Origin of the sequence: Xanthobacter flavus (assembly GCF_017875275.1) — a bacterium.
Lineage (GTDB): Bacteria > Pseudomonadota > Alphaproteobacteria > Rhizobiales > Xanthobacteraceae > Xanthobacter > Xanthobacter flavus_A.
This window is the reverse complement of sequence record NZ_JAGGML010000001.1, coordinates 3729908-4184725: the sequence shown is the minus strand read 5'-3', so window position 1 is coordinate 4184725 and position 454818 is coordinate 3729908. Positions and strand designations below refer to the sequence as shown.

At 67.0% G+C, this 454818-nt stretch carries 414 protein-coding genes, 1 tRNA gene and 17 pseudogenes (2 of these 432 only partly in view); 183 read left to right on the top strand and 249 right to left on the bottom strand.

Annotated features, from left to right (window positions below; all coding sequences use genetic code 11):
- The 7 genes from J2126_RS19795 to J2126_RS19765 form a co-directional block, all read left to right on the top strand.
- On the top strand, positions 1-246 hold the end of the coding sequence (locus J2126_RS19795) for a 5-(carboxyamino)imidazole ribonucleotide synthase (protein WP_209488562.1). Its footprint begins 867 nt before the window's first position; only the last 246 of its 1113 coding nucleotides appear in the window; the start codon falls outside the window, past its left edge; it ends in the stop codon at positions 244-246.
- A gap of 135 nt (positions 247-381) precedes the next feature.
- Positions 382-657, top strand: a complete 276-nt coding sequence (locus tag J2126_RS19790; protein ID WP_209488561.1) for a hypothetical protein — start codon at positions 382-384, stop codon at positions 655-657.
- Between the two features lie 232 nt (positions 658-889).
- A complete protein-coding gene (rpsU, locus tag J2126_RS19785) occupies positions 890-1123 on the top strand; it encodes a 30S ribosomal protein S21 (protein WP_029557675.1) in 234 nt (77 codons plus the stop codon).
- 342 nt (positions 1124-1465) lie between these two features.
- On the top strand, positions 1466-2941 hold the full coding sequence (gene zwf, locus J2126_RS19780) for a glucose-6-phosphate dehydrogenase (protein ID WP_209488560.1): 1476 nt from the start codon (positions 1466-1468) through the stop codon (positions 2939-2941).
- Between the two features lie 13 nt (positions 2942-2954).
- Positions 2955-3659, top strand: a complete 705-nt coding sequence (gene pgl / locus J2126_RS19775) for a 6-phosphogluconolactonase (RefSeq protein ID WP_245328030.1) — start codon at positions 2955-2957, stop codon at positions 3657-3659.
- 15 nt (positions 3660-3674) lie between these two features.
- Positions 3675-5321: a glucose-6-phosphate isomerase gene (gene pgi, locus J2126_RS19770; protein WP_209488558.1), complete on the top strand. Its 1647-nt coding sequence runs from the start codon at positions 3675-3677 to the stop codon at positions 5319-5321.
- 228 nt (positions 5322-5549) lie between these two features.
- Positions 5550-5810: a hypothetical protein gene (locus J2126_RS19765; RefSeq protein WP_209488557.1), complete on the top strand. Its 261-nt coding sequence runs from the start codon at positions 5550-5552 to the stop codon at positions 5808-5810.
- A gap of 70 nt (positions 5811-5880) precedes the next feature.
- On the opposite strand, the gene oxlT (J2126_RS19760) is transcribed toward J2126_RS19765, so the two are convergent.
- The 4 genes from oxlT (J2126_RS19760) to J2126_RS19745 form a co-directional block, all read right to left on the bottom strand.
- Positions 5881-7188 (bottom strand): oxalate/formate MFS antiporter, encoded by a 1308-nt coding sequence (oxlT, locus tag J2126_RS19760; RefSeq protein WP_209488556.1) that lies wholly within the window; start codon positions 7186-7188, stop codon positions 5881-5883.
- Between the two features lie 653 nt (positions 7189-7841).
- Positions 7842-9128 (bottom strand): oxalate/formate MFS antiporter, encoded by a 1287-nt coding sequence (gene oxlT, locus J2126_RS19755; protein WP_209490399.1) that lies wholly within the window; start codon positions 9126-9128, stop codon positions 7842-7844.
- A 121-nt stretch (positions 9129-9249) separates the two neighbouring features.
- On the bottom strand, positions 9250-10479 hold the full coding sequence (gene frc / locus J2126_RS19750) for a formyl-CoA transferase (RefSeq protein ID WP_209488555.1): 1230 nt from the start codon (positions 10477-10479) through the stop codon (positions 9250-9252).
- Positions 10480-10724: 245 nt separating this feature from the next.
- Positions 10725-11195, bottom strand: a complete 471-nt coding sequence (locus J2126_RS19745; RefSeq protein ID WP_245327495.1) for a CBS domain-containing protein — start codon at positions 11193-11195, stop codon at positions 10725-10727.
- A 300-nt stretch (positions 11196-11495) separates the two neighbouring features.
- Here J2126_RS19745 and J2126_RS19740 point away from each other — a divergent pair, with 300 nt between their 5' ends.
- Positions 11496-12185, top strand: a complete 690-nt coding sequence (locus J2126_RS19740; RefSeq protein ID WP_209488554.1) for a GntR family transcriptional regulator — start codon at positions 11496-11498, stop codon at positions 12183-12185.
- 79 nt (positions 12186-12264) lie between these two features.
- On the opposite strand, the gene carA is transcribed toward J2126_RS19740, so the two are convergent.
- Positions 12265-13470 carry a glutamine-hydrolyzing carbamoyl-phosphate synthase small subunit gene (carA, locus tag J2126_RS19735; RefSeq protein WP_209488553.1) on the bottom strand — a complete coding sequence of 402 codons (1206 nt, stop codon included), beginning with the start codon at positions 13468-13470 and terminating at the stop codon, positions 12265-12267.
- A gap of 136 nt (positions 13471-13606) precedes the next feature.
- On the opposite strand from carA, the gene J2126_RS19730 reads away from it, so the two are divergent.
- The gene (locus J2126_RS19730; protein ID WP_348634351.1) at positions 13607-14065 is read left to right on the top strand and encodes a GatB/YqeY domain-containing protein; all 459 of its coding nucleotides are present in this window, start codon (positions 13607-13609) and stop codon (positions 14063-14065) included.
- An 89-nt stretch (positions 14066-14154) separates the two neighbouring features.
- On the opposite strand, the gene J2126_RS19725 is transcribed toward J2126_RS19730, so the two are convergent.
- Complete coding sequence (locus J2126_RS19725; protein ID WP_209488551.1) at positions 14155-15570, bottom strand: alanine/glycine:cation symporter family protein; 1416 nt, start codon at positions 15568-15570, stop codon at positions 14155-14157.
- Positions 15571-16352: 782 nt separating this feature from the next.
- Between J2126_RS19725 and dnaG the strand changes: the two genes are divergently transcribed.
- From dnaG to J2126_RS19710, 3 genes are all read left to right on the top strand, one after another.
- Entirely contained in the window at positions 16353-18296 is a 1944-nt protein-coding gene (dnaG, locus tag J2126_RS19720) for a DNA primase (RefSeq protein WP_209488550.1), read from the top strand.
- 259 nt (positions 18297-18555) lie between these two features.
- Complete coding sequence (rpoD, locus tag J2126_RS19715) at positions 18556-20556, top strand: RNA polymerase sigma factor RpoD (RefSeq protein WP_209488549.1); 2001 nt, start codon at positions 18556-18558, stop codon at positions 20554-20556.
- A 173-nt stretch (positions 20557-20729) separates the two neighbouring features.
- On the top strand, positions 20730-22532 hold the full coding sequence (locus J2126_RS19710; RefSeq protein WP_209488548.1) for a peroxidase family protein: 1803 nt from the start codon (positions 20730-20732) through the stop codon (positions 22530-22532).
- Positions 22533-22605: 73 nt separating this feature from the next.
- Here the strand turns inward: J2126_RS19710 and J2126_RS19705 are convergent, their stop codons facing one another.
- Complete coding sequence (locus J2126_RS19705) at positions 22606-22863, bottom strand: DUF2798 domain-containing protein (RefSeq protein WP_209488547.1); 258 nt, start codon at positions 22861-22863, stop codon at positions 22606-22608.
- A gap of 303 nt (positions 22864-23166) precedes the next feature.
- On the opposite strand from J2126_RS19705, the gene J2126_RS19700 reads away from it, so the two are divergent.
- Entirely contained in the window at positions 23167-23730 is a 564-nt protein-coding gene (locus J2126_RS19700; protein WP_209488546.1) for a type 1 glutamine amidotransferase domain-containing protein, read from the top strand.
- 250 nt (positions 23731-23980) lie between these two features.
- Here J2126_RS19700 and J2126_RS19695 read toward each other — a convergent pair whose 3' ends face one another.
- The 9 genes from J2126_RS19695 to J2126_RS19655 all read right to left on the bottom strand — a co-directional run bounded on the left by J2126_RS19695 (position 23981) and on the right by J2126_RS19655 (position 35007).
- A complete protein-coding gene (locus J2126_RS19695; protein ID WP_209488545.1) occupies positions 23981-24694 on the bottom strand; it encodes an ABC transporter ATP-binding protein in 714 nt (237 codons plus the stop codon).
- On the bottom strand, positions 24691-25440 hold the full coding sequence (locus tag J2126_RS19690) for an ABC transporter ATP-binding protein (protein ID WP_209488544.1): 750 nt from the start codon (positions 25438-25440) through the stop codon (positions 24691-24693). The genes J2126_RS19695 and J2126_RS19690 overlap by 4 nt, the downstream gene beginning before the upstream one ends.
- A complete protein-coding gene (locus tag J2126_RS19685) occupies positions 25433-26350 on the bottom strand; it encodes a branched-chain amino acid ABC transporter permease (RefSeq protein ID WP_209488543.1) in 918 nt (305 codons plus the stop codon). Before J2126_RS19685 ends, J2126_RS19690 begins: the two co-directional genes overlap by 8 nt.
- Positions 26347-27267, bottom strand: a complete 921-nt coding sequence (locus tag J2126_RS19680; RefSeq protein WP_209488542.1) for a branched-chain amino acid ABC transporter permease — start codon at positions 27265-27267, stop codon at positions 26347-26349. Before J2126_RS19680 ends, J2126_RS19685 begins: the two co-directional genes overlap by 4 nt.
- Before the next feature lie 364 nt (positions 27268-27631).
- Positions 27632-28804 carry an ABC transporter substrate-binding protein gene (locus J2126_RS19675; RefSeq protein WP_209488541.1) on the bottom strand — a complete coding sequence of 391 codons (1173 nt, stop codon included), beginning with the start codon at positions 28802-28804 and terminating at the stop codon, positions 27632-27634.
- Between the two features lie 177 nt (positions 28805-28981).
- Complete coding sequence (gene glyS, locus J2126_RS19670) at positions 28982-31204, bottom strand: glycine--tRNA ligase subunit beta (RefSeq protein ID WP_209488540.1); 2223 nt, start codon at positions 31202-31204, stop codon at positions 28982-28984.
- A 107-nt stretch (positions 31205-31311) separates the two neighbouring features.
- The gene (locus J2126_RS19665) at positions 31312-32637 is read right to left on the bottom strand and encodes an MFS transporter (protein WP_245327494.1); all 1326 of its coding nucleotides are present in this window, start codon (positions 32635-32637) and stop codon (positions 31312-31314) included.
- Positions 32638-32665: 28 nt separating this feature from the next.
- Complete coding sequence (locus tag J2126_RS19660; RefSeq protein WP_209488539.1) at positions 32666-33994, bottom strand: MFS transporter; 1329 nt, start codon at positions 33992-33994, stop codon at positions 32666-32668.
- An 83-nt stretch (positions 33995-34077) separates the two neighbouring features.
- On the bottom strand, positions 34078-35007 hold the full coding sequence (locus J2126_RS19655) for a glycine--tRNA ligase subunit alpha (RefSeq protein ID WP_209490377.1): 930 nt from the start codon (positions 35005-35007) through the stop codon (positions 34078-34080).
- A 213-nt stretch (positions 35008-35220) separates the two neighbouring features.
- Here J2126_RS19655 and J2126_RS19650 point away from each other — a divergent pair, with 213 nt between their 5' ends.
- Positions 35221-35643 carry a hypothetical protein gene (locus J2126_RS19650; RefSeq protein ID WP_209488538.1) on the top strand — a complete coding sequence of 141 codons (423 nt, stop codon included), beginning with the start codon at positions 35221-35223 and terminating at the stop codon, positions 35641-35643.
- A gap of 75 nt (positions 35644-35718) precedes the next feature.
- Here the strand turns inward: J2126_RS19650 and J2126_RS19645 are convergent, their stop codons facing one another.
- Complete coding sequence (locus tag J2126_RS19645) at positions 35719-36810, bottom strand: TRAP transporter substrate-binding protein (RefSeq protein ID WP_209488537.1); 1092 nt, start codon at positions 36808-36810, stop codon at positions 35719-35721.
- A 180-nt stretch (positions 36811-36990) separates the two neighbouring features.
- Positions 36991-38139, bottom strand: coding sequence for an Mrp/NBP35 family ATP-binding protein (locus tag J2126_RS19640; RefSeq protein ID WP_245327492.1), 1149 nt, complete (start codon positions 38137-38139; stop codon positions 36991-36993).
- Positions 38140-38360: 221 nt separating this feature from the next.
- Here J2126_RS19640 and J2126_RS19635 point away from each other — a divergent pair, with 221 nt between their 5' ends.
- Genes J2126_RS19635 through J2126_RS19625 form a run of 3 tightly spaced genes read left to right on the top strand, consistent with a single transcriptional unit; the run spans position 38361 to position 39580 of the window.
- Positions 38361-38534, top strand: coding sequence for a hypothetical protein (locus tag J2126_RS19635; RefSeq protein ID WP_209488536.1), 174 nt, complete (start codon positions 38361-38363; stop codon positions 38532-38534).
- A gap of 20 nt (positions 38535-38554) precedes the next feature.
- Positions 38555-38968, top strand: a complete 414-nt coding sequence (gene arsC, locus J2126_RS19630; protein WP_209488535.1) for an arsenate reductase (glutaredoxin) — start codon at positions 38555-38557, stop codon at positions 38966-38968.
- A gap of 60 nt (positions 38969-39028) precedes the next feature.
- Positions 39029-39580: a hypothetical protein gene (locus tag J2126_RS19625; RefSeq protein ID WP_209488534.1), complete on the top strand. Its 552-nt coding sequence runs from the start codon at positions 39029-39031 to the stop codon at positions 39578-39580.
- On the opposite strand, the gene J2126_RS25480 is transcribed toward J2126_RS19625, so the two are convergent.
- Positions 39546-39737, bottom strand: a complete 192-nt coding sequence (locus J2126_RS25480) for a hypothetical protein (RefSeq protein ID WP_348634350.1) — start codon at positions 39735-39737, stop codon at positions 39546-39548. The two genes, J2126_RS19625 and J2126_RS25480, sit on opposite strands and share 35 nt — an antisense overlap.
- Positions 39738-39792: 55 nt before the next feature.
- Here J2126_RS25480 and J2126_RS25475 point away from each other — a divergent pair.
- A pseudogene (locus J2126_RS25475) lies at positions 39793-40236 on the top strand (ATP-binding cassette domain-containing protein); the annotation flags it as partial.
- A gap of 214 nt (positions 40237-40450) precedes the next feature.
- Positions 40451-42313 (top strand): TRAP transporter large permease subunit, encoded by a 1863-nt coding sequence (locus J2126_RS19615; RefSeq protein ID WP_209488532.1) that lies wholly within the window; start codon positions 40451-40453, stop codon positions 42311-42313.
- Positions 42314-42325: 12 nt separating this feature from the next.
- On the opposite strand, the gene J2126_RS19610 is transcribed toward J2126_RS19615, so the two are convergent.
- The 5 genes from J2126_RS19610 to J2126_RS19590 form a co-directional block, all read right to left on the bottom strand.
- Entirely contained in the window at positions 42326-43465 is a 1140-nt protein-coding gene (locus J2126_RS19610; protein WP_209488531.1) for a mandelate racemase/muconate lactonizing enzyme family protein, read from the bottom strand.
- Between the two features lie 136 nt (positions 43466-43601).
- Positions 43602-44570, bottom strand: a complete 969-nt coding sequence (locus J2126_RS19605) for a hydroxyacid dehydrogenase (protein ID WP_209488530.1) — start codon at positions 44568-44570, stop codon at positions 43602-43604.
- Positions 44560-45462 (bottom strand): fumarylacetoacetate hydrolase family protein, encoded by a 903-nt coding sequence (locus J2126_RS19600; protein ID WP_209488529.1) that lies wholly within the window; start codon positions 45460-45462, stop codon positions 44560-44562. Before J2126_RS19600 ends, J2126_RS19605 begins: the two co-directional genes overlap by 11 nt.
- Before the next feature lie 3 nt (positions 45463-45465).
- Positions 45466-46608 (bottom strand): mandelate racemase/muconate lactonizing enzyme family protein, encoded by a 1143-nt coding sequence (locus J2126_RS19595; protein ID WP_209488528.1) that lies wholly within the window; start codon positions 46606-46608, stop codon positions 45466-45468.
- Positions 46609-46792: 184 nt separating this feature from the next.
- A complete protein-coding gene (locus tag J2126_RS19590) occupies positions 46793-47806 on the bottom strand; it encodes a Bug family tripartite tricarboxylate transporter substrate binding protein (protein ID WP_209488527.1) in 1014 nt (337 codons plus the stop codon).
- An 85-nt stretch (positions 47807-47891) separates the two neighbouring features.
- Between J2126_RS19590 and J2126_RS19585 the strand changes: the two genes are divergently transcribed.
- On the top strand, positions 47892-48605 hold the full coding sequence (locus J2126_RS19585) for a GntR family transcriptional regulator (RefSeq protein WP_209488526.1): 714 nt from the start codon (positions 47892-47894) through the stop codon (positions 48603-48605).
- A gap of 69 nt (positions 48606-48674) precedes the next feature.
- Here the strand turns inward: J2126_RS19585 and J2126_RS19580 are convergent, their stop codons facing one another.
- Both J2126_RS19580 and J2126_RS19575 read right to left on the bottom strand, forming a co-directional pair.
- Positions 48675-49907, bottom strand: a complete 1233-nt coding sequence (locus J2126_RS19580; RefSeq protein WP_209488525.1) for an ABC transporter substrate-binding protein — start codon at positions 49905-49907, stop codon at positions 48675-48677.
- A 47-nt stretch (positions 49908-49954) separates the two neighbouring features.
- A complete protein-coding gene (locus tag J2126_RS19575; RefSeq protein ID WP_209488524.1) occupies positions 49955-51238 on the bottom strand; it encodes a hydroxymethylglutaryl-CoA reductase, degradative in 1284 nt (427 codons plus the stop codon).
- Positions 51239-51464: 226 nt separating this feature from the next.
- Between J2126_RS19575 and J2126_RS19570 the strand changes: the two genes are divergently transcribed.
- The gene (locus J2126_RS19570; protein ID WP_209488523.1) at positions 51465-52874 is read left to right on the top strand and encodes a PLP-dependent aminotransferase family protein; all 1410 of its coding nucleotides are present in this window, start codon (positions 51465-51467) and stop codon (positions 52872-52874) included.
- Positions 52875-52876: 2 nt separating this feature from the next.
- On the opposite strand, the gene J2126_RS19565 is transcribed toward J2126_RS19570, so the two are convergent.
- Together J2126_RS19565 and J2126_RS19560 are read right to left on the bottom strand one after the other, a co-directional pair.
- A complete protein-coding gene (locus tag J2126_RS19565) occupies positions 52877-53755 on the bottom strand; it encodes an amidohydrolase family protein (RefSeq protein ID WP_209488522.1) in 879 nt (292 codons plus the stop codon).
- 11 nt (positions 53756-53766) lie between these two features.
- Complete coding sequence (locus tag J2126_RS19560) at positions 53767-55464, bottom strand: IlvD/Edd family dehydratase (protein WP_209488521.1); 1698 nt, start codon at positions 55462-55464, stop codon at positions 53767-53769.
- 203 nt (positions 55465-55667) lie between these two features.
- Here J2126_RS19560 and J2126_RS19555 point away from each other — a divergent pair, with 203 nt between their 5' ends.
- The 8 genes from J2126_RS19555 to J2126_RS19520 are packed head-to-tail and all read left to right on the top strand — an operon-like array spanning position 55668 to position 63448.
- Positions 55668-56972, top strand: a complete 1305-nt coding sequence (locus J2126_RS19555) for an ABC transporter substrate-binding protein (protein ID WP_245327491.1) — start codon at positions 55668-55670, stop codon at positions 56970-56972.
- A 3-nt stretch (positions 56973-56975) separates the two neighbouring features.
- Complete coding sequence (locus J2126_RS19550; protein ID WP_209488520.1) at positions 56976-57935, top strand: carbohydrate ABC transporter permease; 960 nt, start codon at positions 56976-56978, stop codon at positions 57933-57935.
- Position 57936: 1 nt separating this feature from the next.
- On the top strand, positions 57937-58797 hold the full coding sequence (locus J2126_RS19545; RefSeq protein ID WP_209488519.1) for a carbohydrate ABC transporter permease: 861 nt from the start codon (positions 57937-57939) through the stop codon (positions 58795-58797).
- Between the two features lie 7 nt (positions 58798-58804).
- Positions 58805-59962: an ABC transporter ATP-binding protein gene (locus J2126_RS19540; protein ID WP_209488518.1), complete on the top strand. Its 1158-nt coding sequence runs from the start codon at positions 58805-58807 to the stop codon at positions 59960-59962.
- Positions 59962-60981: a Gfo/Idh/MocA family protein gene (locus tag J2126_RS19535; protein ID WP_209488517.1), complete on the top strand. Its 1020-nt coding sequence runs from the start codon at positions 59962-59964 to the stop codon at positions 60979-60981. Before J2126_RS19540 ends, J2126_RS19535 begins: the two co-directional genes overlap by 1 nt.
- Positions 60978-61673, top strand: coding sequence for a GntR family transcriptional regulator (locus J2126_RS19530; protein WP_209488516.1), 696 nt, complete (start codon positions 60978-60980; stop codon positions 61671-61673). The genes J2126_RS19535 and J2126_RS19530 overlap by 4 nt, the downstream gene beginning before the upstream one ends.
- A gap of 48 nt (positions 61674-61721) precedes the next feature.
- Positions 61722-62507 carry an SDR family oxidoreductase gene (locus tag J2126_RS19525; protein ID WP_209488515.1) on the top strand — a complete coding sequence of 262 codons (786 nt, stop codon included), beginning with the start codon at positions 61722-61724 and terminating at the stop codon, positions 62505-62507.
- 11 nt (positions 62508-62518) lie between these two features.
- Positions 62519-63448 carry a dihydrodipicolinate synthase family protein gene (locus J2126_RS19520; protein ID WP_168458959.1) on the top strand — a complete coding sequence of 310 codons (930 nt, stop codon included), beginning with the start codon at positions 62519-62521 and terminating at the stop codon, positions 63446-63448.
- Between the two features lie 72 nt (positions 63449-63520).
- On the opposite strand, the gene J2126_RS25850 is transcribed toward J2126_RS19520, so the two are convergent.
- Positions 63521-64279, bottom strand: coding sequence for an IclR family transcriptional regulator (locus tag J2126_RS25850; protein ID WP_209488514.1), 759 nt, complete (start codon positions 64277-64279; stop codon positions 63521-63523).
- 155 nt (positions 64280-64434) lie between these two features.
- Between J2126_RS25850 and J2126_RS19510 the strand changes: the two genes are divergently transcribed.
- The 5 genes from J2126_RS19510 (at position 64435) to J2126_RS19490 (ending at position 69574) form a co-directional block, all read left to right on the top strand.
- Positions 64435-65436: an ABC transporter substrate-binding protein gene (locus J2126_RS19510; RefSeq protein ID WP_209488513.1), complete on the top strand. Its 1002-nt coding sequence runs from the start codon at positions 64435-64437 to the stop codon at positions 65434-65436.
- 20 nt (positions 65437-65456) lie between these two features.
- Positions 65457-66485, top strand: a complete 1029-nt coding sequence (locus J2126_RS19505; RefSeq protein WP_209488512.1) for a CobW family GTP-binding protein — start codon at positions 65457-65459, stop codon at positions 66483-66485.
- Between the two features lie 61 nt (positions 66486-66546).
- On the top strand, positions 66547-67953 hold the full coding sequence (locus J2126_RS19500; RefSeq protein ID WP_209488511.1) for a dihydroorotase: 1407 nt from the start codon (positions 66547-66549) through the stop codon (positions 67951-67953).
- On the top strand, positions 67950-68756 hold the full coding sequence (locus J2126_RS19495) for an ABC transporter permease (protein ID WP_209488510.1): 807 nt from the start codon (positions 67950-67952) through the stop codon (positions 68754-68756). The genes J2126_RS19500 and J2126_RS19495 overlap by 4 nt, the downstream gene beginning before the upstream one ends.
- Positions 68757-68782: 26 nt before the next feature.
- Positions 68783-69574 carry an ABC transporter ATP-binding protein gene (locus J2126_RS19490; protein WP_245328025.1) on the top strand — a complete coding sequence of 264 codons (792 nt, stop codon included), beginning with the start codon at positions 68783-68785 and terminating at the stop codon, positions 69572-69574.
- Positions 69575-69625: 51 nt separating this feature from the next.
- Here the strand turns inward: J2126_RS19490 and J2126_RS19485 are convergent, their stop codons facing one another.
- Genes J2126_RS19485 through J2126_RS19475 form a run of 3 tightly spaced genes read right to left on the bottom strand, consistent with a single transcriptional unit; the run spans position 69626 to position 71795 of the window.
- Positions 69626-70663 (bottom strand): CobW family GTP-binding protein, encoded by a 1038-nt coding sequence (locus tag J2126_RS19485; RefSeq protein WP_209488508.1) that lies wholly within the window; start codon positions 70661-70663, stop codon positions 69626-69628.
- Positions 70656-70991, bottom strand: coding sequence for a hypothetical protein (locus J2126_RS19480; protein WP_209488507.1), 336 nt, complete (start codon positions 70989-70991; stop codon positions 70656-70658). Before J2126_RS19480 ends, J2126_RS19485 begins: the two co-directional genes overlap by 8 nt.
- Before the next feature lie 21 nt (positions 70992-71012).
- The gene (locus tag J2126_RS19475; RefSeq protein WP_209488506.1) at positions 71013-71795 is read right to left on the bottom strand and encodes a GntR family transcriptional regulator; all 783 of its coding nucleotides are present in this window, start codon (positions 71793-71795) and stop codon (positions 71013-71015) included.
- Between the two features lie 99 nt (positions 71796-71894).
- On the opposite strand from J2126_RS19475, the gene J2126_RS19470 reads away from it, so the two are divergent.
- Genes J2126_RS19470 through J2126_RS19440 form a run of 7 tightly spaced genes read left to right on the top strand, consistent with a single transcriptional unit; the run spans position 71895 to position 78840 of the window.
- On the top strand, positions 71895-72767 hold the full coding sequence (locus tag J2126_RS19470) for a branched-chain amino acid ABC transporter permease (RefSeq protein WP_348634349.1): 873 nt from the start codon (positions 71895-71897) through the stop codon (positions 72765-72767).
- Positions 72764-73744, top strand: a complete 981-nt coding sequence (locus tag J2126_RS19465) for a branched-chain amino acid ABC transporter permease (protein ID WP_209488504.1) — start codon at positions 72764-72766, stop codon at positions 73742-73744. Before J2126_RS19470 ends, J2126_RS19465 begins: the two co-directional genes overlap by 4 nt.
- Positions 73731-74489 (top strand): ABC transporter ATP-binding protein, encoded by a 759-nt coding sequence (locus J2126_RS19460; protein ID WP_209488503.1) that lies wholly within the window; start codon positions 73731-73733, stop codon positions 74487-74489. Before J2126_RS19465 ends, J2126_RS19460 begins: the two co-directional genes overlap by 14 nt.
- A complete protein-coding gene (locus tag J2126_RS19455) occupies positions 74486-75202 on the top strand; it encodes an ABC transporter ATP-binding protein (RefSeq protein WP_209488502.1) in 717 nt (238 codons plus the stop codon). The genes J2126_RS19460 and J2126_RS19455 overlap by 4 nt, the downstream gene beginning before the upstream one ends.
- A gap of 19 nt (positions 75203-75221) precedes the next feature.
- The gene (locus J2126_RS19450) at positions 75222-76613 is read left to right on the top strand and encodes a dihydroorotase (RefSeq protein WP_209488501.1); all 1392 of its coding nucleotides are present in this window, start codon (positions 75222-75224) and stop codon (positions 76611-76613) included.
- Between the two features lie 44 nt (positions 76614-76657).
- Positions 76658-77869 carry an amino acid ABC transporter substrate-binding protein gene (locus J2126_RS19445; RefSeq protein WP_209488500.1) on the top strand — a complete coding sequence of 404 codons (1212 nt, stop codon included), beginning with the start codon at positions 76658-76660 and terminating at the stop codon, positions 77867-77869.
- The gene (locus tag J2126_RS19440; protein WP_209488499.1) at positions 77866-78840 is read left to right on the top strand and encodes an amidohydrolase family protein; all 975 of its coding nucleotides are present in this window, start codon (positions 77866-77868) and stop codon (positions 78838-78840) included. The genes J2126_RS19445 and J2126_RS19440 overlap by 4 nt, the downstream gene beginning before the upstream one ends.
- 12 nt (positions 78841-78852) lie before the next feature.
- On the opposite strand, the gene J2126_RS19435 is transcribed toward J2126_RS19440, so the two are convergent.
- The 4 genes from J2126_RS19435 to J2126_RS19420 are packed head-to-tail and all read right to left on the bottom strand — an operon-like array spanning position 78853 to position 82446.
- Complete coding sequence (locus J2126_RS19435) at positions 78853-79797, bottom strand: DMT family transporter (protein WP_209488498.1); 945 nt, start codon at positions 79795-79797, stop codon at positions 78853-78855.
- 2 nt (positions 79798-79799) lie between these two features.
- Entirely contained in the window at positions 79800-80633 is an 834-nt protein-coding gene (locus J2126_RS19430) for an ABC transporter permease (RefSeq protein ID WP_245327490.1), read from the bottom strand.
- On the bottom strand, positions 80630-81427 hold the full coding sequence (locus tag J2126_RS19425) for an ABC transporter ATP-binding protein (protein ID WP_394102166.1): 798 nt from the start codon (positions 81425-81427) through the stop codon (positions 80630-80632). Before J2126_RS19425 ends, J2126_RS19430 begins: the two co-directional genes overlap by 4 nt.
- A 17-nt stretch (positions 81428-81444) precedes the next feature.
- Positions 81445-82446, bottom strand: a complete 1002-nt coding sequence (locus J2126_RS19420; protein WP_209488497.1) for an ABC transporter substrate-binding protein — start codon at positions 82444-82446, stop codon at positions 81445-81447.
- A gap of 162 nt (positions 82447-82608) precedes the next feature.
- Here J2126_RS19420 and J2126_RS19415 point away from each other — a divergent pair, with 162 nt between their 5' ends.
- Genes J2126_RS19415 through J2126_RS19390 form a run of 6 tightly spaced genes read left to right on the top strand, consistent with a single transcriptional unit; the run spans position 82609 to position 90608 of the window.
- Positions 82609-84702: a hydantoinase/oxoprolinase family protein gene (locus J2126_RS19415; RefSeq protein WP_348634347.1), complete on the top strand. Its 2094-nt coding sequence runs from the start codon at positions 82609-82611 to the stop codon at positions 84700-84702.
- A gap of 12 nt (positions 84703-84714) precedes the next feature.
- Complete coding sequence (locus J2126_RS19410) at positions 84715-86457, top strand: hydantoinase B/oxoprolinase family protein (protein ID WP_209488496.1); 1743 nt, start codon at positions 84715-84717, stop codon at positions 86455-86457.
- A complete protein-coding gene (locus J2126_RS19405; RefSeq protein ID WP_209488495.1) occupies positions 86454-87317 on the top strand; it encodes a sugar phosphate isomerase/epimerase family protein in 864 nt (287 codons plus the stop codon). The genes J2126_RS19410 and J2126_RS19405 overlap by 4 nt, the downstream gene beginning before the upstream one ends.
- A gap of 55 nt (positions 87318-87372) precedes the next feature.
- Positions 87373-88119 carry a TetR/AcrR family transcriptional regulator gene (locus J2126_RS19400; protein ID WP_348634346.1) on the top strand — a complete coding sequence of 249 codons (747 nt, stop codon included), beginning with the start codon at positions 87373-87375 and terminating at the stop codon, positions 88117-88119.
- A 52-nt stretch (positions 88120-88171) separates the two neighbouring features.
- On the top strand, positions 88172-89245 hold the full coding sequence (locus tag J2126_RS19395) for a phosphotransferase (RefSeq protein ID WP_209488493.1): 1074 nt from the start codon (positions 88172-88174) through the stop codon (positions 89243-89245).
- Between the two features lie 16 nt (positions 89246-89261).
- A complete protein-coding gene (locus tag J2126_RS19390) occupies positions 89262-90608 on the top strand; it encodes an aspartate aminotransferase family protein (RefSeq protein ID WP_394102079.1) in 1347 nt (448 codons plus the stop codon).
- A gap of 54 nt (positions 90609-90662) precedes the next feature.
- Here the strand turns inward: J2126_RS19390 and J2126_RS19385 are convergent, their stop codons facing one another.
- Complete coding sequence (locus tag J2126_RS19385) at positions 90663-91997, bottom strand: aspartate aminotransferase family protein (protein WP_209488492.1); 1335 nt, start codon at positions 91995-91997, stop codon at positions 90663-90665.
- A gap of 142 nt (positions 91998-92139) precedes the next feature.
- Between J2126_RS19385 and J2126_RS19380 the strand changes: the two genes are divergently transcribed.
- Positions 92140-92682: a cupin domain-containing protein gene (locus J2126_RS19380; RefSeq protein ID WP_209488491.1), complete on the top strand. Its 543-nt coding sequence runs from the start codon at positions 92140-92142 to the stop codon at positions 92680-92682.
- A 9-nt stretch (positions 92683-92691) separates the two neighbouring features.
- Here J2126_RS19380 and J2126_RS19375 read toward each other — a convergent pair whose 3' ends face one another.
- From J2126_RS19375 to J2126_RS19365, 3 genes are all read right to left on the bottom strand, one after another.
- Entirely contained in the window at positions 92692-93351 is a 660-nt protein-coding gene (locus tag J2126_RS19375) for a MarC family protein (protein WP_209488490.1), read from the bottom strand.
- Between the two features lie 78 nt (positions 93352-93429).
- Positions 93430-94416: an MDR family oxidoreductase gene (locus J2126_RS19370; RefSeq protein ID WP_209488489.1), complete on the bottom strand. Its 987-nt coding sequence runs from the start codon at positions 94414-94416 to the stop codon at positions 93430-93432.
- Between the two features lie 44 nt (positions 94417-94460).
- On the bottom strand, positions 94461-95201 hold the full coding sequence (locus J2126_RS19365; RefSeq protein WP_209488488.1) for a FadR/GntR family transcriptional regulator: 741 nt from the start codon (positions 95199-95201) through the stop codon (positions 94461-94463).
- A gap of 171 nt (positions 95202-95372) precedes the next feature.
- Between J2126_RS19365 and J2126_RS19360 the strand changes: the two genes are divergently transcribed.
- The 6 genes from J2126_RS19360 to mdoH all read left to right on the top strand — a co-directional run bounded on the left by J2126_RS19360 (position 95373) and on the right by mdoH (position 103900).
- Positions 95373-96608: an ABC transporter substrate-binding protein gene (locus J2126_RS19360; RefSeq protein ID WP_209488487.1), complete on the top strand. Its 1236-nt coding sequence runs from the start codon at positions 95373-95375 to the stop codon at positions 96606-96608.
- 1 nt (position 96609) lies between these two features.
- The gene (locus J2126_RS19355) at positions 96610-97839 is read left to right on the top strand and encodes an MFS transporter (RefSeq protein ID WP_348634345.1); all 1230 of its coding nucleotides are present in this window, start codon (positions 96610-96612) and stop codon (positions 97837-97839) included.
- Between the two features lie 20 nt (positions 97840-97859).
- Positions 97860-98681: an enoyl-CoA hydratase/isomerase family protein gene (locus tag J2126_RS19350; RefSeq protein WP_209488486.1), complete on the top strand. Its 822-nt coding sequence runs from the start codon at positions 97860-97862 to the stop codon at positions 98679-98681.
- A 9-nt stretch (positions 98682-98690) separates the two neighbouring features.
- Positions 98691-100121 (top strand): class I adenylate-forming enzyme family protein, encoded by a 1431-nt coding sequence (locus J2126_RS19345; protein ID WP_209488485.1) that lies wholly within the window; start codon positions 98691-98693, stop codon positions 100119-100121.
- Positions 100122-100298: 177 nt separating this feature from the next.
- Positions 100299-101789: a glucan biosynthesis protein gene (locus J2126_RS19340; protein WP_209490360.1), complete on the top strand. Its 1491-nt coding sequence runs from the start codon at positions 100299-100301 to the stop codon at positions 101787-101789.
- On the top strand, positions 101777-103900 hold the full coding sequence (gene mdoH, locus J2126_RS19335) for a glucans biosynthesis glucosyltransferase MdoH (protein WP_209488484.1): 2124 nt from the start codon (positions 101777-101779) through the stop codon (positions 103898-103900). Before J2126_RS19340 ends, mdoH begins: the two co-directional genes overlap by 13 nt.
- Positions 103901-103933: 33 nt before the next feature.
- Here mdoH and J2126_RS19330 read toward each other — a convergent pair whose 3' ends face one another.
- The 6 genes from J2126_RS19330 to J2126_RS19305 form a co-directional block, all read right to left on the bottom strand.
- Positions 103934-104968: an acyl-CoA dehydrogenase family protein gene (locus J2126_RS19330; RefSeq protein WP_209488483.1), complete on the bottom strand. Its 1035-nt coding sequence runs from the start codon at positions 104966-104968 to the stop codon at positions 103934-103936.
- Positions 104965-106119, bottom strand: a complete 1155-nt coding sequence (locus J2126_RS19325) for an acyl-CoA dehydrogenase family protein (protein WP_209488482.1) — start codon at positions 106117-106119, stop codon at positions 104965-104967. The genes J2126_RS19330 and J2126_RS19325 overlap by 4 nt, the downstream gene beginning before the upstream one ends.
- Positions 106106-106546: a Zn-ribbon domain-containing OB-fold protein gene (locus tag J2126_RS19320; protein WP_209488481.1), complete on the bottom strand. Its 441-nt coding sequence runs from the start codon at positions 106544-106546 to the stop codon at positions 106106-106108. The genes J2126_RS19325 and J2126_RS19320 overlap by 14 nt, the downstream gene beginning before the upstream one ends.
- A gap of 1 nt (position 106547) precedes the next feature.
- Positions 106548-107714 (bottom strand): thiolase family protein, encoded by a 1167-nt coding sequence (locus tag J2126_RS19315; protein WP_209488480.1) that lies wholly within the window; start codon positions 107712-107714, stop codon positions 106548-106550.
- A gap of 105 nt (positions 107715-107819) precedes the next feature.
- Positions 107820-108614 carry an ABC transporter ATP-binding protein gene (locus J2126_RS19310; protein WP_209488479.1) on the bottom strand — a complete coding sequence of 265 codons (795 nt, stop codon included), beginning with the start codon at positions 108612-108614 and terminating at the stop codon, positions 107820-107822.
- Complete coding sequence (locus J2126_RS19305; protein ID WP_245327486.1) at positions 108614-109441, bottom strand: ABC transporter permease; 828 nt, start codon at positions 109439-109441, stop codon at positions 108614-108616. Before J2126_RS19305 ends, J2126_RS19310 begins: the two co-directional genes overlap by 1 nt.
- 219 nt (positions 109442-109660) lie before the next feature.
- On the opposite strand from J2126_RS19305, the gene J2126_RS19300 reads away from it, so the two are divergent.
- Positions 109661-110632, top strand: a complete 972-nt coding sequence (locus J2126_RS19300; protein WP_209488478.1) for a LysR family transcriptional regulator — start codon at positions 109661-109663, stop codon at positions 110630-110632.
- On the opposite strand, the gene J2126_RS19295 is transcribed toward J2126_RS19300, so the two are convergent.
- The 9 genes from J2126_RS19295 to J2126_RS19255 form a co-directional block, all read right to left on the bottom strand.
- The gene (locus tag J2126_RS19295) at positions 110619-111617 is read right to left on the bottom strand and encodes an ABC transporter substrate-binding protein (protein ID WP_245327484.1); all 999 of its coding nucleotides are present in this window, start codon (positions 111615-111617) and stop codon (positions 110619-110621) included. The two genes, J2126_RS19300 and J2126_RS19295, sit on opposite strands and share 14 nt — an antisense overlap.
- Before the next feature lie 45 nt (positions 111618-111662).
- Entirely contained in the window at positions 111663-112448 is a 786-nt protein-coding gene (locus tag J2126_RS19290; RefSeq protein WP_209488477.1) for a crotonase/enoyl-CoA hydratase family protein, read from the bottom strand.
- A 52-nt stretch (positions 112449-112500) separates the two neighbouring features.
- Complete coding sequence (locus J2126_RS19285) at positions 112501-114657, bottom strand: acetate--CoA ligase family protein (RefSeq protein WP_209488476.1); 2157 nt, start codon at positions 114655-114657, stop codon at positions 112501-112503.
- 233 nt (positions 114658-114890) lie between these two features.
- The gene (locus tag J2126_RS19280; RefSeq protein WP_209488475.1) at positions 114891-116297 is read right to left on the bottom strand and encodes an amidase family protein; all 1407 of its coding nucleotides are present in this window, start codon (positions 116295-116297) and stop codon (positions 114891-114893) included.
- A 124-nt stretch (positions 116298-116421) separates the two neighbouring features.
- Positions 116422-117117: a cyclase family protein gene (locus J2126_RS19275; protein ID WP_209488474.1), complete on the bottom strand. Its 696-nt coding sequence runs from the start codon at positions 117115-117117 to the stop codon at positions 116422-116424.
- A 41-nt stretch (positions 117118-117158) separates the two neighbouring features.
- A complete protein-coding gene (locus tag J2126_RS19270) occupies positions 117159-117866 on the bottom strand; it encodes an ABC transporter ATP-binding protein (protein WP_432445353.1) in 708 nt (235 codons plus the stop codon).
- A 65-nt stretch (positions 117867-117931) separates the two neighbouring features.
- Complete coding sequence (locus J2126_RS19265) at positions 117932-119740, bottom strand: branched-chain amino acid ABC transporter ATP-binding protein/permease (protein ID WP_209488472.1); 1809 nt, start codon at positions 119738-119740, stop codon at positions 117932-117934.
- On the bottom strand, positions 119737-120612 hold the full coding sequence (locus tag J2126_RS19260; protein WP_209488471.1) for a branched-chain amino acid ABC transporter permease: 876 nt from the start codon (positions 120610-120612) through the stop codon (positions 119737-119739). Before J2126_RS19260 ends, J2126_RS19265 begins: the two co-directional genes overlap by 4 nt.
- Before the next feature lie 114 nt (positions 120613-120726).
- Positions 120727-121929 (bottom strand): ABC transporter substrate-binding protein, encoded by a 1203-nt coding sequence (locus J2126_RS19255; RefSeq protein ID WP_209488470.1) that lies wholly within the window; start codon positions 121927-121929, stop codon positions 120727-120729.
- 297 nt (positions 121930-122226) lie between these two features.
- Here J2126_RS19255 and J2126_RS19250 point away from each other — a divergent pair, with 297 nt between their 5' ends.
- From J2126_RS19250 to J2126_RS19235, 4 genes are all read left to right on the top strand, one after another.
- On the top strand, positions 122227-123174 hold the full coding sequence (locus J2126_RS19250) for a LysR family transcriptional regulator (protein ID WP_209488469.1): 948 nt from the start codon (positions 122227-122229) through the stop codon (positions 123172-123174).
- 23 nt (positions 123175-123197) lie between these two features.
- On the top strand, positions 123198-124439 hold the full coding sequence (locus J2126_RS19245) for an amidohydrolase family protein (RefSeq protein ID WP_209488468.1): 1242 nt from the start codon (positions 123198-123200) through the stop codon (positions 124437-124439).
- The gene (locus J2126_RS19240) at positions 124436-125617 is read left to right on the top strand and encodes an amidase (protein WP_209488467.1); all 1182 of its coding nucleotides are present in this window, start codon (positions 124436-124438) and stop codon (positions 125615-125617) included. Before J2126_RS19245 ends, J2126_RS19240 begins: the two co-directional genes overlap by 4 nt.
- Positions 125618-125917: 300 nt before the next feature.
- On the top strand, positions 125918-127078 hold the full coding sequence (locus J2126_RS19235; protein WP_209488466.1) for an ABC transporter substrate-binding protein: 1161 nt from the start codon (positions 125918-125920) through the stop codon (positions 127076-127078).
- Positions 127079-127139: 61 nt separating this feature from the next.
- On the opposite strand, the gene J2126_RS19230 is transcribed toward J2126_RS19235, so the two are convergent.
- Positions 127140-127820, bottom strand: a complete 681-nt coding sequence (locus J2126_RS19230; RefSeq protein ID WP_209488465.1) for a TetR/AcrR family transcriptional regulator — start codon at positions 127818-127820, stop codon at positions 127140-127142.
- Between the two features lie 169 nt (positions 127821-127989).
- Between J2126_RS19230 and J2126_RS19225 the strand changes: the two genes are divergently transcribed.
- The 7 genes from J2126_RS19225 to J2126_RS19195 all read left to right on the top strand — a co-directional run bounded on the left by J2126_RS19225 (position 127990) and on the right by J2126_RS19195 (position 135413).
- Complete coding sequence (locus J2126_RS19225) at positions 127990-129549, top strand: AMP-binding protein (protein ID WP_209488464.1); 1560 nt, start codon at positions 127990-127992, stop codon at positions 129547-129549.
- Positions 129546-130709, top strand: coding sequence for a thiolase C-terminal domain-containing protein (locus J2126_RS19220; RefSeq protein ID WP_209488463.1), 1164 nt, complete (start codon positions 129546-129548; stop codon positions 130707-130709). Before J2126_RS19225 ends, J2126_RS19220 begins: the two co-directional genes overlap by 4 nt.
- A gap of 38 nt (positions 130710-130747) precedes the next feature.
- Positions 130748-131542, top strand: coding sequence for an enoyl-CoA hydratase/isomerase family protein (locus J2126_RS19215; RefSeq protein ID WP_209488462.1), 795 nt, complete (start codon positions 130748-130750; stop codon positions 131540-131542).
- A gap of 38 nt (positions 131543-131580) precedes the next feature.
- Positions 131581-131934: a Zn-ribbon domain-containing OB-fold protein gene (locus J2126_RS19210; protein WP_209490354.1), complete on the top strand. Its 354-nt coding sequence runs from the start codon at positions 131581-131583 to the stop codon at positions 131932-131934.
- A 114-nt stretch (positions 131935-132048) separates the two neighbouring features.
- On the top strand, positions 132049-132945 hold the full coding sequence (locus tag J2126_RS19205) for a branched-chain amino acid ABC transporter permease (RefSeq protein WP_168459042.1): 897 nt from the start codon (positions 132049-132051) through the stop codon (positions 132943-132945).
- A 12-nt stretch (positions 132946-132957) separates the two neighbouring features.
- Positions 132958-134712, top strand: a complete 1755-nt coding sequence (locus J2126_RS19200) for a branched-chain amino acid ABC transporter ATP-binding protein/permease (RefSeq protein WP_209488461.1) — start codon at positions 132958-132960, stop codon at positions 134710-134712.
- Positions 134709-135413: an ABC transporter ATP-binding protein gene (locus tag J2126_RS19195; protein ID WP_209488460.1), complete on the top strand. Its 705-nt coding sequence runs from the start codon at positions 134709-134711 to the stop codon at positions 135411-135413. Before J2126_RS19200 ends, J2126_RS19195 begins: the two co-directional genes overlap by 4 nt.
- Before the next feature lie 43 nt (positions 135414-135456).
- Here J2126_RS19195 and J2126_RS19190 read toward each other — a convergent pair whose 3' ends face one another.
- The 5 genes from J2126_RS19190 to J2126_RS19170 all read right to left on the bottom strand — a co-directional run bounded on the left by J2126_RS19190 (position 135457) and on the right by J2126_RS19170 (position 140389).
- Positions 135457-135843: a hypothetical protein gene (locus J2126_RS19190; protein ID WP_209488459.1), complete on the bottom strand. Its 387-nt coding sequence runs from the start codon at positions 135841-135843 to the stop codon at positions 135457-135459.
- Positions 135844-135961: 118 nt separating this feature from the next.
- Positions 135962-136762, bottom strand: a complete 801-nt coding sequence (locus J2126_RS19185; RefSeq protein ID WP_209488457.1) for an SDR family NAD(P)-dependent oxidoreductase — start codon at positions 136760-136762, stop codon at positions 135962-135964.
- A gap of 180 nt (positions 136763-136942) precedes the next feature.
- Positions 136943-137737 carry an SRPBCC family protein gene (locus tag J2126_RS19180; protein ID WP_209488455.1) on the bottom strand — a complete coding sequence of 265 codons (795 nt, stop codon included), beginning with the start codon at positions 137735-137737 and terminating at the stop codon, positions 136943-136945.
- A 21-nt stretch (positions 137738-137758) separates the two neighbouring features.
- The gene (locus J2126_RS19175; protein ID WP_209488453.1) at positions 137759-139249 is read right to left on the bottom strand and encodes an NAD-dependent succinate-semialdehyde dehydrogenase; all 1491 of its coding nucleotides are present in this window, start codon (positions 139247-139249) and stop codon (positions 137759-137761) included.
- 9 nt (positions 139250-139258) lie between these two features.
- Entirely contained in the window at positions 139259-140389 is a 1131-nt protein-coding gene (locus J2126_RS19170) for a zinc-dependent alcohol dehydrogenase family protein (RefSeq protein ID WP_209488451.1), read from the bottom strand.
- Between the two features lie 128 nt (positions 140390-140517).
- Between J2126_RS19170 and J2126_RS19165 the strand changes: the two genes are divergently transcribed.
- Genes J2126_RS19165 through J2126_RS19155 form a run of 3 tightly spaced genes read left to right on the top strand, consistent with a single transcriptional unit; the run spans position 140518 to position 144265 of the window.
- On the top strand, positions 140518-141402 hold the full coding sequence (locus J2126_RS19165; protein ID WP_209488449.1) for an FAD binding domain-containing protein: 885 nt from the start codon (positions 140518-140520) through the stop codon (positions 141400-141402).
- Positions 141402-141884 carry a (2Fe-2S)-binding protein gene (locus tag J2126_RS19160; protein WP_209488447.1) on the top strand — a complete coding sequence of 161 codons (483 nt, stop codon included), beginning with the start codon at positions 141402-141404 and terminating at the stop codon, positions 141882-141884. Before J2126_RS19165 ends, J2126_RS19160 begins: the two co-directional genes overlap by 1 nt.
- 23 nt (positions 141885-141907) lie before the next feature.
- Entirely contained in the window at positions 141908-144265 is a 2358-nt protein-coding gene (locus tag J2126_RS19155) for a xanthine dehydrogenase family protein molybdopterin-binding subunit (protein WP_209490352.1), read from the top strand.
- A 90-nt stretch (positions 144266-144355) separates the two neighbouring features.
- Here J2126_RS19155 and J2126_RS19150 read toward each other — a convergent pair whose 3' ends face one another.
- Genes J2126_RS19150 through J2126_RS19130 form a run of 5 tightly spaced genes read right to left on the bottom strand, consistent with a single transcriptional unit; the run spans position 144356 to position 148774 of the window.
- On the bottom strand, positions 144356-145900 hold the full coding sequence (locus J2126_RS19150; RefSeq protein WP_209488446.1) for a class I adenylate-forming enzyme family protein: 1545 nt from the start codon (positions 145898-145900) through the stop codon (positions 144356-144358).
- A 44-nt stretch (positions 145901-145944) separates the two neighbouring features.
- Positions 145945-146697 (bottom strand): SDR family NAD(P)-dependent oxidoreductase, encoded by a 753-nt coding sequence (locus tag J2126_RS19145; protein WP_209488445.1) that lies wholly within the window; start codon positions 146695-146697, stop codon positions 145945-145947.
- A 47-nt stretch (positions 146698-146744) separates the two neighbouring features.
- The gene (locus J2126_RS19140; protein ID WP_209488443.1) at positions 146745-147506 is read right to left on the bottom strand and encodes an N-acyl homoserine lactonase family protein; all 762 of its coding nucleotides are present in this window, start codon (positions 147504-147506) and stop codon (positions 146745-146747) included.
- Positions 147507-147532: 26 nt separating this feature from the next.
- Positions 147533-148306 carry an enoyl-CoA hydratase-related protein gene (locus J2126_RS19135; protein WP_209488441.1) on the bottom strand — a complete coding sequence of 258 codons (774 nt, stop codon included), beginning with the start codon at positions 148304-148306 and terminating at the stop codon, positions 147533-147535.
- Complete coding sequence (locus J2126_RS19130; RefSeq protein WP_209488439.1) at positions 148307-148774, bottom strand: acyl-CoA thioesterase; 468 nt, start codon at positions 148772-148774, stop codon at positions 148307-148309.
- A gap of 347 nt (positions 148775-149121) precedes the next feature.
- On the opposite strand from J2126_RS19130, the gene J2126_RS19125 reads away from it, so the two are divergent.
- Entirely contained in the window at positions 149122-150363 is a 1242-nt protein-coding gene (locus J2126_RS19125; RefSeq protein WP_209488438.1) for an ABC transporter substrate-binding protein, read from the top strand.
- Here J2126_RS19125 and J2126_RS19120 read toward each other — a convergent pair.
- Both J2126_RS19120 and J2126_RS19115 read right to left on the bottom strand, forming a co-directional pair.
- Positions 150353-151516 carry a winged helix-turn-helix transcriptional regulator gene (locus J2126_RS19120; RefSeq protein ID WP_209488437.1) on the bottom strand — a complete coding sequence of 388 codons (1164 nt, stop codon included), beginning with the start codon at positions 151514-151516 and terminating at the stop codon, positions 150353-150355. The two genes, J2126_RS19125 and J2126_RS19120, sit on opposite strands and share 11 nt — an antisense overlap.
- Before the next feature lie 334 nt (positions 151517-151850).
- Entirely contained in the window at positions 151851-152660 is an 810-nt protein-coding gene (locus J2126_RS19115; protein ID WP_209488435.1) for an IclR family transcriptional regulator, read from the bottom strand.
- A gap of 204 nt (positions 152661-152864) precedes the next feature.
- Here J2126_RS19115 and J2126_RS19110 point away from each other — a divergent pair, with 204 nt between their 5' ends.
- The 3 genes from J2126_RS19110 to J2126_RS19100 all read left to right on the top strand — a co-directional run bounded on the left by J2126_RS19110 (position 152865) and on the right by J2126_RS19100 (position 155168).
- Positions 152865-153155, top strand: coding sequence for a DUF1330 domain-containing protein (locus tag J2126_RS19110; RefSeq protein ID WP_209488433.1), 291 nt, complete (start codon positions 152865-152867; stop codon positions 153153-153155).
- Positions 153156-153348: 193 nt separating this feature from the next.
- Positions 153349-153894, top strand: coding sequence for a TRAP transporter small permease (locus J2126_RS19105; protein ID WP_209488432.1), 546 nt, complete (start codon positions 153349-153351; stop codon positions 153892-153894).
- Positions 153891-155168, top strand: a complete 1278-nt coding sequence (locus tag J2126_RS19100; protein WP_209488430.1) for a TRAP transporter large permease — start codon at positions 153891-153893, stop codon at positions 155166-155168. Before J2126_RS19105 ends, J2126_RS19100 begins: the two co-directional genes overlap by 4 nt.
- Positions 155169-155508: 340 nt before the next feature.
- On the opposite strand, the gene J2126_RS19095 is transcribed toward J2126_RS19100, so the two are convergent.
- Both J2126_RS19095 and J2126_RS19090 read right to left on the bottom strand, forming a co-directional pair.
- Positions 155509-156255 (bottom strand): SDR family oxidoreductase, encoded by a 747-nt coding sequence (locus tag J2126_RS19095; protein ID WP_209488428.1) that lies wholly within the window; start codon positions 156253-156255, stop codon positions 155509-155511.
- Positions 156256-156293: 38 nt separating this feature from the next.
- Complete coding sequence (locus tag J2126_RS19090) at positions 156294-157421, bottom strand: iron-containing alcohol dehydrogenase (protein WP_209488426.1); 1128 nt, start codon at positions 157419-157421, stop codon at positions 156294-156296.
- A 947-nt stretch (positions 157422-158368) separates the two neighbouring features.
- Here J2126_RS19090 and J2126_RS19085 point away from each other — a divergent pair.
- A complete protein-coding gene (locus J2126_RS19085; protein WP_209488425.1) occupies positions 158369-159364 on the top strand; it encodes a TRAP transporter substrate-binding protein in 996 nt (331 codons plus the stop codon).
- A 157-nt stretch (positions 159365-159521) separates the two neighbouring features.
- On the opposite strand, the gene J2126_RS19080 is transcribed toward J2126_RS19085, so the two are convergent.
- Positions 159522-160460, bottom strand: coding sequence for a GlxA family transcriptional regulator (locus tag J2126_RS19080; protein WP_209490350.1), 939 nt, complete (start codon positions 160458-160460; stop codon positions 159522-159524).
- Positions 160461-160554: 94 nt separating this feature from the next.
- Between J2126_RS19080 and J2126_RS19075 the strand changes: the two genes are divergently transcribed.
- Positions 160555-161241, top strand: a complete 687-nt coding sequence (locus J2126_RS19075) for a DJ-1/PfpI family protein (RefSeq protein WP_209488424.1) — start codon at positions 160555-160557, stop codon at positions 161239-161241.
- Positions 161242-161256: 15 nt separating this feature from the next.
- Here J2126_RS19075 and J2126_RS19070 read toward each other — a convergent pair whose 3' ends face one another.
- From J2126_RS19070 to J2126_RS19045, 6 genes are all read right to left on the bottom strand, one after another.
- Complete coding sequence (locus J2126_RS19070) at positions 161257-162471, bottom strand: NAD(P)/FAD-dependent oxidoreductase (protein ID WP_209488422.1); 1215 nt, start codon at positions 162469-162471, stop codon at positions 161257-161259.
- Positions 162472-162516: 45 nt separating this feature from the next.
- Positions 162517-163440 (bottom strand): CobW family GTP-binding protein, encoded by a 924-nt coding sequence (locus J2126_RS19065; protein ID WP_209488420.1) that lies wholly within the window; start codon positions 163438-163440, stop codon positions 162517-162519.
- Positions 163433-164953: an amidohydrolase family protein gene (locus tag J2126_RS19060; protein WP_209488418.1), complete on the bottom strand. Its 1521-nt coding sequence runs from the start codon at positions 164951-164953 to the stop codon at positions 163433-163435. Before J2126_RS19060 ends, J2126_RS19065 begins: the two co-directional genes overlap by 8 nt.
- A gap of 80 nt (positions 164954-165033) precedes the next feature.
- Entirely contained in the window at positions 165034-166392 is a 1359-nt protein-coding gene (locus J2126_RS19055; RefSeq protein WP_245327483.1) for an ABC transporter substrate-binding protein, read from the bottom strand.
- Positions 166393-166415: 23 nt separating this feature from the next.
- Positions 166416-167492, bottom strand: a complete 1077-nt coding sequence (locus J2126_RS19050; RefSeq protein WP_209488417.1) for a Glu/Leu/Phe/Val family dehydrogenase — start codon at positions 167490-167492, stop codon at positions 166416-166418.
- Positions 167492-168238 (bottom strand): DJ-1/PfpI family protein, encoded by a 747-nt coding sequence (locus J2126_RS19045; protein ID WP_209488415.1) that lies wholly within the window; start codon positions 168236-168238, stop codon positions 167492-167494. Before J2126_RS19045 ends, J2126_RS19050 begins: the two co-directional genes overlap by 1 nt.
- A gap of 97 nt (positions 168239-168335) precedes the next feature.
- Here J2126_RS19045 and J2126_RS19040 point away from each other — a divergent pair, with 97 nt between their 5' ends.
- Both J2126_RS19040 and J2126_RS19035 read left to right on the top strand, forming a co-directional pair.
- Complete coding sequence (locus J2126_RS19040) at positions 168336-169331, top strand: GlxA family transcriptional regulator (RefSeq protein ID WP_209488413.1); 996 nt, start codon at positions 168336-168338, stop codon at positions 169329-169331.
- A gap of 43 nt (positions 169332-169374) precedes the next feature.
- Complete coding sequence (locus tag J2126_RS19035; RefSeq protein ID WP_209488412.1) at positions 169375-169545, top strand: hypothetical protein; 171 nt, start codon at positions 169375-169377, stop codon at positions 169543-169545.
- Positions 169546-169725: 180 nt separating this feature from the next.
- Here J2126_RS19035 and J2126_RS19030 read toward each other — a convergent pair whose 3' ends face one another.
- From J2126_RS19030 to J2126_RS18990, 9 genes are all read right to left on the bottom strand, one after another.
- The gene (locus tag J2126_RS19030) at positions 169726-170196 is read right to left on the bottom strand and encodes a RidA family protein (RefSeq protein ID WP_209488410.1); all 471 of its coding nucleotides are present in this window, start codon (positions 170194-170196) and stop codon (positions 169726-169728) included.
- Positions 170197-170216: 20 nt separating this feature from the next.
- Positions 170217-171344 (bottom strand): alpha-hydroxy acid oxidase, encoded by a 1128-nt coding sequence (locus tag J2126_RS19025; protein ID WP_281066406.1) that lies wholly within the window; start codon positions 171342-171344, stop codon positions 170217-170219.
- A 76-nt stretch (positions 171345-171420) separates the two neighbouring features.
- The gene (locus J2126_RS19020) at positions 171421-172194 is read right to left on the bottom strand and encodes an SDR family NAD(P)-dependent oxidoreductase (RefSeq protein ID WP_209488406.1); all 774 of its coding nucleotides are present in this window, start codon (positions 172192-172194) and stop codon (positions 171421-171423) included.
- A gap of 3 nt (positions 172195-172197) precedes the next feature.
- Positions 172198-173301 (bottom strand): hypothetical protein, encoded by a 1104-nt coding sequence (locus J2126_RS19015; protein ID WP_209488404.1) that lies wholly within the window; start codon positions 173299-173301, stop codon positions 172198-172200.
- Positions 173298-174290 (bottom strand): ABC transporter substrate-binding protein, encoded by a 993-nt coding sequence (locus tag J2126_RS19010; RefSeq protein WP_209488402.1) that lies wholly within the window; start codon positions 174288-174290, stop codon positions 173298-173300. Before J2126_RS19010 ends, J2126_RS19015 begins: the two co-directional genes overlap by 4 nt.
- 60 nt (positions 174291-174350) lie before the next feature.
- On the bottom strand, positions 174351-175139 hold the full coding sequence (locus tag J2126_RS19005) for an ABC transporter permease (protein WP_209488400.1): 789 nt from the start codon (positions 175137-175139) through the stop codon (positions 174351-174353).
- Between the two features lie 3 nt (positions 175140-175142).
- On the bottom strand, positions 175143-175958 hold the full coding sequence (locus tag J2126_RS19000; RefSeq protein WP_209488398.1) for an ABC transporter ATP-binding protein: 816 nt from the start codon (positions 175956-175958) through the stop codon (positions 175143-175145).
- Positions 175959-175961: 3 nt separating this feature from the next.
- The gene (locus tag J2126_RS18995; protein ID WP_209488397.1) at positions 175962-177098 is read right to left on the bottom strand and encodes a M24 family metallopeptidase; all 1137 of its coding nucleotides are present in this window, start codon (positions 177096-177098) and stop codon (positions 175962-175964) included.
- A 25-nt stretch (positions 177099-177123) separates the two neighbouring features.
- Positions 177124-178284: a mandelate racemase/muconate lactonizing enzyme family protein gene (locus tag J2126_RS18990; protein ID WP_209488396.1), complete on the bottom strand. Its 1161-nt coding sequence runs from the start codon at positions 178282-178284 to the stop codon at positions 177124-177126.
- 400 nt (positions 178285-178684) lie between these two features.
- Here J2126_RS18990 and J2126_RS18985 point away from each other — a divergent pair, with 400 nt between their 5' ends.
- The gene (locus J2126_RS18985; protein WP_209488395.1) at positions 178685-179428 is read left to right on the top strand and encodes a GntR family transcriptional regulator; all 744 of its coding nucleotides are present in this window, start codon (positions 178685-178687) and stop codon (positions 179426-179428) included.
- A 12-nt stretch (positions 179429-179440) separates the two neighbouring features.
- Here J2126_RS18985 and J2126_RS18980 read toward each other — a convergent pair whose 3' ends face one another.
- The 5 genes from J2126_RS18980 to J2126_RS18965 all read right to left on the bottom strand — a co-directional run bounded on the left by J2126_RS18980 (position 179441) and on the right by J2126_RS18965 (position 182012).
- Positions 179441-179839, bottom strand: coding sequence for a VOC family protein (locus J2126_RS18980; protein ID WP_209488394.1), 399 nt, complete (start codon positions 179837-179839; stop codon positions 179441-179443).
- Positions 179836-180036, bottom strand: a complete 201-nt coding sequence (locus J2126_RS18975) for a 2-hydroxymuconate tautomerase (RefSeq protein WP_209488392.1) — start codon at positions 180034-180036, stop codon at positions 179836-179838. The genes J2126_RS18980 and J2126_RS18975 overlap by 4 nt, the downstream gene beginning before the upstream one ends.
- Positions 180037-180057: 21 nt before the next feature.
- Positions 180058-180507: an NAD(P)-dependent oxidoreductase gene (locus J2126_RS25470; RefSeq protein WP_348634344.1), complete on the bottom strand. Its 450-nt coding sequence runs from the start codon at positions 180505-180507 to the stop codon at positions 180058-180060.
- The gene (locus tag J2126_RS25465) at positions 180504-180845 is read right to left on the bottom strand and encodes a dipicolinate synthase subunit DpsA (RefSeq protein WP_348634343.1); all 342 of its coding nucleotides are present in this window, start codon (positions 180843-180845) and stop codon (positions 180504-180506) included. Before J2126_RS25465 ends, J2126_RS25470 begins: the two co-directional genes overlap by 4 nt.
- Before the next feature lie 81 nt (positions 180846-180926).
- Positions 180927-182012, bottom strand: a complete 1086-nt coding sequence (locus tag J2126_RS18965; RefSeq protein WP_209488391.1) for an NAD/NADP octopine/nopaline dehydrogenase family protein — start codon at positions 182010-182012, stop codon at positions 180927-180929.
- 670 nt (positions 182013-182682) lie between these two features.
- Between J2126_RS18965 and J2126_RS18960 the strand changes: the two genes are divergently transcribed.
- From J2126_RS18960 to J2126_RS18950, 3 genes are read left to right on the top strand one after another with little or no spacing between them, the layout of a single operon-like run.
- Positions 182683-183618 carry a hypothetical protein gene (locus J2126_RS18960; RefSeq protein ID WP_209488389.1) on the top strand — a complete coding sequence of 312 codons (936 nt, stop codon included), beginning with the start codon at positions 182683-182685 and terminating at the stop codon, positions 183616-183618.
- A 6-nt stretch (positions 183619-183624) separates the two neighbouring features.
- Positions 183625-185286: a hypothetical protein gene (locus J2126_RS18955; protein ID WP_209488388.1), complete on the top strand. Its 1662-nt coding sequence runs from the start codon at positions 183625-183627 to the stop codon at positions 185284-185286.
- Complete coding sequence (locus tag J2126_RS18950) at positions 185279-185473, top strand: ester cyclase (protein ID WP_348634342.1); 195 nt, start codon at positions 185279-185281, stop codon at positions 185471-185473. Before J2126_RS18955 ends, J2126_RS18950 begins: the two co-directional genes overlap by 8 nt.
- Before the next feature lie 31 nt (positions 185474-185504).
- Here J2126_RS18950 and J2126_RS18945 read toward each other — a convergent pair whose 3' ends face one another.
- From J2126_RS18945 to coxB, 3 genes are read right to left on the bottom strand one after another with little or no spacing between them, the layout of a single operon-like run.
- A complete protein-coding gene (locus J2126_RS18945; RefSeq protein ID WP_209488387.1) occupies positions 185505-185834 on the bottom strand; it encodes a hypothetical protein in 330 nt (109 codons plus the stop codon).
- Positions 185831-188374: a cytochrome c oxidase subunit I gene (ctaD, locus tag J2126_RS18940; RefSeq protein WP_209488385.1), complete on the bottom strand. Its 2544-nt coding sequence runs from the start codon at positions 188372-188374 to the stop codon at positions 185831-185833. Before ctaD ends, J2126_RS18945 begins: the two co-directional genes overlap by 4 nt.
- On the bottom strand, positions 188371-189150 hold the full coding sequence (gene coxB / locus J2126_RS18935) for a cytochrome c oxidase subunit II (RefSeq protein ID WP_348634341.1): 780 nt from the start codon (positions 189148-189150) through the stop codon (positions 188371-188373). Before coxB ends, ctaD begins: the two co-directional genes overlap by 4 nt.
- Here coxB and J2126_RS18930 point away from each other — a divergent pair.
- Positions 189055-189564 carry a DUF2231 domain-containing protein gene (locus J2126_RS18930; protein ID WP_209488382.1) on the top strand — a complete coding sequence of 170 codons (510 nt, stop codon included), beginning with the start codon at positions 189055-189057 and terminating at the stop codon, positions 189562-189564. The two genes, coxB and J2126_RS18930, sit on opposite strands and share 96 nt — an antisense overlap.
- Here J2126_RS18930 and J2126_RS18925 read toward each other — a convergent pair.
- The 18 genes and pseudogenes from J2126_RS18925 to J2126_RS18845 all read right to left on the bottom strand — a co-directional run bounded on the left by J2126_RS18925 (position 189525) and on the right by J2126_RS18845 (position 210298).
- Positions 189525-190031 (bottom strand): CopD family protein, encoded by a 507-nt coding sequence (locus J2126_RS18925; protein ID WP_209488381.1) that lies wholly within the window; start codon positions 190029-190031, stop codon positions 189525-189527. The two genes, J2126_RS18930 and J2126_RS18925, sit on opposite strands and share 40 nt — an antisense overlap.
- On the bottom strand, positions 190028-190741 hold the full coding sequence (locus tag J2126_RS18920) for a cytochrome c oxidase assembly protein (RefSeq protein WP_245327466.1): 714 nt from the start codon (positions 190739-190741) through the stop codon (positions 190028-190030). The genes J2126_RS18925 and J2126_RS18920 overlap by 4 nt, the downstream gene beginning before the upstream one ends.
- 241 nt (positions 190742-190982) lie before the next feature.
- Positions 190983-191240, bottom strand: a complete 258-nt coding sequence (locus tag J2126_RS25845; protein WP_348634408.1) for a hypothetical protein — start codon at positions 191238-191240, stop codon at positions 190983-190985.
- Between the two features lie 28 nt (positions 191241-191268).
- Positions 191269-193551: an FdhF/YdeP family oxidoreductase gene (locus J2126_RS18915; RefSeq protein WP_209488380.1), complete on the bottom strand. Its 2283-nt coding sequence runs from the start codon at positions 193549-193551 to the stop codon at positions 191269-191271.
- Between the two features lie 362 nt (positions 193552-193913).
- Positions 193914-194246 (bottom strand): annotated as a pseudogene (locus J2126_RS18910) (transposase); the annotation flags it as partial.
- A 232-nt stretch (positions 194247-194478) separates the two neighbouring features.
- Positions 194479-195501, bottom strand: coding sequence for an IS110 family transposase (locus J2126_RS18905; RefSeq protein WP_209483277.1), 1023 nt, complete (start codon positions 195499-195501; stop codon positions 194479-194481).
- 226 nt (positions 195502-195727) lie between these two features.
- Positions 195728-196452, bottom strand: a pseudogene (locus J2126_RS18900) (IS3 family transposase); the annotation flags it as partial.
- Positions 196453-196514: 62 nt separating this feature from the next.
- Entirely contained in the window at positions 196515-198224 is a 1710-nt protein-coding gene (locus J2126_RS18895) for an FAD-dependent oxidoreductase (RefSeq protein ID WP_209488379.1), read from the bottom strand.
- Positions 198221-198910 (bottom strand): SDR family oxidoreductase, encoded by a 690-nt coding sequence (locus tag J2126_RS18890; RefSeq protein WP_348634340.1) that lies wholly within the window; start codon positions 198908-198910, stop codon positions 198221-198223. Before J2126_RS18890 ends, J2126_RS18895 begins: the two co-directional genes overlap by 4 nt.
- Positions 198911-199102: 192 nt before the next feature.
- Entirely contained in the window at positions 199103-200071 is a 969-nt protein-coding gene (locus J2126_RS18885; protein ID WP_209488378.1) for an NAD-dependent epimerase/dehydratase family protein, read from the bottom strand.
- A 12-nt stretch (positions 200072-200083) separates the two neighbouring features.
- The gene (locus tag J2126_RS18880) at positions 200084-200506 is read right to left on the bottom strand and encodes a cupin domain-containing protein (RefSeq protein WP_209488377.1); all 423 of its coding nucleotides are present in this window, start codon (positions 200504-200506) and stop codon (positions 200084-200086) included.
- 10 nt (positions 200507-200516) lie between these two features.
- Positions 200517-201431: an NAD-dependent epimerase/dehydratase family protein gene (locus J2126_RS18875; RefSeq protein ID WP_209488376.1), complete on the bottom strand. Its 915-nt coding sequence runs from the start codon at positions 201429-201431 to the stop codon at positions 200517-200519.
- On the bottom strand, positions 201428-202264 hold the full coding sequence (locus J2126_RS18870; protein WP_209488375.1) for a sugar phosphate isomerase/epimerase family protein: 837 nt from the start codon (positions 202262-202264) through the stop codon (positions 201428-201430). Before J2126_RS18870 ends, J2126_RS18875 begins: the two co-directional genes overlap by 4 nt.
- Positions 202264-204831, bottom strand: coding sequence for a branched-chain amino acid ABC transporter ATP-binding protein/permease (locus J2126_RS18865; RefSeq protein WP_209488374.1), 2568 nt, complete (start codon positions 204829-204831; stop codon positions 202264-202266). Before J2126_RS18865 ends, J2126_RS18870 begins: the two co-directional genes overlap by 1 nt.
- Positions 204828-205697 (bottom strand): branched-chain amino acid ABC transporter permease, encoded by an 870-nt coding sequence (locus tag J2126_RS18860; protein WP_209488373.1) that lies wholly within the window; start codon positions 205695-205697, stop codon positions 204828-204830. The genes J2126_RS18865 and J2126_RS18860 overlap by 4 nt, the downstream gene beginning before the upstream one ends.
- A gap of 54 nt (positions 205698-205751) precedes the next feature.
- On the bottom strand, positions 205752-206987 hold the full coding sequence (locus tag J2126_RS18855) for an ABC transporter substrate-binding protein (protein WP_209488372.1): 1236 nt from the start codon (positions 206985-206987) through the stop codon (positions 205752-205754).
- Between the two features lie 34 nt (positions 206988-207021).
- Entirely contained in the window at positions 207022-208812 is a 1791-nt protein-coding gene (locus J2126_RS18850) for a thiamine pyrophosphate-binding protein (RefSeq protein WP_209488371.1), read from the bottom strand.
- 34 nt (positions 208813-208846) lie between these two features.
- Entirely contained in the window at positions 208847-210298 is a 1452-nt protein-coding gene (locus tag J2126_RS18845; protein ID WP_209488370.1) for an aldehyde dehydrogenase family protein, read from the bottom strand.
- 134 nt (positions 210299-210432) lie between these two features.
- Here J2126_RS18845 and J2126_RS18840 point away from each other — a divergent pair, with 134 nt between their 5' ends.
- On the top strand, positions 210433-211413 hold the full coding sequence (locus J2126_RS18840) for a LysR substrate-binding domain-containing protein (RefSeq protein ID WP_209488369.1): 981 nt from the start codon (positions 210433-210435) through the stop codon (positions 211411-211413).
- A gap of 684 nt (positions 211414-212097) precedes the next feature.
- Positions 212098-213456 (top strand): tyrosine-type recombinase/integrase, encoded by a 1359-nt coding sequence (locus J2126_RS18835; RefSeq protein WP_209488368.1) that lies wholly within the window; start codon positions 212098-212100, stop codon positions 213454-213456.
- A gap of 419 nt (positions 213457-213875) precedes the next feature.
- Here J2126_RS18835 and J2126_RS18830 read toward each other — a convergent pair whose 3' ends face one another.
- The 3 genes from J2126_RS18830 to J2126_RS18820 all read right to left on the bottom strand — a co-directional run bounded on the left by J2126_RS18830 (position 213876) and on the right by J2126_RS18820 (position 216350).
- The gene (locus tag J2126_RS18830) at positions 213876-214097 is read right to left on the bottom strand and encodes a DUF2783 domain-containing protein (RefSeq protein WP_209488367.1); all 222 of its coding nucleotides are present in this window, start codon (positions 214095-214097) and stop codon (positions 213876-213878) included.
- Positions 214098-214106: 9 nt separating this feature from the next.
- On the bottom strand, positions 214107-215711 hold the full coding sequence (locus J2126_RS18825; protein WP_209490340.1) for an FAD-dependent oxidoreductase: 1605 nt from the start codon (positions 215709-215711) through the stop codon (positions 214107-214109).
- Positions 215712-215810: 99 nt separating this feature from the next.
- Complete coding sequence (locus J2126_RS18820) at positions 215811-216350, bottom strand: VOC family protein (RefSeq protein ID WP_209488366.1); 540 nt, start codon at positions 216348-216350, stop codon at positions 215811-215813.
- 205 nt (positions 216351-216555) lie between these two features.
- Between J2126_RS18820 and J2126_RS18815 the strand changes: the two genes are divergently transcribed.
- Entirely contained in the window at positions 216556-217020 is a 465-nt protein-coding gene (locus J2126_RS18815) for a MarR family winged helix-turn-helix transcriptional regulator (protein WP_209488365.1), read from the top strand.
- A 38-nt stretch (positions 217021-217058) separates the two neighbouring features.
- Here J2126_RS18815 and J2126_RS18810 read toward each other — a convergent pair whose 3' ends face one another.
- Positions 217059-217526: a MarR family winged helix-turn-helix transcriptional regulator gene (locus tag J2126_RS18810; protein WP_209488364.1), complete on the bottom strand. Its 468-nt coding sequence runs from the start codon at positions 217524-217526 to the stop codon at positions 217059-217061.
- Between the two features lie 200 nt (positions 217527-217726).
- Here J2126_RS18810 and J2126_RS18805 point away from each other — a divergent pair, with 200 nt between their 5' ends.
- From J2126_RS18805 to maiA, 5 genes are all read left to right on the top strand, one after another.
- A complete protein-coding gene (locus J2126_RS18805) occupies positions 217727-218695 on the top strand; it encodes an MBL fold metallo-hydrolase (protein ID WP_209488363.1) in 969 nt (322 codons plus the stop codon).
- A 101-nt stretch (positions 218696-218796) separates the two neighbouring features.
- The gene (locus tag J2126_RS18800; RefSeq protein ID WP_245327464.1) at positions 218797-220038 is read left to right on the top strand and encodes an ABC transporter substrate-binding protein; all 1242 of its coding nucleotides are present in this window, start codon (positions 218797-218799) and stop codon (positions 220036-220038) included.
- Positions 220039-220066: 28 nt separating this feature from the next.
- The gene (gene hmgA, locus J2126_RS18795) at positions 220067-221434 is read left to right on the top strand and encodes a homogentisate 1,2-dioxygenase (protein WP_209488362.1); all 1368 of its coding nucleotides are present in this window, start codon (positions 220067-220069) and stop codon (positions 221432-221434) included.
- 67 nt (positions 221435-221501) lie between these two features.
- Positions 221502-222821, top strand: a complete 1320-nt coding sequence (gene fahA, locus J2126_RS18790; RefSeq protein ID WP_209488361.1) for a fumarylacetoacetase — start codon at positions 221502-221504, stop codon at positions 222819-222821.
- 7 nt (positions 222822-222828) lie between these two features.
- The gene (maiA, locus tag J2126_RS18785; RefSeq protein ID WP_209488360.1) at positions 222829-223464 is read left to right on the top strand and encodes a maleylacetoacetate isomerase; all 636 of its coding nucleotides are present in this window, start codon (positions 222829-222831) and stop codon (positions 223462-223464) included.
- A 587-nt stretch (positions 223465-224051) separates the two neighbouring features.
- On the opposite strand, the gene J2126_RS18780 is transcribed toward maiA, so the two are convergent.
- The 12 genes from J2126_RS18780 to J2126_RS18725 are packed head-to-tail and all read right to left on the bottom strand — an operon-like array spanning position 224052 to position 233922.
- Entirely contained in the window at positions 224052-225275 is a 1224-nt protein-coding gene (locus tag J2126_RS18780) for an acetyl-CoA C-acetyltransferase (protein WP_209488359.1), read from the bottom strand.
- 26 nt (positions 225276-225301) lie between these two features.
- Positions 225302-226186: an MBL fold metallo-hydrolase gene (locus tag J2126_RS18775; RefSeq protein ID WP_209488358.1), complete on the bottom strand. Its 885-nt coding sequence runs from the start codon at positions 226184-226186 to the stop codon at positions 225302-225304.
- 50 nt (positions 226187-226236) lie between these two features.
- On the bottom strand, positions 226237-226854 hold the full coding sequence (locus J2126_RS18770) for a glutathione S-transferase family protein (protein ID WP_209488357.1): 618 nt from the start codon (positions 226852-226854) through the stop codon (positions 226237-226239).
- Positions 226855-226886: 32 nt separating this feature from the next.
- Positions 226887-227669, bottom strand: coding sequence for an alpha/beta fold hydrolase (locus J2126_RS18765; RefSeq protein WP_209488356.1), 783 nt, complete (start codon positions 227667-227669; stop codon positions 226887-226889).
- Positions 227666-228142 carry a nuclear transport factor 2 family protein gene (locus tag J2126_RS18760; RefSeq protein WP_209488355.1) on the bottom strand — a complete coding sequence of 159 codons (477 nt, stop codon included), beginning with the start codon at positions 228140-228142 and terminating at the stop codon, positions 227666-227668. The genes J2126_RS18765 and J2126_RS18760 overlap by 4 nt, the downstream gene beginning before the upstream one ends.
- A 38-nt stretch (positions 228143-228180) precedes the next feature.
- Positions 228181-228930 carry an ABC transporter ATP-binding protein gene (locus J2126_RS18755; protein ID WP_245327462.1) on the bottom strand — a complete coding sequence of 250 codons (750 nt, stop codon included), beginning with the start codon at positions 228928-228930 and terminating at the stop codon, positions 228181-228183.
- The gene (locus tag J2126_RS18750) at positions 228927-229679 is read right to left on the bottom strand and encodes an ABC transporter ATP-binding protein (RefSeq protein ID WP_209488354.1); all 753 of its coding nucleotides are present in this window, start codon (positions 229677-229679) and stop codon (positions 228927-228929) included. Before J2126_RS18750 ends, J2126_RS18755 begins: the two co-directional genes overlap by 4 nt.
- Positions 229676-230554, bottom strand: coding sequence for a branched-chain amino acid ABC transporter permease (locus tag J2126_RS18745; protein WP_024280243.1), 879 nt, complete (start codon positions 230552-230554; stop codon positions 229676-229678). The genes J2126_RS18750 and J2126_RS18745 overlap by 4 nt, the downstream gene beginning before the upstream one ends.
- On the bottom strand, positions 230551-231420 hold the full coding sequence (locus J2126_RS18740; protein WP_209488353.1) for a branched-chain amino acid ABC transporter permease: 870 nt from the start codon (positions 231418-231420) through the stop codon (positions 230551-230553). The genes J2126_RS18745 and J2126_RS18740 overlap by 4 nt, the downstream gene beginning before the upstream one ends.
- 3 nt (positions 231421-231423) lie before the next feature.
- Positions 231424-232536: an ABC transporter substrate-binding protein gene (locus J2126_RS18735; protein WP_209488352.1), complete on the bottom strand. Its 1113-nt coding sequence runs from the start codon at positions 232534-232536 to the stop codon at positions 231424-231426.
- Positions 232537-232580: 44 nt separating this feature from the next.
- On the bottom strand, positions 232581-233252 hold the full coding sequence (locus tag J2126_RS18730) for a 3-oxoacid CoA-transferase subunit B (RefSeq protein ID WP_209488351.1): 672 nt from the start codon (positions 233250-233252) through the stop codon (positions 232581-232583).
- Positions 233245-233922 (bottom strand): 3-oxoacid CoA-transferase subunit A, encoded by a 678-nt coding sequence (locus J2126_RS18725; protein ID WP_432445352.1) that lies wholly within the window; start codon positions 233920-233922, stop codon positions 233245-233247. Before J2126_RS18725 ends, J2126_RS18730 begins: the two co-directional genes overlap by 8 nt.
- A 386-nt stretch (positions 233923-234308) precedes the next feature.
- On the opposite strand from J2126_RS18725, the gene J2126_RS18720 reads away from it, so the two are divergent.
- The 7 genes and pseudogenes from J2126_RS18720 to J2126_RS18690 all read left to right on the top strand — a co-directional run bounded on the left by J2126_RS18720 (position 234309) and on the right by J2126_RS18690 (position 242294).
- A complete protein-coding gene (locus J2126_RS18720; RefSeq protein WP_209488350.1) occupies positions 234309-235106 on the top strand; it encodes an IclR family transcriptional regulator domain-containing protein in 798 nt (265 codons plus the stop codon).
- A 278-nt stretch (positions 235107-235384) separates the two neighbouring features.
- Positions 235385-236581, top strand: a complete 1197-nt coding sequence (locus J2126_RS18715) for an acetyl-CoA C-acetyltransferase (protein WP_209488349.1) — start codon at positions 235385-235387, stop codon at positions 236579-236581.
- A gap of 20 nt (positions 236582-236601) precedes the next feature.
- Entirely contained in the window at positions 236602-237912 is a 1311-nt protein-coding gene (locus tag J2126_RS18710; RefSeq protein ID WP_209488348.1) for an acetyl-CoA hydrolase/transferase family protein, read from the top strand.
- A 4-nt stretch (positions 237913-237916) separates the two neighbouring features.
- Positions 237917-239080: an acyl-CoA dehydrogenase family protein gene (locus tag J2126_RS18705; RefSeq protein ID WP_209488347.1), complete on the top strand. Its 1164-nt coding sequence runs from the start codon at positions 237917-237919 to the stop codon at positions 239078-239080.
- A 29-nt stretch (positions 239081-239109) separates the two neighbouring features.
- Positions 239110-239934, top strand: coding sequence for an FAS1-like dehydratase domain-containing protein (locus J2126_RS18700; protein WP_209490333.1), 825 nt, complete (start codon positions 239110-239112; stop codon positions 239932-239934).
- Complete coding sequence (locus J2126_RS18695; RefSeq protein WP_394102171.1) at positions 239931-240737, top strand: HpcH/HpaI aldolase/citrate lyase family protein; 807 nt, start codon at positions 239931-239933, stop codon at positions 240735-240737. Before J2126_RS18700 ends, J2126_RS18695 begins: the two co-directional genes overlap by 4 nt.
- Before the next feature lie 352 nt (positions 240738-241089).
- A pseudogene (locus J2126_RS18690) lies at positions 241090-242294 on the top strand (transposase family protein).
- A gap of 136 nt (positions 242295-242430) precedes the next feature.
- On the opposite strand, the pseudogene J2126_RS25950 reads toward J2126_RS18690, so the two are convergent.
- Positions 242431-242523: pseudogene (locus J2126_RS25950) on the bottom strand (IS5/IS1182 family transposase); the annotation flags it as partial.
- 196 nt (positions 242524-242719) lie between these two features.
- Here J2126_RS25950 and J2126_RS18685 point away from each other — a divergent pair.
- The 7 genes and pseudogenes from J2126_RS18685 to J2126_RS18655 all read left to right on the top strand — a co-directional run bounded on the left by J2126_RS18685 (position 242720) and on the right by J2126_RS18655 (position 248304).
- Complete coding sequence (locus J2126_RS18685; RefSeq protein ID WP_209488345.1) at positions 242720-243919, top strand: CaiB/BaiF CoA transferase family protein; 1200 nt, start codon at positions 242720-242722, stop codon at positions 243917-243919.
- 89 nt (positions 243920-244008) lie between these two features.
- Positions 244009-245169 (top strand): acyl-CoA dehydrogenase family protein, encoded by a 1161-nt coding sequence (locus J2126_RS18680; RefSeq protein WP_209488344.1) that lies wholly within the window; start codon positions 244009-244011, stop codon positions 245167-245169.
- A gap of 26 nt (positions 245170-245195) precedes the next feature.
- The gene (locus tag J2126_RS18675) at positions 245196-245606 is read left to right on the top strand and encodes a MaoC/PaaZ C-terminal domain-containing protein (protein ID WP_209488343.1); all 411 of its coding nucleotides are present in this window, start codon (positions 245196-245198) and stop codon (positions 245604-245606) included.
- A pseudogene (locus J2126_RS18670) lies at positions 245599-245925 on the top strand (MaoC/PaaZ C-terminal domain-containing protein); the annotation flags it as partial. The gene J2126_RS18675 and the pseudogene J2126_RS18670, both read left to right, overlap by 8 nt.
- A gap of 130 nt (positions 245926-246055) precedes the next feature.
- The gene (locus J2126_RS18665) at positions 246056-247000 is read left to right on the top strand and encodes a dihydrodipicolinate synthase family protein (protein WP_209488342.1); all 945 of its coding nucleotides are present in this window, start codon (positions 246056-246058) and stop codon (positions 246998-247000) included.
- A gap of 26 nt (positions 247001-247026) precedes the next feature.
- Entirely contained in the window at positions 247027-247365 is a 339-nt protein-coding gene (locus J2126_RS18660; protein ID WP_209488341.1) for a DUF4286 family protein, read from the top strand.
- A 24-nt stretch (positions 247366-247389) separates the two neighbouring features.
- The gene (locus tag J2126_RS18655) at positions 247390-248304 is read left to right on the top strand and encodes a LysR family transcriptional regulator (RefSeq protein WP_348634339.1); all 915 of its coding nucleotides are present in this window, start codon (positions 247390-247392) and stop codon (positions 248302-248304) included.
- Positions 248305-248315: 11 nt separating this feature from the next.
- Here J2126_RS18655 and J2126_RS18650 read toward each other — a convergent pair whose 3' ends face one another.
- Positions 248316-248828 (bottom strand): ureidoglycolate lyase, encoded by a 513-nt coding sequence (locus J2126_RS18650; protein ID WP_209488339.1) that lies wholly within the window; start codon positions 248826-248828, stop codon positions 248316-248318.
- 172 nt (positions 248829-249000) lie between these two features.
- Here J2126_RS18650 and J2126_RS18645 point away from each other — a divergent pair, with 172 nt between their 5' ends.
- The gene (locus tag J2126_RS18645) at positions 249001-249696 is read left to right on the top strand and encodes a FadR/GntR family transcriptional regulator (protein ID WP_209488338.1); all 696 of its coding nucleotides are present in this window, start codon (positions 249001-249003) and stop codon (positions 249694-249696) included.
- Positions 249697-249740: 44 nt separating this feature from the next.
- Here the strand turns inward: J2126_RS18645 and J2126_RS18640 are convergent, their stop codons facing one another.
- A complete protein-coding gene (locus J2126_RS18640; protein WP_209488337.1) occupies positions 249741-250484 on the bottom strand; it encodes an HpcH/HpaI aldolase family protein in 744 nt (247 codons plus the stop codon).
- Positions 250485-251282: 798 nt separating this feature from the next.
- On the opposite strand from J2126_RS18640, the gene hydA reads away from it, so the two are divergent.
- Entirely contained in the window at positions 251283-252701 is a 1419-nt protein-coding gene (gene hydA, locus J2126_RS18635) for a dihydropyrimidinase (RefSeq protein ID WP_209488336.1), read from the top strand.
- A 122-nt stretch (positions 252702-252823) separates the two neighbouring features.
- Here hydA and J2126_RS18630 read toward each other — a convergent pair whose 3' ends face one another.
- Both J2126_RS18630 and dapA read right to left on the bottom strand, forming a co-directional pair.
- A complete protein-coding gene (locus J2126_RS18630; protein ID WP_209488335.1) occupies positions 252824-254323 on the bottom strand; it encodes an AMP-binding protein in 1500 nt (499 codons plus the stop codon).
- Between the two features lie 121 nt (positions 254324-254444).
- Positions 254445-255323 (bottom strand): 4-hydroxy-tetrahydrodipicolinate synthase, encoded by an 879-nt coding sequence (gene dapA / locus J2126_RS18625; RefSeq protein WP_348634338.1) that lies wholly within the window; start codon positions 255321-255323, stop codon positions 254445-254447.
- Positions 255324-255534: 211 nt separating this feature from the next.
- Between dapA and J2126_RS18620 the strand changes: the two genes are divergently transcribed.
- The 4 genes from J2126_RS18620 to J2126_RS18605 all read left to right on the top strand — a co-directional run bounded on the left by J2126_RS18620 (position 255535) and on the right by J2126_RS18605 (position 258931).
- Positions 255535-255930, top strand: coding sequence for a hypothetical protein (locus J2126_RS18620; RefSeq protein WP_209488333.1), 396 nt, complete (start codon positions 255535-255537; stop codon positions 255928-255930).
- A gap of 40 nt (positions 255931-255970) precedes the next feature.
- Positions 255971-257113 (top strand): acyl-CoA dehydrogenase family protein, encoded by a 1143-nt coding sequence (locus J2126_RS18615; protein WP_209488332.1) that lies wholly within the window; start codon positions 255971-255973, stop codon positions 257111-257113.
- 42 nt (positions 257114-257155) lie between these two features.
- Positions 257156-258100 carry a dihydrodipicolinate synthase family protein gene (locus J2126_RS18610; RefSeq protein WP_209488331.1) on the top strand — a complete coding sequence of 315 codons (945 nt, stop codon included), beginning with the start codon at positions 257156-257158 and terminating at the stop codon, positions 258098-258100.
- Positions 258101-258226: 126 nt separating this feature from the next.
- Positions 258227-258931 carry a GntR family transcriptional regulator gene (locus J2126_RS18605; protein ID WP_209488330.1) on the top strand — a complete coding sequence of 235 codons (705 nt, stop codon included), beginning with the start codon at positions 258227-258229 and terminating at the stop codon, positions 258929-258931.
- 148 nt (positions 258932-259079) lie between these two features.
- Here J2126_RS18605 and J2126_RS18600 read toward each other — a convergent pair whose 3' ends face one another.
- The 5 genes from J2126_RS18600 to J2126_RS18580 form a co-directional block, all read right to left on the bottom strand.
- Positions 259080-259904 (bottom strand): ABC transporter substrate-binding protein, encoded by an 825-nt coding sequence (locus J2126_RS18600; protein WP_245327458.1) that lies wholly within the window; start codon positions 259902-259904, stop codon positions 259080-259082.
- Between the two features lie 139 nt (positions 259905-260043).
- Positions 260044-260592, bottom strand: coding sequence for a MaoC family dehydratase (locus J2126_RS18595; protein WP_245327456.1), 549 nt, complete (start codon positions 260590-260592; stop codon positions 260044-260046).
- Positions 260593-260624: 32 nt separating this feature from the next.
- Positions 260625-261386 (bottom strand): amino acid ABC transporter ATP-binding protein, encoded by a 762-nt coding sequence (locus J2126_RS18590; protein WP_209488328.1) that lies wholly within the window; start codon positions 261384-261386, stop codon positions 260625-260627.
- 28 nt (positions 261387-261414) lie between these two features.
- A complete protein-coding gene (locus J2126_RS18585) occupies positions 261415-262095 on the bottom strand; it encodes an amino acid ABC transporter permease (RefSeq protein WP_209488327.1) in 681 nt (226 codons plus the stop codon).
- Positions 262096-262106: 11 nt separating this feature from the next.
- Entirely contained in the window at positions 262107-262934 is an 828-nt protein-coding gene (locus J2126_RS18580; RefSeq protein WP_245328005.1) for a transporter substrate-binding domain-containing protein, read from the bottom strand.
- Between the two features lie 408 nt (positions 262935-263342).
- Here J2126_RS18580 and J2126_RS18575 point away from each other — a divergent pair.
- The 3 genes and pseudogenes from J2126_RS18575 to J2126_RS18565 all read left to right on the top strand — a co-directional run.
- A pseudogene (locus tag J2126_RS18575) lies at positions 263343-263588 on the top strand (IS5/IS1182 family transposase); the annotation flags it as partial.
- Positions 263589-263780: 192 nt separating this feature from the next.
- Positions 263781-264275: a transposase family protein gene (locus J2126_RS18570; RefSeq protein WP_209488326.1), complete on the top strand. Its 495-nt coding sequence runs from the start codon at positions 263781-263783 to the stop codon at positions 264273-264275.
- Positions 264276-264490: 215 nt separating this feature from the next.
- On the top strand, positions 264491-265141 hold the full coding sequence (locus tag J2126_RS18565) for a LysE family translocator (RefSeq protein WP_209488325.1): 651 nt from the start codon (positions 264491-264493) through the stop codon (positions 265139-265141).
- Between the two features lie 408 nt (positions 265142-265549).
- On the opposite strand, the gene J2126_RS18560 is transcribed toward J2126_RS18565, so the two are convergent.
- Entirely contained in the window at positions 265550-266461 is a 912-nt protein-coding gene (locus tag J2126_RS18560; protein ID WP_209488324.1) for an aminotransferase class IV, read from the bottom strand.
- Positions 266462-266632: 171 nt separating this feature from the next.
- On the opposite strand from J2126_RS18560, the gene J2126_RS18555 reads away from it, so the two are divergent.
- Together J2126_RS18555 and J2126_RS18550 are read left to right on the top strand one after the other, a co-directional pair.
- Positions 266633-267544, top strand: a complete 912-nt coding sequence (locus J2126_RS18555; protein ID WP_209488323.1) for a LysR substrate-binding domain-containing protein — start codon at positions 266633-266635, stop codon at positions 267542-267544.
- Between the two features lie 143 nt (positions 267545-267687).
- The gene (locus J2126_RS18550; RefSeq protein WP_245327443.1) at positions 267688-268935 is read left to right on the top strand and encodes an MFS transporter; all 1248 of its coding nucleotides are present in this window, start codon (positions 267688-267690) and stop codon (positions 268933-268935) included.
- Between the two features lie 260 nt (positions 268936-269195).
- On the opposite strand, the gene J2126_RS18545 is transcribed toward J2126_RS18550, so the two are convergent.
- Complete coding sequence (locus J2126_RS18545; RefSeq protein WP_209488322.1) at positions 269196-269585, bottom strand: nuclear transport factor 2 family protein; 390 nt, start codon at positions 269583-269585, stop codon at positions 269196-269198.
- A complete protein-coding gene (locus J2126_RS18540; protein WP_245327441.1) occupies positions 269582-270160 on the bottom strand; it encodes a LysE family translocator in 579 nt (192 codons plus the stop codon). Before J2126_RS18540 ends, J2126_RS18545 begins: the two co-directional genes overlap by 4 nt.
- Positions 270161-270428: 268 nt before the next feature.
- Here J2126_RS18540 and J2126_RS18535 point away from each other — a divergent pair, with 268 nt between their 5' ends.
- Positions 270429-270923, top strand: a complete 495-nt coding sequence (locus J2126_RS18535) for a PaaI family thioesterase (RefSeq protein ID WP_245327439.1) — start codon at positions 270429-270431, stop codon at positions 270921-270923.
- Positions 270924-270926: 3 nt separating this feature from the next.
- On the opposite strand, the gene J2126_RS18530 is transcribed toward J2126_RS18535, so the two are convergent.
- Positions 270927-271850, bottom strand: coding sequence for a ketopantoate reductase family protein (locus J2126_RS18530; RefSeq protein WP_209488320.1), 924 nt, complete (start codon positions 271848-271850; stop codon positions 270927-270929).
- A 128-nt stretch (positions 271851-271978) separates the two neighbouring features.
- Here J2126_RS18530 and J2126_RS18525 point away from each other — a divergent pair, with 128 nt between their 5' ends.
- Positions 271979-272581, top strand: a complete 603-nt coding sequence (locus J2126_RS18525; RefSeq protein WP_245327438.1) for a helix-turn-helix domain-containing protein — start codon at positions 271979-271981, stop codon at positions 272579-272581.
- Positions 272582-272774: 193 nt separating this feature from the next.
- Positions 272775-273485 (top strand): MOSC domain-containing protein, encoded by a 711-nt coding sequence (locus J2126_RS18520; RefSeq protein WP_209490318.1) that lies wholly within the window; start codon positions 272775-272777, stop codon positions 273483-273485.
- Positions 273486-273524: 39 nt separating this feature from the next.
- Here J2126_RS18520 and J2126_RS18515 read toward each other — a convergent pair whose 3' ends face one another.
- Positions 273525-274133 (bottom strand): 2-hydroxychromene-2-carboxylate isomerase, encoded by a 609-nt coding sequence (locus J2126_RS18515; protein ID WP_209488319.1) that lies wholly within the window; start codon positions 274131-274133, stop codon positions 273525-273527.
- 69 nt (positions 274134-274202) lie between these two features.
- Entirely contained in the window at positions 274203-274697 is a 495-nt protein-coding gene (locus tag J2126_RS18510; RefSeq protein WP_209488318.1) for a cupin domain-containing protein, read from the bottom strand.
- Between the two features lie 182 nt (positions 274698-274879).
- Between J2126_RS18510 and J2126_RS25460 the strand changes: the two are divergent.
- Positions 274880-275572: pseudogene (locus tag J2126_RS25460) on the top strand (alpha/beta hydrolase family protein); the annotation flags it as partial.
- 77 nt (positions 275573-275649) lie between these two features.
- Here J2126_RS25460 and J2126_RS25455 read toward each other — a convergent pair.
- Both J2126_RS25455 and trbG read right to left on the bottom strand, forming a co-directional pair.
- Positions 275650-276075: pseudogene (locus tag J2126_RS25455) on the bottom strand (TrbI/VirB10 family protein); the annotation flags it as partial.
- Positions 276072-277048: pseudogene (gene trbG / locus J2126_RS18500) on the bottom strand (P-type conjugative transfer protein TrbG). The pseudogenes trbG and J2126_RS25455, both read right to left, overlap by 4 nt.
- 623 nt (positions 277049-277671) lie before the next feature.
- On the opposite strand from trbG, the gene J2126_RS18495 reads away from it, so the two are divergent.
- Both J2126_RS18495 and J2126_RS18490 read left to right on the top strand, forming a co-directional pair.
- A complete protein-coding gene (locus tag J2126_RS18495; RefSeq protein ID WP_209488316.1) occupies positions 277672-279030 on the top strand; it encodes a tyrosine-type recombinase/integrase in 1359 nt (452 codons plus the stop codon).
- A 258-nt stretch (positions 279031-279288) separates the two neighbouring features.
- The gene (locus tag J2126_RS18490; RefSeq protein WP_209488315.1) at positions 279289-279456 is read left to right on the top strand and encodes a hypothetical protein; all 168 of its coding nucleotides are present in this window, start codon (positions 279289-279291) and stop codon (positions 279454-279456) included.
- A 451-nt stretch (positions 279457-279907) separates the two neighbouring features.
- Here J2126_RS18490 and J2126_RS18485 read toward each other — a convergent pair whose 3' ends face one another.
- From J2126_RS18485 to tcuA, 9 genes are all read right to left on the bottom strand, one after another.
- Complete coding sequence (locus J2126_RS18485; protein ID WP_209488314.1) at positions 279908-281134, bottom strand: extracellular catalytic domain type 1 short-chain-length polyhydroxyalkanoate depolymerase; 1227 nt, start codon at positions 281132-281134, stop codon at positions 279908-279910.
- A 91-nt stretch (positions 281135-281225) separates the two neighbouring features.
- Positions 281226-281645: a CopG family transcriptional regulator gene (locus J2126_RS18480; RefSeq protein ID WP_209488313.1), complete on the bottom strand. Its 420-nt coding sequence runs from the start codon at positions 281643-281645 to the stop codon at positions 281226-281228.
- Between the two features lie 427 nt (positions 281646-282072).
- On the bottom strand, positions 282073-283614 hold the full coding sequence (locus J2126_RS18475; protein WP_209488312.1) for a tripartite tricarboxylate transporter permease: 1542 nt from the start codon (positions 283612-283614) through the stop codon (positions 282073-282075).
- A gap of 6 nt (positions 283615-283620) precedes the next feature.
- The gene (locus J2126_RS18470; RefSeq protein ID WP_209488311.1) at positions 283621-284295 is read right to left on the bottom strand and encodes a tripartite tricarboxylate transporter TctB family protein; all 675 of its coding nucleotides are present in this window, start codon (positions 284293-284295) and stop codon (positions 283621-283623) included.
- Positions 284296-284368: 73 nt separating this feature from the next.
- A complete protein-coding gene (locus J2126_RS18465; protein ID WP_209488310.1) occupies positions 284369-285334 on the bottom strand; it encodes a tripartite tricarboxylate transporter substrate binding protein in 966 nt (321 codons plus the stop codon).
- Between the two features lie 212 nt (positions 285335-285546).
- Complete coding sequence (locus J2126_RS18460) at positions 285547-287061, bottom strand: aldehyde dehydrogenase (protein WP_209488309.1); 1515 nt, start codon at positions 287059-287061, stop codon at positions 285547-285549.
- 3 nt (positions 287062-287064) lie between these two features.
- The gene (locus tag J2126_RS18455; RefSeq protein WP_209488308.1) at positions 287065-288504 is read right to left on the bottom strand and encodes an MmgE/PrpD family protein; all 1440 of its coding nucleotides are present in this window, start codon (positions 288502-288504) and stop codon (positions 287065-287067) included.
- A 61-nt stretch (positions 288505-288565) separates the two neighbouring features.
- Positions 288566-289963, bottom strand: a complete 1398-nt coding sequence (locus J2126_RS18450; protein WP_209488307.1) for an MmgE/PrpD family protein — start codon at positions 289961-289963, stop codon at positions 288566-288568.
- A gap of 54 nt (positions 289964-290017) precedes the next feature.
- Complete coding sequence (gene tcuA / locus J2126_RS18445) at positions 290018-291559, bottom strand: FAD-dependent tricarballylate dehydrogenase TcuA (RefSeq protein ID WP_209488306.1); 1542 nt, start codon at positions 291557-291559, stop codon at positions 290018-290020.
- 128 nt (positions 291560-291687) lie between these two features.
- Here tcuA and J2126_RS18440 point away from each other — a divergent pair, with 128 nt between their 5' ends.
- Entirely contained in the window at positions 291688-292635 is a 948-nt protein-coding gene (locus J2126_RS18440; protein ID WP_209488305.1) for a LysR substrate-binding domain-containing protein, read from the top strand.
- Between the two features lie 29 nt (positions 292636-292664).
- On the opposite strand, the gene J2126_RS18435 is transcribed toward J2126_RS18440, so the two are convergent.
- On the bottom strand, positions 292665-293837 hold the full coding sequence (locus J2126_RS18435; RefSeq protein ID WP_209488304.1) for a mandelate racemase/muconate lactonizing enzyme family protein: 1173 nt from the start codon (positions 293835-293837) through the stop codon (positions 292665-292667).
- Between the two features lie 7 nt (positions 293838-293844).
- The gene (locus J2126_RS18430; protein ID WP_209488303.1) at positions 293845-295476 is read right to left on the bottom strand and encodes a GMC family oxidoreductase; all 1632 of its coding nucleotides are present in this window, start codon (positions 295474-295476) and stop codon (positions 293845-293847) included.
- 351 nt (positions 295477-295827) lie between these two features.
- On the opposite strand from J2126_RS18430, the gene J2126_RS18425 reads away from it, so the two are divergent.
- On the top strand, positions 295828-297318 hold the full coding sequence (locus tag J2126_RS18425; RefSeq protein ID WP_209488302.1) for an aldehyde dehydrogenase: 1491 nt from the start codon (positions 295828-295830) through the stop codon (positions 297316-297318).
- Between the two features lie 21 nt (positions 297319-297339).
- On the opposite strand, the gene J2126_RS18420 is transcribed toward J2126_RS18425, so the two are convergent.
- From J2126_RS18420 to J2126_RS18400, 5 genes are read right to left on the bottom strand one after another with little or no spacing between them, the layout of a single operon-like run.
- The gene (locus J2126_RS18420; protein WP_209488301.1) at positions 297340-298077 is read right to left on the bottom strand and encodes a cyclase family protein; all 738 of its coding nucleotides are present in this window, start codon (positions 298075-298077) and stop codon (positions 297340-297342) included.
- A 27-nt stretch (positions 298078-298104) separates the two neighbouring features.
- A complete protein-coding gene (locus J2126_RS18415; RefSeq protein WP_209488300.1) occupies positions 298105-298812 on the bottom strand; it encodes an ABC transporter ATP-binding protein in 708 nt (235 codons plus the stop codon).
- Positions 298799-300568 (bottom strand): branched-chain amino acid ABC transporter ATP-binding protein/permease, encoded by a 1770-nt coding sequence (locus tag J2126_RS18410; protein WP_245327437.1) that lies wholly within the window; start codon positions 300566-300568, stop codon positions 298799-298801. The genes J2126_RS18415 and J2126_RS18410 overlap by 14 nt, the downstream gene beginning before the upstream one ends.
- Before the next feature lie 3 nt (positions 300569-300571).
- Positions 300572-301531 carry a branched-chain amino acid ABC transporter permease gene (locus J2126_RS18405; RefSeq protein WP_209488299.1) on the bottom strand — a complete coding sequence of 320 codons (960 nt, stop codon included), beginning with the start codon at positions 301529-301531 and terminating at the stop codon, positions 300572-300574.
- A gap of 58 nt (positions 301532-301589) precedes the next feature.
- On the bottom strand, positions 301590-302729 hold the full coding sequence (locus J2126_RS18400) for an ABC transporter substrate-binding protein (RefSeq protein WP_348634337.1): 1140 nt from the start codon (positions 302727-302729) through the stop codon (positions 301590-301592).
- A gap of 262 nt (positions 302730-302991) precedes the next feature.
- Here J2126_RS18400 and J2126_RS18395 point away from each other — a divergent pair.
- Positions 302992-303322: pseudogene (locus tag J2126_RS18395) on the top strand (SOS response-associated peptidase); the annotation flags it as partial.
- A 451-nt stretch (positions 303323-303773) separates the two neighbouring features.
- Here the strand turns inward: J2126_RS18395 and J2126_RS18390 are convergent.
- The 7 genes from J2126_RS18390 to J2126_RS18360 all read right to left on the bottom strand — a co-directional run bounded on the left by J2126_RS18390 (position 303774) and on the right by J2126_RS18360 (position 310249).
- Positions 303774-304535, bottom strand: coding sequence for a sulfite exporter TauE/SafE family protein (locus J2126_RS18390; protein WP_209488296.1), 762 nt, complete (start codon positions 304533-304535; stop codon positions 303774-303776).
- Positions 304536-304544: 9 nt separating this feature from the next.
- Complete coding sequence (locus J2126_RS18385) at positions 304545-305603, bottom strand: phenylacetaldoxime dehydratase family protein (RefSeq protein ID WP_209488295.1); 1059 nt, start codon at positions 305601-305603, stop codon at positions 304545-304547.
- Between the two features lie 8 nt (positions 305604-305611).
- Entirely contained in the window at positions 305612-306574 is a 963-nt protein-coding gene (locus tag J2126_RS18380) for an ABC transporter substrate-binding protein (protein WP_348634336.1), read from the bottom strand.
- Between the two features lie 152 nt (positions 306575-306726).
- Complete coding sequence (locus tag J2126_RS18375) at positions 306727-307554, bottom strand: ABC transporter ATP-binding protein (protein WP_209488293.1); 828 nt, start codon at positions 307552-307554, stop codon at positions 306727-306729.
- A complete protein-coding gene (locus J2126_RS18370) occupies positions 307551-308381 on the bottom strand; it encodes an ABC transporter permease (protein WP_209488292.1) in 831 nt (276 codons plus the stop codon). Before J2126_RS18370 ends, J2126_RS18375 begins: the two co-directional genes overlap by 4 nt.
- A gap of 8 nt (positions 308382-308389) precedes the next feature.
- Positions 308390-309181 carry an ABC transporter permease gene (locus J2126_RS18365; RefSeq protein ID WP_209488291.1) on the bottom strand — a complete coding sequence of 264 codons (792 nt, stop codon included), beginning with the start codon at positions 309179-309181 and terminating at the stop codon, positions 308390-308392.
- Between the two features lie 9 nt (positions 309182-309190).
- Complete coding sequence (locus J2126_RS18360) at positions 309191-310249, bottom strand: carbon-nitrogen hydrolase family protein (RefSeq protein WP_209488290.1); 1059 nt, start codon at positions 310247-310249, stop codon at positions 309191-309193.
- Between the two features lie 125 nt (positions 310250-310374).
- Between J2126_RS18360 and J2126_RS18355 the strand changes: the two genes are divergently transcribed.
- Entirely contained in the window at positions 310375-311295 is a 921-nt protein-coding gene (locus tag J2126_RS18355) for a LysR family transcriptional regulator (protein WP_209488289.1), read from the top strand.
- 449 nt (positions 311296-311744) lie between these two features.
- Here J2126_RS18355 and J2126_RS18350 read toward each other — a convergent pair whose 3' ends face one another.
- The 7 genes from J2126_RS18350 to J2126_RS18320 all read right to left on the bottom strand — a co-directional run bounded on the left by J2126_RS18350 (position 311745) and on the right by J2126_RS18320 (position 321763).
- Complete coding sequence (locus J2126_RS18350) at positions 311745-312794, bottom strand: DMT family transporter (RefSeq protein ID WP_209490314.1); 1050 nt, start codon at positions 312792-312794, stop codon at positions 311745-311747.
- 169 nt (positions 312795-312963) lie between these two features.
- Entirely contained in the window at positions 312964-314421 is a 1458-nt protein-coding gene (locus J2126_RS18345; RefSeq protein WP_209488288.1) for a multicopper oxidase family protein, read from the bottom strand.
- Positions 314422-314478: 57 nt separating this feature from the next.
- The gene (locus tag J2126_RS18340; RefSeq protein WP_209488287.1) at positions 314479-314853 is read right to left on the bottom strand and encodes a hypothetical protein; all 375 of its coding nucleotides are present in this window, start codon (positions 314851-314853) and stop codon (positions 314479-314481) included.
- Positions 314854-314864: 11 nt separating this feature from the next.
- The gene (locus J2126_RS18335) at positions 314865-317996 is read right to left on the bottom strand and encodes an efflux RND transporter permease subunit (RefSeq protein WP_209488286.1); all 3132 of its coding nucleotides are present in this window, start codon (positions 317994-317996) and stop codon (positions 314865-314867) included.
- Positions 317997-318005: 9 nt separating this feature from the next.
- Positions 318006-319652: an efflux RND transporter periplasmic adaptor subunit gene (locus tag J2126_RS18330; RefSeq protein ID WP_209488285.1), complete on the bottom strand. Its 1647-nt coding sequence runs from the start codon at positions 319650-319652 to the stop codon at positions 318006-318008.
- Positions 319653-319730: 78 nt separating this feature from the next.
- On the bottom strand, positions 319731-321053 hold the full coding sequence (locus J2126_RS25840; protein WP_209488284.1) for an ATP-binding protein: 1323 nt from the start codon (positions 321051-321053) through the stop codon (positions 319731-319733).
- Positions 321050-321763, bottom strand: coding sequence for a response regulator (locus J2126_RS18320; RefSeq protein WP_209488283.1), 714 nt, complete (start codon positions 321761-321763; stop codon positions 321050-321052). The genes J2126_RS25840 and J2126_RS18320 overlap by 4 nt, the downstream gene beginning before the upstream one ends.
- 930 nt (positions 321764-322693) lie before the next feature.
- Here J2126_RS18320 and J2126_RS18315 point away from each other — a divergent pair.
- The 11 genes and pseudogenes from J2126_RS18315 to J2126_RS25835 all read left to right on the top strand — a co-directional run.
- Positions 322694-323329, top strand: a complete 636-nt coding sequence (locus J2126_RS18315) for a response regulator (RefSeq protein ID WP_209488282.1) — start codon at positions 322694-322696, stop codon at positions 323327-323329.
- Complete coding sequence (locus J2126_RS18310) at positions 323329-324654, top strand: histidine kinase (protein WP_209488281.1); 1326 nt, start codon at positions 323329-323331, stop codon at positions 324652-324654. Before J2126_RS18315 ends, J2126_RS18310 begins: the two co-directional genes overlap by 1 nt.
- A 93-nt stretch (positions 324655-324747) precedes the next feature.
- Positions 324748-325698 (top strand): AAA family ATPase, encoded by a 951-nt coding sequence (locus tag J2126_RS18305; RefSeq protein ID WP_209488280.1) that lies wholly within the window; start codon positions 324748-324750, stop codon positions 325696-325698.
- Positions 325692-326540 carry a DUF58 domain-containing protein gene (locus tag J2126_RS18300; RefSeq protein ID WP_209488279.1) on the top strand — a complete coding sequence of 283 codons (849 nt, stop codon included), beginning with the start codon at positions 325692-325694 and terminating at the stop codon, positions 326538-326540. Before J2126_RS18305 ends, J2126_RS18300 begins: the two co-directional genes overlap by 7 nt.
- A complete protein-coding gene (locus J2126_RS18295; protein ID WP_209488278.1) occupies positions 326527-326868 on the top strand; it encodes a hypothetical protein in 342 nt (113 codons plus the stop codon). The genes J2126_RS18300 and J2126_RS18295 overlap by 14 nt, the downstream gene beginning before the upstream one ends.
- Complete coding sequence (locus tag J2126_RS18290; RefSeq protein WP_209488277.1) at positions 326865-327818, top strand: VWA domain-containing protein; 954 nt, start codon at positions 326865-326867, stop codon at positions 327816-327818. The genes J2126_RS18295 and J2126_RS18290 overlap by 4 nt, the downstream gene beginning before the upstream one ends.
- Positions 327815-328687, top strand: coding sequence for a VWA domain-containing protein (locus tag J2126_RS18285; protein WP_209488276.1), 873 nt, complete (start codon positions 327815-327817; stop codon positions 328685-328687). Before J2126_RS18290 ends, J2126_RS18285 begins: the two co-directional genes overlap by 4 nt.
- Complete coding sequence (locus tag J2126_RS18280) at positions 328684-329307, top strand: hypothetical protein (protein ID WP_209488275.1); 624 nt, start codon at positions 328684-328686, stop codon at positions 329305-329307. The genes J2126_RS18285 and J2126_RS18280 overlap by 4 nt, the downstream gene beginning before the upstream one ends.
- Positions 329304-330497 carry a BatD family protein gene (locus tag J2126_RS18275; RefSeq protein ID WP_209488274.1) on the top strand — a complete coding sequence of 398 codons (1194 nt, stop codon included), beginning with the start codon at positions 329304-329306 and terminating at the stop codon, positions 330495-330497. The genes J2126_RS18280 and J2126_RS18275 overlap by 4 nt, the downstream gene beginning before the upstream one ends.
- A gap of 406 nt (positions 330498-330903) precedes the next feature.
- Entirely contained in the window at positions 330904-331065 is a 162-nt protein-coding gene (locus tag J2126_RS18270) for a peptidoglycan-binding domain-containing protein (RefSeq protein ID WP_209490604.1), read from the top strand.
- Positions 331066-331480: 415 nt separating this feature from the next.
- Positions 331481-331738: pseudogene (locus J2126_RS25835) on the top strand (SOS response-associated peptidase); the annotation flags it as partial.
- Between the two features lie 149 nt (positions 331739-331887).
- On the opposite strand, the gene J2126_RS18260 reads toward J2126_RS25835, so the two are convergent.
- Positions 331888-332121 (bottom strand): hypothetical protein, encoded by a 234-nt coding sequence (locus J2126_RS18260; protein ID WP_209488273.1) that lies wholly within the window; start codon positions 332119-332121, stop codon positions 331888-331890.
- A gap of 288 nt (positions 332122-332409) precedes the next feature.
- Here J2126_RS18260 and J2126_RS18255 point away from each other — a divergent pair, with 288 nt between their 5' ends.
- On the top strand, positions 332410-333201 hold the full coding sequence (locus J2126_RS18255) for a phytanoyl-CoA dioxygenase family protein (protein ID WP_209488272.1): 792 nt from the start codon (positions 332410-332412) through the stop codon (positions 333199-333201).
- Between the two features lie 142 nt (positions 333202-333343).
- Here J2126_RS18255 and J2126_RS18250 read toward each other — a convergent pair whose 3' ends face one another.
- The 6 genes and pseudogenes from J2126_RS18250 to J2126_RS18225 form a co-directional block, all read right to left on the bottom strand.
- Entirely contained in the window at positions 333344-333496 is a 153-nt protein-coding gene (locus tag J2126_RS18250; protein ID WP_209488271.1) for a hypothetical protein, read from the bottom strand.
- Positions 333497-333668: 172 nt separating this feature from the next.
- A pseudogene (locus J2126_RS18245) lies at positions 333669-333959 on the bottom strand (integrase core domain-containing protein); the annotation flags it as partial.
- Positions 333960-334180: 221 nt separating this feature from the next.
- On the bottom strand, positions 334181-335305 hold the full coding sequence (locus J2126_RS18240; protein ID WP_209488270.1) for an AAA family ATPase: 1125 nt from the start codon (positions 335303-335305) through the stop codon (positions 334181-334183).
- A gap of 355 nt (positions 335306-335660) precedes the next feature.
- Positions 335661-336317, bottom strand: coding sequence for a transmembrane anchor protein (locus J2126_RS18235; protein ID WP_209488269.1), 657 nt, complete (start codon positions 336315-336317; stop codon positions 335661-335663).
- 20 nt (positions 336318-336337) lie between these two features.
- The gene (locus J2126_RS18230; protein WP_209488268.1) at positions 336338-337069 is read right to left on the bottom strand and encodes a HupE/UreJ family protein; all 732 of its coding nucleotides are present in this window, start codon (positions 337067-337069) and stop codon (positions 336338-336340) included.
- A 48-nt stretch (positions 337070-337117) separates the two neighbouring features.
- Positions 337118-337507 carry a hypothetical protein gene (locus tag J2126_RS18225; RefSeq protein ID WP_209488267.1) on the bottom strand — a complete coding sequence of 130 codons (390 nt, stop codon included), beginning with the start codon at positions 337505-337507 and terminating at the stop codon, positions 337118-337120.
- 101 nt (positions 337508-337608) lie between these two features.
- On the opposite strand from J2126_RS18225, the gene J2126_RS18220 reads away from it, so the two are divergent.
- The 4 genes from J2126_RS18220 to J2126_RS18205 all read left to right on the top strand — a co-directional run bounded on the left by J2126_RS18220 (position 337609) and on the right by J2126_RS18205 (position 340548).
- Positions 337609-337890, top strand: a complete 282-nt coding sequence (locus J2126_RS18220; protein ID WP_209488266.1) for a metal-sensing transcriptional repressor — start codon at positions 337609-337611, stop codon at positions 337888-337890.
- Between the two features lie 114 nt (positions 337891-338004).
- A complete protein-coding gene (locus J2126_RS18215) occupies positions 338005-339327 on the top strand; it encodes an MFS transporter (protein ID WP_209488265.1) in 1323 nt (440 codons plus the stop codon).
- Positions 339328-339362: 35 nt separating this feature from the next.
- Positions 339363-339797, top strand: a complete 435-nt coding sequence (locus J2126_RS18210) for a YqaA family protein (RefSeq protein WP_209488264.1) — start codon at positions 339363-339365, stop codon at positions 339795-339797.
- 46 nt (positions 339798-339843) lie between these two features.
- On the top strand, positions 339844-340548 hold the full coding sequence (locus J2126_RS18205) for a hypothetical protein (RefSeq protein WP_209488263.1): 705 nt from the start codon (positions 339844-339846) through the stop codon (positions 340546-340548).
- 23 nt (positions 340549-340571) lie between these two features.
- On the opposite strand, the gene J2126_RS18200 is transcribed toward J2126_RS18205, so the two are convergent.
- Both J2126_RS18200 and J2126_RS18195 read right to left on the bottom strand, forming a co-directional pair.
- Entirely contained in the window at positions 340572-341804 is a 1233-nt protein-coding gene (locus tag J2126_RS18200) for an MFS transporter (RefSeq protein WP_348634335.1), read from the bottom strand.
- Between the two features lie 16 nt (positions 341805-341820).
- On the bottom strand, positions 341821-342267 hold the full coding sequence (locus tag J2126_RS18195) for a chromate resistance protein ChrB domain-containing protein (RefSeq protein WP_209488261.1): 447 nt from the start codon (positions 342265-342267) through the stop codon (positions 341821-341823).
- Between the two features lie 120 nt (positions 342268-342387).
- Between J2126_RS18195 and J2126_RS18190 the strand changes: the two genes are divergently transcribed.
- Together J2126_RS18190 and chrA are read left to right on the top strand one after the other, a co-directional pair.
- Positions 342388-343377 (top strand): chromate resistance protein ChrB domain-containing protein, encoded by a 990-nt coding sequence (locus J2126_RS18190; RefSeq protein WP_209488260.1) that lies wholly within the window; start codon positions 342388-342390, stop codon positions 343375-343377.
- A 31-nt stretch (positions 343378-343408) separates the two neighbouring features.
- On the top strand, positions 343409-344854 hold the full coding sequence (gene chrA / locus J2126_RS18185) for a chromate efflux transporter (RefSeq protein WP_209488259.1): 1446 nt from the start codon (positions 343409-343411) through the stop codon (positions 344852-344854).
- A 254-nt stretch (positions 344855-345108) separates the two neighbouring features.
- On the opposite strand, the gene J2126_RS18180 is transcribed toward chrA, so the two are convergent.
- Entirely contained in the window at positions 345109-346221 is a 1113-nt protein-coding gene (locus tag J2126_RS18180; RefSeq protein WP_209488258.1) for a Fic family protein, read from the bottom strand.
- A 208-nt stretch (positions 346222-346429) separates the two neighbouring features.
- On the opposite strand from J2126_RS18180, the gene J2126_RS18175 reads away from it, so the two are divergent.
- Entirely contained in the window at positions 346430-347329 is a 900-nt protein-coding gene (locus J2126_RS18175; RefSeq protein WP_209490312.1) for an HNH endonuclease, read from the top strand.
- 285 nt (positions 347330-347614) lie between these two features.
- Positions 347615-349069, top strand: a complete 1455-nt coding sequence (locus tag J2126_RS18165) for a DUF6880 family protein (protein WP_348634334.1) — start codon at positions 347615-347617, stop codon at positions 349067-349069.
- A gap of 73 nt (positions 349070-349142) precedes the next feature.
- Here J2126_RS18165 and J2126_RS18160 read toward each other — a convergent pair whose 3' ends face one another.
- The 3 genes and pseudogenes from J2126_RS18160 to J2126_RS18150 form a co-directional block, all read right to left on the bottom strand.
- Positions 349143-349571 carry a CopG family transcriptional regulator gene (locus J2126_RS18160; RefSeq protein WP_209488255.1) on the bottom strand — a complete coding sequence of 143 codons (429 nt, stop codon included), beginning with the start codon at positions 349569-349571 and terminating at the stop codon, positions 349143-349145.
- A 5-nt stretch (positions 349572-349576) separates the two neighbouring features.
- Positions 349577-351556 carry a conjugal transfer protein TraG gene (locus J2126_RS18155; RefSeq protein WP_209488254.1) on the bottom strand — a complete coding sequence of 660 codons (1980 nt, stop codon included), beginning with the start codon at positions 351554-351556 and terminating at the stop codon, positions 349577-349579.
- Positions 351557-351581: 25 nt separating this feature from the next.
- Positions 351582-352796: pseudogene (locus J2126_RS18150) on the bottom strand (DUF3363 domain-containing protein); the annotation flags it as partial.
- 66 nt (positions 352797-352862) lie between these two features.
- Here J2126_RS18150 and J2126_RS18145 point away from each other — a divergent pair.
- Positions 352863-353927, top strand: coding sequence for a DMT family transporter (locus tag J2126_RS18145; protein WP_209488253.1), 1065 nt, complete (start codon positions 352863-352865; stop codon positions 353925-353927).
- Positions 353928-353993: 66 nt separating this feature from the next.
- Here J2126_RS18145 and J2126_RS18140 read toward each other — a convergent pair.
- The 3 genes and pseudogenes from J2126_RS18140 to J2126_RS18130 all read right to left on the bottom strand — a co-directional run bounded on the left by J2126_RS18140 (position 353994) and on the right by J2126_RS18130 (position 357063).
- Positions 353994-355237 (bottom strand): annotated as a pseudogene (locus tag J2126_RS18140) (MFS transporter).
- 189 nt (positions 355238-355426) lie between these two features.
- The gene (locus J2126_RS18135; protein ID WP_209488252.1) at positions 355427-356347 is read right to left on the bottom strand and encodes a sulfurtransferase; all 921 of its coding nucleotides are present in this window, start codon (positions 356345-356347) and stop codon (positions 355427-355429) included.
- Between the two features lie 50 nt (positions 356348-356397).
- Positions 356398-357063 carry an ArsR/SmtB family transcription factor gene (locus J2126_RS18130; protein ID WP_209488251.1) on the bottom strand — a complete coding sequence of 222 codons (666 nt, stop codon included), beginning with the start codon at positions 357061-357063 and terminating at the stop codon, positions 356398-356400.
- 93 nt (positions 357064-357156) lie between these two features.
- On the opposite strand from J2126_RS18130, the gene J2126_RS18125 reads away from it, so the two are divergent.
- Both J2126_RS18125 and J2126_RS18120 read left to right on the top strand, forming a co-directional pair.
- Positions 357157-357510 (top strand): DsrE/DsrF/TusD sulfur relay family protein, encoded by a 354-nt coding sequence (locus J2126_RS18125; protein ID WP_209488250.1) that lies wholly within the window; start codon positions 357157-357159, stop codon positions 357508-357510.
- A complete protein-coding gene (locus J2126_RS18120) occupies positions 357510-358709 on the top strand; it encodes an MFS transporter (RefSeq protein WP_245327435.1) in 1200 nt (399 codons plus the stop codon). Before J2126_RS18125 ends, J2126_RS18120 begins: the two co-directional genes overlap by 1 nt.
- A 495-nt stretch (positions 358710-359204) precedes the next feature.
- On the opposite strand, the gene J2126_RS18115 is transcribed toward J2126_RS18120, so the two are convergent.
- Both J2126_RS18115 and J2126_RS18110 read right to left on the bottom strand, forming a co-directional pair.
- Positions 359205-359396: an NnrU family protein gene (locus J2126_RS18115; RefSeq protein ID WP_209488249.1), complete on the bottom strand. Its 192-nt coding sequence runs from the start codon at positions 359394-359396 to the stop codon at positions 359205-359207.
- A 57-nt stretch (positions 359397-359453) separates the two neighbouring features.
- Positions 359454-359864 (bottom strand): putative zinc-binding protein, encoded by a 411-nt coding sequence (locus tag J2126_RS18110; protein WP_209488248.1) that lies wholly within the window; start codon positions 359862-359864, stop codon positions 359454-359456.
- 311 nt (positions 359865-360175) lie between these two features.
- Here J2126_RS18110 and J2126_RS18105 point away from each other — a divergent pair, with 311 nt between their 5' ends.
- Positions 360176-361381, top strand: a complete 1206-nt coding sequence (locus J2126_RS18105) for an NnrS family protein (RefSeq protein ID WP_209488247.1) — start codon at positions 360176-360178, stop codon at positions 361379-361381.
- A 27-nt stretch (positions 361382-361408) separates the two neighbouring features.
- Here the strand turns inward: J2126_RS18105 and J2126_RS18100 are convergent, their stop codons facing one another.
- The 6 genes from J2126_RS18100 to J2126_RS18075 all read right to left on the bottom strand — a co-directional run bounded on the left by J2126_RS18100 (position 361409) and on the right by J2126_RS18075 (position 365450).
- Complete coding sequence (locus J2126_RS18100; protein WP_209490308.1) at positions 361409-362056, bottom strand: Crp/Fnr family transcriptional regulator; 648 nt, start codon at positions 362054-362056, stop codon at positions 361409-361411.
- 249 nt (positions 362057-362305) lie between these two features.
- Entirely contained in the window at positions 362306-362590 is a 285-nt protein-coding gene (locus tag J2126_RS18095) for a metal-sulfur cluster assembly factor (protein WP_209488246.1), read from the bottom strand.
- Entirely contained in the window at positions 362587-363153 is a 567-nt protein-coding gene (locus tag J2126_RS18090) for a DUF2249 domain-containing protein (RefSeq protein WP_209490306.1), read from the bottom strand. The genes J2126_RS18095 and J2126_RS18090 overlap by 4 nt, the downstream gene beginning before the upstream one ends.
- The gene (locus tag J2126_RS18085) at positions 363110-364513 is read right to left on the bottom strand and encodes a hypothetical protein (protein ID WP_209488245.1); all 1404 of its coding nucleotides are present in this window, start codon (positions 364511-364513) and stop codon (positions 363110-363112) included. Before J2126_RS18085 ends, J2126_RS18090 begins: the two co-directional genes overlap by 44 nt.
- Positions 364514-364546: 33 nt before the next feature.
- Positions 364547-364861 (bottom strand): DUF2249 domain-containing protein, encoded by a 315-nt coding sequence (locus J2126_RS18080; RefSeq protein WP_209488244.1) that lies wholly within the window; start codon positions 364859-364861, stop codon positions 364547-364549.
- 139 nt (positions 364862-365000) lie between these two features.
- Positions 365001-365450, bottom strand: a complete 450-nt coding sequence (locus J2126_RS18075; protein WP_209488243.1) for an RrF2 family transcriptional regulator — start codon at positions 365448-365450, stop codon at positions 365001-365003.
- 72 nt (positions 365451-365522) lie between these two features.
- On the opposite strand from J2126_RS18075, the gene J2126_RS25830 reads away from it, so the two are divergent.
- Complete coding sequence (locus J2126_RS25830; RefSeq protein WP_209488242.1) at positions 365523-366818, top strand: PAS domain S-box protein; 1296 nt, start codon at positions 365523-365525, stop codon at positions 366816-366818.
- A gap of 44 nt (positions 366819-366862) precedes the next feature.
- On the opposite strand, the gene J2126_RS18065 is transcribed toward J2126_RS25830, so the two are convergent.
- The 11 genes and pseudogenes from J2126_RS18065 to J2126_RS18015 form a co-directional block, all read right to left on the bottom strand.
- The gene (locus J2126_RS18065) at positions 366863-367228 is read right to left on the bottom strand and encodes a hypothetical protein (RefSeq protein WP_209488241.1); all 366 of its coding nucleotides are present in this window, start codon (positions 367226-367228) and stop codon (positions 366863-366865) included.
- Positions 367209-367676: a hypothetical protein gene (locus J2126_RS18060; protein ID WP_209488240.1), complete on the bottom strand. Its 468-nt coding sequence runs from the start codon at positions 367674-367676 to the stop codon at positions 367209-367211. Before J2126_RS18060 ends, J2126_RS18065 begins: the two co-directional genes overlap by 20 nt.
- A 12-nt stretch (positions 367677-367688) precedes the next feature.
- Positions 367689-368702 carry a GTP 3',8-cyclase MoaA gene (gene moaA, locus J2126_RS18055; protein ID WP_209488239.1) on the bottom strand — a complete coding sequence of 338 codons (1014 nt, stop codon included), beginning with the start codon at positions 368700-368702 and terminating at the stop codon, positions 367689-367691.
- Between the two features lie 185 nt (positions 368703-368887).
- Positions 368888-369568 (bottom strand): annotated as a pseudogene (locus J2126_RS18050) (carbonic anhydrase); the annotation flags it as partial.
- Positions 369555-369938: a hypothetical protein gene (locus J2126_RS18045; RefSeq protein ID WP_209488237.1), complete on the bottom strand. Its 384-nt coding sequence runs from the start codon at positions 369936-369938 to the stop codon at positions 369555-369557. The gene J2126_RS18045 and the pseudogene J2126_RS18050, both read right to left, overlap by 14 nt.
- Before the next feature lie 9 nt (positions 369939-369947).
- Positions 369948-370784, bottom strand: coding sequence for a peptidylprolyl isomerase (locus J2126_RS18040; RefSeq protein ID WP_209488236.1), 837 nt, complete (start codon positions 370782-370784; stop codon positions 369948-369950).
- A gap of 5 nt (positions 370785-370789) precedes the next feature.
- A complete protein-coding gene (gene narI / locus J2126_RS18035) occupies positions 370790-371554 on the bottom strand; it encodes a respiratory nitrate reductase subunit gamma (RefSeq protein WP_209488235.1) in 765 nt (254 codons plus the stop codon).
- Between the two features lie 12 nt (positions 371555-371566).
- On the bottom strand, positions 371567-372277 hold the full coding sequence (narJ, locus tag J2126_RS18030; protein ID WP_209488234.1) for a nitrate reductase molybdenum cofactor assembly chaperone: 711 nt from the start codon (positions 372275-372277) through the stop codon (positions 371567-371569).
- On the bottom strand, positions 372277-373803 hold the full coding sequence (narH, locus tag J2126_RS18025) for a nitrate reductase subunit beta (protein ID WP_209488233.1): 1527 nt from the start codon (positions 373801-373803) through the stop codon (positions 372277-372279). The genes narJ and narH overlap by 1 nt, the downstream gene beginning before the upstream one ends.
- Positions 373800-377543, bottom strand: a complete 3744-nt coding sequence (locus tag J2126_RS18020; protein WP_209488232.1) for a nitrate reductase subunit alpha — start codon at positions 377541-377543, stop codon at positions 373800-373802. The genes narH and J2126_RS18020 overlap by 4 nt, the downstream gene beginning before the upstream one ends.
- A 17-nt stretch (positions 377544-377560) precedes the next feature.
- Entirely contained in the window at positions 377561-380320 is a 2760-nt protein-coding gene (locus J2126_RS18015; protein WP_209488231.1) for a nitrate/nitrite transporter, read from the bottom strand.
- Positions 380321-380565: 245 nt separating this feature from the next.
- Here J2126_RS18015 and J2126_RS18010 point away from each other — a divergent pair, with 245 nt between their 5' ends.
- Positions 380566-381261 (top strand): helix-turn-helix domain-containing protein, encoded by a 696-nt coding sequence (locus J2126_RS18010; RefSeq protein ID WP_209488230.1) that lies wholly within the window; start codon positions 380566-380568, stop codon positions 381259-381261.
- Between the two features lie 199 nt (positions 381262-381460).
- On the opposite strand, the gene J2126_RS18005 is transcribed toward J2126_RS18010, so the two are convergent.
- A complete protein-coding gene (locus tag J2126_RS18005; RefSeq protein ID WP_209488229.1) occupies positions 381461-382861 on the bottom strand; it encodes a sensor histidine kinase in 1401 nt (466 codons plus the stop codon).
- Positions 382858-383592 carry a response regulator gene (locus J2126_RS18000; RefSeq protein ID WP_209488228.1) on the bottom strand — a complete coding sequence of 245 codons (735 nt, stop codon included), beginning with the start codon at positions 383590-383592 and terminating at the stop codon, positions 382858-382860. The genes J2126_RS18005 and J2126_RS18000 overlap by 4 nt, the downstream gene beginning before the upstream one ends.
- A 172-nt stretch (positions 383593-383764) precedes the next feature.
- On the opposite strand from J2126_RS18000, the gene J2126_RS25660 reads away from it, so the two are divergent.
- Together J2126_RS25660 and J2126_RS17990 are read left to right on the top strand one after the other, a co-directional pair.
- Positions 383765-384310, top strand: coding sequence for an EF-hand domain-containing protein (locus J2126_RS25660; RefSeq protein ID WP_209488227.1), 546 nt, complete (start codon positions 383765-383767; stop codon positions 384308-384310).
- A gap of 62 nt (positions 384311-384372) precedes the next feature.
- On the top strand, positions 384373-384870 hold the full coding sequence (locus J2126_RS17990; RefSeq protein ID WP_209488226.1) for a cytochrome b: 498 nt from the start codon (positions 384373-384375) through the stop codon (positions 384868-384870).
- Positions 384871-384891: 21 nt separating this feature from the next.
- Here J2126_RS17990 and J2126_RS17985 read toward each other — a convergent pair whose 3' ends face one another.
- From J2126_RS17985 to J2126_RS17970, 4 genes are all read right to left on the bottom strand, one after another.
- On the bottom strand, positions 384892-385605 hold the full coding sequence (locus J2126_RS17985) for an ABC transporter ATP-binding protein (RefSeq protein WP_245327433.1): 714 nt from the start codon (positions 385603-385605) through the stop codon (positions 384892-384894).
- Between the two features lie 4 nt (positions 385606-385609).
- Positions 385610-386743 carry an ABC transporter permease gene (locus tag J2126_RS17980; RefSeq protein WP_209488225.1) on the bottom strand — a complete coding sequence of 378 codons (1134 nt, stop codon included), beginning with the start codon at positions 386741-386743 and terminating at the stop codon, positions 385610-385612.
- Positions 386740-387891, bottom strand: a complete 1152-nt coding sequence (locus J2126_RS17975; RefSeq protein WP_245327431.1) for an efflux RND transporter periplasmic adaptor subunit — start codon at positions 387889-387891, stop codon at positions 386740-386742. The genes J2126_RS17980 and J2126_RS17975 overlap by 4 nt, the downstream gene beginning before the upstream one ends.
- A 335-nt stretch (positions 387892-388226) precedes the next feature.
- Positions 388227-388793: a Spy/CpxP family protein refolding chaperone gene (locus J2126_RS17970; protein WP_209488224.1), complete on the bottom strand. Its 567-nt coding sequence runs from the start codon at positions 388791-388793 to the stop codon at positions 388227-388229.
- A gap of 285 nt (positions 388794-389078) precedes the next feature.
- Here J2126_RS17970 and J2126_RS17965 point away from each other — a divergent pair, with 285 nt between their 5' ends.
- The 4 genes from J2126_RS17965 to J2126_RS17950 are packed head-to-tail and all read left to right on the top strand — an operon-like array spanning position 389079 to position 391106.
- Positions 389079-389378 carry an ArsR/SmtB family transcription factor gene (locus tag J2126_RS17965; RefSeq protein WP_209490299.1) on the top strand — a complete coding sequence of 100 codons (300 nt, stop codon included), beginning with the start codon at positions 389079-389081 and terminating at the stop codon, positions 389376-389378.
- Positions 389375-390439 (top strand): permease, encoded by a 1065-nt coding sequence (locus tag J2126_RS17960; RefSeq protein ID WP_209488223.1) that lies wholly within the window; start codon positions 389375-389377, stop codon positions 390437-390439. Before J2126_RS17965 ends, J2126_RS17960 begins: the two co-directional genes overlap by 4 nt.
- A gap of 17 nt (positions 390440-390456) precedes the next feature.
- Positions 390457-390693, top strand: coding sequence for a thioredoxin family protein (locus tag J2126_RS17955; RefSeq protein ID WP_209488222.1), 237 nt, complete (start codon positions 390457-390459; stop codon positions 390691-390693).
- Positions 390690-391106, top strand: coding sequence for an OsmC family protein (locus tag J2126_RS17950; RefSeq protein ID WP_432445344.1), 417 nt, complete (start codon positions 390690-390692; stop codon positions 391104-391106). The genes J2126_RS17955 and J2126_RS17950 overlap by 4 nt, the downstream gene beginning before the upstream one ends.
- A 224-nt stretch (positions 391107-391330) precedes the next feature.
- On the opposite strand, the gene J2126_RS17945 is transcribed toward J2126_RS17950, so the two are convergent.
- Positions 391331-391615, bottom strand: a complete 285-nt coding sequence (locus J2126_RS17945; protein WP_209488221.1) for a type II toxin-antitoxin system RelE/ParE family toxin — start codon at positions 391613-391615, stop codon at positions 391331-391333.
- A complete protein-coding gene (locus J2126_RS17940; protein WP_209488220.1) occupies positions 391612-391893 on the bottom strand; it encodes a type II toxin-antitoxin system ParD family antitoxin in 282 nt (93 codons plus the stop codon). Before J2126_RS17940 ends, J2126_RS17945 begins: the two co-directional genes overlap by 4 nt.
- 447 nt (positions 391894-392340) lie before the next feature.
- Here J2126_RS17940 and J2126_RS17935 point away from each other — a divergent pair, with 447 nt between their 5' ends.
- The 11 genes and pseudogenes from J2126_RS17935 (at position 392341) to J2126_RS17885 (ending at position 401361) form a co-directional block, all read left to right on the top strand.
- Positions 392341-393537 carry a DUF932 domain-containing protein gene (locus J2126_RS17935; RefSeq protein ID WP_209488219.1) on the top strand — a complete coding sequence of 399 codons (1197 nt, stop codon included), beginning with the start codon at positions 392341-392343 and terminating at the stop codon, positions 393535-393537.
- Positions 393538-393580: 43 nt separating this feature from the next.
- A pseudogene (locus tag J2126_RS17930) lies at positions 393581-394071 on the top strand (ParB/Srx family N-terminal domain-containing protein); the annotation flags it as partial.
- Between the two features lie 219 nt (positions 394072-394290).
- Positions 394291-394734: a CopG family transcriptional regulator gene (locus tag J2126_RS17925; protein WP_209488218.1), complete on the top strand. Its 444-nt coding sequence runs from the start codon at positions 394291-394293 to the stop codon at positions 394732-394734.
- A gap of 272 nt (positions 394735-395006) precedes the next feature.
- Complete coding sequence (locus J2126_RS17920) at positions 395007-395276, top strand: ABC transporter permease subunit (protein ID WP_209488217.1); 270 nt, start codon at positions 395007-395009, stop codon at positions 395274-395276.
- Between the two features lie 2 nt (positions 395277-395278).
- Positions 395279-396430, top strand: coding sequence for a branched-chain amino acid ABC transporter permease (locus J2126_RS17915; RefSeq protein ID WP_209488216.1), 1152 nt, complete (start codon positions 395279-395281; stop codon positions 396428-396430).
- On the top strand, positions 396427-397200 hold the full coding sequence (locus J2126_RS17910; protein ID WP_209488215.1) for an ABC transporter ATP-binding protein: 774 nt from the start codon (positions 396427-396429) through the stop codon (positions 397198-397200). Before J2126_RS17915 ends, J2126_RS17910 begins: the two co-directional genes overlap by 4 nt.
- The gene (locus tag J2126_RS17905) at positions 397197-397901 is read left to right on the top strand and encodes an ABC transporter ATP-binding protein (RefSeq protein ID WP_209488214.1); all 705 of its coding nucleotides are present in this window, start codon (positions 397197-397199) and stop codon (positions 397899-397901) included. The genes J2126_RS17910 and J2126_RS17905 overlap by 4 nt, the downstream gene beginning before the upstream one ends.
- A gap of 57 nt (positions 397902-397958) precedes the next feature.
- Positions 397959-399137, top strand: a complete 1179-nt coding sequence (locus J2126_RS17900; RefSeq protein WP_209488213.1) for a M20 family metallopeptidase — start codon at positions 397959-397961, stop codon at positions 399135-399137.
- Positions 399134-399769: a cupin domain-containing protein gene (locus J2126_RS17895; protein ID WP_209488212.1), complete on the top strand. Its 636-nt coding sequence runs from the start codon at positions 399134-399136 to the stop codon at positions 399767-399769. The genes J2126_RS17900 and J2126_RS17895 overlap by 4 nt, the downstream gene beginning before the upstream one ends.
- Positions 399770-399891: 122 nt before the next feature.
- The gene (locus J2126_RS17890) at positions 399892-400560 is read left to right on the top strand and encodes a DUF1326 domain-containing protein (RefSeq protein WP_209488211.1); all 669 of its coding nucleotides are present in this window, start codon (positions 399892-399894) and stop codon (positions 400558-400560) included.
- Positions 400561-400575: 15 nt separating this feature from the next.
- A complete protein-coding gene (locus J2126_RS17885; protein ID WP_209488210.1) occupies positions 400576-401361 on the top strand; it encodes a DUF2182 domain-containing protein in 786 nt (261 codons plus the stop codon).
- Between the two features lie 525 nt (positions 401362-401886).
- Here J2126_RS17885 and J2126_RS17880 read toward each other — a convergent pair.
- From J2126_RS17880 to J2126_RS17845, 8 genes are read right to left on the bottom strand one after another with little or no spacing between them, the layout of a single operon-like run.
- Positions 401887-402588 (bottom strand): ABC transporter ATP-binding protein, encoded by a 702-nt coding sequence (locus tag J2126_RS17880; protein ID WP_209488209.1) that lies wholly within the window; start codon positions 402586-402588, stop codon positions 401887-401889.
- Positions 402581-403309: an ABC transporter ATP-binding protein gene (locus tag J2126_RS17875; RefSeq protein WP_209488208.1), complete on the bottom strand. Its 729-nt coding sequence runs from the start codon at positions 403307-403309 to the stop codon at positions 402581-402583. Before J2126_RS17875 ends, J2126_RS17880 begins: the two co-directional genes overlap by 8 nt.
- On the bottom strand, positions 403306-404295 hold the full coding sequence (locus J2126_RS17870) for a branched-chain amino acid ABC transporter permease (protein ID WP_209488207.1): 990 nt from the start codon (positions 404293-404295) through the stop codon (positions 403306-403308). Before J2126_RS17870 ends, J2126_RS17875 begins: the two co-directional genes overlap by 4 nt.
- Complete coding sequence (locus J2126_RS17865) at positions 404295-405173, bottom strand: branched-chain amino acid ABC transporter permease (protein WP_209488206.1); 879 nt, start codon at positions 405171-405173, stop codon at positions 404295-404297. Before J2126_RS17865 ends, J2126_RS17870 begins: the two co-directional genes overlap by 1 nt.
- A gap of 11 nt (positions 405174-405184) precedes the next feature.
- Positions 405185-406426: an ABC transporter substrate-binding protein gene (locus J2126_RS17860; RefSeq protein ID WP_209488205.1), complete on the bottom strand. Its 1242-nt coding sequence runs from the start codon at positions 406424-406426 to the stop codon at positions 405185-405187.
- A gap of 30 nt (positions 406427-406456) precedes the next feature.
- Complete coding sequence (locus J2126_RS17855; RefSeq protein WP_209488204.1) at positions 406457-407260, bottom strand: putative hydro-lyase; 804 nt, start codon at positions 407258-407260, stop codon at positions 406457-406459.
- Positions 407257-407976 carry a type 1 glutamine amidotransferase gene (locus J2126_RS17850; RefSeq protein ID WP_209488203.1) on the bottom strand — a complete coding sequence of 240 codons (720 nt, stop codon included), beginning with the start codon at positions 407974-407976 and terminating at the stop codon, positions 407257-407259. Before J2126_RS17850 ends, J2126_RS17855 begins: the two co-directional genes overlap by 4 nt.
- Positions 407977-407987: 11 nt before the next feature.
- The gene (locus J2126_RS17845) at positions 407988-411626 is read right to left on the bottom strand and encodes a hydantoinase B/oxoprolinase family protein (RefSeq protein ID WP_209488202.1); all 3639 of its coding nucleotides are present in this window, start codon (positions 411624-411626) and stop codon (positions 407988-407990) included.
- Between the two features lie 136 nt (positions 411627-411762).
- Between J2126_RS17845 and J2126_RS17840 the strand changes: the two genes are divergently transcribed.
- Together J2126_RS17840 and J2126_RS25655 are read left to right on the top strand one after the other, a co-directional pair.
- A complete protein-coding gene (locus J2126_RS17840; RefSeq protein WP_209488201.1) occupies positions 411763-412371 on the top strand; it encodes a helix-turn-helix domain-containing protein in 609 nt (202 codons plus the stop codon).
- 49 nt (positions 412372-412420) lie between these two features.
- On the top strand, positions 412421-412546 hold the full coding sequence (locus J2126_RS25655) for a hypothetical protein (RefSeq protein ID WP_281066346.1): 126 nt from the start codon (positions 412421-412423) through the stop codon (positions 412544-412546).
- Positions 412547-412664: 118 nt separating this feature from the next.
- Here J2126_RS25655 and J2126_RS17835 read toward each other — a convergent pair whose 3' ends face one another.
- The 4 genes from J2126_RS17835 to J2126_RS17820 form a co-directional block, all read right to left on the bottom strand.
- Positions 412665-413513 carry a fumarylacetoacetate hydrolase family protein gene (locus tag J2126_RS17835; protein WP_209488200.1) on the bottom strand — a complete coding sequence of 283 codons (849 nt, stop codon included), beginning with the start codon at positions 413511-413513 and terminating at the stop codon, positions 412665-412667.
- A gap of 233 nt (positions 413514-413746) precedes the next feature.
- Positions 413747-414541 (bottom strand): enoyl-CoA hydratase, encoded by a 795-nt coding sequence (locus tag J2126_RS17830; RefSeq protein WP_209490295.1) that lies wholly within the window; start codon positions 414539-414541, stop codon positions 413747-413749.
- Positions 414542-415057: 516 nt separating this feature from the next.
- Positions 415058-415134 (bottom strand) — tRNA-Arg (locus tag J2126_RS17825).
- Positions 415135-415476: 342 nt separating this feature from the next.
- Positions 415477-416151 (bottom strand): GntR family transcriptional regulator, encoded by a 675-nt coding sequence (locus J2126_RS17820; protein WP_209488199.1) that lies wholly within the window; start codon positions 416149-416151, stop codon positions 415477-415479.
- A gap of 298 nt (positions 416152-416449) precedes the next feature.
- Here J2126_RS17820 and J2126_RS17815 point away from each other — a divergent pair, with 298 nt between their 5' ends.
- From J2126_RS17815 to J2126_RS17795, 5 genes are all read left to right on the top strand, one after another.
- A complete protein-coding gene (locus J2126_RS17815; protein WP_209488198.1) occupies positions 416450-417820 on the top strand; it encodes a malonyl-CoA decarboxylase in 1371 nt (456 codons plus the stop codon).
- A gap of 61 nt (positions 417821-417881) precedes the next feature.
- The gene (locus J2126_RS17810; RefSeq protein WP_209488197.1) at positions 417882-419411 is read left to right on the top strand and encodes a malonate--CoA ligase; all 1530 of its coding nucleotides are present in this window, start codon (positions 417882-417884) and stop codon (positions 419409-419411) included.
- A gap of 165 nt (positions 419412-419576) precedes the next feature.
- Complete coding sequence (gene dctP, locus J2126_RS17805; RefSeq protein ID WP_209488196.1) at positions 419577-420581, top strand: TRAP transporter substrate-binding protein DctP; 1005 nt, start codon at positions 419577-419579, stop codon at positions 420579-420581.
- A 108-nt stretch (positions 420582-420689) separates the two neighbouring features.
- Entirely contained in the window at positions 420690-421196 is a 507-nt protein-coding gene (locus J2126_RS17800; protein ID WP_209488195.1) for a TRAP transporter small permease subunit, read from the top strand.
- The gene (locus J2126_RS17795; protein ID WP_209488194.1) at positions 421196-422518 is read left to right on the top strand and encodes a TRAP transporter large permease; all 1323 of its coding nucleotides are present in this window, start codon (positions 421196-421198) and stop codon (positions 422516-422518) included. Before J2126_RS17800 ends, J2126_RS17795 begins: the two co-directional genes overlap by 1 nt.
- 4 nt (positions 422519-422522) lie before the next feature.
- Here J2126_RS17795 and J2126_RS17790 read toward each other — a convergent pair whose 3' ends face one another.
- From J2126_RS17790 to J2126_RS17770, 5 genes are all read right to left on the bottom strand, one after another.
- Entirely contained in the window at positions 422523-423410 is an 888-nt protein-coding gene (locus J2126_RS17790; protein ID WP_209488193.1) for a transglutaminase family protein, read from the bottom strand.
- 160 nt (positions 423411-423570) lie between these two features.
- A complete protein-coding gene (locus J2126_RS17785) occupies positions 423571-426078 on the bottom strand; it encodes a circularly permuted type 2 ATP-grasp protein (RefSeq protein WP_348634332.1) in 2508 nt (835 codons plus the stop codon).
- A gap of 173 nt (positions 426079-426251) precedes the next feature.
- Entirely contained in the window at positions 426252-429677 is a 3426-nt protein-coding gene (locus J2126_RS17780; protein WP_209488192.1) for a DUF2126 domain-containing protein, read from the bottom strand.
- Between the two features lie 195 nt (positions 429678-429872).
- Positions 429873-433094, bottom strand: coding sequence for an efflux RND transporter permease subunit (locus J2126_RS17775; RefSeq protein WP_209488191.1), 3222 nt, complete (start codon positions 433092-433094; stop codon positions 429873-429875).
- Positions 433095-433121: 27 nt separating this feature from the next.
- Entirely contained in the window at positions 433122-434438 is a 1317-nt protein-coding gene (locus J2126_RS17770) for an efflux RND transporter periplasmic adaptor subunit (protein WP_209488190.1), read from the bottom strand.
- A gap of 386 nt (positions 434439-434824) precedes the next feature.
- On the opposite strand from J2126_RS17770, the gene secA reads away from it, so the two are divergent.
- Positions 434825-437605: a preprotein translocase subunit SecA gene (gene secA, locus J2126_RS17765; RefSeq protein WP_209488189.1), complete on the top strand. Its 2781-nt coding sequence runs from the start codon at positions 434825-434827 to the stop codon at positions 437603-437605.
- Between the two features lie 34 nt (positions 437606-437639).
- Here the strand turns inward: secA and J2126_RS17760 are convergent, their stop codons facing one another.
- The 4 genes from J2126_RS17760 to J2126_RS17745 all read right to left on the bottom strand — a co-directional run bounded on the left by J2126_RS17760 (position 437640) and on the right by J2126_RS17745 (position 441645).
- Positions 437640-438269, bottom strand: a complete 630-nt coding sequence (locus J2126_RS17760) for a Pr6Pr family membrane protein (protein WP_209488188.1) — start codon at positions 438267-438269, stop codon at positions 437640-437642.
- An 88-nt stretch (positions 438270-438357) separates the two neighbouring features.
- Positions 438358-439215, bottom strand: coding sequence for an FkbM family methyltransferase (locus J2126_RS17755; RefSeq protein ID WP_209488187.1), 858 nt, complete (start codon positions 439213-439215; stop codon positions 438358-438360).
- A 16-nt stretch (positions 439216-439231) separates the two neighbouring features.
- Positions 439232-440458 carry a L,D-transpeptidase family protein gene (locus J2126_RS17750; RefSeq protein WP_209488186.1) on the bottom strand — a complete coding sequence of 409 codons (1227 nt, stop codon included), beginning with the start codon at positions 440456-440458 and terminating at the stop codon, positions 439232-439234.
- A gap of 233 nt (positions 440459-440691) precedes the next feature.
- Positions 440692-441645 carry an acetyl-CoA carboxylase carboxyltransferase subunit alpha gene (locus J2126_RS17745; protein WP_209488185.1) on the bottom strand — a complete coding sequence of 318 codons (954 nt, stop codon included), beginning with the start codon at positions 441643-441645 and terminating at the stop codon, positions 440692-440694.
- A gap of 222 nt (positions 441646-441867) precedes the next feature.
- Between J2126_RS17745 and J2126_RS17740 the strand changes: the two genes are divergently transcribed.
- From J2126_RS17740 to J2126_RS17730, 3 genes are all read left to right on the top strand, one after another.
- Positions 441868-442083 (top strand): hypothetical protein, encoded by a 216-nt coding sequence (locus J2126_RS17740; RefSeq protein WP_245327429.1) that lies wholly within the window; start codon positions 441868-441870, stop codon positions 442081-442083.
- A gap of 98 nt (positions 442084-442181) precedes the next feature.
- Complete coding sequence (locus J2126_RS17735; protein ID WP_209488184.1) at positions 442182-442472, top strand: YggT family protein; 291 nt, start codon at positions 442182-442184, stop codon at positions 442470-442472.
- Between the two features lie 40 nt (positions 442473-442512).
- On the top strand, positions 442513-442806 hold the full coding sequence (locus tag J2126_RS17730) for a DUF167 family protein (RefSeq protein ID WP_209490289.1): 294 nt from the start codon (positions 442513-442515) through the stop codon (positions 442804-442806).
- Positions 442807-442809: 3 nt separating this feature from the next.
- Here J2126_RS17730 and J2126_RS17725 read toward each other — a convergent pair whose 3' ends face one another.
- The 6 genes from J2126_RS17725 to J2126_RS17700 form a co-directional block, all read right to left on the bottom strand.
- Positions 442810-443160 (bottom strand): cupin domain-containing protein, encoded by a 351-nt coding sequence (locus tag J2126_RS17725; RefSeq protein WP_209488183.1) that lies wholly within the window; start codon positions 443158-443160, stop codon positions 442810-442812.
- A gap of 48 nt (positions 443161-443208) precedes the next feature.
- On the bottom strand, positions 443209-443961 hold the full coding sequence (gene kduD, locus J2126_RS17720) for a 2-dehydro-3-deoxy-D-gluconate 5-dehydrogenase KduD (protein WP_348634407.1): 753 nt from the start codon (positions 443959-443961) through the stop codon (positions 443209-443211).
- 5 nt (positions 443962-443966) lie between these two features.
- On the bottom strand, positions 443967-444806 hold the full coding sequence (gene kduI, locus J2126_RS17715) for a 5-dehydro-4-deoxy-D-glucuronate isomerase (protein WP_209488181.1): 840 nt from the start codon (positions 444804-444806) through the stop codon (positions 443967-443969).
- A gap of 138 nt (positions 444807-444944) precedes the next feature.
- Positions 444945-446225, bottom strand: coding sequence for a TRAP transporter large permease (locus J2126_RS17710; protein ID WP_209488180.1), 1281 nt, complete (start codon positions 446223-446225; stop codon positions 444945-444947).
- Between the two features lie 15 nt (positions 446226-446240).
- Entirely contained in the window at positions 446241-446816 is a 576-nt protein-coding gene (locus J2126_RS17705; protein WP_209488179.1) for a TRAP transporter small permease, read from the bottom strand.
- A 55-nt stretch (positions 446817-446871) separates the two neighbouring features.
- The gene (locus J2126_RS17700) at positions 446872-447867 is read right to left on the bottom strand and encodes a TRAP transporter substrate-binding protein (protein ID WP_209488178.1); all 996 of its coding nucleotides are present in this window, start codon (positions 447865-447867) and stop codon (positions 446872-446874) included.
- A gap of 166 nt (positions 447868-448033) precedes the next feature.
- On the opposite strand from J2126_RS17700, the gene J2126_RS17695 reads away from it, so the two are divergent.
- Positions 448034-448711 (top strand): GntR family transcriptional regulator, encoded by a 678-nt coding sequence (locus tag J2126_RS17695; protein WP_209488177.1) that lies wholly within the window; start codon positions 448034-448036, stop codon positions 448709-448711.
- A 17-nt stretch (positions 448712-448728) separates the two neighbouring features.
- Here the strand turns inward: J2126_RS17695 and J2126_RS17690 are convergent, their stop codons facing one another.
- Entirely contained in the window at positions 448729-450255 is a 1527-nt protein-coding gene (locus J2126_RS17690) for a UxaA family hydrolase (protein ID WP_209490287.1), read from the bottom strand.
- Between the two features lie 197 nt (positions 450256-450452).
- Between J2126_RS17690 and J2126_RS17685 the strand changes: the two genes are divergently transcribed.
- The 3 genes from J2126_RS17685 to J2126_RS17675 are packed head-to-tail and all read left to right on the top strand — an operon-like array spanning position 450453 to position 454053.
- Entirely contained in the window at positions 450453-451160 is a 708-nt protein-coding gene (locus tag J2126_RS17685; protein ID WP_348634330.1) for a GntR family transcriptional regulator, read from the top strand.
- Between the two features lie 5 nt (positions 451161-451165).
- Positions 451166-452578: a glucuronate isomerase gene (gene uxaC / locus J2126_RS17680; RefSeq protein WP_209488176.1), complete on the top strand. Its 1413-nt coding sequence runs from the start codon at positions 451166-451168 to the stop codon at positions 452576-452578.
- Positions 452575-454053 (top strand): mannitol dehydrogenase family protein, encoded by a 1479-nt coding sequence (locus tag J2126_RS17675; protein WP_209488175.1) that lies wholly within the window; start codon positions 452575-452577, stop codon positions 454051-454053. The genes uxaC and J2126_RS17675 overlap by 4 nt, the downstream gene beginning before the upstream one ends.
- Positions 454054-454105: 52 nt before the next feature.
- Here the strand turns inward: J2126_RS17675 and J2126_RS17670 are convergent, their stop codons facing one another.
- Both J2126_RS17670 and J2126_RS17665 read right to left on the bottom strand, forming a co-directional pair.
- Complete coding sequence (locus J2126_RS17670) at positions 454106-454609, bottom strand: TIGR00645 family protein (protein WP_209488174.1); 504 nt, start codon at positions 454607-454609, stop codon at positions 454106-454108.
- A 133-nt stretch (positions 454610-454742) separates the two neighbouring features.
- Positions 454743-454818 carry the 3' end of a carbohydrate ABC transporter permease gene (locus J2126_RS17665; RefSeq protein WP_209488173.1) on the bottom strand. The gene runs 815 nt beyond the window's last position, so 76 of the gene's 891 nt are visible here — the last part of the coding sequence; its start codon lies off the right edge, out of view; it ends in the stop codon at positions 454743-454745.

Here is a 454818-nt window from a genome sequence, read left to right as displayed (position 1 = left end):
GAGCAGCATGTCCGCGCCATCGCCGGCTGGCCGCTCGGCGAGGTGTCCCGCCTCGGCCGGGCGCAGATGACCAATCTCATCGGTGCCGACGTGCATGACTGGCACGCGCTGCTCGCGGAGCCCGGCACGCACGTCCACCTCTATGGCAAGGAAGAGGCCCGCGCCGGCCGCAAGATGGGCCATGTGGTGCGGGTCGCGCGCGATCCACAGGCCTGCGCCAACCTTCCGGACAGCGAAGGCTGCTGATCTCTTAAGCCGGCTCTTCCGCTACGGACTGAGACGAATCGCCCTGATGACGCGCCGCAGCGTTTGACGCATGACTCGGTCGGTCTGGGTGGTTTTAAAGTACCGCCCGGGCGCACATCGAAACTGTGGTGGCAGATGTCTTTGTCCGACGATCGCATCAAGGACCGCTTCTCCGAGTGGCTGCGGGACCTCGCGCGGCACATGGCCCGGTCGGGGCGCTATTGCAGCTGGCGCGTGATCCAGATCGAGCTGCGCTTCATGCAGGGCATCCGCGAGGCGGCGACCTGCTTTTCCGACGCCGCCATCCGCAGTGAACTCGATGCTCTATGTCGCGAAGCGCAGAGGAGCGGGGGCGCCATATTCATGGCCCGCACGCAGGGCGAATCCGCGTTGCCCGCCTCCGGCTGCTGAGCCGGCGCCGCACCATGTTCCGGTGACGCCGGCGTCCGCGAAAGTGAGCCGGCGCAAGGCGCCGCCCCCGTTTTCCGCCCGCGCGAGGCGTGTGGACAAGCTGCACCTCTTCTGGTAAGAGAGCGCTTCTTTCGGACAGGTCGAGGTCAGGCGCACGCGCCGTCTTCTGCGGTCCGATGTTTCAAATCAGGTTAGGCACCGGCTCGGCGCAACAGCTCGAAGAGGTAAACACGTGCAAGTTCTCGTCCGCGATAACAACGTCGATCAGGCCCTCAAGGCGCTCAAGAAGAAGATGCAGCGCGAGGGGATCTTCCGCGAGATGAAGCTGCGTGGCCACTACGAGAAGCCGTCCGAGAAGCGCGCCCGCGAGGAGGCCGAAGCCATCCGCCGCGCCCGCAAGCTGGCCCGTAAGCGCGCCCAGCGCGAAGGCCTCATCCCGTCCAAGCCGCGCCCCACCACCCGCTGAAGCACCCAGGTCGCTGAGGTCCGCAACGCCGGGCATTCGAGCTGACCGTCGGACGCGTCTCCTCAGTTGGTTTGCAAGCTGTGCATCCGCGCGACCCTCGTCGCGCGGTTTTGCGTTTCGAGGCTCGTCGCCTGCGCTGTTCGCCCGCCCGTCACTCGGCTGTCTCCTCACCGTGGGAATAGAGGCGGACTCCGGCCGGATTGCGGTGCCATCCGCTCGATGCCTGCTCTAGACTGCCCTCGCGCCGCTGCGGCCGGACCTTGATCTTCAGACCTTGATCCGGTCGAGGATCGGATGATCGGCGCAACGGGCGAAAGGCCGCCCAGACAGGAGAAAGGCCGGATGGTCGCGCGCGTGGTCACTGTCGAGCTCTTCGATATCGTCGTCTTCGGCGCAACCGGCGATCTCGCTCGCCGCAAACTTCTCCCGGCCCTGTTCGAGCGGGATCTCGCCGGCCAGATCCCGGACGAAGCCCGCATCATCGGCACCTCGCGCCGCCCCCTCCCTGACGAGGATTTCCGTGCCTTCGCCCGCGATGCCCTCGGCGTTGCGGATGGCGTGGAGGACGTGGATCAGGCCGTGCTTGCCCGCTTCCTTGCGCGGCTGAGCTATGTCGCCGTCGACGCCCAGTCGGACGAAGGCTGGTCCGATCTCGCCGAGATCCTGAAGACCGGAGAGGACCGCGTCCGCGTGTTCTACCTGGCGGTGGGGCCGGACCTGTTCGATCCCATCTGCGCGCGCATCGGCGCATTCGGCCTTGTCACCGACCTCTCGCGGGTGGTGGTGGAGAAGCCTGTGGGCAAGGATCTCGCCTCCGCCCAGAAGGTGAATGCGGCGGTGGGGCGCGTCTTCCGCGAAGAGGCGGTGTTCCGCATCGACCATTATCTCGGCAAGGAGACGGTGCAGAACCTCATGGCGCTCAGGTTCGCCAACGCCTTGTTCGAGCCGGTTTGGAACAACGCCCACATCGACCACGTGCAGATCACCGTGGCGGAGAGCATCGGCACCGCCGGCCGCGCCGGCTATTACGATACGGCCGGGGCGCTGCGCGACATGGTGCAGAACCATATCCTCCAGCTCCTATGTCTCGTCGCCATGGAGCCGCCGGTGTCGCTCGACGCCGACGCAGTGCGCGACGAGAAGCTGAAGGTGCTCAAGGCACTGGAGCCCATCAACGAGAGCAATTTCGCGCAGGTGACGGTGCGCGGCCAGTATCGCGCCGGCGCCTCCGCCGGCGGGGCGGTGCCAGGCTATCTGGAGGAACTCGGCTCCGGCGAAAGCGACACCGAGACCTTTGTCGCCATCAAGGCGGAGATCGGCAACTGGCGCTGGTCCGGCGTGCCGTTCTATCTGCGCACGGGCAAGCGGCTCGCGTCGCGGGTCTCCGAGATCGTCGTCGCCTTCCGGCCGATCCCCCATTCGGTGTTCGACGGCCACGCCGGTCCGATCATGGCGAACCGCCTCGTCATCCGCCTGCAGCCGGACGAGGGCGTGAAACTCTGGCTCATGATCAAGGACCCCGGCCCCGGCGGCATGCGTTTGCAGCACGTCCCGCTCGACATGAGCTTCGCATCCGTCTTCGGCGTGCGGAACCCGGATGCCTATGAGCGGCTTATCATGGATGTCGTGCGGGGCAACCAGACCCTGTTCATGCGCCGCGACGAGGTGGAAGCCGCCTGGCGCTGGGTGGACCCCATTCTCGATGCGTGGCGTGGCTCGCGCGACCAGCCCAAGCCTTACACGGCCGGGACATGGGGGCCATCCGCCGCCATCGCCCTGATCGAACGGGATGGGCGCACCTGGACCGATGACGCCTGAGGCCTCCGTGACCCTGTCGACCACTCCGATCGCCCTCAACACCTACGACGATTCCGCGGGCCTCGCCCGGGCGCTGGCCGCCCACGTGGCCGAGGCCCTGCGCGGCCGCATCGCCCGCGACGGAAGCGCGAGCCTCGCCGTCTCGGGCGGGCGGACCCCGGTGGCCTTTTTCGAAATGCTGTCCGGCGCGCCCATCGATTGGAGCCGGGTCGCGGTGACGCTCGTGGACGAGCGTTGGGTTCCTGAGACGTCGGAACGCTCCAACGCCGCCCTGGTGCGACGCCATCTGCTGCAAGGGCCGGCCTCCGCCGCCCGCTTCGTGCCGCTCTATACCGGCGCCGCGACGCCGGAGGATGGCCTTGCAATGGCAACGGCCGCGATCGCCACCCTCCCCGCCCCTTTCGCGGCCGTGGTGCTGGGGATGGGCGACGATGGACACACCGCGTCCTTCTTCCCTGGCGCCGAAACCCTTGCGGCGGCCATCGACCCGTCCGCGCCCGAAGCCCTCATCGCCGTGCGGGCCGATGCGGCGGGCGAACCGCGCATCACCTTCACCCTGCCCCGGCTGGTTTCAGCCGACACCCTGGTGCTGCACATCGAGGGCATGACCAAGCGCGCCGTGTTGGAGCGCGCCTGCGCCAGCGGCCCGGTCGAGGACTTGCCCGTCCGCGCCGTCCTGAGGGCACGCGCGCCTGTCGACGTGATGTGGTGCCCCTGAAAGGAGGTCAGATCCATGACGCACCCCGATCCGAGCGCGACCGACGCCGCCTTTGCCGCCCTCGATGCCGCCTGGAAAGGCCGGACCGGGCGCATCGCCGATCTGTTCACCGCTGCCGACCGCTTCGAGCGCTTCTCGACCAGCTATGGCGACCTGCTGCTGGACTTCTCGAAGACCGCGATCACCGACGAGACGCTGGCCCTGCTAATGGATCTCGCCCGGGCGGCCGGCGTCGAGCAGATGAGGGACGCCATGTTTGCCGGCGACCACATCAATCTCACCGAGGACAGGGCGGTACTCCACACCGCGCTCCGCAACCGCTCGGATGACGGCATTACCGTCGACGGCATCGATGTGAAGACCGGCATCGACGAAACCCTGCGCAACCTCGCAAACTTCGCGTATGCGGTGCGCGAGGGGCGGATCGCGGGTGCGCGGGGCAACGCCTTCACCGATGTGGTCAACATCGGGATCGGCGGGTCGGACCTCGGGCCGGCCATGGTGGCCGGCGCTCTGGCGCCCTATCACGATGGGCCGCGCTGCCACTTCGTCTCCAATGTGGACGGCGCCCACATCGCCGACACGCTCAAGGGGCTGAACCCGGCGACGACGCTGTTCATCGTCGCCTCCAAGACCTTCACCACCGTCGAGACCATGTGCAACGCGGGAACGGCGCGGGCCTTCATCGCGGATGCCCTCGGCGAGGCGGCAGTGGGCGACCACTTCGCCGCCGTCTCGACGGCGCTCGATCGGGTGGAGGCTTTCGGCATTTCGCGAGAGCGGACCTTCGGCTTCTGGGACTGGGTGGGCGGCCGCTATTCGGTGTGGTCGGCCATCGGCCTTCCGGTGATGGTCGCCATCGGCCCGGACCGCTTCGGCGAATTCCTTGCCGGCGCGGCGGCGATGGACGAGCATTTCCGCTCCGCGCCGCTCGACCAGAACATGCCGGTGCTGCTCGGCCTCGTCGGCCTGTGGCACCGCAACGTCTGCCGCTTCCCGAGCCGCGCCATCATTCCCTACGACCAGCGCCTTGCGCGCCTGCCTGCGTATCTCCAGCAGCTTGACATGGAGAGCAATGGCAAGAGCGTGACGCGCGAAGGCCGCCCGGTCTCGCGCGGAACCGGCCCCATCGTATGGGGTGAGCCGGGCACGAATGCCCAGCATGCCTTCTTCCAGCTGCTCCACCAGGGCACCGACACCGTGCCCGTGGAATTCCTGATCGCGGCGCAAGGGCATGAGCCGAACCTGAAGCCCCACCAGAACCTTCTGGTGGCCAATTGCCTGGCGCAGGCGGAAGCGCTCATGCGTGGGCGCACGCTGGAGGAAGCCGCGGCGCAGCTGGTCGGGAAGGGCTTCGACGCAGATCAGGTCGCCGCTATCGCGCCCCATCGCGTCTTCCCCGGAGACCGACCCTCCATAACGCTGGCATATGCCGAGCTCGACCCGTTCTCCCTCGGCCGCATCATCGCGCTCTATGAGCATCGGGTGTTCGTCGAGGCGGCGGTCTGGGGGATCAACGCCTTCGACCAATGGGGCGTGGAGCTGGGGAAGGAGTTGGCGACCCAATTCCTTCCGGCCGTGGAAGGCGGATCGCTCCCGCCCGACGCATCGGGCTCGACGGCCGGTCTTATCGCCCACCTCGGCGCCCTCGCCCAGGCCTGAACGGTCGTCTTTGTCAGGCTAGCGCCTGCGCGCTTGTGCGCGCTTGTCGGCTGGGCCGGGCAATGCTGCTATGCAGCATTGCGGGTCCGCCCCTGCGTATTTTGTATACCACGGAGGCAGGCGAACGCGGTACAAGACGGTCGTACCGGGACGCGGAAGCGTCGGGCGACCGAAATCAGGCCCGGCGGAACGCGCCGCATCCCTTCGGCATCATGCCGGGAGAGAGTTATGAACGCGCTTGAGCTTACGGCTTTCGGCCTTTTCGGGATCGTCCTCACCTTCGCTGCCAACGGGCTCACGGCCCAGAAGCCGTACATGACGGTGGCCGGCGGCCCCGGCATCCCGATCGAGGATGTCCTGTTGCAGACGCCCGAGCCGGGGTTTGCCCGCATGCAGAGTGCACCGGCCTCCGACACGAGAGGCTCGATCTCGACCCTCGTGATGGTCCATGCGGGTCCGTTCGCCCATTCTGCTCCGCGCGGCAATTGAAGAAAGGGAGCGGCAAGCCGCTCCCTCAAGTTGGGCCCGGGGTAGGTGGGCCAAATGAAGAGGCAGAGCCTCAGCCGGTGACCTTCGCGCGCGCCGGCTCGGCAGTCGCCTCGGCGGCCGCACCGGCCACGAAGCGGCTGCGCATCGGCTTCAGCACGAAGATGGCCATGAGAGCGGCGATCGCGTTGACCGCAGCGGTGATCATGAACACCAGGTCCCAGTTGCCGAGGCTGGCCACGGCCACCGAGGCCATCGGCACCACCAGCGAGGCCGTGCCCTTGGCGGTATAGAGGAGGCCGGCGTTGGTGGTGGCGTACTTGCCGCCGAAGGTGTCGCCGCAGGTGGCCGGGAAGAGTGAGTAGATCTCGCCCCAGGCGAAGAACACGAGGCCGGTCAGCAGCACGAACAGCACCGGATTGGAGCCGAAGTGCGCCAGGGCCAGCACACCCACGGCCTCGAGGCCGAAAGCGATGAACATGGTGTTCTCACGGCCGATGTTGTCCGACACCCAGCCGAAGAACGGACGGGTGAGGCCGTTCAGCACGCGGTCGATGGACAGCGCGAAGGTCAGCGCCGGCATGGTCAGGCCGAGGATCGAGACCGGCACGTCGGCGATCTTGAAGTCCTTGGCGATGGAGCCGAGCTGCGCGGTCGCCATCAGGCCGCCCGCCGCCACCAGCACGAACATCAGGTACATGACCCAGAACACCGGGGCCTTCACCATCTCGCCCGGCCCGTAGTTGCGGCGGCTTTGGGTGGCGGACACCTTGACCGGGGGCAGCTGGCCCTCCTTCGGCGCCCGGAGCAGCAGCGAGAGCACCATCACCACGATGCCCTGCAGCAAGCCGAAGAACAGAAAGGTGTGCTCGTAGCCCTGCGACTTGATCATGGCCGCGATGGGCACGATCGTGAGCGCGGAGCCGGCGCCGAAACCGGCGGCGGTGATGCCGGCGGCAAGACCGCGGCGGTCGGGGAACCACTTCAGCGCCGAGCCGACGCAGGTACCATACACCGCACCCGCGCCAGTTCCGCCGAGGGCAGCCGAGACGTAAAGCATGGCGAGGCTATCCGCCCGCGAATTCAGATACCAGGACAACGCGCACAGGATACCGCCGATGAACACGACGATCCGCGGGCCGAACTTGTCCACGAACCAGCCCTCGACAGGGACCAGCCAAGTCTCGAACAGCACGAAGATGGTGAAGGCGACCTGAATGGAGGCGCGGCCCCACTGGTGCTTCTCGTTCATGGGTTCGACGAACAGCGTCCACCCATACTGAAGATTGGCGATCATCGACATGCAGATGACGCCGATGAGCAGTTGCAGCCAACGCCCTCCCATGGGGCCGCCGACAGGCGCTGCGGAATTCTGAGCCATTTCCTTCCCTTTCTCACTGGGGATCATCGTGTGCGATGAACGGCCCGTGACGGTCGCCATTCTTGTTCGGGACGTTGATCGCCCCGTTCGCGAACCGCGGGAGAAAATGCCCCAGGAATCTGGTATACAGAATGCCGTTACGGCTATGTAACCGTTACTTCCTGCTGTATTTTTGGCTAACGGAGCCGTATTGCATCGGACCCATCATATATCGGCGCCGATCAATCTTCGGCCATCCAAATAAGCACCAGTCTAGCTCACCAATTGCATCGGCCTAAAAACAGACCACGTCTTGCAAATTACTGATCTGAATAGAAATATATTAGCTCATATTCGTCTTCTACATTCTTGCCTTGGACCTGCCAAGCCACTCCGCTTCGTGAGCAAAGGCGGACCGGTGCGTCGACAGCGACCTGTCGCGCCCCCATTCTCGTCGACCGAAAGCCCCATAAGACGAAAAAAGCCCCGGCCGGAGCCGGGGCTTGAGGGACCGCCAAATGGCGGTGGAGGGACTCTGTCTCGCGCGGCCGAAGCCTCGCGTGTTCATGGGGGCTTTGAGGCTCGGTTAAAAACCCGATGCCACGCATTGGCCCTGATCACCTCGAACCGGGCGGCGGCAGCACCGCCCGGTTCGGTCGTTCAGATCGTCCCGTTCAGGCGGTTGCCTGGCGCGTGGCCGTCGCCGCAGCCGCAGCCTCGGCATTGAGCCGGTGATGGCGGGCGAGCATGGGCCGCAGGACGAAGAGGGCGGCGAAGGCGGCGGTGAGGTCCATGGCGGCGACCGTGTAGAGCACGGTCGTCCAGGTGCCGGTCGCCTCCATCAGCAGGTTGGCCAGCGGCACCAGAAGGGCGGCGAAGCCCTTCGCGGTGTAGAGCATGCCGTAGATCTTGCCGATGTGCTTCGATCCGAAGGTGTCCGCGGCGGTTGCCGAGAACAGGGAGTAGACCTCACCCCAGGCAAGGAAGACGACGCCCGAGAGGATGATGAACGCCCAGGGATTGGTACCGAACGTCCCGAGGGCGACGATGCCGATACCTTCCAGGGCGAAGGCGAAGAACATCGTCTTCTCGCGGCCGATGTGGTCCGAGATCCAGCCGAAGAAGGGACGCGAGAACCCATTCAGGATGCGGTCCAGCATCAGCGCGAAGGGCAGCGCGGCCATGGCGAAGAAGTACAGGTCGACGTTGATGTGCTTCACGCCGAGGTCCTCGGCGATCACGCCCAGCTGCGCCACCGCCATCAGGCCGCCGGAGACGGTGAGGACGAACATGGTCAGCATCACGTAGAACACGGGGGTGCGCAGCGCTTCTCCCAGCGTGTAGTCCCGGCGGGACTGGGCCACCGTCGAGGAGAAGGTCACCTCGGTCTTGGCCGGAGCCCGCAGGAAGCCGGCGGCCAGCATGATCACCGCGCCCTGCACGAGGCCGAAGGTGAAGAAGGTTTCCTGATAGCCGCTCGACTTGATCATGGCGGCGATGGGCAGGATGGTCAGCACCGTGCCCGAGCCATAGCCGGCAGCGGTGAGGCCGACCGCGAGGCCGCGCCGATCCGGGAACCACTTCAGCGCGGCATTCACGCAGGTGGCGTAGACGCAGCCCACGCCGATGCCGCCGACAGCCGCGGCCACATAAAGCGCGGTCAACGATCCGGCGTAGGAATTCAACACCCAGCTGAGGCCGGTGAAGAAGCCACCGACCAGCACCATCACGCGCGGGCCGTACTTGTCGATGAAGTAGCCCTCGATGGGCGTGAGCCAGGTCTGCACCACCACGAAGACGGTGAAGGCGACCTGAACGGACGCGCGGGTCCAGCCGTGCGCTGTGACGATCTCGGGAACAAACAGGGTCCACGAATACTGAATGTTTGCTGCTGCCACCATGCAGACGACGCCGGCGACCAACTGAAGCCAGCGATTCGTCGCTGGCGCCTTCACTGCCATTTCGCTCATTATTCCTACCCCTTAGACCATTCTTTTATTTTTGATCTGATTGACCGCCCCACCCTCTTATTGTCCCTCGTGGCGCGGCGTTTCGTTTTTCGGACGGGTCGTTTTCTCCCCGTCAGACGGCACCGGCGGCACGCATGCCGGCGATTTCTTCGGCCGAGAAGCCCACGCTCGCGAGGACTTCGTCGGTGTGCTCGCCGAGAAGCGGCGCGCGCTCCACCGGCACATGATTGGCGGACAGCGCGATGGGCGAGCCGACCGTCACATAGGTCCCGCGCTCCGGGTGCGGCACTTCCACGAGGAAGCCGCGGTCGTAGAGCGCGCGATCATCCAGGATGTCCTTGGTGGAGAGCACCGGCCCGCAGGGCACGTCGATGGCGTTGAGCGCCTCCATCACCTCGAACTTGGTGCGCCGGACGGTCCAGCGCTCGATGATCTCGAAGCACTGCTCCAGCCGCTGGGCGCGCGCCTCGTGGGAGGCGAACTTGGGATCGTCGATCAGGTCCTTGCGGCCGACCAGCCGCATCAGCGGCGCCCAGCCCTGGGGCTGGATGATGACGTAGCAATAATCGTTCTCGCCGCCGGGCGCGCAGCGCAGGGCGGCGCCGGGCTGGCCGCCGCCGGAGCAATTGCCCGCCCGTGGCACGCAATCGCCGGAGGGCGCGCCGGGATATTCCGCAAGCGCGCCCGCATCAAGCCGCTGCTGGTCGCGCAGCTTCACGCGAAGAAGGTTCACCACGCAGTCCTGCATGGCCACGTCCACCTTCTGTCCCCCGCCCGTCATGGTGCGCTGAAACAAGGCGGCGAGAATGCCGGCCACGCAATGGATGCCGGTGCCGGTATCCCCGATCTGCGCGCTGGAGGCCGTCGGCGGGCCGGAGCGCCAGCCCGTGGTGCTCATGGCGCCGCCCATGGCCTGGGCGATGGTCTCGTAAGCCTTGGCATCCACGCCGGAGGCTTCGGCGAAGCCCCGGATGGAGGCATAGATCAGGCGCGGATTGCGAGCGCGAAGGCTCTCGTAGCCGAAGCCCTGACGCTCAAGAACGCCGGGGCCGAAATTCTCGACCAGCACATCGCAGGTCTCTACGAGGCGGTTGAGCGCCTCCTGGCCGGCGGGGGTCTTGATGTTGAGGGTGACGCTCTTCTTATTGGCGTTGAGCATGGTGAAATAGAGACTGTCCACGTTGGACTTGTCCCTGAGCTGCGAGCGGGTGATGTCCCCGCGCCGCGGCATTTCCACCTTGATGACATCCGCGCCCAGCCACGCAAGAAGCTGCGTCGCCGAGGGGCCGGACTGAACGTGCGTCATATCCAGGACGCGCACGCCGTCAAGCGCCTTGCCCATGCACCCACTCCCGGAATTTCCTGCCCATTGCTTCATGCCGGTCTGCGCCGGCTTGGACGTGCCCCCAGAGATACAATCGGGAGGAACGCCCCTGGCATTTCAAGTTTTGAATTACGTATGCCAGATACAGAACTGTAACACTGCCCTCGTCCGTCCGCAAACGGGATTTGAACCATTCTTAGACGAAAGTTGGAAAAGCTTCGGAGCCGCAACGGGGTACGGGCGGCTCCGAATGGTTCCGCGCCTCAGCGCAGCGCGGCGAGGCCGGCCTCGATGCCCCCCGACACAGCTTCAGGCGACGGGTGGGATTCCGATTCCTTGAGGTAATGGCGCATGAGGTCGGTGGCGCTGATGACACCCACCAGCGCGTAGCTTTCCATCACCGGCAGATGGCGTACCTGGTGCTCCACCATCAGGCGCAGCACGGTCTCGATGGTGTCGCTCAGCGCGCAGGAGATCACCTCGCGCTTGAGCAGGGAGGCCAGCACCACCTTCGGCGTGTTGGCGCCATGCTCCAGCACCGCGCGCGTCACGTCGCGCTCGGAAAAGACGCCCACCACCGTGTTGCCCTCGGTGCGGCAGACGTCCTTGATAATGACGGAAGAGATGTTCTCCCGCTTCATGACGAGCACGGCGTCAGCCACCGTCTCGTGCATGCGCAGGGTGATGATGCGGGTGTCACGTTTTTCCCGCAGGATGTCGTCCACGGTCATCATTGGCGTGTCCTCCCCTGGCGAATGTTCGCCAATTGCCCGGCCAGTGTCCGCCGGACAGGGTGGGGCCTTGTTGTCGCCCGTCTCCCCTTCAAACATCGTGGTATTCAAAATACATCCTGTCAACGCAAGAAGCGTCCCGCATGTGCGCAGAACATGCTGCATCGCCGCAAGACTAGGCGATGCCTGCGGCATTGCTTGCAAGCACGCTCCTTCTCGCATCTGATATGATGTATTTGGTGCGCAACACGGGAATCACTTCAGACCCGACTGAATGCCGCGAGCCTAAGGCGAAGGGGTGCGATGACGTACCAGGATATCAACGTGAAGCCGATCGAAACGGAATCGAGCTTCCGGATGAAGGCCTACAAGGCGCTGAAGGCGGCCATCATGGAGATGGACATCTACAGCCATCCCGAGGAGATCCGTCTCGAAGAGCGCCAGCTTTCCGAGAAGCTCGGGGTATCACGCACGCCCATCCGCGAGGCCATGACGCTGCTTGAGCAGGAGGGCTTCGTGCGCTCCGTGCCCCGCCGGGGCATCTTCGTGGTGCGCAAGACCAAGCAGGAAGTGATCGAGATGATCACGGTGTGGGCGGCGCTGGAGAGCATGGCGGCGCGGCTCGCCTGCGAACGGGCCACCGAGGCGGAGATCCGCCAGTTGCGCGAGAACGTCCGCTCCTTCTCCAACCGCAACCCGGAAGAGTTCGTCTCCGAATATTCCGAGGCGAACCTCGCCTTCCACAAGCTCATCATCCGCATGTCCGGCTGCGCCCTCATCGCGGAGACGACGGAGAACCTGTTTCCCCACATGCGGGGCGTCCGGAAGGTCACGATCGGCCAGGCGCATCGCGCCCAGCGCTCCATCGTGGACCACACGCATATCGTGGAAGCCATCGAGAAGCGCGATCCGGACCTCGCCGAGCGCCTCGTGCGCGAACATACCCTCGGCCTCGCCAGGCATGTGGCGGAGCATGGCGAGTTCCTGAACTAGCCTGCGCGCCGCACGAACCGACAAAAGAAAAGGGCCGGCACTTGCGCGCCGGCCCTTTTTCTTGTCGAGCGAAGATGGCTCAGGCCGCCTTGTGCTTCTCGATCATCTCGACGAAGCGGTCGAACAGATAGTGGCTGTCCTGCGGGCCAGGGCTCGCCTCGGGGTGGTACTGCACCGAGAAGACCGGCTTGTCCGCCAGCGCGATGCCGGCGTTGGAGCCGTCGAACAGGGAGACGTGGGTCTCCACCGCGTTCTTCGGCAGGCTGTCGCGGTCCACGGCGAAACCGTGGTTCATGGAGGTGATCTCCACCTTGCCGGTCGTGAGGTCCTTCACCGGGTGGTTCGCGCCATGGTGCCCCTGGTGCATCTTCACCGTCCGGCCGCCAACGGCGAGGCCGATCATCTGGTGGCCGAGGCAGATGCCAAACGTGGGCACCCCCTTCTCGATCACCTTCTGGATGACCGGCACCGCATATTCCCCCGTCGCCGCCGGATCGCCGGGGCCGTTGGACAGGAACACGCCATCCGGCTGGAGCGCGAGGATGTCCTCGGCCGAGGTGGTGGCGGGCACCACCGTGACCTTGCAGCCCGCGCGGGCGAGCAGGCGCAGGATGTTGCGCTTCACGCCATAGTCGATGGCGACCACATGATGCTGCGGCGCCTCCTGCCGGCCGTAGCCGGTCTCGGGGTCCCAGGTGGTCTCGTCCCAGTCGAAGCGCTGGATGGAGGTGACGCCGGGAACGAGGTCCATACCCACAAGGCCGGGCCAGGCGCGGGCTTCTTTCTTCAGCGTCTCGATGTCGAACACGCCGTCCGGGGCGTGGGCGATGACCGCATTGGGCATGCCCGCCTCACGGATCAGGGCGGTCAGCGCGCGCGTGTCGATGCCGGTGATGCCGGGGATGCCGCGGGCCTTCAGCCAGTCGTCGAAATGGCGGGTCGCGCGGTAGTTGGACGGGTCCGTCACGGCCGTGCGCAGCACCACGCCGCGCACGCCGGAGGCCGAGGCCATGGACACCGTCTCGATGTCCTCTTCGTTGGTGCCCACATTGCCGATGTGCGGGAAGGTGAAGGTGATGATCTGCCCGGCGTAGGAAGGATCCGTGAGGATTTCCTCATAGCCGGTGATGGCGGTGTTGAAGCACACCTCGCCGGCAAGATGGCCGGTGGCGCCGATGCCGAAGCCTTCGAGCACCGTTCCGTCGGCGAGCACGAGCAGGGCGGTGGGCCGGGGCTCGGCCCAGCCCTCGGGGGCGTTGGGGGCGTGGTCTTGTTCGCTGGTCATGGATCGCCTAGATAGAGGCTCGCGCGCCGCGTTTCCAGCGCCTCTCGCAGGAATTTGTGCGCCCCGGCCCAGGCCGGCCGGAGGGCCGCCGGGCCCCGCCACCCTTATGGCGCGCTTCAACACAGGACGGACGATCGTGCTTCGCGACGACATCAACGCGGCTCTGAAAGAGGCGCTAAAGGCCCAGGATAAAAAGAGAACCGGGACGCTCCGCCTCATCAATGCGGCGCTCAAGGACCGGGATATCGAGCAGCGGGGACATGGCAAGGACCCGCTCACGGACGATGAGCTGCGCGCCCTGCTCGCCAAGATGGTGAAGCAGCGGGAGGAGAGCGCCAAGATCTATGACGAGGGTGGCCGCCCGGAGCTTGCCGCGCAGGAGCGCGAGGAAATTACCTACATCCAAGTCTTTATGCCCAAACAGCTTTCCGAGGCCGACACGCGCGCCGCCATCGCCGCGGTGATCGCCGAGATCGACGCCAAGGGCATCAAGGACATGGGCCGCACCATGGCGGTGCTGAAGGAGCGCCATGCCGGCGCGCTGGATTTCGGCAAGGCCTCGGGCTGGGTCAAGGAAGCGCTGACGGCGGCCTGACCGGGCCGTTCACACCACCTATCCGGGTGGGGTTCGGGGGCGGAATCGGTGACGTTCGGCAGATGCCGGGTCCGATTCCGCCCCTTTTCTCATTTGCGGCTCCAGATCTGCCGGTCGACGCCGGGCGGCAGATCGGCCATTTCGTCGGCGATGAACACCGGCTCCCGTCCGGACTTCCGCTGCGTAAGGTAGTCCTTCGTCAGCCGCGTCACGGTGCCCGAGAGCAGGACGATGGCGATGAGGTTGATGGAGGCCATGAGCCCCATGGAGGCGTCCGCCGCATTGAACACGGTGGCGACGCTCTGCAGCGATCCCCACACCACCATCGCCAGCAACGCGAGGCGCAGGATGGCGACCCCCGAGACATGGCCGTGGCCGAGGAAGACCAGCGCGTTCTCGGCATAAGAATAGTTGCCGATGATGGAGGTGAAGGCGAAGAAGAAGATGGCGATGGCCACGAAATAGCGCCCGAGCCATCCCACATGCACTTCCAGCGCCGCCTGGGTCAGCTGGGTGCCGGTGAGCTGCGCCGAGGGCACCACCTCCGACAGGAGGATCAGCAGCGCGGTGGCGGTGCAGATGACGATGGTGTCGATGAAGACGCCCAGCGACTGCACGAAGCCCTGGCTCACCGGATGGTGCGGGTCGGGCGTCGCCACGGCGGCGATGTTGGGGGCGCTGCCCATGCCGGCCTCGTTGGAAAAGAGGCCGCGCTTCACCCCGTTCATCATGGCCGCAGCCACTGAGCCGGCGACGCCCCCCGCCGCCGCGCCAAATCCGAACGCGCTGCCGACGATATGGCCGAGCACGCTCGGCACCAGGGAGATGTGGGTGGCCAGCGCGTAGAAGGCGAGGCCCACATAGGCGAGCGCCATGAACGGCACCACGAATTCCGCGGTGCGGGCGATGGTGGCGATGCCCCCGAAGATGATGACGCCCGACAGCGCCGCGACCACCAGCCCGGTTCCGAGCTTGGGCACGCCGAACGCGCCCTCCACCGCATCAGCGATGGAATTGGCCTGCACCGCGTTGAACACCAGGCCGAACGAGATGATGAGGCAGACGGAGAACAGGCCGCCGGCCCACGGCGCCTTGAGGCCGTGGGCGATGTAGAAGGCCGGTCCGCCGCGGTAGCGGCCCTCGTCGTCCTTCACCTTGTAGAGCTGGGCGAGCGTGCTCTCGGCGAAGGCGGTGGCCATGCCGAGCGCCGCCACCACCCACATCCAGAAGATCGCCCCCGGCCCGCCCAAGGTCAGCGCCACCGCGACGCCGGCGATGTTGCCGGTGCCGACGCGCGAGGCCAGCGAGGTGCACAGGGCCTGAAAGGGCGTGATGCCGGACTTGTCGGTCTCGTTGGAGCGCAGCACCGAGCGCAGCATCTCCGGGAAATGCACGATCTGCACGAAGCCGAGCCGGAGGGTGAAGAAAACGCCCACCGCCAGCAGGCCATAGATCAGGATGTAGCCCCAGAAGATGGTGTTGAGGAAATCGATCACCGCATCCATGTCAGCCCGCCCCCCGCTGAAACGATGAAGCTTATCAGCGTGACCGTCGCGGTCCATCCCCATACCGCGCCGAGCGCGCCACTTTGTGGACATAATTCGGCGGCGAGCGAGGGGTGTGGATAGAGGGGATTGCGGGGGCTCCTTTACAGGCGTCATGCCCGGGCTTGTCCCGGGCATCCACGTGGAACGGCTGGGAATACGCCTCGGGCACATTCGCTCCAGCGGCCTGACGTGGATGGCCGGAACCCGCATGTTTGCGGGTTCCGCTCCCAAGGGCGGACGTCGGCAACAGCCGACTTCCGGGACAAGCCCGGCCATGACGGGCGGTGCGAGGCGGGACACCAACCGTCATCCCCCGGCTTGTCCGGGGGATCCACCCATCGGCTGGAGCGCTGGCCGTAATCCCATCCCGGCCGGGCCGTGGATCGCCCGGACACGCCGGGCGATGACGCGAAGAGGCTGGAGCAGCGTCCCGGCGCGGCGCCCGGTCGTACCGTGAGCAGCTCGGCAGGGAACGAGAGAGGAAGCCTGCTCTCGCATCAGGCGCCGGCGGCCCTCCTTCTCTCCTTGCGGGAGAGGGCCGGGGTTGAGGGGTGTCCTGACGTTCGTCGCGACGGCGGCTCCTGCCCCTGCCAGCCCCCTCACCCCCGTCCCCTCTCCCGCAAGGGGAGAGGGGTGGCGACTGCCCCGTTTCCCCTCCCCCCAATTCCCGCTAGACTGGAGGGCTGATTTCCGGGCGTCCCCTCTCCCGCGCCCCAACAGACTGCCGGCTCCGCCTGCCCATGCGCTTTTCGCCCGCCTTTCTCGATGAGATCCGTGCCCGGCTTCCGGTGTCGGAGGTGGTCGGCCGTCGGGTGAAGCTGAAGAAGCAGGGGCGCGAGTTCGCCGGGCTCTCGCCCTTCAACGCGGAGAAGACGGCTTCCTTTTTCGTCAACGACCAGAAGGGCTTCTATCACTGCTTCTCCTCCGGCAAGCACGGCGACGTGTTCGACTTCCTGATGGAGACGGAGGGTGCCTCCTTCGGCGAGGCGGTGGAGCGGCTCGCCGCCATGGCCGGCCTGTCCCTGCCGCAGGAGACGCCGGAGGCCGCCGCCAAGGAGCAGAAGCGGCGCACCCTCCACGAGGTGATGGTGCTGGCGGCGAAGCATTTCGAGGCCAATCTGCAATCCCGCCTCGGTGCCAAGGCGCGCGGCTATCTGGCCGACCGGGAAATCGGCCCGGCGACCCAGAAGAAGTTCGGCCTCGGCTATGCGGCGGGCGAACGCTTCAACCTGAAGGAGGCACTGGGCAAGGAGGGCGTCTCCGTCGCCGACATGGTGGAGGCGGGCCTGCTGATTGCCGGCGAGGACATCCCCGTCCCCTACGACCGCTTCCGCGACCGGGTGATGTTTCCCATCACCGATCTGAGGGGCCGGGTGGTGGCCTTCGGCGGGCGGGCGCTGCAGAAGGACGTTCCGGCGAAATACCTCAATTCCCCGGAGACACCGCTCTTTCACAAGGGCTCCCTGCTTTATAACGGCTTTGCCGCCCGCACCGCCGCCCAGTCGGGCGCCCGCGTCATCGCGGTGGAAGGCTATGTGGACGTGATCGCCATGGTGGAGGCGGGATTCGGCGGTGCGGTGGCACCGCTCGGCACCGCTTTGACCGAGGAGCAGCTGCAATTGCTCTGGCGCATGTCGGAAGAGCCGCTGCTGCTGTTCGACGGCGACAAGGCCGGCCGACGCGCCGCCCACCGCGCCATCGACCTCGCGCTGCCGCATCTGAAGGCCGGGCGCAGCCTCTCCTTCGCGGCCCTTCCAGAAGGTCAGGACCCCGACGACCTGATTCGCCGATCCGGCCGCGAGGCCATGGAGCAGGTTCTGGCGCAGGCGAGGCCTCTCGCGGCGGAACTCTGGGCGCGCGAAAGCGAAAATGCCTCGCTGGAAACGCCCGAGCGCCGGGCGGGGCTGGAAGGCCGGCTGAACGAGGTGGTGAACGCCATCGGCGACGAGACGGTGCGCAAGCACTACCGGGCCGATCTGATGGGCCGCTTCAACGCCCTTGTTGCCCCGGCGGACCGCGCCCGCGGGGCCGGCCGAGGCGGTGGCAGCCGGGAAGGCTGGTCGCCCGGGTTTACCCCCGGGCGGGGGCGTGGCGGCAAATTTCCCGGCAAGCCCTCGGCGCCGCCCTTGGCCCCGCGCGGGCAGGAGATCGCAAGGAGCGCGCTGGTGCGCGGGCCCATGGCCGCCCTGCCGCGCAACGAGGCGCTGCTGCTGTTCTGCCTCATCAACCACCCCTTCCTGCTGGACGAGGCGGGAGAGGAGGTATCGAGCCTCCCCTTCGCCAATCCGGAGGCCGACCGCCTGCGCCGCGCGCTCATCGAGGCGCACCTGGAGGGGCTGGACGCCGAAGCCCTCGCCGAGCAGCTCGGCCGCTCCGATCTCGACGCCTTGACCCGCCGCGTGAAGGCCCTCGCCAACCCCCGGCACGACTGGCCGGCCTATTCTGATACCGCAGAAACCGACGTTCGGCTCTGGTGGCATCAGCGCACGGCCTTGCATCGCAAGGCTCACGCGCTATCTAGAGAGCTGAAGGAAGCCGAGCGCACGCTGGGGGAGGATCCGAGCGAAGCGAATTTTGCCTGGCTCAGGGATGTCCGCGAGCGTCTTTCGGCGATAGACGGAACCGAGGCGCTGGTGGAGGGGTTCGGTGCCTCCTCCGGCCGTTCGGCGGTTCGGTCGCTGTAGGGATTTGAAGCCGGAGCGGCACAATTTGGCCAAGAGCCTCTGGCATGGCCCGCATGGCGGGTGCATGCCGAAGCTTCGGCCCACGAAACGGAAGGCAGCCTGCCGCCGACGACCATAGGGGTTGGAAGCGCGTTCAGGCTGGTTTAACGGGATGGCGTCAAAAAGGCCGCTCCCGGGTTCAAGGGCAAAAGGTGGCGAGGCAGAGGAGCCGCGCCGCCGTTCTGCTGTTGGAAATCGGCGGGATCAGCAGGAGAAGTCGATGGCGAAGCAATCTTCCGAAGCCACAGAGGCCCCGGAGAAGGAGACCGACGCCCCCGACGGGCCGTTGCTCGACCTGTCCGACGCCGCTGTCCGGAAGATGATCAAGAACGCCAAGCGGCGCGGCTACGTGACCTACGAGCAGCTCAACGAGGTGATGCCTTCCGAGGAAGTCACCTCCGAGCAGATCGAGGACACGCTGGCGATGCTCAACGACATGGGCATCAACGTCATCGAGGCCGAGGAAGCCGAGGCCGAAGAGGGCGCCGAGGAGACCGAGACGGCGGAGGAGCCGGAGGAGGCGGAAGGCGGCGAGCTGGCCGAGCCCGCCCCGCGCGCCGTCGCCCGCGCCGAGACCAAGTCCGAGCCGGCCGAGCGCACCGACGACCCGGTGCGCATGTACCTGCGCGAGATGGGCTCGGTGGAACTGCTCTCCCGCGAGGGCGAAATCGCCATCGCCAAGCGCATCGAGGCGGGCCGCGAGGCCATGATCGCCGGCCTGTGCGAGAGCCCCCTCACCTTCCAGGCCATCATCATCTGGCGCGACGAGCTGACCGAAGGCCGCGTGCTGCTGCGCGACATCATCGATCTCGAAGCCACCTACGCCGGCCCCGAGGGCAAGAACCCGCCCGCCGCGCTCGGCGAGGAAGCAGCCCTCGCCCCCGAGGCGGGCGAGGACGGCCTGCTCGGCGACGGCGCCGGCCCCGACGGCGAGGAAGACGACATGGAGAATTCCATGTCCCTTGCCGCCATGGAGGCGGAAATCAAGCCGAAGGTGGTGGAGACCTTCGACCGCATCCATTCCAGCTACACCAAGCTGCGCCGCCTGCAGGACCAGAACGTCGAATCCAAGCTCAAGAACGAGACCCTCTCGCCCGCGCAGGAGCGCAAGGCGAAGAAGCTCAAGGAAGAGCTGGTGGGCGACGTGAAGAGCCTGTCCCTCAACCAGGCCCGCATCGACGCGCTGGTGGAGCAGCTCTACGAGATCAACAAGCGCCTCGTGGGCTACGAGGGCCGCCTGCTGCGTCTCGCCGACAGCTACGGCGTCTCCCGCGACGACTTCCTGAAGAACTACATGGGCGCGGAGCTGGACCCGAAATGGGTGCTGCGCATCTCCAAGCTCGGCACGCGCGGCTGGAAGGGCTTCGTCGCGCACGAGAAGGACACCATCCACGAGATCCGCGGCGACATCCACGCGCTGGCCACCGAGACCGGCCTGGAGATCGCCGAGTTCCGCAAGATCGTGCAGATGGTGCAGAAGGGCGAGAAGGAAGCCCGCCAGGCCAAGAAGGAAATGGTGGAGGCGAACCTGCGCCTCGTCATCTCCATCGCCAAGAAATACACCAACCGCGGCCTGCAGTTCCTGGACCTCATCCAGGAGGGCAACATCGGCCTGATGAAGGCGGTGGACAAGTTCGAGTACCGCCGCGGCTACAAATTCTCCACCTACGCCACGTGGTGGATCCGGCAGGCCATCACCCGCTCGATCGCCGACCAGGCGCGGACCATCCGCATCCCGGTCCACATGATCGAGACGATCAACAAGATCGTCCGCACCTCGCGGCAGATGCTGCACGAGATCGGCCGCGAGCCCACCCCGGAGGAGCTGGCCGAGAAGCTCGGCATGCCGCTGGAGAAGGTGCGCAAGGTGCTGAAGATCGCCAAGGAGCCCATCTCCCTCGAAACGCCCATCGGCGACGAGGAGGATTCGCATCTCGGCGACTTCATCGAGGACAAGAACGCCATCCTGCCCATCGACGCCGCGATCCAGAGCAATCTGCGCGAGACGACGACGCGGGTGCTGGCCTCCCTCACCCCCCGCGAGGAGCGCGTGCTGCGCATGCGCTTCGGCATCGGCATGAACACGGATCACACGCTGGAAGAAGTCGGCCAGCAATTCTCCGTGACGCGCGAGCGCATCCGCCAGATCGAGGCCAAGGCGCTGCGCAAGCTCAAGCACCCCAGCCGCTCGCGCAAGCTCAGGTCGTTCCTCGACAACTGAGCTGTACGCGCTTCCAGCGATCAGACGGCAGGCTTCGGCCTGCCGTTTTCGTTTGGGGCGACACCCAATAGCGAGGAGGCAGCATAACTCGTTTAGGTTGTATTTATTGATTGAACAATTCTAAATATACAATATCGTACGGCCCCGTCACCGCTTGAGTGATGGGGGCACACATGGCACACCATGGATGGGTACAAGTCGACGATCCCGACAAGCTCACGCCCGACGGCCTGAAATCGCCCTTCGGCCGCCTGTTTCCGGCGGAGAACATCGCCTACGACAGCCTCGGCATTTCCCTGTTCGCCGGACCTGACGGCCCGCTCGAGACCCCCTCCCCGACCGGAAACCAGCGCAAGCAATCCAATCCGGCGGGCTTCACCTTCCTCGGCCAGTTCATCGATCATGATCTGACGGAGTTCCGCGTCATCGGCGAGGGCCTCCAGATCATCCCGATGAACCCGACCATCGGCATACGGCAGAAGCTGCTCGAAGACCTTTTTGAGTCGGAGAGCGAACTTCCGACGACCACCAACGGCCGATCGGGGAAGCTGGACCTGGATTCCGTCTATGGTCTTCTCGGTGCCACCCAGCCCGATCTCTTCAGCCCGGACGGGCTCTTCCTGTGGACCGTGGGCGGTGGCCAGCCGGATCTCAGGCGCGGCCCCCAATACCGGAATGGCCGGCTGATCGCGGACCCGCGCAACGACGAGAACAAGCTAGTCGTTCAGATCCATCTTCTTTTCGAGCGGCTTCATAACAAGCTTCACCAGGCAAAGGTCGGCGGTGGCGCAGACCCCGAGGTTTCGGGACCTTACAGCCCGGCCTTCAAGGCCACGAAGAAGACGGTGCAGCAGATTTATCGGCAGATCGTGCTGTTCGACTATCTGCCCCGCATCGTGTCGTCCGACCAAATTGCTCAGGTTCTCGGCAAGTCCGCCACGGGACAGGCCCTGTTCCAGAAGTGCAATGAGCGGAACGACGCCATTCTCAAGCGGCTCGGCCTGAGCGACGCAACGATCGCGGACGCGGTGGCTATTCCTGTTGAGTTTTCGCACGCCGTGTTCCGCCTGGGTCACTCGCAGTTGCGGCCGGGATATGTTCTGAACTTCCTGAACAATCAGCCCATCGGACTTCCGCTGTTCAATACTGCGGCCATCTCCCCCGAGAAGAAGACAGGCCCCGGCGCTTCCCGGCTGTCCCACACTGACCTGCGCGGCAAGGAGCCGCTCAGCGCGCTCGATGACAGCCAGCCACCGAACGTCATCGATCTTCACGTTGACTGGAAGTTCTTCTTCCTCGTCGGGAACGCCGGCGACCAGCCGGTGCTCGACGAGAACGGTCAGCCGGAACTCGACGACCAGGGCAATCCGAAGACAGTGCCCTTCCCGCAGCATGGAGAGCCGCTCGACGGCCACCTGCCCCGGCCGACCTTCCGCCTGCCGCCGCCCTCCATCGGCGAGCCACCCCAGTCTCTGGCCGAGCGCAACATCCGTCGGGGTGTGGATTTCGGTCTGCCGAGCGGACAGGCGGCCGCCAACCAGCTCGCAGAAGCAGGCTATACCGGCCTAACCTCGCTCGCCCGCGATGACCTTTTCCCGCCGGATATCTTCGCACAGTTCGCGGATATCCTCGCAAGCGAGCCCCGCCTCGCCTGGGATACCCCGCTCTGGTACTACATGCTCAAGGATGCCGAGAAAAACGTGAACCAGCCTCAGCTCGGCCCGGTAGGCGGGCTGATCGTCGCCGAAACCATCATCGGCTCCTACCTGGAAAGCGAGGTCGAAGCGACCGACCCGGCGCGACGCGCGCTGGACATTCGCAGCAAGGCCTCAAGCCTCGTGGCAACGTTCGCGAACGGATACGATCCGCAGCTTCATGAACTGGAGGCGGGACATCCGCTCTATCACGACAAGGCGATCAGCGAGAACGGCGAGAACATCTTCTCAATGAGCCAGCTCGTGCGGTTTGTCTCGTAGCTCCCAAGGCGGAGACGCCCGCGTGAAGGCATCCGGCACGGGTTCCGCGACAGGCCGAACCCGTGCCGGCCCGTCACCGCGCCGGCGCCTCCACCAGGAGGCCGACGATGCGCCGGACCACCGGCAGGACGAGCAGCAGGGTGGGGAACGCCACCAGCCAGGAGAGCCCCCACGCCACCGGCCAGGTGGCGAGGAAATCGGGGCCGAAGCCGAGGCTGCGCCCGGTGGCGATGGCCGAGACCACGAAGGTCATCAGCACCGACAGCACCAGCGGCATGACGAAGCCGGCATAGCGCGCCGGCAGCTTGCGAATAGTCTGGGAGGAGCCCATGGGGCCATCCTTTTCCGGATGGTCCCAGTGGTCCGGATCGCAACGCGCATCCGACCGGCCGGGACCGGGGTTGGATGCGTTGCCTGACGTCGGACGCTTACGGCGCAGCATGGACTGCGCAGGGGCATAAAGCGCCGAACGGCCAGTGCCGTCAAGAGGGTGTGAAGCACGCCGCAGGCCGCCCCCGGAACGATCCTCCGCCCCCGTCATTGTCCCCGTAACCGGCCCGCACACAGCGCGCCGGGTTTGCGGGCCTTGGCCATGGGTCGCCCGCGCGTCGATCCCTCAATGATGGAGGCTCACATGCCCGGTCCCCTGGACGGCAAGCGCATTCTCATCCTCGCCACCAACGGCTTCGAGCAGTCCGAGCTGGAAGTGCCCCGCGACCGGCTCAAGGAAGCGGGTGCGCAGGTTCACGTCGTCTCGCCCGAGCGCGGCGAGATCAAGGGCTGGGACAAGAAGGACTGGGGCCGCCCGGTGCCCGTGGACAAGACCCTCGCCGAGGTGCGGGAGACTGAATACGACGCCATCGTCCTGCCCGGCGGCCAGATCAATCCGGACCTGCTGCGCGTGGACCCGGCGGCCATCGGCCTCATCAAGTCCTTCTACGATGCCGGCAAGACGGTTGCCGCCATCTGCCACGCCCCGTGGCTGCTGGTTGAGGCGGGCCTCGTGAAGGGCAAAAGGATGACCTCCTACAAGTCCATCCGCACGGATGTGGAGAATGCCGGCGCCCGCTGGGAGGATGCTTCCGTCGTCACCGACAACGGCGTCATCACCTCGCGCAATCCCGGGGATCTGGAGGACTTCAGCAAAAAGATCATCGAGGAAGTGCGCGAAGGCAAGCACGAGCGCCGCGCGGCGTAGACGCTTCCCTGTCTCTACCTCAATGCACGAACGCGGCGTCGGCCGGGTTCGGGCGGAGAGGGTGGAGGTAGCCCTTTTGTGACCGTCATCGCCCGGCTCGTCCGGGCGATCCACGGGAGGGCCGGGTCGGGCTTTCGGACACCGCGCCAGCGAATGGGTGGATCGCCCGGACGAGCCGGGCGATGACAAACCCCAGAGCCGCTCTCGCGCTCCGGCTTCGCCGTCGCTTGTCCGGGGGCTCGCGGCCCCCTCAAACCCCGAGATACCGCCCCACCAGCCCGGCATCCCCCGCGAACGCCACCGCCGGCCCGGCATGCACCACCCGGCCCTTCTTCATCACCGCCACCTGATCGCAGACCCCGGCCAGCGCGGAGACGTGCTTGTCGATGACGATGAGCGACAGCCCCTCCCCCTTCAGCACGGAGAGCACCGCCCAGATCTCCGCGCGGATGAGCGGGGCGAGGCCTTCGGTGGCTTCGTCCAGGATGAGCAGGCGCGGGTTGGTCATCAGCGCGCGCCCGATGGCGAGCATCTGCTGCTCGCCGCCGGAGATGCGGTTGCCGTAATTGCGCCGCCGCTCGGCGAGGCGCGGGAAGAGGGCGTAGACGCGCTCCAGCGTCCAGGGCGGCAGGCCGGAGCGGCCGGGGGCGGCGGTGGCGACGAGGTTTTCCTCCACGGTGAGGGTCGGGAAAATCTGCCGCCCCTCGGGCACGAGGCCGAGGCCGAGGCGGGCGATGCGGTGGGGCTTCAGGCCCTTGAGCGCCACGCCATCGAAGGTCAGCGTGCCGCCGCTGGGCGGAACAAGGCCCATGAGGGCGCGCATGGTCGTCGTCTTGCCCATGCCGTTGCGGCCCACAAGCGCCAGCGCCCCGCCCGTGGGCACGGCAAGGTCCACGCCGAACAAAGCCGGCGTGCCGCCATAGCCGGCGGTGAGGCCGGTGATGGTGAGCAGCGGCGCGCTCATGCGCCGTCTCCCAGATAGGCGGCCTTCACGGCCGCGTCGGCGCGCACGGCGTCCGGCGTGCCGCAGGCGATGATGCGCCCCGCGACCAGCACGCTGATGCGGTCGGCGAGGCGGAACACCGCATCCATGTCGTGCTCCACCAGGAGGATGGCGCAGCGGCCCTTGAGGCGGGTGAGCAGCGCCACCATGGCGGCGGATTCCGCCGGGCCGGTGCCCGCCATGGGCTCGTCCAGCAGCATCAGGCGCGGACGGGCGGCGAGCGCCATAGCCAGCTCCAGTGCCCGCTTCTCCCCATGGCTGAGGGCGGACGCCGCCACCCCGGCGCGCGCGCCCAGCCCCACTTCATCGAGCAGCCCGGCGGCCTCCTCCCGCGCCGCGCGGTCGGAGGCGGCGGGGCGCAGCAGGCGGAAGGTGCGCCCGCGCGCCGCCATCACGGCCAGCGCCGCATGTTCCAGCGCGGTGAAGCGGGGGAAGATGGAGGTGATCTGGAACGCCCGCGCGAGGCCGAGCCGCGCCCTTTTATGGACGGGCAGGCGGGTGATGTCCGCCCCGTCGAAGCGGATGGTGCCGGCATCGGGCATCACCTCGCCCGCGATCTGGCCGACGAGCGTGGTCTTGCCGGCGCCGTTGGGGCCGATGAGGGCGTGGATTTCCCCCGGCAGCACCGCGAGGTCCACGCCCGCCGTCACGTGCAGCGCGCCGTAGGCCTTGGCGAGGCCGGCGATCTCAAGCAGCGCCTCAGCCATCGCGCCGCCCCCCGAGCAGGGTTTTGAGCCCGCCGCGCGCCAGCACCAGCAGCACCAGCAGGGGGCCGAAGATGATGCGCCAGTGTTCCGTGAGATGGGCAAGCCCATCCTCCAGCAGCACCACGCCCAGCGCGCCGAGCACCGGGCCGAGGGCGCTCAAAGGCCCGCCGGCGACCACCATGACGATGAATTCCGCCGAGCGGTGCCAGGAGAGATAGGCCGGGCTCACGAACTCGGTGAGATTGGCATAGAGCGCGCCCGCGAGCCCGGCGAAGCCCCCGGCGATGACATAGGCCACGAGCCGATAGGCATAGGGGTCCACCCCCAGCGCGCGCAGCCGCCGCTCATTGTCCCGTCCTGCCGCCAGCACCCGGCCGAAGGGCGAGCGCGCCAGCATGGCGCAGACGAGGACGGTGAGCGCGAGCAGCCCGAGCACCACGTAGTGGAAGGTCTTCGGATCCTTCAGCCAGCGCGCGCCCGCCACGGTGGAGCGGGCGGCGAGGGTCAGGCCATCATCACCGCCATAGGCCGACAGGCTCTGGGTGACGAAGAAGGCCATCTGCCCGAAGGCCAGCGTGATCATGATGAAGTAGACGCCGCGCGTGCGCAGCGAGATGGCACCCGTCACCAGCGCGAACAGGCCGGCCGCCGCCATGGCCACGGGGAAGGCGACGAGGGCATCGCGCACGCCCTCCTCCATCAATATGCCGACCGCATAGGCGCCGATGCCCATGGTCGCCGCATGGCCGAAGGAGACGAGCCCGCCCTGCCCGAGGATGAAGCCGAGGCTGACCGCCGCGAGCGCGAAGATCATGGCGCGCGCCACCAGCGTCAGCAGCGCGGTGTCGGCGAAGACCGGCACGGCGGCGAGGGCCGCGAACACGGCGAGGGCGAGGAGGGCGCGCGTCATGCCGGCGCCGGGAACAGGCCGCGCGGGCGGAAGAAGAGGATGGCCGCCATCAGCACATAGACGCTCATGGAGGCGAGCGCCGGCCCGGCCGCGCTGGCGGCGGAGGCGGACAGGACGAGCTTGAGGATGTCGGTGAGGAAGGAGCGGCCCAGCGTGTCGATGAGCCCCACCAGCAGCGCCCCCACGAACGCCCCGCGCATGGAGCCGATGCCGCCGATGACGATGACCACGAAGGCGAGGATGAGGAGATTGTCCCCCATGCCCGGCTCCACCGAGAGGATCGGCCCCGCCATGGCCCCGGCGAAGGCCGCCAGCATGGCGCCGAAGGCGAAGATGCGGGCGAACAGGGCATTGATGTCCACCCCCAGCGCCGACACCATGGGCGCGTTGGTGGCCCCCGCCCGCAGCAGCATCCCCGCCCGGGTGCGGGTGACGAGCACATAGAGCAGCCCCGCCACGCCCAGCCCCGCGCCGATGAGCACGAGGCGGTAGACGGGATAATTCAGCCCGTCCATCAGCCGCACCGAGCCGGAGAGCGCCTCAGGCATGGGGATGGCGAGGGGCGCCGAGCCCCACACCATGCGCACCGCCTCGCTCACGAACAATATGATGCCGAAGGTGGCCAGCACCTGATCGAGATGGTCCCGCCCGTAGAGCTGGCGGATGACGAGGCGTTCCAGCAGCAGCCCCAGCACCAGAGCCGCGGCGAGGGCCAGCGGCAGGCCCAGCCAGAAGCTGCCGGTGAGGGCGGTGGCCGTCACCATGAGATAGGCGCCCAGCATGTATTGCACGCCATGGGCGAGATTGATGACGTCCATCACCCCGAACACCAGCGTGAGCCCCGCCGCCACGAGGAACAGCAGGATGCCGAGCTGGAGCCCGTTGAGCATCTGGACGAGGAAGAGCGTGAGGGTCATGGGACAGAGCGAGGAGCGTGAAATCGGCGACCGCGCCCAAGGCGCCGCAACCGTTCTTTCAGGACCGTCATCCCCCGGCTTGTCCGGGGGATCCACGGCACGACGGGGACGTGACCAAGAGACTGGCCGCGGAACAACGGTGGGGTGGATGCCCCCGGAACCCGGCTGTTGCCGGGTTCCGGACTCTCGAAAGGAAGTCGGCAACAGCCGACTTCCTCACAAGCCGGGGCATGACGTCTATTAATCGGGAGGCCGCTCCCCGGACGGGGCACGCCGCCTTCGGCGAACCCTCGGCGCGGGCCCCCTGCCCGCATTCCGCTGTCGCTGCATGCGTCCGGGGTGCGAGATGAGGTGAGGCCGGGCCTCACTTCATCTCGCACTTTTCCGCATAGGCGTCGCCATAATTGGAGAAGACCTTCTCCTGCACCATGGTCTCCACCTTCCCGTCCGCCCGCTTGCCCACCTTCACGAGGTAGAAGTCCTGGATGGGGAACTGGTTGGTGTTGAACTTGAAGTTGCCGCGCACGCTCGAAAAGTCCGCCTTCTTCAGCGCCGCGCGCACGGCCGCCTTGTCGGCGGTCTTGCCGCCGGTGGCCTTCAGGGCGCTGTCGATGAGCTTGGCGGCGTCATAGCCCTGCGCGGCGTAGAGCGCGGGGATGTAGCCGTATTCCTTCTCGAACGCCGCCACGAAGGCCTTGTTGGCGGAGGTGTCGAGGTCCGGCGCCCAGGCCGCGCCGGAGTAGAAGCCGAGCGCCGCCTCGCCGGTGGCGGGGAGCGTCGTCTCGTCCACGGTGAAGGCGGAGAGGAAGGGCGTGGTGTCGGCGAGGCCCGCCTGCCGGTACTGCTTCACGAGGTTCACGCCCATGCCGCCGGGCATGAAGGTGAAGACGGCATCGGGCTTGGCGGCGGCGATCTTCGCAAGCTCGGCGGAGAAATCGAGCTGGCCGAGCTGGGTGTAGATCTCGTCCGCCACCTCGCCCTTGTAATAGCGCTTGAAGCCGGCCAGCGAATCCTTGCCCGCCTGATAGTTGGGGGCGATCAGCACCACCTTCTTGAAGCCCTTGTCCTGCGCATACTTGCCGAGAACCTCGTGGTTCTGGTCGTTCTGGTAGGAGGCGGAGAAGAAGAAGGGGCTGCAGCCGGCGCCGGCGATGGTCGAGGGGCCGGCATTGCCGGAGATGAGGAAGGTCTCGTTGGCCGTCACCGGCTTCGCCACCGCGCCCATCACGTTGGAGAAGACCACGCCGGCGACGAAGTCCACCTTGTCGCGCTCAAGCAGGCCCTTCACCTTCTGCACGGCGATGTCGGGCTTCAGCTCGTCATCGACGACGATCACTTCGGTCTGCTGCCCGCCGAGCTTGCCGCCCAGCTCCTTCACCGCCAGCAGGAAGCCGTCGCGCATGTGCTGGCCGAGCACGGCGGACGGGCCGGACAAGGTGGAGACCAGCCCCACCTTCACCGGATCGGCCGCGGCCGCGCCGGACAGTGCGAGCGTGCCAAGGAGCGCGGTGGAAGCGAGAAGTCCCTTGAAACCCATGGCGGCGAAGTCCCCGGTGGATGGTTCTGGCGTCAGTCGTGTGACGTGCCGGCACCCTTGCAGAGCCGCGCGCGGCAGACAAGCCGGGATGTGCGGGATGGCGCTGCCGGCGCGCACCACGGCTCCCCCCGTCCAGCGGGAGGGGACCCCGCCTTTCGGGATTGAAAGGACCCCGCCCTACCCCTCGATACGGTCGAAATCGGCGATGCCGCGGGTGGCGGCGCGGATTTCGTCCAGCAGCTTCAGGCGGTTCTCGCGCAAAGCGGGATCGGCGTCGTTCACCGTCACTGCGTCGAAGAAGGCGTCCACCGGCTGGCGCAGGTCGGACAGCGCGGTCATGGCCGCCGCGAAATCCTCGGCCGCGACGGCCTTGGAGACGCGGGCCTTCACATCGTCGATGGCGGCGGCGAGGTGTTCCTCGGCCGGCTCCTTGAGCAAAGCGGCGACGGTGGGGCCGGCGAAGGCGCGGCCGTCCTTCTTCTCCTCGATGCGCAGGATGTTCACCGCGCGGCGGTAGCCGGCGAGCAGGTTCCTGCCGTCCTCGGTGGCGAGGAAGGCGGCCAGCGCCTCCACGCGGCGGACCACGAGGAGGAGATCGTCCTGCCCTTCGAGGGCGAAGACGGCATCCACGAGGTCGTGACGGGCGCCGCGATCGCGCAGGTAGATTTTCAGGCGGTCGGCGAAGAAGGCGAGGAGGTCTGAAGCCTGACCACCCAACAATTCATTCAACTGATCTTGAGTAAGTATAAGCCCCGCCTCAGCTAGAGCTGAGCCTTGAATGACCACACTGCCATCTTCAGTGACGAACTTGCTGAATTCACGAATCGTCTTAGCCAGATCGCTGATCCGTGCATTCCCGATATCACACCAAACATCGAACGCAGAACGCCTGAAACAATTATTGAGCCCCAGCCGAACCCCATTCTCCAGCACAATCCGGATCACCCCCAGCGCCGCCCGCCGCAGCGCATAAGGGTCCTTGCTCCCGGTCGGCTTCTCGTCAATCGCCCAGAAGCCCACCAACGTGTCGATCTTGTCCGCCAGCGCCACGGCCACAGAGACCGGCGCGGTGGGCACGCGGTCGTTCGGACCCTGCGGCTTGTAATGCTCCTCGCAGGCGGCGGCGACTTCCGGGGGCAGGTTCTCGCCCTGCGCGTAGTAACGGCCCATGAGGCCCTGAAGCTCGGGGAACTCGCCCACCACCTCGGTGAGCAAATCCGCCTTCGCCACCAGCGCGGCCTCCTCGGCCAGCGCCACCGGCGCGCCCACCTTGGGGGCCAGCTCCTTGGCGAGGCGCACGATGCGCTCGATGCGCTCGGCCTGGGAGCCCAGCTTCTCGTGGAAGGTGATGGACTGGAACTTGGGCATGCGGCTGGCGAGGCCATTCAGCCGGTCCGTGTCCCAGAAGAATTTCGCGTCCGACAGGCGGGCGCGGATGACGCGCTCGTTGCCGGCGACGATGGCCTTGCCGCCGTCCGAGGCGACGAGGTTCGAGATGAGGATGAAGCGGTTGGCGAGGCGCCCGCTCTTCGGGTCCTTCAGCACGAAGCACTTCTGGTTGGCGCGGATGGTGGCGCGGATCACCTCGTCCGGAATGTCGAGGAAGCGCGCCTCGAACGACCCCATCAGCACCACGGGCCATTCCACCAGGCCGCACACTTCGTCCAGCAGCCCCTCGTCCTCCACCAGATCAAGGCCGGCGGCGAGCGCCAGGTCCTTGGCGTCGTTGAGGATGATTTCCTTGCGGCGGTCGCGGTCGGCCACCACCTTGGCGGCCTCCAGCTTCGCCATCCAGTCGTCCAGCCGCTTCACGGTGAAGGGCTCGGGCGCCATGAAGCGGTGGCCGCGCGTGACGTTGGACGCCGCGATGCCATCCACGGAGAAATGCACCACCTCCGGCTCATCCCCCTCCGCCCCGAAGGTGGCGACGATGGAGTGCAGCGGGCGCACCCAGCGCAGCGTCCCGGTTCCCCAGCGCATGGATTTCGGCCAGGGGAATCTGCGGATGATGTCCGGCACGATCTCCGCCACCACCTCGGTGGTGGCGCGGCCGGGCTTTTCCACCACGGCCACATAGAAATCGCCCTTCTTGGGGTCTGACTGGATGGTCGCCTGATCGAGGGAGGAAAGGCCCGCCGCTTTCAGGAAGCCGGCCACCGCCTGCTCGGGCGCGCCCACGCGCGGGCCCTTCTTCTCTTCCTTCTGGTCGGCCTGCCGGCCGGGCAGTCCGTGCACCGCGAGCGCGAGGCGGCGCGGCGTCACGAAGGCCTTCGCGCCCTCATAGAGCAGGCCGCGCTCCACCAAAGCGTCGGTGACGAGCTTCTTCAGCGCGTCGGCCGCCTGGGCCTGCATGCGGGCGGGAATTTCCTCGGAGAAGAGTTCGAGCAGAAGATCGGGCATCGGTTCGGGCTCGTCCTCCCCATGCGGGGAGGCTGGCGCTTGCGCGCGGCGGGTGAATTTCGGGGCCTGTGCTAGAGCGTTTCGGCAGCCGCGTCGAGGGGGCGGGGTCAGTCGAGCGGCTGGCCGCGCGTCTCCTTGAGCCCCAATGCGGCGAGGAAGGCCACGATGCCGCCGGCGATCACATAGAAGGCCGGGGCCATGGCATCGCCGGTGAGACTCACCAGCAGCACCGCCACCATGGGCGCCGTGCCGCCGCCGAGGCCGAGGCCGAGGTTCCAGCTCAGCCCCACCGCCGTGCAGCGGGTGTGGCGGGGAAACATCTCCACCAGCGCCACCGCGATGGGCCCGCCATAGATGGAGACGATCACCGCAAAGCCCAGCTGTCCCAGCAGCGCCAGCCCCGTCGAGCCGGAATGCAGCAGCAGGAACAGCGGCCAGGTGAAGACGGCAAGACACAGGAAGCCGCCGACGATGAGCGGCTTTCGGCCGATGCGGTCGGAGAGCGCGGCAAAGCCCAGGCAGCCGACCATTACCGCCGCCATGCTGATGGCGTTCAGTTCCAGCGCCACATGGGGCGTGAAATGCTCCTGCTGCTGGAGCCAGGTCGCGAGATAGACGAAGGCGAGGTAATAGGCGATGCCCAGCACGATGTTGATGAGCGTCGCCCGCAGGATGTCGCCGCCATTCTCGCGGAAGGCCTCCACCACCGGCAGGGTCGGGCGATGCACGGGCTTCACGTCCCGCGCCACCGTCCGGCGCAGGAAAAGCGCGAAGCCGCCGAGCAGGCAGCCGAGCAGGAAGGGAATGCGCCAGCCCCAGGCGGCGAGATCGTCCGCCGACATGAGGCCGGAGACCAGCGCCCCCACCGCCGAGCCCAAAAGCATGCCGCCGTTGCAACCGACGATGACCAGCGAGGTCACCGCCCCGCGCCAGCGCATTTGCGCATTCTCCGCCAGGAAGACGGCGGAGGTCATGTATTCCCCGCCCACCGACAGCCCCTGCGCGAGGCGCAGCACCAGCAGCAGCACGGCGGAGAGCACGCCGGCCGTCTCATAGGTGGGCAGGAGGCCGACGCAGAAGGTGGAGATGCTCATGAGCGCGGCGGACGACATGAGCGCCGCGCGCCGGCCCAGCCGGTCACCGATATGGCCGAACAGCACGGAGCCGAGCGGCCGCATGAGGAAGGAGGCGGCGAACACGCCGAACACGGACAGCATGGCCGCCGTGGGGCTCGTCTCGGGGAAGAAGTTGCGGGCGAAGATGCTGGCGAGGAAGCCGTAGACGGCAAAGTCGTACCATTCCAGCACGTTGCCGAGCATGCCGGCGGCCATCAGCCGGCGGGAAAGCACGGGCGCATCCTGCGGCGCGCTCCCCCCGGAAACACCGCTGGCGACGCCCCCGGCGTCCGCGTCCGTATGCGCGATGCTGCTCATGCGTTCCCGCCCCCACTCAGCTCAAGCGTTAGGGGCTTTGCGGCGGCACGTCCAGCACCCGGCCGCGACGCTCGGGCAACGCGGCAACCCCAGCGAGGGCAAGGGCGGCCAGTGCCATCAGATGGACCGCCGGCGCCATGGTGAGTCCGAGGCCTTTCACGAAATAGGTGGCGAGCATGGGCGCCAGCCCGCCCGATACGCCGATCCCGAGATTCCAGGCAAAGCCCATGGCGCTGCAGCGCACGGGCGTCTCGAAAATTTCCACCAGCAGCGACGGCAGCGGGCTCGTGACCGCCGCTGCCATGACGGACAAGACGACCTGCGCAGCGAGCACTTCCGCCGGGCCGCCGCCGCGCAGCAGCTGGAACAGCGGCCAGGACAGCACAACGAAGCCGGCAAGCCCCGCCGCGACGATCCGGCGCCGACCGATGTGATCCGACAGGGCGCCGAACAGGAGGCAACAGGTCACCGACACGATGAGCGCGAGGGTGGTGAAGGCAAGCGCCGTCCCGGGCGCCAGGCCGGACTCCGCCTCGATATAGGTCGGCAGATAGACGAACAGCAGATAGGTGTCGGCGCCGACGAAGAGGGTCACCAGCATCGCCGCGATGATGAAGCCCCCGGCTTCGCGGAATGCGCGTGTCAGCGGCAGCCCCCGCGCCGTGCTGCCGCCGCGGTCGCCGGGCCGGGGCCGGCGCAGCAGCAGGGCCGCAATGCCGAGCACCGCGCCGAGCAGGAAGGGCAGCCGCCACCCGAAGGCCTCCATCGCCTGCGCGGAGAGGAGCGCGCTGAGCAGCGCGCAGACGCCCGAGCCCAGCAACGTCCCGGTCTGCCCGCCCGCCGTGGAGAAGGCTGCCGTGAGGCCGCGACGGCGCGGCACGGCGTGCTCCGCGAGATAGATGGAGGAGGTGGTATATTCCCCGCCGATGGAAAGCCCCTGCAGCAGCCGCAGGAGCAGCAGCAGCAGAGGGGCGAGGAAGCCGGCCGTGGCATAGGTGGGCAGGAGGCCGATGCCCACCGTGGCGCAACTCATGACCGAGACCGAGGCGATGAGCGCGATGCGCGGGCCGAACCTGTCGCCCACATGGCCGAACAGGATGGCGCCCAGCGGCCGCATCAGGAAGGCCGCGCCGAACAGGCCGAAGGCGGAGATCAGCCCCACCAGCGCATCCTCGGCCGGGAAGAAGGTGCGGGCGAAGATGGGCGCGAGGAAGCCGTAGGAGGCGAAATCGTACCACTCGAGCACGTTGCCGATCGCGCCCGCCGCGAGCAGGCGCGGCGAGGAGCCGGCCGGCCCCGGCGCATCGGGCGGAACGATGCCGGAAAGGTCACGGGTGCCGGCATCGGTGTCGGTCATGGCCCGTCCGGACGAGCGGGTTGCAGCTTCGCTTCAGCTAACACCCGCCCCCGGGCCGGGGCAACCCCTTACCGTTTACGCCCTCAGGCCGCGGCGCCGCCGCCGGCCGTCTTCAGCCAGGCCGCGCCGCAGGCCTTGGCCAGTTCGCGCACGCGCAGGATGTAGCTCTGCCGCTCGGTGACGGAGATCACACCCCGCGCGTCCAGAAGGTTGAAGACGTGGGAGGCCTTGATGCACTGGTCATAGGCCGGCAGGGCCATGTCGTGCTTTTCGCCCTTGTCGCCGAACGCGAGATACTTGTGGCAGGCGGCCTCGGCCATGCGGAACTGCTCGAACAGCATGTCCGTATCGGCCGCCTCGAAATTGTGCCGCGAATATTCCTGCTCGGCCTGCTTGAACACGTCGCCGTAGGTGGTCTTCTCGGCGCCCTCGCGGCCGTTGAAATTCAGGTCGTAGACGTTTTCCACGCCCTGCACATACATGGCGAGGCGCTCCAGGCCGTAGGTGAGTTCGCCCGAGACCGGGGCACACTCGAAGCCCGCGACCTGCTGGAAATAGGTGAATTGCGACACTTCCATGCCGTCGCACCAGCATTCCCAGCCGAGGCCCCAGGCACCCAGCGTCGGGCTCTCCCAGTCATCCTCCACGAAGCGCACGTCGTGCAGCTTCAGGTCCACGCCGATGGCGGCGAGCGACTGCAGGTACAGCTCCTGCAGATTGTCCGGCGAGGGCTTCAGGATGACCTGGAACTGGTAATAATGCTGGAGCCGGTTGGGGTTCTCGCCATAGCGGCCGTCCTTGGGGCGGCGCGAGGGCTGCACATAGGCGGCCTTCCAATGCTTCGGGCCGAGCGCGCGGAGCGTCGTCGCCGGATGGAAGGTGCCGGCGCCTACTTCCATGTCGTAGGGCTGGAGCACCACGCAGCCCTGGTCCGCCCAGAATCGCTGAAGGGTCAGGAGCAGCGCCTGGAACGAACGGTCGGGGCGCATGTGGGCGGGAAGGCTCGGGTCGATCATTTCACAACAGCTCGCAGCAACGTGACCACGGCGCGCCCTCCCCGGCGTCGCGGGACAAGGGCGCGAGAGGCGCGCGGACACTAGGCAGAGGGCGGCGCGATTGCAACGTGGCCGCGCCAACTTCGCTCACGCCAATCGAAAATCGGGAATGAACCGAAATGCGGTCTGCGCGGTTGTCATGCCGTGCAGTCAATTGGAGGGAGACCCCGCATGAGCATCGCGAAGTTCGCCATTCCCGTCGCCACCGCCGCGCTGATCGCCATGACCGGCGCCGCGAGCGCGCAGTCCGGCACCGCCGCCGGCCAGAACACCCAGCGCGGCCCCGCGCAGGAAGGCGGCCGCACGCAGGCTACCCCCGGCTCGAGCAGCAGCGGCATGACGGCGCCCGATCCGAGCGTGCCCCCCACCCCGCGCTCGGGCATTGCCGCCGGCGCCGATACCCAGCACGGTCCCGCGCAGCAGGGCGGCCGCACGCAGGCGACGCCCGGTGCCTCGTCCAGCGGCAACGCCCCGGCCATGGACACCACCGGCACGGTGACCCCGCGCTCCGGCACGGCGGCCGGCCAGGATCCCCACCGGGGCCCGGCGCAGGAGGGTGGCCGCACCCAGGCGACCCCCGGCGGCACGCGCTGACCGACGCCTTAAGAAAAAAGCCCCGGAGCGTCGCTCCGGGGCTTTGCCTTGACTGGAGGGCGACCGCAGAACGCGTCAGCCGCGGGTGCGGGCGCGCACCATGAAGTCGTCATACGTGAACTCGACGATCTGCCACCACAGATAGGCGTTGTTGCGGAACGTCTTCATGTCCTCGTAGATCTTCTTGAAGTCCTCGTTCTTGCCGCCGATTTCCTCATAGAGCTGCTGCGAGGCCTTGTAGGCGGCGTCCATCACGTCGCCGGGATAGCGGCGCAGCTGGGTGCCAGCCTTCACGAGGCTCTGCACGGCCACCGGGTTCTTGGCGTCGTAGCTCGCGAGCATGCTCTCGTTGGCCTGCGCCATGGCAGAGGTGAGGATCGCCTTGTAGTTCTTCGGCAGCTCGGCGAGCTTGTCCTGGTTGACGAAGAAGTTGAGGGCGGCGGAGCCTTCCCACCAGCCGGGGAAGTAATAATACTGGGCCACCTTGAAGAGGCCGAGCTTCTCGTCGTCATACGGGCCGACCCATTCGGCCGCGTCGATGGTGCCCTTCTCCAGCGCGGGATAGATGTCGCCGCCGGCGAGCTGCTGCGGCACCACGCCGAGCTTGGCCAGCACCTGCCCGCCGATGCCGGCGATGCGCATCTTGAGGCCCTTGAGGTCCTCGACGGTCTTGATTTCCTTGCGGAACCAGCCGCCCATCTGCCCGCCGGTGTTGCCGCCGGGGAACATCACCACGCCGTACTTCTTGTAGAACTCGTTCAGGAGGTTCATGCCGTTGCCGAACAGGAACCAGGCGTTGATCTGGCGAGCGTTCAGGCCGAACGGAATGGCGGTGCCGAGGCCGAACGTCGGGTCCTTGCCCACATAATAATAGGACGCCGAGTGACACATCTCGACGGTCTTGTTGGTGGTGGCGTCGAGGGCCTGCAGGCCGGGAACGATTTCGCCCGCCGCGAACACCTGGATCTGGAACTTGCCGTCGGTCGCCTCGGCCACCTGCTTCGCCATCAGCTCGGCGGCGCCATAGATGGTGTCGAGGGACTTGGGGAAGGACGACGTGCAGCGCCACTTCACTTCCGGCGCAGACTGCGCGATCGCCGGCATGGCCACGGCTGCGGAAGCGGCAACACCCGCGCTGGCGGCGGTGAGGAACTCACGGCGTTTCATGGAGAACTCCCTGGGGCTCTTTAAACGCAGCGCCGCTTCTGGGGCGGGCCGTCGTACCGCTTTTAGAACAGGCGTCGTTCGGGCTCAACGCAGAGGAAGGTATGAAACGCGGCGCGCCGGGGAAAAAATGCCCCGGCGGCTCAAATTCCCGGCACCGCCCCAGCCGGTGCCGCACCCGCATCACTCGATGACGATGCGGGGCGCCTGCCGGCTCTGGGCCGTGGCCCTGTCGAGGGCCGCCTTCACGCCGGTGGCGACGTGGCGGTAGGCATCCGCCTGCGGGCTGTCGGGATCGGAGACGAGAATCGGCAGGCCGGCGTCCGACATTTCGCGGATGCGCATGTGGAGCGGGATCTCGCCGAGGAACGGCACGCCCATCTTGTCCGCCTCCGCATGGGCGCCGCCATGGCCGAAGATGTCCGAGCGTCCGCCGCAATGGGGGCAGATGAAGTGGGACATGTTCTCCACCACGCCGAGGATCGGCACGTTCACCCGCTCGAACATGGCGACGCCGCGCCGCGCGTCGATGAGGGCCAGGTCCTGCGGGGTGGAGACGATGACCGCGCCGGCGAGGTTCACCTGCTGCGCCATGGTCAGCTGGGCGTCGCCGGTGCCGGGGGGCATGTCCACCACCAGCACGTCGAGGGGACCCCACTTCACGTCCTTCAGCATCTGCGAGATGGCGGACATGACCATGGGCCCGCGCCAGATCATCGGCGTGTCTTCCTCCACGAGGAAGCCGATGGACATCAGCTGCAGGCCGAAATTCTCTAGCGGCAGCATGGTCTTGCCGTCCGCCGTGGTCTCCGGCTTCTGGGCGACGCCGGTGAGGCGCGGCACCGAGGGGCCGTAGATGTCGGCGTCGAGCAGGCCGACCTTGAGGCCGAGGTCCCGCAGCGCCAGCGCGAGGTTGATGGAGGTGGTGGACTTGCCCACGCCTCCCTTGCCCGACGCCACCGCGATGATCGAGGCGACGCCCGGCACGGCGATGCCACGGGGGGCCGGCGCGCCGCCATGGGCGTGGCCATGGCCATGATTGTGGGCCGCGGCAGCCGGTGCGGGAGCCTGCTTGCGCTCGGCGGTGAGGGTGACGAGGGCCGAGGCGACGCCCGGCAGCGCCTTCACCGCATTCTCGGCGGCGATGCGCACATCCTCCCACGCCCGCGCCTGGGCCGGATCGATGTTGATGGAGAGATAGACCTTGCCCGACGTGACCACGACGCCGGCCAGCGCCGGCGATACGGACAAGGCGACGCCTTCCGGCGTGCGCACCTTGGCCAAAGTGGAACGGACGGTGTCCTCGGAAAGCTCGGCCGTGTGGCTCATCATGTCACTCAACTCCCCGGCCGGTCGGCGCGCATCTGGGGCAGGCGCGGGGGCCGGACTGGAACGGTTTGAAGTCTTCTTCTGATTCGCACGAGAGGCGGCGCCTGCAAAGCCCGACATATGGGCGCTGATTAAACCCTAGGCAGAACGGACGCCATCCTTTCATGGGACCTTGTTGTAGTCCGCCTGTTGCGGCCGGGCTATATTTCTATTATTCATGAAATATGGAATTAAATCAGGCCGTCCCCGTCCTATCCGCCCTCGCACACGAAGGCCGCCTCAGCGCGCTGCGCCTGCTCGTCGAGGCGGGACCGGAGGGCATTGCGGCCGGCGAGATGGCGCGCCGGCTCGGCGTTCCGGCCAATACGCTCTCCGCCAGCCTCGCGCTGTGCAGCTAGCTTCGCGAGAGATCAAGCCGATGAGCGATTTTGCCGTCACCATCTATCACAACCCGCGCTGCGGCACCTCGCGCAACACCCTCGCCATGATCCGCGCCTCCGGCGTCGAGCCGACGGCGGTGGAATATCTCAAGACCGGCTGGACCAAGGCACAGATCAAGGACCTCGCCGCCGCCGCAGGCGCGCCTGTGCGCGACCTTCTGCGCGCCAAGGAGCCGCTCGTCGCCGAGCTGAAGCTCGACGGGCCGGAGGTGACCGACGACGCCCTGCTCGCGGCCATGGTCGAGCACCCCATCCTCGTGAACCGGCCCATCGTGGTGACGCCGAAGGGCACGCGCCTGTGCCGGCCCTCCGAGGTCGTGCTGGATCTACTGGAGACGCCGCCGGAAAGCTTCACCAAGGAAGACGGCGAGGTGGTGACAGCCGCGCGCTGAACCGCTGCCCGGCTGGTACGGGAAATGCTTCGGCCATGGTCCCGCTGTCGCGAAACCGCCATGACCGTTACGCACCCCACCCCTGTCCACGAGATCCCCCTCGGCATCCGCCGCAAGGCCATCGCGGTGCATGAGGCGGGGCACGCGCTCGTGGCGGTTCTGCTCAGGCGGGACGTGACCGAGGCGCTGCTGCACCCGCCGGACGGGTTGAGCGGGCAGACCCGCTTCGCCGACGCCGAAAGCGCGCCCCTCGATCCCACCGTGGAAGCCGACCGGCGTCGCGTGGCCGACGCCATCGTCGTCCTCATGGCCGGACAGGTGGCGGAGACGGAATACTGGCGCCGGCACGCCTCATTGTATTCCCCCAGGGTGAATTCCCACCGCAGCGACGCGGCGGAAATTCTCACGCTCAAGTCCGGCCTCGCCCTCGGCCCGGAGCAGGACGCCCTGTTCACCGGCTACTGCATCGAGAAGGCGAAGAAGCTGGTGCTTCAGGATGCCGCCCAGGCGGCGATCCAGGAGATCGCCATGGGGCTGTGCGAAACCATGTCCATGCTGCGGACGGAGCTGGACGAGATCATTGCCCGCCATCGGGTGAAGCTGCCGAAATAGCCTCGTCCTCCTGCCGCCGCGTCTCCGGCATGGCGACCAGCACCGCGAGAAAGCCGAGCGCCGCCAGCGCCGCGAGCATCTCGAAGGCGGCGAAGCTGCCGAAGCGGTCGGCGACGATGCCGGCGAGAAGGGTGCTGATGGAGGCGCCGATGCCCATGGCGCATCCCACCGCCCCCTGCGCCAGATTGAAATGGCCGCTCCGGTGGGCGAGCCGGCCCGAGGCGGGCGACGACCAAGTGTGGGAAGCGGCCGTGGCGGCGCGCTGCCTGCCGTTCATCGAGGAGCTGCCGCAGGGCCTCGACACCATCGTCGGCGACCGGGGCGTGAAGCTCTCCGGCGGGCAGCGCCAGCGCATCGCCATCGCCCGCGCCTTCCTCAAGAACGCGCCCATCCTCATTCTCGACGAGGCCACCTCGGCGCTCGACACCGAGGCCGAGGAGGCGATCCGCGCCGCGCTGGAGCGGCTGATGACCGGGCGCACCGTCATCACCATCGCGCACCGCCTCTCCACCTTGCGCAGGTTCGACCGCATCCTGGTGCTGCGCGGCGGGCGGCTGGTGGAGAGCGGGCCGCCCGAGGAGCTGATGCGGCGACCGGGCGTCTATCGCGATCTCGTCTCGCGGGAACTGGGCCGCCTGTCCGAGCAGGTGGTCTAGGACTTCGCCTTCCGACAGAAGCCGTTGATGCGGCGCACAAACGCCGCTTCAGCGTTGTGCGCCGCGCCGAAACGCGAAAATGCCGTGGGCAAGCCCCACACGGCGGGGCCTGTGGCGCCCCATCCCCCGCCTTTCCCCTTGAGCCCGGAGCGATCTTCGCAGACCGTTCAGCCCGCGAGTCGGCGCGCTCGCTTGCATCGGGTAAGAGGTCTCCATGTCGCTACACACCCATGACCCTTCGGACGCCACCGGACGCGCGTGGGCGGTCAAGGCCAGCGCCCTCCTGGGCTGGCTGACGGAGATCCCCGCCGCGGCGCTGGTGGTGGCGGAAATCCTGGTGCTGCTGGCGGGCGTGATCTTCCGCTATGCCCTGCACAAGCCGCTGATCTGGTCGGACGAGCTTGCCTCCATGCTCTTCCTGTGGCTGTCCATGTTCGGCGCGGTGATCGCGCTGAACCGGGGCGAGCACATGCGCATGACGGCCATCGTCGGCATGATGAAGCCGCGTGCCCGCGCCTTCTTCGACATGATCGCCATCGCCTCCGCCGTGGCCTTCCTGCTGATGATCCTCCATCCGGCCATCGAGTACGCGCAGGAGGAAGCCTATGTGGTGATGCCGGCGCTGGAGATCCCCAACACCTGGCGCGCCGCCGCCATCCCGGTGGGGACGGTGCTGATGCTGATGGTGGGGCTGCTCAAGCTCGCCCAGCACGCCACCACGCGGGACACCCTGCTCGCCATCCTCGTGGTCGCCGCCATCGTCGGCGGGTTCTATGCGCTGGGGCCGGTGTTCCTCAAGCTCGGCAACTACAACCTCCTGATCTTCTTCCTGTTCGGCGTGGGCGTGATGGTGCTGATGGCGGTGCCCATCGCCTTCTCCTTCGGCATCGCCACCTTCGCCTACATCGCGCTTTCCACCCACACGCCGAGCATGGTGGTGATCGGCCGCTTCGACGAGGGCATGGGCCACCTCATCCTGCTCGCGGTGCCGCTGTTCGTGTTCCTCGGCCAGCTCATCGAGATGACGGGCATGGCGAAGGCCATGGTGGCCTTCCTCGCCAGCCTCCTCGGCCATGTGCGGGGCGGCCTGCATTATGTGCTGGTGGGCGCGATGTATCTCGTCTCCGGCATCTCCGGCTCGAAGGCCGCCGACATGGCCGCCGTCGCCCCCGTTCTGTTCCCGGAAATGACCAAGCGCGGCGCCAAGCCCGGCGACCTCGTGGCGCTGCTCTCCGCGACGGGCGCGCAGACAGAGACCATCCCGCCCTCCATCGTGCTCATCACCATCGGCTCCGTCACGGGCGTCTCCATCGCGGCGCTGTTCACCGGCGGCCTGCTGCCGGCGCTGGTGCTCGCTGTCGCGCTCTGCACGGTGGTGTGGTGGCGCTATCGCCATGAGGATCTGAGCGGCGTCGCCAAGGCGAGCTGGGGCGAGGTGGGGCGCGCCTTCATCATCTCCGTGCCGGCCATTGCCCTGCCCTTCGTCATCCGCGCGGCGGTGATCGAGGGTGTCGCGACCGCCACCGAGGTCTCCACCATCGGCATCGTCTATTCGGTGGTGGCGGGCCTGCTCATCTATCGCCGGTTCGATTTCCGCCGCCTGTTCCCCATGCTGGTGGATACGGCGGCGCTGTCCGGCGCCATCCTGTTCATCATCGGCGCGGCGACTGGCATGGCGTGGGCGCTCACCCAGTCCGGCTTCTCCAATGCGCTGGCCGAGGCCATGCGCGCGCTGCCGGGCGGGGCGGCGAGCTTCCTCGCGGTGTCCATCGTGGCGTTCGTGGTGCTGGGCTCGGTGCTGGAGGGAATTCCGGCCATCGTGCTGTTCGGCCCCCTCCTCTTCCCCATCGCGCGGCAGGTGGGGGTGAACGAGGTGCACTATTCGATGGTGGTGATCCTCGCCATGGGCATGGGCCTGTTCGCGCCGCCGTTCGGCGTCGGCTATTACGCCGCCTGCGCCATCAGCCGCATCAGCCCGGACGCGGGCATGAAGCCCATCGTGGGCTACATGATCGCGCTGCTCGTCGGCCTCATCATCGTCGCCGCCGTGCCGTGGATTTCCACCGGCTTCCTGTGACGGCCCCCAAAGTCACACGTAGCACGGGCCCTCGATGAGCGGGTGGGCGGCGAGGAAAGCCTCGTCCACCTCGATGCCGAGGCCCGGCCCCTCGCGGCAGGTGACGGTGCCGTCCGGCGCGAGCTGGTACGGCAGGCCGCACACCTCGTCGCGGAACGGGTTGTGGTGGGCGACGTCGCCCTCGAAATAGCCGGGGTTGTCCACCGCGCACATCAAATGCAGCGTCGCCACCATATTGATGCCGGTGGCGGAGGTGTGCGGGTTCACCGACATCTTCCAGGCGGAGGCCAGCACCGCAATGCGGTGGCATTCGGTGATGCCGCCGGCCTTGGAGAGGTCCGGCTGCGCGAAGGAGACGGCGCCGTCCGCGATCAGGCGGGTGAACTCGAAGCGGGTATAATGGTTCTCCCCCGCCGCCAGCGGCACGGTGCCGAGCTTCGCGGCGTCCTGGTAGCTGCGGTAATCGTGGGGCGGGAACGGCTCCTCGAACCAGCCGACCTTCGCCGCCTCATAGGCCGGCATCACCCGGCGCACGTCGTCGAGCGAGCAGCCGGTGTTGCCGTCGACGAGAATGTCGATCTCGTCCCCCACCGCCGCGCGCACCGCCTCCACCCGCGCGATGTCGCGGCGCGGCGTGTCGCCCACGCGCAGCTTCAGGGCGCGATAGCCCTGCGCCACGTAGGACTGCGCCTCCTCCGCCAGCGCCGCCGGATCCTGCCAGCCCAGCGAGATGCCGCCGGCATAGGCCTTGATCTTCTTCGGCGCGCCGCCCAGCAGGCGATGGATGGGCGCGTTCATCGCCTTGCCGCGGATGTCCCACAAGGCGATGTCGAGCCCGCTCAGAGCGAGGGCCGCCGCTGCGCCCATGCCGTGGCTGGCGAGCTGCATGCGGTAGACCTTCTGCCACACGCCCACCACGTCCAGCGCGTCCATGCCCAGCACCAGCTCGGACAAGGTGGTGTCGATGAGCTTCGCCACCGCGCCCGGGCAGCGGCCGTGATGGGCCTCGCCCCAGCCGACGATGCCCTCGTCCGTCTCCACCCGCACCAGCACGGAATCCCGCTTCACCGCCCGGCCGATGCCCAGCGTGACGTTCTTGCCCTCGGGCACGCGAAAGGAGACGGGGACGGCACGGACGGAGGCGATGCGCATGGGGCTCTCTCGGTTCTAAAGCATTTTCGAGCGAAGTGGATTCCGGTTCGCGTGAAGAAAATGCGTTTAATCAGAGTTTTAGAGCATTTCCGGCGAACCGGAATTCGCCGGAAATGCTCTAATCTGTTGGCGCGGTTCAGGTGCGCGCGGCGCGGTAATCGGGATTGACGAGGTTCTGCGGCTCCCCGCCCTTGAGGATGCGCAGCACCTCCTCGGCGGCGCCGATGCTCATGGCCCGCATGGAGGTGGCGGTGATGCCGGCGAGGTGGGGGGTCATCAGCAGGTTCGGCAGGTCGAAGAGCGGGCTGTCCGGCGGCACGGGATGGCTGTCGTAGACATCGGTCGCGGCCCCGCCGATCCACCCCGCCTTGAGCGCGGTGAGGAGCGCCTGCGTATCCACGATGGGGCCGCGCGCGGGATTGATGAGCACGGCATCCGGCTTCATCCGGGCGAGAAGGCGCCCGTCCACGAGGCCCCTGGTCTGCGGCGTCAGCGGACAGGCGATGACCACCGCGTCGCTCTGGGCGAACAGCGCCTCCCGATCGACCACCTCGATGCCCTCGACCGCACCGCCGGAGCGCGACGCGCCGATGACGCGCATGCCGAACCCGGCCCGCGCGATGGCCGCGACGCGCTGGCCAATGGCGCCGAGCCCGATGATGCCGAGGGTCGAACCCGCGATCTCGCGGGTGGTGTCGCCCACCGCCCGCGCCGGGTTCCAGCCGTCCGCCCTGAGCCGCGCATCCACACGCGCCAGCGGCCGACGCAGATGGAACAGGGCGGAGAACACATATTCCGCCACCGTCTGCGTGTTGCTGCCGGGAAGGTTCGCGACCGGGATGCCGCGCGCGGTCGCCGCCGCGACGGGGATGAAGTCGAGCCCCACCCCGTGCCGCACCACGCCCCGGACGCGCTCCGCGCCCTCGAACACATCGTCTGGCAGCTTGGCGCGGACGATCACCGCGTCGGCGTCGCGGGTGAGGCGGCGCAGGGTGTCGTCGGAGGTGTCGGGGCCGACGACGATTTCGGCAACGCCCTCCAGCAGCGCCGCGCCGTCCGGATGCAGCGCATTGGTGGCGAAGACGATCGGCCGCTCATTCGCCATAGGGCGCACCTTCCACGATGGGATTGACCAGAGTGCCGAGCCCTTCCACACGCGCACGCACCACGGAGCCGGGCTTGAGCCAGGCCGGCGGCTTGCGCATGCCGGCGACGCCGGCCGGCGTGCCGGTGGCGATCACATCGCCCGGCTCCAGCGTGTGGGCCTGCGAGAGGCGGGAGACCAGATCGGCGATGTCGAACACGAGGTCCGCGGAGACGCCCTCCTGCAGCCGGGTGCCGTCCACGTCGAGGGAGAGGGCGAGCGCGTGCGGATCGGCGATCTCGTCGGCGCTGGCGAGGAAGGGGCCGAGGGGACCGAAGGTTGGCAGATTCTTGCCGCGGGTGAAGCCGCCGTCGCGCTTGATCATCTCGCTGGCGCTGATGTCGTTGAAGACGGCATAGGCGACGACGTGGGAGAGCGCATCCTCGCGGGCCACGTTCTGCGCCCGGCGGCCGATGATGGCGGCGATCTCCACCTCATAGGTGCAGCCGCCGATATCCGGGGGCAGAAGGATGGGCGCGCCCGGCCCGACGACGGTGGAGGCCTGCTTCATGAACAGCACCGGCTCGGCCGGCGCCGCCATGCCGCGTTCGGCCAGCGCATCGCGATAATTGAAGGCGAGCGCGTAGATGCGCGGCGGCACATAGGGCGCCAGCAGGTCCACCTCGCGCACCGGGAGCCGCGCGGCATCGGAAAGCCCGTGGGCCGCGATGCGCGCAACCACCTCGGGCAGGCCGGCGGGGATCAGGGCATGGACATGGGGCGCGACGCCGCCGAGGGCATCGGCCATGGCCGGATGGGCGAGGTCGAACACCACGTCATCGGCACCCGCGCCATCGCCCTCAAGCACGCCGGCGCGGTCTTCGCCGGCGTGGCGGAAGCTCACGAAGCGCATGGCTCAGGCCACCCGGTAGCGGTCGATGACCGAGCGGTCGATCTCGATGCCGAGGCCGGGGCCGGTGGGGATCTTCACCCGGCCGCGCTCCTGCACGATGGGCTCCTTGGCGAGGTGATCGCGGAACGGGTTCTCGCACTGCTCGAACTCCAGCAGCGGCTCGAACGGGAACAGGCTCGGCGGCTGGTCCGCCAGGGAGCCGAGGAAGTGGAGCGTCGCGGCGATGCCCACCGCCGAGCCCCAGGCGTGGGGCACGCACTCGACGCCATGGGTGGAGGCGAGCGCCGCGATCTTCTTGCACTCGGAGAGGCCGCCCGCCGCGCACACGTCCGGCTGCACGATGTCCATGGCCTTGCGCACGATGGCGTCGCGGAAGCCCCAGCGGGTGAACTCGTTCTCGCCGCCGGCCACCGCCATGTCGAGGGCGCGGGCGACTTCAACATAACCGTCGATGTCTTCCGGCGAGATGGGCTCCTCGAACCACTCCACGTCCAGCTCTTCCAGCTTGCGGCCGAGACGGATGGCGACGGGCACGGAGAAGGCGTGGTTGGCATCCACCATGAGGCGGATGTTCGGCCCGATGGCGTCGCGCACCGCCTTCACCCGCTCGTAGTCCTTGGTGATGTTGCCAAGGCCGATCTTCATCTTGATGGCCTTGAAGCCCTCGTCCACGTAGCCGGTGGCTTCCTCCACCGCCTCGCCCACCAGATTGTCGAAATCGATGAAGTAGAGGCCGGTGGCGTAGCAATCCACCTCGGTGCGGAAGGCGCCGCCGAGGAGCTTGTGCACCGGCTTGCCGCAGCTCTTGCCGATGATGTCCCACAGGGCGATGTCGATGCCGCTGATGGCGGCAATCGACATGCCCTTGTTCCCGTAGTCCTTGATGCGGTTGTAGAGGTCTTCCCAGATCACCTCCACGTCAAACGGGTCGCGGCCGAGAATGCGCGGGCCGAACTGGGTCTCGATGAAGGCCTTGGCGACCGCCGAGGGGCCGTAGCACTCGCCCCAGCCGACGATGCCGTCGGCCGTCTCGATCTCCACGAGACAGGTGCCGCGCGTCTTGTAGAGCCAGCCCCGCGAGGAGGTGAACGGCTTCTCGACGGGCGCCGCCATGACATGGGCCCGGACACTCTTGATGACGCTCACGTCGCGCCCTTTCTGAAAAATCGGAAGGAAGGTGCGGGCTGGCCGCACCCTGGTTTCGTCATGCCCCGGCTCGTCCGGGGCATCCACTCCACCGCCCGGGCGGTGCTTCTCATCCATTCCGCCCGGCCCCGCCGTGGATCCCCCGGACGAGCCGGGGGATGACGGAGCCAAGGCGTCGTTCAGATTATTCCGCGCCCTTGAACACCTGGGTGGCGACCGCGTTCAGCGACTTCTGGACGGCGTTCACCTCGGCATCGAGGGCATCGCCGGTGAGGTCGTCCACGAGCACGCCGTTCTCCGCCGCGAAGGTCTTGAAGCGGGGGTCCTGGATCGACTTGCGGAAGGCGTCGATGAGCGTCTTGCGCACATCCGGCGGCATCTTCGCCGGGCCGACGATGTAGGCCATCTGCACCACCGGGCCGTAGGGGAAGACGTCGAAGCCCTTCTCCTTCATGGTCGGCACGTCGGGGAAGACGGTGAGGCGCTGGTTGTCGAAGATGGCGATGGGCTTCACCTGCCCCGCCTTGATCTGCGCGATGCTCTCGGACGGCTTCAGCACCGCCGCGTCGATCTGGCCGCCGGCGAGATCGGTGATGACCTTGGCGCCGCCCGGATAGGGCACGTTCACATAATCGACGCCCGCCGACTTGGCGGTCATGGTCGCGAAGATGTGGTTGATGTTGTAGCTGCCCGGCGTGCCGATGGTGACCTTGCCGGGATTGGCCTTCATCTGGGCGATGAAGGCGTCGATGTCCTTCGCCCCGTCCGTCTTCACCAGCAGCATCAAAGGATCGCTGGACACGCGGGCGATGCCGGCGAACTGGTCGTTGCGCAGCGGCGTCTTGTTCTGGGCGATCATGGAGAGGGTGGACGAGGTGCCCATGCCCAGCGTGTAGCCGTCCGGATTGGCGCTCGCGACGCGACCCATGCCGATGGTGCCGGTGCCGCCGGGCACGTTGTCCACGATGATGCGCACGCCATTCTCGGCGAGGATCGGCGCCAGCACGCGGGCGGCGATGTCGTTGGAGCCGCCGGCGTTCCACGGAACGATGAGGCGCACCTCGCGGCTCGGGAACTTGTCCTGTGCGGTGGCGCTCCCGGCGGACGCGAGGAGGACCGCCCCCAACGTGGCTGCGAGGCCCAAGGCTGGAGCGAGGGCCGGGGCAAATCCCCGGGCGAGGGCAAGGCTGTGCTTCATTGGCGCGTCTCCCTTTTGTTGTTTGTTATAACAAACGACATATAAGCTGCTTGTCAACGCGCTTTTCCAGTGCTCCCCTTGGAAGATGGACACGCAAGCCACCGTCGCCGACCGCAACCTCTCCCGGCTCTCCCGCGAGCCCTTGTGGGACCGCGCCCATGCGCAGCTGCGCGAGGCGCTTCTGGCCGGGCGGTTCGAGCCGGGCAGCGCGCTGGTGCTGCGGCAGCTGGCGGAAACCTTCGGCACGTCCATCACCCCGGTGCGGGACGCCCTCGCCCGCCTCGTGGCGCAGGGCGTTTTGGAACAGGGGCCGCGCAATTCGGCGCTGGTGCCGGACCTGCGCAAGAGCGCGCTCGTGGATATCACCATGGTCCGCTGCGAGCTGGAAGGCCGCGCCGCCCGCGAGGCGGCCGTCAAGGCAAGCCCGGCGGACATCGACGCGCTGGACGCCCTGCTCGCGCAGATGCGGGACATGATCGCGCGGCGCGCCCTGGACGCCTATCTGGATGTCCACCGCCGCTTTCATTTCGGCATCTATGCGCTGGCCCGCATCCCCCTCCTCGACGAGATGATCGAGAATCTCTGGCTGCGCTGCGGGCCGATCCTCTCCTTCGTCGTGCCCGAATATGTGGTGCTGCTGAAGGGCACGGACCATCACCAGGCCGCCCTCGACGCGCTCCGCCGCCGCGACGGCGCTGGCGCCGAGGCGGAGATCGTCGCCGACATCGAGGAGGCGGGGCGCTATCTCCTCGGCCTCGCCGACCCCTCCGGCCGCATCCGCCGCCGCGCGCCGGCCTGACCGCACAAAAAACCCCGGCCTGATGGACAGGCCGGGGCGATTTCAGTCGGATGTGCGGAGCGCGCTGGCTCAGCCCTTCACCATCGGGCACTTGCCTTCGGCCATGGGACGGAAGGCGTCCTTGGCGGGGATGGTTTCCACGAGGTTGTAATAGTCCCACGGCCCCTTGGACTGGTCCGGCATCTTCACCTGGAACAGGTACATGTTGTGGATGTGCCGGCCGTCCGGGCGCACCTCACCCTTGCCGAACAGCGGATCGTCGGAGGGCATCTCCTTCATCTTCGCCACCACCTTCTGGCCCTCGGTGGTGTTGGCGGCAGCGGCGGCGCGCAGATAGTGGAGCGCGCCGGAATAGACGCCGGCCTGGTTGGCGGTGGGCCGGCGGCCGTTCATCTGCGCCGCGAAGCGGTCGGCATAGGCGCGGGTGCCGTCATTCATGTTCCAGTAGAAGCCTTCCGTGAGGAACAGGCCCTTGGCCACCGGCAGGCCGAGGGAATGCACGTCGGTGAGCTGCATCAGCAGGGCGGCGAGGCTCTGCTTCTGGGTGAGGCCGAACTCGGCCGCCGCCTTCACCGAATTGATGGTGTCGCCCACCGCATTGGCGAGGGCCACCACCTGCGCGCCGCTGGCCTGCGCCTGCAGGATGAAGGAGGAGAAGTCCGAGGCGTTCGGCGGATGGCGGACGGAGCCGAGCACCTTGCCGTTCGGCGCCGCCTTCACCACGGCCATGGCGTCGGCTTCCAGCGCGTGGCCGAAGGCGTAGTCGGCGGTCACGAAGAACCAGGTGTCCTTCTTCGCCTTCAGGAGCGCGGCGGCGGTGCCGTGGGCGAGCGCCCAGGTGTCGTAGGTCCAGTGGACGGAATTCGGCGAGCACTTCTCGCCGGTGAGCAACGCCGTGCCGGGGCCGGAGGCGATGAAGGCGACGTTGGTGCCGCGCACCACCTCCTGCACCGCCAGCGCCACCGAGGAGAAGGGCACGTCGAGGATGGCGTCCACCGTGCCGTCCGCCACCCACCTGCGGGCGGCGGCGGAGCCCACGTCCGGCTTGTTCTGGTGATCGAGGGAGATCACCTCCACCTCGATGCCGGGATGGGCCTTCTTGAAATCCTCCGCCGCAAGGCGCGCCGACACGACGGAGCCGGTGCCGGTGGAATCCGCGCCGTTGCCGTTCAGGTCGGTGAGCACGCCGAGGCGGATCTTGTTGCCGGGAATGTCCGCGCGGGCGGGCGTCGGCGCGGCGAGATGCGCCGCGGCGAGGAATGCGGCGCCCGCGGCGAGCACGAGCCGGGTTGTCCTGAGCATGGTTCTCTCCCTTGTGTGTTCTTTTGACTGTTCTTGAAACGCCACGGTCAGCTGCCGCGCACCTCTTCGAGCACCTTCTGCGCCACGTCCATGCGCACGCTGGCCCGCTCCACGAGCAGGCGGGCCACGCGGTCGATCTCCTCGCCCACGGCACCCGCCATCATGGCGATGTTCTGGGCATGCAGCGCCATGTGGCCCTTCTGGATGCCGGTGGTGGCGAGCGCCTTCAGCGCCGAGAAGTTCTGCGCCAGCCCCACCGCCGCGATGATGCGCGCCAGCCGCTCGGCGGTGGTGACGCCGAGGATGGCGAGGCACGCGCGCGCCGTGGGATGCACCTTCGTGGCGCCGCCGATGAGGCCCACCGCCAGCGGCAACTCGATGGAGGCGGAAAGGTTGCCGTCCTTGTCCACCTCATAGGTGGTGAGCGAGGTATAGCGGCCCGAGCGGGCGGCATAGGCATGGGCGCCCGCCTCCACCGCGCGGGTGTCGTTGCCGGTGGCGAGCACCACGGCGGAAATGCCGTTCATGATGCCCTTGTTGTGGGTCGCCGCGCGGTAGGGATCGGCCGCGGCGAATTCGTAGGCGGAGACGATGCCGTCGCGCACCGCCTCGCCGCCGATGTCGGCCGCCTTCCACACCGCCCGGGCGCGGGCGAGACGGCGGTCGGCGAGATTGGAGAGGATGCGCAGATAGACCCGCCCGCCGCTCCACGCGGCGATGGAGGGCGCGAGCTTCTCCGCCATGGTGTTCACCGCGTTGGCGCCCATGGCGTCGCGCGTGTCGACGATGAGATGGGTGACCACCATGGTGCCCGACGGCGTATCGAGCAGGCGCACCTCGAGGTCGCGGAAGCCGCCGCCCAGCGACACCAGCACCGGGTCGCAGGCATCGCACGCGGCCTTGATCTCGTCCCGCTTTTCCAGGATGCGGATGCGCGCCCCGGCCGGGTCCGCCACCTCCACCGCCTGCACCTGCGCGATCATCAGATTGCCGGAGACCGAGGTGAGGAAGCCGGTCTCGTAAACCTGCTTCGCCGCGTTGCAGACGGCGGCGACCACGGAGGATTCCTCCGTCGCCATGGGGACCAGCACGTCCTCGCCGTCAATCTTCATGTTGGTGGCGACGCCCACCGGAATGTTCATGGTGCCGATGACGTTCTCGATGAGCTTGTCGGCGAGCACCGGATCGAGATTGCCCATGTTGGCGAGGTGGGCGACCTGCGTCTCGTCCAGCCCGGCGAAGGCGGCGACGAGATCGAGCCGGTCGCGCGGGCTCAATTTGTGAAAGCCGGCAATGCGGGAGGAACGGTTGGAGCCGGCGGCGATCGTCATCTTCGGGCCTTCCTGTGGTCGCGCGGCAGCGCCGGGCGGCGGACGCAAGGCAGGCGCGAAGGCAAGGCCCGCCGCACCCATTTCGGGTGGCGCGGTTCCGGCGTTTCCGTCCCTGTCTCTTGTCGGCCGCGCGTGGCGTGCCAGTTGGGGCGGACTTTCCGCCGCGGCGAGGGGTACGGCAAGGAACACTTTGCGTTGGAAACGATGCAGCCGTACCCTTCATTTCATGGGTACGATTGAGACGCTTCTCCAGGAAGACGAGAGCCTGACGCGGGTGGACGCGGTGGTCCGCCTGCTGTCGCGCCGTATCGATGCGGGCCAGGTGCGGCCGGGGGAGAAACTGCCCTCGATCCGGGCCGCGTTCGCGGCCTACGGCGTGTCGCGCAACACGCTGGTGGAAGCCTATGAGCGCCTCGCCGCCTCGGGCCGCATCGAGGCGCGGCCGGGGTCCGGCTTCTATGTGATGCGCACGCGCGCCGCGCCGGTGCGTCCGCCCGCCGCCCCTGCCGTCATCGAGGCGGTGGACAGCGTGTGGCTGCTGCGCGAACAGCTGGAGCAGCATTACGACGTGCGCGTCGGCGACGGGCGCCCGCCCCCGTCATGGATGGAAGGCTCGGAGGTGGGGCGCTATCTCAAGCCCATCAACCGCCCCGGCCGCCGTCCCTTCCCGGCGAGCTACGGCAGCCCCTTCGGCTTTCCACTGCTGCGCGAGGCCATCGCCGGCCTCCTGACGGAACGCGCCATCGCCGCCGATCCCGCGCGGGTGCTGCTGACGCAGGGCGCGAACCACGCGCTCGACCTGATCATCCGCATGCTGGTCGAGCCGGGCGAAACGGTGCTGGTGGATTCGCCCGGCTATTATCCCCTCTTCGGCAAGCTGCGCCTCGCCAAGGCGCGCACGCTGGGCATCCGCCGCACGCCGGAGGGGCCGGACGTGGCGGACCTCGCGGAGAAGGCGGCCGAGAGCGGCGCCAAGCTGTTCTTCACCCAGTCGCTGGCGCACAACCCCACCGGCTCATCCCTGACGCCGGCGGTCGCCTATCGCCTGCTGCAGGTGGCCACCCGCCACGGCCTGCTCGTGGTGGAGAGCGACCCGTTCGCGGACATCCTCCCCGCCTCGCATCCGCGCCTTGCCTCGCTGGACCAATTGGAGCGGGTGATCCATGTGGGCACCTTCGCCAAGACCCTCTCGGCGAGCCTGCGCTGCGGCTATGTGGTGGCCTCCGCCGATCTCATCGAGCGTCTTGGCGCGCTCAAGATGGTGACGAGCGTGAACTCCTCCGGATACGTGGAGCGCATCGTCCACGACCTCATCACGTCCGGCCAGTATCGCCGCCACCTCAAGCGCTTGCGCGGCCGCGTGTCCGCCGCGACCGATCAGGCGCAGGCGACGCTGGGCCGGCTCGGCCTGCCCATCTTCGGCCCGCCCGGCGGCGGCTTCTACCTGTGGTGCGAACTGCCGGAAGGGCTGGACGACAGCGCCCTCTCCCGCCGCGCCGCCGAGCGGGGAATCCTCTTGGCGCCGGGCGCGGTGTTTCATCCCGACAGCGAGCCGCGCCGGCCGTCTCTGCGCATCAATGTCGCCTATGCGGACGATCCGCGCTTCGAGAAGTTCATGGGCGAGATATTGGGCTGATCTCAGTCGAAGCTGTAGAGCGCGGCGGGATTGCCCACGAAGATGCGGCGGCGCGTGTCCGGATCGGCACGGTCGAGGCCGAGCAGGAGAGCGGGGTCGAGGTCTTCAGGCATCGCCTCGAACAGCTCGGTGTGCGGCCAGTCGCTGGCCCAGAGCATCCGGTCGCTGCGACAGGCGATCAGCGCAGCCACGTAGGGCGCGAGCGCCGCGTAGCCGTCCGGCTCGCGACGGCACAGGCGGTAGGGCGCGGAGAGCTTCACCCAGAGGTTTCCTTCGGCGACCAGCTCCAGCACCTCGCCGAACGGGCCGCCCGCGAGCGGCAGGCCGGGGGTGAGGAAGCCCATATGGTCCAGCACCACCGGCACCGGGCAGGCGCGCACGATGGGCGCGAGGCTGAAGCCTTCGCGGATCACCGCCTGAAGCTGGATGTGCCAGCCGAATGCCCCGATTCGGGCGGCAAGGCGCGCCAGGTCCTCCAGCGAGAGCCCGCCGGGATTGCGCCGGTTGACGCGGATGCCGCGCACGCCCAGCCCATGCAGCCTTGCGAGTTCCGCGTCGCTCACCTCCGGCGCCACCACGACCACCCCGCGCAACTGCGCCGGATCACGCCGCAGCGTGTCGAGCAAAGCGGAATTGTCCGTGCCGTAGACGCTCGGCTGCACCAGCACCGCGCGGTCGATGCCCAGCGCCGCCATCACCGGCCGGTAGGCATCGAACATCACCGGCTGGGGCGTGTAGTTGCGGCCGGCGACCAGCGGATAGCGCTCGGGCGGGCCGAACACGTGCATGTGCGTGTCGCAGGCGCCGTTCGGCAGCACGCGCTCGGCCGGCGGCGTCGTGATCGGGCGCGGCGGCAGGCAGAGCGGAGCGTCGGCGCTCATGCTCGCGCGCCTCAGCGCGGGACCATGAAGTCGAAGTCGCAGCCCTCGTCCGCCTGCAGCACGCTCTGCTGGAACAGCCGGGCATAGCCCCGCTCCGGCAGCGGCCGCTCGGGCACGTCCGCGAGGGCGGCGCGGCGGCGGGCGAGTTCGTCCTCCGCGACCAGAAGGTCGATGCGCCGGCCTTCCACGTCGAGGCGGATCATGTCGCCGCTCTGGACCAATGCCAGAGGCCCGCCCACCGCCGATTCCGGCGTGATGTGCAGAACGATGGTGCCGAAGGCGGTGCCGCTCATGCGGGCATCGGAAATGCGCACCATGTCCTTCACGCCCTGCCGCCCGAGCTTCTTGGGGATGGGCAGATAGCCCGCCTCCGGCATCCCCGGCGCGCCCTTGGGGCCGGTGTTGCGCAGCACCAGCACATCCTCGGCGGTCACGTCGAGGTCGGGATCATCGATGCGCGCGGCCATGTCGGCCACCGAATCGAACACCAATGCGCGGCCGGTGTGCTGGAGCAGCCGCTCGCTCGCCGCCGCCTGCTTCAGGATGGCGCCGCCGGGCGCGAGATTGCCGCGCAGCACCACCATGGAGCCCTGCGCCTTGATGGGGTTGGAGCGGGGCCGGATGACATCCTGTCCGGGCACCTCCTCGGCGGCCTCGACCATCTCGCGCAGGGTGCCGCCGTGCACCGTCGGCGCGTCGAGATCGATGAGATCACCGAGCTGTTTCAGGAGCTTGGGCACGCCGCCAGCATGGTGGAAGTGCTCCATGTAGTGCGCGCCGGAGGGCTTGAGATCCACCAGCACCGGCACCTCGCGGCCGATGGCGTCCAGCGTCTCCAGCTCCAGCCGCACGCCGGCGCGGTTGGCGATGGCGGTGAGGTGGATGATGCCGTTGGTGGAGCCGCCGATGGCCTGCATCACCACCAGCGCATTATGGAAGGCCGCGGGGGTGAGGAGTTCGCTCGGCTTCGGGCCGCCCTCCACCGCGAGCCGCGCGGCGACCTTGCCGCTCTGCTCGGCGAGCCGCACGCGCTCGGCATGCGGCGCGGGGATCGACGCGCTCATGGGCAGGGAAAGTCCGAGCGTCTCGGTGATGCAGGCCATGGTCGAGGCTGTGCCCATGACCATGCAGGTGCCCACCGACGGCGCGAGGCGGCCGTTGACCGTATCGATCTCCGCCTCGTCGATCTCGCCGGCCCGGTGCGCGCTCCACAGCCGCCGGCAATCGGTGCAGGCGCCCAGCACCTCGCCACGATGATGGCCCACCACCATGGGGCCGACAGGGACCACCACGGTGGGCAAATCCACGCTCGCCGCCGCCATGATCTGCGCCGGCAGGGTCTTGTCGCAGCCGCCGATCACCACCACCGCGTCCATGGGCTGGGCGCGGATCATTTCCTCCGTGTCCATGGCCATCAAATTGCGCAGGAACATGGAGGTTGGATGGGCGAAACTCTCGTGGATGGAGATGGTGGGAAACACCATGGGCATGGCCCCGGCCAGCATCACCCCGCGCTTCACCGCCTCGATGAGCTGCGGCGCGTTGCCGTGGCAGGGGTTGTAATCGCTGTAGGTGTTGGTGATGCCGACGATGGGCCGGTCCAGCGCATCGTCCGAATAGCCCATGGCCTTGATGAAGGCCTTGCGCAGGAACAGCGCGAACCCGTCGTCGCCGTAGCTCGTCAATCCTTTTCGCAGTCCCCGCGCCATCCTCGCCTTCCTCGTGCCGATCATCGCCGACCTGAAAGCGGACAATTTCCCTGCTGGGTTTGATTGTCAATAATATACGCCTTCATAAGCGCATTGAGATGAAAATTGCGCCCATCTTCGGAATCATTATTGACAATAACTCGACCGCCGCCCAGTCTCCCCGCAAACCCGGGGCATAACGGGACTTAGCGGGAGGAACGTGGATGACGAGCATTCGAGGCGCTGGAAAAACGTCGTGGGGCCGCGGCCTGTGCGCGGCGATCGCCATGACGGCAGCGATGGGCGGAGGCCACGCCTTCGCGCAGACCGAAATCACCATGTGGAGCAACTGGCCTGACGAGCCCGCCAAGAAGGAGTGGGTGACGGCGCGGGTGAAGGAGTTCGAGGCCGCCAACAAGCAGTGCACGGTGAAGCTCAGCTTCATCCCCAAGGCCGACATCTATACCCAGGCGAAATCCGCCGTGCGCACCGGGCAGGCCCCGGACATCTTCTACATGGAGCCGGACCAGCCGGAATTCCTCGCCGGCGGCTTCCTGGAGCCCCTCGACGGCTATATCGACCTCAACGGCCTCGAAGACTGGGCCAAGCCCGCCTGGACCTCCAAGGGCAAGGTCTATGGCGTGCCGGTGGAGGCCTATACGGTCGAGCTCTACTACAACAAGGATCTGGTGAAGAAGGTGGGCGTGGACGTGCCGGCCTCCTTCCAGCTGACGCAGGCGCAGTTCACCGACCTGGTGAAGAAGGGCGTCGCTGCCGGCATCACGCCGGTGTCGCAGGGCGTGGGCGACCGGCCTTTCCCGGGCGGGCAGCTGCTGTTCGAATCCCTGCTGCGCAAGCTCGGGCCGGATGACTACATGAAGCTCCTCAACGGCGAGCTGTCCTTCAAGGACCCGCGCGTGCAGGAGGTGATGACCTTCGTGAAGGAACTGGTGGACGCCGGCGCCTATCCCAAGAGCTTCTCCACCCTGAAGCTCGGCGAGTCCCACTTCTACTTCTACAATTCTCCGGGCTCCCTCACCTTCCCCGATCCCAGCTGGTTCACCGGCCGCGCCTTCGCCGCGCCGGAAAAGGGCGGCATGCCGGCGAACTTCCCGCTCGGCATCATGAAGTTCCCGGCCATGGACAAGGGCGCCTGTCCGAACTGCAAGACGCTGGCGGTGGCCGGCAGCTTCGTCATGTATTCCAAGGGCAAGAACAAGGATTGCGCCGGCGCGCTGCTGAAGTCCATGGCCAATGCCGAGAATGGCACCAAGTGGATCAGCGAGGTGTCGCTGCAGAGCGGGCTCAAGTCCGATCCGGCGAAGATCGTCAGCCCCCACAAGGCCTATTTCGACGAGCTGAACGCCCGCAACAAGGACGTGACCTATTTCTTCGGCACGCCCTTGCTCTACTATCGGGCCAAGTGCGCCGAGACCTATATCCAGGTCATGAACAACGCCTTCCCCGCCGGCCTCATCAGCGTTGCGGATGCGGCGGAGAAGATGGACGCCGCCTGCCTGAAGAAGTGAGCGATGCCCGACGCCATTTCCATCCGAACCGCGGCCAAGAGCGGGGAGGCGAAAGCCTCCTCGCGTGCCACCCTCGCCGACCCCAGGCGCGCCACGCGGCTGGTCCTCGCCATCTTTCTCGGGCCGGCTCTGCTGGTCTATTGCGGGCTCACGGCCTATCCGGCCTTCCGCACCATCTTTGACAGCTTCTTCACCATCGAGGGGATGGATGCGACCTTCGTCGGCCTTTCGAACTATCGCGAGCTGATGGGCGACGAGACCTTCTGGGTCGCCGTGCGCAACACCTTCATCTGGTCCTTCGTCGCTCCCGTCATCGATGTCGCCACCGGCCTTCTCCTCGCCCTCGCGCTCTATGCCGGCGTGCCCTTCGCGCGCTTCCTGCGCGTCGCCTGGTTCACGCCGGTGCTGCTCTCCTACGTGGTCGTCGCGATCCTGTGGATGTGGATCTACAATTACGACTGGGGCGTGCTGAACGTGATGCTCCGGGCCGTCGGCCTCGGCGATCTCGCCTCCTCCTGGCTGGGCGATCCCAACCTCGCGCTCGGGGCCGTCATCGTCACCCATGCGTGGAAGTGGGCCGGCTTCAACATGGTGGTGTGCCTCGCGGCCATTCACTCCCTGCCCAAGGAAGTTCTGGAAGCCTCCGACCTCGACAATTGCGGCTGGGGCGCGAAGCTGCGCTACATCATCATCCCCATGCTGCGGCCGACATTGCTGTCGCTCTACATCCTCTCCTTCATCGGCAAGATGAAAGTCTTCGATCTCGTCTGGATCATGACCCAGGGCGGACCCCTGTGGGCGACGGAGACGGTCTCCACCTACGTCTACAAGCGCGCCTTCAACTGGAACACCTTCGACCTCGGCTATCCCTCCGCCATTGCCACCGTGTGGTTCCTGGTGGTGTGCGCCGCGGTCATCATCCTCAACCGCGTGCTCGGCTCGCGCGAGCGGCTGGAGTATTGAGATGGCCGCAACCCTCGCCGCCAACGCCGGCCGCGCGCCGCTGCCGCGCCTGTTCTCGCGGGGCATCCTCGCGCTCGTGCTGGGTGTCTACACCATTTACCAGCTCGGGCCGTTCCTGTGGCTCGCCACCATGTCGGTGCGCACCACGGCGGAGATCAGCGCAGACCCTTACGCCTGGCCGAGCCCGATGCACCTCGACCAGTTCCGCACCGCCTGGGTGGATTCCGACTTCGCCACCTATTTCTGGAACTCCACCCTCGTGGTGGTGGGCGCGGTGGCGGTGCTCACCTTCATCGGCGCCGCGGCGGCCCACGCCCTGGCGCGCTACCGCTTCCGGGGCAACCGGATCATCTACGGCATCCTGTTCTCGTCCATCATCTTCCCGCCGCAGATCACCCTGATCTCGCTCTACCAGATCCTGGTGGACTACAATCTCTACAACAGCCTGTTCGGGCTGGCGCTGGTCTATATCTCGCTCCAGCTGCCGCTGACCGTGTATCTCTTGGAAGGCTTCTTCGCCCGCATCCCGCAGGACCTGTTCGACGCGGCCAAGATGGACGGCTACGGCGACCTGGAAATCTTCTGGCGCATCGTGCTTCCCGTGGGCATGCCGGCCATCGCCACCACGCTGATCCTGAACTTCATCCAGCTCTGGAACGAGTTCCTGTTCGCCGTGGTGCTCATCACCGATCCGGACAAGCGCACCCTGCCCATCGGCATCCGCGCCTTCATGGGCGACCATTTCCAGGACATCGGCATGATCGCCACCGGCGTCATGATCTCGGTCATCCCGGTCATCGTCGTCTACGTCTTCTTCTCCGAAAAGCTGATCCGCGGCATGACCGCCGGCGCGATCAAGTGAGGCTGCCATGGCAGTGGTGAAACTCGACAAGATCGTGAAGCGCTATGGCGGCGGCGGCCCCGTCGTGGTGGAGGACGTGGACCTCACCATCGACGACGGCGAGTTCATGGTGCTGCTCGGCCCTTCGGGTTGCGGCAAGTCCACGACGCTGCGCATGATCGCGGGGCTGGAGACCATATCCGGCGGCACGCTCTCCATCGACGGGCGCGTCGTCAACGACGTGCCGGCCAAGGACCGGGACATCGCCATGGTGTTCCAGTCCTACGCGCTCTATCCGCACATGAGCGTCGCCGACAATCTCGCCTTCGGCCTGCGCCGCCGGGCCATTCCGGCCGGCGAGATCGAGCGGCGGGTGAAGGAGGTGGCGGCGCTCCTCGGCCTCGCGCCGCTGCTGACGCGCAAGCCCAGCGCCCTCTCCGGCGGCCAGCGCCAGCGCGTCGCGCTCGGCCGCGCGATGGTGCGCGAGCCGCAGGTGTTCCTGTTCGACGAGCCCTTGTCGAACCTCGATGCCGCGCTGCGCGTGAACACCCGCAGCGAGATCATCAAGCAGCACCACCGCCTCGGCTCCACCATGATCTACGTCACCCACGATCAGGTGGAGGCGATGACCATGGGCACGCGCATCTGCGTGATGAACGCCGGCAAGGTGGCGCAGATCGGCGCGCCGCTCGATGTCTACTGGCAGCCGGCCAACACCTTCGTCGCCCGCTTCCTCGGCTCGCCCCCCATGAACCTCATGGATGCGACGCTCACCGCGGCCACCCGCCGCGCCGCGAGCCCGGCGCTGGATGCGCCGCTCGCCCGCTGGAGCGACGGTGTGCTTCAGACGCGGGACGGCCGCAAGGTGACGGTGGGCGTGCGCGCGGAGGACATGGCGATCGATCCCGCCGCCCTCGACGGCGCGCCGGGCGGGCGCGTCACCGGGCGCACCATCGCGGTGGAGCCGCTGGGGGCGGAGACGCTGCTCCTGCTGGAACTGCCCGGCGGCGGCGAGATCACCGCCCGCCTGCCTCGCCACGTCACCGCCACGCCGGACGAGACGGTGGAGCTGTTCTTCCGGGCCGACGCCGCCTATCTGTTCGACGCCGAGACGGGCGACGCCATCGCCCCGCTGGAGACCGGCGCCGCCGCCGTTCGCGCCGCCGTGCAGCGGAGGACGCACTGATGGCCGCGCCGCTTCGCGTCGGGCTGATCGGCGCCGGCTGGGTCACCCAGCATCACCTCAGGGGCTGGGCGGCGCTGGGCGAGGCGGCGAAAGTCGTGGCCATCGCCGACCCGTCCGCCGAGCGCGCCGCCGAGCGGGCGGATGCTTTCGGCATTCCCGCCGTCTTCACCGGCGCCGAGGCGATGCTGGCGGCCGGCGGCCTCGATGCGGTGGACATCGCCGCGCCCCGCGCCGTCCATGCGGAACTCGCCCGCATCGCCGCCCGGCATGGCCTGCCCATCCTGTGCCAGAAGCCCCTCGCTCCGACCTTGCCGGAGGCGGAGCAACTGGTGGCGGACATCGGCGGGCGGGTGCGCCTGATGGTGCATGAGAACTGGCGTTTCCGCGCCTACTACCGGCAGGCGGCCGAATGGCTCCGCGCCGGGCGCATCGGCGCGGTGCGCGCTGCCCACGTCTCCCTCGTCACATCAGGCACCGTGCCGGACGCGGAGGGGAGGTTCCAGGCGCTGGAGCGCCAGCCCTTCATGCGCGAGGAGCGGCGGATGCTGGTGGCGGAGGTGCTGATCCATCACCTCGACACCCTGCGCATGCTGCTCGGTCCGCTGAAGGTGGAGGCCGCCGCCCTCAGCCGCACCTGCAATGCCATGGCGGGCGAGGATGGCGCCGTCATCCAGCTCTCCACCGCGAACGGCGCCGGCGTTTCCATCTTCGCCAGCTTCGCGGCCTATGGCGTGCCGCCGCAGCAGGCGGACCGGCTGACCATCCTCGGCGAGGCCGGAACCTTGCGTCTCGACGGCTCCACCCTCAGCCTCGCCGGCCCCCATGCCGAGCGGCTGGACTATGATCCCGAGGCGACCTATCTCGGCTCCTATGCCGCGACGATCGCCCATTTCGTCGGGTGCCTTGAGAGCGGCGCGGCCTTCGAGACGTCGCCCGAGGACAATCTGGAGACCTTGCGGCTGGTGGAAGACTGCTACAGGCTTTCCGGATTCGAGACGGCGAACAGGAGCGCCGCATGAGCGAAGCGTCCCTACCCGCATCCCGCGCCGACGAGCAGGCCGAGGTCCAGCGCCGGCTGGAGGATGACATCATCTTCGGCCGTTTCGCCCCCGGCTCGCGGCTGGTGGAAGACACGCTGATGGCGCGCTACGGCGCCTCGCGGCACTACATCCGCCAGGCGCTGGTGCAGCTGGAGCGCACCGGCGTGGTGCGGCGCGAGAAGAATGTGGGCGCCACGGTCTGCTCCTATTCGGCGCAGGAGGTGCAGCAGATCTATGCGGTGCGCGAGATGCTCACCCGGCAGGCGGCGCTGATGATCCCTTTGCCCGCCCCGCCGGAGCTGATCGCCCGCCTCAAGGAGATCCAGGCCGACTATTGCCGCAACGCCGACGCCGGCAACCTGCGCGGCATCCACGAGACCAACGACCTGTTCCACCTGACGCTGTTCTCGGGCTGCGGAAATCCCTATCTCGTGCGCACGCTGCACGACTACATGGGCTATACCCTGCCCATGCGCGCCAAGAATCTCGCCGACCACGCCGGCCTCCAGCTCTCCCGCCGCCAGCACGACATCATGATCGAGCTGCTGCAGGGAACGGACAGCTGGGCGCTCGCGCAGCTCTGCGTCGATCACATGCAGTACAGCAAGGCCGACTACCTCGCGCGCACCGCCGGCACGGCGGCCTCCGGCCGGCTGGCCATCGCCGACTGAATGCCCGCGGACGGATCTGCCGCGCGCCGACATGACGAAGGAAGACCCATGGATCTCGGACTGAAAGGCAAGACGGCCCTCGTGCTCGGCGCAGGCGGCGGGCTCGGCAGCGCCATCGCGGCGACGCTGGCGGCGGAAGGCGCCAAGGTGGCGCTGGGCGACATCGACCTCGCCGCCGCCGGTGCGGTGGCGGAGCGCATCGCGGCCGTTGGCGGAGAAGCGATGGCGCTGAAGTTCGACCTCTCCGACCTTGCGGGCATCGATGCGCGCATCGCCGAGATCGAGGCGAAGCTCGGCCCGGTGGACGTGCTGGTCAACAACACCGGCGGCCCGCCCCCCACGCCGGCCGCCGGCCAGGACCCGGCCCTGTGGGCGAAGAGCTTCAATGACATGGTGCTCTCGGTGATCGCCATCGCCGACCGGGTGCTGCCCGGCATGCGCGCGCGCAAGTGGGGCCGCATCATCACCTCCACCTCCTCCGGCGTGGTGGCGCCCATTCCCAACCTCGCCATTTCGAACGCGCTGCGCCTGTCGCTGGTGGGCTGGTCCAAGACGCTCTCCCGCGAGGTGGCGCGCGACGGAATCACCGCCAACATCATCCTGCCCGGCCGCATCGCCACCGACCGCATCAAGTTCCTCGATGCCAAGAAGGCCGAGCGCGAGAACCGCTCCGTGGAGGAGGTGTCGGCGGAAAGCACGGCCTCCATCCCCGTCGGCCGCTACGGCGACCCGCAGGAATATGCCAACGTGGTGGCCTTCCTCGCCGGCACGCCCTCGTCCTATGTCAACGGCTCGGTCATCCGCGTGGATGGCGGCCTCATCGCCAGCATCTGATCGGGTTCATCATGCTTCTCGACGCCAGCGCCTCCGGCCTGTTCCCCATCGCCCCCACCCCGTTCACGCCGGACGGGAAGATCGACGAGGGCTCCCTCGACACCCTGATCGCGCGCTATCTCGCAGCCGGCGCCACCGGCGTCACGGTGCTCGGCATCATGGGCGAGGCGCCCAAGCTGGAGCCGGAGGAATCGCTTGCCGTCACCGCGCGCTTCATCGCCGGCTTCGGCCAGCTGCCGGTCATCGTCGGCGTCTCGGCGCCGGGCCTTGCCGCCATGCGCTGGCTGGCGCGCGCTGCCATGGACAAGGGCGCGGCGGGCGTCATGATCGCCCCGCCGCCGAGCCTGCGCACGGACGACCAGATCACCGGCTATTACCGGCAGGCCATCGAGGCCATCGGCGACGATATCCCCTTCGTCATCCAGGATTATCCGCTCACCCTCACCGTGCAGATGACGCCCAAGGTCATCCGCCAGATCGTTCAGGAGAACCCCTCCTGCGTGATGCTGAAGCACGAGGACTGGCCGGGGCTGGAGAAGATCTCGGCGCTGCGCGCCTTCCAGAAGGAAGGCTCCATGCGCCCCATCTCCATCCTCACCGGCAACGGCGCGCTGTTCCTCGATTTCGAGATGGAGCGCGGGGCGGACGGCGCCATGACCGGCTACGCCTTCCCCGAGATGCTGGGCGATGTCGTGAAGTTGCAGAAGGCCGGCGAGCGGGAGGCGGCGCATGACCTGTTCGACGCGCATTTGCCGCTGCTGCGCTACGAGCAACAGCAGGGCGTCGGTCTCGCGGTGCGCAAATATGTGATGATGAAGCGCGGCTTCATCGCCTCCGACGCCCAGCGCAAGCCGGGCTCGTCCCTCTCCGCCACCGCGCGGGCGGAAGTGGACTACCTGCTCTCCCGCCTCGCCCGGCACGACCCCCGCGCGCTGGTCTGAGCGACGCGATTTGAAGTCCGACCGGGGCGGCTCCATCTGCTGGAGCCGCCCCGCCTCATTTTAAGGGCCGAACTACCGCGCCACCCACGTGCCGCTGCCGGCGATCTCCTCGGAAATCCGCCGCCCCGCGTCGATGACCGCGGCGCGGATGGCCGGCGAGGCGCCGGCGAGGTCCTCGGCCGCGAGCACAAGGCTGACCCCGGCGATGACCTGCTTGTTCACGAGCACCGGGGCCGCGACACCGGCGCGCCCCTCCGCGACCTCGGAGACCGTCTCCGCCACCCCGTCCCGGCGGATGGCCCGCACCTCGGCCTTGAAGGCCTTCCAGTCGCCATGTCCGAGCCGGGCGCGGATGATGTCCTCGTTGTCGAGATAGATCCGCTTGAGGGAGCGGTCGTCGAGATGCGCCAGCACCACCTTGGATGACGCGCCGGCGAAGAGCGGCATGGCGACGCCCCGCTCGTAGGTGGTGATGGGATGGGGCGCGCTGCCGTGCTCCTGATGGACGCACATCACCGTGTCGCGATAGCGCCGGCACAGGATGGCCGTCGCACGTTGGGTGGTCTGGTCGAGCAGGTCGCGCATCACCCGCGAGGCGATGGGGATCAGCGTGTCCCCCTGCCGCAGAAGCCGGTCGTACTCGATGAAGGCGGGGCCGAGCACATAGCCCGCGCCGATGACCGGATCGAGGAAGCCGGCCCGGCAAAGTTCCTGCACGTCGCGATAGGCGGAACTCTGGGACACGCCCGTCTCCTGCGCGATGTCCTCCACCGTCAGCGGCCATGGGCGCCCGCGAAACAAGCCCATCACCTGAAGAATCCTGCTGGCCACGTCCGCCCCCACTCGATGATACGTTATATCATTGACCGGGAATTTCACAAAATTCCCAATTGCTGCGAATTATGCTTGAAGCTCCGCGAGAGATCGAGCACTCTTTGGTTCAGGTGACGCGCGGTAAGACGCGTCCTTCTTCCCGGAGAGAGATGATGACGCGCGTCGTGACACGCCGCCTCGCAGCCGCTCTGGCGGCGACCTTCGCCCTGAGCTGCGCAACCGCCCTGCCCTTCTCGCCCGCCGCTGCGCAGGGCGCTCCGAAGACCGAGGTGAAGCTCGCGGTCCTCGCCCCCAGCGCCCTGCTCTGGCTGCACGCCATCGCCGTGGAAAAGGGCTTCTACGACAAGCGCAACATCACCGTGCGCGAACTGCGCGCGTCGGACAGCCCGGCGCTGCTGCAGGCGGTCGCATCGGGCAGCGCGGACGCGGGCATCTCGCTGGGCGACCTCGCGGTGCGCGCCATCGACAAGGGCGCCCCGGTCATCATCGCCGGCGCGGTGCTCGACAAGACCATCCTGCGCCTCTACGGCGCCAAGGGCACGGCCTCGGTGAAGGATCTCGCCGGCAAGCCGCTGACCGCCGGAGCGGTCAAGGGCGGCACGGCCAACCTCCTGAAATTTCAGCTGAAGCAGGCGGGCGTGGACCCGGCCGGCGCGCAGATGGTGTCCATTGCCAACTCGCGCGACCGCATCATCGCCATGGGCAACGGGCAGGTCGCGGGCGCGCTCCTCATCGCCCCCTTCGACACCCTCGCGGGGCGCGACGGCGCCGTGCTGCTCGATGTCTATCGTGAGCCCTATGTGCAGACGCCCCTCGTGCTGAACAAGTCCTGGGGCGAAGCCCCCGCCACCCGCCCTGCGGCGATCGCGCTGACGCAGGCGCTGAAAGAGGCGGCCGCCTTCATCGACGACCCGGCCAACAAGGATGCGGCCATCGACGTGCTCGCCGCCTACACCAAGACGCCGCGCGACGTGGTGGAGGATTCCTACGCCTTCATCGTGAAGGAGCAGAAGGCGATCCCCGCCGATCTCGCCGTGAAGGCGGCCGGCCTCGAAAACCTCTACAAGATCGACACGGCCGTGGGGGGCGATCCCCAGACCCAGGCCTTCGACCTCAAGCGCTATTACGACCCGAGCTACATCGCCGGCAAGTGAGCCCGAGGGGAGCCGGCACCATGGCCCATTTTCGCGACATGCGGACGCCGGTGACGCTGCTCACCGGCTTCCTCGGATCGGGCAAGACCACCCTGCTCAACGGGTGGCTGCGGGATCCCGCGCTGAGCGACGCGGCCGTGATCGTCAACGAGTTCGGCGAGATCGGCATCGACCATGCCCTCATCGCCGCGAGTTCGGACAACACCATCGAGCTGTCCACCGGCTGCCTGTGCTGCACCGTGAAGGGCGACCTCGTGGAGACGCTCCGCGACCTCACCGAGAAGCGCGCCCGCGGCGAGGTGAAGGCGTTCGCGCGGGTCATCATCGAGACCACCGGCATGGCCGATCCCGGCCCGGTCATCCAGGCACTGATCACCTTCCCCGTGGCCCGCGCCTATCGCCTCGGGCGGGTGGTGACGGCGGTGGACGCGGTGCAGGGCATGGGCACGCTCGACCGCCACGCTGAGGCCCGCAAGCAGGTGGGCGTCGCCGACGAGGTGGTGCTCACCAAGGCCGATCTGGCGGGCAGCGACCTCGCCCCGCTGGAAGCCCGCATCGCCGGCCTGTCCCCCGGCGCGCGGCTGCATCGCTCCTCGCTCACGCATCTTGCCCAGCCGACATTGCTCGACGGCATCGACCCCGCCGATCCCAACACCCGCCCCAGCGAAGTGCGCGCCTGGCTGCGCGCGGAAGCCTTCGAGGCGGCGGACCCGGTGACCCACCGGGAGGACATCGGCTCCTTCTGCCTCGCATTCGAGGAGCCCCTGCACTGGGAGCACGTTTCGGCGTGGCTCGATGCGCTGGTCATCGCCCATGGCGACGATCTGCTGCGGGTGAAGGGCATCCTCGCCATCGCCGGCCGCCCCAGGCCGGTGGTGGTGCAGGCCGTTCAGCGGCTGTTCTCGCCGCCGGTCGAGCTTGCCGCCTGGCCGGAGGGCATGGCGGGCTCGCGCATCGTCTTCATCACCCGCGGCCTGTCGCAGGCCTACGTGACCGAGGTGCTGGACGTGATCCGCACCCGCCCCGTGGCGCTCGATCTCGCATCCTGACGCGCCGCCGGCCCTTCACTTTCAAATCGGCCCGCGCGGGCCTCGTCCTCAGGAGAGTAGTGTGGACACCATCATCAAGAACGGCCTCGTCGTGACCGCCGACGGCCGCTTCGAGGCCTCCATCGGCATCAAGGACGGGGCCATCGCCGGCATCTTCGAGCCGGGGCTGGAGCCCGCCGCCGCCGAGGTGATCGACGCCAAGGGCCTCGCCATCCTGCCCGGCGTCATCGACATGCACTCGCACCACCGCGAGGGCTCGCTGCCGGGCTTCGAATACAAGGACACCATCTACACCTCGACGCTCCAGTGCGCCGCCGGCGGCGTGACCACCTCGGTCGCCATGCCCAACGTGACCCCGCCGCCCAACACCCTGGACCTGCTGGAGAAGCAGTTCGCCATCTATGAGCGCGACGCGGTGGTGGACTGGAACTTCAACCCTGCCCCCACCATCCTCGATGAAGTCCCGGGGATGGCCGCGACCGGCATCGCCGCCTTCAAATTCTTCATGGTGGTGGACACCGGTCGCTCCTATCCGCACATGCCGGGCATCGGCGTGCACGACCACGGCAAGATCCTGGAGATCATGCAGGCAGCCGCCGCGCAGGACGTGCCGCTCATGATCCATCCCCACGATCAGGCCCTGATGGACGTGATCGAACAGGAGTTCTGGGCGCGCGGGGAGCGCGACGCCCTCGCCTACGCCAAGGCCTACGCCGCCCATGACGGCGTGATCTGGGAGACCGCAATCGCCACCCTGCTGCGCCTGCAGAAGGCGGCGGGCTGCCATCTCCACATCCTGCACACCCAGACCGCCGGCTCGGTGCAGCTCATCCGCGAGGCCAAGGCGCGCGGCCAGAAGGTGACGTGCGAACTCAATCCCTGGGCGCTGTTCCTCGGCTGCGAATGGGCGGCGATCCAGCGCCTCGGCTCCTATGCGCTCTCCTACTGGGTGCCGGAGAAGAACGTGCCTGGCCTGTGGGAAGGCGTGCGCGACGGCACCATCGACATCATCGCCACCGACCATGCCCCGCACACCCGCGAGGAGAAGGAAATCGGCTGGACCGACGGCTGGAAGGCGCACACCGGAACGCCCTCGACCCAGTTCTACCTCTCCATGTTCCTGACAGCCGCCACCGAGGGCAAGCTGCCTCTGGAGCGCGTGGTGGAAGCGACCTCCACCCGCCCGGCGCGCCTGTTCCGGCTCGACCGCAAGGGCGAGATCAAGCCCGGCTTCGACGCCGATCTCGTGCTGGTGGACCTCGACACCGAATATGAGGTGCGCGACGAGGACGTGCTTTCCCTCGTCGGCTGGAGCCCCTATGCCGGCCGCCGCTTCAAGGGCAAGCCGGTGCGCACCATCCTGCGCGGCCGCACCATCTATGTGGACGGCAAGGTGGTGGGCGAGAAGGGTTACGGCAAGCAGGCCGTCTCCACCGCCCGTCACGCGCACAAGGCCGCGGCGGAATGACCGCCGCCGCTCCCTTCTGGCGCAGCGTCTACGACTTCCTCGAAGGGCGCTCGCGCGCGGCCGGCATCCTGCGGATGCTCATCTCGCTCGCCTTCGTGCTGGCGGTCTGGCAGGTGCTGGCGACCTATGTGGTCACCAACAAGCTGCTGCTGGTGCCGCCGGCCGAGGTCTTCCAGGCGCTTGCCAAGGAGAGCGCCAACGGGGCGCTGTGGACCAACGCGCTTGCCACCGTGAGCGCGGTGGCGGCGTCCTTCCCGGTGGCGGTGCTGATCGGCGTCGCCATCGGCCTCGCGCTGGCGTCGAGCCGGCTGCTGGCGCTCACCGCCGGGCCGATGCTGACGGCGCTGAACTCGGTGCCTCTGGTGGCGCTGGCGCCGCTGTTCATCGCGTGGCTCGGGCTCGGCTTCGCCTCCAAGTTCGTGCTCGTCACCATCTTCACCATCTTCCCGGTGCTGGTGACGACCGAGACCGGCCTCAAGGCGACCGACAAGAACCTCATCGAGGCGGCGCGCTCGTTCAACGCGTCGCGCTGGCAGGTGTTCACCACGGTGACGCTGCCCTTCGCGGTGCCGTTCATCGTCTCCGGCATCCGCGTCGCCTGGGCGCGGGCGCTGGTGGCCATCATCATCGCCGAATTCTTCGGCTCGTTCGCCGGCTTCGGCTTCGCGATCCTCGCCGCCGGGCAGAGCTTCGACACCGCGACGCTGCTCGCCTACGTCATCATGCTGGGCGCGCTCGGCCTGATGGGCAGCATCTTCTTCGAGTGGCTGGAACGCCGGCTCGCGCCGTGGCGGCAAGAATGAACCAGGGAGTGACCCCCGTGAACCAGATGGCACAGGCTCTCTCCATCGAAGGCATCAACAAGGTCTTCGAGCGCACGGGCAAGCCCTCCGTGGAGGCGCTGCGCGACATCAACCTCTCTATCCGCGAAGGCGAGTTCGTCTCCATCGTTGGGGCGAGCGGATCGGGCAAGTCGACGCTGCTGCGCATCATCGACGGCCTCCTGCCAGCCTCCTCCGGCGTGGTGAAGGTGTCCGGCCACACGGTGACGCGCCCGGGCGCGGACCGGGCCATGGTGTTCCAGCAGGATGCGCTCCTGCCGTGGAAGCCGGTGATCGACAATGTCGCCTACGGCCTCACCATCGCCGGCACGCCCAAGCGCGATGCCCACGCCACCGCCCAGCGCTTCATCGACATGGCGGGGCTGAAGGGCTTCGAGCAGCACTATCCGCACCAGCTCTCGGGCGGCATGCGCCAGCGCGTGAACGTCGCCCGCGCGCTGGCGGTGAATCCGAAGATCCTGCTTCTCGACGAGCCTTTCGCCGCGCTCGACGCGCAAACGCGCGAGATCATGCAGACGGAGCTGCTCAACATCTGGCAGAGGAGCGGCACCACCGTGCTGCTCATCACCCACCAGATCGACGAGGCGGTGTTCCTCTCGGACCGCGTGATCGTCTTCTCCGCCCGGCCCGGCTCGGTGCGCGAGGAAATCCCGATCCCCCTGCCGCGCCCGCGCGCGCTGGAAGTGAAGCGCCACGAGGCGTTCGGCGCGCTGGTGGATCGCATCTGGCACCTCATCGAACACGAGGTGCGGAGCGCGGTCGCCGATAACCGCGCCTGAGGACTTGCGCGCCTGAGAACTGACGCGCCCGAGGACTGGCCCCGGCACTCCTCACGCCGCCGGGGCGATGCCTTCGCGGAAAGCCACCGCCTGCCGCGCAGGGTCCGACATGTGGGAGCCCGCCTGACACAGATCGAGCGCGCGGGCGAGGCTGCGCTCGATCTCCGCCTTGCGGATGCCGCGGGCGATGAAGACGAGGAAGGACGGCCCGCCGTCGTCCGCGCCGAGGTGCGTCGGCGGGTGCATCACATGCTGCACGCCGTGGATGGCCAGCGGCCTGTTAGAGGATGTTGTCCGCAGCAGCCCCTTCACCCGCAGGATGCGGTCGCCATGGGCGTGGAGCAGCGCCGACAGCCAGAGCGTAAAGGCCGGCCAGTCCAGCGCCCCCTCGATGGGGAGCGTGAAGGAGGAGACCTCGGAATCATGCTCCGGCGCATCGGCCAGGAATGGCGACGGCGGGGCATGCAGGCTTTCTCGCCCGGCCAGCACGTCGCCCAGCCGGAACGTCTCGTCCTGAATGTCGAGGATGCGCGCGTCGGGAGAGATGGCGCGCACCGCCGCGGCGAGGTGGGCCGTCGGCTCGGCGGCGCGCATGTCGCCCTTGGTGATCACCACCGTATCGGCGATGGCCACCTGCCGGCGCGCCTCCGGCCGGTTTTCAAGATTGCGCAGGCCCGCCACCGCGTCCACCACCGCCACGACGGAGGCGAGGCGCACATGCGCCTTCAGCCAGGGGTCACGGGCGAGGGTCGCGATGACGGGAGCCGGGTCGGCAAGGCCCGACGTTTCCAGGATGGCTCGGCGCAAGCCGCCGCCGGCCCGGGAACTGTCCTTCGCCATGCGCACCAGATCGTGCATCGCCTTGGCGACATCGGAGCGGCGGGCGCAGCAGAGGCACCCGCCGTCGATCAGTTCCATCGCCTCGCTGGCATGCACCAGCAGGCGATGATCGACGCCCGCCTCGCCGAACTCGTTGACCATGAGCCCGGAATCGCCGCCCTCCGACGTTTCGATGAAGCGGCGAATGAGGGTCGTCTTGCCCGAGCCGAGAAAGCCGGTCACGACGATCAGGGGCAGGCGTTCATCCATGGGCCGGAGCCTCCCGCGCGGGCGCGATAAAATCCTCGGACAAGGGGTCGATGCCGCGACCCGAGAGACTTTCCGCGATGGGCCAGACGTCTCCGAGGGTCGGCGCGATCTTGGTGCGGCCGCGCGCGTCGGTGAGCGCCAGCGCCTCCCCGTCCCAGTCCTCGCAGACGAGGCCGAGCGGGCCGACCAGCGCATTCAGCATGGCGATGCGCCGCCGGCGTTCCGCCCGGTAGTGCAGGATGTCCTCGAACGGGAAACGCGCGTCGCGCTGCCGGGCGAAATCGCTCCAGTGCTCGCCGGCGCCGAAGATCGCGCAGACCTCGCACATGCGGGCTTCTCCTTCTGAAATTCAGGCGAGGCTGTCGGGCGCGCCGCCGAGCGGCAATTCCATGTCCGACAGCATGCTCTGGGTGAGGCATTCGGACACGCGCTTGCGCGCGAGCCCGGCGTGGGAACTGCCCAGCGCGTCGGCCCGGTCGGCATCGCGGGCGCGGATCGCCTCCACCATCTCGCGGTGCTCGCGGATGATGTTGCCGATGTGCGCGTCGTACGCCTCCTCGGTCGCGAAGCAGTCGTAGGTCATGGCAAGGCGCGAGATGCGCAAATTGGTGGTGAGCAGCTGGAGATAGAAGCGCTCGACCACGCTGTTGCGGCAGCAGGCGGCGATAGCGGCATGGAAGCGCCAGTTGATCTCCAGCATGGCCTCGGAATCCCGCTGCGCCGCCGCCGCCTCGAACGCCTCCCGCTGGGCGTCGATGGCGGCGATCTGCGCCTCGGTCCGCCGCAGGGCAGCCCATCGGGTGACGAGGCGCTGGGAGAGGTCGAAGGCCTCCAGATGCTCGCGAATGTCGTTCCAGCCCATGGGCGCGACGCGCGTGCCGCGATTGGGCAGGATCTGCACCAGCGCCTCCCGCAGCGGCGTGCGCGAGAGGCCGAGGCGGCTCACCAGCGCCGCCTCGTCGAGGTCCGAGCCGGGAGCAAGCGCCAGTGAGACGATCTCGGCGCGGATCACCTGATAGGCGAATTCGCTCGACCCCCCCTTGGAGATTCCGGCCTTGGGGACGGCCGGCGCCGAAAGGCTGCCGCGTGCGGAGGCACGGGTGCGGCTTCTTTGTGCGTTTCGTTCAGACATCGTTGTTGCATGACTCGATTTATTTTGCATAAAATATGTATAAATAAGCCTTCCGTCAAGCATATAACATCGCAAAATCAACGATTTGGAGGGGTAACGGTGCTTTGGCAAGCCACCGCCAACGGGCTGCTGCTGGGCGGTCTCTACGGCATCGCCACCATCGGTTTCTCGATGGTCTGGGGCGTCATGGGGGTGATCAACCTCGCCCACACCGGCTTCATCATGCTGGGGGCCTACATCACCTACGGCCTGTTCCGGTTCGCGGGGCTTGACCCCATCGCCTCCATCCCGGTGTCCATGGTGGCGATGTTCGCGCTGGGCTATGCGCTGCAGGTGCTGGTGCTGAACCGCATCATCCGCACCAGCCTGCTGCTGTCGCTGGTGGTGACCTTCGGCATCGAGCTGGTGATGGTGGATGCGGTCTCCATCGCCTTCACCTCCGACGTGCGCTCGGTGAACTCGTCCTATGCGGCGAGCTCCATCGAGATCTTCGGCATTCTCGTGCCGGTGGTGCGCCTCATCGCGGCTGGCTTCTCCATCGCCCTCGGCATCGCCTTCTTCGCCTTCCTGCGCTTCACCCGCGCCGGACAGATGATCCTCGCAACCGCGCTCGACCGGGAGGTCTCCTCCCTCATGGGCATCAATCCCGAGCGGATCTACGCGCTGACCGCCGGGGCCGGCGCGGCGCTGGCCGGTGCCACGGGCTCTCTCGCCTCCATGCTGTTTCCGGTGATGCCGGGCATGGGCGTCACCTTCCTGAGCGCGGTCTTCGTCATCACGGTGCTGGGCGGCATCGGATCGGTGGAGGGGTGCATCGTCGCCGGCTTCATCTATGGGCTGGTACAGGCCTGGGCCGGCTACTTCCTCGGCGCCAATTATCAGGAGATCGTCGGCTTCGGTCTGTTCCTGCTGGTGCTCGCGCTGCGGCCTCAGGGCCTATTCGGCCGCGCCTTCTTCGGGGAGCACGCATGATCTCCCCCTCTCCCCCCTCGGGCGCGCGGCGCCGCGCGCTTCTCTTCTGGGCGTTCTTCGCCGCCGGCGCGGTCGTCCTCGCCCTCGCGCCCCTCGCCCTCAACAATTACTGGCTGCGGGTGCTGACGACCGTGTTCATGTACGCCACGGTCACGCAGGGGCTGAACGTCATCGTCGGCCTCACCGGCTACCATGCCTTCGGCAATGCGGTGTTCTTCGGCTTCGGCGCCTATGCCTCAGGCGTCGCCATGACGCTGGGGGCGCCCTTTCCCGTGGCGCTCGTCGCGGCCGTTGCCTTCTCGGCGCTGGTGGCGGGCATCATCGGCTGGCCCATCCTGCGCCTGAGGGGGCACTACTTCGCCATCGCCACCGTCGCGCTAAATCTTGCCGCCATCCAGCTGGTCATCCAGGTGGGCGGCGTCACCGGCGGCGCCGAGGGCTTGCCGCTGCCGCTCTCGGACCTGCCGCCGGGGCCGCTCTACCGCGCCATCTATCTGGTGATGCTGGCCGGGATGGTCGTCTCCACCCTGCTGGTGGCCTTCATCCTCACCCGGCCCTTCGGCTATGCGCTGCGGGCCATCCGCGATGGCGAGCGCGCGGCGGGGGTGATGGGCATCGACACCACCGCCACCAAGGTCGCCGCCTGGGCCATCTCCGCCGGCATCACCGGCTTCGCCGGTGGCGTGTGGGCCTTCTGGATCACCTTCATCGAGCCGGCCAGCGCGTTCGATCCCGCCATCGGCGTCAAGGCCTACATGATGCTCATCCTCGGCGGCATGGGCACGGTGATCGGGCCGGTGCTGGGCGCCTTCGTGCTGGAATTCCTCTCCACTTTGGTGTGGGGCGGCTTCCTGCAGGCGCACCAGATCGTGTTCGGCGTGCTCATCGTCGTCATCTGCCTCGTCGCCCCCAACGGGATGCTGGTGGCCGGGCGTTCCCTGATCCAGCGGTGGAGGTCGCGCCATGGCGCTGCTTGAGGCGAACGACCTCGAAATCCGCTTCGGCGGCGTGAAGGCCCTGGCCGGCGTCTCCTTCCGTGTGGAAGAGGGCGAAGTGTTCGGCGTCATCGGCCCCAACGGCGCCGGCAAGACCACGCTGCTGAACGCCATCTCCGCCGTCTACAAGCTCAATGGCGGCTCGATCCGCTTCGCCGGGGAGGACGTGACCGGCCTGCCGCCGCATCGCCTCTCCCGCCTCGGCATCGCCCGCACCTTCCAGATCGTGCAGCCGTTCAAGGCCATGAGCGTGCGGGAGAATGTCGCCATCGGCGCCATGTTCGGCCATGCACGGCTGCGCACCCGCGAGGCGTGGCTCGCCGCGGCCGATGCCGCGCTGGAGCGCACCGGTCTCGCCCCCAAGGCCGCCTTCATGCCGCCGCAGCTCACCCTCGCCGACCGCAAGCGGCTGGAGGTGGCGCGCGCCCTCGCCATGGGGCCGCGCATCATCCTCTTCGACGAGGTGATGGCGGGCCTCAACCACACGGAGATCGAACGCATGATCGACCTCGTGAAGAGCCTCAAGCAGGCCGGCCTCACCGTGGTCGTCATCGAGCATGTGATGAAGGCGGTGCTGGCGCTCTGCGATCGCATCATGGTGCTGAACTTCGGCGCCAAGCTCGCCGAGGGCGTGCCGGACGACGTGGTGTCCGACCCCAAGGTGGTGGAGGCCTATCTCGGCCAGCGCTTCGCCAAGGCCCACGCGGCTGCGGGAGGCGTGCGATGAGCCTTCTCTCGGTCGAAGGCCTCGCCGTGGCCTATGGTGACAGCCGCGTCTTGTGGGACGTGGGCTTCGACATGGCGGAGGGCGAGATCGTCGCCCTCGTCGGCGCGAACGGTGCCGGCAAGACGACGCTCCTGCGCGCCCTCACCGGCCTCATCCCGGTGCGCTCAGGGCAGATGCGCTTCGCCGGCGCGGACCTGAACCCGCTGAAGCCTTATGAGCGCGCCCGGCGCGGCATCGCCATGGTGCCGGAGGGCCGGCGCCTGTTCGCCGGCCTCACCGTGCGCCAGAACCTCAAGCTCGGCGCCACCGCGCGCCCGAGCCGGGAAGGCGAGGAGGATGACCTCGCCTTCGTCTTCCAGCTCTTCCCGGAGCTGGTTCGGCTGGAAGGACGGCTCGCCGGCCTCATGTCCGGCGGCGAGCAGCAGATGTGTGCCATCGGCCGCGCGCTGATGGCACGCCCGAGCCTCCTGCTCATCGACGAGATGTCGCTGGGCCTCGCCCCGGTGATCGTCGACCGCATCGCGGACGCGGTGCGCCAGGTCAACCGCGAGCGCGGCATCACCGTGCTCTTGGTGGAGCAGGACGTAGGCCTCGCGCTGGAGATCGCCACCCGCGGCTACGTGCTGGACACCGGCCGCATCACCATCGACGGCCCGGCGGACGACCTCCTGCGACGCGAGGACATCCGCGCCGCCTATCTCGGCCTCAACTGACCTGTTCGGAGAGCGTGACGTGTCCCGACCCTATGACCTCGTGATCGAAAACGGCACGATCCACACGCCGTCCTCCTCCTACAAGGCGGACATCGCAGTGCTCGACGGCAAGATCGTCGCCATCGGCGGACCGTTCACGGAGGCAGCGAAGCGCGTGGACGCCAAGGGGCTCGCCGTGCTGCCGGGCCTGTGGCACGTCCACTGCCACTTCCGCGAGCCGGGCCACACCTACAAGGAAGATTTCCAGACCGGCTCCGCGGCGGCGGCGGTCGGCGGCGTGACCATGTGCATCGACATGACCAACAACACGCCGCACCCGACCACGCTCGAAGACTATGAGATGAAGAAGGCGCTGGTCGCGCCCAAGGCCCATGTGGACTACGCGCTCTATGGCGGCGGACTCTATCCGCGCACGGTGGAGGCGCTGGCCAAGGCGGGTGCCATCGGCATCAAGATCTTCAACACGCGCCACATCAAGGAAGTCTATCCCTACATCTCGGAACTCGGCGTGCTCGACCACGGCATCCTGTTCGAGCTGTATGAGGCGACGCGGGACATGGGGCTGGTCGCCTCGGTTCACCACGATGACCCTGAGTGGTGCAAGCGGCTCACCTTCCGCGATTACATCGACAAGGGCCGCACCGATGCCATGGCCTATCACGAGAGCTTCTCGAAGGGCTACATGTACGGCCACGGCATGGTCGCGGGCCTCGCGGCCTCGCTCTATTACGCGCGCATCTGCGGGGTGAAGCTGCACGTGCTGCATCTCGGCGTCATGCCCAAGGGCGCCAACGAGATGATCCACCACGCCAAGTATGACCTGGGGCAGGACGTGTCGTGCGAGCTGGAGCTCGGCACCATGTTCATGAGCCGGGCGCAGATGGAGAAGGTGGGGCCGCGCACCTACAATTGGGCCTACGACCCCGAGGCCGGCTGGGACGCCATCAAGGACGGCACCGCCGACATGATCGTGCTGGAGCACGCCCCCCATACCAAGGAGGACGTGGACCCGGGCTGGAAAGACCTGTTCTCGGTGCCGCTCGGTGTCACCGGCGCGCAGGAATACATCCCGCTGCTGATGAACGCCGTGAACGAAGGGCGCCTCACCCTCAACGACGTGGCCCGCCTCGCCGCCGAGGCCCCCGCCCGGCGCTTCGGCATCTTTCCCCGCAAGGGCGTGATCCAGCCCGGCGCGGATGCCGACTTCACCATCGTGGACATGAGCCGCGAAGGTGTCTTCCGCAATGAGGACATGCTCTCGCGCACCGGCTTCTCCAGCTGGGAGGGCATGGCCACCAAGGGCGCGGCCACCCACACCATCGTGCGCGGCACCATCGTCGCGCAGGACGGCAAGCTCGTCGGCGCGCCGGGCTTCGGGCGTTTCGTGCCCGGCACCGCCGCATCCGCCTGAGACATCCACAAAACCAAACCTTCCGGACCAGCAGGAGCGAGATGATGCACAGACGAACTCTGGTGAAGAGCGTGGCCGCCCTCGGCCTTGCCACCCTTCTCGGCGCGGGCACAGCCGCCGCGCAGGACAAGATCAAGATCGGCGCCGCCGTCAGCCTCACCGGCAACTTCGCCCGCGAGGGGCATCTCCTGAAGAACGGCTATGCCTATTGGGAAAAGCTGGTGAATGACGCCGGCGGCATCAAGGTCGGCGACAAGAAGATGCCCGTCGAGGTCATCTATTACGACGACGAGAGCAAGCCGCAGACCTCCGCCCGCCTCACCGAGAAGCTGATTACCGAGGACGGCGTGGGCTTCATCCTCGGCCCGTATTCCTCGGGCATCGCCACCGCCACGGCGGCGATCAGCGAGAAGTACAAGGTCATCACCATGACCCCCATGGCGACGGCCGACAGCCTCTACCAGCGCGGCTACAAATACATCTTCTGCCCGGCGCCCCTCGCCTCCACCACCCTCGACCCGATGCTGGCGCTGCTGAAGACGGTGAAGGAGCCGCCCAAGACCATCGCCATCGCCGGGCCTGACGACTTGTTCCCGAACGTGTTCGCCGGCGCCGCCCAGAAGAAGGCGGAGGCCGAGGGCCTGAAGGTGGTCTACACCACCAAGTATCCGAAGGGCTCCGCCGACCTCTCCTCCGTCGCCACCGCGCTGAAGGAGAGCAACCCGGACGTGCTGATCCTCACCGGCTACGTCCAGGATTCCATCCTGCTCATCAAGACGCTGCAGACGCTGAAGGTGAACCCCAAGCTGATCGGCTTCGCCTTCGCGGTGGGTATCCCGGACTTCCTCAACGCCCTCGGCCCGGCGGCGGAGGACCTGTTCGGCGTGCAGATCTGGGACCCGGCGCTCACCTACAAGGGCGCGGTGGTGGCGGACAGCGCCACCTATGTGGAGACCTTCAAGAAGCAGTTCAACGGCGAGACGCCCACCTACATCACCGCCGCCGGCACGGCGGGCGCGCTGGCGCTCCAGCTCGCCATCGAGAAGGCCGGCAGCATCGACCCGGTGAAAGTGCGCGAGGCCATGCTCCAGCTCGACACCGAAACCTTCTTCGGCCCGGTGAAATTCAACGATGCCGGCGTCGATGTGAAGGCTTCCGCCGTGGTCGCGCAGGTGCAGGGCGGCAAGGCCGTGCCGGTCTATCCCGCGGCCATCGCGGCGGCGCCGGTGGTCTATCCGCGCAAGCCCTTCCCGTGATCGTCGACGTCCACGCCCATACCCTCTCGCGCGATTTCCTCGGCGAACTCGCGCGGGAGGGCGCCTTCGGCATCGAGACCTGTCCCGAAGGCTTCCGCTTCGCCGGCTACGGCCCGCTCGATCCGCTGCTGTTCGACATGCCCGGGCGGCTGGAAAGCCTGACGCGGCGGAACATCTCGCTCCAGCTCGTCTCGCCGCCGCCGCGCGTGGTCTCCCATGCCGGCTGGGCGGCGGACGGCGCGTTCGCGCGGCGGCTCAATGCGCAGACGCTCGCCGCCGCGCGGGACGGCGGACAGCGGCTCGGCGGCCTCGCCGTGCCTCCCATCGCCGAGCCCGAGCGCTGCGCGGACGCCATTCGCCGCGCGTTGGATGAGGGCCATGTGGGTGTCGCCCTGCCCACCTCGGCGGCGGGGCGCCCACTCGATGATCCGGCCTTCGAAGACATGTGGGCGGAATGCGCGCGGCAGGGCTGCATCGTGTTCATGCACCCCACCTCCGGCGTGGACCGGCCGGCCTTCGGCAGCTTCACCATGCTCCAGCTCGTCGGCTGGCCGTCCGAGACCGCGCTGTGCGTGGCGCGCCTCATCTTCTCCGGCGTGCTGGAGCGCCATCCGGGGCTGAAGCTCGTGCTGGCCCACGGCGGCGGCACGCTGCCCATGCTCGCCGGCCGCCTCGACCTCGCCTATGAGGCGCCGCTCTATGAGGCGAACCCGGCGTGCCGCGCCAACATCTGCCGGCCGCCATCGCACTATCTCGGCCAGCTCTATTACGACACGGTGGTGGCGCACCCCACCGTGCTGGACTTCCTGCTGAATCTGGTCGGTCCCGAGCGCGTGGTCTTCGGCACCGATTTTCCGTTCGAGATCGGCGATGCGGAAGGGGCCAAGGCCCTCGCCGCGCTGGATCAGCAGAGCACGGAGGTGCGCGCCCGCGTGCTCGCCGGCGGCGCACGGCTCATGGGCCTAGCATAGGACGGCCTGGCCTTAAGGGCTCGGCGCCGCCTTCGCCGGCCCTGCCCCCGTCTGGGTGGAGATCCACAGTCCGGCGAGGATGGCCGCCCCGCCCACCAACTGCAGCGGCGTGATCGTCTCGCCGAGGAGCGTCGCGGACAGCGCGACCGTCGCCAATGGCGAGAAGTAGAGGAAGGGGCCAGCGCGTGCAGCGCCCACCCGCGCTGCGCCGTAGATCCAGAAGAGGTTGCCGAGCAGCGTCGGCCCGGCCGCGATGTACAGCACCGTCAGGGTGACGGGCTCCACCCTGAACCCGCTGGTGAACGGATCCTGCCCGCCGAGGCCAAGGAACACCGCATAGACGGGACAGAAGACCAGCACGAAGCCGGCGAGCGCGGTCAGCGCCGTCAGGCTCAGGGCCGAGATGCCGATGGGGTTCTGCCCAAGGCTGTAGGTGTAGAAGGCGAACAGCACGGCGGCGGTGATCGAGAACAGATTCCCCGCGCCGAAATGGAAGCCCGCGAGCCCCGTCGGCATCCCCTTCATCAGCACCAGCGTGACGCCGGCCATGGCGATGAGGATGCCGCCGATCTGCGCGAGCCTCGGGCGCATGTGCCCGACGAAGGTGGCGATCAGCAGCACCCAGATGGGCGTGGTCGCATTCAGCAGGCCGACTTCCAGCGCCGGGCTCAGATAGGCGCCGGCATAAAGGCTCACCGAGAAGAGCCCCACGCCCACCAGTCCCAGCAGCGCGATGCGCCCGGCGTTGCGGCGGATCGCGGCCCGCTCCCGCAGGAGCCCGGGCAAAGCGATGGGCAGCAGGAGCGTGAGCGCGATCGCCCAGCGCCAGAACACCAGCGCGGGCAGCGGTAGGGCGTCATGGATCGCCCGTGCCGCCGTGTGGTTGCTGCCCCACAGGAGGGCCGTGGCCAGAAGGGCGAGGATGGCGGAAAGGGGCGCCTTCGCCGCGGCCGCCACCTTTAGTGACCGGATCCGCCACCACCGCGCTGGGACACATGCCACGGCAGCAGCAGGCGCTCGCACGCCTCGACCACGAAGAACAGCGCCGTGCCGAGCAGCCCGAGCAGCAGGAGGCAGACGAACACGCGCGGCGTGTCGAACTGGCCCTGCGCGGTCAGGATGGCGAAGCCCAGCCCCTCGGAGCCCGCCACGAACTCGCCGACGATGGCCCCCACCAGCGCGAAGGAAATCGCCACCTTCAGGCCCGCGAAGATGCTCGGCAGGGCGTTGGGAAAGCGGATCTTGCGCAGGATGGCGAAGGACGAGGCGCGGCTGGCGCGGGCAAGGTTCACCATGTCCGGATCCACCGACCGCAGGCCGAGCACCGCGTCGATGACCACGGAGAACAGTGCGAGCATGAGCGCGATGGCGATCTTCGGCTCGACGCCGGTGCCCATCCAGATCACGAACAGCGGCGCCAGCGCCACCTTCGGCACGCTGTTGAGCGCGACGAGGAGCGTATAGACCGTGCGCTCGATGAATTTCGAGTGGACGATGCCCACCGCCAGCGCCAGCCCCAGCACCACGGCGAGGCCGAAGCCCGCGAGGGTGGTGTAGAGCGTGAAGGCGGACATCTGGAGGAAATAGCCCGGCGACAGCAGGAATTCCTGCCAGATGACGCTGGGCGGCGGCAGGATGATGGGCGCCGGCTTGAAGACGTAGACCGCCACCTCCCAGAGGACGAGCACCGCGATCAGCAGGCCCACCACCATGCCCGCCTCCACCAGCGAGGCAGGCAGCCGCTGCGGCATGGGCGGATCGAGATTTTCGGTAGCGCTGTTCCCGGAGCTCATGGGGCATCGTCCTTCAGCACGCCGAGGCTGGCGAAGAGGTGGCGGACACGGGCGACATAGCGGCCGAATTCCGGGCTTTCCCGCATGGCGAGGTGCCGGGGCCGGGGCAGGTCGATGTCGATGATCTCGACGATCCGGCCCGGATTACGATCCATGATGACCACGCGGTCGGAAAGGAAGATGGCCTCGGTGATGCCGTGGGTCACGAACACCACGGTCTTGCGCGTGTCCTGCCAGATGCGCGCGAGCTCGAGGTTGAGGTCGTCGCGCGTCATGGCATCGAGAGCGCCGAACGGCTCATCCATCAGCAGCAGCTTGGGATCGCAGAGCAGCGCCCGGCAGATGGCGGCGCGCTGGCGCATGCCGCCGGAGAGTTCCCAGGGATGGCGGCTCTCGAATCCGCCGAGCCCGAAGCGCCCCAGCAGCGCCAGCGCGCGCTCGCGCACCGCCGGCCCCTTGAGGCCGGCGAATTCCGCGGTGATGAGCACGTTGTCCAGGATGGTCCGCCAGTCCAGCAGCACGTCGCGCTGGAACACGATGCCCATGTCCCGGGGCGGGGCCGTGAGGACGTCGCCGCCCACGCGGATCGTCCCGGCGCTCGTGCCTTCAAGTCCGGCGATGCACTTGAGCAGCGTTGATTTCCCGCAGCCGCTCGGCCCGAGGATGGAGACGAATTCCCCCTCGTTGACCTCAAGGTCGATGCCTTTCAGCGCGGTGACCGCGCCGCGCGGCGAGCCGTACGTCTTGCGCACGCCGGAGATGGAGAGATAGGCCATGGTTTTGGCGTCCGTCATCGAGGCGACGTGCGCGTTCACTGGATGAACTCGTTGGTGAAGTAGGTGGCGGGGTCCGTGCCGGGCTTGATGGCGCCAGCATCCACCGCCGACTTCGCCGCCTTCGCCCAGTCTTCGGGCGACTGGTAGCCGATGGGCTTGCCCTTGGTGTTGGGCGTGTCGAAGAAGTCGATGGTGAGCTTGATCTGGTCGGCCAGCACCTTCTTGTCCAGCTTGGCGTTGGGACGCTGCTTGATGATGGCGTCGGCCGCCTCGTCGATGTGGCCGTCGCGGATGTAGGCCCACGCCTTCTGCTGCACCTCGACCAGCTTCTTCAGCGCCTCCTTGCGGCTCTCGATCGTCTTCTCGGTGGCGATGAGGCCGTAGCTCGGGAAGGTGATGCCCACATCTTCGGCAAGGATGGCCTTGGAGGGACGGTTCGCGGCGGCGACGGGAATGGCGGAGGGCTCGGTGGACATGAGGCCGTCCGCCCGCTTGGCGGTGTAGGTGCCCCACACGGCGGCCGGGTCCACGAACATCACGTTGACCGTGGTGCGATCGAGCCCGCCCTGCTTGAGCCAGTAATCGATGAAGGGCGCCCAGGGGCTCGCGGCGAAGACCACGAGGCTCTTGCCCTTGAAGTCGGCGACCTTGGCGACGGGCGAATCCTGATCGACGAGGACCGCGAGGTCGGTCCTCTTGTCGAAGCCGGCGAACGCCTTGGCGGTGGAGCCGTTCTCGCGCGCCTGCGGCAGGAGACCGACCTGGATCTGGCCCACGTCCACCTGCCCCGCATTCACCAGCTGCAGCGTGTTGCCGGAGCCACGACCGTCCTGGATATCCACGTCGAGGCCGGCATCCTTGAACCAGCCCTTCTCCTTGGCGAGGTGCATGCCCGCATGCACGCCCCAGGGCGAGAAATCGAGACGGATCGTCATCTTCTCCTCTGCCGCGGCGGAACCGGCGGCGAGCGGGCCGGCCAGTAAGGCGGCGGCAGCGGCGGCCCGGACGAGACGGGCGGCGATGGACGTCATCTTCATTATTGCGATCCCCTCTTCGGCATCGAAATGAGACTATATGGTCCAATATGTCATGCAAGAGGATTTATGCACCAATCGCAGCAAATCGTTTGTGCAAATCGTGTCTTGACGGAGGTGGCGATCATAACTAACCATCCAGTCCAATAACGAAGGAGATATGTCGTGGGGACACTCACCGGCCTGGAGCGCACCTCGACAGGCGCGCGCATCGGCGTCGATATTGGCGGCACCTTCACGGACCTCGTGCTCGCGGATGGACGCGGCGCGGTGTTCCACCGCAAGGTCGCCTCCACCCCCGCGGCGCCCGAGGAGGCGGTTCTGGAGGGTGTCGCCGCCATCATCGCCGATGCCCGGCTGACGCCCGCGGAGGTGACGGAGGTGGTGCACGGCACCACGGTCGGCTCCAACACGCTGCTGCAGAAGGTCGGCGCGCCCACTGGCCTTATCACCACCAAGGGGTTTCGCGACGTACTGGAGATCGGCCGGCTGCGCACCCCGTCCATGTTCGATCTTCAATGGGAAAAGCCGGTTCCGCTCGTCGCCCGTCGCCATCGCAAGGAGGTGGCCGAGCGCATCGCAGCCGATGGCACCATCCTCGTGCCGCTCGATGAGGCGGCGGTGCTGGAAGCTGCGCAGGAACTGGTCGATGCCGGCATTTCGTCCTTCGCCGTCTGCTTCCTCAACAGCTATCGCAATCCCGCCCACGAGCAGCGCGCCGCCACGCTCATCGCCGAGCACTTTCCGCAGGTGCGCGTCACAAGCTCCATCTCGGTGCTGCCCGAGGCGAAGGAATACGAGCGCACCAGCACCACCGTCGTGAACGCCTATGTGCGGCCGGTGCTCGAAGCCTATCTCACGCGGCTGGAGCGCGGCCTTGCCGATGCCGGCATCGACGCGCCCTTGCTCGTCTGCAATTCCAATGGCGCCCTCGCCTCTTCCGGCACGGCGCGTGAAAAGCCGGTGTTCTTCATCTCGTCCGGCCGGGCGGCCGGTGTCGTGGGCGGCTCGCGCCTCGGCGAAGCGCTGGATATCAAGGATCTCGTGGTGTTCGACATGGGCGGCACCACCGCCTCCGCCTCGCTGGTGCAGAATGGCGAGCTGACGCGGGTGAGCGAATACGAGTTCCGCGCCGGCATCTCCACGCCCAGCCGCTTCATCAAGGCCGGCGGCTACATGATGAGCGTGCCCACGGTGGACGTGGCCGAGGTGGGCTCCGGCGCCGGCTCCATCGCCTATGTGGACCAGGGCGGGCTGATGCGCGTCGGGCCGGTCTCGGCCGGCGCCGATCCCGGCCCCGCCTGCTACGGCAGCGGCGGTTCGCGGCCCACGGTGACGGACGCCAACCTTTTGCTCGGTTATCTGCCCGCCCAACTCGCCGGCGGCTCCCGCGCGCTCTCGGTGGAGGCGGCCCGCGCCGCCATCGCCCGCGATCTTGCCGACCCGTTCAATCTCACCCCCGAGGATGCCGCCTGCGGCGTGCGCGACGTGGTGAACGCCAACATGGCCCGCGCCATCCGGGCGGTGACGGTGGAGCGCGGCGTCGATCCGCGCGACTTCACACTGGTCGCCATCGGCGGCTCGGGCCCGGTGCATGCGGCGGACATCGCGCGCCTCCTCTCCATGCCCCGCGTGCTGGTGCCGGCCTCGCCGGGCGTGTTCACCGCCATGGGCATGCTGGCGGGCGATGTGGAGCGCTATTTCATCCGCCCGTTCGCCGTGAAGCTCGCCGATTTCCAGCCGCCCGAGGCGGAGACGGCCTTCGCCGCGCTGGAGGCCGATGCCCGCGCCGCCCTCGCCGGCGAGGCCGTGGCCGAGCACCTGATGAGTGTGACGCGCGAGGTGGACATGCGCTTCCGTGGCCAGGAAATGTCCCTCTCCGTGCCGTATCTGGCGGACCGGGATGCGCTGCACGCGGCCTTCAAGGCGGCCTATGAGGCCATCTACAGCTACTCCTCCTCCGACACCATCGAGGTGGTGAGCCTGAGGGTCATCGGGCGCGGCCTCCGGCCCGGCAAGATCGACTTCCGGGCTGCCCATGCGCGGGTGGAGGGTTCGAGCGAGCCGGAAAGCATCCGCAAGGTCTATTACGGCGCGGAGCAGGGTCACATCGACACGCCGGTCTATGTGCGCACGCGCTGCCCGGCGCGCATCGTCGGCCCCGCTGTCATCGAGGGGGCGGACAGCACCGTCGTGGTGCCCCCCGGCGCCACCGCGGAAGCCGACGCCCACGCCAATCTCCTGATCACCCTCGCCTGACGGGATCGCGCCATGCTCGACCAGACCGACAAGACCATCGATCCCGTCACCTTCGCGGTGCTCAAGAGCGCGTTCGAATCCATCGTCGATGACATGGCCTACACGGTCATGCGCACCGCCCGCTCGCCCATCGTGCGCGACGTGCTGGATTATTCTGCCACCATGTGCGACGCGCAGGGGCGCATCCTCGCCCAGGCCAAGACCGTGGCGCTGCACCTCGGTGCCGTGCCGGACGCCATGGAGGCCATCCAGCGCCACTATGGCGACGACCTCAATCCCGGCGACGTCATCATCCTGAACGACCCCTATGACGGCGGGATGCACCTGCCGGACATCTTCATGTTCAAGCCCATCTTCGACGGGGCGCAGCACATCGGCTATGCCGTGGTGATCTGCCACCATTGCGACGTGGGCGGCCGGGTGCCGGGCTCCAACGCCTCGGATTCCACCGAGATCTTCCAGGAAGGGCTGCGCATTCCGCCCCTGAAGCTGTTCGACAAGGGCGTGCGCAACAAGACCCTGTTCGACATCATCTCGAAGAACGTGCGCCTGCCCGATCTGGTCATCGGCGACCTTGAGGCGCAACTTGCCACCTGTGCCCTTGGTGAGCGCGAATTCCTGCGCCTCACCGAGAAGTACGGCATTCCGCTGGTGGAAAAATTCCTCGCCGAATTCCTCGATTATGGCGAGCGCCTCGTGCGCAAGGCCTTCGCCGCCTGGCCCGATGGCGCCTATTCCTTCACCGACTACATCGACGGCGACGGTTTCGACGAGAGCGAGATTTCGATCCATGTGACCATCACGGTCAAGGGCGATCACATCGGTGTCGATTTCGAGGGCTCGGCGCCGCAGGTGAAGGGCGCGATCAATTCCACGCTCTCCTTCGTCAAGTCAGCCACCTATCTCGCCGTGCGCTGCGTGCTCGACCCAGATGTGCCGAACAACGCCGGCCTCTATCGCTGCGTCGACGTGAGCGCGCCGAAGGGCAGCGTGCTCAATCCCGAATTCCCCGCCCCCGTCGCCGCCCGCGCCCTGACCGGCTACCGGGTGGTGGACACCGTGCTCGGCGCCCTCGCCGGCATCGTGCCCGAGCGGGTGTGCGCGGCGGGCGAAGGCGGCAACACGGTCGTCTGCCTCGGCGGCTACGACAGCGAGACGCGCGAGCCCTTCATCGTGGTGGACATGATCAACGGCGCCCTCGGCGCGCGGGCGACGCGGGACGGCATCGATGCGGTGACGAACCCCTCGCAGAACATGTCGAACATGCCGGTGGAGATCATGGAGGCGACCTACCCGCTCATGATCGAGGAATATGCGCTGCGCGACGATTCCTGCGGCGCCGGCAGGACGCGGGGCGGCCTCGGGGTCGTCCGCCAGTACCGCCTCCTCGCCGACGAGGCGGTGATGCAGCTGCGCGCGGACCGTTACGCCCATGCGCCCTACGGCCTGTTCGGCGGCAAGCCGGGCGCGCTCTCGCGGAACCTCCTGTCCGAGGCCGGCAATTTCGAGCTTCTGGCCAGCAAGGTCACGCGCAACGTGACCAAGGGAACGGTGATCCGCCACGAGCAGGCCGGCGGCGGCGGCTATGGTGATCCCCTGACGCGCCCGCCGGAAGCCGTGCTGGAGGATGTGCTGGACGGCAAGATCAGCCCCGCCTATGCCCGCGACGGCTTCGGCGTGCTGGTGGTGGACGGCGCCGTCGATGCGCAGGCGACGGCCGCGCTGCGCGGCGCCATGGCGGGGACCGCGTCATGAGCATCGTGCCCGGCGATTTCTCCCGCTTCGCCGTCAACCAGATCACCACCCCCTCCCTCTCCCTCGCGGAGGCGGTGGACACCTATGCGCGCCACGGCGCGCGGGGCATCGGCGTGTGGAACCAGTATCTGGAAGGCATCGCCCCCGCCGTCGCCGGGCGGCTGATCCGCGAGGCGGGCCTGTTCGTGCCCTGCCTGTGCACGACCGCATGGGTAAACCTCGCCGATCCCCTCGCCCGCGCGGCGGCCATCGACGAGAACCGCCGGCGGCTCGATGCGGCGCACGATCTCGGCGCGACGAGCCTCGTGGTGGTGCCCGGCGGCCTCGCCACCGGCGAGAAGGATATCCGCGCCGCCCGCAACCGTGTGGAGGACGCGCTCGCCGAGCTTCTGCCGCATGCCCGCGCGGCAGGCGTATCCCTCGGCCTCGAACCCCTGCACCCCATGTTCGCGGCCGACCGCTCCTGCCTCAATACCTTCCGCCACTGCCTTGATCTGGTCGAGACCATGGGCGCCGGCACGGGCATCGTGGCCGATGTCTATCATTGCTGGTGGGATCCGGATTTCGCGGACGGACTGAGGGAGGCCGGACCCGCGCGCATCCTGACCTTCCATCTGTGCGACTGGCTGGTGCCGACGCGGGATGTCTATCAGGACCGGGGCATGGTGGGCGACGGCGTGATCGACATCGCCTTCTATCGCCGTCTCCTGGACGACATCGCCTACGACGGCCCGTTCGAGATCGAGATCTTCTCCAGGCTCGACTGGTGGACGCGCGACGCCGCCGAGACCACGCGGATCAGCCTGGAACGCTGCGAGCCGTTCGTCGCACCGCGCGCTGGCGCCACAGTTTGCGGTTGACGGAAGCGGTGCCGCGCATCCTCATGGGATCATGGTTGAAAAGGAAGGCTCGGTCGTGAGTGAAAAGCCTCGCAAGCGTGATTCCATCGGGACGCAGGACAAGATCCTCGCGGCTGCGCAGATGGAATTTGCCCGGCGGGGGTACGACGGTGCGCGGGTGGACGCCATCATCGCCCGGGCGAAGATCAGCAAGAACCTGCTTTATCATCACTTCAGCTCCAAGGAGGAGCTGTATGTGAAGGTGCTGGAGCGCACCTACGAGGCCATGCGCCGCCGGCAGGAGGAAATCCCGCTCACCGGCCTTGAGCCCGTGGCGGCGATCCGCCGCCTGTGCGACGCGACCTTCCAGACCTTCATCGAGGAGCCCGAGGTCATCGTGATGATGAACTCGGAAAATATCCATCGGGGCCGCCACGTCGCCAAGTCGCCCATCATCCGGCAGCTCTACAGCCGCCTCGCCGGCGCCGTGGACGTCATCCTGCGGGAGGGCGAGAGCAAGGGTGTGTTCCGGCCGGGCGTGGACGCCATAGACCTCTACATCTCCATTTCAGCGATGGGCTACTTCTACATTTCCAACCGCTTCACCCTGTCGATGATCTTCGACCGCGACCTGATGCGCTCCGATTATCTGGAACAGCACAGGAAGACCATCATCGACATGACCCTCGCCTATCTCACCGAGGGCGCCCCCAACCGGCCGCAGGACGATGGCGAAAAGCCACAAGACGCTTCAGGGCGCGCGACGCCCCAATCCGAAACCGCCGCCCCCGTCCGGAGGAAGCGCGTGATCGCCAAGGTCTGACGCCCTGGCCGAAGCGACAACGCGCCCTTTCCGCGAGGAAAAACGACACGACATGCTGACGCCCTCCCACGCGCCCGACCGCCTTCTCATGGCCGGAGGGCTCGCCACCGCCTTCCGCTCCATTCCGCCGGACGAGGCGGTCTCCGTTCTCGCCCGTCATTTCGGCGTGTCAGGGACGCTGACGCGGCTCGACACCGAGAAGGACGACACCTTTCTGGTGGACGGCGCGCAGGGCCGCCACATCGCCAAATTCTCTAATCCGGACGAGGACCCGCGCGAGATATCGCTGCAGGCCGAACTGCTCGATTACGTGGCAAAAACCGATCCCCGCCTTCCCGTGCCGCGCGTGGTGCGCACGGCGGCGGGCGACGCCTTCCTCTCCCATGAGGACGGACACGGGCAGGTGCGGCTCGTGCGGGTGCTGACCTATCTGGACGGCACGCCGCTCGACCGGATCGACGCGACGGCGGACGAGCGCGCGAAACTCGGGGCCATCCTTGCCCGCCTGCGCCTCGCCATGGCGGGCTTCTCGCACCCCCACGACACCCGCGAGATCGCCTGGGACGTGCAGCATCTGCCCAAGCTCGCCTTCCTTGTGGAGCGGATGGAGGACAGGGCGCGCCGACGCCAGCTCGAACGCGGGCTCGATCGCTTCCGTGCCCTCGAAGGCCGGCTGTCATCCTGCCGCACGCAGGTGCTGCACAACGATTTCAGCCGCTCGAACGTGGTGGTGAACCGTGGTCAGCCCCAGTTCATTTCCGGCATCATCGACTTCGGCGATGTGGTGCGCACCGCCATCGTCATCGACCTGTCGACGGCGCTGCTCAACCAGTTGAGTCCGGTGGGCTCGGACCGCATGTTCGATGCCGGCCGCGACCTGCTGCGCGGCTATCTCGGCGTCGCGGACCTGACGCAGGACGAGCTGCAGCTCCTGCCGCACATGATCATGGCCCGCGTGGTGGCCCGCGCCCTCATCACCACATGGCGGGCCGAACAATTCCCCGACAACGCGACCTACATTCTGCGCAACACGCACCAGAGCTGGTCGCAGCTCGACCATTTCCTCAGCCGCTCCGCCGAGGAGGTCAGCGAGACCTTTCTCGGCGTCGCGGCCTCGCCCGTTTGAAGGAGGCGTTTCCCACATGACCGCAGTGAAGGAACGCAAGATCAACGTCGGCATGGTGAACGGCTTCGACCCGTCCAACATGTCCGCCCTCGACCCCGCGACGCAGGACATGGTGGCGCGCCGGCAGGCGCTGCTCGGCCCCGCCTATCGCCTCATGTACGCCCATCCGGTGGAGATCAGCCGGGCGAAGGGCACCCGTCTCTGGGACAAGGCGGGCAACGAATATCTCGATGCCTACAACAACGTCGTGTCCGTGGGCCACTGCCATCCGCGCGTGGTCGAAGCGGTGCATGAGCAGATGCAGACGCTCTGCACCCACACGCGCTATCTGCAGGACGGCATCCTCGATTTCGCGGACGAGATCGTCCCGACCTTCGGCGATCCCATCCGCCACATCATGTTCACCTGCACGGGATCGGAGGCCAACGACCTCGCGCTGCGGATCGCCATGCACCACACCGGGCGCAAGGGCATCGTCATCACGTCCGAGGCCTATACCGGCAATTCCTTCCTCACCGCCGGCCTGTCGCCGTCGCTCGGCAAGAAGTCGCCGCTCGGCGAATGGGTGCGGCGCATTCCGGCGCCCGATTCCTACCGCATGACCCCTGCGGAGATCGCGGCGACGATGATCCGCCAGCTGAAATACGAGATCGAGGAGCTGGAACGGCGCGGCGAGGGGCTGGCCGCCTTCATCGCCGATTCGCTGTTCTCGTCGGACGGCATCTATGCCGATCCCACCGACATCCTCGGCCCCATCGCGGAGGTGGTGCGTGCGGCGGGCGGCGTGATGATCGCCGATGAGGTGCAGGCGGGGTTCGGGCGGTCCGGCGACCGGCTCTGGGGCTTCCAGCGCCATGGCCTTCAGCCTGATATCGTCACCATGGGCAAGCCGATGGGCAACGGCTTCCCCGTCGCCGCCGTGGCCGTGGCCCCGCACGTCATCGAGCGCTTCGGCAACGAGATGCGCTATTTCAACACCTTCGGCGGCAACACCGTTGCCATCGCGGCGGCGCGGGCGACCTTCGATGTGCTGATTTCGGAAGCGTTGCAGGAGAATGCCGCCCGCATCGGCCGGATGATCCAGGACGGCATCCGGGAGATCGCCAAGTCCGATGGGCGGATCGGCGACGTGCGGGGCGCGGGGCTCTATATCGGCGTCGAGTTCGTGAAGGACCAAGCGACCAAGGCGCCGGATTCCGCCACCGCCCTCGCCGTGGTGGACGGGCTGCGCCAGCGCCGGGTGCTGATCTCCGCCACCGGCTACCACGCCAACACGCTGAAGATCCGCCCGCCGCTGGTGTTCTCGGCGGCGGACGCGGACCGCCTCCTCACCACCTTGGCCGAGACGCTGAAGGCGGTTTGACGATCCAAGCCGCCGCAAGTGCCCCAAGGCCCCTGCGGCGGCTCATTTCCGGCGTCAGGCGGCGCTTTTCAGCGTGTCGCCGATGACCGAGACGATGGTGTCGATCTGGTCCTTCTCCACGATCAGCGGCGGCGACAAGGCGATGATGTCGCCGGTGACGCGGATGAGAAGCCCCTTGCGGAAGCATTCGACGAAGATCTCGTAGGCACGGGCGCCCGGCGCACCATCGCGCGGGCGCAGCTCGATGGCGCCGACGAGGCCGAGGTTGCGGATATCCACCACATGGGGCAGATCCTTTAGCGAGTGCAGCGCCTCCTGCCAGTATTCGGCAAGCGCCGCCCCGCGGGTCAAGAGCCCCTCCTCGGCATAGATGCCCAGCGTCGCGAGACCGGCCGCGCAGGCCACCGGATGGCCGGAATAGGTGTAGCCGTGGAACAGCTCGATCTGGTTCTCCGGGCCGGTCATGAGCCCGTCGTGGACCTTGCGTGAGGCGAACACGGCGCCCATCGGGATGGCGCCGTTGGTCAGGCCCTTGGCGGTGGTGACGATATCGGGCGTGACGCCGAAATAGTCCGTCGCGAACGGCGTGCCGAGGCGGCCGAAGCCGGTGATGACCTCATCGAAGATCAGCAGGATGCCGTATTTGTCGGCCGTGGCACGCAGGCGCTCCAGATAGCCCTTCGGCGGCAGGACGACGCCGGCGGAGCCCGCCATGGGCTCGACGATGACGGCGGCGATGGTCTCCGCGCCATGCAGGGCGACGAGCCGCTCCAGATCCTCGGCCAGTTCGATGCCATGGGCCGGCAGGCCCTTGGAGAAGGCGTTGCGCTCGATATCGAGCGTATGGCGCATATGGTCGGCGGGGATCTGCGGAAAGACCCGCCGGTTGTTGACGAGGCCGCCCACCGAGATGCCGCCGAAGCCGACGCCGTGATAGCCCTTTTCGCGGCCGATGATGCGGGTGCGGGTGCCCTGCCCGATGGCGCGCTGGTAGGCGATGGCGATCTTGAGGGCCGTATCCACCGATTCCGAGCCGGAGCCGGTGAAGAATACGCGGTCGAGGCCGCCGTCCTTGCCGCCGGGAGCCATGGCGGCAAGCTTTTCGGCGAAGGCGAAGACGATGGGATGGCCCATCTGGAAGGTGGGCGCATAATCGAGTTCGCCCAGCTGGCGCGCGACCGCCTCGGCGATCTGGGCGCGGCCATGGCCGGCATTGACGCACCAGAGGCCGGACGTGCCGTCCAGAACCGAGTTGCCGTCGATGTCGGTGTAATACATGCCCTTGGCACCCGACAGCAGGCGCGGCGCCGCCTTGAACTGGCGGTTCGCGGTGAACGGCATCCAGAAATTATCGAGACTGGGCTGGTTGGACCGGACGTGAAGGGTCATGCCGTTCTCCTCTTGGCTGCCTCCACATCGGCCAATTGCGCAGGCCGAACAAGTCGTTTTCTGGAACCACCTATCTCATTGATATTTCTTCATCCGAGTGGCATGATTTTCGATATATTCAACACCCGAAACAGGGCTCGCCATGGACATCGGGGACAGGCTGCGCCAGTTGCGGCTCCTGCACGGCATTTCCCAGCGCGAGCTTGCCAAGCGCACGGGCGTGACCAACTCCACCATCTCGCTGATCGAGTCCAACACGTCCAACCCTTCGGTCGGCGCGCTGAAGCGCATTCTCGAGGGCATCCCCATCGGGCTCGCGGAATTCTTCGCGTTCGAGCCCGAGGCGCCGAAGAAGACCTTCTACGCCGCCGAGGAACTCACCGAGATCGGCAAGGGCGCCATCTCCTACCGCCAGGTGGGCGAGCGGCTGTTCGGCCGGAAGCTTCAGATTCTGAAGGAATGCTACCAGCCCGGGGCCGACACCGGCGTGGTGCCGCTCGTCCACGAAGGCGAGGAGGGCGGCGTCGTCCTGTCCGGGCGGCTGGAGGTGACGGTTGACGATGTGCGGCGCATCCTCGGCCCCGGCGATGCCTATTATTTCGAGAGCCGCCGCCCCCACCGCTTCCGCTGCATCGGCCCGCGCCCCTGCGAGGTCATCAGCGCCTGCACGCCGCCGAGCTTCTGAGCGAACGTCCTATCCCGCGTGCGCGACCCAGGCCGGGAAGAGGTGGCCCAGCGCGTCGGTCAGCATCTCCATGGCGATGGCCGCGAGCACGATGCCCATCAGGCGCTTCGAGATGCTGAGCGCGGTGGCAGACAGGACGGAGGAAAGCGCGGGCGCCACGGCCATTGCGATGGAGAAGAACACCACATAGCCGATGAGCGCGAGATAAAACCCCGCCGCGCCGCCTGCCGTGGCGCTGGAGCCCGAGAAGACGATGATCGTCGTCATGGTGCCCGGCCCGATGGAAAGCGGGATGCCCAGCGGGTAGACGCCCATGCTGGAGGCCGAGCTGAAGGTCTTCTTTTCCGCCTCCGTGCCCGCGTGCGCGCTGTGCTCCTCGCCGCTGAGCATGGAGAGCGCGAGAAGCAGCACGATGAGCCCGCCGGCCAGCTGGAAATGGGTGACATCGATGCCGAAGACGCCCAGCACGAAGCGCCCGCCCAGCGCGCAGATCAGGCAGCCCAGCGCCACAGTCGCGTTCAGCACCAGCATGGTGCTGCGCCGCTCGGCCGGGGAGCGGTCCGCCGTCAGGCTGAGGAACACCGGAATGATCGTCAGCGGGTTCATGATGGCGAACAGCGCCGCGAACAGCTTGGCGGACAGCGTCAGATCGATACCGGCGAAATTCACGTCGCAAGCCCCCTGCGGCGGACGAGTCACTGTCCGCCGACCCTAGTGCAGGGGGGCCTCCGGCTCAATGAGGATCGCTCAGATGCGGACCACCGTGCGCCCGCGCACGCCGCCGACGATGATGTCTTCCGCCACCTGCGGGAGATCTTCCAGAGTGACCTCGCGGGTGACGAGATCGAAATCGGCCTCTGTGAGGATCTCGCCCAGCCGTGTCCAGGCGGCGAGGCGGCGCGGGGTCGGGCAGTTCACCGAATCGACGCCCAGCAGCGCCACGTTGCGCAGGATGAAGGGGAAGACGGTGGTCGGCAGGTCGGTGGCCGCAGCGAGGCCGCAGGCGGCCACCGCGCCGCCGTAGCGGGTGGCGGCGAGCACGTTGGCGAGGATGGTACCGCCCACCGTGTCCACGGCGCCATGCCAGCGCTCGCCGGCGAGCGGCTTGCCCGCCGCCGCGTAGGTGGCGCGGTCCACGATGTCGATGGCGCCGAGGCTCTTCAGGAAGTCGGCCTCCGCCGGACGACCGGTGAGCGCGCTCACCTTGTAGCCGAGGCGCGAAAGCAGGCGCACCGCGACGCTGCCCACGCCGCCGGCCGCGCCGGTGACGAGCACGTCGCCGCCTTCAGTGATGCCGTAGCGCTCGAGCGCATCCACGCAGAGCATGGCGGTGAGGCCGGCCGTGCCGATGGCCATGGCCTGGCGCGGGGTGAGGCCGGCGGGCAGCTTCACCAGCCACTCGCCCTTCACCTTGGCCCGCTCGGCGAAGCCGCCGGACCAGTTCTCGCCGACGCCCCAGCCGGTCAGCACCACCTTGTCGCCGGGGGCGAAGGCGGGATTGTCGCTCGCGCGCACCGTGCCGGCGAAATCGATGCCCGGCACCATGGGCAGCGCGCGCAGGATGCGGCTCATGCCCTTCAGCGCGAGGCCGTCCTTGTAGTTGAAGGAGGAGTATTCCACGTCCACCGTCACGTCGCCGGCCGGCAGATCGGCCTCGGTGATGGTCTCGATGGCGATGGCCTGCCCGGCGTCGGTCTTGCGCGCCATGAGGGCGCGGAAGGTCTCGGTGCTCATTGGACGTTTCCCTGTGATGTGCGTGGACCGCGCGGGCGGTGTACTCAGGGCCTTGCGGCCTTGCGGGCCTCTTCGGCCTTCTCGTACTGGGCGCGGATGTAGCGCACGAGCCCGCCGAGGGCGGTCACCGCCGCCTCGCCATCGCGGTCCCTCAGGGCCGCAAGCAGGGTCTCGTGGTGGGCGACGATCTCCTTCCGGTCGCGGACGCGGAAGATGATCATGTTGCTCACCGGCATGAGCGCTTCCACCACCGCATTCATGAGGAAGCGCAGCAAAGCGTTGCCCGCGGCGTCCACGATGGTGCGGTGGAAGCGCACGTCGGAGGCGCAGAAATCCTGATCCGATAGGGACGCCGTGCGCTGCAGGGCAATCTCCGCCTCCAGCGCCGCGAGGTGGGCGTCCGTCCGGTTCTGGGCCGCAAGGCGGCAGCAGACGGCTTCCATCTCGAGCCGCGCCGTCGCCATCTCCTCCAGCGAGACGCCGCCCGTGGCGACGAGGATCGTCACGGACGTGCCGAGGCTGGTGGCGAGTTCTTCCGGCGACGGGCCGGTCACGAAGGTGCCCCCCGTCGGGCCGCGCCGCGAGCGGATGAGGTGGCGCGCCGCCAGCCGCTTCAAAGCCTCGCGCACGGTGGGGCGCGAGACGCCGAACTGCGCGGCCAGTTCCTCCTCGGTCGGCAGGCGCTCATCCACCTTCAGCCGGCCGTCCATGATGGCCTGCTGGAGCTGATCGGCGATCTGACTCGCCGCGCTGGTGGTGACGATCTGGCCGTAGCTCGGTTCCATCTGATCCGTTCCGGGGACGCCTGTGGTCATCCCCTTGGTCTCAGATCGGCGGCGTCAAATCAACTAAAAATTATTCGTTTGACAAATCTTCAAATGAGCCTTTGGTTCTACAGATCGCGGACGGAGATGCCGCGGCAAAAAGAAGACACTGGAAACGCCGGGAGAGAAGAAATGCGCGCTGCCCTCGTAGCGGCGACCGTGCTGTCGTGCGCCGTCGCCGTCCCCATCACGACTGCTCACAGGGCCTCAGCCCAGGATCTGCCGACGTTCCGCATCGGCGTGATGAACGACCAGTCGAGCCTTTATTCCGACATCGCAGGTCCCGGCTCCGTCACCGCCGCCCAGATGGCGGTCGCGGACTTCAATCCGGAGAAGCACGGCTTCAAGGTGGAGGTGGTTTCCGCCGATCACCAGAACAAGGCGGACATCGGCTCCTCCATCGCGCGGCGCTGGTACGACCTCGACAAGGTGGACGCCATCGTCGACGTGCCCACCTCCTCGGTGGCCCTCGCCGTCGCCGATATCAGCCGCGACAAGAACAAGGTCTTCCTGGTCGCGAGCGCCGGCACGTCCGACCTCACGGCCAAGGCCTGCACGCCCAATACGGTCCATTGGACCTACGACACCTGGGCGCTCGCCAACGGCACCGCCCGCGCCATGATCAAGCAGGGCGGCGATTCCTGGTACTTTCTGACCGCCGATTACGCCTTCGGCCATGCGCTGGAGCGCGACGCGGCCGAGGTGGTGAAGGCCAATGGCGGCAAGGTGATGGGCCGCGCGCTGGCGCCGTTCCAGAGTTCGGATTTCTCCTCCTTCATCCTCCAGGCGCAGGGCTCGGGCGCCAAGGTGGTGGCGCTGGCCAATTCCGGTGGCGACACCATCAATTCGGTCAAGCAGGCGGCGGAATTCGGCCTGTCGCAGAAGCAGAAGCTGGTCAGCCTTCTCATCTTCCTGTCCGACATCCATTCTCTGGGCCTGAAAACCGCGCAGGGCCTCATGCTCACCAACGCCTTCTACTGGGACCTCAACGACGGCACCCGCGCCTTCGGCAAGGCCTTCGGGGCGCGCAACAACGGCCGCATGCCGACCATGAACCAGGCCGGCACCTATGCCGCCACGCTGCACTGGATGAAGGCCATCGCGGCCATGGACAAGGCGAAGGCCCATGACGGTGCCGCCGTGGTTGCCCAGATGAAGGCCATGCCCACGAACGATCCCCTCTTTGGCAAGGGCCACATCCGCGCCGACGGCCGCACCATCCACGACATGTATCTGTGGCAGGTGAAGACGCCCGAGGAGTCCAAGGGTCCCTACGACTATCTGAAGCTGGTGGCGACCATCCCCGGCGACGAGGCCTTCCGGCCCATGTCGCCCGAGACCTGCCCCATGCTGAAGAAGGCCGGCTGAGGTGACGGCGCTGGCGACAGCCGCCCGCACGGACGGCAAGGCCTTCTCCCTCGCGATCCTCGTGGTCGCGGAAGTGGCGGCGATGGCGACCTGGTTCGCCACCACCGCCTCTCTGGGGGCGATCCGGGCGCAGTGGAGCCTGTCGCCCTTTCAGGAGGCCTTGCTGACCAGTTCCGTGCAGGCGGGCTTCGTCGCCGGCACCCTCCTCAGCGCGCTGCTCTCGCTGGCGGACCGCGCCGATCTCCGGACGCTGTTCTCCGTCTCGGCCTTGGTCGCGGCGCTGGCCAACGGCGCCATCCTCCTGTTTGAGCCCACCCATCCGGCGGTGCCGCTGCTGCGGTTTCTCACCGGCATGTGCATGGCGGGGGTCTATCCCGTGGGCATGAAGCTCGCGGCGACCTGGGCGAAGGGCGACCTCGGCCTGCTCATCGGCATGCTGGTGGCGGCATTGACGCTGGGCTCGGCCTCGCCCCACGCCATGGCGGCGATGGGCGGGCTCGACTGGCGGGCGCCGGTGGCGGGCGCGGCGGCGAGCGCGCTCATCGCCGCCATGCTCATCCGCTTCGCCAAGGTCGGCCCCAACCATGCGAAGGCGCCGCCGCTGAAGCTGTCCAACGCCCTCGATGCGTTCCGGCGCCCGGCGCTCAGGCTCGCCAATCTCGGCTATTTCGGCCACATGTGGGAACTCTACGCCATGTGGGCGTGGATCGGCGCCTTCTTCGCCGCGAGCTTCGCCGCGCGCTATGGCGACGCCCCGCCCCTCGATCCTCGCTTCGCCACCTTCTGCGTGGTCGCCATCGGCGCCGTGGGAGCGCTGGGTGGCGGCTTCGCGGCCGACCGGCTGGGGCGCACGTTCGTCACGGCGCTGTCCATGGCGGTGAGCGGCCTTTGCGCGGTCGGCATCGGCTTCCTGTTCGGCGCCTCGATCTGGCTGGTGCTGCCGCTGGCGCTGGTGTGGGGCGTGACGGTGATCTCCGATTCCGCCCAATTCTCCGCCGCGGTGACGGAATTGTCCGACCGCAGCCTCATCGGGACCATGCTGACGGTGCAGACCTGCGTCGGCTTCCTCATCACGCTGGCGAGCATCCACCTCCTGCCCTATGCGGTGGATGCCTTCAGCTGGCGCTACGCCTTCCTCATCCTCGCCATCGGCCCCTTCCTCGGCGTCCTCGCCATGCTCCGCCTGCGCCTGCGGCCCGAAGCGGCGAGCATGGCCGGCGGGCGGCGCTGATCCCTCTCCACGAGGCTTCCATGACCTTCACCAAGATCGCCTACGAAACCCGAGACGGTATCGCCCTTCTCACGCTCAACCGGCCCGAGCGCACGAATGCGCTCGACCAGGAGATGCTCGGCGAGATCAACGCCGCCATGGACCGCGCCGAGGCGGATGCGGACGTGAAGGCGGTGATCGTGCGCGGCGCCGGCAATGCCTTCTCCTCCGGCTTCGACCTGAAGGCGCAGATGGAGGCGCGCCCGGTGGGCGTCGATGCGTGGCGGCCCGTGTTGCGCAAGGATTTCGACACGGTGATGCGCTTATGGCACTGCCCGAAGCCCACCATCGCCATGGTGCGCGGCGCCTGCCTTGCCGGCGCCTGCGAGCTGGCGCTCGCCTGCGACATGACCATCGCCTCGGACGACGCCTTCTTCGGCGAGCCGGAGCTGAAGTTCGGCGCCGGCATCGTGGTGATGCTGCTGCCGTGGATCGTCGGCCCGAAGATCGCCAAGGAGATCATCCTGCTCGGCGAGGACCGGGTGAGCGCGCAGCGCGCGGCGGAGATCGGCATGATCAACCGCGTGGTTTCCGCCGACCGGCTGGAGGCGGAGGCGATGCGGGTGGCCCGCCACATCAGCGCCATCGACCCCGGCCTTGTGAAGGAAACCAAGCGCGCGCTCAATCGCGCATTGGAGACGCAGGGCATGTTGCAGGCGCTGGAGAGCGCGCTGGAGATCGACCTTTCCATCGAGGGCGCGGGCTCGGCCGACAAGATCGCCTTCTTCGACGTCGCCCGCCGCGAGGGGCTGCGCGCCGCCATCGCCTGGCGCGATGCGCGCTTTCCCACCCGCGAAGGCTGAGGGGCCGTGATGGCGAAGACGGGCGCGCTCTGCCGCATCCTGGACGAAGCGGCCGGCACCGTCGCCGAGGACGGCGGCGCGATGCACACGGCCGACGCCTTACGGGCGGCCGCCGCTACGCTCGCCGCGCGGCTGCGGGCGGACGGGCTCGAGCCGCACGAGCCGGTGATCGTCGCCGTCGCCAACCGCGCAGCCGATCTTGCCGCCTTCTTCGCGGTCTGGCAGGCGGGTGGCGTCGCGGTGCCGCTCCACGCCGGTGCGGCCGAGACGACACGAGCCGCCATCCTCGAACAGACCGGCGCCCGCTTTCTCGTGTCCGATGCGACGGTGACCCGCATCGCGGAGGCGGCACCGCCCGCCCGTCCCCTGCTCGACGGCGCGGCGCTCATCGTCTTCACCTCCGGCTCCACCGGCAAGCCCAAGGGCGTGGTGCTCGGCCACGACCGGTTCGCCGGAAAGCTCGATGCGCTTCAGGGCCTGCTCGCCCTAACGTCGGGCGACAGGGTGGTGCTGCCACTCCAGCTCATCTTCATCTTCGGCCTGTGGGTGGCCCTGCTCTCGCTGAAGACCGGCGCGCGGCTGGATCTCGTGGGCAAGTTCTCGCCCGCCGGCCTCAAGGCGCGCCTTCCCGAGGCCACGGTCCTCGCGACCGTCCCCTCCATGCTGCGCACCTTGTTCGGCGAAGGCGATGTGCCAGCGCCGCGCCTGCGGGCCATCCTCACCGGCGGCGAAGGGCTGGGGACACACCTGGCCGGGGCCATCGCGGCGCAGCTGCCGGATGCCGGCGTGTTCGACCTTTACGGTCTCACCGAGACCGGCTCCTGCGACTTCTGTCTCAGGCCGGCCGAGGCCGAGAGCGGGCGCGGCTCCATCGGCCGGCCGACGCCCGGTGTCGATTATCTCATCTCGGACGACCCCGCTGCCGGCGCCACTGGGTCGGGGCCGGACGCGCCGGGCGAACTGCTGATCCGCACGCCCTTTGGCATGCTCGGCTATCTCGACAATCCGGACCTCACGCAGGCCGCCTTCCGCGACGGCTATTTCCGCACCGGCGACGTGGCGCGGCGGCGCATGGACGGGTGCGTGGAGATCGTGGGGCGCATCAAGGAAATCGTCTCGCGCGGCGGCAACAAGATCGCGCCGGCCGAGATCGAGACCGTGCTCTGCGCCCATCCCGCCGTCGCCCAGGCCCTCGCGGCCGGCGTGCCCGACCCGCGCCTCGGCGAGGCGCTCCACGCCGCCGTGGTGCTGCGCGCGGGAAGCACGGCCTCTGCCGAGGATCTGCGCGCGTGGTGCGCGGGGCGCATCGAGCGGTTCAAGGTGCCGGACGCCATCCATGTGGTGGCCGCGCTCCCCACCGGACCGACCGGGAAGGCCTACCGGCCGGGCGTGCGGGCGCTGGCCGAGGCGGCCTCGTCGGCCCCGACACAGGCCAGGTAGCCGGTCGAAATCCGCGCTCGGCACGAACCTTGACGCCCCGCCCCCGCCAGCGAGACCCAATGTCGCGCTCCCGCCGGGGAACCCGGACCGTCCTTCGCGGCTTCCTCCCAGCAGGCCGCCGAGGCATGTCCGAACAACCGGGGGCGGAGGGACGCATTGCTCGACCGCAGGACTTTCATGCTGGGCGCGGCCGCGATCTCCGCGCTTCAGGCCGCCGCGGCTCTTCCCGCGCACGCCCAGGAGGGCGAGCGGTTCGACGCCGAAACGGTGCGGAACATGGCGCGCCAGCTTGCCGCCAAGCCCTTCAAACAGGGCAACCAGTCCCTGCCGGCGGAACTCGACAAGCTCAGCTATGACGACTACCGGAACATCCGTTTCAACGCGGACCGCTCCATCTGGCGGGGGCAGCGGCTGCCGTTCGAGATGCAGCTCCTGCACCGGGGCTTCCTGTTCCGCGATCAGGTGGATGTCTTTGTGGTGGCCGAAGGCCGTGCCAGCCGCATCGCCTACGATCCCGGCCTGTTCCGCTTCGAGCACGGCGTAAAGGCGCCGCAGGGTGGCACCGACCTCGGCTTCTCCGGCTTCAGACTGCACGGCCCGCTCAACCGGCCCGATTATCTCGACGAGATCGCCGTCTTCCAGGGCGCGAGCTATTTCCGGGCCGTCGCCAAGGGGCAAGGCTACGGCACTTCCGCGCGCGGCCTTGCGGTGAAGACCGCCGCAGCCTCCGGCGAGGAATTTCCGGTGTTCAAGGCCTTCTATGTGGAGCAGCCGCGCCCGGACGTGCCCTCCATCGTCGTTCACGCCCTGCTGGATAGCCCGAGCGCCACGGCCGCCCATCGCTTCACCATCCGGCCCGGCGACGCCACGGTGATGACGGTGGAGATGGCGCTTTATCCCCGTGCCGATCTCGCCGAGGCGGGCATCGCGCCGCTCACCAGCATGTTCCTGTTCGGCCCGGCCGACCATGCCGGCTTCGACGATTTCCGCCCCGCCGTCCGCGACGCGGAGGGCCTCGCCATCTCCGAGGGAACCGGAGAGCAACTCTGGCGGCCGCTCGCCAACCCGGGACGCCTGCAGATCAGCGTCTTCGCCGGCTCTAACATGCGCGGCTTCGGCCTGATGCAGCGCCAGCGCTCCTTCTTCGATTATCAGGATCTGGAAGCGCGCTACGAGAAGCGCCCGAGCGTGTGGGTGGAGCCCATCGGCGACTGGGGCGAGGGCGCGGTGCATCTGGTGGAAATTCCCACCCCGCAGGAGGTCCACGACAATGTCGTCGCCTTCTGGCGCCCCAGGGACACCCTGCGCAAGGGCAGTGAATACACCTACACCTATCGCCTGCACTGGGTCTGGGACATGCCGACACCGCCCGCCCTCGGCCGCGTCGCCGGAACGCGGGCGGGCGGCACCGACGAGCGTCGGCTCTTCGTCATCGATCTGGTGGACGGGCCCATGGCGGGGCTGACGCCGGACGGCATCCGGCTCGATGTCTCGGCGAGCGCCGGCGAGGTGCGCGATGTGGTGCTCCAGCCCAATCCGGAAATCTCCGGTGCGCGCCTCTCCTTCGCGTTCGAGCCCAAGGGTGCCAACCTCTCGGAACTCAGGGCGCGCCTCTTCAAGGGCGACGTGCCCCTGACCGAAACCTGGCTCTACCGATGGACGCCCTAGCGGACGTGCCTCCGGTCACCCGGCCGGCACCGGAGCCTGCTTTGCCCCCCGAAGCGCCCCTCGCCATGCCGGCGCAGGACTTTTGGCGCAGGCCGGAGCGGGTCGGGGCCGGGACGCGGCTCAGCCCGACGCTGATCGCCCGCCGCGCCTTCGTGTTCGGCGGCGCCATGGCGCTCACGGGCCTCGCGGCCTACGAGATGTACAAGGTGCTGGACGTGGGCGGCCTCACCTACCTCGAATACGCCGTGCTGGTGCTGTTCGTCGTCCTTTTCGCGTGGATCGGCCTTGCCTTCACCAACGCGATCGGCGGCGCCATCAGCCTTCTCTCGGGCCGCAAGGTGCTGGGCATCGATCCGGGCGCCCCCCTGCCCGCCCCCACCATCCGCACCGCCCTCCTGATGCCCTGCTACAACGAGGAGCCGAACCGCGTCTTCGCCGGGCTGGAGGCCACATGGCGCTCGCTGGAGGCAACCGGGCGCGCCGACCTGTTCGATGTGTTCATCCTCAGCGACACAACCGACGCGGACGTGTGGGTGGCAGAGGAAGCCGCCTTTCTCGCCTTGCGCCAGCGGACCGGCGGCCGCTTCTTCTATCGCCGCCGTCCGCAGAACACGGACCGCAAGGCGGGCAATATCGCAGATTGGGTGACGCGGTTCGGGGCGACCTACGAGGCCATGCTCATCCTCGACGCCGACAGCGTGATGACCGGCGATTGCATTGTCCGCCTCGCCGACGCGCTGGAGCGCACGCCAGAGGCGGGGCTGATCCAGACGCTGCCCGTGATCGTCGGCGGGCGCACGCTGTTCGCCCGGCTCCAGCAATTCGCCGGACGCCTCTATGGCCCCCTCATCGCCCAGGGCCTTGCCTGGTGGCATGGGCCCCAGAGCAATTATTGGGGCCACAACGCCATCATCCGCACCCGCGCCTTCGCCGGCGCGGCGGGCCTGCCCCATCTCAAGGGGCGCAAGCCGTTCGGCGGGCATATCCTGAGCCACGATTTCGTCGAGGCGGCGCTGATGGTGCGGGCGGGCTGGGGCGTACACATGGTGGCCGGCCTTCCCGGCAGCTATGAGGAAGGCCCCCCCTCCCTCACCGATCTCGCCGTCCGCGACCGTCGCTGGTGCCAGGGCAATCTCCAGCACGGGGCGGTGCTGCCGGTGCGCGGACTCAGCTTCGCGAGCCGCATTCATCTGCTCACCGGCATCGGCTCTTATGTCTCGGCGCCGCTGTGGCTGATGATGCTGCTCGCGGGCCTTCTGACCTCGCTTCAGGCGCGCTTCGTGCCGCCCGACTATTTTCCCTCCGGCTTCGCCCTTTTCCCCGTCTGGCCGGCGCAGGACCCCGTGCGCGCCGCCTGGGTGTTCGGCGGCACCATGGCGGTGCTGCTGCTGCCGAAATTCATCGCCTACGCGCTGATGCTGGGCGATGGCGCCGCCCGGCGCGGCTTCGGCGGCGCGGGGCGGACCTTTCTCGGCATGATGAGCGAGATCCTCCTGTCGGGTCTCATGGCGCCAGTGACCATGGTGTCCCAGTCCTTCGCGGTGTTCAGCATCCTCATGGGGCGGGACGGCGGCTGGAATCCGCAGCGGCGGGACGATGGCAGCCTCGGCTGGCGGGAGGCCTTTCGCCATTTCCTGCCCCACACCCTCCTCGGCCTCGGCTTCGCGGCGGCGACCGCCGCCATCGCCTGGCCGCTGATGGCGTGGATGTCGCCGGTGATCCTCGGCCTTCTCACAGCGGTGCCGCTGGCGGTGTGGACCAGCCGCCCACGCCCTCCCGGGGGGCTTCTTGAGACGCCGGAGGCGCAGCAGCCGCCTTTGGTGCTGCGTGCGGTAGCGGACCTGCGCGCGAGCCTCGCCGGAACGAGCGGCTCCATGGAGGCCGTCGCGCGCCTTGCCGGCGATGCGGACCTCCTCGATTTCCATCGCGATGCGCTGCCCGCGCAGGGCAAGCGCCTGCCCGGGGACTTCCGCCCTGACCGCCTCGTCGCGCGCGCCAAGGTGGAGGACGCGCCCACGCGGGCCGAGGCGCTCGCGTTGCTCACAGCCAGGGAAAAGGCCGCGGCCCTCGCCGACGATCATGCCCTTGGGCGCCTGCTGTCCCTCCGATAGGCGCGACGTGCGGAGCGCCGGGATCAGGGGCCGTCAGGCGCACCGCGGAAGGCTGCCGATCTCCCCCAGGCAGACCTGAGACGTACCGAAGGCGGAGGCAAGCGTCACGGCGCGGCGGAACAGGGGGGCGAGCGCATATTCGTCCGAAAAACCGATGGCGCCGTGCATCTGCACGCAGTCCTTCAGGACGTCGCGCGCGGTGGACGAGGCCTTCGCCTTGACCATGGCGCAGGCGATCCCCTCTTTTTCGCCACCGACGCTCAGGGCGGCCTCGCACACCAGCGCCCATCCCGCCGTATGGGCAACATGGAGGGACGCCGCCCGGTGCTGGAGCGCCTGGAACGAGCCGATGGGCTGGCCGAACTGGGTTCGGACGCCGAGATAATCGATCGTGAGGGCGAGCGCCCCGCGTACGAGACCCATCAGGCTGGCGGCAGCGCCGAGGCGCAGACGGTTGACGGCGCTATGATAGGCCGCCTCCGCCCGGCATCCTCGCGCCAGTTCGAGCCCGGCGCCCGCGGGGAGGGAAAAGACCCGCTGCCCGCTGCCGTCTATGGTCCGCCGCAACGGCGCGTCCGCAAGGTCCGCGGCCGGCACTGCAACCAGCCGGAAGGCGTCCCCCTCCCCTTCTGCGCAGATGACCTCGTCGGCCCAATGCGCGTCGAACAGCACGAAGCCCGCCTCGTGCGACAGCGGAAAGGCCCCGGATTCGGCCATCAAAACAATCGCCTCCCCACTGACCAATTGCCCCAGCAGAGCGGCGGCGGCCGCGCTTTCGCAGGCGGCAAGGAGCGGAGCGATGGCGAGAACGGCCGGCAGCGGCTCCGGCGCCAGCGTCGCGGCCGCGCCTTCGAGCAGCATCACCATGTCGAGCGCGGTGCCGCCCCATCCGCCGGAGGCCTCGGGCACGAGCAGCCCCGGCCAGCCGGCGCCGGCGATGTCCGCCCACGGGGCCCGGTCGATGCGGGGCCACGCCTCGCCGGCGGAGCGGGTCCGCGCCACCCCGTCGCCGAGAAGCTGGACCAGGCTGTCCCGCATGAGAACCTGCTCGGGCGTGGGCTCGATCATGGCCGCTTTCCCTTTGGAAGTTTCAGCACGCGGTCCGCGATGAGCCCGCGCTGGATCTCGTTGGTGCCGCCATAGATGGACAGGCGGCGGGACTGGAGGAACAGCTCGCTGAAGTCGATCACCGCGCCCGCGACCTGCTCGGGCAGCTTCAGCGATGCGGCGGAGCCGGCCAGCTCCTGGGCGATGTCGAGCACCCGCTGGGTGGTCTCGGTGGAGAGGATCTTGAGGCCAGAGGGATCGCCCGCCTTGCCACTGGCCACGCCCGTCAGGATCTGGAGAAAGGCCGCGGTGAGCGCCGCCACCTCCATCTCTGCCTCCGCCACCATGAGATGCCCGGCTTCCCCCAGCGCCGGCCCCAGCGCCCGCGCCATGCGGCGCACGCGCTCCAGCGCGCGCAGGGCGTGAGAGGGCGCGCCGAGTTGGATGCGTTCCTCGTCGAGAAGGGCGGTCACGATGGACCAGCCGCCGTCGAGCGGACCCACCACGTTCGCGCGGGGCACGCGAACCTCATCAAAGAACACCTCACAGAACTCGTTTTCGTCGGCGAGGGTGCGGATGGGGCGGCGGGTGATGCCGGGCGATGTCAGATCGATGAGGAGAAAGGTGATGCCCTGCCGGCGGGGCAAGGTCTCGTTGGTGCGCACGAGGGCATAGATCCAGTCCGCATGGTGGCCCCATGTGGTCCAGATCTTGTGGCCGGTGACGACGATCTCGTCATCTTCCACGCGCCCACGCGTTCTCAGCGAGGCGAGATCGGAACCCGCGCCGGGCTCGGAATAGCCCTGGCACCAGATGACATCCCCGTTGAGGATCGCCGGCAGGTGCCGCGCCTGCTGCTCGGGCGTACCGAAGCGCTGGAGGATCGGGCCGATCTGGTTGAGCCCCTGGGTCGGCAGCTCCGGCGCGCCGATGCGCGCGGCCTCCTCCATCAGGATCACCTGCTCCACCGGCGAGGCGCCCATGCCGCCGAAAGTCTTCGGCCAGTGGGGCGCGATCCATCCCCGCTGCGACAGGCGGCGATACCAGCCGAGCGCCCGCGCCGGCTCGGGCCGAAAAGTGAGGTCGCGCAATTCTTCGGGAAGCTCGGCCGCGTACCAGTCGCGCACCTCGCGGCGGAACGCCTGCTCCGCCTCGCTCTCAATCCTGAGCATCGGCCGCCCCCTGCGCCAGCGTCCGGAAGGCGGGATAGGGCGTGCCGTCGGCGAGAGGGTCCCACGCCAGCTCCACGGCGGCTCCGATGCCCACGCGCTCGGGCGGACTGTCGATGATGTTGGCGATGAGACGGACGCCCTCGGCCAGTTCCACCGTGGCCACGGTCAGCGGCAGCCGGCCGGCAAGGCCAGGCCCCGGCACGCGCACAACCGTCACGGCGTAGATCGTGCCCAGGCCGCTCACCTGCCGCCACGCGACATTCTGGCTGCCGGTGTAGACGCTGAGCGGATGGGGCGGATGCTGGAAACGGCCCGTATCGAGACACATCTGCAGCATCAGCCGCCCTTCCCGCGCGCCATCCCAGAACGGCTGCGAGGGCACGTAGCGGTTGGCGGCCGGCACGGGCCGTGCTTCGGTTTCGGCCATCTCACACCTCCAGGATCATCGCGGCGCTGCAACCCCAGTTGCGGCCGTAGGGGATGACGCCGATGCCCGTGACCAGCGCGTTGCGCACCCCGGGCACCTGCCGGTCGCCCCCCTCGCCGAAGAGCTGCCGCACCGCCTCGGCAAGGTTCAGCCCTCCGCTGCCGAGCCCCGGTTGGCCGGCCGAGATCTGGCCGCCGCCGGTGTTCAGCGGCAGGGTTCCGCTGAAGGAGAGATCGGTGTCGCGCACGAAGGCCGAGCCCTCGCCCGTGCCGCAGAAGCCGAACGCCTCCAGCTGCATCAGCACGGCGATGGTGAAGTCGTCATAGGGCTGGAACATGCCGATGCCGGCGGGGGTGAGGCCCGCCTTGGCGAACACCTTCGGCGCGATGCGGTAGAAGCCGCTCTCGGTGATATCGGCCAGCGGATCGGCGCCGTTATGGTTGGTGACCTCGGAATAGGCGGTGGGATAAGCGACCTTCTCGATGCCGCGGGTCCGGGCCTCCTCTTCGCTCATCACGAGGAAGGCGTTGGCGCCATCGCAATACATCACGCAGTCGAGCACGCGCAGCGGATCGGCGATCGATCGGGACGCCAGATAATCGTCCATCGTCAGCGGCTTGCGGAATTTGTCGAGGGCGTTGGGATTGCGCAGCGCGTGCTCTCGCTGGGTGATCGCGATCTTGCCCAGCGCGCGGGGATCGAGCCCATACTGATGATCGTAGCGGCTCATCAGCAGCCCGAAGGTGGCCGGTGGCCCCTGCACGCCCTGCGGATCCTGAAACTCCGGGCGGTAGGCGCCGTAGTTCGCCCGGAAGGCGGTGCTCGGCGCATCGGCGGAGAGGACCACCGCGATGCGGCACGCACCCTCGCGGATGGCCCACATGGCCCGCGCGACCCCGCCCGCCGCCGAGCAGCCGCCGATGCCGCCTGCGTTAAGCCATGTGGGGGTCAGCCCGAGCGCATCCGCCATGTAGACGGCGAAGAAGGGATTGGTGCCCTCGCTCAGCGCCAGCGTCACCGAGAGGCCGTCTATCTCGTCCTTCCCGATGCCGCTCTTCTCAAGCAGGTCGCTCAAGGCAAGGCCGGCGAAATCATAGGCGGACCGGCCGCTCTGGTAGACCACCTTGGTCTCGGCATAGCCGGCGATGACCACGTCTGTCCGTGCCATTCTGGCACCTCCGGATGATGAAGCTGGGACGGCCGGCCCAAGGCACGGCTGGCCGGTCACCGGCGACATCAGGCCGCCGGTGCTGGAAGAAGGGTGCGTGGGCGATCAGCCGGCGATGACGGGGGCGGCATCTTCCTCATCGTCCGCCTCGCCCTCGCCGCCCATGGCCTCGGCGATGCGGGCGTGGCAGGCGCGCACGCGGGACGGGTCGGCGCGCAAATCGGGCGTGATCTCTTCCGTCAGCACGATGCGCGCGCCCGGATTGAGCACGATGGCCCGGTCCGCGATCTCGATCGCATCCTCGATGCGGTGGGTCACGAACAGGCAGGTCTTCCCGAACTCCTTGGCGATGCGATGGAAATCGCGCCGCAGCTTGCCCGCCGTCGCATGGTCGAGCTGGCTGAAGGATTCGTCGAGGAACACGATGGCCGGGTCCACCGCCAGCGCGCGGGCCAGCGAGACGCGCTGGCGCATGCCTCCCGACAGTTCGTGGACATACTTGTCCTGCGCGCCCTTGAGATTCACCCGCTCCAGCCAGGCCAGCGCCCGCGTGCGGGCTTCCGCCTTCGGCACACCGAGAATGAGGAGGCCGAGTTCGGCATTCTCCACCGCCGTGCGCCAGGGCAGCAGCCTGTCCGTCTGGAAGGAAACGGCGATGCGCCCCTTCAGCTCGCGGAACTGCGCATAAGGGTCGAAACCGGCGACGCGGATCGTGCCCTGGTCCGGCCCGATGGTGCCCATCACCAGATTGAGCACGGTGCTCTTGCCGGCCCCGGTGCGTCCCAAAAGCGCGACGATCTCGCCGGGCTCCACGCGCAGGCTGAAGTCATCCACCGCGACGAAGCCGCCGAAGCTCTTGTGGATGTTGCGGATCTCGATGACCGGATCGATCGTGCCCATCACCGCACCGCCACTTCCGGCCGCCACTTCAGGAACAGCTTCTCGATGGCCGAGACGCCCCACTGCAAGGCGATGTTGAGGATGACGAGCAGGAAGGTCCAGGCGAACACCTGATCGATGCGGAAGCTCGACTGGGCAAGGCTCATGCGCGAGCCGATGCCGATGGCCGAGGCGACGAGTTCAGCGAACACCGCCATGCGGATGGCATAGCCGACGACCGACTTGGTGGTGATGAAGATGTAGGGGACAATGTGCGGCATGATCATGTAGCGCAGCATCTGCCAGCGGCTCGGGCGGAAGCTCTCCACCATGTCCACCAGATCCTTGGGCAGCGCGCGGATGCCCTCGTAGACGTTCATGGCGTAGAACGGCAGCAGGATCACCGTGAGGATGAAGAAGATCCGCGTCTCGGTGTCCTTGAACCAGAACACCGCGATGAGCATCCAGGACAGCGCCGGAATGCCGGTGTCGATCACGATGATCGCGCGCAGGAAGGGGCGCACCAGCGGGACCATGCCCATAATGGCCCCCACGATCACCCCCGCGACCAGCGAGAAGGCCAGCGCCGCGGCGAGGCGCGCCAGCGTCACCAGCACGTGCATGCGGTCGCCGAAGAGGATGTCGCCCGTGGCGTTCAGCACGCTCATGGGCGAGGGCATGATGTAATCGGGAACGTGGCTGCTGGCGATCTGCATCGCGATGACCATGGCCGCGACCACGACCAGCGTCGCCACCACGTCGCTTTGTCCCGAGCCGCGCCTCGAAGCCTTGCGGGCGGGCGCCGGCCGCAGGGGCGGCCGCCCTGTCGCAACAAGGTTTTCGCTCATGGTGTGCCTTTTCCTCCCGCATTTTCCGCCTTGGATGCGCACGCATCTGCGCGCGCTTGGCGGATGGTGCTATTGCGGCGCGGGAGCCGGAGCCCCGCTGCCGAAGCACTTCGTTGAACAGGACCATAGCACCCCCGCCCACGGCACAAAGCGCGGATTCGCGCAGCGCGTTGTTCCAAAATTGGGACGATGCTAGAAATGTCGAACCGGGAGGAAGAGATGAACTTCGACCTTAACGCGCTGGTGGTGTTCTTCGAGGTGGTCAACCAGGAAAACATTACTCGAGCTGCGCGGTTACTTGGCCAGCCCAAGTCGACGGTCAGCCGGAAAATCAAGCATCTGGAAGATCAGGTCGGCGCGGCGCTGCTCAAGCGCACCAGCCGGCGCATTCTGGTCACCGACGAGGGGCGCCGGCTGCACGATCATTGCTCCCGCATCGCCGCGGAGCTGGAGAGCGCGGGGCTGCAGACCACCCAGCGGCGCACGAGCCTGCGCGGCAAGCTCAGGGTGAGCATGCCCATCGATTTCGGGACTGGCTGGATCAGCAGCGCCATCGCGTCCTTCGCCGAGACATACGCGATGATCGACCTCGACGTGCACGTCAACGGCCGGTGGGTGGATGTGACGGAGGAGACCTACGACATCGCCATCCAGCTCGGCAGCCATGTCAATCCGGGCGTGCCGGCGCGGCGGCTGACGGCGCTCACGCGCGGCATCTATGCCAGCCCGAAGTACCTGGCCCGGCTCGCTTCACCCCCCCGCCGGCTCGCCGACGTGAAGGGCGTGCTCACCGAGCAGCAGGTGGCGGAAGGCATCTGGCGGGAGGAGGCGCGGGGCGAGGCGGACCGGCACGGCACGGTCCGCGTCAACAATATCGGCGTCGCACGCGAGCTGGTGATTGCGGGCCTCGGGGCGGGCGTGCTTCCCAATGTGATGTGCCGTGGCGACGTCGCCAACGGCCGCCTCGTGCGGCTGGACATGCAGGAGGAAATCCCCGCGCTGCAGGCGACGGCGACCTATTTCGCGGGCCGCCACGTGCCGCAGCGCACCCGCGTGTTCCTCGACCACGTGGAGGCATTTCTGGCCGCCGACGGGCCGGCGCGGCTCGACCGGCGTGAGCAGGGCGAGCCCGTGCGCCGCCGCCCGGCGGGCGACGCGCGCAAGGACCCGCCCCGCCTCAGGACGCTATGAAGAAGCCGGGATCGATGGACTGCTTGAGCAGCCCGTTCCGCTTCAGGAACTCGCCGGCCTTCGTCATCTGGGCGCGCTCCTCCGCCGAGGCCATGGAGCCGAAGCGGAAGCTGAGCCGCTTTGAGGTGAGCGCATCGAGCAGCACCGGGGCCGGCGCCCCGGCCGAATCCGCGACGAGGCTCACGGCTTCCTTGGGATCGGCGATGATGCCGTTGATGGCGGCCTCGAACGCCGCGCGGATACGGCGCACCCGCTCCGGATCACGTTCCGCAAGCTCGCGCCGCACCGCGATGCCGAAATAGGGCAGCTCCCCGCCGCCGCTGATGTCGCGATAGGCATTTCCGGCGTTGAAAATCAGCGACAGGTCCTTGCGCCGCGCCATCGCCGAACTGATGTTCGGCTCCCACGAGAGCCCCGCATCCGCCCGGTTGGCGAGAACCATGGTCATGGACGACGCGGGATTGTCCACGCCCTGGATGTTGATGTCGCGCCCCAGTTCCAGGCTGTAGCGCTCCTTGATGAGGCTCGACACCATGCGGAACGTGCCGGTGGACTGCGGCGCCGCCAGCGTCTTGCCCTTCAGGTCCGGGATGCCCTTGATGGAGGGCTCCCCGGTGAGGATGGAGATCATGCTCGCGGTGGTGATGGTGCACAGCATGCGGATCGGCACGCCGGCCTCGAAGCGCTGGGCGAACACATCCCAGCTGCCGATGCAGACATCGTAATTGCCGGCGGCGAAATCGTTGTAATAAGTGGAAACCGTGGCGTATTCGCTGGGTGCGGCAAGGCCGACGCCCGGCGCGTCACCGAGCTTCTTCTGCTGCATGTAGCGGGCGATGAGCACGGTGAAGCCGGGCACCAGATAGGCCCAGCGCACCGCATCGCCCTGCGCCCGGGCGGCCCGCAACGGGAAGCCCGCCATTGCGCCCGCGCCGGCGCCGAGGCCGGCCCGAAGGAGTGTCCGCCGATCGACGAAATGGCCCATGTCGTCCTCCCTGACATTATGATTTTATTTGTCTTTGGCTTGGGTCTACTCGGGCCGGGCCAAGGCCGGCGCGCGCTTTTCCAGAAAGTCTTCGAGGCGCTTGAGGGCCTCGGGCGGCCGCGTCATGGACGTGTTGAGATATTCCATGAACAGCCCGTCGTCATGCGACAGGTCGTTGATGCGCGGCAGGACGTTGGTGATCATCCAGTTGGTCTGGGGCACGTTGGAGGCGATCACCCGCGCCAGCGCCTTCGCCTTGGCGAACGCTTCACCGGCCGGCACCACATATTGCGCGAGGCCGCAGCGGCTACCCTCCTCGGCGGTGAGGAGGCGCCCGGTCAGCATCATGTCGGCCATCATGGGATAGCCGATGATGCGCTGGGTGCGCACGCTGCCGCCGCCACCCACGAAGATGCCGCGCTGGCCTTCCGGCAGGCCGAAGAAGGTGGTCTCGTCGGCCACACGGATGTGAGCCGCGGAGGCAAGCTCCAGCCCGCCGCCGATGGTGGCGCCATGGAGCGCGCAGACCACCGGGAAGTTGCCCCGCGCAAGCAGGTCGAACGTGGAATGCCACAGATGGCGCGGCCTGCGCTTGCGGGGCGCCTGCCCCTCGGGCGTGAGACGCTTCGACAGTTCGGCGAGATCGAGCCCGGCCGAGAAGTTCTGCCCGTGGCCGAAGAGCACGGCGGCGTCGATCTTGTCACCGGCGTCGTTCAGCACGTCGCGCAGCTCCATCAGCAGCGCGTCATTCATGGCATTGCGCTTGTCCGGCCGGTTGAGGCCGATCAGCGCGATATTGTCCTCGACCTCGTAGGTCACGAGCGCGGGCATGGCAGGCTCCGATACGTGTGCGTTACTGTCGCTGTGTTGGCCGCCGGACGGCTCAGCTGCCGGTGCTGACGATCAGGGCATCGAGGGCGACGGCACCTCGGCCGCGCTCGTAGACCATGAGCGGATTGATCTCGACGTCGGTGATCTCGGGCGTCGCCTGCAGCAGGCGGCCGATCGCCACCGCCACGTCGGCTGCGGCTTCCACGTCCACCGGCGGCAGGTTGCGGAAGCCGTAGAGCATCTTGGACGCCTTCAGCCGGCCGAACTCGGCGACGAACTCCGCGCGGCTGGCATCGGCCGCCACAAGGCGCACGTCGCCCAGAGCCTCCACCATGATGCCGCCGAGGCCGATGAGCACCACCGGCCCCCAGCGCGGATCACGCCGGCCGCCCACCACCAGTTCCAGCCCCTTGGCGGACATCTTCTCCACCAGCACCCCGTCCAGCACGAGGCCGGGCTGGGCGCGGGCGATGTTCGCGTTGAGCGTGGACCAGGCGGCGGCGAGCGCATCGGCATCGGCGAGGTTGAGGATGACGCCGCCCGCTTCCGTCTTGTGGGCCAGCGCGCCCGCCTGCGCCTTGATGACGACCGGGTAGCCGATGCCTTCCGCTGCCGAGAGCGCCTCGTCGAGGGTGCGCACAAGACGGCCGCCGGGAATGCGGATGCCCTCTGCTTCGAGCACGCTCTTGCCGAGCCACTCCGGCAGCGTACCCTTGGGCAGCGTGCCCTTGGGCAGGTCGCGAAGCGGCGTGGACGACCGTGTGGCAGGTGCCGGCGTCGTCACGTCCGGCTGCCGGACGATCCGCGCCAGCGCCTTCAGGACGCGATCGGAGGAGCGCGAGACGATCACCTTGCCGGCGCGGGCGATCTCGACGAATTCCGGCGGCAGGGGCAGCTGGTCGCCGAGCATGGCCATGGCCACGGGCTTCACGCTGTCGCCCCGCGCCTTCACCACCTGCTCCACATAGGCCTTGGCGTGGGCTGGCGAGACGATGGGAATGGAAATGGCGACGGCCCCGATGGCCGGCTCCTTGAGCAAAGCGGCGACGCCCGCGCCGACCAGCTCCGGCCGCCACACGGCCTCGGTGCCGAGATCGATGGGATTCTTGGGCGAGATGAACGCCGGCAGCAGGGACTTCAGCTCGCTTTCGGTGGCCGCAGAGAGGGCTGGGATCTCCACCCCGATATCGGCGCAGAAATCGTGCGCGATGCCGCAGAAGGCGCCGGAGAAGGTGAGGATGCCGAGGCCGCCGCGGGACGGCGCCGGATAGCGCGAGAGAACCTCCGCCACATCCATGAATTCGTCGAGTGTCTCGACCAGATGGACGCCGGCGCGCTCCACCATGGCCTTCATCACGGCATAGTCGCCCGCCAGCGCGCCGGTGTGCGACTTGGCCGCCTCCTGCGCCCGGGGGCTGCGGCCGGGAAACAGCATCACCAGCGGCTTGCCCACGGCGTGGGCGCGGGCGGCGGCGGCGAGGAACAGGTCCGGCCGCCGGATGTCCTCGGCATAGATCATGATGACGCGCGTCGCCGCATCGTCCACCAGATGGTCGACGAAATCGCCGAGGCCGAGGTCCATCTCGTTGCCGGTGGAGATGTTGTAGGCCACCGCGACGCCGCGGGAATTCAGTCCGTGGCGCAGGTGGTTGGCGAGGCCGCCGGACTGGGACACGATGGCGACGGCATCGCGCGTGCCCTCCGGCATCGCCGGCACCTTGTTCACACCCACGAAGGTGATGCTGAAGCCGGCTGCGTAATTGGTGAAGCCGAGGCAGTTGGGGCCGACCACCACCATGCCCCCGGCGCGCACCCGGGCGCCGATCCGCTCCTGCTCCCGCCGCCCTTCCTCGCCCGTTTCGGCGAAGCCCGAGGCGAAGACGATCGCCGCGCCGACATCCCGCGCCATGCAGGCGTCCAACGTCGCCTCGACGCTCGACGCGGGCACGGTGAGCACCGCGAGGTCCACCCCTGCCGGCAGTTCGGCCATGTCGGTGAGCACGGTGAGGCCGTCGATGACGCCCGGGGTGCGCCCCACGAGGTGGATGGCACCGGGAAAACCGTTCTCGCGCAGGTTCCTCAGCACGATGTGCCCGGCCGACTGGGGCTTGGAGGACATGCCGACGATGGCCACCGACTTCGCGTTGAGCAGACGATCGAGACCTTTGGTGCGCTTCGCGTCCGTCGCCGGGATGAACGGCATGTTCATGGTTTCCTCCGTCTTCGGACCGTTCGCGGGGACCGAACGCTCCGGCTGCGTGGCTGCTTCTGCAGTTCTGGAGGTTTGGGTATCAGCCGGCGGGAGGCGGGAAAAGCGCGCATTGACTGCCCGCGCCGTTCCAAAATTGAGACAATGCGCGGTCAGGCGAGCGGAGGCGCGCCACGGCGCCTCGGCCGCGCGCGGACATGCAATTGCGACGTTCGAGGTCGGCGCGGCGCGCCTCAGGCCGTGGTCGGCGGGCGGTTGTAGCCGGCGGGCTGGGCGCGCTCGAAGGCGGCTGCCGCCCGCACCACATCGTCCTCGCAACAGGAGCGGCCGACGATCTGGAGGCCGATGGGCATGCCCTCAGGCGACAGGCCGGCGCACACCGCTCCGGCGGGCTGGCCGGTGAGGTTGAACGGATAGGTGTAGAACACCCAGGACACGAGGTTGCGATCCTCAAGCCCCTCCGGCAGGTTCCGCCCGGCCTCCAGCGCGCTTACCGGCAGCACCGGGGAAATCAGCAGGTCATAGCGCTCGAAGAACAGGCGCATCTTCTCGCGCAAAGCGTAGCGGGCGAAGACGCTGGCGTAATAGCTCTTCATCTCCTGGCCGAGGGCCGGCATCAGGATGTCCGCAACGGCTGGATCCAGAAGCTCGCGCCGGTTCTCCAGCACATCGCGCAGGCGGGTGCCGACGCCGGCGTAGAATTCGGCCGTCCACAGATCGGCGGGGTCGGTGTCGAACACCGCATCCACCTGCTCCACATGGCAGCCCAGCGCCTCGAAGGTGCGGGCGGCCTGATCCGTGGCGGCGAGCACCTCGGGCGCGGGGCGGGCGTAGCCGAAGGTGGGGCTGTAGGCGACGCGCATGCCGGCCACGGAGGCGTGCGCCGCGCCCATCACGTCCGGCACCGGGCCGGCGACGGCGAACGGATCGCGCCGGTCGTACCCCGCCACGGCGGAGAAGAGCAGCGCCGCATCAGCCATGGAGCGGGCGATGGGGCCCACATGGGCCAGCGTCGGCGTCGCCGAGGTGGGCCATACGGGCACGCGGCCGAACTGGCCCTTCAGGCCGGAAAGCCCGCTGAAGGCGCAGGGAATGCGGATGGAACCGCCGCCGTCGGTGCCCAGCGCGAACGGGGTGATGCCCGCCGCCACGGAGGCCGCCGCGCCCGCGCTGGAGCCGCCCGGCGTCATGGCGAGGTTCCACGGGTTGCGGGTGATGCCGGTGAGCGGGCTGTCGCCGATGGGCTTGCAGCCGAATTCGCTGGTGGTGGTCTTGCCGATGAGGATGCCGCCCTGCGCCTTCGCCCGCTCCACCGCGGGGGCGTCCACCTCGGCGATATTGCCGGCCATGGCGCGGGAGCCGGAGGCATAAGGCACGCCCTTCACCGCCATCAGGTCCTTGGCGGAAAACGGCAGGCCGTGGATGAGGCCGAGCGGCGCGCCTTTCATCACCGCATCCTCGGCGACATGGGCGGCGGCCATGGCCTCCTCCTCATGGATGAGGAAGAAGGCATTGAGGGTGGGCTGGGTGGCGATGGCGCGATCGAGCGCGCGGCGCGTCAGCTCCACCGGCGAGACCTCCCGCCGGGCCACCAGCGTGCGCAGGGCAAGAGCGCTCAGGGTGTCGAACTCGTCGGACATGAGGCGGCTCCGGCGCATGCTGGATTTTGAGTGGATTGCAACGAGAGCGCTGCTGGACGGCCGGCAGTGACCATCCAGCAGCCCCATACGTCTCGGTCAGGGCAGAAGAGACGTATTCGCGAGTTCAGTCGAGGATGGCGAAGGCGCGCACCGGCGAGCCGGAGCCGCCCTTGAACTTCAGCGGCACGCCGAAGAACTGGAACTCGCCCTTGCCCACCAACTCCTCCAGATTCACCAGCCATTCCCAGTGGCTCATGCCAAGGTCGCGGCACAGGCGGTGCTGGGCGAAGATGTTGTCGGAGGGCTTGTCTGTGGAAGGACCTTCCACGCCCTGCATTTTCGAGCCGCGGTCATACAGCCACTTGGTGGCTTCCGCCGTGAGGAGCGGATTCTTCCATACGGAATCCAGGCTCGGATAGTTGCGGTTGTGGAAGCCCGTGCACAGCAGCACGATGTGCCCGTCCACCTTCACGCCGGCGGCTGCCTCGGCCTTCTCCATATCCTCGACGTTGATCTCCCCGAGGTCGGGGATGTGGCGCAGGTCGAAGCACACGGCCTTGCCCATGAACATCTCTAGCGGCATCTCGTCGATGGCAGCGCCGTCGGGCTTCACATGGCGGAAGGCATCCACGTGGGTGCCCACATGGTCGAGCATGGCGATGAAATTCGTCTGAAAGGTCATGGCATCGCCGGGCACGCCGAGGCCCAGCGCCTTCGAGCTTTCGTGGCTCATGTGAGTTGTGATCACCGGCCGCTGAAACAGCTTGTGGGCGGGCATGTTGTCTTCGATGAGCAGGCTGAGGTCGACGATTCTGGACATGGGGGCTCCTTGGACTGGATCGACTTGCAAAAAGATGAAGCTCAGGCCGCCGGTTTCTTGCGGCCGAGGAAGGCTTCCATCACCTCGGGATCGCGAGCGAGCACCTGGCTCGGCCCTTCCCGCGCGACGCGGCCGTTGGCAATGACATAGGCATGGTCGGCGATGGCCAGCGCGTAGGAGGCCAACTGCTCCACCAGCAGGATGGTGAGGCCAGCCTTGTTGAGCGAAGAGAGCACGCCCATGAGCTGGTCGACGATGCGGGGCGCGAGGCCGAGCGAAAGTTCGTCGATGATGAGCAGCTCGGGCTCGGCCATCAGCCCGCGCGCGATGGCCAGCATCTGCTGCTCGCCGCCGGACATGGAGCCGGCCTGCTGGCCGAGGCGCTCCTTCAGCCGCGGGAACAGCTCCAGCACCTTGTCGCGGGTCTGCTTCGCCCGCGCGCCCTTCAGTCCGCCATGGACATAGGCGCCGAGGATCAGATTGTCCTCCACGCTCTGGTCGGGGAAGATCAGCCGGCCTTCCGGCACCATGACGAGGCCCTGCCCCACCTTGGTGTTCGCGCTCATGCGGGTGGTGTCGGCGCCGCGAAACAGTACCTTGCCGCCGGAGGGCGCGACGAGGCCGGTCGCGCCCTTCACCATGGACGACTTGCCGGCCCCGTTGTTGCCGATGACCGCCACCAATTGGCCGCGCTTCACCTTGAGGGAAATGTCGCGCACCGCCACCGCCGCGCCGTAGCGCAGTTCCATGGACTGGATGTCGAGCAGCACGTCCGCGGCGTCGGTCTTGGGAGGGGTGCCGGTCTTGGGAGGGGTCATGCCGTCACCTCGGCGGGGGTGGCGTGGTCGAGGGAGGTGCCGAAATAGGCCTCGATGACGCGCGGGTTCTCCTGCACCACGGCGGGCGTGTCGCTGGCGATCACCTGGCCGTAATCCAGCACGGTCACCGTGTCGGCCACTGCCATGATGAGTTCCACGTGGTGCTCGATGAGCAGCACCGAGACTCCCAGCGCCGCGATCCGTCGGATCATGGCTTCCAGCTCGTCGATCTCCTGGGTGGTGAGCCCGGCGGCAGGCTCGTCCAGCAGCAGCACGCGAGGCCGGGGGGCCAGCGCGCGGGCGATCTCGAGGCGGCGCTGGAGGCCGAACGGCAGGAAGCGGGCCTCCTCGTTGGCGTAGTCCTCAAGCCCCACGAACGCGAGCAGACCGATGGCGGCGCGACGGCATTCCTCGTCCTGCCGCCGCATCGCACCGGTGCGCAGCACGGCGGCGAGAAGCCCGTAGCCGAGGCGCTGCTGATAGCCCACCATCACGTTTTCCAGCACGGTCATCTCACCGAACAGCTCGGTGTTCTGGAAGGTGCGGGAGAGGCCGGCGCGGGCGATCTCGTGGGAAGCCTTGCCGGCGAGCTGGATGCCGTCCAGCTCGAAGGCGCCCTCGCTCGGCTGGTAGAAGCCGGAGATGGTGTTGACGAAGGTGGACTTGCCGGCGCCGTTCGGCCCGATGAGGGCATGCACCTCGCCCGGCTTCACCCGCAGCGAGGCTTTCGCCAGCGCCGTGAGCCCGCCGAAGCGCACGGTGAGGTCGCGCGCCACCAGCTCGGCTTTCTGCGCGCGGGGATCGAGGCGCAGCGTGTCCTCGGCCGGTAGGCCTTCGGAGGCGGGCACCGCGCGGGGCACCGGGACCAGCCGCTTCAGGCCGGCGGCGAGCGAACCCATGATGCCCCGCGGCATCACGAACATGACGATGAGCAGCAGCGCGCCATAGGCGAACTTCTGCCACACCGCGAATTCCTGCAGATACTCCGGCAGATAGGTGAGGATATAGGCGCCCAGCACCGGCCCGAAGGTGGAGGCCGCCCCGCCCAGGATCACCATGAGCAGGAAGCGCACGCTGTCCGAGAAGGTGAAGATGTCGGGCGAGATGTAGGAATTGAGGAAGGCGTAGAAGGTGCCCGCGAGGCCCGCCGTCACCGCCGCCGCCACGAAGGCGAGCGTGCGCATGGAGGTAGCGTCGACGCCCAGCGCCCGCGCGGCGATCTCGCTCTGCGACACCGCCAGCATGGCCCGGCCGTAGCGCGAGACCTTGAGATTGTGCGCGGCCGCCGTGGCGAGGAACAGCACCGCCGCGAGCACGCCGTAGAAGGCATAGCCCGAGAGCCGCACCCCGAACGCATTCGGGGAGGGAATGGACGTGATGCCGGTGGTGCCCCCCGTGAGCGACTGCCACTCGATGGCGACATTCTCCACGATGAGGCCGAAGGCGATGGTGACCACCGCGAGATAGACGCCGCGCACCCGCACCGTCGGATAGGCGAGGAGCACGCCGAACACGGCCGCCACCAGCGCGGCGACGATGCTCGCCGAGATCATGTCGAAGCCCAGTCGCGTCGCCACGATGGCGCCGGTATAGGAGCCGAGGGCAAACAGGCCCGCCTGCCCGAGGGAGACCAGGCCGGTGAGCCCCACCAGCACGTTCAGGCCCACGGCGATGATGCCGTAGATCAGGAACAGCATGAACAGGCGCAGCTCATACTCGTTGCCGGCGGTGAGTGGCACGGCCACGAGGAGGGCGAGGAACGCCCCGAAGCCCAGGAGGGTGAGATGGCGGACGAGGTGTCTCATACCTTCATCACCTCCCGCTTGCCGAACAGGCCCTGGGGGAAGACCAGCAGAGTGAGGATCATGAGGGAGAAGCCGATGATCTCGCGCGCGGCGGTGGAGATGTAGCCCTCGACGAACTTCTCCATCACTCCGTAGACGAGGCCGGTGATGACCACCCCCGGTGCCGAGGTGATGCCGCCGATGATGGCAACGGCGAAGCCCTTCAGGCCCGGCAGCACACCCATGGCGGCGGAGGCCTGCACCACCGGGGCTACCAGCACGCCAGCCGCCGCGCCCAGAAGCCCGGCGAGGGCGAAGGAGAAGGCGACGACCGCATTTACATTGATGCCCATGAGGGCGGCTGCGTTCTTGTTGTGGGCCACCGCCCGCATGGCGCGGCCGAGGAGGGTGTGGCGCTGGAGCGCCCGCAGGCCCAGCATGGCCACGACAGCCACCAGCGGGATCACCAGTTCCTGCGGATAGATGCCGGCGCCGAGGATGTGCACGGAGGAGTTGACGCCCGGCGAGGGCAGCGGCCGGGCATAGCCCTGGGTCTGGATGGTGGCGAAGCTCTCCACCATGATGCCCACCGCGATGGTGGTGAGCATCCAGCCCACCGAGCCCTGCTGCGACAGGAAGGGGCGCACCGCGATGCGCTCCAGCACCAGCCCGAACAGCGCGCCGACAGCCACCGCCAGGAGGCAGGCGAGGCCCAGCGGCAGGCCGGCCGCCAGCAGGTAGACGGCCAGCAAGCCGCCGATCATCAGCGTGTCGCCATGGGCGAAGTTAACGGCCTTGGCGGATGACCACATGATGTGGAAGCCGAGCGCCACCAGGGCATAGATGCCGCCCATGGCAAGGCCGGACAGGATGTATTGCACCACTGTGGTCATTGCAGGCGACCTGTCGGTGTGAGGCGAGCCCGGCCGTGGCCGGTCGCGGCGAGAAATTGCGGCAAGGGGAGAAGGAAGCGGGAGGCGGCGAGGGAAACCGCCTCCCGCGCGGGCTCACTTGTCGTAGGGCGAGCCCTTGAGGGGGATGAGCTTGCCGTCGTGCCAGACGGTCAGCAGGTAGTATTGCGGCAGGATGGCGTCCTGGCGCTCGGGATTGGCCTTGTCGAAGGCCGGCTTGTAGGGGGCGACGAGGCCGTCGCGGCTCACCTGGTAGAGGGCCTGCTGCACCTTCTTCCAGTCATACGAGCCGGCAATCTTGATGGCATCGGCCAGCACGTAGACCGCATCATAGGAATTCGCGATGCCGGAGGGCGCCTTGATGTCCTTCGGGTCCTTGACGCCCGTCTTGGCCTCGATGGCGGCGAGCAGCTTCTTGCCCGTGTCGCTCTGCGGGGTCAGGAAGGAATAGGTCTGCATCACCCGCACGCCGTTGGCGAGCGGCCCGGCCAATTCGCCGAGATTGCCGGAGATGCCCCAGGCGCCGATGATGGGCGGCTTCCAGCCCGCCTTGTCCATGGACCGCAGGATCTGGTTCGCCTCGCGGTCGAGGGACCACACCATGACCACGTCCGCCCCGGCGTCGCGGGCGCGGATCACCTGGGGCGACATGTCCTGGTCGTTCCAGTTGAAGGTCTCGGCTGCGGCGAGTTCCTTGCCCTTGGCGGCGAGCGCGGCCTTCACGTCCGGCAGGGCGCCGTTGCCCCAGCCGGTGTTCTCGTAGAAGAACGCCACCTTGCCGGTCTTGGACACCTTCAGCGCCTCGTCCACCAGGAAGCGGGCGACCCACTTGTCCTTGGCGGAAACGCGGAACATGAAGTTGGGATCGCGCCCGTTCTCGATCGCCTTGGTGTTGGCGGCCCACACGCCCATGTAGGGAATGCCGATCTCGTGCACCGGGTCCACCTGCGCCAAGGCGACGGTGGAATGGAAGCCGCCAAGCACGGCGATGCACTTGTCCGCCAGCGCGATGCGGCGGGTATTGTCGACGCCGCGCGGCGGCGCGCCGGCATCGTCATACTGGATCAGGCGCAGCTTCTTGCCGAGCACGCCGCCGGCGGCGTTGATCTCCTCGATGGCGATCTCCGCGCCCAGCTTGATGGCGAGGCCGGAGAAGGCGGCCGGGCCGGTGACGGCGGCGGAATTGCCGATACAGGGTTCCTGATCGGCCAGCGCCGGGGTGGCCGAAAGGCCGGTGCAAAGGCCAAACGCCACCGTGGCGGCCAGAAGCTGGCCGCGCAAAATGCTCTGGGGAGGCATGTCTGTTTCTCCTGCCGTGTACAGGACGCGCCGGGCATCACCGCCCGAAAATCATCTGCGAGCCAAAGCTGATATAGGCCCAGCCTCAGGACAAAGATTATTTTCCGATCGTAGCTATAGGCTGCTCCTATGGGATGAGATAATAGGCCGAAGTGAGCTCCGGATGATGCGATCAACCCATTGATTATGATTGATTTATATGATTTCTACGCTCATAGTTTAGGCATATGACTATTTATCATGCAATTTGACAATCGCTTTTAAGCAATGCCATTTCATCGCATGCAAAGGTGAGCCATGGACTTTCGTCAGCTCAAATACTTCGTCCAGATTGCAGAAAGCGGGAACTTCTCCCGCGCGGCGGAGGTATTGCGCATTGCTCAGCCTTCGCTGAGCCAGCAGATGAAGAATCTGGAGGAAGAGCTGGGCGTGGAGCTGCTCATGCGCCATGCCCGCGGCGTCACGCCCTCCGAGCTCGGACAGCAGTTCTACGACCACGCCCGCCGCATCCTGGAGGAGGTGGACCGGGTGAAGGACCAGGTCCGCTCCAAGTCGCTCAATCCCTCGGGCCGCGTGTCGGTGGGGCTGCCCACCTCGGCCTGCCGCGGTCTCGGCCTGCCGCTGATCACGGCCATGGCCGAGCAGCAGCCCAACATCGCCCTCCATGTGGTGGAGGCCATGACCGGCTATCTCGACGATCTCCTCCAGGCCGGCCGGCTGGACGTGGCCCTCCTCTATGACCACAAGGCGTTCGAGCACGTGGCCTGGACCGAGATGATGGTCGAGGACCTCATGCTGTTCGCGGCGCCGGATCATCCCCTGGCTGCGAAAGGCTCAGTCGCGTTCCGCGACATGTTCGCGTGGCCCATCGTTCTGCCCGGCGCGCCCAATGTGATGCGCACGGTGATCGAGCAGTTCGCCGCCCGCAACGACGTGGAGCCCGTCGCCATGGCCTGCGACAGCCTGCCCACCATCGCGCGCCTCGTGCGCTCGGGCCGCGCGCTGGGCGTGATGCCTCACTTCGCCTTCATGGACGAGATGGCGCGCGGCGAGATGGTCGCCGTCGCCATCGTCGATCCCACGCCATCCTGGCGCCTGTCCGTCGTCGTCTCCCAGCGCAGCATGAACCCGCGCGGCTCGGAGGCGGTGGCGAAGGTGATGGCCAACGTCATCGCCGGAATGGTCGAAGCCGGAAGCTGGCGCGCCAAGCTCAAGGGCGAGAAGGCCCGCGCCACCGCGAAATAACCCTGCCAGCCGTCGAGAGCCCCATGGATCTGATCGTCAAGAACGCCCGCCTCCCGGATGCGCCGGACCAGACCGTCGATATCGCCGTCACCGCCGGCCGCATCGAGGCCATCGCGCCCGACATCCTGGCCGACGCGGAGGTGGTGGACGCCGGGGGATGCCTCGTCGCGCCCGGCTTCGTGGAAACCCACATCCACCTGGACAAATCCTGCATCCTCGATCGCTGCGCCTCCCGCCGTGGGGACCTTGAGGAGGCCATCGCCGAGGTGGCCCGCGCCAAGAAGGATTTCACCCCGCAGGATGTCTACGACCGGGGCCGGCGCACCATCGAGAAGGCCGTCGCCCAGGGCACCACCCACATGCGCACCCATCTGGAGGTGGACCCCGGCATCGGCCTGCGCGGGTTCGAGGGGGTGATGCAACTGGTGGCGGATTTCCGCTGGGCCATCGACATCGAGGTCTGCGTGTTCCCGCAGGAGGGCCTCACCAACAATCCCGGCACCGAGGACCTGATGGTGGAGGCGCTTCGGCGCGGCGCGAAGGCGGTGGGCGCGGCGCCCTACACGGACACCGACCCCCATGGCCAGATCGACCGGGTGTTCGCGATGGCCCGCGATTTCGACGTGGACATCGACATGCACCTCGATTTCGGCGCCGATCCGACCGCGCTTGATCTCGATTATGTCTGCACGCTCACGGAGCGGTTCGGCTGGGGCGGGCGGGTAGCCATCGGCCATGTGACCAAGCTCGCCTATGTGGAGCCGGAGCGGCTCGCCGAGATCGCGGGCCGCATGCGCGATGCCGGCGTCGCGCTCACCGTGCTGCCCTCCACCGATCTGTTCCTCATGGGCCGGGACCGCACCTTCGCCAAGACGCGCGGCGTCACCCCGGCCCACGAGTTGCTGAAGCACGGGGTGAACTGCTCGCTCTCCACCAACAATGTGCTGAACCCGTTCACCCCGTTCGGCGATTGCTCGCAATTGCGGATGGCGAACCTCAACGCCAACATCTGCCACGTCGGCTCGGCCCACGACATGACCGAGTGCTTCAACATGGTGACGCGCCGCCCGGCCCGCCTGATGAACCTTCCCGACTACGGGCTCGAAGCCGGCAAGGCGGCGGATTTCGTCATCATCGACAGCCCCTCCCCGCGCGCTGCGGTGGCCGAGCTGTCCCCGGTGCTCGCGGCCTTCAAGGGTGGCCGGCGCACCCTGACGCGGGAGCGGGCGAAGCTGCACTTTCCCGGCTGCGGATGCGGGCAATGAGCGGGGCCGATGCCCTCGGCGCCTTCATCCCCGGCCCGCGCCTCACCCGACCCGGCGCGCCCTCCGGCCCCCTCGCCGGCCTCACCTTCGCGCTGAAGGACGTGATGGACGTGGCCGGCACGTCCACCGGCAACGGTCACCCCGACTGGCTGGCGACCCACCCGCCCGCGCCGCGCTCCGCCGTCGCGGTCGAGCGCCTTCTGGAGGCGGGGGCAAGTCTTGACGGCAAGACCATCGCCGACGAGCTGTGCTACTCGCTCACCGGCGAGAACGTGCATTACGGCACGCCGCTCAATCCGGCGGCGCCCAACCGCGTGCCGGGCGGCTCCTCCAGCGGCTCCGCCTCCGCCACGGCGGGCGGCGTGGTGGACTTCGCCATCGGCACCGATTGCGGCGGCTCCGTGCGGGTGCCGGCGAGCTATTGCGGCCTGTTCGGAATGCGCCCCAGCCATGGGCGCATCCCGCTCGATGGTATCGCCCCGTTCGCCCCCAGCTTCGATTGCGTGGGCTGGTTCGCCCGCGACGCTGCTCTTCTGGAGCGCGTGGGCCGCGTGCTGATGGCCGATGCCGCGCCCGCCCCGCCCATCACCCGCCTGCTCGCGCCGCGCGAGGCATTCGCCCTCTTGTCCCCCGAAGCGGCCGCCGCCCTTGGCCCCGCGCTGCGGCTGGCGCAGGACACGATCGCGCCTTGTGAGGACATCGCGCTTGCGCCCGAAGGTCTGGACGCGTGGTCCGCGACCTTCCGTACCTTGCAGGCGGCCGAGATCTGGACCTCCGTGGGACCCTGGATCGAGCGGGTGCGGCCGGCCTTTGGCCCGGGCGTGAAGGAACGGTTCGATGCCGCCTGCGCCATCGCCCCCGCAGCGGTCGCGGCCGCCGCGGCCCATCGCACCGCCATCCGTACTCGGCTCGGCGAATTGCTGCGCCCCGGCACAGCCTTCCTCCTGCCCACGGTGCCGCGCCCCGCGCCTTTGCGCGGCATGGCCACCGCCGAGGTGGAGGTCACCACCCGTCATCTGGCCATGAACCTTTTGTGCATCGCCGGCCTCGGCGGCCTGCCTCAAGTGTCGATGCCGCTGGCGCTTCTCGACGGTGCGCCGTTCGGCCTCTCGCTGGTGGGGCCGGCGGGCAGCGACACCGCCCTGCTGCGCGCCGCCGTGGCGATGGAAGGGCCCTGACCCCCGCGGACCAAGGGCATTTTGTGCCCCGAAGACGCACACATTCACGTCAACACCATCGGCCCGCCGGCAAGCACTGCCAGGCGCTTCCAGCCGCCTTGCGGCGTCTCGGATCTTGCAACGCCGGTCGGCCTCGGCCGGACGCGGCGCGCGCCCGGCCGGCCTGCATTCGGGTGACTGCCCCCTTGCGGAGGGCCGCGCGATCCGATAGCCCTACTAAAAAGCATATAAAACTTACTCACGAGTTTTGCAGCGATCTCTGACTGCTGAACCGATGGGTGGTGATGGGGAGGAATGGGTATGGTTCGGACGGAATCGGTAAAGGGCGCCCTGCTGCGGGGCACCGCCACAGCGCTGGCGCTGCTGCTCGGGCCCGCTGGCGCGGCCCTGGCCCAGACGCCGGTGAAGATCGGCGTCGTGGAGGGTCTCAGCGGACCGCCCGCGATCGTCGATTTCGGTGAGAGCTATCTGCAGGGCATCAAGCTCGCGCTGGAGGACTACAAGGCCAAGGGCGGCAAGACCCCCATCGAGCTGGTGGTCTATGACGACGAGGCCAATCCCCAGCGGGCCGTCTCCGTGGTCCAGCGGCTGATCCAGAACGACGGGGTGGCGGGCGTCATCGGCACGGTCTCGAGTGGCAACGTCATGGCCTTTGCGCCCGTGCTCCAGCGCGCCGGCGTGCCGCTCATCGCCGGACCATCGGCCGCCACGGACATCACCACCAAGTTCATCGACCAGAAGCCGAGCTTCATCTTTCGCTGCTCGATGATCGAGAAGTATCAGATCGACGCGATCCTCGATTGGGCGGTCAAGAACTACAAGAAGATTGGCCTGCTGCACTCCACCACCGGCTACGGAAATTTTGCCGCGCAGGAGGCCACGGCCGGCCTGAAGGCGCGCGGCGTGGAACTCGCAGCCGTCGAGGCGGCGGCGCCGGGTGTCAACGACCTGACACCGCAAATGATCAAGATGCGCGACGCCGGCGTCGATCTCATCCTGCACTTCCACGAGTCGTTCGAACTGCCCTATCGCCCGCTGCCGCGGCTCAACTACAAGCCGACCTTCGCCGGCAACTGGGGCCTTTCCTCGCTGAAGGTGAAGGACATCGTAGGCGTGGAGGCCATTCAGGGCACGGCCATGGGCCAGGCTCTCGACCTCTCCGATCCCAAGGCGCAGACCTTCAACAAGCGCATGACCGAGAAGTACGGCAAGGATTATCGCTGGCCGGTGGTGGCCGCGCTCGGGTACGACGCGGGGCAGATCATGTTCGCCGCCGTGGACAAGGTCGGCAAGTCGGACCCTGCGAAGCTGCGCGATGCCATCGAGACCATCGACGGCGTCCAGGCCATCTCGGCTACGCCGGCGAAACCTTTCGGGCCGAACGATCACGAATGCCTCGGCCAGGGCGATATCTTCCTCGGCATCTGGAAGGGCGACACCGTGGTGCCCGCGCCCAAATAGACCAGCCCCAGCCGCACGCCGCTCCGCCGCCGGACCATCTCGGCTGCGGGGCGGAGTTGGATCAGGCCTTCGGCTTCGCCTTCGCACGCGGGCGCGGCGGGGCGGCCGGCGCCGCGAGCCCCGAGATCAGCAGGGATGCGAAGCTTTCCATGATCTGCTCCGGCGTGTTGGGGCCGGAATCGCGGTACCAGGCGGGAATCCAGTTCACCACGCCGAGGGCGAACAGGCTGGCAAGCTTCGGATCGCATGGGCCGATGGACCCATCGGCGACGCCGAGGGCGATCAGCTCCTTGGTGGCGGCGCTGATGCGCTTGCGGCGGGCCACCACGTTCTCCCGATCTTCGGGCGCCAGCGAATCCACGTCGGTGAGCACGGGGCAGTTGCCGAGATCACCGAAGATGCCCTCCATGTACCGGCGCAGGTAGATGATGAGCTTTTCCAGTCCGCTCCCGTCATGGGCGGCGGCGAGCGCAAGACCCGCCTCACCATTGTCCATGGCCACCTGGTGGCAGGCATAGAGCAATTCCTGCTTGCTCTTGAAATACTGGTAGAGCGTCGGCTTCGACACGCCGAGCACCGCGGCCACGTCGTCCATGGACGTCTTGGCGAAGCCGCGGCGATTGAAGGCGGAGGCCGCCACCCGAAGCACCGCCTCGCGCTTGCGACGGCGCTGCTCGTCTCGATCAAAGGCCGCGCGCCCCGGCGCGGGGGCGCGGACCGCCGTGGTGGGAGAGTTACCCATGAACCGACTATTCCTGCTTTCGGCGCTCCGAAGGGCCGACTTTCCGGACAAGACACCCGAACAGCCGAGAACCTTCAAACAAATACTGTCTCGCATGCTTGCATAAAACTCGCAAAACAGCTAGCCTGACTCTCTAGTAAATATAACTACTAAACGGTAGGGAGGACCGATGAGCATCGCCAAGCTCATCCTGCAGACTGCGCGACGCCTGCCGGACAATCCCGCCATCACCGACGCCGAAGGCACCCTCACCTACGCGGCTTTCGCCGAGCGATCGGCCCGCATCGCCGGAGGCCTCCGGGCGATGGGCCTCGCGCCCGGCGCGCGCGTTGTGCTGTTCATGGAGAACACCGGCGCCTTCTTCGAGTGCCTGCTCGGCTGCTGGATCGCCGGCCTGTGCGCCGTCCCGGTGAATGCCAAGCTGCATCCGCGCGAGGTGATCGGCATCGCCGCCGATGCGGACGCCGAAGCGCTCGTCACCACCCCTGGCCTGTACCCGTCGCTCACGGCCGAGACCGACGCCCTCGTTCAGTTGCGCGCCGTCGTCTCCACTGGCACCGAGGCCTATGCCCGCCTTGTCGCGGCTGAACCCATTGCCTGCGCGGATGCCGCGCCGGGGGAGCGGGCGTGGCTGTTCTACACCTCCGGCACCACCGGGAAGCCGAAGGGCGCGATGCTCAGCCATCGCAATCTCCTGGCCATGTCGCTGGCCTATTATGCGGATGTCGATGCGGTCGATACCGATGACACCCACATCTCATGCGCGCCGGTGTCCCACGGCGCCGGGCTCTATGCCCTGCCCTTCCTGATGAAGGGCGGGCATCAGGTGGTGCTGCCCGGCTTCGACGTGGAGGACGTGCTGGAGGCCGTCGCGCGTTACAGCAAGGTCTCGCTCTTCGCCGCGCCGACCATGCTGACGCGGATGGTGAACCATCCCGCGACACTGACCGCCGACCTCACCAACCTCAAGACCATCTATTATGGCGGCGCACCCATGTACGTCGCCGACCTGAAGCACGCGCTGCGCGTGATCGGCCCGAAGCTGTGCCAGATCTTCGGCCAGGGGGAATCCCCCATGACCATCACCGCCCTGCCGAAGGCGCTGCACGTGAACGCGGACGGCACGCCGGCCGACGACGCGGTGCTCGGTTCGTGCGGCTTTCCCCGCTCCGGGCAGGAGATCCGCGTGGTCGACGAGGACGGGCGGGATCTGCCGTTCGGCGAGGTCGGCGAGATCATCACCCGCAGCGACTGCGTGATGGAAGGCTACTGGAACAACCCCGCCGGCACCGCCGCCGCCCTGCGCGACGGCTGGCTCTACACCGGCGATGTGGGCAGCCTCGACACGCGCGGCTTTCTCACGCTGCGCGATCGCTCCAAGGACCTCATCATCTCCGGCGGCAGCAACATCTATCCCCGTGAGGTGGAGGAGGTGCTGCTGCGCCACGAAGGCGTTCTAGAGGTCTCCGTCATCGGCGCGCCGCACGCGGACTGGGGCGAGGAGGTGGTGGCGTTCGTCGCCGTGCGGCCGGGCGCGGAAGTCGATGTCGCGGCGCTCGACCAGCTCTGCCTCGACAACATCGCCCGCTTCAAGCGGCCCAAGCGCTATCGCTTCGAGGCGGCGCTGCCCAAGAACAATTACGGCAAGATCCTCAAGACCGAGCTGCGCCGCCGGCTGGCGGAAGACGACGCTGCCGCGCGGACGCACCAGCAGGGAGCCGCCTCATGAGGCCCGTCTTCGTCGCCGGCATCGGCTCCTCGGCGTTCGGACGTCATCCGCAGACCTCCATCGAGGCCCTCGCCATCCGCGCCGCCGATGCGGCGATCCGCGAATCCGGGCTCGACCGCAGCGATGTCGGCGCACTCTATCTCGGCAACTTCGTCGCCGGCCCCCTCCTCGGCCAGGAAGTGCTGGCGGGACTGGTGGCGGACGGCCTCGGCCTGCCGCAGATTCCCTGCACCAAGGTGGAGGGCGCCTGCGCCTCCGGCGGCATCGCCTTCCGCCATGCCTATCTCGCGGTGGCGACCGGCCTGTGCGACATGGCCCTCGCCGTGGGCGCCGAGAAGATGACCCATGCCGATACGGCGGCCGTCACCTCGGCGCTGAACTGCGCCATGGATTTCCGCAGCGATGGGGTGAGCGGCCTCACCTTCCCCGGCCTGTTCGGCCTTGCCTGGCGCCTCTACGAGCAGCGCTATGGAGCGACGCGGGACGATATCTCCGCCGTGGTGCGCAAGAACAAGGGCAACGGCCTGAAGAACCCCCTCGCCCAGATGGGCGCTGACCTCTCGACCGAGGAGATCGGCAACGCCCGCCTGATCTGCGATCCGCTGCGCCTCTACGACTGCTGCCCGGCCAGCGACGGGGCTGCCGCCGTGCTCCTCGTCGCCGGCGATCGCCTGCGCGAGGTCATCCCGCAGCCGGTCCAGGTGCTGGCCTCGGCACAGGCACGCGGCAGCGCCCGAATCGCCGGCCATCCGGACCTGTGCACCTTCGAGGCGACGGTCGCCGCCGCCCAGGGCGCCTATGCCCAGGCTGGCATCACCCCAGACGAGGTGAGCTGCGTAGAACTGCACGACTGCTTCTCCATCGCCGAGATCATCGATGCGGAAGACCTCGGCCTGATGCCGCGCGGCGCCGGTGCCGGCTACGCCGCGGAGGGACGCACGGCCGTGAATGGCGACCGGCCGATCAACGCCAGCGGCGGCCTGCTCGCCAAGGGGCATCCGGTGGGCGCCACCGGTCTCGGCCAGATCTACGAGAGCGTGCTCCAGCTGCGCGGCACCCACACCAACCAGGTGAAGGGCGCCAAGATCGCCCTCACCCACAATCTCGGCGGCACGGGCGTCGCCTGCACCGTCAACATCCTGCGCGCCACCGACGCCTGACCGCGCGCCGCACCCGCGACCGAATCGGAACACATCCCATGAGCGATATCCGCTGCGACCGCCACGGCAAGGTCTGGCTCATCACCATCGACCGCCCGGCGGTGATGAACTCCCTCGACTTTGCCGCCAACGATGATCTCGTGGAGGTTTTCCGCGATTTCGACCGCGACGACGGCGCCCATGTGGCGGTCGTCACCGGGGCGGGCGACAAGGCCTTCTGCGCCGGCGCCGACCTGAAGAGCTACACGGTGAACTTCGCCCGCACCCCGGCGCCGGAATTCCGCACCCGCTACACCAACGGCCCCGGCTTCGGCGGCATCACCCGCTCGGTGGAGATCGACAAGCCCATCCTCGCGGCCGTGAACGGCTTCGCCATCTCCGGCGGCTTCGAGCTGGCCCTCGCCTGCGACCTGAGGTTCTGCGCGCCCAATGCGGAATTCGCGCTCCAGGACGCCAAATGGGGCTTCCATGCCTGCGACGGCGGCCTCATCCGCTTGCCGCAGATCGTCGGCCTCGGCCATGCCATGGAGATCATACTCTCCGGCGAGCGCGTGAACGCCGAGCACGCCTTCCGCATCGGCCTCGTCAATCGCATCGTGCCCGCGGAAGAACTGGTGGCGTTCACCCTCGACTATGCCCAGATGCTGGCGAAGCGCTCGCCGCTGTCGCACCGCTTCGCCAAGGAGGTGATGCGCCGCGCCGTCGGCATGCCCATGGGCGAGGCGCTGCGGCTGGAATCCCGCTCCTTCTTCGACCTCGGGCAAAGCCAGGACATCGTCGAGGGCACCACCGCCTTCCGCGAGAAGCGCGAAGCCGATTTCCAGGGTCGCTGAGCCCCACTGTCCGCCGCCATCAGGATCACGCCCGTCCCATGTCTTCCGCTTCCCTTCCCGTCGCGATCCTGCGCTGCGCCGCGTGCGGGCAGCTCGATGCAGGCCCGCGCGAACTCTGCCCCACCTGTCACAGCCCGGACATGGAGCCGGTCACGGTGGAGGGTGACGGCGCCCTCGTCTCCTGGACGCTGGTGCGCCGCCCACCCACCCGTTTCCAGGCGGACGGGCCCTATGCCGTGGCCGTGGTGGACCTCGATTGCGGCGTGCGCCTGACCGGGCGGCTCGCGCACGTGCCGGTGGACGACGCCGATGCGCCGCCGCTCGGCGCCCGGATGCGCGTGTGTGACACCGCAGGCATCACCCAGTTTGCGCCGGCCGACTCCGGGCGCTGAGTTCGGGCAACGAGGCCGGCGCCAGACCGGCCCGAAAAGACTTTCGGGAGAACGCATGTCCAAGAGACCATCCGCAGTGCGTCCGTCCGATCCGCCCGGAGCGGGAGGGGCGTCATGACGCTGCTCAATTTCTTCCAGCTGCTCGTGAGCGGCATCGCCATGGGCGCGATCTACACGCTCACCGCGAAGGGCCTGTTCATCACCCATCTTGCGACCCACCGGCTGAACTTTGGCCAGGGTGATTTCCTCATGGTGGGCGCCTTCGCCTCCATCGGCATGCTGACCGCGGGGGTGCCCGCTCCGCTCGCCGTGCTGGGCGTGCTCGTCCTCATGGGCGTGCTCGGCTATCTGCTCGAGCGCTTCACCATCCGCCCCCTCGACCGGCTGGGCGATCGCGCCGGCGCCTATTCCTGGGTGCTCACCACCGCCGGGGCCGCTCTGATCCTGCAGAACATCGTCGAGCTTGGCTTCGGCAAGTCCGCGCAATATGCGCCGCCCCTGTTCTCCAAGACCCGCGACAACGTCATCAACATCCTCGGTGTCGGCATCTTCTTTGAGGAAGCGGCGATCATCATCACCGCCTTCGTCGTCGTGGGCGCCTTCTACTGGTTCCTGTTCGGCTCGCGCTGGGGCAAGGCGGTCTATGCCGTCGCCTTCAATCCGGAAGCCGCCTCCCTGTTCGGCATCGACGTGCGCGGCGTGGTGGTGCTGGTGTTCGTGCTGGCCGCGCTCATGGCCGGCATCTCCGGCGTGCTCGTCGGGCCGCTGGTGTCGGTGCATCCACACATGGGTCTCATCTTCACCATCAAGGCGCTTGCTGTCGCGGCAGTGGGCGGCTTCACCAATCCGGTCGGCATCCTGCTGGGCGGGCTCCTGTTCGGCGTCGCCGAGGCCTTCTCCAACTATTGGGACAGCGCCTTCGGTGATCTCTACCCGCTGCTCTTCGTCATGGCTCTCCTCGCCTTCCGCCCGTCCGGGCTGTTCGGCGAGCGACGCGCCGACGTGCGCTGAGGAGGCTCGATCATGCCCCGCATCCCGCGCCTCGTGGCCTATGGCCTCGCCGCCGCCGTCATCGCGGTCTTCCCGCTCGTCGCGCCCAATCCGTTCTTCGTCCATGTGGGCCAGACCTTCGCCTACACCGCCATCGCGGTGATCGGGCTGAACATCCTGCTCGGCCTGTCCGGGCAGATGTCGCTGGGCCATGGCGGCTTCTACGCGGTCGGCGCCTATGTCTCCGCCATTCTCACCACCACCTATGGCTGGCCGCTCACCCTCTCCATGGGTGTGGCGCTCGCTGCCTGTCTGCTCGCCGGCCTGCTGGTGGGCGCGGTGGCGCTTCGCACGCGCGGGCTCTACCTCGCCATGGCGACGCTCGCCTTCGGCTTCATCGTGGAGATCGTGGCCCAGCGCTGGGTGAGCGTCACCGGCGGCACCATGGGCCTCATGGGCGTGCCGCAGATCGACTTCGGCAACTTCCGCATGGGGCCGACCTATTTCTTCTGGGTGGCCGCCGGCATCCTCCTGATGGTGCAGATCGCCAGCGACTACGTGTTCGGCTCGTCCATCGGCCGCCGCCTCAACGCGGTGAAGGAGAGCGAATCCTTCGCGGCGACGGTGGGGCTCAACGTGCCGCTCTGGCGCATCGGCGTGTTTGCCGCGAGCGCTGCGCTGGCGGGCCTGGCCGGCGTTCTGTTCGCCCACCAGAGCGGTTTCGTCTCCTCCGACGCGTTCAACATCCGCCTCACCATCTCTCTGCTCATTGCAACGGTCATCGGCGGGCTCGGCCGCTCGGCCGGGCCGCTCCTGGGAACCGCCATCCTGATCGGCATCGCGGAAGCGATCGCGGCCGTCCATGACATCGGCCTGATGCTCTATGGCGGCATCCTGCTCGTGGTGCTCCTTGTCTTCCCCGAGGGCGCCATCGGCCTGTTCGGCCGTCCGCGCTCGAAGGCCAGCTCCGCGCCCGAAGCCGCGCCCGCCTTCCAGCCCGCCATCAGCGGACGCGGCGACGCCGGCGGACGGCTCGACGTGGAAAGCGTCACCAAGAGCTATGCCGGCGTGGTGGCGCTGCGCGATGCGACGGTCTCGGTCGAGCCCGGAACCATCCACGCGCTGATCGGCCCGAACGGCGCAGGCAAGTCCACCTTCATCAATGTGGTGGCCGGCCTCTACGCTCCGACCTCCGGCCGCATCCGGATCGGTGGCGTCGATGTGACCGACCTGCCGGCCCACCGACGCGCCCGCCTGGGGCTGGTGCGGACCTTCCAGAACCTCCAGCTCATCCAAAGCGTGAGCGTGCTGGAAAACGTGATGCTGGGGATGCGGCGGCGCCAGGGACTGGTCGCGGACGCACTCGCCTTTCTCCTCGGCGCCGGCCACGAGGCGCGCGAGCGGGCGGAGGCGGCCTCCATCCTCGGCTTCCTTGGCATCGGCCACCTCGCCGACATGAAGCCCAGGGATCTGTCCTACGGCCACCGCAAGCTGGTCGAGCTGGCCCGCGCCATCGCCCAGAAGCCCGCCATCCTGCTGCTGGACGAGCCGGTTGCCGGCGTGAACCCGCAGGAAGCGCGCGAGGTCGCGCGGATCGTGGCGAAGCTGCGCGATGCCGGCATCAGCGTGCTTCTGGTCGAGCACAACATGGAGTTCGTGATGGGCCTCGCCGACCGCGTGACGGTGCTCGATTTCGGCAATCGCATCGCCTGCGGCACGCCGGCCGAGGTGCAGAAGGATCCGAATGTCATCCGCGCCTATCTCGGCGCCGTGGAGGATGCGGCATGATCGAGGTGGATCACATCGATGTCGCCATCGGGCCGGTGGGCATTCTGCATGACGTGTCGCTGCGCCTTGCACCCGGCCGCCTGGTCACGGTGATCGGTGCAAACGGCGCCGGCAAGACCACGCTGCTGCGCACGCTCTCCAACATCGTCAGCCCGCGCTCGGGAACCATCCGCTTCGAGGGCCGGCCCACCGCTGGCATCAAGCCCCATCTGCTGGCGCGGGCCGGGCTGGTGCATGTGCCGCAGGGCCGTCAGATCGTGCCAAGCCTGACGGTGCGGGACAATCTCGTGATCGGTGCCGACCGTGCCGGCCTCGACGCCGGAACCATCGCCGAGGGACTGGAACGGGAGTTCGCCCGATTTCCCGTGCTGAAGGAACGCCAGCACATCCTCGGCGGCAACCTCTCGGGCGGCGAGCAGCAGATGCTCGCCGTCAGCCGCGCGCTGATGATGCGGCCGAAGGTGCTGTTGCTGGACGAGCCCTCCCTCGGCCTCGCGCCGCAGGTGGTGACAACCATCCTGAAGGCGCTGCGCGGCCTCGCCGACGATGGCCTCTCGGTGCTTCTGGTCGAGCAACTCGCCTTGCTGGCGCTTGAGACGGCGGACGAAGCCCATGTCCTGCAGCGCGGGCGCGTCGCCCTCAGCGGCCCGGCCGCGGAACTGCGCCGGGATCGCGCGGTGATCGAGAGCTATCTGGGGTAGCTTCTCAGAGCGCGGGCCTGGGCCCCCGCCCCCTGGAGCGGCCTCATCGCCAACGATTGACGAGCCACAGCGCGCCCCACGACCCAGCGAGCGTGATGGCCGTCTGGCCGGCGAGCGCGATCGACATCCTCGCGCCGCCCGCCTCAGCCAGCGACGATCCGTCGTCCATGAACGGCAGGAGCAACGCCACCATCGCGCCGCCGGCGAGAGGAGCGACCAGCAACGCGGCTGCGAACGAGACGACGATGTTGACGATCCAGCCGAGGACACCCCGCCTTTTCGTCCATGCCTCGTAGATCGCCATGACGAGCACGCCAAGAATGACGGCCGCTGCGATCACCAGCGCGCCCCCAACGCCATCCAGCGGGATGAGACCGCTCCACTGCAGCAGCAGAACGCCTGTGACCGCTATCAGGACAATGTACGCCATGGAGGTTCGCCCCAGCCGTGCAGATCGCCCGCAAGAGCTTTGCTGGTGTGGCGTCGATTATGGGCCTCGTTCCCGTGTCGCCGTCAATGCGCGGCGCAGCGCGATCTGGCGGTCGGGCTCAACCTTTGCGGACAGCGCCGCGCAGGGTCGGAAGACCAATGCCGGCGGCGTCGAAGCCGCCATCCACCGCAAGCTCCTGCCCGGTGATGTAGCTCGCCTTGTCACTGCACAGGAAGAGCACCGCCTCGGCGAGTTCTTCCTCCAGCCCGTAGCGGGCGAGCGGAATGGCATCGTGATAGTCGGCGCGGATGGCCGGCGAATGAACCTCTTTCGCCATCGCCGTGTCCACCGGCCCCGGCGCCACCGCGTTGACGCGTATCCCGATGCCCGCGAGTTCCACGGCGAGCTGTCTGGTGAGATGCGCCAGGGCGGCCTTGCTGGTGCCGTAGGCTGCCCGCAGGGTGGAGGCCCGAAGGCCCGAGATGGACGTGATGTTGACGACCGCCCCTCCGCCCTGCCGCGCGATCAGCGGCGCAGCGGCCTTGGTGCAGTGGAACGGGCCGGACAGGTTGACGTCCAGCACACGACTCCACTCGGCGCCCGTGGTCTCCAGAATCGGCTTGAACACGGCGATGCCGGCATTGTTGACCAGCGCGTCGAGCCGGCCAAACCGCGTTTCGATGGCCTCTATCGCGGCTGAAACCGCGATCGGGTCGGCCACGTCGCAGACGAGCGCGAGCGTCCGCTCGGGGTCCGCCAGCGCGGCGACCGCCTCCTGCAGCAGCAGGGCCTCGATATCGAGCAGCGCCACCCGCCAACCTTCGGCGAGGAATTTGCGCGCGACGGCGAGCCCGATCCCGCGCGCCGCGCCCGTGACGAGGGCAACCTTAAGATCTGGGGAGGTGGGGGTGTCAGCCATCGGCGTTCCGCTCTGAAGTCATTCGCCAAGGCTGATATCCCGCTTTCCGGCGGAACGGAATGCCCCAAGCCCCGGGGAGGGCGCCGCACTTATGATGGTGACGGACAACGCCTCCGGCGCGGGCCGTCAGACGCGAGACACGTTCGTGGACCTCTGAGCTTTCGGGTCAACGGCCCCGGCTCACCCTGCGTCTTGCCTGATGGTCACGACGGTCGTCACAGCGCCGTGGAGGCGGCCGAAGAGGTAGCCCAGACTTGCGGTCAGGATGAGGACCACCGCCGCGACGAAGTCAGGCGAGGTTCCGATTCGACCACTTTGCCCGCTGACCATGGATCCGGACAGAAAATAGGCCGAAGCCACGAGCGCAGCAGCGACGATGCCGAGGCCAGCGAGACGGATGGCGCCTGCCCCTGTCTGAGGCCCGGGTATCGCGGCGGGAAAGACGCCAGGCGATGGGATGGCATGGGGTTTTGCGCTGGCCGGCATTCCGGACACCGCAGGCGAGGATGGCGCATCCCCCTGCCCTCCGTCCCGGCGCGCGACGATCTCCTGGGCGAAGCGCTTGAAGAAGGCGCCGGACATTTGCTTCGCCGTCGCGTCGATGAGCCGGGCGCCGAGCTGGGCGAGCTTGCCGCCGACCTGGGCCTCGACCTCGTACAGCAATATTGTCCCTTCGCCATCCGCCTCCAGGCGCACCATCGCCTCGCCCTTGGCGAAGCCTGCCATGCCGCCCTGGCCTTCGCCGCTGATGCGGTAGCTGTTCGGCGGATCGAGGTCGGAGAGTGTCACCGCGCCCTCGAAGCGCGCGCTGACCGGCCCCACCTTGAGCACCACCTTCGCGCTCATCTGCGTGTCGGAGCTTTTCACCAGCTCCTGGCAGCCCGGAATGCAGAGCTTCAGGATCTCGGGGTCGTTGAGCGCCTGCCAGACCACGTCGCGCGGAGCCGGGATACGCTGTTCGCCGCTCATGTCCATGTGCGTTGTCTCCCTTCGGCTTCAGGCTGGCGTGTCGATACCGCCGAGGCAGAGATATTTGATCTCCAGATAGTCCTCGATGCCGTATTTGGAGCCCTCGCGCCCGAGCCCGGAGGACTTCACGCCACCGAACGGCGCGACCTCGGTGGAGATGATGCCCTCGTTGATGCCGACGATGCCCGCCTCGATGGCCTCGGCGACGCGGAAAATGCGGCCCACGTCCCGGCTGTAGAAATAGGCGGCGAGGCCGAACTCTGTGGCATTGGCGAGCGCGATCGCCTCGGCCTCCGTCTCGAAACGGATCAGCGGAGCGACTGGCCCGAATGTCTCCTCCGAGAAGATAAGCGCATCCTTCGGCACGTCGGCCAGGACGGTCGGCTCGAAGAAGCTGTGGCCGAGAGGGTGAGGCCGCCCGCCGATGACGATGCGGGCGCCTTTCGACACCGCGTCGGCGATGTGCTCCTCCACCTTGGCAACCGCGGCAGCATTGATGAGCGGCCCCTGGGTGACGCCATCCGCCATGCCGGGGCCGACCTTCAGCCGCTCTACCGCATCAGACAGCTTTGCGGCGAAGGCGTCGTAGACGCCGGCCTGCACCAGGAAGCGGTTGGCGCACACGCAGGTCTGCCCGGTGTTGCGATATTTGGAGGCCATGGCCCCCTTGACCGCCTCATCGAGGTCGGCGTCGTCGAAGACGATGAAGGGCGCGTTGCCGCCAAGCTCCATGCTGGTCTTCTTCACCGTCGGCGCGCACTGGGCGAGGAGCAGCGCGCCCACCCGGGTGGACCCGGTGAAGGAGAGCTTGCGCACGAGCGGGTTCTCGCACAGCTCCTTGCCCGTCTCGGAAGAGGGGCCGGTGATGATATTGCAGACACCAGGCGGCAGCCCCGCGCGCTCGGCCAGCACACCCAGCGCGAGGGCGGAGAAGGGCGTTTCGCTCGCAGGGCGGATCACCCCGGTGCAGCCGGCGGCCCAGCCCGGCCCGGCCTTGCGGGTGATCATGGCCGATGGGAAGTTCCAGGGGGTGATGGCGGCGAAGACGCCGATGGGCTCCTTCTGGACGATGATGCGTCGGCCCGGCAGGGGAGCGGGAATGGTGTCGCCATAGACTCGCTTCGCCTCCTCGGCGAACCATTCGATGAAGCCGGCCGCGTAGGCGATCTCGCCCTTGGCTTCGGGGAAGGGCTTGCCCTGTTCGGCGGTCATGATGCGGGCGAGATCGTCCTGGTTCGCCATCATCAGATCGAACAGGCGCCGCAGGATCGCAGCGCGCTCCTTCCCCGTCCTTGCCCGCCACCCCTTTTGCGCGGCAGAGGCCGCATCGATGGCGCGCGCCACTTCCGCGCGCGACAGGGCGGGCACATGGCCGATGAGCGTGCCATCCGCCGGATTGGTGACGGCGATGGTCGCACCGCTGACGGCGAACACCCATTCGCCGCCAATCAGGTTCGCCTCTCGGAAGAGGCTCGGATCTGCGAGCCCGAGCGTCGCGGCGAGATTCTTGTCGGTCATTGCGCCCTCTCAGCCCTGGAAGTCGACGACGAGACGCACGACGGAACCGTCATGCAGCCGATCGAAGCCGTCGTTGATGTCTTCGAGCGGGATGCGCCCGCTCATCAGGCGGTCCACGGGAAGACGACCCGCCTTGTAAAGCTCGATGTAGCGCGGCACGTCGCGCACCGGCACGCAGGTGCCGATATAGCTGCCCTTCACCGTGCGCTCTTCCGCGACGAGGCTCACGATGTTCACCGGCAGCACCGCATCCGGTGGGGGCAGGCCGGCGGTGACGGTGGTGCCGCCGCGCTTCGTCATGTTGTACGCATTCTCAAGCGCCCGCGCGGAGCCGGCGAACTCGAACACGAAATCCGCGCCGCCGCCCGTCAGCGCCCGCACCTGCTCGATGGCGTCGGGGGCCCGCGCATCGACGACGCCGGTGGCGCCGAGGTCCCTGGCGAGCTGCAGCTTTTCCGGCGACAGGTCCACCGCGACCACCCGTGCGGCGCCCGCCGCCAGAGAGCCGAGGACGGCGGCGAGGCCCACGCCGCCGAGCCCGACCACAGCCACCGTCTCGCCGGCCTGCACACGGGCTGTGTTCACCACCGCGCCGACCCCCGTCAGCACGGCGCAGCCAAACAGCGCGGCGACGTCGAGGGGGACATCCTTGTCTATTCGAACCAATGAGCGGCGCGACACGACCGCATGGTCTGCGAAGGCGGAGCATCCCAGATGATGATGGATGGTCTCCTCGCCCTCGTGCAGCCGGATCGCGCCGGTCAGCAATTCGCCCTTGCCGTTGGCCACCGCGCCCGGCTCGCACAAGGCGGGTCGGCCCTGCGAGCAAGGCTGGCAATGGCCGCAACTGGGCATGAACACCATGACAACGTGATCGCCCGGCTTCAGATCGTCCACCCCATCGCCGGCCTCGACCACCACGCCCGCCGCCTCGTGTCCGATGGCCATGGGCATGGGCCGGGGGCGGCTGCCGTTGATGACGGAAAGATCGGAGTGGCAGAGACCGGCGGCCGCGATCTTCACCAGCACCTCGTCCCGGCCCGGCCGATCGAGTTCGATCTCCTCGATATGGAGCGGCTGGCTCTGCGCGTAGGGCATCGGCGCGCCCATGCTGCGCAGGACGGCGGCTTTGATCTTCATGGCGTGATCCTCCCTTGTGTCCTTCGACGGCGCATGCCGCCTCTGGGCCGGGCAGCTTGACACCGATTAACATAGTCTAATAATGCAAGTCACTAGGGAACGGAAACCGAGATGCCGGAAATGCGCCGATGAAGCCCGCCCGGTTCGACTATGTCCGCGCCGAGAGCATCGCCCATGCGGTGGAGGTGCTCGCAGGCGCCGGCGGCGACGGGAAGGTGCTCGCCGGCGGGCAGAGCCTCATGCCCATGATGAATTTTCGCCTCGTGAAGCCGTCGGTTCTGGTGGACATCAACCGCATCCCGGACCTCGACCGCATCACGCTCGAAGCCGGCGCGCTGCGCCTCGGCGCGCTGGTGCGCCACCGCATGACCGCCGAGGATGCGCTGGTGGCGCGGCATGTCCCGGTGCTGCACGCCGCCATGAAGCACGTGGCGCATCTCACCGTGCGCAACCGCGGCACCTTCTGCGGCAGCGTGTGCCATGCCGACCCCGCCGCCGAGATGCCCATGATGACGCTGCTGCTCGACGGGACGATCCATATCGCCTCGCCGCGCGGCGGACGCGCCATGCCGGCGCGGGACTTCCTCACAGGCTCCCTTGCCACCGCGCTGGAGCCGGACGAGATGGTCACGGCCGTCGATCTCGCCATACCCGAGGACGGCACCGGCTGGGCATTCGAGGAATTCTCCCGCCGCCACGGCGACTATGCGCTGGCGGCCGTCGCGGTGCTCATGACGCGGGTGGATGGACGAATGCGCAATGTGCGCATCGCCATGATGGGCATCGCCGACACGGCCTTGCGGTTCAGCGATGTGGAAGCGGCGCTCGAGGGGCGAGAGGGCACTCCCGCGTCCTTCGACGAAGCGGCGACCCGCCTGCAGGCCTGCATCGAACCGAATTCCGATCTCAGCGCCTCCGCCGACTATCGACGCCACCTCGCTGGCGCGCTGGCGCGCCGTGCCCTCGCCGAGGCCTGGGACCGCGCCCGCGAAACGCGGGGGGAAGCGGCCTGATGAAAGACCGCGCCACCATCACGCTCACCGTCAACGGGCTGACCCATACCCGGGCGGTGGACGCGCGCGTCCTGCTGAGCGATTTCCTGCGCCACGACCTCGGCCTCACCGGCACCCATGTGGGCTGCGAGCACGGGGTGTGCGGCGCCTGCACCATCCTCCTGGACGGACGCAGCGCCCGCTCCTGCCTCACCCTCGCCATCCAGGCGGACGGTGCGACCATCGAGACGGTGGAAGGGCTCGGCCGCATGGGCGATCTCGGCCGCGTGCAGCAGGCGTTCCGCGACCATCACGGACTGCAATGCGGCTTCTGCACGCCGGGCTTCCTGATGACCATCACCGACATGCTGCGCAACCACGCTTTGGAAAGCGACGATGAGATCCGCGAAGCCCTGTCCGGCAACATTTGCCGCTGCACCGGCTACCAGCACATCGTCGACGCCGTGCGCGAGTTGGCGCGCGAGAGAGGGCCGCTGACGTGACCGCCTTCGATGCCTCCGTGGAGATGCGCCCCAGGCTGGTCGGCCAGCGCATCAAGCGCACCGAGGACCCGCGCCTCCTGACGGGCTCGGGCCGCTACGTGGACGATATGGCACCCGCCGGCCTCCTCCACGTCGCCCTGCTGCGCAGCGACCAGCCCCATGCGCGCATCCGGTCCATCGATGTGGGCGAAGCCTTTGCGGTGCCGGGCGTCGTCGCCATCTTCGACGCGGGAGACATTGCCGGTGACTTTAAGCCCGCGATCCCCACGTCCCGCATGAAAGGCTATTACGCGACGCCCTTCCGCCCCCTTGCCGAGGGCAAGGTGCGCTATGTCGGCGAGCCGGTGGTCGCCGTGGTGGCGGAGAGCCGGTACGCCGCCGAGGACGCGCTGGAGCTGATCTCCATCGATTACGAACCGTTGCCCGTCGCCGTGGCGAAGGACGACGCGGCGGTGGACGGCGCCCCCCTCCTCCACGATGAGGCCGGCACCAACGTCATCATTTCCCGAACCTTCGCCCGCGGCGACGTGGATGCGGCCATCGCTTCGGCGCCGGTCGTGGTGAAGGGGCGCTTCCGCATGACGCGCAAGACGCCCATGCCCATGGAGACCCGCTCCTACCTCGCCGAGTGGGACCGGCGGCGGCAGGCCCTGACGCTGCATTCCTCCACCAATATCCCCGGCATCATCTGCGACGTGCTCGGCACCTGCCTCGACCTGCCCGGCAACCGCGTCCGCGTGGTGGCGCCCGACGTGGGCGGCAGCTTCGGCGGCAAGGGATCGCTGAACCATGAGGAGATGCTGGTCTGCGTGCTCGCGCGCAAGCTGGAGCGGCCGGTGAAGTTCGTCGCCGACCGCATGGAGGATCTCACCGCCATGAGCCAGGCCTTCGACGAGACCATCGAGGCCGAGCTGGCGGTGGATGGGGAGGGGCACCTGCTCGGCCTTCGGGCGGACGTGATCGGCGATATCGGGGCCTACTCGATCTACCCATGGACCGGCGCGCTTGAGCCGGTGCAGGTGGTGAGCTTCCTGCCCGGCCCGTATCGCATGGAGCATTATCGCGGCCGGGTGCGTGGCGTGCTCACCCCCAAGCCGCCGACAGGCCCTTATCGCGGCGTCGGCCGCCCCTCCTCCACTTTCGCCATGGAACGGCTGATGGACATGGCCGCGCGCAGGCTCGGCATGGACCCGGCGGAAATCCGTCGCCGCAATCTGGTGACGGCCGAGGAGTTTCCCTACCGCACCGGCTCCGGCATCATCTGGGACCGCTCCGCCTTCCAGGAATGCCTCCAGGGTGTGTGCGACCTGGTGGACTATCCGGCCCTGGTGCGCCAGCGCGATGCGGCGCGGGCCGAAGGACGCTGGGTCGGCATCGGCTTCGCGAGCTATGCGGAGCTGACAGGCATCGGCTCGCGCATCGCCGTCGCGCCCGGCATGCCCATCAATACCGGCACCGAGACCGCCTCCATCCGCATCGACGCGACCGGCGCCGTTACGGCCGCATTCGGCATCTCCTCCCACGGACAGGGGCTTGAGACGACGCTGGCCCAGGTGGTGGCCGACGAGCTGGGCTGCCGCATGGAGGATATCGAGATCCAGCATGGCGACAGCGCTTTGGTGCCCATGGGGACCGGCACGTATGCCAGCCGCTCGGCCGTGCTCGGTGGCGGCGCCGCCACAAAGTCCGCCCGGGTGGTGAAGGCGAAGGTGTTGAAAGCGGCCGCCTTCCTGATGGATGTTCCGGCGGAAGACCTGGAGGCCGAAGGCGGGGTCATCCGCGCCCGCTCCTCCAATGGAACAATGACGTTCCGGGAGGTCGCGCATGCGGTCTATGCGCAGATGGGGCGCATCCCCCATGAGCAGCGCGAGGACCTCGTCGCCTCCGAGAGCTACGATCCCTATCTCGGCACGGCCTGCGCCTCCACCCACCTCGCCATGGTGGAGATCGACCCGGCGACCTTTGCCGTCACGGTGACGCGCTTTGCGGTGGCGGAGGATTGCGGGCGCATCATCAATCCGCTGATCGTGGATGGGCAGGTACACGGCGCGGTGGCGCAGGGCATCGGGGCCGCCCTGCTGGAAGAGGTGGTGCACGACGAGGGCGGGCAATTGCTGACGGCAAGCCTCGCCGACTATCTCGTGCCCATCGCCAGCACCATGCCGCAGATCGAGATCCTGCATGTGGAGGCGGAGCTGCCCAACAACATCGGCGGCTTCCGTGGCATGGGAGAGGGCGGCACCATCGGCGCGCCGGCCGCCATCGCCAATGCGGTGTCGGACGCGCTCGCGCCGCTCGGCATCGAGGTGGACACCCTGCCTGTGACGCCGGATCGCCTGTTCCGGCTGGTGCAAGCCGCGCGGGTCTCCCGATCCGCCTGAAGGCGTGGGGTATCCCGTAAAAAGAGCGGGCGCCGGCTCCTGGAGGACCCGGCGCCCGTCCCTTCGCGGGAAGGCCGAGGTGCAGCCGTGTCAGGGCTGCGACTGCACCATCTCCTTCAGCCGGAAGCGGATGATCTTGCCGGACCCGGTGCGCGGGATCTCGTCCAGCTGATGCACCACATGGGGCACCTTGTAGGACGAGAGGTGATGCCGGCAGTGGTCGAGCAGCCGGTCCGCATCGAAGCTCGCGTCGCGTGGCACCACGTACAACGCCGGGACCTCGCCGAGCTGGGGATGGGAGATCCCCGCCACCGCGCAATCGAGTACGCTCGGGAACAGCAGCACCACCTCCTCGATCTCCGCAGGGGCGATGTTCTGCCCGCCGCGGATGATCAGTTCCTTCAGCCGGCCGGTGATGGTGACGAAGCCGTTGCGGTCGGCGCGGGCGAGGTCGCCGGTGTGGTACCAGCCGTTGCGCAGGGCCTTGGCCGTCTCCTCCGGCTTGTTGTGATAGCCGAGCATCACGTTCGGCCCGCGCACGATCAGCTCGCCCTCCTCGCCGGCATCGAGATCGCGCACACTCGCGGGATCGACGATACGGAGCGCCACGCCCGGCAGGGGAAGGCCGCACGAGCCCATGACGCGGGACGAGGAGGCCGCGTTCATCGTGACCATGGTGGAGGTTTCGGTGATGCCGTAGCCATCCAGCAGCGGCACGCCGAATTGAGCCTCGAAAGCGGTGTTCAGCGTCGCCGGCATGATCGCCCCCGCGGAGACGCAGACACGCAGTCCCGGCAGGGTCTTTCGTCCCTCCGCCTGCGCCGCCTCGATCAGGTAATGGAACATGGTGGGCACGCCGGGGAAGACCGTGAACTCGCCAGTCTCGAGCAGGCGCATGGCCTCGCGGGTCGAGTATTTGTCCAGGATGTACTCGCTCGCCCCGGTGGCGAGGATGGACAGCACCGAGAAGTTCAGCGCGTAGGAGTGGAACAGGGGCAGCGGCGAGAGCACATTGTCCCCGCAGCTCAACCCGACGATCGGCCCCCAGCAGGCCGCCGTCACCCACAACATGCTGCGGCAGGTCAGCAGCACGCCCTTGGCGCGCCCGGTGGTCCCTGATGTGTAGATGATGAAGGCAGCGGCATCGATGTCCGCGGGATCGCGCGCAGGCGCCGCGGACGGCAGCTCCGCCAACGCCTCGAAGCTGCGAAGATCGCCCGCCGCCGCCTCCACCAGCAGGAGGCCGGCGACGCTGGGCGCCTCGCCGCGCAGTGCCTCCACCATCTCCGCGCGGGCAGCCGTGGTGATGACGATCCGGCATGCGGCGTCGGACAGGCGGTACGACACCTCACCGGGCGCTGCCTCGGCGCTGATGGGCACCGCGACCGCCCCAGCCCGGACAATGGCGAGGCAGGCCTCCACCCAGGAGACGCTGTTCGGCAGCAGGATCGCGACGCGATCGCCGGGACCGACGCCGAGGCCGGCGAGATGCCCGGCAAGGTTCGCCGTGCGCCGCTCCAGCTCGGCATAGGTGACCGATCGCCGGGCGTCGCGGAACGCGACCTTCGCGCCCCGCTCCGTCGCATGCCGCCGCAACAGCTCCGGCACCGGAGCAATCAGTTCCGCCTTGAGCATCGATTCCTCCCCTTCGATCACCGCGTTCTTGTGCGCGGCTGTCGTCACACCATGCAGAAGCCGCCGGAGATGGAGATCACCTGCCCGGTGATCCACGACCCCTTCGGCGAGGCGAGCAGGGCCACCGTGGGCGCTATGTCCTCCGGCTGGCCGAGACGGCGCAGTGGATAGAATTTGGTGAGCTTGTCGCGATTGGCTTCCACCCAGGAGCGATCATGGGCGGTCTCGACGAGACCCAGGGAAACCGTGTTGGCCGTCACGCCGCTGCGGCCCAGTTCCCGGGCCAGCGACTTCATGAGGGCGATGGTGCCCGCCCGCGCCGCCGCCACGATGGCGAGGCCGGATTCGCCCACACGCGAGGAGTCGCCGACGATGGCGATGAGGCGCCCGTCGCCCGCCTTTTCAAGATGCGGGATGGCCGCGTGCGCAAGATGGATGGCGCCATAAAGGCAGGTGTCGATCTGCGCCTTCCACTCCTTCTCCGTGGAGTCGGTGAACCGCTGCCGGATGGCGAGGCCGGCGTTATTGACGACGATGTTGAGCCCGCCGAAATCCGTGACGATGGCGTCGACCATCGCCTTGACGCTCGTGAAATCGGCGACGTCCGCCTTGTAGGCCTTCGCCTCGCCACCCAGCGCGCGGATCTCGTCCACGACGGCCTGCGCCTCCTCGGCAGAATTGCGATAGTTCAAGGCGACCGTCGCGCCCTCGGCGGCGAGAGCGAGCGATATTTCGCGCCCTACGTCGCGCGCCCCGCCGGTGACCAGCGCAACCTTGCCCTTGAGATTGAGATCCATGGAAAATCCGCCTTGCGTGAGATGATGGATGGAAACGGGGCCGCGCCTTATTCGTAGGCGTCCGCCCCCTTCCGAAGGCTCTGCCATTGGGCGTCGTCATGGCCGCACAGCACGGTGGCACCGCCCGCCTCGATCCTGCGGATTTCCGCGATGGAGCGATGATGCTGATCGACGTTCCAGGTGTTCTTCGGCACCACGTCCGTATCGAGGCTGGTGCGCAGGCTCACCGCGTCCGAGGCCAGCAGGAAGGCGCCATCCCGGTCGAGCGAGACGAGAGCGCCCGTAAGCCCCGGCGTGTGACCGGGAAATGGGATGAGGGTGACGCGGCCGTCACCGAACAGATCCTTCTCTCCTTCAATCAGGTCGAGCGGATTGCCCTGGTCCCACTCCACCGGAAGATAGCCCGCCGAAGCCGCATTCTCGGCCTTCGCCGCGGCCAGCTCCGCCGCATGCACGACGACCGTCGCCTTGCGGAAGAAACCGTTGCAGCCGCAATGGTCGGGATGGAAATGCGAGCAGACCACCACGTCGATGTCGTCGGCCCCGAGGCCCACGCAGGCGAGTTGCGAAACCACGTTGTCCTCACGCCCCATGATCGGCGTCATGGCCCGCGCCACGCCGCCCCAGCGCGCTTCGGCATCGTCCACGACGGACGGGTGGCAGCCCGTGTCGAACAGAACGTTGCCCTGGGCATGGCGCAGCAGGATGGAGGCAACCGGCAGCTCGATGGTCTCGCTGCGGTCGGCATCGGGCTGATAGATATGACGCTTCATCCGGAGGCGGCCGCCGGAAAGCACGTGCATCTTCATTGCTGTTTCCTCCCGTGCGGGACCGCTTACCGCCCCTCGAAGCGCGGCGGGCGCTTCTCGGCGAAGGCGTTGCGACCCTCCTGATAGTCGAAGCTGCGGGATGCGCCGTCGATGCGTGCCTGGGCGGCATCGAGATCGAGCGCCCCGGCCCCCATGGCGATGCCGTCGAGGATGAACTTCGCGCCACTCACCGAGAGCGGCGCATTCGCCGCGATGCGCCCGGCGAGGTTACGGGCTGCCGCCATCGGATCGTCGGCCATCTCGTCCGCGAAGCCGATGCGCAGCGCCTCCTCGGCGGGGATGCGATCCGCGGTATAGAGGATGCGCTTCGCCTGTGTGAGCCCGACGAGGGAGAGCAGGCGCTGGGTGCTGCGCACGCCATAGACGATGGAGAGCTTCGCCGCCGGGATGCCGAAGATGGCGGTTGGCGCGGCGATGCGGAAATCGCAGGACATGGAGAGGTGGCAGCCGCCGCCGAGGCAATAGCCGGAGACCACCGCGATGGTCGGTTTACCGGCGCCGGCGATGGCGTCGGACGACGCATCCACCGCGACCTCATACTCGACGCTCTGCTCCAGCGTGTGGCGCACCACGGGGAATTCGGAAATGTCCGCCCCGACGCTGAAATCCGCGCCAGCTCCGACAAGCAGGATCGCCCGCACGTCGCGGTCCGCGCCAAGGTCGGAGAATATGCGCGCCACACCCCGCCACATGGCAAGCGTCATGGCATTGCGTTGCGCCGGACGATTCAGCGTGACGGTGGCGATGTGGTCCGCGACGGCGACTTCAATATCAGCCATTCAGCCCTCCCTGGTCCCGACGCCCGCCTCGCCGACGACGAGGGGCGCAAGAACATGGCGCAGCTTGTCGGGGAGCGGAACCGGCCGGTTCGTGGCGCGATCCACGTAGACATGGATGAAATGCCCCTGCGCGGCCGCCACATCGTCCGCATCGCGAAAGATGCCGATCTCGTATCGCACGCTGGTGGTTCCGAGCCGCCCGACACGCAGGCCCGCATGCACCTTTGAGGGAAACGACAGCGACGAGAAATACTGGCAGCGCGTCTCCACCACGAGGCCGATAATCGGGCTCGCCTGGACATCCAGCGCCCCCGTCTCGATCAGGTAATGGCCCACAGCCGTATCGAAGAACGAGTAGTAAACCACGTTGTTCACGTGCTGGTAGACGTCGTTGTCCATCCACCGCGTCGTGATCTCCCGAAAGTGGCGATAGTCCTGCCGCCGGTCCGGCGTTGTGCGCGCGCTCACCTCACGCCTCCCTTCAAGGACGGCCCGCGGACGGGCACCAGCAGCCTTGACCGGCGCCCAACCCGACCGACCACGGCCGCGGCAATCGGATCTGCCGATCAATTCGTAACTTGCATTAATAGACTGAAAGTGCTGTTGTCAATGTCGCACCGACCGACACGGGACAAATTGCCCGGCCTTCGACAGCATTTCCCGCAGCGAGCGCAGATCCGTACTGCATTGCGGGATAACGCCACCGATATGCGGCAATTGAAACGTCCATTTATGCAAGAAATCAGTCGGCGCAGGGACAGACCACCCGGACGCTAAGCCGGAAAGGCGCGCCGGATCACGCAGGAGGAAGACGGATGTCCAGAATTGCACACGTGGCGACGATCTGCGCCGCGTTCGCCATGTCGCTGCCGGCCTATGCTCAGAGCCCGGCGGCACCGCCCGCGGCCGGCAAGATTTCCAATGACCTGGTGAAGATCGGCGTTCTCACCGACATGTCCGGTCAGTTCTCCCACGAATCGGGCGAGGGGTCGGTCACGGCGGTGAAGATGGCCGTGGAGGACTTCGGCGGGAAGGTTCTCGGCAAGCCCATCGAGGTCATTGTCGCCGACCACCAGAACAAGACCGAAGTCGCCATTGCCAAGGCGAAGGAATGGTTCGACGTGGACAAGGTCGACATGATCGCCAACCTGATCAATTCGGCCGTCGCCATCGGTGTCGCCGGCGTTGCCAAGGAGAAGAACGGCATCGCCATCATCAACGGCTCGGGCTCCTCCCGCCTCACCGGCGACATGTGCACGCCGAACTCGATCCACTATGCCTACGACACCTACGCGCTGGCTGTCGGCACCGGAAATGCGCTCATCAAGCAGGGCAAGAAGAACTGGTTCTTCCTGACCGCGGACTATGCCTTCGGTCATGCTCTGGAGGCCGACACCGCGTCGGTGGTGAAGGCGGGCGGAGGCAACGTGGTGGGCTCCGTGCGCTACCCCATCAACACCCTCGACCACGGTTCCTTCATGCTTCAGGCGCAGGGATCGGGCGCGGACGTGATCGCCGTTGCCGGCTCCGGCACCGTGTTCATCAACGCCGTGAAGGCCGCGCACGATTTCGGGCTGGGGCAGTCCGGCAAGCAGTCCCTCGCCGGGCTCCTGGTGTGGATCTCCGACATCCACTCCATGGGCCTTGAGAACGCCCAGGGCCTCGTGCTCACCAATGCCTTCTACTGGGATCGGGACGACGAGACTCGCGCCTTCTCCAAGCGCTTCGAGGCGCGCATGGGCCGCAAGCCGCACATGGGCGATGCGGGCGACTATTCTTCCACCATGCACTATCTGAAGGCTGTCGAGGCTGCCGGCACCGACGAAGCACAGGCCGTGATGGCCAAGATGCGCGAGATGAAGGTCAACGACTTCTTCGCCAAGAACGGCTACATCCGCGCCGATGGCCGCTTCATCCACGACATGTACGTCTATCAGGTGAAGAGCCCTTCGGAATCGAAGGGCCCATGGGACTATTACAAGCTTGTGCAGGTCATTCCGGGCGAACAGGCCTTCCGTCCGCTGTCGCAGAGCCAGTGCCCGCTGATCAAGAAGTAACGGTCGCCGGGCGGCGCCGACGAGGCGCTGCCCGCTTCCCCGGCTTGGCCTCATCCTCTTGCGCCCGATCTTGGCCGGGCGCATCCGGAGCAGGCGCATCCTCGCCTGACACCAGAATATCCACCGTCCGATCACCGGCCAAAGGCGCGCCATACTGCGCCGGATCGTAATTGAGGCGGTAGCGCATGTCGGGCGCCTCGATGGGCTTGCGGCACTTGTCACAGACCACCACCGCCGAAAAATCGTGCCCGCAATCGAGATGCGTGAGGACCAGCGGGGGATCCCCGGCTGAAAGCCATCGGTCGCCCCACGCGCCCATGGTGATGAATGCGCCGTAGAGATCCTTGCCCATTTCGGTGAGCCGATATTCGTAGCGGTCAGGCAGATCCTGGTACTTGACCCGCGCGAACACCCCGCGCGTGACCAGCCGGCCGAGCCGTTCGGTGAGAATATTGGGCGCGATCCGCAGCTCGGTCTGCATCTGGTCGAAGCGCCGCACGCCGAAGAACGCCTCGCGCAGGATGAGAAAGCTCCAGCGGTCGCCGATGATTTCCAGCGACCTTGACACCGAACTCGGGCGCCCGCGCGAGAAGCTCGCGGATTCCGCCGTCCGTCGCGCCCGCTTGGCCGGCTCCACGGGGGTGCGGCCGGCGCCCGGTCCGTCGCGGTAGCGCACGCGGTTCGCCTTCACCTCGCCGAGGCAGTGGGAACAGGCCACATAGGGCTCGCACTCCGCGCCGCATGTGGCGTGGATCAATCGCAGCGGCGGCCCTTCCGGCCCCGACAGCCACCGGTCGCCGAATCGGATCAGCGCGACGAAGCTCGGGTACAACTCCATTCCACAGCGGGTGAGATGATATTCGGCCCGGCTTGAGTTCGCCGAATAGTGCACCTGACGGAAAATGCCGCGTACGGTGAGGCGCTTCAGCCGTTCCGCAAGCGTGCCGCGCGGCAGCCCGAGCGCGGTCCGGAACTGTTCAAACCGCTGCGCACCAAAGAACGCCTCGCGTATGACGAGGAAGCTCCACGCATCCGACATGATGGAGATTGTGCGTCCGACCGAGCAGTTGCGTTCAAACAGTTGAGGCACCGCCTGGCTCCTGGATGCGGTCTTCGCATTCGCTCCAGGGCCCGCACGCTTCTCGTTCGGCATTTGGCCGCGCACTCCATGTGATCATGTTCAGTCCAACTATAGTACCAATGATTCCGCGCGTCGTGCGCATATCGATGGGCCTGAGCGCCCTTGGATGCCGCGCCGATGCCACTGCGACTTAGAAGCGCTGCGGCAACCAATCATCGCATTCATCTACAAATAAACTTCACAATTATCTTTACTCAATCAATCATTGCGCCTTCATGGCGAAATATCACGTGCTTGTGGTGACGGCATCCGGAGACATGCCCCCCGACGGCGGCGGCCTTGATGACGGGGACGGCCGAGATCAGGTCGACCCGGTGTCGTGCTGGGCACCAGGAGCGGACAGAGGCTAGAGCATCCTGGACAATTCGGCACTGATACGTTGCGCCGTTTCACGCACCAGCCTTCCGCAGAGTTCGTGACGCCGCTCATCGTGCCGGTACACCGGCATACTGATACTCACCGCACCAACCGGCTCCCGCGAACGATTGAAAATCGGGCTACCGAAACAGCGGATGTCCGGTTCGTTTTCCTCGTCGTCGAACGCAAACCCCTGCTCACGCGCCCGCTTCAATTCCTCCAACAGCGCTGCGGGTGTCGTGAACGTCCTGGCGGTGTGGCGCCTCAGGTCAAGTCCCTTGAGAACCTCCAGGAGCCGCTGCTGTGGCAGCCCGGACAGCCACGCCTTTCCCACGGACGTGGAGTGCAGTTCCACCTGGCCACCGATACTGGTTTTCATCTGCACCCTGTTAGAGCCCACCAACTTGTCTATGTAGACCATCCGGTTATTGCTCGGCACCGCAAGATGCACGGTCTCGTCCGTCGCGTCGCGAAGCGAAACCAGAAAATCCCTCGCGATCGTCCGCAAGTCGGAATCCTCCCATGTCTTTGCAGCAAACTGCAGAAGACGTGGCCCCAGACGAAACGTTCCATTCTCTCCTGCCTGCGTGACGAGCCCCTCCGCCATGAGCGCCGAAACGAGGCGGTAGACCGTACCGCGGGGAAACGGCGCGCGCTTTGTAAGCTGCGCAATGTTCAGCATTCCCGGTGCCTCGGCGATGATCTGCAGCACCGCCATGAACTTCGAGAACGAGGCGGCTCCCTGCACATGATGAGGCGCTCCAGCATCGCCCTCGCCCTGCAGCTCATTCTGGGTCACGGAAATACCTCGCAACTTGACATCGGACCATCGCGGCACTACAAATTTGGGCAGAGTGTCCACATTGTAGTCAATACTCTTCGTCGGTTCTAGCCCCGCGATCGGGGAGGTTCAACGACAAACTCTCAACGCTGAATGTGAATGGTTAGAGGCTTCCACGCCGTCCGTAAGAGATGGCGGGAAGTTCATGCTGGGAGGAAGCAAATGACCAAGAAAGGCTACTGGGTTGCAATGGTCGATATTGCAAGCCATGAGGGTTACAAAGAATACATTTCGTTGAACAAGGCGGCGTTCGACAAATACGGCGCGACCTTTGTCGTTCGCGCCGGACAGAGCCAGGTTATGGAAGGCCCTGACGCGAACCGCCTCGCAGTAATCGAGTTCAAGGATTACGATACCGCCCTCGCCTGCTACAACTCGCCCGAGTATCAGAGGGCTATCGAGGCCCGACAGAAGCACGCCAAGGTGCATCTGGCCGTGGTGGAAGGTGTCTGACACCGGACGAATTGCCTGGTGCCTCCTGCCATACCGGCAGGAGGAACGGTTACCTTCACCTCGCGCGCAGTTCGATCGGATAGTTAGGCGAGCTTTACCCACCCAGCCTGCTGGACGTGCTCGGCTCAAAATCTCCGGATCCTCGTTGGAGTGCGGCGCAAGCCGCATGCGCGCACAACCTTTGTGAGCGGCCATGTCTTCAGCGTTGCACTGGTTATTCAAGGCCTTTGACGTCTTCATCGTCATCGGAATGGCAGTCATCAGCCTCCTAATCTTTACAAACGTCGTGCTGCGCTATGGTTTCAGCTCAGGCATTCCATTTGCAGTCGAGGTGTCCCGTGTCGTCCTCGTCTGGGTCATCTTCATGGGATCCGTGGTGGCTCTGGCCAAGGGCGCGCATCTCGGCGTCGAGTCCCTGGTCGTCCGCTTGCCGCCAAGGATGCGTTGGGTCTGCTTTCTTGCTTCCTACGGCCTGATGCTGTGGTGCTGCTGGCTCATGGGCGAAGGCAGCTGGTCGCTGACCCTCATCGAGTGGAGCAACGTCCAGGCCCTGTCTGGGATTCCCGTCGGTGCCATCTATGCAGCGGGTTTCGTCGCCGCGATCCTGATGGCCCTCGTTCTTCTTCTTGATCTGTGGCGCTCGCTGCGCGGCATCCTGCCGGCCCCCTGGTCGGGGGTCGAGCATGTTGAGCCCCTGCCGGTCGTGGTTCCCCCGCGCACTTCGGAGGAAACGCCATGACCGGCCTGGTATTCGTCGCCTCGCTCCTCGGCGCGATGGGCATCGGGATTCCCATTGCGTTCGCCCTGATGCTGTCGGGCGTTGCGATGATGCTGCTGATGGGAAATCTGGATGCCAACATCCTGGCGCAACGCCTGGTCAATGGCGCAGACAGCTATCCGCTGATGGCGATCCCCTTCTTCCTCATCGCGGGCGAGCTCATGAACGCGGGCGGCCTCTCGCGCCGCATCGTGAACGTGGCATTGGCGCTGGTCGGCCACGTCCGTGGCGGCCTCGGCTACGTGGTCATCGGCACGGGTCTCATCCTTGCCAGCGTCTCCGGCTCCGCAATCGCGGATACGGCGACGCTCGCTGTCATGCTGGTCCCGCTGATGCGGGATGCCGGCTACCACATGGGTCGAGCATCGGGCCTGATGGCGGCGACAGGCATTATCGCACCCGTGATCCCGCCATCTGTCGGCTTCATCATTCTGGGCGTTACCGCGAATATTTCCATCGTCGGCCTGTTCTTTGCCGGAATCGTGCCAGGCGTGATGATGGGGCTCAGTCTCATGGTTGCCTGGTGGTTCCTCTCCAAGAAGGAGACGGCGTCGGTTCGGCTCAAATTGCCGCGCAGGGACATCCCGAGAACTATCGTGACCGCCGGCTGGGCGTTGATGATGCCGGTGATCATCCTGGCGGGCCTGCGGTTCGGCATCTTCACGCCAACCGAGGCCGGCGTTGTTGCGGCCGCCTATGCAATGTTCGTGGGACTATTTGTGTATCGCGAGCTGACGCTGCGGGGGCTCTATGAGGCGCTGCTCGCGGCCGGGCGCTTGACGGCGGTGATCATGCTGCTGGTCGCAGCCTCCACGATCTCCGGCTTCATGCTGACGATCTCGAACATGCCTGCCCAGCTCGTCAGTCTCCTTCAGCCATTTATCGGCTCCCCGATCCTGCTGATGGGCATGATCGTTATTGCAGTCTTCGTCGTCGGCACGGCACTCGATTTCGCACCATCCATCACCATTCTCGTCCCCCTCCTGATGCCGATCGTCAAAGCGGCCGGTATCGACCCGGTTTACTTCGGCGTCATATTCATGATGGTCAACGCGGTCGGCCTGATCACACCTCCTGTCGGAACGGTCCTCAACACAGTGTGCGGAATCAGCGGAGTTTCAATGGATGAGGCAACGAAGGGCGCCATGCCCTATCTTCTGGCTCAGATGCTGCTCATTCTGCTCTTGGTTCTGTTCCCAGCATTGGTGACCGTTCCGGCGAAGTGGCTCCATTGAGGGTCGGATCGCGCTCTATACTGGGAAGGCGAACTGGCCATCAACGACGGCCGCTCCGCAGTTCTGGCGAGGACGGCAGCAAAATCCTGAAGGGAAGTTGCGGGCGCCGACGCAGCGCAAGCCTGAGTGCCCGCACGTCGTCGGGCGGCGACTTCGTGTCAGTTTCGCGAAGAACTCGACCAGTCGGCGAAGCGCTCTCAGGACGATCCGGCAGTCGGTCGCTCCATCGAAACGTGCGATGGATTGGCGCCTGAACCGAATGCGGACGAGGCGCCGACAGAGTGGCTGACGGGCATTGCACGGCCGCCACGCCCTTCTGACACTTCGCGAGCGCAAAGGATCAGAGCCCTCCGGCGACCGTGATCAACGTGCCTGTCATGAAGCCGGAGCCGGGAGACGCGAGCATCAGGGCAGCGCGCGCGATATCCTCGGGTTCCGCGATACGCCCCATGGGGGTTAACGCGGCAATCCTGGCCGGGCGCTCGGGGTTTCCACCTTGGGAGTGTATCCGCGTGTTGGTGGTCCCGACGCGGATGGCATTGACGCGGATGCCCTCCGGGGCCAGCTCCTTGCCCGCACCGAAAGTCATCGATTCCAACGCCCCCTTGGTGGCGGCATAGTGGACATATTCGTTGGGGCTGCCAAGCAAGGCGGCAAGCGACGACATGTTCACAATCGTGCCGCCTTGGCCGCCCTTGCGGGTGGACATGCGTCTCGCGGCCTCCTGGATACAATACATGGCGCCGAAGACGTTTATCCTGAAGGCGGTTTCCAGCACCTCGGGCTGTAAATCCTCTATCCTGCCGGCCTTCCCAATGATGCCGGCATTGTTGACCAGGCAGGTCACTCTCCCGAGTTCATCATCGCAGGCTCTGAACAGAGCTTCTATGTCCTCTTTGTCGCCCACGTCTCCCTGGACCGCGATGGCCCTTGCGCCCGTGGCAAGGCAGGCGTCGACGACTTCGGACGCCGCGGCGCCGTCCGACAAATAGTTTATGCAAACATCATAGCCGTCGGCGGCGAACAGCCTGGCCGTTGCAGCACCGATGCCGTGGCTTGCACCCGTCACGATCACGATCGGTCTCACGTAACTCCCTCCTTAGACCGTCTCCGGGTGTTCTGAGATCAAAAGACGGTCTCGAGGATCGCGGCGTAGTCTTCCTTGGTCAAAGGACGTGGATTGGTCGGATGGCTATGGTCTGCGATGGCTCGCTCGCACACCCAATCGAGGACGTGGCGGGGCACCCCAAGATCGGACAGTTTCGGTGTGATGCTCAATCGACTGTTCAACTCGTCCAGTGCGTCCGGGAGGGTTGTTGCTTCAAGCCCTGCAAGGCTTTCAAGGTGGCGCACCTTCTCGGCAACCGGTTCAACTTCCACATTCCACCGAAGGACGGTCGGCATCAGGATGGCGTTGAGTGTTCCATGATGAAGCTTCGCCTCCTTAAGCCCCCCCAGGGCATGGCTCAGCGCATGGACGGCTCCGAGACCCTTCTGGAATGTCATGCCGCCTTCAAGCGCGCCCATCATGAGTTCGGTCCGCGCCTCCGCGTTCGTGCCATCGGCGTAGGCAACAGGCAAAGCCTTCCAGATGCGCTTGAATCCGTCAGTGGCAATTGCCTCGGCAGGGGGGTTGAAGCGGGGCGAAATGTATGTCTCGATACAGTGCGACAGCGCGTCGAGACCTGTCGACGCGGTCAGAGCCGGAGGAAGCCCCATCGTCAGCGCTGGGTCACAGACCGCTCTGCGTGGGATCAGGAACGGGCTGATGAAGCCGAGCTTTCGGCCGTCATTCAGGGTGATCAGCGCCGCGCGGCCAACTTCGGAGCCGGTGCCAGCCGTGGTCGGAATGGCCACGAGTGGCGCGACCGCACTTGTTATTCGGGCTACGCCGCCCAGAATCGCCGCATAGCGCTCCAGTTCGCCTTCATGTGTGGCGAGAAGAGCCACGCCCTTGGCCAGGTCGATGGGAGATCCCCCGCCGATCGCCACGACGCCATCGCAGCCCACTTGCCTGTACAGTTCGAGACCAGCAGCAACCGCGCTTTCGGTCGGGTTGGTGGGAACGTCCAAGAAGACCGGAGCCGAACTTAGAAAGGCAAAGCCCGGACGGTCGAGTATGCCGGCAGCTTTGATGCCGTGATCGCTGATCACCAGAGGGCGCGACATGCCGAGTTCGCGCAGCGTCTCCGCCAGCGAGTCGGACGCTCCCAGCCCGAAATTGATGTTTGTGAGATAGGTAATGGTATACACGCCTCCGACCTCCCTCGTGTTCCGCCTGCCTGCATCGCTCCAGCAATCTTGGCTTCCGGCACGTCGTCGTTTAGCCGGCGCATCCAACGCACGCCCGCATCATTTTTGTCCATAATATGGACGTTATGTCCATATACAGGTGTATGCGGAAGTCTTATCTTGTCAAGCACCTCCGCCGGATTCCGGTCATTACCCCACCCCTCAGGGCCATGGCTTGAGAGCCTGCTCTGCCTGCCGTCCTGCAGTTTCGACGCTAATATCGTCACGAAAGCATTTTCGGAGCTGACGGCATTGCTCCGCGCAAAGGCCGAGCGCGCAATCGACGCCCTCTCACGTCGGCTCTCTCATGACATTCGTAAGCAGATCAAATGTGCGCGCGCTTCCAAACACCGGATGCGGTGCAGAAAATCCTGAGGAATTATTGTTCGCATGCGATGGGCATTGATTTTCTACACCGACCACTGACGAGAGCTGCGATGTGAATCAAGCTGACAAACACCCGATCGCAAGGACCCGAGAGCGGCGATGAAGCATTGACAATCAATTCTAGGTCTGTCCAGAATAACGTAATGGACATACCGTCCATATTGTGGGCAAGCATCTCGATCATTGGTTCGCATCGAGTCCGAGGGATGCTTGGAGTGATTTCCCTATGGTTCGCACGCTCGAGGGCGAGCTGTGGGCCTTGCCTCCGTTGGCCGCGGGCGGACTTCGGGCAATTTCCCCTCAGATTACGCCCATCGTAAATCCAGACATTCGAGGATCAAACTACCGTCGGCGTCATCTTCAAATGGAGGCCACCATAGGTCACGAGATCTTTGCTTCAGCGTAGATGGCGCGCCACCTGTCTACCAGGCTGAATATACATAACAAAGTGACAGCCATGGCCCCTTCTTGACGGCAGATGCTGGGTCCTTGGTCCAATAAAAAGTATCGGGAGGAAAACTATGACAACTCGGATTATTACTGCAGCGCTTCTGGGATCTCTTCTGGCCGCCACGCCAGCCGCGGCTCAGAACCCCCGCCTGGGATACGTTCCTGTCGATGATCATCCGGTTGGACAAGCTTCGCGTTATTTTGCGAAGCTGGTGGAAGTGAAGACCGATGGCCGCATCAAGATCGAAACATTCGGCAACGGCTTACTCGGGAGCGAGCCCGAGATGCAGGCGTCGGCTCAGGCGGGTTTCATCGACATCATGGTTGGCCCTACGCCAAATCTGGTCGGCGTCGTCCCCCAGTTCATGATCTTCGACCTCCCGTTTTTCTATAAGGACTTTGCCGCGGCGGATGCCGTCATGGACGGCGCGGTCGGCGAAAAGCTGTTCGCACAGTTGAAGGAAAAGACCGGCATTGTCGGGTTGGCCTGGTGGGACAATGGCTTCCGCCATATGACCAACGCAAAACGCCCCGTCAACACGGTGCAAGATATGGCCGGGCTCAATATCCGCGTCATACCCAACCCGCTCTTCATCGCGACTTGGACGGCGCTGGGAACAAATCCGACACCTCTTCCCTGGCCAGAACTGTTCAGTGCACTCGAAAATCGTGCTGTAGACGCTCAGGAGACGCCATACGCTCTGATCTACACCGCAAGATTCTATGAGGTGCAGAGCCATCTGGCCAAGACAGGGCACGTCTATACGCCGTTTGTTCTTCTTGCCAGCCCCAAATGGTTTGGCAGTCTTTCAGAAAAGGACCGGGCGGCGGTCATGGAGGCCGCGAAGGAATCGGCCGCCTTCCAACGGGATATTTCTCGCAAGGCGGCAGAACAGCTGGAAGTCGAGCTCCAGGCTAAGGGCTTCAAGATTACCCGCCCGACACCCGAAGCGCTGAAAGCAATGAGCGAACGTGTTGCACCCGTCGTGACAGAGTACAGCAAAAAGATCGGCCTCGATCTCGTGGAGCAGGCCCGCACCGCCATGGCCGCGAGTGCCAAGCCATAGTCGCGTTCGAACCCCTGGAGCCGCCGCGGGGACGGACGCGCGGCGGTGCCCAGGATGAGCGATTGGCCACAGGTGCATCGGGAACCGAAGTGCGGTGGGACACTGGCGTCCGAATCTGGAACGCCAATGCAAGCCCGGGGTTGAGTTTGAGCTCGGCCTAAATGGTCCGAGCCGCGCGCCGCAGTGATTGTGGCGCTTGGCCGAAGGCGCGGACGAAGGCGCGGCGCATGCGCTCCGGATCCCGAAAGCCGGTCACTTCAGCGACACGTTCGATGGGTTCCGACGATGACTGTACGTGCTCTCGGGCGACCTCCAGGCGCAAGCGCTCGATGGCCTTGGAGGGCGTCGTCCCGGTCTCCGCGGTGAAAATGCGCGCGAAATGGCGGGGGCTCAGCCCCGCCCGGTCGGCGAGCATGTCGACGGTAAGGGGTTTGTCCAGATGCTCCCGCACCCAGGTGAGCAGGGCGCCGAACCGCCCATTCGGAGTCTTCAGTTCCAGAAGCGAGGAGAATTGTGACTGCCCCCCGCTGCGGCGATGGTAGAGCACCAGCTGGCAGGCGATGTGCTTTGCAACCGCATCCCCATGCTCCTCCGCCGCGATGGCCAGCGCGAGATCGATCCCGGCGGTGATACCGGCAGAGGTCCAGACGTTGCCGTCGCGCAGGAAGATGCGGTCCGGATCAAGCCTCACCTTCGGATAGCGAGAGACGAAATCCTGCGTGCGGCACCAGTGGGTCGTTGCCTTGCGACCGTCCAGCAGCCCCGCCGCCGCCAGGACGTAGGCGCCGGAGCAAACGCTCGCCACCCGCACGCCGCGCGCGGCATTGCGGCGGACGAAGGCCAGGGTCGTCCGGCAGTCGATGGCGGCCTCGACACCCAGCCCGCCGGCGACGACAAGCGTCGTGATGGACTTGGCCGACGTGAGGCTGGAGGCCACCACCTCAACCCCACAGGAGCTACGGACCGGCCCGGGCTGTGCCGCGATCATCTGCACGTTCGGTGCGGTGGAAACCAGGCGGCGCGCGATCTCGAACACCGATGCCGGACCCGAAGCGTCCAAAAGCTGGAAATCCGGGAAGATCAGGATGCCGATCATCGCCATGGCTGAAAACGAGGGAACCGTGACATTCTACATATGATCGCACCATGCCATGCTCGGCGGGTCAAGATCGGACCCCGAAGGTCGTAGAATGTCCTCATCCCTGCAATTCGGCTTGCTCGTCTTTCCCCGCATCACGCAGCTCGACATGACCGGACCCCTGCAGGTGTTCTCCAGCCTGCCCGGCGCCGAGGTCCATCTGGTCTGGAAGCGCATCGAGGCAGTGCAGAGCGACACCGTGCTCTCCATCCTGCCCACCACCACCTTCGCTGATTGTCCCCGACTCGACGTCATCTGTGTTCCCGGCGGCTACGGCACCGATGACCTGATGGGCGACGACGAGGTGCTGAATTTCCTTCGCACGCAGGCGGCCGGCGCCAAGTTCGTCACCTCGGTCTGCACGGGCTCGCTGGTGCTTGCCGCAGCCCGGCTGCTGGAGGGGCGCAAGGCCGCGACTCACTGGAGCGCCATCGATGTCCTGCCCGTCTTTGGCGTGACTGCGAGCCGCGAGCGGGTGTGCATTGACGGAAACCGCATCACGGGCGGCGGCATCACCGCCGGCATCGATCTCGGCCTGACCGTGATTTCCGAATTGGTGGATCGCAGGACCGCCGAAGCCATCCAGCTGCGCCTGGAATACAATCCCGCGCCCCCCTTCAATGCGGGATCGCCAGAGACGGCCCCGGCCGATGTTCTGGCGCTGCTCCAAGAGAGGATGAAGGTGGCCAAGGCGCGCCGGCTCGACCTTGCCAAAGCGGCAGCGGCCCGCGCATCCTGAGGCGCCCAACGATTGCTAGTTCACGCCGCGGTCGAGACCATCGACCGCGGCCGCATCGCCGTCGATGGACCGTGCCAGACGCTCGGCCGTTACCGGCCCAAGGGTGAAACCCTGATGGCCGTGGCCGAAGTGGAACCACAGGCCGGCGTGGCGCTTCGCCGGGCAGACGAGCGGCAACAGGCCCGGCAGGCAGGGGCGCGTGCCGGACCAGGGCGTTGCTTCCACGGGCAATCCCAGATCCACGAAGGACCGGGCTGCGGCCTCGCCCCGCGCGAGCTGGCGTGGACTGGCGGCCGGCTCCACGGCGGAAAGCTCCGCGGCGGTTGCGATGCGCAGGCCGTCGCGCATCGGCGACAGGACCACCGAGTGGTCCGCGAGCAGCATGGGCCGGGTGAGGCGGTGGGTGCCGCCATAGTGGCGATGATAGCCGCGCTTGCGCACCATCGGCACGCGATAGCCGAGCGGCCGGAGCAACTCCGGCGACCAGGGCCCGAGTGCCACGACGACGATCTTCACGTCCATTCCCGCGACCTGCCAGCCGGCACCGGCACGCTGGAGGGTCCGTGCATCGCCAGTGGCGAGCCGACCGCCGCGCTCCTCGAACAGCCGCGCGTAGGCGTCCACCAGCCCTCCCGGTGCAAGGCAGGTCCAGGGCGCAGTCCAGTGAACGGCCCCTGCCGGCGCGCGCCGCAAGGCAGGCTCGGCTGCGGCAAGCCCCGCCCGGTCGGCGACAGAGAAGGGGACACCATGCTCACGCCCCTTTCGCTCGGCCTCGCGCACGGCGGCAGCAAGGCCAGGCTCTGTGTCATGGACCTCCCAATAGCCGTCCCGACGGATCAGTTCCTCGGCGCCCGCCGCCTCGATGAGGGCGGCGTGTCGGGGCACAGCCTCCGACACCAGCTGGCGCCAGAGCGGAATGACCCGGCCCAAGGGACCGGGCAGGGATGATCGCCAGTAGCCGAAGAGCGCGGGCGCCTGCCCGGGCAAAGACGGCCAGTGCAGGTTGACGGCATTCCTGGCGCCGCCCGCCATCGCGAGGAGCGCCAGCGGACTTGTCGGCAGCGCGTACGGCTCGACAGCTTCGGCCTGGATGATGCCCGCATTGCCGTAGCTCGTCTCCGAACCGGGGCGCGCGCGATCGATGACGACACAGTCGTGTCCCCGCTCCTGCAGAGCCAGCGCCGTGGCGACGCCGACCATGCCGGCACCGAGAACTGCAATTTCAGCCATGCTGCTTCCCTGAGAACCGCCGCGTGAAGGCCGCAGACAATCATGTTATTCTTGAACCATCGCTTCGAGCTCGGCCTTTGCCCCTGCTGCGTCAAGATTGCCTGCGCGTCCAATCAGCACCAGGCGCGCACCCTCCACGGGCAGATCCGAGGGCAGCAGGCTGGCGCGGCGGCCGACGAGCTGGAACAGGAAGGTCTGGCCCGGCCGCTCGACGACGCGGATGAGCCCCTTGGCCCGCACGAGACGCGGCGCAAGGTTCTCTATGATGGCCCTGAACCGCGGGAGGGCCAGCGGACGCGGCGACGTCCACTCGACATGGACGAAGCGATCGTCGGAGATCAAGGAGGCCTCGGTGAGAGGCACCCCCTCGCGCTGAAAGGGCTGGCCGACGAGAAGCTCCAGCGGAATGCCCCCGCTCTCGTCCGCAACGACGACCAGCGTCTTGCCCCTGCCCGCAAGTCTCGCCCGCAGATCATCGACGGCGGCCGTCTCGCCGGCTTTGGCGAGAACGATGATGTCGGCGGCCCGGACCTGGGCCTGCCAGAGGTCGTCGGCCACATCATGCATCTCGACGTCCACCACCGTCACCACGGCGTCGAGCCGCACCGCCCTCCGCAAGACTGGATCATGCAGCGCTTCGATGATCCCGCGCGGGTCGGACACGCCGCTCGCCTCGATCACGATGGCACCGATTGGCCGGCCGGCTGACAGCACCCCTGCAAGGGTACGCAGCAGGTCGCCCTGCAGCGAGCAGCAGATGCATCCATTCTTCAGCGCGAAGACCGGCAGGCCGGTGGCGGAGAGGATGGCCTCGTCGATGGCGATGGCGCCGAAGTCATTGACGATGACGGCCAAGGGCAGATCCACGTCACCGACCAGCATAGCATTGATCAGGCTCGTCTTTCCGGCCCCCAGCGCGCCTGCGATGATGACGACGGGAACAGGAAGCGCGGCTTCGCCATCATGCATGCGCCGGTCCTCGGGCACGCAGCGGACGCCCCGGCCGGGCGCGCGCGTCAAGCCGGCCCCCCAGAAGGACCGGTCGCCCGCACACCAGCAACGCGTCGACACCTGCGGCCGGCGCCGTCATGTCGGAAAAGCTGGCCCGAGAGGCGATGGTCGCGGGATCAAACACAAGGATATCCGCGTCGCACCCCTCCTGGAGGCGCCCCTTCCGCTTCATTCCGGGCAAGCAACTTTCAATCAGGCGGGCCGGCAACACCGTGCATTTGGCGAGCGCGTCCACGAGCGCGATCCTGCCACGGTCGCGCCAATACTCGCCGATGAACTTCGTGAAGGTTCCGGCTGAGCGCGGGTGGGACGACAGGCGCTTCGGCAGCGGCCATTCCTCCCCGCGATAGATGGCGCCGTCGGGTTCCACCCATGGCATTCCATCCGAGGCGATAATGCCGCCGGGGTAGAGGACCGACAGATCTAGTAGATCCTGAAAGGCCGGTTCGTTCTCGATATCAAGGAAATGCCATGCCACCAAGGCGGCGGGGTCCGCTTCCCGGGCCGACAGAAGGTCCGCCCTGTCCTTCAAGTGCGCGCCATTGTGGATCAATTCGATGCTGTTGTATCCGGACCCGGTTCGATCCGGAAAATCCAAGGCCGCGAAGAAGCTCGCCGAAATTACCGTCGAGCCTGTCCCGTAGGGGTAGGCCTCAACCGTGACCGGGAGACCGCACGCCTGTGCGTGCTGGATCAGCGCCCGGCACCGCGCGATGTCGTGCAGCGATGTCGAGTTGAGATGGCAGATGTGCATGCGCGCGCCGGTGGCGGCTGCCAGGCCGACGATGCGGACATAGGAATCTTCGGAACTCAGCGGATCCGCGTTGGCCATGTTGGCGATGTGCGTGAAGGTTGGAGCCGCATGGCGGGCGGCAAGCTCGCAGACCCGCGTCATCTCCTTGATCCCGGCGCCGGGGGCGTAGCCGTGGGCGATGCCGATGCCGATCCCCCCTTCCCGCAGTCCGGCCTCGATGACGGAGCAGATCTCCTCGACCGCGCGCGCGCCCGCAACGTCGCTCGACCACCCGCCGCGATTATCGGCCCCCTCCCCCATCATTTCCATCGGATGCCGGCCCGGATCAGGCACGATGCCGGCCATCACCTGCTTGCGGGCGAAGATCCAGCTCGCCGAAGCACCATAATTCAGTACCCGCCCGACTTGCTCCTGCCGCTCGTACCAGGTTCCGACGGGAAGAACGCCGACCTCGAGCTCCAGCGTCGTCGTCACGCCATCGAATGCCTGCATCCAGTCCGCGGCGACGCACTGGCCGTGGGCGTGGAGATCGATGAAGCCGGGGCACACGACGCGTCCGGTCGCATCGATCAGGCGCGTCCCGTTCGCTTCCGGGATGCGCCCGATCCGCACGATGCCGCCGCCCCTGATGCCGACGTCCGCGACCTCGTCGCGGCCGGTCTCGGGATCGATCACCCGCCCTCCGGAAATGATGACATCGAAAGCTTTGCTCGGCACGACGCTCCGCCTCCCCCGTCGATAAGCCCCGTCCTGCCCCAACCATGTTCGCGCCGGTCAGGGCAGGGGTGGCGCTCAGCCTATTTCGCTTTGCCGGCAACCAGCGGACAGTCGCTCTCGCTCAGGGGGCGATAGGCGACTTCGGCGGAGATCGTCTCCTGGACCTTGTAGTAAGCCCAAGGCTTTTCCAGCTCTTTCGGCTCCTTCACTTGAACCAGATAGAAATCGTGGATCAGCTTGTTGTCGGCCCTGAGCTTGGCACCCGGTGCGTAGAAGTCATCGACCGGCGTCGCGCGCATCTTTTCGAGAACGCGATCCGTGTCATCCGACTCGATGGCCGCGACCGCCTTCAGATAGTGGAACACGGCGGAATAGACCGCGGCCTGCGGCGCCGTCGGCATGGCGCCGTGCAGGGCATAGAAACGCTTGGCGAAGGCGCGGGTGCTGTCGTTCAAGTCCCAATACCAGGCCGTGACGCCCGTCAGCCCCTTCGCCATCTCCAGGCCCATGCCGTGGATGTCGGTGAGGAACATGAGCAGCGCGACCGGCGTCTGGGGGCCGGCATTCATGTTGAACTCGTTCCACTGCTTGATGGAAGAAACGAGTTGCTCTCCGGCGTTGGCAAAGGCGACGACCTTGGCACCCGAGCTTTGCGCCTGGAGGAGGAAGGAGGAATAATCCGCATTGCCAAGCGGGTGGAACACCGAGCCGACGGACTTGCCGCCGACGGTGCCGAGCATCCGTTCGGACTCAGCCACCATGTTGCGCCCGAAGGCGTAGTCGGCAGCGATGAAGAACCATTTGTCCTGCCCCTGGCCGACGAGCTTGCGGATGGGGCCGGCGACCAGGTTGTAGTTGTCGTGCAGCCATGCGAGCCCGGTCGGAGCGCACTGCTTTCCGGTGATCTCCACCGTGCCCACGGCGGAGTACATCACCAGCTTGTTCTTTTCTCGCCCGAGAGACTGGATGGCCAGGGCAACTGCCGAATTTCCGATGTCGGCCACCATGTCGACGCCTTCGGAGAACCAGCGCCGCACGATCTGGGCTCCCACGTCAGCCTTGTTCTGGTGATCGGCGACGAGGAGTTCCACCTTGATGTTGGGCGAGAGTTTCTTGAAATCCTCCACGGCAAGCCTGGCGGCCACCACCGATCCCTTGCCGGAGAGATCGGACAAGGGACCGGATTGGTCATTGATGATGCCAATCTTGACAACGCCCTCGGATATCTCCGCCGCCGAGGGCGTCGCCGCGAGCGCGAGAGCCATGATGGCGCCGACACCGGATACCCAAAGCGCCCGCAAGCAACTTCTGCGTTTCTGCATGCCTTGATCGTACGTCATTTCGAGTATTCCCCTGCGAGCCGTATCGGCTTCCTGGATTGATTGCGGGCGACGGACGCAGCCGCGCGGAGTGGCTCGCCCTCGCCTGTTCTTTTGCAAATCCTGCTCTTGGAGGTGAAAGGCTACAACGGCCGTTTTCCCTCGTTTTCTGCCATGGCCCCGGCGGCCCGCACGATCAGCTCCCGGGCCATGACGTCGGCGACCAGCGCCGGCGACGTCCTGCTTGCCTCCGCCCGGTCGAGCACCTGCCCGAGGCGGCCGGGAGTACGGTGTACGGCGTCGTGGACCATACCGCGGTCGTGCCCGAGGTATTCTGCCGCCACGTTGATGATGCCTCCGGCATTGGCGACGAAGTCGGGCACGTAGAGTATGCCCCGCTCGTGCAGGCGGCCCGCATCCGCCTCGGTGGCGAGCTGGTTGTTCGCGGCGCCAGCGACGAGACGCGCGCGCAGCTGCGGAATGGTGACCTCGTTGAGCCCGGCACCGAGCGCACAGGGGGCGAAAAGGTCGACGTCTGACGCATGGATTTCCTCCGGCGAGACCACCTCCACGGGGGTCGTCGCGCGCAGACGCTCTGCCGCCTCCGGGTGCACGTCGGCGACCACCAGCGAGGCGCCAGCGTCATGCAGGCGGCGGCAGAGGTCCGCACCGACGCTGCCGAGGCCCTGCACCGCGATCCGACTCTCCGACAGCGGACGGCCCCGCCGTGCACACACATGGGCGATGCTGAGAAAGACGCCGAGTGCGGTCCACGGCGAAGGATCGCCGCCGGCCTGGTCCGCATCGGCCGGAAGCCCGAAGACGAAAGGCGTCTGCGAGCGCGCGACTTCCATGTCGCGCGGCGTGGTGCCCACGTCTTCGGCGGCCAGATAATCGCCTCCGATCTCGTCCAGAACCCGCCCGAATGCCCGGAACAGCGCAGCTCGATCGAAGGCGCCAACGGGCCGCCGGATGACGGACTTGCCGCCGCCCAAAGGCAGGCCTGCCATCGCGTTCTTGTAGCTCATGCCGCGGGCAAGGCGCCGGGCATCCGAGAGCATGGCGGCTTCGTCGTCATAGTGCCAGAAGCGGCAGCCCCCGGTCGCCGGCCCCAGCGCCAGCGAGTCCACCACGATGACCCCCGACAGGTCGCTGTCGGGATCCTCGAACCGGAAGATGCTCTGGCCGCCTTCCTCCATGCGGGTCAGTTGCAAGGTCATCACGATGCCCCGCTGCAGGAGGGAAGCGCGGCGGAATCAGCCCCCTGCGGGCCCGTGCCGTGCTGCATTCGCGCGACCGCCCGCTGGCTGGAGCGAAGCCGCTCCTCGAGCAGCGGGCGGGCGGCGGACCGGACCTCGGCTATAAGCTCGGCCGGAGCGTTGTCCTCGGTGATGTCGAAGGGTGGCTTCGGGTCATACTCCAGCATCAGCTGGACGCGCTTCGCGACCTCGTCGCCGCACAGCTCGGCCGCCACCTGGAAGGCGAAGTCGATCCCCGCCGTGACGCCGCCTCCGGAGATGCGGTTGCGGTCCACCACGATGCGTTCCTTGACCGGGATGGCGCCGAGGATCGCGAGCTGATCGCGCGACAGCCAATGGCACGCGGACTTGTAGCCATCGAGCAGCCCGGCACCCGCGAGGATGAAACACCCGGCGCACACGGACGTTACATAGCGCGCGCGCGCGCCCGCCTGGGCGACGAAAGCCATCACCTCCTCGTTATCCATCAGCGCCATCTGCCCCGGACCACCACCGACGCAGAGCACGTCCAGTTGCGGACAGTCCGCGAAAGTGGTCGTCGGCATGAGAGTGAGCCCCACGTCGCTCGTGATCGGCTCGATGGACTTCCAAAGCAGATGCATCCGGGCGCCGGGCAGGCGGGCGAAGACTTCGAACGGTCCCGTGACATCCAATTGGGTCATGCCGGGGAAAAAGAGAAGTCCGATATCCAGCGTTGTTTTATTCACGTCGTTCCCTCTCGATGCTGCGGCATGAGATTGGGCATGACAGGGCGCGGCGGAAACGACATTCTACCCACCTTTCCTGCCAACGACCGGCAACGGGATGGGGGGCGGCTTGCAGCAGCGACATGTCGTCTTCGTGGTGTTCCCCGATGCCCTGGTGCTCGACCTCTCCGGTCCACTGGCAGCGTTTGAACTGTCCTGCGAGACCTCCGAAGGCGCCGCGCCGCCCTACCGCCTGACGGTGGCGTCGGTGGCAGGCGGGCTGGTGCGCACGTCGTCGGGCCTGGAGCTGATGAGCCAACCGCTCGCGGGTGTGGGCGAGGTGGACACGTTGGTGATCGTGGGCGGGCCTGGGGTGCATATCGCCGCACGCGAGCCGCTCCTGCTGGCGTGGCTCTCGGAACGCGCCGGGGGCATCCGCCGGGTCTGCTCCGTCTGCACAGGCACTTTTGTGCTTGCGGCGGCCGGGTTACTCGGGGGGCGGCGGGTGGTGACGCACTGGGGTTCCTGCCGGCTCCTTCAGGATCGCTATCCGGATCTCATGGTGTCGGCCGATGCGATCTACGAGCATGACGGTCCCGTCTGGACCTCCGCAGGCGTGACCGCGGGCATCGATCTGGCGCTCGCCCTGATCGAGGACGACCGCGGCCGAGCCGAGGCCATCAGGGTGGCCAAGCGGCTGGTCGTCTTCTTGAAGCGTGGTGGAGGACAGACTCAGTTCAGCGTCCCGCTGGCCCTACAGGAGGCCGATGACGGCGGCTTCGAGGCCCTGCACAGCTGGATCAGCGATCACCTCGACCAGGACCTCCGGGTCGAGACCCTCGCCGAGCGCGTTTCCATGAGCCCGCGCACTTTCGCCCGGCTCTATGTGGCGCGGACGGGGCGCACGCCGGCCAAGGTGGTGGAGGAGTTGCGGATCGAGGCTGCCCGCCGCGCTCTCGAGGAGACACGGCAGAGCATCAAGGAGATCGCGGTTCGCTGCGGCTTCGTCGACGAAGAGAGGATGAGGCGCGCCTTTCGCCGCCGATTGGGCGTGAACCCGCAGGACTACCGCGGCAAGTTCGGATCGATCGAAGCCGGCGGCGACGTACGCTGATCCCTATCCGCGCATCGCGCCCGTCACGGCGCGGGCGAAGGCCGTGACCCTCATTCCCGTGAACCCCGGCAGCCCCGGCTTCGAGAAGGAGATCGCGGCGACCGAAAAGCTGGTGAAGGCCGGCTTCTATCCCTGCCCGGTGGATTTCGCCACGGTGGTGGACGGCCGCTATGCCGAGCAGATCCTCAGCGGCGACAAGACCCCGAACAACTGACGAAAGGTCGGGTCGCGGCGCCGGCGAAGCCCTGGCACCGCCAGCGTCACATGAACTGTCCTTGCAGACAAACGAAAAAGGCTCCTGCCATGTGCAGGAGCCGTTGCGTTTTGGGCTCCAAACAGCGCGTGTCCGCCTGTGCGGCTTTGGAGTGGGTCTGCGAACGCCGTTGGTGCAGGACTACCTCTCGTGGATCTCGAACACCCCTTCCACCTCGACCGGCACATTACGCGGCAACGACGAACTGCCGACTGCGATGCGTACGTGACGCCCGGCGTCGCCGAATACCTCGACCATAAGGTCCGAGGCACCGTTGATGACCTTGGGGTGATCACCGAACTCAGGCACGGCGTTCACGAAGCCTCCGAGGCGCACAACGCCAGCCACCTGGCCCAGATCGCCACCTAGTGCCTTCGACAGCTGTGCGAGCAGGTTGATGGCGCAAAGGCGCGCCGCGGCCTGACCGTCGGCGAGGGACACTGTGTCGCCGAGCTTGCCGGTGAACTGATCCTGTCCGTCGCGGGTGGGCACCTGGCCGGCCACGTAGAGGCACGTCCCAATGCGCCGGGTCGGCACGTAATTGGCCGAAGGGACGGCGGCATCGGGAAGCACGATGCCAAGTTGCGCGAGGCGGTCTGCGATCTTGCTCATGGGTTTCGGACCTCCTGTCTTCAAGCTGCGGTCGGCAACGGCACCACCCTGCGGATGCTGTCACGGTTGATGTCGTCGAGAGACCTCCAGCCGCCGATGGCCATGGCCAGGTCGATCTCCGCCTTCAGCAGTGCAAGGGCGTGACGGACGCCCGCTTCTCCTGCGATGGCGAGGCCCCACAGATGGCTCCGGCCGATGAGGACCGCACTGGCACCGAGTGCGATGGCCTTTAAAACATCCGAGCCTCGGCGGACCCCGCCGTCGAGAAGCACGGGAACTTCGCCCGCTACCGCGTCGACGACCTCCGCGAGGGCCTCGATTGCGCCCAGGGTCCCATCGAACTGGCGGCCGCCATGGTTGGAGACCTGCACCCCATCGCAGCCGAGAGACACGGCATGGCGCGCATCCTGGGCCCGCAGAATGCCCTTGATGATCAGCGGGCCATCCCAGATGCCGCGCAGCCATTCCACGTCCTTCCAGGACACAGCGGGGTCGATCAGCGTCGAGATGTAGCGCGCCATGTCCACCACCCCGCCGCCGCCATAGGGCTCGAAATTGCGGAAGGTGACGCGCGGCGTGCGCGCCATGCGCATCCACCAGCCCGCGTGAAGGGCCGCATCGGCCAGCGTGCCGAGCGACAGGCGCGGGTCGATGGTGAAGCCGTTGCGGATGTCCCGCTCGCGCCGGCCGAGTACGGGACAGTCGACGGTCAGGACGAGGGCCTCATAGCGTGCGGCCCTGGCCCGCGCCGCGAAGTCCCGCGTGATGCCGCGGTCCCGATAAATGAACAGCTGGAGCCAGCGGCCCCCCTCCCCGGCCCCGGCGACCTCCTCGATGGAGAGTGTCGCGCCGGCGCTTACTTCCATGATGGTGCCTTCGGCCGCGGCGGCGCGGGCGACGTCCGCCTCCCCTCGCGGCCAGAGCAGGCCCGAAGAGCCCGTCGGCGCAATCAGGACAGGTGTCAAGATGCGCCGGCCGAACAGCGTGCGGCCCTGTTCCCGAGTTTCCCCGCCGGTGAGTGCCCGCGCCATGAGCGCGTAGTTGGCGAAGCCGCCGGCGTTCCGCCTGAGCGTCGACTCGTCCCCGGATCCACCGTCGACGAAATCGAACAGCATGCGCGGGAGCGTTCGACGCGCGGCAGCGCGCATGTCGTCGATGGTGAGAAGGGATGACAAGCGTCTGCGTCCGGTCGAAAACATCGGGGCAACTCGCGCTCGGTGAGGATCAATCAGCGGTCCAACCGCCATCGACGAGGAGTGATGCCCCGGTCACGAGCGCGGCGGCATCGCCGGCGAGGAACAGGACGGCGCCCATCACATCCTCGACCCGGCCGATGCGACCGAGCTTGATGCGCGCACGGACTGCAGCCAGCGCGTCGTCGTTCAGTCCGTAGGAGCGGGTCAGCGGCGTATCGATGAAGGTGGGCGCGATGGCGTTGACACGGATATCGTGCGGCCCAAGCTCAACCGCCAGCGCTTTGGTAAGGCCCTCGATCGCGAATTTCGAGGCGACATAAAGCGACCTGTTGGCCGCGCCCACATGCCCAAGCTGCGACGAGATGTGGATGATCGATCCCGGTCGTCCAGTCGCGATGAGCGCGCCGGCGACGCTCCGGGCGAGGAAGTAGGCGGCCTTCACGTTCAGATCGAAAACGGCGTCGAAATCCTCCGGCGTCGTGTCGAGCAGTGGGCGCGGGCGATTGGTGCCGGCATTGCTCACCAGAATGTCGAACGGCTCGAACCGCTCCAGCACGTCCTGCATCGCCCGCAGGTCAGTGATGTCGAGGGGCAGCGCGGATGCCGCGCCGCCGGCCGACCGGATGGCTTCGGCCCCGGCCTCCACCTCCTCCACCGTCCGCGCGCACAGGGTCACATGGGCGCCCGCCCGCGCCAGGGCCGCGGCCGCCCCGAGCCCGATGCCGCGACCGGCACCGGTGACGAGGGCGCGGCGTCCCTCCAGGCGGAAGGACGGCGTTTCCGGCAGCGGAGGCAGGGCCATGCCTCAGCCGCCGAGCCGTGCGCGCAGCTCGCCCAGCGCCGCGGCCGCCGCTTCCACCTCGCCCACCTTGAAGCCGGCCGCGAGGTCCGGGCTGTGAGCCGCCAGCGCGCGCCGCGCAGCCTCGGAATAGACCACCCGTCCGTCCCCGGTCACGCTGACCCCGTCCGCCGCTTCGAAGCCACGGTTCCAGGCGATGGCTTCCGTCTCGGTCATCCCGTCCGGCAGGTCGAGCGTCACTCGGCCGCGATCGACCCTGACCGGATACCCGCCCGGCAGGCCCGCAGGCCCCGGCACGTGGGCGCCAATTTCGCCGTGGCCGGCAAGCGCCAGCAGCACGGGAACGGCGGCGGCGCCGGAGATGGCGTTGAGATCGCGGTAGGGGAGCTGGACATGGCGGGTCCAGCCGTCCACGTCCTCGACCTCCTCGCCGCCGATCCAGGAGCGCACGGGGGCGCCGGTACGCTCGGTGCCAGGCTTCCGCCACTGGACGAGATGCTGGTGATGGCCAAGGACGCGAACGCTGGCACGCCGCTCGGGAGGGACCAGAGCCTCGATGATGGACGAGAAGATCCCGATATTGCCTACGCCGCAGGTGATTGGCAGGCCGGACGCCGCCAGAACCTGGTTCACCCCATCCGGATAGCAGGTGTTGACGAAGGCAATGTCGGCACCGCTGGCCTTCACCGCACGCGCCGATCTTGACGGCAGCAACGCATGGAACGCGATGGTCATGCCGAAGCCGGCCTCCGCCACCAGCTTCGACCACGCGCTGTCCAACCGGTCCACCTTCCAGGGGGACTGGAGCGAGGCCGACTGGACCAACACGCGGGGCGCGGCGGCGGCGATGGCTTCGCCCACCGTCTCCGCCGAGGACTGGTCGACCGCGAGGGTATCGAAGGTGGCCGTCGTGCCGAAAATGGCGGCGCGCGCGTTGCCCGCCTGCGCCAGCCACGTCATGCGCTCGCGATTGCGCCCGCCGATGGTGACCCTGACGGGCCCGCGCGCCGTGGCCGCCAGGTCACCGATCATGATCTCGGCGAAATAGCCGGTTCCGATGATGAGAATGTCGCTGTTGGCCATGGTCTGCCCTTCGTGCTCGAGGGTCACTTCAGGAAATCGTTGGTGAACACCTTGGAGATGTCGGTCTTATCCTTCATCATCTCCATGGCGATCAGCTGCGCCTGAAGGTTCTCCCAGGCCGCGGCGGTCGAGTGGCCGAGACCGTTCTGCTTCACGTCCGGCGACTGGGTGAGTTTGAGAACCTCGGGCAGCTTCAGCTCCGCATACACCTTGTCGGTGCTGGGATTGGCCTTGATGAAGGCCGCGTAGGCCGCCTTGGGATCATCGATGGCCGCCTGCCAGCCCTTCAGGAAGGCGCGAGTGAAGCGCTTCACGAGGTCCGGCTTCTCCTTCACCAGGGCCGGGTTGGTGAGCAGGGAGGTGGAATACATCTTCATGCCGAGGTCCTCGAAGAGGATCCAGCTGACATCCTCGCCTGTCGCCCTCAGCTTCAGCGCGTCGTTGAAATAGAAGCCGACGCCCACATCGATCCGGTTGGAGGCGATCATGGCGACGAGCGCGCCGTCGGCCGGCACCTCGCGCAGCTTGGCGGCATCGAGCTTGAGGTCCTTCTTCATCGCCTCCCACTGGCGCCCGGTGTTGCTCTTGAGCTGGACACCGATGGTCTTGCCGTAGAGGTCGGTCTTGACGTCCTTGATGTTCTGGGACGTCTTGAAGATGAAGGCCGTGGGATTTTGCTGGAGCACCACTGCTGTTGCGACCAGATCCAGCCCGCGCTGGGCGCCGATCAGGATCTGATCGGCGGTGGCATAGCCGAATTCCGCGTCCCGGTTGCCCACCAGCTTCACGGTGACGGACGAGCCCTCACCGGGCAGGAGATCGACATCGATGCCCTCGTCGCGGAAGTAGCCGCGCTCCATGGCGAGGAAGATCGGCGCGTGCTCGGCACCGAACACCCAGTCGAGCCGCAGCTTCACCTTGTCGGCCGCCTGCGCCACTACCGGTGCCAGAAGCCCCGACAGCGCGATGCCGGCGGCGGCCGTGAGTTTCAGAAGAGACCTGCGTTCCGTCCACATGTCCGTTCCCCTTTGTCACTGGAAGGTTCGTTTTCAACACAAGGTCTGCGGCCCCGCCGCTCACATGGTGGCCTGCACCCCGCCGCCTTCCGGGGCGGACGGAATGAGAAGACGCTCGGCCAGCACCACGGCGAGGAACATGAGGATGCCGAGGACGCTGAGGCAGATGATCGCCGCGAACATCAGCTCGGTATCGAGCGTGATGTTGGAGGCGTTGATGACGTATCCCAGCCCTTCACCGGCGGCGACGAACTCGCCCACCACGGCTCCGACGATGGCGAGGGTAATGGAGATCTTCAGCGCGGCGAAGAAATAGGGCATGGCCCAGGGCAGGCTGATCTTGGTGAATTTCTCCCAGGTGCTGGCACCCAGGGAATCCATGTATTGCAGCAGCTCGGAATCGACCGAGGTGAGCCCCTTGGATGTGTTGATCACCACCGGGAAGAAGGCGATCAGCGCGGCGATCACCACCTTGGGCGTGAGGCCGAAGCCGAACCAGATGAGGAAGAGCGGCGCGAAGGCGATCTTGGGCAGGATTTGCGCCGCCACCAGAAACGGATAGGTCAGGTCACGGATCACCCGCGAATAGGCGATGCCCACCGCGATGAGGAAGCCGCTGGCCACCGCCGTCAGGAAGCCGAGCGAGATGGCGACGAAGGTGGGCCAGGTGTTCTTGATGAGGATGGCCCGGCTCTCCCACGCCACCTCGGCGATGCGGGAGGGCGGGGGCAGGATCACCGGCTTGATGCCGAGGAGATCCACCAGCCCTTCCCACAGGCCGAAGAATGCGACGAAGACGAGCACCTGGCCGAAGGTGACCGAGACGCGATAGAGCGAGGCGCCGGACATGGTTCACACCTCCGCCATGACGGGCGCCGGCGCGGATGCCGGATCGCGGGGGCGCAGCAGGCCGCGGATGCGGGAGGCGAGCGCGGCGAAGTCCGGCATCTCGCGGATTTTCTCGGTGCGTGGGCGAGGGAAGGGCACGTTGATGCGCTCCAGCACCCGGCCGGGGCGCGCGGACATCACGACGATCTGTTCGGACAAGAGCACCGCCTCGGGGATCGAGTGGGTGATGAAGACGACCGTCGTCTCCGTCTGGGCCCAGATGCGCAGCAACTCCTCCTGAAGGGTCTCCCGCGTGATCTCGTCGAGGGCGGCGAAAGGCTCGTCCATCAGGAGAATTCTCGGGCGGAAGGCGAGCGCACGGCAGATGGAGACGCGCTGCTGCATGCCGCCGGACAGCTCATGCGGGAAGCGATGCTCGAAGCCGGCAAGGCCGGCGACCTGGAGCCAGTGCCGGGCCTCGGCCTCGCGCTCGCTCCGGCTCATGCCGCGGCGGGCGACTTCCAGGGTCAGCATCACGTTGTCGAGCGCGCTCCGCCACGGCAGCAGCAACGCCCGCTGAAAGACGTAGCCCACCTGCCCTTGCACCTTGGTCCGCGCCAGCGGCTCCCCGTCGAACAGGACGCGGCCGCCCGAGGGCTGGAGCACGCCGGAGAGGATCTTGAGCAAGGTGGTCTTGCCGCAGCCCGAGGGTCCCACCACGCTGAGGAATGAGCCGGGCGCGATATCGAACGAGACCTTGTCGAGCGCCGTGGTGACGCCCGTCCTGGTCTTGAACACGACGGACAGGTCCTCGATCGATATTCCGGGGGCTTTGGCCATGGCTCAACCGATCCTGATCAGTCGGTCGGTGTCGGTATAGTCCGACAACAGCTCCGAGCCGGTGGCGGTGATCAGCATCAGGTCCTTGTTCTGGACCCCGAAGCCGTAGCCCGTGCGGTAGCAAAGGGGCTCGAAGCCCAGCACCATGTTCTCCTCGAGTGCCGCCGACTTCCCGGGCTGGCCGAGGAGTGGCGTCGCGCCGAGATAGGGGTCTTCGTGAAGGTGGAGGCCGATGCCGTGGCCGACGAACGAGATCGGCGGCAGGTTGTGGGCCTTCAGCCGCCCCACGAAGTCGTTGTAGATCTCGAGGCAGTCGGCCCCCGGCTTGGCGATGTCGAGCAGCCGATACTTGCAATCCACCATCACCTGCCAGACCTCTTCGGCCATGGGCGGTGGCTCTTCCACATAGGCGGTGCGGCAGACGCCCGCCTGATAGCCGCCGATGACGGAGAAGATCTCCACGCGGCAGACGTCGCCGCGCACCAGCTTGCGGTCGGTGGGACCGACATTCGGCAATTGGCTGCGCTCGCCGGTGGCGGTGATAAGCAGCTTGAAGTGCTCCGCGCCCAATTCGTAGATGTTGCGGGTGAGATGGGCGGCGATGTCGAGCTCGGTATCGCCGGGCTTGAGGGCCGAGAGCGTGTCGCCGATGGCCTGGTCTGCGATGCGCGCGAGCCGGCGCAGCAGGGCCACTTCGCCGGGCGTCTTGATCTGCCGGAGGCGCGAGAGGAGATGCTCGGCGGGCACGAAGGTGACGCCGGGCAGGGCCGCCGAGAGGCGGGCGAAGTCTCCTGCCGGCAGGTAGTCCATCTCGATGCCGATGCGCCCGCCCGAGAGGCCGAGGCCGCCGAGCATCGTAGCGAGCACGCTCATGGCGTCGTCGGAGAACTCCTTCCAGATGGTGAGGGGCACGCCCGGCGCCTCGCGCACCACCGTGCTCTCCTCCATGTCCACCACGAACAGATTGAGCGCCGCATCCGCGCTCACCACCGCCATGGCGTGGCGATGGCGCAGCAGCGGCTGGGAGGGGACGACGAAGCCCGCCGCATAGGCGAAGTTCTCCGGCGAGCAGGAGACGATCGCGTCGATGCCCTGCTCGCGCATGGCGGCGGCCTGCCGGCTGAGGATTTCCTCACGCATGTGTCTTATCCCTGGATGCTTCGGCTCAGGCCGGAACGGTGTAGCGGGCGATCTTCTCGGCATCGATGTCGATGCCCATGCCGGGGCCGGTGGGCACCTCGATGGCGCCGTCCACGAGGGTGAGCGGCTGCAAGATCAGATCGTCCGTGTAGTAGATGCCGCCGATCTGGCCCTGCTGGAACGCCGCGGGGGTGGAGACCGGTACGACGTTCGAGAGGGTGACGGCCGGCGCGGACGCGGCGAGGTGGATGTTGGCGAGGTTGCCCACGCCCGTTTCCACCGAGCCGTTCACATTGCAGACGATGCCCGCCGCGCGGCACACCGCGGCCACCTCCATCGCCTTGTAGAGGCCGCCGGGCTTGGTGGTGTAGATCGAGACGATCTGGGCGGCGCGGCGTTCGATGATCTGGATGGCGTCGTGGGCATTCCAGGCGGATTCGTCTGCCATCACCGGCGCATCGATGGCCCGCGCAACCTCGGCGATCCGCTCGATGCCCATCACCGGCTGCTCGACGTACTTCAGCTCGTATTTCTCCATCTTGCGGATGGTGCGGATGGCGTCTCCCGGCGTGCGGTAGCCTTCGTTGGCGTCTACGCAGATGTCCACCTTGTCGCCCGCGGCGGCCCGCACCGCGCCAACCACCGCGACGTCGCGGTCCGGGTCAACGCCGATCTTCACCTTGATGGTGCGTATGCCCTCGGCGGCGACCTTCTCCGCCTCGGCTGCGGCGTCCTCCAGCGAGATGAGGCCGATGGAATGGGTGACCGGCACGCGCGACCGCGACTTGCCGCCCAGCAGGGTGTGGACCGGGACACCCAGCCAACGGCCGCTCACGTCGTAATAGGCGAACTCCACCGCCGCCTTGGCATAGGGATAGCCTTTCAGCACGCCATCCATGCGGGCATGCAGCTCGGCCGGATTGGCAAGCTCGACGCCGACGAGGGCGGGCGCGAAATAGCGCTGGATCAGCAGGTCGGCGATGGCGACGCTCTCGCCGAAATAGCGGCCGAACTCGCCGCCCCAGTCCTTGAGCGCCGGCGCCTCACCCCAGCCGGTCCGGCCGTCGTCGTCCGTCATCTTCACGAGCAGGTAGCGGCCGATGGGCTCCGTCAGCCCCGTCCATTGATGCTTCCGGCGGGTGGGGAGCTGGACGACAAGGGTCTCGATGCTGGCGATTTTCGGCACGTTCTGGCTCCAATGTGAGCACATAGTGTGATCACATTTTGAAGCTGTCAACGACCCCAGATGAAGTTCAGTGCAGTTTTTTTAGTGCCCATTCGTTGGGCGCGCGGCGTAAATGCCGGCACGGCATTGAACGTCAACGTTGCTCAAAACGCCTTTCCCGCGCGAGAATCCTTGCCTCCTGGCAGATCCCCTCCACGCGACTGGAGCGTCGGCGTCCTCTGCTCAATCGGACCGTTTCCGGCGGGCGCGGCTTGGTGTAATGTCAAGCTCGTTCATTCCGGGTTGCCGATCCCTGACGACTAAACTATTGATCACATATTGAGATCATATAATTGTCGACTGCTTTTCGTTCCGGCCGCTTCCGACAAGCGTCCTGCGGCTCGGCGGCGGTGAGGACCCCATGGCCAACGCGAAGACCAACAAGACGCCAGCCGCGCCGGAGGAGAAGGCCACGCGCGGGCGCGCACATGTCTACGATCTCGTGGCCAGATACATGTACCGCGGCCTCATGGTCGGCGCGTTCCTGCCGGGGCAGGTCATGAGCCTCAGAAAGCTCGCGGCCGCCCTCGGCACCAGTCCCATGCCGGTTCGCGAGGTGCTGAGCCGGCTCGTCGCCGCCAATGCGCTGGAGGAGACGAAGGGCGGCTCGGTTCGAGTGCCCCGGCTGACGCCGGAGAAGATTGCCGACCTGTTCGATGTGCGCGAGCAACTGGAGGGTAATGCCACCGAACGCGCGGCCAAGGCTTGCACGAAAGAGCTGATCTCGGAGCTGACGGCCATCAACAAGAGCCTGCTCCAGGCCATCGAGAAGCGCGACATCATGAACTGCCTGTCGCAGAATCAGAAATTCCACTTCACCCTGTACGGGGCTTCCGGCTCCGACGTCTTGATGCCGCTGATCGAATCCCTATGGCTCCAGTTCGGCCCGACCATGTACATGTCGTTCCTTGTGCCTTCCATGCCGTGGGATGCTACAAGCCACGTCAAGATCATCGAGGCGCTCAAGGCGGAAAATCCCGGCGCGGCCAAGCGCGCCGTGCTGCACGACATCCGCCGCACCGGCCAGGCCCTGCTCAACGTGGGCGGCGGGCAGAGCATCGAATTGCCCTTCACCCGCGGCCTTGAGCTGCTGTTCGACACTTGATCTCTGGGCAGCTCACGCCTCGGCCGTTGCACCGACCTGGTAGAGATCAACCTTGGTGCCGTCGGGATCTGCCACATAGATGGTGGGGCCGTAGGGCCCATTATGCAGATCCGTGAAGAACGGCACCCCGGCGGACCGGAGGCGCTCTCTCATGGCGCGCGCATCGTCCACCTCGAAGGCGATGTGGTCGATCTGCCGGTGTTCCGTCTCCCGTCGGGCGATCAGCGCAATGCCGTGGTGGAACGCGACGAATGGGCGACCATCGGCGAGCGGCTTGGCCGGCCGGCTGGTGAAGCCGAGCAGGCGCGTGTAGAAATCCACGGACTTGTCGATATCGGCGACCATGATGAGCTGATGGCCAAAACCCGTAACCCGCGCCGCAGACGCGGCCTGCTGCATGGCTCCGCTCATTTCTTCTGCTCTTCCATGTCAATGCCCAGGATGCCGCCACGTCCCCAGCTGTCCTTCGGGGTTTCGTGAATCACCACGTGCAGGTGGTCGGGCTTGCAGGCAGCCTCCTCCACCATCGCCTTGGTGATGGCCTTAACGAGGTTGCGCTTCTGCTCCACGGAGCGGCCTTCCCACATCTCGACGACTACGAGTGGCATCGCATTCACCTTAGCTCTTCTTCAGCTCCCGGACCTGTCATTGCGGATTTCTGCGATCCGGCGGCGGCTGCGGCCTACCGTGACCGGTGCCCGCGAGCCCATGCCACGGGCCCAGATCGACTTCAGCCCCAGCGCTGCGGCCGCGTCGCGATCGATGGTGCCGGGCGGGGCCGCCACATCCACCAGCAGAGCATGCGCCGGCAACAGGCGCAGCAGATCCTCGCCGAGGATCTGAAGGGGCACGCTGCCGATCACAATATCCATGCGCGGCAGCAGCTCGGGCAGCGCCTCAAGTGGCGCGGATTCTGCTCCTGCGGCATAGGCCGCCGCCCGCTGGACGGGATTACGCGCCGCCACGTGCACATGGGCACCGAGGGCGATCAGCGTGCGAGTGAGGGAGCCGATGGTCCCCTGCCCCACGAGGCAAATATTTGATTTGTGGATGGTGATGCGGGTGTTCTCGATGATCACCCTGAGCACCCCTTCCACGATGGCAGGGCCCGCAACAGCATCAGATCCACATCCCACTCATATTCGTGGAGCGTGATGCCGAGCACCTCACAATGGGCCTTCAGGTTCGCGTCGGCCAAGCCGAGGATGATGTGTGCGCCCGGCTTCATTCCCGCCAGCATCTCCCGCGTGGGGATGATCTTCTGCGGGCAGCTCGGGGCGAAGAGCGCGCCTTCCTTGGTGATGCCGGGAATAGGGAAAAGGGCGATGTCCGCCCCGCTGAGCGCGTCGGCCGCATCCTGGGCCAGCCGCACGCCTTCGATGCCGCCCTCAGGCCAGGGAAAGCCGAAGGCGCGCACTTCGGCCCTTGTGCCCGCAGCGCGCAATCTCTTGTTCGCGTGGATCGCGCGCCACCACAGCGATCGTCAGGCCTTGCCAGCTCATGCCGCCCTCACCTTTTCCAGAAGCGCAGCCAAGGAGAGGCCGGCGATACCCATGGCCTGCGCCGTGCGCCCCCCCGCGCGATAGTCCACATCGACCGCGGTCTCGGCGAGACGCATCAGCGCGCCCGCCACCGGAACGTCGACCCCGGCGATCTGCGCAATCTCAAGGAAGGGCAACAGGCCGTGGCCGAAGTCCTCCTTGTAATAGCGATGGTCAAACGATCCCGGCGCGCGAATGCGCTGGTTCGCCGAGCCGGCGGAGATTGCACCGCGATAGTCATTGGGATCATCCAAGGCATCGATCGTGCCGATCTTCTGCATCTCGCCCATAAGGTTGGGCAGGTCGTGGCCGAACGCACGGGCGACCGCGAGCCGTTCGCAGTCGAGAGCGCGGACGGTACGGGCCACCCCCTCGGTCATGCCCTCCACATAGAAGGTGAAGTTGCCGCCGGTCGCCTCCACCCAGGCCGCCGCCAGCACGGCACCGGGCGCGTGGAGCACCATGTTCACGTTGCAAAGCCCTGAGGCGAGGACGTCGGGAACCGGCGTCGCACCGGGAAACAGCCCGATGGCCAGATCGAGAACATCCCGGGGCGCTCCGAGCGACGCCGCCCGCACCACGCCCGCGCGCCCGCTGACGGTGACCGAATCCGGGCTGTATTTGCGCGCAACGTAGGTGAGCGTGGAGAACTCGACCAGCGGCGGCGGCCGCCGACCCGCCTGAACGAACGCCTGGACGAATTCCAGCGCGCCGCCGGTGTGGCCGGGATTGAGGATGACCGGCATGTCGACGCGCATGTCCGCATCGATCATGGCGCGGGCAACACCCGCGTGCAGGAAGGTGGGGAGCACCACGACCGCCGCGTCTGCGCCCGCGAGCGCCTCCCCTAGGTTCGTGGTCATGCGCTGCGGCATGGCGAGCCCTTCGCCGAGAACACCGTCATAGACGATGCCGCCGCGCTCCAGATGCGGAGCGATGGTCGCCCGCGAGCGAGACCAGACGCGTACCCGGTGTCCGGCCGCGAGCAACTCGACCGCCGCCGCACACGCTCCTGCCCCGCACCCCACCACGGTCACATCCATGCCGACTCCCTCAGCCTTCGCGCCCAATCGCGACTGAGCCCTACGGATAGCGCTGCCGTCGCTTTACCTAAAAACTTGATCACATTCAATGATCACAAATAGCTCTGTCAAGCAAAACCGGCTGCGTCGCCAGACTGCAGCGGAAAGCAGCGCGCAGCTACCGATATCGGCATCCCATTGTGGGCATTTGCCTCTGTTTTAATCACTCCACAGGACAGCCTGCCGTAGCGGCAGATGCGCTTGACGCACTTAATTTTGTGATCACATTATGAGATCAATAACGGACAAAAGTCCTTCCGCCCTTATTGCCTTCAACGGGAACATTGCGCCCCGGAGATCCGGCCGGCGCCGCGGAGACCATCCATTACAATCGAAGCCTGGACTCGCCCCTCGGCCCGGATCGGGCGCATGGCCCGCATCGGCCTTGCCGCAGCCCTCGCGCTCGCCGCCACTGCAGCCGCGGCGGCCGAGGACGTGAACGTAAGGTTCAGCTACAAGCTCAAGGGGAATACGGCTTCTTCTTCATGGGCCAGGAAAAGGGCGTCTATCCGACGCGAGCACGAAGGACAGCGGCTCTTCGATCGTCGCCATCACCACCACCGTCAGCGTGGGTGGGACCGGCGGAGACGGCGGCAAGGGAGGAGAGGTCAAGATCGACAGCTCCGGACGCGTGAGCACCAAGGGTGACCAGGCTATCGGAATCGCCGCCTACAGCATCGGCGGCGGTGGCGGCGCCGGCGGCAGCTCCTACGCGAGCGGAACTGCTTCCGGCGCGAAAGGGAACGTCAGCGTGAACGTTGCCGTGGGTGGCAAGGGCGGCAGCGGGAATGCGGGCGGAACGGTCAAGGTCAAGAACGCCGGCACCATCGAGACGGAGGGGTATGCCGCGCTCGGGATCCATGCCCTCAGCGTGGGCGGAGGCGGCGGCAACGGCGGTGCGGGCACGGTGGCCGCGTCGTCCTCCGGCATCGGTATCGGCAAGGAGAAACCGAAGGACGGAACCCCGGGCGGCAACAAGGTCCAGGTCAACGCCGTTGTGGACGTGGGCGTCGGCGGCGATGGCGCCGGCGGCTCCAACGGAGAATTGGTCGAGGTGATCAACACCAAGACCGTCACGACGCGCGGGGTCGAAGCCCGCGGCGTCCTTGCCCAGTCGATCGGTGGCGGCGGCGGTGTCGGCGGGGCGGGAACGACGCAGGGTGCCAATACGGTGCAGGTCAACGTCAGCGTCGGCGCGAAAGGCGGCGGCGCTGGTGATGGCGGCGACGTGACCGTGAAGAACCAGTCGACGGCGGCGGCCATCACCACCTACGGCGACGGCGCCCACGGCATCCAGGCCCAGTCCATCGGCGGCGGCGGCGGCTCCGGTGGATCGAGCGCGGCCGGCGCAGGTGAAACCACGATCACCAAGCTCGGTGCATCGCTGGCGAAGAACGGCTTCAAGGCCCTCGCGATGAAGGTGCTGCCGAAGTTTTCCGCCAAGATCGGTGTCAAGGCCGAAGTCGCCGTCAATGTCACTGGCAACGTCACCACCGGTGGCAGCGGCGGCAGTGGGGGCAACGGCAAGACGGTCACGGTGCTGAACGAGGGCGGAATCGACACCTAGGGTCAGGTGGCCGCCGGGATCTATGCACAATCCATCGGTGGTGGCGGAGGCGACGCTGGCGCCGCCTCGATGAGCGGCGCTTCCGTCACGAACTCGATCAAGATGGCAAATGGCGCGAGCGGCGGGGCTGGCGGCAATGGCGGCACCGTCACCGTGACGAACGCAGCCTCAGGCCGGATCGACCCGGGAGGCGATTCCTCTTTCGGAATCCTTGCCCAATCCGTTGGCGGCGGCGGTGGTAAATCCACGCTCGGGATGGACTATTCGTCGGCCTTGCTGTCCTCACCCGCCCTCACCTCCGGTGGTAGAGATGGGGCGCGCGGCACCGGCGGCGAGGTCACGGTGGCCAATGCCGGTACCATCACCACCGGTGGCGCCGAAGCGCATGGCGTGATCGCGCAATCCATCGGCGGTGGCGGCGGCGTTCTGGTGCTCGACATCGCCGACCCCTACACCGAGCTGGAGCTGAAATCGCTCACCGCGAAGGAGAAGGCGACCCTCAGGCAGTACGGTGTCGACGTCGACGCACTCATCAAGGAAGCGGAAGCCGCCAAGAAGGCGGAGACGGCCACCGTACAGAAGCTCTCGCTCCAGCTTGGCGCGACGGGGGGCTCTGCCGGAGATGCCCGCACGGTCACGGTCAAGCACTCCGGGAAGATTTCGACGACTGGTGCGGGCGCCTTCGACAGCATAGCTCAGTCCATCGGCGGCGGCGGCGGCCTGATCTCCGATGGCGGCGGCTCCAGCGTCGGCGCGATGGCCGTCACCGGCCGGCTCGGCGGTTCGGCGAACAGCTCCGGCAATGGCGGACTTGTGGCACTTGAGCTCGGCACCGGCAGCATCACCACCACCGGCAAGGGTGCGGTGGGCATCTTCGCCCAGTCCATCGGCGGCGGCGGCTATACGGGCGCGCTGGACACGACGACGGCCAGCTACGACAAGCTGCTCGCCCGGAAGGATCCGTCCAGGGGCCTCAGCGGCGGCGTGCTGATCAAGATGGCCGATCCCGCAAGCACCGTAACCATAGCGACCACCGGGAAGAACGCGCATGGCGTGTTCGCGCAGGCGATCGGTGGCGGTGGCGGGGCGATCGCCACGGAAGACGGCATCGTGCTGCCGACCGCCATCGGGACCACCGATGGACGGAGGCTTGAGAAACAGGGCGGCGGCCTGATCGAGATCGCGCTGAAGGGCAGCGTGACCGCCACGGGCGACGGCGCCATGGGGATCTATGCCCAGAGCGGCGCCCAGGGCGGTTCCGGTCGTGTCGTGCAGGGTACCGGCAAGAGCATCCGCGTTCTCATGGATGGAACATTGACGGGAGGCAGCGGCGCGGGTGCGGCCCTCTTCATCGACGGAGCCGCTGAAAACCACATCGAATTCCGGCCGGGCTCCACCGTCAGTGCGCTCTCGGGCATCACGGTGGAATCCACCTGGGGGCAGGACTCGCTGCGCAATTTCGGGACGCTCACCGGCGACGTGAACCTCGCGCTTGGCGGCACAGGCGAGGTGAACAGCTTCATCAACGAGGCGGGCGGCACCTATGTCGGCTCCGCCCGCGGCATCGTCAGCGCGGGCCAGGCCGGGAGCATGCAGAACGACGGCGCCTCAACATCGGTGACACCAACACATTCGCCACGGCCACCGTCACAACATCATCGTGGCTGATGAAGGTCATATCGCGTCCAGGATACGCTTCGATTGCGCGCCGTCCGGCGAATTTCTCGGGTTGCCATTAAACGGAAGGCGCATCGTGCTTTATGAGCACGCCTTTTATACTTTGGTCGGAGGCAAAATCGCCGAGGTGTTTTCTGTGATCGACAAGACGGGAATCGAAGCTCAGCTCACGTTCTAGAGATGGCAGCTCCCTTCCCGGCCGCCGCCGATCAATAGCAACTCGTCGCCACCAGCACCGGTGCCAGCGTGAAGACCGTCGCTACAAGACCGATCCAGACGCCGATGCGGGGGATCGCGGCCTGCTCGCGCAGACTCCGGTGCACCTGCCCGAGCAAGGCAATGCACGTCACTATCCCGGCCAGCCAGATCGCCAGCACCAGAGCCGTCTGAACACTCAACGGCCCCAGGTCGACAGCCGACCAGCCCAGTTGGCAGCCGAGCCCGTTCAGCCCATATGCCGCCGTGAAGGTGGCGGCCCAGACCGTCGGGCCCGCGATCAGCCAGGCCAGCCACCGGACGCCGTCGTCGTTGTTGGTCATGCCTGCACCGCCTGTGCCCAGATGCCGGCCATGCCCAATCCGCTCACCACAACGGTGAAGCCCTGCCAGACGCTCCAGGTCCGCAGAGCGCCGGTTCGGCCCGGCCCCAGTTCGCCCCTGCGGGCTTCGTCCACCACATAGGCGCTGAACAGCGTCGCGACCGCGATGTGCAGTCCCGCATAGGCAACGATCGCTGCGCGCACCGCATCGGCGGCATGGCGGGTCGGGTCGGGAAGGTGTCCGACGACAAGCAGCGAAAAAACCAGCAGCGCGACCAGATTGGCGGCCGCGGCCGCGCGCAGGATGGCTGTGACTCGCCCGCCGCGATCGAGCCGTGCCAGCCCCCATCCGGCGCAGGCCGTGCCAGCCGCCAGGAGGGCGAGGACCATCGCCGCGCCCGCCCCCAAGACGGCCACATCGGGCGCCCAACGCGGCATGGCGGGACCAGGAGAGACAAGCGAGAGAAAGGCCAGCCCGAACAGGAGCGAGGCGAAGAAGGTCGCGTTCGCGAACAGCAAGCAGTGCATGCCGCTCAGCGTCAGCGTCGTTCCAAGGCGGGGACGGACCGGCAGGCTTAATCCCGGCGCGACGTCGATGTCCGCCCCACTCGCTGCCTCAGGCATCCGCCGGGCCCATAGCCAGATGAGGCCCGCGACCGGGACGAGCGCCAGAGCGGCGACCGTATAAAGGCTCGCCAGAACCAGAAGCACGAAGCCGCAGATGACGAGTGCAAGGGCCAGCGGCAACGCCGTGTTTGACGGCAGCAGCGCGACGTGCTCGGGGCGTGCTGCCCCGACTGAAGTCACGAGGATCTCGCGCTGGCCGCGCGGCGCGCCGGGCAGGTAGCCCTCGCCCCGCGCCAGCGGAAGCATGGCCTCCCGGGCGCTCACCGCCTGCAGTGCGGGGCAGGGAATGGAGGCGAAATTGTAGTTCGGCGGGGGCAGCGCCATCGCCCAGTCCAGCGTCGGCGCATCCCATGGGTCGCGCGGGCTGCGCTTGCCCAGCAGCGCCTGCAGCACGAGATCCATGAGGAAAACGGCGAAACCGATGGTCATGACGAAGCCGAAGAAGGAGGAGGTGAGGTTCAGCCAGACCCATTCGGGATTGTCGGGATAGGTGGGGATGCGACGCGGCATGCCCATCAGCCCGGTCAGGTGCATGATGAAGAAGGTCCCGTGGAAGCCGACAAGGACGATCCAGAACGCTGCCTCTCCCAGCCCGCGGATGCGCCGCCGGCCGGTCATCAGCGGCATCCACCAGGTCACGCCCGCCATCATCGGGAACACGAAGCCGCCGATCAGGACGTAGTGCAGATGCGCCGTCACGAAGGCGGTGTCATGCGCCTGCCAGTTGAAGGGCACGACCGCCAGCATCACGCCGGTGAGACCGCCCATCACGAAGGTGAGAAAGAAGCCGAGCACGTAGAACATCGGCAGCTTCAGCTCGGGCCGGCCGCGCCACAGGGTGCCGATCCAGGCGAAGATCTGCACGGCGGTGGGCACTGCGACCAACATCGAGGCGGCGGAGAAGAAGGCCAGCGCCAGATGCGGGATGCCCACCGTAAACATGTGGTGGACCCACAGCCCGAAGCTCAGGAAGACCATGCCGAGGATCGCGGCGACGATGGCGCCGTAGCCGACGATCCGCGTGCGGCAAAGCGCCGGAATGACGGTGGAGAGCACGCCCGCGGCCGGCAGGAAGATGATGTAGACCTCCGGATGGCCGAACAGCCAGAAGAGGTGCTGCCACAGCAGCGGATCGCCGCCCCGCTCCGGATCGAAGAAGGGCCAGCCGAATGCGCGTTCCAGCTCCAGCAGCACTGAACCGAGGATGAGCGGGGGAAAGCCGGCCAGCATCATCGCCGCGGTTCCCAAAATGTACCAGGCGAACAGCGGCATCTGCGTCAGCTTCATGCCGGGCGCCCTGAGGCGCAGGATCGAGACCATTAGCTCGATCGCCGCCGAGAGGGCGGAAATCTCGACGAAAGTGACGCCCAGCAGCCAGATGTCGGCATTGACCCCCGGCGAATAGGTGCGCCCCGACAAAGGCGTGTACATGAACCAGCCTTCTCCGGGTGCTACCCCGGCCAGCAGGGCCACGACGAGGATCGTTCCGCCGAGCAGATAGCACCAGTAGCCGAGCGCGGAGAGGCGGGGGAAAGCCAGATCGCGGGTGCCGAGCATCTTCGGCAGCAGATACATCGCCAACCCTTCCAGGAGCGGGATGGCGAACAGGAACATCATGATGCTGCCGTGCATCGTGAAGAACTGGTTGTAGATGGCCTTGTCGAGGAAGGCGCTGTGCTGGGTCGACAGTTGCGCCCGGATCAGCATGGCGAGGATGCCACCGATGCCGAAAAACACGAACGCCGTCGCTATGAAGCGCAGCCCGAGCGTGGTGTGGCTCACTGCGGTGATCTGGCCCCATAGCCCCGGATCGTTGCGCCAGACCCTGTCTAGCTCACGATGCAGGAGCAGGGCCTCGCGGGGCGCGTTGCCGGGGGGAGCCGTGCCGGTAGCGCCGGAGACGGGGGTCGTCATGGGCGGCCCTCCTGCGCGCGGGGCGGCCAGTCGGCGGGATCGTGCGCAATGACGCGGAAGCGCATCTCCGCATGATCCTGCCCGCAAAACTCGGCGCAGACGCCGTCGTAGGTACCTGGGCGATGCGCCTCGATGCGGAGGCGGTTCTGCCGCCCCGGGATCGCATCCATCTTTCCGCCGAGCTGTGGCACCCAGAAGGAGTGGATCACATCCTCGGAGGTGATGAGGACGTCCACCGGTTGGCCGGCCGGAATGTGCAGGACGGCGTCCGTGTTCACGGGACCGCCCGCTCCGGGATGGGTGAACGTCCACGACCATTGCCGAGCATGGGCGCGCACTTCGAGCGCGGTGCCGTGCGGCAGAATCCGCTCGCCCACCCAGAGCGCCGCTCCGAGCAGCACGGTCAGGATGGTCAGGGAAAACATGACGCCGAGCCCCACGGTCCAGCGCTTGTCGGGTATTTCGCGCGGGCGGCCGAAGCCGATCGCGACCATGGCGAGGACAAGCAGCGTGAGCGCCGCGGCGCCCGCGAGCATCACCCTCAGCAGCCAGACGATCTCCTGCGCGACGGGACCGGAAGGGGAGAACGTGGACAACGGGCCTTGCCATGCTGCCAGCAAAAGGGGAACCGCCAGCAGGGCTCCATACTTCACCGCAGAAGGCGGAGCCGCGGATCTCCTATGGATACAAGACCCGAACTGACCGACCCGCTGGCCGAACGCCGAGCTTTGCAGGATACCGAAACCAGGATCGCTCTGGCAGGCCACCCGCTTCACGCGATGCTCGTCTCCTTTCCGATCGCCCTGTCCTTCAGCACGCTCGGTGCCGACCTCCTCTATATGTGGACCGGAAACGACTTCTGGGCGGAGGCGGCCGGCTACGCGATCTTCGGCGCCTTCGCTCTCGGCGTCCTCGCGGGCATCACCGGCACGGCCGAACTGCTGTTGGTACGCGGCATCCGGAACCGCTCCGCAAGCTGGACGCATTTCATCCTCGCCGTGATGCTGCTCTCGATCCTCGGCGCAAACTGGATCATCCGCATCGGCGATCCGGAAGGCGCGGTGCTGCCGGTCGGGCTCGCTCTGTCGCTCCTCTCGGCTGGCATGACCGCCCTGACGGGCTGGCATGGCGGCAAGCTGGTCTTCGATTATCAAATCGGCACAAGGGTCGAGGGGATCGAACGGCCCTGAGGCACGCGCAGGTCGCGCGGCAGGGCTTCGATCAGGGGCTGCAGATCGGGCTTGGCGAGGACGAGGTAAAGCACCGCCGCCATGCAGGTGAGACTCGCCGGCAGAGAGGCGAGCGCCAGCGGCATCGAATAGGATCCGCGCTCTTCTGCAGAGCGCGTCGCCAAATGTCCAAGCCAGGCGTGGATGAGAACCATGGCCGCCACGACGGCGAGCTTGGCCATCAGCCAGGGCGCCGTCAGCCCGCGGGCGAAGATCAACACCGTCCCGGCGGCGATGGCGACGATGGCGGCCGGGGTGACGATGCGCGTATAGGCTGCGTGGACCAGCAGCCGGAATTCGGAAAACCCCGCCTGCGTGCGGACTTCTTCGCGCCGGCCATAGATCTGGAGGATGACCGGGAGCACCACCAGGCCGGCGCACCACAGGCTTAGCGCGACGATATGGATACCCTTCATCAGGGCGATCATGGTAGGGCCAGCTCCCGCCAACTGTGCCGCAAGAGCAGCGCGCCGAGCAGCGCGAGCGGAAGCATTCCTGGAACCCACATGACAAGGCCCGCAAGCTGCTGATCGGCGAGGGCATCGAGGCCGTAGGTGGTTACGAACGGCGCGTGTTGCGGGTAGAGGATGCGCGGGGAGAAGGTAAGCAGGGCGGCGATCAGGCCCATCTGGCCCGTCAATGCCAGGACAGAGCCGGTCGCAGCAACGCGTTCGCGCGGGCGCTCCGCGTGGAGAACATGGGACCAAAACGCCCAGGCCGACCCGACCAGTCCTGCCTGCATCAGCCAATAGATGGCCGGGTCGTTCCAGGCCAGAGTATAGGCGGCTGGCAGGTGCCACAGCCAAAGGCACACCGAAAGGCCGATGAACCCGGCCACGTGCGTCCCCGACCGCCGGATGGGGAAGGCCAGGGCCAGCGCTGGCGCCGCGGCGAGAATGAGAAGCAGATGATGCAGACCCCGCGCAGCGAACAGCACGACCGTTAGCGCGCATAGGGGCGAAACGAACGCAACCAACAGCATTGCGGAGGCGAAGACCACCGCCCCCCGGCGCGACGCTGGGATGAAAGCTGCGGCCACCAGCGGAAGGGCCGCTAGGCTGAGCGGCAATGGCGCAAAATTCCAGGCCGTCGAGACGACTTCTGGGGCTGGACCGCAATAGGGGACAATCTCGTCCAAGGCGGTTTCCTGACCAAACGACAATGCTGGGACCGGGCCCGACGCCGGCGAAGCGAACCGCTACTGCTCGTTACCTAGCTTCCCCGAACGCACAGCGGTTTCGCGCCAACCGCGATGAAGGTTGAGCGTGACCGCCTCCCATCGAAACGATCCGCCGCCCCGTCCGGTTCCGCAGAAAAGCGTTTAGGCCGGGGCCTTCTGCCGCGCAGCAAAGCCGCCGGGCGCTTCGGCCTTTAGGTACTCAGCGAACGCGTACCATTAGGCCAGCGCAACGAGAGCGCCCCCGACCATATTGCCAAGGGTCGTGGGAGCGATATTGCCGAACATGGCGGCGATCGAAAGCGGCCCCCCGCCGGCTCCGTCGCAAGCTGCACCATGTAGCCGTAAGGCAGCAGGTCATGTTGGCGACGGAGGGTTCGAGCCCGACAGCAACGAAGGCCGCAATCGGAAGCACGAGCCCGGCGATCTTCTGCGTCACCGTCCGGCCCGCGTAGCCCAGCCATACGCCAGTCCCTGCGGCGGCAAGATCAATCGGGATGGATGCGCACCGGGACCGACTTGGCCGCCGGGGTCTTGCTCTGCTCGTCGTGATGGGACAGCGGAATCAGGGCGTTGCACTCGGGGTAATAGGAGGCACAGGTCCCGGGAGGAATTTCGTAGTCGATCACCTGAAAGCCGCCCATCGAGCGGTGCCTGCCGTCATCGACGGCGGTCTCGATGCGCGCCATGCCGCCTTCGGTAAGGCCGAGACGAACGCGGTCGTCACGGTTCATCATGATGATCATGCGCGACCCGCTGAGGCCCCGCAGGCGGTCGACGTAGCCGTAGATCGTGGTGTTGAACTGGTCGTTGGAGCGCAGGGTGATCAGCCGCAGAATGTCTGCGTCCTCCCCGCGGTCGAAGCTGGAGGACAAGGCACCCGGCAGCTTGAAGTTTGCCTTGCCGTTGGGCGTGGTCCATTCGCGATCGCGGGCTGGAACCGGGCGTGGAAAGCCGCCGGGCGTGTCGAGGCGGGCGTTGAAGTCGCGGAAGTCGTCCGGAAACGTCTTCTCAATGGCGTCGCGCACGAGAGCGTAATCGCCAACCCAACTGTCCCAGGGCACGCGTGGATTTGGCGGCAGCGTCGCCTTGGCGATCTCCGCGATGATCCGTGGCTCCGACAGAAGGGTGTCAGCCGCCGGCTCGAACTTGCCGTGGGAGCCGTGGATACAGGTGGTGGAGTCCTCGATCGTCACGATCTGCGGGCCGCTCTCCTGCTGATCGATCTCCGATCGCACGAGCGTGGGCAGCAGGTAGGTCGTCTTGGCCGTGACGAGGTGGGTCCGGTTCAGCTTGGTGGCCACTTGGACGGACAGGTCCACCCCGCGCCACTTCTCCTCCATCAGCGTGCGGTCGGGGATCGCCCGCACGAAATTGCCGCCGAGCCCGACGAAGGCGCGAACCCGGCCTTCCACGATGGCTTCGCAGGCCTCGACGGTGTTCATCCCGTCTTTGCGCGGCGGATCGAAGCCGAACTGCTCGGCCAGCCGATCGAGCGGCACCAGTTCAGCCTTCTCGGCGATGCCCACGGTCCGCTGCCCCTGCACGTTGGAATGCCCCCGAACCGGACAGATGCCGGCGCCCGGCTTGCCGATCTGCCCGCGCATGAGGAGGAGGTTAACGAGGGTCTGGATGTTGTCCACGCCGAGGCGATGCTGGGTCAGTCCCATGCCATAGATGGCGATCACTGATTCCGCGCGGGCAAAGGTGAGCGCCGCCGCCTCGAGCGCAGCGTGCTGCAGGCCGGATTCGATGAGGATCTCGTCCCAGGAGGTTGTCCGGACGAGGGTTTCGAAGGCCTCGAAGCCGTCGGTGTGGTCTGCGAGGAAGCCGACGTCCAACACGCGCGCGGCGCCGGCTTCCCGGGCCTCGTCGTCCATCTTCAGAAGCGCCTTGGCGATGCCGATCATGGCGGCGATGTCGCCGCCGGCGCGTACCTGGTAATATTGTGTGGCGATAGTGGTCCGGCTGTTCTTCAGCATCTGGACGGGACGCTGGGGATTGACGAATTCTTCCCACCCCTTTTCGCGCAAGGGGTTGAACACCACGATGGGGACGTCGCGCTCTCGCGCCTCTTGGAGGCTGTGGAGCAGCCGCGGCGCGTTTGTGCCCACGTTCTGTCCGAAAGAAAAGATGCAGTCTGTCTTTTCGAAGTCCTTGAGCAGCACCGTACCAACGGGAGTCCCGATGCTCTGCGGCAGGGCCACGGATGTGGTTTCGTGGCACATGTTAGAGCTGTCGGGCAGATTGTTGTTACCGTACAGGCGCGCAAGCAGCTGATACATGTAGGAGGCTTCGAGGCACGCACGCCCGGAGGCATAGAAGACCACGTCCTCCGGTGGGTAGGACTTGAGCTTCTCTCCGATTTCCCGGAATGCCTCGTCCCAGTCCACGGCGACATAGCTGTCGGTGACTGCGTCGTATCTCATGGGGTGGGTGAGGCGTCCGGCATTCTCCAGATCGTAGTCGGACCATCCGAGCAACTCGGTCACCGTACGCCGGGAGAAAAATTCCGGCGTGGTGCGGTTGGATGTCAGGTCCCAAAACGTCGCCTTAGCACCGTTTTCGCAGAATTCCGCCGTATGGGGACTAGCAGGCTTGGCCCATGCGCAACCGGTGCACATGTATCCGCCCGTCTTGTTGTGGTCCTTGAGCAGGGCTGAAACGGTGTGAAGCGCGCGCTGCTCGGTCGAATGTTTCAGGAGCGACTTTGCGGAACCCCATCCCCCGACGGGTTGATCGTAGGATTCGTGGTGGGCCCGTTCCGTCATGCCATTCTCCCTGCGCTTCACAGGGGCCAATGACGTGATGGCCACAATGTTCCCTTAGGTAAGATCCACGGCGACACTTCCATGTGAGTCCCTCCCCCCGTTCCGGAGAAAGGCAGCCCCGGCTCAGGTCGCCGGCAAGCGGATCTAACGGCCCAGCACCGGCTGAGCGTCGGAGAGGATGCGGCGGACCCTCCTGGTCCACCTGCCGCTCGCAGGCGAAGGCTGCGTCGGCCTCAAGGCCGGCGTTCTCATGCACGCCGTGGAAGGTGAGCCTCAGGCTGAGCGCCTCCACCAGCGCGGTACGCACGGATTTGCGCCTGTGTGATGGAGTTGCAGCGCCAGCACCAGCAGCTTCCGGTGGGGTAGCGCGGGCTGGCGCGATCGACGCTCAGGGCCTTGCACGCCCGACGCAGGCTCACCCCGTGCTCGGCACAGGCAAGGGCCACGGCTTTACGCCTCGCATCGGGCGTCTCCATTTTTGCGGCGACATCCTTCAGGATGGCGTTGTCCAGCATCTGCTCGGCGAGCAGCTTCTTCAGGCGGGCGTTCTCATCCTCAAGCGCCTTCAGCCGGCGGGCATCGGACACGTCCATGCCCCCGTACCTCGCCTTGAACTTGTAGAAGGTGGCCGAGGAGATGCCGTGCTTGCGGCAGACGTCGGCGGTCTTTGCTCCCGCCTCCTGCCCCTTCAGCATCCCAATGATCTGTTTCTGTATTCGGTCCGGTGTCGTCAACCCCGATGATGGCACGTCGCGGGTTCTTTGCTTCTGTCCGTGGTCGAGGATCGCCACATGATGGTGTTCGATGGAATGACCGGTTCAAGCTCTTCGGCGTGCTCGGCCGCGTCAGCGGCTGCGACGACAGATCATGCGAACTCAATCATCCCGCGCCCCGCGACGGGCGTTCAGGGAACCACAGCCGGGTCGATCACGCCGCGGCCGCAGTCCATCGGAATTCCGTGCCGTTCCGCCACATGCTGTGAAGAACGACCGCCATCTTGCGAGCCAGAGCGACCTTCGCCCGCTTACTTCCCTGACGCTGAGCAATGCGCACCGCCCAGGCCTTCATCGGTGACCAGCGTGTGCTCGGTCGCAGGATGACGTTGGCGGCCTCGAACAGCGCAGTTCGCGTCTCCCCGTCGCCCACTTTGGTGATCCGTCCGGTCCGATCGATCTCGCCCGATTGATACCGCCGAGGTGTGAGCCCGAGATAAGCCCCGACGGACCGGGAGCGGGCGAAACGCTCGGGCGCATCGATCGTTGCTCTGAACGTCAGAGCGGAAACCGGCCCGATTCCGGGCATGGTCGTCAACAGGCGGCAGACCGGATCATTCCGGACAGCCTGGACGACCAGGCGATGAAGGCGCTGGTACTCCTGCATCAGTGCGTCCCGGGCTGCCAATAGGGGAGCCATCACCTCAGCCAGGATGGCGTTGTTGCCAACCAGATCTCGGACACGAGAGGCAAATCCGGCCCGCGACACGATGCCGACCTTCAAGCCGAAGGGACGGAGCAATCCGCGAAGTGTCTGCTCCGACGCGGCAATGGAGCGGATCAGGTGCTTGCGCGCCGCCACCAACGTTCGCGCGTGCTGGCTGCCGATGCTCTTCACGTGCACGACCTTGTACCAACCAGCCCTGACCACCTGGGCAATGCCGCGCGCGTCGTTCCGATCGGTCTTGACGGGCATTGCCGACAACGCCGCCTTCACCTGCCGCGCCTCCAGGCTGATGGCGGGAAAACCAAGCTCCGCCAAACCCGCAGTCAGCCATTCCGACATCGGCCCAGCCTCAAGCCCAATCTTCGCAATCCGATCCCGCCAAGGCTGGAGACACTGCGAGATGGCGGACGCCTCCGACGCCACGCTCGCCTCCTTCAGGATTTGACCTTCCCGGTCGATGACACAGACGGCTACGGAGTTCAAAGAGACATCAAGGCCGACGTACACCATGGGGACCTCCCGGCGCTGGGTTCAGGCCCCGATCGTCCTCTTCGCCGCCGAACGCCGCAAACGGCTCAAGAGATCAGGACCGAATACCCCATCTCCTCAGTGAACCGTGAGGCACGAATCGTCCGTCTCCGTGTCGACGGACTCGATCCAAATCTGGAGGAGGATTAGGGTCGCAGGTCAGTTCTCTGAACCGCCCCGGATTTTGCCAGAGGCTATTTGGTTTAAGTTATGCGGCCATGCGCTCTTCGTCGAGCATGGAATAGTATCGTTCCTCGGCTTCCGCTGGCGCGATATTACCGATTGGCTCCAGCAGGGGCCGATTGTTGGACCAGTCGACCCGTTCCGAGGGTCGAGTATTCTACGGGTTCGAGGGATCGCCATAGCCCACGCCGATGGATGACCTCGGCCTTGTTGAGACCATTAATGGTCTCGGCCAAAGCGTTGTCATAACTGTTGCCGACGCTGCCGACCAAGGGCTCTATCCCGGCTTCGGCGAGGCGCTCGGTGTACGTGATGGACACGTACTGCGATCCGCGATCACTATGGTGGACCAGGCCCCCACGATGAACCGGCCGGCGATCTTGAAGCGCCGGGTCGAGCGCATCCAGCACAAAGCTGACATGCGCCGTCCGACTGACGCCCACCCTACGATATAGCGCGCGAAACCGTCGATCACGAAAGCGACGTAGACGAACCCCGCCCATGTCGCGACATAGGTGAAATCCGACACCCAGAGCCTGTTCGGCGATGGCGCATGGAACTGGCGGTTGACGGGATCGAGCGCGCACATGGCTGCCTTGTCGCCGATCGTCGTGCAAACCGGCCAGCCCCGGATCACGCCTGCTAGGCCCATCTCACGCATGAGCCGCTCGACGGTACAGCGGGCTACGGAAAAACCTCCCGTATCATCTGCCGCCACACCTTGCGCACGCCGTAGACCGCGAAGTTCTCGGCGAACAGGGCCGCGTTGCCGCCGCCGATGACGAGAACGTCGGGCATGGATGAGGGTGTCGTCACGCCATGGGCTCCGCTGCAACGTTTCGTCCCGCAAGCCAGCCGAATGTCAAAGCGGGACCGAGCGTGATCCCCGGCCCCGGATAGGCACCTTCCATGATGGAGGCCATATCGTTGCCGCAGGCATACAGGCCAGGGATCGGTTTGCCGTCGACCGCCAGCACGCGCGCCTCTTCATCGGTGACGATGCCTGCCGACATGCCGAGATCGGCAGGCATCACGGCGACGGCGTAGAACGGCGCAGTCGTCAGCGGCGCGACGCAGGGATTGGGCTGCTGATCGGCGTCGCCGAGCGATCGCTGATAGATATTGCAGCCGCGCCCGAACGCCGGATCTTCGCCGCAATCGGCGTGCGCGTTGAACGTGGCTATGGTGCGTTCCAGTTCGTCGGGTGGGACACCGATCAGCTGGGCGAGCGCGCCGATCGTATCAGCGCACTTGAGATAGCCCGACGTGACGTCTGCTCGCACCGAGGCGGCAAACGGCTTGATCTTGCCGAGCCCGTACTTCCAGAGGAAGCGGCTGTCGCAGATCAGCCAGGCCGGGATTGCGCTGCTGGCATGCGCCAGCTGGGCACGGACGAATTCGTGATAGGACACGGCCTCGTTGACAAAACGCCGTCCATGGCCATCGACGGCGATCAGACCCGGCTTGGCGCGGTCTGTCACCGTGTGCGGATAGACACCGCGGCTGCCGTCCGCCCGCGTAAAGGTCGAAGCCGGTACCCAGAAGGCGCCATCGCGTGTCGGCGCTGAGAGCTGGGCTCCGATCGCCGTCGCCAACCGCGCCCCGCGCGGTGCGGTGCCGGGACACACCGTCGCCGTCAGCGCGCCTGCGCTATCCGGGACGAAGGCGCGGCGCAGTTCCCCATCGTGCGAGATGCCGCCGGTGGCGAGCACGATACCGCGGCGCGCGCCCACGCGCCCCGCGCGCGCCGCCGCATCCCGCGTTTCCAGCACCGCGATGCGACCGTTCCCACCCGCTTGCAGCGCTTCTACCGTCATGCCGGTGCGAAGGGTGACGCCGAGATCGATGACGGATTTCAGCAACCGCGCTACGAGGGCATTGCCGAGGTAAAGCGTGGTGCCGCGGCGGGCACCAAGACGCTGCACGCCGTATCTGAACAGCAGTTTTGCCACGTGCAACGCTGCTCGCGGTGACTTCGTCATACGGCGCAGGTGCGGAATGTCCTGACGGCTAATCATCATGCCGCCGAACAGGGTGAATTCCGGCAGCGGATCGCGCACCAGCGCGAAGGCCTTGCCGAGGACGCGCGCATCGAACGGGACGGGTTCGAGCACGCGCCCGCCTGACGTCGCACCGGGCAGGTCGGGATAATAGTCGGGATAGGTGACGACCGGCTGCAGGCGCAGGCTGGTGCGCGCTTCCAGATCGCGGATCGCCGCGTCGCCGCTCGCCAGGAAGGCCTCCAGCCGCGTCCGGTCGGTGCCGGGCACAGTTGCCGCGAGATAGGTGCGCGCCGCCTCAAGACTGTCTGGACACTGCCCGGAAGCCTTGTGGTTGGCCGGAATCCATACCATTCCGCCGGAGATTGCCGTCGTGCCACCGACGACATCGGCCTGCTCAAGCAGCAGGACCGAGCAGCCCCGCGCCGCCGCGGTGCTTGCGGCGGTGAGGCCGCCGGCACCCGCGCCCACCACGACGACGTCGAAGACCTCGTCCGGTGCATCAGGACCCGATGATGTCATACCATTCCGCCATTCGGCTGCACGATCTGGCCCTGCACCCAGGATGCCTGCTCGGAGGCGAGGAAGCGCACGACCTCCGCAATCTCTTCCGGACGGCCGATACGGTTGAATGGACTGAAGCCGGCCATGCGTTGCTTGGCTTCGTCGGTCTTGCCCGCGTTGAAGAGGTCGGTGTCCACCGGCCCCGGAGCCACGGCGTTGACGCGCACGCCACGGCCTGACAGTTCCTTCGCCATCGCGCGCACCAGGCTTTCCACGGCGGCCTTGGTCGCCGCATATGGGCCGGTGCCGGGAACGGCGTGGCGTACCAGCGACGTCGTGACGGCCACGATCGCGCCGCCGTCCTTCACCCGGCGCGCGGATTCGGCGAGCACGTTGAACGCGCCGACGACATTGACGTCGAGCAGCTGGCGGAAGTGGTCCGGACTGAAGCTCACCATCGGCGCGCCGGGCACGTTGACGCCGGCATTGGCGATGACAGCCTGCGGCGCGGCGCCGAAATCGGCTTCGACCTCATCGAACACCTTGGCCACCGACGCCGCATCGCGGATGTCGGCCTGATAGCTCTTGCCGGAGGCCGGGGCGGAGGCTTGGGTCGAATAGGTCGAGGCGACCTGCCAGCCGGCGTCGGAAAAAGCCTTGACGCAGGCGGCACCGATGCCGCGCGAACCGCCGAAAATGAGCACTACGGGAGATGACATCGTCATAAGATGGTCCTCTAGATAAGGGGATGGGGAGGACACCGGCGGTTCGAGCGCGACAGATCAAACCCCATCCGTCGTGCGCCGCCCGCCTCCCCCCTCTTTGATCCGCCGGATCGCGCGCGATGGCATTGCGCACAGGCGCAGGCGGCAGAGCGATCCTGACGGGCTGTCCCGTCAGGAGGACGGTGGACCGGCCATTCGTTCCCGCGTCGCCACGATGGTTGCCTCGATGCCGCTTTGAAGATCGTAGCGTGGCGCATAGCCAAGCTCGGTCCTCGCCCGGCTGATATCGAGGGCGCCTTTCAGCGCGCTCAAGATCCGGCCGCCGTGGTGATACGGGCCATTGTCGCCGACCGTGATCCTTGCCCCTGGAACGGCCCGGTTGACCGCCTCTGCGGTGTCACGCAGCGTGGGAGAGACGCCGGTCGCGATATTGTAGGCGTCATAGGTGTGCTTGGGCTTGTCGAGCGCCAGCAACGCGCCGGCGACCGTGTCGTCGATATAGACCTGATCGACCGCGAAGGTCCCGCCATCGGCCTGGTGGAAGGGTTCCCCGCGCAGGGCCGCCTCGACGAACGTCCGCGGCATCCGCAAGCGCGGCAGATGCGGGCCGTAGACCCAGCAGGTCCGCACATTGATGCATTCGAGGCCGTGCTCGCGGGAATAGACCCGGCCGTAATGTTCGGCGGCAAGTTTGGTGAGGCCGTAGACGCTGAGGGGCGTCTGCGGATGATCCTCGTCGATCACGGGCGCGCGGAAATCGCCGTAGGTCTCCTCGGTGCTGATATGGATGACCCGCTTCACGCCGCCGAGGCGCATGGCCTCGAACAGGTTGATGGAGCCCTCCACGTTGACGCGCTGGGCTTTGATCGGAATGTCCGCCGCCTGGACCACGCCGACGATCGCGGCGGCGTGGATCACCGCATCGGGTCGATAGGTCTCGAACAAGCGCATCACCTGATGCCACTCGCCCAGATCGGCGATCGCAGTCGCCAGCTGCGGCTGGTGCGCCGCGAGCGCGGCGATCGCGGGCGACACCGCGATATCGGTCGCAACGACCGCATCGCCCCGCTTCAGCAGCGCCTCCACGATGGCGCTGCCGAGCCAGCCGCTGGCGCCGGTGACGAGAATTTTCTTTGCCATGGTGCCCCCCCGTCACCGCGGCTGCGGCTCGTCGTCCGTCGGCGGCGAGGTGATCACGAGGAATGTCAGTGTATCGGTTCCGGTGCAGTGGAACTCATGCACGACACCGGGCGGAATGTAGGTCACGTCATTGGCGCGCACGAGGCGGCGCTCGCCGTCGACGGTCAGAATGCCTTCGCCGCTCAGCACGTGATAGATCTGCTCCTGGACCTTGTGCGAATGACTTTCCACATGGGCACCGGGCTCGTAGCACGAGATGCGATGGTCGAAGAACCGGCTGCCGACGGTCTCGGGCGTCACGATCGCCTTCGAGAGCGCCTGATTGAAGTGCCCCGGATATTGGATCCAGAGCAGTTCGGCGAGATTCCGGGTGACCGCATATTTCTTTTCGCCGGCATCGGCGAAGGCGTTCGGTTCGGGAGAGACGAAGGTCATTGATAACTCCTCAAGAGAATGCTGGGAGGCCGGCAAGCAGGTGGCGCTGGTCATGTTCGGCGACGAAGCCCAGACCTTCGGCCGCGTGGGACAGGTCATAAAGCGGCGCGAAGGGTTGCCGGACGTAGAGGTCCCGATCGCGAATTTCGACGGCTCCGCCATGCAGCCGGCGCAGCCGGTCTAGGGTCGGCTCGGGCGACAGCGTCACCTGCGCCGACAGGTAGAAGCGCTCGAACGCGCCCGGCTCCATCTGAAGTTCGAAGGCGAGCCGGAAGGCACGGGCGAGATCGCGCGGGTCGATGTGGTGATGCAACGGGCCGCCGCCGGCCGATGACGGGCCTCCCACCATCGGGCCGCGGTAGCGATCCGGATCCCTGGCCCGCGCCACGATCTCGCCCGCCATTTCGGGATAGGCGACGAAAACGGTGCGCAGCGCCACCGCCGAGAGGCCGCGTAGCGCGTAGGCGCGAACGAGGTCTTCTCCGGCCACCTTGCTGATGGCATAGGGATCGGTTGCGAGGAGCGGATGATCGAGATCGAGCGGCGCATAATGCGGCGCCAGCATCCGGCCCTCGCGCACCGTATAGCCTGCCACGGAATCGCTTGAGCAGAAAACCACGCGCCCGACGCCTGCCGCTTCCGCCGCGTCGAGCACGGTATATGTGCCGAGCAGGTTGACGCGCATGATGGTCTGGCCGTCACCCGACCAGATATTCGGTATAGCCGCCAGGTGCAGGACGCCATCGGCTCCGGCCATGGCGCGCTGCACCAGTTCGGGCGATGTCACATCGCCCACGTGCCAGTCGATATGGGCATCGCCGGCGCGCCGATCGAGACCCCGCACATGATGGCCATGCGCCATCAGTTCGCGCACGACGAACCGCCCCAGCAATCCGGCGGCCCCGGTGACGAGAATGGTGCTCATGGGACAACTCCGGCCGTGCACGGCACGAAGCCGAGGGGCTCCAGCGCGCGATGGCTGCTCAGGATGGCGGCATCGGGATCCTGGCCGATGATCTCCAGGGTGGTGGCGCCCTCGAAGCCGACCGCGTCGAGCGCCTTGGCGACCTCGGCAAACGGCACGGTCCCCGTGCCGATCGGGTCATGACGCCATTTGTCCTGCCCGGTATCGGACAAATGCACGATCCGCAGCAGATCGGCGAGTTGCCGGATGCCGGCGGCTGGGTCTTCCCCGATGAAATGCGCGTTGGCCGCGTCGTAGCACACCCCGATCGCCGGCGAGGTGTATCCGCGCACAAACCGCTCCAACGCAGCCGCATCCGGAAAGGCGGCAAACGGCACGTTCTCAATCGCGAGGCCGACGCCACGGTCCTCGGCATGGGGCAACAGCTTGCCTATGCCATCGCCGACCCAGCCGGTGCGGTCGGCGACGCTCGGCGGAAACAGCGGGCTCATCCGCCCCGGCACCACCACCACCGTCCCGGCACCGATATCGGCGGCAAGATCGATGGTGTCCTCGAACATTTTCACCGACGCGGCCCGCACGCGCGCGAACGGGCTGGCGAGGTTGTGGTCGAGGCTCGGCAGGTTGATCGCGGTCTTGTAGGCGCCTGCATCCTGCAGAATCGCACGCAGCTCGCGCCGCGCGGCTGGTCCGAAATCGTCGAACGACAGATGCGGGGGCTGCAGCAGGAACTCGATCTGGCGATAGCCGAGCCGTCCCAGACGGCGCACGCACGCGGCCGCCGGGGTAGACCAGATATAGCCGTAGGTGTTGATGCCGATGTCGCGCGCCATCAGACCGCCCGCAATTCGGTTGGAGCCAGATCGGCGACCTTGGTGATGCCCAGCAGCCGCTCCTGCAGCGCGATATCGCCCGCCAGCGTTTCGGCATCGCCGCTGAACGCCACCTTGCCGCTGACCAGCACGTAGGCCCGATCAGCCATCGCCAGAACGCTCTCGGCGTGATGTTCGACGATCACGAGGCTGGCCTTCCGGGTGAGCTTGGCGACAGCCTCACGGACCTCCTGCACGACGGCGGGCGCGAGGCCTTCGAACGGCTCATCGAGCAGGATCAGACGGCTCGGCACCATGAGTGCGCGCGAAATCGCGACCATCTGGCGTTCGCCCCCGGAGAGGTTTTCGGCCCGTTGCCGCATCAGCCCCCGCAATTTCGGGAACAGATCGCAGATTTCCTCCTGTGAAGCGCCGCCGCGCCGCGCCGCCAGCTTGAGATTCTCCTCGACCGTCAGGTTGGGGAACAAGCGACGGCCTTCGGGCACCAGCGATATGCCCAGGCGATTGATTTCGTCGGGGCGCAGCCCGCTGATCTCCTTGCCGTCGAAGGTGATCCGCCCCGCGGCCAGCGGCAGCACGCCGGTGATCGCCCGCAGCGACGTGGTCTTGCCGACGCCGTTGCGACCCAGCAGGGCGACGACTTCTCCCGGCTGGACCACGAGATCCAGACCATCGAGGACGGTGCCTCCGCCATAGCCGGCGAAAATGCCTTCGACCTTGAGCAGCGGAGCCGCGGACGCAGGGGACGTGGGGACCGGACGATCCGCGGCGGCCCGCGGTGGCGGCAGTGCCTTGCCATGGGCACTGCCCAGGTAGGCTGCGATCACCTCCGGATGCCCGGCCACCTCGGACGGCTTGCCATCGGCGATCAATCGGCCCTGATGCAGCACGGTGATGCGGTCCGACATGGACAGGACGCGGTCGATGTCGTGCTCGATGAGCAGCACCGCGTAGGACTTCGCGAGGCGCTGGATCAGGCGGCTGACGACCTTGCGATCGGACTCGGCAAGGCCGGCCAGCGGTTCGTCGAGCAACAGAAGCTTGGCTTCCGTCGCGAGCGACACAGCGATTTCCAGCAGGCGCTTTTCGCCGTGCGCGAGCGATGCGCACGTCTCTCCCGCCCGGTCCGCGAGGCCCACGGCATCGAGCAGCGACCACACTTTCGCGTTTGCGGCTTCGTTGTCATAGGCGTCATTCCAGTAGCCGCCCCACTGGCGCTGCGCGGCCTGCACCGCGATACGCACGTTCTCAAAGGTCGTGAGGTTGGGAAATACGCTCAGGATCTGGAACGAACGCGACATGCCGAGCCGCGCCCGCTTGTGCGGCGCCAGATGCTGGATCGGCTCGCCTTCGAACAGGATGGCGCCGGCATCGATCTTGTGAACGCCGGTGAGGAGATTGAACAAGGTCGTCTTGCCAGCGCCGTTGGGACCGATCAGGCTGTGCAGGCCGATCCGGCTCACCTCCAGCGAGACTGACTCTTGGGTGACGATCGAGCCGAAGCGCTTCGACACGTTCTGGATCAGGAGAATTGGCGCCGAAGAGTCCGAAACGACCGCCTGGGCCGATGTGAGCGGCGCAATCTTCGACGGACGGGGCGGGATCACCGACCGCGTCAGCGTCCAGCGGCTGCGCCCGATCAGGCGCTGGAAGATGCCTTGCACGCCTTCATGGGACAGCAGGGCAAAGGCGATGATGATGGGGGCGAAGAGCAGCCACCAGTTTTCAGTGAACGCGCTGAGGCGGTCTTCAAGCGTGATGAAGATGATGGCGCCCCACAGCGGGCCCAGGAAGTGGTGCACGCCGCCCAGCGCCGCCATCAGCACCGGGTCGCCGGCATGCTGCCAGCTCAGATTGTTGGCATAGACGCCTTGCAGCAGCAGCGACATGAGGCCACCCGCCACGCCGATGACGCCGCCCGCGACGATGAGCGCGATCAGCTTCGTGCGGTAGGTGTCGAAGCCGAGGCTCGATACGCGCTGTTCATTGTCTCGGATCGCCTGCATCAACCGTCCGAACGGTGCGTGAGCCAGGCGCCACATGACCCAGCAACTTCCCAGAACCGTGACCAGCGCGAAGATGTGGAACGACACCGCCGAACCGAACAGCGGCCGCTCGACATTCTGCAGGCCGTTCTCGCCGCCAGTCACGCTGGTCCATTTGAACGCGATTTCGAAAGCGATCTGCGAGCAGGCGAGCGTCAGCAACGAGAAATAAAGGCCGCGCCGCCGCAGGATGATGGCACCGACAATCAGGGCCAGAAGCAGCGAGAACAGCGCGGCGATGATGATGCCGGTGATCTCGTTGCCGCCGAGCATGCCGCTGCCGATGGCAAGGGCGTAACTGGCGCAGCCAAAGAAGAAGGAGGCGCCGAACGGGACAAGTCCGACATAGCCGATCAGGAAGTTCACACCGCCGGCATAGAGCGTGTAGATGGCGATCTGGGTGATGCGATGGATCGGCATGCCCGTGGCGAGCGCGATGCCCGTCGCCGCGATCAGCACCACCGACATGATGAAGATGGGGTGGTCCCAGAGGCGGTACAGAATTGAGCGACCATTTGTCATTCGAATCGCTCCCAGCGCTCGCCGAACAGGCCGCGCGGCCGAAGCAGCATGATTGCAAACATCAGGACGTACATCGAAGCTGCGGCAGCCTCGGGCTTGAACTGGATCGTCAGTGACGTGACGATGCCGACGGCGAGGCCGGCCACGACCGCGCCACGAAACGATCCGAGACCGCCGATGGCCACGACGACGAAGGCCGGCATCACCGCATTCGCCGCCATCGACGGCGAGACCGTCCAGAGCGGGGCCGCAAGCACGCCGGCAATGGCCGCCAGCCCGCAGCCGAGGCCGAACACTGCCGTCAAAACGCGCGGCAGATTGATCCCCAGCAGTTCCACCATTTCGGGATCCCGGCTGCCGGCGCGCAGAACCCGGCCATAGGGCGTCCAGGCCAGAAAGGCCCAAAGGCCGAGCAGGGTCGCGATGGTGGCGCCGAGCACGGCGACACGATACTTGGTGATCAGCAGCGGCCCGGCCTCGACGATCCCGAGCAGGGCCGGCGGTGCGTTGAAGGGCTTGCCATCCGCCCCCCAGATATAGCGGATCAGCGCTTCGATCAGCAGAGCAAGCGCGAACGTCACGATCAGGCTCAGCAACGGCTCCTTGCCGTAGAGGCGACGGATGATCGTCACCTCCACGAGCATGCCCACCAATCCGACCAGGAGCGGCGCAAAGATCACCGCCGGCCAGCCGAACAGCTGGAACAATTGCCAGGCCGCGTAGGCACCCAGCGCAAAGAACGCGCCGTGAGCGAAATTGATCACGCCGAGCAGTCCGAACGTGATGGAAAGTCCCACGGCAATCAGGACGTAGATGAAGCCAAGGACAAGACCGTTGGCTGTCTGTGAGACGAGGGTGTCAAGCATGTTTCCATCCGTTCGGAAGCTGCGACGAAACAGGGCGCCGGGCGACCTGCCGGCTCAGAGAGGCGGCATGTTGCAGCCAACCTCTTCCTTGGTGCCGAACGCCGCCTCGGTACTGGCCGCCGAGTCGGACGTATTCTTCAGAACGTCGAAATAGTCCCACTTGTCGGTGATTTGCTTCTTGACGCCGACGATGACGGCGGGACGCACCATCTGGTGATCCCATTCGCGGAAGAAGAATGGGAAGGCCTCTTCGGTGTTCTTCCACTTCTCCAGCTGGGTCACGATCGCCTTCGGATCCGTGGACTTGGCGGCCTCGATCGATTCGAGCAGGGCACGCATGCCGATCCAGCCCGACCACGTCTTGTCGGATGGCGGCTCGTGATACTTCTTCTCGAAATCGGCGGTCATCTTCTTTTCCGCCGCCGTATTCTTCGGATTGTTGTAATACCACGGCTTCACATAGATTCCGGTCGACGCCTGGGCGCCCACGTCCCAGAAATCGGTGTCGGTCACGGCGATGGCGGCGTAGGGGATCTTGTCCTTCATCCCCATCTCGTTCCACTGCTTGAGGAAGTTCGAGAAATCGCCGCCCACGAGGCCGCCGACGACGACATCAGGCTTCGCCTGGCGGATCTTCAGGATGTAGGAGCTGTAGTCGGCCGTATTGATCGGAACTTCATCGACGCCAACTTCAGTTGCGCCCACTTTCTTGAGCAGCGCGCGCGAGGCGCGGAGAATGTCCTGCCCGAACGCATAGGACGCCGTGATGAAGTACACCTTCTTGCCGATCTGCGAGACGTAAGGCATCAGGCCTTCCATCTGGACCGGCACGGTCGCCTGGGTCCGGAATGTATAGCGGCTGCAGCTCTTTCCGGTGATCTCGCTGGCCGCAGCGCCGGTCAGGATCAGCGGGATCTTCTCGCGATTGGCGACACTCATCATCGCCAGCGCCGACGAGCTATAGTTGCCACCGACGACCGCAACCACTTTGCTCTCGTCGACCAGCCTCTGCATGTTCTGCTGAGAAACTTGCGGATTGGGCTCGTCGAGCCACACCAGCTCAATGGGACGACCGAGCACCTTGCCGCCGGCCTGCTCCACGGCGAGTTCGCTGCCGCGCTGCAGATACTGGCCGATGGCTGCGCCGGGACCCTGCTTCGAATAGATCAGGCCAATGCGGATGGGCTCTGCGGACTGCGCATAAGCAGCCCCAAGGCCCAAGGTCGACAGCGCCATGGCGCCGGCAATGGCACCAATTAAGGCCCTTCGCTGCGTGGGAAATGTCGTCATGTTGTTCTCCTCCCGTATTATTTGGTGTTTTGCTTCAGCTCGTGCGGTGGGGTTTGCCGAAGACTGGTTCTTTGAAGGGGATGGGGGGCAGTTCCCATGTGCCGGTCGACGGCGGCCGCACCTCCGCATCGACATGCACGTCGATCACACAGGGGCGACGATTCTTGATCGCCGCCTCGACGGCGCCACGCAGATCCTCGCTGCGAGTGACGGTCACGCCGTCGGCGCCGCAGGCGCGCGCCCAGGCCGCAAAATCGGGATTGTAACGATCGCCGCCGGGGCCCTGGTTGCCCTTGTAGAAGGCGGTGCCAAGTTCGCGGCCTTCGAACAGGCCGTACTGCAGGTCGCGGATGGCGCCCCAGGCGAAGTTGTTCCACACGATCCAGATGCAGGGCAGATCATATTCGACCGCCGTGGCGACCACATAGGGCGCCATCATGAAGCCGCCGTCGCCGACCACCGCCACGCAGGGACGATCGGGCGCCGCCAGCTGCGCGCCAAGGATGCCGCAAACGCCGAAGCCCATGGACGAATAGCCCCAGCTGTTCAGCATGCTCTGCGAGCGCGTGGGCTTCCAGAACTGCATGAACCAATTGTGGTGCACACCGGAATCGAGCGAGAGGATGACATCGTCGGGCAGGACGTCGAGCAGCGCGCCGACGACATACTCCGGCCGGATCGGCGTCGTCACCGAACTGAAATTGGGGCGCACGAACGCCTCCCACTCGGCAACCCACTTCGCCACGTCCTCGCGCCATGGCGCAAAGGCTTCGCGGGTGATCTCGGGATGCTCCGGCAGCGCGGCAATCATCTGGGCGGCGAACGCCTTGGCGTCGGCGATGATGCCGAGGGTCGGCGGATAGTTGCGGCCGAGCTCCGCCGGATCGATATCGACCTGAAGCAGCTTCGTGTGCGGGAAGTTCCAGGAATAGCCGGGATGCCAGCTCGAGGACGAGCGATCGTCAAAGCGCGTGCCAATGCAGATCACCAGATCCGCGAAACGGCCAGCCTGGTTGGCCGGATAGGCCCCATTTCGACCGATGAAGCCGAGCGTCAGCGGGTCATCGGCGGGAACACAACCCATGCCATTCGGCGACGTGATGACCGGGATGCCCAGCTTGTGCTGCAATTCCGCGATCTCGGGACCCGCTTCCGCGAGCGTCGTACCGTGACCAATGAAGAAGACGGGACGCTTCGCGCTCGACAGGAGATCCAGAGCCGCCGCCACATCGTCCGCGCTGGCGCTGGGACGATGCCCCCCATGCACATGGGACAGGGGCGGGAGCTCGACGTCGTCTTCCTCCTGGAAAACGTTATAGGGGATGTCGAGGTTGACCGGTCCGGGACGGCCCGTGACCATGGTATCGAAGCCCTGACGCAGTGCCAGGGGCAGCATGTCGACGCGGCTGGGCTGGAACGAGCGCTTCACCACCGGGCGAAGAACCTGGGCGAAGTCGGCCTGGTTATGCGCGTACAGCTCCTGGAACGGCCCGCGATTGGCCTGGGAGGTCGGCACGTTGGCGGTGATGGCCATGAAGGTGGAGGAATCCGCCAGCGCCGTCGCGAGCGACATCACCATGTTGGCCGACCCCGGCCCGGTCGATGTCAGCGTGGCGACGGGTTGATGCTTCACGCGGAAATATGCGTCCGCCATATGCCCGGCGCACTGCTCATGACGCGGGGACACCAGCTTGACCTTGTCGCGGACTGCGTGCAGCGCGTCCAGGATGCCGACGTTACCGTGTCCGCAGATCCCAAAGACGAAGGGCACGTTCTGCTTGACAAGATACTCGGCGATGACTTCGCCACCCTTCATTTTTGCCATAATTTTTTCCTATGGTTCTTGGTCGCCAAGCATCTCAGGCCAAGATGGTGATCATGCGTTCTTCGCTCATCTCGCGGATCGCGTAGTGCGGGCCTTCCCGCCCGAAGCCGCTATCCTTGGAGCCGCCATAGGGCATGACGTCGACACGAGAACTCGGCGTCTCGTTGATGTGGACGCCGCCTACCTGCAGCTTGAGGGCGGCCTGCATCGCAACATCGATACGCTTGGTGAAGATGCCGGCGGCCAGGCCGAACGGCGTCGAATTGATGCGCGCGATCGCCTCGTCCATCGAATCGAACGGCGCGACGCAAAGCACGGGTCCGAACACTTCCTGGCAGCCGAGTGGCGTGCTCGATTGGACGTCGGTGAGCAGGGCCGGCGGAACGACGGCGCCCTCGCGTTCGCCGCCCGCCAGGAGACGCGCACCGTGATCGACCGCGTGTCGGATCCAAGCTTCGATGCGCCGCGCCGATGCTTCGCTGATCACTGGCCCGACCACCGTCCTGTCATCGGCCGGATCGCCGTATGGCAGCGCCTTCACCATCGGCACCAGGCGATCGATCACGTGCGCCATCAGAGGCCGCTGCACCAGCAGGAGCTGGATCGAGGTGCAGACCTGCCCGGCCTTGCGATAGCTGGCGTTGATCACCTTCGGCAGCGCGACGTCGAGATCGGCGTCCTCGCAGAGAATGCAATGGGCGATCGAACCGAGTTCCATCTGCGTGCGCCGCAAGCCGGCGGCCGCCTGGATCGACCGCCCCACCTCGGTGCTGCCAGTAAAGGCGTAGAAGCGCACCAGCGGCTCCTGGAGCAGCCATTGCGCGACTTCGGCATCCCCATGGAGGACCGACATCAAGCCCGAGGGAAGTCCCGCTTCGAGGAGACACTCGGCCATGATGCAGGACGACATGGGCGTATGCAGCGATGGCTTCAGGACCATCGCATTGCCGGCGGCCAGCGCGGGGCCGACCTTGTGGGCGACCGTGTTCAACGGCGCGTTGAACGGCGTGATGGCGCAGATGACCCCGAGCGGCACGCGCAGGGTGAAGCCGAGCCGTCCGGCCTGGCCGGCCGCGCCTTCGATGGGAACCGTTTGGCCGCGAAAGTTGCGGGCTTCCTCGGCGGAGAGCCCGAATGTGACCACCGTGCGCCGGACCTCGCCCAGGGCGTCGCGGCGCGGGAAGCCCGCCTCCTTGCCCAGTGCGTCGGCAAGCTCTTCCGCCCGCTGCTCGATCAACGCGGCGGCACGATCGAGGATGGCACCGCGCGCATAGGGAGTCAGAGTGCTGGCCTGAAAGGCGGCATCGGCTGCGGCAACGCAATCTGACACCTGCTGGCGTGACGGCAGTTGAGCATACATGCACGGCTCAAGGCGGAACTTGTCCATCACGGCCGCAGCGGACGCTCCTTTCGTCCACTGGCCGCCGATCAACAGCCGGCAGGCAGGCAAAGCGGCCGTAATTTGCGGCGCCGCGGCATCTGCCATTGCTTCAACTCCCCGTTTTCTCGTTCCTTTGCGGCTTAGAGCCGATTGGGCATAAGCGAAAATACCGATTTACATTGGGTGCTATAAGCAGCACCTATATCCCTTGGCCAAACTCCTCATATGCCCGGTGCCCCATGGATCTGCGCCAGCTGCGGTACTTTGCCCAGATCGTCGAAAGCGGCAGCCTGTCAAAGGCATCGCGTTGCCTGTTCGTGGCTCAGCCAGCGCTAAGCCAGCAGCTTGCCAAGCTGGAGGATGAAGTCGGCAAGCCGCTGCTGATTCGCTCCGCGCGCGGCGTCACCCCAACCGAAAACGGGCTCGCGCTCTATCACCACGCGCGCTTCATGTTGCGCCAGCTTGACCAGGCCCTGTCGATTGCGCGCCAGGACACAGGTGCCGTCCGCGGCATGGTCTCGCTCGGACTTCCATCGACAACACTGGTTGCTCTGGGCCTGCCGCTGATGCGGTGCATCCATGAAAAGTACCCGGGCGTCCTGCTCAATGTGGTTGAGGGCATGAGCGGGCATATCGCGCAGATGATGCGGCTCGGACAGCTTGATCTTGCGATTCTTTTCACAAGCGACGTTTCGTCCAAGCTCGATGCGATTCCGTTGCTGGATGAGGAGTTATTTCTTCTTTTGCCGCGGCACAGCAGCCATGTGCCGGAAGACCAGGTCAGTATCTCGGTCAATGATGTCGCCAAATTGCCGCTCATTCTGCCGACCGGCACACACGGACTGCGGCGCCGCATCGTTGCGGAATTCGATCGCCGCGATCTCACCCCGCATGTCGTCGCTGAGATCGACTCGCTCACACTCCTGATGAAATGCGTCTATGACGGCATGGGCGTCACCATTAAGCCGATGTCTGCGCTGCATCATGAAGGCGAGCATGGCCGAAACTGGCGCGCTATACGCATCGCCGATGCGACACTCAATCGCCGAAACTATCTCTACTCGATATCTAGGGACCTATTGTCTCCAGCGGCGTCGGCCGTCGCACTTGAACTGCACGATACAGTGAATATTCTCGTGACGACTGGAAAATGGCAGGGTGTCTCACTTGTGGAGCCCCTCGACGATACCAACGTCACCTCGCAAGCCGCAGCCGAGTAAGCCCCGCGATGAAAATGCCGCGGTTATTCACTTAGAGCGAAGCCGATCATCATGAATCAGCAGAGATTTCCAGATCACGCCGGAACTGATTCAAGCTGCCTGCCGGAGGAGGAGGCCGGCAGGGATGGTGAAGGCTCTGTCGTTTGATCTTCGGGTCCGTGTTCTTGCCGCGGTGGCGGGCGGGATGAGCCACCGCCAGGCGGCGGAGTGTCAATCGGCACGGAAACCTGACCCCATATCGGCGCCGAATATTGACCCCTGTCTGGGGCATTGACCCCAACGCTGTGGAAGCATGGTCGCCCAGCCGAGCGTCTCATAGACCGTCGAATTTTGGAGAAGGCGAGATTCAGATCCAGGCGGGAGCCGCGCCCCGGTCTTGCCAAGGCGGTCGATGGGCTTCCAGCGACAGGATGGAAAAGCGCGACTTCCGCGCAAATACCAAAGCAACTTCTAATTGCGATGGCGCACCAGACACGATTGCAACGTGCGGCCTCCGCCTTCGGAGGGACTACTAGTAGCTCCGTCGAATTTACGATGGAGCGCGAAGAAATGCGATATCATACTGTTACTGAAAAATATTGTGTAGCGCACCCTAGCCGAGACTATCCTTCTCTCCGCCACCACTTTCTTCCTGCTGCTTACTGGCGCTCACGCGAGACGAAGCGATCAGGGCGGAGAAACCCCATGGCTAAGCTCACCAAAAGGACCGTCGATGCCGCGGAAGCCGGCGCCAAGGATTACGTGATCTGGGACGATGAGCTCCCTGGCTTTGGCCTCCGGGTTTTCACGTCCGGAAAGCGAAGCTACGTCCTGCAGTATCGGTCGGCTGGCCGATCGCGCCGGTTCACGATCGGGCTGCACGGAGTGTGGACGCCGGAACGCGCGCGCCAGGAAGCCAAGGCGCAATTGGGCCGGATCGCGCAAGGCGACGACCCGGCCGAAGAGCGGCTGCTGGATCGCAAAGCGCTTACGGTCAAAGAACTCTGCGATCTCTATCTGACTGACCTGCAAGGAGGGCTGATCCTCGGAAAGGGTGGGCGCCCCAAGAAGCACAGCACGATCGCCTCTGATCTTGGCCGCATCCACCGTCATATCGTTCCCCTCCTCGGCTCGCGTCGCGTCAGGGACCTTACGAAAGCAGACATCACGAAGGCCATGAAGGACATCATGGCGGGGAAGACGCGCCTCACCGTCAAAACGAAGGACCTGCGCGGCAAGTCCATCGTGAAAGGCGGTGCCGGCACTGCCACGCGTACAATCGGCCTGCTTGGCGGAATCCTCACTTATGCGGTCGAAGCCGGGATCATCGAGACGAATCCGGCGCACGGTGTGCGGCGGCCGAAGGACAATGTCCGAGCCCGGCGGCTGAGCGAAGCCGAATATCGCGTCCTCGGCGACCTGCTCAAGACGGCTTCCAAGAACGAGAACTACCGGATGTCGGTCGAGATCATCCGCCAGATCGCCCAAACCGGGTGCCGTCGCATGGAGATGGTCACGCTGCGATGGACAGAAGTCGATACGAATTCGAGCTGTCTCCGTCTGACCGACAGCAAGGAGGGAAGCTCCGTTCGGCCCATCGGGCTGCCCGTGGTGGAATATCTGGAGAAGCGTCGGAAAGAGGCGATCGGAGATTACGTCTTCCCCGGCCGGAGCGGCGAGAGCGCATTCGGCAGCTTCCCCAATCACTGGAGGAAGATCTTCGCCAACTCGCCCTTAGCCGATGTCACCCCTCACATCCTCCGCCACAGCTTCGCCAGCGTTGCGAACGATCTCGGTTTCACCGAGGTCACCATCGCCGCCCTGGTCGGCCATGCGAAGGGATCGGTCACCAGCAACTACATCCATACGCTCGACACAGCTCTGATCATGGCCGCAGACACCATCTCCGGCTACATCCAGGGACTTCTCGACGGAATTGAGTTCAAACAGACCGCCTATGCGCTCGATCGCGGCTCCCGGAAAGCAGCGTTGGCCCGGTTTCTCCGCAGGGTGGCCGGCGATGAGGAGGCGGAACATGCTGAATGCGAGCATGTCGCCGCATGAGGCCGGATAGCTTCCCTATGCCCTGGACTGGACAATCGATAGGGCGCCCGTGAGCATGGCGGCGTGACTGACCAAATCGCCCGAATGCGCATCATGATGGAGAATGAGAAGCCCGCCATCTCTCGCCGCCCGGACATCTCCACTTTAGGCGGCAAGCGGCTACGATTGATCGTCATCTCGGATGGCGCCCTGAATTCCGCACGTTCCTCGGCGTGATCATGCACCGAGCAAAGCGGGATGGACAGACGGGAGCTGTCGAGGGAAATCATCGCATTGCCCTCGACAGCAGTCTCGCCGCCACCAGGACTATTGACGGTGCTGATGCTGGCGTCATGACGTCGGGCCGGCTTACCGTCGACGCCGCGAGACCTATGCCGGTTCACATTCCACGGCAGAGGATCTCGTCTGCAGGGATTAACCTACGCCGTCGCCGCCGTCAGGGCTTCGCTCAGCACTGTCCGCACGCCGATATGGTTGGCGAGGATGAGGATGAGGCGGCAATTCATGTCCTGCGCCTCCTCCTCCGTGAGGTGGCGCTGGCGCTCAATCAGCTCCTCATAGAAGCCGTCCGGGTCGGGAATGTTGGGGGTGAGGACGAGGCGGGGCCCGCCGTGGCCGGCGCGGGTGGTGTGATCCAGCATGGGTGCTCCTCAGGCGGCAATGGCGCGGCGCAGGGCCGCCGTGATCTTCTCGGGGTCGAAGGTGCGCCAGCGCGCCGCGACATGCTGGTCCGGCCGGATCAGATAGGTGGTGCCGGGAGCCGCATCGTAGCGGTCGGCGAGCAGCCCCTTCACATCCAGAAGGTCATGGCCGACCCGGAGCACGCCCGCGCGAATGGCCCCGGCCTCGATCGCGGACACCGGCGCCTCGCCGAAGGTGAGCACCGTGAAGCCCTGGCCCAGCAGCGGCAGCAGCCAGCCAGCGCGCCCGTCCACCTCCACCGGCGCATCGGCGCAGGCGGTTCCCGGCAGCATGAGGCCGGCGAAGGCGTCCGCGTCCGGCGTGTTCAGCACGGAATGGAGATAGGGCGTCGGCATAGAGAGCCGGCCGGAATTCATCAGCGGCCGGGCGAAGGGGTGCGCGCCCGCAAGCTCCAGCACGGCATTGCGAAAGCGCCGGCTCATGGCGGTCTTGGGGGTGATGAAGTCGGTGGAGCGGGTGGAATGGGCGATATTGTCGTCCGCCGCCAGCGCCCGCTCGTCGTGATAGGTGTCGAGGAGGCGCTCGGGGGCGAGGCCGTCCAGCACCAGCTTCAGCTTCCAGCCGAGATTATCCACGTCCTGAACGCCCGAATTGGCGCCCCGCGCGCCGAAGGGCGAGACCTGGTGGGCGGCATCGCCGGCGAAGATCACGCGGCCATAGCGGAACTTGTCGATGCGCCGGCAGGCGAACTGGTAGACCGAAGCCCACTCCAGCTCGAAGTCCGCCTGCGGCCCCAGCATGGCCTTCACGCGGCGAATGATGTTCTCCGGCTTCTTCTCCTCCACCGGATCGGCCTCCCAGCCGAGCTGGAAGTCGATGCGCCATACATCGTCCGCCTGCCGGTGCAGCAGGACCGACTGGTTGCGATGGAAGGGCGGATCGAACCAGAACCAGCGCTCGGTGGGGAATTCCGCCTTCATAACCACATCGGCGATGAGGAAGCGGTCCATGAAGGCCTGCCCGGTGAATTCGGCGCCCACCATGCGGCGGGTGTCGGAATTGGCGCCGTCGCAGGCCACCACCCATTCGGCTTCCAGGGTGAACACGCCGTCCGGCGTCTCCACCGTCAGCGTGACCACATCGGCGTCCTGGTGGAGGGAGATGAGCTTGTGCTTCCAGCGCAGGTCCACAAGGGGCGAGGCCGCGCAGGTCTCCACCAGATATTCCTCGAGGTAATATTGCTGGAGATTGATCATGGCCGGCATCTTGTGGTCCGGCTCGGGGAGAAGATCGAACTGGTAGCGCAGGTCTTCCTCGAAGAAGACCTTGCCGATCCGCCAGGAGATGCCCTTCTCGACCATGGCCGCGGCGCAGCCGAGCCGGTCCCAGATCTCCAGCGGGCGCTTGGCGTAGCACACGGCCCGCGAGCCGATGGAGACGGTGTCGTTGTCGTCCAGCACCACGGTGGGAATGCCGCGGCTGGCGAAATCGAGGGCGGCTGTGAGGCCCACCGGGCCGGCACCAATCACCACCACCGGATGGCGCGCGAGCCGGCCGGCTTGCTGCTCGGCCGAGATGCGGTAGGCGAACTTCGGATAGCTATAGGTGCTCATCATCGGAGCCGGTCTCCCGAACGTTTCCTCAAAATGGATCCGGGCCTTTGCGGCCTCTCGTCGTCCTGCGCTGCCCCGTGAGGCGCGGCGGGGCGCGCGTCAGTGCGCGCCGAATTCCTTCTCGTGCAGCCAGGCGGCGTGGCGCGGCGGCGTCTTGGTCTCGGCCCATTCCGCGATCATCGCGGGCGCCACCGCCTTCAGCCGCGCCAGCACCTCGGGCGTGGTGGTCCAGGCGGCAAGCTCCAGGCGGTGGCCGGAGGGATCAAAGAAATAGATGGACTTGAAGATGTCGTGGTCGGTGGGGCCGACGACTTCGATGCCGGCGGCCTCAGCCTTCGCCTTCACCTGCTCCAGCGCATCGATGCTCCCCACCTGGAAGGCGATGTGCTGCACCCATTCGGGGGTGTTGGGGTCGCGCCCCTGGGGCGGGGAGTTCGGCAATTCGAAGAAGGCGAGGATGCTGCCGGCACCCGCATCGAGAAAGATGTGCATGTAGGGATCGGGCGCCTTGGTGGAAGGCACCTTGTCCTCGGCGATGGCGCCGACCAGCTCCATGTCCAGGATGTCCCGGTAGAAATCGACGGTCTCCTTCGCATCCCGGCAGCGATAGGCGACGTGATGGATCTTCTCGACGAGCATGTCGTCCTCCCGTTCGTTGTTGGGCTGTAAGGGGCCGGCACAATAAGTAACAAACGTTACTATATGGCGCAAGCGAAATTCGTTGCAGATGAGACGATTCCATCCGAGCGAACCCATCATCTCGCCGAACGGCTCCCGCTGGCCGAAGCGCACTGCGGTGGTGTATAAGTCACCAACGTTATCAACGAGGCGGGAGGCACGCGGAATGGCGAAACACGAAGGCGTGCCGTTCGCGCTCGGCGCCTTCTTCCCCTATCGCCTCGCGGTGCTGGCGGAACGGGTGTCCATGGCGGTGGCGCAGCTCTATGCGGATCGCTTCGGCATCAGCCGCGCCGAATGGCGGGTGCTGGCCGCCCTCGGCGCCAACGGCGCCATGGCCGCGAAGGACATCAGCGCCTATTCCACCCTCGACAAGATGCAGGTGAGCCGCGCCGTCGCCCGGCTGGAGGAGGCCGACCTCATCACCCGCGCCGCCGACGATGCCGACCGGCGCGCCAAGATCCTCACCCTCACGCCCGCGGGCCGGACCCTGTTCCGCAAGATCGTGCCCCTCGCGCAGGCGCGGGAACAGGATCTGCTGCAAGACCTCGATGCGGAGGAGCGGGAGGTGCTGGAGCGGGCCATGGACAAGGTGCTCGCCCGCGCCCAGTCGCTCGTCGAGCGGGGGTGAGGCTCAAGCGCCGCAGGGGCGGACCGTCGCTCGGCCCGTCAGTCCGCGCACTGCACCAGGTCGAAGCTCTTTTCCAGCTTGTCCATGAGGTGGTCGAGCTGGGCCTGTTCCTCCGCCGTGAGGCAGGAGAGGATGGCCTCCTCGCGCTTCAGCAGCAGCGGCACAAGTTCGCCATAGATGGCGCGGCCCTGCGGGGTCAGCTCCAGCATCACCTCGCGGCGGTCCTCGGCGCTGTCGAGGCGCGCCACATAGCCCATTTCCGCCAGCGCGCTCACCGCCCGGCTGATGCGCGATTTGTGGGTGCGTGTGCAGCGGACCACGTATTGCGCGCTGCGCGGCGCATCGTGCAGGCCGAGGGTGGCCAGAACCCGCCACTCGGGAATGTCGATCTTGTAGCGCGCCATGTATTCGGCCGCGAGCGCGGTGGAGAATTCCGCCGCCAGCCGATTGAGGCGAAACGGCACGAATTTCAGGAGGTTGAGCTTTTCAACCTTGCGCTTCGACATGGCCATGGACCCGTAACGTGAGACGCCGGCCCTGCGGGGCCCTTGACTGTTGCAGTTGCAACTGCATAACATCGTCTCAGTCGCAACCAATTGCGCTATATCAAACAGCCGGGGATGAGGGAAGCGCGCGGGAGGATTTCGGCGGGTCCGATATCGGGCCCGCTCGTCCGTCCGGCGCCCTCTCAAGGGAGGACCGCCGCGTGACCACCGCCGCCGCCACAAAGACCTTCGCCAGCCAGGGCGACCTCGCCGAGAAGAAGGAAATCTTCACCGAGTTGGCGGACGGCGTGTTCGCCCTCACCGCCGAGGGCGATCCCAATTCCGGCGTCATCATCGGCGACGACAGCGTGCTCATCATCGATGCGCGCGCGACGCCGGTGATGGCGAAGGAGCTGGTGGCCCGCATCCGCGCCGTCACCGACAAGCCCATCCGCCACGTGCTGCTCACCCATTACCACGCTGTGCGGGTGCTGGGCGCCGCCGGCTTCGAGGAGCGCATCAACGTCATCGCCTCCGACGTCACCCGCGACATGATCGTGGAGCGCGGCGCGCAGGATATGGCGTCCGAGATCCAGCGCTTTCCCCGCCTGTTCCGGGCACAGGACACCATTCCCGGCCTGACCTGGCCGACCATGACCTTCCACCAGGAAATGACCCTGTGGCTGGGCTCGCGGGAGGTGCGCATCATCCATGCCGGCCGCGGCCACACCCGTGGCGACACCATCGCCTGGCTGCCGAAGGAGAAGGTTCTGTTCGCCGGCGACCTCGTGGAATACGGCGCCACCCCCTATTGCGGCGACGCCCATTTCCGGGACTGGCCGCAGACGCTCGACCGGCTGGAGACCCTCGGCGCGCAGAAGCTGGTGCCGGGACGCGGCGAGGCGCTGGTGACGCCGGATCAGATCAAGGCCGGGCTGGACGAGACCCGGGCCTTCCTGCGCGATGCCTTCGCCATCGCCGAGGCGGGCGTGAAGGCCGGGCATGACCTGAAGACCGTCTATGCCGAAGCCATGCGCCAGATGCGCCCCAGGTACGGCCACTGGGTGATCTTCGAGCACTGCATGCCGTTCGACATCGCGCGCGCCTATGACGAGGCGCAGGGCATCGACAACCCGCGCATCTGGACCGCCGAGCGCGACATGGAGATGTGGCAGGCCCTGGAGGACTGAGGCTCCGGCCCGGTCCGTCCGCCACGGCCGGCACACGTTCGCACGCATTGGAACCGGCGCAGCGTCGCAGGAACGACGGCGCACGCCTTCGGGAGGAAAACATGCAGATTGAAGGTCAGGTGCTGAAGTCGCGCGCGCCGCTCGCCGCGCAGATGTTGGCCGCCCTCGCGCTCGCCACCACCGCCGCCATGCCGGCGCGGGCGCAGATGTCGGACAATGTGGTGCGCATCGGCGTGCTCGGCGACATGGGCGGACAGTTCGCGGACATCGGCGGGCGGGGCTCGGTGGTGGCCGCGGAACTCGCCGCCGAGGATTTCGGCGGCAAGGTCGCCGGCGTGCCGGTGGAGATCATCTCCGGCGACCACCAGAACAAGGCGGACGTGGGCGGCGCCACCCTGCGGAAGTGGTTCGACGAGGGCGGCGTGGATGCGGTGGCCGACCTGCCCGTCAGCTCCGTCGCCCTGGCCGCGCAGGAGATCGCCCGCGAGAAGAAAAAGACGCTGCTGATCTCCGGCGCCGCCGTCTCCGAACTGACCGGCAAGGCCTGCTCGCCCTATTCCACCCATTGGGCGGACGACACCTATGCGCTGGCCAACGCCACCGGCAAGGCGGTGACGGCGCTCGCCAATGGCAAGAGCTGGTATTTCATCACGGTCGATTATTCGTTCGGCCACGCCATGGAGCGGGACGCGGCGGCCGCGGTGGCCTCCGCCGGTGGCAAGGTTCTCGGCAGCGCGCGCCATCCCCTCGGCGCGCCGGACCTCTCCTCCTTCCTGCTTCAGGCGCAGGCGTCCAAGGCGCAGGTGATCGGCCTGACCAACGTGGGCGGCGACACCAGCAACGCAGTGAAGCAGGCGGCGGAATTCGGCATCACCTCCGGTGGCCAGAAGCTCGCGGGCTTCCTCGTGTTCCTCACCGACATCAAGGCCATGGGCCTGCCGCTGGCCAAGGGGCTTCTGGTCTCCACCGGCTTCTACTGGGACCAGAACGACGAGGCCCGGGCCTTCGCCAGGCGCTTCGAGGCGAAGGTGGGCCGCATGCCCACCAAGCAGCAGGCCTCGGTCTATGCCTCGGTGAAGCATTATCTGAAGGCCGTGGCCGCGGCCGGATCCGACGACGCGGGCAAGGTGAATGCGCAGATGCGCGACCTTCCGGTGGACTATTTCGGCCACGCCGCCAGCATCCGCCCCGATGGCCGCGTGCTCTACGACCTCACCCTGTACGAGGTGAAGAGCCCCGCCGAGAGCAAGGGTCCATGGGACTTCTACAAGCCCGTCACCACCCTGCCCGCGAGCGAAGTCTTCCGCCCCGGCGAGACCGGCTGTCCGCTGGGCAAATCCTGACGGCGCGCCTGACACCCCGGAGGTCCAGATGACGATCCAGCCTTATGCGGCCTTTCAGGGCCCGGCCGTGCGGTCCAGCGTGCGCGCGCCCGGCTACATGTCCGGCTTCGGCAATGCGTTCGAGACGGAAGCCATCGAGGGCGCACTGCCGGTGGGCCGCAACTCGCCGCAGAAGGTCAATTTCGGCCTCTACGCGGAGCAGCTTTCCGGCTCGCCCTTCACCGCACCGCAGGCGGTGAACGAACGCTCCTGGCTCTATCGCATCCGCCCCACGGTGAAGCATTCCGGCCGCTACCGGCGGGTGGACAAGGGCCTGGTGCGCACCGCCCCCATGGCGCGGGACGAGAGCGAGCTCGCGCTCGGGCAGTATCGCTGGAGCGCCATCCCCCTGCCGCAGGAGAAGCGTACCTTCCTGAGCGGCCTTGCCACCCTCACCACGGCGGGGGACGCGGACAGCCAGGGTGGGATGGCGGCGCACATGGCGTTCGTCACTGCGTCCATGGAGAACGACTATTTCTTCAATGCGGACGGCGAGTTGCTTGTGGTCGCGCAGCAGGGTGCTCTGCGCTTTCGCACCGAATTCGGCGTCATCGACATCGCGCCAGGGGAGATCTGCCTCATCCAGCGCGGCGTGATCTTCAAGGTGGAGCTGACTGACGGGCCCGCCCGTGCCTATGTCTGCGAGAATTACGGCGCGACCTTCACTCTGCCGGATCGCGGCCCCATCGGCGCCAATTGCCTCGCCAACCCGCGCGATTTCCTCACCCCCGTCGCCGCCTATGAGGACAAGGAGGAGCCCTCCCGCCTCTATGTGAAATGGGGCGGGGAGCTGCATATGGCCGAGATCGGCCAGTCGCCCCTCGACGTGGTGGCCTGGCACGGCAATTACGCGCCGTGGAAATATGATCTGCGCGCCTTCTCGCCCGTGGGGGCGCTGCTGTTCGATCACCCGGACCCGTCCATCTTCACCGTGCTAACCTCGCCCTCGGGCACGCCGGGCACGGCGAACATCGACTTCGTGCTCTTTCCCGAACGCTGGATGGTGGCGGAGAACACCTTCCGCCCGCCGTGGTATCATCGCAACATCATGTCCGAATTCATGGGCCTCATCTTCGGCGTCTACGATGCCAAGCCCGAGGGGTTCGAACCGGGCGGCTTCTCCCTGCACAATCTGATGCTGCCCCACGGCCCGGACACCGCCGCCTTCGAGCACGCCTCCACCGGCCCGCAGACGCCGGTGAAGCTGGAAAACACCATGGCCTTCATGTTCGAGACCCGCCTGCCCCAGCGCGTCACCGCCTATGCGGCCGGCGTGCCACAACTGCAGGCCGACTATGTGGACTGCTGGGCCGGCCTGAAGAAGCGCTTCGCCCCCAACCGCCGCGCGGCGTGGTAGCACCCGCCTGACGCCGCCTCCCCCGAAGTCCGCGCAGGCCCCGCCGTTCCCGCTTTCCGGATGTCCCATGATCGACGCGACCCATGATCCCGCCCGCCAAAGCTGGGTGACCTCCGCCAACGGCCATGCCGATTTCCCGATTCAGAACCTCCCCTTCGGCATCTTCAGCCCGAACGGCGGGGCGCCGCGCGGCGGCGTCGCCATCGGCGAAGAGATCCTGGACCTCGGCGCGGCGCTCGCCCTCGGCCTGTTCGCGGGCGCCGCGTCGGACGCGGCGCAGGCGGCGTCGGGACCGACGCTCAACGCCTTCTTCGCCTTGGGCGCCGAGCCCCGGCGGGCGCTGCGCGCGCGGCTGGTGGACCTGCTCGACGCCGCCGGGCAGGAGCATGCGACCGTGGAGCGTCATGCCGGCGCGCTGCTCCACCACGCGGCGGACTGCAGGATGCACCTGCCCGCCGCCATCGGCGACTATACGGATTTCTATGCCGGTATCAGCCACGCCACCAACGTGGGCAAGCTGTTCCGGCCGGACAATCCGCTCCTGCCCAACTACAAATACGTGCCCATCGGCTATCACGGCCGCGCCTCCTCCATCGGCGTGTCGGCGGGTTCGGTGCGGCGGCCCAACGGCCAGCGCAAGCGGGCGGAGGAAGCGGAGCCCAGCTTCGGTCCCTCCCGCAATCTCGACTACGAGCTGGAGCTGGGCGTGTTCATCGGCGCCGGCAATGCACTGGGCGAGCCCATCCCCATCGGCGCGGCGGCCGGCCACATCGCCGGCTTCTGCCTGCTGAACGACTGGTCGGCGCGCGACATCCAGGGCTGGGAATATCAGCCCCTCGGCCCCTTCCTCGCCAAGAACTTCGCCACCACCCTCTCGCCCTGGGTGGTGATGCCCGAGGCGCTCGCCCCCTTCCGCATCGCCCAGCCCCCGCGCCCGGAGGGAGACCCCGCTCCGCTTGCCTATCTGATGGACGCGGACGACCAGTCGACCGGCGCCCTCGACCTTACCCTCGACGTGCTCATCGAGACGCCGGCCATGCGGGCGCAGGGGCTGGCGCCACACCTGCTTTCCCGCGGTTCGTCGCGCGACCTCTACTGGACCTTCGCCCAACTGGTGGCGCACCACGCCTCCGGCGGCTGCAATCTCAATCCCGGCGATCTACTGGGCACCGGCACCATCTCCGGCCCGACGCCGGACAGCTTCGGCAGCCTGCTGGAGCTGACGCAGGGTGGCAGGGCGCCGCTCACCCTCGCCTCAGGGGAGGAGCGGCGGTTCCTGGAGGATGGCGACACCCTCATCATCCAGGGCCGGGCGACCCGCGACGGCTTCGCCTCCATCGGCTTCGGCGCGTGCCGCGGCACCATCCTGCCCGCCCCGGCGGTGTGAGGCGGCCGTGCGGCTCTTCACCTACTGGCGCTCCTCGGCGGCCTACCGGGTGCGCATCGCGCTGGCGCTGAAGGGGATCGCTGTGGAGCAGGTGCCGGTGCATCTGGTGCGCAACGGCGGGGAGCAGCATGCCCCCGCCTATCGCGCCCTCAATCCGCAGGAGCGGGTGCCGGCGCTGGAACTCGACGACGGGACGGTGCTCATCCAGTCCCCCGCCATCCTCGACTATCTGGAAGAGACCCATCCCGCCCCGCCCCTGCTGCCGACGGATGCGGTGGCGCGGGCCAAGGTGCGGTCCGTGGCGGCCATCATCGGCTGCGACATCCACCCGCCCAACAACTCCTCCCAGCTCGCCTATTTGCGCCAGGCCCTCGACCAGGACGAGGCGGCCGTCTCCGCCTGGATCGCCCGCTGGGTCACGGACGGCTTCCGCGCGGTGGAGGCGCTGATCGGCGACGAGGGCTATTGCTTCGGCCCCGCGCCGGGGCTGGCGGACGTCTTCCTGATCCCACAACTCTATTCCGCCCGGCGCTTCGACGTTCCGCTGGAGACCTTTCCCCGCATCCTGCGCGTGGAGGCCCTGGCGGCGACCCACCCCGCCTTCGCCGCCGCTCATCCCGCCAGCCAGCCCGACGCTGAGTGAAAGGGCGCAAGCGAAATCCCGCTTCATAGGCCCGAACCGGTTCTACCGAGGTTGCCATGAAGATTATGGGAGACGGTGTCTCGAAGGGACGTTATGTAACGGTCCGCATCTTGAATGAATAGCCTGCTGAGGCCGGAGTTCTGTTGCCTGTGGCCCCCCTTCTCTGGGGTCGCCTCATTCAAAGGATGCCGAAAGCCCGGAGCAAGGGCGGGAGCCCCGGTCTCGGCCTTCAAGGGTCCGGCGACGCGCATTGGTACGCCAACAGCCTTGATGTTCTGCCGGATCTCAATGATCCGCCGCCCCGAAACCTCTTCCAGCAGAGTGCCGAAAAGGCCTGCATTTCGGCCAGGAACAGCTCGATGGCATCCGGATCAAAGGGCAATATCCCTTCCCGAATGACCTTGCCCTCGCCATTCACCACGCAAACGTGCGTCGCCTCGAGCGACACATCCAGTCCCGCATAGCAGTCTATAGTTCACCTCCGTCGCCGATCGGGTCGGAGCACCACGCGCCGCAGTCCCGGATCGCAGGAGGACATCGTCGCGACCGCCAGATCGCTGGCGAAGGGGCACTGGTCATTGCCCCCGCTAACCGATGCGCTCGAAAATCGCGGCAAGGCCCTGCCCTCCGCCGATGCACATGGTTTCGAGCCCGTAGCGCACACCCCGGCGGTCCATCTCGCGAAGGAGGGTGGCGAGGATGCGCACGCCGGTCGCTCCCACTGGATGGCCAAGGGAAATGCCGGAGCCGTTCACGTTGAGCCGCTCCATGTCGACTGAGCCGAAGCGCCACTCGCGCGTGCAGGCCAGAACCTGCGCCGCGAATGCCTCGTTGAGCTCGATGAGGTCCATGTCGGCCAGCGTTAGCCCGGCCCGGGACAACACCTTCTCGGTCGCCGGTACTGGTCCGATCCCCATCACGTTCGGAGCGACACCCGCCGCCGCCCAGCCCACCAGACGGGCGAGTGGCTTCAGGCCCAACGTGTCGGCCATGGCCCGTGTGGTGACAAGGCAGGCCGCGGCTCCGTCATTCTGCCCGCTGGCGTTGCCGGCAGTGACGGTCGCGGCCGGATCCTGGGCGCTCCTGATAGGCCGCAATTCCGCAAGAGAGGCGAGACTGGCGTCCGCACGGGGATGCTCGTCTCGTTGGATTTCCACGGGAGACTTCCCGCCGCGCCCGAGGATCGTCACCGGGACGATCTCTTCGGCGAAGCGGCCATCTTCCGCCGCAGCCACCGCCCGGCGGTGCGACTGGAGGGCCAGTTCGTCCTGCTCCTCGCGTCCGATGCCGTAGGCCCGGCGAAGATTTTCCGCAGTCTCCAGCATGCCGCCCGGAACGGGATAACGCTCGCCGCCCGCCGTCACGCGGCCGCGTGCGAGGCGATCGTGCAGCGCGATCGGGCGGCCCTTCGCGCCCCAGCGGACATCTTCCGAGTAATACTCTGCCCGGCTCATGCTCTCGACGCCGCCAGCAATGACCAGGTCGCACGCTCCCGTCTGAACCCGCATCGCCGCATCAAGCACAGCCTGCAGGCCGGACCCGCACCTGCGGTCCAGCTGCAGACCCGGCACGGTGACGGGAAGCCCCGCGTCAAGCGCGGCGACGCGGCCAATGGCAGGAGCCTCCCCGTTCGGATAGCATTGGCCGAAGAGGACGTCGTCGATCCGCGCGGGATCGATCCCCGTCCGGTCAATCAGAGCCTCGATGACGCAACCGGCCAGCCGGGTCGCCGGCACGTCCTTGAACATGCCGCCATACCGACCCACTGGGGTGCGCAACGGCTCACAGATAACGGGATCGCGATGGCTCATGGGGCTTTTCTTATCCTCGGCAAGGCTCACCACGTCGCCGGTTCGAAGGTGTATCCCTCCCCCTGGCGGCGGATGTAGCCGCAGTGTGGCGCGCCGAAATGCATGGGCATCACCAGCGTGCCGCGCTCGGCCTCCCGCGCGAGCAGTGCGGCGCGGGTGCGCCGGGCCGCCTCGGGCAGCGCGCAGTAGGTCGTGTTGAGCTTGGGATCGACGATCTGCGCCGGGCTGTGCATCACGTCGCCGCTGAACAGACCTTCCTCGCCGCGCGAGCGGATGCGGTAGGTCTGGTGGCCCACGGAGTGCCCCGGCGCGGCCTCGATGGAGAGCACGTCGGCGATCTCGCCACGATCGGGAATGAAATCGGCAAGGCCGGCCTCCACCACGGGGCGCACGCTGTCGTCAAACGCGGCATCGATGATGGGGTCTGAGGCCTTGGCGAGGGCCTCGATGTAATGGTCGTATTCGAGCTTCGGCAGCAGGTACCGGGCATTGGGGAAGGTGGGGGTCCACCGTCCGTCGGCGGACAGCACCGTGTTCCAGCCCACATGGTCGCTGTGCAGGTGGGTGTGGACCACGTGTGTTACTGTGTCGGGCGCGGCGCCCGCCGCTTCGAGCCAGGGCAGCACGAGGCTGTTGAGCTGGTTCATGCGCGCCGCCGCCCGCGGCTTGCGGTTGCCGACACCGGTATCGATGACGATGACGTTGCCGCCGGCATGCACGATCCAGAGCTGGATGGTGACGATGAGCCGGTTCATGTGCGGCACGTAATGATGCGGGGCGAGCCAGCCCGCGTTGTCCGCCAGCAGTCCCGGCGCCATGTCCGGGAACAGGAAGGCCGGATCATGGGTGGGCGCGGCGTATTCCAGAAGGCGGGTGACGCGGACTTCCCCCACCATGCGCGACTGAATCATGGAAACCTCGATCGTTCGGGGCGTGCGTGCGGACGGGTCGGGCCGACGGCTCAGGAATCGTCCACCACCGGATTGGCCTGCACAGAAGGTCGCTCCAGGAAGCCCGCGTGCCAGGCCGCCAGCACCGGCCGCCCGTTGCGCCACTCCAGGAAGGGGAAGCGGAAGTCGAGATAGCCGAGCGCCGTGCCAATGGTGAGGTGTCCGATGTCGAACGGACGGTCGGCGAGCAGCTTCACGTCGGCCTCCAGCCGGGCGAGCACCCGCTCCACCTTGCGAGCGTTGGCCGTGACGAGGTCGGCCGACTGCATGCCCTCGCCGCGCCAGCGCTCGATGAGCCACAGGAGGCCGAGGTCCATCAGGCCGTCGCCGAGCGCCTCGTTGCGCAGCGCGATGAGGCGCTCCGGCCAGACGGTGGGGAACAGGCGCGGCCCCGTGTGCAGGGTGTCGAGATATTCGCAGATGACGTGGGAGTCATAGACCACGGTGCCGTCGTCGAGCACGAGCGTGGGCAGCTTGCTCAGCGGGTTGTCGTCCATGAGCTCCTCATGGGCCTTGAACGGCGAGGCCACCGTACGCACGCAGGTGACCTGATCCTGAAGGCCCATCTCGTGGATGGCGATCATCGCCTTGCGCACGAACGGGGAACGGGGGGACCAATGCATCTTCATGGGAGGAAGGGCTTTCGGTTGTCGGCGTCGCCTCACGCGGCGCGCCAGAACGCATCGAGTTCCCGCGCCACAATCGCGGGGGATTGATGGGCCATCACATGCCCACTCGGCACCACCGCGAAGCGCGCATCGGGAATTGCGGCCGCGGCCGCGGCGATGAGCGCGGGCGGGCGCAGCGGGTCCTGCGCGCCGGCGAGCAACAGCGAAGGGCAGCACACCGCGCCAAGCGCCGGCCGGGAATCGAGCCCGGTCAGCATGCGATAGGTGGCCGCGTAGCTCGACGGATCATTGCCGAGCCAGCGCGCGCGATAGGCCGGGAAGCGGTCATCCTCACGCAGTGCCGCCGGATAGGTGAGATCAAGCTCGCCGTCGGCGATGGAATCCATGCCGCCGGCTTCCAGCGCATCCGCACGCGCATGCACCGCCTCCCGCCGCTCGGGCGCGATGCCGAGGGCCGGACCCATGAGCGCGATCCGCCGCATCCGGCCGGGATGGCACGCCGCCGCATGCAGCGCCACCGCGCCGCCCACCGCCATGCCGCACAGGTCCACCGGATCATCGATCGACAGGGCGTCGAGCAGCGCGACCAGGTCCGCCACCAGCACATCCATGGCGCCAGATCCGCGCAGCTTGGAGGCATGGCCGAACCCGCGCACGTCGTAGCGCAGCACCGTGCGCCCTTCCGCCACCAGGGGCAGGAGCGGTGCCCAGCTCTCCAGCGCTCCGCCCATCTCGTGGATCAGGACCAGCGGCAGCGGCCCGTCGCCCTCGCATACGTAGCGCGTGCCGCCGCCGTTGACCTCGATCCAGTTCATTCTGCCGCCCTCGCCGCCGGCGCGCGACCCGGGAACGGCCGCCCGGCCCAGCCCTCGCTGAGCGGCGAGAGGAAATAGAAGGTGATCCTGCGCGAGGCGAAGCGCCAGCGGCCGTCCACGCGGCGCATCACGTCGTCATAGTGGCCGGCCGACACGAAGGAGACGCCATCGGTGACGGAGAGATATTCCATGGAGATGCGGCCGGTGGCCACGTTGCCATCGATTTCCACCGTGCCGTTGGTGCAGAAGTGCCAGAAATCCTCGGCGAGCTTCGGCACGCGTTCGCTGAAGAAAGTGCGCAGCGCGTCGTGGCCGCTCACCGCCTCCAGCCCTTCGAACACGCCGTCCGGCGTGAAGAGCGCGACGAACGCGTCCCACCTGCGCTCATCGAGCAGGTGGCAGTAATGGGCCCGGAGCTGCCCGATCTCCAGCTGGTCCTCGATGAGCTGAAGCCGTTGCTCGATTGTCTTCATATGGTCCCTCCCCGGGGCTCGTTTGTCGTGGCTTCGGCTCAGAAGAGCGTCAGCAGCTTGGCGTGGTCGGCGAGATCCGCCGGCGTGCCCTCATAGATCATCACCCCGGACTTCATGGCCACCACCCGATCGGAGATGGCGAAAGCCTCGCCCACATTCTGCTCCACCAGCAGGATGGACATGCCGCGGCGCTGCTGGATGACGCGGATGGGCGCCAGCAGGTCCTGGAACAGCTTGGGCGCGAGGCCGATGGAGGGCTCGTCCAGCAGCAGGATGCCAGGACGCGACAGCAGCGCCCGGCCGATGGATACCATCTGCTGCTGGCCGCCGGACAGCTGGCCGGCGCGCTTCAGCCAGAAATCCTTCAGCTTGGGCAGCAGCTCCAGCACCTCGTCGATGCGGGCGCGGCCCTCGCCGGCGCCGAGGCTCGCGGACCACAGGGCCAGGGTGAATATCTCCTGCACCGTGAGACCGGGAAACACGCCCCGGCCCTCGGGCACATAGGCCACGCCGTCGCGTGCCATGAGGCTCGGATGAGGCTTCAGCGCGCGCCCGCGCAGCATCACCTCGCCGGTGTCCGCCGCGTGCAGTCCGAACAGGATCTTCAGCAGCGTGGACTTGCCCGCCCCATTGTGCCCGACGAGGCACAGCACCTCCCCGGCAGCAAGGTGGAGATCGACGCCGCTCAGCACCTCCCGTCCGGCGTAGGAGGCCCGCAGGCCACGCACGGCGATGGCGGGCGCGGGAACGGCGGAGGTGTCGGGAAGGACGGAGACGGCCATGTTCATTCCCTGCGCTCCCCGAAGTAGATGGCGATGAGCTTCGCATCGCCCAGGATCTCGTCCGGCGTGCCCTCCGCGAGCTTGCGGCCCTGGTCGAGGAAGGCGATGCGGTCGGCAAGCTCGGTGACGATGTCGAGGTTGTGCTCGATGAGGCAGACGGTGACGCCGGCCGCCGTGGCTTCCTTCACCAGCTTCACGAAGCGCGAGCGGGAAGCAGGGTCGAGCCCCGACGCCGGCTCGTCCAGCAGCCAGATCGGCGCGCCGGTGGCGATGATCCGGGCCATGGAGAGGAACTTCGTCTCCGCATAGGAGAGGTCGATGGCCCGCGTGCCGGCGAGCTCGGCGAGCCCGGTGGCGTCGAGCGCGCGTTCCACCTGGAGCCGCCGCGCCGCCGCGCCGGAGCTGCCGCCCGGCTGCCACAGCCAAGGGGTGGGCTCGATGGCGGACAGCACGTTGTCGTAGACGCTCATGGAGCCGAACAGGCGCAGGTCCTGAAAGCTGCGGGCGATGCCCTTCAGCGCCACCCGGTGCGGCTTGAGGCCGAGGATGGAGGCGCCCTTCAGCTCCACCGCGCCGCGATCGGGGGCGAGGTGGCCGGTGATGAGGTTGAACAGGGTGGTCTTGCCGGCGCCGTTGGGACCGGCAAGGGCCGTGACGACGCCCTGGTGCAACTCCAGCGTCACATCCTGGACGGCGGAATTGCCGCCGAAGCTGCGCGAGAGACCGCGCGCGGAGAGCAGGATCGGCGTGTTCATCTTGCCCCCCGCGAAAGGCCAACGATGCCGCTCGGACGGAAGATCATGAGCACCGTCATGAGAGCTCCATAGATGAACTGCTGCACCGTGCCGATCTCCGTCGACGGGATGAAGGGCAGGAAGGACAGCGCTGCCGGAAGGCTGAGCAGCGCGATGACGCCGACGAGTGGCCCCGTCAGGGTCCCGGCGCCGCCGATGATGACCATGGCCATCAGCACGACGGACTGCTCAAGGGTGAAGCTCTCGACGTTGACGAACGCCATGTGGAAGGCGAACAGCGCGCCGGCGATACCGACGAAGAAGCAGCCGACGACGACCACCAGCGTCTTCAGGGCGCGAACGTTCTTGCCGAACGCTTCCGCCGCGCTCTCGCTGTCGCGCAGGGCCATCAGCGAACGGCCGAAGCTGCCTCGTATGAGCGTGCGCACCGCCGCCAGCGTCACGCCGAGGCAGACGAGTGCCAGGACGAGGAAGGCATCGGGCGAGGCCACGTCGAAGCCCAGGATTCGCGCCGGAGGGATGCCGACCAGTCCACCGACGCCGCCGGTGAGACTGTGGGCCTCGGCGAAAATGGTACTCGCCATCATTTGCAGCCCGAGCGAGGCGGCGACGAAATATTCGCCACGCACCCGCAGGGCGGGCAGGGCAAGGCAGAGCGACAGGGCCCCCGCCACCACCGCGGCCGCAAGCGCCGCCACCAGGAAGTCTGGAGTGGCGCTGAGCGCCACCTGGGCGGCCACATATGCGCCGATGCCGAAGAACATGGCATGGGCGATCGAGAAGATGCCGGCATATCCGATCAGCAGGTTCAGGCTGCTGGCCGCGATACCGAAGATGGCGATCAGGGTCGCGAGGTTGACGAGATAGGCAATCATCGCGCACCAGCCTTCCCCATGAGCCCATTGGGGCGGAACAGGATGAAGGCGAACAGCACCACGAAGCTGGCGGCCTGGCTCCACTGGGTGTCCACCACGGCGACCACCAAGTTCTCGACGAGGCCGAGGAAAAGGCCCGCCAGAGCCGCACCCCGGATGGAACCAATGCCACCGACCACCGTCGCCGCAAGGGAGACCAGCATCACGTGGGCGCTGTCCGCCGGCTGAATGCCGGTGGTGATCGTGGTGAGGATCGCGCCCGGCACGGCAAGAGCCGAGCCGACCACGAAGGCGAGCGCGGAGAGGCGCCGTGCGGAGAGGCCATAGGCTCGCAGCAGCTCCGGGTTCTCGGACAGAGCCCGCAGGCCGAGGCCGGCGTGGGTCCGTTCCAGGAACAGGCTGACAGCGACGAAGACCACTACGACCACCGCCAGCGCGACCCAGAACACGGGGGCGATATAGAGCCCCGGCAGCACTTGGGCGGCCCGCGTCAGCGGCACCGAGATCGTGGCGAAGCCGCCGCCGAAGAAGAACTGGATGAGCGCCTGCATGGCGATGCCCGCGCCGAACGAGGCGACGAACACCGTGAAGAAGGAGCCCTCATGCTTCTGGATCGGCCTGTAGACCAGAGCATCCATGAACAGGCCGAAGGCGACGGCGACCAGCAGCGAGCACAGGCTCGCCAGCGACCAGTGCAGACCCAGCTGCAGAGCCGCGAGGAAGGCGTAGCCAGCCAGGATGAAGGTGGCGCCGTGGGCTACGTGGAAGACGCGGGTGGCGCCGAAGATCAGCGCGAATCCCGCGGCGGTCAGCGCGTAGAGCATCCCGGTCTGGATGCCCGCCACCGCAAGCTGGCTCAGGAGCATGGATCAGCTCGCCTTCTCGAACTTGCCGTCATGCACGCGGTTGAGCTGGGTCGGCATGTCGATGGCGCCGCTGGCCGAGAAGCTCGCTTTCCCGCCGACCAGATCGAAGCTCCCGGTTGCAATGGCTTCCTTCAGCGTGTCGCCCGTCACCGGCTTGCCCTCCTTCTCCAGCCGCTCGATGAGCTGGGCGTAGAGCAGCACGGCGTTGTAATAGTTCTGCGCGTAGGTGGTGGGATTGTCCTTGTACTTGGCGCGCCAGCCATCCACGAAGCGGCGCGTGAGGGGATCGGCCGCATCCCAGTCGGCGACCTGCGAGGTGAACATCACGCCCTCGGCTTCCGGCAGCGCCGCCACCGAGGGCGTGCCGCCCACCGAATAGGTCATGATTGGCTGGGTGATTCCATTGTCGCGCAACTGCTTGAATATCTGGGTCTGCTGCGTTCCGTACGAGGCGACATAGACGAGGTCCGGCTTGGCTTCGCGGATCTTGGCGATCATCGCGGAGAACTGCTGGGCAGAGGGCGCCGCGCTGAACTCGCCCACCAGCGATGCGCCGATGGCGGGCAATCCCTCCTGCAGGCCCTTGCGGAGGGCGTTGCCGAGCGGATCGTCCAGATAGACCAGGGCCACGCGCTTGATCGCGTTGCGCTTCATCCAGCCGAAAGCGGTTGGCAACTCCTGGTTGGCGAGGGGGATGATGTTCCAAAAGTAGGGGGAAAGGCCCGCAAGGTCGGGGCCGACGCCGCCGCCATTCATCATCAGGACCTTGGCGCGCGTGGCGATGGGCTCGGCAGCCTTGGCGACGCCGGTGAGGCCCACCAGTACGTAGGGCGCCCGGTCGACGTTCGCGAGCTTCGACATGCCCACCGCCCCGCCCTGGGGCGTGCTCTGGCTATCTTGCGCTTTGAGCACGATCGGCTTCTTGAGGCGCTTGTCCGCCGCCACATGCTCCAGCCCCAGAGCGGTGGCGCCGCTGTAGATCGCACCAAGCTCCGACAGAAGACCGGTCATCGGGAACAAGGTGCCGAGCACGTAGGGCTCGGCATCGGCGCGCAGCGCCGACGGCAATGCGGCGCTCGCCAGCATCGCGGCGAGAACGGTACGTCGGTTGATCATCTTGGCTTCCTCCCTAAGGGACGCTGTTGTTCGCGTTTTTTCGTTCAAACAAGAATCGGGGCTTCGGTCACGTTCTGCAGTTCGGCGGGAGTCAGCCCTTCGACAAGCTCCACCAGCCTAAAGCCCTGCTGTGTCACATCCAGCACTGCGAGGTTCGTATAGATGCGCGACACCACCCCAGGGGCGGTCAGGGGATAGATGCAGCTTTCCACCAGGCGCGGCTCGCCCTCCTTGGTGGTGTGCTCCATCATCACCCACACCCTCTGGGCGCCGAGCGCGAGATCCATGGCGCCGCCGACTGCCGGCGCGGAATCGTTGCTTGAAGTGGCCCAGTTGGCGAGGTCGCCGTTCGCCGCCACCTGAAAGGCGCCCAGCACGCACAGGTCGAGATGGCGTCCCCGGATCATGGCGAAGCTGTCGGCCTGATGAAGCATCGCGGCCCCCTTGAGCAGGGTCACGTGCTGCTTGCCGGCGTTGATGAGGTAGGGGTCGATCAACTCCTGGGCCGGTGCCGGCCCGAAGCCGAGCAGACCGTTCTCGGACTGGAAAATGACCTCGCGGTCCGCCGGGACGTGGTTGGCGATCAGGGTCGGAATACCGATGCCAAGGTTGACGTACCAGCCGTCACCGATGTCTGCGGCGGCACGTCGTGCCATCTCCTGGCGCGAGCGGGGGCGGCAGAGGCGCGCTTCCGCGCTCCTGGTATCTTCACGCATGGGCGGCCTCCGCCGGATGATGCACGATTCGGTCCACATAGATCCCGGGGGTCACGATCGCCTCCGGATCGAGCTCTCCCAGGGCGGCGGTATGCTCCACCTGAGCGATTGTGAGCGCAGCGGCGGGCGCCATGACCGGGTTGAAGTTCCGGCCTGCGCTGCGATAGATGAGATTGCCCCAGCGATCCGCCCGCCACGCCTGGATCAGCGCCACGTCGCCATGCAGCGCGTGCTCCAGAACACAGTCGCGCACGCCTAGACGACGTGTCTCCTTCCCCTCCACGAGCCGCGTTCCGGCCCCGGTCGGGGTGAAGAAAGCCGGAATGCCCGCACCGGCAGCCCGCAGCCGCTCCGCGAGGGTGCCCTGCGGCACCAGCTCCAGCTCCAGCCGGCCGGATTTGTAAAGCTCCTCGAAAATCACCGAGCCCGGGATGCGCGGATAGCTGCACACCAGACGCCGGACCCGTCCCGCCGCCAGGAGCCGCGCGAGGCCGACCTGCCCGTAGCCGGCATTGTTGGCAACCACCGTGAGGCCCGATGCGCCCTGCGCGATGAGGCCCTCGATGAGAAGGTCGGGTTGCCCGACGGCACCGAAGCCTCCGACGAGGATGGTCGCGCCGTCCCTGACCCCAGCGAGCGCTTCCGCGACCGAGGGAACGAATTTATCGATCATGTCCTCCCACCCATCCTGGCCGGCTGACGGCATCGTCTCGATGCCGTCCCGATCATTCATTTGTCCGTCTATTGGACTTTTGTCCGAATAGTAGATAGTCACACGCCCGCCCTGTCAAGCCGCCCGACTCACCTCTTGGCACCAAGGGCCGGACGTATCCGCCGGGGCGGGGCTCCGCTTCGGGCACGCCACCGCACAGCATCCCGGCCGGGGGAACGCCCGCGTCCGCTGATTGGACAAGTGTTTGTATGCTGATCTAGACTGTGCGGCACTGACATCTGGGCACTCGACCGCGGGAGTCGCGGCGCAAGACGCTCTGCCAAGTGGCGGGCCGCGACCGCCTCCAGCGTGCGACATCCCGCGAATTCTGAAAAGAGCGATTCGTGATCAAGAAGGTGACGGAAGACGAGAAGCGCGGCCCGGAATTCGTCACCGCGCTGGAGCGCGGCCTCAATGTCCTGGCGGCGTTCGGGCAGGCGCCGCGCCGCATGACGCTCACCCAGGTCGCAGAGCTCACCGATCTCAGCCGCGGCACCGCACGCCGCTTCCTGCTGACGCTGCAGGCCCTCAATTATATTGACGGCGACGGCAAGCTGTTCTGGCTAACACCCAAGGTGCTGCAGTTCTCAAACGCCTATCTGACCGCGTTCGGCCTGTCCGAGGCGGGCCGCAGCGTCATCCGGCGCCTGACCGAGCATATCGGAGAATCCTCGTCCATGGCGGTCTTGGACGGGCACGATGTCGTCTACGTGGCGCGGGTGGAAACCCGGCGCATCTTCTCATCCGGGATCGAGGTTGGCTCGCGGCTACCTGCATTCTGTTCGTCGCTCGGGCGCGTTCTGCTCGCCGGTCTGGATGATGCTGAGTTGGATGGGTGGCTGGCGGAAGAAACCTTCGTCGCCCCCTCTCCCCGCAGCATCACGGACCCGCAGAAGGTGCGCCAGAAGGTGATCGAGGCACGGCGGCTTCAGTACGCCGTCATCGATGGGGAGATGGAAGTGGGTGTCCGCTCCATCGCCGTACCCATACAGGACCGTTCGGGCCGGACCGTTGCCGCCTTGAATATCGGTACCACCGCGGCCCGCGTTTCCCTTGACCACATGCGAAAGGTGTTTCTCCCCTTGCTGCGGGAGGCCGCGCACGAAGTTGAGCGCACGATGCGCGACTGGGCCCAGCCCTAGGCATTCGCGCGCCGCTCTCGCACCCACAATGCTTTCCCTCACCCGCCCGAAGCCGTCGCTTGCACACGCGAGCAGCTCCCGCTGAAGCGTGCGCCGAACTGTAATTGTCCGATAGACGGACATTAGTCCATCTACTGGACATGCCGCCTGCCTTGATGCATCTTGCGCTGGCGCGCCCCTCGCGAGGGCGCTGCCCAACCATCAGACGCACGGCGGCGGAAGGGTCCTCCCCGGATCCCCGTCCGTTCCTCGCCGGCGCAGCACGAGGAAACGCAGCAATGAGACGCGCGGCCATCGTAAGCCCTGTGCGCACTCCCGTCGGCACATTCGGCGGGAGCCTGAGGCCGGTGCCTGTCGAGCAGCTCGGCGCGCTCGTCGTGAAGGAAGTCCTCGCGCGCACCGGTCTTGACCCCGCCCTCGTCGAGGACGTGGTGTTCGCCCAGTCCTATGCCAGCAGCGAGACGCCCTGCGTCGGCCGCTGGGTCGCGCTCCAGGCCGGACTGCCGATCGAGGTTCCCGGCATGCAGCTCGACAGACGCTGCGGAGGCGGCCTGCAAGCCATCACCACGGCGGCCATGATGGTTCAGACCGGCGCGTGCGATGTCGTGCTCGCGGGTGGCGTCGAAAGCATGAGCAACATCGAATTCTACACGACCGACATGCGCTGGGGTCGCCGGGCGGGCACCACCCGCCTTTACGACCGGCTCGATCGCGGCCGCGAACGCTCGCAGCCGTCGGAGCGGTTCGGCGTGATCTCCGGCATGATCGAGACTGCGGAAAACCTGGCGCGCCAGTTCCAGATCACGCGAGAGGAGGCGGACGCTTTCGCGGCCCGCAGCCACCGGCGTGCGGCGGCCGCATGGACTGAAGGCCGCTTCGACGCGGAGGTCGTACCGGTCAAAGTGCCGAAACGCCACGCCGACCCGCTCCACGTCATCCGCGACGAAGGGATCCGCGAGGAGGCAAGCCCGGAAAGCCTCGGCAAGCTTAAGCCTATCATGCCCGGCGGCACTGTCACGGCCGGCAACGCCAGCCAGCAGAACGATGCCGCCGCGGCGTGCCTCATCGTCGCCGAGGACAGGCTGGCCACCCTCGGCCTTGAACCTTTGGGCTTCCTGGCCGGATGGGCCGTGGCGGGCTGCGACCCGGCCACCATGGGCTACGGCCCGGTGCCGGCCACGCGGCGCCTGTTCGCCAAGACCGGGCTCTCCTTCGACGACATGGGGCTCGTGGAGGTGAACGAGGCATTCGCGTGCCAGGTCCTCGCCGTGCTGAAAGGCTGGGGCTGGGACGATCAGGATCGGCTCAACGTCAACGGCTCGGGCATCTCCCTCGGCCATCCCATCGGGGCGACCGGCGTGCGCATCATGACCACGCTGCTTCACGAGATGAAGCGCCGCGGCGTGCGCTACGGGCTGGAGACCATGTGCATCGGCGGCGGCCAGGGTGCCGCCGCCATCTTCGAGCGCGCGTGAACGGGCCCGGGTCACCCGCCATGGCTATCGAACTCGCGCCCCAGGCGCTCGACTTCTCCACCCTGCTGCGCCCCCGCGACCATATCGTATGGGGGCAGGCTTCCGCCGAGCCGGCGACCCTCACCGCGCGCCTCCTCGACCAATGCGCAAGCATTCCCGGTCTCACCGCCTTCATCGGCATGAGCTGGGGAACGCCGCTCGACCAAGCTGGCGCGATGCAATTCCAGTCGTATTGCGGCGCGGGGCACAATCGCGTGCTCGAACGCCAGGGCAAGCTCGACATCCTGCCGTGCCACTATTCGGATCTGCCGGGCATTCTGGCCCGTCGGGTCGATGTGCTGCTCCTCAATCTCGCCGAGGACGATGCCGGACGCCTCAGCTTCGGCACCGCGCTCGAGTATCTGGCCCCGCTGGTGGACCGCGCCCGCCTCGTCATCGCCGAGGTCAGCGATCGGACACCCTGGACGCACGCCGAGCGGGCCCTGTCCGCAAAGAATGTCCATATTATCGTGCGGACGTCCCGCCCCCCGCTCCAGGCCCCTGTCCCGCAGCCCGGCGCTACGGAGCGGGTCATTGCGACCCACGTCGCGGGCTTGGTGGAGGATGGCGCCACGCTGCAGATCGGAATCGGTGGGCTTCCGGAGGCCATCCTCGCAGCACTCGCGGGCCACCGGGACCTCGGCCTTCACTCCGGGCTCGCATCCGAGGGCGTCGCGCTCCTGGCCGAGGCGGGCGCCCTCACCAATGCACGCAAGAGCGTGGATCGCGGCATTGCAGTGGCCGGACTTGCGGCCGGCGGCCCCCGGCTCATGCGGTACGTGAACCGCAATCCGCGCTTCAACCTGCGCGGCACGGACTACACGCACGCGCTCGACGTCCTGAGGGCACAGCACAAGTTCACCGCCATCAATGCAGCGATCGAGGTGGATCTCTCCGGCCAGATCAACGCCGAGGTCGCAGGCGGGCGTTACGTGGGCGCGGTGGGCGGCGCAGCCGATTTTTTACGCGGTGCGCACGCCTCCAAGGGCGGACTGCCCATCGTGGCGCTGCCGGCGACGGTGAACGGTCGCGATGGCGCCCGCAGCCGCATCGTGACCCGACTGAACGGACCGACAAGTACCGCTCGCGCCGATGCCGGCATAATCGTGACCGAACATGGCGTCGCGGACCTGCGCGGCCTCGGGCTGGCCGAGCGGCGCCGGCGGATGCTCGATATCGCCGCTCCCGAGTTCCGGACAGCGCTGGAGGCGGGCGAGGAAATCCACAGTGCGCCCGTCGCCGCACCACGCGCGGGCGGATCAGCCGATAATATTAAATCCATCGAGGCCTAGGGATATGCAGACCATCGGAAGCGACCAGTTCCAGGACATCCGCGACGCCGTGCGCGCCTTGTGCGCGGATTTTCCGGCCGAATATCACCGCAAGGTGGACGAAGCGCGCGGCTACCCCGAAGAATTCGTCGATGCGCTGACGAAGGCCGGCTGGATGGCGGCACTGATCCCCGAAGAGTACGGCGGTTCCGGTCTCGGCCTCACGGAAGCGTCCGTCATCATGGAGGAGATCAACCGGGCGGGCGGCAATTCCGGCGCATGCCACGGCCAGATGTACAACATGAACACGCTGGTGCGTCACGGCTCGGATGAGCAGCGGCAGAAATACCTGCCGAGGATTGCGGCGGGCGAGTTGCGCCTCCAGTCCATGGGCGTCACCGAACCCACCACCGGCACCGACACAACCAAGATCAAGACTACAGCGGTCAGGAAGGGCGACCGCTATGTCATCAACGGCCAGAAGGTCTGGATCTCCCGCGTCCAGCATTCCGACCTGATGATCCTGCTCGCGCGCACCACGCCGCTGGTGGAGGTGAAAAAGAAGTCGGAAGGCCTGTCCATCTTCATCGTCGACATCAAGGAGGCGATGGCAGGCGGCATGGAGGTTCGCCCCATCCTCAACATGGTGAACCACGAGACCAACGAGCTGTTCTTCGACAATCTGGAGATCCCCGCCGAAAACCTGATCGGCGGGGAGGGACAGGGCTTCAAATATATCCTGACTGGTCTCAACGCCGAGCGCACGCTGATCGCCGCCGAATGCATCGGCGACGGCTACTGGTTCATCGACAAGGTGACAGCCTACGCGAACGAGCGGGTCGTGTTCGGGCGCCCTATCGGCCAGAACCAGGGTGTGCAATTCCCCATCGCCGAGGCCTTCATCGAAGTTGAGGCGGCGAACCTGATGCGGTTCGAGGCCTGCCGGCTTTACGACGCGCACCAGCCGTGCGGCACGCAGGCCAATATGGCCAAATACCTTGCCGCCAAGGCCTCGTGGGAGGCGGCCAATGCCTGCCTGCAGTTCCACGGCGGCTTCGGCTTCGCCTGCGAGTACGACGTGGAGCGCAAGTTCCGCGAGACGCGCCTCTACCAGGTGGCCCCCATCTCCACCAATCTCATCCTCTCCCACGTGGCCGAGCACGTGCTCGGTCTGCCCCGGTCCTTCTGAGGAGACGCGCCGTGAGCCACGACATCGACATGGAGCACCTGCGTAGCTGGATCGGCCGGGAAGACGTCGCGGCCGAGCCGGTGACGGCCGATCTCGTGCGCAAGTTCCGGGCAACCTTCGACGAGGAACCGGGAGACCCGCGCACCGGGGAGGCGGCGCCGCGCCTTCTCCACTGGTGCCTCACCCAGCCCGCGGCGCTCACCTCGGCGCTGGGCCCGGACGGCCACCCGGCGCGCGGCGGTTTCCTGCCCCCGGTGCCGCTGCCGCGGCGCATGTGGGCAGGAGGCAGCCTAGTCTTCCATGACGACATCCGCGTTGGCGACCTTGTGCGCCGGGTCTCGCGGGTGGAAGAGGTGACGCTCAAACAGGGCAATACCGGCCCGCTCTGCTTCGTCACGGTGAAGCACGAGCTCGATGCGGCAGGGCGATCGCTCCTCACCGAGCGCCAGGGCATCGTCTATCGCGGACTCGAGGTGGCTGCGCCGCCGAAGGCACCGGAACCCGCGGCCGAAGGCGCCCATCGCCGCGAGCAGGCCCTCTCGCCCCCCCTGCTCTTCCGCTACTCGGCGCTGACCTTCAACGGCCACCGCATCCACTATGACCTGCCCTATGTCACGCAGGTCGAAGGCTATCCCGGGCTGGTGGTCCACGGGCCGCTGCAGGCGACGCTGCTGCTGCGGTTCGCCACCGCAATCCGCGGCACGTCGCCCGCCCGCTTCTCCTACCGTGGCCTCTCCCCTGCGTTCGACACGGCTCCGCTCACCATGAATGCGACGCCCCAGGGCGAGACGCTCCGGCTGTGGACCGCCCGTCCGGGCGGCCCGGTCGCCATGAGCGCAGAGGCGCAATGGTGATGGGCGCGCTCGACTTCGTCGTCCCGCTTTTCGTCCCGGGGCACCGGCCCGATCGCTTCGGCAAAGCCGCTGCCTCCGGGACCGACGCCGTCATCATCGACCTTGAGGATGCGGTCCCCCCGGACGCCAAGGCAGGCGCGCGCGATGCGCTGACGGCCGACCTTGCGATCCCGGTCATGGTCCGCGTCAATGGCATGGGCACACCCTGGCATGCCGAAGACCTGGTGGCGGTCGCCCGCCTTCGCCCCGCCGCCGCGGTGCTGCCCAAGGCGGAGGACCCCGCCATCCTCGATGCCGTCGCGGCGACCCTCGGCCCGGCGATCCCGATCGTCGCCCTCATCGAGACGGCGCGCGGTCTCGCCGCCGCCCGAGCCATCGCGGCCCATCCGGCGGTCGTGCGCATCGTCTTCGGTTCCATCGATTTTTGCGCCGATCTCGGCTGCGCCCATGTGCGGGAGGCGCTGCTGCTGGCCCGTGCGGAGCTGGTGCTGGCGGCCCGCCTCGCGGGCGGCCCCGCCCCGGTGGATGGGGTGACCACCGGGATCGACGACGAGGCGCTTATCGCTGACGATGCCCGGCACGCCCGCGGACTGGGATTCAGCGGCAAGCTCGCCATCCATCCACGGCAGATCGAGGCCATCCGCTCCGGCTTTCTACCGGACGCCGCCGAGATTGCTTGGGCAAAAAGAATACTCGCATCCGGGGAGGGGGCGACCGCGGTCGACGGAGCTATGGTGGACGAACCCGTTCGCATTCGAGCGCGAATGATTCTCGCTACGATTGGATCGCCCCGACTTTTGTAAACACCTTCGGCGGAGCCGGACGCCGCCTGGCAGCCGCTATCGTCCCGCCCTATCCAGGCATCACGACGATCTGTTCCCGAAGAAGGATCGAGCGCCACCCGCTCCTTGGCGAGATCGGCGACGATTCTGAGAAGGCGGAAAAGCGGCGCACATCATTGGCTGCTGGCTTCATGGCCGGTCGATGCATGGGTATCGGTGGGATTGTCAGCGCGCGTGCCTCAACCCCTTGCGATCCTATGTGTCAATCGGCGTTGAAACCTGCCCCCCTATCGGCGCCGAATATTGGGTCTGACTCATTTTTGATGGAGTTTGGGATTCGGCTGGCGTTGATTTTGAGATTGGAATCAACACCATGCAGCCCTCTCTCCGACCTTCGACTCTGGTCCCGCGCGGATTCGTGGTGGACGATGTCAGCAGCGACAGCGCCGGCATGCTGATTACGGTTCCCGCGGTTGGCAAGGCGAGTTCGTGCCCGGGATGCGGGAGAACCTCGGAGCGGATACACAGTCGCTATCATCGGCATCTGGCGGATCTGCCGATGGCGGGCAAACCGGTTCGGCTCGTTGTCCGGGCGCGGCGTTTCCACTGCGACGCGGTGCTCTGCGGCCGGCGCATCTTTGCCGAGCGCTTCGACGCCAAGGTTTTGGCGCCGTAGGCACGGCGGACTGCCCGGCTCGACCACATCGTTCACCACCTCGGGCTGGCGCTGGGCGGACGACCGGCGGCGAGCCTTGCCCGCAGGCTGATGCTGCCGGTCAGCAACGATACCCTGCTCAGGGTCCTGCGGCGACGCGGTAGCCGCCCTTTCGTCCCTCCGACGGTCATAGGGATCGACGACTGGGCGTGGCGACGCAATCAACGCTATGGCACCATCATCTGCGACCTTGAGCGCCCCGCAGGACCATAGCTCTCTTGCCCGACCGGGAGCCCGCGACAGCGCAAGCGTGGCTCCTGCGCGGTGAGCGCACAGATGTCTTCCGCTTACGGGAAAGTTCGCTCGAACTGTACCTGCCGTGGCTCGAGGACAAGTGGGCAGCCGGCGAACGTAATGGCGCGGGGCTGTGGCGACACCTCAAGCGCCAAGGCTTCCGCGGCTGCCTTCGGGTCGTCACCGAGTGGGTGGCACGTCGTCGCCGCGCCGAACGAATGGACGGTGATGCACTCAGCCGTACGCCCTCGGCGCGCACCATTGCGCGCCTCATGACCATCAGCCGCGACCGCTTGTCCAAATCCGAGAGCATTACGATCGCGGCGATTGAGGACGGCGTGCCACCCCTCGTTGAGGCGCGGACGACCATCGCCATCTTCCAGGCCATGATCCGCAAGAAGATTGTCGCAGACTTGGAGCCATGGCTGGAGCGGGCCAAACCAAGTCTCGTCGCATCGTTCGCCAACGGCGTTGTCAAGGATAGGGCGGCCGTGGTTGCCGCCATCACCTCACCCTGGTCCAACGGCCAAACCGAAGGCCAGATCACCAAGCTCAAACTCGTCAAGCGCCAGATGTACGGCAGAGGAAAGCTCGACCTCCTCCAGGCCCGCCTGATTGGGGCCCCTTAGCTTTTCACCACCAAAACTGCGTCAGACCCAAAATTACACGCCGATCCCCCTCACAACGGGGTCATTCTTCCATGCCGAAACACAGAAATTCGGATGTTGGCCCCATCACGGCGATGCCGTCCCGCAGGCCGGCGATGCCCGGCTTGCCGTGGTCGGTCGGGTTCGGGCCGATCGCATCGCCCCCCTTTCTGGCAACGGAGGAGGCACCGATGCTGGCGCGGGGCCTATCTCAGCCGAAGATCGCGCTGTCGACTGCGAGGTAGCATTGGATGCCGACGCGGGTCAACTATATCTAAAATAGATAGTTGATCCCTGAAATTTCATAGCTATCGCTAGTGCCGCCACAGCGCAGCCACCGCTACTATCGTTCGCGGATCATCCGGTCGCCTCCGTGGCGCCCGGTTCGCCTTCCCGGAGGACGAAGCGTGTCGCTGCTCAAGGGCGTTCGTGTCATCAGTTTCAATCACTTCCTCGCCGGGCCCCATGCTGCGCAGATGCTCGGGGACATGGGCGCGGACGTGATTGCTGTGGAGCCGCTGGACGGCGCCTTTCAGCGCAACTGGGCGGTGGCCGGGCACTTCGTGGCCGGCGAGAGCGTCAATCACCTGAACACCGGACGCAGCAAGCGCTCCATCGCCCTCGACATGAAGAGCACGGCCGGACGCGCCATCGCCGAGCGCCTGGTGGCCGGCGCCGATGTGGTGATGGAGAACTTCCGACCCGGCACCATGGCGAAGTTCGGTATGGGGCCGGAAGACCTGCGCGCGCGTTATCCGCGCCTGATCTACGCCTCCGCCACCGGCTTCGGTGCCACCGGCCCCTTCGCCCACCGGCCGGGGCAGGACCTTCTGCTTCAGGCGATGTCCGGCCTTGCTGCACACACCGGCCCATCCGAAGGCCCGCCCGTGCCGCTGGGCTCTGTGGTGATCGATCACCACACCGCCGTGCTTTGCGTGCTGGGCATCGTCGCGTCGCTATTCGCCCGGGAGCAGACGGGGGATGGCCGGCGGGTCGACGTGAGCCTGCTCCAGAGCGCCATCGACCTTCAGGGCGAGCCCCTGACCGCCTGGCTGAACGGAGCGCCCCACGACGACGGCCCCCGTGCGCCGCAGGGGGTGGCAAGCTGGTTCTCCTCCGCCGGCCACGGCATTCACCGCACCGCCGACGGCTGCATCGCCATCTCCATGGCCGCACCAGCCGTGCTCGCCCGCGCCCTCGACCTCCCGGAACTCGCCGAGGTCAGCCCCGAGACCATGCTGAAGGAGCGCGCCTCCTACAACCGGCTGATCGTGGCGCAGGTCGCGACCCGCACCACCGCCGAATGGCAGGCGGCGCTGGACGCCGCCGGAGTGTGGAATGCGCCGGTGGAGGATTACGACGCCGTCCGCGAAAATCCGCAATTGGCCCATCTCGGCGCCTTCCAGACGGCGACGAGTTCCGGCGGCGCACAGGTCACCTTCGTATCCCACCCCGTGCACTATGACGGCGCCACCTTGCCGATCGCCCGGGTTCCCCAGCCCCTGGGCGCACAGACCCGGGAGATCCTGGCCGAGGTCGGCTATGCCGCGGATGAGATCGAGACCTTCCTGACGGACGACGTGGTGCGCGCGGCCTCCGCCGCCTGACACCCATCTGCCCGCTTCCGAGTTCCGAACGCGCGCGGCGTCGCTGCCTCGCGCGGACCCTTCTTATCGGCCGTTACAGGACCTGAGGCATGGACTTTTCCCTTTCCGACGAGACCCGCATGGTGGTCGATACGGTCCGCCGCTTCGTGCGCGACAAGGTGCAGCCGCTGGAGCAGGAGACCGAGGAGCTGGGTCGCGTTCCGCCTGACAAGCTAGCGCCCCTGAAGGCGGAGGCCATCGCCCTCGGCCTCTATGCGCTGAACATGCCGGCGGAGGTGGGCGGCGGCGGCCTGTCGGTGCTCGACATGTGCCTGGTGGAAGAGCAGCTCGGCCAGACTTCCGATGCCCTGATCCGGCGGGTGTTCGGGCAGGTCTATCCCATGCTGATGGCCTGCACGCCGGCCCAGCGGGCGGCGTATCTGGAGCCGACGATCACCGGCGAGAAGATCTGCGCCATGGCGATCACCGAGCCCGGCGCCGGCTCGGATGCGGCCGCCATCACCACCACCGCCCGGCTCGAGGACGGTCATTGGGTGCTGAACGGCACCAAGCATTTCATCTCCGACGGCGACATTGCGGACTATGTGATCGTCATGGCCGTGACCGATCCGGAAAAGCGGGCCCGCGGCGGCATCACCCTCTTCCTGGTGGATCGCGACGCTCCCGGTTTCTCGGTCTCCCGGGTGCAGCCCATGATGGGCCATCGCGGCTACGGCCATGCCGAGCTCGTCTTCGACGACTGCCGCATCCCGCAGGCCAATGTGCTGGGCGAGGTGGGCGGCGGCTTCAAGCTCATCATGTCCAGCGTCAGCGGCATCCGGCTCGGCCATATCGGCGCCCGCGCGGTGGGCATGGCCCAGCGCGTGCTGGATCTGATGCGCCTGCATGCGGGCACCCGCAAGCAGTTCGGCCAGCCCATCGGGGAATTCCAGATGGTGCAGCAGATGATCGCCGACAGCGCCATGGAGATCTATGCCACCCGCATGATGGTGCTGAATTGCGCTTGGGACATCGATCAGGGCCTGGATCCGCGCGACAAGGTTTCGATGATCAAGGTCTACGCGTCGGAAATGCTCGGCCGCGTCGCAGACCGGGGCATCCAGATGTTCGGCGGCTATGGCTTCTCCAAGGATCTGCCGCTGGAACGCATCTACCGGGATTGCCGGGTGACGCGGATCTATGACGGCACCTCCGAGATCCATCGGGTGCTCGTCGCGCGCTCCATCATCCGCAATGGCCTCTCCCTGTGACCGTGGCCGACAGGAAGGACGCTTCCATGACCCCCGCTCCCGCCATCGGCCAGCACATCCGCTTCTCCAAGACCATGACGGTGGCCGAGCAGGCGCTCTTCACCGGCATCAGCGGCAATCTCGGTGGCCTCTACGTGGACCGCACCAAGGCGCGGGACGCCGGCCTCGCCGATATGGCGGTGTTCGAACTGGCGGCCTCGTCGCTGCTCACCACCTGCCTGTCCCGCCTTGCCGGCCCAGCCCACCGCATCGCCGATTTCTCGGTTTCCTTCGCCCATGCGGTGCCCGTGGGCACGACGATTGCGGCGCAGGCGACGGTGAGCGGCCTCGATGCCGCCGGCACGCTCACCTGCACCCTTGAGGCCTGCGTGGGCGAGGCGGTGCTGATCCGCGGCACCGCGCGCCTCGCGCCGGTCTCGGGGGGCGCCGATGTATGAGATCAAGCCCTTTGCAGACCTGAAGGTCGGCGACCGCGTGCGCGTGTCGAAGACCGTGACGGAGGCCGACGGCAGCCTCTACATTGCCGCCACCGGAGACTTCGGGCCGGTGCATATCGATGAGGACTTCGCCTCCGGGACCAAATTCGGCCAGCGGCTGGCGCCCGGCATCATGGTGGCGGGGCTCTGCACCAGCGTGCTGACGGCGGAGCTCGCCGGAATTCTCGGCGTTTCCATCGAGGACCGCTTCTGGTTCACCGGCCCCGTCTTCTATGGCGACACCATCACCATCGACGTGTGGATCGCCGAGCGCGACGAGGCCACCCGCACGCTGACCTGGGAAGCGTCCGCCGTGAACGAGGCGGGCCAGGAGGTGCTCAAGGCCCGCGCCACCCTGAAATTTCCCCGTCCCCCCCGGTCGCCTGAGAAAGCCCCCGAGAACCCTGCATATGAGCGACGCCACCTTCCCCTTCGGCGGCATCTACGCCGCCACGATCTGTCCCCTGGATGCCTCCGGCGCCCTCGATGCCGAGGCGCTCCACGCCCATCACGCCGCCGTCCTCGCCACCGAGGGCATGGCTGGCCTGCTCGTGAACGGCCATGCCGGCGAGAATTTCGCCCTGGAGCGGCAGGAGTTGAGCGAGGTGGTGCGCACCGCCCGGTCGGTGGCCGGAACCGGTCACAAGGTGGTCGCCGGCATCAATTGCGAACGTTCCGATATCGCGGCCCGCATGGCGGAGGACGCCGCGGCAGCCGGGGCCGACGCGGTCATGGTGTTTCCCCCCTTTTCCTGGGCACTGGGCGCGGACGATAGGGCCATCGTCACCCACCACCGGATGATCGCGGTGGCTGCGGGCGTGCCGATGATGCTGTTCCAGGGCGCCGTGGGCTCGGGCAAGACGGCGTTCCGGCCCGAGGTGCTGGCGCGGCTTCTGGAGATCGAGACCGTCGTCGGCATCAAGGAGGGCAGCTGGGAAACGGCGGCCTATGACGCCACCCGGCGGCTGACCCGCCGGCTGCGCCCGGACGTTGCGGTGATGGCCTCTGGGGACGAGCACCTTTTCCCCTGCTTCGCCCTCGGCAGCGACGGCAGCCTCGTGAGCCTCGCCGCCGTGGTGCCGGAGCTGATCGTCGCCCTCGACCGCGCTGTCGCGCGCGGCGACATGGCCGCCGGCCGGGCCCTGCATGAGCGGCTCTATCTCCTCGGCCGCATCGTCTATGGCGCCCCCGGCCATCTGGCGACGCTCCGGCTGAAGACCTGCCTCCATCTGCTGGGCCGGCTGGCATCAACCCGCTGCCGGCCGCCGGTGGACACCCTGCCGGAGACCGAAGTGGCGCGGCTGCGCGAGGCCCTCGCCGCCGCGGGCCTGCTTCGCGCTGGATCCCCAGCCTGAGAACACCACGCGAGGACCCCCGCCCCATGACCGATAGGCCCACTGGCACGCCCCCCATGATCCATATGGTGATGGTGGATATCGCCCCCGAGCAGGAAGCCGCGTTCAACGAATGGTATGAGAACGTCCACATCCCCGAGATCCTCGCTTGCCCCGGCTGGCGTTCGGCGAAACGGTGGCTGGTGGACGAGGGTGGGCCGAAATATGCCGCGCTCTACGAGATCGATGGCCCCGAGGTCTACGACACCCCGGAATTCAACGCCATCAAGGGTTTTGGACCCTTTACGGAGTTCGTGGCCAACTTCCACCGCATCCGCTTGAAGCCGATCCCCGGTCGCCCTGGCGATTGGGTCGTGGCATCCTGACCGGCAAGGGACTGCTTCCCGCCCATGGGCTTCATGAACCTCCGCCAGCTCGAAGTCTTCCGGGCCGTGATGCGCTGTCGAACCACGGTGGGTGCGGCGGAGGAACTGGGCATGTCGCAATCGGCGGTGTCCAATGCCATCCGCCACATGGAAGACCGGCTCGGCTTTGCCCTGTTCGAGCGGATCTCGAACCGGCTGGTGCCGACCGATGAGGCGCGGCTGCTGCTGGAGGAGGCGGAACCGCTGTTCCTGCATCAGCGCGCCGTCGCCGAGCGGGCGGCCGACCTGAAGGCCGGCCGGGCCGGGCGCATCCGGCTCGTGGCCACCGCGGAACTCTCGGAAACCTTGCTCCCCCTCGTCATCCCGCGCTTTCTCGTCGGACGCCCGGGGGTGCATGTCTCCCTCGACACCCGGCCGCTGGTAAGTGTTCTGGAAGCGGTGGAAACCGGGCTCGCCGACATCGGCGTGGCCATGGAAGCCGACAGCCGCCACGGGCTCGAGGTGAAGCCGGTGGCGGAACTCGCCGCCGTGGCCATCTGCCGGGCCGATGATCCGCTTGCCGCCTTGACTGTCGTGACCCCGACCGATCTGGCGCAGGGACCCCTCGTCGCCCCGCGTCCCGACAACCGTATCGGCCTTCTGATCGCGGAAGCCTTCCGCCGCGCGGGCGTGCCCTATCAGCCCGCCATTGACGTGCGTTTCCTGAACGTCGCGGCCCGACTGGTCCAGGAAGGCTGTGGCGCCACGATTTTGGACGAGATCACCGCATCCGCCAGCCGGTTCGACGCTTTGGTGGTGCGTCCGTTCCAACCGGATATCCGGCTGAGGCTGCAGGCCGTCCTACCGCGCGGCCGCGCATTGTCGCGGCTTGCACAAGATTTCCTCGCGGTGCTGGAAACCGAGACCCGGTCCCGTCTCGCCGGGCTGACCGGAAGCTGATTTCGGGCGCCTCAGCCGGCCAGATCGACCACCAAGGGTCGGGACAGGGGCTCCACCAGGGTGTCCGGCCGGCTGCCGCGCCACATGGCCATGAGGAAATGGCCGGGGTCGCTCGCAGTGGTGAGGCCGGCATGCCAGACGCCGGCATCATAGAGGATGGCCTGCCCAGGCGCGCCGAGGAAGGCGGCCAGCGTTTCCGGGTCCGGCCGCCCATCAGGGCCGGCCAGCGCCACCACCACGACGGGACGGGATTCGGTGATCGGAAGGAAGACCTGCGCAGTGTAGGGATGCGCCTCCAGTTCAGTGATGGTCGCCGGCAATGCCATGGGGCGGACGTCGAAATGCGACAGGCACAATTGCGGCGCGGTTTCGCGATGGGCAAGACTGGCGAGCAGATCCGTCCGGTCGGCGTGGCCGAGGTTCACCGTATAGGTCGCATCCGCCACCAGCACTTGCCCGAAGGGGCGGAACGCGTCGGCCGTCAGCGGCCGCAGAACGTGCGCGCCGGCTTCCAGGACCGGCATGCCTGTATCGGAACTCATAGGCCTGTTCTTTCATCGTAGGGACGGGCAGACCGGGCTGCCGGTGCGGGAACAAATCATCTAGACTTACCAGTCTGACCAGTTTTAACTGGTATGCATAACGCAGTCGGCCCGGCGGCTCGCGAGGATGCAGGCGCGGCGCGCGAAGCGGAACATGAGTGTGCTGAAGAAAGCGACCCAACCGATCCCGATTCGCACCGCCGAGGCCATCCAGGCGCTGATCCGCGAGCGCGGGCTGAAGGCAGGCGATGCGCTCCCGGCCCAGCGGCAACTGGCCGATCATCTCGGCGTGTCACGCCCGTCGCTCCGCGAAGCGCTCTCCATTCTGGAGACCCTCGGGCTCATCAGCGTGGAGGCGGGCCGCGGCGTCTATGTGATCGATCCGGCCACCCGTGCCGCGGCGCCGGCGCAATGGCGTTACAATCAGCTTTTCAGCCTGCGCGACGTCTACCAGACCCGGCTTGCCATCGAGGGGCTGGCGGCCGCCCTTACCGCCACAACGATCCATGGCGGTGTGATCGCCGAGTTCGACGCCATCAGCAGCGCTATGGATGCCGCAGCCGAGCGGCGCGACGGCCTGGCGCTCGCCGACGCCGACACCCGCTTCCATGACCTGATCTTCTCGCTGTGCGGCAACGCCATGTTCCAGAAGCTCTATCAGGACATCCGCACCGTGTTCGTGGAAAGCCAGCGCATTCCCATGACCGAGCGCGAGCGGCTGAGCGAAACCGCCGCCGAGCATCGCCGGGTGCTGGAGGCCTTCGCCGCCCGCGAGCCGGAGGCGGCCCGGCGGGCGATGGAGAGCCACATCCTCAATTCTGCCGCACGGGCCGGCCTCGCCATCCTGTGAAACCGCGGTTGCCGGCCGCGCCCGGCCCGTCCGCCCGTCTTTCGTCATGACGCGGCACGAGCGACAAGGGCCGCGACCAGTGCCGTTCCGCCGTCGATCAGCAGGTTGATGTCGTTGGTGGCGATCACCGTCCTCGCTCCCAACGCAAACGCATGGCTTTCGAGCAGCGCTTCCGGCACGCCGATGACCGAGAATTCCTTGCCGGCGGCAGCAGCAGCGGCAGCGATGCGTGCAAAGGCGTCGCGCACCTGCTCATGCCCCACATCGCCGGGATGCCCAAGGCTCACCGCCAGATCGTTGGCGCCCACCATCAGCGCATCGATGCCGGGAACGGCCGCGATGGCCCCCGCGTCCGCCAGCCCGTCGGCGCTTTCAATCATTGCCGTAACCCGGATTTCGGCTTCGCAGCCGGCCATGAGTGTCTGCGGATCGACGGCCCGGAAGCCGAAGATGGCCAGCGGACTCGGCACGGAGCGGTTGCCCGCCGGCGCAAAGCGGGTGCGATCGGCGATCCGGCGCGCCTGATCCGCACTGTCCACATGGGACACGATCACGCCCGTTGCGCCGCAGTCGAGCACACGGGCAAGGTCGGGATGGTCCGGCCCGCCGACGCGAACCTCCACTGGAAAGTTGCCCATGCGCCCGGCAAGGCAGAGCGCGGCAACGTCCCCGATGGCAAGCGCGCTGTGCTCCATATCCGCCACCAGCAGGTCGAAGCCGGCGGTGCGGGCGACGCTCACCATCTCCACGCTGCGAAAGACACAGGCGGCCAGGCCAAATCGGGGCATCAGAAGTTCCTCGCGAACAAGCACGGGCGACGGACGGGACAGCTGTGCCGGCGGCTCGCCGCTTGTGCGCACCGGAACGAACGGACTTTGGAAGACGGCCGGACTGGCGCTCAACGCACGGGGTCAGGCGAAAGGCCCGCTCCCAGCGGCGCTGCCCGGTCTCAGGCAGATGGCACGGCCGCATCAGGCACGGACCTTGCGCAACAAGGGGAAACACCTCCGGCCCGACGGGCTTGCATCCCTCGTGCACGACACTTCAGAGAAAGCAGATAATTTCATTTAAAATCGCACATGACTCGCACTTTTATTCCACTGGAAGACGGATTCTATTTAGATGCAAACGATCAACAACAACTACATCCTCCCGCTGAAAGGAAAAACAGGATATACTGATCCATACATCATCTGGTCTGACCAGATTTTCATAAGCCCTCCGCGTGGGCAAGGCTATTTTTTGGGCACCCACGTCGGAGCGTGTCTCTCAGACGACGGGATATGAATATAACATACAGATATGTAATAATTTTCGGCCGCACCCTCCCCGTCCTTTCACTCATTTGACAGGCCAGACCAGTTCGACGCACGGACCGTCGTGGCGCGAATTGGCAGCACAATCTCATCGCGAAATCAGCATCTGCTCAGTCTCGCGGCGGCGGTGACTGAAACTTCGCCAATACCTGATCTGGACCGGAAGGCTGCGATCCGCTCAAACTGACGCCGACTAGCCCGCTCCCCACTCGTTTCGCCCGCGCCTCCCAACCGCGTGGAGCCGGCTGGCCTTCCTACGGAGACCCAACCTTGCCCGAGTTCGATCTCGCCATTCGCGGCGGCACCGTCGTGACCGCCGCCGACACCATGAAGGCCGACATTGGCATTCGTGATGGCCGCATCGTCGCCCTGTCCGCCTCCGTCACCGGCGCCGCGCGCGAGATCGACGCCACCGGCCTTCTAGTGCTGCCGGGTGGCATCGACAGCCATGTCCACATCTCCCAGTATCAGGGACCGGACATCTCCATGGCCGATGATTTCGCCAGCGCCACCGCGGCGGCGGCGGCGGGCGGCAACACCTGCGTGATGCCGTTCGCGCTCCAGCAGCGGGGCACCTCTCTGCGCCAGTGCGTGGAAGAGTACCGCGCGCTGGCGGAAGGCCGGTGCATCATCGACACCGCCTTCCACCTGATCATTTCCGACCCGACGCCGGAGGTGCTGGGGCAGGAACTGCCGGCGCTCGTCAAGGATGGCTACACGTCGTTCAAGGTGTTCATGACCTATGACGACCTGGTGCTGAACGACCGCCAGCTCCTGGAGGTGTTCGACGTTGCCCGGCGCGAGCAGGCGCTCGTCATGGTCCATTGCGAGGGCTATGACGCCATCCGCTACATGACCGAGCGGCTTGAGCGTGCTGGCCAGACCCGTCCCTTCTTTCACGCGGCCTCCCGGCCGCAGGTGGTGGAACGCGAGGCCGCCCATCGGGCCATCAGCCATGCCGAACTGGTGGATGTCCCGATCGTGATCGTGCACGGGTCCGGTCGCGAGGCGATGGAACAAGTGCGCTGGGCCCAGCAACGCGGCCTGAAGATCTATGCCGAGACCTGCCCGCAATACATCACTTTGACGGCGGAAGACCTGGATGGGCTCAACATGGAGGGCGCGAAATATGTCTGCTCCCCGCCGCCGCGGGATGCGGACAGCCAAGCCGCCATTTGGGAGGGGCTGACGCAGGGCGTGTTCCAGACCTTCTCGTCGGACCACTGCCCGTTCCGCTACGATGCCGTGGATGGCAAGCTGAACCCGAAGGCGCGCACCTCCTTCCGCTGGGTTCCCAACGGCATTCCGGGCGTGGAGACGCGCCTGCCGATCCTGTTCTCGGAAGGGGTGTCGAAGGGCCGGATCTCGCTGCAGACCTTCGTGGCCCTGACCGCCACCAACCACGCGCGCCTGTATGGCCTTTATCCGCAGAAGGGCTCCATCGGCGTCGGCTTCGATGCCGACATCACCCTGTGGGACCCGGCCAAGCGCGAGACCATCCGGCAGGAGATCCTCCATCACGGCGCGGATTACACCCCGTGGGAAGGCTTCGCCGTGACGGGTTGGCCGGTGATGACACTCTCCCGGGGCGTGGTGGTCGCCGAGGACGGCAAGGTGACGGGGGCCGCCGGCCACGGGCAGATCCTGTCGCGGGACATTTCCGACTTCGCCCGGCCGCGGGGGCTGTGAGGGCCAACGGCCCCGGGGTGTGCCGGGGCCGTACGCACGGGCCGAGGCGTTCCGCGCGAAGCTTGGTCGACGCGCCGGCTGCGACCATTGCCGTGGTCATGCGGCGCCGGACGTCCGGTTGATCAGCCGGCCCGCTGCTCTTCCGCCGCCCGCACCATCCGCCGCTTCACCTTGCCGAAGCCGTCCCGTGGCAGGGCGGCCACCACGGAAAGGCTTTTCGGCAGTTCATCGGCAGCGAGCGATCCAGCGCAGTGCCGACGCACGTCAGCCAGCGTCACCGCAATTGTGGCATCGGCCGGCTCTATCACCACATGCACCCGCTGACCCCAGTCGCGGTCATCAAGGCCCACGGCCACCACATCGCGCACCCCAGGACAGGACAGCACCGCCGCCTCCACCTTCTCGGGATGCACCTTCACACCGCCGGAATTGATCACATCGTCCCGCCGGCCGGCGAGATGGACATAACCATCGCCATCCACGGAAGCCATGTCGCCGACACTGACGAAGCCGTCCGCATCCTCGCGGGACGCCACGCCGGGGTCGAGATAGCGCACCCGCGCTTCCGGGGTCACATCGCCGTCGCGGCGCATGAAGAGCTCGCCGACTTCGCCCGCAGGCAGGAGCGCGCCGGCGGCGTCGTAAATCCGCGCCGCGCTCTGGAAGGGGCGGCCGACGGAGCCGCGATTTGCCAGCCATTCGGTGCCGGTGATGATGGTCTGGCCGACATTCTCGCCGGAGCCGTACATCTCCGTCACGCGCTCTGGACCGAGGCGCTCGATCCAGGCTGCCTTGAGCCAGCCCGGGCAGGGTGCGCCGGTGTGGTACAGCGCTTCCAGCGAGGCGAGGCTGCGGGGGCGCCGGGCGTCTGCATCCAGCATGCGCACCATCATGGTGGGGACCACCATGGCGAACCCGACGCCGAAACGGTCGATGGCATCCAGCGCCAAGTCCGCATTGAAAGCTTCCAGCACCACGAGGTGATGGCCTTCGAACAACCCCATCTGCGCCCAGGTGAGCGGCGCGTTGTGGGACATGGCGCCCGCCACCAGTTGCACCTGGTCGGCCCGGAAGCCGAGCGCCGGCGCCACGTCCCCCCAGGGCCGGCCGGGCACGAAGCGCCAGGGCAGATCGTCGGCCATCAGCTTCGAGACGCCGGTGGACCCGCCGGAGAGCAGGATCTTGCCCGGCCGCGACACCTGGTCGGGCACGACCGCATCAACCCGCTCGGCGACGTCCTCCCAAAAGCCGGGCAGCGGCACCACCCGGGACTCTTCCGGGACCACGGCGGGGGGCACCACGACCAGCGCCGCCTTCGCGCGGTCCCACATGCCGGCCAGGATGGTGGCCGGCTGGCGGTGATCGAAGGCGAGCACCGTGCCACCCATGCGCCACACGCCCAGGACAAGAGCGATGTGGGCGAGCCCATTGGGCGGGCCGATGCCCACCACGCTGCCCTGCCCGAGGCCCCGGTCCATGAGGGCGCCGGCGATCCGGTCCACGAGGCGGTCGAGGGGCTCCCAGCCGATGGGCTGGGCTGTGCCGTCCGGGGACAGCACCGTGATGGCCGTGGCGCTGCCCCGCGCGCGGGCATGGCCGCGCAGGCGGGCTCCGAAACTCACGGACGCATCTGCGGTGACGGGATCAATCATGGTGCGGAAACTCTCGACGAAACGGCGAAAGGGCGGGGCTCGGGCAAAAGGCGCCCGGAGAGCCCGAAGCTGGCGCATCGCGCCCACAGGGTCAAACGAGGCTGAGGCTTTCCAGCACGGCCTTGAGGGGCGCCCGCCTGTCTTCCGGAAGGGGGAGCCGGGGCGCACGCGGCGGGCCGCCCGGCTGGCCGATCATGCCGAGGGCTGCCTTGGTGGCGGACACATAAAGGTCGCCGGCCAGCGCATCCAGCAGCGGGGCGACGCGGTCGGCGATCGCCCGGCTGCCGGCGAAATCGTTCTCGACGACGGTGCGGGTATAAAGGTCGGCCGAGAGCGCAGGCGCGATGTTGGAGAAGACGGAGACATAACCCGCCGCGCCCACCCGGTAGCTCTCCCACGGATGATAGCCGGAAAACACGGTCATGCGGTCGCCGCACAGCCGGATGATCTCCGCCGTGCGCGGAACGCTGCCGCTCGATTCCTTGATGTAGGAGACGTTGTCGATCTCGGACAGCCGAGCGACGAGCCGCGCCGGCAGGTCCACATTGGACGTGAAGGGGTTGTTGTAGATCATGATCGGAATGTGGATCGCCGCGGCGATCGCCCGGTAATGGGCATAGATCTCATCCGCCGTGGGCGAGGAATAGAAAGGCGGGATAATCATCACGCCGTCGGCGCCGATGCTTTCCGCCTCCCGCGTCAGTTCGACGGCCTCGTTCGTCCATTCGGCCGCGGTGCCGATGAGGACCGGCACGCGCCCGGCGGCGGCCTCCACCACGACCTCGCCCACGCGGCGGCGCTCGGCCCGGGTGAGCGACAGGAATTCGCCGGTGGAGCCGAGCGGAATGAGGCCGTGAACCCCTTCGCGCACCTGCCAGTCCACGAAGCGGGCGAGCCCCTCCTCGTCCAGGCGCCCATCGGCTGTGAACGGGGTGACCATCACGGTGAAACTGCCTCGGAAGGACGTCACGGCACAAGCTCCAGGATCGGGCGAAAAGGAAGCCGCATCCTGCGGACGCGGGAGACGCGATCCGCCGGGCAGCAGGCTCTGGATTATTATTTGATCTAACATACGCAGATCAAGTTGACATCTGATCATATTTTCAGCCAATCAATGGTCCGACGACAGGGTGGCGCGGCAGCGTCGGCCCCCTGCCGGAGCCTTTGCGCAGGACCCCGCCATGCCCTTTCTCGAAGTGAACGACTTTCCCGGTGCGGACGGGCGCGCGCCTGCCGCGCGGGCTGAAGCCGCCCGGCGCATGACCGCGGCCTTGGCCGGATGCTGGGGCATCGATCCGGCCATCATTTCTTGCTATTTCCAGCTTTATCCTGCCGATGCCTATGCCCATGCGGGCGAGATGCCGCCGCCTGCGGACACGCGGCGGATCTTTGTGAAGCTCCATGCCATCGCCCGCACGGCAGATATGCGGCGGGCGGCCGCGGCGGCCGTCACCCGTGCTGCGGCGCAGAGCTACGACGTGCCGGACAAGGCCATCGTGATCTATTTCTTCGAGCGCACGGTGAGCGAAATCGCCCATGGCGGCGTGCTTGAAGGCGGCACAGGCCACATGACTTGATCAAATCATAGCCAATTCGGAAATCGGGAGATCAAAGACCGTGCATCGCTTGCTCACCGGCGACCAGCGCCTCGTGATAGACACGGCCCGCCGCTTTGCCGAGGCCGAGATCCTGCCGGCCGCCGCCGCCATCGACCGGGACAACCGCTTCCCGCGGGAGCTGTATCGCGGGCTGGCGGATCTGGGCCTGTTCGGCATCGGCCTTGCTGAGGAGAAGGGCGGCGCGGGCATGGATGCGGCCACCGCCTGTCTGGTGATGGAGGAGATCGCCCGCTGCTCGGGCGCCGTGGGCAATGCCTTCGCCATTCCGGTGGAGGCCGCGCGCTTCCTCGCCGAGCACGGCGGGGCGGTGCATCACGCCCTCGTGCCGGGAGTGCTGGCTGGCGATGTCATCGTCGCCACCGCCGCGACCGAGCCGGACTACGGGTCTGACGTGGCGGGCCTGCGCACCCAGGCGGTGCGTGACGGAGACGATTATGTGATCACCGGCACCAAGGCCTGGGTCACCTTCGGCGAGATCGCCAATGTGGTTCTGGTATTCGCCAAGACCGACCCCCAGGCGGGCCAGCGCGGCCTCAGCTGCATCATGGTGGAGACCGACCGCCCCGGCATCAGCCGCGGCAAGGCCGAGGAGCTTCTGGGCATGCACGGCCTGGCCGAATGCGGCCTCAGCTTTGATGGTGTGCGGGTGCCCATCGCCAACCGCCTGGGGCCGGAGAACGGCGCCTTCAAGATGGCCATGGCCAATTTCAACTTCTCGCGGCTGATGATGGCCTCCATGGCGCTCGGCATGGCGCAGGCCGGGCTTGAGGACGCCCTGGCCTATGCCCACAGTCGCATCCAGTTCGGCGCGCCCATCGCCAGTTTCCAGGCGGTTCAGTTCATGCTGGCGGACATGTCCACGGACATCTCCGCCGCGCGGCTGCTCATCCAGCACGCGGCGCGGCTGATGGATGCCGGCCACGAGATCGCCCGGGAGGCGGCGGAGGCCAAGCTGTTCGCGACCGACATGGCCAACCGCGCCATCTCCAACGCCCTGCAGATCCATGGGGGAAATGGCTATTCCCGCGCCTACCGGGTGGAGCGGCTCTACCGGGATGTCCGCCTCTCCCAGATCTATGAAGGCACCAACCAGATCCAGCGGCTGATCATCGCCCGCCAGCTCGCCCGCGCGCACGGCTGAGCCCGCCGCGCGCCCGCCCTACCGACGCAAGGAGCCTGCCTCTTGACCCGATCTGTTGACCTGTCCGGCGTCACCGTCGCCACCATCCTGCCCTTTCACGATGATTTCTCCATCGACTGGGCGAGCTATGAGCGGGTGCTGGCCTATTGCACCCGGCCGAAGGGCATTCGCGCCGTCTTCGTCAACGGCCATGCCGGCGAGGGCGCGACCCTTGACGATGCCGAGCGCATCGAGGTGATCCGACGCACCCGTGCCTTCATCGGCCCGGACGTTCCGCTCCTGAGCGGCATCATCGCCTGGTCCACTGCCGAGGCCGTGGCCCAGGCACAGATGGCCGAAGCGGCCGGCGTGGATGCCGCCGTGCTCTTCCCCCTGCCACAATTCTCCGGCGGCGCGGGTACGGATCCACGCTATGCGCTGGATTATGTGGACAGCGTGCTCGCCGCCACCTCGTTGCCCCTCTCCATCTTCCAGCAGCCGGTGGCGTCGGGCTACGGCTTCTCATCATCCGTTCTCGGCGAACTGGTCGCCCGTCCGCGCGTGATCGCGGTGAAGGAAGGCAGCGGCGATATTGGCCTCTATGAGGACAACCTGCGCCGCATCAAGGCCGTAGCGCCGGGCTGCTACATGCTGCCCTCCAACTATCACTGGCTGGTGGCGCAGGTGGCGATCGGCGCCGATGGCATCCTCTCGGGCATGGCAAGCCTCATTCCGGACCTTCTCAGCGACCTCTGGTCCGCCGCCGAGGCCGGCGACCTGCATACCCTGCGGGCGCTGAACGACCAGCTGTACCCCATCGTGCGGACCATCTACGGCGCGCCGCCGCTGATCGAGATGCATACCCGCATCAAGGTGGCGCTTCGGCATCTGGGCCTGATCAGCTCCGCCGTGCCCCGCCGCCCGCTGCTGCCGGTGCCTGCCGACGTGGCGGCGCGGGTGGGCCAGGCCGTGGATGCCGCCGGCCTTGCCCGTCTCCTCTCCGCCTGATCGGCGCCGGAGGCCACCCAAATGCGACCGGACCGGCGCCCCCTCCCCTTACAAACGCTTCAGTGCAGAGTGTAAGGAGCGGGGCGGCCGGTTTCGTCCGCCCGTTCCCTTCCTGCGGTGGATTCCATGACACTTTCCCCCCGCACCGGCCGACAGACCCCGACCGGGGAAAATGGCGAAGACGCCGCCAGCAATTCGGTCGAGCAGGCCTGCCTGCTGATCCGGCAGGACATTCTCTCCGGTCATTTTGGTCCCGGCGCCCGCATCAAGGTGGCGGACCTCTCCAGCCGCTTCGGCTTCTCGGCCATGCCCCTGCGCGAAGCCCTGCGCAAGCTGGAAGGCGAGGGGCTGGTGGAAATCGAGCCCAATCGCGGCGCCACGGTGCGCAGGCTTGACCGCAGCTTCATCGAGGATCTGTTCGAGCTGAACGCCGAATTGCAGCTGCTCGCCATCCGCCGCTTCCTGCGCGTAATGACGCTGGACAAGCTCGACGAATTGGAGGCGCGGGCGACGGCCTATGCGGAAGCCGTGGCGGCGGGCGACCGGGAGCGCGGCGTGCGTCTCAACCGCGACCTGCACGCCCGCATGGTCGAGTTCGGCGGCAACCGGGAAGCGCTGCGCATGTTCCTGCGCGGCTGGGAACTCATCGGCGCCTTCCGCCTGCGCTACGGCTACGGGCCGGGCCGCGAGCGCGGCTTGGTGCGCGAGCATCGGTTGCTGCTGGATGCGCTGCGCCGGCAGGATCTCCAGATGGCCGAAGCCATCATCCGCATGCAGCAGGCCGCCGTGCTTGAGGACCTGTTCGCGCAGCTGGGTGACGACGAGCGCTGACCCGCGTCCCGTTGGTAAGCCTGGCCCTGCGAAGTCCCCGCCCCTCCCGCCGCGGGCCGGAACGAAACCGAGGACGTGGCGGGCGGGGCCGGAAAGGCGGCTGCCGCTCCCCGGCCCCGGGGCCAGGAACACGCCAGCCGCCCGCAGATCACAGCGCGGGGCCGGGACCGCGGATGGCGAAGTTGCGGTCCTTCAGGCGGGTCATCTTGAAGGTGTCGAAGAGCTTGTCGTAGGTGCCGTCGGCATTGAGCTCGACCAGTGCCTTCGCCACGGCCTCCGCCAGCGTGCGATCGATGAAGTCGATGGTGATGTCGGTGCCGTTCAGCCCCTGCACCTTGATCTTGGCGAGGCCCTTTTCCTCGAGCACGCGCGCGGTCTCATCGATGTTGATGCCGGCCTCGACCTGACCTGCCTTCAGGGCGGCGGTGGTCTCGGACGCCGTCTTGAAGGAGCGGAACTCGATGGGCTTCATGCCGGCGGCGACCATCTTCTCGTTCAGGATCTTGGCCTGCTTCTCCTGATAGGTTCCGGTCTCGATGCCCACCGTGTGGCCAGCCAGATCCTCGAACTTGGTGATCTCCAGCTTGCTGTCAGGCGACGTGTAGATGCTCACCGCCTGCTGGGCATAGGGGATCATAAACATCAGCTTAGAGCGTTCCTCGGTCCAGAACATGCCCGTGTCGATGCCGTCGAAGCGCTTGGCCTTCAGCGCGGGAAGCATCGAGGGCATATCCATGCGTACGAATTCCATGTCCAGGCAGAGCTTCTTGGCGATGGCCTTGCCGAGTTCCACGTTGAGGCCTTGAAGCTCGCCCTTCTCATCTATGAACTGCTGCGGCGGCAGGGTGGGATTGGTGGACATCTGCAGCTTGCCGGGCGTGACCAAGTGATCGGCCGAAACCTTGGGCGTGCAGTCTGCGGCAGCGGCCGCCTGGGCGGCGCCAAGGGCACCGAGCAGGATAGAGAGAGCCATGAATTTGCGCATTGGAGAAGCTCCGGTTCCTTGCGGTTAGAGCAATTCCCGCAAAAGCGCATCGCGGTTTTGCGAAAGGAATTGCGTAAAATCAGATGACTAGAACATTTCCGGTGAACCGGAGTTCACCGGAAATGTTCTAGTCCTGGTTTGCGTTTGGACGCATGATCACGAGAGCCGCGTGGACGGCGCTGACCACCACGCGGCCGGTCTGGTCGAGGAGCAGAACGTCCTCGGTGACGACGCCGCGGTCCCCTCGGGAGGTGGGCCGTTTGGCGGTGAAGGCGAACTCCACGTGCACGGCATCCCCCGCCACCACGGGCGCACGGAACTTCACCGCATCCCAGCCGAGGGAGGCGACCGAGGTGTGCTCGTAAAGGCCGCTCGCGGTCTTCAGCCCCTCCATGATGGAAAGGCAGAAGAGCCCGTGCACGATGACGTCGGCGAAGCCCTGGCTGCGGGCGTAGGTGGCATCGGTGTGAAGGGGGTGATGGTCGCCTGTCACCGCGCAGAAGGCAGCGATGTCGGCGGCCGAAATGGTACGTGCCGGCGTGCGATACCGTGCACCGATCTCCACGTCCTCGTAATAGACGTCGCGCGGGATCTGCGTCCGGACCAGGGCTGCGCCCATGGCGGTTCCGCTGAGCCCTGTCCCGCCGGTGAGCGGGCGGGATTCGACATCTGGCATGGGAGGTCCTTCCGGCACGAGCGACCGGGCCATCAATGGATGATCTGGCTGAGAAAGAGCCGGGCCCGCTCCGACTTCGGATTGCTGAAGAATGCCTCGGGCTTCTCGATCTCCATGATCTGCCCCTCGTTCATGAAGATCACGCGATCGGAGACTTCCCGCGCAAATCCCATCTCGTGCGTGACGCACATCATGGTCATGCCCTCCTGGGCCAGGGACTTCATGGTTTCCAGAACCTCCTTCACCATTTCGGGGTCGAGGGCGGAGGTGGGTTCGTCGAACAGCATGACCTTCGGATTCATCGCCAGCGCCCGCGCGATGGCGACGCGCTGCTGCTGACCACCGGACAGCTGGCTCGGAAACTTGCGCGCCTGATCCTCCACGCGCACCTTCTGCAGGAGGGCCATGGCCAACGCCTCGGCCTCCTTGCGCGGCATTTTGAGCGTGCTCATGGGGGCGAGCACGCAATTCTCCAGGATCGTCATGTGCGGGAATAGGTTGAAATTCTGGAAGACCATGCCGGTTTCGCGCCGGACCTTGTCCACGTTGGCTTTGGTCATCTCGATGCCGTTCACGTAGATCAGCCCGTCATCGTGTCTCTCGGTGCCGTTGACGCAGCGGATGAGCGTGGATTTTCCAGAGCCCGAAGGCCCGCAGATCACCACGGTCTCCCCCTTCTTCACGGTGAGATCGACCTCGCGCAACGCGGTGAAATCCCCGAAGCGCTTGTAGACGCCCTCCATGCGCACCGCCCATTCACCGGCCGGCCCGGCGGATCGCGTGGTCGTTTTCATCGCAGCCGGCGTCTCCCTTGAGGGCATGTCAGCGGCCTCCCTTCTTGATGGAGCGGCCGAAATGTTTCTCCAGCGGGCGCTGGACCAGGTCCCAGAGCGTCGTGAGCGCCAGATAGTAGACGGCGGCCGCCGCATAGACTTCCAGCGTCAGGAACTGCTCCTGCATCAGCATCTCGGAGCGCCGCATGAGCTCTTCCACCGAAATCACCGAGGCCAGCGACGTCGCCTTTAGGAGGCCGTTGATGGAATTGCCGAGCGGCGGGATCATAAGGCGGAAGGCCTGAGGCAGGATCACGCGCCAGAACGCGGTGCCCCGGCCAAGGCTCAGCGCCCAAGCCGCCTCCCGCTGGCCCACGGGAACCGACAGGAAGCCCGAGCGGATGATTTCCGCCATGTAGGCAGCTTCATGCAATACGAGTCCAAGAAGAGCCGATTCCACGGCGCCGAGCTTGATGCCGAGCTGAGGCAGGCCGGTGTAGATCACCACCAGTTGGACTAGAAGCGGCGTGCCCCGGAACAGCCAGATGTAGAAGCCGGCGATCCAGTTGAGGGGCCGTGCATCCGCCACCTTCAGGAGCGCGATGCCCATGCCGAGCACGAGCCCCCCGATCACCCCGGCAATCGTCAATGCGACGGTAACGCCGACGCCACCGATGAGAAACCAGTTGCTAAGGTATCCGATGAAGGCATCGACTTTGAAGTAATGCATGTGGTGTCGCTTTACTGCGGACCTGGACCGACGATGGCGACCATTTGACCAGCGGGGAGGCCGCGGAGACCGAACTTGTCGAACAGCTTCTTGTAAGTTCCGTCTTCCTGCATGGACACGAGGGCCTTCACCACCGAATCCGCCACCGCCTTGTTGCGAAAGGCCATGGACATACGGTTCTCGCCCAAGCCGGTAACGGTCTCGCGCACCCGGCCCTTTTCCACGAGGCTGCGGGCGACGCTGTCGATCAGGAGGGCGCTGTCCACCTGGCCGGCCAGAAGCGCGCCCGTGACGTCGGTCGCGGTCTTGAAGGCGCGTATGGTGATGGGCTTGGCACCCTCTGCGACCAGCTTTTCGCTATAGGTCGTCAGCCACTTTTCCTGATAGCTGTTGGTTTCGACGCCGACCGCGGTGCCGGCCAGATCTGCGGCGGATTTGACCGCTACATTCTTGTCCGCAGCCACCACGATGGACAGGCTCTGCACGCCATAGGGCACCATGAAGAGGATCTTGGAGCGCTCCTCGTTCCAGAACATGCCGGTGTTCATGCCGTCGATCCGGCCGGCCTTCACCGCCGGGATCATGCCTGGAAAGTCCATGCGGACGAGAGTGACGGACGTGCAGATGCGGGTGGCGATCTCGTCTGCCAACTCCACATTGAGGCCCTTCAGCGTGCCGTCGGAATCGACATACTGCTGGGGCGGATTGGTGGGATTGATGGAGAGCTGCACGCTGCCCGGCGCCACCAGATCTGCGGCCTTGATTTCAGCCACGCAGGCGGCCGAGGCCTGAAGCGCACTTGCGCCCAGGACGGCCAATGCCAGGGCCGGGACCAGCATCTTGGTCACGATGGAAGTGCTCCGTATTTTGGTCATTGCGTGCGGTCCGTCCGTCCGGCGAGGAGGCCTGCCTGGGGCCGACCCTGCGATCTGGCTCAAGCGAAGTGCCAACAGTTCTGACTGGCCTGACCACAATCGCCCGCAGCCCCCGGCTTAAGCAAGATCAATTTTTCGGCACAAATTGCCTGGAAATCAGCCGATGGGGCTACCCCAATGGATCATGGTTGCAGGATGAGGGGCTCGTCCTCCGCGGCGGTGCGGCTCGGTCCTGACCAGGCTGGCTAGGTCTGGACAGACCAGAAGCCCTTCTGCTCCCGGCCCCCGCTGCCCACAAGGCACTGATAGCCGGGCCAATGAGCCCGTTGCGACGCCGTCTGCGTCAGCAGCGCGCCTGCAGGTGCTTCGGTTGACACCGACGCCATTCGAGCCGAGACGGCGGAGCGCGGCGGATTTGCCAATGTACCGCCTCGTACGATCCGCAAGCGCACCTTCGCCTTCAGTCCGCGGCTGTACCGCCAAAGGAACCTTATCGAGCGCTTCGTCAACAGGATCAAGCAGATGCGGGGCCTCGCAAGCCGCTACGACAGGCGCCCGGACAATTTCCTCGCCGCGCTCAAGCTCGCCGCCGTCCGCATCTGGATCAACGCATTATGAGTCCGCCCCCTAGCACTACTTTGGCGGAATCTGTCAATCGGCGTTGAAACCTGCCCCCCTATCGGCGCCGAATATTGGGTCTGACTCATTTTTGATGGAGTTTGGGATTCGGCTGGCGTTGATTCTGAGATTGGAATCAACACCATGCAGCCCTCTCTCCGACCTTCGACTCTGGTCCCGCGCGGATTCGTGGTGGACGATGTCAGCAGCGACAGCGCCGGCACGCTGATTACGGTTCGCGCGGTTGGCAAGGCGAGTTCGTGCCCGGGATGCGGGAGAACCTCGGAGCGGATACACAGTCGCTATCATCGGCATCTGGCGGATCTGCCGATGGCGGGCAAACCGGTTCGGCTCGTTGTCCGGGCGCGGCGTTTCCACTGCGACGCGGTGCTCTGCGGCCAGCGCATCTTTGCCGAGCGCTTCGACGCCAAGGTTTTGGCGCCGTGGGCACGGCGGACTGCCCGGCTCGACCACATCGTTCACCACCTCGGGCTGGCGCTGGGCGGACGGGCGCCAACCACCGGCGCGCTCCTCTCCTCGATGCTGGAGACGCTTCGCGAAGAAGCGGACCTCGCTGGCGACACGCTTGAGAAATGTCACAGGTCAATCGGGAAGCGCTTAGCATGCGTCTCGCGGGTGAGGAAAGTTGACTCTCAACTGAAGATTACTCAGGCCAGCGACCCGTAGAACGATTTAAAGAGGGATCCTAGATTTTCCAGTAGCAAACGTAGCCAACAGGGTGGCCGATGGCGGCTGGCATCATTTTCCACGCATGGGTGCCTCAAGATTGGATCACTGTCAGACTACTGGGAAGCGATGGAAGCGTTCCTTCGATGGTTCCGGTCGAAGAGCTGAGAAAAGCCGTATCTGTCCGACCGGTTGCGCAGGGATTCTGACCTGAAATGGACGCCGTCGCTGCACTCACTGCCTTCTCCCTCGTGGCCGGGCTGCTCACCATCACTCCGGGCCTCGACACTGCTTTGGTGTTGCGCACCGCGACGGTGGAAGGCGCAAAGCAGGCCATGGCCGCCGGGACCGGCATCGTAGCAGGCGTGCTGACCTGGGGCTTTCTTGCCGCCTTGGGGCTGGGCGCCATTCTCTCGGTCTCGCAACTAGCCTTTCAGATGCTGCAAGGTGTCGGCGCGGCCTATCTCCTCTGGCTCGGCGGACAAATGATCCGGAGCGCCATGGTTGCAGAGCCCAAACTGCCGCCTCCGGCCGACGCCGCGTTTGTAGGCTACCGGCGCCGGTTCCTCCCTGGATGGTTTTGGCGCGGATTCCTGACAAACATGCTCAACCCGAAAGTGGGCGTCTTCTACGTCAGTTTCTTGCCTCAGTTCATCCCCGCAGGGGTCCCCGTGGTGCCCTTCAGCCTCGCCCTTGCGGCCATTCATGCCACTATGGGCCTTGCGTGGTTCGCGGCTCTCACGGCGGCGACGCGTCCGCTCGGCCGGTTGCTTGTCCGTCCGGGCCTCGTGCGTGCGATCGACGGTGCAACCGGGGCGGCTTTGGTGGCCTTCGGCGTCACGCTGGCTCTGGATCGGAAAGGCTGACCGTCCGGCACCCTCATCCACGTCGAGGCTTGCACCTAGGCCCCATGATTTAAACCGGCTAGATGCCGTTATGTGCATCCCAGTCGAGATCTAGAAGTCATCCAAGGGGGTTCTAGGAATGGCCCGAGCTCATGGGCCAAGAGCCACTCGATGACCTTGCCCCGTATTGCGCAATTGGGTCCGCACATTGCTGAGGGTTATTCTAGCGTTAGAGGTCAATGGTCGAAATGCCGTGGCCCCTTTTAGCCGAGCGAAAGGACCACGAGCATAGGTCCGATGGAGGAAAGCAGCTCGCGGCGTGTCTAAAAGGAAGCTGACTGCGCTACCCTGCTCTGCAAAAACTCAATATTATTATAAATTTGAATCTTCTGCGCTCGCATAAACCCTCAGCCGCCCCGCGGCCTACACTCAGAATCCCGTGATTTTGAACCGGCTGCTTACGGGTATGCGCACCCCGGTCGAGGCCCGGAAATCGTCCGCGAGGTCGCGCGTCACCGGGCCGACGGCCCAGCGCGCGCGGCAGGCGCCGTTTTCAAGCGCGACAATTGGCGCGACCTCCACGGTCGTTCCGACCATGAACACCTCGTCGGCGGCACGCAGGTCCGCCAGCGAAACCTTTCGCTCGACGACTGCCAGGCCGCGCTTTCGCGCCAGCGCGAAGACATGGCGCTTGGCTATGCTGTCGAGGAAGCAATCGGCGACAGGCGAGACTAGCGTCTGCATGTCCACCAGGACAATGTTGCCAGTGGTGGGCGCCGCCACCTGGTCCTGAAGGTCGAGCAGCAGCGCGTCGTCGAAGCCGGCGTCGCGCGCGGCCCGCCGCGCCAGCGCGCCGATCAGCTCAAGGCCGGCGCATCTGGCGGCAATGGGCGCGGTCTCAGGATGCGGCCGCCGCCAGAGCGACAGATGGAGACGCACGCCCCGTTCGCCTTGGGCCGCCGGAGCGGGCTGGTGCCAGGCCGCAATCGCCATATGAATGTTGCCATCGCTATCCGTGGCGGACAGGTTTTCACTGCCGCGCCATGCGATGGCGCGGATGCAGGCATCCTTCAGCTCATTGGCCCACAGCACCGCCTCCGCCGCCTTGGCGAGCTCGATCGGCGAGCGCGGAATGGCGTAGCCCATCGCCGACGCCGAGCGGGCGAGGCGCTCGAAATGCGCGTCGCCCAAGAATAGTTCGCCGCCATAGGCGCGAATCCCCTCGAAGACCGCATCCCCTCTGTGCAGAGAAGGGGTCAGACAGTGGATGCGTGCCTCGAGCACGGGCACCAGCGCGCCGTCGAGCCAGATAAGACCGTCGCCGTCATCGAAGGAGAACATGTGGCGCATTGCTCTTAGCCATTCGCAGCTATTGAGCGCCACTGTCCTCCCAAGGCATTGTAGATGGCGAATGAGCAATCTTCAGAGCGACGTGAGATTTGGTCCATTGTACCGCCGAATACGCCTCTATCGCACGGCGACAAGCGCGGGAGAGCAGACACGGAGCCCACGATGACCGAGGCCATGCGCCTGACCGTTCCCCTGAATGCGTTGCGCGCTTTCGAGGCGGCCGCGCGCCATCTGTCGATCAAGGACGCGGCGGGCGAAATCGGCGTTACGCCGTCCGCGGTCAGTCACCAGCTGCGCATCTTGGAGGAGTTGCTGGGTGTCGAGCTCATGAGGCGGGTCGGACCGCGCCTCGAACTGACCGAGACCGGAAAGGCGTTGGCACCGGAGCTGACGGCTGGTTTCGGTCGCATCGTCGAGGCCGTCGGCAGCCTGAAGAAGGAACGCAAGGCCGGTCCGCTCCGCCTGTCCATGCTGCCCACCTTCGCGGTCCATTGGCTGTCGCCGCGGCTGACCCGCTATCCGTTCGCGCGCGCGGGCTTCGAGTTGCTGATCTCGACCACGCAGACGGCCGTGGACCTGAACGCGGGGGTCGCCGATGCCGCCGTCCGCCATGGTGGTGGCGTCTGGCCGGGGGTCGTCTCCGAACGGCTGTTCGAGGAGACCGTCGGTCTTCTGGGGCGGGCGGATTGGCTCCGGCACGGCGAGGCGGGCCTGCGCGCGGGCATCGCGCGGACCAATCTCTTCCTCTCCCAGCATCGCCGCGAGGATTTCGCGCGCTGGAACGGGACGTTGCCGGGCGGGCCGGTGAAGCCTGCGGCGATCACGATCGTGGACTCGGCAGGCCTGGGCCTGAAGGCTGCCATTGACGGCGCCGGCCTCACGCTCGCGGGCCTGGAGATCGCGGGGTGGGATATCGCGGCCGGGCGGCTCACCCCGCTTCTCGGCCACCAGGTGCCGGGTAATGGCGGCTATTATCTGTGCTATCCGCCAGCGCTGGATCGGGACCGCCGCATCCGAAACCTCAGGGCCTGGATGCACGCTGAGGTGGCGAAAGGGGCCGCCCCATCCGCATGAAGGCGCAAATGAGAAGACCTCATCCGGACGCCAAGCATCCTCATTCGACAGGCGGCATCGGCGACCGCCCAATGCGCAAGGGTCTGGTCCGCGCATGAGATGACTTTGGACTGGCTTTCTCATCCGGCGCCTGGGAGGTACACATGGCACAAGCCGATCGGAACTCTGGCGGAACGCGCGCCGGGTGGCCCAGGAGCCTCTGGATTCCCGTGATTGCGGGCGGCCTTATCATGGGAATGGCGCTCGGCGTCCGGCATGTGCAGGGCCTGTTCCTGCTGCCCGTGACCTTCGACCGAGGATGGTCGCGCGAGACGTTCGGATTCGCCATGGCGTTGCAGAACCTCGTGTGGGGTCTTGCCCAGCCGTTCACCGGAATGCTTGCGGACAAGTTCGGATCGGCCAAGGTGATCGCTGTTGGCCTCGTAGCCTACGCACTTGGTCTGGTGTCCATGGCCCACGCAGCGAACGCAACCAACTTCGTGCTCGGCGCCGGCATCACGATCGGCATCGCCTTGTCGGGAACCGCCTTCGGAGCCATTTACGGGGCGCTTAGCCGGATCATGCCGTCAGAACGGCGCAGCTGGGCGCTGGGGCTCGCCGGCGCCATCGGCGGCCTTGGCCAGTTCGCCATGGTGCCCGCCGCACAAGGACTTATCGGCGGGTGGAGTTGGACGGGCGCCTTGGTCATCCTGGCCGGCGGCATGATGCTTCTGCTGCCTCTAGCCTTCCTTATGCGAGACCAGAGTGCCGGCGCCGACGCTTCCGATGCCGGCCTTTCCATGTCGGCCGCCATAGCCGAGGCCTTCCGGCACCGGGGCTTTTGGCTGCTCAACCTGGGCTTCCTGGCGTGCGGCTTCCAGCTCGCCTTCATCGCCACCCACCTGCCCGCATATCTGTTCGACCGGGGCCTGAGTGCCGCGCAGGGCGTGGCAGCGCTCGCCATCATCGCCTTGACCAACGTGGCCGGCACCTATCTGCTCAGCGTCTGGGGCGGCGTCATGCGCCGCAAGTATCTGCTGGCTGTGCTGTATCTCGTGCGCATCATCGCCATGGCGCTTTTCGTCTTCATGCCGCTCAGTGTCGTCAGCACATACCTGTTCGCGGCCGTCATGGGCTTCCTTTGGCTCGGAACGGTGCCGTTGACCAACGGGATCGTCTCCCAGGTTTTCGGCGTGCGCTACATCACCACCCTGTTCGGCTTCGTCTTCTTCGGCCACCAGCTGGGATCATTCTTCGGCGTCTGGCTGGGCGGGTATCTGTTCGTGACGACCGGCTCCTATCAGGCCGTTTGGCTGATCGCCATGGCCGTTGGCCTGCTCGCTGCATTGGTCCATTGGCCGATCGACGACCGGGCCGTGGCTCGGCTGCCCATTGCGCGAGCCTCCGCATGATCCCCGATGATTGCAGTGCCGATCGAACCTCGGACCAGGCCGCCAGGCCCGCCTGCGGGCTCGCGTTGGCAGGGCTGCTTATCGCCTGCGTGCCCGTTGTCATGGCCTGGACGCACATGGACAAGTGGAGCCTTTGGGCGCTCGCAGGGCCCTTCTGTCAATAGAAGCGGCATGAAGGCTCAGCTGGCGATGGAGGGCATGCGCGCGCCCATCACGTGGCAGTCTTCAGGCCAGAGACGCCCCCTTCCGCCATTCCTGCCTTACAAGTTCGGCCCAATTTCCGCGCCATAGAAGGCTTCGCCATAAACCTGCCGCCCATCGCGAAACCGCATCAGCTCGCAGGCTCGAACAGTGCGGCCGCCCGCCCTGGAAACATAATGGACGAGAAGCACCTGGGAGGACTCGTCGCAGACGGCGGTTTCAATCTCGAAGCGCAGGTCGGGTACTGCGGCAAGCGCCTTCTTCCAATAGTTCTGCAGGGCGCTGCGTCCGCGCACCGTCGCATTCCCGGTGATGCTCTCTGCGCGCGGACTGACAAACACCGCATCGTCGACAAATGGCACCAGGACGGCGTCCAGGTCCTGCCGGTTCCAGGCATCGATCCAAGCCAGGGCATGGTGCTCGAGTTCTACTCGGGTCAGATGTTTCATAGCCAGAACTGTCCTGCTGTGATGGCTGGAAGAGCAGCCATGGTTCGATTGACGACGAGAAGCTTGCCGGGACTGCTGAGCCACTGCCTTAGCCCGGCCCCGAATGCGGCCCACACCGCCATGCACGGCAGGCCGACCAAAGTGAATACGGCGCCCACCAGGACTATGCGCACGACATAGCCCTCGCCGGGACCGACGAAAGCGGACACGGCCGTCACCGCGATGAGCCAAGCCTTTGGGTTGACCAACTGGAAGGCCGCAGCTTGGAGAAAGCCGATTGGCTTCGCCATGGGGGCATCGCTTGGCGCCGCCGCACGCCAGAGCTTGAACGCGAGCCAAAGGAGGTAGAGCGTGCCCACGAGCTTCAGGCCGATCTGGATGCGAGGCTCCAGCGCGAATATCGCGCCGAGGCCGGCGCCAACCGCAGCAAGCTGGATTGCGACGCCGCACGGTATCCCGAGAATGTGAGGCCAGGTGCGGGTCAGGCCGAAGGTGAGGCCGGAGGTGGTCAGCATCAGATTGTTAGGGCCGGGCGTTATGGACATCACGAAGGCGTACATGGCCAGCGCGCTCAATGATGGTGTTTCCATCCTGTGGCCTCTCTCCTTGGCGGCCTCGCCGTCGAATGCAGCCGGATGGCAAGAATTGGCATGGGGAGATGCTGCGCGCTGCTGAGATTTCGTCAGCCAAGGATGAGCCGTTCTCCCGCCTGCAAAAGCCGGCAGAGCCGGGTGTTCGGGCAAGGCCGAGATTTTCTCAGCTTGGGGGGAAAGCTTCTCACTCCGGTTCGCCGCCGCCCCTCACTAGCTTTCGCCGGGCAGGGCCACCAAGCGGGAGAACGCCATGAGTGCACACATGCGGCCGGAGATCGGCAGCCCGGTGGGTTCGGACGTGGAACAACGGATCCGGGGCAGCTTCCAGCGGCAAGGGCTCATGGCCCATCTCGGCGCGACCATATCGGAGGTTCGGCACGGCCTCGTGACCATCCGCATGCCGTTCCGTCCGGAGCTGTCGCAGCAGCACGGCTATTTCCACGCGGGCGGCACCTCGGCGATCGCCGATTCGGCCGGCGGCTATGCGGGCTTTACCCTCTTTCCCGAAGACAGCTCGGTGCTCACCGTGGAACTCAAAGTCAATCTGCTCAATCCGGCCCAGGGCGATGCGCTGGAGGCGGTCGGCAAAGTGGTCAAGGCGGGAAAGACCCTCACCATCTGCCAATTGGAGGTGTTCGCTGACAGCGCCAAGGGCCGGTCCCTCGTCGCCATCGGCCAGCAGACCCTGATCTGCATGGCCGGCCGCCCCGATGTGCCGGCCGAGGGCCGGCACGGCGCGCGTTGAGCCTCATGGCGCACCGCGCGCGCGGGTTGCGTCGTAGGCCTGCATGTGGGCAAGGCTGACGCGCAACAGAGGGGCGGACAGCCCCGCCGCCCGCGCGCGGGCCAGCATGTCGCCCAGGATATGGTCATGCTCGGTCGGGCCGTTGCGCATCATGTCGCGCAGCATCGACGCCGTCCCCGCCGAGCCGCGCTCGGTGAGCGAGGCAACCATCTGAGCCATGGCCTCGGGGCGTGGCGGGTGGCCGCCGGCCGTCGCCGTCGCGACGCATTCCGCCAGCATGTCGCGCAGGATCGCCTCGCCCTCCTCGGCCGAAAGAATGCCGCCGACGGGTGCCCGCATCAGCGTCGTCATGCCGGCATAGGTGGCGAGGAAGGTGAACTTCTCCCACATGTCCTGCATGACGTCCTCGCTGAGGACGGGTGCGAATCCCCCGCGCTCCAGCACCTTGTGCAAGGCCGCGGCGGCCGGGACCTGCGCCGATGTCCGCGCGCCGAGGACGAACCGCTGCAACCTGTTCAGATGTTGGATCTCTCCGGCCTCGGTCAGGGATACGCCGATATGGCACAGCCCGCCCAGCACGCGCTCCCGGCCGAAGCGGGCGTCAAGACGATCGAGCTGGCGCACTCCGTTCAGCAGCGGCAGGACGAGTGTGGCCGGCCCCACCGCAGGCGCGACGGCGTCCATCGCGCCCTCGAGATCGTACGCCTTGCAGGCGAGCAGCACCGCATCGAACGGAGCGTCCGCCGCCGTCAGCGTCGCCACCGGGATGCGCAGGTCGCCCAGCGGACTGGTGATGACCAGCCCGTGGCGCGCCAGCCATTCGGCGCGTGCCGGCCGGATCAGAAAGCGGATGTCGACCCCGGCTGCGGCCAGCCTGCCGCCGAAATAGCCTCCGATGCCTCCGGCCCCCATCACGAGTATGCGCATCGCGGCCCTCCTTCTCTCGCAGATTATCCACTATAGTAGAGAGCGTGCCGGTGCAATGCGTTGGCTTGTTCGCGCCGCGCGCGGCCGGTAGGTTCGGCGGGCGGAAGCGAGCACCCGGTGGAGTCGCGTTGCCCAGACAGAGCGAACCCCCAGCGCAAAGCGACGATCCGGCCGCCGAAGAGGCGCACCTCGCCGCCAATCTGCGCCGGATGCGCCAGGAGGCCAGGCTGACATTGGACCAGCTCGCGACGCTGTCCGGCGTCAGCCGCGCCATGATCTCCAAGATCGAGCGCGGCGTGTCCGTGCCGACCGCCACCGTGCTCGGCAAGCTTGCCGGCGCCCTCAAGGTCAGCCTTTCGCACCTGCTGGGTCGGTTCCAGCCCCGCGAGCCGCAATTGATCAGACGGGAGGACCAGTCGATCTTCCGCGATCCGAAAACCGGCTTTCAGCGCCGCGCCTTGTCGCCGCTGTTCGCGGACGGCGCCGTGGACGTCGCCTTCAATTGCCTGCCGGCGGGACGCGCCGTCTCGTTCCCGCCCCATCACGCAGGCGTGGAAGAATATCTCGTTGTCCAGGAGGGGACGCTGAAGGTGGTCCTGGAGGACAGATCCTTCAGTGTGTCCGCGGGCGACACCCTGTTTTTTCCATCCCATTGCGGACATGAATTTCGCAATGAGACCAACGAGCAGGTTTCATTCCTGATCGTCATTGATGATCGCTCGAGACGATAGGTGCGCATGGCATAGGGCGAAGCCGTGGCACCGCCCGTCGTCTGGGAGTTCGCCCGGCTGCCCGGACTCCTCCGCCCACAGGGCCGGCGAGGCGCCGAGGCGCAGAATGTCGAGGGAGCAGGAGATGGGTGCGCGCACCGCAGACACGTCCGCCGGCCCGCCGCCGGAACCGAATGGCGCGGCGCCTGACGCCATGGCATTTCCCCTGAAGGCCCTTCTGGTCGGGACCGTGAAGCCGTTCGGCCCCGGCGGCGTGCCCAGCGGCATCGCCAAGCAGCCGGTGGCCGGCCCGGTCCATCTCGGGCGCGAGGGCTTCGCCGGCGACGGCCAGGGCGACCGGCGCCACCATGGCGGACCGGACAAGGCCGTGCATCACTACCCCTTCGACCACTATGCCGCCTGGACGCAGGAGATCGGCCCGCACGCCGTTCTCGAGCAGCCGGGCGCCTTCGGGGAAAACCTGTCTTGCGCCGGGATGACCGAAGCGGACGTGGCCCTCGGGGACGTGTTCCGGCTCGGCGGCGCGGTGGTCGAGGTGTCTCAGGGCCGCCAGCCGTGCTTCAAGCTCAACCACCGCTTTGCCGTGACCGACATGGCCGCGCGCGTGCAGCGCAGCGGGCGGACGGGGTGGTATTACCGCGTTCTGGAGGAGGGCCGCGTCGCGCCGGGGGACAGCCTCGTGCGCCTGGAGCGGCGCGCGCCCGACTGGCCGCTGCAGCGCCTCTGGCGGGTGCTCTATTCCGACCGGCTCGCGCGCGACGAGCTTTCCGCGATGGCCGCGCTGCCTCTCCTGCCCGAGAGCTGGCGCCGCCTTGCGGAGCGCCGCCTCACCACCGGGCAGGTGGAGAACTGGAACCGGCGCCTGTTCGGGACCTCCGGCGAGAGCCAAGGCGCCGGGAGCTAGGGATTCCGCATCGGCCGGCTTCGGCTCGTGCTGGCGCCATCACCAGCCGCCGCGCCCGATCCACGCTTCCATCATTGCCATCCGGTCCCAGCCCCAGAACGGCTCGTCATCGACAAAGAAGAAGGGAGAGCCAAACACCCCGAGGGCCACCGCCTGCTCGGAGATGAGTTTCACCTTCTGCTTGATGTCGGGCGCCACGGCGTCGGCGGCGAGCGCGTCCGTGTCCAGGCCAAGCGCGGCGGCCACCGCCAGCACATGCTCCAGGTTGCCGCTGTCGATGCCGCGGGTGAAATAGGCATCGAATAGCGCCCTCGCGAAGCGCTTCGCTGCCTCCGGGTCCTGCGCGTCGATGAGATAGAACACCCGGGTGGCCGCCAGCGCCACCGAAGGGTGGTGATCCGGCAGCGCGAACGGCACGCCCCGCAGCCGCGCGATGCGGTGCCAATCGGTCCTGGCGTAGTCGCGCTTGAGCGGGGTCGAGGACAGGCCGCGTGAACCGGTCGCCTTGAACGCGGTGCCGAGCGTGTAGGGGCGCCAGCGGGCCGGCCTGCCCACCCGGCGGCCGAGATCCTCGATCTCCAGCGCGGCGAAATAGGCATAGCCGGACGCGAAGTCGAACCAGAAGTCGATGGGCCGATCACCGGTCATGGGTCCCTCGCATGCACGCGCCGATCACCTGCGGCCGCTTCGCATGCGCGGCCTCTTGCACGGTTATGTTCAGCGCTCGTCCTGCCAATAGTCGACCCGGCTGTCCGCGCGCACGGTGATGTCGACGCGCCGCGCCGCCTTGTCGCCGCCGGGGGGCGATCCGGCAAAGACCGTCATCTTGCCGGAGTCGGGATATTCGAGCACGTCGGGCTCGTGCATGGAGCTGACGGCCAGATACCTCAGGGGCTCGTCCCCTTCGGCGATCAGCTGGTGCGCGGTTTCCGCCCCGCCGGCCGGGCACACGATCACGTCGCCGGGGGCGACCGGATATGCCCGTCCCCCGTGGCGCAGGCGGCCGCGGCCTCCCAGAATGACGAACAGTTCGTCGTTGGCGTGGTGGCAGTGGTAGGGCCAGGCCTTCTTGCCGGGCGGAACCTCGATGTAGCGCGCGCCCATGCGCCTTGCCCCCAGCGGCGCCGCCACGGCGGCAAAGGCCGCTTCGAACGTCTCGCCATGGGACTGTCGCGCAAGCGGCAGCTCACAAAGCTTCACGACTGGACCCATGACACCCGCCCCGCCTCTCCCGCCATCCAGGCGACGAGGAAAGGCCGGGCTCGCCGCCGGCGCAACTGAAGGCTTCTCACGTCATACGGAGGCATCCTCATTCGACAGCATCGGCGAAGCATCGAGAATATCAACTGGCGAGGATGATGGATTGGCGAGGATGATGGATCGGAGCCGACAGCGTGCGTCAGCAAGCAAGTTGCACTCGGCCGGGGGACGTCACAGCACAGCGCAGGGGTGAGCCGGTGCGGTTTGCCGCGCCGGATCACGTCGTACTTGGCGGCTTCATCTGGAGTCATGGCCATAGTGATCCCCGACACCCGGTGGTTGTGATCTCGCCCGCCACTTCGGTTCGGTGCCGATATTATTCGCGGTTTGCAGACTATCTCTACGCCAATGGGTTCAACGTCCTCATCTATGACTACCGCGGCATAGGCGAGTCGAGGCCCAGCTCCCTGCGCGGATTCCAGGCCGACTGGGTGGACTGGGGGGAAAAGGATCTCGAGGCGGCCCTCCGGCTTGCGCAAGCTGAATTCCCGGGGCATCCGATCCATGCGGTCGGCCACTCGATCGGCGGGTTCGCAATCGGTCTTGCCACCTCCAATCACCTGATCGGACGCATATTCACGGTGGGCGCGCAATATGCCTACTGGCGCGACTACGATTCGTCGCATCGTCGGCGCATGTATCTCAAGTGGCACATCCTCATGCCGATAATGACCGGTCTCTTCGGCTATTTCCCTGCGCGGCGGCTTGGCTGGATGGAGGACACCCCCGCCGGCGTGGTCCGCGACTGGAGCCGCATGAAAGCCCGTTTCGAGGATACGCTGCGCCATGACATGTTCGTGGGCGGCGTGCGGGAGTCGGAACAGCTGCGCCGACGGTTCACGACAGTCACCGCACCCATCCTGTCGGTCGGATTGACCGACGATACCAATGGAACGCCTGCCGCCCTCTGCTCCTCTGGGCTCAGAGCCGGATTGGGCATGCCTCCCATCGTCGGCACTATCGGCTGCACTGCGGTCTGCGCATTGAGGATCGGCCGACCGAGGTCGCCGGGCAGCGGCGGTCCGAGCTTCGGGATTCCGGCGTAATCCTTCGGCAGACTGGCGAGCCCGTCCGGCGTCGACTTGACTTCGGTCGCGTAGAGTTCCTGTCCCGGCCCACGGTCCTTGCGCGCCTGAAGAGCGTAGATCAGCGCTCCGCCGATCCCAAGGCCCGCGACCAGCCCCAGCCCGGCCAGCACCTTGCGGGACAGGCGCGTCACCCGTGGCGGCTCGGGGCGCAGCCGCATGGCCGCCACAGCTTCGCCCGTCAATGGTCTGGCGTTATCGGCCGGGTCCGGCCCTTTCTCCCTCCCGGATTCATTGCCGCTCATAGGACCGGCCTCCCATCGGTGCGGGAGATGCGGACGCGCTTCTGGTCCTTGTCGGCACCGAAGCGCAGCTCGGCTGCCGCGAAGAGGCGGTCGACGATCATATAGGTGCCGCGCACACGGTAGTTCACGAGCTCGGAGGTGTCGCCCCGGGGGCCGACGACGAACAGCGGTGGCATCTCGCCCTGGGCGATCCCGCGGGGAAACTCGATGAACACCTGCTGCCCATCGTCGAACGCACGTAGCAGTCGCCACGGCGCCCGGTCACCGGTGACCTCGTAGCGGAAATTCACTTTGGTGAGGTCGATGCCGGTGGCAACGGGTTGCACGACTGCCGCCTCGGCATTCTGGCGCCGCAGCGCGATGAGCTGGTCCTGCGGGTACTGCCAGGAGACCGAGGCCATGTAGGTCTTCTCGGTGGAGCGCAGCTCCATGTGATAGGTGCGCAGATTGGTGTTGATGACGAGGTTCGTGGTGAGGTCGGGCCGCGTGGGCTTCACCAGGATGTGGACCTGCTTCGCTCCGCCCGCCCCGCTCTCGGTGTCGCCAATGATCCAGCGCACCGTGTCGCCGGCGGCGATCGGCCCCGTGCCCACCAGTTGCTCACCGGGCTGCAGGGCGATGTCGGTGATCTGGCCAGGCGCGGCATAGACCTGATAGAGCGCGCCTTCCACGAAGGGATAGACCTGCATGGAGTTATGAAGCCGTTGCGGACGGGTTGCACGCGCGCGGCGGCATTGGCCTGGTTCACGCGAGCTGCAGGGTCGGTCGCTTCCGGTTCTGCCTTGCCGTCCTTCCCCACAGGCTTCAGTTGGCCAGGCAGCGGCAAAGGCTTCGGCAGCTCGACGATGCGCACCGGCCCCGGCGGCTCGGCCTTGAAGACGGCGGGCGGGGCATCGTCATACTCGATCTGCGGCGGCTTCTCGAAGGTGGCGCAGCCGGCGAGGGCTGACGTGCAGATGAGGAGAAGCGGCAAGCGGACGTCGCTGAAAGGGCAGTCGAAGGTCGGCAATGGGTCACCTTTGCCCTTGCAAACAGGGCTACTCCCTTCGGCCCGATCGTTAGGGCTCGACAAATCCTGGAGCACAGTCCCGTTTGAAGCGGAGAGGGGAGCCCCTGCTGCGGTTGTTGTGCCCGTGGTTCAGTACGGTGGGATAGCCCCGCCCTCGCACGACGCATCCGTCACAGGGCGTGTTCAGATCGGTCGCCAACGAGCGGGAAGTGAAGGCGAGGGCTGGACGGTGGGATGAAAGTCGGAATTCGTATGCAGGTAGGAGCCGCTTTACGACCCTACCAAGGCGGCCAATCAGCTTTCGGCGCAAGGACCAAAACGGGCGTCTGCCACCCACACACCAAGACAACTGTTAATTGAAATGGCGCACCCGACACGATTCGAACGTGTGGCCTCCGCCTTCGGAGGGAGTACTGGTAGTTCCGTCGAATTTACGATGGAGCGCGACGAAATGCGACATCATACTGTTACTGAAAAATATTGTGTAGCGCACCCTAGCCGAGACTATCCTTCTCTCCGCCACCACTTTCTTCCTGCTGCTTACGTGGCGCTTACGCGAGACGAAGCGATCTGGGCGGAGAATCTCCATGGCTAAGCTCACCAAAAGGACCGTCGATGCCGCGGAAGCCGGCGCCAAGGATTACGTGATCTGGGACGACGAGCTCCCTGGCTTTGGGCTGCGCGTGTTCAAGTCCGGCAAGCGAAGCTACGTCCTTCAGTATCGGTCGGCTGGTCGATCGCGCCGGTTCACGATCGGGCTGCACGGAGTCTGGACACCAGAACGCGCGCGCCAGGAAGCCAAGGCGCAACTGGGCCGGATCGCGCAAGGCGACGACCCGGCCGAAGAACGGCTGCTTGATCGCAAGGCGCTCACGGTCAAGGAACTCTGTGACCTCTACCTCGCCGACCTGCAAACGGGTCTGATCCTCGGAAAAGGCGGCCGCCCCAAGAAGCCGGGCACGATCGCCTCCGATCTCGGCCGCATCCACCGTCATATCGTTCCCCTCCTCGGCTCGCGTCGCGTCAGGGATCTGACGAAGGCCGACATCACGAAGGCCATGAAAGACATCATGGCAGGGAAAACCCGTATCTCCGTCATGACAAAGAACCTGCGCGGCAAGTCCATCGTGAGAGGCGGTGCCGGCACAGCGACGCGGACCATCGGTCTGCTCGGCGGCATCCTCACCTATGCGGTCGAAGCCGGGATCATCGAGACGAACCCCGCGCACGGTGTGCGGCGGCCAAAGGACAATGTCCGAGCCCGGCGGCTGAGCGAAGTCGAATATCGGGTCCTCGGCGACCTGCTCAAGGCGGCGGCCGAGAACGAGAGCTACCGGGTGTCCGTCGAGATCATCCGCCAGATCGCGCTCACCGGTTGCCGTCGCATGGAGATGGTCACGCTGCGATGGGCGGAAGTCGATACCGATGCGAGCTGTCTCCGCCTGATCGACACCAAGGAAGGAAGCTCCGTCCGGCCCATCGGGCTACCCGTGGTGGAATATCTGGAGAAGCGCCGGAAAGAGGAGATCGGGGACTATGTCTTCCCCGGCCGTGACGGCGAAAATGCGTTCGGCAGCTTCCCCAATCACTGGAGGAAGATCTTCGCGGACTCGCCCCTGGCCGATATCACCCCGCACATCCTGCGCCACAGCTTCGCCAGCGTCGCGAACGATCTCGGTTTCACGGAGGTCACCATCGCCGCGCTGGTTGGCCATGCGAAGGGATCGGTGACTAGCAACTACATCCATACGCTCGATACCGCCCTGATCATGGCCGCCGATAAGATCTCCGGCTACATTCAGGGGCTGCTCGACGGAGTCGAGTTCAAGCAGACCGCCTATGCGTTGGATCGCGGCTCCCGGAAAGCGGCATTGGCCGGGTTTCTCCAGAGGGCGGCTGGCGATGAGGAGGCGGAACCGGACCAGAGCGTGCATCTCGCCGCATAAGTCGACCAACCTCCCCTCAAGATAAGGCACCTCTTCTTGGCAGCGGGCGACTTCAAGGTAAATTCTCTGGCACTGATGCCGATGGGGACCGTGGCCGATGAAGACAACCCCGAGATGGAGCTTCACGTCCGCTGCACGTCGCGCGCGGCGGCTCCCGCCTCACGCGCGAGAGCTTCTCTAGCACCACGAAGACGATGCTGTCGCAGTCGCGCTGAATCTTCCGTGGCGGTTGCGCGGGCAGACCTTTTGGCCGTAGGCATGACGACGTTCGTGCGCCCCTTCAACCTGTCGGGACATCCCGCCGTAACTGTGCCGCCGCTGGCCGAGAATGGCGCGTCAGCGACTTTTCAAATGGTGGCGCGAAAGGGCGATGACGCGATTGTGCTAGCGGTGGCGGAGCAGATGAGCCTGGCGAAGCCGCAATGAGGAGCAATTTTGCCAATCAGCCGGCGGTCATTCTTGAACCGAAATATTGTCAGTGGGCGTGCTTTGTTAGCGTGCCTCAGATACTCTTCACAACAACTTCGTCAGATCCAAGCCTCCATGCCGATTAAAATCTAAGCAACTTGAGCTGAGACCCAATCAAGCAGGAGGTCGCCATCTGAAGCGTTTGGTTCTGCTCATGGCAATGCCACGTGTCTCCCACCGGCAAAAAAACGTGCACCAGCGCCATCGATGCGATGGTGAGCCACATCAGCTTGCCCAGAGTCAAGTCGCCGCCAGGCACGAGCTGTCCGGACAAGCGAAGGGATGTTTGACCGCCGCGATCAGGTCGACACGGATCAGCAGCCGGTCCTTGCGGTGTCATTCCGCGTGCAATCTTCCGACCAGTGCGCGGGTACTGAGCCGCAAGAGACCCACGGGGACGGCTTCGTCATCACTCGCCTGCCGAAGGTCCGTTATCGAGAAAAAAACGCACCATCTCTCGGCTGGCGTCTGGACCTCGGGGATCGGTGTAGGAGCCCGAGGGACTGCCGCCGGACCAGGCGTGGCCAACGCCATGGACTACCCAGTGCTCTAGCAAGCGTCGGCCGTCGGCGTCGCTCTGCACCCGGCGGGTGAAGCTGGTGCCGCCAGCAGATTTGCCAGACGTGACGGTGACAACCCGTTCCACTTCGGCATTGGCTTGTGCAGCCACCTGCGCGATCACCTGCTCACCGTTCAGCGGATTGACTGTCCTGTCGCCGTCCCCGTGGAACACGATGGTGGGGACTGTCCGTCCATCGACACGATGCGGGGCGGTTGCGGACGGAGTACCCCCCTGGCGCATTGCGGCGAATGCGGACGGCATGTCGCGGGCGGCCCCGCAGGCCAAGCCGGAATGCACGCCGACGGCGCTAAAGATATCCGGATAGGTCGCACCCATGATCGCCGCCGTCGCGCCTCCGGCGGAGAGTCCCGCGACGAAGACCCGCGCGGAATCCACAGGGTATTCGTCCATGATCTTCCGCGTGATGCCTGCGATAAGCGAGGGCTCGCCCCGGTCGCGCCGCTGATCCCCGGCATTGAACCAGTTCCAGCACCCCGAAGCATTGGCGTCGCGGCTCTGGGCCGGGTAGGCAACGAGAAATCCGTGCTCCTCCGCAAGCTCGTTCATCCGCGTTCCGGCCGCGAAGTCATCGGGGGATTGGGTGCAACCGTGCAGCATCACCAGTAGCGGCAGCGGCTGCTCGTCGAACCGCCCGGGCACATAGAGCTTGTAGGTCCGGCGCCCTGCGTCATTGGCAAAGCTGTGCTCCTCGAAGCGCGAACCCTCGCCGACGAAGGCCTTCGGTGCGACGCTGGCGATCCTGAGGTCGAGCTCGCCTCCCGCCTGGTGGCTGCGGAGGCGGTCGAGCATCCCGCCCGCCAAAGGAACTGGAGCAGGCTTTGCTTGGCGGGGCTGTCTCATGGGCGGCGACGGCACTGTCCAAGTGTTTCCGGTGGCAGCCGAGGGGGGCGCCAGATCGACAAACGCCGTTGCGCTATCGTCCCCGGTGGGATGGTCGTCCACATCACGGGAGCGGGCGAAGCCGCGCCGCAGAACGTCCATCGCTTCTTGAAGACGGCCCTGGCGCGTGAGACGTGTGGCCTCCAGGACGTCGATCTTGGATCGTCTGGCCATTTGGTGGGCCTCCTCAAGGGTTCAATTTGGCAATGCGCTGCGTGCTCCTCGCACGGAGCGCAAAAAGGGATCGCAAAATTTGGCTTCGCGCTCAGCGGGTGCGGTCGGCCAATGCCGCCTTGACCTCGGGGCTGGCCTGAAGGGCGCCGAGCACCTGAACGGACGCGATGGTTGCTCGGGCGAGGTCCGCGGGAACATCCTCGGCGATAACGGCCATGCCAAGGACCTGGATATGGAGCATCTCGCCCGCAGCACGCGCGGTCTCGAGGTCCGCACGGCTATAGCGGCGAAGGCCAAGGTCGAGTTGATTTCGGGCCAGCGATTTCCTGAGGGCTTCGTCGTGGCGGTCAATCTGGTTGCGGATGGCCGTGCGGATGAAATCCGTCCGGTTCGAATAGAAGCCTTCACGGACCAGGAGGTCCACCTGACCCAAATCGACATAGCCGAGATTGATGGTGATCTTCTCGCTCTCGGGAGAATGGGGCCTCAGTTCGCGCACCCTTTTCGACATGATAACCATCCCAGGACCATCTGTATGGATGGTATATGGAGGCGTTGACGCGATCCGCAAGGGGGCAGCCGGCACAAAAAGCGCGAGCAGGCAGCGCGGTTGGCGAAGGAATTGCGACCGCCCCCTGCGCTTCCCCAACCAGCTTCACCACGAAGCGCGTGAAAGGATGCCGTGGGGCAGTAACCCTCGGGGCATAAACTCGCCGGCTGAGCCGCGGGCTCGCCTGGTCTGGCCATCGGCGCGTGCCCTTGCGGCCAGAAAATATTCGGTGCTGCATCGGCGGACGGCTTCCCCTTTGAAGAGAAGATGACCCGCAGCGGGTTCGGGGGGGGCATGAACTCCATGCTTCAGAAGGATCCGCTCGGCGGAGGCGACGTCCGATCTTAAATTTTTCCGCGGCAAGGCTGGGCCGTACCTACGATCGGGACTATTCCGCAAATACCCGATCGCGGCCGCGCCGCAGGTTCGGGAGAACCGCGGCGCACAGGATGGCGAAGGCGAGGATCAGCAGCGCGGCGCTGAGCGGACGCTCCACCACGCCGAGGAGGCTGCCGCGCGACATGAGCAGCGCGCGCCGCAGATTGTCCTCCATCAGCTTGCCCAGCACGAAGCCGAGCAGCATGGGTGCGGGCTCGAAGCCGAGCTTGATGAGGGTGTAGCCGGCCAGCGCGAAGCCGGCGGTCATCACCAGGTCCATCGGCGAGTTGTTGATGGAATAGATGCCGATGCAGGAGAACACCAGGATGGTCGGGAACAGCAGGCGGTAGGGCACCTGCAGCAGCCGCACCCAGATGCCGATCATCGGAAGGTTGATGACGAGCAGCATCAGATTGCCGATCCACATGGAGGCGATCATCCCCCAGAACAGGTCGGGGTTCTTGGTCATCACCTGCGGGCCGGGAATGATGCCCTGGATGGTCATGGCGCCGACCATCAGCGCCATCACCGCATTGGGCGGCACGCCGAGGGTGAGCAGCGGGATGAAGGAGGTCTGGGCCCCCGCATTGTTGGCGCTTTCCGGTCCGGCGACGCCCTCAATGGCGCCGTGTCCGAAACGCTGGGGCGATCGGGAGATGCGCTTCTCCAGCGTGTAGGAGGCGAACGGCCCGAGCACCGCTCCGTTGCCCGGGAGGATGCCGAGGATGGAGCCGACCAAGGTGCCCCGCACCACCGGCATGGCTGAATCCCGGAAGTCCCGGCGCGAGGGCAGGAGCGGGCCGATGGGCTTCGAGACGAGGTCGCGCCTCTCGTCGATGCCAAGGTTGCGCAGCACCTCGGCGAAGCCGAACACGCCCATGGCGAGGATCGCGAAGTCGATGCCGTCGGAGAGCGGCGCGAAGCCGAAGGTGAGGCGGTCCTGGCCCGTCTCGAGGTCCGTGCCCACCGTCGAGAGCAGCAGGCCCAGGAAGATCATGGCCATGGCCTTCACCAGCGAGCCGTGGGCAAGCACGACGGCGAAGACGAGGCCCATCACCATGAGGGAGAAATATTCGGCGGGACCGAACAGCAGCGCCATGTGGGTCAGCGGCGCGGCCAGCGCGGCGATCACCACCGTGGCGACGCAGCCGGCGAAGAACGAGCCGATGGCGGCGACGCCCAGGGCCGCGCCGGCACGGCCCTGCTTGGCCATCTCATGCCCGTCGATGGCGGTGACGACGGAGGTCGCCTCGCCGGGGATGTTGACGAGGATCGCCGTGGTGGAGCCGCCGTACTGCGCGCCGTAATAGATGCCCGCCAGCATGATGAGTGCCCCGGTCGGGGGCAGCCCGAAGGTGATGGGCAGCAGCATGGTGATGGTGGCGATCGGCCCCACCCCCGGCAGCACCCCGATGAGCGTGCCCACGAGGCAGCCGACGAAGCACAGGAGGATGTTGGTCGGCAGCGGCACCACGCCGACGAGCGGCAGCTGCACGTCCACGAGGTTGAGGACGGTGGAGAAGCCGAGTCCGAGGTTGGCGAGGACGTCCATGACCCCTCACAGATAGAGCACGCCGGGGATGACCAGGACGGGCATGGGCAGCTGCAGCAGGTAGCGGAACAGCCCGATGCTGACGAGCGTCATGCCGATGGCGAACAAGATGAGCTCGCCGAACCTGGTGTCGGAGGCCGCGGCGCCGCTGATCATGGCGAGGAGCGGTCCCGCCACCAGCAGCCCCGCCGAGCGCACCGTGAGGGCGAAGGCGAGGATGCCGCCGACCACGAAGACCGGCCCGCGCAGGCCGCTCCGGTCCAGGAAGGTGGAGCGCCCCGCCGCGAGGATCACGAGCACCACCATCACGGCAAGGTAGAGCACGCAGAAGGCGAAGCCGGCCGAAGGCCAGCCGAACGGCCCCTCGGGCAGGATCGCGCCGATCCCCGCCGCGGCCGCGGCCAGCGCCACGATGACGAGGGTGCCGCTGAAGTCCGCGAGGGCGATGCGCGGACCGTCCTGGAAGCAGGCGTTGGCGGCGAGGAACAGGCCGAAGCCGGCGAGGCACAGCATGAGGAAGCGGGGGACGAGCCCCGGCCCCATGGCGGTGAGCCGGCCCACCTCCAGGTCGGCCGAGCCGATCCAGCCGACCACGGCGAAGCCGAACAGAACGAGGCCGGCGGCGAGATTCTGCGGATCGCGCACGAGGGCCCGGCGGGCGTGGGACGGGGACACATCCATGTGGGGGATCTCTCCAGGTCGCGGGCGGCATGGCAGCGGCGGCCCCATGGACCGCCATCTCGAGCGGCCGCCGCTACTGAGCCGGCACGCTGGCCTCGGACTTGACGAGGGCCGCCCATTTCTCGTTCTCGCTCGAGAGATAGGTCTTGAACTCGGCGGCGGAGGTGCCCGTGAGTTCGTAGCCGAGCTGCTGCAGCTTCGCCCGCGTCTCGGGCTCCTTGAGAATCTCGACGAACGCCGTGTTCAGCCTGGCGACGAGCTCGGGAGACATGCCGGCAGGCCCGAAGATGCCCCACCAGTTGACCATTTCGTACCCCGGCAGCCCCTCCTCCGCCATGGTCGGGATTTTCGGCAGGTTGGCGGCGCGCACCTTGCTGGTCACGGCCAGGCCCTTGAGCTGGCCAGCCTCGATGGCGGCGGCGACGGTGGGGGCGCTGCAGAACATGTAGGGCAGCTGGCCGCCGAGCACCTGCGGTAGGGCCGGCGCCTCCCCGGGGAACGGCACGGCCACGGGGGATATCTTCGCCATGGTGTTGAAGAACATGGCCGCCATGAACGAGCCGTCCCCGCGCCCCCCGGTGGCGTAGCTGAGGTCGCGGGGATGGGCCTTGGCATAGGCGATGAGATCCTTGACCGAAGCCGGCGCGAAGGACGGGTTGCTCACCAGCACCAGGGGCGACCAGGCGACCAGACTGATGGGGGTGAAGTCCTTCTGCGGATCGTAGCCCACGTTGGGATAGAGCGCCGGCGCCACCGCGTGGGTGGTTTGGGTCGCAAGCTGGAGCGTGCGCCCGTCTGGCGCTGCCTTCGCCACGTATTTCGAGCCGATCTGCCCGGTCGCTCCCGCCCTGTTCTCGATGATCACGGGCGTCCCGAGCTTTTCCGACAGGCGGGAGCCGAGCACCCGCGCGAGGGTGTCGGTGGTGCCACCGGCCTGATAGGCGACCACGATGGAAATAGGCTGCTCCGCCCGCGCCGCAGGCACGCCGAGGGCGAGAAGGAGGGCCGCGGCGCAAGCGATGCCACTGCGACGGTTCATGGGATGCTCCCTAGATTTTCTTGGCCGGGCCGTCTGGTTCCGGCCGCCCGTGGCGGCCGACGCGGTCCTCGATCGGGTCTGACGCGCCGAGATTATGGGGCGCCATGTGCGTTTCAAATACTGATTGCGACTCCAGTATGCCGGAACGATATGACTTGGGGCTCAGCTATAATCCCCGCGCAGCCCCGCAACCTGCCCTGTCAGGGGCGCCCTCAGTCGGCGAAGGGGTCGCCGGGCGGCTCCGACGAAAGCTCGACCACGATCGTCTTCACCTCCGTATATTCCTTCAGCACCTCGAGGCCGTTCTCCCGCCCGATGCCGCTCATCTTGAAGCCGCCATAGGGCAGCATATGGTGGACCGGCCGGAAGGTGTTGACCGAGACGAGGCCGGCCTCAATGCGGCCCGCCACCCGGTGAGCGCGCGTCACGTCGGACGTCCAGAGGCCGCCGACGAGGCCGTAGTCGGTGTCGTTGGCAAGGGCGACGGCCTCCTCCTCGTCGTCGAACGGGATGACCAGCGCCACCGGGCCGAACACCTCCTCGCGGGCGAGGCGCGCCGTGTTGGGAAGGTCCACGAACACGGTGGGCTCCACGAAATAGCCCCTCGGAAGGCTCGCGGGCCGCCCGCCGCCGCAGAGCGCGCGTCCGCCCTCCTCCAGTCCCAGCGCGATGTAGCGCTCGGTCTTCTCGCGCTGCTCCGCCGAGGTCTGGGGTCCGATGTGAGTGCGCGGGTCAAGCGGCATTCCCACGCGGATGCGCCCGGCGCGCGCGGCGAGCCGCTCGGCGAAGGCCTCATAGGCCGGGCGCTCCACGAACACCCGCGAGCCCGCCGAGCACGACTGCCCGGTGGAGCGGAAGGCGCTGTGGGTCGCCACCGTGAGCCCCTTGTCGAGGTCCGCATCGGCAAAGACGATGTAGGGGGACTTGCCGCCGCACTCGAAGGTGCAGCGCTTCAGCGTGTCGGCCGCCGAGACCATGATCTTGCGCGCGGTGCGGTGGTCGCCGGTGAAGGACACCTTGGCGACGCCCTTGTGGGCGACAAGGGCGGCTCCCGCGATGGCCCCGAAGCCCGGGACCACATTGACGACGCCGTCCGGAAAGCCCGCCTCCTCCACGAGTCGCGCCAGCTCGATGAGGCTCGCCGGCGTCTGCTCGGCCGGCTTCAGCACCATCGTGTTGCCGGCGGCAAGGGCGGGGCCCAGCTTCCACGAGCACAGGGAGATGGGCGAGTTCCACGGCAGGATGGCCGCCACCACGCCCACCGGCTCGCGGCGGGTATAGGCGAGGGCATCCGGGCGGAACGGGATCTGCTCGCCGTTGATCTTGTCGGCGGCCCCCGCGAAGAAGGCGATCCAGTCCGCCGCCCGCAGGACCTCCCCCCTGGTGTCGCGCAAAGGCTTGCCGTTGTCGCGGCTTTCCACCTCGGCGAGGCGATCGGCATCCCGACGCATGAGGGTGGCGAGGCGGGCCAAAAGCTCGCCGCGCCGGGTAGGAGACAGGCGGCTCCACGGCCCGCGCAAGGCCGACCGGGCCGCGGCGACCGCGTCGTCCACGTCGGAGGCGTCGGCTTCCGCGACTTCCGCCCAGACCTCCTCGGTGGACGGATCGATGGAGCGGATCATCCGCCCCGAGCGGGGCGCGACCCACGCGCCGCCGATGAACAGCCGGTCATAGCGGCGCGGCTCGGGCGCCGGCGCGGGAGAGGGAGAGTGTGCCGCCGGCGCCATGGCTCAGACCGCCTGCGCCACCTTGTGCCGCGTCGCTTCGGCGGCTAGGCGGCGGAACAGGGCGTCGGCCGGCGCACCTTCCGGAGTCTCGGCGAGCGCCGCGCCGACCGCGCGTGCGTTCGGCCCGAACAGCCATCCGGTGTTCCGGGCGAACTTGTCGAGCACGTCGTCATGGGACAGCGCCGCTTCGGGAGACCCTGGATGGTACGGCACATGGCGGAAATAGCGCCGTCCGCCCGCGCGGACCTCGAGCCGCGCCGGGCAATGCTGCGGATAGTCCGATTCGGGGTCCACGGACGCGTCCACCAGCGCCGAGAGGCGGCGCACCACTGGATCGCCGAGACGCTCCAGGCGGAACGTCTCCACGTCCACGTCGCCATGCACTAGGGTGGCCGCAACCCCGTACGGCAGGCTGAAGCGGGCCTCGTGGGGATGCTGCGGCGCGCGCTTCCTCTCCTTCGGTTCGGTGACGAGGGTCAGCCCCGGCTCGGCGAGCCGGCAGTGGATGGCCTCGACCGCGTCGAGGGCCACCCCGTCCCGCGCCATCTCGGCCCGGATCTGCTTGCCCGCCTCGATGAAGGCGTGCAGCAGCTGGCAGCAGGGATAGGGCTTGTAGGCCGTTTCCGGCAGATACCAGCGCGTGCCGAGGCCCTCAGCGGCGCGGGCGAAGTCGAGCTGGCCGCTGATGGGCGTAAGGAAGCAGCTGAAGAAGCCGAACTTGCCCTCGAACACGCTGGCCGGACCGGTGATACCCGCCTGCGCCAGGTCGAGCGCCACGATGCCGGAATGGGCGCCCCAGCCCCCGTGCAGGATCTTGGAGGTGGAGCCGGTGCGGGTCGCCTCCTGGATGCCGGCGGCGAAGGTTCCTGCGATGCCGAGGGCGTCGGCGATCTGCGCCGGCGTGGCGCGGATCAGGGCGCCGATCGCCGCCACCGTGCCGAACGCGCCGAGCAGCGAGCTGGTGTGGTAGCCGCGCTCGAGGAACCGCTCCCCAGCGACGAAGCCCAGGCGGATCATCACCTCGTAGCCGACCGTCACCGCCGTCACGACGTCGGCGAGGCCGAGGCCGTTCGCCTGGGCGACCGCGAGCACCGCAGGCGTCACCGTGGAGCCGGGACGGGCGAGGGACGACCCGTGCTTGTCGTCCATCTCCAGCGCCTGGGCGAGCGCGCCATTGAGCAGGGCGGCCATCTCCGCGCGTACGCTCGAGCCGACGCCCAGCACCGTCGCGCCGGCCGGCGCCGCCCATTTGGTGGCGAGCCGGTGGGCGACCATGCCGCTCTCCTCGCGCGGATTTGCGCCGGCAATGCACACGCCAATGGAATCCACCACGTGCCACAGGGCGGCCTCGCGCACCTCGGCGGGGATTTGCTCGGGCCGCAGCCCGGCCGTGAAGGCGGCGAGTTCGGTGGCGAGCGTGCGCTCGGGGGTGGGCTGTCCCATTCTTGGCATCCTTCGTGATGGGGGAGGCCGGCGCGCAGGCGACCGCGCGCCGCACGCGGCGTCAGGCCCGCAGCTTCTGGAGGGCCGCGCCAAGGCGGGGGGCAGGCTCGGCCTGGTCGTCGAGGGTCGAGACGATGTGCTCCACCTCCTCGACCGCCTCCGGCGCGAGGACACGCCCGGCGAGATCGCGGAACTTGGCCCTGAGCACCTCGTCGGACATGGGATTTTTCCAGTGGCCCGAGCGGTAGGTCTGGGCGTGGGAGAAGGTCTCGCCCGATTTCATGGTCACAGTGACGCGCACCGCGCGCATCTCGTGCGGCCCGAGGGCGTCAAGGTCGGGGGCGACCACCACCTCCACCCGGTTGGCGAGGTCGATGATGGTGGGATCGCGCAGCTTCTCGTCGGTGTACTGGTCGATGAAGGCGTTGCCTTCCAGCAGCGTCACCGCCGCCGTATAGGGCAGGTTCATCTGGGCGGTGATGGTCTCGGCGGGCACGTAGGGCCAGCCACAGTGGCGGTGGACCATGGCGGTGGTCTCGATGAACACCTTGGCCACGTCCGCGCCCTTGATGCGGTGCTCGGCGATGATGGCGCGCAGGGCGTCCACCGAGGTCTGGCTGGAGGCGAGCGAGGAATAGCGCTTGAACCCGTTGTGGCGCATCTCGAACTCGGTGCCGAGCCCGTTGGTGGCATAGCCGAGGTCGTACGTCTCGGCGTAGGTGGAGCAGAAGCCGCCATAGGGCGCCTCCAGCACGTTGCGCACGCCGGTGAGCCCCTCCTGCGCCGACATGGCCGCGAGGATGCCGTTCTGGCACGCCTTGCCGGAATGGAAGCGCTTCGCCATGGCGCCGTACTGCGACGCCATCAGGCCGGCCGCCTGCGATCCGGCGAGGCCGATGGCGCTGACGAACTGCTCCGCGTCCAGCTTCAGCAGCTTGCCGGCGGTGGCGGCGGCGGCGAAGGTGGAGGTAAGGCCGCAGGGGTGAAACCCGCGGTTGAAGGCGTGCGGGCTCACCGTGTTGCCAATCCGGGTGCCGAGCTCGTAGCCGACCACGGTGGCGAGGATGATGTCCTTGCCGCTGAACGGACCGAAGGCCTCGGCCATGGCGAGCACGGTGGGCACCACGCCGGCGCCGTAGTGCGACATGGACTGGTCGTGGCAGTCATCGAGCTCGAATCCCTGCGCCGAGGTCCCGTTGACGAGGGCCGCGCCGGTGGGATCGGCCTTCAGGCCCATGCCGAAGGCGCTGGCGCTCGCCTTCTGGCCGAGGCGGGAGACCACCCGCGCGACCGACTTCGTCCAGGGCTTGTCGGAACCGAAGACGGAGCAGCCGAGGCTGTCGAGGATGCATTGCTTGGCGAGGGTGACGAGATCCGGCGGCAAGTCCTCGTACTTCAAGCTCGCGGCGAACTCGGCGAGTGCCCGGGTGGGGGACGAGACGGAAACGGCGACGTTCATGGTGCTTTGGCTCCCTGGATGTCTTCTGGACCGGCGCGGGCCGGGCATCGGCGCTCACCCGTACTTGCGGGTCTCTTCGAGCGGGGTCGCCGTGGTCCGCGCCCCCAAGGCGAACAGCGCGGCGCTGCGGCCGGCGAGGCGGCCGAACACGGCGCCGCTGGTGAGGCCGCTCGCGCCCGGATAGTTGAAGTAGAAGATCCCGCCGATCATCTCGCCAGCCGCGTAGAGGCCGCGGATGACCTCCTGCGCCGTGTTCACGACCTCGGCCCTGGTGGTGACGCGCACCCCGCCGAAGGTGAAGGTGACGCCGCAAGTGACGGCATAGGCCTCGAACGGCGCCGTATCGATCGTGCAGGCCCAGTTCGAGCGCGGCACTGGCAGCCCCGGCGCCCCGCGCCCGTCCTTGACGTTGGGATTGAAGGGCACGTCCTGCTGGACCGCCCCGTTGAACTCCCGAATGGTGGCGAGGAACTGGTCCTTGTCGATCTCCTCGATCCGGTCGGCCAGCTCCTCCAGCGTGTCCGCGCTCACCTTGGTCACTGTGCGCGTGCGGTACTCGTCGCGCAGCAGGTGGCGGGTCTTGGCATCGTAGATCTGCCAGGCCACCTGCCCGGGCTGCTGGAGCACGGCCTGGCCGTACTTGGCATAGGTGTAGTTGCGGAAGTCCGCCCCCTCGTCGATGAAGCGCCTGCCGTCCTTGTTCACCACCACGGCGAACGGATAGGAATGGCGCTGGTATTGGGGCGTCACGGCGAGGTCGCCGAACTCGCTGGCGTAGCGCTCCCAGGCGGTGGCGTGGCAACCCGACCAGTGGCCGTACGGCTGGGCGCCGATGGCGAGCGCCATGGCGAGGCCATCGCCATTGTTGAACCTGGTGCCGCGCACCTTGGCGAGGTCCCAGCCGGGTCCGAGATAGCGCGCCCGCCACTCGGCATTGGCCTCGAAACCGCCGCAGGCGAGGATGACGGCACTGGCCCTGAACTCCACCGTCTTGCCGTCATGCTGGACACTGACGCCGTGCACCCCCGCATCGTCGTGGATGAGGCCGCGCACCCAGGCCTCGTACATCACTTCCACGCCCTTCTTTTCGGCGGTCGCGAACAGCGCATCCACCAGCCCGGGGCCGCCCGAGGCCACGACGATGGTGGCGCCGCCCCAGAACTTGAAGCGGCCGTCCACGCGGAAGGCCTGGCGGCCGAAATTTGGCATGAAGCGCACGCCCTGGTCACGCATCCACAGCAGCGTCTCCTTGCTGCGGCGGACCAGGATCTCGCACAGGTCCGGGTCGGTGCGGTACTGGGTGATCCGGGCCATGTCGTCGAAGAAATCGTCCTCGGTGTAGCTGCCGAAATCCGAGTTCGCCATCTCCTCGTCAGTGAGGTCCGGGGCCAGGGCGCGGATGTCGTCGGCGCCCTCGTAGACGACCCGCATCAGCCCGTCGGTGTAGGCCGAATTGCCGCCGCGCTCCTCGAACGGCGCGCGCTCCAGCACCAGAACGCTCGCCCCCTGCTCGCGGGCGGAGAGCGCGGCGCACAAGGCGGCATTGCCGCCACCCACGACGATTACATCGTATTTCTTTGAAGCGTGCTCCGACATCGAGCGTATCTCCCTGGCGCCGGGACTGATACGCCCCGCTCCGTCGGGAAACACATAGAGCCATCTTCAGTATGCGCGCACAGAATATGATGTTATTCTGGCATATTAATTGCGCATGATGAGGCGCCATGAAACTGCAGCAGCTCCGCTACATTCTCGAAATCGTGCGCCAGAACAACCACCTGTCCGCCGCGGCGGAGGCGCTGCACACGTCCCAGCCGGGCGTCAGCCGGCAGGTTCAGCTCCTGGAGGCGGAGCTCGGATTCGAGGTTTTCCTACGCACCCGCAACCGCATCATAGGCCCCACCGAGCCAGGGCGGCTGGTGCTGGACATCGCCAAGCGCGTCGTAACCGACATGGCGGCGCTCAAGGCGCTGAAGGACGACGTCAATTCCGGCGCGCACGGCACGCTGACCATCGGCACCACCCATACCCAGGCGCGCTATGTGCTGCCTCGCGTCATCGAGGAGTTCGTGCGCAGCCATCCCGACGTGCAGCTGGTGCTGCGCCAGGGCAATCCGGAAGACATCTGCGCCATGGTGGACGCGGCCGAGGCCGACATCGCCATCGGCACGGATACGGTCAACGCCTTGCCGAACCTCGTGAAGCTACCCTGCTTCGCGCTGCCGCGCTCGGTGGTTGCGCGCCGGGACCATCCCATCCTCCAGGTGCCCGAGCTGACGCTGGAAGCCATCGCCGGCTATCCCATCATCTCCTACGACCAGCGCTACAGCGGCCGCTGGCGGGTGATGAAGGCATTCAAGGACGCCGGGCTCGATCCCAAGATCATCCTCAGCGCCATCGATGCCGACGTCTGCAAGACCTATATCGAGCTCGGCCTCGGCATCGGCGTCCTCACCACCATCACCTTCGACCCGAAGCGGGATTCCGAGCTCGGCGCGCGGGACGCCAGCCACCTGTTCGATCCGAGCACCATCTTCATCAGCCTGCGCGCCAACACCTACCTACGCGGCTACATGCTGGACTTCATCCGCGCCGTGGCGCCGAAGCTCACGTCCGCGGTGGTGCGCGGCGCCCTGCGGGACGCCAATGCCGGGCGGACCGGCGAAGCCTGAACACCGGCGAGAGGAGCGCGCCGCCCGGATCAGCGGGCGACGACCTCCTTGAGCAACGTCGCCTTCTCCAGGGCGGCCTCGTCGAGGACGATGCCGAGGCCCGGCCCTTCCGGCACGGCGACGGCGCCGTCCTTGATGGCCAGGGCCTCGTTCGCCGCCAGCGGGTCCCGCCCAAGCGGCCCGAGGCCGAACACGAACTCCGCCGCGCCGAAGGTCCGCCGCGCCGGAATCGTGGCGCAGAAATGGGCCGAGGCCGCCGCCTCGAAGGTCGAGACGGTGGCAAGGCCGCCGCAGTTCAGCTGAATGCCGGCGCCTTGCGCGATGGCGGATATCTTTCGCGCCGGCGTCAGCCCGCCCACCTTGTAGAGCTTGATGCAGAACACATCTACTACCTTCACCTCGGCGAGCGCGGTCGCATCCTCGATGGTGAACAGACTCTCGTCGGCCATGAGGGGAACGCCGCGGGCGTTCCGACGGATCTCCGCCAGCCCAGCGAGGTCGCGCCGGCCCACCGGCTGCTCCACATAGCCCACGTCGAACGGCCGCATGGCCTCCATAGCGGCGATGCAATCCGGCACGGTCCAGCCGGTGTTGGGATCGACGCCGATAACGATGTCGTCACCCACGGCACGCCGCACCGCCTCGAAGTTCCGCACGTCCTCGCGCCAGCCCTTGCGGCCCGCCGCCTTGAGGCAGATCACCCTGATGCCGAACTCGTCCACCGCGCGCTTCGCCTCGGCGATCATCACCGCCACGTCGTCAGCAAGGCTCACCGACCATTCGAGCGGGATGACGCCCTGGCTGCGTCCCCCGAGGAGCGAGTAGACCGGAACGCCCAGCGCCTTGCCCATGGCGTCGTGGAGGGCGATGTCGAGCACCGCCCGCGCCGCCGGATTGCCGGCGAGGCGCAGGTCGAACATCTCGGTGATGGCCTCCATGTCGAAGATGCTGCGGCCGAGAAGATTCGGGCCGTAGATCTCCCTGATGGCGGCCACCACAGAATGGGTCGTATCCGCCACGAAGTGGCCGGGGCTGATGGGCCGGATTTGCGCGCAGCCCACGACGCCGTCGGCGTGGATCTTCACGAACACCGGCTTGCCGAGCAGCTGCCCGGCGGGACCGGTGTCGTAGCTTCCGCTGGAGAAGATGCGCTTCAATCGGATGGGCAGCTCGGTGACGAAGACCTCAATGCGCTCGATCATGGTTTCCTCAGGCCGCCCGGCTCATTTCGGTGCCTCGTTCCGCGGCGCGCAGGATGAGATCGGCGCCCCGTTCCCCGAGCGCGATGGTCGGCGCATTGGTGTTGGACGAGGGAATGGTCGGGAACACCGAGGAATCCACGACCCTGAGCCCCTCGATGCCGTGGACCCTGAGGTCCGGATCGACCACGGCGAGAGGGTCCATCCCCATCTTGCAGGAGCCGACCACATGCCAAGTGGTCTGCGCCGTCGAGCGGATGTAGGCGATGATGTCCGCTTCGCTCTGCACCTCGGGCCCCGGCCGCGTCTCGCGCACGATCAGGCGCTTGAGCGACGGCGCCTCGGCAAGGCGCCGCACGGCGCGGATGCCGGCCATCAGCACCCGCGCGTCGTCCTCCTCCGCCAGGTAGTTCGGGTCGATCCTCGGGTGCTTCATCGGGTCGGCCGAGGCGACGTGGACGTAGCCGCGTGAGCGGGGCCGCAGGGCCATGATGCCGATGGTGAAGCCCGAATAGGGATCGAGCCCGTCCTTGGGCCGGCGCGCGTACCGGTCCTTGCCGGAGAAAGGCTGCAGCTGGAGCTTCAGGTCCGGCTGGTTCTCTCCAGGATTGCTGCGCATCACCGTGTGCGCGGTGGCGGAGCAGATGGAGAGCAGGCCCTTGCCGAACAGGATGTAGCGCAACCCCTCCTTCAGCTTGCTGGTGGGGCGCTGGAGCACGTCGTTGATGGTGATGGGCTGGGCGCACTCGAAGGTGAGCCGGACGTTGGGATGGTCCGACATGTTCTCGCCCACGCCCGGCAGCTCGTGGCGCAGCGCGATGCCGAGCGGAGCGAGCACGTCCGGCCGCCCGATGCCGGACAGCTCCAGGATCTTGGGCGACTGCAGCGGACCGGCGGAGAGGATCACCTCGCGGCTCGCCCGCGCGTGGACCGCCCTGCCCTCCCTCAGGCATTCCACGCCCACCGCGCGCCGGCCCTCCAGCAGGACCCGCCCGACCATGGTGTTGGTCCACACCGTGAGGTTCGCGCGCCCGCGCGCCGGCCGCAGGTAGCCGACCGACGAGGAGCAGCGGAAGCCGCGGCGGGTCGAATACTGCAGGTAGGACGCGCCTTCGTAATGGCCGTCGTTGTAGTCGTTGACGAGCTCGAATCCGGCCTCCCGGTTGGCGGCGAGATAAGCGTCGGCGAGCTTGTCGAAATTCTTCAGCTGCGTGACGTTGATGGGTCCGCCCTTGCCGCGGGTGTCGGGATTGCCGTCGGCAAAATTCTCCATGCGCTTGAAGAAGGGCAGCATGTCCTCCCAGCCCCAGCCGGGGCAGCCCATGCTGGTCCAGCTGTTGAACTCCGCGGGGTCGCCGCGGACATAGACGTTGCCGTTGATGGAGCTTGATCCGCCCAGCACCTTGCCGCGGGCCCACAGCTGCTCCTTCCCGTTCAGGTGGACCTGCTTCTCGGTCATGAACGGCCAAGTATAGCGCTCGTCCCGCAGCAGGTTCACGACCATCAGGGGCACATGGATGTTGATGGAGGTGTCCCGTCCCCCGGCCTCGATCAGCAGCACCTTGAATTTGCCGTCCGCCGACAGGCGGTTCGCCAGCACGCAGCCGGCCGAACCCGCTCCGACGATGACGAAATCAAACACGTGGACTTCCGCTGCCGCGACCGCGGCCTCCTTTTCTGGCGTTCCCATCATCCCACCGTCCCTTGCGGTCTTGCTTGACCGTCGAGCTTCATCCCGGAAATGCGCCGTGCGCCTCGCGTTCCCGGCCCGTGCGCCGACCTTAGGAGCCTTCACCATCGAAAGATAATCACGAAACGACCTCCAGTATGCGCCTTGCGCATTGTCGGCTGCCGGAAGCCAGTATGCCCTTGCCGCATCCCGGCAGCGAAAGAAGGTATTTTTCCCCTATGGTCGGCGCTTCTAGCGTCGGCGCCGTCAAAGCATGTGCGGGCGTGAAGGCCCGCCGGTTCGCCAGCGTCAGGGAGAGACGGAATGAACGCCCTCGGCCAGCTCAAGACCTACCAACTCTATATCGACGGCCGCTGGACGCCGGCGCAACGCGATGCGACCTTCCCCACCTACAATCCTTACACGCAGGAGCCCTGGGCCCTCGTCTCCCAGGCCGCCCCCGCCGACGTGGAGGAGGCCGTCGCCGCCGCCCGCCGCGCCTTCGAGAGCACCTGGCGGCACACAAGCGGGCTCGAGCGCGGGCGCCTGATGCTGCGCCTCGCGGAGCTCCTGGAAGAGAACGCCGACCGCATGGCGCGGCTGGAGACCACGGACAACGGCAAGGTGATTCGCGAGACCGGCCCGCAGATGCTGTTCTCGGCGCGCCTCTACCGCTTCTTCGCAGGCTATGCGGACAAGATCTGGGGCAAGGTCATCCCCCTCGACCAGCAGAACGTATTCGACTACGCGGCCTATGAACCGTTCGGCGTGGTGGCGCTGATCACCGCCTGGAACTCGCCCATGGCGCTCCTCGCGAACAAGCTCCCGGCCGCGCTGGCGGCCGGGAACTGCGTGGTGGTGAAGCCGTCCGAGCACGCGTCCATTACCACGCTGGAGTTCGCCAAGCTGGTGGAGCAGGCCGGCTTTCCGCCCGGCGTGTTCAACGTGGTCACGGGCGATGGCCGCACCGGGCAGGCGCTGATCGAGGCGGGGGTCGACAAGGTCTCCTTCACCGGCAGCGGCCATACCGGCCGCAAGGTGGCCGCCGCCGCGGGCAAGGCGCTGGTGCCGGTCATCATGGAGCTGGGCGGCAAGTCGCCCAACATGATCTTCTCCGACGCCAATCTCGACCGGGCGGTGGTGGGCGCCCTCGCCGGCATCTTCGCCGCGACGGGACAGACCTGCATCGCCGGCTCGCGGTTGCTGGTGCAACGCCCGGTCTATGACACGGTGGTCGAGCGGCTGGTGGCGCGCGCCGGCGATATCCGGCTCGGCGACCCGCTCGATCCGGCCACCGAGATGGGCACCGCGGCCAACGAGCCGCAGTTCAACATGATCCTTGACTTCATCGCCTCGGCGAAGGCGGAGGGGGCCGAGCTCCGGGCCGGCGGCGAGGCGGCGCGGGAGGGCGACCTCGCCCGCGGGCTCTTCGTGAAGCCCACCATATTCGCCAATGTCCGGAACTCCATGCGAATCGCGCAGGAGGAGGTGTTCGGACCGGTTCTCTCCATCCTCCCCTTCGACGACGAGGGGGAGGCGGTAGCGATCGGCAACGATGTCCGCTTCGGCCTCGCTTCCGGCATCTGGACGCAGGACCTCAACCGCGCCATGCGGGTGAGCCGGGCCATCCGCTCCGGCATGGTCTGGGTCAACACCTATCGCGCCTCCGCCGCGCAGACGCCGTTCGGCGGAGTGAAGGAAAGCGGCTTCGGACGCGAGCGCGGGGAGGCGGGCCTCTATGAATTCCTGCGCACCAAGAACGTGATGGTGGATTTTTCCGACGACGTCCGCGACCCCTTCGCCGTCCGGGTGTGACACCGTGGCCCGCCCGGTCGCTCAGTCGGCGATCGGGCGGGCCAGCACGCGCGCGGGCGCGCCGTCGCAGCCGACGATGTTCAACGCGCCGAACATGAACTCGACCCGCTGCCCGGCCAGCGCGGCATGGCCCGTCAGATGCTCGCAGACGAGGACGCCGTTGCCCAGCAGCGCGTGGTGGACCGGCCAGTCGAAGCCCGCCGGCCGCAGGTGGTAGACGAGGTCGGGCGTGGCGAAATCACAGGCGAGCAGCTTGATGCGCTGCTCCACCAGCCACCGGGCCGCCTCCACCGAGAGGCTTGGATGACGCTCATAGAGCGGCGTGCCCACCCGTGCGGCCCAGCCGGTGTCGATGGCGAGGATATCCCCGGGCTGGAGCAGCGGACGCGCCCGCTGCAGCGTGCCGACGCCGATCACGGCATCCGGCGGCTGCGGCAGGTGCCAGACAACGCCGGGGCCCGACAGCCGCTCGGGCGGGATGTCCTCGAAGCCGGGCGCGTCGTTGAAGAAATGGAGCGGCGAATCCACATGCGTCCCGGCATGGGCCACCATGTGGATCTCGGTGACGTTGAACGGGTCATGCGGCACCTGCCGCAGCCGCTCGAAACGGGGGGCCGGGAAAATGGACGCGCAGGGCATCTCGGGACCGACCGGATGGGAGAGGTCGATCCAATCCCCCGTCGCGACCAGCGTACGGCGGGGTGGCAGCTCCATGAAGCCGCGCCAGCCCGACTTCGGGTTCACACAGATATCGCACATGGAGAGCCTCGGATCGGAGCACCGGGGTCACGCCCCGAGATAGGCCCGGTTGACCTCTTCGTTCCGCATCAGGTCGCGCCCCGAGCCCTGTGCCACTACGCGGCCGGTGGAGAGCACATAGGCGCGGCCGCACAGTTCCAGCGCTTCCACGGCCCGCTGCTCCACCAGCACCACGGTGATGCCGGTCTCGCGATGGATGTGGGCGATGCGTTCGAAGATCATGTCCACCACGCTCGGCGCGAGGCCCATGGATGGCTCATCCAGCAGCAACAGGCGCGGCGACGACACCAGCCCGCGGGCGATGGCGACCATCTGCTGCTGCCCGCCGGACAGAGTGCCAGCGAGTTGATGGGCCCGCTCCCTGAGAACGGGAAAAAGAGCCAGGGCGTGTTCGATGTTCTCGGCGCGGCGCGCGTGGTCGATCAGCGGCATGGCACCAAGCTCCAGATTCTCGATCACGGATAGATTGGCGAAGACCTGCCGATATTCGGGAACGTGCGCGATGCCGAGGTGCGGCCGGCGGGCTGCGGGAACGGGGGCTAGGTCGTCGCCTGCCAGCCGGATGCGGCCGGATGCGAGTGGCACCACACCTGAAATTGCCTTCATCAGCGTGGTCTTGCCGGCGCCGTTGGGGCCGATGATCGTGACCAACTCGCCTTCGCCCACGAAGACGTTGACCTCGGCGAGGGCGATACGTCCGCCATAGCGTACCGTGACATGTTCAAGCGACAGCATCGGCCACCCATTTGTCGCCGAGATAGGCAGAGATTACGGTGCGGTCGCGCACCACGTCCTGTGGCGCGCCATCGGCGATCACGCTGCCGCGGTCGAGGACAACGAAGCGGTCCACCAGCTTCACCATCGCGTGCATAGTATGCTCGATGATGACGATGGTCATACCATCGTCCCGCAAGCCGCGGATCAGGCCAATGAAAGCGCGAATCTCGCCGGCATCGAGACCGGCGAATGGCTCATCCATCAGCAGCAGCGTAGGGCGGGAGGCAAGGGCACGGGCGACCTCTAGGAGGCGCAGCTCGTGGTTCGTGAGGGCTTCGGCGGGGGCCTCAGCAAGGTCAGCAAGGCCGACACGCCCCAGCGCCTCGCGGGCGCGTTCGGCGGCGTCCGCGTCGCTCGCGGTGTCTACGAAGGCACCCACCACGACGTTCTCCAGAAGCGACATGCGGGCGAATACCCGTGCGACCTGGAAAGTTCGTCCAACGCCACGGGCACATATGCGGCTGGGCTTCAGGCCGGATATGTCGCGCCCTCTCAGCCGCACGGCGCCGCTGCCGGGAGCGACGAGACCGTTGAGGATATTGAACAGCGTGGTCTTTCCGGCTCCGTTGGGACCGATGATGCCGAGGATTTCCTGAGTGCGAACCCGGAAGCTCACATCGGTCAGCGCCCGTACGCCGCCGAAGCTGCGGGAGATGCCCTCGGCCTCGAGCATCACAGCGGCATGGGCAGGCAGTTGAAATGGCGTCGCTAGCCGCTCGACGCTCCGATCCACTCTCTCTCTCGAACGGGCCGGCCGCTCGCGGCGGGCAAACAGCCGGTCCCTGAGCCCCCAGACGATGCCTTGAGGCATTTTAAGCATGACCAGGATGATGGCGATGCCGAACACCACGCCCTGAATTCCAGGCAGCATGCCACCTAGCTCGGCATGGAGAATTTCGGAGACGGGGACGAGAATCGCCGCGCCCACAACCGGGCCCCACAGGGTTCCCACTCCGCCGAACATGGTGACGATGAGCGCCTGGGCAGAGGTCGCGAGGCCGAAGACGGTAAATGGGGTAACCACCAGCAGCACGACGGCATAGAAGCCCCCCGCTGCCCCGGCCAGCGCGCCGGAGAGGGCAATGGCCTTGAGCTTCCAGCGGAAGCTGTCGATCCCTGCAACCTCGGCCGCGATCTCGTTCTGCTTGATGGCGAGCAGCGACATGCCGAAGCGCGAGCGCTCCACCATTAGCGAGACCAGCATGGCCAGGACGAGCAGGCCAAGACCGATGAGCGCGTTCCAGCGCTGGTCGGCGAACTGCATGAAGAGGGCGGGATCCTCCCGCTTCATGGGAAAGGACACCTCTTGAAAACCGGCCCATTCGAACACGTAAAGCATGGCCAGCGGATAGGCGAGCATGGCGAGGGCGAAGTAATGCCCGCGCAGCCGGAAGGTGATCGCGCCGATGACGACGCCGGCGATGCTGCCCGCCACGGCCGCGGCGGGAATGCCGATCCAGGGCGTTATCCCGCCCTTTGCGAAGAGAAGGGTCGTGGTGTAGGCGCCGATCCCGAAGAAGGCCGCATGACCGAAGGAGACGAGCCCGGAGTAGCCCGAGAAGACATTCCAGGAGAGGCCCATCACCGCCCAGACCGGCACCAGCGCCAGCATGAGCTGGTAGTAGGAATTCGTGGTCATGAGGACGGCGAGTGCCCACCCGATAGCGAGGGCGGCTATGCCGGCAAAGGCGAAGCGAGGGTGCATGCTGAACATGGCTCAGGCGCGCTCCACGCTGCGGCCGAACAGCCCCTGCGGGCGGATGAGGAGGATAAGCAGGAAGACCACGAACACAGTGGTGCTCTGGAGCTGCATGGGCAGCACGAGCGTGGAGAGCTGTTGCACCAGCCCGATGACCAGCCCGCCCCAGAACGAGCCCATGATCGAGCCGAGACCGCCCAGCACAACACCGGCATACATCACGATAACGAAGTCGAGGCCCACATAGGGCTGAAAGGGGTAATAGCTCGCGACCATCGCGCCGGCGAGGGCAGTGAGGCCGAAGCCGAGCCCGAACGTGACCCGGTGGCAGCGCGCCACGTCCACGCCCATGTAAATCGCGGCGAGCGGATTGTCCGCCGCCGCCCGCAGCTTCTTGCCGAGATCGGTGCGGTGGAGCAAGGCATAAAGCCCGCCGCATGCGGCGAGCGCCGCTACCGCCGCCAGAATGCGCGCCTCGTTGAGGAACACCATCATGTCACCGCCGAAGGCATCGAGCACCAGGGCTTGCGAGGCCATAGGCGTGTTCAGGGAGACAGGCGTAGAGCCGAACGCCATTAGTCCGCCGTTGGAAAGAACGAGGGAGATGCCAAGGGTCATGATGAGCTGGGTCTGGTGCATCTCGCCTTCTGTCATGTCCGGACGGTCCCGGCCGATGCGGCCGAGAAGCAGGCGATGCATGAGCCAACCCACTGCGAAGAAGATCGGCACCGCTGCGACCGCCGCCAGGACGAGCGCAGGCAGGGATCCCAACAGGGAAGCGAGCCCAAGCCCTGACATGATCGCCAGTGCGAAGTACATTCCCAGCATAAGGAAGTCGCCCTGCGCGAAATTGATCAGGCGCATGATGCCGAAGATGAGGCCGAGAGCGACGCACATCAGGCCGTAGGTCGCGCCGACCAGAAGCCCGGTGGCCACGGCCTGGAAGAAGGCCTCAAGGCCTGAAGGATAGAAAGGCATGGGCACCCCGCCTCGTTCGGGAATGCGGGGGGCGGCGGGATGATCCGCCGCCCGGCTCTCACGATTTCGGCCAAAGCGGTGTGCGTACGGCGTCCTCTTTGGGCCAGATCAGGTAGGGCAGGCCCGCCTGCCATTGGACGAGGCCGACGGCGCCTCCCACCCGGCGGCCATTGTGGTCGAAGGCGAGGCGATCCCCGAGATAGTAATCGGCCGGTCCGTCGCTGCGGTTGGTCGCGCGCAGCGCCGCCATCAGCTTGGCGCCGTCAGTGGACCCGGCCCGTTCCAGCGCATCCTTGATGAGCCATACGTCGCCATAGGTGCTGATCGTGTCCTGCCCCAGCCACGGCTCACCGCTGCGACGGGTGAGGCCCGGCAGCGCGGCCTCCTGCGCCTTGGATGGCCAGTTCGGCGCCACCACCACGAGCCCTTCCAGCAACTCGGGACCCACTGCCTTCAGGATCTCTGGGCTGGCGAGCTGCACCCCCACGGTGACTGCCGGCAGCTTGCCCTTGCCCAAACCGAACTCGTTCATCTTGTTGAGCACCAGCTTCGCGTCGGGAAAGCTGGTGGAATAGAACAGGAGGAAGTCCGGTCTGGTGGCCCTGAGCTTCTGGATCATAGCGGTGGCGTCGGTCAGCGGCGGCGTGAACACGTCATCGGAAACGACGGTGACGCCGAGCTTCTGGAAGCCGCCGTCGCGTAGCGGCGTCACGAACGCCTGCGAGGCCGCCGTGCTGTCGGAGATGATGGCCACCTTGGTGGGGCGCTTGCCGGAGGCGGCTTGCGCCATGTCGAGCACGGTGGGCATGGAACTGAGCGCGAGCTGGCTCGCCACCGGTACAGTCTGGACGACATATTTGAAGCCGCGGCTGGTGATCTGGTCGGCATAGGAGAGGGTGAGCCACGGCAGTTCCGCCCGCTCCGTGACCTCGGTCACGGCGAGGGTGAGCGAAGAACTCCAGGCGCCAGTGCCGGCCACCACGCCGGCGCGGTTCGCGACAAGGCGCTGGGCTGCGTTCTTGGCGGTCTCCACCTTGTCGCCGGCATCCTCGACCATGAGCAACAGCTTGGCACCGCCAAGCGCCTTGATGCCGCCCGCGGCGTTGATGTCCTCGATGGCCAGCTCTGCGCCCTTGCGCATGAGGTCGCCCTGCCGGGCCATCGGTCCGGAGACCGGGGCAATGAGAGCGATTTTCACGTCCTCGGCCCGAGCCGTCCCGGCTGGGGCTAGCGTCGCAAGGCACAAGGCAGAGAAAAGGGCACGCCCAAGCGTGTGCTGGCCGACCATGGCGCGATTGCTCCCTATGTTCTTATTTTTCGGCCGCTGCGGTCATTGAACTTCGGCCTTGTCGGAAGCATAGGGCACGCACGCTATGCGTTCTCATAATAATTTCAAATTGCATTATGCGCTTGACGTATTCTGGCATCAATTGCGGCATCGTCCGAAAGCGGTCGTTCCGCAGTTGCTGCGCCTGGAGCCGGGACCGCGGCACGACCAACATCCGCAACACGTCGAGCAAGCACTGGCAGCGATGGCTGGGGCCCGCGAACCGCTGCCTCGTGCCGTTCACCAGCTTCAGCGAGTTCAACAAGGCCGGGGGCAGCGACGTCTGGTTCGCACTCTCAGAGGCGCGGCCGCTGGCCCTGTTCGCCGGGATCTGGACGCCGGGATGGACGTGCGTCCGCAAGATGAAGACGGGTGTCGAGACAGTAGACCTGTTCGGGTTCCTCACCGAGCCAAGCGAGTCCGTCGCCAGCATCCATCCGAAGGCAATGTCCGTGTGTGTTTCGGCTGGTCGAGCGTGAGGAGGGTGGGATATGGACGTTCGTACGCCCCTGATCGGCTTCCAAGCGTGCGGTCGGATTGAGCCCCTCAGATTCCCGGACGCCTTCTTCCCTAATTTTGAGGCAAGGAGGCCCCGATGGGCAAAGCGAACTTCACCGAGGACTGAACCGCGCTGAGTTTTCTAGACGCCTTCGGGGGTCAGTTCGAACTCGATGGGCGACAGTATCCCTGACCTAAGCCCCTTTTCTCCTCCGGTCTGAGGGAGAGTCCTGAGTTTCATGGATCCGAGACCATTCGTTGGAGCGCCGGAAGTTAGAGTTTCCGGCACTACTCACGGCGGTGGGCTGGGTGCGCCGCCGGAGTTCTGCAACGTGATCGGCGGCTTATGGCCGTTGGCCCCAGCGTCAGCAGCGCGCCGAGGCGTCCGGCCAGCATCGGGTTGAGGATGCCGGGCGCTCACCAGTGGCAGATCAGGAGAAGCGTGGCGCGAATGGCTGCCATCGCTCCGACCAGAACAAGAGCGATCAGCGCTACGCCCCGGTGCCCGTTGGGACGCCGCTTGAAAACCATGCCTCCGATGAGGGTGCCTATCACCAACGCCGGGAGCAAGGCCAGCGCGAGGGCAAAGGCGCGACCTGCCACTTGCCCGGTCAGGGCGCCGAACAGCAGGGGCGCGGCGCAGAACAGCGAAAATACCAGCGTCATCGATGCGCGGGCGGTCGCTGGAGCAAACCATCCTCTCAGATAGAAAGCTGTGAGCGGCGGCCCGCCCATGGCGACGAGTCCCTGCAGGAATCCGGACGATGCTCCCGCCGCAAGCGTAAGCACAAGGCTCGGTCGCGGCGTGCGCACCGGCGGCGCAAAGGCCAGAGCCAGCGCTGCGCCGATGGTCACGATGCCCACCACCAGCCGCACCACATTCTGTGGCGCGAGATGGAGCAGCACTGCCCCGACCGCGACGAAGGGCAGGCCGGCCGCGGAGATCGCCGCGCTGCTGCTCCGGTCCACCGCCGCAAGATCGCTGCGCAGCGTTACAGCTCCGGAGGCGAGCTGGAGCAGGAGCATGACCGGCACTGCACTCGCCGGATCCATAAAGAACGAGGCGAAAGGCATGGCGAACAGGCCGAAGCCGAACCCGGTAAAGCCGCGCAGCACGGCTGCGACGGCCACCACCGCTGACAGGACGAGCACCATCGTGAGAATATGGGGATCGGGCATGCGCGGTGATCAGGTGCCCGACGCCAGCACCCGGGCGGCGAAATAGGGGATGAGGCCGACCGACGGATCGCAGTTCACATACTCGAAGTCGGCGGCGTGCTCATCAAGCACGTAGATCTCGTTATAGGTGCGAAGCTCCAGCGCCTCCTGATATTTGCGCCGCTCGGCCATCGCCCGGTGATAGATGGCAAGATGGGTCGGATGGTCCTTCGCCCAGGCCTCCAGGTGGCCGAGCGACAGGAACAGGCCAAGGGAATAGGCTTCTTCCAGCTCCCCGCCCTCGTTATCCGTCAGCACCACCTGCCGCAAAGCGGGGCAGCCGGTCTCGACCGGATTGCGGCGCAGATACTCCATCCCGGCGTCGAGCTTGGGCCGCACATTGCGTTCATAGCTTTCGCGCTGCTCCGCACCGCAGGCCGACCAGGACACGCCCGAGCGGATCACCGCAAGTCCCGACGGCGGGCGGATGGCGAGGCGCAGGCCACGGCTTTCCGACGTCCGCCCGAGGGCTACGAGCGAGGCCACTTCTCCCGCAAGCCGGTCCCAGCCGGAGGCGGGGATGCGGTCGCGCGCGGCGCCCCAGTAGCCGGTCTCCCCCATTTGCTCGAGCCGGGAGAAGGGGCATGCGGACAAGCCGCGGCGATACTCGGCGAACGCGATCGTTTCGGAGCGGTCCGGTGCGACGTTCACCGGCTCCCACCATTGGCCGAAATCCTCGGCGAGCGCGCGGTGCCCCGCGCGCCACGCCGCCACGTCGGGCGTCTCGACCCAGCGACCGTATGCGGAGCGGTCCGGCCAATAGAGCGCCGCCACGCTGTTGCGGCGCCCGTTGGCATCGAGGAACGTCGCGCGGTCGAAATGGGCCGGAGCATCGGCCGAGCGGCACGCGATCGCCAGGAAGTCGGACAAAGCGAGCGCCGCCCGCCCGCCCTCCTCCGCCGCAATACCCATGAAGAGCACCGCGAGCCGCTCGGGGCGGTGATCGAAGCGCGAAGAGTAGCGGGCGATCGGCGGGACATGTCCCGCCGGCCGGCTCATAGGGAAGATGCGTTCGGGCCGCTCACTCATCGCCCGGCTCAGCTCGCGTCCATCGCAAACGCGTGAAGCTTGGGGTCGTCGGCGATCATCTTCAGGTATTTGTCCGTGATGTAGTCCTTGGCGTCAGGCGTCTTTTGAAGCGTCCCGGTGGACCTTAGATATTCGGCAAGGTCGTTGTGCCACGTATCCATCACGGACGGCCCCTTGGAACGGTCGAACAGCTTCAGCTGCTCGTCCAGCGTATAGATCGGCCGCTTATCGTAATCGATCTGGATAAATTGGTCGGACAGAGTCGTACCGCCCTCGGGATAGAACTTCTTCATGTATTCCAGAGTCTCGGCTCGGTGCTTCTTCTGCCACGCAATGGAGCGCAGGTAAACAGCCAGCACCTTGGCGACCGTCTCGGGATGCTCCTGCGCGTAATCGGCGCGCACCACAACGGCGGCGGTCACCGCTGCGCCGCCATCGCGGCCGGTGCAGAGGGTCTTGGTGTCGGCCTTTTCCTGGAGCGTGTAGGAGAAGGGCGGCCACGCGGCGGCAATTGCGCCGTTTCCGGACGAATAGGCGGCGATGGCCTGGGCCGGGCCGAGATTGACGACGCGCACCTCGTTCGGGCCAAGGCCCATCTTCTTCAGGCAGGCCACCGCGGTGTAGTGGCCGGTCGAGTTGGTGGTGAGCAGGATTTCCTTGCCCTTCAGGATGGAGGGATCCTTCAGGATAGCGTCGGCATCCTTGGCGCGCGCGGCCACCCAGGCGGTGTCGGACTGATCGTCGGCAAGGGCGATGGTCACGAGGTTGAAGCGCACCGCGCCAAGCACCGCCGGCGGCGAGCCGGTGCCGCCGATATCCCAGGACTTGGAAGGCGCAGCGGCGATCTGCTGCGGGCCGGCCGGGAAGGTGGAGAAGCTCGGCTCGATGCCGACATCCTTCCACCAGCCCCGCTCCGTGGCGATATAGAATGGAAGTGACCAGTAGAGAGCCGGCTGATAGGAGATGTTCACGGGCTCGGCTTCGGCAGTAGCCGGGACTACGGCAGAAAAAATCAATCCGGCCGCAAAAAGCGTGCCGGCGATAGTCGGGCTGCGACTGGTCATGGCTTTGACTCCTGTCCCCTGGATTCTTGGAAGGCTGTTTTTTGTCGTTTGCGCCGTCGTCACGAGGCGATGGAGAGATTGCGGTCGGTGGCGTCGCCCGCCGGGTGCGCACCGGCGGAGCGAAGGAGGCGCCAGAGCCGCGTGCGGATGCGGATGAACGAGTCCAGTTCCATAACCTCCTCGACAGTGCGCTCCGCCCAGCATTCGGACTTGCGGAGGGCGGCAACGTCGATGATCTCGCGGATGGAACCAGGCCGGCCCGCCATCACCACCACGCGATCGGCCAGATAGGTTGCCTCCTCCACGGAATGGGTGATGAACAGCACGGTACGGCGCTGGCCCGCCGTGAGGCGGATGAGTTCCTCCTGCATTTCGATCCGGGTCTGCGCATCGAGCGCTCCGAAGGGCTCGTCCATCAGCAGAACCTCGGGCTCCAGGATGAAGGAGCGGGCGATGGCAACCCGCTGCTGCATGCCGCCCGACAATTGGTGGGGATAGCTATCGCCGTGGCCTTCGAGGCGCATGGTGGCGAGATAGCGGTCCACGAGCGGGCGCGCTTCGGCTTCGCCCAAACCACGGCATTTGAGGCCGAAACCGATGTTCTGACGCACTGTCTTCCATGGCAGGAGGGCAAACTGCTGGAACACCACAGCCCGGTCGGGGCCGGGGCCCGAGACCGTCCGGCCGCCCACGGTCACGCTGCCGGTCGTCGGATGGTCGAGCCCCGCGGCAAGGCGGAGCAAGGTCGTCTTGCCGCAGCCGGAGGGGCCGACGATGGCCACGAACTCGCCATCCGGAACGTGAAGGGAGACGGGCTCGAGGGCCTGGTAGGTGCCGCCTTTGCGCTCGAAGGAGCGGGTGACGTCGTTGAATGAGATGCCGCTCATGCGCCCGTCCTCCAGTTGCGCCCGATCCGGGCGTCGATCTGCCGTAGGCCAAGGTCGATGACGAGCCCGATGAAGCCGATGGTCGCCATGCCGGCCATGACGATGGGCGTTTCCACCGAGCCCTGCCCCTGCACGATGAGATAGCCGACCCCCGAAGAGGCCACGATCAACTCGGCCCCGATCAGCGATTGCCACCCCAGCGCCGCCGCAACGCGGACCCCGGCCATGATGGATGGCAAAGCAGAGGGCAGAAGCACGTCCACGATGAGCCTGAAGTTGCTCGCCCCCATGGTGCGGCATGCCTCGATGAGCCGTTCATCGGTCATCTGCGTGCCACGGAACGTATTGATGACGCAGGCCGCGAAAGCACCCGAGAAGACGATGAGGATCGGCCCTCCGATGCCCGTGCCGAACCACAGCGCCGCAAATGGCACCCAGGCAAGCGGAGCGATGAAGCGGAAGGTCTCGAAGAAGGGCGCTATGGCGTGGCGGAAGGGCGCGAACCAGCCCATGGCGAGCCCCATCGGCACACCGACCACCACCGCGAGGACAAAGCCCGAGAAGAAGCGCCCGAGGCTCGCTATGAGGTGCTGCTGCAGCGTTGCGCCAGCAAACGGCACGCCAATGTTCTTCACCAGCGCCTGCGCCACGTCCCAGGGAGATGGCAGGACCATCTTCGGCAGCAGCCCTGACAAGGCGAGGCCGAACCACAATCCGAGCACGACGCTGATGCTGGCGGCCGAGAGCAGAGGAAGGCGGGCGCCGCGCGGCAGCCAGGGGCGGGAGGCCCGCCGGGGCGGGAGGCGCGTCGCGCTTTTTGAAAGCATGTCCACGCTCATGGCGTCACCTTGAGCCAGGGCAGGCAGCGCCGCTCGGCGACGCCGAGAAGCCAGGTCATGGTCGCCCCGCAGGCCGCCACCGCGGCCATCGCTACGACGATCATGCCCGGGAAGATGTCCTGCGCCGCCGTCATCAGGACGCGGCCGAGCCCGAAGAAGGCGCCGATCAGTTCCGCTGCCACCAGTGCCATCCATGATGCCTGGAGCGACACCCGCAGGCCCGAAAAGATCATCGGCGCGGCGCCGGGCAGGATCACGTCTAGCAGGAGGCGGCGCGTGCCGGCTCCATGCACGCGGGCGGCGGCAATGATGTTGGGGTCGACATTGCGGACGCCGGTGAAAGTGTTGATCAGTGTCGGCACGAACGCGGTGAACCAGATCACGAAGATCTTGGCCCCGTCGCCGAGCCCGAACCAGATGATGGCGAGCGGAATCCAGGCGAGTGGCGGGATCGGCCGTATGAAGGCGATGATGGGGCCGAACACCGCTTCCGCGCTCCGGCTCATGCCCATGGCCAGACCGATGGGCAAGGCCGAACCTGCCGCCACCGCGAACCCGAGGAAGGCGAGCCGAATGGAATGAAGCGTGTGATCGAGAAGCGTCCCACCCGCATAGCCCGTGGTCGCGAGCTGGACGGCGGCATCCCAGACATCCGCCGGCTGCGGAACGCGCATGGGATCGAATGTTCTCGCCGAGACCCACCAGCAGGCGAGGAAGGCGAGAACGGCGGCGGCGCCGATCAGAAATGGCGCGCCAGGCAGGGAACGGCGCAGGGGGGTGGCGCGCATGGCCTCCTCCTATTCCGCGGCGGCGCCGAACGAAGCCGGCACCTCGGTCTCGCCATAGAGATCAGCTGGCGCGTCGCTCACGCTGTCGAGCAGGCGCGGTCGCTCGCGGCGTATCCGCAGGGAAAACAGCTCGTGCCGATTGTAATAACCGGCCATGTCGTGGTGCTGCTTGAGCTCCACCAGCGTCGAGAGGTCGATCTCCGCAACCACCAGCCCCTCGGTCTCCGGTGGCCGTTCCGCCAGAACCTCGCCGTTGGGTCCCACGATCATGGATGAGGCGCGCGGACACGCCCGCATCATCTGCGCGACCTCCTCATCGCCTTCGCTCACGGCGGCGACCGTGGCGTCGTCCAGCACCCCGGCGGCGACCACGCAAAAGACCTTGGCCTCGAAGGCATGGGCCGCGGTGCGGAAGCGGATGGCATCCTTCAGATCATAGGGGGCGCTGCCCAGCGGATTGCGGAAGGGCCAGATCGCGGGATAGCAGGAGCAGTGAATCTCCTCGCCCTCGCTCATCAGCACGTAGCGGGCGAGCGGGTTGTTGTTCTCACCGCAGATCAGCCCGCCGATACGGGCGAACGAGGTCTCCACGACTCGCAGGCCCGCGGCATCTCCGCGGTTCCAGGAAAGCTGCTCGTAGAAGGTCGGCACCAGCTTGCGGTGCAGGTTCACGATCTCGCCGGCATCCGAAATGAGCGCCTGCGAATTCCACATGCAGCCCGGGCTCGTCGGAGAAACTTCACAGAAGCCGAGACTCACGAAAATTCGGTGGCGCGCGGCAGCGGCCGCGATTTCGGTTATTGGGCCTCGATCCGAAAGGAGCGCGCTTTCGGCAAACCGGCGAAAGAAGCGGTGCGCATCTATGGGTCGGTAGAGGCCGCTCCAGATCGGAAAGCCGGGTATGAACGACTCCGGGAACACCACGAGACGGGCACCCGCCCGAGCGGCATCCGAAATGACCTCGATTGCCTTCGCAACGCCGCCGGCTAAGTCGAAGGGGGGTGCCGCGACGTGCGCCGCAGCAACCACCACTTTGCGGCTTCCTCGATCGCTCAAAACGGCTTGCATCCCAATTGCTTCCTCTTGATTGCTTAAATTTACGCCATTGCGATGGCGTGCCCCTATTGCAAGCATCGTATCGCGGGAGCAGCATTCGAAAAGACATAAGAAACCGAATATGAGGTTCGGAAAATATGAACCGCTTTACGCTCCGAGCGCTCCGGACCTTTGTGACGGTGGCCGAATGCGGAACCATCGCCGCAGCCGCGGAGCGTCTCTGCCGGAGCCAGGGCTCGGTCTCGACCACCATTAGCGAATTTGAAGATCAGGTCGGCCTCCAACTGTTCGTGCGAAAGCCTGCCAAGGGCTTGGCGCTGACGCCGTCCGGCGAGTTGGTTGCGCTGGAGGCACGGGGCCTGTTGGCTCATGCCGACGAGTTTGAGTCCATCGCCGGCGCTCTGGGCAATGCGGTGGAGGGGGAGCTGACGGTGGGCTGCTTTACCAACCTCGCCCCAGTCGTTTTCGCCAACATCATGGGCTCTTTTGCGGCCCGCTACCCTCAAATTCGCATCCACATTGAGATCGGGGATCAGGAGGAGATCCTTGATGGGCTCAAGAGCGGCCGCGTCGAAACTGCACTGACATTCGATCTTGGCCTTTCCGATCAATTCCAGGCGGTGCCGATGGCGACGCTTCCCGCCTTTGCGGTTTTGCCGAATGCCCATCCGCTCGCCACGCGTACGAGCTTGCGCCTTGAGGAACTTGCCCCCGAGCCCATGATCCTGATGGACTTACCGCACACCCGCGAATACTTTCTTTCTCTCTTCTATGCTCTCGGGCTTGAGCCACACGTTCGTTTTCGGTCCTCGTCCTTCGAGGCCGTTCGCACTTTGGTCGGTAATGGACTAGGTTATTCGATCCTGAACCTGAAGCCCGCACTAACGACCACCTATGACGGGACCCAGATCGTCAACGTCGCCCTGGAAGATGGCGTGCGCCCTCTCAAGGTGGTGCTCATTAACTTGAAACGCGTGGCCAAGCGCCGACTGACAATGACCTTCCAGGATTTCGTGCGGGGGTTTCTTATCAACTGGTCCAAAAGCCAGATCGATTGAGGCGGCGAGGCCGATTACTCCGCGCCCGAATGCGGTGCCGACAACTCCCACGGCGGCGTCTTCACCGCGACCTCCACGGTGTTTCCCCCGCCTTGGGAAGGTGACAGATAGGAAAGCAGCAAGCGGGCGCACATGCGGGCAGCTGGCGCCCGGCCCCGTATCTGACCGAATGAGGGTTCGGACAGACGTTTGCTTCTAACAGGATCGCGGCATTGCTCTGACGCGGCGAGCTAGGCGACCTATGGCAAACCGCCCGGCTTCCTTCTGCAGGCCGACGAGACGTCCGAGCTGCGCCACTATGATTTCGGTGTTTGAAGGCACGAGCGTCCATCCCTCGGCAGAGGGCAGAAAGGACGCGATTTCAGGCTGGCGCCTCACGGGGCGATCGCGGCGACCCCTTGCGAACAGCTTAGCCAGACCGGCGAGGCGCGTGCAACCCCGCAGACCGCCTACGTGCCGTGTCCGTGCCTGTGGTGGATGTCCGGATAGTGGGGATGCCGGTGCATCATCGGCGCGTGCCGGTGCCAGTGGGTGTGCGGCTCGCCGGAGCGTGTATCCGCATCGTGGGCGTGCTGGTGGTGCGCGTCGTGGCGGTGGCGGTGCTCGTGCTCCAACGCCTCATGTGCGTGCTCGTGCTCATGCTGCTCCGAGAGGTGCAGCCAGAGGCCGAGTGCCATGAGTAGACCCGCGATCACGAGCTGGAACGTAATGGCCTCGCCGAGCAGGGCAATGGACAGGACGGCCCCAACGAACGGCGCGAGCGAGAAATAGGCGCCGGTGCGCGCGGTGCCGAGATGGCGGAGCGCGAGCACAAAAAGGGCGAGGCTGACGCCATAGCCGAAGAAGCCGACCACGGCAGCCGCGGCGATGGCCGCGTCCGAAGGGAAGGCCGCCCCATGGCCGAGGGCGATCACGAGATTGATGGTTCCGGCGATCAGGCCCTTCAGCATGGCGATCTGCACGGGATCGGCAGACGAGAGCTTCCGGGTCAGGTTGTTGTCGACGCCCCAGCACAGGCACGCCCCCGCGATCAGCGCGGCACCGACGTCGAGCGTCGCCCGGCCCTGCCATGACAGCAGCGCAGCCCCGGCGAGGATCGCGAGCGCGCCCAGAAGGAGGCGCCTGTCTACATGCTCGCGGAAAGCGATCCAGGCGATAGCCATGGTCGCCACACCTTCCAGATTGAGCAGGAGGGATGCGCTCGCACCATCGGTGCGGGCAAGGCCGAACATGAGCAGCAGCGGGCCGAGGACGCCGCCAGCGAGGATCACCAGTGCGAGCCATGGCACATCGGTCCGGCGCAGCGGCGCTTCCACCGCCGGTAGCCGGAGCGCTGCCCTTGACAGGTGGACGGCCGCGAGGCCCGCGCCCGCCCCGAGGTAGAGCAGGCCGGCCATCATCCACGGGTCGATGGCGCCGAGAAGCAGCTTGGCGAGCGGCGTGCTCGCGCCGAACAGTCCAGCCGAGATGAGGGCCAAAGCGATACCAAGCTTCACAATTCGACCAAATCCTATTCGGGCAGTTCTTCGTCGTCAGCGCCCGAGATACCTGATGAGCGCAGCGATGCCGAGCACGACAAGTGCCAGGATGAGAAGGCCGAAGAGCCACATCCCCCACATGCCGCCGCTCATCATCTGATCGTAGTGCATGACGGTCTCCACTGCGGGATCAGGCCACCTTCACCACCGCCATCATGCCTGTGGCCATGTGGTAGAGGTGATGGCAATGGAGGAACCACTCGCCCTTCGGCCCGGCATCGAAGGCGATGGTGACGGGCATATGCGGGGGCACCATTACCGTGTCGCGCACCGCCCCGGGGAAGCGCTTCCCACCTATGCCGACCACCTGGAAATGATGACCGTGCAGGTGCATGGGATGGCTCATGCCGGTGGAGTTCATGAAGGTCATCTCCACCCGCTCTCCGGGGCTCACCACGAATGGCTCGGCCTCGGCATGGGTCCGCCCGTTGATGGTCCAGCGGTAGCCGGGCTCCTCTCCGAGCATGATCGGAAAGACCTTGTCGGCCCGCCGCCGCGCGAGCGGTTTGCGGGCGGAAAGGCGCGCCTCGAAGTCGAGATCGACCAGCCCCGCCGGACGGCCGGCCGTTTCGGGGATGCGCGGGACGGACGCGCCGACGGTCGCAAGGACGAGACCAGTCCGGCGCGGCGAGGCCTCCACCTGTGCCAGCACGGGGAAGGCGCCGCCACTGGCCGGGATGTCCACAATCAAGTCCATGCGCTGGCCCTGCGCCAGCGGAAAGGCTTCCGCCAGAAGAGGCGCGCAAGGCACGCCATCGACCGCGATGCAGCGTGGCGAGAGGCCTTGTGCCGAGATGAAGAAGGCGGTGGCGGTGCCGCCGTTGATGATGCGCAGCCGTACCCGTCCGCCCTTCTCCACCCGCACCACGTCGGGATCGCCGAGCGTCCGGCGATTGGCGAGGAAGGCGTCGTAGTCCACATCATTGGCGTGGGTCATCATCCCGCCGCCCATGCCGCCCATGCCGTGCCCGGAATGGTTCATTCCCGGCATGGCGATCCCGGACATGCCGTGCATGGTCCCGCCCATGCCGTGGCTGCCGTGGGTGCTGCTCCCGCCGAGACCGGCGAGGATTTCCTGCGGGCTGCGAAAGGAGAAGTCGTGCAGCATCAAGACCACGTCCTGCACGTCGCCGGCGTCGGCCTCGCGGGTGACGAGCGGCGCGGCGAGCAGTTGCTGCTCGCTCAGGGTGTGGGAATGCATCCAGTGGGTGCCGGGCGTGAGCGGGAAATCCACCTGGTCCGTCCCACCGGGCGCCAATTCACCGCCGTCGGGGCGGGCCCGGTCCTGCTCTGGCGGGGCGAAAATCTGGCCGTGCCAGTGCATCACTGCGGGGGTGTCGGAGGTGTTGAGCACGGCGCCGGAGAGGCGGTCGCCCTCCTTGGCGAAGATGCCCTCACCGGCCGGACCCTTCACCGCGAAAACCTTGGCGGCCTTGCCGTTCACGTCGAGGGTGAGGCTCTCAACGGCGAGGAGCGGGGCGGCGAAGGCGCGGTTCCATCCGCCGGAAACAGCGAGCGCGCCAGCGGCGGCACCGCCCGCGAGGAAGGCGCGGCGGGAGAGGCTGGGAATTGGCGTTGGTCGGGTCATGGTGGCCTCTCGGAGACATCGCCGGGCAGACGAGGCGAGGCGGGCATGATGGGGATGTCAGTATTTGGCCTGGGCAGAGGAGCCGTCGGGAGCCGTGATCTGGACGGCGCCCTTCACACCCCTGGGAATGGCCACGGCGGCGGTGCCGGCGAGCCTATTGCCTCCAGCAGGAGACAGGGGAAAGCGCTGGGCCTTGCCCTCCACCACGAGGATCGCGTTCGCCTTGAAGCCTTCGGCCGGAACGGGCATGTCGGATCCATCACTGAGATAGAGCGCGACGGCGGGCGTGCCGTCGGCCACCAGCTCGGCGTGATAGTGGCCGGCATCCACCCGCACACCGCCATTGGCGCCGGTGCCGGGCTCGTGCGCGAGCAGCGGCGTGGCCGAGAGGGTGACAGCGAAGAGGGCGGGAAAGAGGCGGCGGACAATCATGGCAGGCTCCGTCAGAAGGCGTCGGCGCGGGCGGCGTCGGCAAGGGGAGAAGCCTCGTCGGCAGCAGCCACCAGCCGCTCAAGCGGGCGGCGGCCGTAGGCGAGGACGAGGATGGGGGTGAGCACGGCGTCCAGCAGCGTCGCGCTGACGAGACCGCCAAAGATGGTGATGGCGACCGGGTGGAGGATTTCCTTCCCCGGCACCTCCGCCCCGCTCATGAGCGGCAGCAAAGCGATGCCGGCGGAAGCCGCCGTCATCAGCACGGGGGTCAGTCGCTCGAGGCTCCCGCGCATGACGAGGGCCGGGCCGAAGGGCAGGCCCTCGGATATGGCGAGATTGATGATGTGGCTGATCTTCAGGATGCCGTTGCGCGCGGCGATGCCGGTGAGCGTGACGAAGCCGATCATGCTCGCCACCGAGAGCGGCTGTCCCGCGAGCCAGAGAGCCGCCACGGCACCGATAAGCGCCAGCGGCACGCTGCCCATGATGACGAGGGCAAACAGGACCGACCGGTAACGGCTGTAGAGGATGGCGAAGACCAGCAGGAGCGACACCGCGGCGAGGCCGCCGATGGTGCGCATGGAGTGTTCCTGTGCCGTGAAGGTGCCCTCAAGACTTGCGGAGATGCCCGGCGGGGGGTCGGTCGCGGCGATGACGCGGCGCATGTCGGCGATGACGGCCGCCGTGTCGCGCCCTCCGGAGGTATTGGCCAGCACCACGATGCGCCGGCGCCCGCCCTCGCGCAGGATCTGGTTCGGCCCGTCCGTCTCCTTCACGTCCGCGACCTGCAAGAGGGGAACCCCGCCGGTGGGGGTCTCGATGAGGAGGCGGGCCAGGCCCTCGGCGCTCCGCGTCGCGTCGGGGAGGCGGACAATCAGGTCGAAGCGCCGGTTCCCGTCCACGAGAGTCGAGACCACGCGGCCGTTCGAGAGTCGCGCCAGCGCGTCCGTCACCTGGGCGGGCTGGAGGCCGTAAAGGGCGGCGCGGCCATAATCCACCTGCACGGTGACTTCTGGCACGCGGACCTGCCGCTCCACCTGCAGGTCCGCGAGGCCTGGAATGTCGGCCAGACGCTGGCGCAGGGTTTCGGCCGCGACCCGCAGGGTGTCGAGGTCGTCGCCGAACAGCTTCAAGGCGATTTCGGCTCTGACGCCGGAGAGCATGTGGTCCAGCCGGTGGGAGATGGGCTGGCCCACATTGAAGGCGGCAGGCAGGACGGAGAGCCGGTCGCGGATATCGGCGGTGATCTCGGCCCGGCTGCGGGCGGAGGGGGAAAGGTCCACCTCGATCTCGGAGGAATGCACGCCCTCCGCATGCTCGTCCAGTTCGGCCCGGCCGGTGCGGCGGCCCACCGCCTTCACCTCCGCCACCTCAAGGATGATCTTTTCGGCCATGAGCCCCATGCGATGGCTCTCGGCCAGCGACAAGCCGGGCCGGAACGACATGGAGATGGTCAGCGACCCCTCGTTGAACGGCGGCAGAAACGCGCGCGGCAGGCCTGCGGCAGCGGCCAGCGCGGCAACGAAGAGGAGCGCTGTTGTGCTCATCACGAGACGTGGATGGCGGAAGGCGGTGGAGAGCACCGTCGCGTACCCACTCTTGAGCATGCGCACTAGCGCGCCGTCCCGCTCCGTATGCCGGCTGATGGCCGGGAGCAGATAGAAGGCGAGCACGGGCGTGAGCGTGATGGAAGTGAGAAGGCTGGCGAGGATGGAGACGATGTAGGCCTGCCCCAGCGGTGCGAACAGACGCCCTTCGATGCCGGGCAGCGCAAAAAGGGGCACGAACACCAGCACGATGATGAGGGTGGCGTAGACGATGCCGGAGCGCACCTCCCGGCTCGCCGCCACCACCACGTCGAACAGAGGGCGTGGCGCCGCGGAGGCGGAGTTCTCGCGCAAGCGCCGGAAGATATTCTCCACGTCCACCACGGCATCGTCCACCAGCTCGCCGATGGCGATGGCGAGGCCTCCCAGCGTCATGGTGTTGATGGAGAGGCCGAAGGCGTGGAACACGATGGCGGTGGTGAGGATCGACACCGGGATGGCGGTGAGCGAGATGACGGTGGTGCGCCAGTTGAGAAGGAACAGGAACAGCACCACCGCCACCACCGCCATGGCTTCCAGCAGCACCTTCTCCACATTGCCGATGGAGGCAGCGATGAAATCGGCCTGCCGGAACACCGGCGGGGAGATGTGGATGCCGTCGGGCAGCATGCGGTTGAGGTCAGCCACCGCCTTTTCCACCGCATTGGTGAGGGCAAGGGTGTCTGTCTCCGGCTGCTTCTCTACGGAGAGGATCACGGCAGGCCGCCCCATATAGCCGGCATCGCCGCGCTTCAGCCGCGCGGCGTAATCCACCTGCGCGATCTGGTGGAGGAAGACGTTGCCTCCGGCGGGGCGCGGCAGCACGAGGTTTTTCAGGTCATCGAGGCTGAGCGTGCGCGCGATGTTCCGGATCAGGAACTCACGCCCGTTCTGGTCGGCGAAACCGCCGCCCGAATTGGTGCCGAACTGCTGGAGCGCCTTTTCCAGGGCATCGAGCGTGATGCCATTGGCCCGCATTGCGGCGAGGTCAGGCGCGACGCGGAACTGCTGCACCTCGCCGCCCATGGGGATAACCTGTGCGACACCGGGGATGGCGAGAAGTCGCGGGCGGATTACGAAATCCGCCGCCTCCCGCATCGCCATGGGCGAGGCGGTGTCGCTGGTGAGGGCGAACATCAGGATCTGCCCCATGATGGAGCTGATGGGGCCCATCTGTGGAGAGACGTTCGCGGGAAGCCGGTCCCGCACGAGGGCGAGGCGTTCCGCGATCTGCTGGCGATTGCGGAAGATGTCCGTGCCGAAATCGAACTCCGCATAGACCACGGAAAGGCCCACGCCGGACACCGAGCGCAGGCGGATGAGGCCCGGCAGGCCGTTCACCGCGGTCTCCAGCGGGAAGGTGACGAGCTGTTCCACCTCTGCCGGCGCCAGGCCCTCGGCCTCGGTCATGATGGTGACGGTGGGGCGGTTGAGGTCCGGCAACACGTCCACCGGCAGCCGCGTTACCGCATAGGCGCCGTAGACCACCAGCACGAGAGCCAGCGCCAGCACCAGCAGTCGATTGCGCAGCGATTGGGTGACGAGGACGGTGAACATCGGCCGGCCTCAGCGGATCTGATCGATGAGTTCGGCGCCGTCGGTCACCACGCGCTGGCCGGGGGCGAGGCCTGCCAGAACCAGCACGCGTGTGGCATCGAGGGGCGCGGTCTTTACCTCCAGGGGGACAAAGCGCTCGGCGCTGATGTGCGCATAGACGATGGATTGGCCGTTCGCCCCGCGCACCACCGCAGAGCGGGGGATCGCGATGCCAATGCGCGGGGCGCCGGCCTCGGCGAATACCGTCAGGAACTGGCCTGGGCGCAGCTCCCTGGTATCCGAGGCGACCGAGAACAGGAGGGGGAGCGCCTGCGCGCGTTCGGGTAGTCCCGCCCCCAGAAAGGTGAGGTCCACGGTGCGCCCGTTCGGCAGGCGGCCGGTGGCGCCCGATCCGCCCGCATCCGGCGAGAAGCCGAGGGCCTCCACCCACAGCCGCTCGGGATCGACGATGCGGAACACCACGGTGTTCGGGTCCGCCATCTGTCCCGCCACGGCATCGGCGGAAGCGATGACTCCGGCGACCGGCGCGCGGAGGGCTTCCGGCTCGCGCTGTACCCGCTCCAGCTTGGTCCGGCGGACCTTGAGGCCGTTCAGCTCGATTTCCGCCTCCTCCACCTCGCGGCGGGTGACGGCGTTGGGAATCGCGGAAAGCCGTTCGTAGCGGCGCTTCACAAGGGCGATCTGCTGGTCCAGCTCGTAACCCTGCTGCTCCAGGTCCTTGAGGTCGGAGGCGCCGATGGGGGGATGCACATAAGCGAGAATTTCGCCCGCCGCGACCCTGGTTCCGAGTGGCTTGAAGCCGCCCTCGGGCGGCGCGAGGCGGCCGCCCACCGCGCTCTGCACCAGCCCGCTCGCATTGGCGTCCGGCACCACGCGGCCGGGCAATTCCACCGTGCCTGCGAAGGCGCCCGAAGCTGTGACGAGCGTGCGCACACCGAGAATGCGTTGGGTTGGCTTGGGCACGATCACTGAGCCGTCGGGCAGCCGCTGAGCCGCATCACGTGGGATCGGCTTCGGCGCGTCCGCCCAGGCGTCGCGCGGCGTTCCGGCCGCCGCGAGGCCGACCGCTCCTAGGAGAAGAAGCGCCCCGGCCCGTCGCCGCGATACGGCGAGCGCCCCGACGAAGACACCGATGAGCATGCCCACCGCAACGCCCGCGAGGGCGCCGGATGGCAAGCCACCGATTAGCGCTAGTGCCGCGGGCACGGACGGCCCCGCATCGGGTGAAGGTGCCTCCGCCCCAATGGTCAGGGTGCCGGCAAGCACATCCAACGTGTCGCCTGCCGCGACGGTGAAGGCGATATCGTGCGCGCCCGGCGTCGCCGCGAACGGCGCGGGCAACACGTAGGTGCCCGGTCCGGCGGCCTTCGCGGGCTGCGAGCCTTCCGGCGTGTCCACCTCGACAATGGCGCCGTCCACCGAGGCGTTGTCGGCGAAGCGGTCGAGATAGATCGTGAGCATGCCGTCGCGCAGCACCCCCACCAGCTCGAAATCGGCGGAGACGGCCTCGACACGGGGGGCGAGCGTCGTCACCTGAGGCGGCGGTGGTGCTCCATGGTCGTGGCCTTCATGGGCCGCAGCGGAGCCGGACAGCCCCGCGCAGGCGAGAAGCCCGCACAGGCCGAACACGACGTTCCGCAAGAAATGGCGCCACATGCCTCCACCCGTCCGCTCGTGATGCCGGTACGGGTGAGCGATAGCGGGCGGCGCGTCACGCCGCGTATCGCTTCTGTATCAGTTTGTTTCAGCCTGGACCTTGGGGAGGCACACCGTCGCGATCAGGCCGCCATCGGGCGCGTTGGCGAGGGTCAGCGTCCCGCCATGCGCCTCGGCCACGGTGCGCGCGATGGTGAGGCCGAGCCCGACGCCGCCGGTCGCGCGGCTGCGCGAGGCCTCAAGCCGGACGAACGGCTCAAGCACGGCGGCCAGTTGGTCCTCGGGAATGCCGGGGCCATTGTCGCGCACCTCAAGCACGGCTGCGATGCCGCCGTCCGTGAGCGTCACATGGGTGGAGCCGCCATAGGTGAGTGCATTCTCGACGAGGTTGGATACCATCCGTTTCAGGCTCACGAGCCGTCCCGCCACCACGAAGCGCGGCGGGGCGGAGAGATCGGCGGAAAGGCCGCGGTCCCGCGCTCCGTCCACGATGGTCTCCACCAGCGCCACCAGATCGAGCGGCCGCACCGGCTCGTCGCTGGCCTCGCCGCGCAGATAGGAGAGGGTGGCATCCACCATCTGCTCCATCTCCGCGATGTCATCGGCCATGGCGTGGCGCAGCGCCGGATCGCTCACATCCTCCAGGCGGAAGCGCAGCCGCGTCATGGGCGTGCGCAGATCGTGGGAGACGGCGGCCAGGGCCTGCGTGCGCCGCTCAACCAGCCCGGCGATGCGCGCCTGCATGCCGTTGAACGCATGGGCTAGCTCGCGAACCTCCTTGGGGCCGGTCTCGGGGAGCCGCACGAGGGGGGAGGCGGGCGGTAAGGTCGCGACCGTGTGCGCCATGGCCCGGAGCGGGCGGGTGAGCCACGCGGCGATGGCGAGCGAGAGCAGCAGAACGCCCGCCGCCATGAGCGTGGTGGACAGCAGGGATCCGTGCGCCGCCGGCGCCTGCGGGGCGGAGGCGAACAGGCGGGCGTTGAGCCAGCTGCCGTCCGGTAGGCGCACCGCCACGAGACTGAGATGCGGATCGGCCCCAGCACTCACCAGCACGTCTCCAGCCTGAAGGTCCGGTGCCAGGGTGCGAACTTCCTCGGCGAGGCGCTGGGCGGCGTCGGTCGCGCGGGCGCCGGCCGCAGCGATGGCCTCCCGGCTCCAATGCGCGTCGATGGCGCCGCCCGACAGATCGTGGGCCACATCCTCGCGGCTTTCCGGCGCCACGGCCGCAAGCGACCGGCGCAGGGAGACCAACTGGTCCGCGAGGCGCACGGCGTGGGCGGCGTGGCGCTGGCGCTCCATGGCGTGCTCGTAGGTCCACAGGCTGAGCACATGCACCACCACGATCCCCAACACCGCGACCACGGCAGTGCGCATGGCGAGGCTGTCGAGGGCGCGGATCACGAGCGCTCGACCTCCGGAGCGAAGAAATAGCCCGCGCCGCGCACCGTCTTCACCATCTCCAGACTGCCGTGGGACTCGAGCTTCTTGCGCAGCCGGCTGACCTGGATGTCGATGGCGCGATCGAAACCCGTGGCGGTTCGGTTCTTGGCGGCGTCCATCAGCTGATCGCGGTTCAGCACCCGCTGGGGGTGCTCGAGGAAGGTCAGCAGCAAGTCGTATTCCCCGGTGGAAAGGTCCACCACCGCGCCTTCTGGATTGGTCAGTTCCCGCCGCCGGGTGTCGAGTATCCAGCCGGAGAACTTCAGGCTCGACCCGCCCGCGGTCGGAACGGTGTCCGAGGGCCGCGTGCGCCGCAGGACGGCGTGGATGCGGGCGAGCAGCTCGCGCGGATTGAAGGGCTTTGCCAGGTAATCGTCGGCGCCCAGCTCCAACCCGACGATTCGGTCCACGTCGCTCCCACGTGCGGTGAGCATGATGATAGGGACGGTCGAGTGACGGCGCAGGTCGCGGCAGAGGTCGAGGCCGCTCACCCCCGGCAGCATGATATCAAGGATGATGAGGTCCACGGGGCCGGCAGTCATCGCCTCCCGCATCTCGCGGGCGTCCTGCGCCGACGTCACCTTGTGTCCATGCTCGCGCAGGAACTTGCCGGCAAGCCGACGGATCTCGGCGTCGTCGTCGACGATCAGGATGTGGCCTTCAGGGGACACGGTCGCTCGCTCCTCGGAGCCGCATTTCTATAGCTTCGGCGATGCCGCGCAACCGCGCTCAGGCCGGAGTTAAACGAGGGCGTCGGTGGGCGGCACGGCTAGTTTCCGCGTTGCGCGCACCAGGTCTGTAATCGCCTGAACGTTCGAGGTGTGGCTTTAGAGGTTGCACATGGTTCGACGTTAAGGCACGGCGCAAGCCCATGCCAATCCGGCTCTTTGGGGCACATCGCCGGCAGCCCGATCACTATTTGGTTCCGCTGGCGCAGGCATGTGTCGGCCCGGCAGCAGGGGCGGCGCTCTGGCCTCGGCTAGCAGTCCAGGTCCGCTCAGCTCAGAGGGGCAGTCGGGCGAGCCGAGCGCGCATGCGGATATGGCGTCCGGCTCTTTCCATCTGACTCCACGGAACGCCAGGGCAGACGAGTGTCTTTAGAATGACGGCGCGGCCGGTACGGATGGCCGGGTCACTTAGCCGAGCGATGCGACCACCATCCCCCCACGCCGCTAAGCTTCGAGCGTGACGGCGGGTACTTTTCTGCCGTTAGGACCAAGCGGAAGCGGCGCGCCCTGGACTAGCGGGTCGGTGTGCCGCTCGGGCTCCTCGTGGGGCTGGCTCTGCGCTGAGCGAGATGGGCCATTCCTTCATCGTGCTCGCGGCCGTGCGCACCCTCATCGCCTTCTCCCCATACGCGATCGGCTTCGGCGAGCTGCTTCTTGATCGCGCCGGCCGCTTCCGCTGGGATGGGCAGCGGCATCGCCCCCCGGACCGGCGGAGAACGCGCTTCTTGGCTGCGCATTGGGCCTCATCGCCGCGGCGCTGGCGGAGATGGCTCGACCCCAACGGCCCGCGGCCCGGCCGGCCGCAGATGCGGCGGAATCCTGACCTGGGCAAGCGCCCATTGTGCCGGCGGCGCGGAGCGATATCCTCGCGCCATGAACCTGATCCGCATTCTGCTGGTCGACGATCATCCGATCGTGCGCGAGGGCTACCGCCGACTGCTCGACCGTCAGCCCGGCTTTTCTGTCGTGGCCGAGGCGGGCGACGGGATCGCGGCGCTCGCCGCCTTCGCAGCCCATGTGCCGGACATCGTGCTGATGGACCTGTCCATGCCCGGCGGCGGCGGCTTCGCAGCGGTGGAGGCGATGGTGGCTCGCGATCCGTTGGCCCGGATCATCGTCGTGTCCATGCACCAGGGCGCCATCTTCGCCCAGAAGGCCATGGCGGCCGGCGCGCGGGGCTTCGTATCCAAGAGCAGCCCGCCGGAGGAACTGGTCAAGGCCATCACGGCGGTGGCGGCGGGGCGGCGGGCGCTGTCGTCCGACATGGCGCAGGAACTGGCCCGCACATCCCTCGGCACCGACGACATCGCCAGCCTGACCCCGCGTGAGCGCGAGATCCTGCTCCTCGTCGCGCGCGGCATGAACGGCCGCCTGATCGCCCGCAGCCTCGGGCTCTCCTCCAAGACCGTCCAGAACAACCTGTCGCTGATCCGGGCCAAGCTCGGAGCCTCCGGTGACGCCGACCTGGTGCTGAAGGCTCAGCGGTCGGGCCTCGTCCCGGCCATCTGATGCGCCGGCTCCTGCCCCAACTGGTGCTGCGCGTGCTGGCGGCGGGGCTTGCCACGGTGGTGATCGCCGCCGGCTGGGTGTTGTGGGATACGGCGGAGGCGGCGCGGCAGGATGTGGCGACCACCGCCGTCCGGGTCGCCGACGCCATCGCCGCCCGCCCCAGCTTCGAGGGGCTCGCCTTCGGTGGTGTGGCGCCAGTGCCGGTGTTCCGGGATTGGCAGGCCTTTCCCGCCTGGACCCTCATCGCACCAGGCATCTGCGTCGAACTCGGCGCGCGGGAGAATCCGCTGCACCGACGCTGCGGCCCCTATGTCGCCGCCGATGTGGCGCCGCCGGGCTGGTTCGTGTGGCTGGCGGGGCACCTCGGTCTCATGCCCCAGCCCAAGTCCGTGCCGGTGCGCACGCGCTACCTGACCGATGCCTATGTCACCGCTTCGGCAGATACCGGAGTCGTCATGAGCCGGGCCTGGACGCGGACCGGCGACCTGATGCGGGTGGCGGTGGGCATGGCGGTCGGCGGCTCCATCCTCACCGGCCTGCTGATGGTCCGGCTCCTGGCCCCGTTCCGCATCATCCTGAGCGGCATCGAGCGCCTCCAGCGACGCGACTTCTCGGCCGGGCTGCCACCGCTCCACGTCGCCGAGTTCGATCGCCTGAGCATCGCGCTGAACCATACGGCGGAGACGCTCAAGGAGGCGCAGGCTATGCGCACCGAGCTGACGCGCCGCCTGTTCACCATGCAGGAGAGCGAGCGGCGCGCGCTCGCCCGCGAACTGCACGACGAGTTCGGCCAGTGCCTCACCGCCACCCGCGCGCTGGCCACGGCCATCGCACAGTCGAAGGAGACTACCGCCGAGGACGGCGCGCGGATCGCCGAGATCAGCGGCCAGATGATGGACAGCCTGCGCGCCGAGCTGTCTCGCCTGCGTCCGCCCGACCTCGACGACCTGGGCCTGCGCCACGCGCTGGAGCGGCTCGTCGCCGACTGGCGCAGCCGCGTGCCTGCGATCCGCTTCGCGCTGGAGCTGAAGGGCGACATGGAGGCGGTGCCGGACACCCTCGCCCTTAGTCTCTACCGCATCGCCCAGGAATGCCTCACCAATGCCGTCCGCCATGGCGGACCCGGCAGCGTCATCCTGACCCTGGAGGTCACCGGGGCCATCACCCTGACCGTCGAGGACGACGGCGCCGCGCGGCCGGACAGCCGGGCGGGCGACGGCTATGGCTTGCTCGGCATCCGCGAGCGGGTCGATGCGCTCGGCGGCAGCTTCGCGCTGCTGCCGACGGGCGGCGGCATGCGGGCGACGGCACTTCTTCCCCGCTGATCCGGGTGATCTTCCCGGGCCGGCCGGGAAGGCCTCTCTGGCGGCGCTGCGCCGGGCACCGGCATCCTCTCCCGATCACGGGGAGCGCCGGGCATGAACGACATGAGCCATCCGATCACCCGCCTCGGCAGCGCCGTCGCCGCCGGCTTGATCGGCCACGAGGCGCTGGTTGAGCGGCTGCTGATCGCCCTGCTGGTCGGCGGGCATGTGCTGATCGAGGGGCCGCCGGGCATCGCCAAGACCCGCGCCGTCAAGCGCCTCGCCGCCAGCCTGCCGGGGAGCCACGCCCGCATCCAGTGCACGCCGGACCTTCTGCCCTCGGACCTGACGGGCACCCAGGTGTTCCGGCCGGAGACTGGACGCTTCGATTTCGTCGCCGGCCCGCTGTTCCATGCGCTCGTTCTCGTGGACGAGATCAACCGGGCGCCGCCGAAGGTGCAGTCGGCACTGCTGGAAGCCATGGCCGAGGGGCAGGTGACATCCTCGGGCGTCACCCGCCCGCTGCCGCAGCCATTCATGGTCGTGGCGACCCAGAACCCCATCGAGCACGAAGGCACGTTCCCCCTTCCCGAAGCCCAGATGGACCGCTTCCTGCTCCACCTGTCCTTGGGCCTGCCCCACGCCGAGCAGGAGCGCGCCATTCTCGATCTCGTGGCCGCGGAGCGGATCTCTGGGCCGGCGCAGGCGGAGGCCGCGCTGGCGCCGGACACGCTGGCGCAGGCCAAGGCTGAGGTGGCGACCGTCCATCTTGCCCCGGCGCTCAAGGATTTCATCGTCCGGCTGGTGATGGCCTCGCGGCCCGGCGGCGTGGTTGCCGAATGGGTGGAACACCCGGTCTCGCCGCGCGGCACGCTGGCATTGGCCGCGGCGGCGCAGGCGCTCGCCTGGCTGAAGGGGCGCGACTACGGCCTGCCCGAGGATGTCATTGCCCTCGCACCCGACGCGCTGGCCCATCGGCTGGTGCCGACGTGGGCGGCCATCGGCGAGGGGCGCACCGGCCGCAGCCTCGTCGCCGACATCCTGAAGGCGGTGGAGCCATGGTGACGGTTGCGCTCGATGCGCCCGGTATCCGGCTCGTCGCGGCGGAACTGCTGGCGCTGCGCAACACGCGCCTGCCGCGCGCCAATCATCGCCCGGTGACGCGGCGCCCCGGCGCGGTGCAGGCGCGCCCGGCCGGCTCCGGCATGGACCTTCGGGAGATCCGGGCCTTCGCCGAAGGCGACGACTTCCGGCGGATCGATCCCGCCGCCACCGCCCGCACCGGCGCGCCGCACATCCGCAGCTTCCATGAGGACCGCGACGACACGGTGCTTCTGATCGCCGATTTCCGGCCGGCCATGTTATGGGGCACCGGGGACAGCCTGCGCTCGGTGCGCGGCGCCCGCGCCCTTGTGCGGCGCGGCTGGCAGGCGACGGCGCGCCGCGCCGTCCTCGCCGCCATCATCCTCGATGCGTCCGGCGTTGCCGTCGCCGCCGCAGGCGCCGGGGTGGCGCAGATGGGCCGCATCAGCCGGATGCTGGCCGACAGTCACGACCGCGCGCTCGCCGCGGGCCAGAGGGGGGACGAGGCGACGTCCCTGCGCGAGGTCCTTGCGCGGGCAGTGGCCATGGTGCCGTCGGGCGCGGAAGTGCTCATCGCCACCGGCCCGGACGGCATCCGCCCGGGCGACGACGCTGCTCTCGCCCGCCTCGGGCGCCAGCGGCGGGTGCGCGTGCTGCTTCCTCTCGATCCGGTCGAAATGGCTCCGCCCGCCGCTCCGCTGCCGATCCACGCCGGCCCGGACCAGCGGCTGGCGCGACTCCGCCCGTTCGATCCCGCGCCGCTGGCCGACCGCATGGCCGGCCTGAACGTCAGCCTCGAGGTGCTCCCGGATGACGCAGGCTGAGCTGATCGCCGCCTTGCCGGAAGGGCGCCTGCCACCCTCCCTGATGGCTCTCCATGCGACCGACCTTGTGGCCCTGTTCGGCCTTGGCCTGCTCCTCGGTGCGCTGTGCTGCGCCCTCGTGCTGCCGCTCCTCGTGCGGCGCGTCCCGCTCCGCGCGCGCCTCCGGGCGATCCGTTCCCTTGAGCCCGAGGCGCGGCTGCTCGCCATCGCCCGTATCCTCGGCCGCCTGCCCGATGACCTTCGGGCCGCCGCCTACGGCGCCGCTCCGCCGCCCGGAGACGAGGCCATCGAGCGGATCGCCCTGAAGGCGAGGCGGGCGCGCCGATGAGCCTCGCTTTTCCCCTCGTCCTGCTGCTCCTGCCCCTGCCGTGGCTGGTCCGGTACGTCCTCGCGGCGCGGGCGCCCGCGATGGCTTCGCTCGCCGTCGATGCCGCCGCCTTCGCCACCGCCGCCCCGTCCAGCCTGCGTCACGACCCCATTGCGGCTCTGCTGCGCGCGGGGGCCTGGATCGCGCTGGTCGTGGCGCTGGCCGGGCCGCGCGTCGCCGCTCCCGTGAGCCTTCCCACCGCGTCCGGCCGGGAGATCATCCTCGCCCTCGACCTGTCGGGAAGCATGGCGAAAACCGACTTCGTGCTGGATGGCCGGCCGCTGTCGCGCCTCGACGCAGTCAAGGCAGTCGCGACGCGCTTCATCGCGGGCCGGAGGGGTGACAGGATCGGCCTCGTCGTGTTCGGCGACCGGGCCTATGTGGCGCAGCCGCCCACCTTTGACGTGGCCTCCACGGCCCGCGCCGTCGATACGCTGCAGATCGGCATCTCCGGCCTTTCCACGGCGATTTCCGACGGGCTCGGCCTCGCCGTCCGCCGCCTCTCCCGCAGTGATACCAAGTCCAAAGCGGTGATCCTCCTGTCGGACGGGATCGACACCTCGGGCAAGGTGCTGGCGAGCGACGCGGCGCGGCTTGCGGCGCGCCACGGCATCCGCGTGCACACCATCGCCCTCGGACCGGAGGATCTGGAGAGCCAGCCGGACGCCAGCGATGCGGTGGATGTCGCCGGCCTCAGGGCCACCGCCGCGGCCGGCGGCGGGGAGAGCTTCCGGGTGCGCACCCTCGACGATCTGGTGGACGTGGCCGCGACCCTCGACCGGCTGGAGCCGAACCCGATGCGCCGCCCCCCGGTCCTGTACTGGCGCTCCCTCTGGATGTGGCCTGCGGCGGCAGCGCTCGTGCTGGCCGCGCTGCTGGCCGTTCTGCCGGCCATGGGGAGGCGTGCATGAGCGGCTTCCTCCTGCTCCGCCCCTGGTGGCTCGCCGCTTTGCCGCTGCTCGCCGCGCTGGCCTTCTGGCTGTGGCGACGCGGCCCTGTGGCGGGGGGGTGGGGCCGGGTGATGCCACCGACCATGCTGGCGGCCATGCGCGCCCTCGGCCATCTGCGCCGGGACGATGCCGGTGCCAGCCTGATGCCGGTGGCAGCGGCAGCGCTCGTCGGCCTCGGCCTTGCGGGACCCGCGATCCCGCGCGCAGATGCCCCGCAACTGGCAGGAGCCGGCGCGGTGCTGGTGGCCGTCGGCCTGTCGCCCGGCGTCGCCGGAGCGACGCTGGCCGATGCGCAGGCCGCCGCCGCCGGCATCATGGCCGCCGCGGCCGGGCGGCCGGTGGGCCTCATCCTCTATTCCGACGAGGCCTATGACGTGGCGGCACCGACCGGAGATCCCGCGGTGTTGGAAAGCCTGATCGCCGTTCTCGGTCCCGATACCATGCCGAGCAGCGGCGCCCGGCCGGCCGCTGCGCTGCGGCTCGCCCGCCGCATGCTGGAGGGGATGCCGGACGCCGATCTCGTGCTGATCTCGGACGGCAGCGGCATCGATGCCGCTGCCCGTACCGAGGCGGCGCGGCTCGCCACGGGCGGCATCCGCCTCTTCACCCTCGGCCTGGGCGTGGGGAGCGACAAAGCCACGTCGCTGGAGGCGCTGGGCGTCGCATCCGCCCCGGCCCGCGCGCCCGGGCCGGTCATCGACCGCCTGTCCGGTTCGGCGGCGCTCGCGCGTGACGGGCGGGCGGCGGGGCTTGCGTTCGAGGATCTCGGCCCGCTGGTCGCGGCGCTCGCGCTCGTCCCGTTTCTCGCCCTGTTCCGGAGGCGCGCATGAGCGGCCTCTCCCCGGCACGGCGCATCCTCCTCATGGCGGCGGCGGGCCTCGCCTGCCTCATGCTCGCCGGGCCTTCCTCCCTTGCGCGGCTCGCCTTCTGGGCCGGGGCGCCGGGGACGGCGCGCTGGCAGGATGATGCCGCCGCACGGGGCATCGCCTTCTACCGCGAGGGCGATTATTCCGCCGCCGATGCGGCGCTGGCGGAGGCGGGCCGCAGCGAGACCTTCAACCGCGCCTTGACGCTCGCGGCGACCGGCCGCTACGCGCTGGCCGTCGCCTATCTCGACGCCGTGCTGTTCGTGGACCCGGCGGACGCCGAGGCGCGCCGGCTGCGTGAGATGATCGACGCGCTGGCGCCCAAGACGGTGGGCGTTAGCGTCGTCCGCGGCAATATCCCGGTCTCTGTCGGCATCGCCTCCGCGAGCAGGAGCGACGGCGTCGCGGCCACCCGCGACCCGGAGCTGAAAAAGCCGATCGAGGCGCGGGGCATTGCCGCCTCCGACGCCTGGCTCGACACCATCGCCGACGATCCCGGCGCGTACCTGCGCCTGCGCCTGCGCAAGGAATTCGAGCGGCGGGCGGCGCTCGGCCTGATCGGGCGGGATGGAGACGCACCATGACGATCCATGCGCTTTGCCTTCTCGTCCTCCTGTCCCTGGCCGGCGGCGCCCGGGCCGAGAATTTGCGGCTGGTCATCCCCGAGATGCGACCGGTGGCCGGCGAGATGATCCCCGTCACCGTGCGCGGCGAATACGAGCGGCAGATCACGCTGGAAAAGCTGAGCTTTCCGGATTCTCCCGACTATGACTGGATGCAGCTCGCTCGCGACCAGTGGCGTACGGAGCAGGTGGAAGGGCGGGCCGTCCGCGTGTTCGAGCGCCGCATTGCGGTGTTCCCCCGCCATGCCGGTCCGCTGGTCATCGGGCCGGTGACGCACCGGCTGACCGTGGTGGGCACCGATGCGCCGCGGGAGGAACTGCCGGTCACGGCGGAGCCCGTGACTCTAGCAGTGGCACCGTTTCCGGCCGAGGGGTGGATGCTCGCCGCGCGGGGCCTCACCGTCACCGATGCGCTGTCCACCGAGCCCGGCAAGCTGGGCGACGGGGAAACCCTGGTTCGCCGCGTCACGATCGAGGCGGTGGGAGCGCCGTCTCATCTTGTGCCGCCGCGCCCCGTTATGCGCGCGCCCTGGCTCATTAGCTTTGCGGCACCCGAGGCGCGCACGCAGCGCCTGACGCCGGACGGGCCGGTGACGACTGTGACATGGGAATGGCACCTGCGGCCGAGCACCGGCGACCCCGCCGTGCTTCCGGCCATCGCCATCCCCTGGTTCGACACCGGAGCACGGCAGATGCGCACGGCGGAGATCCCGGCGATCCCCTTCGGCTATGCCAGCATCTATGCCGGGCTTGGCGGCACCGGGCATTTGCCCCCCGGGCAGATACGGGTCGCGGCACTGGCCGTCGCCGGCGGGCTGATGACAGGATTCGCGCTGGTCCTTGCGGGCTTCGGGACGCGCCGGCGGGGCGACCTACTGAGGGCGCTCGGGAGGCTCTCGCCGGTGGACCCGACCCGCATCGCCGTGCATCGGGCGGTGCAGTCGGGCGAGCCGATCGCGCTCCGGCACGCGGTGGATCGCCACTTGCGTCGGTGGCGCGCACTCGGACTGCCGGTGAACGGGCAAGAGACGGCCCGCCTCGACGCGCGGCTCTACGGGCCGGGCGGAGATGCAGTACCTTTCGACGCCAAGGCGGAGGCGAAGGCGATCCTTCGGGCGATCGATGGGCTCAGGAAGCGGAGCGGCTGGTAGGATCAGCACGCTGAATTAGACCATCCGGCTTACGCTATGACCGACGTTCTTCTGTGATGCGCGAAGCTCTTGAGGACCGGTCATATGCAGGCCGCGTGCGAAACCTGGACCGCGGTAGACTGATGCACGGTAAGCAACCCAAAGTAGAGCAGCAAGAGCCGGGCGCACTTGCGGGAGTGGCGCCCGGCTCGATATCTGGCCGAGTGAATGTCGGGGCAGACGTTTTTGTTTCTAGCAGGAGTGCGGCATTGAGCTACCTCGATTGAGGGATGAGCCGGGCGACCTACGGGCGTGCAGATCACCCGGCTCGTGTCTGCCCCAATGTCCGGGCTTGGGGCGACCGCCTCACAGTACCACGGCCGCCTCGCGCGGCGTTTTCTTTTCTCAACCCGTTGACAGGTGATCCATGGATCTGCGCGACCTGCAGTTGGCGCTGGATGCGCGCGGCCGGACGCCCCCGCTTGCCTTTGATGGTGAGTGGGGGCCGGCGACCGACAAGGCCGTCTCCGACCTCCTATCCGAAGCGGGCCTCACATCGGAGGAGTACTGCCAGCACAATCTTTATTAATTGCGACACACTATCCTAAGCCCGAGTTGCAGGCGAAGTTGTTCGGAGGCAATCCCACGGCCGGCATCTATGGTTATACCCATGCGTTCTGCGGCTATGCAGGTTCGCATGCGGAATACATCTGCGTGCCGTTCGCAGACAACGACTGCTTCCATGTCCCTGACGGGGTGGCGGACGATACGGCGCTGTTCCTCTCAGATGCGGCGCCGACGGGCTATATATGGGCGCCGATTTCTGCAACACCCCATTTGGGCGACACTGCCGCAGTCTGGGGCGCGTCGCCGTCGGGATGATGGCGCAGCAGAGCGCGCGGCTGATGGGGGCGAAGCGGGTGATCGCGATCGACCGCTACCCGGAGCGGCTGCAGATGGCGCGTGAGACGATGGACTACACAAAGGTCGACAGCGTCCTGGAGCCGGACAGCGGCACGACGAACATCCGCAACACGTCGAGCAAGCACTGGCAGCGCTGGTGGGCAAGAGAACCGCTGCCTTGTGCCGTTCGAGCCGGTCGCATCGGTCCACCCGAAGGCGATGCCGGTGATCCTCACGCAGCCGGAGGAGATAGAAATCTGGATGACGGCGCCATGGCAGGATGCGAAGGCGCTCTAACGGCCCGCCCCGCCGGCGCGCTGCAGATCGTGGCGCGTGGCGTGAAGGCGGATGTTGCATAGTGCGGCGGTTTCAAATGACCGGCACGAGCGTGTGGATCGTGTTGATGTTGAAGATGACGAGCGCGATCAAAATCACGACCGCTAGCGCAAGGTAAAGTGTAACTTCTGTGTCCATAGTAGAATTTGTTATAGGTAAAATTTACATCATGTCAATCTTGCAGTTTGGTTTTACTATTTCCGCATGCAGACTTGCCGTCATCGAAATTGTAGGATGCTCCGTTCTCGAATACCTCGACCGGCATTGCAGAGCCATAGCCCATCGCGCCGATTGCCAGTTTCGCGCCCACGCTGACCGTTAAGACGAAAATGGCAACTATGACTGCCGTGAGTGCAAGCTCCGCTCGGCGGAGGTTAGCGCTCGCGTGGTTTTTGCACTCCGCCATTTTTATCGTTCTCGCCCCGGGCATCGTTTTGAACTGCTCATGCCCCAAGGGCAGGTTAATCTAACCGTTTTAGTAGTCGCGAGTGCCGGCTGACGCGAGCGCAACTCGGTCCAGATCGGAACGATGAGTGCCAGCGCCGACGCTTGATGGGGCGGCCGGTGTCATGGTAACCAATCCCCTCATGATGTTCGCTTTCACATTTTTCCCGCTGATCTGAGCGCCCCGGTGCGCGGCAGTTGTGCCGATCAGATCGTCGCGCCCAGGCGGCGCCGAGCGGAGATATGTGACATGCCCAAAGATCATTTTCCTGGCCTGACTGGCAGTCAGGTGCAGACCTTTATCGACAATGGCTACGTGAAGCTTGATGACGCCTTTGGCCGTGATCTCGCACAGCGATGCAGGGACGAGTTGTGGGCCGAAATCGGCCTATCGGCGGATCACCCGGAGGCCTGGACGAGTCCGGTCATCCGGGTCCCATTCAAGTCCTCGCCTGCCTTCGTCGAGGCGGCGAATACGCGATGCCTCCACGCCGCCTATGATCAGCTCGTCGGAGTGGGGCGGTGGTTGGCTCCGACCGGCCTCGGCACCTTCCCTATCCGTTTTCCTTCGCCGGATGAGCCGGGCGATGACGGCTGGCACGTCGACGTGAGTTTCGGCTTGGAAAACCCTGATTTCATGGAATGGAGGGCAAACGTCAAAAGCAGCGGTCGCGCGCTGCTGATGCTCTTCCTGCTGTCTGATGTGAGCCCCAGCGATGCACCGACGCGGATTCGTAGAGGCTCGCATCTCGCGATAGCCAGAGAGCTCCTGCCATATGGCGAACGGGGAGCAACGCTTCGACAGCTATCGGCGCATGGATATTGTTCGACGGCCGAATGTCCGGTCGACCTGGCGGTCGGCGCAGCGGGAACAGCATATCTGTGCCACCCATTCCTCGTCCACGCCGCACAACCTCACCGAGGTCAGAAGCCCCGCTTCATAGCGCAGCCTCCGCTATTGCCGCGATCGGAATACGATCCCTCGCTGCCGCCGTCGCCGGTCCAGCTTGCCATCCGCCGCGCTTGTGGCCTCGCGGCGTGAATGAGGCGAGCCAGCTTCCGGCCCCGGTTTTAAGTTCTGCGTCCGACGGCAGCAAACCCCTGAGCTCGCGGGGAGGGCTGAAGTGCATGCGTCATTGGGCCGGCGCCTCGCGACACCGGCCCTTTTTTCTATGCGGCGCGGATCAGGCGGCGCGAAGGGTGGAGACGAAGCTCGTCACCTCGCGCTGGAGATCCTGCGACTGCTCGGAGAGCGCAGAGGACAGGCTCATGAGCTGGGTGGCGGCGGAGCCCGTCATGCCGGCGGCCTGGCCCACGCCCGACATGTTGTTCGTCACCTGGGTGGCGCCCTGCGCTGCGCGGTGGGTGTTGGCGGCAATCTCGCTGGTGGCGGCCCGCTGCTCTGAAGCGCTCCCCGTTTCTAGGCCACCCGGAGCTGGAAAATCCCGGGGTTATGAAGCGCTCCCCGTTTCTAGGCCACCCGGAGCTGGAAAATCCCGGGGTTAGGGCTCATTCCGGCGGGGATGCCGGAGAGCCATTCATGAGCGCGATCGGCGGCTTGTTGCCGATCGCGCTGTGCGGCCGGACCTCGTTATAGTCTCTACGCCAAGCCTCCAATTTCGCCCGCGCGTCGTCAAGGCTCATGAACCAGTGCGTGTTCAGGCATTCCGCCCGGAGCTTGCCGTTGAACGACTCGATAAAGCCGTTGTCCGTTGGCTTGCCGGGCCGCGAGAAGTCGAGCACCACGCCCTTCTGATAGGCCCACAGGTCGAGATCCCGACTGATGAACTCCGATCCCTGAGTCGTCGAACATGGCGGCATAGAGCACCACCTTGCCATTGAATTTTGGCCGAGCAGCGGACTGCGCTGCTAGCGTTCGCAGTTGCAATCCGAGCGCGCGGCGCTGCTTATCAAGGCGATCGGCCTTAATGCCGAAGGCGTTTTTGCCACCGCCGGTGATCCCCTCGGGTTTGGGGTCCTTTGTAAAGCGCAGGACCGGTTTCAGAAGCGGGTTACGAGGATCAGCCATGTCCCGCCTCCTTCAGGTAGCGATAGACCATCTGCCGGCTCACGCCGACGATCTCGGCAATGTCGCCTGGGCGAACACGGCCTTGGTCATGCAGAAAGAGGCTCAGGCTCTTCTTCTCGGCCGTGTCGAGCTCGCGGTTTTTGAGCAACTGCGGGCTGCCCGCGCGTGAGGACTGCACTGCCATCAAGATCTGCGCGAGGCTTGGCTCCTGATGGCCGAGAACGGCGCGCCGGCGAACCGCGAGCGCGATGTTCTCGATGTCGGCGCCGCTTAACCCATCCGATGCCCTTGCCAGAAGATGTGCATCATTCAGCTTGGTCTCGTCATCCTGATAAAGGAAATGCAGCCACAGGCTGCCCCGCACATCCTCGCTCGGCAGTCCAAGTTCGACCTTGTATGGGAAGCGGCGCCAAATAGCCGGATCCAGCAGGTGCGGATGGTTAGTGGCTCCGATCGTAACGACGTCGTTGGGGAGCGAGTCCAGTCCCTGCAGGACCGTGTTCACGACGCGCTTGAGCTCACCGAGCTCATGCCGGTCGTCACGCAGCTTGGCAATGGCATCCATTTCGTCCAGGAACAGCACCGCATTCCGGGCTGGGACGAACTCGAATATGCCGCGGATGTTCTTCGCCGTTTCGCCCAAGCGCGACGAAATTAAGGAGTCCAGCCGCGCCACATAAAACGGCCGCTGCAGCATGGCTGCTATCGAGCTTGCGAGAAGTGTCTTGCCGGTGCCAGGAGGTCCGTACAGCAGCATACTGAGCTGCGAGGACACCCCCTTTTCGGTCAGCAAGTGAATGTTTTTCGCATCTTCGACCAATTGCGAGACCGTCTGTCCGGCTTCGCCAGACAACATCACCGGGGTGGTTGGCCACTGGCCTTCCTCAACGAGCGGCAAGCGGGACCCGGCGTCACGCGGGAGGGCCTCGGCATACCCTGAGGCCTGAAGCGGCACGCCGCGTTTGCGGAGAAGGGTCTGCAGGGCCTTGGCCCCCTCAAGATCCTTCTGCTCGGCCATCAGCTTGGCAATATTGGTGCCAATGCGGCGCACGCCGGTGTAGTCCGCGGACATCGCGGCGTCGATGAGGGCTGTGATGAGTGATTTGTCAACATACATGGCGTTATTGTCGCGAAACGATCGCCATATGTCAACTCAATAATGATAATTGTAAACCATCTATCATGGCGAGGGCTCAGTGCAGGTTCTGCAGCGAGCCTACCGATCGCCGTTTCAAGCTGCGATAGGGTCATTTCCCATAGCGTAGTCGTACAGGTCGCTTTTGGTGGCATTCCAGGTGGCGGTCGGCGCTGTGCTGCCCGATCGCACACTACCGCCAGCCTTCGACCGGTAGCGAAGCCAAGCCCCTCATTTCGAACGTCGGCTTCCGGGCAGGCGTCGAAGTTCTGCTCTTGGCGCATCAGGAATGGGGGCTCCGCACTTTTGAGCAGAGCCCCTATTATCCACTATCCGCTCAGAGCGCCCGCTTGATCTCAGCGTAGCTTCCGCTGGTGCGCAGCGTCACGGTTACGTCCGAAGTGCCGCGGTTGCGCCAGAACCAGCCGTGGTTGCCATCGAAGGCGGCTTCCAGCACGCCGTCCGCCCCCGGCACGCCGCGGCCCTTCTGGTAGCTCGTCTCCTGCCCACCACCGTCGCCATGGAGGTCGAAGTTCACGACGCCGCCGGTGACGGCCCAGGAAAAGTTCACCTTCGCGCCCTGGACCATCACCATCTTCACCTCGGCCCCTTCGCCGGGCTTCAGGGTGATGGACATCTTGTCGTTGCGGTGCGCCGGTGTTGTCTGGGCAGCCGCGGGACTAATCAGAAGTTCGGCGAAGAGCCGGTCGAGGAGGCCGGATCGCCGGTCAGGCGTCGGGACAGCAACGGGAACAGCACCCTGCTGGCCTGCCGTCCGGTCCTTCTCCGCCTCTGCTGCGAGTTGGGCCTTGATCTCACCCATCTCGGCGAGCCCCAGCATGCGGCCGATGCCGGTCGGATCGATGGCATATTCCGCCGGCAGCACGATGGAGACGAGGATCGCCGCCGCGGCGACGATGGCGATGAACGTGGAGCGCAGAAGCTGGGCGGAGGTCGGCAGCTCGGCGCGGGTCGGGATGTCGGTATTGTACATGGTTGGTCCTTTCGGGAAGCTCAGGAAACGAACCAGCCGGTGAGCTGATAGCCGATCAGCACGAACCCGGCCGTCATCATGACGACGTTGGCGGTATAGGCGTGGCGGAAGAAGCTCGGTGTCCTGCGCCAGAAGCCCATGACGATGAGGATGGCGGCGAGCGCCAGGAGTTGGCCGATCTCGACCCCCACGTTGAAGGCGAGGAGGTTCGGCAGGAGTCCGTCGGGCGAGATGTCGTAGTCGATGATCTTGGTGGACAGGCCGAAGCCGTGGAAGAAGCCGAAGATCAGCGTCGCAAGCTTGGTGTTGGGCTGGAAGCCGAACCAACGCTGGTAGGCGCCCATGTTGTCGAGCGCCTTGTAGACCACCGACAAGCCGATGATGGCGTCGATGATGTAGCTGTTGATGCCGACGTTGAAATAGACGCCGAGCAGCATGGTCGTGGAGTGGCCGAGCGCGAACAGGCTCACATAGATGCCGATGTGCTTCATCTTGTAGAGGAAGAAGATCACGCCGAGCAGGAACAGGATGTGGTCGTAGCCCGTCACCATGTGCTTGGCGCCGAGGTAGATGAAGGGCAGAATGTTGGTGCCCGTGATTTCCTGGATATAGCCCTTGTCGCCTTCGGCGACGGCGTGAGCAAGGGCTGCGCCGGCGAGAAGCGGCAAGGCCAGGACGGCGGCGAACAGGGAGAGGGCGAGGCACCGGCGCGCGCATGCGCGCGGCGGGCCCTGATGGACAGGTCCGTGCATGAGAATTCCGTTCTTCGTTGATGAGGGAGGCCGCGCGAGCGGCCGCGATCATGGGACGAAGGCGGTTTTTGGGGGACGCTCGTGCCGGAACGAGGTTTCGAGACCGGCAAAGACTGGCGGATACGGATGCCAGGCGCGGCCCATGGGCGCAACGGGCGCGTTCACCACCGACAACGTGTTCGGTGTCTCGTGCGAATGGTCCGCGGGATTGTGGCCATGGGCATGGCCGGGGCTCTGCTCGTCTTCCTGGCCATCGTCATGGACATGGCCATGATCCGCGATCCGGGCTGCCAGCTCGGCATGGCGCGAGGCCTCGGCGACCGCCAGCGCGGTGGGATCGTGGGAGGCGGAGCGGCCGGCGGGCGACAGCAGCAAGCCGATCGTCATCGCGAGCGCGACGACGAGGCGAAAGGCGGTGCTGAAGGTCCAGTTCGGCATGCGCAGGGACAATCCGCGAAAATCCTGACGAAACGGTGTCGGACAGAATCACTGCCCCATCGCTGCTTGTGATATCCCCTCCAGGGGGATAGCATTAAGCCATGACCGAGCAGACCCATCTCCATGAGACACACCCCGAGATCGTCAAGCGGCTGAAGCGGGCCGATGGCCATCTCAAGGGCATCATCGAGATGATCGAGCAAGGTCGCCCCTGCCTCGACATCGCCCAGCAACTTCAGGCGGTCGAGAAGGCCATCGCCCAGGCCAAGAAGACGCTGATCCAGGACCATCTCGACCATTGCCTTGAGGACGTCGTCGGTCCGCTCGCCCGGGAGCAGCGGCGCTCGATCGACGCGTTCAAGGAAATCACCAAATACCTGTGAGCTCCGCATGCCCTCATTCGCCGACCTGATCCAGCAGGGCGCCGTCCCGGCTGGGGCTGGCGTGACCGACGATGTGTCTTTGTTTCCACGGTGAACGGGAAAAGCCCCTCTCCCATGCTGCGCGTCCTCGCCAACCGCACCTACCGCCACCTCTTCCTGGCCCAGGTCATCGCCCTCATCGGCACGGGCCTTGCCACGGTGGCGCTCGGACTCCTCGCCTACGACCTTGCGGGGGCCGATGCCGGTGCGGTGCTCGGCACGGCGCTCGCCATCAAGATGATTGCCTATGTGGGGGTAGCGCCGGTGGCGGCGGCCTTCGCCGAGCGCCTGCCGCGGCGGACAATGCTCGTCGGCCTCGATCTCGTGCGCGCCGCCGTGGCGGTGCTGCTGCCCTTCGTGACCGAGGTCTGGCAGGTCTATGTGCTGATCTTCGCGCTGCAGTCGGCATCGGCCGCCTTCACGCCGACCTTCCAGGCGACCATCCCCGACGTGCTGCCGGTCGAGAAGGACTACACCCAGGCCCTCTCCCTCTCGCGGCTCGCCTATGACCTCGAAAGCGTCGCCAGCCCGATGCTGGCGGCGGCGCTCCTCACGGTCATCGGCTTCCACAGCCTGTTCGCCGGAACGGTGGTAGGCTTCCTGGCCTCGGCCGCCCTCGTCGTCTCGGTCCTGCTGCCAAGCCCCATCCCGACCGAGCGCCGCGGAATCTACGACCGCACGACGCGGGGCCTGCGCATCTACCTCGCCACGCCGCGCTTGCGCGGGCTGCTCGCGCTCAACCTTGCCGTCGCTGCGGCGAGCGCCATGGTCATCGTCAACACCGTGGTGCTGGTGCAGGCCCAGTTCGGGCTGGGCCAGAGTTCGACGGCGTTGGCGCTTGCCGCCTTTGGCGGGGGCTCCATGATCGCCGCGCTCCTGCTGCCGCGCCTCCTCGACACCATTCCCGACCGGAACGCGATGCTCGCCGGCGCCTCGGTCTTGGCGGTTGGGCTATTCATCGGCGCCTGGGTTCCGAGCTACGGGCTCCTGCTGCCGCTGTGGTTCGCCCTGGGCCTCGGGTATTCGCTGGCCCAGACGCCATCGGGCCGGCTGCTGCGCCGCTCCTCCCACCCGGAGGATCGCCCGGCGCTGTTCGCCGCGCAATTCGCTCTGTCCCATGCGTGCTGGCTCTTCACCTATCCCCTCGCCGGCTGGATCGGCGCCAAGGTGAGCCTGCCGTTCACCTTCGCGGCGCTCGGGCTCGTGGCGACCGCCGCCGTCCTGGCGGCCATGCGGCTGTGGCCTGCCGAAGACCCGGACGTGCTCACCCATACCCACGGCGCGCTGGACCGCACCCATCCCCATCTGGCCGATGCCGTGGCGGCCGAAGGTGGTCTGCGCCATGCCCACGCCTTCGTCATCGACGGCAACCATCCCGAATGGCCGCGGCCGGCATGATCTCTCTAATTCTCTCCTATCCGAGATGACGGCAGGTGAACGATCTTCCCATCTATCTCGGCCTGTTTCTGACGGCGCTGGCGGCGGCCACCATCCTGCCGATGCAGTCGGAAGCGGTGCTCGTGGGGCTCCTCCTTGCCGGCTACCCGCCGCTCCCGCTGCTCGCTGCCGCAAGCATGGGCAACGTGCTCGGATCCGTGATCAACTGGCTGCTGGGCCGAGGCATCGAGCGGTTCAAGGGCCGTCATTGGTTCCCGGTGAGCGAGGCGGGACTGGCACGGGCCCAGCACTGGTATGGCCGCTATGGCAAGTGGTCGCTGCTTCTCAGCTGGGTGCCCATCATCGGGGACCCCCTCACCGTGGTCGCCGGCGCACTGCGCGAGCCGCTGCCGACGTTCCTCCTCCTTGTCTTCGTCGCCAAGATCGGACGCTATCTCGTCCTGACCGCCGTCACCCTTCAACTTGCATGAGGGCCCGTCACAAGGCGGCCATGACGGGCGAGCAAGGCTCATTCTGATGGGAACGATCCTTGATCTCCAGCGCTGGCTCTATGGTGGCGCGCTGGACGCGCTGAACGCCTTGCGCACGGTGGGCGTCGGCGGCTTGCCGGCGCTGATCGGCGCGGCTTTCGGCTTCGGCATGCTGCACGCGCTGCTGCCAGGCCACGGCAAGGCGGTGCTGGCCTCCCACTATGCGGGAGACGGCCGCCTTCTGGGCGCACTCGGCGCCAGCACCGTCCTCATCCTCACTCATGTGGGGTCGGCGGTGCTGCTGGTGCTCGGCGGTTTCGTCGTCCTGCAGCGGACCATCGGCGGCGCCGGCCGCGCGCCCGTGCTGGAGCATGCGAGCCAGATCCTGATCGTCCTGATCGGCCTGTGGCTGCTGTTGCGGGCGCTGCGGCCGCATACCCACGCGCATGACCGGTCCGGTCCGGTGCTCGCCTTCGTCACCGGCCTCGTGCCGTGCCCGCTGACCACCTTCATCATGACCTATTCGCTCGCCAACGGCCTCCTGGTGTCGGGTCTTATCCTCTCCGGGACCTTCGCCGCCGGGATGATCGTCACCGTCGCGTCGTTCCCGTTGCTGGCGGTGCTGCTGCGCACGCGGCTCCTGCCGCTGCTGGCCCGCACAGAAACCCTGAGGGCTCGAACCGGGTACATTCTGGAGGTCGGCGCGGCGCTGGGGGTGATCCTGCTCGGCCTCTGGCCGCTGATCCGCTGAGCCCGCCGGAGCGTCGGACGCTGTTATTGCTCTTCCGGTGGCTTGATGTGCCGGAAGGCCTGGAGCAGCGCGATGTCGTAGAGGATCTTCAGCGCTCCGCAGAGGATGAATGGCCATGCCTCGTAGCCCGCGGCGAACAGGGCGCCGGCCAGCATGGGGCTCAAGGCCGCGGCGAGGCTGCGCGGCACCGAGGTGATGCTCGCCGCGGCCGCGCGCTCGGGCGGCGTCACCACCGCCATCACGAAGGAGGAGCGGGTCGGCACGTCCATCTGCGAGAGGGCGGAGCGCAGCAGGAGCAGGCCGAGCGCCGCCTCCAGGCTCGGCACCACGGCGGCGAGGATCAGGCAGAGGCTGGAGGGAATGTGCGTGAACACCATGGTGTTCACCAGACCGATGCGCCGCGACAGCCAGGCCGCCACCGGGAAGGAAAAGGCGGAAAGGACACCCGACCAGAAGAAGAACAGGCCGGCGGCCGACAAGGACAGGCCGAAGCGCGAGAACAGCCACAGCGCCATCAGGGACTGCACGGCAAAGCCGCCCGCGAACGCATCGATGGAGAACAGGGCGGCCATCCGGTAGACGATGCCACGGGAGGGGCCCAGCGCGGAGGCGGATCGCGCCTCCGCGGACGCCGCGCTGCGGGGAATGCGGCTGTAGAAGACGCTGCCCGCGATACCGAGCACCGCGTAGAGCGCGAACATCCCTTCCAGGGCGGCGAGGCGCGACACGCCGAAGTCGGCCAGCAGGTCCGGGCCCATGGCGGCGAGCGCACCCACCGCCGCCGCCAGCGCGCCCATGAGGCTGTAGCGGGCGAAGGCCGAGGTCCGCGCCTTGTCAGCCACCAGATGGGAGAGCGCCGCGTGCTCCAGCGGCACGAAGATGCTGACGCTGCCGGAGGACGGGTTGATGGTGCCACAGAAGGCCACGAGCAGCACCGCCCCATAGCTCGCCGACTGGGTGAAGGCGAGGCCGGTCGCCACCATCAGTCCGGAGGCGGCGATCAGCACCGTGCGCCGGTCGATGCGGTGACCGAAAAAGCCGATGGCGAGGGTCATCAGCGCCGAGCCGAGGAGCGCGGTGGTCGCCACCACGCCGATCTGGAACACATCGAGGCCGATCGCCGAGAGGTAGACCGGCAGCAGCACTGCGACGAAGCCATCGCCGAAATCCCGCAGCGCCCGCGCCGCATAGAGCGAGGAGACGGGGGAGAAGAGGCCCTGCCCTTCAGCCGCCGGACGATTCAGAACCTGGGGCACTGGCGCAACTCCCAATTCAGGCGGCAGTTGGATACGTCGCGCGAGTTCCGCCGGCCCAAGCATAGAGAGCGTCGTAGATGACGAAGCCGCGCTTCAGCAGATCGTGGTCGTCGGGCGTCACCTCGCGCAGCCCCTTCGAGATGGCGAGCAGGCCGGCCGACTGGGGCGTGAGGTCCGGCCGGCTGGTGTCGGCCCCGCGCACGATGTCGGCGAGGGCAACGATGGCCGGATCTCTCTGAAGGCCGTAGTGCGCCACAAAGGCGTCGAAGCTGCACTTGTCGCCCGCATGACCGAACGCCACGCCAGGCACGTCGAACGGCGTCGCACCGGTCTCCTCGGCCTTGCGGATCACATCCTCAGGGGGCGCGAACAGGAATTCCGGCGCCGCGTCGATGAAGCGCGCGATCAGCCAGGGGCAGGCGATGCGGTCGATGACCGGGCGGGCGCGGGTGATCCATTTCATGAGCCGTCTCCTTGCCGGGCACGGCGGGCTCTGATCTCCGCCAGCCATGAACAGACGCTACGCTGGCATTGTTAGTGATACAAGTGTTGCATTTCATATTCTCGATGATACGATTTTCTCATGAGCGACGATGACGCCACCGAACAGCGCTGGCTGCTGCTGATCCACCAGCTTCCCACAAAGCCGGCTTACTTCCGCGTCAAGATCTGGCGGCGGCTGCAGGGCATCGGTGCCGTGGCGGTGAAGAGCTCGGTCTACGCCTTGCCGGCCTCGGCCGAGACGCAGGAAGATTTCCAGTGGCTCGTGAAGGAAATCGCGGCCGGCGGTGGTGAGGCCATGGTCTGCGAGGCCAGGCTCGTGGACGGCCTGACGGATGCCCAGGTGAGGGCTCTGTTCGACGCCGCGCGCGATACCGATTACGCCGCGATTGCAGAGGACGCCCGCGCCATCACGGCTGCGCTGGATGCCGAAGCGAGCGGCGAGAAGCGGGCGGATGCGCGGTCCCAGATCGGCCGCCTGCGCCGGCGGCTCTCCGACATTGTCTCCCTTGATTTCTTCGAGGCCACCGGGCGCGTCGTCGCCGAAGGGCTCATCCTCGAGCTTGAGGCCCGAACCGCGGAGGACACACCCATGCCATCCCCGTCTGCCGCCCTGCCGGCCGATCTCAACCCTCTCGCCGCGCTCAAGGGGCATGTCTGGGTGACGCGGCGCGACGTGCATGTGGACCGCATCGCCTGCGGCTGGCTGATCCGGCGCTTCATCGATCCCGATGCCGAGATCCGCTTCGTCCCCGGCAAGGGCTATGTACCGAAGCCCGGGGAGCTGCGCTTCGACATGTTCGAGGGCGAGGTCACCCACGAGGGCGATCGCTGCAGCTTCGAGGTGCTGCTCGGCCGCGCCGGCCTCACCGATCCCGCCCTTCAGGCGGTGGGCGAGATCGTCCACGATATCGACCTCAAGGACGGCAAGTTCGGCCGCGATGAGGCCGGTGGCATCTCAAGCCTCATCGCCGGCATCGCCATGAGTGAGCCGGACGACGCCCAGCGCCTCGTGAAGGGCGCCGGAGTGTTCGACACGCTCTACCAGTATTTCCGCGCCAGGCGTCCATAGCCTCAAACGCGTAGACCCAAGGAGATACATCATGGTCAATCTGGACGGCGCCCGGGAGGCGCCGGCCCTGGGCACGGCTGTGCCCGATCAGGGGCCCATTCAAACGGCGCCCAAGGCACACGGCATCTCGTTTGGCGAAGCCTGCCGCGTCTGGGCCCGCGTCGCCGCCTTGAGCTTCGGCGGACCGGCGGGGCAGATCGCGATGATGCATCGCATCCTCGTGGAGGAGAAGCGCTGGATCGGCGAGGAGCGCTTCCTGCACGCCCTCAACTACTGCACGCTCTTGCCCGGCCCGGAGGGGCAGCAACTCGCCACCTATATCGGCTGGCTGCTCCACCGCACCAAGGGCGGCCTCGTCGCCGGCACCCTGTTCGTGCTGCCCGGCATGATTGCCATCATGGCGCTCAGCTGGATCTACGTGCTGTTCGGCAATGTGCCCGCCGTGCAGGCGCTGTTCTTCGGCCTCAAGGCGGCGGTGCTCGCCATCGTGCTGGAGGCCGTGTCCCGGATCGGCAGGCGGGCACTGAGGAACAACGTGATGGTGGCTCTTGCCGCCAGCGCCTTCATCGCCCTGTTCGTGTTCCAGGTGCCGTTCCCGCTGGTCGTCCTCGCCGCCGGCGTGATTGGCTATGTCGGCGGGCGGGCCGAACTGGCGGCATTCCAGCCGCGCAAGGGGCACGCGAAGTTCGGCGCGACGCAGGTGGCCGATGCCGACACAGCCCTCGGCGAAGAGGTCCCCGACCATGCCCGGCCGCCGGCCAGCTGGTCCTTCAAGATCGGCGCCATCTTCCTCGCGCTCTGGCTGGTGCCGGTGGCGGCCCTGGTGCTCCTGCTCGGCCCCGGCAATGCCTTCGGCGACATTGCGGTGTTCTTCTCCAAGATGGCGGTGGTCACTTTCGGCGGCGCCTATGCGGTGCTCACCTATGTGGCCCAGCAAGCGGTGGACTCCTATGGCTGGCTCAAGCCCGGCGAGATGCTGGACGGCCTCGGCATGGCTGAGACCACGCCCGGCCCGCTGATCATGGTGGTGCAGTTCGTCGGCTTCCTGGGCGCCTACCGTGATCCCGGCAGCCTTTCGCCGCTTCTGGCCGGCACCCTCGGCGGGCTGCTCACCACCTGGGTGACGTTCGTGCCCTGCTTCCTGTGGATCTTCATCGGCGCGCCCTATGTGGAGACCCTGCGCAGCAACAAGGCGCTGTCCACGGCACTGGCCGCGATCACGGCCGCGGTGGTGGGGGTGATCCTCAACCTCGCAGTGTGGTTCGCCATGCACGTGCTGTTCGGCGAGAGCACGACGCTAAATGCGCTGGGGCTGGGGCTGGAGGTGCCGGTGTTGTCCTCGATCCGCCCAGCGTCCCTGATCCTCACTCTTGCCGCCGTCGTCGCCGTCTTCCGCTTTCACCTCGGCATGCTGACGGTCCTGGCAGGCTGCTCAGTGCTCGGGCTGCTCTACGGCCTCTCGGGTGGGCTCATATAGAGTATTTCCGAACTGAATCTGGTCGCTCTTACTCTCGACTTCACTCCCCTGCTTCCGCGGCTAAGTCCTCGTCAATGAGGCGAAACGGAACCCCGATTTGATGACCTGCTACGAACGTCCGGAGATGGCATGCGAGCGAATGCCTGCAGTTGGCGCATCCTACAGGTCAGACACCCTTCGCCGCTGCCTCCGGTTGGCCGACAGAGCTCGATTGTGGCTCTTGTGGCTCTACATCTCTCGTGAAATCATGGATTTCAAGCTGTTCCAGGCAGATTCAGATGGTAGCGCGTGTATCGGCGCGCGCCGGTTCGCGTCAGCGCACCTTTCTCGACCAGATCGTGCAGGTCGCGCGTGGCGGTGGGGCGTGAGGTGCCGGTGATCGCGATGTAGTTCTCCGCGCTCATGCCCCCCGTGAAGCCGCCGGGGCCCTCACGGAACAGGCGGGCGATCACCTTCTCCTGCCGTTCGTTCATCATGTCGCGGAAGCGATCGTAAAAATGCGCCTTGGCGATGTGGAAGGCGACGCGGCCGAGCGTCGTCTGCTGGGCCGCGATGATCGTTTCGGCGAAATAGACCAGCCAGCCCGTGACATCGAGCGTCCGCTGATGGACCTCGAGCTGGTCGTAATAGGCCTTGCGGTGCTGCTCGATGGTATGGGCAAGCGCGATCAGCGTCGGCTGGCCAATGTTCTGGGCGAGGGACTTTTCCGCCATGGTTCGGCCGATACGGCCGTTGCCATCCTCGAAGGGATGGATGCTCTCGAAATAAAGATGTCCGATCCCGGCCCGGGTGAGCGCCGGCAAGGGCGTTTCACCGTCGGGAGCCGAGCCATTGAACCAGGCGAGATAGGCGACCATCTCTTCTGGAACTCGAGAGGATGGCGGCGCCTCGAAATGCACGGTGGGCCGATCCTGGCGGCCGGACACGATCTGCATTGCCTCTTCATGGCGACGGTAGCCGCCGATCGTCTCCAGATGCCGGCTGTCCGCCAACAGCATGCGGTGCCAGCGGAATAGCATGTCGGCGTCGAGGGGATCGGCCCAGCTCCGATAGAGATCGACCATCATCTCCGCGATGCCACGCTCTTTCGGCTTCACGTTGCGATTGTCGGTGTCGAGGCCGAGCTGACGGCGCAGGGAGGATTGCACGCTGAGGCGATCCAGCATCTCCCCCTCGATCGCGCTGGTCTTGACCGCCTCGTCGCTGAGGAGTTCGATCCGCAGCAGGTCGCGCTCGCCGTCGCTCACATGCCGAACCGCGCCGATCACCTCGCCGGTGAGCAGCAGGAACTGCCGCTCCAGCGGTTCGAGGGCGACCGGATCATAGGCAAAATGCGGCCAGCCGTGCTGCGTCCAGTTCCACACCATGAGCGATAGAATTCCTTTCTATAGCTCATATAATAGCGGAATTGTGATTGATAGATAGCCGTCCTATCGCTCATGGCAGCGCGAGGGAGAACTGAGAGCGTGATGCCGGGTCGATAACGTGACGCGCGCGACCAAGGGGTGAATGGTCCACCTGCTGCCGAGCGATACCCAATGTGCGCTACGATCGATTGAGGATCAGGAATGGCACATGGGATTCGGCGTCTTCATTCACCGCTCGGACTCGATCTATGACGACAGCCCGGCTGAGCGGTATCAGTTCCCGCGCCCATATCTGGGACGCGTCGAGGCCTGCGTCGGCGACTGGATCGTTTATTACGAACCCCGGAAAGTGGCGGAGACCCGCGGCTATTTCGCGATCGCCAGGGTCGAGCGCGTCGTTCCCGACCCCACCGCTCCGGGCATGTATCTCGCTCTCATCGAACCGGGCAGCTATCTCGATTTTGCCAGCCCGGTACCGTTCACCGATGCGGATGGCGTGGTCGAACGCGGTGTGCTGAACGCGGACGGGCGCATGTCGGGGCGTGCGCAAGCCGCCGTGCGTCCGCTCTCGCCGGGCGATTTCAACCGGATCGTCACTCTTGGGCTGAATGATAGCGAGCCGCTGCTGCCCCGCGTCGACGGGGGCGCGTCCCTCTCAGGCTTTGAAGAAGAACAGGCGCCATTCGCGTTCGAGCAGCCCCGCGAGCGCGTCGAGGCTCTGTCCTCTCGCATCGTCCGTGACCGCATCTTCCGGCGCGTCGTGCTGCGCGCCTATGACGAGCGCTGCGCCATCAGCGGGCTCAAGCTGATCAATGGCGGCGGGCGTGCCGAGGTGGCCGCGGCGCATATCCGCCCGGTGGAAGCGAATGGCCCCGACATCGTCAGCAACGGACTGGCACTGTCGGGCACGGCCCACTGGATGTTCGATCGCGGGCTGATCAGCCTCTCGGATGATCTGGACATCCTCATTTCCCGGCAAACCAACGATCCCGACGGCGTGCGCGCCTTCATCAACAAAGACGGCCGCGCCATTGCGCCCCGCAGGCTGATCGAGCGGCCCCATCCCCACTTCCTGCGCTGGCACAGGGAGCATTGTTTCAAGCCGTGAAGCGGGGGCTTCCTATGCCGCTTCCCAACCCTGTTGAGTATAGGTGCGGAGAGGGCCGCCTTGTCCTGCGGCACGAACCGGCCGTAATGCTTGGCCACCATGTCCGGCCTGTCCTTGATGGCGTCGCTCGCCTGCTCGTAGGACCCGGTCTGTTCCAGAATATGGGTCGCGAGCACGTCACGGTCATGCGTCCAGGCTTGCGGATTCATTCGACCCGGTAGTCGTCGACATTCGGCGGAGATCAGGACATATCCGTCTGGTCGAACACAGCCGGAAATCCTCGCCATGGCGCGAAAGCCAGCACTTTCCATAGAGGCATTGACGGCCCTGGGTGCCGAAAAGCTGGCGCGGCTTGTGCTGGACGAAGCGGAGCGCAGCGCGGCGTTCCGCAAGCTGGTCTCGGCGGCGCTGGCGGGGCAGAAAGGTCCGGACGCCATCGCCAGGATCGTCGATCGGCGTCTTGGTGCGCTGGAGAAGGCGCGCGGCTTCATCGACTGGGACAAGGCGCGGGCCTTTCGCGATGATCTCGCCGCGACGGTCACGGTGATTGCGAATGCGTTGGGAGACGCCTCGCCCGCCATGGCCTTCGATCGCCTGCTGCGCTTCATCGCGACGCATGAGAGCGTGTTCGAGCGGATCGACGATTCGTCCGGCCGCATCCAGGACGTCTATCATCAGGCCATCGCCGCCGCTGGCGCTCTGACCCCCAAGCTTGCGCAGGCTGACGCCGCTGAACTGCCGGCACGGGTCATGGCCGTGTTGGGAAACAGCTCCCATGGCTATCTGGCCGATGTCGCGCAGGTGGTGGCGGACCATCTGCCGAAAGAGGCGCTTCGCACCTGGGATGCCGATCTCGCCGCCCGCCAGCGCGGTGAGGAGGCGAAGGACGCCAAGGCGGCGCATCGCCACTTTTACTCGAACGCCTCGCAAGTTCGCGAGATCCGGCAGATCATCGCCGACAGCCTCGGCGACCTCGACGGGCTGATTGCCCTGGAGGCGAAGAAGCATCCGAACCTTCAGGACACCATCGGCATGGCCACGCGCCTGCTGGAGGCCGGCCGGACAAAGGAGGCGCTTGACTGGATCCGGCGTCCCACATCCCGTGGCCTCCCCTATCTGTCGGCCGAGGATCTCGCCGATGGCTTGGCACCGGACACCGACCCGTTCTCGCAGCGCACGGGCCTCGAGGCGAAGATATTGGAGGCGGTCGGACGGAAAGACGAGGCGCAGGCGCTGCGCTGGTCGGCGTTCGAGGCCACGCTTCATGCCGGCATCCTACGCGAATACCTTGCCGCCGTGCCGGATTTCGAGGATTTTGCCACCCTCGACCGGGCTTTCGCCCACGCGCTGGCCTCTGAACACATCTACAACGCGCTCGCATTCCTGGTGGAATGGCCGCGGCTCGATCTCGCCGCCAGGCTGGTGGTCGAGCGCCGGGGCAAATGGGACGGCCGCCAGTATGACATGTTGCCGCCGGTCGCCGACGCTCTGGCGGCAGATCATCCGCTGGCCGCCACCATCCTGTACCGGGCGCTGCTCGACGACATCCTCGCCCGTGCCCGCTCCAAGGCCTATCCGCATGCGGCGCGCTACCTCGGCAAGCTCGACGAACTGGCCGTCGGCGCAGACGCGGAGGCCGGCATGCTCAAGGATTGGGGGCGCAATGGCGACTACCGCGTCGGTCTGGAAAAGGCCCATGGCCGAAAATCCGGCTTCTGGTCGCTGGTGAAGTCACGTTGACACCCCCCTCCGTTGCCAGGCGGATGCCGATCGACCGAGAAGGCCATTCTGTGATGGGACACGGCGCTCACCATCAGGATCGCGAATCTGAGATGTCTTCGGTGATTTCCTGCGCCAATCTCGGTCCCTTCGCGAGCCGCCGTCCCAGTGCCGCGACAAACGCCTCATAGCGTTCCCCCGCCTTGGCCCTGGCCGCCTGTGCCGCCGGCTCGGGCAATACCGGCGTGGTGGCCAGCCAGAAGCGGATGAACACGGCCAGCGTCTCGACTGAGATGCCGACGTCGCGCTCCATCCGCGTCATCCGTCTGTCCAGCTGATCCAGGCGCTTGGCGATCGCGGCCTCGCGCCGCTCGGCTGCGTCGGGAGACAGGAACGATGCAATGGCGGCTTCGGCGATCAGGGACTGAGGCTGGTCGCGCCGCGCGGCATAATCTGCGAGCAACGCCATGGCGTCCGGATCGAGATAGACCGAGATCTGCGCCTTCTTCTTGCGTGGAGCCATCGCCGTCATAGCTCCAAGCCGTCGTTGGGATCGAGCGCGACCTGACGCGCGACGCCCTGCATGAGACGGGTCATGCGACTGGTCCGGGCCACGTCGTCGTCGGTCTCATCGAGCAGATCGATCTCGAACTCGTTGCGGGGTTGCGCAGGCGCCTCCAGCGTCTCCACCCGCGCCAGCTCCGGCTGGCGCCGCTGCTCTGAACCCGTGGTGTCCTCATCGTCGCTTCCCTCGACTATCAGGTTGAGCTGTGACGGCACCGGCAGCGGAAAGACGCTCCAGTCGTCGGGCTGACGATCGCGAGGGGCCTGGAGCTCCGGCGGGTGCAGCACCCGCTCCCTGAACCGCTCATCCTCGTAATATCGAGCCTTCCTCGCCCGGATCGGTGGCGTGCCAGCGACCATGACGATCTCGTCCGCAGGCGGAAGCTGCATCACCTCGCCGGGCGTCAGAAGCGGGCGCGCCGTCTCTGAGCGCGAGACCATGAGATGGCCGAGCCAGGGGGAGAGCCGGTGCCCGGCATAGTTCTTCATCGCCTTCATCTCCGTCGCAGTGCCGAGGGCGTCGGAGACGCGCTTTGCGGTGCGCTCGTCATTGGTGGCGAAGCTCACGCGGACATGGCAGTTGTCGAGGATGGAGTTGTTCGGGCCATAAGCCTTCTCGATCTGGTTCAGAGACTGGGCGATGAGGAAGGCTTTGAGGCCATAGCCAGCCATGAAGGCGAGCGCAGACTCAAAGAAGTCCAGACGGCCGAGCGCCGGGAATTCGTCGAGCATGAGCAGCAGACGATGGCGTCCGACCTTCGCCTTCAGGTCCTCGGTCAGGCGCCGGCCGATCTGGTTGAGGAGGAGACGGATCAGCGGCTTGGTGCGGTTGATGTCGGAGGGCGGCACCACGAGGTAGAGTGTCGTCGGCGCTTTCCCGCCGACGATATCGGCTATCCGCCAGTCGCAGCGCCGCGTGACCTCGGCGATCACCGGATCACGGTACAGGCCAAGGAATGACATGGCGGTGGAGAGCACGCCGGAGCGTTCATTGTCGGATTTGTTCAGCAGCTCGCGGGCGGCACTGGCGATGACGGGATGCGGGCCAGCCTCGCCCAGATGAGCGGTCTTCATCATCGCGTCGAGCGTGGTCTCGATCGGCCGCTTCGGATCGGAGAGGAAGGCGGCGACGCCGGCGAGCGTCTTGTCCTTCTCGGCATAGAGCACGTGGAGGATGGCGCCGACCAGCAGCGCGTGGCTGGTCTTTTCCCAATGGTTCCGCTTTTCCAGCGAGCCTTCGGGGTCGACGAGGATGTCGGCGATGTTCTGGACGTCGCGGACTTCCCATTCACCGCGGCGCACCTCGAGCAGCGGGTTGTAGGCGGAGGACTTGGCATTGGTCGGGTCGAACGGCAGCACGCAGCCATGCCGGGCGCGGAAGCCGGCGGTGAGCTGCCAGTTCTCGCCCTTGATGTCATGGACGATGGCCGAGCCGGGCCAGGTCAGCAGAGAGGGCACGACGAGGCCGACGCCTTTACCGGAGCGGGTGGGCGCGAAGCACAGGACATGCTCGGGTCCATCATGGCGCAGATAGTCCCCGCCATGGCGGCCGAGCACCACCCCATCGGGGCCGAGGAGACCGGCTGAGCGGATCTCGTCCGGCTCGGCCCAGCGGGCGGACCCATAGGTCTCGACCCGCCTTGCCTCCCGCGCCCGCCAGACGGAGAGGCCGATGGCGGCGGCGATGGACAGGAACCCGCCCGAGGCGGCAATGAGCGCACCCTCGGTGAAGATGGCCGGCGCATAGGCGTCGTAGAAATACCACCACCAGAAGAAGGCCGGCGGGTGATAGACGGGCCAGTGCCCCAGCACGAACCAGGGCAGACCGAGCCGGTCCTGGAAGCCCAGCCGCCAGGCGACATATTCCGTCGCCCCCCACGTGGTGGCCAGCACGATGGCGAAGACGGCGAGGATCTGGCCCCAGAGGATCTTGGTCGCGGACATGCGGCGGTCCTTTTTGCGCTTGAGGTCAGAGGCCGAGGCCGCGCGTGCGGCCGAAGGACCAGTCGATGCCGCCATCGGGCCGGGCGACGCCTGAGATGTGTTTGCCGAGCTACTTTTCGAGGGAGGGCGTCCACGGCACGAGCTGGAAGCCGAGGCCGTCGTCGATCATGGCGAAGCGCCCCGAGGCCAGGGCGAAGCGCTGGCGATAGGTGCCGGTGACGTACTCTCCAGTCCCGGCACGGTTGAATGGCTGCCCGGTCTCGGCGGCGAGCTTCTCGCCCAGTGCCTCCACCTCTCGCCGGCGCAACGTCTCGATCAGGTCACGGGCGAAGGCGACGCGCTGGCCCTGCCGCTCAGCCAGCCCCTCCCGGACCAAGTGGTCGGCCCGGCGATCCATAGCCTCACGCACCTCGGCGCCGAAGCCGCCTTCGGAGAGCGATGCCGGCGCGCGGCTGAGCGCCTGCCGGTCGAGCCAGGTGGCGCCCGAAGCTGTGACCTGCCGGTCGATGTCGAGGTCGGAGCGGACCGCGAGGGCAACACGGGGCTGGCCCCGCCCATCCTCAAACCTCCGGAGTTCGACGATGGAGCCGGCCGCGCCGTCGCCGGACGCATCGAGGTCGGGCAGTCGGATATGGTGGGTCCGCCCGTCGACGCCATCCACCACAGCGTAGGCTGTGCCTTTGAGCTCGTCATCAAGGCCACGTTCGACAAGCCGACCGATGATCGCACCGTCCAAGCTCTCTCCCGCGAGCACATAGCTCGCCGTGCCGCGCTCGATGCCCTGAGCGGTGAGCGCCCGATGCATCCGCTTGATGATGTCGCCGCGTTCGCCGAGGGCGCGCAGCGTCGCCTCAGCCTTCTCGTCGATGACCCATTGGCCGGGGCCGATCTCGTCGGCGAGGCGGAGGGCCTCGAGCTTGCGCAGCCGGCCGACCTTCATCGGCAGGAAGGCATCCGGCCCGCCGTCGGCATCGCGGGCCACGTCGATGACACCGGCCTCGCGCTGGTCGCGAACCAACTGGCGATCGAGCTGAGTCCAGCCCTCCGCATCCACCTGCCGCTCGACGGCATGGTGGATGTCGAGGTCGGTGCGCAGGCCCAGCTCCTGGGTGACCAGCTCCTGAGCACGAGCGCGCATGCCCTCCTTGATGTAGTCGCGGGAGATGACGAGATCCTGGCCATCGTCGGTCCGGCCCCGCACCAATATGTGGAGGTGGGGATTGTCCGTGTTCCAGTGGTCGCCTGGGGGCATCACGCACGTTGACGCCCCCAGGCCAAGTCGGCTGGTATCGGTGAGACTGTCGGAATGATGCAAACAGGTATCCTTCTCGCCTTGGCCTCGGCGGGCCTGTTCGGCGCAAGCACGCCGTTCGCCAAACACCTTCTGGGTTCCGTCGATCCCTGGATGATGGCCGGCCTGCTCTATCTGGGAGCCGGCCTCGGCCTCGCCGCGGTACATCTGTCCCGAACCGCTTTGCGGCTGCCAGCCGTCGAGGCGCCGCTGCGGCGGACGGACATGCCCTGGCTTGCCCTGGTCATCGTCGCCGGAGGCCTCCTTGCTCCTCTGCTGCTCATGTTCGGCCTGTCCCTCACCGACGCGGCGTCGGCCTCGCTGCTGCTCAATCTGGAAAGCCTCGCCACCATGGGCATCGCCTGGCTGGTGTTCCGCGAGAACGTGGACCGGCGGCTCCTGCTCGGTGCCTTCGCCATCCTCTCAGGTGCCGTCCTCCTGTCGTGGGAGGGGCGCATGTCCTTGCAATGGGGTTCCCTGCAATGGGGCGCCCTGCTGATCGCCAGCGCCTGCCTGTGCTGGGGGATCGACAACAACCTGACGCGCAAGCTCTCATCCGCCGATCCGGTCCAGATCGCCATGTTGAAGGGGCTGGTCGCGGGCGCCATCAACCTGCTCATCGCTCTTGCCAGCGGCGCCGGCCTTCCCTCGGCCGTCACTCTCCTCGCGGCGGGCGTCATCGGCTTCCTGGGCTACGGAGTCAGTCTTGCTCTGTTCGTCCTCGCCTTGCGCCATCTCGGTGCGGCGCGGACCGGGGCCTATTTCTCCCTCGCGCCGTTCGTGGGCGCGGTGCTCGCGGTCGTCATGCTCGGCGAGGCGATTTCGGTGCAGTTGGTGGTCGCCGGGTGCCTGATGGCGGTCGGCCTCTGGCTGCATCTGTCCGAGCGGCACGAGCACCCCCATGCCCATGAGGCGATGGAGCACGAGCATCGGCACGGCCACGATGAACACCACCGCCATGAGCACGAACCGGGGGTGCAGCCCGGCGAGCCGCACACCCACTGGCACCGGCATGCGCCGCTGGCGCATCGGCACCCGCACTATCCCGATCTCCATCATCGTCACCGGCACGGGACCTAAAGCCGTCCGCGCCTTCGCGGGGACGGTTCACCATCGCGGCAGCGCCCGGCCTGGAGCCGGGGCGTCTCAGGGGAGGTGCGCGCCGCCAGGAGAAGGGTCGTCGCGCCCCGCCCGGCGCGTCAGGGCGGACACCGTCACCAGCAGGGCTGCGAGGACCGCGAAACCGGCCCCTGCGGCAAAGGTCGCGGCGGAGCCGATCCGCTCCCACAGCACCCCCGCGACGACGCTCGCCACCAACATGGCGATGCCGGTGGCGAGATTGAACAGGCCGAAGGCGGAGCCCCGCAGCGTCGCGGGCGCGTGCTGGGCAACCAGCTTGGCGAGCAGGCCCTGCGTGAGCGCCATGTGCGCCCCCCACAAGGCGATGCCGAGAAAGGCGCCCCACAGCCCCGGCGCGAAGGCCAGCATCAGGTCCGCGCCGATGAGGACCGCCAGCCCCACCAGCAGCAGGTGCGTGGGCGAGGCCTGGTCGGACCAGGCGCCGGCGGGATAGGCGCCGGGCGAATAGACGACGTTCATGGCCACGAGAACGAGCGGCGCGAGGGCCAGCGGCAGGCCCTCGTCGTGCGCCTTCAGCACGAGGAAGGCTTCGCTGAACCGCGCAAGGGTGAACACCACGCCGATGCGACGACGCCCCAGAACGCGCCGTCGAACTGCCGGAGATTGGCGAGCCGCACCGGCGGCGGACGGCCGGTGGCGCCCTCCTCCCCGATGGCGCGATCCTCGACCCCCAGGATGACGCACGCCACCGCGAGCGCGCCGGGGATGAGGGCGAACCAGAATACCGTTCGCATGTCGTCGGCGAACAGCGCCATCAGCGCGATGGCGAGCAGCGGGCCGAGGAACCCCCCGACCGTATCGAGCGCCTGGCGCACCCCGTAGGCGCGCCCGCGGATGGAGGGCGGCGTGACATCCGCCACCAGCGCGTCCCGCGGCGCGCCGCGGATCCCCTTGCCGATGCGGTCGGCGAAGCGCGCGGCGAACACCATGGCCGGTGCGCCAGCGAGGGCGAAGAACGGCTTCGACGCGGCGCCCAACCCATAGCCGATGAGGATCAGCGGCTTGCGCCGGCCGATGCGGTCGGACAGGTAGCCGGAAAAGACCTTCAAGATGGCGGCGGTGGATTCACCCACCCCCTCGATGAGGCCCACCACGGCCACGCTGGCCCCGAGGGTCGCGGTGAGAAAGAGGGGCAGCAGCGCGTGGATCATCTCCGAGGAGATATCCATGAACAGGCTCACGAACCCGAGCGCCCAGACGGTTCTCGGAATCGACGGGCGCTTATCGCTGTCTTGAGCCGGAACAGGCATCATGGCTCTCAACTTGACGAACCCGACCGGCGCCCACAAGGGCTCGTGCGCCCTCGCCCCGATACGCTGCGCGCACCTGCGTCATACGGCGCTTGTCAGGTTGCCGTGGCGCGACGGGCTTTGCCGCGGGTCGCTTCAGTTCGAGGGAGAGGTCGGAAAGCCCCGAGGGTATCGGCTCCGTCCGCCTCGTTATCTGAGCTGCGTCTCAACCGGCAGGCCGTGCTTGCTCCAGGCCAGCATGGAGCCGTCATAGAGCATGACGTCCCGGTAGCCGAGCAGTTCGTGCATCACGAACCACGATATGGCGGAGACATGGGCCGTGTTGCAATAGGCCGCCACCGCCTGCTGCGGGCCGAGGCCGACGGCGGCATAGGCGCGGGCAAGCTCCTCCTTCAGGCGATAGGTGCCGTTCGCAGCGAAGTTTGCATCGAAAGGAAAGAGGGTCGCGCCGGGAATGTGGCCCGCCTTCGCGATGTTCGGGCGCTTCTCCAGGCCCACATAGAAGCTGAAGAACCGTGCGTCGAGAATGCCCGCATCCTTGCGCGTCTGGAGCGCCTCCATCTGGGCCGTGTCGGCAAGGAATTCACGCCGCGCAGGCCGGGCCTTGAAATTCCCGGTCTGCGCCGCCTCGTCCTCACCCCACACCTCGCGGTTCTCGGCCACCCATTTTGTCGTCCCGCCGTCGAGGATGGCCACCTTGTCGTGGCCATAATATTTGAGCTGCCAATAGACGTAGGCGGCATAACCCGCATCGTCCGGGCCCCGCCCCCGGTGGGTGAGTACGACCGCGGTGTCGTCGTTCACCCCGGCCGATCGCATGAGCGCCGAGAACGCCTCGGGCGGGAGGTTCATGTCGGTGATTTCCACGCCGCGTTCGGTGGTGGTGCCACGGGCCTTGCGGAAGTCGAGAGGCACCGCGCCGATGAGGTGGCCGCCTTCCTTGTAGCTGGTGTCGTCATTGCGCACGTCGAGGACGAGGACCTCGTCCTGGTGGGCTGCGAGCCATTCGCTCGACACCAGCGGGCCGGGAAGGTCCAGGGCGGCTGCCGGCACCGCAGGCACGGCCGCGAGGAGCCCCAAGGCAAGCACACCCGATAGCATTTTGAACATTGGCGTTTCTCCCATTTTGTTTGGTTTGGACTTCGGGGGATGGCGTAGCGTCAGCCCGCCGCGACCGGCAGTCCCGCGGCGCGCCATTCCGGCATGCCGTCTTCCATGCGGCGGGCCGAGAAGCCTTTGGCGCGCAGGCGCGCGACAGCCTCCACGGCAAGCAGGCAATAGGCGCCGCGGCAATAAGCGACGATCTCCGTCGCCGGATCGAGTTCCGCGAGACGCGCGTCCAGCTCCTCAAGTGGAATGCTGACGGCTCCGGGCACGTGGCCGAGGTCGAACTCCTCGCGAGGCCGCACGTCGATCACCGTGACGAGGCCCGCCTGCGCGCGCTCCACAAGGTCGGTGCGGCCGATGGGCTCAAGCCCGTCCCGCCCGTCGAAATAACGCGCAAGCAGAGCGCCGACCGTCGCGATGTTGCGTTCCGCAGTCTGCCGCAGCACCGACATGAGCTGGACGACCCCATCGTCCGCCAGCCGGTAGAGGACGAACTTGCCGTCGCGGCGGGCATCCAACAGGCCCGCGCGACGCAGCTGCTGCAGGTGCTGGGAGGCATTGGCCATGGAGAGCCCGGTCAGCCGTGCCAGCGCCTCCACGCTACGTTCGCCCTGGGCGAGGTGCTCCAGCAACTCCACGCGGTGCTCGTGGCCGAGGGCGCGCGCCACCGCGGCCAGCTCGGCGAACAGAGCGCGTTTGGGATCCGTTGACTTGCACATGATGGTAACGATACATCATTCAATCGATAATTTGAACGTATAATGATCCTGCCCATGCCGCAAGGGCATCGTGGGGAACCGGCAGAGTCGGAAATGCACGCGCTGTTCATCCTCAACGATCCGCCCTACGGCACGGAGCGCGTCTATAACGGCCTGCGCCTCGCCGCCGGCATCCTCAAGCAGGATGCGGGAAACCGGGTCACCGTGTTCCTCATGGCGGATGCGGTCGCCGCCGCGAAGGCGGGCCAGAAGACGCCGGACGGCTATTACAATGCGGAGCGCATGCTGAAGCGGGTCCTAGCCGGCAATGGCGAGGTGCTTCTGTGCGGCACCTGCATGGACGCCCGGGGCCTCTGCGATGCCGATGTGACGCCGGGCGCGCGGCGCAGCACCATGGATGAACTCTCGGCCGTCACTGTTTCGGCCGACAAGGTCCTGGTGTTCTGATGACCGCACCCGCCATTGCGCAGGCGATGCCGCGAAGCCGCATGATCCGGCAGGTCGCGCTGCTCTCCGCCGCGCAGGCGCTGTTCCAGACGGCATCGGTCATGGTGATGACGGTGGCCGGCCTCGCCGGCGCCGCCATCACCCCCGCGCCGGAACTCGCCACGCTGCCGGTGGCGGCCATGTTCCTCGGGACGGCGATCGGTATCGCCCCGGCATCCCTGTGGATGGCACGCGTGGGGCGAAGGATCGGCTTCGTGGCGGGCGCCGTGCTGGGAACCCTCGGCGGCCTCCTGGGGGCGCTCGGAATCTTTTATGCCTCGCTGCCGCTGCTCTGCCTCGGGACCGGCCTCGTCGGCGCCTACCAGGCCTTCGCGCAATTCTATCGCTTTGCCGCAGCGGAGGTGGCCACCGATGCCTTTCGCCCCCGCGCCATCTCCTTCGTTCTTGCGGGCGGGGTGGTGGCCGCCATCGCCGGACCTATCCTCGGGCGCTTCGGTGGCCCCTTGCTGTCGGCTGACTATGCCGGCTCGCTCCTGATCCTCGCCGTGGTTTCGTTGCTGGCGGCGGGTCTCCTGCAGGGCGTGGACGTGCCGCGGCCCGCGCAGAGCGCATCGAGCGGCGGGCGACCGCTGGGCGCGATCATCCGGCAGCCCGGCTATCTCGTGGCCCTGTTCGGCGCGGCCACGGGCTATGGCGTGATGATCCTCGCCATGACCGCGACCCCGCTCGCCATGCTGCACCATCAGCACGACCTTTCGGCCGCGGCGACGGTGATCCAGCTGCATGTGCTGGGCATGTTCCTGCCGTCCTTCTTCACCGGCGCGCTCATCTCCCGCTTCGGGGTGCTCAAGGTGATGCTGGCCGGCGCGTTCCTGCTGGCGGGCCATGTTCTGATCGCCCTATCGGGCACGCAATTCCTCGCCTTCGCCTCTGCGCTCGTTCTGCTGGGCGTGGGCTGGAACTTCCTGTTCATCGGCGGCACCACGCTGCTCACACGATGCTACGCGCCGGAGGAACGCGCGCGGGCGCAGGCGGCCAACGACCTCGTGATCTTCATCGTCGGGGTGGCGACCTCGCTCGGCGCCGGCGCCATGCTTCATCTTCTTGGCTGGCAGATCATGAACGCCGTGCTGCTGCCGTGGCTCGCCCTCGCGGTCCTCGCCCTCGTCTGGCTCGGCTGGCGCGAGCGGCGGGGCTAGGTGCATTGCGTCATCTGCAGACCACATAGGCCTGACGTCTGAGACAAATCGCGGCAAACCGGGCCACGTTCAGCTACATTCCAACCGCCGATTTCGACTCGGGACCTGAACCTTCCGCGAGGACCAGCCGTCCAGAGGCCTGCAGGTCGCCGAAGATACACTTCCGCAGTGCCCGCGGGTCCGTCCTCTCGAGGCTGGGGAGCCACCGCTGGCGCAAGCCGGTTGGCCTGGCACGTGCTTCATCCGACACGTGCCGCGTATCACTCGATGCTGCGGGCAATATGCTCCCTCGTCGGAGCCGCGGGCGCTAGAAAATCTCAGTCAGAGCCAGATGAAAAAACGGAGTGCACGTCGTCGCGTGCGCCACCCACCCGGGCGCAATCGATACCACTTGGCCTGAAGCTGGGAAAATTCCTGGGTATAGCTATGGTCCATTCTGGTGATGTTGGCGACGTGTAATGATGAATCTGAATTTTTGCCAGACGTTGACGCTCATCACCACAGTGCATCGAAAGGAAAACGCTGCAGAGAGACGATCAAGGCTGCGAACAGAGCGAAGGAGATGCTCGAAGCACAGATTTCGTAGGTCTCAAGGCCGATCTGCCCGACAAGCGCCCGCCTCACCCGTGCCGACGACAAAATCGCATGCGCGAGCAAAAAAATCAGGGATGTAACGAGAAGTTCCATCTGCGATCCCTCAAGACCCAGAACAAAGGCGACAGATATAAACCACTCATCAATCGCTCATCGATCGTCGTTGGGCCTGGAGTATCCGGCCCCTTGCCCCCCGATCTCGTGAATGATCCCCCCAAGGAGATCCTCAGCTTCGGCCTGCTCAAAATCCGCATGGAAGCGCTTCTTCACGCCAAGCCGCGTCAGTTCGTACTCGACCGTGGGCCGAAGACCATGACGCGCCAAAGTCTTCTGAACGCACCTCAGCCCGCAGCCATCGATCGCCACGATTGAACGCCCGGCCTTCGCGATGCGGACCAGCGAAGGGATATCGCCGCCGAGCCCTGCGATGCATGACATTTCCGCATGACCCAGACGATCCAGGCGAACGGCTAGATAATTGGCGAGCTGCGCCGCGCTCGAACATCCGGAGCACGAATAAACCAATGGCAGGCTCTCAGATGGCGGCGCCTTCGTGTCCATCCCGGAAACCCGTCTTCAAGAATTGCACCGCAACGACGTCGTTGACATGTGGCCTGAACGCCTACTCATGAAAGCGCCATCTTCGGTCGCGTTCGTTGTTCCAACGCAAACAGATCAAGTGCGGGGCAACCCCTCAATCTTCAGCGAGCTTGCGTTTTGTCACGCAGGACGCGCCGCTGCCCCGTTAGGCTTTTCAATGAGACCAGCGAAGACGGCATGCGCCGCCGAGACCAAGCGGCGGAGAGCATGCCGGACTGCCTGGCGAGACTGGCTGGCGCGGAACGACGCGCTTTCACGGAGACTGAAAGCAAATGGCGCCCCGTCCCGGTCTCAAGACCTATCATGGCCATCCGTTCCTGTCTTATGGATTTCGTCCTTTGTTCCTGCTTGCCGCGCTCCAGGCGGGGCTGGCCATCCTGGTCTGGCTTCCCTTCGTCGCCGGCATAATCAACGTGCCCACGGCTTTCGCTCCAGTGGACTGGCACGTCCATGAAATGCTGTTCGGCTACCAGGCCGCGGCCATCGGCGGCTTCCTCCTCACGGCCATTCCGAACTGGACGGGCCGTCTACCCGTCCTCGGCACGCCGCTTCTTGTGCTGGTCCTGGCATGGCTTGGCGGGCGCCTCGCCGTTTCCTCCTCCGCCTGGATCGGATGGGAGCTGGCCATGGTGGGGGATGCGCTTTTTTTGCTGCTGCTCGCGGGCGCGGCCATCCGCGAGATCGTGGCCGGCCGGAACTGGCGCAACCTCAAGGTCGTCGCAATTCTTTGTCTGCTCTGCACGACGAATGTCGCCTTCCATGTCGAGGCGCATCTGGCCGGCGAGGGGGTCTATGCGCGGCGGCTCGCGATCGCCACAATCCTCATGCTCGTGGCGCTGATCGGCGGCCGCGTCATCCCGAGCTTCACCAACAACTGGCTCGCCCCGCGCGGCGGCGGGCGCCTGCCCGTTCCGTTCGACACCTACGACAAGGCGGTGCTGGTGATGACCGGCCTTGCGCTGACGCTTTGGGTCGTGCGTCCGGACTCCGGCGCAAGCGGACTGGCGCTCGCGGGCTGCGCAGTGCTGCACCTGCTGCGCCTCGCGCGTTGGGCCGGCGACCGCACGTGGCGTAATCCCCTCCTGGTTATCCTGCATGTCGCCTATCTCTTCGTTCCGCTGGGGTTCGCGCTTTCGGCCGCGGCCAGCTTCGGGCTGGCGCCGGCGGGGGCCGGGCTCCATGCCTGGACCGCGGGCGCCTTCGGCACCTTGACGCTCGCCGTCATGTCGCGGGCGAGCCTCGGCCATACGGGGCGGGCGCTGATCGCGGGCCGGGTGACGCAGGCCTGCTACCTGCTCGTCGTCGTCGGCAGCCTCGCACGCATCGCATCCGCCTTGGACGCCGGGCCGCCTCTATTGCTGGACGCGGCCGGCCTGTGCTGGTCGTTCGGCTTCATCGGCTTCGCGATCGCCTATTGGGGCGTCTTCACGGGCCCCAAGGTCGCCCAGAAGGCGCCAAGCACGGCGCGCCGCGCCTGATGCGCCGCGGACACGCCCGTGGGCTGCTCAGCCCTCCCGGCCGTCCGCGAGGTGCGCCAGGCCGGCCATGTCGCGGACGAGCAGCTTCTGCCGCCCGCCTTCCACGAGGCCTTTCGCCTCCCAGGCGCTGAGGATGCGCGAGACGGTGTGGAGCGTGGTCCCGGTCATTTCCGCGATGTCCCGGCGGGAGATGGGGAAGTCGATGCGCAGGCCGTCCTCCTCACGCGTACCAGCGTGCGTGGCCAGGCGCAGCACCGCATGGGCGACGCGCCGCTCCACCTCTTCGGTGGACATCTCGCGGATGCGGGTGTGGGCCTCGTCCAGCCGCTGGCCGATGGTGCGGATCGCGTTCATGGCAAGATGCGGATTGTCCTCCACGAAGCGGTCCCAGGACTCCGTCGGCCAGGCGGCGACGAGACTGTCCACCGCCGCGCTCGCCGTGCCGGGGTAATCCGGCCGGCTCAAGGCGCGTGCGAAGCCGAAGAGATCGCCAGGATGTACCACGCGGACGATGATCTGCTGGCCGTCGCGGGTCACCTGCGTGACCTTGAGGCGGCCGTGCAGCAGCAGGTAGAAGGATCGTGCGGCCTCGCCCTGCTCGAACACGGCGTCTCCCTGAGGGACGCGCCGGACGCTCGCCTGCTGGGTCAGCCGGTCGAGCTGCGTGTCGGTCATGGCGGCAAAGAGCGGGACGCCGCGCAGGATGCTGCGATCGATTCCCACGTCGTTGGTGATCCTTGCGCACGGAGAGAAGCAGGACGCCGGAAGGCGCCGGCGGATAAGACCGCATTGTCGATGCGCATTCAAGGCTGTGCACCGCTCTGTCCCTCCGGTCGGAACGCGGCTTAACTCCGCACTGTCGCAGCGACGCCCGTTCAGGCTGAGCATCCCCGCGGAGCGGGGCGCGCTCCGGAAAATCGGCGGTCACGCGCTGCGGATCATGTCCGGTGTCCAGGCGGGCTCGTAGGTGAGTTCGACCCCGACCGCGGTGACACCGTCCACCCCGGCGAGGGCTGCCTCGACCATTTCCCGCAATATGCCGGCGAGCGGGCAGCCTCGGGTGGTGGTCGTCATGAGGACGTGGACGGAACCGGCAGGCGAGACCTCCAGTGCGTAGATGAGGCCCAGTTCCATTAAACTGAGGCCCATTTCGGGGTCCATCACCGTGGTCAACGCCGCGCGCACCCGCGCCTCGAGGAGCGCCGTCATTCCCGCGGGCTCCCGCCCCGGCGCACAAGCAGGCGGTAGGTGCCGCCCTGGGCCTCGAAGTTTCCGGCCCATTCATGGGCGCGCGTGGTCAGTTCGGGGAACAGAAAGACCGGCTCGCGCGCCAGCAGTGCGAACAGGACGTCGCCGGGCTGCAAGTCCTCCAGGGCCTCCAGGATCCGGATCATCGGCTCGGGCGGATCGAGTTCCCGCAGGTCCAGCGCCTCGATCGGGTCGGCCCACGCGGCAGCGGCGGGGCTGGAGCCCACGGCCAGCGCCTCGTCTGTCCGGACTTCGGCATGCGGCGAGAACAACACCTCCCAGTCCCCGTCGCCGAGTGCGTGGTCGGCGGCCGCATATCCCCGCCGGGCCATGACCGAAAACAGCGGCACCGGCCGGAAGGAGGCGACGAGGCGCAGGCTCTGGCCCGGCGCCAGCGCATCCACAGCCGCCATGATCACCTCGAACGGCTCCTGGCCCGCTTTCAGCAGAGGACGCACGTCCAGTTCTCTAGGGTTCGGCTCAGGGCCTTCGGTCGAGCTGGTGGGTGGTCGTGATAGGGGCATCATCTGTTCTCCGTGGGGGGCGAGGCGGAAGCAAGATGCGGGTGCGGGCATCGACCGGGGGCCGGAGCGAAGGCTCGACGTCACAAAGGCGCCTGACGCGGACGAGTTCAACCGCGAGCCCCGCCGTGCCTGCTAGGCAAGCAAGGATCGCGAGCCGGAACGAGCCCGCCGCGCCAATGGCGAGCGCGAGCGTGCCGGCCACGACCCCCGCGAAATGAAGGGCGAGCCAGATGGCGGTTCGCGGCATGGCAACGAGAGCGCCCACCTGCGGCACCCTGCGCCGGCCGATCTGCCCGCCATAGGCCTCCAGCCAGGTCATGAACGAGACGATCTTGACGAGTTGAGCCAGGGTCAGGCCGGAAAGCCAGCCGAACACCAGCAGGAAGACCAATGCAGCCACCACGCGCTCGCTCGCGCCGAAGAGCACGGCCGGCGGCAGCAGCGCCGCGCCGATCCCCAGCGCCGCCACGGCGCCGATGCTCGCGCGCATGTTGATCTCCAGTCCCTTGCGATGGCGCACGCGGTAGAGCATGACCACGTCGCGGCCGTGCAGCAGGGCGGCCAGCGCCAAGGCGCCGACGGCCGCTGCCTCCACCAGGTCGCCGGGATCGAGGCCGGCGCCGAGAGCGGCGAGGCCGGCGCCGGCGGCAAGCAAGGCGATGGCCCCGCAGGCGAGCACGGCCGCCATGCGCCGGCGCGGCGGGTCTGGCGACAGCAGAAACATGGCGAACAGGCGATAGCCGACGCCGAAGGCCGTCAGCCCGAGCCAGCCCCCGAGCCCGAGCAGGGCATGAAATCGTGTGCCTTCGGGCAGAAGGCTGGCGGCCGCAAGCCAATCGGCGCGACCCGCGAAGATCGCTGCGAATGCGGTTCCGCTCGCGAGCGCCGCCATCAGGGACGCGAGCCCGACCGCGACGAACCGGCCGAAAGGCTGCACGAGCCCCGCCCCGCCCATGGTCCCGGCCAGCATCAGGGCCAGCACCGTGAAGCCGGCGGTGATCAGAAGTCCCGCCACCGGCATCAAGTCAAGCGTCCAGTCGGTCCAGCCGGCCAGGACGGAAAAGCCGGCAACCAGGGCGGCGAGGCCAACGACGATGGTCACAAGGACCGGCAGCGCGAGCGGCGCAAAAGCGAGAGGCCGCGAGACCAGCACCGGCACGAACTGGAGCAGGGCGCCCGACATGGCGAGGCTGAGCCAGCCGATGACGACAAGATGAACCACCACCAGGCTCTCGGGTGCCGCGAGATCCGTGGCAGGATAGCCAATGCCCGCAACCATCAAACCTTCGGCGCCCGCCAGCAGAGTCAGCGCAACGGCGAAGAAGGTCATGGTCCAGTGGGAATGCGCGGCGAGCGGCATGGCGCCCTTCTCCCGAAGATCCCGAAGACCGCCTCAATGGCCGCCGCAGGTGCAGGACGGTCCAGGCGGCAGGTCGCCTGCGTCCCCGCAGGCCGATCCGGAGCTGGCAGCGCCCACGCGGCCGATCTCGATCTGCCAGATGTCTGGTCCCTGCTCGGCATAGGTCCAGGAGAAAGCTGCGCCATGGACCGCCTCCATCTGGAGCCGCAGGGGCAACGGATCGTGGCCGTTGACGATACGCACCGCCTCCCCCGGCTTCAGCTGGTCGAGTATCGACAGGATCGTCGCATGCCGAATTCTGGCCGGAATCTCGCGAACGTCGATGGGGGCGGGAAGCAAGAGTGTCATGGCGGGCTCGGATGTCGGCTGGAGAGGCCTGCCAGCCTAGTCGACCTGCAGCCCTCCAATTTGCGGAATCTCAAGCAGTCGGACGGTTTGCGGTGCAGCGGGAAAACCATCGCGGAATGAGCCGTCTGCGGTCGGCGGCCTATTCGCCTGAAGTCGGAGAGCCGCCCGGTTCGAGCGGCGCGATCAGCCGGCTCAGGGCGCCGCTCCGGTTCGCGACGTCGGAAAGGCTGTATTGATCCAGCACGGCAAAGAATGCCGACATGGCCTCGTGCAGCGCCGACGACAGGCCGCACGCGCCACACAGCACGCAGTTCCGGCAATCGACGACTTCGGTTCCGCTTTCCGTGTGGCGAACGACCGCGCCCACATTGATGAGCGACGGATCTCGCGCGAGGCGGTAGCCGCCCTGCCGCCCCCGAGCGCTCGTCACGTACCCCGCCTTGGCGAGGGCGGCGAGGACCTTCATGAGATGGTTGTGGGAAATAGCGTAGCGCTGCGCAATGTCCGCGATCGAGCATGATCTGTCGGGGTACGCCGCGAGGTGCAGCAGCACGCGCATCGCATAGTCGGAATAAAGGGTCAGTCGCATGGGTTGTCCAATCGGCGCTATGCGGACACAAAAATCCAGTATATTAAATACTCGATTTCTGGAGTCCCTTCCATGGCCGAACAATCTGCTTCTTCCGCAAGCGTCGGCGAGGCGTCGACAATACGGGCCTTCTTGGTCGAGCGCCGTATCCGAGAGAGCGATCTCATCACGTCGTTCGTTCTCCGGCCGCTCGACGGCGGCCCGCCCCTGCCGCACGAGGCCGGACAGCACCTCTCGCTGTTCGTGGATATCCCTGCGGTGGGACGGCAGAAGCGCAACTACACCATTTCGTCCGCCCCGAACGGCCGCTCCTACCGCATCTCGGTGAAGCGGGAGCCGGGAGGCACGGTCTCCCGATGGCTGCACGACCATGCCGAGCCGGGAACGCGAGTCGAGGTCGGCGCGCCGGGCGGAAGCTTTGTTGTCGGCGCCGAAACCAAGCGTCCGACGGTCCTGCTCAGCGCCGGTGTGGGACAGACCCCGATGGTGGCGATGATCGAAGCGGTGGCCGCCACTGGATGCAAGGTCCCGGTGCACTTCATCCATTGCGCCCGCAACGGCGGGGCGCACGCATTCGGCGCCCATGTTCGCGAGACCGCCGCGGCAGGCAGCGCAATCGCGGCGACCTTCTTCTATACCCAACCGGGGCCTGACGATGCGGCACAGGGTCGTTTCGACATCGAGGGCCGGGTCTCGATCGACTGGGTCGCGGCGCACACCCCGGTGCACGATGCCGACTATTTCATCTGCGGGCCGCTCCCCTTCCTGAAGACCTTCGTCGGCGGCCTTGCGCGTCTCGGCGTGTCGCCGGACCGGCTGCATTATGAGTTCTTCGGTCCGGTGGACGATCTCTTCGAGGAGGACAGTGGCGAACAAGGCGCCCCGCCAAGCCCCCCTAAGGCGCCGCTCGGTCGAATGTCGCAGATCGCCGCCGGCTTCACCCGCGCCCAAATCGGTGACACGCTCATCGACAGCGCTGCGGATGCCGTGGTCGTATCCGACGCCCAGGGCGCAATCGTGCTCTGGAACCCCGGAGCGGAACGCATTTTTGGCTTCTCCGAGCAGGAGGCCCTCGGCCAGTCGCTCGACATCATCATTCCCGAGCCGTTCCGTGCGCGCCATTGGGACGGATATCGGGAAACCGTGGCCTCCGGGCAGAGCCGCTACGGAGCCGGCGATCTTCTTGCGGTGCCCGGGCTGAGGCGCGACGGCCGGCGCATCTCCATCGAGTTCACCATCGCCCTAATCAAGGACCAGAGCGCGAAGGTGATCGGCATGGCCGCCACCATCCGCGATGTGAGCGCCCGGTTCGAAGAGACGAAGGCGCTCAAGAAGAAGGTCGCGGAACTGGAAGCAAGGGGGGCGTGAGGTCGGCGCGGTGTGGGGCGTGGCTTGGGGCGGCCCGCCGGGCATCACTGCGCGCGGACCGGCTCCGCCCCTGCCGTCGCATGCACATATCCGTCGATGAGGGGGCCCGGCAACGCCATGGCTCGAAGGGCCGCAATGGCGTCGGCTGCGCTCGCCCGCCCGCCAAGACGCTCCTGGAAAATCTCTCCTACCGCGACCATGTCGATGGCATGCGGCGACAGGCGCAGCCATCGGCTTCCATTGGCATTCGCCTCAGCGCGGTCCGGGCAATAGACTTGCACGCCGTGCGAGAGCGTTTGTATCCCGTTTACGGCAAGGAACGGCTGCCGGTCCAAAGTCAGAGCATCCAGCCCGTCCCTCTGTCGTCCGTCCGGCGCGCGGATACTGATGTCAGAAGAAGAGCAACCCATGCGCGCCGGCACCGGCGCCGAGGATTGTCAGCGTAGACACGAGCAGCAGCACCAGATGGAGCCGCATCGCGCGCGTCAAAAGGGCATCAGGCGTCCGGCGGGCGGCGGCGGCGATGCGCCGGCCCAGGAGCGGCTCCACCACGAACACCACCGCCATGAAGAGGGTCCAGACCGCCACCATGGCGGTCATCCACCAGAAGGCGGGATCGGCGAAGCGGTCCCACAGGTCGAGGCCATGGGTCATCCAGAAGCCGGTGGCGCCGGCGATGGGGATGGAGATGCGCACCTGCGCGGCAAAGCGGTGCTCGATGCGCTCGAACAGGTCCACGCCGGCCGTGCCCGCCCGGCGGGCCAGGGGCAGGATGACAAGCGTCACGAACGACACGCCGCCGATCCAGTGGACGATGGCCAGCAGGTGCAGCGCCCGGGCGAGGATAGTGTCATCCATGGAGGGACCGCCTCAACCGCCCAGCGCCGACATGTGGCGGGCGAGCGCGGGCGCGCCACCGCGATCGATGACGAAATCGTGCCCCCGCGGCTTGGCGCGGATGGCCCCGGCTATGGCCGCGTGCAGTGGGCCGTCCTCCGGGCTTGCGCGCAGCGGTGTCTTCAGGTCGCAGGCATCCTCCTGCCCCAGGCAGGTGTGCAGCACGCCGGTGGCGCTCACCCGCACCCGGTTGCAGCTCTCGCAGAAGGAATGGCTCATGGGCGTGATGAAGCCGATGCGCCCGCCCGTGCTCCCGACCCGGGCGTAGCGCGCCGGGCCGCCGGTGCGCTCCGCCGTGTCCGTGAGTTCGAGGCGGGTCTCGATCAGCGCCCGCAGCCGGTCGAGCGGCAGATACTGGTCGATGCGGTCGGCGCCCACGTCGCCCAGCGGCATGGTCTCGATGAAGGTGAGGTCCATGCCGTTGCCATGGGCGAAGCCGACGAGGTCGAACACCTCGTGCTCGGTGAGACCGGCCAGCGCGACGGCGTTCAGCTTCACCTTCAGTCCAGCCTCCAGCGCGGCGCGGATGCCGTCCATCACCTGGCCCAGCGTGCCGCGCCGGGTGATGGCGCGGAAGCGGGCGGGATCGAGGGTGTCGAGGGAGACGTTGAGGCGCTTCACGCCGCACCGGGCGAGCGCGTCGGCGTGGCGGGACAGCTGGGTGCCGTTGGTGGTGAGCGTCAGCTCCTTCAGCGCGCCGCAGGAGAGATGGCGCGACAGGGCGCCGAACAGGTCCATGATGCCTTTGCGCACCAGCGGTTCGCCGCCAGTGATGCGCAGCTTGGTGACGCCCATGCCGATGAAGACGCTGGCGAGGCGGTCCAGCTCCTCGATGGAGAGCACCTGGTCGCGCGGCAGGAAGGTCATGTCCTCCGCCATGCAATAGACGCAACGCAGGTCGCAGCGGTCGGTCACCGACAGACGCAGATAGGTGATGCGGCGGCCGAACAGGTCCACCATGGCGCAGGGAGCCGGAGACGGGTGCATGTTCAGCTCTCCTCCATGCCAGCCGGCGCGACGGCAGTAACGGCGGGGAAGGCGCCGCAAGTGCAGGCATCGCCGCAGGCCGGCAGTTCAGCAGCGTTCAGGTCGGCCACGTCCAGCTCCAGGAAGGCGGCGATGGCGTGGAGCCGTGCGGCGGACATGGGTTCCTGCGGGGCCGCAAGCAGGGTGTCCAGGGGGCGCAAGGCGGCAAGCTCGGCGCAGGACGAAAGGGTGGTGCCGAGGTCGCGCAGCAGCCCGTCGCCGATGCCGTAGATCCAGCCGTGGACGGTCACGTCCAGGCCGCGCGTCCAGGCCGATTTCAGCACGGGAGTGGCGGCGAGGCGGCGGATCTGCAGTTCCACGTTCAGCTCGCACATGCGGTCGAGCCGCCTTTCCGCGAGGCCCGGCGCATCGAGCGCCCGGCGGTGGCGCGCATGAAGTTCCACGATGGGCGCAAGCCAGTGGTCCACCAGGCCGCCGTCCACCGCGCCGTCCGCATGTTCAAGGGCGCGCCGCACGCCGCCGCAGCCGTAATGGCCGCAGACGATGACATGGCGCACCCGCAGCACTTCCACTGCATATTCCAGCACCGCCAGCATGTTCATGTCGCTGGAATGGATCACGTTGGCGATGTTGCGGTGAACAAAGATCTCGCCCGGGTCGAGGCCCACCACGTCGTTGGCCGGCACCCGGCTGTCGGAGCAGCCGACCCAGAGGAAGCGGGGTGCCTGCTGCTCGGCGAGGCGACGGAAGAAGGTGGGGTCCTGCGCGCTCTTGGCATGGGCCCAGGCGAGATTGTTGTCGAACAACTCGTCGAGCACGGCGCCGGACAAGCTGCGCGCCCGGCTTGCGGGATCAGGGCGCTCCATCGGCGCCTCCCGGGTGCGCCTCATTCGCGTGGCCGCCGCAGCCGCCGGTGCCGCCGCACCCGCAGCCGGCCTCCTGCGGCGCGGCGGCGGTGGCATCGGCCTTCAGGGCCCACTCCATCATGGCCCTCAGACAGGTGGCGGCGGGGTCCGTGCCCTTTTCCAGCGCGGTCATGAGGGCGAGCCAGTCCTCGTCCGAAGCCCCATTGCTGAAGCGGGCGCAGGCAGCGGAGGCATAGTCCGCCGCGCACTCGCCGAAGGGGGCGCCGGCCGCCTCTGCCCGCGCCGCGAGGGTCACGTCGCCGAGGGAGAACAGGATCTCCTCGGCGAACCGCCCGTCCTGGAGTTGCTTAAGGAGGGTTCCGAGCAGCATCTGCGCCTCCTATTGCACCAAGGGCGAGGCCGCCCCGTCCATGGCCACGCCGCGGATCTGCGCGCGCCCGACCAGGAGGCTCAGGTACTGGCGCACGGCGATGTGCCAGGCGGTCAGCTCCAGGTGCCCGGCGATGACCGGCTCGACCGCCTCGAACGGCAGATCGCGCCCGTCGATGCGGTGGGCGAGGTGCACGATGTGGAAGCCGTAGCGCGTCTCCACCGGCTCGGGATGCACCATGCCGGGCGCCATCGCCGCGAGCGCCGCCTCGAACTCGGCCACCGTCTGCCCCCGACCGATCTGGCCGAGGCTGCCGCCCACCTCGCGGGAGGGGCAGGCGGAATGCGCGCGAGCCATCGCCTCGAACGCGGCTTCGCCCGAAAGGATCTGCGCGAGCAGCGCCTGCGCCGTCGCGCGCGCCTCGGCCCTGCCCCCGGCATCGTCCGGGGCGGCGGGAATGAGGATGTGCGCCACCTCGAACAGGTCGTCGGTGCGGAAGCTGGAGCGGTGGCGCTCGAAATGGCGGCGGCAGGTGGCGGTGTCCGCCGTCGGCACCTTCACTTCCTGCTCCAGCAGGGCGCGGATGGTCGACTCCTCGTCGGTCTCGCGCGACCCGTCCGGGTGGGCGGCGGGCAGGGCGGCGATGTCGAGGCCGTCGGCCTCGGCCAGCAGCAGTTCGCGCACCACCAGAGCGCGGGCGGCGGCGTGCCAGGCCTGCGCCGGCGTGGTGGCATGGTGGTTCTGGATCTCCCGCGCGATCTCGGCGCGGGAGATGATGACGCCATTGACCGAAACTTCGTCGGGTCGCGTGGCGCGGGCGGCGGCGGGGGCGACATCCTGTGTCATGGCGCTCACTCCGCCGGGCTGCGGGCCGCCGGCCGCACCGCGGCGATCGGGGCACGCGCGACCATGGGCGCCTCGGCGCGGCGCGGCAGGCGGGTGCGCACCACCTGGTAGCCGGTCCGGCCGAGATACCAGACCGGCGCGCTCCACACGTGCACGAGGCGGGTAAAGGGGAAGACCAGGAAGATGGTCATGCCCAGCACCAGATGCGCCTTGAATACGAGGCTGACGTCCGCCACGTAAGCGGCGGCCGAGGGCTGGAGGGTGAGGATGCCCTGCGCCCAATTCATGAACTTCACCATCTCGTGCCCGTCCATGTGCTGGAGCGAGATGAAGATCGTGGAGAGCCCGAGCGTCAGCTGTACCCACAAAAGGAGCAGGATGGCGGTGTCGCCGAAGCTGGAATTCGCCCGGATGCGCGGATCGAACAACCGGCGATGCGCCAGAAGCGCGATGCCGATGAAGCACATCACCCCGGCGATGCCGCCCGCCGTGATGGCGAGCCCCTGCTTGAAGCTGTGAGACACACCCAGCGCATCGAACACCCAGATGGGGGTGAGCAGCCCGCCCGCATGGCCGATGAAGATGACCAGGATGCCCACGTGGAACAGGTTGGAGCCCCAGCGCAATTGCCGCTTGCGCAGCAATTGGGACGAGCCGGTCTTCCAGGTGTATTGCTCGCGGTCGAAGCGGATCAGGCTGCCGAGCAGGAACACGGTGAGGCAAAGATAAGGATACCAGCCGAACAGAGCGGCGTTGATGGCCTGGGACATGATCGCCCTCCCTCAAGCGACGGTGTGGCGCGCGTCGCGCTGGGCGGCACGCAACTGGGTTCTGAAGCGGTCCACGGAGCAGGCGCCCATACCCTCGCCGGGCCCGAAGGTGACCGCAGTCTCCTCCCAGGCCGCGTCGAGGGCGGCAAAGTCGTCCACCGGTTCATCCACCGCAGGTGCTGGGGATGGGGCGACCACCATCCCGTCGGCCGCCAGCGTCCGCAGCGCGGCGAATACGGCCGCATAGGCGGAGCCGCGCGACGCGAGCCGCTCCTCGAGGCTCGCGAGGATGTGGGCGATGTCGGCCATCAGCCCCCGCGCCTCGGTCAGGGGCCGGGTGGAGAGAAACTCCAGGAACAGGGGCAGATAGTCCGGCAGTTCGTTGGCGATGAGCACGAGCCCGCCCTTCTCATAGATGCCGGCGAGGTCCACCATGGCCTGCCCGCGATCGCGGCTTTCCCCGTGCACGTGCTCGAACAAATGCAGGGACAGGCGCCGGGTACGGTCAAACAGACCGACATAGGTTTCCTGCAGAGCGAACAGGTCCTCCTGCGCCAGTTCCGCGATGAGGGGGGCAAGGGCAGCGCGCTCCGGCGCTGCCACAAGGCCTTCCAGCGCGAGCACGTCGGCGATGGCCGGCGCGGCGGCCGCCAGGTCCTCGCTGGGATAGGCGAGGAGGGCCGACAGCGCCTTGAAGGTCAGGTTCGGGGACGCGCTCGCCATCACTCCACCTCCATCGGGGTGCGGGCCTTCTTCGCGGAAGGACTGCCGAACAGGTTGAGATCGCTGTCGCCGCCGGAGCAGCCGTTGCCGAAGGAGAAGCCGCAGGACCCGCGCAGATCGTAGGCGTCCTCGCTCCATTCGCGGTGGGCGGTGGGGATGACGAAGCGGTCCTCGTAATTGGCGATGGCCATCACCTGGTACATGTCATCGATGGCCGCGCCCGTGAGGCCGACCCTGGTGGCAATGGCCTCGTCGATGCGCCCGTCCACGGTCTTGGCGCGCATATAGGCCCTCATGGCCAGCATGCGCTCCAGCGCCAGGGCGACCGGCTCCTCATTGCCGGCCGTGAGCAGGTTCGCAAGATACTTCAGCGGGATGCGCAGGGAGCGCACGTCCGGCATCTCGCCGTCGAGCCCCATCTTGCCGGACGCGGCGGCATTCTGGATGGGCGAGAGCGGCGGCACGTACCACACCATGGGCAAAGTGCGGTATTCGGGATGGAGCGGGAAGGCTACCTTCCACTCCATGGCCATCTTCCAGACGGGCGAATGGCGCGCCGCCTCAAGCCACGCGTCGGGCACGCCGTCGGCGCGGGCCTGGGCGATGACCGCGGGGTCCTTGGGGTCGAGGAAGAGGTCGAGCTGGGCCTGGTAGAGCTTCGTCTCGTCCTCGACGCTGGCCGCTTCCTCGATGCGGTCGGCGTCATAGAGCAGCACGCCGAGATAGCGGATGCGCCCGACGCAGGTTTCCGAGCAGACGGTAGGCTGGCCCGCCTCGATGCGCGGATAGCAGAAGATGCACTTCTCCGACTTTCCCGAAGACCAGTTGTAATAGATCTTCTTGTAGGGGCAGCCGGACACGCACATGCGCCAGCCCCGGCACTTGTCCTGATCGATGAGGACGATGCCGTCCTCCTCCCTTTTGTAGATGGCGCCGGAGGGGCAGGCCGCCGCGCAGGTGGGATTCAGGCAATGCTCGCACAGGCGCGGCAGGTACATCATGAAGGTGTTTTCAAACTGGCCGTAGATGTCGGCCTGGATGCCCTCGAAGTTCGCGTCCTTCCGGCGCTTCTCGAATTCGCCGCCGAGGATCTCCTCCCAGTTCGGCCCCCATTCGATCTTCTCCATCCGCTCGCCTGAAATCAGCGAGCGCGGGCGCGCGGTTGGGAACGCCTTGGATTCCTTCGCCGTGTGCAGGTGCTCGTAGTCGAAGGTGAAGGGCTCGTAGTAATCGTCGATCTCGGGCAGGTCGGGATTGGCGAAGATGTTGGCGAGGATGCGCCATTTCGCGCCCATCCTCGGCTCGATCTTGCCGTTCGCCTTGCGGCGCCAGCCGCCGTTCCACTTCTTCTGGTTCTCCCACTCGCGGGGATAGCCGACGCCGGGCTTGGTCTCCACATTGTTGAACCAGGCGTATTCGACACCCTGGCGGCTGGTCCACACATTCTTGCAGGTGACCGAGCAGGTGTGACACCCGATGCACTTGTCGAGGTTGAGAACCATGGCGATCTGGGCACGGATCTTCATTGGGCCATCTCCTTCGCCGGGGTGGTCGAAAGGGGCTCTTCCAGCCAGTCGACCTTGTTCATCTTGCGGATGACGACAAACTCGTCGCGGTTCGATCCCACGGTGCCGTAATAGTTGAAGCCGTAGGCCAGCTGGGCATAGCCGCCGATCATGTGGGTCGGCTTCAGCACCGTGCGGGTGACCGAGTTGTGGATGCCGCCCCGGTTGCCGGTGAGCTCGGAGCCGGGCGTGTTCACGATCTTTTCCTGGGCGTGATACATCATCATCATGCCCGGCATGACGCGCTGGGAGACCACCGCGCGGGCGGTGAGCGCGCCGTTGGCGTTGAACACCTCCACCCAGTCGTTGTCGACGATGCCGGCACTGCGCGCGTCATCCTCCGACACCCACACCACCGGGCCGCCGCGGTTCAGCGTCAGCATCAGGAGGTTGTCGGTGTAGGTGGAGTGGATGCCCCACTTCTGGTGCGGCGTGATGAAGTTGAGGACGATCTCCTTGTGCCCGTTGGGCTGCGCGTCGCGGTGGCCGACAATGGTCTTCAGGTCCACCGGCGGCTTCCAGGTGACGAGGCCCTCGCCGAAGGCCCGCATCCACAGGTGGTCCTGGTAGAGCTGCTGGCGGCCCGAGAGCGTGCGCCACGGGATCAGTTCGTGCACGTTGGTGTAGCCGGCGCTGTAGCAGACCGTCTCGCTCTCGATGCCCGACCAGGTGGGCGAGGAGATGATCTTGCGCGGCTGGGCCTGCACGTCGCGGAAGCGGATCTTCTCGTCCTCCTTCGCCCGCGCCAGGTGGGCGTGCTCGCGCCCGGTGGCCTTGGAAAGGGCATCCCACGCCTTCACCGCCACCTCGCCATTGGTCTCCGGCGCCAGCATGAGGATGACCTCGGTGGCGTCGATGTCGGTCTCGATCTTCGGCAGGCCTTTGGCCGGGCCGTCGCGATGCACGCCGTTGAGGGCGCGCAACGCATCCACCTCGTGCCCGGTCTTCCAGCTGATGCCCTTGCCGCCGTTGCCGATGCTCTCCATCAGCGGGCCGAGAGCGGTGAAGCGGGCATAGGTAGCGGGATAGTCGCGCGTCACCACCGTGACCTGCGGCATGGTCTTGCCGGGAATGGGCTCCACTTCGCCCTTCTTCCAGTCCTTCACGTCCATGGCCTGCGCCAGCTCGCCCGCCGTATCGTGCAGGATGGGGGTTAGGACCGTGTCCTCCTCCACGCCCAGCACCTCGGGGGCCACCTGCGAGAAGGCCTTCGCGATGCCCTTGTAGATGTCCCAGTCGGAGCGGGCCTCCCACGCCGGGTCCACCGCCGCGGACAACGGATGGATAAAGGGATGCATGTCCGATGTATTGAGGTCGTTCTTCTCGTACCAGGTGGCAGTGGGCAGCACGATGTCCGAGTAGACGCAGGTGGTGGACATGCGGAAGTCCAGCGTCACCAGGAGATCGAGCTTTCCTTTCGGCGCCTCTTCATGCCAGACGACTTCCTTGGTGCGCACGGCGCCTTCTGCGCCGAGATCCTTGCCCATGACGCCGTTTTCGGTGCCGAGCAGGTGCTTCAGGAAATATTCATGCCCCTTGCCGGAAGAGCCGAGCAGGTTGGAGCGCCAGATGAACAGGTTGCGCGGCCAGTTGGCCGGGTCGTCCGGATCGTGGCAGGATAATTCCAGCGCGCCCGTCTTCAGGGCGGAAGCCACATAGTCCTTGACCTCCCGGCCCGCCGCCTTCGCCCGGCGGGCGATGTCCAGCGGGTTTTGCTTGAGCTGGGGCGCGGAGGGCAGCCAGCCCATGCGCTCGGCCTTCACGTTGTAGTCGATGAAGGTCTGGTTCCAGTCCCCCTCCGGTGCGGTGGGGGAGAGGATCTCGCCGGCGGTCAGGGTCTCGTAGCGCCACTGGTCCGTGTGGGCGTACCAGAAGGAGGTGGCGTTCTGCTGGCGTGGCGGGCGGCTCCAGTCGAGGCCGAAGGCCAAGGGCTGCCAGCCGGTCTGCGGGCGCAGCTTCTCCTGCCCTACATAATGCGACCAGCCGCCGCCGGACTGGCCGACGCAACCGCAGAACACCAGGAGGTTGATCACCCCCCGGTAGCTCATGTCCATGTGGTACCAATGGTTCATGGCGGCGCCGATGATCACCATGGAGCGGCCGTTGGTCTTCTCCGCATTGGTGGCGAACTCGCGCGCCACGGTGACGATGGCCCCGCGCTTCACCCCGGTGATGCGCTCCGCCCAGGCGGGGGTGAAGGGCACGTCGTCATCATAGGAGGCTGCGACGTGATCGCCGCCGAAGCCGCGGTCGAGGCCGTAGTTCGCCATCATCAGGTCGTAGACGGTGGCGACCTTCATTTCGCTCCCGTCCGCGGCCGCCAGAGTGCGCACCGGCACGTTGCGGGTGAGGATCTCGCCGTGTTGGGTGGCGACGAAATGCTCGGTGGCGCGTCCGCCAAAATAGGGGAAGTCCACAGCGGCAACCTCGGCCCCCTCCCCGGCCAGTGAGAGCTTCAGGCGGATGTCGCGGCCCAGCCCGTCCTTCTCCTCCAGGTTCCACTTGGCCTGCTCGCCCCAGCGATGACCGATCGAGCCGAGCGGCGCGACAAGATCGCCGGATGCCTCGTCCAGCGCGACCGTCTTCCATTCAGGATTGTTGGCCTCGCCCAGCGCTCCCGGCAGGTCGGATGCGCGCAGCATCCGCTCGGCCACCAGATGCCCGTTCTGCTCCACCAAGCGGACCAGGAACGGCATGTCCGAGTAGCGCCGCAGGTAGTCGTCGAAATAGGGCACCTGCCGGTCGACGTGATATTCCTTGAGGATCACATGGCCCATGGCGAGGGCCAGCGCCGCGTCCGTGCCCTGCTTTGGGTTCAGCCAGATGTCGGCGAACTTGGTGGCTTCGGCATAATCGGGCGAGACCACGGCGCTCTTGGTGCCCTTGTAGCGCACCTCGGTGTAGAAATGGGCGTCCGGCGTGCGGGTCTGCGGTACGTTGGAGCCCCACACGATGATGAAGCCGGCATTGTACCAGTCGGCGCTTTCCGGCACGTCGGTCTGCTCGCCCCAGGTCTGGGGGGAGGCGGGCGGCAGGTCGCAATACCAGTCGTAGAACGACAGGCACACGCCGCCGATGAGCGAGAGATAGCGTGCTCCCGCCGCATAGGAGACCATGGACATGGCCGGGATGGGCGAGAAGCCCACCACCCGGTCCGGCCCGTGGGTGCGCACCGTATAGGCGTTGGCGGCGGCGATCATCTCGTTCACCTCGTCCCAGGTGGCGCGCACCAGGCCGCCATGGCCGCGGATGGAGGTGTAGGAGGCGCGTGCCTGCGGATCCTCCACGATGGAGGCCCAGGCCGCCACCGGCGAAAGCTTCGCCCGCGCGGCGCGCCACAGCTTCAGAAGCCGGCCGCGGATCATCGGATACTTCACCCGCGCGCCGGAATAGAGATACCAGCTGTAGGAGGCGCCGCGGGCGCAGCCGCGCGGCTCGTGATTGGGCAAATCGGGCCGCGTACGGGGATAGTCCGTCTGCTGGGTTTCCCAGGTGACGATGCCGCCCTTGACGTAGATCTTCCACGAGCAGGAGCCGGTGCAGTTTACGCCATGGGTGGAGCGCACGATCTTGTCGTGCTGCCAGCGCTTCCGGTAGCCGTCCTCCCACGAGCGGTCCTCGTGGGTGACGATGCCGTGGCCGTCGGAGAAAGTCTCCGTTTCGCGGCGGAAGAAGGTGAGACGGTCAAGGAAATGGGACATGTTCTTCCTGCCTCCCGTTACGCGGCCGTGGCCGGACGGTGGGTGGGGCGCGGGGCGATCCCGCGCTCGACGTCATGGAGCAGACCGCCCTTGCGGGTGTAGACGGCCCATGTGAGCACGAGGCAGCTCACGTAGAAGATGAGGAAGGCCCACAGCGCCGCCTCGGGCGAGCCGGTAAGGGCGATGGAGGAGCCGTAGCCCTTGGGGATGAAGAAGGCCCCGAAGGCGGCAATGGCGGAGGTGAAGCCGGTGATGGCCGCCGCCTCCTTCTCCGCCTGCCGGCGCCGCGTCTCGGCGTCGGCTCCCGGCATCAGCCGGTCCATTTCCTTCCCCATGATGGCCGGGATCATCTGGAAGGTGGAAGCGTTGCCCACCCCGGTGGCGAGGAACAGCACCAGGAAGGAGCCGAAGAAGGCCCAGAACGCCCAGGGCTCGGAGCGCATGCCGATGGACCACAGCACGCCGGAGACGCCCGCCATCATCAGCACGAACACATAGATGGTGACGCGCCCGCCGCCGTAGCGGTCCGCAAGCCAGCCCGTGCCGGAGCGCGCCAGCGCACCGACCAGGGGCCCGAGGAAGGCAAACTTGAGGGCGTTCACCTCCGGGAAAAGGATGTTGGTGAGCAGCGGAAAGCCCGCCGAATAGCCGATGAAAGAGCCGAACGTGCCGGTGTAGAGCCAGCACATAATCCAGTTGTGCTTGCGCTGGAAGATCACCGCCTGCTCGCGGAACGAGGCCTTGGCGGAGGCGATGTCGTTCATGCCGAACCACGCCCCGAGGGCGGACAGGATGATGAACGGCACGAAGATGAAGCCGGCATTCTGCAGCCACATGGGGGCCGTGCCGCCTGCCGCCTTCACCATGGCCGGATCGCCGCCGAGGCCGCCGAAGATGCCCATGGTGATGACGAGGGGCACCACGAACTGCACCACGCTGACCCCGAGATTGCCGAGGCCGGCATTGAGCGCCAGCGCATTGCCCTTCTCCGCCTTCGGGAAGAAGAAGGAGATGTTGGCCATGGAGGAGGCGAAGTTGCCGCCGCCGAAGCCGCACAACAGCGCCAGGATCAGCAGCACCACATAGGGCGTATCCGGATTCTGCACCGCATAGCCGATGCCCAGCGCCGGGATGATCAGCGACCAGGTGGTGAGCGTCGTCCACAGGCGCCCGCCGAAGATGGGTACCATGAAGGAATAGAAGATGCGCAGCGTCGCTCCGGTCAGCCCCGGCAAAGCGGCGAGCCAGAACAATTGGTCAGTGGTGAAGCGGAAGCCCACCAGCGGCAGCTTGGCCACCACCACCGACCACACCTGCCACACCGCGAAGGACAACAGCAGCGCCGGGATGGAGAGCCACAGGTTGCGCCGCGCGATCGCCCGGCCGGTCTTCTGCCAGAAGGTGGGGTCTTCCGGCCGCCAGTCGGTGAGGATGGCGCCGCGCACGGCGGCGGGGACCGCGGCGGCCGCAGGCTGCATGCCCTGCATTTCCGGCAGCTCGGGCAGCTTATCCAGCGTCTCGCCGGTGGCCTCCTTCTCCATCTGGCGGATGGCAAGGTGCATCCATGCCAGCGAACCGGCGGCGAGCACGAACAGCAGCATGAAGCAGCTGGTCCACAGGCCGGTCAAATCGTTGAGCACGCCGAACATGAGCGGCAGGATGAAGCCGCCGAGCCCGCCGATCATGCCCACGAGGCCACCCACCGCGCCCACGTTGTTGGGGTAGTAGACCGGAATATGCTTGTAGACGGCCGCCTTGCCCAGGGCCATGAAGAAGCCGAGCACGAACACTGCGACGGTGAACCCCACCACGCCCATTTCCATGTGGAAGGCGATGGGGCCATGGATGCCCTGCACCACATAATCGGTGGGCGGATAGGACAGGATGAAGGTGGCCACCACCGAGACCAGGAAGGTCCAGTACATCACCCGCCGGGCGCCGTAGACGTCCGAGAGATGCCCGCCATAGGCGCGAAAGATGCTGGCCGGTACCGAGAAGGCGGCGGCGATCATGCCAGCGCTCGTGATGCTGAGGCCGTAGACCTTCACCAGATACTGGGGCAGCCACAGGGCCAGCGCGACGAAGACGCCGAACACGAAGAAATAATAAAGGGCAAAGCGCCAGACCTGGATATTCTTGAGCGGCTCAAGCTCCAGCCACGCGCTCTTCGGCCGAACGCCGAGGCGGCGACGCTCCACCAGCACGGGATCATCCTTGGTGGTGAGGAAGAACACGATGGCCATCACCACCAGCGCCGCCGCCCACACCTGAGCCACCATCTGCCAGCCATAGGCGACGAGGACGAAGGGAGCGAGGAACTTGGTGACGGCAGCGCCCACGTTGCCGGCGCCGAAGATGCCCAGGGCCGTGCCCTGCTTCTGCGGCGGGTACCAGCGCGAGACATAGGCGACGCCCACCGCGAACGAACCGCCGGCAATGCCCACGCCGAGGGCGGCGAGGAGGAATTGCGGATAGGTGGTGGCGTAGGTCAGGAGGAAGGTGGCGAGGGCTGCTGCAAGCATGGTCAGGCTGAAGACCACGCGCCCGCCGTAGCGGTCGGTCCAGATGCCCAGCGCCACGCGGATGAGCGAGCCGGTGAGGATGGGCGTTCCCACCAGAAGGCCGAACTGGGTGTCCGAAAGCCCCAGGTCCTGGCGGATGCGGATGCCGATGATGGAAAAGATCGTCCACACCGCAAAGCATACGGTGAAGGCGATGGTGCTCATGGCGAGGGAGGTCCGCTGGTCCGCGGCGCTCACGTCTCGAATGGGTTGCATGGCTTGATCTCGCCCGTTGCAAAAGCACGGCTGCGTCGTGCGACAGCAAACTGCCTGATCAAGCTACCGGGTTCTTTGATTTGTATCAGCTTCAATGCAATGAACTGAGATGATGACGATGGGATGATTTCGCTTCATGAAGAATAGACATCTGATTGTTCTTGGTTTGATTCTATACGCCTCAACGATTGATATTTATCAATTGTCGGGATATTGTCTCTCGCTCCGCCGCAGGTGAGGAAAGAATGAAGCCCGAGGATGCCGATGCCGTCAGGCACCTCCCCTTGTTTCGGGAGGCGAAGAAGGAGACGTTCGCCAGAATGATGCGGACCGGCCTTCTTCAACGCTTTCCGCCAGGTGTCACCATCATCAACGAAGCCGACCGGGCCGACTTCCTGCACGTGGTGGTGGACGGATTGGTGGAGATGTTCGCGGCCGATGGCGAACGGGAGACAACGATCGGTCTGGTTCGCCCGATGGGAACCTTCATTCTGGCGGCGGTCCTCAACGATCAGGCCTACCTCCAATCAGCCCGAACGCTGGGCAAATCCCAGTTGCTCATGATTCCGGCCGAGCATGTGCGCTCCGCCTTGGGGGCCGATGCCGGCTTCAGGAGCGCCGTGGTGACCGAGCTGGCGCGTGGCTATCGCTGCACCATAAAGGAATTGAAGAATCAAAAGCTGCGCACCGGCGCAGAGCGCCTTGCCAATTGGCTGATCCAGAACATGGCAGATCATCGTTCAGAAGGCGTCATTGAGCTGGATTTCGAAAAGAGAAAGCTGTCTTCTCTGCTCGGAATGACGCCAGAAAATCTTTCCCGCGCGTTCGCAACGCTAAAGGATTTGGGTGTATCTAGCGCCGGCTCCTCGATCCATGTTGGGGATGTGGAAGCCTTGCGTCGGTTCGCTCGACCAAATCCGCTCATCGACGAACCTGAATGACCGGTCTTGGCACGGCTCGCTGGTCTGACGGGGTACGCCGTCCCGCAACATCGCCTGGTCCCGGAACAGTTTCGCCACAATCCGCTTCAGCTTGGCGTCCTCGGGCTGGCGCAGACGCCGCATCTCCGCTGTTGCCCTGGCTCGCTCTCGCGGTCCTCGCGCTCGGCTGGCTCGGCTGGCGCGCGGCGGGGCGAGACGTCTACGGCTCACGCGACGCGTTCGCCCGAGCCTTGGCCGCTTGGTTCGCCGCCGGCAGGCGGACCGTTGCCCGCAGCCCGCCGTCCGGCCGGTTGGACAGGCTCACCTCGCCCCCATGGGCGCGCAGGATGGCACGGGCGATGGGAAGGCCGAGACCTGCGCCGCCGGTCTCGCGCGAGCGGGAGGTTTCCAGCCGCTCGAAGGGGTCGAACACCCGCTCCAGATCCGCTTCCGGAATGCCCGGTCCGGCATCGTCGATGGTGACGAAGGTCTCTGTCCCGGCAGGGCTGATCCCGACCGTCGCGCCCGCGCCATAGCGCTGGGCGTTCTCCAGCAGGTTGCGCAGGGCGCGGCGCAGGGCCATCCGGCGGAGCGGGAGGACGTGCGGCGCCGACACAACGAGGGTGACGGGCGGGCCCGAGGCGGAAAGCTCCGCCGCAAGATCGGCCAGGAGGCCGTTCAGGTCCACCGGCTCCAGGGGTTCGGCCACCGATACGCCGCGCGCGAAGGCCAAGGTGGCCTCGGTCATCTCCTGCATCTCGTTGAGGATGAGGGCCATGCGCTCGCGGATCTCGTCGTCCTCCACCATCTCCGCCCGCAGCCGCAAGGCGGTGATGGGCGAGCGCAGATCGTGGCCGAGCGCCGCCAGCATGCGTGTGCGCTCGCCGATCATCTTGTAGAGCCGCTCATGCATCCGGGCCAAAGCCTCGGCGAGCGCGCGCACCTCGCGCGGTCCCCCACGGGGCAAAGGAGGCGGCTCGGCGCCGAGCCCGAACGCATCGGCGGCCTGAGCCAGCTTGCGCAGGGGGCCGGTGATCCGCTTGAGCCCCAGCCAGAGCGCGCCGAGAAGCAGCAGCAGCGTCAGCAGGGTCGAGGCAAGCGCCTGGGGCGGCAGGTGCATGCCGGGCCGCTCCAGCCGGGCGGCGGCGTTGAGCCAGAGGCCATCCGCGAGCGGCAGCGAAAGGCGCGGCTCGGCCGGGGCGATGCCGTAGTCCCTCAGCCATCGCATGGGGGCGGGTGGCCCATGGCCGTGATGGGAGGTGTCCCAGGCCTCCTGCGCGCGGGCGCCGGGCCAGTCCACCGCAATATCCGAACGGCCCTCGGGCACCGCAGGATCGGGGGAGAGCACGAAGCGCAGGGCGCGGGAGGTGGCAGCCTCCACCAGTTCGCCGCGCACGGGCACGGGCGCCCCATCGACCAGCCTTGCGAGCCGCACTGCGTGCTCGACGGCCATGGCGCGCTGATCCGCCCGGATGATCGCGCCCCGCTCCGCCGTGAACAGCCAGAAGCTGGCGATCTGGCCGAGGACCATGGCCGCCACCGAAAGCAGGGCCACCTGGGCCAGAAGGCTCCTGGGCAAAAGGCTCTTGGGCAGAAAGCTCTTGGGGAGAAGCGGCCTCATCTCGCCTCCCGCACATCGGCGGCGAGGCTGTAGCCGCCCGCCCGAATGGTGGTGATGATCTTCGGCTCGGCGGGGTTCGCCTCGATCTTGCGGCGCAGGCGGCTGACCTGGTTGTCGATGGTGCGGTCGAAGGCGTCGGCGCTGCGGCCGCTGGTGAGGTCCATGAGTTGGTCGCGGGAGAGCACGAACCGGGGGCGCTCCAGAAAGGCCACCAGCAGCTTGAATTCGGCGGTGGTGAGGGCGACCTCCCGTCCGTCCGTTTCATGCGCGAGCTGGCGGCTGTCGGTATCGAGGACCCAGCCGGCAAAGACCAGCTTGCGCCCGCCGAGGGCGCCCGCCAGCAGTTCCGGCCGCTCGCTGCGGCGCAGGATGGCTTTTACCCGGGCCAGCAGCTCGCGGGGGCTGAAGGGCTTCACCAGATAGTCGTCCGCGCCGATTTCGAGGCCGACCACCCGGTCGGTCTCCTCCGCCAGCGCGCTGAGCATGAGGATCGGTGGGCCGCCCGCAGCGCTCAGGCGACGCGCCGCCGACAGCCCGTCCTCGCCCGGCATCATCACGTCGAGGATCACGAGATCGAAGCGTCCGCTCCGCAGATGCTCGTCCATCTCGGCCGCCGACTTCGCGGTGGTCGCCCTCAGCCCGTTCTTCTCCAGGTACCGGCCGACCGCGTCGCGGATCTCGCGGTGATCGTCCACGACCAGGATGTGGGGAATGTGAGGGTGCTCTGCCATGGGGCAGGTTTAGCGCCTCCTTGGGCGACCCGGAAAACCAAATGTCGCGTCCGGTCGCGAAGGCAGGGGCATGCGACAGAGCGATACACTTCGCCCCTTCCGCCGATATCCTGCCGCGACGCAGCCCGCCCATCCTCCCCCCATCGAAATGCACAACCGATGAGGTGAGGACATGAAACGCAAGACGCTCGCGATCCTGGGGGCCGTCGCCGCCATTGCCGTGGTGGGGGCGGTCTCGATCCCCGCCATTGCCGGCGGCCCGGGCGGCTGCTGGGGCGGCGGTCCCGGCTTTGGCATGATGGGCGGCCATGGCGGCCCGGGCTGGCAGGGCACGGGTGGCCCCATGAACGGCCCAATGGGTGGGCGCATGGGCGGCGGCATGCATGGGCCCATGGGCCGCTTCGCCGCCGCGCAGCTCTTCATGACCTTCGACGCCGATGGGAACGGCACCGTGACCGTCGCCGAGGCGGAAGCCGGCATCGAGAAGCTGCGGGCGAGCCATGATGGCGACGGCAACGGCACCTTGTCCCGCGAGGAGTTCGGCAAGCTCTTCGCCGAGGTGACGAAGACCATGGCCGACCGCCCCTTCGCCATGCTCGACGCCAATGGCGACGGCCAGCTGAGCGCCGAGGAGATGCGCTTCCCCGCCCAGATGATGGCGCGGATGCAGGCGTGGCACGGCCAGCAGGCGGCGCCCGGCACCAAGCCGGGGAACTGATCCGGAGCCGGGGCGGCCCCGCGCCGGGTCCGCCCCATCCCCCGATACGGAAAGGCAAAGACATGACCGTCCCCGTCGCCGCCGGCTATTCCCGCACACAGATCGCCCTGCATTGGGCGGTCGCGGCCCTTGTGGCCGCCCAATATCTTATCAACGATGCCATCGCCGAGGCCTGGAGCGCTTATGTGCAGGGCACGGCCTATGGGTTCGACCCGCTGGTGCTCGCCCATGTGGCGGGAGGCGCCCTCATCCTCGTGCTGGTCCTGTGGCGCATCGCCCTGCGCGCGACGCGCGGCGTCCCGCCGCTGCCCGAGCGGGAACCCCCGGCGTTGCATCTGCTGGCCCAGGTGACACACCTTGCTTTCTATGGCGTGCTGATCGCCCTGTCGGTGTCCGGCGCGCTCGCCTGGTTTGCCGATGTCCGGCCCGCGGCCGGCGCCCACACTGTGCTGAAGGTGGTTCTGCTGGCGCTGATCGCCCTTCACGTTCTCGCGGTCCTCTTTCACCAGAGCGTGCTGAAGAGCGGCGTCTTGCTGCGAATGGTGCGTCCCGGCGCCTGAGGGCAGGGGCGTCGCGGGACCTCAGGCGGGCGAAGTCTCATCGGCTTCCAGCCGGCCATCGCGCAGGGCGAAGATGCGGTCGAAGCGATCAAAGATCTTCTCATCGTGGGTGACGGCGATGATCGCGGCATTCTGATCGATGGCGACCTTGCGCAAGAGGTCCATGACGATCCCGGCGCGCTTGGAGTCGAGGGCCGCGGTCGGCTCGTCAGCCAGGATGATGCGTGGGCGATTGGCCAGCGCGCGGGCGATCGCGACACGCTGCGCCTCCCCGCCCGAGAGCTTGGCCGGCATCGCCGAGCGTCGATTGCCGACCTCCAGATAGTCGAGGAGCTCGATCGCGCGTGCCCGGGCGGTCTCGGCATCCTTGCCGGCCAGGCGCAGGACGAGGGCCACATTCTCGGTTGCGTCGAGAAACGGAATCAGGTTGTGGAACTGGAAAATGAAGCCGATCTTGTCCAGCCGCAGACGCCTGAGATCGGACCTCAGCCAGCGCCCATCCTCGATCACGCGCTCGCCATCGAGCGCCATCGACCCGGACGAGGCGCCGAGGATGCAGCCGATCACGTTCAGCAGCGTCGTCTTGCCGGAGCCTGACGGACCCAGCAGAGCCACGACCTGGCGCGGGTAGACCGTCAGCGAGACGTCGCGCAGGGCATCGACACGCGTTGTTCCCGTGCCGAAATGCTTGGAGATGTGATCGAGGCGAACCAGGGGATCACCGGCCAATGGCATGTGCCTAGCCTCCGAGCGCTGTGGCGGGATCAACCCGCAAGGCCGCGCGAACACCCAGGCCGCTCGACGCGATGCAGACCGCAAGCACGATCAGGCCGAGCCCGGCCACATTGTCCGCCTCGAGGACCACCCGACGCGGGAAATGATCCTTGATGGCGAGGATCATGGCCGTCCCGAGCGCGAACCCGATCAGGCCGAGCGCCAGCGCCTGCTGCACGATCATCAGGACGATCGTGCGGTCGGGGGCGCCGATCAGCTTGAGCGTCGCGATCTGCTTCAGCTTTTCCATGGTCATCGTATAGATGATGAGGGCGATGATAACCGCAGACACAAAGAGCAGGATTGTCGTGAACAGCCCGATCTGGCGTCGGGCGCGATCGACAAGCGAGCGGGACAGAATGTCCTCCTGTTCCGCCTGTGTGATGGCCGAAAAGTGCTTCCATCGACGAACCGTCTCCGCCACGGCATCCACTGACGCATTGGGCTGAACGCGCGCGATGACGGCATTCACCGTGTCGCGACCGGCCCCGGCGGTTCCACGCGCGATCTGGACGCGGGCCGCGGGCGGACCAAGATCGAACTGCAGCTTCTGCGCATCCCCCAAGGTGATGTAGACAGCCGGGTCGCCGCCGGAATTGACCTGGTGCCGGGTCAGGCCGACGACCGCGAACGTGTTGCGCCCGAGCTCGATCCGGTCGCCGAGAACAAGTCCGCTCGCCTGGTCTGCGACCATCTCGAAATGGCTGCGCACGATGGCGCGTCCTTCCACGATCTCCGGCGGGCCCCCTGGCCGGGTGGGCTCGTAGCCGATGACATAGAGGCGGAGCTTGCGGCCTTGATGCTCCGCCTCGACGGTCTGGTAGGTGATGCCGCCTGCCGCGGTCACGCCGGCAATGCGCGCCACCGCTTCGCGAACGTCGCCTGGAATGCGGGACGCCTCGGCGAACGGACCGCGCGAGTTGGCTTCCACGACCCAGAGATCGACCGCCGGCGCACGGGATATGGTCAGGGCGTCAACGACGATGCCGCGATAAATTCCGATCATCGCCATCACCACCCCAAGCAGAAGGGCGAGCCCCAGGCAGGTGAGCAAGAAGCGTCCGAGGTTGTGGCAAATGTCGCGGTAGGCGAGGTTCATGGGGCGCCGGCCCCGATGGCGCGCGCGGCGCCGCCCTCCTTGAAGGCCGGATCGACCTGGGTGACCACAAGCGCTCCCGCGGGAAGGCCGCCGACGATTTCGAGCCGCCCATCCTCGGTGCGATGGCGAAAGGCGACGAGACGGCGCTTGAGGCGTCCCTGCTCCACGGTCCAGACCTTGCCTTCCCGCCCGTCATAGCCTTGCACGGCGGCTTCCGGAACGAGCAGGGCCTTGTCGAGGGTGGCGACGGAGATCCAGAACTCGACTTGCTCGCCAAGGAAGATGCGGGGCGGAGGATTGTCTCCCTTCACATAGATGCGTCGCTCCTCCGTGACACGGTCGCTTTCAAGGCCGATGCGCGCCACGCGCCCGGCGAAGCTCTGCTGCGGGGTTGAGCGCCTGCGGGCCTCCACGCGCTGGCCCTCCTCGATGAAGCCGGCACGCGCCTCGTCCACATAGGCCAGCCCCCAATAGGTGCCGACCGCCACGAGGGAAAAGATGGGCTCCCCCGGATTGACGACGCTGCCGGCCTCCTTGTGGCGCGCGATGACGATGGCGTCGTAGGGCGCGACCAGCGTGCGATGGCGCAGCATGGTCTGCTCAAACTGCAGCTGGCCGCGCGCATCGGCGAGCTGGGCCTTGGCGCTTGCAAGCTCGCTTTGCGCCACAAGCGCATCCGCATTGGCGACAGCCTCGTCGAGCAGCGTCTCCTCGGCGACTTGCTGGGAGACGATATCTCGTCCCGCCAGGGTTTGCTTGCGCCGGTTGGCCACCTGCTTCTGGGCGAAGACGGCGTTGGCCTTCTGGAGGTTCGCCTCGGCGCGGCGGATGTTGACTTCGGCGATCTCCACCGCGGCCACCGCCTTGGCGACCTTGGCCTCCTGCTCCCCCGCATCGAGACGCGCAAGCACCCGCCCCCGGGACACGCGGTCCCCATGATCGGCCAGAAGCGCGGTGAGGGTCGCACCGACCTCGAAGCCGATCTTGGACAACACCTGGGCCTCGACGGTGCCCAGGCCGAACACCCGCACCGGCACGTTTTGCTCGGGAGAGGCGACGTTGACGGCAATGGGTCTGCTGCCGACGAAAAAGATTCCCGCCGCAAGCACGGCGACCGCCATCACGGTCAGGGCCATCGTCTTGAGCATCCGTCCCTTGGGGCGCCTTTCGGCGGCACCCGCGGATGAGGGAGGCATGGGCGGCTGCGCCCCGTCTGGTCCGTCCGACACTTTCACCTCCTGCCAGAAGTCTCCACCGCGTCGCGCCGACATCCGGCGAGGCCGATGTCAGCATCATTTCGGACGCGGCGCATTGCTCGGAACCCGGGGCGATCCTCGGCAGGCTCAATGCGCGCGGCGGACGACAATCCCGGCAACATCCGCCTGGCGGAGCCAGCCTGATGAGACAGGCCGGTCGCGACAAAGTCCGTCAGAGGCGGTGGGCACACCCGCCCGGGCCGGCGGCGAGGCCCGCCCCGTCACGCTCACATCATGCATCCCATGCCGGTGAGCAGCTCGTTGGCCTTCTTCTTCTGGCCATCGCTGAGCGCGGCGTAGAGGTCGCTTAGCGGCTGCTTCATGTCCTTGAGAGCGGCGGCGCGGGCTTCCATCACCGCGATACGGGACTCCAGGCGCTCCACCGGCGTGTCGGCGTCAAAGCTGGCGCGCATGGCCTGGCGCAAGCCCTGCATGCTGACGAAATTGTTCTTCATCGCCACCACATAGGCGTTCCATGCCTTGGCCTGCGCATCGGTGACGCCGAGCTCGGCCTTCAGGAATGCAGCTCGCCCCTCAATGAAGGCGGGCAGCTCGCCATCGGCATCACCGGTCATCCAGCCCCCGCAGCCGCCCATCATGCCCCGGGCCGAGCGATGGAACCCGGGACCCCAGCCCCCCTGGCCGGGACCCATATATCCCGCACCCTGACCCATCATCCCCGGACCCTGGCCCGGCCCACCGCCCATCTGGGCGCTCGCCGGCACCGCGAACAATGCCGCCGCGACCAGCGCATACGCTGCGACGCGCGCAATGGAGACAGACTTGATTTTCATGACGCTCTCCCTTCTTGCGGGCGGACACGTCCGCCCCTCCGACCTGAGCCGGGGTTGAGCCCGAGCATTTTAGGCGCGCTTGCGCCTCCTGCCGCATCGATCCACGCCCAATACCCCACTCGTGATGCAGGACGGACGGCGTCCGCGGTCCTGCGCGCGAACCACAGCGGCGGGCGGACACACCCGAAACTGTCGTCACCGATGGCCGAAATCGCCACGTTACCGGCGATAGACCTCGAATGAAATGCGTTTACACGCATATGCGCATGAGCGTAAATGGGATCCATGCAGTCCGCGCTCACCCTTCTGTCGGCCTTGGCCGAACCCACCCGCCTCGCGGCGGTCCGCCTCCTGTGGGACGGGCGCGAGCATTGCGTCTGCGAGCTTGTGCGCGTCCTCGGCGTCACCCAATCCCGCATGTCGCGCCATATGGCGGTCCTCAAGCAGGCCGGCCTGGTGGTCGACCGGCGGGACGCCCAATGGGTGCGCTACCGCCGCAATCCCGAATTGCCGACCGAGCAGGCCGCCATCATCGATGCTGTCCTCGCGAGCCTGGACGCGTCATCGAACAGGAGAGCCGCATGAGCGCCGACCTGTCATTGACCGGGCGCAAGCCGCCCCGGGAGGCCTCGCCCCTGGCCTGGGCGGCGGCAACGGTCGCGGCGATCGCCCTGTGGTTCGCGGTCTATGCCCAGCTCGCGCCGTTCTCCCAATGGCTGGTGGCCCGCCTGCCGGTGGAGCCGGGTAGCCATCTGGCCGAGGCGGTCGCGTTCTTCATCTACGACACCCCCAAGGTGCTGATGCTGCTGACGCTGGTGGTGTTCGCCATGGGCGTGGTGCGCAGCTTCTTCTCCGCCGAGCGCACCCGTGCCCTGCTCGCCGGAAAGCGCGAGGGGCTCGGCAATGTGGCCGCCGCCGGCCTCGGCATCGTCACGCCTTTCTGCTCCTGCTCGGCGGTGCCGCTGTTTGTCGGTTTCGTCTCCGCCGGGGTGCCCCTCGGCGTCACCTTCTCCTTCCTCATCGCCGCGCCCATGGTGAACGAGGTGGCGCTGGGCCTTCTGTTCGCGCTGGTCGGCTGGAAGGTGGCGCTCACCTATCTGGCCTTCGGCCTCGGGGTGGCCATCGTCGCCGGCTGGGTCATCGGGCGGCTGCATCTGGAGGGCTGGCTGGAAGACTGGGTGCGCAATGTGCGCGCCGCACCGGTCGAGCTGCCGCCGAACGGCATGACACTGGTGGATCGCATCAAAGCCGGCCTCGACGCGGTGCGCGACATCGTCGGCAAGGTGTGGATGTGGATCATCGCCGGCATCGCGGCGGGCGCCTTCATCCACGGCTACGTTCCGGCAGACCTTCTCGCCTCCATCATGGGGCGGGATGCGTGGTGGTCGGTCCCGGCCGCGGTCCTTTTGGGCATTCCCATGTATTCCAATGCCGCGGGCATCATCCCGGTGGTGGAGGCCCTGCTGGCCAAGGGGGCGGCGCTGGGCACCGTGCTCGCCTTCATGATGGCGGTGATCGCCTTGTCCCTGCCGGAAATGATCATCCTGCGCAAAGTACTGAGCCTGAAGCTGATCGCCGTGTTCGTCGGCGTGGTGGCAACCGGCATCCTCGCCGTGGGCTTCCTGTTCAACGCGCTGTTTTCCTGAATAGAAAGGCAGAAGCCATGAAAGACGTGAAGGTTCTCGGCCCCGGCTGCTCCCGCTGCGAGGCAACGGCGCAGATGGTGCGGGACGAGGCGGCCAAGCTCGGACTCGACGTGAGCGTGGAGAAGGTGACGGACTATGTGGTGATCGCCGGCTACGGCATCGCCTCGACTCCCGGCATCGTCATCGACGGCAAAGTGGTGCATGCCGGCGGCCTGCCGAAGCCGGACGATGTCGCCCGCTGGCTCGCGGCGTGAGCCCCGCCATGCTGGAATACAAGGTTCGCGCGGCGCGCATCGACGCACACGGCAGCCTCGCCCGTACGAAAGAGGCCGAGATCACCCTCGACACCGACATCGGCGGGCGCGCCGATGCTTTCAACCCGGCGGAACTGTTCCTTGCCGCCATCGCTGCGTGCATGATCAAGGGCATCGAGCGGGTGACCCCGATGCTGAACTTCGAGTTGCGCGGGGTGGATGTCACGCTCCACGCCGTTCGGCAGGACGCCCCACCGAAGATCGTCTCGGTGGATTACGAACTGATCATCGATACGGACGAGACGGAGCAGCGCCTGGCTTTGCTCCACACCAACGTCCGCAAGTACGGCACGATTTCGAACACCGTGGCGGAAGCAACCCGATTGGACGGGACCATCCGAAGGAAGGCGTGAGCGTCATCAGCGCGCCGGCCCCGCCAGCGCGCATGCGATCAGTCGTGATCCATGAAAGGCCAAGTCCATGACGAAACGAGGCGTGGTCATCTGCGCGCCGATGCGCACGGCGATCGGCATACCCTTTTGGCGGTAATGCTCTGCTAGGCATCCACAAGCAGACGTTTCCGAGGTCCACAAAGGATCATCTCCAGCCCTGCCTGGCAGCCATCCGCGGGCGCGATCTAGAGCAGATCTTCCCATTGTCGTGCGCCGTGCACGACACGGACGATCTCCGCCCCCTCGTCGATCTGGCGGTACAAAATCAGGTAGTTGCCGGCTGGTAGGCTTCTCAGCTCAGGCCGCACCTCGGGCCTCGCAACGCCGATGCCTGGCATCTCCCCTATCCGCTGGCAACGGCGGTAAATATCTTCGTACCAGCGTCGGGCCGCCGAAGGATTGTCCTCGGCAATGTAAAGGGCGATGGCTTCGATGTCCGCCTCGGCCTGTGGTCGAAGCCGGTAGCTCATTCTCCCCCACGCCCAGCAATCTTGGCATCGAGCTTCTGCCTGATCCGGGCGAAGGCTTCCTCACCATCGACAGCGGGGCCGCTGCTCATGCCGGCATCCCACAACCGCCCCAGCTCTTCGATGGCCTTGGCACGCTGCGTCCGCCGGTGCTTCCAGTCGCGCAGGGCCTCCCGCATGACCTCGCTCGCCGACGCATACTCGCCGGTCTTGACCACCTCACGCATCATCGCCGCCATTTCGGGGGTGAGGGCGACACTCACCTTCTCGACACTGGCCATGAGATCGTTCTCCTTTTGTCTTATGGTAGGCAAGCTTACTACCAACAGCAAGCGGAGAGTTTTCGGAAGTCGGGAGCAGCCCGGCACCATCTCCAGCAAAGATGCTGCGCACCGCCATGACGGTGCGTAACGGCTAAGGCCGCGCTGGTTCAGTTCGCGCGCCCAAAGCAGGCGTTCCAAAGGGCCGCAACGGGTCACAGCCCGTAAGCGCGCCAGGGGGAAAGATCCCCGCAGTCCTGAGCCGAGCCGCATGGCCATTGCCCCCTTTGCGTCCGCTCCGATTTACGGCTCTGAGGGAAGGGCTTCCCTACTACCACGCTGCGGGTCTCCGGCGACCCGTCAGCGGGGTTGTCCTGCAACGAGTCGAGAGTGAGAGGTTGGCCGGTTCGGCCATGACGGGATGTGGGCTGGGAGAGAGGCTCCCGGCGCCCGTCATGGAGACGACCCATGACTCAGGTGGAGATTCTGGACGCCGCGCGCGATGGTGCTGGCGGCTACAAGGTGGACGTCAGCCGCGGCGAGCGGATCGGCCGCGTGTCCTCAGAGTGGTTCTCCCGACCGGATGACGAGCGCTACCTGTCCCTGTCGGACCTGTTCACCGCAGTGTACGGCCGGACCGAGCACAGCAGGACGCGGACGGTCGAGAGTGCGGCGATCCGCGTCGAGGCGAGCCGAGAGAACGCCGAACGCCTGACGCTGGTGCTGCCGGGCTCGGACGCCCCCGTCGCCCCGACCCACTGGAGCTTCGGCCAGCTCGCGAGCCTGGTCGGCGCCCCGGCGGCCTATTTGCGGCAGCTCCCGGCACCGCTCGCCGGCATCAATCTGCAATATGGTATCACCTCCCATCGCGCCGAGCAGGTGAAGACGCTGGAGATCGAGGACGGCCGGGTCGAGCTGCGCGCCGTCACCGGTCCCGACTATGGCCGCATCTTTGACCACGAGTTGGTCGCCGCCGTGCAGCGGATCGCCGGCGATGGCACCGGCGACACCCGCTGGAAGGTGCCGGGGGTGCTCGACTGGTCCACCGGCATCTACAATCCCCGGGTCGACATCACCAAGGATACGACGACCCTCTACGCCTCGGATCGGGATGTGTTCCTGTTCCTGGTGGACGACCTCAATCCCATCGAGGCCGGCCGTCTGCCCGACGGTTCGCCCGACCTCTATTTCCGCGGCTTCTACTGCTGGAACTCAGAGGTCGGGGCGAAGACGCTCGGCATGGCGAGCTTCTATCTGCGTGCCGTATGCCAGAACCGCAATCTCTGGGGCGTCGAGGATTTCGAGGAGATCACCATCCGCCACTCCAAATACGCCGCATCCCGCTTTGCCCATGAGGCGGCACCGGCGCTGACCCGCTTCGCCAATTCCTCCCCCCTCCCCTTCGTCAACGGCATCAAGTCCGCGCGGGAGAAGATCGTGGCCCGCTCGGATGAGGACCGCAGCGCGTTCCTGCGCAAGCGCGGCTTCTCCAAGGCCGAGACGGCCAGGATCATCGAGACGGTGCTGATGGAGGAAGGCCGTCCGCCCGCGAGCGTCTTCGACTTCGTGCAGGGCATCACCGCCGTCGCGCGGGACAAGCCCCACCAGGACGCCCGGCTCGATCTGGAGGCTCGGGCGAAGAAGCTGCTCGACCGGGCCGCCTGAAACCCGGAAAGCCGGAGATGCGGATTGCCGTGTCTCCGGCCCCGTGTCGTCCCGGCTTTCCGGATCGCCGGGTTCGCGGCGCCGTCCTCAGAGGCAGAGGGCGGCGCTGCGCTTCGCGACGGACGCGATGCTGAGAGAGAGGTTCTCCGGCCGCCCGTCGCGGAGACCATATCGATGGCTATCGTCGCCAAGATCACCCTGTCGCCCTCGCGCGACATCCCCTTCAACAAGCTGATGCTCAGCCAGGCGAACGTCCGGCACGTGAAGGCCGGGGTCTCGATCGAGGAACTGGCCGAAGACATCGCCCGGCGCGGCCTCCTGCAGGGCCTCAGCGTCCGCGCCGTCGTCGATGCCGACGGCGTCGAGACCGGCATGTTCGAGATCCCCGCCGGCGGCCGGCGCTACCGGGCACTGGAGCTGCTGGTGAAGTGCAAGCGCCTCGCCAAGACCGCGCCGGTGCCCTGCGTCATCCGGGAGGGCGGTATCGCCGAGGAGGATTCGCTCGCCGAGAACGTCCAGCGCGCGCCGCTACACCGCCAACAGCGGCCTGCGCCGTGAGCCGGAACTCCCGGACCACATCGCCATCGCCAAGGAAACAACGCCGGCAGGACCCGCGGACGAGTTCGCCATCGTCCTCGACGACGAGCCGGACGACACGGCCCAGCTGGCACGTGTCCTGCGGCAGCAGATGCGCGGCGTCGCAAGGCAGGCGGCGCTCGACCCCCATGACGGCATCGATCTGTGAGGATGGCCATGCGTGACCGGATGAATGTGTATTTTCCGCCGCAGATGCTCAAGGAGATCTCCGAGCTCGCCGAGCGCCGGAAGCTGTCCCGCTCGGCGATCGTCGAGGCGGCCGTCGCCTCCTTCCTCTCGCCCGACGGTGCCGACAAGCGCGAGGCGGCCTTTGCCCGGCGCCTCGACCGCCTCTCCCGTCAGGCCGCGCGCATCGAGCGCGACCTCCGGATCACCGCCGACACGCTCGCGCTCTTCGTGCGCTTCTGGTTGACCATCACGCCGCCGCTGCCGAGCGACGCCCAGGCCGCCGCGCAGATCAAGGGGCGAGAGCGCTACGAGGGATTCGTCGAAACGCTCGGCAAGAGGCTGCAGAAGGGACAGAACTTTCTGCATGAGATCCCGGAAGACGTATCAGGACAACCGGTGGCAGACGAACCCAACCCCGCTGCTACAAGGTAGCCAGATCCGGAAGCACTGCTTAACGCATCCAGCGATGTTCGTTCTCCGTCAGTTGAGCACGAACGGCGAGCGACGGGCGGTCGTGACCCATGTCGGACAATGGGAAGGGCTGCTTTCCGGCGACAACGCAGCGCCTGGCCGTTGCCTGTCACCGCACTCATTCTGGCTCACCTTTAGACGTCGGCCGATGTCGCGTCGTGAAGGAGGGGTTTCTTCCATAGCTCATCATAGTGGTCGTCAAGCGACCGAAGGCCGCCTGCTAGGCGGGGGTGATGAACGGGCTCTATTACAACGAGATCAATTTCGGCATGGGCCTGTTCCTCGGCGTTGCCGGCTTCTCGGCCGCCATCATCGGCGGCATGGGCAACTTCTACGGCGCGCTGGTCGGCGGTTTCCTCTTCGCCGCTCTCCAGACCATCGGCACCGTCGCCCTACCCATTCCCAGCGCCTATCGCGACGTGTTCACCTTCGCGGTGGTGATCCTCATCATGACGTGGCGGCCCACGGGCCTTCTCGCCGAAGCCCCGAGCGAGAGGGTCTGACCATGCCGGAGCTTGTCGTAAGACATCCACTCGCGGTGGGCCTCGGCGCCATCGCCGCGAGCGCCGCGTGGGTGGTGCTGCTGCTGAAGGGCGAGCACCAATGGGAGGTGGCGGCGGTGGGCGCCCTCGCGCTCGTGCTCGGGTGGCTGCTGCGCCGCCCGGCGCTCGCCCGCCCGCTCGCGACGGCGTTCACCGTCCACGAGGGTCTCATGGGCGGGGCGGCGGTGCTCGCCGCCCTCGCCGTGGCGTTCGTGTTTCTCGACGACCATTTCAATTTGCTCATGCTGGCGAGCGTGCTGCTGACCGCCACCGTCTGCATCGGCCTCAACGTGCAGACCGGGGATGCGGGCGTCGTGAACTTCGCCGGCGCCTCGCTCTACGGTGCCGGAGCCTATGCGGGCGCGGTGGTGGTGCAGTCGGGCCTGCCGCACATCCTCGCCTTCCCCTTCGCCGCTTTGGTGGCGGGGGTGATGGGCGCGGTCCTGGTGCTGCCCCTGTGCCGCGCGCGCGGCCACTATGCGGCCGTGGTCACCATCGCCTTCGCCATGCTGTTCAAGGGCTTCCTGGAGGTGAACGACACGCTCGGCGGCCCCCAGGGGCTCCAGGTGCGCGGCATCGACATCTTCGGCTGGCGGCCCAACCGCCCGTTCGAGATGCTCGGGTACGACGTGTCGCAATACGCGGTCTACCTGGTGGCGGCGCTGGCGCTGCTCGCCGCCTCCATGGTGCTGGCGCAGCGGCTGGAGCGCTCCTGGGCCGGCCTGACCCTCGACATGGTGCGCGCCGACGAGACCGCCGCCGCCTGCTTCGGCATCCGCCCGGCGGTGTGGAAGGCGATCGCCTTCGTGTTCGGCAGCGTGCTCGCCGGGCTCGCGGGCGCGCTCTATGCCTTCATGGCGGGGTTCATCGCCCCTTCCAACTTCACGCTCGGGGATTCGCTGATCCTGATCTCCATCGTGCTCCTGGGCGGGCTCGGCAACCACTGGGGCACGCTCATCGCCTGCCTGCTGGTGGTACTGGTGCCGGAAAAGCTCCAGGTGCTTCAAGAATACCGCTTCCTCATCTTCTCGGCGCTGGTGGTGCTGGTCCTGCTGTTCCGCCCGCAGGGCCTGATCCCGCGCGCCGCGCGGCTCTCGGCGGAGGCGGCCCGATGACCGCGCTGCTCGAAGCCCAAAGCCTCTCACGGCGGTTCGGCGGCATCATCGCCCTCGACGGGGTGGACGTTCAGGTGAAGGCCGGCGAGGTGCTGGGGCTCATCGGTCCCAACGGCTCCGGCAAGACCACCTTCTTCAACGTCGTTACCGGCATCTTCGCGCCCCATGGCGGGACGGTGCGATTCGACGGCGAGGACCTCACCGCCGCCTCGGCGCAGACGGTCTACGGCAAGGGCATCGCCCGCACTTTCCAGCGCTCGCGCCTGTGCCTCGACCTCTCGGTGTTCGAGAACGTCGTGCTGGGCAACGGCAAGCACCTCGACACGAGGATATTCCATGCCTTGTTCCGCCGCCGCCGGCTGGCGCGGGAGATGGACGCGCAGCTGGCGCAGGTGCGCGCCCTGCTGGAGCGGTTCGACCCTGAGCTGGCCCGCGCGCCGCTCCAGCCCACCGCCGGCCTGCCTATGATCCAGCGCCGGCGCATCGAGGTCTGCCGCGCGCTGATGGCGCGCCCGCGCCTGCTGCTGCTCGACGAGCCCTCCGCCGGCATGACCCACGAGGAGACCCGCCGGCTGATGGACGACATCCTCGCCATCCGCGCCGAGATGGGCGACCTCGCCATCGTCATCGTCGAGCACGACATGGCCACCATCGAGCGCGTCACCGACCGGTGCGTGGTGTTCAACTTCGGCCGCAAGGTCTGCGAGGGGCCGTACCGCGCCGTGGTCGCCGATCCCATGGTCCAGCGCGCCTATCTGGGGGAAGAATGAGCGCCATCCTCTCCATGCGCGGCATCCGCTCCGGCTACGACCATGCCGACGTGCTCGCCGACGTCAACATCGACATCGAGGACGGCGCCGTCACCTGCCTCCTGGGCGCCAACGGGGCCGGCAAGTCCACGCTGGTGCGCGCCATCATGGGCCTGACCCCGGCGAGCGCCGGCACCATCACCTTCGCCGGCGAGGACATATCGGGATGGGCGACGCACCGCATCGTCGGCGCCGGCATCGCCTGCATCCCGGAAGGCCGGCGCATGTTTCCGAAGCTGACGGTGGAGGAGAACCTGCGCCTCGGCGCCTATGCCAAGGGCGGGCGGCTTTCTCGTGGGCTCGACCGGGTCTATTCCCTGTTTCCCCGCCTCGCCGAGCGGCGCGCGCAGATGGCGGGCACCCTCTCCGGCGGCGAGCAGGCCATGGTCTCCATCGGTCGCGGCGTGGTGGCGGAGCCGCGCCTGCTGGTGATCGACGAGCCCTCGCTCGGCCTCTCGCCGCTGTTCGTGAAGGAGAGCTTCGCCATCATCCACAAGCTCAATGCCGACGGCACGACCGTGTTCCTCATCGAGCAAAACGTGCGGCAGACGCTCGCCATCTCGCACGCCGGCTACGTGCTGTCCCAGGGGCGGGTCACTGCCTCCGGGACCAGCACCCAGCTCGCCGCCGACGAGGATGTGAAGCGGGCCTATTTCGGATGAACGACCCGTCCGCGCCTTCGCGCGGGCGGCGCAACGAGAAGACATGGTGATCGCGTCGTGACCAATTCCTATGCCGTCGAGCTGACCCGTGCCCTGGTGCGGATCGACACCGTCAACCCGCCCGGTAACGAGGCGCGGGCCATCGGCCTCGTGCGCGCGGAGCTGGAGCCGCTCGGCTTCCGCTGCGCCGAGGCGCCGCTCGGGCCGGGCCGCTCCAGTCTCGTGGCGCGGGCCGGCGGAACGGGGCGCGTCCTCGCTTTCACCGGCCATGTGGACACCGTGCCGCTCGGTTCGCGGGCCTGGAGCGTCGATCCGTTCGGCGGCGCGATCATCGACGGGCGCCTCTACGGGCGCGGGTCCAGCGACATGAAGAGCGGCGTCGCCGCCTTCGTCGCCGCGGCGCGGGACTATGGGCGCCGCGACGAGGGGGAGAGCGGCCTCCTGCTCGTTATCACCGCCGGCGAGGAGACCGGCTGCGACGGAGCCCGCTCGGTGGCCGAGACGGCGGGGCTCCTCGGCACGGCGGACGCGCTGCTGATTGGCGAGCCCACCGCCAACGTCCCCTTGGTCGGCCACAAGGGCGCGCTTTGGCTGGAAGCGGCGGCCGAGGGCGTCACCGCCCACGGCTCCATGCCGCAGAACGGCGTGAACGCAGTGGTGAAGGCGGCCGAGCTGGTGATGCGTCTCCAGGACTTCGACTTCAACCACATGCGCCATCCGGTGCTCGGCGCGCCGACCCTCAGCATCGGCACCTTCCACGGCGGTATCAACATCAACTCGGTCCCAGACCGTGCGGTGGTCAGCCTCGACATCCGCACCCTTCCGGGACAGTCCCATGACGAGCTGCGCGCGCAGATGTCCGCCTTCCTGGGCGCCGAGACGCGCGTTTCGACGCTGCTGGACCTGCCCGCCATCTGGACCGCGCCCGAACATCCCTGGGTGCGACGGGTGTGTGCGCTCGCGCACCATATCGCCGGAGTGGGCGGCGAGCCCCAGGGCGTGTGCTACTTCACTGACGGCTCGGTGCTCGCCGCCGCCCTCGGCGCGCCACCCACCATGATCCTCGGACCGGGCGAGCCGGATCTCGCCCACCAGACCGACGAATATTGCCGCGTGGACCGCATCTACGAGGCGACGGCCCTCTACGCCGCCATCCTGCGCGACTGGTATGGTGAGGCGCTGCGCGGTCCCGCGCCGGTCGCCGGGCAGCTAGCCGATGGACGGATCGCCCCATGAGCGCGCGCTTGCAAATCTCCCGGAAGAACGGCGCCAAGGCAGCGCCCGGCCGCCCGCCCTCCGAGGTGAGAGAAGCTCCCCCCATCGGAGTCAAGCTGCGCCACGCCCGCAAGGTGAAGGGCATGACGCTGGCCGAGCTGGCGGAGCAGGTAGGCATCTCCGTGAGCATGCTCTCGAAGATCGAGCGCGACCAGGCGGTGCCCTCGCTCCACACGCTGCACTCCATGGTCCGCGTGCTGGAGACCAACATCGCGAGCCTGCTCGCCCCCCCGCTCACCGACGACCACGTGGTCTCCCACCCGCAGGACCGCCCGCACATCTCGGTCAGCTCGGTGCGGCCGGGCCACGGCGTGACCCTCGAATGCCTCATCAGCGACCGCGCAACCGCGCTGATGGACGCCAACATCCACGTTATCGCCGTGGGCGGCGGCTCGGAGGGCACCATCGTCCATGACGGGCAGGAGGTCGGCTACGTGCTGGAGGGCGACGTGGAGCTCCAGGTGGGCGAGAAGATGTACGTGGTCAAGGAAGGGGATTCCTTCTTCTTCCCTTCCAACATGCCCCACGGCTACCGCAACATCGGCGCGACCGTCGCCCGCATCCTGTGGGTGAACACCCCCGCGACCTTCTGATCCGATGTCGGAGGGCCCCGGAGAGTGGCCATCCGCGGAGTTTATTCAAGTCGATCTACACTGGCTCAATTCGTTGTCATGATCGCCGGCTTCGCCCGGCACACGAGGAAAGGAAAGGCCCAATGACCGAGGAGCGTGAGCGCATTCCGCAATGGCGTATCGCCGGCGACTGGTTCGATCTGTGCAGCTGCGCAGTGGGCTGCCCCTGCGTGTTCGGTGCCAACCCCACATCGGGCATCTGCGAAGGGGTGCTCACCTGGATCATCCGCGAGGGCCATTACGGCGACGTGCCGCTCGACGGCCTGGTGGGCATCCTGGTCGGCCATTTCGAGGGCGGCGTCCTGGAGCGCAACCGCAATTTCGGCTTCCTGCTGGACGACCGCGCCACCCCCGCGCAGCGCCATGCGCTGGAGCTGATCTTCACCGGGCAGGTGGGCGGCCATTTCGCCGCCTGGCGCGACCTCACCATTCGCCAACTCGGAGTCATGTTCGTGCCCATCGAACTCACCTTCGACGAGGAAAACTGGAAGGTCGTGGTGCCGGGCATGATCGACGGCGAGGGCGGCCCCTATCGCGACCTGATGGTTCCGGATGCTCAGGTCTGCAAAATCTCCAACGCCCCGCGGCCGGAAGTGGGGCCCGGCGACATCACGGTCGGCCAGGCGCGCAAGAACGTGCTCGACGCCTTCGGCTTCAAATGGGACTGGTCGTCCTATTCCGCCAAGCACATCCCGTTCGAGCACAAGGGTCCCGGCGCCTTCACCTGGCGCCGCCCGCTCGATCAGCAGTGAGGCAAGGCGCTCGCGATGCTCACCTTTCCCGAACGCGCCGTCATCGCGGCCGCCCTAGCCTTCGTCACGCTCTCGGCCTGGCTCGGCTCATGGGCCATTACCGCCGGCATGGAGGCAATCGATCCCACCTTCCTCGCCCAATTGTGTGCGCGGCCCTGGTCGGCGGCGGACTTCGCCAACGCCTTCCTCATGTGGAACGCCATGATGGTGGCGATGATGCTGCCCTCCGCCGCCCCCATGATTGATGCCTTCGCCACAATCGCCAAGCGCCGGCGCGCCCGGCGCGATCCTTACGTGCCGACGCTGGTGTTCGTGCTCGGCTATCTCGCGGTGTGGGGCGGCTTCAGCCTCGCGGGCGCGACCGGCCACTGGCTGATGGCCAATGCCGGGCTGGTGGGACCGGACATGGCCATCAGCAACCGCCTGCTGAGCGGCGGCGTGCTGGTGCTCGCCGGGCTTTACCAGCTCACGAGCGTCAAGCAGGCCTGCCTGACCCATTGCCGCTCGCCTTCCGGCTTCATCCTGTCGGAGTGGCGCGAGGGCTATCGGGGCAGCATGGTTATGGGCTTCCGCCACGGCCTCTATTGCGTCGGCTGCTGCTGGGCGCTGATGCTGCTGATGCTGGTGGTTTCCATGATGGACCTGCGCTGGGCTGCGGCCCTCGCGGTCTACGTCGCCGCCGAAAAGCTTCTGCCGAACGGGACCCTTCTTTCCAAGGTCGCCGGCTTCTGCGCAGTTGCGCTAGGGATCGGACTTTTCCTTGTGGAGCTCGTTCCAGCGCTCAGCCAGGCGCTCAGATGACAGGAAACGTATGGCATCGCCGGGCTGCGGAGGCATCGCTTGGACCACCTGCTTCGCTGTCGTTTGGGGATTGCCTTCTGCGAACGGAGGCAGTGTTCGCGAGCAGATCGACCTGTTCCACGTCGGCATCGAGCCAGGAGCATTGGGTCATCCGCACACTATGCTCGGCCCCGCGGGCAGTTTGGCAAGCTCATTGCCGAGGTGAGAAAGAATATGGCCGACCACCCCTGCGTCGTGCTCGACGCTTGCGGGGATGGCCAACTGAGAGCCGAGGAGATGCGCTTTCCCGCTCAGATGATGGCAAGGCCAGCCGGCTGCGTCCGGCACAAAGCCGGAGAACTGATCCAGGACTAGGGGCGGCCCCGCGCCGGGGCCGCCCCATCCTTCGATACGGAGAGGGAAAGACATGACCGTCCCAGTCTCCGCCGGATATTCCCGCACCCAGATCGCGCTGCATGGGGCGGTCGCGGCCCTAGTGACGTATATTCCTCAAAATGAGGCAGCTGGCATTGCATGAGGCCGCTACTATGACAGATAGACAGCCTCAAAATCTGCCGCCCCTCCAATGGAGTTCGATGGTCCGGACGAATTAAGTTTTCCATTTTTTAGCAGATAGTACCGATCTGAGACTTTGATGCTATGCTTTATCCTCTGTTCAACGAGAATTATACTTACTCCTTCTGCGCGTATTTTTCCGACCGCAAAGAGAATCTCGTTTACGAGCTTGGGCATGATGCCTTGGGATGGCTCATCCAGAAGCAGCAGGCGCGGTCGCGTCATCAGGGCTCGGCCAATGGCTAGCATCTGCTGTTCTCCGCCGGACAGCGTCTCCGCCCGCTGGTCCAGTCGCTCGGCTAGGCGGGGAAAAATATCGAACACTAGGTTCAGCGGCGCATCGCGCTGCGGGTCGCGGCGGTGGAGATAGCTGCCGAGCCGCAGGGTGTCGCGCACCGAGAGGCGCGGGAACAGCCGCCGGTTCTCGGGCACGAAGGCGATGCCCGCCGCGGTGATGCGGTGCGCCGGCATGCGCTCGATCCGCGCGCCGAGGAACGACACCGTGCCCGCCTGAGCGCGCTCCATGCCAGTGATGGACTTGAGCAGCGTGGATTTTCCCGCCCCGTTGGCCCCGGCTACGAGGACGATCTCGCCCTCGCGCACGTCGAGGGAAACATCCGAAATGGCCGTGAGCCCCTGGTAGGCGGTGGTGAGAGAGCGGACCTCAAGCATGGTATTCCTCTCCCAAGTAAGCGGAGACCACGCGCTCGTCCTTCAGCACGTCCGCCGGCGCGCCCTGCGTGAGAATGCGCCCCAAATTGAGCACGACGGTGCGATCCACGAGGGGGGCGACGATCTCCATTACGTGCTCCACCATTAGGATGGATATTCCTGTCTCCCGCATCCGCAGGATCAGGTCCATGCCGGCGCGCGCCTCGTGGGGCGTAAGGCCGGACATCACCTCGTCGAGCAGCAGCAGCTTCGGCCGCGTGGCCAGGGCCCGGGCCACCTCCAGCCGCCGCTTCTCGGGGGGCGTCAGATCGATGGCCGGGACATCCACGCGGTGGGCGAGGCCCACGAAGTCGAGCACCTCATGGGCCTGCCGGCGCGCCGCCCGCGCACCGATGCCGCAGGCTAGCACCCCGACGATGACGTTCTCCAGCGTATTCATGGAGTTGAAGCTACGCATCACCTGGAAAGTGCGGGCGATGCCCAGGCGACACCGAGCGCTCGGCCGCAGGGCGGTGATGTCCCGCCCCAGGAAGGAGACCGTGCCGGAGGTTGGCAGAACGGCGCCGGCGATGATGTTGAACAAGGTGGATTTTCCCGCCCCGTTGGGGCCGATCAGGCCGAGGATCTCCCCCTGCCGCACGCAGAGGGAAACGTCGTCGTTCGCCAGCAACCCGCCGAAGCGGCAGGTGACGTGACCCACATCCAGGATGGTGGCACTCATGAGGGATGCACCTGTTTCGTTCGGGGCAAGGCGAAGAGGCTCACGAGGCCCTGCGGCCGCAGCAGCGAGACCAGGAGGATGAGCGCGCCGTAGATGATGAGGTCGGTGCCGTTGCCGGAGCCGCCGAGATAGCTCCGTGTCAGTTCCGACATGGGAATGAGCACCACCGCGCCGAGGACCGGCCCCCACAGGGTGCCGATGCCCCCCAGCACCGCCGGCAAGGCGATGAGCAGGGAGAAATGGAAGCTCATCACGCTTTCCGGGTCGATATAGGACACGAACTGCGCGTAGAAGGAGCCGCAGACCGCCGTGAAGAAGGCGGATATGGCGGCCGCGGCGACCTTCGAGCCGAAGACTTCGACCCCGAGGCTTTCGGCCGCCTCCGGGTTATCCTTGATGGCGCGCCACCAGAACCCCCATTTCGACCGCTCCAGCACCAGCGTGGCGACCCAGGCGATGAGCGCGAGGGCAAGGGCCGTGAGAATATAGGGCACCTTGTCCCGCGCGAACTGGAGCGTCGCCCAGCTGTCCGCCTCGAACGGAATCTGGATGCCCAGCGCGCCACCCGCCCATTCCCAGTTCAGCATCAGGAGAAACCCGACCTCCGCCACCACGAAGGTCGCGATGGTGAAGTAATGGCCGCTCAGCCGGAACAGGAAATAGCCCAGCGCCGCCGCCAGCCCGCCAGCCAGCGCACCGCCGGCGAGCATTCCGAGCCAGGGCGACACGTCCGCGCGCACGAACAGCAGCGTGGAGGCATAGGCGCCGATGCCGAAGTAGAGGCCGTGCCCCAGGGAGATCTGGCCGCAGTATCCGCCCAGGATGTTCCAGCTCTGGGCCAGCGCCGCATACATCAGCGTCAGCACCAGCACGTTCTGCACATATGGGTCGCTGACCCAGCGGGTGAACACCAGCACCCCGGCCGTGGCCGCAAGGGCGATGGCGACCTGCCCGCGCGATTGTGGAGTCTTGCTTGTCCCAAACATCAGAATTTCCCGAATAGACCGCGCGGGCGGAAGATGACGACGGCCAGGAAAAGAATGTAGATGCCGATGGATTTCATCGCCGGCGGCGCAACCAGGGTCATCGCCGCCTCCGCCAGCCCGACGACGACACCGGCCAGCAGGGCGCCGAAGATGCTGCCGAAGCCACCGAGAACCACCGTGATGTAGGCGATCACGGCGAACGGCGCGCCGACATCTGGATAGATGTAGTAGAAGATCGCCAGCACGGAACCGGCGAGGCCAATGAGGGCCGCGCCGATGCCCCAGCCGATCATGAACTCGCGATCCTTGTCGATGCCCACGAGGGCCACCGCGCCCGCATCCTCGCGCGTCGCCTCAAGGGCGCGGCCAAGATCCGTCCGCGTCATGAGGGCGTAGAGCGCGCCGAAGGCCGCCAGCGAGATCAGCCCGCCCGCCAGCTGGGGCAGCGGCAGCACGATTCCCGCCAGCGCCACCGTCTTGCCGCCGAGCAGGCTCTCCGGCAGGGAGCGGTAGTTCGGCGTCAGGAAATATTGCGCCACGCCGCGCATGGTGATGGCCAGGCCGAAGGTGGCGAAGATCTGCACCATGCCGACATTGGCCTTGGCCCGCATGGCGTGGCGGATGACCCCCACATAGGTGAGGGCCCCGAGCACGAACAGCGCCCCCACCGCCAGCGGCGTCATCACCAGCGGGTCGATGCCGGAGAAGACCACAAGGCCGAACATCACATACATGGCGATCATCAGGAATTCGCCATGGGCGAAGTTGACCACGTCCATCAGGCCGAAGATGAGCGAGAGCCCCACCGCGACGAGGCCGTAGATCAGCCCCATCAGCAGCCCGCTCAGCAGCACCTGGATCAGTGTATCGCTTGTCATGCGGGCCCCCGTCAGCGCATCGGCCACTCGACGGGGCGCACGGCGACGTCGGGCGGGAAGATGGTGGCGAAGCGGCCGTCGATATACTGGAGGAGCACCGGGTTGAGGCCGGTATTCTGGCCGTCCGGCCCGAACTTCACATACTTCCAGGGCATGATGGTGCGCTCGCCGGGAAGATCGGTGGAGGCGAGGGCGTCGCGGACGGCGGGGCCGGAAATGGAGCGCGCGCGGTCGATGGCATCGGCGAGGAGGATCACCGCCATGAATTCCCGCGAGGTGTTCTCGTTCATGTCCTTGCCGGAGCGGGCGCGATACAGGTAGTTGACCTTGGCGATCATCGGCCGTCGCTGGGCCAGGTCGAGGGAGAATTCGGCGCGGGTGATCAGGCCGTCCACCTTGTCGCCCACCGCATCATAAAGCGCCTTGTCCACGAAGCCGGCCGCCTGGGCGATCAGCGCCGGGGGCTGGAAGCCCAGATCGTTCATGGTCTTGATGAGCAGGATGGCGTCGGTGGTGTAGCTTGAAGGCAGCAGCACGTCCGGCTGCGCGGCCTTCAACTGCTGCACCTCGGAGGTGAGCGAGGGCGAGTTGGCCCGGTACTTGATGTCGGCCACGATCCGGTAGCCGCGGCTCTCCGCCAGCTGGCGCTGGATGTTGGAGGAATCGGTCCCGAAGATGGTGTCCTCGTGGAACAGGGCGATCTTCTCCACCGCCCGGCCGCCCTTGCGCTCGGCATCGAGGAAATCGAACATCACCTTCGAGAACTGCTCGTCGTCCGCCATGGCGCGGAAGAAGTAGCGCAGCTTGCGCCGCTGGAGCGTCGGCGAGGAGGAATCCGCCGCCAGGAAGGGCACCTGGTAGCGGTCGGCGGTGGCGCTCACGGTGGTGGCGACCGAGCTGTGGTAGGTGCCGAAGATGGCGGAAACCTTCTCCTGCGAAATCAGGCGCTCGGCTTCCGCCCGCCCCTTCTGCGGATCGCCCTGGTGATCGGCGAACACCACCCGCACCTTGGCGCCGCCAAGGCCCGAAAGGCCGGCGTTGCGGGCGGTGGGCAGATCCAGGTCGTGCACCGTGTTGACCACGTCGAGCGCGGTCTCCACCGCCAGCTTCGCGTCGAAACCCACCTGCGCGCTTGCGCCGGTAAGGGGATAGATGGCGCCGATGGTGACCTCCGGCACGCCTTGCGCATGGGCGCGGCCGGCGGCGGCGAGCGAGAGGCCGGCGATGCCGGCAATGAGTTCCCTGCGGTTCATGGAAGGTTTCCTTGTTGTTTGCTGAAAGGCTCAAGCCGCGCCGAGACGTGCGTTGAGAAGATCGGTCACCAGCAGGCGCCCGGGCGCGTGGGTGATGGCCAGCGGCAGCGCGGCTTGTTCGATCACCGTCTGCGGCGTGTATCCGCACGCCCAGAACACCGGAATCTCGCCGGGCCGCAGCGGCACCGGGTCGCCGAACGCGGGAGCCGAAAGGTCGGCGATGCCGATGGCCTCCGGCGCCCCCAGATGCACGGGCGCGCCATGGACCGCGGCAAAGCGCGAGGTGATCTCGATGGCCCGGATGGCATCCGCCGGCGGGAACGGGCGCATGGACACCACCATCTGCCCGGACAGACGGCCGGCGGGGCGGCAGGCCAGGTTGGTGCGGTACATGGGCACGATGGAGCCGCACTCCACATGGCGGATGCCCAGGCCGGCCGCGCCCAGCGCCTCCTCGAACGAGTAGGAGCAGCCGATGACGAAGGCCACGAAATCCCTCCGCCAGTGGGCGATGATGTCGGACACCTCGGCCACCAGCTTTCCGTGCTCGTAGATCCGGTAGGCGGGCAGATCGGTGCGGATGTCGAGGTCGAGGCCTAGCTCCCCGAAGGCGGGATCGCCGGGATCGCCGACGGCGATGAGCGGGCAGGGCTTGGGATTGCGCTGGCAGAAGCGCAGAAAGTCGTCGGCCCAGTCCCGCGGCAGGATCACGATGTTGCCCTGTACATAGCCCGCGGCGATGCCGGAGGTGAGGCCGGCGAACGCCCCACTGCGGCAGGCCAGGCGGATCGCGTGCGGCGAGGCGCCGGCGGGAACGAAGGAGGGCGCGCTCATCGGCGCCTCCCCGTGGCGGCGGCCTGCGCCGCGACGATGACGAGGAAATTCTCGAAAACCGCCGCGGCCGGTCCGCAATCCACCGCAGCCGCGGCCGCCTGCCCGGTGTCGTAGCCGGCGGCGCGGAAGCGCTCCTCGTCCTGCGAGAACCAGGCGCAAAGCCCGGCCCGGTCGTATTCGGGATGGGGCTGCACGCCCCAGGCCGGGCCGCCGCGCCAACGCCAGATCTGGTTGCTGCAGGCCGCGCTCGCCGCCAGCACCTCCATGTCGGGATGGCCCGGCACCACCTCGTCACCATGCCAGTGGAACACGTTCAGGCGGTCCGGCAGGTTCGCCAGCAGCGGGTCATCGGATGCCGAGGGCGCACGCACGATTTCGCCAAAGCCGCTCTCCCGCGCGCGGCGCCGCTGCACCACGTCCACCCCAAACAGCGCGGCGCCGAGCATCTGCGAGCCAAAGCACAGGCCGAGGACCGGCACCCCCGACTGCGCCAGGCACCGCAGGGTGCCCCGCTGCTCGACGATCCAGGGGTCGAGGTCATAGGCCGATGAATCGCTCGGACCGACGAAGACGCCGCAATATTCGAGGGATGCCGGTAGGGCGGACGACTGGGCGCGGATGCGCTCCACCGGCCAGGCTCGCTCTTCGAGCAGCTGCTCCAGCCGGTTCCTGGGCTGGGCGCGGTTCCAATTGTCGATGTAAAGGAACGGTTTCATGCGGCTTCCCCTCAGCTGCGATCGCCCGGCGCTCCGAAGCCGCCGCCGCCGGGGGTCTGGATCTCGACGCCGTCGCCCGCAGCCACCATGGTGCGGCTGCAGCTGCCCAGGGGCTCGATGGTGCCGTCGGCGCGCAGCAGGGCATTCAGGCCGGGCGCACCCGGCGCGCCGCCCTTCACGCCATAGGGCGGGATGCGCCGGCGGTTGGTGACCACAGCAAGTTCCATTGGCCGCAAGAAGCGCAGCCGCCGCACGGTGCCATCCCCCCCGCGGAACCGCCCCGCCCCGCCCGATCCGGCGCGGATGCTGAAGTCTTCGAGCCGTACCGGAAAGCGCAGTTCAAGCACTTCCGGGTCGGTCATCAGCGAGTTGGTCATGTGGGTGTGGACGGCCGAGGTGCCGTCGAAGCCTTCCACCGCGCCGGCGCCGCCGCAGATCGTCTCGTAATACTGGTATTGCGCGTCGCCGAAGGTCACGTTGTTCATGGTACCCTGGCACGCGGCGTGGATCTGGAGGGCGCCGAACAGGGCATCGGTGACCAACACCGATGTTTCCGGATTGCCTGCGGCCACCGCCGCCGGATAGCGCGGATTGAGCAGCGAGCCCTCCGGGATGATGATGGTGATGGGCCGCAGGCAGCCCGCATTCAAGGGAATGTCCCGCTGCACCAGGGTGCGGAACACGTAGAGCACCGCCGACCGGGTGATGCAGGGCGGGGCGTTGAAATTGAGCGGCACCTCGGCGCTCGTTCCGGTGAAGTCGATGGTCGCGCTGCGCGATTCACGCTCGATGGAGATGCGCACCGAGACCTGGAAGCCGAGGTCGTGCTCGTAGGTGAAGGCCCCGTCATCCAAGGCGGAGATGACCTGCCGAACCTCCTCTTCCGCCGCATCCTGGATATGCCCGGCATAGGCGAGCGGCACCGCCGACCCGAACTCGGCGCACAGGCCCCGCAGTTCCGCCGCGCCCCGCATGCAGGCCGCCACCTGTGCCCTGAGGTCCGCTAGGTTCTGCTCCGGGTTGCGCGCCGGATATCGGCCCGAGCCGAGCAGCGCGCGCATCTTCTCCTCAAGGAACACCCCCGCCTCCACCAGCAGGGTGGGCTCGATGAGCACGCCCTCATCGAGGATCGAGGTGCTGTCGGGGGGCATGGACCCCGGGGTTGATCCGCCCACGTCGGCATGGTGGCCGCGCGATGCGGTGAAGAACATCAGCTCCCGACCCTGCGCGTCGAACACCGGGGCGATGACGGTGATGTCCGGTAGGTGGGCGCCGCCGCGATAGGGCGAGTTGAGAACGAACACATCGCCCGGCTTGAAGCTCTCCCCGAAGGCATGCAGCACCACCTCCACGCTCTCGGACATGGCGCCCAGATGGATGGGAATGTGGGGCGCGTTGGATACGAGGTTTGCCGCGCGGTCGAAGATGGCGCACGAAAAGTCGAGCCGTTCCTTGATGTTGACCGAGTGCGCGGTGTTGACGAGCGCCTGGCCCATCTGGTCGGCGATGGCCATGAAGCGGTTGTTGAAGACTTCGAGATAGACCGGATCGGCCACATCCGGCGTCAGGAGCGGGTTCTCCTTCTGGCCGGCGCGGGTCAGCAGGATGGCGCCATCCGCCATCACCTGCGCGCCCCATCCCGGGTCCACCACCGTGGTCGCGTTCCGGTCGATGATCATCGCCGGGCTGGGCAGGCGCTGGCCTGCAGCCAGACTCTCGCCGTGAAAGACAGGAAGCGGATGGAATGCGCCATCCACATAGAGCCGACTGACGGCAATGGGCGCGGCGGGCTCCCCCTCCGCCTGCGGGCACAGCGCGACATCCTCCACCCGGGAGCGGCCGATCGCCTCCACAGACAGGGCCTCGACGATGATGGCCTTGCCCGGCAGCGTGAAGCCGTAGCGCGCCGCATAGGCAGCGACGAAGGCGGCGGCCGCCTCCTCCATCCGGGCTAACGCGACCTGCAGGCCCACATTCGAGCCCTCATAGCGCAGCGTCGCCCGCCGCTCGAAGGTGATGTCGCCGGCGCGGACCCCCTGGGCGGCGAGCCCCGCGGCGGCCCGTCGAAGCAGAGCCTCGCTCCTGGCCTCGAACTGCGGGCAGGAGGCCGGGTCAAGCCGGGCCTCGACACTCTCCTCCTCGATCACCCGCAGGCTGGCGACCCCCATGCCATAAGCGGACAGGACCCCGGCCAGGGGATGCACCAGCACGCGGGACATGCCGAGCGCGTCGGCCACGTCGCAGGCATGCTGCCCGCCGGCGCCGCCGAAGCTGCACAGCACATATCTGGCGAGGTCGTATCCTTTTTCGATGGAGATCTTCTTGATGGCGTTCGCCATATTCTCCAAGGCGATCCGCCGGAAGCCCTCCGCGCAATCGTGGATGGATTTTTCGTGGCCGGTCCGCAGCGCCAGTTCCGCTGCGAGGGCCTCGAAGCCGGCACGGGTGGCGTCTGCATCCAGCCCCTGGTCCCGGCCGGGTCCGAAGATGCGGGGGAAATGCTCCGGAGCCAGCCGGCCGAGCAGGAGATTGCAATCCGTCACCGTGAGCGGCCCGCCGTTGCGATAGCAGGCCGGCCCCGGATTGGCGCCCGCCGACCCTGGGCCGACGCGGAAGCGCTGCCCATCCAGGGACAAAAGCGAACCGCCACCGGCGGCGACGGTGTGGATGGCCAGCGTGGGCACGCGGATGCGCACGCCGGCAATCTCGCTTTCCGCTGTGCGCTCAAGCTCGCCGGCATAATGGGTGACATCCGTGGACGTGCCGCCCATGTCGAAGCCGATGATGCGATCGAAGCCCGACGCACGCGCCGCCTCCACCGCGCCGACGATTCCGCCCGCCGGCCCCGACAGCACGCAATCCTTGCCGCGGAAGGCGCTCGCGGCGATCAGCCCGCCGTTCGACTGCATGAAGAGCAGCGGCGTGCCGGACAATTGGTCGGTGAGCTGGGCGATGTAGCGGCGCAGGACCGGCGTCAGGTTCGCATCGACCACCGCCGTATCGGCGCGGCTGATGTATTTGATCAGGCGGCTGCACTCGTGGGACATGGCCACGAACGCGAAACCGGCCTCCCGCGCGATCTGCGCCGCCGCGATCTCGTGGGCGGGATTGCGATAGCTGTGCATGAAGGCGATGGCCAGCGAGGCATAGCCCTGCGCGCGCAGCGCGCCGAGCTGCGCGCGCAGCTGATCGGTGTCGAGCCCGGTGACCACTGAGCCGTCCGCCGCCATCCGCTCGTCAATCTCCACGGCGGTCGCATGGAGGCTTTCCGGCAGGACGATGTGCAGGTCGAACAGGCGCGGGCGGTTCTGGTAGCCGATGCGCAGCGCATCGCGAAAACCGCGGGTGACCAACAGCGCCACCGGCTCGCCCCTGCGCTCCAGCAGGGCGTTGGTGCCCACCGTCGTGCCCATTCGGATGACTTCGATCGCTCCGGGCGGGGTGCCGTCGCCGCCCGCGCGCTCCAGAATGCTGCGGATGCCGATCACCGCCGCATCGTCTTCGACGCCCGGCTGATCGGAGAGGACCTTGGCGGTTTGAATAGTCCCGTCCGGTGCCCATGCAACCACATCGGTGAATGTGCCGCCGCGGTCGATGCCAAAAATAAAGGCAGGATAATGACTATTGTTTGCCTCACCCGCTGCTGTCACGTGAACCTCGAAGGTAAAAGAAGCAATTCCGATTGCGTCGTTCGGCCCCGCTGGAGCGGTTGCCAAAGCATCGGGAAATAGTGCTTAATTCCCTGGGGGGCGATGAGGCGGCATATATGCGTATGAGGCGATCGACATGAGCCAGTGTTGGCGCGATCAGATCCGGCGTTACCGACGTGTCCACGGATTGACGCAGGCTGCGTTCGGGGAGCAGCTGAACGTAGAGCAGGCCACGGTTTCACGCTGGGAGCGCGGCACCCATGTGCCGGAACTGGGCATGCAGCGCCGGCTGCGCGACCTGATGCGGGACCCCTCCAGTCGATCGGACCTCGCCTTCTTCCACCGCATTCAATGCGCGCTCTCCGCGGTGAAGGTGGCGAACCGGTCCGCGGTCAATATGGCGGCGTCCTCGCAGGCCGCACAGATGCATGGCGTCCATCTGGCGGACCTCGCGCAGTGCGACTATCGCCGATATTTCACTGACCTGCTTGAGGCCCAATGGGGCATCGCCTGCCAGAACGGGTTCTTTGCCGGGGAGGTCGCGAGCATCAAGGTTGCAAACTACTGGAGACCGGCAGGCGGCACGCAAATCAGGCATTGCATATCATACTGGACGCCGACAAGGCTGAATGATGGAGAGTATGTTCTTGTCAGCGAATTCCGCGAGATAGAAAAGGATTATTTTGAAACATTATCTCCGGAAGGACGGGTCGTAATGGTATTCATGGACGAGATTGTTTTCTAGAACACCAAACAAAACCGCTGACGGCTCGTAAGCAGGTGATTGCGGCGACGTGCCGTCGCGCGAGCGGGCGATCCCCGAGGTCATCCTGGAATACGCGGCATCTCACAACCATGAGATGATCGTGCTCGGCTCCTACAGCCACGCCCGCGCTCGGGAGATCATATTTGCGGTGTGACGCGTTCACTTCTGGCGCAATCGCCGATCCCCTTGCTCATCTCCCACTGAACAATGAAGGGACCCGCGCGGAGGTGTGCTCGAGACCCCGCGGAGCTTATGATCCGAGCCTGCTCACATCATCCTCCTCTCACGACCCGCTGGCTCTGTCGTCCTAGGCCAACAATCTCCAACTCGACCAAATCTCCAGGCTTGAGCCAGACGGGATCGGGCTTCATTCCCATTCCGACGCGCGGAGGCGTGCCCGTGGCGATGATGTCGCCCGGCAGAAGCGTCATGTAGCGACGGCAGTAGTAGGCAACGATCTCCCGCACCCCGAAGATCATCGGCCGCGTGTTGCCGGTCTGCATGCGCTGGCCATTCACATCGAGCCGCATGTCAGGGGTCTGACGGTCGTGCACGTCATCCGCCGTGACGAGAAATGGCCCCAGCGGCCCAAAGGTGTCGCAGCCCTTGCCTTTGTCCCACTGCGAAGACTGCAGTTGGAAGGCGCGCTCCGACACGTCGTTCACCGCGCAGTAGCCGGCCACGTAGTCGAGCCCGTCAGCCTCGTCCACGAACCGGGCGGTGCTGCCAATTTCCACCCCCAGTTCCACCTCCCAGTCGAGCTTTGTCGAATGGGGCGGCTGGACGATGGGGTCGTTCGGCCCCGACACGGCAGACGGCGCCTTCAAGAAAATGATGGGCTCGCTCGGCACCGCCATCCCCGCCTCTGCCGCGTGGTCGGAATAGTTAAGGCCGATGCAGATGAACTTGAAAAGCCCCGTATAGGGCACCCCGAAGCGTGGCGTCCCAGCGACCAAGGGCAGCGCCGCGGAATCAATGGCAGCAAGCGCGGTGAGGCCCTCCGGTGAAATCTCGTTGAGGCCGATGTCGGCGCGGATACCCGAAAGGTCCCGCAAACGACCATAGCGACCGATCAAACCCGGCTTTTCCGTGCGGGGCTCTCCATAGCGGCAGAGCTTCATGGGTTAGGCTTTCTCACTTGGGTTGAAGGATGCTGGCCGACGCTGCAGTTTGGCGAACCGTGAAGCTCGTCGTGGTCCAAACGAACTGGTCACATGCGCGACCTGGCGTAGAAATTGGAATAACAACGGGGCCATCCCGTAATTATTATTCGATTTTCTTGATACTATACATATTGATTCTGCCATATTGGCTCAAGCAGGATGCATCCATACGCCAGAACAAAGAACAGCACTCAAGCATTAGAAAACCGCGCCGGCCGCTTCTCCACGAAGGCCGCCATGCCTTCCTTCTGGTCCGCCGTCGCGAACGTGGCGTGGAAGACGCGCCGCTCGAAGCGGATGCCCTCGGCCAGCGTCGTCTCATAGGAGCGGTTGATGCTTTCCTTCACCATCATCGCGATAGGGGTCGACATGCCGGCGATGGTGGCCGCGGTAGCCAGGGCATCCTTCAGAAGATCCGCTGCCGGCACGATACGGGTGACGAGACCGGAGCGCTCGGCCTCTGCCGCATCCATCATGCGACCCGTCAGGCACATCTCCATCGCCTTGGCCTTGGCCTTGGCCTTGCCGATGACACGGGTCAGGCGTTGCGAGCCGCCGATGCCCGGGACAACTCCCAGCTTGATCTCCGGCTGGCCGAACCTTGCAGTATCGCTGGCGATGATGAAGTCGCACATCATCGCCAGCTCGCAGCCGCCGCCGAGGGCAAAACCCGAGACCGCGGCAATGATGGGCTTGCGCACCCGCCCCAGTGCATCCCAGCCGGCGAAGAAGTCCGCGCTGTACATGTCCATGTAGCTCTGCGGCAGCATCTCCTTGATGTCGGCGCCGGCTGCGAAGGCCTTTTCCAATCCGGCAATCACCACGCAGCCGACGTCCGGGTCCTGATCGAGATCGAGCAGCAAATTGGTCAGCTCCCACACGACTTGGGGGTTCAGGGCGTTCAATGCATGCGGTCGATTGAGCGTAACGAGGGCAACGCGCTCGTGACGCTCCAGTAGGATGGTGTCGTAAGATGTCTCGCTCAGGTAGTCTGTCCTTGTGGCGCGGACGGGCGGGTGGGCCCTCCGCTCAGATGGCGAGACCCAATTCCTCGGTATGGGTCAGCGGGCGGAAGTGGCGCGTTAGGTCTCTTCGGAGACCCCTTCGAGGCTTGCCGGCGACCAGTTCGGGCTGCGGTCCTTGTCCACCACGGCGGCCGACCGAGCAATCCGAACGGAGAACCCATCGGGTCGACCGTTCGGGCTGTTGCGGACCGGCATGATGGTGACCGGATCAAGCGCAGTTTCTCTGTTCGTCCGGCTCTCAGGACATGCGCCACGCTGCGATCTGGTACGAAGGATATCCGCGCTTCCAAAACCGGCTGAAAAACCGGCTGGGTTCACGGAATTCAACCGGCGCCCCTCAAGAGGCTGCCTGAAAATTTCAATAATATCTTTGAGTTAGGTGGCGCGCCGGGGGAGATTCGAACTCCCGCCCCCCCAGATTCGTAGTTTAGCTTATTGGAGGCCAGAGCCCGACATAACTGCAATCATGGATTGCAGTGGCGCACCCGACACGATTCGAACGTGTGGCCTCCGCCTTCGGAGGGCGGCGCTCTATCCAGCTGAGCTACGGGTGCCTGCTGCTTACGCAGTGCTTACTCGGATTTCCTGCGAAAGTGAAGCCCTCGGCCCAACGCTCGCAAGTCGTTGAATTTAAAAACGCTTTTCTTCACACTTTTCGCACCGGCGGCTTGACACGTGCCTTCGGAGGGCGGCGCTCTATCCAGCTGAGCTACGGGTGCGTGGCGCAGGAGCGAGGTTCTTTTATCGGAAGGCTCGCGGCACGGCAACAGGGGATGGGCGGTGTCCACGGGTGCTTGCGGGGCGCCGAGGCACGAGCCGCGTGGGACGAGCCGCGTGGGACCGACAGGCCGACGCGAGAGGCCGGGCACCTGTTACTGACGTATCTCAAAAATCCCTCACCCCGCGTCAGCCAGCGCGTCCGATTCGGCCTGGAGGGCGGCTATGAGGGTCATGAAGCGCTCGCCCTGCACCAGCACATGGGCGCGCAAGCGCTCGGCGGCGAGGGTGCCATCGCCGGCAAACAGCGCATCGACGATGCCCTGGTGTTCCGCGAAGGAGGCCTCCACCCGGCGCGGCACCTTCAGCTGCAGGCGACGATAAGGCTGAAGCCCGCGCTGAAGCTTCAGCGCCTCGCCCGCGAGCACGCGGTTGCTGGTGGCGGCGTAGATCGCGGCATGGAAACGCGCGTTGGCGGGATAATAGGCCTCCTCATCCCCGGCCGCGACGGCGGCGCGGCAGGTCTCATGCGCGTGCGCGATGGCGTCGCGGTCGGACGGTCCCATGCGCTGCACCGCGAGCCGGCCACAGGAGGCCTCGATCTCCGCCATCAGCTCGAAGGATTCGATCAGCTCGCGCGGGCCGAGCAGCACGACGAAGGCGCCGCGGCGGGGCCGGATCTCCACCAGGCCGGACGAGGCCAGCTGGATGAGCGCCTCGCGGATGGGCGTGCGCGAAACGCCGAACCGCTCGGCGAGGCCCACCTCGTCGAGCCGCTGGCCCGGTTTCAGACGGCCGGCGACGATATCGTCCTCCAGCGCCTCCCTGAGCCTCGGCGTCTGCTCTCCCCGCACGACGGCGCTCCTTTTGTCCCCGATACCAGAAAGCCTGCTCATCAAATTCAATGCAAGACCCAAATTCTTGCATACATGATTGTTGACAAAAAATGCAGCTGGGTCTCTCTTAAGCTGGCGATACGGCGGGATCTGGCGATATGACCTATCTTGATACCGAGATGGCAGTACGCGGCACCCCACGCCGGATCATCCGAAAGAATGGTTCTCACCGCGCCGTGCCGGGCTTGCCTTCCCGAACCGAGCGCCGTCCCATGACGTTGGCGATGTCCGGCATCGTAGCTGGTGGAGTGCGACGATGAGTTCCAACGCGTCCTTCTTCGGCGATCTTCTCACCACCATCGCGGATCGCGGCCGCGCGCTGCTGGACCGCAATGCCCGCGTCTCCGGCGCCACCAAGGCCGCCACGCTGGTGGACCGTTGTGAGCAACTGCTCTCCGGCCGTGGCGAGGCCTCGGGCGTCGCGCTCGCGTCCGACATCCTCGATCGCTATGCGCGGATGAAGACGGGTGAGCGCATTGCCTTCTTCGAGGCGCTCGCCGAAGCCTTCGGGCCGGACCGCACCCGCCTCGATGCCGCCATCGCCAGCTATGGCCGCACGGGATCGGATGCTTCGGCCGCCGAGCTCCACCTCGCCAGCGAGCCGCGCCGGCAGGAGCTGTTCCGCCGCTTCAACATGGCCCCGGGCGCGACACTTTCCCTCGTCCGCATGCGCGAGCATCTGATGGACGCCATGGTGCTCCGGCGCGACCTCGCCGCCGTGGACCGCGACTTCGGCCATCTGTTCTCGTCCTGGTTCAACCGGGGGTTCCTTGTGCTGCGACGCATCGACTGGTCGACGCCCGCCAACGTGCTGGAGAAGATCATCCGCTACGAGGCGGTGCACGCCATCCGCGACTGGAACGACCTGCGCGCGCGGGTCGACAGCCCGGACCGGCGTTGCTACGCCTTCTTCCATCCGGCACTGGTGGACGAGCCGCTGATCTTCGTGGAGGTCGCCCTCACCAAGGATATTCCCGGCGCGATCGCCCCGGTGCTGGACCAGTCGCGCGAACTGCTGGAGCCGGAAAAGGCCACCACGGCCGTCTTCTATTCCATCTCCAACTGCCAGCGCGGGCTCGGCGGCGTTTCGTTCGGCAATTTCCTGATCAAACAGGTGGTGGAGGAGATTTCCCGCGAGATTCCTTCGCTCACCACCTTCGTCACGCTCTCGCCGGTGCCCGGCTTCCGCGCCTGGCTCGACGGCGAGCGAAAGGCTGAGGCACCAGCCGCCCTCACCGCCGCCGACAAGGAGGCGCTGAAGGCGCTCGATACGCCGGACTGGGCGGAAAAGACCGAGGTGCGCGAGGCGCTGACGCCGGTGCTGAGCGCGGCCGCGGCTTATTACTTCCTCATCGCCCGAACCGCCAAGGGCAAGCCGGTGGACCCGGTCGCCCGCTTTCACCTCGGCAATGGCGCGCGGCTGGAGAAGATCAACCCCATGGGCGACCTGTCGGCAAAGGGCATCGCCCAGGCGGCGGGTCTCATGGTGAACTACCGCTATGTCCTCGCCGACATCGAGAAGAACCACGAGGCCTTCGCGGGCAAGGGCGAGGTGGTCGCGAGCCCGGTGGTGAAGAAGCTGCTGCGGGCGGACGCGGCGGCCCGCGCGCTCGTTCCGGTTTCCTGAGCTTGCCCGTGTCCTGAACTGCCCGCAGCGCCGCCGGCACTGTCGCCAACGAGACGAAGACATGACCGAGAACCACCTCTTCACCGCCATCCGCGCCGCCATCCCGGCGATGGACAAGCCCCTCGCCCGCCTCATCGATGGCACGGTGGAGACCTATGGCGACGCGCTGGCCCTCTCCGCTCGCCTCGCCAATTTTCTGGTCGCGCGCGGGGTCAAGCCGGGAGACCGGGTGGCGGTTCAGGTGGAAAAATCCTGGCCGGCTCTCGCGCTTTATCTCGGCGCGATCCGGGCCGGGGCGGTCTATCTGCCGCTGAACACCGCCTATACCCTGAACGAGGTCGAATATTTCCTTTCCGACGCCGAGCCCACCGTCTTCGTGTGCCGGCCGGAGATTGAACAGGACGCACGCGCGCTCGCCACCCGGCTCGGCGTCGGCGCGGTGGAGACGCTTGGCACCGACGGCAAGGGGTCGCTCACCAGCGCGGCCTTAGGCTTCCCCGACACCTTCGAGGATGTGGCGCGGGGGCCGGAGGATCTCGGCGGCATCCTCTACACCTCGGGCACCACGGGCCGCGCCAAGGGCGCCATGCTCACCCACGCCAATCTGCTCTCCAATACGCAGACGCTGAAGGACTATTGGCGCTTCACGGCGGATGACGTGCTGCTGCACGCGTTGCCCATCTTTCACACTCACGGGCTCTTCGTCGCCACCAACATCGTCCTGCTGGCCGGCGCCAGCATGGAGTTCCGCTCCAAGTTCGATCCGAAGGAGGCCATCGCCCTCATGTCGGCGGGCAAGGTGACGACGCTCATGGGCGTGCCCACTTTCTACACGCGCCTGCTCGACCAGCCCGGCCTCACCCGCGAGGCGACGAAGGGCATGCGCCTGTTCGTTTCCGGCTCCGCGCCTTTGCTGGCTGAGACCCACCGCGCCTTCGAGGAGCGGACGGGCCACGCCATTCTCGAGCGCTACGGCATGACCGAGACGGGCATGAACACGTCCAACCCTTATGACGGCGCGCGTATCGCCGGCACGGTGGGCTATCCCCTGCCCGGCATCAGCGTGCGCGTCGTCGATCCAGAGACCGGCGCGGTGCTGCCCGCCGGCGAGATCGGCATGATCGAGGTTCAGGGGCCAAACGTGTTCAAGGGCTACTGGCGGATGCCGGAGAAGACCGCCACGGAATTCCGCGACGGCTTCTTCATCACCGGCGACCTCGGAAAGATCGACGAGACCGGCTACGTCCACATCGTCGGGCGCGGCAAGGATCTCGTCATCACCGGCGGCTTCAACGTCTATCCCAAGGAAGTGGAAGGCGAGATCGATGCCATCCCCGGCGTCGTCGAGAGCGCGGTCATCGGCGTGCCGCACCCCGATTTCGGCGAGGGCGTCACCGCCGTCATCGTCGCCCAGAAGGATGCGACGCTGACGGAAGATGCCGTCCATCGGGCCCTCGAAAATCGTCTTGCCAAGTTCAAGCAGCCGAAGCGCGTCTTCTTCGTCTCCGAACTGCCGCGCAACACCATGGGCAAGGTGCAGAAGAATATCCTTCGGGAAACCTACAAGGACATCTATCGTAACGTTGCGTAAGATATCCTGCCGCATTGGCGGGATTGGGCTGACGGCGGGACTACCGCCTCGGCCGACCGGCCGGGGAAGCCGGGGCGGGCAACCGCATCGGCTCCCTGAACGACCGGAAAACGAAACGGGAAACGCCACAGGCCGCATCCAAGCCGGCCGCACGGGAGGAAAGCCATGATCGGATCACGGACCATCGCGCGCGCCTGCGCGCTCGCCTGCGCCATCGCCTTTTCGGCGCCGGCCCTGGCACAGGACATCACCCTGCGCGCCTCGCACCAGTTTCCGGGCGGCAAGGGAGACCCGCGCGACGAGATGGTGCAGATGATCGCCCGCGACGTCGCGGCCGCCAATGTCGGCATCAAGATCCAGGTCTTCCCCGGTGCCTCGCTGTACAAGGCGAACGAGCAATGGGGCGCGCTGACGAAGGGCCAGCTCGACATCTCGTCCTTCCCGCTCGACTACGCCTCCGGCCGCGTGCCGCAATTCTCGGTGACGCTGATGCCGGGCCTGGTGCGCAACTTCGACCGGGCCGAGCGGCTCAACAGCTCGCCCTTCATGCAGGACATCAAGAAGATCGTCGAGGCGCAGGGTGCCATCGTGATCGCCGATGCCTGGCTGTCCGGCGCCTTCGCCTCCAAGAAGGGCTGCATCACGGGGCCCGACAGCATCAAGGGGCAGGTGACGCGCGCCGCCGGCCCCGCCTTCGAGCAGATGCTGGCCGCCGCCGGCGCCTCCATCGCCTCCATGCCCTCGTCCGAGATTTATTCCGGCATGCAGACCGGCGTGCTTGACGCCACCAACACCTCCTCCGAAAGCTTCGTCTCCTATCGCCTGTTCGAGCAGGTGAAATGCCTGACCGCGCCGGGCGGCAATGCGCTCTGGTTCATGTACGAACCCGTGCTCATGTCCAAGCAGGTGTTCGACCGGCTGAAGCCCGACCAGCAGAAGGCCATCCTCGCCGCCGGGAAGAAGGCGCAGGACTGGTTCGCGCAGGAGGTGCGCAAGGGCGACCAGAAGCTCGCGGACACCTTCAAGAAGGCGGGCGTCGAGGTGATTGAAATGTCAGCCTCCGACTATGACGCCTGGCTCAAGGTGGCGCAGGCCAGCGCCTACAAGAACTTCTCCGAGAAGGTGAAGGGCGGCGACGAGCTGATCAAGAAGGCCCTCGCCGTTCAGTGACGGGACGGGCGCGCTGCGCCCGCACGGCTTCCGCCCGCCGCGGCCTGATGGCGGCGGGCGGCCCCGCACAAGCCCCAGCACACGCCCACGCTTGCCCCCGAGGCGCTCATGACCCGCTCCTTCCTCCACGCCGTGGACTTCCTGTCGCGCGCCGTCGCCATCCTCGCCGGGCTGCTGCTCGTCGCCTCCATGGTGGTGATCTGCCAGATGATCTTCATGCGCTATGTGTTCCGCGCCCCCACCATCTGGCAGACCGACTTCGTGGTGTTCACGGCAACGGCCGCGGTCTTCCTCGGCGCGCCCTACGTGCTACTGACGCGCGGCCATGTGGGCGTGGATGTCATCGAGCTCATGGCGGCCAAGCCGGTGCAGCGGGCGCTCGGCATCATCGGCGCGGTGCTCGGCCTCCTGTTCGCCATCGCCATGACGGTGGCGAGCAGCATGTTCTTCCATGAGGCCTACGTGAACGAATGGCGGACCTCCACGGTCGCCGCCATCACCCTGTGGATTCCGCTGCTGCCGCTGCCCGTCAGCTTCGCCCTCCTCTCCCTCCAGTACGTGGCCGAGTTGGTGCGCCGCATCTCCGGCACGGACGGCTTCGGAGCGCACCCGTGATGACCCTCTCCCCCACCACATCGGGCTTCGTCGTCATCGGCATCCTGTTCGCGCTGCTCGCCACCGGCATGCCCATCGCCTTCGCCCTCGGACTTACCGCCATCTTCGGTCTCTTGATGGCGAGCGGCTGGGGCGTGTTCGAGGTGCTCGCGGAGACCATGTTCGCCGGCATCGCCAATCTCGCCTACGTCTCCATCCCCATGTTCGTGCTGATGGGCGCGGCGGTCGCCGCCACCCCCGCGGGCCGCGACCTCTACGAGGCGCTGGACCGCTGGCTGAACCGGGTGCCGGGCGGGCTGGTGCTTTCCAACATCGGCGCCTGCGCCATCTTCGCCGGCATGACGGGATCAAGCCCCGCCACCTGCGCCGCCATCGGCAAGATGGGCATTCCGGAGATGCTGAAGCGCGGCTATCCGGCCTCGGTGGCCACCGGATCGATCTGCGCGGGCGGAACGCTCGGCATCCTCATTCCGCCCTCGGTGACGATGATCGTCTACGGCATCGCCACCGAGACTTCCATCGGCCGGCTGTTCCTCGCCGGCGTGATGCCGGGGCTGATGCTGACCGCCATGTTCATGGCCTGGTCGCTCTACGATTGCCGCCGCAAGGGCTTCCGCTTCGACGACCGCGGCAGCCGCTTCTCCTTCGGCCAGAAGCTGGAAGCGCTGCCCAAGGTGCTGCCCTTCCTCATCATCATCCTCGGCACGCTCTACGTGCTCTACGGCGGCGTGGCGACGCCCTCCGAGGCGGCGGGCGCGGGGGCGTTCCTGACCCTCGGCGTGGTCATCATCATGTACCGGTTGTTCCGCCCCAAGCCGGTCTTCGAGATCTTCTCGTCCACTTTGCGGGAGAGCGTCATGATCATGATGATCATGGCCTCGGCGGAATTGTTCGCCTTCGCCCTCTCCTCGCTTTTCATCACCCAGACGGTCGCAGCCGCCATCGCCGGCCTGGAGGTGAACCGCTGGGTGCTGATGGCAATCATCAACCTCTTCCTGCTGGTGGCCGGCATGTTCCTGCCGCCGGTGGCGATCATCGTGATGTCGGCGCCGCTGCTCTATCCGATCATCGTGTCGTCGGGCTTCGATCCCTACTGGTTCGCGGTGATCCTCACCATCAACATGGAGATCGGGCTCATCACGCCGCCGGTGGGGCTGAACCTGTTCGTGGTGAACGCCATCGCCCCGCAGGTGCCGACGGCGCAGGTGCTGAAAGGCGCCCTGCCCTACGTGCTGCTGATGCTGGGCGGCATCGTCATCCTCAGCGTCTTCCCCGGCATCGTCACCTGGCTGCCCGACGCGGTGATGGGACCAGTGAACTGATGCCTCACCGGGCCGGGACCGGAACCACGTCCACGCCCACGGCGAGGATGTGGTCTCCGGACGAGACGATCACCCCGTCCACCGGCGAGACATCCGCATAGTCGCGGCCGACGGCGAGGATGATATGGTCGTCCCCCGCCGGGATGGCGTTGGTGGGATCGAGCCCGATCCAGCCGAAGGCCGGCCCGCACCACACCTCTGCCCAGGCGTGGGTGGCGTCCGCCCCCTCCAGCCGGGGCTGGCCCTCGGGCGGGATGGTGCGGAGATAGCCGGAGACGTAACGCGCCGGCAGGCCGAGGCCGCGCAGCCCCGCGATCATCACCTGCGCAAAGTCCTGGCACACGCCCGCCTTCGCCGCGAATGCCTCGTGGGGCGAGGTGGTGACGATGGTGGCGCCGGGCTCATAGGTGAATTCGTCGTGCACGCGGTGCATAAGCTCCAGCGCCGCCTCCAGCACCGGGCGGTCGCCGCGGAAGCTGGTCGCCGTCCAGTCGGTAATGTCGGCGTCGATGGGAATGGCCCGGCTCGGAAACAAGCCGTGGACCGCCGCATCGGGACCAAGGTCCGGCTCCTCCAGCGCCACGACGCGCACTTCGTCCACCAGCGGGGTTGCGGCGGGGTCGGGCAGGGGCGTCGCGGTCACGTCCACCCGGCTGCGGGTGGTGATGGAAAGATGGCCGTGGGGCTGGTCGATGGTAAGCCAGGTGAGCCCGTTGCCGAAAAAATCGGTGCCCTGCTCCAGTTCGGCCGGCTCGGGGTCCACATCGAGAATGTGGGCGATGACGTGCTGGTGGCCGAAGCGGTCCATCGGCGTCATGCGCAGCACCTGCCGTACCACGCGCACCGGCACCTGATAGCTGTAAGTGGTGGTCTGGCGAATATCGTAGAGCATTGTGCGTTGCTTTCGCTCAGGCGCCGCGCGGGCTGTATTCGTTGCTTTCGCTCAGGCGCCGCGCGGGCTGTATTCGTTGCTTTCGCTCAGGCGCCGCGCGGGCTGTTTTACGTTGCTTTCGCTCAGGCGCCGCGCGGGCTTTCGGCTCGCGTGGCTCGCCTCACATGCCGATGGTCAGCGTCATCTCCGGGGAATGTCCCTGGAGGAAATAGTGGGACGATACCTCGTCGGAGAGCTGCATCAGCATCTTCTCCATGGCGTCGAACCATTCCGGCTCGAAGCTGTCCGACGTGCTGGCCGCAAGCTCCGCCTGCATGCGGGCGACGATGCGCTCCCAGAGCGGCGGCGGGGCATCCTGATCGCGGCCGGGGAGCACCTTCAGGTGGTTCGCCATGCGGTGCACCTGGAAGGCCACCGAGCGCGGATTGTCCGGATCGAGCAGCACGAGGTCCAGCACCGGCCCGCGCGCCTCCATCATCACATAGCGCGTGCGGTAGGTGATGAGGCTGTCCGCCACCTGCAGCAACGCATCGAGCGAGCCCTGCGGCGCGCCTGCCTCGCCAAAGGTACGGGCGAAGCGCAGCGTGCCGATGGCCCGCTCCGTGCGCCGGCCGATCTCCAGGAAGCGCCAGCCGGTGAGCCGGTTCATGTTCTCCGAGGCAAGGCCCGAGAAGGCGGCGATGATGCGCAGGGCCGCATCCGCCCGCTCCGCCACATCTGCCTCCGAGGGCGCGGCGGGAACGGGCTGGTAGACGCAGGTCTCAAGATCCACCAGCGCGCGCCACGCATCGGGCGAGAAGCGGTCGCGGATGACGGAAGCGGCCGCCCGCGCCGCCTGCACCAATTGCGGCAGGGCGCCCGGCAGGTCGCGCCGCGTCAGCACGGCCACCGCATAGCGCGCGGGCGTGGCGCGGGCGAGATCGCGCGGCATGGCGCCCCAGGCCCCGAGCAGGCCGAGCAGGCGCGACACCAGGGGGCTGGTGCCGGTATCCCCGCTCTCGGCCAGACGCCCCACCAGAACGCGGGAGAGGCGCAGCGTCGCTTCGGCCCGCTCCACATAGCGGCCGAGCCAGAACAGGTTGTCGGCCGCCCGGCTCGGAAGGGTGCCGGATGAGCGGCGGACCTTCACATTGGCCGGGCTGGGCAGCAGCGTGGCGTCTGCCTGCTCGCCGTCCGCCAGCACCCACACGTCGGCCGAGCGATCGCCCTTCTGCATCGATACGGCGCGGGCATCGGCGGCCGAGGAGATGCGGCAGAAGCCGCCCGGCATCACCGACCAGCCCTTTTCGGTGGCGGTCAGGAACACCCGCAGCATGAAGGGGCGCGGGGTGAGCTTCTCCCCGGTCCACACCGGCGTGGTGGAGAGGCGGGCGATGTCCTGGCCCACCACATCCGCCCCGCGCCGCGCGAGCAGCGTCGAGAGGCGACGCCGGTCGGCCTGGGTGAGGTCCGCACCCAGCACCGATCCGCCATCCGGCAGGCCCGGAAGCACCCGGCCGAAGGCGGAGGAGATGACGAGTTCGTCCAGATGCTCCATCACCTGCGCCCGCTCGGCCGGCTGCCCGCACCACCAGGTGGCGACGTGCGGCAGGCTGAGCGGTCGCCCGGTGAGCCGGGTCGCGATGCGCGGCAGGAAGGCGAGCAGCGCCGGCGCCTCGATGATGCCCGTGCCGAGCGCATTGGCCAGCGCGACACCGCCCATGCGCACCGACTGCACGAGGCCCGGCACGCCGAGGCGCGAACGGGCGTTCAGCTCCAGCGGGTCGGCGAAATCCGAATCGAGGCGGCGCAGCAGCACGTCGATGCGCCTGAGGCCCGCCACCGTGCGCACATGCAGGGTATCGCCCCGCACGGTCAGGTCCTCGCCCTCCACCAGCAGGAAGCCGAGATAGCGGGCGAGCAGCGCGTGCTCGAAATAGGTCTCGTTGAGCGGACCGGGCGTGAGCAGGCCGATGCGCCCCTCGCCGGTTCGGTCGAGCTTCATCAGCGAGGTGCGCAGCGCCTGGAAGAAGGCCGCGACCCGCTTCATGTTGAGATCGCGCGACACGTCCGGCAGGGCTCGGGTGGAGGCGAGCCGGTTCTCCAGCGCATAGCCGGCACCGGAGGGCGCCTGGGTGCGGTCGGCGAGCACCCACCAGCGGCCATCTGGACCACGGCCCACATCGGCGGCATAGACGCGCAGGAAGCGCCCGCCCTCGGGCCGCACGCCCACCAGTGGCCGCAGGAATTCAGGGCTGCCGGCCACCGCCGCCGCCGGCAGGTCGCCATCGGACACCAGATGGCCCTCACCGTAGAGGTCTTGGAGCACCTCTTCGAGCAGTTCGGCCCGCTCGATGAGCCCCTGCGAGAGGGTTTCCCAATCCGCTTCGCCGATGATGAGCGGCATGTGGCTGAGCGACCACGGCCGCTCCCCCCCGCCGGCATCGTCATAGACGCGGTAGAAAACGCCGCTGTCGCGCAGGTAGCGGTCGGCCGCGGAGAAGCGGCGGCGTAATTCCTCGGAGCCGAGTTCGGCGAGGGCGGCGAGGAAGGGCTGCCAGTGGCGGCGCGGCTGGCCGTCCGCGTCCATCATCTCGTCGCGGGTGGCCGGCAGGGTGCGGTAGCCCCCGATCAGGCTTTCGGCCGCGGCCCGCTCGAAAACCTCGCTGCGCTGCTCCGCACCCGACACGATCACCCCTTCCGCGGGCACCCCTGCCCGCGCGTCAACATCCTGTGCCCGGTGGGACCGGGTTCTCCATTATGCCCGCGGCGGCGCCAGATGCACCCCTCTTCGGAGCGCTTCCAGCCTGCGCCCGCCGCGGGACACTCCCGCGACAGGCCCTTCGGGACCGGCGGGCGGCCTCAGGCGCCGGCAGGGCGCCGCAGGTCGAGGGTGGTCGGGAACTCGTCCGGCGCCGTTTCCAGCACCACGTCGAGGGTGCCGGGGCTGTGGCCGAAGGTCTGGAAGCGGGCGAGGCGCCGCGCCTCCGCCTCGTAGGAGTTCACGGGGAAGGTGTCGTAGTTCCGTCCGCCCGGATGGGAGACGTAATAGACGCAGCCGCCCCGGGAGCGCTCGCTCCAGGTGTCCACAAGGTCGAAGGTGAGCGGCGAATGCACCGGGATGGTCGGGTGCAGGCCCGACCACGGCTGCCACGCCTTGTAGCGCACGCCCGCCACATAGGTGCCGTTGCGGCCGGTGGGGGCCAGCGGCACCTTGCGGCCGTTGCAAGTGAGGATGTGACGCGAGGGGTTGAAGCCCTCCACCTTCACCTGCAGGCGCTCCACGGAGGAGTCCACATAACGCGCCGTGCCACCGGTGACGCCTTCCTCGCCGAGCACGTGCCAGCATTCCAGCGCCTGGCGAACCTCGATGTCCACGCCCGCCTGCTGGACCTTGCCGAACGCGGGGAAGCGGAACTCGAACTGGGCGCGGAACCACTCGGGATCGATCTGGTAGCCGGCGTCCGAGAGGTCTTCCACCACGTCGAGGAAGTCCTGCCAGACATAATGCGGCAGCATGAAGCGGTCGTTGAGGATGGTGCCCCAGCGGGTGCAGTGGCCATGCACCGGCTTGTTCCACAGCCGCGCGATGAGAGCCCGCAGCAGCAGCTGCTGGGCGAGGCTCATGCGCCAGTCCGGCGGCATCTCGAAGCAGCGGAATTCCACCAGGCCCAGACGGCCGGTGGGGCCGTCCGGCGAATAGAGCTTGTCGATGGAGATTTCGGTGCGGTGGGTGTTGCCGGTGACGTCCACCAGGAGATTGCGCAGCAGCCGGTCCACCAGCCACGGGGCCGGCGGCTCGCCCTTGCCGGGCGGCGGGAACTTGGAGAAGGCGATCTCCAGCTCATAAAGGCTGTCGTGCCGCGCCTCGTCCACCCGCGGATGCTGGGAGGTGGGGCCGATGAACAGGCCGGAGAAGAAATAGGACAGGCAGGGATGCCGCTGCCAGTAGAGCAGCAGGCTCTTCAGCACGTCCGGCCGGCGCAGGAAGGGGCTGTCGGCGGGGGTGGAGCCGCCCACAACCACATGGTTGCCGCCCCCGGTGCCGGTGTGGCGCCCATCCACCATGAACTTCTCGGTGCCGAGGCGCGCGAGCCGCGCCTCCTCATAGAGGATGCGGGTGATCTCCACGCAGCCGGCCCAGCTATCGGACGGATGGACGTTCACCTCCAGCACGCCCGGATCGGGCGCGATACGGATGAGGTTGAGGCGGTAATCGAAGGGCGGCGGATAGCCCTCCATGTGGATGGGCGTGTTCAACTCGATGGCCACCTGCTCAAGGGCGGCGATGAGGTCGAGATAGTCCTCGAGGATTTCCACCGGCGGCAGGAACACGCACAGGCGGCCGTTGCGTGGCTCGACGCAGAGCGCGGTGCGGGTGTCGGCGGTGAAGACCTGGGTGTCGTACTTGGCGATATACTCGCGCGCCAGCTCCTGCGCCCGCTCGCCGACGCCGTAGGCCTCGGTGCGCGGGGCGATGGAATGGCGCGGCATCCCGCCCGGGCCGCCGGGCGCGCCGGCGTCATGGCCATCGGCGCCCGTGCCGGCACCGCCCTGCCCCGCGGTGTAGCGGGCGGCGAAATCGGCGGCGTCGGGCAGCGGGTCGCGCGGCTCGAAAGGGTCGGCCTCGACGATGTAGGGGTAGCGCGTGGGCGCCAGATACTGCAGAGATTCCAGCGGCAGGCGGTAGCCCATGGGGCTCTCGCCGGGGATCAGGAACAGGAACTGGCGACGGTAGGTCCATTCCTCCGAGCGCCAGGCCGGGCCGGTCGGGGTCCACACCCGGCGCAGCGGCAGCACCGAGCCGGTGGCGGTGCCGAGGCCCTGGTTGAAGGTGCGCGCCAGCATGCGCCGCTGCACCTCGTCCGCCATGCGCGGATCGCCGGGGGCGATGTTCTCGGGAAGGTTCTGCTCCTTCCACATGTAATAGATGTTGTCCTCGAACGCCTGCTGGACGAACTGGCTGCCCACGGCGAGCTTCTCGGCCACCGCCTTGCAGAAGCGCTCGGCATCGGCCGGGGTCACGCCGTAGTTCACCTTCTCGTCGGCGATCAGGTCCTCGCGCTGCCAGATGGGCTGGCCGTCCTTGCGCCAGAACAGGTCGAAGGACCAGCGCGGCAGTGTTTCGCCGGGGTACCACTTGCCCTGGCCGTAGTGCAGCACGCCCTCGGTCTCGAAGCGGCGGCGCAGGCGGCGGATCAGGTCGTCGGCGCGCTCGCGCTTGTGCGGGCCGAGCGCCTCGGTGTTCCACTCCGGCGACTGGTAGTCGTCGATGGAGACGAAGGTGGGCTCGCCGCCCATGGTCAGGCGCACGTCGCCGGCCTTGAGGTCCTCGTCCACCTTGTGCCCGAGCTCGTCGAGCGCGGCCCAGGTCTCGTCGGAGAAGGGCAGCGTCACGCGCGGCGCCTCGGCGACGCGGACCACCTGCATGTCAAAGCCGAACTCGACCTCGGCCTTCTCGTTCACATAGCCCGTGATGGGCGCGGCGGAGCTGTAGTGCGGCGTGGCCGCGAGCGGGATGTGGCCCTCGCCGCACAGGAGGCCCGAGGTCGGGTCGAGGCCGATCCAGCCGGCGCCGGGCACGAAGACCTCGCACCAGGCATGCAGGTCGGTGAAGTCCACGTCCGTGCCCGAGGGGCCGTCGAGGGCGGCCACGTCCGGCTTCAGCTGGATGAGATATCCGGAGACGAAGCGGGCGGCGAGGCCGAGGTGGCGCAGGATCTGCACCAGCAGCCAGCCGGTGTCGCGGCAGGAGCCGAGCTTACGGCTCAGCGTCTCGTCGGGCGTCTGCACGCCCGGCTCCATGCGGATGACGTAGCCGACCTCGCCCTGCAGGCGCTGGTTGAGATGGACCAGGAAGTCGACGATACGGGTCTTCTCGCGCGGAACGGAGGCGAGATAGTCGGCGAACAGCGCGCCTTCATCCTCCAGCTCCAGATACGGCGCCAGCTCGGCCTTCAGCGCCGGCGCGTACTCGAAGGGGAAGTTCTCGGCATATTCCTCGACGAAGAAGTCGAAGGGGTTGACGATGTCAAGCTTGGCGAGGAGGTCCACCTCGACCTTGAACTCCGACACCGGCTCCGGAAACACGATGCGGGCCAGCCAGTTGCCGAACGGATCCTGCTGCCAGTTGATGAAGTGGTCGGCCGGCGAGACCTTCAGCGAATAGGCCGGGATGTCGGTGCGGCTGTGCGGCGCCGGCCGCAGCCGTATGACCTGCGGCCCCATGGAGACCGGGTGATCGTAGGTGTAGCTCGTGACGTGATGCAGGCTCGCGAGGATCGACATTTAAGGGCACCAGGTCCTGCGGGCGACAGCCCAGGGATAGGGTCGGCGGAGGGATCGGCGGAAGCGCCGGGAGCGGATCGCGTGTCCCACCAAGGTTAGACAAGCCAGACAGGAGGCGGAAGCGCGACTTTGCGGCGGCAACCGCCCCGATCGGGAGCAGTTGCCGCAAGATAAGGCAAAGCTGACGCGCCCGGATCAGGCAGATGCGGGCGCCGGGGGCACACCCGCGCTGGGTGCGGGAGGTGGCTCGGGCGGCGTATTTCCAGCGCCATGGCCAGCGGTCGGCGTCTTCTTGCCCTTGCGCCGTTCCTCGAAGCGCTGGAGCACCGTGTAGAAGGACGGCACGAACAGCACCGCGAGGCAGGTGGAGGCGAGCATGCCCGACACCACCGCAATGCCGATGGATTTGCGCGAGTTGGCGCCGGCGCCGGTGGCGAACACCAGCGGCAGCACGCCGAGGATGAAGGCGAAGGAGGTCATGAGGATGGGGCGGAATCGAAGGCGCGAGGCCTCCACCGCCGCATCCATGATCTCCATGCCCTCCGCCCGTTTCTCGCGGGCGTACTCGACGATGAGGATCGCGTTCTTGGAGGCGAGCGCGATCAGCAGCACGAGGCCGATCTGGGTGTAGAGGTTGTTCGCCACGCCGAGGCCGAGCAGCGCGCTGACGGTGCCGAGCAGCGCCAGCGGCACCGCGAGGATCACCGACATGGGCTGGATCCAGCTCTCATACTGGCCGGCCAGCACGAAGTAGACCAGCAGGATGGCGAGCCCGAACACGTAGTAGATCTGATTGCCGACCGCCTTCTCCTGATAGGACATGGCGGTCCACTCGAAGCCCGTGCCCGGCGGCAGCGTCGAGGCGGCGATCTGCTCCATCAGCGACAGCGCCTGGCCGGAGGAGAAGCCTGCCGCGTTGGTACCGACGATGGTGGACGAGGGATAGAGGTTGTAGAGCGAGATCAGCGGCGGACCCAGCGTCATCTTCACGTCCACCACGGTGCCGATGGGAATCATGGCGTTCTGGGTGGGCGAGCGCACCTTCAGCTGCATCAGGTCGGCCGGGGTGACGCGGAAGCCCGCGTCGGCCTGGATGTAGACCTGGAAGACGTTGCCGAACTTGTTGATCTGGTTGACGTAGGTGGAGCCGAGATACGACGAGATGGTGTCGAACACCTGGCCGACGGTGATGCCCAGCGTCTCCGCCTTGATGCGGTTGACGTCCACCTGGATCTGCGGGGCACCGGCGCGGAACGAGGACGAGACGTGGCTGAGGGCCGACTGGGCCCGCGCCTTGTCCACCATGGACGTAGTGATCTGCTCCAGCAACTGGTAGTCGAAATTGCCGTTACGGATCTGCGGCTGCATGGTGAAGCCGGCGGCGTTGCCGATGCCCTGGATGGCCGGCGGCACGAGGATGACCACCTCCGCCTCCTCGACGTCGGAAACCGCCTTGTTCAGGTTCTCATACATCGAGAGCAGGTCCTGCCCCTTGGTGGCGTAGCGCACGTCCCAGGGGGTCAGGGTGATGTAGGTGACACCCGCATTGGCAAGGGTGGAGGAATTGTCCAGCACCGAGATGCCGGAGATGGCGAGCACGGTCTGGACGCCGGGCACCTTGCGGATGCGCTCGGAAACGTCCGCCATCACCTTCTTGGTCCGGTTGAGGTTCGAGGCATCCGGGAGTTGGACGTGGGCGAGGAAGTAGCCCTGGTCCTCGATGGGCAGGAAGGCGGTGGGGATGCGGGTGAGGCCGTAGCCGGCGACGCTCATGAGCGCGATGGCGATGAGCACCATCAGCTTGGAATGATGCACCATGCGGCTGATGAGACCGGTGTACCAGTGCTCCGCCTTGCCATAGATGGCGTTGAAGCCGCGATAGATGAAGTTGCGCTTCTCCGGTGGCACCGGCTGGCGCAGCCACAGGGCGCACTGGGTCGGCTTCAGGGTGGCCGCGTTGATGGCCGAGATGAAGGCGGTCGCCGCGATCACGAGGGCGAACTGCTTGAACATCTGCCCTGACAGGCCGGGAATGAACGAGGCCGGCAGGAACACGGACATCAGAACGAGCGTGATGCCCACCACGGGCCCGAACAGCTCGTCCATGGCCTTCTCGGCCGCTGGCTGCCCCGCCATTCCCTCCTCGATGTGCCGCGCCACGCCTTCCACGATCACGATGGCGTCGTCTACCACGATGCCGATGGCGAGAATGATGGCGAACAGGGTCGAGAGGTTGATGGTGAAGCCCATGGCGTCCATGGCGGCGAAGGCGCCGATGATGGTCACCGGCACGGTCGTCGCGGGCACCAGCGTGGCGCGCCAGTCCTGCAGGAACAGCAGGATGACGACGAGGACGAGGATCGCGGCCTCGAACAGGGTCTTCCACACCTCGTCGATGGAGGCGGTCACGAACAGGGTCGTGTCGAAGGGGATGGCGTAGTCGAGGCCTTCGGGAAAGTTCTTCTTCAGCTCCTCCATCTTCGCCGCGACGCGCTTGGCCACGTCGAGGGCGTTGGCGGCGGGAAGCTGGAAGATGCCGATGCCGGCCGCAGGCTTGTTGTCCTGCATGAAGTCCTTGGAATAGCTCTGTGCCCCGAGCTCCACGCGACCGATATCGCGGATGCGGACGATCCGACCGCCGTCGGAATTGTCCACCTTGACGATGATGTTCTCGTAATCCTTCACATCATCAAGGCGGCCGGACACGTTGACCGTGTACTGGAACGAGGCGTTGGACGGCGCCGGCGGAATGCCGAGCTGTCCGGGCGTGACGAGCTGGCTCTGCTTCTGGATGGCGTTGGAGATGTCGGTGGGCGTGAGGCCGAACGCCTGCATGCGGTCCGGGTCCATCCACACGCGCAGGGCGTAGGTGCCGGCGCCGAACACCGCCACGTTGGCGACGCCCTCCACGCGCTCCAGCTCGTTCTGGACGTTGATGATGGCGTAGTTGTTCAGGAACAGGCCGTCATACTTGCCGGTGGGCGAGGTCAGGGTCACGAACTCGAGGATCGAGGTGCCCTTCTGCAGGATGGTCACGCCCTGCGCCTGCACCGCCGTCGGCAGCGAGGCGAGGGCGATGTTGACGCGGTTCTGCACCAGCACCTGCGCCATGTTCGGATCGGTGCCGATGGCGAAGGACACGACCAGCGTGTAGGTGCCGTCCGAGGCCGACCACGACTGCATGTAGATCATGCCCTCGACGCCGTTGACCTGCTGCTCGATGGGCAGGGCCACGGTGTCGATCATCGTCTTGGCGGACGCGCCCGGATAGGAGGTGGTCACCGACACCGTGGGCGGCACGATGTTGGGATATTGCGACACCGGCAGGCGGATCAGCGAGACGAGGCCGATCAGCACGAAGACCAGTGCGAGCACGTTCGAGAGGACCGGCCGCTCGATGAAAAAGCGCGAAATCATGGGCGCTGCCTCAGGTTCGAGGGCGGGTCAGTTCTTCGGCGTCGCAGGGGTGGCACCCGGCGTCGCCGGAGCATTGGGGGTCGGCGGCACCGAGGGGATCGCGCGGGCCGGCGCATCGGCGGGAGCGACCCCGGCGGGCTTCGGCAGCGGCTTGGTCCCGTCATCCACCGGCGCGGCGACGGCGACGATCTTGCCCACCTCCACGTCGATCTTGGAGCCGGGCACGGCGCGCTGCATGCCATTGATGACCACGCGGTCGGTGCTCTTCAGGCCGGTCAGCACGGCGCGCAGGCCGTCCGCCTGGAGCTGGCCGAGGGTGATCTGCGTCTGGCCGACCACGTTGTCGGAGCCCACGGTGAGCACGTAGGGACCGAGCTGGTTGTAGCTGACGGCCGAGTCCGGAACGAGGATGGTCGAGGCCGGCTGGCCAAGCGGCACCCGCACGCGGGCGAACAGGCCGGGCAGCAGCACAAAATCGTCGTTCTGAAAGAGGCCGCGGACGGTGAGGGTGCCGAGGTTCGGGTCCACCTGCGGCGCGATATAGTCGATGCGGCCGGCATGCGGGTAGCCGGTCTCGGTCTGGAGGCCGATCTCGATCGGGATATCCGGCAGGTCGCGGGTCAGGCTGGTGAGGGAGCGGCCCTGCTTGGCAAGCTGCTCCTTGATTCGCAACACCTCCTGCTCACTCAGCGTGAACCACACCCAGATCGGATTCAGCTGCACGATGGTGGCGAGCTTGGTGGGGCCGCTGTAGCCGACGAGGGCGCCCACGTCCTGGAGGTGGGCCGTCACCGCGCCGTCGAACGGAGCATTGACCTTAGTGTAGCCGAGATTGATCTGGGCGAGTTGCAGCGACGCCTGCGCGTTGGCGACCTCCGCCACGGCCGAGTCGCGCTTGGCGCGCGCCTGGTCGAGGGTGGCCTGCGAGGCGAAGTCCTGCTTGGCGAGCTGGGCCTGGCGGTTGTACTCGGCTTCCGCCTGCACCTGCGACGCCTGGTTTGCGGCCAGCGTCGCCTTCGCCTGGTCCAGCTGTGCGATGTAGGTGTCCTGCTCGATCACGAACAGGGTGGTGCCCTTCTTGGCGAAGGCGCCGTCCTTGTAATTGATGTTGGTGAGGAAGCCCTGCACGCGGGCGTTCAGGTCCACCGAATTGATGGCGGCGGTGTTGCCGGTCAGTTCGAGGAAGCGCGTCACCGGCTGCTCCAGCACGGTCGCGACCGTCACCTTGGGGGGCGGCGGAGGGACGTAGGTGTTCTTTTCCTCGCACGCGGACAGGAGGAAGGCAGCCCCGAGGGCCACGCTCGCGCAGCCCAGTCGACCCGACACCCGGATACCCCCCACCATACCATTACCCCCACTCTGCAGTCGCGGCGGATACTAAGCAGAGGGTTATTGCGTGTCCATGAAAGGAATTGCCCGCAAAGCCCTTCCGTGCAGATTGACGCCGCACCTGTGCAGCGCGGCAACGCTTCGCCGGACGGCTGCTATGCGAGGGGCCGCGCGCCCCTCGCATTGACATTGCACCGACCCGTTCATAAGTGTCCGCGTAGTGCGCTGCCCGCGGAAGCGGGGCGGTTGCGGCTGCGCGTTTGTTCGCTGCGCCCGCCTGTCCCGCCTTCGGACTTGCTGACGCCCCATTGCGGGTGTCCAACGGCGCGCATCGTTGCCCGGAGGTCCGGCGGTCCGTCTCCGCCCTCCTTCAGACCTGACGGAACGGAATAGAGAAACCCATGTTAGGTGGACTTGCCCGCAAGCTCTTCGGCTCCGCGAACGATCGCCGGGTGAAGGGTTATCGTCCCCGCGTACAGGCCATCAACGCGCTGGAGAAGGAGCTGGAAGCCCTCTCCGACGATCAGCTGCGCGCCCGCACCGAGGATTTCCGCCGCCAGCTGGCCGAGGGCAAGACCACCCTCGACGACCTGCTGGTGCCCGCCTTCGCCACGGTGCGCGAGGGCGCCAAGCGCGCGCTGGGCATGCGCCACTTCGACGTGCAGCTCATCGGCGGCATGGTGCTGCATGAAAGCTCCATCGCCGAGATGAAGACCGGCGAAGGCAAGACGCTGGTCGCCACCCTGCCCGTCTACCTCAATGCCCTCGCCGGCAAGGGCGTGCACGTGGTGACGGTGAATGACTACCTCGCCCGGCGCGACGCCGAGTGGATGGGCAAGCTCTACCGGTTCCTCGGCCTGTCCACGGGCATCATCGTCCACGGCCTGGACGACGACGAGCGCCGCGCCGCCTACGAGAGCGACGTCACCTACGCGACGAACAACGAGCTGGGATTCGACTACCTCCGCGACAATATGAAGTACGAGCGCGCCCAGATGGTGCAGCGGCCGCACTTCTACGCCATCGTCGACGAGGTGGACTCCATCCTCATCGACGAGGCGCGCACGCCGCTCATCATCTCCGGTCCGCTCGACGACAGGTCGGACTTCTACAACACCATCGACCAGTACATCCCTCGCCTCTCCAAGGAGGATTACGAGGTGGATGAGAAGCAGCGCACCGTCACCATGACGGAAGCGGGCATGGAAAAGATGGAGCAGATGCTCACCGAGGCCGGGCTCCTGAAGTCCGAGAGCCTCTACGACATCGAGAACGTCTCGGTGGTGCACCACGTGAACCAGGCACTGCGCGCGCACTCCCTGTTCCAGCGGGACAAGGACTATATCGTTCGCAATGACGAGGTCGTCATCATCGACGAGTTCACCGGCCGCATGATGCCGGGCCGGCGCTATTCGGAAGGCCTCCATCAGGCGCTGGAAGCCAAGGAGCGCGTCCAGGTCCAGCCCGAAAACCAGACGCTCGCCTCCATCACCTTCCAGAACTATTTCCGCCTCTACGAAAAGCTCGCGGGCATGACCGGCACGGCCTCCACCGAGGCGGCCGAATTTCAGGACATCTACAAGCTCGAGGTGGTGGAAGTCCCCACCAACGTCCCCGTCTCGCGCATTGACGACGACGATGAGGTGTATCGCTCGGCCGGCGAGAAGTACGCGGCCATCATCGAACTCATCAAGGAGTGCAGCGCGCGCGGCCAGCCCGTGCTCGTGGGCACCACCTCCATCGAGAAGTCCGAACTGCTGGCCGAGCTGCTGAAGCAGGCCGGCTTCCACCAGATCGACTTCTCCGATCCCGCCGCCTTCGCCCATGACCGCTCGGGCAAGGCCTTCGCGGTGCTGAATGCGCGCTACCACGAGCAGGAGGCGTACATCGTCTCCCAGGCCGGCGTGCCGGGCGCGATCACCATCGCCACGAACATGGCCGGCCGCGGTACCGACATCAAGCTGGGCGGCGCCGCCGACATGCGCATCGCGGCCGAGCTGAAGGACATGCCCGAGGGCGAGGCGCGCACTGCCGCCGAGGCGCGCATCCGCGCCGAGGTGGAGGAGCTGAAGCAGAAGGCGCTCGCCGCCGGCGGCCTCTTCGTGCTCGGCACCGAACGCCACGAGAGCCGGCGCATCGACAACCAGCTGCGTGGCCGCTCCGGCCGCCAGGGCGACCCCGGCCACTCCAAGTTCTTCCTCTCGCTCGACGACGACCTGATGCGCATCTTCGGGTCGGACCGGCTGGACGGCATGCTCCAGCGCCTCGGCCTCAAGGAAGGCGAGGCCATCATCCATCCCTGGATCAACAAGGCCCTGGAGAAGGCGCAGCAGAAGGTCGAGGCGCGCAACTACGACATGCGCAAGAACGTCCTCAAGTATGACGACGTCCTCAACGACCAGCGCAAGGTGGTGTTCGAGCAGCGCCTGGAGCTGATGAACGACGACGACGTGGCCGAGACCGTGGAGGACATGCGCCACGCCCTCATCACCGAGACCGTCGCCAAGTTCATCCCCGAGAACGCCTATCCCGAGCAGTGGGACGTGGACGGGCTCGACGCCGCCATCAAGGAAGTGCTCGGCATCGAGCTTCCGGTGAAGGACTGGGCCAAGGAAGAGGGCATCGCCGGCCCCGAGGTCACCGAGCGCATCATCCGCCGCGCCGACGAGTGGATGGCTGCCAAGACCGCCCAGTACGGGCCGGACATCATGCGCTATGTGGAGAAGTCCATCCTTCTCCAGACGCTGGATCACCTCTGGCGCGAGCACATCGCCATGCTCGACCATCTGCGCCAGGTGGTGGGCCTGCGCGGCTATGCCCAGCGTGATCCGCTGAACGAGTACAAGTCCGAGGCGTTCAACCTCTTTTCCGCTCTGCTGAACCGCCTGCGCGAGGTGGTGACCGCCCAGCTGATGCGGGTGGAGATCGTCACCCAGCAGCCCATGGAGGAGGAACTGCCTCCCATGGAGGGGCATCACGCCGATCCCTTCACCGGCGAGGACGAGATGGCCTACGCCGGCGCGGCCCTCGGCTCTCGGCCGGAGCCCCTGCTCTCGGGCGACGTGGCGGTGATCGAGCGCGACCCGAACGACCCCTCCAGCTGGGGCAAGGTGGGCCGCAACGAGGCCTGCCCCTGCGGCTCGGGCAAGAAGTACAAGCACTGCCACGGCCGCTTCGCCTGAGGCGGCGGGGCGTCTCGCGTGACGGCGCGGCGGTTCAGCCGCGCCGGTGGCCGATGGCCCGGTCGATCCCGATGAAGAGCCGCGCGGTGGCGCAGAACACCAGCGCCAGTGCCACGGCGTTCTGGGCCATCTTCTCGGCGCCAAGCTTGGCCGGGTCGAGAAACCAGTAGGCATACCAGCCGTCCGCCTCGCCCCGCGCCAGCGCATAGACGAGATAGGCCAGCGGCGGCGCCATGGCCCACACGGTATCGGCCAATCGCAGCCGCCCATGCGGCCCCACCAGCCAGACGATCAGGAACAGCACCGGCACCGCCTGATGCAGCAGCCGGTCGGCGAGGAGCTGCGCGCCCTCCGGGTTCCAGACGTGCCGCAGCAGCAGGGCATAGATGATGCCCACCAGCACGATGGAAACCACCGTCGTCAGCCGCGCCCGCGCCCCGGTGAGGGCATGCAGTCCGCCGAGCGCGATCTCGGTGGCGACGATGGCGACGCCCAGATTGGTGAGGACGGTGAAGAAGCCGAGGAAACGCCACAGGGCCGGGCCGAACCCCTGGCCGATGGCCGCCATCTTCTGCACCACGATGACGAGCTGGAGGATCAGGGCGAACCAGCCGACGACGGCCGTGAGTGCCGCGATCCGCCGGCACCACGCATCATGCCCCATGCCCCGCCTCCCCCAGCCCGCGCCCCCGCGGCGTGGAAAAGCGTAGGCTGAACCATCGGCCATGGGCAAGGCCGTGGCCGGGTCGCGATCAGCCGCCGGCCTGGACGATGCCCATGTACTGCGCCGGCGCATCGGCCGGCACCGCTCCGCGTCGCGCGAGATGGTGGAGGCCGTTCAGGGCGAGATCGAACGAGCGATAGCAATAGTGCGCGATAAGCACGAGGTGCTTGAGCTGCTCGGCCGTCATGCCGTCCGGCTCGAGGAAGTTGCGCACATAGACCGCATCGCCCTCCACCAGCTGATTCAGCGCGGCGTAGACGTCGGGTCCCCGCAGGGGAAGGATCATCCGCCGGCTGGTGGATGCCATCATATGGGGAATGAACCCGCGCGCGCGCAGCGCGAGGTCCATCTCCCCGTAGGGTGCCTGCCCCTTGTAGAGCGGCACGAAAGACACTTCGAGCTGGATGCAGACCGTCTCGGCCAGGGTATCGCCCGCGCCCTCCAGCACCGCGCGCTCGCCGCCCTGGAGGTCCATCTTGAGCATCTCGATGCCGTCGATCTCCGGCACGGCCGAGAGGGCGACGGTGTCCACCTGCCGGCGGTCCAGCACGCGCGCCCAATCCGCGAGGCCGGGGAAATGGGAGAGGACGTGGGCGTCGGGCTCCAGCAGGCTTGTCATGCCGGAGGCGGCACAGATGTGAAGCGTGCGGCGCTGCCCATCGCCCACGGCGTGCGGCAGGTAGGTCTCCAGATCGCTCTTTGCCGCATCGAGCCGGGCCAGCGCCTCGGGCTGGGGCTCGAAGCCGATGACGCGGCAGAGGCGCCGGGCGAGAAGCGGCTTGTAGGGCGGATCGCCGTCGATGGGGTTCGCGCCGATATCCACCACCCGGGTCAGGTGCTCCGGGCGGAGCAGGACCGCCAGTTGGGACGAGGTGACGTCCGGCACTCCGTCCCCCTTTATGTCAACGCGAGGCGCCGGTGGCAGTGGTTGCCGCGTTGAGCGTGCCGGACGCCGAGGCGGCGACGGGCTTTGCCGCTGCGGTGACCACCGGCTGGGGCTTGGCGCCGGAAGCGGCCGGATTGGCGGGATCTGCCGGAGCCGCCACAGAGCCCGTGCTGGCCGGGGCGCCATCGCCTTCGTCGGCGCGCAGAAGCGCATCGGCCTGGAGCTTGGCCGGCGTCTCCTTCGGCGGGTTCACATATTCCGGCAGTCGGCCGGGCGCCTGGGTGTAGGACAGCTGGCCGGTCTCGCGTTCCTTGAGCTTGGCAAGGAAGATGGGATGCATGCCGCCATCGGCGCCGGTCTTGACCGGAGCGACCGGCGAGCTGGTGGAGAGCGCGGCCACCTGCGCATCGTCGGACCGCTGCTTGGTGGCCACCGCAGAGGCGATCTGCTCCGGCACCTGATAGGGCGGGCAGGCCATGGCAGGCTCGAAGGCCCGGCCAGGCGCGGGCGTCGCGTCGAACACGTAGGTGCGGTTGCAAACCGACACCTTGGGCTCCTGCTTCGTCACCTCGAAATGGTCGTAGCCCTGCTTCAGGTTGCGCCAGAAGGCCATGTTGGGGTTGTTGCGGTAGCGCGCGAGGTTCTTCGCCGTCATCCGGAAGGGATAGGCCTGCACCTGGAAGGCACGCTGCCCGCCGGCGAAACTCTCGCGGGCGAGGGAGAAGATCTCGGAAATCTGGTCGTCTGTCATGGCGTAGCAGCCCGAGGACGAGCAGTCGCCATGCACCATCAGGAAGTCGCCGGTACGGCCGTAGGACTTGTCATAGGCGTTGGGGAAGCCGAGGTTGAACGCCAGATAATAGCTGGAGTTCGGGTTCATCTGGCCGGGCGTGATGGTGTAGAAGCCTTCCGGTGCCTGCCGGTCGCCTGTGCCCACCTTTGGACCAAGCTCGCCGGACCAGCGGCAGATGGGATAGGTCTTCAGCAGGGCATAATTGCCCTCTGAGGTGACCTTCCAGACCTCCAGCTCCGATTCCTGCTTGAAGATGCGCACGAGGATGGGCGTCGACGGCGCCATGTCCTTCTTGGCCAGCAGCGACACCATCTCGGGCGAGAGCGGCTTGTTGGCCTTGCGCGCGACCTCGGAATCGGTGGCGTTGCAGCCGGCGAGGGCCAGCGCCGCGCAGCCGGCGAGGGCGGCCATGCGCAGCCGCGCCGTGAAGCGCGAGGAGAGGGTCGTCATCGGACGGCTCATGGCGAAGCGGCTCAACGCGAAACTCCCGGGTCCGGATCGGCCAAACAGGCCGGGAAGGCTAACCGGTCCCCCTTGATGCGACGTTATCAACGCCGCTCCGGCCCGATGGAGAAAATAAGGCAAATGCGGCCAAGATGGGGAAGTTCGGTTGCCGATCCCCTCTGCCGCAGCGCCATGGTTAAGGAATCCTTACCCCTGTGGCCGCGAAACCGCGGCCCCGATCACAGCGAACGGCCGATGGCGAGGAACTTGTCGCGCCGCGCCTTGCGCACCTGGGGACCGTCGAGGCCGGCGAGGGAGGACAGCGCATCGGCGATGGCGTCGCCCGCCGCGGCGATGGCCGCATCCGCGTCGCGATGCGCGCCGCCGGCCGGCTCCTTCACGATGCCGTCGATGACGCCGAACCGCAGCAGGTCCTGCGCGGTGATCTTCATGTTGGTGGCCGCATCCTGCGCCTTGGCGGTATCCCGCCACAGGATGGAGGCCGCGCCTTCCGGCGAGATGACGCTGTAGATGGCGTGCTCCATCATCAGCACCTTGTTGGCGGTGGCGATGGCGATGGCCCCGCCAGAGCCGCCCTCGCCGATGATGAGGGCGACGTTGGGAGCGGAAAGTGCGAGACAGGCGTCGGTGGAGCGGGCGATGGCCTCGGCCTGCCCGCGCTCCTCGGCGCCGATGCCGGGATAGGCGCCGGCGGTGTCCACCAGCGAGATCATGGGCACGCCGAAGCGGTCGGCCAGTTCCATGATACGGGCGGCCTTGCGATAGCCCTCGGGGCGGGCCATGCCGAAATTGTGCCGGATGCGGGTCTCGGTGGAGGAGCCCTTCTCGTGGCCCAGCACACACACCGCCTCACCCCGGAAGCGGGCGAAGCCGCCGATGATGGCCTCGTCCTCGCCGAACTTGCGGTCGCCGGCGAGCGGGGTGAAATCCTCGAACAGGCCGCGGGCGAAGTCGGCGAAATGCGGCCGCTGCGGATGGCGGGCCACCAGCGTCTTCTGCCAGGGCGTAAGATTCGCATAAAGTGCGACAAGGGCGTCGCGCGCCTTGCCTTCGAGCTTAAGGACCTCGTCCGTGATGACCACGCCGTCGCCCGAAGAGGAGAGCGCACGCAGCTCTTCCACCTTGGCCTCGAGTTCGGCAACCGGCTTCTCGAAGTCCAGATAGCTGCGCATGAGGTTCCGTGAGGTTTGAGGAGGTCGCGCCCCCTAAAGCGGCGGGAAGCTGCCTTTGCCGCGCGGGCAAGTCAAGGCGGCACGTCAATGTCGCCGCATCACGCTCGGGATGCGGCACGAACGAAATCCCGTCGCGTGCCCTGCCGTAAGGCGAGGCGCCGCTGCAACGGAACTGAGCGGGGAGCGTTGTCCTCAAATCATGGTCACATCATGGAGGCTGCCATGGAACCCCACGTCGCAATGGCGCAGAAGAACGAAAACGCCCCCCAGGGGCAACCGGCCGCAGATGCCGCAGATGAGCGCCGGCAGGATGCGCAGCGCCAGAAACCCGCGGCCGGCCCGCATGCCAAGCCGCAGCTGACCGATCCGGAGAAGACGCCGGGTGCGGGCGCCCTGCCCGATCCGGACAAGCCGCAGGACCCGGACGCGACCGGCTGACGCAGCCGGCCAGGGCCGGGCGTGGGCGGCCGGCCTTGTTCCGAAGGGGCTGCTGGCGCTATTGCTGGCACGCCACTTCCCCGGGGATCCTTCCGACGATGCGCGCCCTGCTCGACGTTATCCTGGTCGTCCTCCAGCTCTATGTCTGGATTCTCATCGCCGCGGCCGTGCTGTCCTGGCTCGTCGCATTCAACGTGGTCAATTCGTATAATTCGTTCGTTCGGAACGTCGGCGAGTTCCTGTTCCGGGTGACGGAACCGTTGCTTGCGCCCATCCGCAACGTGCTGCCCAATCTCGGCGGCATCGACCTGTCGCCGATGGTGCTGATTCTCCTCATCTTCTTCCTGCAGCAGGTCATCGCCTACTACATCTACCCCTACGTGTTCTGAGCCGGCTGCCGTGGCCCCCGCCCCGTCCTTCGTGCGCGTCATGCCGGACGGCGTGGAGGTCACGGTGCGGGCGACGCCGCGCGGCGGGCGCGATGCGGTAGATGGCGTCGCCGCCCTCTCGGATGGCCGTGAGGTGCTGAAGGTGCGGGTCAGGGTGGCGCCGGAGGATGGCGCCGCCACGGCTGCGGTGGCCAAGGTCGTCGCAGCGGCGGCGGGCGTCGCCGTATCGCAGGTGCGCCTCACCTCGGGCGCGACCGCGCGGGTGAAGACCTTCCGCATCGCGGGCGACGGCCCTAGCCTCGCAACGAAGCTCGCTGCCGCCGCCGGGACATGAGCCTCACGCGGGCTTCAGGAAATCCGCGCGCATGGGCGTGAACACGTCCACCAGCACCCCGGGCTCGAGGCAGACGGCCCCGTGGTGAACGCCGGACGGCACATAGAAGCTGTCCCCCGCCTTCAGGCGCTCCGTACGCCCGCCGATGGTCAGCTCGAAAACGCCGCTCTCCACGCTGGTGATCTGCACATGGGGATGGCTATGCGGCACGCCCATGGGCCCCGGTGCGCGGGCGATGACGCGAACCAGCATGATCTCGTCGTTGAAGGTGAGGATCTGCCGGCTCACCACTTCGTCCAACACCTCGACCGGCGTGGTCTCGGCGAAGGCGAAGACATTGCCCTTCTCGCTCATGCTCTCTCCCATCCTGCCGCCGGGCGGGGTCCGCCGCAGCAATCCCCATCAGCGCGCCAGCCAGCCGCCGTCCACCGGCAGCACGATACCATGCACATAATCCGCCGCCCGCGACGAGAGGAACACCGCAGCACCGCCGATGTCGCCCGGCTCGCCCCAGCGGCCCGCCGGGATGCGGCCGAGAATGGCGGCGTTGCGGTCCGCGTCCGCGCGCAGGGCCTCGGTGTTGTTGGTCACGAAGTAGCCCGGGGCGATGGCGTTCACATTGATGCCCTTCGCCGCCCATTCGCAGGCGAGGAGGCGCGTGAGGCCGGCAAGGCCGCTCTTGCTCGCCGTGTAGGACGGAATGCGGATGCCGCCCTGAAAGGAGAGCAGCGAGGCGATGTTGACGACCTTGCCGCCCTTGCCATCCGCCAGCATCCGCCGCGCGAACGCCTGGGTGAGGAAGAAGGTGGACTTGAGGTTCACGTCCATCACCTCGTCCCAATCCTTTTCGGAAAAGTCGAGGGCGTCGGCACGGCGGATGATGCCGGCATTGTTGACGAGAATATCGACGCGCCCGCCGCTCTCCGCCTCGGAGACGATGCGGTCGATGGGCTGGAGCGTGCCGAGGTCGGCGGCGACGGCGGTGAAGCTGCCGCCGGCGGCCGCCACCAAGGCGGCCGTCTCGTCCATGGCGGAGCGGCCGACCCCCACCACGCCGGCGCCTGCGGCGGCGAGCGCGATGCAGATGGCCTGGCCGAGGCCTGTATTGGCGCCGGTGACGACGGCCCTGCGGCCGGAGAGATCGAACAAGGTCACCTCAGTCACTTCAGTTGGTCCATGGCAACCATGTCCATGTCCGTATAGTCGATATTGTCGCCGCCCATGCCCCAGATGAAGGTATAGGCGCGGGTGCCGCAGCCGGAATGGATGGACCATGGCGGGGAGATCACCGCCTGCCCGTCCGCCACCACGATATGACGCGTCTGGTCCGGCTCGCCCATGAGATGGATGACGCGGGCGTCGGCCGTGAGATCGAAATAGAGATAGACCTCCGAGCGCCGGTCGTGGACGTGGCAGGGCATGGTGTTCCACACATTGCCCTCGTCCAGCTGGGTCATGCCCATGACCAATTGGCAGGAGGTCACCACGTCCGGATGGATCATCTGGTAGATGGTGCGGCGGTTGGCGGTGGCGACATCGCCGAGCAGCATCTTCTTCGCCTCCGCCACGCGCACCACCTTGGTCTCGTAGCGCGCATGGGCGGGGGTGGAGAGCAGGTAGTAGCGGGCCGGCGCGTCGGCGCTGTCGGAGGTGAACAGCACCTCCTTCGTGCCCATGGGCACATAGATCGCGTCCCGGTGCCCGAGGGCGTGGGAAACGCCATCGACGCTCACCTTGCCGGGGCCGCCGATGTTGAAGACGCCCAGCTCCCGCCGGTCGAGGAAGTGGGGCGAGCCGATGGTCGCCTTGTCGCTCTCCAGCGCCAGCGGCACGGTGACGGGCATCGCCCCGCCGATGACGAAGCGCTCCACATGGCTGTAGGTGAGCAGCACCAGGCCGGGCTCGAACAATCGCTCCACCAGATAGTTGCGCCTCAGCGCCTCGGTGTCGAAACCACGGGTGGCGTCCTGGTGGTGGACATGGCGGACATCGATCATCATGGGGCAGATCTCGCGGGATGGGTGTCTGGAACGAGATCCGATCATGCTGAACCAACTTGATCGGTGAATCGCTTCCAACACTGAGAAAGAGAATGCGGGATCCGATCTGATTGCGATGCGATCAGATCGGCGTGTGCTCTAGCGGAACACAGCCGGCAGCCAGAGCGACACGGCGGGCACGTAGGTGACGATCATCAGCACCGCGATGGAAGCGCCGAAGAAGGGCCAGATGGTCTTCATCGCCTCGCCGATGGTGATCTTGCCCACCGCGCACCCCACGAACAGCACCGAGCCCACGGGCGGCGTGTTCAGCCCGATGCCGGCGTTGAGGATGAGGATTACCCCGAAATGCACGGGATCGATGCCGAAGGCCTTCACCAGCGGCAGGAAGATCGGCGTGCAGATGATGATCATCGGCGCCATGTCCATGAAGGTGCCGAGGATGAGCAGGATGATGTTGATGAGGAGCAGGATGACGTAGGGGTTGGAGGAGACCGCCTGCATCATCTCGATGGTGGCCTTCGGCACCTGCAGGAAGGCCATGAGCCAGCCGAAGGACGCGGCCGTGCCGATGACGAGCAGCACCATGGCCGTGGTGCGCACCGCCCCCAGCGTCGCCTCGATGAAGCCCGGCCAGTCCATCTCGCGGTAGACCAGCGTGGTCACCAGCAGCGCGTAGATGACGGCGATGCAGGAGCTTTCCGTCGCGGTGAAGATGCCCGAGCGCACGCCGCCGAAGATGATGCCGATCAGCATGATGCCGGGAATGGCCGCCACCACGGCGCGCAGCACGCCATACCAGCCCGGGAAGGTGCCCGCCGGGTAGCCGCGCCGGCGCGCCACCACATAGGCCGTAATCATCATCGCCGCGGCGAGCAGGATGCCCGGCATGATGCCCGCGGTGAACAGGTCGGCGATGGAGATCGTGCCACCGGCCGAAAGCGAATAGATGATCATGTTGTGCGACGGCGGGATCATCAGCGCGATGATGGCCGAATTCACCGTCACGTTGACCGCATAGTCCTTGGCGTAGCCGTGGCGCGCCATCTGCGGGATCATGATGCCGCCGATGGCCGAGGCGTCCGCCACCGCCGAACCGGAAATGCCGCCGAACAGGGTGGAGGCCACCACGTTCACCTGGCCCAGGCCGCCGCGCAGATGCCCCACAAGGCTCGCCGCCATGCCGATCAGCCGGTCGGCGATGCCGCCGCGCATCATCAGGTCACCGGCGAAGATGAAGAAGGGAATGGCCAGCATGGAAAAGGCGTTCATGCCGGAATTCAGCTGCTGGAACACCACCACCGGCGGCAGATCGAGATAAAGCACGGTCGCGAGCGAGGCGAGGCCGAGGCAGAAGGCCACCGGGGTACCGATGAGGAGGAGCAGGGCGAAGACGCCGAAGAGGATGGTGATGGCCATGGGTCTGGTCCGGCGTCATTCCACGGTGTGGACATGGGCGAGCGGCACCTCGGGCACCCGACCCTCGGTGAGGTCGGTGAGGAGCCGCTCGAACGAAAACAGGCAGATGAGCGCGCCGCCCCCCACCAGGGGCAGGTAGTCGACGCCCTGCGGCAGGTCCACACCCGCCATCTTGGCGCTCCATGTGCCCATGGCGAGGTCCCAGCCGTACCAGGCCATGGCCGCGCCGAAGCCCATGACGAGGAGATGGGTGGTGATCTCCATGGCGCGCCGCACCGGCGGCGGGGCGAAATGAAGGCCGATCTCGAAGCCGAGATGCATGTTCTCGCGCACGCCCACCGCCGCGCCGAGCAGGATGAACCAGCTCATGAGCAGCAGCGACAGCGGCTCGGTCCAGCTCGGCGAGGCGTTCAGCACATAGCGGCCGATCACCTGCCAGAACACCGCCGCCGTCATGGCGACGAGCCCGGCGCCGGAAATCCACAGCGCGATCGCCGACAGGAGGCGCACCACGCGCCTCAGCACGAGCAGCGGAGCCGGCGCTGCGCCCTCCCCGCCGCTCCTGGAACGATCGCTGGACTGGATGTTCATGCCGCTGCGCCTTCCGGAAAGGCCGGTCCGACGAGGCCCGGCCGGTGCCGCGCCCTCAGTTCACCGCGCGGATGCGGGCGACGAGGTCCTTCATCTTGTCGGTGGTCACGAACTTGTCGTAGACCGGCTTCATCGCATCGATGAAGGGCTTCTTGTCCACCTCGTTGATGATGGCGCCGCCCTTGACCACCCGATCCCTGGATTCCTGATCGCGCTTGGCCCATAGCTCACGCATCTTCTTGGTCGCCTCGAGGCCAGCTTCCTTGAAGATCTTCTGGTCCTCGGCGCTCAGCTTGTCGAAGGCGCGCTTCGACATCACGAACACCTCCGGTGCCAGCGAATGTTCGGTGAGCGAATAGTATTTCGCCACCTCGTAATGCTTCACGGAATCATAGGACGGGTAGTTGTTCTCCGCCCCGTCCACGAGGCCGGTCTGCAACGCGGAGTAAAGCTCGCCGAAAGGCATGGGCGTCGCATTGGCGCCGAGGGCGTTGATCATGCCGATGAAGAGGTCCGACTGCTGGACGCGGATCTTCATGCCCTTCATGTCGTCGAGCGTCTTGATGGGCTTCTTGGAATTGTACATGGAGCGGGCGCCGGAATCGAAGAAGCCCAGCACCACGAGGCCGTGCGGCTCGAAAGCCTTGGCGATTTCCGCGCCGATCGGCCCGTCCACCACCTTGTACATGTGATCGGTGGAGCGGAACAGGAACGGCATGCCGAGCACCGCCGTCTCGGGGATCAGGTTGTTGAACGGCGCGGTGTTGACGCGGTTGAGGTCGATGACGCCGAAGCGCGTCTGCTCGATGGTGTCCTTCTCGCCGCCCAGCTGGCCGGAGGAGAACACCTGCACCTTGTACTTGCCGTTGGACTTCTTCTCGATGATCTCGCCGAAATACTTCACCGAATCGACGGTGGGATAGCCGTCGGGATGGATGTCGGCGGAGCGCAGCGTGGTCTGGGCCATCGCCGGCAGGGCCGGCAGCGCCGAAAGCGCCAGGGCGACGGCGCAGGATGTCACACAGGAGGTCACTTGGCGTCGGGTCAGCATGGGGCGTTCTCCCTATTGTCGGTCGGGGCCATTTGGCCTTTGGCCGTTTCGGCCTGTTCGTGTTGGGATCTCATATGCGATCCGCTGCCCTCTCCGGTCAGGCGCCGGAGATTGGCGGCAAGCTTGTATGGTAGTATATATCGGTATGTAACGGGGTTTCAAGCGCATGTATGCCGTAAAGACTGCGCCGCACGGGTCGGCCGCCCATCGCCTGGAGGCAGAGCTGCGACGCGCCATCATCGGGCTCGAGCTGGCGCCGGGCACCCGGCTGTCCGAGCACGAGATCGCGGCCCGCTATGGCGTTTCCCGCCAACCCGTGCGGGAGGCTCTGATCGGCCTTGCCCGCACGCGCTTCGTGGAAATCCTGCCGCAGCGGGGCACCGTGGTGGTCAAGATTTCCGTCCGCAAGCTCATGCAGGCGCGGTTCATCCGCGAGGCGGTGGAATGCGCGGTCGCCCGCCGCGCCGCCGAGAATTTCGACGCCGAGGCCCGCCGGCGCATCTGCGACCTGCTGGACGCGCAGGAGACCATGGCCACCCGCGGCGACCATCTCGCCTTCCAGCGCTATGATGAACTGTTCCACGTCGCCCTGAGCGAGGGCGCCGGCTGCCCGCTGGCGTGGGAGGCGGTGAGCGACATCAAGGCCCACATGGACCGCGCCTGCCATCTCTCGCTCATGGGGCCGGACGCCATGCTGCCGCTGGTCGCCCAGCACCAGGCCATCATGGCGGCCATCGACATCCGCGATCCCGACGCAGCCGAGGCGGCCATGCGGGCCCATCTCGGCGAAATCCTGCGCGCGCTGCCCCGCATGGAGGCCGAGCATCCCGAATTGTTCGAATAGCGCGCGGGCGGCCGCCATCACATCACCGCGCCGATCTGCCAGGGCACGAACTCGGCATCGCCGTAGCCCAGTTCCTCCGACTTGGTGTGGGCGCCGGAGGCAACGGCCAGCACCTTCTCGAAGATCTCGCGGCCCTTGTCCTCCAGCGACACGCCGTCGAGCACGTCGCCGCAATTGATGTCCATGTCCTCTTCCATCCGGCGATAGATGTCGGAATTGGTGGCGAGCTTGATGGACGGGGTGGGCTTGGCGCCGAAGGCGGAACCGCGCCCTGTGGTGAAGCAGATCACGTTCGCCCCGCCGGCCACCTGCCCGGTGGCCGCCACCGGATCGTAGCCGGGCGTATCCATGAAGACGAAGCCGGCATCCGTCACCGGCTCGGCATATTCGTAGACCGCGCGCAGCGTGGAGGAGCCCCCCTTGGCGGCGGCACCGAGCGACTTTTCCAGGATGGTGGTGAGTCCGCCGGCCTTGTTGCCCGGCGAGGGATTGTTGTTCATCTCCCCCGCATTGCGGGCGGTGTATTCCTCCCACCATTTGATGCGGGCGACCAGCTTCTCGCCCACTTCGCGGGTCGCGGCGCGGCGGGTGAGCAGGTGCTCGGCCCCGTAGATTTCCGGCGTCTCGGAGAGGATGGACGTGCCGCCGTGCGCCACCAGCAAATCCGAGGCGACGCCGAGCGCGGGATTTGCGGTGAGCGCCGAATAGCCATCCGAGCCGCCGCACTGGAGCGCCAGCACGATCTCGGAGGCCGGCCGCGCCTCCCGCCGCGCGGCGGCGGCGCGCGGCGCCATCTCCTTCAGCGTGCCGAGGATGTGCTCCACCGTCCGGCGCGTGCCGCCCTCATCCTGGATGGTGAGGGTGCGGAAGCCGTCCGCCTCCTCCACCCCGTATTCCTGCTTGAAGCGGGCGATCTGGAACATCTCGCAGCCGAGCCCCACCATCACCACGGCAGCGAAGTTGGGGTGGGTCGCATAGCCCCAGAGGGTGCGCGAGAGCACGTCATAGCCCTCGCCCTTGGAGGCCATGCCGCAGCCGGTGCCGTGGATGATGGGCACGATGCCATCGATGCCGGGAAAGTCGGCGAGGATGCCGGAGCGCTCCGCCGCCTGCGCCGCGAACCGCGCCACGGAGGCCGAGCAGTTCACGCTGGTGAGGATGCCGAGATAATTGCGCGTGCCCGTGCGTCCGTTGGAGCGGCGAAAGCCCATGAAATGGGCGCGCTCCGCCTCGGGCAGCAGGGCGTCGTCATGGGCGTCGGCGGCGAAGGCGTAGTCGCGGGCGAAATCGTGCAGGACCACATTGTGGGTGTGGATATGGGCGCCGGGGGCGATGTCGGCGCTGGCGAAACCGATGATCTGGCCGAATTTCACCACCGGCGCGCCGGCGGGAATGGGCTCGATGGCGACCTTGTGGCCGCGCGGGATGCGCTGCGTGGCGACGACGCCGGCGACGGCCCCGCCGGGCGCGACCTCATCGAGCGCAACGGCCAGATTGTCCTTCGCAGAAAGCCGAAGGGTGCGCGGCGCGAGGCCCGCCTCCATCCCCATGAGCACGTCTCCTCGACCCATTTCATGGCCGCGTTTGGGCCCGCGCCTTCGTTGACGCTCTCGATATGCTAATATATTAGTATGAAACAGCTCGCAAGAGCGGGCAGACGGTCCGGGAGGCTGAAACGGTGGTGGCGACAGGGGCGGATCTCAGGCGCAGGCCGGCGCTTCGCAGCGAGAATGTCCGCGCCGTGCCGGCGTCGTCACGCATCCACGCCGCCCTGCGCGACGACATCGTGGCCATGACCCTCCTACCCGGCGCGCCGCTCCAGGAGAAACAGATCGCGCTCGCCTACGGCGTCAGCCGCACTCCGGTGCGCGAGGCCATCCTGAAGCTCGCCGACGAGCGCCTGGTGGACGTCTTCCCCCAGTACGGCACCTTCGTTTCGCGCATCTCGGTGCCGGAGGTGCGCGACGCCATGATCATCCGCAATGCGCTGGAGCGCACCAGCGTGCGCGAGGCGGCGGCCCATGTGGCGACGCTGCCGGAGAAGGCGCGCCGGGTGGTGATGGCGCCGCTTCTCGCCACCTTGCGCCAGCAGCGCGCCACCCACCGAACCGGCGCGCTGGCGGAGTTCCACGCCGCCGACGAGGCCTTTCACCAGATCATCGCCGAAATAGCCGGCCATCCCAACATCTGGCGGGTGATCCGGCAGGAGAAGGTGCATGTGGACCGCTGCCGGCTCCTGACCCTGCCATCCGCCCAGCGCCGCGCCAGTGTCATCGCCGAGCACCAGAGCGTGGTCGACGCCATTGGCGCGGGGGACGCGGACGGGGCGGAGAAGGCCATGGCGGCCCATCTCGGCCGGGTCCTCCCCAGCGTCGAGGATCTGGGCGCCGCGCATCCCGACTATTTCGAGGCGGAAGGCGTCGCCGCCGATGCCGTGAACGCGAGGTGAGTTCCGTGTCCAGCCTCCTCCATCCCGACCGCCTGCTGCCCCCCGACCCCTCCGTGCGCGCGGTGGCGCGCCGGCTCTATGCGGAAGTGGAGGCGCTGCCCATCGTCTCGCCGCACGGCCATACCGACCCGCGCTGGTACGCCTTCAACGAGACCTTCCCGGACCCCGCGCGCCTGTTCGTGGTGCCGGACCATTATGTGTTCCGGATGCTGTACTCGCAGGGCATCCCGCTGGAGAAGCTCGGCGTGCCGCGCATCGACGGCGGCGAGACGGAACAGGACGGCCGGGCCATCTGGCGGCTGTTCGCGGCCAACTACCATCTCTTTCGCGGCACTCCCACGCGGGCATGGCTCGACCACGCCTTCGCCACCCTGTTCGGGCTGGAAGAGCGGCTGAGCGAGAAGACGGCGGATGCCGCCTACGACCGCATCGCCGAGAAGCTGCAGCAGGACGCATTTCGCCCGCGCGCGCTGTTCGAGCGCTTCAACATCGAGGTGATCGCCACCACCGAGAGCCCGCTGGACGACCTTGCCGCCCACGCGGAGATCCGCGCCAGCGGCTGGGGCGGACGGGTGGTGACGGCCTATCGCCCCGACCCAGTGGTGGACCCGGAGTTCGAGGGCTTTTCCGCCAATCTCACGCGGTTCGGCGAGATCACCGGGGAGGACACCTTCTCCTGGTCCGGCTATCTCGCCGCCCACCGCAAGCGGCGCGCCTTCTTCAAGACCTTCGGCGCCACCTCCTCGGACCATGGCCACCCGACCGCCGCGACCTTCGACCTGCCGCCGGCCGAAGCCGAGGCGCTGTTTCGCCGTGTCACCGGAAATGCGCCGGTGAGCGCGCAGGATGCCGAGCTGTTCCGCGGGCAGATGCTCACCGAAATGGCGCGCATGAGCCTCGAGGACGGGCTGGTGATGCAGATCCATCCCGGCGCCGTGCGCAACCACAACGGCCAGATCTTCGCCCGCTTCGGCCGGGACAAGGGGGCGGACATCCCCTCCCCCACCGAATATGTGCGCGCGCTGAAGCCGTTGCTGGACCGCTTCGGCAACGAGGCGGGCCTCACCATCATCCTCTTCACGCTGGATGAGACAAGCTATACGCGGGAGCTGGCGCCGCTCGCCGGCCACTATCCGGCGCTGCGGCTCGGCCCGGCCTGGTGGTTCCACGACAGCCCGGAGGGCATGAAGCGCTTCCGCGCCATGACCACAGAGACCGCCGGCTTCTACAACACCGTGGGCTTCAACGACGACACCCGCGCCTTCCCCTCCATCCCCGCCCGGCACGACGTGGCGCGGCGCATCGATTGCGGCTTCCTCGCGGAGCTCGTCTGCGAGCACCGGCTGGATGAGGACGAGGCGGTGGAGGTGGCGCGTGACCTCGCCTACGGCCTCGCCAAGAAGGCCTACAAGCTTTGAGCCCCCGACTCTCGCTTTCGACTCTGGCAACCCTGCCAGCCGCTGTCTCGCGCCCGGCCTATGACATCGCCGCGGCCGAGGTTGGGGTGGTGCATCTGGGCGTCGGCGCCTTCCACCGCGCCCATCAGGCGGCCTATCTCGACGCCATCCTCTCGCGCGGACACAAGGGCTGGGCCATCTGCGGCGCCAGCCTGCGCTCGCCGGACACGTCCGACGCGCTCGATCCGCAGGACGGCCTCTATACCCTTGCGGAACGGTCGGGCGCGGGCGATCGGCTGCGCGTGATCGGATCCCTGCGCCGGCTGCTGGTGGCGCCGCGCGATCCGGAGGCGCTGCTGGCGGCCATGTGCGATCCGCGCGTGCGCATCGTCACCCTCACCGTCACCGAGAAGGGCTATTGCCACGATCCCGCCTCGGGCACGCTGGACGAGGCGCATCCCGACATCCGGACGGACCTCGCCAATCCGCACCGCCCGGTGAGCGCGCCGGGCTATCTGGTGGAGGCCCTCGCCCGCCGCCGCGCCGCCGGCATCGCCCCCTTCACCGTGCTCACTTGCGACAACCTCCCGGCCAACGGCAAGACCGTGGCGCGAGTGACGGCGCGCCTCGCGGCCCTGCGCGACGCCGATCTCGGCCGCTTCGTCGCGGGCGAGGTGGCCTTCCCTTCCACCATGGTGGACCGCATCGTCCCCGCCACCACGGACGACGACCGGGCCATGGTCGCGGCCGGGCTCGGTATGGCGGACGCATGGCCGGTGATGGCCGAGCCGTTCACCCAGTGGGTGGTGGAAGACCACTTTTCCCTCGGCCGGCCGCCTCTGGAGGAGGTCGGCGTGGAACTGGTTGCGGACGTGGCGCCGTTCGAGCACATGAAGCTGCGCCTGCTCAACGGCGCCCATTCCACCCTCGCTTATCTCGGCTATCTCGCCGGCCATGCCACCATCGCCGAGACCATGGCGGTGCCCGCCTTCGCCCGGCTGGTGGCGCGCCTCCAGGACGAGGAGGTGACGCCGACACTGCATCTGCCCGCGGGCGTCGATGTGGCGGCCTACAAAGCCGCGCTGAGGGAGCGGTTCGCCAATCCGGCGCTCAGGCACCGCACCTGGCAGATCGCCATGGACGGTTCGCAGAAGCTGCCCCAGCGGCTCGTTGCCCCGGCGCGCGATCGCCTCGCCGCGGGCGCGCCCCTCCCCCTCCTCGCCCTCGGCATCGCCGGATGGATGCGCTACGTGACCGGCCGGGACGAGCAGGGCGGCGCCATCGACGTGCGCGATCCCCTCGCCGCGCGGCTGAAGGCGCTCGCCGACGCGGCCGGGCCGGATGCGGACCGGCTGGCACCGGCGCTGCTCTCGGTGCGGGAGGTGTTCGGCGATCTCGGCGCCGATCCGCATTTCGCCGGCCCGGTGCGCGCGGCGCTTTCGCGCCTTCTCGCACAGGGGGCGGCGGCAACGGTCAGGCAAAGCGCGGACGCGTGAGCCAACCCCACTTGGCCTCGGTCGAAGACCGGGGCCGATGGTAAAGCCCTGCTCAGTGCTTGTTGCTGGAGAGACTGTCCGACCAGGCCAGCACCAGGCTCGATCCCACGAACACCACATGGATGATGACGAGCCACATGAGGGTCGTCTCGCTCATGGTGCCCTTGTCGAGATTCATGAAGGCCTTGAGCAGCTGGATGGCCGAGATGGCGACGATGGAGGCCAAAAGCTTCTGCTTGAGGCCGGTGAAGTCCACCCGCGTCATCCATTCCGGCCAGTCAGGGTGGCCGGCGGGATCGATCTTGGAGACGAAATTCTCGTAGCCGGAGAAGATGACGATCACCACGAGGTTGCAGGTGAGCGTCAGGTCCACCAGGGCCAGGATGCCGAGGATGATGTCGCTCTCCGTGGCCGCGACGGCGTGCAGCACGAAGTGCAGGAGCTCGTGGCCGAACTTGAACAGCAACACGAGCATGGCCACGACGAGGCCGACATAGAAGGGCGCGAGAATCCAGCGGCTGCGGAACAAAATCCCTTCGATCACCCGCTCGATCATCCCCTACCCCCGCTTCCTCCGGCGCATGATGCACCGCAACGAGCCGCGGCAAGGGGTGCCACGGCGCGCGCACGAGGGCAAGCGGACATATTGGCGTTCGGGCGCGGCTTCCCCCACGCCCGAGGGGCGTACCCTACTCCTTCACCGCTCCGGTCATGGACGACACGTAATAGTCCACGAAGAAGGAATAGAGGATCACCACCGGCAGC

Excerpts from the sequence above, each read along its gene's own strand:
- J2126_RS19050 (WP_209488417.1), bottom strand. The coding sequence starts at position 167,492 with ATGACCTTGCAACTGACCCGCATGGAGGAAGGCGGCCAGAGCATCTTC.
- J2126_RS19085 (WP_209488425.1), top strand. The coding sequence starts at position 158,369 with ATGACAACTCGGATTATTACTGCAGCGCTTCTGGGATCTCTTCTGGCC.
- J2126_RS19635 (WP_209488536.1), top strand. The coding sequence starts at position 38,361 with ATGGAATTAAATCAGGCCGTCCCCGTCCTATCCGCCCTCGCACACGAA.
- J2126_RS18760 (WP_209488355.1), bottom strand. The coding sequence starts at position 228,142 with ATGAAGACAATCGAGCAACGGCTTCAGCTCATCGAGGACCAGCTGGAG.
- frc (WP_209488555.1), bottom strand. The coding sequence starts at position 10,479 with ATGGGCAAGGCGCTTGACGGCGTGCGCGTCCTGGATATGACGCACGTT.
- J2126_RS19325 (WP_209488482.1), bottom strand. The coding sequence starts at position 106,119 with ATGCTCAGGATTGAGAGCGAGGCGGAGCAGGCGTTCCGCCGCGAGGTG.
- J2126_RS18590 (WP_209488328.1), bottom strand. The coding sequence starts at position 261,386 with ATGAAAACGACCACGCGATCCGCCGGGCCGGCCGGTGAATGGGCGGTG.
- J2126_RS17750 (WP_209488186.1), bottom strand. The coding sequence starts at position 440,458 with ATGACGACCCTCTCCTCGCGCTTCACGGCGCGGCTGCGCATGGCCGCC.
- J2126_RS18735 (WP_209488352.1), bottom strand. The coding sequence starts at position 232,536 with ATGATCAACCGACGTACCGTTCTCGCCGCGATGCTGGCGAGCGCCGCA.
- J2126_RS17800 (WP_209488195.1), top strand. The coding sequence starts at position 420,690 with ATGACCCGCTCCTTCCTCCACGCCGTGGACTTCCTGTCGCGCGCCGTC.
- J2126_RS19185 (WP_209488457.1), bottom strand. The coding sequence starts at position 136,762 with ATGGCTGACACCCCCACCTCCCCAGATCTTAAGGTTGCCCTCGTCACG.
- J2126_RS19445 (WP_209488500.1), top strand. The coding sequence starts at position 76,658 with ATGCACAGACGAACTCTGGTGAAGAGCGTGGCCGCCCTCGGCCTTGCC.
- J2126_RS19405 (WP_209488495.1), top strand. The coding sequence starts at position 86,454 with ATGAGCATCGTGCCCGGCGATTTCTCCCGCTTCGCCGTCAACCAGATC.
- J2126_RS19220 (WP_209488463.1), top strand. The coding sequence starts at position 129,546 with ATGAGGCCCGTCTTCGTCGCCGGCATCGGCTCCTCGGCGTTCGGACGT.
- J2126_RS18305 (WP_209488280.1), top strand. The coding sequence starts at position 324,748 with ATGAACGACATGAGCCATCCGATCACCCGCCTCGGCAGCGCCGTCGCC.
- J2126_RS19030 (WP_209488410.1), bottom strand. The coding sequence starts at position 170,196 with ATGAGCAAGATCGCAGACCGCCTCGCGCAACTTGGCATCGTGCTTCCC.
- J2126_RS19360 (WP_209488487.1), top strand. The coding sequence starts at position 95,373 with ATGCGCGCTGCCCTCGTAGCGGCGACCGTGCTGTCGTGCGCCGTCGCC.
- fahA (WP_209488361.1), top strand. The coding sequence starts at position 221,502 with ATGATCGACGCGACCCATGATCCCGCCCGCCAAAGCTGGGTGACCTCC.
- J2126_RS18665 (WP_209488342.1), top strand. The coding sequence starts at position 246,056 with ATGAGCGACGCCACCTTCCCCTTCGGCGGCATCTACGCCGCCACGATC.
- J2126_RS19740 (WP_209488554.1), top strand. The coding sequence starts at position 11,496 with ATGACGTACCAGGATATCAACGTGAAGCCGATCGAAACGGAATCGAGC.
- arsC (WP_209488535.1), top strand. The coding sequence starts at position 38,555 with ATGAGCGATTTTGCCGTCACCATCTATCACAACCCGCGCTGCGGCACC.
- J2126_RS18870 (WP_209488375.1), bottom strand. The coding sequence starts at position 202,264 with ATGGCGCGCGACATCGGCATCAACACCTACGGCTATATCTGGTCTACC.
- J2126_RS19190 (WP_209488459.1), bottom strand. The coding sequence starts at position 135,843 with ATGGCGTACATTGTCCTGATAGCGGTCACAGGCGTTCTGCTGCTGCAG.
- J2126_RS17740 (WP_245327429.1), top strand. The coding sequence starts at position 441,868 with ATGGAACCCCACGTCGCAATGGCGCAGAAGAACGAAAACGCCCCCCAG.
- J2126_RS19705 (WP_209488547.1), bottom strand. The coding sequence starts at position 22,863 with ATGGGCTCCTCCCAGACTATTCGCAAGCTGCCGGCGCGCTATGCCGGC.
- J2126_RS19070 (WP_209488422.1), bottom strand. The coding sequence starts at position 162,471 with ATGGCTGAAATTGCAGTTCTCGGTGCCGGCATGGTCGGCGTCGCCACG.
- J2126_RS18850 (WP_209488371.1), bottom strand. The coding sequence starts at position 208,812 with ATGGCAAAAATGAAGGGTGGCGAAGTCATCGCCGAGTATCTTGTCAAG.
- J2126_RS18000 (WP_209488228.1), bottom strand. The coding sequence starts at position 383,592 with ATGGCAGAGCACCCTCACATTCCCCACATCCTGGTCGTGGACGATCAC.
- J2126_RS19310 (WP_209488479.1), bottom strand. The coding sequence starts at position 108,614 with ATGGGCACGATCGATCCGGTCATCGAGATCCGCAACATCCACAAGAGC.
- J2126_RS18285 (WP_209488276.1), top strand. The coding sequence starts at position 327,815 with ATGAGCGGCTTCCTCCTGCTCCGCCCCTGGTGGCTCGCCGCTTTGCCG.
- J2126_RS18875 (WP_209488376.1), bottom strand. The coding sequence starts at position 201,431 with ATGAGCACCATTCTCGTCACCGGGGCCGCCGGATTGCTGGGGCGGTTC.
- J2126_RS19425 (WP_394102166.1), bottom strand. The coding sequence starts at position 81,427 with ATGACGGACGCCAAAACCATGGCCTATCTCTCCATCTCCGGCGTGCGC.
- J2126_RS19510 (WP_209488513.1), top strand. The coding sequence starts at position 64,435 with ATGACGCGCGTCGTGACACGCCGCCTCGCAGCCGCTCTGGCGGCGACC.
- J2126_RS18530 (WP_209488320.1), bottom strand. The coding sequence starts at position 271,850 with ATGCGCATACTCGTGATGGGGGCCGGAGGCATCGGAGGCTATTTCGGC.
- J2126_RS19120 (WP_209488437.1), bottom strand. The coding sequence starts at position 151,516 with ATGCCGAACGAGAAGCGTGCGGGCCCTGGAGCGAATGCGAAGACCGCA.
- J2126_RS19615 (WP_209488532.1), top strand. The coding sequence starts at position 40,451 with ATGTCGCTACACACCCATGACCCTTCGGACGCCACCGGACGCGCGTGG.
- J2126_RS19225 (WP_209488464.1), top strand. The coding sequence starts at position 127,990 with ATGAGCATCGCCAAGCTCATCCTGCAGACTGCGCGACGCCTGCCGGAC.
- J2126_RS19545 (WP_209488519.1), top strand. The coding sequence starts at position 57,937 with ATGGCCGCAACCCTCGCCGCCAACGCCGGCCGCGCGCCGCTGCCGCGC.
- J2126_RS19350 (WP_209488486.1), top strand. The coding sequence starts at position 97,860 with ATGACCTTCACCAAGATCGCCTACGAAACCCGAGACGGTATCGCCCTT.
- J2126_RS17810 (WP_209488197.1), top strand. The coding sequence starts at position 417,882 with ATGACCGAGAACCACCTCTTCACCGCCATCCGCGCCGCCATCCCGGCG.
- J2126_RS18715 (WP_209488349.1), top strand. The coding sequence starts at position 235,385 with ATGAGACGCGCGGCCATCGTAAGCCCTGTGCGCACTCCCGTCGGCACA.
- J2126_RS18815 (WP_209488365.1), top strand. The coding sequence starts at position 216,556 with ATGGCGAAACACGAAGGCGTGCCGTTCGCGCTCGGCGCCTTCTTCCCC.
- J2126_RS17935 (WP_209488219.1), top strand. The coding sequence starts at position 392,341 with ATGACTCAGGTGGAGATTCTGGACGCCGCGCGCGATGGTGCTGGCGGC.
- J2126_RS18455 (WP_209488308.1), bottom strand. The coding sequence starts at position 288,504 with ATGGGACAGCCCACCCCCGAGCGCACGCTCGCCACCGAACTCGCCGCC.
- J2126_RS17670 (WP_209488174.1), bottom strand. The coding sequence starts at position 454,609 with ATGATCGAGCGGGTGATCGAAGGGATTTTGTTCCGCAGCCGCTGGATT.
- J2126_RS18090 (WP_209490306.1), bottom strand. The coding sequence starts at position 363,153 with ATGCCCCTATCACGACCACCCACCAGCTCGACCGAAGGCCCTGAGCCG.
- J2126_RS17990 (WP_209488226.1), top strand. The coding sequence starts at position 384,373 with ATGACCGTCCCCGTCGCCGCCGGCTATTCCCGCACACAGATCGCCCTG.
- J2126_RS19535 (WP_209488517.1), top strand. The coding sequence starts at position 59,962 with ATGGCCGCGCCGCTTCGCGTCGGGCTGATCGGCGCCGGCTGGGTCACC.
- J2126_RS19575 (WP_209488524.1), bottom strand. The coding sequence starts at position 51,238 with ATGACGATCGCCGCCGGCTCCAACCGTTCCTCCCGCATTGCCGGCTTT.
- J2126_RS18995 (WP_209488397.1), bottom strand. The coding sequence starts at position 177,098 with ATGCGTGAGGAAATCCTCAGCCGGCAGGCCGCCGCCATGCGCGAGCAG.
- J2126_RS18120 (WP_245327435.1), top strand. The coding sequence starts at position 357,510 with ATGACCGCACCCGCCATTGCGCAGGCGATGCCGCGAAGCCGCATGATC.
- J2126_RS18340 (WP_209488287.1), bottom strand. The coding sequence starts at position 314,853 with ATGATTGTCCGCCGCCTCTTTCCCGCCCTCTTCGCTGTCACCCTCTCG.
- J2126_RS19265 (WP_209488472.1), bottom strand. The coding sequence starts at position 119,740 with ATGAGACACCTCGTCCGCCATCTCACCCTCCTGGGCTTCGGGGCGTTC.
- J2126_RS19180 (WP_209488455.1), bottom strand. The coding sequence starts at position 137,737 with ATGGACATGAGCGGCGAACAGCGTATCCCGGCTCCGCGCGACGTGGTC.
- J2126_RS17710 (WP_209488180.1), bottom strand. The coding sequence starts at position 446,225 with ATGGCCATCACCATCCTCTTCGGCGTCTTCGCCCTGCTCCTCCTCATC.
- J2126_RS19640 (WP_245327492.1), bottom strand. The coding sequence starts at position 38,139 with ATGATGAGCCACACGGCCGAGCTTTCCGAGGACACCGTCCGTTCCACT.
- ctaD (WP_209488385.1), bottom strand. The coding sequence starts at position 188,374 with ATGACGACCCCCGTCTCCGGCGCTACCGGCACGGCTCCCCCCGGCAAC.
- J2126_RS18085 (WP_209488245.1), bottom strand. The coding sequence starts at position 364,513 with ATGCCGCTCGCCGCGCATTCCCACTGGACCATGACCTTCTTCGCCGTT.
- J2126_RS19370 (WP_209488489.1), bottom strand. The coding sequence starts at position 94,416 with ATGAGCACCGAGACCTTCCGCGCCCTCATGGCGCGCAAGACCGACGCC.
- J2126_RS19525 (WP_209488515.1), top strand. The coding sequence starts at position 61,722 with ATGGATCTCGGACTGAAAGGCAAGACGGCCCTCGTGCTCGGCGCAGGC.
- chrA (WP_209488259.1), top strand. The coding sequence starts at position 343,409 with ATGGTCAATCTGGACGGCGCCCGGGAGGCGCCGGCCCTGGGCACGGCT.
- J2126_RS18020 (WP_209488232.1), bottom strand. The coding sequence starts at position 377,543 with ATGTCCCATTTCCTTGACCGTCTCACCTTCTTCCGCCGCGAAACGGAG.
- J2126_RS19675 (WP_209488541.1), bottom strand. The coding sequence starts at position 28,804 with ATGGGTTTCAAGGGACTTCTCGCTTCCACCGCGCTCCTTGGCACGCTC.
- J2126_RS18330 (WP_209488285.1), bottom strand. The coding sequence starts at position 319,652 with ATGTGGCGCCATTTCTTGCGGAACGTCGTGTTCGGCCTGTGCGGGCTT.
- J2126_RS19210 (WP_209490354.1), top strand. The coding sequence starts at position 131,581 with ATGTCTTCCGCTTCCCTTCCCGTCGCGATCCTGCGCTGCGCCGCGTGC.
- J2126_RS19025 (WP_281066406.1), bottom strand. The coding sequence starts at position 171,344 with ATGCGCGCTGCCGCGCGTCGAACGCTCCCGCGCATGCTGTTCGATTTC.
- J2126_RS18005 (WP_209488229.1), bottom strand. The coding sequence starts at position 382,861 with ATGAGGCCGCTTCTCCCCAAGAGCTTTCTGCCCAAGAGCCTTTTGCCC.
- J2126_RS19480 (WP_209488507.1), bottom strand. The coding sequence starts at position 70,991 with ATGTGCGAGGTCTGCGCGATCTTCGGCGCCGGCGAGCACTGGAGCGAT.
- J2126_RS17815 (WP_209488198.1), top strand. The coding sequence starts at position 416,450 with ATGAGTTCCAACGCGTCCTTCTTCGGCGATCTTCTCACCACCATCGCG.
- J2126_RS17775 (WP_209488191.1), bottom strand. The coding sequence starts at position 433,094 with ATGATTTCGCGCTTTTTCATCGAGCGGCCGGTCCTCTCGAACGTGCTC.
- J2126_RS18225 (WP_209488267.1), bottom strand. The coding sequence starts at position 337,507 with ATGCCGAACTGGACCTTCAGCACCGCCTTTCGCCTCGTCGTCGCGCTC.
- J2126_RS19305 (WP_245327486.1), bottom strand. The coding sequence starts at position 109,441 with ATGAGCGAAAACCTTGTTGCGACAGGGCGGCCGCCCCTGCGGCCGGCG.
- J2126_RS18410 (WP_245327437.1), bottom strand. The coding sequence starts at position 300,568 with ATGTTCAGCATGCACCCTCGCTTCGCCTTTGCCGGCATAGCCGCCCTC.
- J2126_RS18775 (WP_209488358.1), bottom strand. The coding sequence starts at position 226,186 with ATGATTCAGTCGCGCATGGTGGGGGAAGTCCGCGTCACCCGCCTTCTG.
- zwf (WP_209488560.1), top strand. The coding sequence starts at position 1,466 with ATGGTCGCGCGCGTGGTCACTGTCGAGCTCTTCGATATCGTCGTCTTC.
- J2126_RS17945 (WP_209488221.1), bottom strand. The coding sequence starts at position 391,615 with ATGAGCTACCGGCTTCGACCACAGGCCGAGGCGGACATCGAAGCCATC.
- J2126_RS19790 (WP_209488561.1), top strand. The coding sequence starts at position 382 with ATGTCTTTGTCCGACGATCGCATCAAGGACCGCTTCTCCGAGTGGCTG.
- J2126_RS17890 (WP_209488211.1), top strand. The coding sequence starts at position 399,892 with ATGACCGAGGAGCGTGAGCGCATTCCGCAATGGCGTATCGCCGGCGAC.
- J2126_RS19260 (WP_209488471.1), bottom strand. The coding sequence starts at position 120,612 with ATGACCACAGTGGTGCAATACATCCTGTCCGGCCTTGCCATGGGCGGC.
- J2126_RS18825 (WP_209490340.1), bottom strand. The coding sequence starts at position 215,711 with ATGAGCACCTATAGCTATCCGAAGTTCGCCTACCGCATCTCGGCCGAG.
- J2126_RS18080 (WP_209488244.1), bottom strand. The coding sequence starts at position 364,861 with ATGACACTCTTGCTTCCCGCCCCCATCGACGTTCGCGAGATTCCGGCC.
- J2126_RS19645 (WP_209488537.1), bottom strand. The coding sequence starts at position 36,810 with ATGAAACGCCGTGAGTTCCTCACCGCCGCCAGCGCGGGTGTTGCCGCT.
- J2126_RS19395 (WP_209488493.1), top strand. The coding sequence starts at position 88,172 with ATGCTGACGCCCTCCCACGCGCCCGACCGCCTTCTCATGGCCGGAGGG.
- J2126_RS19340 (WP_209490360.1), top strand. The coding sequence starts at position 100,299 with ATGCTGGGCGCGGCCGCGATCTCCGCGCTTCAGGCCGCCGCGGCTCTT.
- J2126_RS18835 (WP_209488368.1), top strand. The coding sequence starts at position 212,098 with ATGGCTAAGCTCACCAAAAGGACCGTCGATGCCGCGGAAGCCGGCGCC.
- J2126_RS18545 (WP_209488322.1), bottom strand. The coding sequence starts at position 269,585 with ATGAAACATCTGACCCGAGTAGAACTCGAGCACCATGCCCTGGCTTGG.
- J2126_RS18700 (WP_209490333.1), top strand. The coding sequence starts at position 239,110 with ATGGAGCACCTGCGTAGCTGGATCGGCCGGGAAGACGTCGCGGCCGAG.
- J2126_RS17940 (WP_209488220.1), bottom strand. The coding sequence starts at position 391,893 with ATGGCCAGTGTCGAGAAGGTGAGTGTCGCCCTCACCCCCGAAATGGCG.
- J2126_RS19065 (WP_209488420.1), bottom strand. The coding sequence starts at position 163,440 with ATGCATGATGGCGAAGCCGCGCTTCCTGTTCCCGTCGTCATCATCGCA.
- J2126_RS19330 (WP_209488483.1), bottom strand. The coding sequence starts at position 104,968 with ATGATCGAGCCCACGCCCGAGCAGGTTCTCATGCGGGACAGCCTGGTC.
- J2126_RS18645 (WP_209488338.1), top strand. The coding sequence starts at position 249,001 with ATGAGTGTGCTGAAGAAAGCGACCCAACCGATCCCGATTCGCACCGCC.
- J2126_RS17875 (WP_209488208.1), bottom strand. The coding sequence starts at position 403,309 with ATGAGTGCCACCATCCTGGATGTGGGTCACGTCACCTGCCGCTTCGGC.
- J2126_RS19240 (WP_209488467.1), top strand. The coding sequence starts at position 124,436 with ATGAGCGGGGCCGATGCCCTCGGCGCCTTCATCCCCGGCCCGCGCCTC.
- J2126_RS18155 (WP_209488254.1), bottom strand. The coding sequence starts at position 351,556 with ATGTCCGCGACCAAGATCCTCTGGGGCCAGATCCTCGCCGTCTTCGCC.
- J2126_RS19410 (WP_209488496.1), top strand. The coding sequence starts at position 84,715 with ATGCTCGACCAGACCGACAAGACCATCGATCCCGTCACCTTCGCGGTG.
- J2126_RS19560 (WP_209488521.1), bottom strand. The coding sequence starts at position 55,464 with ATGGCGCGGGGACTGCGAAAAGGATTGACGAGCTACGGCGACGACGGG.
- J2126_RS18435 (WP_209488304.1), bottom strand. The coding sequence starts at position 293,837 with ATGATCGAGCGCATTGAGGTCTTCGTCACCGAGCTGCCCATCCGATTG.
- J2126_RS18495 (WP_209488316.1), top strand. The coding sequence starts at position 277,672 with ATGGCTAAGCTCACCAAAAGGACCGTCGATGCCGCGGAAGCCGGCGCC.
- J2126_RS19155 (WP_209490352.1), top strand. The coding sequence starts at position 141,908 with ATGCGCCCCAGGCTGGTCGGCCAGCGCATCAAGCGCACCGAGGACCCG.
- J2126_RS19590 (WP_209488527.1), bottom strand. The coding sequence starts at position 47,806 with ATGAAGCACAGCCTTGCCCTCGCCCGGGGATTTGCCCCGGCCCTCGCT.
- J2126_RS17870 (WP_209488207.1), bottom strand. The coding sequence starts at position 404,295 with ATGTTTGGGACAAGCAAGACTCCACAATCGCGCGGGCAGGTCGCCATC.
- J2126_RS19660 (WP_209488539.1), bottom strand. The coding sequence starts at position 33,994 with ATGACCGACACCGATGCCGGCACCCGTGACCTTTCCGGCATCGTTCCG.
- J2126_RS17915 (WP_209488216.1), top strand. The coding sequence starts at position 395,279 with ATGCCGGAGCTTGTCGTAAGACATCCACTCGCGGTGGGCCTCGGCGCC.
- tcuA (WP_209488306.1), bottom strand. The coding sequence starts at position 291,559 with ATGTCGGAGCACGCTTCAAAGAAATACGATGTAATCGTCGTGGGTGGC.
- J2126_RS18905 (WP_209483277.1), bottom strand. The coding sequence starts at position 195,501 with ATGGTGTACGTCGGCCTTGATGTCTCTTTGAACTCCGTAGCCGTCTGT.
- oxlT (WP_209490399.1), bottom strand. The coding sequence starts at position 9,128 with ATGGCAGTGAAGGCGCCAGCGACGAATCGCTGGCTTCAGTTGGTCGCC.
- J2126_RS19125 (WP_209488438.1), top strand. The coding sequence starts at position 149,122 with ATGTCCAGAATTGCACACGTGGCGACGATCTGCGCCGCGTTCGCCATG.
- J2126_RS18365 (WP_209488291.1), bottom strand. The coding sequence starts at position 309,181 with ATGCGCGCCACCCCCCTGCGCCGTTCCCTGCCTGGCGCGCCATTTCTG.
- J2126_RS17880 (WP_209488209.1), bottom strand. The coding sequence starts at position 402,588 with ATGCTTGAGGTCCGCTCTCTCACCACCGCCTACCAGGGGCTCACGGCC.
- J2126_RS19610 (WP_209488531.1), bottom strand. The coding sequence starts at position 43,465 with ATGCGCATCGCCTCCGTCCGTGCCGTCCCCGTCTCCTTTCGCGTGCCC.
- J2126_RS18680 (WP_209488344.1), top strand. The coding sequence starts at position 244,009 with ATGGACTTTTCCCTTTCCGACGAGACCCGCATGGTGGTCGATACGGTC.
- J2126_RS19080 (WP_209490350.1), bottom strand. The coding sequence starts at position 160,460 with ATGATCGGCATCCTGATCTTCCCGGATTTCCAGCTTTTGGACGCTTCG.
- J2126_RS19280 (WP_209488475.1), bottom strand. The coding sequence starts at position 116,297 with ATGTCCGACGAGTTCGACACCCTGAGCGCTCTTGCCCTGCGCACGCTG.
- J2126_RS19690 (WP_209488544.1), bottom strand. The coding sequence starts at position 25,440 with ATGGCTGAGGCGCTGCTTGAGATCGCCGGCCTCGCCAAGGCCTACGGC.
- J2126_RS18190 (WP_209488260.1), top strand. The coding sequence starts at position 342,388 with ATGAGCGACGATGACGCCACCGAACAGCGCTGGCTGCTGCTGATCCAC.
- J2126_RS19320 (WP_209488481.1), bottom strand. The coding sequence starts at position 106,546 with ATGGCCGAAACCGAAGCACGGCCCGTGCCGGCCGCCAACCGCTACGTG.
- J2126_RS18125 (WP_209488250.1), top strand. The coding sequence starts at position 357,157 with ATGCACGCGCTGTTCATCCTCAACGATCCGCCCTACGGCACGGAGCGC.
- J2126_RS17840 (WP_209488201.1), top strand. The coding sequence starts at position 411,763 with ATGAGCCAGTGTTGGCGCGATCAGATCCGGCGTTACCGACGTGTCCAC.
- J2126_RS17910 (WP_209488215.1), top strand. The coding sequence starts at position 396,427 with ATGACCGCGCTGCTCGAAGCCCAAAGCCTCTCACGGCGGTTCGGCGGC.
- J2126_RS17920 (WP_209488217.1), top strand. The coding sequence starts at position 395,007 with ATGAACGGGCTCTATTACAACGAGATCAATTTCGGCATGGGCCTGTTC.
- J2126_RS19205 (WP_168459042.1), top strand. The coding sequence starts at position 132,049 with ATGACGCTGCTCAATTTCTTCCAGCTGCTCGTGAGCGGCATCGCCATG.
- kduI (WP_209488181.1), bottom strand. The coding sequence starts at position 444,806 with ATGATGATCGATGTCCGCCATGTCCACCACCAGGACGCCACCCGTGGT.
- J2126_RS17855 (WP_209488204.1), bottom strand. The coding sequence starts at position 407,260 with ATGAGCGCGCCCTCCTTCGTTCCCGCCGGCGCCTCGCCGCACGCGATC.
- J2126_RS19255 (WP_209488470.1), bottom strand. The coding sequence starts at position 121,929 with ATGCCTCCCCAGAGCATTTTGCGCGGCCAGCTTCTGGCCGCCACGGTG.
- J2126_RS19385 (WP_209488492.1), bottom strand. The coding sequence starts at position 91,997 with ATGACCCTTCACGTCCGGTCCAACCAGCCCAGTCTCGATAATTTCTGG.
- J2126_RS18360 (WP_209488290.1), bottom strand. The coding sequence starts at position 310,249 with ATGCAAGCCGTTTTGAGCGATCGAGGAAGCCGCAAAGTGGTGGTTGCT.
- J2126_RS17850 (WP_209488203.1), bottom strand. The coding sequence starts at position 407,976 with ATGAAACCGTTCCTTTACATCGACAATTGGAACCGCGCCCAGCCCAGG.
- J2126_RS17885 (WP_209488210.1), top strand. The coding sequence starts at position 400,576 with ATGCTCACCTTTCCCGAACGCGCCGTCATCGCGGCCGCCCTAGCCTTC.
- narH (WP_209488233.1), bottom strand. The coding sequence starts at position 373,803 with ATGAAGATCCGTGCCCAGATCGCCATGGTTCTCAACCTCGACAAGTGC.
- J2126_RS19195 (WP_209488460.1), top strand. The coding sequence starts at position 134,709 with ATGATCGAGGTGGATCACATCGATGTCGCCATCGGGCCGGTGGGCATT.
- J2126_RS18915 (WP_209488380.1), bottom strand. The coding sequence starts at position 193,551 with ATGACGGAACGGGCCCACCACGAATCCTACGATCAACCCGTCGGGGGA.
- J2126_RS19570 (WP_209488523.1), top strand. The coding sequence starts at position 51,465 with ATGGGTACGATTGAGACGCTTCTCCAGGAAGACGAGAGCCTGACGCGG.
- J2126_RS18885 (WP_209488378.1), bottom strand. The coding sequence starts at position 200,071 with ATGGCAAAGAAAATTCTCGTCACCGGCGCCAGCGGCTGGCTCGGCAGC.
- J2126_RS19380 (WP_209488491.1), top strand. The coding sequence starts at position 92,140 with ATGGACATCGGGGACAGGCTGCGCCAGTTGCGGCTCCTGCACGGCATT.
- J2126_RS19215 (WP_209488462.1), top strand. The coding sequence starts at position 130,748 with ATGAGCGATATCCGCTGCGACCGCCACGGCAAGGTCTGGCTCATCACC.
- mdoH (WP_209488484.1), top strand. The coding sequence starts at position 101,777 with ATGGACGCCCTAGCGGACGTGCCTCCGGTCACCCGGCCGGCACCGGAG.
- J2126_RS19040 (WP_209488413.1), top strand. The coding sequence starts at position 168,336 with ATGGGGGGCGGCTTGCAGCAGCGACATGTCGTCTTCGTGGTGTTCCCC.
- J2126_RS19725 (WP_209488551.1), bottom strand. The coding sequence starts at position 15,570 with ATGGATGCGGTGATCGATTTCCTCAACACCATCTTCTGGGGCTACATC.
- J2126_RS18405 (WP_209488299.1), bottom strand. The coding sequence starts at position 301,531 with ATGCCTTTCTATCCTTCAGGCCTTGAGGCCTTCTTCCAGGCCGTGGCC.
- J2126_RS19140 (WP_209488443.1), bottom strand. The coding sequence starts at position 147,506 with ATGAAGATGCACGTGCTTTCCGGCGGCCGCCTCCGGATGAAGCGTCAT.
- J2126_RS18925 (WP_209488381.1), bottom strand. The coding sequence starts at position 190,031 with ATGATCGCCCTGATGAAGGGTATCCATATCGTCGCGCTAAGCCTGTGG.
- J2126_RS18555 (WP_209488323.1), top strand. The coding sequence starts at position 266,633 with ATGACCGAGGCCATGCGCCTGACCGTTCCCCTGAATGCGTTGCGCGCT.
- J2126_RS18565 (WP_209488325.1), top strand. The coding sequence starts at position 264,491 with ATGGACGCCGTCGCTGCACTCACTGCCTTCTCCCTCGTGGCCGGGCTG.
- J2126_RS19625 (WP_209488534.1), top strand. The coding sequence starts at position 39,029 with ATGACCGTTACGCACCCCACCCCTGTCCACGAGATCCCCCTCGGCATC.
- J2126_RS19420 (WP_209488497.1), bottom strand. The coding sequence starts at position 82,446 with ATGAAGATGACGTCCATCGCCGCCCGTCTCGTCCGGGCCGCCGCTGCC.
- J2126_RS17980 (WP_209488225.1), bottom strand. The coding sequence starts at position 386,743 with ATGAACCTCGCCTACCGCGACATTTGCCACAACCTCGGACGCTTCTTG.
- J2126_RS19160 (WP_209488447.1), top strand. The coding sequence starts at position 141,402 with ATGAAAGACCGCGCCACCATCACGCTCACCGTCAACGGGCTGACCCAT.
- J2126_RS18260 (WP_209488273.1), bottom strand. The coding sequence starts at position 332,121 with ATGGCGGAGTGCAAAAACCACGCGAGCGCTAACCTCCGCCGAGCGGAG.
- J2126_RS18165 (WP_348634334.1), top strand. The coding sequence starts at position 347,615 with ATGGCGCGAAAGCCAGCACTTTCCATAGAGGCATTGACGGCCCTGGGT.
- J2126_RS18705 (WP_209488347.1), top strand. The coding sequence starts at position 237,917 with ATGCAGACCATCGGAAGCGACCAGTTCCAGGACATCCGCGACGCCGTG.
- secA (WP_209488189.1), top strand. The coding sequence starts at position 434,825 with ATGTTAGGTGGACTTGCCCGCAAGCTCTTCGGCTCCGCGAACGATCGC.
- J2126_RS17700 (WP_209488178.1), bottom strand. The coding sequence starts at position 447,867 with ATGCTGACCCGACGCCAAGTGACCTCCTGTGTGACATCCTGCGCCGTC.
- J2126_RS18730 (WP_209488351.1), bottom strand. The coding sequence starts at position 233,252 with ATGCGTGAAGATACCAGGAGCGCGGAAGCGCGCCTCTGCCGCCCCCGC.
- J2126_RS19295 (WP_245327484.1), bottom strand. The coding sequence starts at position 111,617 with ATGGGCCATTTCGTCGATCGGCGGACACTCCTTCGGGCCGGCCTCGGC.
- J2126_RS18045 (WP_209488237.1), bottom strand. The coding sequence starts at position 369,938 with ATGCTGCTCGGAACCCTCCTTAAGCAACTCCAGGACGGGCGGTTCGCC.
- J2126_RS19465 (WP_209488504.1), top strand. The coding sequence starts at position 72,764 with ATGATCTCCCCCTCTCCCCCCTCGGGCGCGCGGCGCCGCGCGCTTCTC.
- J2126_RS18655 (WP_348634339.1), top strand. The coding sequence starts at position 247,390 with ATGGGCTTCATGAACCTCCGCCAGCTCGAAGTCTTCCGGGCCGTGATG.
- J2126_RS18255 (WP_209488272.1), top strand. The coding sequence starts at position 332,410 with ATGCCCAAAGATCATTTTCCTGGCCTGACTGGCAGTCAGGTGCAGACC.
- J2126_RS18385 (WP_209488295.1), bottom strand. The coding sequence starts at position 305,603 with ATGAGTGAGCGGCCCGAACGCATCTTCCCTATGAGCCGGCCGGCGGGA.
- J2126_RS18370 (WP_209488292.1), bottom strand. The coding sequence starts at position 308,381 with ATGCTTTCAAAAAGCGCGACGCGCCTCCCGCCCCGGCGGGCCTCCCGC.
- J2126_RS18075 (WP_209488243.1), bottom strand. The coding sequence starts at position 365,450 with ATGCGACTGACCCTTTATTCCGACTATGCGATGCGCGTGCTGCTGCAC.
- J2126_RS18765 (WP_209488356.1), bottom strand. The coding sequence starts at position 227,669 with ATGAACTGGATCGAGGTCAACGGCGGCGGCACGCGCTACGTATGCGAG.
- J2126_RS18600 (WP_245327458.1), bottom strand. The coding sequence starts at position 259,904 with ATGGCTCTCTCTATCCTGCTCGGTGCCCTTGGCGCCGCCCAGGCGGCC.
- J2126_RS18220 (WP_209488266.1), top strand. The coding sequence starts at position 337,609 with ATGACCGAGCAGACCCATCTCCATGAGACACACCCCGAGATCGTCAAG.
- J2126_RS18215 (WP_209488265.1), top strand. The coding sequence starts at position 338,005 with ATGCTGCGCGTCCTCGCCAACCGCACCTACCGCCACCTCTTCCTGGCC.
- J2126_RS18110 (WP_209488248.1), bottom strand. The coding sequence starts at position 359,864 with ATGGACACGAAGGCGCCGCCATCTGAGAGCCTGCCATTGGTTTATTCG.
- J2126_RS18755 (WP_245327462.1), bottom strand. The coding sequence starts at position 228,930 with ATGAACATGGCCGTCTCCGTCCTTCCCGACACCTCCGCCGTTCCCGCG.
- rpoD (WP_209488549.1), top strand. The coding sequence starts at position 18,556 with ATGGCGAAGCAATCTTCCGAAGCCACAGAGGCCCCGGAGAAGGAGACC.
- J2126_RS19765 (WP_209488557.1), top strand. The coding sequence starts at position 5,550 with ATGAACGCGCTTGAGCTTACGGCTTTCGGCCTTTTCGGGATCGTCCTC.
- J2126_RS19150 (WP_209488446.1), bottom strand. The coding sequence starts at position 145,900 with ATGCTCAAGGCGGAACTGATTGCTCCGGTGCCGGAGCTGTTGCGGCGG.
- J2126_RS19665 (WP_245327494.1), bottom strand. The coding sequence starts at position 32,637 with ATGAGCAGCATCGCGCATACGGACGCGGACGCCGGGGGCGTCGCCAGC.
- J2126_RS17895 (WP_209488212.1), top strand. The coding sequence starts at position 399,134 with ATGAGCGCGCGCTTGCAAATCTCCCGGAAGAACGGCGCCAAGGCAGCG.
- J2126_RS17770 (WP_209488190.1), bottom strand. The coding sequence starts at position 434,438 with ATGGTGGGGGGTATCCGGGTGTCGGGTCGACTGGGCTGCGCGAGCGTG.
- J2126_RS19275 (WP_209488474.1), bottom strand. The coding sequence starts at position 117,117 with ATGTCCAGAATCGTCGACCTCAGCCTGCTCATCGAAGACAACATGCCC.
- J2126_RS19315 (WP_209488480.1), bottom strand. The coding sequence starts at position 107,714 with ATGGCACGGACAGACGTGGTCATCGCCGGCTATGCCGAGACCAAGGTG.
- J2126_RS18390 (WP_209488296.1), bottom strand. The coding sequence starts at position 304,535 with ATGCCCGATCCCCATATTCTCACGATGGTGCTCGTCCTGTCAGCGGTG.
- J2126_RS18895 (WP_209488379.1), bottom strand. The coding sequence starts at position 198,224 with ATGACATCATCGGGTCCTGATGCACCGGACGAGGTCTTCGACGTCGTC.
- J2126_RS19245 (WP_209488468.1), top strand. The coding sequence starts at position 123,198 with ATGGATCTGATCGTCAAGAACGCCCGCCTCCCGGATGCGCCGGACCAG.
- J2126_RS18660 (WP_209488341.1), top strand. The coding sequence starts at position 247,027 with ATGACCGATAGGCCCACTGGCACGCCCCCCATGATCCATATGGTGATG.
- J2126_RS18865 (WP_209488374.1), bottom strand. The coding sequence starts at position 204,831 with ATGACAAATGGTCGCTCAATTCTGTACCGCCTCTGGGACCACCCCATC.
- J2126_RS18650 (WP_209488339.1), bottom strand. The coding sequence starts at position 248,828 with ATGCCGGTCCTGGAAGCCGGCGCGCACGTTCTGCGGCCGCTGACGGCC.
- J2126_RS18810 (WP_209488364.1), bottom strand. The coding sequence starts at position 217,526 with ATGTCGAAGCGCAAGGTTGAAAAGCTCAACCTCCTGAAATTCGTGCCG.
- J2126_RS17745 (WP_209488185.1), bottom strand. The coding sequence starts at position 441,645 with ATGCGCAGCTATCTGGACTTCGAGAAGCCGGTTGCCGAACTCGAGGCC.
- J2126_RS18060 (WP_209488240.1), bottom strand. The coding sequence starts at position 367,676 with ATGGATGACACTATCCTCGCCCGGGCGCTGCACCTGCTGGCCATCGTC.
- J2126_RS18930 (WP_209488382.1), top strand. The coding sequence starts at position 189,055 with ATGGATACAAGACCCGAACTGACCGACCCGCTGGCCGAACGCCGAGCT.
- J2126_RS18375 (WP_209488293.1), bottom strand. The coding sequence starts at position 307,554 with ATGAGCGGCATCTCATTCAACGACGTCACCCGCTCCTTCGAGCGCAAA.
- J2126_RS18515 (WP_209488319.1), bottom strand. The coding sequence starts at position 274,133 with ATGACCGGTGATCGGCCCATCGACTTCTGGTTCGACTTCGCGTCCGGC.
- J2126_RS19175 (WP_209488453.1), bottom strand. The coding sequence starts at position 139,249 with ATGACCGACAAGAATCTCGCCGCGACGCTCGGGCTCGCAGATCCGAGC.
- J2126_RS18465 (WP_209488310.1), bottom strand. The coding sequence starts at position 285,334 with ATGAACCGTCGCAGTGGCATCGCTTGCGCCGCGGCCCTCCTTCTCGCC.
- J2126_RS19005 (WP_209488400.1), bottom strand. The coding sequence starts at position 175,139 with ATGTCCGGCGCCTCGCTCTATCGCGTCTCGGTCACCTTCGGCCAGGTG.
- J2126_RS17955 (WP_209488222.1), top strand. The coding sequence starts at position 390,457 with ATGAAAGACGTGAAGGTTCTCGGCCCCGGCTGCTCCCGCTGCGAGGCA.
- J2126_RS18300 (WP_209488279.1), top strand. The coding sequence starts at position 325,692 with ATGGTGACGGTTGCGCTCGATGCGCCCGGTATCCGGCTCGTCGCGGCG.
- J2126_RS18710 (WP_209488348.1), top strand. The coding sequence starts at position 236,602 with ATGGCTATCGAACTCGCGCCCCAGGCGCTCGACTTCTCCACCCTGCTG.
- J2126_RS19290 (WP_209488477.1), bottom strand. The coding sequence starts at position 112,448 with ATGCCCGCGCTCGTGACCTACGAGGTCGAGGACAATATCGCGCTGATC.
- carA (WP_209488553.1), bottom strand. The coding sequence starts at position 13,470 with ATGACCAGCGAACAAGACCACGCCCCCAACGCCCCCGAGGGCTGGGCC.
- J2126_RS18315 (WP_209488282.1), top strand. The coding sequence starts at position 322,694 with ATGAACCTGATCCGCATTCTGCTGGTCGACGATCATCCGATCGTGCGC.
- J2126_RS19650 (WP_209488538.1), top strand. The coding sequence starts at position 35,221 with ATGAGCATCGCGAAGTTCGCCATTCCCGTCGCCACCGCCGCGCTGATC.
- J2126_RS19200 (WP_209488461.1), top strand. The coding sequence starts at position 132,958 with ATGCCCCGCATCCCGCGCCTCGTGGCCTATGGCCTCGCCGCCGCCGTC.
- J2126_RS18065 (WP_209488241.1), bottom strand. The coding sequence starts at position 367,228 with ATGGGTTGCTCTTCTTCTGACATCAGTATCCGCGCGCCGGACGGACGA.
- pgi (WP_209488558.1), top strand. The coding sequence starts at position 3,675 with ATGACGCACCCCGATCCGAGCGCGACCGACGCCGCCTTTGCCGCCCTC.
- J2126_RS19580 (WP_209488525.1), bottom strand. The coding sequence starts at position 49,907 with ATGCTCAGGACAACCCGGCTCGTGCTCGCCGCGGGCGCCGCATTCCTC.
- J2126_RS19110 (WP_209488433.1), top strand. The coding sequence starts at position 152,865 with ATGACCAAGAAAGGCTACTGGGTTGCAATGGTCGATATTGCAAGCCAT.
- J2126_RS18105 (WP_209488247.1), top strand. The coding sequence starts at position 360,176 with ATGGCGCCCCGTCCCGGTCTCAAGACCTATCATGGCCATCCGTTCCTG.
- J2126_RS18605 (WP_209488330.1), top strand. The coding sequence starts at position 258,227 with ATGACACTTTCCCCCCGCACCGGCCGACAGACCCCGACCGGGGAAAAT.
- J2126_RS18800 (WP_245327464.1), top strand. The coding sequence starts at position 218,797 with ATGCAGATTGAAGGTCAGGTGCTGAAGTCGCGCGCGCCGCTCGCCGCG.
- J2126_RS17795 (WP_209488194.1), top strand. The coding sequence starts at position 421,196 with ATGACCCTCTCCCCCACCACATCGGGCTTCGTCGTCATCGGCATCCTG.
- J2126_RS18945 (WP_209488387.1), bottom strand. The coding sequence starts at position 185,834 with ATGACCAACAACGACGACGGCGTCCGGTGGCTGGCCTGGCTGATCGCG.
- J2126_RS17780 (WP_209488192.1), bottom strand. The coding sequence starts at position 429,677 with ATGTCGATCCTCGCGAGCCTGCATCACGTCACGAGCTACACCTACGAT.
- glyS (WP_209488540.1), bottom strand. The coding sequence starts at position 31,204 with ATGCCCGATCTTCTGCTCGAACTCTTCTCCGAGGAAATTCCCGCCCGC.
- J2126_RS18100 (WP_209490308.1), bottom strand. The coding sequence starts at position 362,056 with ATGACCGACACGCAGCTCGACCGGCTGACCCAGCAGGCGAGCGTCCGG.
- J2126_RS18160 (WP_209488255.1), bottom strand. The coding sequence starts at position 349,571 with ATGGCTCCACGCAAGAAGAAGGCGCAGATCTCGGTCTATCTCGATCCG.
- J2126_RS18840 (WP_209488369.1), top strand. The coding sequence starts at position 210,433 with ATGGATCTGCGCCAGCTGCGGTACTTTGCCCAGATCGTCGAAAGCGGC.
- J2126_RS18855 (WP_209488372.1), bottom strand. The coding sequence starts at position 206,987 with ATGACGACATTTCCCACGCAGCGAAGGGCCTTAATTGGTGCCATTGCC.
- dnaG (WP_209488550.1), top strand. The coding sequence starts at position 16,353 with ATGCGCTTTTCGCCCGCCTTTCTCGATGAGATCCGTGCCCGGCTTCCG.
- J2126_RS18175 (WP_209490312.1), top strand. The coding sequence starts at position 346,430 with ATGGGATTCGGCGTCTTCATTCACCGCTCGGACTCGATCTATGACGAC.
- hmgA (WP_209488362.1), top strand. The coding sequence starts at position 220,067 with ATGACGATCCAGCCTTATGCGGCCTTTCAGGGCCCGGCCGTGCGGTCC.
- J2126_RS19555 (WP_245327491.1), top strand. The coding sequence starts at position 55,668 with ATGACGAGCATTCGAGGCGCTGGAAAAACGTCGTGGGGCCGCGGCCTG.
- J2126_RS18490 (WP_209488315.1), top strand. The coding sequence starts at position 279,289 with ATGACGACGTTCGTGCGCCCCTTCAACCTGTCGGGACATCCCGCCGTA.
- J2126_RS19000 (WP_209488398.1), bottom strand. The coding sequence starts at position 175,958 with ATGGCCAAAGCCCCCGGAATATCGATCGAGGACCTGTCCGTCGTGTTC.
- J2126_RS18535 (WP_245327439.1), top strand. The coding sequence starts at position 270,429 with ATGAGTGCACACATGCGGCCGGAGATCGGCAGCCCGGTGGGTTCGGAC.
- J2126_RS18270 (WP_209490604.1), top strand. The coding sequence starts at position 330,904 with ATGGATCTGCGCGACCTGCAGTTGGCGCTGGATGCGCGCGGCCGGACG.
- J2126_RS18520 (WP_209490318.1), top strand. The coding sequence starts at position 272,775 with ATGGCATTTCCCCTGAAGGCCCTTCTGGTCGGGACCGTGAAGCCGTTC.
- moaA (WP_209488239.1), bottom strand. The coding sequence starts at position 368,702 with ATGCACCCGTCTCCGGCTCCCTGCGCCATGGTGGACCTGTTCGGCCGC.
- J2126_RS18475 (WP_209488312.1), bottom strand. The coding sequence starts at position 283,614 with ATGGACGTCCTCGCCAACCTCGGACTCGGCTTCTCCACCGTCCTCAAC.
- J2126_RS18820 (WP_209488366.1), bottom strand. The coding sequence starts at position 216,350 with ATGCTCGTCGAGAAGATCCATCACGTCGCCTATCGCTGCCGGGATGCG.
- J2126_RS18580 (WP_245328005.1), bottom strand. The coding sequence starts at position 262,934 with ATGCTGGTCCCGGCCCTGGCATTGGCCGTCCTGGGCGCAAGTGCGCTT.
- J2126_RS18145 (WP_209488253.1), top strand. The coding sequence starts at position 352,863 with ATGATGCAAACAGGTATCCTTCTCGCCTTGGCCTCGGCGGGCCTGTTC.
- J2126_RS18015 (WP_209488231.1), bottom strand. The coding sequence starts at position 380,320 with ATGCAACCCATTCGAGACGTGAGCGCCGCGGACCAGCGGACCTCCCTC.
- J2126_RS18460 (WP_209488309.1), bottom strand. The coding sequence starts at position 287,061 with ATGGCGCCGGCGGCACACTCTCCCTCTCCCGCGCCGGCGCCCGAGCCG.
- J2126_RS18115 (WP_209488249.1), bottom strand. The coding sequence starts at position 359,396 with ATGGAACTTCTCGTTACATCCCTGATTTTTTTGCTCGCGCATGCGATT.
- narJ (WP_209488234.1), bottom strand. The coding sequence starts at position 372,277 with ATGGCGAGCGCGTCCCCGAACCTGACCTTCAAGGCGCTGTCGGCCCTC.
- J2126_RS19605 (WP_209488530.1), bottom strand. The coding sequence starts at position 44,570 with ATGGCGAATGAGCGGCCGATCGTCTTCGCCACCAATGCGCTGCATCCG.
- J2126_RS18880 (WP_209488377.1), bottom strand. The coding sequence starts at position 200,506 with ATGACCTTCGTCTCTCCCGAACCGAACGCCTTCGCCGATGCCGGCGAA.
- J2126_RS18195 (WP_209488261.1), bottom strand. The coding sequence starts at position 342,267 with ATGAAATGGATCACCCGCGCCCGCCCGGTCATCGACCGCATCGCCTGC.
- J2126_RS17730 (WP_209490289.1), top strand. The coding sequence starts at position 442,513 with ATGCCGGACGGCGTGGAGGTCACGGTGCGGGCGACGCCGCGCGGCGGG.
- J2126_RS19540 (WP_209488518.1), top strand. The coding sequence starts at position 58,805 with ATGGCAGTGGTGAAACTCGACAAGATCGTGAAGCGCTATGGCGGCGGC.
- J2126_RS18740 (WP_209488353.1), bottom strand. The coding sequence starts at position 231,420 with ATGCTCCTGAGCCAGCTTGCGGTGGCGGGCATCCAGACCGGGATGCTC.
- J2126_RS19685 (WP_209488543.1), bottom strand. The coding sequence starts at position 26,350 with ATGACGCGCGCCCTCCTCGCCCTCGCCGTGTTCGCGGCCCTCGCCGCC.
- J2126_RS18965 (WP_209488391.1), bottom strand. The coding sequence starts at position 182,012 with ATGGATGTGACCGTGGTGGGGTGCGGGGCAGGAGCGTGTGCGGCGGCG.
- J2126_RS19490 (WP_245328025.1), top strand. The coding sequence starts at position 68,783 with ATGGCACAGGCTCTCTCCATCGAAGGCATCAACAAGGTCTTCGAGCGC.
- J2126_RS25480 (WP_348634350.1), bottom strand. The coding sequence starts at position 39,737 with ATGGGCATCGGCGCCTCCATCAGCACCCTTCTCGCCGGCATCGTCGCC.
- J2126_RS18620 (WP_209488333.1), top strand. The coding sequence starts at position 255,535 with ATGCCCTTTCTCGAAGTGAACGACTTTCCCGGTGCGGACGGGCGCGCG.
- J2126_RS19230 (WP_209488465.1), bottom strand. The coding sequence starts at position 127,820 with ATGGGTAACTCTCCCACCACGGCGGTCCGCGCCCCCGCGCCGGGGCGC.
- J2126_RS18205 (WP_209488263.1), top strand. The coding sequence starts at position 339,844 with ATGGGAACGATCCTTGATCTCCAGCGCTGGCTCTATGGTGGCGCGCTG.
- J2126_RS18040 (WP_209488236.1), bottom strand. The coding sequence starts at position 370,784 with ATGACACAGGATGTCGCCCCCGCCGCCGCCCGCGCCACGCGACCCGAC.
- J2126_RS18985 (WP_209488395.1), top strand. The coding sequence starts at position 178,685 with ATGGCCAACGCGAAGACCAACAAGACGCCAGCCGCGCCGGAGGAGAAG.
- J2126_RS18980 (WP_209488394.1), bottom strand. The coding sequence starts at position 179,839 with ATGAGCGGAGCCATGCAGCAGGCCGCGTCTGCGGCGCGGGTTACGGGT.
- J2126_RS18345 (WP_209488288.1), bottom strand. The coding sequence starts at position 314,421 with ATGACCCGACCAACGCCAATTCCCAGCCTCTCCCGCCGCGCCTTCCTC.
- J2126_RS18860 (WP_209488373.1), bottom strand. The coding sequence starts at position 205,697 with ATGCTTGACACCCTCGTCTCACAGACAGCCAACGGTCTTGTCCTTGGC.
- J2126_RS17925 (WP_209488218.1), top strand. The coding sequence starts at position 394,291 with ATGCGTGACCGGATGAATGTGTATTTTCCGCCGCAGATGCTCAAGGAG.
- J2126_RS17735 (WP_209488184.1), top strand. The coding sequence starts at position 442,182 with ATGCGCGCCCTGCTCGACGTTATCCTGGTCGTCCTCCAGCTCTATGTC.
- J2126_RS17790 (WP_209488193.1), bottom strand. The coding sequence starts at position 423,410 with ATGCTCTACGATATTCGCCAGACCACCACTTACAGCTATCAGGTGCCG.
- J2126_RS17760 (WP_209488188.1), bottom strand. The coding sequence starts at position 438,269 with ATGGGGCATGATGCGTGGTGCCGGCGGATCGCGGCACTCACGGCCGTC.
- J2126_RS19680 (WP_209488542.1), bottom strand. The coding sequence starts at position 27,267 with ATGACCCTCACGCTCTTCCTCGTCCAGATGCTCAACGGGCTCCAGCTC.
- J2126_RS17965 (WP_209490299.1), top strand. The coding sequence starts at position 389,079 with ATGCAGTCCGCGCTCACCCTTCTGTCGGCCTTGGCCGAACCCACCCGC.
- J2126_RS17975 (WP_245327431.1), bottom strand. The coding sequence starts at position 387,891 with ATGCTCAAGACGATGGCCCTGACCGTGATGGCGGTCGCCGTGCTTGCG.
- J2126_RS17705 (WP_209488179.1), bottom strand. The coding sequence starts at position 446,816 with ATGAACATCCAGTCCAGCGATCGTTCCAGGAGCGGCGGGGAGGGCGCA.
- J2126_RS18485 (WP_209488314.1), bottom strand. The coding sequence starts at position 281,134 with ATGGCCAGACGATCCAAGATCGACGTCCTGGAGGCCACACGTCTCACG.
- J2126_RS18830 (WP_209488367.1), bottom strand. The coding sequence starts at position 214,097 with ATGCTGGATCACACCACCCGCGCCGGCCACGGCGGGCCCCGCCTCGTC.
- J2126_RS19475 (WP_209488506.1), bottom strand. The coding sequence starts at position 71,795 with ATGTCTGAACGAAACGCACAAAGAAGCCGCACCCGTGCCTCCGCACGC.
- J2126_RS19455 (WP_209488502.1), top strand. The coding sequence starts at position 74,486 with ATGAGCCTTCTCTCGGTCGAAGGCCTCGCCGTGGCCTATGGTGACAGC.
- J2126_RS19550 (WP_209488520.1), top strand. The coding sequence starts at position 56,976 with ATGCCCGACGCCATTTCCATCCGAACCGCGGCCAAGAGCGGGGAGGCG.
- J2126_RS19505 (WP_209488512.1), top strand. The coding sequence starts at position 65,457 with ATGGCCCATTTTCGCGACATGCGGACGCCGGTGACGCTGCTCACCGGC.
- J2126_RS18550 (WP_245327443.1), top strand. The coding sequence starts at position 267,688 with ATGGCACAAGCCGATCGGAACTCTGGCGGAACGCGCGCCGGGTGGCCC.
- J2126_RS18235 (WP_209488269.1), bottom strand. The coding sequence starts at position 336,317 with ATGTACAATACCGACATCCCGACCCGCGCCGAGCTGCCGACCTCCGCC.
- J2126_RS19100 (WP_209488430.1), top strand. The coding sequence starts at position 153,891 with ATGACCGGCCTGGTATTCGTCGCCTCGCTCCTCGGCGCGATGGGCATC.
- J2126_RS19105 (WP_209488432.1), top strand. The coding sequence starts at position 153,349 with ATGTCTTCAGCGTTGCACTGGTTATTCAAGGCCTTTGACGTCTTCATC.
- J2126_RS19745 (WP_245327495.1), bottom strand. The coding sequence starts at position 11,195 with ATGATGACCGTGGACGACATCCTGCGGGAAAAACGTGACACCCGCATC.
- dctP (WP_209488196.1), top strand. The coding sequence starts at position 419,577 with ATGATCGGATCACGGACCATCGCGCGCGCCTGCGCGCTCGCCTGCGCC.
- J2126_RS18560 (WP_209488324.1), bottom strand. The coding sequence starts at position 266,461 with ATGTTCTCCTTCGATGACGGCGACGGTCTTATCTGGCTCGACGGCGCG.
- J2126_RS19485 (WP_209488508.1), bottom strand. The coding sequence starts at position 70,663 with ATGGATGAACGCCTGCCCCTGATCGTCGTGACCGGCTTTCTCGGCTCG.
- J2126_RS17905 (WP_209488214.1), top strand. The coding sequence starts at position 397,197 with ATGAGCGCCATCCTCTCCATGCGCGGCATCCGCTCCGGCTACGACCAT.
- J2126_RS25830 (WP_209488242.1), top strand. The coding sequence starts at position 365,523 with ATGGCCGAACAATCTGCTTCTTCCGCAAGCGTCGGCGAGGCGTCGACA.
- J2126_RS17690 (WP_209490287.1), bottom strand. The coding sequence starts at position 450,255 with ATGGAGGCGGGCCTCGCGCCGCGCACCCTTCGGCTTTCTGCGAAGGAC.
- J2126_RS19495 (WP_209488510.1), top strand. The coding sequence starts at position 67,950 with ATGACCGCCGCCGCTCCCTTCTGGCGCAGCGTCTACGACTTCCTCGAA.
- oxlT (WP_209488556.1), bottom strand. The coding sequence starts at position 7,188 with ATGGCTCAGAATTCCGCAGCGCCTGTCGGCGGCCCCATGGGAGGGCGT.
- J2126_RS19520 (WP_168458959.1), top strand. The coding sequence starts at position 62,519 with ATGCTTCTCGACGCCAGCGCCTCCGGCCTGTTCCCCATCGCCCCCACC.
- J2126_RS18280 (WP_209488275.1), top strand. The coding sequence starts at position 328,684 with ATGAGCGGCCTCTCCCCGGCACGGCGCATCCTCCTCATGGCGGCGGCG.
- J2126_RS18675 (WP_209488343.1), top strand. The coding sequence starts at position 245,196 with ATGACCCCCGCTCCCGCCATCGGCCAGCACATCCGCTTCTCCAAGACC.
- J2126_RS19010 (WP_209488402.1), bottom strand. The coding sequence starts at position 174,290 with ATGTGGACGGAACGCAGGTCTCTTCTGAAACTCACGGCCGCCGCCGGC.
- J2126_RS17960 (WP_209488223.1), top strand. The coding sequence starts at position 389,375 with ATGAGCGCCGACCTGTCATTGACCGGGCGCAAGCCGCCCCGGGAGGCC.
- J2126_RS19135 (WP_209488441.1), bottom strand. The coding sequence starts at position 148,306 with ATGGCTGATATTGAAGTCGCCGTCGCGGACCACATCGCCACCGTCACG.
- J2126_RS19345 (WP_209488485.1), top strand. The coding sequence starts at position 98,691 with ATGGCGAAGACGGGCGCGCTCTGCCGCATCCTGGACGAAGCGGCCGGC.
- J2126_RS19270 (WP_432445353.1), bottom strand. The coding sequence starts at position 117,866 with ATGGAACTGCGCTACGGCGCGGCGGTGGCGGTGCGCGACATTTCCCTC.
- J2126_RS18450 (WP_209488307.1), bottom strand. The coding sequence starts at position 289,963 with ATGAACGTCGCCGTTTCCGTCTCGTCCCCCACCCGGGCACTCGCCGAG.
- J2126_RS18180 (WP_209488258.1), bottom strand. The coding sequence starts at position 346,221 with ATGGTGTGGAACTGGACGCAGCACGGCTGGCCGCATTTTGCCTATGAT.
- J2126_RS17860 (WP_209488205.1), bottom strand. The coding sequence starts at position 406,426 with ATGAACCGCAGGGAACTCATTGCCGGCATCGCCGGCCTCTCGCTCGCC.
- J2126_RS19600 (WP_209488529.1), bottom strand. The coding sequence starts at position 45,462 with ATGCGCTTCGTGAGCTTCCGCCACGCCGGCGAAGACCGCGCCGGCGTG.
- J2126_RS18335 (WP_209488286.1), bottom strand. The coding sequence starts at position 317,996 with ATGTTCACCGTCCTCGTCACCCAATCGCTGCGCAATCGACTGCTGGTG.
- J2126_RS18415 (WP_209488300.1), bottom strand. The coding sequence starts at position 298,812 with ATGCTGTCGCTTGAACATGTCACGGTACGCTATGGCGGACGTATCGCC.
- J2126_RS18745 (WP_024280243.1), bottom strand. The coding sequence starts at position 230,554 with ATGATTGCCTATCTCGTCAACCTCGCGACCCTGATCGCCATCTTCGGT.
- J2126_RS19170 (WP_209488451.1), bottom strand. The coding sequence starts at position 140,389 with ATGAAGATCAAAGCCGCCGTCCTGCGCAGCATGGGCGCGCCGATGCCC.
- J2126_RS18355 (WP_209488289.1), top strand. The coding sequence starts at position 310,375 with ATGAACCGCTTTACGCTCCGAGCGCTCCGGACCTTTGTGACGGTGGCC.
- J2126_RS17985 (WP_245327433.1), bottom strand. The coding sequence starts at position 385,605 with ATGCCATTGGCCGGTGATCCCCTGGTTCGCCTCGATCACATCTCCAAG.
- J2126_RS19700 (WP_209488546.1), top strand. The coding sequence starts at position 23,167 with ATGCCCGGTCCCCTGGACGGCAAGCGCATTCTCATCCTCGCCACCAAC.
- J2126_RS18510 (WP_209488318.1), bottom strand. The coding sequence starts at position 274,697 with ATGGGTCCAGTCGTGAAGCTTTGTGAGCTGCCGCTTGCGCGACAGTCC.
- J2126_RS19250 (WP_209488469.1), top strand. The coding sequence starts at position 122,227 with ATGGACTTTCGTCAGCTCAAATACTTCGTCCAGATTGCAGAAAGCGGG.
- J2126_RS18275 (WP_209488274.1), top strand. The coding sequence starts at position 329,304 with ATGACGATCCATGCGCTTTGCCTTCTCGTCCTCCTGTCCCTGGCCGGC.
- J2126_RS18310 (WP_209488281.1), top strand. The coding sequence starts at position 323,329 with ATGCGCCGGCTCCTGCCCCAACTGGTGCTGCGCGTGCTGGCGGCGGGG.
- J2126_RS17835 (WP_209488200.1), bottom strand. The coding sequence starts at position 413,513 with ATGAAGCTCTGCCGCTATGGAGAGCCCCGCACGGAAAAGCCGGGTTTG.
- J2126_RS18770 (WP_209488357.1), bottom strand. The coding sequence starts at position 226,854 with ATGAAGATGCATTGGTCCCCCCGTTCCCCGTTCGTGCGCAAGGCGATG.
- J2126_RS19585 (WP_209488526.1), top strand. The coding sequence starts at position 47,892 with ATGGACACGCAAGCCACCGTCGCCGACCGCAACCTCTCCCGGCTCTCC.
- J2126_RS18295 (WP_209488278.1), top strand. The coding sequence starts at position 326,527 with ATGACGCAGGCTGAGCTGATCGCCGCCTTGCCGGAAGGGCGCCTGCCA.
- J2126_RS19075 (WP_209488424.1), top strand. The coding sequence starts at position 160,555 with ATGTCCTCATCCCTGCAATTCGGCTTGCTCGTCTTTCCCCGCATCACG.
- J2126_RS19460 (WP_209488503.1), top strand. The coding sequence starts at position 73,731 with ATGGCGCTGCTTGAGGCGAACGACCTCGAAATCCGCTTCGGCGGCGTG.
- J2126_RS17865 (WP_209488206.1), bottom strand. The coding sequence starts at position 405,173 with ATGACAAGCGATACACTGATCCAGGTGCTGCTGAGCGGGCTGCTGATG.
- J2126_RS18845 (WP_209488370.1), bottom strand. The coding sequence starts at position 210,298 with ATGGCAGATGCCGCGGCGCCGCAAATTACGGCCGCTTTGCCTGCCTGC.
- J2126_RS25660 (WP_209488227.1), top strand. The coding sequence starts at position 383,765 with ATGAAACGCAAGACGCTCGCGATCCTGGGGGCCGTCGCCGCCATTGCC.
- narI (WP_209488235.1), bottom strand. The coding sequence starts at position 371,554 with ATGTCCCAGGCCATCAACGCCGCTCTGTTCGGCTGGTATCCTTATCTT.
- J2126_RS19165 (WP_209488449.1), top strand. The coding sequence starts at position 140,518 with ATGAAGCCCGCCCGGTTCGACTATGTCCGCGCCGAGAGCATCGCCCAT.
- J2126_RS18480 (WP_209488313.1), bottom strand. The coding sequence starts at position 281,645 with ATGTCGAAAAGGGTGCGCGAACTGAGGCCCCATTCTCCCGAGAGCGAG.
- J2126_RS18780 (WP_209488359.1), bottom strand. The coding sequence starts at position 225,275 with ATGAGCCATCGCGATCCCGTTATCTGTGAGCCGTTGCGCACCCCAGTG.
- J2126_RS17970 (WP_209488224.1), bottom strand. The coding sequence starts at position 388,793 with ATGAAAATCAAGTCTGTCTCCATTGCGCGCGTCGCAGCGTATGCGCTG.
- J2126_RS19530 (WP_209488516.1), top strand. The coding sequence starts at position 60,978 with ATGAGCGAAGCGTCCCTACCCGCATCCCGCGCCGACGAGCAGGCCGAG.
- J2126_RS18290 (WP_209488277.1), top strand. The coding sequence starts at position 326,865 with ATGAGCCTCGCTTTTCCCCTCGTCCTGCTGCTCCTGCCCCTGCCGTGG.
- J2126_RS18750 (WP_209488354.1), bottom strand. The coding sequence starts at position 229,679 with ATGAACACGCCGATCCTGCTCTCCGCGCGCGGTCTCTCGCGCAGCTTC.
- J2126_RS18130 (WP_209488251.1), bottom strand. The coding sequence starts at position 357,063 with ATGTGCAAGTCAACGGATCCCAAACGCGCTCTGTTCGCCGAGCTGGCC.
- J2126_RS19285 (WP_209488476.1), bottom strand. The coding sequence starts at position 114,657 with ATGAACATGCCGTTCATCCCGGCGACGGACGCGAAGCGCACCAAAGGT.
- J2126_RS18440 (WP_209488305.1), top strand. The coding sequence starts at position 291,688 with ATGAAACTGCAGCAGCTCCGCTACATTCTCGAAATCGTGCGCCAGAAC.
- J2126_RS18095 (WP_209488246.1), bottom strand. The coding sequence starts at position 362,590 with ATGACGGCGCTCCTCGAGGCGCGGGTGCGCGCGGCGTTGACCACGGTG.
- J2126_RS18240 (WP_209488270.1), bottom strand. The coding sequence starts at position 335,305 with ATGTATGTTGACAAATCACTCATCACAGCCCTCATCGACGCCGCGATG.
- J2126_RS18010 (WP_209488230.1), top strand. The coding sequence starts at position 380,566 with ATGAAGCCCGAGGATGCCGATGCCGTCAGGCACCTCCCCTTGTTTCGG.
- J2126_RS19145 (WP_209488445.1), bottom strand. The coding sequence starts at position 146,697 with ATGGATCTCAATCTCAAGGGCAAGGTTGCGCTGGTCACCGGCGGGGCG.
- J2126_RS18135 (WP_209488252.1), bottom strand. The coding sequence starts at position 356,347 with ATGTTCAAAATGCTATCGGGTGTGCTTGCCTTGGGGCTCCTCGCGGCC.
- J2126_RS19430 (WP_245327490.1), bottom strand. The coding sequence starts at position 80,633 with ATGAGCTCCGGGAACAGCGCTACCGAAAATCTCGATCCGCCCATGCCG.
- J2126_RS19695 (WP_209488545.1), bottom strand. The coding sequence starts at position 24,694 with ATGAGCGCGCCGCTGCTCACCATCACCGGCCTCACCGCCGGCTATGGC.
- J2126_RS19565 (WP_209488522.1), bottom strand. The coding sequence starts at position 53,755 with ATGAGCGCCGACGCTCCGCTCTGCCTGCCGCCGCGCCCGATCACGACG.
- J2126_RS18640 (WP_209488337.1), bottom strand. The coding sequence starts at position 250,484 with ATGCCCCGATTTGGCCTGGCCGCCTGTGTCTTTCGCAGCGTGGAGATG.
- J2126_RS19020 (WP_209488406.1), bottom strand. The coding sequence starts at position 172,194 with ATGGCCCTGCCTCCGCTGCCGGAAACGCCGTCCTTCCGCCTGGAGGGA.
- J2126_RS17725 (WP_209488183.1), bottom strand. The coding sequence starts at position 443,160 with ATGAGCGAGAAGGGCAATGTCTTCGCCTTCGCCGAGACCACGCCGGTC.
- J2126_RS19300 (WP_209488478.1), top strand. The coding sequence starts at position 109,661 with ATGAACTTCGACCTTAACGCGCTGGTGGTGTTCTTCGAGGTGGTCAAC.
- J2126_RS18470 (WP_209488311.1), bottom strand. The coding sequence starts at position 284,295 with ATGGATGTGTCCCCGTCCCACGCCCGCCGGGCCCTCGTGCGCGATCCG.
- J2126_RS18595 (WP_245327456.1), bottom strand. The coding sequence starts at position 260,592 with ATGCCAGATGTCGAATCCCGCCCGCTCACCGGCGGGACAGGGCTCAGC.
- J2126_RS18230 (WP_209488268.1), bottom strand. The coding sequence starts at position 337,069 with ATGCACGGACCTGTCCATCAGGGCCCGCCGCGCGCATGCGCGCGCCGG.
- J2126_RS18420 (WP_209488301.1), bottom strand. The coding sequence starts at position 298,077 with ATGTGCGATATCTGTGTGAACCCGAAGTCGGGCTGGCGCGGCTTCATG.
- J2126_RS19710 (WP_209488548.1), top strand. The coding sequence starts at position 20,730 with ATGGCACACCATGGATGGGTACAAGTCGACGATCCCGACAAGCTCACG.
- J2126_RS17695 (WP_209488177.1), top strand. The coding sequence starts at position 448,034 with ATGTATGCCGTAAAGACTGCGCCGCACGGGTCGGCCGCCCATCGCCTG.
- J2126_RS18425 (WP_209488302.1), top strand. The coding sequence starts at position 295,828 with ATGAACGCCCTCGGCCAGCTCAAGACCTACCAACTCTATATCGACGGC.
- J2126_RS19365 (WP_209488488.1), bottom strand. The coding sequence starts at position 95,201 with ATGGAACCGAGCTACGGCCAGATCGTCACCACCAGCGCGGCGAGTCAG.
- J2126_RS19235 (WP_209488466.1), top strand. The coding sequence starts at position 125,918 with ATGGTTCGGACGGAATCGGTAAAGGGCGCCCTGCTGCGGGGCACCGCC.
- J2126_RS18975 (WP_209488392.1), bottom strand. The coding sequence starts at position 180,036 with ATGCCACTCGTAGTCGTCGAGATGTGGGAAGGCCGCTCCGTGGAGCAG.
- J2126_RS19390 (WP_394102079.1), top strand. The coding sequence starts at position 89,262 with ATGACCGCAGTGAAGGAACGCAAGATCAACGTCGGCATGGTGAACGGC.
- J2126_RS18585 (WP_209488327.1), bottom strand. The coding sequence starts at position 262,095 with ATGCATTACTTCAAAGTCGATGCCTTCATCGGATACCTTAGCAACTGG.